Source organism: Methanobacterium congolense, assembly GCF_900095295.1.
Taxonomy (GTDB): domain Archaea; phylum Methanobacteriota; class Methanobacteria; order Methanobacteriales; family Methanobacteriaceae; genus Methanobacterium_C; species Methanobacterium_C congolense.
This window is the reverse complement of the sequence record NZ_LT607756.1, coordinates 1125514-1586886: the sequence shown is the minus strand read 5'-3', so window position 1 is coordinate 1586886 and position 461373 is coordinate 1125514. Positions and strand designations below refer to the sequence as shown.

Annotated in this window: 436 protein-coding genes, 5 tRNA genes, 1 other RNA gene, 1 pseudogene and 3 CRISPR repeat arrays (2 of these 446 cut by a window edge); of the genes and pseudogenes, 272 read left to right on the top strand and 171 right to left on the bottom strand. The window is 37.3% G+C overall.

Annotation, left to right across the window (positions count from 1 at the left end):
* The 6 genes from MCBB_RS07530 to MCBB_RS07505 form a co-directional block, all read right to left on the bottom strand.
* On the bottom strand, positions 1-1024 hold the 5' portion of the coding sequence (locus MCBB_RS07530) for a CDP-glycerol glycerophosphotransferase family protein (protein ID WP_071907182.1). It extends 128 nt beyond the left edge of the window; 1024 of the gene's 1152 nt are visible here — the first part of the coding sequence; it begins with the start codon at positions 1022-1024; its stop codon lies beyond the left edge, outside the window.
* Positions 1025-1066: 42 nt separating this feature from the next.
* Positions 1067-3664 carry a bifunctional glycosyltransferase/CDP-glycerol:glycerophosphate glycerophosphotransferase gene (locus MCBB_RS07525; protein WP_071907181.1) on the bottom strand — a complete coding sequence of 866 codons (2598 nt, stop codon included), beginning with the start codon at positions 3662-3664 and terminating at the stop codon, positions 1067-1069.
* A gap of 61 nt (positions 3665-3725) precedes the next feature.
* A complete protein-coding gene (locus MCBB_RS07520; RefSeq protein ID WP_071907180.1) occupies positions 3726-4478 on the bottom strand; it encodes an ABC transporter ATP-binding protein in 753 nt (250 codons plus the stop codon).
* 20 nt (positions 4479-4498) lie between these two features.
* On the bottom strand, positions 4499-5296 hold the full coding sequence (locus tag MCBB_RS07515; protein ID WP_071907179.1) for an ABC transporter permease: 798 nt from the start codon (positions 5294-5296) through the stop codon (positions 4499-4501).
* Positions 5297-5305: 9 nt separating this feature from the next.
* A complete protein-coding gene (locus MCBB_RS07510) occupies positions 5306-6889 on the bottom strand; it encodes a glycosyltransferase (protein ID WP_071907178.1) in 1584 nt (527 codons plus the stop codon).
* Positions 6890-6918: 29 nt separating this feature from the next.
* Positions 6919-8115 carry a glycosyltransferase family 2 protein gene (locus MCBB_RS07505; protein WP_071907177.1) on the bottom strand — a complete coding sequence of 399 codons (1197 nt, stop codon included), beginning with the start codon at positions 8113-8115 and terminating at the stop codon, positions 6919-6921.
* A 331-nt stretch (positions 8116-8446) separates the two neighbouring features.
* On the opposite strand from MCBB_RS07505, the gene MCBB_RS07500 reads away from it, so the two are divergent.
* Positions 8447-9277, top strand: coding sequence for a methyltransferase domain-containing protein (locus MCBB_RS07500; RefSeq protein WP_071907176.1), 831 nt, complete (start codon positions 8447-8449; stop codon positions 9275-9277).
* 69 nt (positions 9278-9346) lie between these two features.
* On the opposite strand, the gene rfbC is transcribed toward MCBB_RS07500, so the two are convergent.
* The 5 genes from rfbC to MCBB_RS07475 form a co-directional block, all read right to left on the bottom strand.
* On the bottom strand, positions 9347-9904 hold the full coding sequence (rfbC, locus tag MCBB_RS07495) for a dTDP-4-dehydrorhamnose 3,5-epimerase (protein ID WP_071907175.1): 558 nt from the start codon (positions 9902-9904) through the stop codon (positions 9347-9349).
* 51 nt (positions 9905-9955) lie between these two features.
* Positions 9956-10831 (bottom strand): glucose-1-phosphate thymidylyltransferase RfbA, encoded by an 876-nt coding sequence (rfbA, locus tag MCBB_RS07490; protein ID WP_071907174.1) that lies wholly within the window; start codon positions 10829-10831, stop codon positions 9956-9958.
* Positions 10832-11185: 354 nt separating this feature from the next.
* A complete protein-coding gene (locus MCBB_RS07485) occupies positions 11186-12022 on the bottom strand; it encodes a DUF4012 domain-containing protein (RefSeq protein ID WP_084789896.1) in 837 nt (278 codons plus the stop codon).
* Between the two features lie 344 nt (positions 12023-12366).
* The gene (locus tag MCBB_RS07480) at positions 12367-12717 is read right to left on the bottom strand and encodes a hypothetical protein (protein ID WP_071907173.1); all 351 of its coding nucleotides are present in this window, start codon (positions 12715-12717) and stop codon (positions 12367-12369) included.
* Positions 12718-12905: 188 nt separating this feature from the next.
* Positions 12906-14048, bottom strand: coding sequence for a DUF4012 domain-containing protein (locus MCBB_RS07475; protein WP_231916336.1), 1143 nt, complete (start codon positions 14046-14048; stop codon positions 12906-12908).
* A 295-nt stretch (positions 14049-14343) separates the two neighbouring features.
* Here MCBB_RS07475 and MCBB_RS07470 point away from each other — a divergent pair, with 295 nt between their 5' ends.
* Positions 14344-14685: a hypothetical protein gene (locus MCBB_RS07470; protein WP_071907172.1), complete on the top strand. Its 342-nt coding sequence runs from the start codon at positions 14344-14346 to the stop codon at positions 14683-14685.
* A gap of 148 nt (positions 14686-14833) precedes the next feature.
* Here the strand turns inward: MCBB_RS07470 and MCBB_RS07465 are convergent, their stop codons facing one another.
* A complete protein-coding gene (locus tag MCBB_RS07465; RefSeq protein WP_171899110.1) occupies positions 14834-16705 on the bottom strand; it encodes a sensor histidine kinase in 1872 nt (623 codons plus the stop codon).
* Positions 16706-17279: 574 nt separating this feature from the next.
* Positions 17280-18227: a phosphate butyryltransferase gene (locus MCBB_RS07460; protein ID WP_071907170.1), complete on the bottom strand. Its 948-nt coding sequence runs from the start codon at positions 18225-18227 to the stop codon at positions 17280-17282.
* Positions 18228-18543: 316 nt separating this feature from the next.
* Between MCBB_RS07460 and MCBB_RS12370 the strand changes: the two genes are divergently transcribed.
* From MCBB_RS12370 to pyrE, 4 genes are all read left to right on the top strand, one after another.
* The gene (locus MCBB_RS12370) at positions 18544-18669 is read left to right on the top strand and encodes a symporter small accessory protein (RefSeq protein WP_269454986.1); all 126 of its coding nucleotides are present in this window, start codon (positions 18544-18546) and stop codon (positions 18667-18669) included.
* Positions 18670-18965: 296 nt separating this feature from the next.
* On the top strand, positions 18966-19220 hold the full coding sequence (locus tag MCBB_RS07455; RefSeq protein WP_071907169.1) for a PRC-barrel domain-containing protein: 255 nt from the start codon (positions 18966-18968) through the stop codon (positions 19218-19220).
* Positions 19221-19260: 40 nt separating this feature from the next.
* The gene (locus tag MCBB_RS07450) at positions 19261-19467 is read left to right on the top strand and encodes a hypothetical protein (RefSeq protein ID WP_231916335.1); all 207 of its coding nucleotides are present in this window, start codon (positions 19261-19263) and stop codon (positions 19465-19467) included.
* A 49-nt stretch (positions 19468-19516) separates the two neighbouring features.
* On the top strand, positions 19517-20044 hold the full coding sequence (pyrE, locus tag MCBB_RS07445) for an orotate phosphoribosyltransferase (RefSeq protein ID WP_171899108.1): 528 nt from the start codon (positions 19517-19519) through the stop codon (positions 20042-20044).
* Positions 20045-20126: 82 nt separating this feature from the next.
* On the opposite strand, the gene MCBB_RS07440 is transcribed toward pyrE, so the two are convergent.
* Both MCBB_RS07440 and MCBB_RS07435 read right to left on the bottom strand, forming a co-directional pair.
* Positions 20127-20669: a hypothetical protein gene (locus tag MCBB_RS07440; RefSeq protein ID WP_071907167.1), complete on the bottom strand. Its 543-nt coding sequence runs from the start codon at positions 20667-20669 to the stop codon at positions 20127-20129.
* Between the two features lie 254 nt (positions 20670-20923).
* Positions 20924-21448 (bottom strand): MogA/MoaB family molybdenum cofactor biosynthesis protein, encoded by a 525-nt coding sequence (locus MCBB_RS07435; RefSeq protein ID WP_071908035.1) that lies wholly within the window; start codon positions 21446-21448, stop codon positions 20924-20926.
* Between the two features lie 598 nt (positions 21449-22046).
* Between MCBB_RS07435 and MCBB_RS07430 the strand changes: the two genes are divergently transcribed.
* The 11 genes from MCBB_RS07430 to mtnA all read left to right on the top strand — a co-directional run bounded on the left by MCBB_RS07430 (position 22047) and on the right by mtnA (position 32315).
* On the top strand, positions 22047-22553 hold the full coding sequence (locus tag MCBB_RS07430; protein ID WP_071907166.1) for a PIN domain-containing protein: 507 nt from the start codon (positions 22047-22049) through the stop codon (positions 22551-22553).
* Positions 22554-22868: 315 nt separating this feature from the next.
* Positions 22869-24002 carry a DUF2117 domain-containing protein gene (locus MCBB_RS07425; RefSeq protein WP_071907165.1) on the top strand — a complete coding sequence of 378 codons (1134 nt, stop codon included), beginning with the start codon at positions 22869-22871 and terminating at the stop codon, positions 24000-24002.
* Between the two features lie 404 nt (positions 24003-24406).
* Positions 24407-25393, top strand: coding sequence for a methanogenesis marker 2 protein (locus MCBB_RS07420; RefSeq protein ID WP_071907164.1), 987 nt, complete (start codon positions 24407-24409; stop codon positions 25391-25393).
* A gap of 58 nt (positions 25394-25451) precedes the next feature.
* A complete protein-coding gene (gene mmp3 / locus MCBB_RS07415; RefSeq protein WP_071907163.1) occupies positions 25452-26990 on the top strand; it encodes a methyl-coenzyme M reductase-associated protein Mmp3 in 1539 nt (512 codons plus the stop codon).
* A gap of 67 nt (positions 26991-27057) precedes the next feature.
* On the top strand, positions 27058-27450 hold the full coding sequence (locus MCBB_RS07410; RefSeq protein WP_231916437.1) for a methanogenesis marker 6 protein: 393 nt from the start codon (positions 27058-27060) through the stop codon (positions 27448-27450).
* A complete protein-coding gene (locus MCBB_RS07405) occupies positions 27447-27830 on the top strand; it encodes a DUF2111 domain-containing protein (protein WP_071907161.1) in 384 nt (127 codons plus the stop codon). The genes MCBB_RS07410 and MCBB_RS07405 overlap by 4 nt, the downstream gene beginning before the upstream one ends.
* Positions 27827-28273: a methanogenesis marker 5 protein gene (locus tag MCBB_RS07400; protein ID WP_071907160.1), complete on the top strand. Its 447-nt coding sequence runs from the start codon at positions 27827-27829 to the stop codon at positions 28271-28273. Before MCBB_RS07405 ends, MCBB_RS07400 begins: the two co-directional genes overlap by 4 nt.
* Positions 28266-29495: a methanogenesis marker 15 protein gene (locus MCBB_RS07395; RefSeq protein ID WP_071907159.1), complete on the top strand. Its 1230-nt coding sequence runs from the start codon at positions 28266-28268 to the stop codon at positions 29493-29495. The genes MCBB_RS07400 and MCBB_RS07395 overlap by 8 nt, the downstream gene beginning before the upstream one ends.
* Positions 29496-29505: 10 nt before the next feature.
* Positions 29506-30060 (top strand): methanogenesis marker 17 protein, encoded by a 555-nt coding sequence (locus tag MCBB_RS07390; protein ID WP_071907158.1) that lies wholly within the window; start codon positions 29506-29508, stop codon positions 30058-30060.
* 299 nt (positions 30061-30359) lie between these two features.
* Positions 30360-31211, top strand: a complete 852-nt coding sequence (locus tag MCBB_RS07385) for a radical SAM protein (RefSeq protein ID WP_071907157.1) — start codon at positions 30360-30362, stop codon at positions 31209-31211.
* A 162-nt stretch (positions 31212-31373) separates the two neighbouring features.
* The gene (gene mtnA, locus MCBB_RS07380; protein WP_071907156.1) at positions 31374-32315 is read left to right on the top strand and encodes an S-methyl-5-thioribose-1-phosphate isomerase; all 942 of its coding nucleotides are present in this window, start codon (positions 31374-31376) and stop codon (positions 32313-32315) included.
* A gap of 170 nt (positions 32316-32485) precedes the next feature.
* On the opposite strand, the gene MCBB_RS07375 is transcribed toward mtnA, so the two are convergent.
* Entirely contained in the window at positions 32486-33517 is a 1032-nt protein-coding gene (locus MCBB_RS07375; protein WP_071907155.1) for a class I SAM-dependent methyltransferase, read from the bottom strand.
* A 245-nt stretch (positions 33518-33762) separates the two neighbouring features.
* Between MCBB_RS07375 and dph5 the strand changes: the two genes are divergently transcribed.
* Positions 33763-34554, top strand: coding sequence for a diphthine synthase (gene dph5, locus MCBB_RS07370; protein ID WP_071907154.1), 792 nt, complete (start codon positions 33763-33765; stop codon positions 34552-34554).
* Between the two features lie 119 nt (positions 34555-34673).
* Positions 34674-35633, top strand: coding sequence for a DNA adenine methylase (locus MCBB_RS07365; protein WP_071907153.1), 960 nt, complete (start codon positions 34674-34676; stop codon positions 35631-35633).
* A gap of 74 nt (positions 35634-35707) precedes the next feature.
* Here the strand turns inward: MCBB_RS07365 and MCBB_RS07360 are convergent, their stop codons facing one another.
* Positions 35708-35989, bottom strand: a complete 282-nt coding sequence (locus MCBB_RS07360; RefSeq protein ID WP_231916334.1) for a hypothetical protein — start codon at positions 35987-35989, stop codon at positions 35708-35710.
* 346 nt (positions 35990-36335) lie between these two features.
* Between MCBB_RS07360 and MCBB_RS07355 the strand changes: the two genes are divergently transcribed.
* The 4 genes from MCBB_RS07355 (at position 36336) to MCBB_RS07340 (ending at position 40457) form a co-directional block, all read left to right on the top strand.
* Positions 36336-37067: a TetR/AcrR family transcriptional regulator gene (locus tag MCBB_RS07355; RefSeq protein ID WP_231916333.1), complete on the top strand. Its 732-nt coding sequence runs from the start codon at positions 36336-36338 to the stop codon at positions 37065-37067.
* Between the two features lie 361 nt (positions 37068-37428).
* Positions 37429-38367: an ABC transporter ATP-binding protein gene (locus MCBB_RS07350; RefSeq protein WP_071907151.1), complete on the top strand. Its 939-nt coding sequence runs from the start codon at positions 37429-37431 to the stop codon at positions 38365-38367.
* 11 nt (positions 38368-38378) lie between these two features.
* Positions 38379-39710, top strand: coding sequence for an ABC transporter permease (locus MCBB_RS07345; RefSeq protein ID WP_071907150.1), 1332 nt, complete (start codon positions 38379-38381; stop codon positions 39708-39710).
* Between the two features lie 171 nt (positions 39711-39881).
* Complete coding sequence (locus MCBB_RS07340; protein ID WP_071907149.1) at positions 39882-40457, top strand: class I SAM-dependent methyltransferase; 576 nt, start codon at positions 39882-39884, stop codon at positions 40455-40457.
* Between the two features lie 147 nt (positions 40458-40604).
* On the opposite strand, the gene MCBB_RS07335 is transcribed toward MCBB_RS07340, so the two are convergent.
* Positions 40605-41333, bottom strand: coding sequence for an archaeosine tRNA-ribosyltransferase (locus MCBB_RS07335; RefSeq protein WP_084789894.1), 729 nt, complete (start codon positions 41331-41333; stop codon positions 40605-40607).
* A gap of 487 nt (positions 41334-41820) precedes the next feature.
* Between MCBB_RS07335 and hdrC the strand changes: the two genes are divergently transcribed.
* The 7 genes from hdrC (at position 41821) to MCBB_RS07300 (ending at position 47400) form a co-directional block, all read left to right on the top strand.
* Entirely contained in the window at positions 41821-42789 is a 969-nt protein-coding gene (gene hdrC, locus MCBB_RS07330) for a CoB--CoM heterodisulfide reductase subunit C (protein ID WP_394327154.1), read from the top strand.
* A gap of 12 nt (positions 42790-42801) precedes the next feature.
* Entirely contained in the window at positions 42802-43698 is an 897-nt protein-coding gene (hdrB, locus tag MCBB_RS07325) for a CoB--CoM heterodisulfide reductase subunit B (protein ID WP_071907146.1), read from the top strand.
* Positions 43699-44226: 528 nt separating this feature from the next.
* A complete protein-coding gene (locus MCBB_RS07320) occupies positions 44227-44493 on the top strand; it encodes a DUF749 domain-containing protein (RefSeq protein ID WP_071907145.1) in 267 nt (88 codons plus the stop codon).
* The gene (locus tag MCBB_RS07315; RefSeq protein ID WP_071907144.1) at positions 44490-45017 is read left to right on the top strand and encodes a DUF2096 domain-containing protein; all 528 of its coding nucleotides are present in this window, start codon (positions 44490-44492) and stop codon (positions 45015-45017) included. Before MCBB_RS07320 ends, MCBB_RS07315 begins: the two co-directional genes overlap by 4 nt.
* 275 nt (positions 45018-45292) lie before the next feature.
* Positions 45293-45961, top strand: a complete 669-nt coding sequence (locus MCBB_RS07310; protein WP_071907143.1) for a metallophosphoesterase family protein — start codon at positions 45293-45295, stop codon at positions 45959-45961.
* Between the two features lie 148 nt (positions 45962-46109).
* Positions 46110-47027 (top strand): 2-phosphoglycerate kinase, encoded by a 918-nt coding sequence (locus MCBB_RS07305; protein ID WP_071908033.1) that lies wholly within the window; start codon positions 46110-46112, stop codon positions 47025-47027.
* A complete protein-coding gene (locus MCBB_RS07300) occupies positions 47005-47400 on the top strand; it encodes a CBS domain-containing protein (RefSeq protein ID WP_071907142.1) in 396 nt (131 codons plus the stop codon). The genes MCBB_RS07305 and MCBB_RS07300 overlap by 23 nt, the downstream gene beginning before the upstream one ends.
* 383 nt (positions 47401-47783) lie before the next feature.
* Here the strand turns inward: MCBB_RS07300 and MCBB_RS07295 are convergent, their stop codons facing one another.
* The 3 genes from MCBB_RS07295 to MCBB_RS07285 all read right to left on the bottom strand — a co-directional run bounded on the left by MCBB_RS07295 (position 47784) and on the right by MCBB_RS07285 (position 50800).
* On the bottom strand, positions 47784-48203 hold the full coding sequence (locus tag MCBB_RS07295) for a hypothetical protein (RefSeq protein WP_071907141.1): 420 nt from the start codon (positions 48201-48203) through the stop codon (positions 47784-47786).
* Positions 48204-48279: 76 nt separating this feature from the next.
* Positions 48280-49506, bottom strand: a complete 1227-nt coding sequence (locus MCBB_RS07290; RefSeq protein WP_071907140.1) for an FprA family A-type flavoprotein — start codon at positions 49504-49506, stop codon at positions 48280-48282.
* Between the two features lie 298 nt (positions 49507-49804).
* Complete coding sequence (locus tag MCBB_RS07285) at positions 49805-50800, bottom strand: inorganic phosphate transporter (RefSeq protein WP_071907139.1); 996 nt, start codon at positions 50798-50800, stop codon at positions 49805-49807.
* A 151-nt stretch (positions 50801-50951) separates the two neighbouring features.
* Between MCBB_RS07285 and ffs the strand changes: the two genes are divergently transcribed.
* Both ffs and MCBB_RS07275 read left to right on the top strand, forming a co-directional pair.
* Positions 50952-51267: signal recognition particle sRNA (ffs, locus tag MCBB_RS07280), an RNA gene on the top strand.
* Between the two features lie 192 nt (positions 51268-51459).
* Positions 51460-51544: transfer RNA gene (locus MCBB_RS07275), tRNA-Ser, on the top strand.
* Between the two features lie 200 nt (positions 51545-51744).
* On the opposite strand, the gene MCBB_RS07270 is transcribed toward MCBB_RS07275, so the two are convergent.
* Positions 51745-52218 carry a VOC family protein gene (locus MCBB_RS07270; protein WP_197668937.1) on the bottom strand — a complete coding sequence of 158 codons (474 nt, stop codon included), beginning with the start codon at positions 52216-52218 and terminating at the stop codon, positions 51745-51747.
* 228 nt (positions 52219-52446) lie between these two features.
* Here MCBB_RS07270 and otsB point away from each other — a divergent pair, with 228 nt between their 5' ends.
* Positions 52447-53229, top strand: coding sequence for a trehalose-phosphatase (gene otsB / locus MCBB_RS07265; RefSeq protein ID WP_171899107.1), 783 nt, complete (start codon positions 52447-52449; stop codon positions 53227-53229).
* A gap of 56 nt (positions 53230-53285) precedes the next feature.
* Here the strand turns inward: otsB and MCBB_RS07260 are convergent, their stop codons facing one another.
* Positions 53286-53900 (bottom strand): hypothetical protein, encoded by a 615-nt coding sequence (locus MCBB_RS07260; RefSeq protein WP_071907137.1) that lies wholly within the window; start codon positions 53898-53900, stop codon positions 53286-53288.
* A 181-nt stretch (positions 53901-54081) separates the two neighbouring features.
* On the opposite strand from MCBB_RS07260, the gene MCBB_RS07255 reads away from it, so the two are divergent.
* Entirely contained in the window at positions 54082-55497 is a 1416-nt protein-coding gene (locus MCBB_RS07255) for a hypothetical protein (protein WP_145976026.1), read from the top strand.
* Positions 55498-55659: 162 nt separating this feature from the next.
* Here the strand turns inward: MCBB_RS07255 and MCBB_RS07250 are convergent, their stop codons facing one another.
* The 8 genes from MCBB_RS07250 to MCBB_RS07215 form a co-directional block, all read right to left on the bottom strand.
* The gene (locus MCBB_RS07250; RefSeq protein ID WP_231916332.1) at positions 55660-57153 is read right to left on the bottom strand and encodes an alpha,alpha-trehalose-phosphate synthase (UDP-forming); all 1494 of its coding nucleotides are present in this window, start codon (positions 57151-57153) and stop codon (positions 55660-55662) included.
* A 70-nt stretch (positions 57154-57223) separates the two neighbouring features.
* Entirely contained in the window at positions 57224-58528 is a 1305-nt protein-coding gene (locus MCBB_RS07245; RefSeq protein ID WP_071907135.1) for a hypothetical protein, read from the bottom strand.
* 144 nt (positions 58529-58672) lie between these two features.
* Positions 58673-59818: a sugar phosphate nucleotidyltransferase gene (locus MCBB_RS07240; RefSeq protein ID WP_071907134.1), complete on the bottom strand. Its 1146-nt coding sequence runs from the start codon at positions 59816-59818 to the stop codon at positions 58673-58675.
* Positions 59819-60045: 227 nt separating this feature from the next.
* Positions 60046-61218 carry an aminotransferase-like domain-containing protein gene (locus MCBB_RS07235; protein ID WP_071907133.1) on the bottom strand — a complete coding sequence of 391 codons (1173 nt, stop codon included), beginning with the start codon at positions 61216-61218 and terminating at the stop codon, positions 60046-60048.
* Positions 61219-61466: 248 nt separating this feature from the next.
* Positions 61467-62369, bottom strand: a complete 903-nt coding sequence (locus MCBB_RS07230) for a 4Fe-4S binding protein (RefSeq protein WP_071907132.1) — start codon at positions 62367-62369, stop codon at positions 61467-61469.
* 147 nt (positions 62370-62516) lie between these two features.
* Positions 62517-65081, bottom strand: coding sequence for a cation-translocating P-type ATPase (locus MCBB_RS07225; protein ID WP_071907131.1), 2565 nt, complete (start codon positions 65079-65081; stop codon positions 62517-62519).
* 109 nt (positions 65082-65190) lie between these two features.
* On the bottom strand, positions 65191-66096 hold the full coding sequence (locus MCBB_RS07220; RefSeq protein WP_071907130.1) for a cation diffusion facilitator family transporter: 906 nt from the start codon (positions 66094-66096) through the stop codon (positions 65191-65193).
* A gap of 460 nt (positions 66097-66556) precedes the next feature.
* Complete coding sequence (locus MCBB_RS07215) at positions 66557-67672, bottom strand: pyridoxal phosphate-dependent aminotransferase (protein ID WP_084790016.1); 1116 nt, start codon at positions 67670-67672, stop codon at positions 66557-66559.
* A gap of 48 nt (positions 67673-67720) precedes the next feature.
* Here MCBB_RS07215 and MCBB_RS07210 point away from each other — a divergent pair, with 48 nt between their 5' ends.
* A complete protein-coding gene (locus tag MCBB_RS07210; protein WP_071907128.1) occupies positions 67721-69148 on the top strand; it encodes an amino acid permease in 1428 nt (475 codons plus the stop codon).
* A 288-nt stretch (positions 69149-69436) separates the two neighbouring features.
* Here MCBB_RS07210 and MCBB_RS07205 read toward each other — a convergent pair whose 3' ends face one another.
* Together MCBB_RS07205 and MCBB_RS07200 are read right to left on the bottom strand one after the other, a co-directional pair.
* Complete coding sequence (locus MCBB_RS07205; protein WP_145976025.1) at positions 69437-69943, bottom strand: hypothetical protein; 507 nt, start codon at positions 69941-69943, stop codon at positions 69437-69439.
* A 588-nt stretch (positions 69944-70531) separates the two neighbouring features.
* Positions 70532-72082, bottom strand: a complete 1551-nt coding sequence (locus MCBB_RS07200; RefSeq protein ID WP_071907126.1) for a radical SAM protein — start codon at positions 72080-72082, stop codon at positions 70532-70534.
* A 240-nt stretch (positions 72083-72322) separates the two neighbouring features.
* Between MCBB_RS07200 and MCBB_RS07195 the strand changes: the two genes are divergently transcribed.
* From MCBB_RS07195 to MCBB_RS07165, 7 genes are all read left to right on the top strand, one after another.
* Positions 72323-72790, top strand: a complete 468-nt coding sequence (locus MCBB_RS07195) for a phosphopantetheine adenylyltransferase (RefSeq protein ID WP_071908030.1) — start codon at positions 72323-72325, stop codon at positions 72788-72790.
* Between the two features lie 52 nt (positions 72791-72842).
* On the top strand, positions 72843-73373 hold the full coding sequence (gene yjjX / locus MCBB_RS07190) for an inosine/xanthosine triphosphatase (protein WP_071907125.1): 531 nt from the start codon (positions 72843-72845) through the stop codon (positions 73371-73373).
* Positions 73374-73781: 408 nt separating this feature from the next.
* A complete protein-coding gene (locus MCBB_RS07185; protein WP_231916331.1) occupies positions 73782-75377 on the top strand; it encodes a glycosyltransferase family 39 protein in 1596 nt (531 codons plus the stop codon).
* Positions 75378-75448: 71 nt separating this feature from the next.
* The gene (locus MCBB_RS07180) at positions 75449-77152 is read left to right on the top strand and encodes a glycosyltransferase family 39 protein (protein ID WP_084789892.1); all 1704 of its coding nucleotides are present in this window, start codon (positions 75449-75451) and stop codon (positions 77150-77152) included.
* Between the two features lie 42 nt (positions 77153-77194).
* The gene (locus MCBB_RS07175; RefSeq protein WP_071907123.1) at positions 77195-78103 is read left to right on the top strand and encodes a lysylphosphatidylglycerol synthase transmembrane domain-containing protein; all 909 of its coding nucleotides are present in this window, start codon (positions 77195-77197) and stop codon (positions 78101-78103) included.
* 19 nt (positions 78104-78122) lie between these two features.
* Complete coding sequence (locus tag MCBB_RS07170; RefSeq protein WP_071907122.1) at positions 78123-79310, top strand: glycosyltransferase family 4 protein; 1188 nt, start codon at positions 78123-78125, stop codon at positions 79308-79310.
* 49 nt (positions 79311-79359) lie between these two features.
* The gene (locus MCBB_RS07165) at positions 79360-80106 is read left to right on the top strand and encodes a class I SAM-dependent methyltransferase (RefSeq protein WP_071907121.1); all 747 of its coding nucleotides are present in this window, start codon (positions 79360-79362) and stop codon (positions 80104-80106) included.
* Here the strand turns inward: MCBB_RS07165 and MCBB_RS07160 are convergent, their stop codons facing one another.
* On the bottom strand, positions 80107-81054 hold the full coding sequence (locus tag MCBB_RS07160; RefSeq protein ID WP_071907120.1) for a glycosyltransferase: 948 nt from the start codon (positions 81052-81054) through the stop codon (positions 80107-80109).
* 50 nt (positions 81055-81104) lie between these two features.
* Here MCBB_RS07160 and wecB point away from each other — a divergent pair, with 50 nt between their 5' ends.
* Positions 81105-82181 (top strand): non-hydrolyzing UDP-N-acetylglucosamine 2-epimerase, encoded by a 1077-nt coding sequence (wecB, locus tag MCBB_RS07155; RefSeq protein ID WP_071907119.1) that lies wholly within the window; start codon positions 81105-81107, stop codon positions 82179-82181.
* An 11-nt stretch (positions 82182-82192) separates the two neighbouring features.
* Here the strand turns inward: wecB and MCBB_RS07150 are convergent, their stop codons facing one another.
* Positions 82193-82840, bottom strand: coding sequence for an acyltransferase (locus MCBB_RS07150; RefSeq protein WP_231916329.1), 648 nt, complete (start codon positions 82838-82840; stop codon positions 82193-82195).
* A gap of 937 nt (positions 82841-83777) precedes the next feature.
* On the opposite strand from MCBB_RS07150, the gene MCBB_RS07145 reads away from it, so the two are divergent.
* From MCBB_RS07145 to MCBB_RS07130, 4 genes are read left to right on the top strand one after another with little or no spacing between them, the layout of a single operon-like run.
* Positions 83778-85556 (top strand): glycosyltransferase family 39 protein, encoded by a 1779-nt coding sequence (locus tag MCBB_RS07145; protein ID WP_071907118.1) that lies wholly within the window; start codon positions 83778-83780, stop codon positions 85554-85556.
* Positions 85557-85574: 18 nt separating this feature from the next.
* Positions 85575-87791 carry an STT3 domain-containing protein gene (locus tag MCBB_RS07140; protein WP_071907117.1) on the top strand — a complete coding sequence of 739 codons (2217 nt, stop codon included), beginning with the start codon at positions 85575-85577 and terminating at the stop codon, positions 87789-87791.
* Positions 87792-87807: 16 nt separating this feature from the next.
* Positions 87808-90051 carry an STT3 domain-containing protein gene (locus MCBB_RS07135; protein ID WP_071907116.1) on the top strand — a complete coding sequence of 748 codons (2244 nt, stop codon included), beginning with the start codon at positions 87808-87810 and terminating at the stop codon, positions 90049-90051.
* A gap of 40 nt (positions 90052-90091) precedes the next feature.
* The gene (locus tag MCBB_RS07130; RefSeq protein WP_071907115.1) at positions 90092-92332 is read left to right on the top strand and encodes an STT3 domain-containing protein; all 2241 of its coding nucleotides are present in this window, start codon (positions 90092-90094) and stop codon (positions 92330-92332) included.
* Between the two features lie 115 nt (positions 92333-92447).
* On the opposite strand, the gene MCBB_RS07125 is transcribed toward MCBB_RS07130, so the two are convergent.
* The 4 genes from MCBB_RS07125 to MCBB_RS07110 all read right to left on the bottom strand — a co-directional run bounded on the left by MCBB_RS07125 (position 92448) and on the right by MCBB_RS07110 (position 93504).
* Positions 92448-92621, bottom strand: coding sequence for a class III signal peptide-containing protein (locus MCBB_RS07125; protein ID WP_071907113.1), 174 nt, complete (start codon positions 92619-92621; stop codon positions 92448-92450).
* Positions 92622-92663: 42 nt separating this feature from the next.
* Positions 92664-92840, bottom strand: a complete 177-nt coding sequence (locus MCBB_RS07120) for a class III signal peptide-containing protein (protein ID WP_071907114.1) — start codon at positions 92838-92840, stop codon at positions 92664-92666.
* Between the two features lie 271 nt (positions 92841-93111).
* Entirely contained in the window at positions 93112-93285 is a 174-nt protein-coding gene (locus MCBB_RS07115; RefSeq protein ID WP_071907113.1) for a class III signal peptide-containing protein, read from the bottom strand.
* A 42-nt stretch (positions 93286-93327) separates the two neighbouring features.
* A complete protein-coding gene (locus MCBB_RS07110; protein ID WP_071907112.1) occupies positions 93328-93504 on the bottom strand; it encodes a Flp family type IVb pilin in 177 nt (58 codons plus the stop codon).
* A gap of 227 nt (positions 93505-93731) precedes the next feature.
* Between MCBB_RS07110 and MCBB_RS07105 the strand changes: the two genes are divergently transcribed.
* The gene (locus tag MCBB_RS07105) at positions 93732-94295 is read left to right on the top strand and encodes a hypothetical protein (protein ID WP_071907111.1); all 564 of its coding nucleotides are present in this window, start codon (positions 93732-93734) and stop codon (positions 94293-94295) included.
* Between the two features lie 104 nt (positions 94296-94399).
* On the opposite strand, the gene MCBB_RS07100 is transcribed toward MCBB_RS07105, so the two are convergent.
* On the bottom strand, positions 94400-94591 hold the full coding sequence (locus MCBB_RS07100) for a class III signal peptide-containing protein (protein ID WP_071907110.1): 192 nt from the start codon (positions 94589-94591) through the stop codon (positions 94400-94402).
* Between the two features lie 217 nt (positions 94592-94808).
* On the opposite strand from MCBB_RS07100, the gene MCBB_RS07095 reads away from it, so the two are divergent.
* The 6 genes from MCBB_RS07095 to MCBB_RS07070 are packed head-to-tail and all read left to right on the top strand — an operon-like array spanning position 94809 to position 99429.
* Entirely contained in the window at positions 94809-95969 is a 1161-nt protein-coding gene (locus MCBB_RS07095; protein ID WP_071907109.1) for a UDP-N-acetylglucosamine--N-acetylmuramyl-(pentapeptide) pyrophosphoryl-undecaprenol N-acetylglucosamine transferase, read from the top strand.
* A 39-nt stretch (positions 95970-96008) separates the two neighbouring features.
* Positions 96009-97391, top strand: a complete 1383-nt coding sequence (locus tag MCBB_RS07090; RefSeq protein ID WP_071907108.1) for a hypothetical protein — start codon at positions 96009-96011, stop codon at positions 97389-97391.
* Entirely contained in the window at positions 97388-98086 is a 699-nt protein-coding gene (locus tag MCBB_RS07085) for a metal-dependent hydrolase (RefSeq protein WP_071907107.1), read from the top strand. The genes MCBB_RS07090 and MCBB_RS07085 overlap by 4 nt, the downstream gene beginning before the upstream one ends.
* A 13-nt stretch (positions 98087-98099) precedes the next feature.
* Entirely contained in the window at positions 98100-98735 is a 636-nt protein-coding gene (locus MCBB_RS07080) for an Era-like GTP-binding protein (RefSeq protein ID WP_071907106.1), read from the top strand.
* A gap of 21 nt (positions 98736-98756) precedes the next feature.
* Positions 98757-99140 (top strand): DUF2073 domain-containing protein, encoded by a 384-nt coding sequence (locus MCBB_RS07075; RefSeq protein ID WP_071907105.1) that lies wholly within the window; start codon positions 98757-98759, stop codon positions 99138-99140.
* Positions 99124-99429: a Zn-ribbon domain-containing protein gene (locus MCBB_RS07070; RefSeq protein ID WP_071907104.1), complete on the top strand. Its 306-nt coding sequence runs from the start codon at positions 99124-99126 to the stop codon at positions 99427-99429. Before MCBB_RS07075 ends, MCBB_RS07070 begins: the two co-directional genes overlap by 17 nt.
* Positions 99430-99903: 474 nt before the next feature.
* Here the strand turns inward: MCBB_RS07070 and rqcH are convergent, their stop codons facing one another.
* Positions 99904-101883, bottom strand: a complete 1980-nt coding sequence (rqcH, locus tag MCBB_RS07065) for a ribosome rescue protein RqcH (RefSeq protein WP_071907103.1) — start codon at positions 101881-101883, stop codon at positions 99904-99906.
* Between the two features lie 166 nt (positions 101884-102049).
* On the opposite strand from rqcH, the gene MCBB_RS07060 reads away from it, so the two are divergent.
* On the top strand, positions 102050-102355 hold the full coding sequence (locus MCBB_RS07060) for an EMC6-like membrane protein (RefSeq protein ID WP_331709789.1): 306 nt from the start codon (positions 102050-102052) through the stop codon (positions 102353-102355).
* Between the two features lie 298 nt (positions 102356-102653).
* Here the strand turns inward: MCBB_RS07060 and MCBB_RS07055 are convergent, their stop codons facing one another.
* Positions 102654-104477: a DUF2070 family protein gene (locus MCBB_RS07055; protein ID WP_071907101.1), complete on the bottom strand. Its 1824-nt coding sequence runs from the start codon at positions 104475-104477 to the stop codon at positions 102654-102656.
* A 198-nt stretch (positions 104478-104675) separates the two neighbouring features.
* On the opposite strand from MCBB_RS07055, the gene MCBB_RS07050 reads away from it, so the two are divergent.
* Together MCBB_RS07050 and MCBB_RS07045 are read left to right on the top strand one after the other, a co-directional pair.
* Complete coding sequence (locus MCBB_RS07050) at positions 104676-105212, top strand: FumA C-terminus/TtdB family hydratase beta subunit (RefSeq protein WP_071907100.1); 537 nt, start codon at positions 104676-104678, stop codon at positions 105210-105212.
* A complete protein-coding gene (locus MCBB_RS07045; protein ID WP_231916327.1) occupies positions 105190-106107 on the top strand; it encodes a DUF6282 family protein in 918 nt (305 codons plus the stop codon). The genes MCBB_RS07050 and MCBB_RS07045 overlap by 23 nt, the downstream gene beginning before the upstream one ends.
* A 25-nt stretch (positions 106108-106132) precedes the next feature.
* Here the strand turns inward: MCBB_RS07045 and csa3 are convergent, their stop codons facing one another.
* Positions 106133-106726 carry a CRISPR-associated CARF protein Csa3 gene (csa3, locus tag MCBB_RS07040; protein WP_071907099.1) on the bottom strand — a complete coding sequence of 198 codons (594 nt, stop codon included), beginning with the start codon at positions 106724-106726 and terminating at the stop codon, positions 106133-106135.
* A gap of 503 nt (positions 106727-107229) precedes the next feature.
* Here csa3 and MCBB_RS07035 point away from each other — a divergent pair.
* The 5 genes from MCBB_RS07035 to MCBB_RS07020 all read left to right on the top strand — a co-directional run bounded on the left by MCBB_RS07035 (position 107230) and on the right by MCBB_RS07020 (position 110282).
* Positions 107230-108072, top strand: coding sequence for a methanogen output domain 1-containing protein (locus MCBB_RS07035; protein WP_071907098.1), 843 nt, complete (start codon positions 107230-107232; stop codon positions 108070-108072).
* A 359-nt stretch (positions 108073-108431) separates the two neighbouring features.
* Complete coding sequence (locus MCBB_RS07030) at positions 108432-109019, top strand: hypothetical protein (RefSeq protein ID WP_071907097.1); 588 nt, start codon at positions 108432-108434, stop codon at positions 109017-109019.
* Positions 109020-109124: 105 nt separating this feature from the next.
* The gene (locus MCBB_RS12365; protein WP_269454985.1) at positions 109125-109259 is read left to right on the top strand and encodes a hypothetical protein; all 135 of its coding nucleotides are present in this window, start codon (positions 109125-109127) and stop codon (positions 109257-109259) included.
* Between the two features lie 160 nt (positions 109260-109419).
* A complete protein-coding gene (locus MCBB_RS07025) occupies positions 109420-109707 on the top strand; it encodes a helix-turn-helix domain-containing protein (RefSeq protein ID WP_071907096.1) in 288 nt (95 codons plus the stop codon).
* 134 nt (positions 109708-109841) lie between these two features.
* A complete protein-coding gene (locus tag MCBB_RS07020) occupies positions 109842-110282 on the top strand; it encodes a DUF2115 family protein (protein ID WP_071907095.1) in 441 nt (146 codons plus the stop codon).
* 6 nt (positions 110283-110288) lie between these two features.
* On the opposite strand, the gene MCBB_RS07015 is transcribed toward MCBB_RS07020, so the two are convergent.
* The 7 genes from MCBB_RS07015 to MCBB_RS06985 form a co-directional block, all read right to left on the bottom strand.
* Positions 110289-110783 carry an L-2-amino-thiazoline-4-carboxylic acid hydrolase gene (locus MCBB_RS07015; RefSeq protein ID WP_171899106.1) on the bottom strand — a complete coding sequence of 165 codons (495 nt, stop codon included), beginning with the start codon at positions 110781-110783 and terminating at the stop codon, positions 110289-110291.
* A gap of 30 nt (positions 110784-110813) precedes the next feature.
* Positions 110814-111359 (bottom strand): hypothetical protein, encoded by a 546-nt coding sequence (locus tag MCBB_RS07010; protein ID WP_071907093.1) that lies wholly within the window; start codon positions 111357-111359, stop codon positions 110814-110816.
* Positions 111360-111651: 292 nt separating this feature from the next.
* The gene (locus tag MCBB_RS07005) at positions 111652-112038 is read right to left on the bottom strand and encodes a roadblock/LC7 domain-containing protein (protein WP_171899104.1); all 387 of its coding nucleotides are present in this window, start codon (positions 112036-112038) and stop codon (positions 111652-111654) included.
* Positions 112039-112055: 17 nt separating this feature from the next.
* Positions 112056-112448 (bottom strand): roadblock/LC7 domain-containing protein, encoded by a 393-nt coding sequence (locus MCBB_RS07000; RefSeq protein WP_071907091.1) that lies wholly within the window; start codon positions 112446-112448, stop codon positions 112056-112058.
* A 17-nt stretch (positions 112449-112465) separates the two neighbouring features.
* Complete coding sequence (locus MCBB_RS06995) at positions 112466-112975, bottom strand: GTP-binding protein (protein ID WP_145976024.1); 510 nt, start codon at positions 112973-112975, stop codon at positions 112466-112468.
* Positions 112976-113038: 63 nt separating this feature from the next.
* The gene (locus MCBB_RS06990) at positions 113039-113470 is read right to left on the bottom strand and encodes a hypothetical protein (RefSeq protein WP_071907089.1); all 432 of its coding nucleotides are present in this window, start codon (positions 113468-113470) and stop codon (positions 113039-113041) included.
* A 9-nt stretch (positions 113471-113479) separates the two neighbouring features.
* The gene (locus tag MCBB_RS06985; protein ID WP_071907088.1) at positions 113480-113851 is read right to left on the bottom strand and encodes a roadblock/LC7 domain-containing protein; all 372 of its coding nucleotides are present in this window, start codon (positions 113849-113851) and stop codon (positions 113480-113482) included.
* A gap of 319 nt (positions 113852-114170) precedes the next feature.
* Between MCBB_RS06985 and MCBB_RS06980 the strand changes: the two genes are divergently transcribed.
* Complete coding sequence (locus MCBB_RS06980) at positions 114171-114848, top strand: TrmB family transcriptional regulator (protein WP_071907087.1); 678 nt, start codon at positions 114171-114173, stop codon at positions 114846-114848.
* Positions 114849-115278: 430 nt separating this feature from the next.
* Here the strand turns inward: MCBB_RS06980 and MCBB_RS06975 are convergent.
* A tRNA-Gln gene (locus tag MCBB_RS06975) sits at positions 115279-115350 on the bottom strand.
* A gap of 589 nt (positions 115351-115939) precedes the next feature.
* Between MCBB_RS06975 and MCBB_RS06970 the strand changes: the two genes are divergently transcribed.
* The 6 genes from MCBB_RS06970 to MCBB_RS06945 all read left to right on the top strand — a co-directional run bounded on the left by MCBB_RS06970 (position 115940) and on the right by MCBB_RS06945 (position 126597).
* Entirely contained in the window at positions 115940-117457 is a 1518-nt protein-coding gene (locus MCBB_RS06970) for a VPA1262 family N-terminal domain-containing protein (protein ID WP_071907086.1), read from the top strand.
* 525 nt (positions 117458-117982) lie between these two features.
* The gene (locus MCBB_RS06965; protein ID WP_071907085.1) at positions 117983-119515 is read left to right on the top strand and encodes a type I restriction-modification system subunit M; all 1533 of its coding nucleotides are present in this window, start codon (positions 117983-117985) and stop codon (positions 119513-119515) included.
* Between the two features lie 28 nt (positions 119516-119543).
* Complete coding sequence (locus MCBB_RS06960; protein ID WP_171899103.1) at positions 119544-120824, top strand: restriction endonuclease subunit S; 1281 nt, start codon at positions 119544-119546, stop codon at positions 120822-120824.
* 284 nt (positions 120825-121108) lie between these two features.
* Complete coding sequence (locus tag MCBB_RS06955) at positions 121109-124000, top strand: type I restriction endonuclease subunit R (protein WP_071907083.1); 2892 nt, start codon at positions 121109-121111, stop codon at positions 123998-124000.
* Between the two features lies 1 nt (position 124001).
* Positions 124002-124286, top strand: coding sequence for a M48 metallopeptidase family protein (locus MCBB_RS06950; RefSeq protein WP_071907082.1), 285 nt, complete (start codon positions 124002-124004; stop codon positions 124284-124286).
* Positions 124287-124305: 19 nt separating this feature from the next.
* Positions 124306-126597 (top strand): N-6 DNA methylase, encoded by a 2292-nt coding sequence (locus tag MCBB_RS06945; RefSeq protein WP_071907081.1) that lies wholly within the window; start codon positions 124306-124308, stop codon positions 126595-126597.
* Between the two features lie 10 nt (positions 126598-126607).
* On the opposite strand, the gene MCBB_RS06940 is transcribed toward MCBB_RS06945, so the two are convergent.
* The 12 genes from MCBB_RS06940 to MCBB_RS06885 all read right to left on the bottom strand — a co-directional run bounded on the left by MCBB_RS06940 (position 126608) and on the right by MCBB_RS06885 (position 134902).
* Entirely contained in the window at positions 126608-127816 is a 1209-nt protein-coding gene (locus MCBB_RS06940) for a CARDB domain-containing protein (protein ID WP_071907080.1), read from the bottom strand.
* Positions 127803-128876, bottom strand: a complete 1074-nt coding sequence (locus MCBB_RS06935; protein WP_145976023.1) for a metal-dependent hydrolase — start codon at positions 128874-128876, stop codon at positions 127803-127805. The genes MCBB_RS06940 and MCBB_RS06935 overlap by 14 nt, the downstream gene beginning before the upstream one ends.
* 5 nt (positions 128877-128881) lie before the next feature.
* A complete protein-coding gene (locus tag MCBB_RS06930; RefSeq protein ID WP_071907078.1) occupies positions 128882-129133 on the bottom strand; it encodes a hypothetical protein in 252 nt (83 codons plus the stop codon).
* Between the two features lie 12 nt (positions 129134-129145).
* The gene (locus MCBB_RS06925) at positions 129146-129778 is read right to left on the bottom strand and encodes a hypothetical protein (protein WP_145976022.1); all 633 of its coding nucleotides are present in this window, start codon (positions 129776-129778) and stop codon (positions 129146-129148) included.
* The gene (gene hjc, locus MCBB_RS06920; protein WP_145976021.1) at positions 129751-130221 is read right to left on the bottom strand and encodes a Holliday junction resolvase Hjc; all 471 of its coding nucleotides are present in this window, start codon (positions 130219-130221) and stop codon (positions 129751-129753) included. Before hjc ends, MCBB_RS06925 begins: the two co-directional genes overlap by 28 nt.
* Entirely contained in the window at positions 130179-130793 is a 615-nt protein-coding gene (locus MCBB_RS06915; RefSeq protein WP_071907075.1) for a transglutaminase domain-containing protein, read from the bottom strand. Before MCBB_RS06915 ends, hjc begins: the two co-directional genes overlap by 43 nt.
* Before the next feature lie 34 nt (positions 130794-130827).
* Positions 130828-131382, bottom strand: a complete 555-nt coding sequence (locus MCBB_RS06910; RefSeq protein WP_071907074.1) for a hypothetical protein — start codon at positions 131380-131382, stop codon at positions 130828-130830.
* 97 nt (positions 131383-131479) lie between these two features.
* The gene (locus MCBB_RS06905; RefSeq protein ID WP_071907073.1) at positions 131480-132298 is read right to left on the bottom strand and encodes an outer membrane protein assembly factor BamB family protein; all 819 of its coding nucleotides are present in this window, start codon (positions 132296-132298) and stop codon (positions 131480-131482) included.
* A 404-nt stretch (positions 132299-132702) separates the two neighbouring features.
* Positions 132703-133050, bottom strand: a complete 348-nt coding sequence (locus tag MCBB_RS06900) for a hypothetical protein (protein WP_145976020.1) — start codon at positions 133048-133050, stop codon at positions 132703-132705.
* Positions 133040-133687, bottom strand: coding sequence for a DedA family protein (locus MCBB_RS06895; RefSeq protein WP_071907071.1), 648 nt, complete (start codon positions 133685-133687; stop codon positions 133040-133042). Before MCBB_RS06895 ends, MCBB_RS06900 begins: the two co-directional genes overlap by 11 nt.
* 570 nt (positions 133688-134257) lie before the next feature.
* Entirely contained in the window at positions 134258-134584 is a 327-nt protein-coding gene (locus MCBB_RS06890) for a hypothetical protein (RefSeq protein WP_071907070.1), read from the bottom strand.
* A gap of 18 nt (positions 134585-134602) precedes the next feature.
* Positions 134603-134902, bottom strand: coding sequence for an ArsR/SmtB family transcription factor (locus MCBB_RS06885; RefSeq protein WP_071907069.1), 300 nt, complete (start codon positions 134900-134902; stop codon positions 134603-134605).
* A 929-nt stretch (positions 134903-135831) separates the two neighbouring features.
* Here MCBB_RS06885 and MCBB_RS06880 point away from each other — a divergent pair.
* The 9 genes and pseudogenes from MCBB_RS06880 to MCBB_RS06845 all read left to right on the top strand — a co-directional run bounded on the left by MCBB_RS06880 (position 135832) and on the right by MCBB_RS06845 (position 141755).
* Positions 135832-136470 carry a phosphatase PAP2 family protein gene (locus MCBB_RS06880; RefSeq protein WP_084789885.1) on the top strand — a complete coding sequence of 213 codons (639 nt, stop codon included), beginning with the start codon at positions 135832-135834 and terminating at the stop codon, positions 136468-136470.
* Positions 136471-136511: 41 nt separating this feature from the next.
* Entirely contained in the window at positions 136512-137867 is a 1356-nt protein-coding gene (locus MCBB_RS11955; protein ID WP_071907067.1) for a MurT ligase domain-containing protein, read from the top strand.
* Positions 137868-138599 (top strand): type 1 glutamine amidotransferase, encoded by a 732-nt coding sequence (locus MCBB_RS11950; RefSeq protein ID WP_071907066.1) that lies wholly within the window; start codon positions 137868-137870, stop codon positions 138597-138599.
* A 598-nt stretch (positions 138600-139197) separates the two neighbouring features.
* Complete coding sequence (locus MCBB_RS06865; protein ID WP_071907065.1) at positions 139198-139542, top strand: zinc-ribbon domain-containing protein; 345 nt, start codon at positions 139198-139200, stop codon at positions 139540-139542.
* A gap of 1 nt (position 139543) precedes the next feature.
* A pseudogene (locus MCBB_RS12415) lies at positions 139544-139606 on the top strand (zinc-ribbon domain-containing protein); the annotation flags it as partial.
* Between the two features lie 78 nt (positions 139607-139684).
* The gene (locus MCBB_RS06860) at positions 139685-140116 is read left to right on the top strand and encodes a hypothetical protein (RefSeq protein WP_231916326.1); all 432 of its coding nucleotides are present in this window, start codon (positions 139685-139687) and stop codon (positions 140114-140116) included.
* A 23-nt stretch (positions 140117-140139) separates the two neighbouring features.
* Entirely contained in the window at positions 140140-140691 is a 552-nt protein-coding gene (locus MCBB_RS06855) for a zinc ribbon domain-containing protein (RefSeq protein WP_071907063.1), read from the top strand.
* A 17-nt stretch (positions 140692-140708) separates the two neighbouring features.
* Positions 140709-141119, top strand: a complete 411-nt coding sequence (locus tag MCBB_RS06850; RefSeq protein WP_071907062.1) for a PepSY domain-containing protein — start codon at positions 140709-140711, stop codon at positions 141117-141119.
* Positions 141120-141197: 78 nt separating this feature from the next.
* Positions 141198-141755, top strand: coding sequence for a hypothetical protein (locus tag MCBB_RS06845; protein ID WP_071907061.1), 558 nt, complete (start codon positions 141198-141200; stop codon positions 141753-141755).
* Positions 141756-142309: 554 nt separating this feature from the next.
* Here the strand turns inward: MCBB_RS06845 and MCBB_RS12120 are convergent.
* From MCBB_RS12120 to MCBB_RS06835, 3 genes are all read right to left on the bottom strand, one after another.
* Positions 142310-142450 (bottom strand): hypothetical protein, encoded by a 141-nt coding sequence (locus MCBB_RS12120; protein ID WP_171899102.1) that lies wholly within the window; start codon positions 142448-142450, stop codon positions 142310-142312.
* Positions 142451-143017: 567 nt separating this feature from the next.
* A complete protein-coding gene (locus tag MCBB_RS06840; protein WP_071907060.1) occupies positions 143018-143830 on the bottom strand; it encodes a CPBP family intramembrane glutamic endopeptidase in 813 nt (270 codons plus the stop codon).
* 365 nt (positions 143831-144195) lie between these two features.
* Positions 144196-144399, bottom strand: a complete 204-nt coding sequence (locus MCBB_RS06835) for a hypothetical protein (protein ID WP_071907059.1) — start codon at positions 144397-144399, stop codon at positions 144196-144198.
* Positions 144400-144735: 336 nt separating this feature from the next.
* Between MCBB_RS06835 and MCBB_RS06830 the strand changes: the two genes are divergently transcribed.
* The 4 genes from MCBB_RS06830 to rtcA all read left to right on the top strand — a co-directional run bounded on the left by MCBB_RS06830 (position 144736) and on the right by rtcA (position 148176).
* Positions 144736-145077, top strand: a complete 342-nt coding sequence (locus tag MCBB_RS06830; protein ID WP_071907058.1) for a hypothetical protein — start codon at positions 144736-144738, stop codon at positions 145075-145077.
* 337 nt (positions 145078-145414) lie between these two features.
* On the top strand, positions 145415-145918 hold the full coding sequence (locus MCBB_RS06825) for a TIGR00288 family NYN domain-containing protein (protein ID WP_071907057.1): 504 nt from the start codon (positions 145415-145417) through the stop codon (positions 145916-145918).
* A gap of 1 nt (position 145919) precedes the next feature.
* The gene (locus MCBB_RS06820) at positions 145920-147104 is read left to right on the top strand and encodes a TIGR03576 family pyridoxal phosphate-dependent enzyme (RefSeq protein ID WP_071907056.1); all 1185 of its coding nucleotides are present in this window, start codon (positions 145920-145922) and stop codon (positions 147102-147104) included.
* A 55-nt stretch (positions 147105-147159) separates the two neighbouring features.
* Positions 147160-148176: an RNA 3'-terminal phosphate cyclase gene (gene rtcA / locus MCBB_RS06815; RefSeq protein ID WP_071907055.1), complete on the top strand. Its 1017-nt coding sequence runs from the start codon at positions 147160-147162 to the stop codon at positions 148174-148176.
* A 148-nt stretch (positions 148177-148324) separates the two neighbouring features.
* Here rtcA and MCBB_RS06810 read toward each other — a convergent pair whose 3' ends face one another.
* A complete protein-coding gene (locus MCBB_RS06810) occupies positions 148325-149299 on the bottom strand; it encodes a biotin--[acetyl-CoA-carboxylase] ligase (protein ID WP_071907054.1) in 975 nt (324 codons plus the stop codon).
* Between the two features lie 9 nt (positions 149300-149308).
* Positions 149309-150799: an acetyl-CoA carboxylase biotin carboxylase subunit gene (locus MCBB_RS06805; RefSeq protein ID WP_071907053.1), complete on the bottom strand. Its 1491-nt coding sequence runs from the start codon at positions 150797-150799 to the stop codon at positions 149309-149311.
* Positions 150800-151194: 395 nt separating this feature from the next.
* Between MCBB_RS06805 and MCBB_RS06800 the strand changes: the two genes are divergently transcribed.
* From MCBB_RS06800 to MCBB_RS06540, 55 genes are all read left to right on the top strand, one after another.
* Positions 151195-151818, top strand: coding sequence for an METTL5 family protein (locus MCBB_RS06800; RefSeq protein ID WP_071907052.1), 624 nt, complete (start codon positions 151195-151197; stop codon positions 151816-151818).
* A gap of 206 nt (positions 151819-152024) precedes the next feature.
* Positions 152025-152849, top strand: a complete 825-nt coding sequence (locus MCBB_RS06795; RefSeq protein WP_071907051.1) for a putative RNA uridine N3 methyltransferase — start codon at positions 152025-152027, stop codon at positions 152847-152849.
* A 52-nt stretch (positions 152850-152901) separates the two neighbouring features.
* Positions 152902-153912, top strand: a complete 1011-nt coding sequence (gene rpl3p / locus MCBB_RS06790) for a 50S ribosomal protein L3 (protein WP_071907050.1) — start codon at positions 152902-152904, stop codon at positions 153910-153912.
* Between the two features lie 29 nt (positions 153913-153941).
* Entirely contained in the window at positions 153942-154727 is a 786-nt protein-coding gene (gene rpl4p / locus MCBB_RS06785; protein ID WP_071907049.1) for a 50S ribosomal protein L4, read from the top strand.
* An 18-nt stretch (positions 154728-154745) separates the two neighbouring features.
* A complete protein-coding gene (locus tag MCBB_RS06780) occupies positions 154746-155009 on the top strand; it encodes a 50S ribosomal protein L23 (protein ID WP_071907048.1) in 264 nt (87 codons plus the stop codon).
* A 32-nt stretch (positions 155010-155041) separates the two neighbouring features.
* A complete protein-coding gene (locus tag MCBB_RS06775) occupies positions 155042-155767 on the top strand; it encodes a 50S ribosomal protein L2 (RefSeq protein WP_071907047.1) in 726 nt (241 codons plus the stop codon).
* A gap of 56 nt (positions 155768-155823) precedes the next feature.
* Complete coding sequence (rpsS, locus tag MCBB_RS06770) at positions 155824-156234, top strand: 30S ribosomal protein S19 (protein ID WP_071907046.1); 411 nt, start codon at positions 155824-155826, stop codon at positions 156232-156234.
* 12 nt (positions 156235-156246) lie between these two features.
* Positions 156247-156708, top strand: coding sequence for a 50S ribosomal protein L22 (gene rplV, locus MCBB_RS06765; RefSeq protein WP_071907045.1), 462 nt, complete (start codon positions 156247-156249; stop codon positions 156706-156708).
* 5 nt (positions 156709-156713) lie between these two features.
* The gene (locus MCBB_RS06760) at positions 156714-157613 is read left to right on the top strand and encodes a 30S ribosomal protein S3 (protein WP_071907044.1); all 900 of its coding nucleotides are present in this window, start codon (positions 156714-156716) and stop codon (positions 157611-157613) included.
* A gap of 47 nt (positions 157614-157660) precedes the next feature.
* Positions 157661-157867, top strand: a complete 207-nt coding sequence (rpmC, locus tag MCBB_RS06755; RefSeq protein ID WP_071907043.1) for a 50S ribosomal protein L29 — start codon at positions 157661-157663, stop codon at positions 157865-157867.
* 5 nt (positions 157868-157872) lie between these two features.
* Positions 157873-158220, top strand: a complete 348-nt coding sequence (gene yciH, locus MCBB_RS06750) for a stress response translation initiation inhibitor YciH (protein ID WP_071907042.1) — start codon at positions 157873-157875, stop codon at positions 158218-158220.
* Between the two features lie 52 nt (positions 158221-158272).
* A complete protein-coding gene (rnp1, locus tag MCBB_RS06745) occupies positions 158273-158557 on the top strand; it encodes a ribonuclease P protein component 1 (RefSeq protein ID WP_071907041.1) in 285 nt (94 codons plus the stop codon).
* A 143-nt stretch (positions 158558-158700) separates the two neighbouring features.
* Positions 158701-159021 (top strand): 30S ribosomal protein S17, encoded by a 321-nt coding sequence (locus MCBB_RS06740; RefSeq protein WP_071907040.1) that lies wholly within the window; start codon positions 158701-158703, stop codon positions 159019-159021.
* Positions 159022-159420, top strand: a complete 399-nt coding sequence (locus tag MCBB_RS06735) for a 50S ribosomal protein L14 (RefSeq protein ID WP_071907039.1) — start codon at positions 159022-159024, stop codon at positions 159418-159420.
* A 15-nt stretch (positions 159421-159435) separates the two neighbouring features.
* Complete coding sequence (rplX, locus tag MCBB_RS06730; protein ID WP_071907038.1) at positions 159436-159789, top strand: 50S ribosomal protein L24; 354 nt, start codon at positions 159436-159438, stop codon at positions 159787-159789.
* Between the two features lies 1 nt (position 159790).
* On the top strand, positions 159791-160519 hold the full coding sequence (locus MCBB_RS06725; RefSeq protein WP_071907037.1) for a 30S ribosomal protein S4e: 729 nt from the start codon (positions 159791-159793) through the stop codon (positions 160517-160519).
* A gap of 2 nt (positions 160520-160521) precedes the next feature.
* A complete protein-coding gene (locus MCBB_RS06720; protein ID WP_071907036.1) occupies positions 160522-161028 on the top strand; it encodes a 50S ribosomal protein L5 in 507 nt (168 codons plus the stop codon).
* Between the two features lie 9 nt (positions 161029-161037).
* Complete coding sequence (locus MCBB_RS06715; protein ID WP_071907035.1) at positions 161038-161181, top strand: 30S ribosomal protein S14; 144 nt, start codon at positions 161038-161040, stop codon at positions 161179-161181.
* Positions 161182-161192: 11 nt separating this feature from the next.
* Positions 161193-161585 carry a 30S ribosomal protein S8 gene (locus MCBB_RS06710; protein ID WP_071907034.1) on the top strand — a complete coding sequence of 131 codons (393 nt, stop codon included), beginning with the start codon at positions 161193-161195 and terminating at the stop codon, positions 161583-161585.
* Positions 161586-161594: 9 nt separating this feature from the next.
* A complete protein-coding gene (locus tag MCBB_RS06705) occupies positions 161595-162128 on the top strand; it encodes a 50S ribosomal protein L6 (protein ID WP_071907033.1) in 534 nt (177 codons plus the stop codon).
* Positions 162129-162141: 13 nt separating this feature from the next.
* Positions 162142-162501, top strand: coding sequence for a 50S ribosomal protein L32e (locus MCBB_RS06700; protein ID WP_071907032.1), 360 nt, complete (start codon positions 162142-162144; stop codon positions 162499-162501).
* Positions 162502-162907: 406 nt separating this feature from the next.
* Positions 162908-163354, top strand: coding sequence for a 50S ribosomal protein L19e (locus MCBB_RS06695; protein ID WP_071907031.1), 447 nt, complete (start codon positions 162908-162910; stop codon positions 163352-163354).
* A gap of 14 nt (positions 163355-163368) precedes the next feature.
* Entirely contained in the window at positions 163369-163947 is a 579-nt protein-coding gene (locus MCBB_RS06690) for a 50S ribosomal protein L18 (RefSeq protein ID WP_071907030.1), read from the top strand.
* On the top strand, positions 163947-164588 hold the full coding sequence (rpsE, locus tag MCBB_RS06685) for a 30S ribosomal protein S5 (RefSeq protein WP_071907029.1): 642 nt from the start codon (positions 163947-163949) through the stop codon (positions 164586-164588). The genes MCBB_RS06690 and rpsE overlap by 1 nt, the downstream gene beginning before the upstream one ends.
* A gap of 17 nt (positions 164589-164605) precedes the next feature.
* Positions 164606-165064, top strand: coding sequence for a 50S ribosomal protein L30 (gene rpmD, locus MCBB_RS06680; RefSeq protein ID WP_071907028.1), 459 nt, complete (start codon positions 164606-164608; stop codon positions 165062-165064).
* Positions 165065-165123: 59 nt separating this feature from the next.
* Positions 165124-165561 carry an uL15m family ribosomal protein gene (locus MCBB_RS06675; RefSeq protein ID WP_071907027.1) on the top strand — a complete coding sequence of 146 codons (438 nt, stop codon included), beginning with the start codon at positions 165124-165126 and terminating at the stop codon, positions 165559-165561.
* Between the two features lie 130 nt (positions 165562-165691).
* Positions 165692-167041, top strand: a complete 1350-nt coding sequence (gene secY, locus MCBB_RS06670; protein ID WP_171899144.1) for a preprotein translocase subunit SecY — start codon at positions 165692-165694, stop codon at positions 167039-167041.
* Positions 167042-167079: 38 nt separating this feature from the next.
* Positions 167080-167637 carry an adenylate kinase gene (locus tag MCBB_RS06665; protein WP_071907026.1) on the top strand — a complete coding sequence of 186 codons (558 nt, stop codon included), beginning with the start codon at positions 167080-167082 and terminating at the stop codon, positions 167635-167637.
* Between the two features lie 177 nt (positions 167638-167814).
* Positions 167815-168384, top strand: a complete 570-nt coding sequence (locus tag MCBB_RS06660) for an EMC3/TMCO1 family protein (protein WP_071907025.1) — start codon at positions 167815-167817, stop codon at positions 168382-168384.
* 270 nt (positions 168385-168654) lie between these two features.
* A complete protein-coding gene (locus MCBB_RS06655; protein ID WP_071907024.1) occupies positions 168655-168921 on the top strand; it encodes a 50S ribosomal protein L34e in 267 nt (88 codons plus the stop codon).
* On the top strand, positions 168921-169451 hold the full coding sequence (cmk, locus tag MCBB_RS06650; protein ID WP_071907023.1) for a (d)CMP kinase: 531 nt from the start codon (positions 168921-168923) through the stop codon (positions 169449-169451). Before MCBB_RS06655 ends, cmk begins: the two co-directional genes overlap by 1 nt.
* Positions 169439-169669, top strand: a complete 231-nt coding sequence (locus MCBB_RS06645) for a 50S ribosomal protein L14e (RefSeq protein ID WP_071907022.1) — start codon at positions 169439-169441, stop codon at positions 169667-169669. The genes cmk and MCBB_RS06645 overlap by 13 nt, the downstream gene beginning before the upstream one ends.
* Positions 169670-170015: 346 nt before the next feature.
* Positions 170016-170978, top strand: a complete 963-nt coding sequence (locus MCBB_RS06640) for an RNA-guided pseudouridylation complex pseudouridine synthase subunit Cbf5 (RefSeq protein ID WP_071907021.1) — start codon at positions 170016-170018, stop codon at positions 170976-170978.
* Between the two features lie 329 nt (positions 170979-171307).
* Positions 171308-171392, top strand: a tRNA-Ser gene (locus MCBB_RS06635).
* Between the two features lie 183 nt (positions 171393-171575).
* Positions 171576-172028 (top strand): 30S ribosomal protein S13, encoded by a 453-nt coding sequence (locus MCBB_RS06630; protein WP_071907020.1) that lies wholly within the window; start codon positions 171576-171578, stop codon positions 172026-172028.
* A gap of 21 nt (positions 172029-172049) precedes the next feature.
* Positions 172050-172577 carry a 30S ribosomal protein S4 gene (locus MCBB_RS06625; protein ID WP_071907019.1) on the top strand — a complete coding sequence of 176 codons (528 nt, stop codon included), beginning with the start codon at positions 172050-172052 and terminating at the stop codon, positions 172575-172577.
* Positions 172578-172614: 37 nt separating this feature from the next.
* Positions 172615-173007 carry a 30S ribosomal protein S11 gene (locus tag MCBB_RS06620; protein WP_013825953.1) on the top strand — a complete coding sequence of 131 codons (393 nt, stop codon included), beginning with the start codon at positions 172615-172617 and terminating at the stop codon, positions 173005-173007.
* 24 nt (positions 173008-173031) lie between these two features.
* Positions 173032-173823, top strand: a complete 792-nt coding sequence (locus MCBB_RS06615; protein WP_071907018.1) for a DNA-directed RNA polymerase subunit D — start codon at positions 173032-173034, stop codon at positions 173821-173823.
* A 66-nt stretch (positions 173824-173889) separates the two neighbouring features.
* Entirely contained in the window at positions 173890-174252 is a 363-nt protein-coding gene (locus tag MCBB_RS06610) for a 50S ribosomal protein L18e (protein WP_071907017.1), read from the top strand.
* Between the two features lie 79 nt (positions 174253-174331).
* Positions 174332-174754, top strand: a complete 423-nt coding sequence (locus MCBB_RS06605) for a 50S ribosomal protein L13 (RefSeq protein ID WP_071907016.1) — start codon at positions 174332-174334, stop codon at positions 174752-174754.
* A gap of 22 nt (positions 174755-174776) precedes the next feature.
* Positions 174777-175178: a 30S ribosomal protein S9 gene (locus MCBB_RS06600; RefSeq protein ID WP_071907015.1), complete on the top strand. Its 402-nt coding sequence runs from the start codon at positions 174777-174779 to the stop codon at positions 175176-175178.
* A gap of 11 nt (positions 175179-175189) precedes the next feature.
* On the top strand, positions 175190-175357 hold the full coding sequence (locus MCBB_RS06595) for a DNA-directed RNA polymerase subunit N (protein ID WP_071907014.1): 168 nt from the start codon (positions 175190-175192) through the stop codon (positions 175355-175357).
* Positions 175358-175371: 14 nt separating this feature from the next.
* Positions 175372-175550, top strand: a tRNA-Gln gene (locus tag MCBB_RS12115).
* A 159-nt stretch (positions 175551-175709) separates the two neighbouring features.
* Positions 175710-175886 carry a DNA-directed RNA polymerase subunit K gene (locus tag MCBB_RS06590; protein WP_071907013.1) on the top strand — a complete coding sequence of 59 codons (177 nt, stop codon included), beginning with the start codon at positions 175710-175712 and terminating at the stop codon, positions 175884-175886.
* Between the two features lie 150 nt (positions 175887-176036).
* Entirely contained in the window at positions 176037-177293 is a 1257-nt protein-coding gene (gene eno, locus MCBB_RS06585; protein WP_071907012.1) for a phosphopyruvate hydratase, read from the top strand.
* A 112-nt stretch (positions 177294-177405) separates the two neighbouring features.
* Positions 177406-177594: a 4Fe-4S dicluster domain-containing protein gene (locus tag MCBB_RS06580; protein WP_071907011.1), complete on the top strand. Its 189-nt coding sequence runs from the start codon at positions 177406-177408 to the stop codon at positions 177592-177594.
* A gap of 63 nt (positions 177595-177657) precedes the next feature.
* Complete coding sequence (gene rpsB / locus MCBB_RS06575; protein WP_071907010.1) at positions 177658-178254, top strand: 30S ribosomal protein S2; 597 nt, start codon at positions 177658-177660, stop codon at positions 178252-178254.
* A 187-nt stretch (positions 178255-178441) separates the two neighbouring features.
* Positions 178442-179302, top strand: a complete 861-nt coding sequence (amrB, locus tag MCBB_RS06570; RefSeq protein WP_331709788.1) for an AmmeMemoRadiSam system protein B — start codon at positions 178442-178444, stop codon at positions 179300-179302.
* 461 nt (positions 179303-179763) lie between these two features.
* Positions 179764-180738: a mevalonate kinase gene (mvk, locus tag MCBB_RS06565; protein ID WP_071907008.1), complete on the top strand. Its 975-nt coding sequence runs from the start codon at positions 179764-179766 to the stop codon at positions 180736-180738.
* Positions 180739-181389: 651 nt separating this feature from the next.
* Entirely contained in the window at positions 181390-181515 is a 126-nt protein-coding gene (locus MCBB_RS12360; RefSeq protein ID WP_269454982.1) for a hypothetical protein, read from the top strand.
* A gap of 106 nt (positions 181516-181621) precedes the next feature.
* Positions 181622-182434, top strand: a complete 813-nt coding sequence (locus MCBB_RS06560) for an isopentenyl phosphate kinase (protein WP_071907007.1) — start codon at positions 181622-181624, stop codon at positions 182432-182434.
* Between the two features lie 106 nt (positions 182435-182540).
* Complete coding sequence (fni, locus tag MCBB_RS06555) at positions 182541-183596, top strand: type 2 isopentenyl-diphosphate Delta-isomerase (protein ID WP_071907006.1); 1056 nt, start codon at positions 182541-182543, stop codon at positions 183594-183596.
* On the top strand, positions 183593-184942 hold the full coding sequence (locus MCBB_RS06550; protein WP_071907005.1) for an RNase J family beta-CASP ribonuclease: 1350 nt from the start codon (positions 183593-183595) through the stop codon (positions 184940-184942). Before fni ends, MCBB_RS06550 begins: the two co-directional genes overlap by 4 nt.
* A complete protein-coding gene (idsA, locus tag MCBB_RS06545) occupies positions 184942-185928 on the top strand; it encodes a short chain isoprenyl diphosphate synthase IdsA (protein WP_071907004.1) in 987 nt (328 codons plus the stop codon). The genes MCBB_RS06550 and idsA overlap by 1 nt, the downstream gene beginning before the upstream one ends.
* Positions 185929-186265: 337 nt before the next feature.
* Positions 186266-187972 (top strand): glutamate--tRNA ligase, encoded by a 1707-nt coding sequence (locus tag MCBB_RS06540; protein ID WP_071907003.1) that lies wholly within the window; start codon positions 186266-186268, stop codon positions 187970-187972.
* A 156-nt stretch (positions 187973-188128) separates the two neighbouring features.
* Here MCBB_RS06540 and MCBB_RS06535 read toward each other — a convergent pair whose 3' ends face one another.
* Together MCBB_RS06535 and MCBB_RS06530 are read right to left on the bottom strand one after the other, a co-directional pair.
* A complete protein-coding gene (locus MCBB_RS06535) occupies positions 188129-188920 on the bottom strand; it encodes an ATP-binding protein (protein WP_071907002.1) in 792 nt (263 codons plus the stop codon).
* Between the two features lie 60 nt (positions 188921-188980).
* A complete protein-coding gene (locus tag MCBB_RS06530; protein WP_071907001.1) occupies positions 188981-189604 on the bottom strand; it encodes a flavin reductase family protein in 624 nt (207 codons plus the stop codon).
* Positions 189605-189963: 359 nt separating this feature from the next.
* On the opposite strand from MCBB_RS06530, the gene MCBB_RS06525 reads away from it, so the two are divergent.
* Entirely contained in the window at positions 189964-191199 is a 1236-nt protein-coding gene (locus tag MCBB_RS06525; protein WP_071907000.1) for an LL-diaminopimelate aminotransferase, read from the top strand.
* A 290-nt stretch (positions 191200-191489) separates the two neighbouring features.
* Here MCBB_RS06525 and MCBB_RS06520 read toward each other — a convergent pair whose 3' ends face one another.
* Positions 191490-192146, bottom strand: coding sequence for a GIN domain-containing protein (locus tag MCBB_RS06520; protein WP_071906999.1), 657 nt, complete (start codon positions 192144-192146; stop codon positions 191490-191492).
* A gap of 911 nt (positions 192147-193057) precedes the next feature.
* On the opposite strand from MCBB_RS06520, the gene cas8a1 reads away from it, so the two are divergent.
* From cas8a1 to MCBB_RS06430, 19 genes are all read left to right on the top strand, one after another.
* Positions 193058-194416 carry a type I-B CRISPR-associated protein Cas8b1/Cst1 gene (gene cas8a1 / locus MCBB_RS06515; RefSeq protein ID WP_071906998.1) on the top strand — a complete coding sequence of 453 codons (1359 nt, stop codon included), beginning with the start codon at positions 193058-193060 and terminating at the stop codon, positions 194414-194416.
* Positions 194417-195415: a type I-B CRISPR-associated protein Cas7/Cst2/DevR gene (gene cas7i / locus MCBB_RS06510; RefSeq protein ID WP_071906997.1), complete on the top strand. Its 999-nt coding sequence runs from the start codon at positions 194417-194419 to the stop codon at positions 195413-195415.
* On the top strand, positions 195412-196029 hold the full coding sequence (gene cas5b / locus MCBB_RS06505) for a type I-B CRISPR-associated protein Cas5b (RefSeq protein WP_071906996.1): 618 nt from the start codon (positions 195412-195414) through the stop codon (positions 196027-196029). Before cas7i ends, cas5b (MCBB_RS06505) begins: the two co-directional genes overlap by 4 nt.
* Before the next feature lie 9 nt (positions 196030-196038).
* Positions 196039-198249, top strand: a complete 2211-nt coding sequence (locus MCBB_RS06500; RefSeq protein WP_071906995.1) for a CRISPR-associated helicase/endonuclease Cas3 — start codon at positions 196039-196041, stop codon at positions 198247-198249.
* Positions 198250-198263: 14 nt separating this feature from the next.
* Entirely contained in the window at positions 198264-198995 is a 732-nt protein-coding gene (gene cas6, locus MCBB_RS06495) for a CRISPR-associated endoribonuclease Cas6 (RefSeq protein WP_071906994.1), read from the top strand.
* Between the two features lie 23 nt (positions 198996-199018).
* Positions 199019-200860, top strand: a complete 1842-nt coding sequence (locus MCBB_RS06490; protein ID WP_071906993.1) for a TIGR02556 family CRISPR-associated protein — start codon at positions 199019-199021, stop codon at positions 200858-200860.
* Positions 200853-201761 (top strand): type I-B CRISPR-associated protein Cas7/Csh2, encoded by a 909-nt coding sequence (cas7b, locus tag MCBB_RS06485; RefSeq protein ID WP_071906992.1) that lies wholly within the window; start codon positions 200853-200855, stop codon positions 201759-201761. Before MCBB_RS06490 ends, cas7b begins: the two co-directional genes overlap by 8 nt.
* A 9-nt stretch (positions 201762-201770) precedes the next feature.
* The gene (gene cas5b, locus MCBB_RS06480) at positions 201771-202484 is read left to right on the top strand and encodes a type I-B CRISPR-associated protein Cas5b (protein ID WP_071906991.1); all 714 of its coding nucleotides are present in this window, start codon (positions 201771-201773) and stop codon (positions 202482-202484) included.
* Positions 202468-204981 (top strand): CRISPR-associated endonuclease Cas3'', encoded by a 2514-nt coding sequence (locus MCBB_RS06475; RefSeq protein WP_071906990.1) that lies wholly within the window; start codon positions 202468-202470, stop codon positions 204979-204981. Before cas5b (MCBB_RS06480) ends, MCBB_RS06475 begins: the two co-directional genes overlap by 17 nt.
* Positions 204982-205027: 46 nt before the next feature.
* Positions 205028-205192 (top strand): hypothetical protein, encoded by a 165-nt coding sequence (locus MCBB_RS12110; protein ID WP_171899100.1) that lies wholly within the window; start codon positions 205028-205030, stop codon positions 205190-205192.
* A gap of 98 nt (positions 205193-205290) precedes the next feature.
* Positions 205291-205539 (top strand): AbrB/MazE/SpoVT family DNA-binding domain-containing protein, encoded by a 249-nt coding sequence (locus MCBB_RS06470; RefSeq protein ID WP_071906989.1) that lies wholly within the window; start codon positions 205291-205293, stop codon positions 205537-205539.
* Between the two features lie 22 nt (positions 205540-205561).
* Positions 205562-206080 (top strand): CRISPR-associated protein Cas4, encoded by a 519-nt coding sequence (cas4, locus tag MCBB_RS06465; protein ID WP_071908025.1) that lies wholly within the window; start codon positions 205562-205564, stop codon positions 206078-206080.
* A gap of 38 nt (positions 206081-206118) precedes the next feature.
* Positions 206119-206664 carry a nucleotidyltransferase domain-containing protein gene (locus tag MCBB_RS06460; protein WP_071906988.1) on the top strand — a complete coding sequence of 182 codons (546 nt, stop codon included), beginning with the start codon at positions 206119-206121 and terminating at the stop codon, positions 206662-206664.
* Positions 206648-207076, top strand: a complete 429-nt coding sequence (locus MCBB_RS06455) for a HEPN domain-containing protein (RefSeq protein WP_071906987.1) — start codon at positions 206648-206650, stop codon at positions 207074-207076. Before MCBB_RS06460 ends, MCBB_RS06455 begins: the two co-directional genes overlap by 17 nt.
* Positions 207073-208038 (top strand): type I-B CRISPR-associated endonuclease Cas1b, encoded by a 966-nt coding sequence (cas1b, locus tag MCBB_RS06450; protein WP_071906986.1) that lies wholly within the window; start codon positions 207073-207075, stop codon positions 208036-208038. The genes MCBB_RS06455 and cas1b overlap by 4 nt, the downstream gene beginning before the upstream one ends.
* 124 nt (positions 208039-208162) lie before the next feature.
* Complete coding sequence (locus tag MCBB_RS06445) at positions 208163-209329, top strand: MFS transporter (RefSeq protein WP_197668936.1); 1167 nt, start codon at positions 208163-208165, stop codon at positions 209327-209329.
* 20 nt (positions 209330-209349) lie between these two features.
* On the top strand, positions 209350-209613 hold the full coding sequence (gene cas2 / locus MCBB_RS06440) for a CRISPR-associated endonuclease Cas2 (protein WP_071906985.1): 264 nt from the start codon (positions 209350-209352) through the stop codon (positions 209611-209613).
* A gap of 352 nt (positions 209614-209965) precedes the next feature.
* Positions 209966-221833: direct repeats of the CRISPR family, unit length 30 nt; unit sequence GCTAAAATCAGACTATTTTAGGATTGAAAT.
* Between the two features lie 103 nt (positions 221834-221936).
* Positions 221937-223223: direct repeats of the CRISPR family, unit length 30 nt; unit sequence GCTAAAATCAGACTATTTTAGGATTGAAAT.
* Between the two features lie 102 nt (positions 223224-223325).
* A CRISPR array of direct repeats spans positions 223326-224750; the repeat unit is 30 nt; unit sequence GCTAAAATCAGACTATTTTAGGATTGAAAT.
* A 407-nt stretch (positions 224751-225157) separates the two neighbouring features.
* Positions 225158-227707, top strand: coding sequence for a NosD domain-containing protein (locus MCBB_RS06435; RefSeq protein ID WP_171899099.1), 2550 nt, complete (start codon positions 225158-225160; stop codon positions 227705-227707).
* Between the two features lie 108 nt (positions 227708-227815).
* The gene (locus tag MCBB_RS06430) at positions 227816-228145 is read left to right on the top strand and encodes a hypothetical protein (RefSeq protein WP_071906983.1); all 330 of its coding nucleotides are present in this window, start codon (positions 227816-227818) and stop codon (positions 228143-228145) included.
* Between the two features lie 114 nt (positions 228146-228259).
* Here MCBB_RS06430 and MCBB_RS06425 read toward each other — a convergent pair whose 3' ends face one another.
* A complete protein-coding gene (locus MCBB_RS06425; protein ID WP_071906982.1) occupies positions 228260-228442 on the bottom strand; it encodes a hypothetical protein in 183 nt (60 codons plus the stop codon).
* A 534-nt stretch (positions 228443-228976) separates the two neighbouring features.
* On the opposite strand from MCBB_RS06425, the gene MCBB_RS12355 reads away from it, so the two are divergent.
* The 4 genes from MCBB_RS12355 (at position 228977) to MCBB_RS06410 (ending at position 233024) form a co-directional block, all read left to right on the top strand.
* Positions 228977-229111, top strand: a complete 135-nt coding sequence (locus MCBB_RS12355) for a hypothetical protein (RefSeq protein WP_269454981.1) — start codon at positions 228977-228979, stop codon at positions 229109-229111.
* Between the two features lie 92 nt (positions 229112-229203).
* Entirely contained in the window at positions 229204-230088 is an 885-nt protein-coding gene (locus MCBB_RS06420; protein ID WP_071906981.1) for a tetratricopeptide repeat protein, read from the top strand.
* 338 nt (positions 230089-230426) lie between these two features.
* Positions 230427-231755, top strand: coding sequence for an ATP-binding protein (locus MCBB_RS06415; protein WP_071906980.1), 1329 nt, complete (start codon positions 230427-230429; stop codon positions 231753-231755).
* Between the two features lie 246 nt (positions 231756-232001).
* A complete protein-coding gene (locus MCBB_RS06410; protein ID WP_071906979.1) occupies positions 232002-233024 on the top strand; it encodes an adenylosuccinate synthetase in 1023 nt (340 codons plus the stop codon).
* A gap of 244 nt (positions 233025-233268) precedes the next feature.
* Here the strand turns inward: MCBB_RS06410 and MCBB_RS06405 are convergent, their stop codons facing one another.
* Positions 233269-234327, bottom strand: coding sequence for a transposase (locus MCBB_RS06405; protein ID WP_084789876.1), 1059 nt, complete (start codon positions 234325-234327; stop codon positions 233269-233271).
* A gap of 571 nt (positions 234328-234898) precedes the next feature.
* Between MCBB_RS06405 and MCBB_RS06400 the strand changes: the two genes are divergently transcribed.
* A complete protein-coding gene (locus MCBB_RS06400; RefSeq protein WP_071906978.1) occupies positions 234899-237547 on the top strand; it encodes a right-handed parallel beta-helix repeat-containing protein in 2649 nt (882 codons plus the stop codon).
* A gap of 229 nt (positions 237548-237776) precedes the next feature.
* Here the strand turns inward: MCBB_RS06400 and MCBB_RS06395 are convergent, their stop codons facing one another.
* Positions 237777-238490, bottom strand: coding sequence for a hypothetical protein (locus MCBB_RS06395; RefSeq protein WP_071906977.1), 714 nt, complete (start codon positions 238488-238490; stop codon positions 237777-237779).
* 386 nt (positions 238491-238876) lie between these two features.
* Between MCBB_RS06395 and MCBB_RS06390 the strand changes: the two genes are divergently transcribed.
* On the top strand, positions 238877-239461 hold the full coding sequence (locus MCBB_RS06390; RefSeq protein ID WP_071906976.1) for a zinc dependent phospholipase C family protein: 585 nt from the start codon (positions 238877-238879) through the stop codon (positions 239459-239461).
* A 156-nt stretch (positions 239462-239617) separates the two neighbouring features.
* Here the strand turns inward: MCBB_RS06390 and cobM are convergent, their stop codons facing one another.
* From cobM to MCBB_RS06375, 3 genes are all read right to left on the bottom strand, one after another.
* A complete protein-coding gene (gene cobM, locus MCBB_RS06385) occupies positions 239618-240382 on the bottom strand; it encodes a precorrin-4 C(11)-methyltransferase (RefSeq protein WP_071906975.1) in 765 nt (254 codons plus the stop codon).
* A 202-nt stretch (positions 240383-240584) separates the two neighbouring features.
* The gene (locus tag MCBB_RS06380; protein ID WP_197668935.1) at positions 240585-241487 is read right to left on the bottom strand and encodes a DUF166 domain-containing protein; all 903 of its coding nucleotides are present in this window, start codon (positions 241485-241487) and stop codon (positions 240585-240587) included.
* A 234-nt stretch (positions 241488-241721) separates the two neighbouring features.
* Positions 241722-242600: a glycosyltransferase family 2 protein gene (locus tag MCBB_RS06375; protein WP_071906974.1), complete on the bottom strand. Its 879-nt coding sequence runs from the start codon at positions 242598-242600 to the stop codon at positions 241722-241724.
* Positions 242601-243119: 519 nt separating this feature from the next.
* Here MCBB_RS06375 and MCBB_RS06370 point away from each other — a divergent pair.
* Complete coding sequence (locus MCBB_RS06370) at positions 243120-244430, top strand: tetratricopeptide repeat protein (RefSeq protein WP_071906973.1); 1311 nt, start codon at positions 243120-243122, stop codon at positions 244428-244430.
* Between the two features lie 309 nt (positions 244431-244739).
* Here MCBB_RS06370 and MCBB_RS06365 read toward each other — a convergent pair whose 3' ends face one another.
* On the bottom strand, positions 244740-246995 hold the full coding sequence (locus tag MCBB_RS06365) for a PAS domain S-box protein (RefSeq protein WP_084789874.1): 2256 nt from the start codon (positions 246993-246995) through the stop codon (positions 244740-244742).
* 503 nt (positions 246996-247498) lie between these two features.
* Between MCBB_RS06365 and MCBB_RS06355 the strand changes: the two genes are divergently transcribed.
* From MCBB_RS06355 to MCBB_RS06335, 5 genes are read left to right on the top strand one after another with little or no spacing between them, the layout of a single operon-like run.
* On the top strand, positions 247499-248440 hold the full coding sequence (locus MCBB_RS06355; RefSeq protein WP_071906972.1) for an NAD-dependent epimerase/dehydratase family protein: 942 nt from the start codon (positions 247499-247501) through the stop codon (positions 248438-248440).
* A 1-nt stretch (position 248441) separates the two neighbouring features.
* Positions 248442-249431: an NAD-dependent epimerase/dehydratase family protein gene (locus MCBB_RS06350; protein WP_071906971.1), complete on the top strand. Its 990-nt coding sequence runs from the start codon at positions 248442-248444 to the stop codon at positions 249429-249431.
* Positions 249432-249433: 2 nt separating this feature from the next.
* The gene (locus tag MCBB_RS06345) at positions 249434-250591 is read left to right on the top strand and encodes a glycosyltransferase (RefSeq protein ID WP_071906970.1); all 1158 of its coding nucleotides are present in this window, start codon (positions 249434-249436) and stop codon (positions 250589-250591) included.
* Between the two features lie 27 nt (positions 250592-250618).
* On the top strand, positions 250619-252307 hold the full coding sequence (locus tag MCBB_RS06340) for a CDP-glycerol glycerophosphotransferase family protein (protein WP_071906969.1): 1689 nt from the start codon (positions 250619-250621) through the stop codon (positions 252305-252307).
* The gene (locus MCBB_RS06335) at positions 252304-253515 is read left to right on the top strand and encodes a glycosyltransferase family 4 protein (protein ID WP_071906968.1); all 1212 of its coding nucleotides are present in this window, start codon (positions 252304-252306) and stop codon (positions 253513-253515) included. The genes MCBB_RS06340 and MCBB_RS06335 overlap by 4 nt, the downstream gene beginning before the upstream one ends.
* A gap of 62 nt (positions 253516-253577) precedes the next feature.
* On the opposite strand, the gene MCBB_RS06330 is transcribed toward MCBB_RS06335, so the two are convergent.
* Entirely contained in the window at positions 253578-255053 is a 1476-nt protein-coding gene (locus tag MCBB_RS06330) for an oligosaccharide flippase family protein (protein ID WP_071906967.1), read from the bottom strand.
* Between the two features lie 139 nt (positions 255054-255192).
* Here MCBB_RS06330 and pseB point away from each other — a divergent pair, with 139 nt between their 5' ends.
* The 5 genes from pseB to pseI are packed head-to-tail and all read left to right on the top strand — an operon-like array spanning position 255193 to position 260726.
* Positions 255193-256188, top strand: a complete 996-nt coding sequence (gene pseB, locus MCBB_RS06325; RefSeq protein WP_071906966.1) for a UDP-N-acetylglucosamine 4,6-dehydratase (inverting) — start codon at positions 255193-255195, stop codon at positions 256186-256188.
* Between the two features lie 10 nt (positions 256189-256198).
* Complete coding sequence (pseC, locus tag MCBB_RS06320) at positions 256199-257347, top strand: UDP-4-amino-4,6-dideoxy-N-acetyl-beta-L-altrosamine transaminase (RefSeq protein WP_071906965.1); 1149 nt, start codon at positions 256199-256201, stop codon at positions 257345-257347.
* A 12-nt stretch (positions 257348-257359) separates the two neighbouring features.
* Positions 257360-258205, top strand: a complete 846-nt coding sequence (locus tag MCBB_RS06315) for a cytidylyltransferase domain-containing protein (protein WP_071906964.1) — start codon at positions 257360-257362, stop codon at positions 258203-258205.
* A gap of 14 nt (positions 258206-258219) precedes the next feature.
* A complete protein-coding gene (locus tag MCBB_RS06310) occupies positions 258220-259677 on the top strand; it encodes a bifunctional UDP-2,4-diacetamido-2,4,6-trideoxy-beta-L-altropyranose hydrolase/GNAT family N-acetyltransferase (RefSeq protein WP_071906963.1) in 1458 nt (485 codons plus the stop codon).
* A 2-nt stretch (positions 259678-259679) separates the two neighbouring features.
* Positions 259680-260726 (top strand): pseudaminic acid synthase, encoded by a 1047-nt coding sequence (pseI, locus tag MCBB_RS06305; RefSeq protein ID WP_071906962.1) that lies wholly within the window; start codon positions 259680-259682, stop codon positions 260724-260726.
* Between the two features lie 78 nt (positions 260727-260804).
* Here the strand turns inward: pseI and MCBB_RS06300 are convergent, their stop codons facing one another.
* Complete coding sequence (locus tag MCBB_RS06300; RefSeq protein WP_071906961.1) at positions 260805-261287, bottom strand: metal-dependent hydrolase; 483 nt, start codon at positions 261285-261287, stop codon at positions 260805-260807.
* Complete coding sequence (locus tag MCBB_RS06295; protein WP_071908020.1) at positions 261287-261703, bottom strand: hypothetical protein; 417 nt, start codon at positions 261701-261703, stop codon at positions 261287-261289. The genes MCBB_RS06300 and MCBB_RS06295 overlap by 1 nt, the downstream gene beginning before the upstream one ends.
* A gap of 723 nt (positions 261704-262426) precedes the next feature.
* Between MCBB_RS06295 and MCBB_RS06290 the strand changes: the two genes are divergently transcribed.
* The 3 genes from MCBB_RS06290 (at position 262427) to MCBB_RS06280 (ending at position 265125) form a co-directional block, all read left to right on the top strand.
* Positions 262427-263485, top strand: coding sequence for a transposase (locus tag MCBB_RS06290; protein ID WP_084789871.1), 1059 nt, complete (start codon positions 262427-262429; stop codon positions 263483-263485).
* A gap of 604 nt (positions 263486-264089) precedes the next feature.
* Positions 264090-264404 (top strand): DUF2769 domain-containing protein, encoded by a 315-nt coding sequence (locus MCBB_RS06285; protein ID WP_071906960.1) that lies wholly within the window; start codon positions 264090-264092, stop codon positions 264402-264404.
* 310 nt (positions 264405-264714) lie between these two features.
* A complete protein-coding gene (locus MCBB_RS06280; protein ID WP_071906959.1) occupies positions 264715-265125 on the top strand; it encodes an EVE domain-containing protein in 411 nt (136 codons plus the stop codon).
* 42 nt (positions 265126-265167) lie between these two features.
* Here MCBB_RS06280 and rnc read toward each other — a convergent pair whose 3' ends face one another.
* On the bottom strand, positions 265168-265821 hold the full coding sequence (gene rnc, locus MCBB_RS06275) for a ribonuclease III (protein WP_071906958.1): 654 nt from the start codon (positions 265819-265821) through the stop codon (positions 265168-265170).
* Positions 265822-266020: 199 nt separating this feature from the next.
* Between rnc and MCBB_RS06270 the strand changes: the two genes are divergently transcribed.
* Positions 266021-266740 (top strand): HEAT repeat domain-containing protein, encoded by a 720-nt coding sequence (locus MCBB_RS06270; RefSeq protein ID WP_071906957.1) that lies wholly within the window; start codon positions 266021-266023, stop codon positions 266738-266740.
* A gap of 40 nt (positions 266741-266780) precedes the next feature.
* Here MCBB_RS06270 and MCBB_RS06265 read toward each other — a convergent pair whose 3' ends face one another.
* The 4 genes from MCBB_RS06265 to MCBB_RS12105 all read right to left on the bottom strand — a co-directional run bounded on the left by MCBB_RS06265 (position 266781) and on the right by MCBB_RS12105 (position 270724).
* On the bottom strand, positions 266781-266999 hold the full coding sequence (locus tag MCBB_RS06265) for a tautomerase family protein (RefSeq protein ID WP_071906956.1): 219 nt from the start codon (positions 266997-266999) through the stop codon (positions 266781-266783).
* 1391 nt (positions 267000-268390) lie between these two features.
* Positions 268391-269593 carry a cation:proton antiporter gene (locus tag MCBB_RS06255; protein ID WP_071906954.1) on the bottom strand — a complete coding sequence of 401 codons (1203 nt, stop codon included), beginning with the start codon at positions 269591-269593 and terminating at the stop codon, positions 268391-268393.
* 83 nt (positions 269594-269676) lie between these two features.
* The gene (locus tag MCBB_RS06250) at positions 269677-270051 is read right to left on the bottom strand and encodes a hypothetical protein (RefSeq protein WP_071906953.1); all 375 of its coding nucleotides are present in this window, start codon (positions 270049-270051) and stop codon (positions 269677-269679) included.
* Between the two features lie 517 nt (positions 270052-270568).
* The gene (locus tag MCBB_RS12105) at positions 270569-270724 is read right to left on the bottom strand and encodes a hypothetical protein (RefSeq protein WP_171899097.1); all 156 of its coding nucleotides are present in this window, start codon (positions 270722-270724) and stop codon (positions 270569-270571) included.
* Between the two features lie 589 nt (positions 270725-271313).
* Here MCBB_RS12105 and MCBB_RS06245 point away from each other — a divergent pair.
* The 13 genes from MCBB_RS06245 to MCBB_RS06185 all read left to right on the top strand — a co-directional run bounded on the left by MCBB_RS06245 (position 271314) and on the right by MCBB_RS06185 (position 286081).
* Complete coding sequence (locus MCBB_RS06245; RefSeq protein ID WP_071906952.1) at positions 271314-272090, top strand: winged helix-turn-helix domain-containing protein; 777 nt, start codon at positions 271314-271316, stop codon at positions 272088-272090.
* A gap of 98 nt (positions 272091-272188) precedes the next feature.
* Complete coding sequence (locus MCBB_RS06240; RefSeq protein WP_071906951.1) at positions 272189-273004, top strand: ATP-binding protein; 816 nt, start codon at positions 272189-272191, stop codon at positions 273002-273004.
* Positions 273005-273241: 237 nt separating this feature from the next.
* Entirely contained in the window at positions 273242-273601 is a 360-nt protein-coding gene (locus MCBB_RS06235; RefSeq protein WP_071906950.1) for a VOC family protein, read from the top strand.
* A 17-nt stretch (positions 273602-273618) separates the two neighbouring features.
* Positions 273619-274098, top strand: coding sequence for an SRPBCC family protein (locus tag MCBB_RS06230; protein ID WP_071906949.1), 480 nt, complete (start codon positions 273619-273621; stop codon positions 274096-274098).
* A 401-nt stretch (positions 274099-274499) separates the two neighbouring features.
* Complete coding sequence (locus MCBB_RS06225) at positions 274500-274865, top strand: ArsR/SmtB family transcription factor (RefSeq protein ID WP_071906948.1); 366 nt, start codon at positions 274500-274502, stop codon at positions 274863-274865.
* Entirely contained in the window at positions 274846-276789 is a 1944-nt protein-coding gene (locus MCBB_RS06220; RefSeq protein WP_071906947.1) for a heavy metal translocating P-type ATPase, read from the top strand. The genes MCBB_RS06225 and MCBB_RS06220 overlap by 20 nt, the downstream gene beginning before the upstream one ends.
* 366 nt (positions 276790-277155) lie before the next feature.
* Entirely contained in the window at positions 277156-278214 is a 1059-nt protein-coding gene (locus MCBB_RS06215) for a hypothetical protein (RefSeq protein WP_145976019.1), read from the top strand.
* Between the two features lie 35 nt (positions 278215-278249).
* The gene (locus MCBB_RS06210; RefSeq protein ID WP_071906945.1) at positions 278250-279299 is read left to right on the top strand and encodes a hypothetical protein; all 1050 of its coding nucleotides are present in this window, start codon (positions 278250-278252) and stop codon (positions 279297-279299) included.
* Positions 279300-279618: 319 nt separating this feature from the next.
* On the top strand, positions 279619-280203 hold the full coding sequence (gene rbr / locus MCBB_RS06205; protein ID WP_071906944.1) for a rubrerythrin: 585 nt from the start codon (positions 279619-279621) through the stop codon (positions 280201-280203).
* Between the two features lie 12 nt (positions 280204-280215).
* Positions 280216-280596: a desulfoferrodoxin gene (locus MCBB_RS06200; protein ID WP_331709787.1), complete on the top strand. Its 381-nt coding sequence runs from the start codon at positions 280216-280218 to the stop codon at positions 280594-280596.
* Positions 280597-280775: 179 nt separating this feature from the next.
* Positions 280776-283028, top strand: coding sequence for a histidine kinase dimerization/phosphoacceptor domain -containing protein (locus tag MCBB_RS06195; RefSeq protein ID WP_071906942.1), 2253 nt, complete (start codon positions 280776-280778; stop codon positions 283026-283028).
* A gap of 271 nt (positions 283029-283299) precedes the next feature.
* Entirely contained in the window at positions 283300-283791 is a 492-nt protein-coding gene (locus tag MCBB_RS06190; protein WP_071906941.1) for a hypothetical protein, read from the top strand.
* 115 nt (positions 283792-283906) lie between these two features.
* Positions 283907-286081, top strand: coding sequence for a DHH family phosphoesterase (locus tag MCBB_RS06185; protein WP_071906940.1), 2175 nt, complete (start codon positions 283907-283909; stop codon positions 286079-286081).
* Between the two features lie 71 nt (positions 286082-286152).
* Here MCBB_RS06185 and MCBB_RS06180 read toward each other — a convergent pair whose 3' ends face one another.
* The 12 genes from MCBB_RS06180 to MCBB_RS06125 all read right to left on the bottom strand — a co-directional run bounded on the left by MCBB_RS06180 (position 286153) and on the right by MCBB_RS06125 (position 300741).
* On the bottom strand, positions 286153-288705 hold the full coding sequence (locus MCBB_RS06180; RefSeq protein ID WP_071906939.1) for a PAS domain S-box protein: 2553 nt from the start codon (positions 288703-288705) through the stop codon (positions 286153-286155).
* A gap of 594 nt (positions 288706-289299) precedes the next feature.
* The gene (locus MCBB_RS06175; RefSeq protein ID WP_171899096.1) at positions 289300-289911 is read right to left on the bottom strand and encodes an LbetaH domain-containing protein; all 612 of its coding nucleotides are present in this window, start codon (positions 289909-289911) and stop codon (positions 289300-289302) included.
* Positions 289912-290123: 212 nt separating this feature from the next.
* Positions 290124-290393, bottom strand: coding sequence for a twin-arginine translocase TatA/TatE family subunit (tatA, locus tag MCBB_RS06170; protein WP_071906938.1), 270 nt, complete (start codon positions 290391-290393; stop codon positions 290124-290126).
* A gap of 12 nt (positions 290394-290405) precedes the next feature.
* Positions 290406-291146 (bottom strand): twin-arginine translocase subunit TatC, encoded by a 741-nt coding sequence (tatC, locus tag MCBB_RS06165; protein WP_071906937.1) that lies wholly within the window; start codon positions 291144-291146, stop codon positions 290406-290408.
* Complete coding sequence (locus tag MCBB_RS06160) at positions 291131-291613, bottom strand: hydrogenase maturation protease (protein ID WP_071906936.1); 483 nt, start codon at positions 291611-291613, stop codon at positions 291131-291133. The genes tatC and MCBB_RS06160 overlap by 16 nt, the downstream gene beginning before the upstream one ends.
* A gap of 18 nt (positions 291614-291631) precedes the next feature.
* Positions 291632-293131, bottom strand: a complete 1500-nt coding sequence (locus MCBB_RS06155; protein WP_071906935.1) for a nickel-dependent hydrogenase large subunit — start codon at positions 293129-293131, stop codon at positions 291632-291634.
* Positions 293132-293140: 9 nt separating this feature from the next.
* Entirely contained in the window at positions 293141-294073 is a 933-nt protein-coding gene (locus MCBB_RS06150; RefSeq protein ID WP_071906934.1) for an NADH-quinone oxidoreductase subunit B family protein, read from the bottom strand.
* A 426-nt stretch (positions 294074-294499) separates the two neighbouring features.
* On the bottom strand, positions 294500-295102 hold the full coding sequence (locus MCBB_RS06145; protein ID WP_145976018.1) for an endonuclease III domain-containing protein: 603 nt from the start codon (positions 295100-295102) through the stop codon (positions 294500-294502).
* Between the two features lie 25 nt (positions 295103-295127).
* A complete protein-coding gene (locus MCBB_RS06140) occupies positions 295128-295994 on the bottom strand; it encodes an exonuclease V (protein WP_071906932.1) in 867 nt (288 codons plus the stop codon).
* A 104-nt stretch (positions 295995-296098) separates the two neighbouring features.
* Positions 296099-296584, bottom strand: a complete 486-nt coding sequence (locus MCBB_RS06135) for a GTP-binding protein (protein WP_331709786.1) — start codon at positions 296582-296584, stop codon at positions 296099-296101.
* 50 nt (positions 296585-296634) lie between these two features.
* Positions 296635-297912, bottom strand: a complete 1278-nt coding sequence (gene aroA / locus MCBB_RS06130; RefSeq protein WP_071906931.1) for a 3-phosphoshikimate 1-carboxyvinyltransferase — start codon at positions 297910-297912, stop codon at positions 296635-296637.
* Positions 297913-298062: 150 nt separating this feature from the next.
* Positions 298063-300741, bottom strand: coding sequence for a valine--tRNA ligase (locus MCBB_RS06125; protein WP_071906930.1), 2679 nt, complete (start codon positions 300739-300741; stop codon positions 298063-298065).
* A gap of 189 nt (positions 300742-300930) precedes the next feature.
* Between MCBB_RS06125 and MCBB_RS06120 the strand changes: the two genes are divergently transcribed.
* Both MCBB_RS06120 and pheT read left to right on the top strand, forming a co-directional pair.
* A complete protein-coding gene (locus MCBB_RS06120; RefSeq protein WP_071906929.1) occupies positions 300931-301299 on the top strand; it encodes a hypothetical protein in 369 nt (122 codons plus the stop codon).
* A gap of 226 nt (positions 301300-301525) precedes the next feature.
* Complete coding sequence (pheT, locus tag MCBB_RS06115; RefSeq protein ID WP_071906928.1) at positions 301526-303214, top strand: phenylalanine--tRNA ligase subunit beta; 1689 nt, start codon at positions 301526-301528, stop codon at positions 303212-303214.
* 335 nt (positions 303215-303549) lie between these two features.
* Here pheT and MCBB_RS06110 read toward each other — a convergent pair whose 3' ends face one another.
* From MCBB_RS06110 to MCBB_RS06020, 19 genes are all read right to left on the bottom strand, one after another.
* Positions 303550-303954 (bottom strand): secondary thiamine-phosphate synthase enzyme YjbQ, encoded by a 405-nt coding sequence (locus tag MCBB_RS06110; protein ID WP_071906927.1) that lies wholly within the window; start codon positions 303952-303954, stop codon positions 303550-303552.
* Positions 303955-303999: 45 nt separating this feature from the next.
* A complete protein-coding gene (gene pyrI / locus MCBB_RS06105) occupies positions 304000-304470 on the bottom strand; it encodes an aspartate carbamoyltransferase regulatory subunit (protein ID WP_071906926.1) in 471 nt (156 codons plus the stop codon).
* 111 nt (positions 304471-304581) lie between these two features.
* The gene (locus MCBB_RS06100; protein WP_071906925.1) at positions 304582-305001 is read right to left on the bottom strand and encodes a universal stress protein; all 420 of its coding nucleotides are present in this window, start codon (positions 304999-305001) and stop codon (positions 304582-304584) included.
* Positions 305002-305005: 4 nt separating this feature from the next.
* Complete coding sequence (locus tag MCBB_RS06095; RefSeq protein ID WP_071906924.1) at positions 305006-306004, bottom strand: calcium/sodium antiporter; 999 nt, start codon at positions 306002-306004, stop codon at positions 305006-305008.
* Between the two features lie 356 nt (positions 306005-306360).
* Complete coding sequence (locus MCBB_RS06090; protein ID WP_071906923.1) at positions 306361-307671, bottom strand: preprotein translocase subunit SecD; 1311 nt, start codon at positions 307669-307671, stop codon at positions 306361-306363.
* On the bottom strand, positions 307668-308507 hold the full coding sequence (locus tag MCBB_RS06085) for a protein translocase subunit SecF (protein WP_071906922.1): 840 nt from the start codon (positions 308505-308507) through the stop codon (positions 307668-307670). The genes MCBB_RS06090 and MCBB_RS06085 overlap by 4 nt, the downstream gene beginning before the upstream one ends.
* A 63-nt stretch (positions 308508-308570) precedes the next feature.
* Positions 308571-309065: a flavodoxin family protein gene (locus tag MCBB_RS06080; RefSeq protein ID WP_071906921.1), complete on the bottom strand. Its 495-nt coding sequence runs from the start codon at positions 309063-309065 to the stop codon at positions 308571-308573.
* A gap of 177 nt (positions 309066-309242) precedes the next feature.
* Positions 309243-310253: an N-acetyl-gamma-glutamyl-phosphate reductase gene (gene argC, locus MCBB_RS06075; RefSeq protein ID WP_071906920.1), complete on the bottom strand. Its 1011-nt coding sequence runs from the start codon at positions 310251-310253 to the stop codon at positions 309243-309245.
* A 1100-nt stretch (positions 310254-311353) separates the two neighbouring features.
* Positions 311354-312235, bottom strand: a complete 882-nt coding sequence (argB, locus tag MCBB_RS06070; protein WP_071906919.1) for an acetylglutamate kinase — start codon at positions 312233-312235, stop codon at positions 311354-311356.
* 207 nt (positions 312236-312442) lie between these two features.
* Positions 312443-313636, bottom strand: coding sequence for a bifunctional ornithine acetyltransferase/N-acetylglutamate synthase (argJ, locus tag MCBB_RS06065; RefSeq protein ID WP_071906918.1), 1194 nt, complete (start codon positions 313634-313636; stop codon positions 312443-312445).
* Between the two features lie 110 nt (positions 313637-313746).
* Positions 313747-314049 carry a hypothetical protein gene (locus MCBB_RS06060; RefSeq protein WP_071906917.1) on the bottom strand — a complete coding sequence of 101 codons (303 nt, stop codon included), beginning with the start codon at positions 314047-314049 and terminating at the stop codon, positions 313747-313749.
* A 142-nt stretch (positions 314050-314191) separates the two neighbouring features.
* Positions 314192-315400, bottom strand: a complete 1209-nt coding sequence (locus tag MCBB_RS06055; protein WP_071906916.1) for a hypothetical protein — start codon at positions 315398-315400, stop codon at positions 314192-314194.
* Entirely contained in the window at positions 315401-316426 is a 1026-nt protein-coding gene (locus MCBB_RS06050) for an NYN domain-containing protein (protein ID WP_071906915.1), read from the bottom strand. It lies immediately after the preceding gene.
* Positions 316423-317178, bottom strand: a complete 756-nt coding sequence (locus MCBB_RS06045; protein ID WP_071906914.1) for a metallophosphoesterase family protein — start codon at positions 317176-317178, stop codon at positions 316423-316425. The genes MCBB_RS06050 and MCBB_RS06045 overlap by 4 nt, the downstream gene beginning before the upstream one ends.
* 112 nt (positions 317179-317290) lie before the next feature.
* Entirely contained in the window at positions 317291-317647 is a 357-nt protein-coding gene (locus tag MCBB_RS06040) for a nascent polypeptide-associated complex protein (RefSeq protein ID WP_071906913.1), read from the bottom strand.
* Positions 317647-319659 (bottom strand): tRNA guanosine(15) transglycosylase TgtA, encoded by a 2013-nt coding sequence (gene tgtA / locus MCBB_RS06035; protein WP_231916435.1) that lies wholly within the window; start codon positions 319657-319659, stop codon positions 317647-317649. Before tgtA ends, MCBB_RS06040 begins: the two co-directional genes overlap by 1 nt.
* Before the next feature lie 381 nt (positions 319660-320040).
* On the bottom strand, positions 320041-320544 hold the full coding sequence (locus tag MCBB_RS06030; protein ID WP_071906911.1) for a hypothetical protein: 504 nt from the start codon (positions 320542-320544) through the stop codon (positions 320041-320043).
* Positions 320510-320908: an MnmC family methyltransferase gene (locus MCBB_RS06025; protein ID WP_071906910.1), complete on the bottom strand. Its 399-nt coding sequence runs from the start codon at positions 320906-320908 to the stop codon at positions 320510-320512. Before MCBB_RS06025 ends, MCBB_RS06030 begins: the two co-directional genes overlap by 35 nt.
* Positions 320909-320961: 53 nt before the next feature.
* Positions 320962-321384 carry a hypothetical protein gene (locus MCBB_RS06020; RefSeq protein ID WP_071906909.1) on the bottom strand — a complete coding sequence of 141 codons (423 nt, stop codon included), beginning with the start codon at positions 321382-321384 and terminating at the stop codon, positions 320962-320964.
* Between the two features lie 240 nt (positions 321385-321624).
* Here MCBB_RS06020 and MCBB_RS06015 point away from each other — a divergent pair, with 240 nt between their 5' ends.
* The 8 genes from MCBB_RS06015 (at position 321625) to MCBB_RS05980 (ending at position 329509) form a co-directional block, all read left to right on the top strand.
* Complete coding sequence (locus MCBB_RS06015; RefSeq protein ID WP_171899095.1) at positions 321625-322209, top strand: flavodoxin family protein; 585 nt, start codon at positions 321625-321627, stop codon at positions 322207-322209.
* Between the two features lie 157 nt (positions 322210-322366).
* Positions 322367-323044, top strand: a complete 678-nt coding sequence (locus MCBB_RS06010; protein WP_071906908.1) for a glycosyltransferase family 2 protein — start codon at positions 322367-322369, stop codon at positions 323042-323044.
* 57 nt (positions 323045-323101) lie between these two features.
* Positions 323102-323497 carry a DUF2304 domain-containing protein gene (locus MCBB_RS06005; protein ID WP_071906907.1) on the top strand — a complete coding sequence of 132 codons (396 nt, stop codon included), beginning with the start codon at positions 323102-323104 and terminating at the stop codon, positions 323495-323497.
* Between the two features lie 111 nt (positions 323498-323608).
* A complete protein-coding gene (locus MCBB_RS06000) occupies positions 323609-324799 on the top strand; it encodes a glycosyltransferase family 4 protein (RefSeq protein ID WP_071906906.1) in 1191 nt (396 codons plus the stop codon).
* A gap of 45 nt (positions 324800-324844) precedes the next feature.
* Positions 324845-326035, top strand: a complete 1191-nt coding sequence (locus MCBB_RS05995; RefSeq protein WP_071906905.1) for a glycosyltransferase family 4 protein — start codon at positions 324845-324847, stop codon at positions 326033-326035.
* 96 nt (positions 326036-326131) lie between these two features.
* Positions 326132-327196, top strand: a complete 1065-nt coding sequence (locus MCBB_RS05990) for a glycosyltransferase family 4 protein (RefSeq protein ID WP_071906904.1) — start codon at positions 326132-326134, stop codon at positions 327194-327196.
* Between the two features lie 19 nt (positions 327197-327215).
* Positions 327216-328388, top strand: a complete 1173-nt coding sequence (locus MCBB_RS05985; RefSeq protein WP_071908015.1) for a glycosyltransferase family 4 protein — start codon at positions 327216-327218, stop codon at positions 328386-328388.
* A gap of 47 nt (positions 328389-328435) precedes the next feature.
* Positions 328436-329509, top strand: a complete 1074-nt coding sequence (locus MCBB_RS05980) for a glycosyltransferase family 4 protein (protein WP_071906903.1) — start codon at positions 328436-328438, stop codon at positions 329507-329509.
* A gap of 70 nt (positions 329510-329579) precedes the next feature.
* Here MCBB_RS05980 and MCBB_RS05975 read toward each other — a convergent pair whose 3' ends face one another.
* A complete protein-coding gene (locus MCBB_RS05975) occupies positions 329580-331001 on the bottom strand; it encodes a flippase (RefSeq protein ID WP_071906902.1) in 1422 nt (473 codons plus the stop codon).
* A 369-nt stretch (positions 331002-331370) separates the two neighbouring features.
* Between MCBB_RS05975 and MCBB_RS05970 the strand changes: the two genes are divergently transcribed.
* The gene (locus tag MCBB_RS05970; RefSeq protein ID WP_084789862.1) at positions 331371-332039 is read left to right on the top strand and encodes a class I SAM-dependent methyltransferase; all 669 of its coding nucleotides are present in this window, start codon (positions 331371-331373) and stop codon (positions 332037-332039) included.
* Positions 332040-332077: 38 nt separating this feature from the next.
* On the opposite strand, the gene MCBB_RS05965 is transcribed toward MCBB_RS05970, so the two are convergent.
* The gene (locus tag MCBB_RS05965; protein WP_071906900.1) at positions 332078-333310 is read right to left on the bottom strand and encodes a GDP-mannose 4,6-dehydratase; all 1233 of its coding nucleotides are present in this window, start codon (positions 333308-333310) and stop codon (positions 332078-332080) included.
* A 297-nt stretch (positions 333311-333607) separates the two neighbouring features.
* Between MCBB_RS05965 and MCBB_RS05960 the strand changes: the two genes are divergently transcribed.
* The 9 genes from MCBB_RS05960 to MCBB_RS05925 all read left to right on the top strand — a co-directional run bounded on the left by MCBB_RS05960 (position 333608) and on the right by MCBB_RS05925 (position 341900).
* The gene (locus MCBB_RS05960; protein WP_071906899.1) at positions 333608-334612 is read left to right on the top strand and encodes a glycosyltransferase; all 1005 of its coding nucleotides are present in this window, start codon (positions 333608-333610) and stop codon (positions 334610-334612) included.
* Between the two features lie 173 nt (positions 334613-334785).
* Positions 334786-335499, top strand: a complete 714-nt coding sequence (locus MCBB_RS05955) for a (Fe-S)-binding protein (RefSeq protein ID WP_071906898.1) — start codon at positions 334786-334788, stop codon at positions 335497-335499.
* Entirely contained in the window at positions 335486-335641 is a 156-nt protein-coding gene (locus tag MCBB_RS12290) for a hypothetical protein (protein WP_231916325.1), read from the top strand. Before MCBB_RS05955 ends, MCBB_RS12290 begins: the two co-directional genes overlap by 14 nt.
* A gap of 29 nt (positions 335642-335670) precedes the next feature.
* Complete coding sequence (locus tag MCBB_RS05950; RefSeq protein ID WP_231916324.1) at positions 335671-336687, top strand: LUD domain-containing protein; 1017 nt, start codon at positions 335671-335673, stop codon at positions 336685-336687.
* Positions 336688-336768: 81 nt separating this feature from the next.
* A complete protein-coding gene (locus tag MCBB_RS05945) occupies positions 336769-337482 on the top strand; it encodes a (5-formylfuran-3-yl)methyl phosphate synthase (protein WP_071906897.1) in 714 nt (237 codons plus the stop codon).
* 293 nt (positions 337483-337775) lie between these two features.
* Entirely contained in the window at positions 337776-339263 is a 1488-nt protein-coding gene (gene guaB, locus MCBB_RS05940) for an IMP dehydrogenase (RefSeq protein ID WP_071906896.1), read from the top strand.
* A gap of 375 nt (positions 339264-339638) precedes the next feature.
* Positions 339639-340367, top strand: coding sequence for a DUF4012 domain-containing protein (locus MCBB_RS05935; protein WP_071906895.1), 729 nt, complete (start codon positions 339639-339641; stop codon positions 340365-340367).
* Positions 340368-340518: 151 nt separating this feature from the next.
* Positions 340519-341145, top strand: a complete 627-nt coding sequence (gene mobA / locus MCBB_RS05930; protein ID WP_071906894.1) for a molybdenum cofactor guanylyltransferase — start codon at positions 340519-340521, stop codon at positions 341143-341145.
* A 107-nt stretch (positions 341146-341252) separates the two neighbouring features.
* The gene (locus tag MCBB_RS05925; protein ID WP_071906893.1) at positions 341253-341900 is read left to right on the top strand and encodes a thymidylate synthase; all 648 of its coding nucleotides are present in this window, start codon (positions 341253-341255) and stop codon (positions 341898-341900) included.
* Between the two features lie 85 nt (positions 341901-341985).
* Here MCBB_RS05925 and MCBB_RS05920 read toward each other — a convergent pair whose 3' ends face one another.
* The 8 genes from MCBB_RS05920 to MCBB_RS05885 form a co-directional block, all read right to left on the bottom strand.
* Positions 341986-342231, bottom strand: coding sequence for a pseudomurein-binding protein (locus MCBB_RS05920; RefSeq protein WP_071906892.1), 246 nt, complete (start codon positions 342229-342231; stop codon positions 341986-341988).
* 127 nt (positions 342232-342358) lie between these two features.
* Positions 342359-343129 (bottom strand): hypothetical protein, encoded by a 771-nt coding sequence (locus MCBB_RS05915; RefSeq protein ID WP_071906891.1) that lies wholly within the window; start codon positions 343127-343129, stop codon positions 342359-342361.
* A 157-nt stretch (positions 343130-343286) separates the two neighbouring features.
* A complete protein-coding gene (cbiT, locus tag MCBB_RS05910) occupies positions 343287-343865 on the bottom strand; it encodes a precorrin-6Y C5,15-methyltransferase (decarboxylating) subunit CbiT (protein ID WP_071906890.1) in 579 nt (192 codons plus the stop codon).
* Positions 343866-343867: 2 nt separating this feature from the next.
* Complete coding sequence (locus MCBB_RS05905; RefSeq protein WP_071906889.1) at positions 343868-344422, bottom strand: UbiX family flavin prenyltransferase; 555 nt, start codon at positions 344420-344422, stop codon at positions 343868-343870.
* Positions 344423-344482: 60 nt separating this feature from the next.
* Positions 344483-345643: an HD domain-containing protein gene (locus tag MCBB_RS05900; RefSeq protein ID WP_071906888.1), complete on the bottom strand. Its 1161-nt coding sequence runs from the start codon at positions 345641-345643 to the stop codon at positions 344483-344485.
* A gap of 2 nt (positions 345644-345645) precedes the next feature.
* Positions 345646-346083 carry a molybdenum cofactor biosynthesis protein MoaE gene (locus MCBB_RS05895; RefSeq protein WP_071906887.1) on the bottom strand — a complete coding sequence of 146 codons (438 nt, stop codon included), beginning with the start codon at positions 346081-346083 and terminating at the stop codon, positions 345646-345648.
* A 142-nt stretch (positions 346084-346225) separates the two neighbouring features.
* Positions 346226-346762 carry a nicotinamide-nucleotide adenylyltransferase gene (locus tag MCBB_RS05890; protein ID WP_071906886.1) on the bottom strand — a complete coding sequence of 179 codons (537 nt, stop codon included), beginning with the start codon at positions 346760-346762 and terminating at the stop codon, positions 346226-346228.
* Between the two features lie 92 nt (positions 346763-346854).
* Positions 346855-347619, bottom strand: coding sequence for a V4R domain-containing protein (locus MCBB_RS05885; RefSeq protein ID WP_071906885.1), 765 nt, complete (start codon positions 347617-347619; stop codon positions 346855-346857).
* A gap of 319 nt (positions 347620-347938) precedes the next feature.
* Between MCBB_RS05885 and hcp (MCBB_RS05880) the strand changes: the two genes are divergently transcribed.
* Entirely contained in the window at positions 347939-349246 is a 1308-nt protein-coding gene (gene hcp, locus MCBB_RS05880; RefSeq protein ID WP_071906884.1) for a hydroxylamine reductase, read from the top strand.
* A 91-nt stretch (positions 349247-349337) separates the two neighbouring features.
* Here hcp (MCBB_RS05880) and MCBB_RS05875 read toward each other — a convergent pair whose 3' ends face one another.
* Together MCBB_RS05875 and MCBB_RS12350 are read right to left on the bottom strand one after the other, a co-directional pair.
* Positions 349338-349712 (bottom strand): hypothetical protein, encoded by a 375-nt coding sequence (locus MCBB_RS05875; protein WP_071906883.1) that lies wholly within the window; start codon positions 349710-349712, stop codon positions 349338-349340.
* Between the two features lie 894 nt (positions 349713-350606).
* Positions 350607-350738: a hypothetical protein gene (locus MCBB_RS12350; RefSeq protein ID WP_269454979.1), complete on the bottom strand. Its 132-nt coding sequence runs from the start codon at positions 350736-350738 to the stop codon at positions 350607-350609.
* 436 nt (positions 350739-351174) lie between these two features.
* Here MCBB_RS12350 and MCBB_RS05865 point away from each other — a divergent pair, with 436 nt between their 5' ends.
* The 4 genes from MCBB_RS05865 (at position 351175) to MCBB_RS05850 (ending at position 354393) form a co-directional block, all read left to right on the top strand.
* Positions 351175-352908 (top strand): ABC transporter ATP-binding protein, encoded by a 1734-nt coding sequence (locus MCBB_RS05865; RefSeq protein ID WP_071906881.1) that lies wholly within the window; start codon positions 351175-351177, stop codon positions 352906-352908.
* Between the two features lies 1 nt (position 352909).
* A complete protein-coding gene (locus MCBB_RS05860; protein ID WP_071906880.1) occupies positions 352910-353461 on the top strand; it encodes a flavin reductase family protein in 552 nt (183 codons plus the stop codon).
* A gap of 15 nt (positions 353462-353476) precedes the next feature.
* On the top strand, positions 353477-353872 hold the full coding sequence (locus tag MCBB_RS05855; RefSeq protein ID WP_071906879.1) for a universal stress protein: 396 nt from the start codon (positions 353477-353479) through the stop codon (positions 353870-353872).
* An 89-nt stretch (positions 353873-353961) separates the two neighbouring features.
* Positions 353962-354393, top strand: a complete 432-nt coding sequence (locus tag MCBB_RS05850) for a pyrimidine dimer DNA glycosylase/endonuclease V (protein ID WP_071906878.1) — start codon at positions 353962-353964, stop codon at positions 354391-354393.
* Between the two features lie 125 nt (positions 354394-354518).
* Here MCBB_RS05850 and MCBB_RS05845 read toward each other — a convergent pair whose 3' ends face one another.
* On the bottom strand, positions 354519-354845 hold the full coding sequence (locus MCBB_RS05845) for a hypothetical protein (protein ID WP_071906877.1): 327 nt from the start codon (positions 354843-354845) through the stop codon (positions 354519-354521).
* A gap of 419 nt (positions 354846-355264) precedes the next feature.
* Between MCBB_RS05845 and MCBB_RS05840 the strand changes: the two genes are divergently transcribed.
* The 5 genes from MCBB_RS05840 (at position 355265) to MCBB_RS05820 (ending at position 358116) form a co-directional block, all read left to right on the top strand.
* Positions 355265-355426 (top strand): rubredoxin, encoded by a 162-nt coding sequence (locus MCBB_RS05840; protein WP_071906876.1) that lies wholly within the window; start codon positions 355265-355267, stop codon positions 355424-355426.
* A 166-nt stretch (positions 355427-355592) separates the two neighbouring features.
* The gene (gene rd / locus MCBB_RS05835) at positions 355593-355754 is read left to right on the top strand and encodes a rubredoxin (protein ID WP_071906875.1); all 162 of its coding nucleotides are present in this window, start codon (positions 355593-355595) and stop codon (positions 355752-355754) included.
* Positions 355755-355810: 56 nt separating this feature from the next.
* Positions 355811-356320, top strand: a complete 510-nt coding sequence (locus tag MCBB_RS05830) for a ferritin (protein ID WP_071906874.1) — start codon at positions 355811-355813, stop codon at positions 356318-356320.
* A 358-nt stretch (positions 356321-356678) separates the two neighbouring features.
* Positions 356679-357356, top strand: a complete 678-nt coding sequence (locus tag MCBB_RS05825; RefSeq protein WP_071906873.1) for a peroxiredoxin — start codon at positions 356679-356681, stop codon at positions 357354-357356.
* A gap of 142 nt (positions 357357-357498) precedes the next feature.
* Positions 357499-358116, top strand: a complete 618-nt coding sequence (locus MCBB_RS05820) for a superoxide dismutase (protein WP_071906872.1) — start codon at positions 357499-357501, stop codon at positions 358114-358116.
* A gap of 44 nt (positions 358117-358160) precedes the next feature.
* On the opposite strand, the gene MCBB_RS05815 is transcribed toward MCBB_RS05820, so the two are convergent.
* On the bottom strand, positions 358161-358322 hold the full coding sequence (locus tag MCBB_RS05815; protein ID WP_071906871.1) for a rubredoxin: 162 nt from the start codon (positions 358320-358322) through the stop codon (positions 358161-358163).
* A 278-nt stretch (positions 358323-358600) separates the two neighbouring features.
* Between MCBB_RS05815 and MCBB_RS05810 the strand changes: the two genes are divergently transcribed.
* Complete coding sequence (locus MCBB_RS05810) at positions 358601-359899, top strand: phenylacetate--CoA ligase family protein (RefSeq protein WP_071906870.1); 1299 nt, start codon at positions 358601-358603, stop codon at positions 359897-359899.
* A gap of 42 nt (positions 359900-359941) precedes the next feature.
* Positions 359942-360373 (top strand): ACT domain-containing protein, encoded by a 432-nt coding sequence (locus MCBB_RS05805; protein ID WP_071906869.1) that lies wholly within the window; start codon positions 359942-359944, stop codon positions 360371-360373.
* A gap of 103 nt (positions 360374-360476) precedes the next feature.
* Here the strand turns inward: MCBB_RS05805 and MCBB_RS12285 are convergent, their stop codons facing one another.
* The 5 genes from MCBB_RS12285 to proS form a co-directional block, all read right to left on the bottom strand.
* Positions 360477-361139: a zinc-ribbon domain-containing protein gene (locus MCBB_RS12285; protein WP_071906868.1), complete on the bottom strand. Its 663-nt coding sequence runs from the start codon at positions 361137-361139 to the stop codon at positions 360477-360479.
* Between the two features lie 132 nt (positions 361140-361271).
* Positions 361272-362048 carry a bifunctional hydroxymethylpyrimidine kinase/phosphomethylpyrimidine kinase gene (gene thiD, locus MCBB_RS05795; protein WP_071906867.1) on the bottom strand — a complete coding sequence of 259 codons (777 nt, stop codon included), beginning with the start codon at positions 362046-362048 and terminating at the stop codon, positions 361272-361274.
* A gap of 3 nt (positions 362049-362051) precedes the next feature.
* Complete coding sequence (cofC, locus tag MCBB_RS05790) at positions 362052-362738, bottom strand: 2-phospho-L-lactate guanylyltransferase (protein ID WP_071906866.1); 687 nt, start codon at positions 362736-362738, stop codon at positions 362052-362054.
* Positions 362739-362830: 92 nt separating this feature from the next.
* On the bottom strand, positions 362831-363532 hold the full coding sequence (locus MCBB_RS05785; RefSeq protein WP_071906865.1) for an ARPP-1 family domain-containing protein: 702 nt from the start codon (positions 363530-363532) through the stop codon (positions 362831-362833).
* Between the two features lie 112 nt (positions 363533-363644).
* Positions 363645-365054 (bottom strand): proline--tRNA ligase, encoded by a 1410-nt coding sequence (gene proS, locus MCBB_RS05780; protein WP_071906864.1) that lies wholly within the window; start codon positions 365052-365054, stop codon positions 363645-363647.
* A gap of 576 nt (positions 365055-365630) precedes the next feature.
* On the opposite strand from proS, the gene MCBB_RS05775 reads away from it, so the two are divergent.
* The 7 genes from MCBB_RS05775 (at position 365631) to MCBB_RS12205 (ending at position 371885) form a co-directional block, all read left to right on the top strand.
* A complete protein-coding gene (locus MCBB_RS05775) occupies positions 365631-366674 on the top strand; it encodes an NAD(P)-dependent glycerol-1-phosphate dehydrogenase (protein WP_071908014.1) in 1044 nt (347 codons plus the stop codon).
* Positions 366675-366968: 294 nt separating this feature from the next.
* Entirely contained in the window at positions 366969-367400 is a 432-nt protein-coding gene (locus MCBB_RS05770; protein WP_071906863.1) for a UPF0179 family protein, read from the top strand.
* A 128-nt stretch (positions 367401-367528) separates the two neighbouring features.
* Complete coding sequence (rpiA, locus tag MCBB_RS05765) at positions 367529-368203, top strand: ribose-5-phosphate isomerase RpiA (protein ID WP_071906862.1); 675 nt, start codon at positions 367529-367531, stop codon at positions 368201-368203.
* Between the two features lie 242 nt (positions 368204-368445).
* On the top strand, positions 368446-368808 hold the full coding sequence (locus MCBB_RS05760; RefSeq protein WP_331709805.1) for a DUF488 domain-containing protein: 363 nt from the start codon (positions 368446-368448) through the stop codon (positions 368806-368808).
* Positions 368809-368958: 150 nt separating this feature from the next.
* Positions 368959-369429 carry a flavodoxin family protein gene (locus tag MCBB_RS05755; protein ID WP_071906861.1) on the top strand — a complete coding sequence of 157 codons (471 nt, stop codon included), beginning with the start codon at positions 368959-368961 and terminating at the stop codon, positions 369427-369429.
* A gap of 226 nt (positions 369430-369655) precedes the next feature.
* Entirely contained in the window at positions 369656-370474 is an 819-nt protein-coding gene (locus tag MCBB_RS05750; protein WP_231916424.1) for a prenyltransferase, read from the top strand.
* Between the two features lie 298 nt (positions 370475-370772).
* Positions 370773-371885, top strand: coding sequence for a chitobiase/beta-hexosaminidase C-terminal domain-containing protein (locus MCBB_RS12205; RefSeq protein WP_071906859.1), 1113 nt, complete (start codon positions 370773-370775; stop codon positions 371883-371885).
* A gap of 187 nt (positions 371886-372072) precedes the next feature.
* On the opposite strand, the gene MCBB_RS05740 is transcribed toward MCBB_RS12205, so the two are convergent.
* The 4 genes from MCBB_RS05740 to MCBB_RS05725 form a co-directional block, all read right to left on the bottom strand.
* Complete coding sequence (locus MCBB_RS05740) at positions 372073-373257, bottom strand: AAA family ATPase (RefSeq protein WP_071906858.1); 1185 nt, start codon at positions 373255-373257, stop codon at positions 372073-372075.
* Positions 373258-373438: 181 nt separating this feature from the next.
* Positions 373439-374233 carry a metal ABC transporter permease gene (locus tag MCBB_RS05735; RefSeq protein WP_071906857.1) on the bottom strand — a complete coding sequence of 265 codons (795 nt, stop codon included), beginning with the start codon at positions 374231-374233 and terminating at the stop codon, positions 373439-373441.
* Positions 374234-375004, bottom strand: a complete 771-nt coding sequence (locus MCBB_RS05730) for a metal ABC transporter ATP-binding protein (protein ID WP_071906856.1) — start codon at positions 375002-375004, stop codon at positions 374234-374236.
* 129 nt (positions 375005-375133) lie between these two features.
* On the bottom strand, positions 375134-376039 hold the full coding sequence (locus MCBB_RS05725) for a metal ABC transporter solute-binding protein, Zn/Mn family (RefSeq protein ID WP_084789856.1): 906 nt from the start codon (positions 376037-376039) through the stop codon (positions 375134-375136).
* Between the two features lie 216 nt (positions 376040-376255).
* Between MCBB_RS05725 and MCBB_RS05720 the strand changes: the two genes are divergently transcribed.
* A complete protein-coding gene (locus MCBB_RS05720) occupies positions 376256-376639 on the top strand; it encodes a CopG family ribbon-helix-helix protein (RefSeq protein WP_071906854.1) in 384 nt (127 codons plus the stop codon).
* Between the two features lie 102 nt (positions 376640-376741).
* Here the strand turns inward: MCBB_RS05720 and MCBB_RS05715 are convergent, their stop codons facing one another.
* The 3 genes from MCBB_RS05715 to dmpI all read right to left on the bottom strand — a co-directional run bounded on the left by MCBB_RS05715 (position 376742) and on the right by dmpI (position 380630).
* Positions 376742-378886: a thioredoxin domain-containing protein gene (locus MCBB_RS05715; protein WP_071906853.1), complete on the bottom strand. Its 2145-nt coding sequence runs from the start codon at positions 378884-378886 to the stop codon at positions 376742-376744.
* Positions 378887-379062: 176 nt separating this feature from the next.
* A complete protein-coding gene (locus tag MCBB_RS05710) occupies positions 379063-380358 on the bottom strand; it encodes an MFS transporter (protein WP_071906852.1) in 1296 nt (431 codons plus the stop codon).
* Between the two features lie 80 nt (positions 380359-380438).
* Positions 380439-380630, bottom strand: coding sequence for a 4-oxalocrotonate tautomerase DmpI (gene dmpI, locus MCBB_RS05705; protein ID WP_071906851.1), 192 nt, complete (start codon positions 380628-380630; stop codon positions 380439-380441).
* A 148-nt stretch (positions 380631-380778) separates the two neighbouring features.
* Between dmpI and MCBB_RS05700 the strand changes: the two genes are divergently transcribed.
* From MCBB_RS05700 to MCBB_RS05680, 5 genes are all read left to right on the top strand, one after another.
* Positions 380779-381240, top strand: a complete 462-nt coding sequence (locus tag MCBB_RS05700; RefSeq protein WP_171899094.1) for a hypothetical protein — start codon at positions 380779-380781, stop codon at positions 381238-381240.
* A 579-nt stretch (positions 381241-381819) separates the two neighbouring features.
* Positions 381820-383031 (top strand): hypothetical protein, encoded by a 1212-nt coding sequence (locus tag MCBB_RS05695; RefSeq protein WP_071906849.1) that lies wholly within the window; start codon positions 381820-381822, stop codon positions 383029-383031.
* A gap of 22 nt (positions 383032-383053) precedes the next feature.
* Entirely contained in the window at positions 383054-383722 is a 669-nt protein-coding gene (locus tag MCBB_RS05690) for a CARDB domain-containing protein (RefSeq protein ID WP_231916423.1), read from the top strand.
* A gap of 82 nt (positions 383723-383804) precedes the next feature.
* The gene (locus MCBB_RS05685; protein WP_071906847.1) at positions 383805-384872 is read left to right on the top strand and encodes a hypothetical protein; all 1068 of its coding nucleotides are present in this window, start codon (positions 383805-383807) and stop codon (positions 384870-384872) included.
* A 121-nt stretch (positions 384873-384993) separates the two neighbouring features.
* On the top strand, positions 384994-388233 hold the full coding sequence (locus MCBB_RS05680) for a pseudomurein-binding repeat-containing protein (protein WP_071906846.1): 3240 nt from the start codon (positions 384994-384996) through the stop codon (positions 388231-388233).
* A 183-nt stretch (positions 388234-388416) separates the two neighbouring features.
* On the opposite strand, the gene MCBB_RS05675 is transcribed toward MCBB_RS05680, so the two are convergent.
* The 3 genes from MCBB_RS05675 to mtaB form a co-directional block, all read right to left on the bottom strand.
* On the bottom strand, positions 388417-390045 hold the full coding sequence (locus MCBB_RS05675) for a methylamine methyltransferase corrinoid protein reductive activase (RefSeq protein WP_071906845.1): 1629 nt from the start codon (positions 390043-390045) through the stop codon (positions 388417-388419).
* A gap of 227 nt (positions 390046-390272) precedes the next feature.
* A complete protein-coding gene (mtaC, locus tag MCBB_RS05670; protein WP_071906844.1) occupies positions 390273-391100 on the bottom strand; it encodes a methanol--corrinoid protein MtaC in 828 nt (275 codons plus the stop codon).
* A gap of 13 nt (positions 391101-391113) precedes the next feature.
* The gene (gene mtaB / locus MCBB_RS05665; protein WP_071906843.1) at positions 391114-392499 is read right to left on the bottom strand and encodes a methanol--corrinoid protein co-methyltransferase MtaB; all 1386 of its coding nucleotides are present in this window, start codon (positions 392497-392499) and stop codon (positions 391114-391116) included.
* A 163-nt stretch (positions 392500-392662) separates the two neighbouring features.
* Here mtaB and MCBB_RS05660 point away from each other — a divergent pair, with 163 nt between their 5' ends.
* A complete protein-coding gene (locus MCBB_RS05660) occupies positions 392663-393217 on the top strand; it encodes a hypothetical protein (RefSeq protein ID WP_084789852.1) in 555 nt (184 codons plus the stop codon).
* Between the two features lie 36 nt (positions 393218-393253).
* Here the strand turns inward: MCBB_RS05660 and mtaA are convergent, their stop codons facing one another.
* Positions 393254-394315 carry a methylcobamide:CoM methyltransferase MtaA gene (mtaA, locus tag MCBB_RS05655; protein WP_071906841.1) on the bottom strand — a complete coding sequence of 354 codons (1062 nt, stop codon included), beginning with the start codon at positions 394313-394315 and terminating at the stop codon, positions 393254-393256.
* A 199-nt stretch (positions 394316-394514) separates the two neighbouring features.
* Between mtaA and MCBB_RS05650 the strand changes: the two genes are divergently transcribed.
* A complete protein-coding gene (locus MCBB_RS05650; protein WP_071906840.1) occupies positions 394515-395213 on the top strand; it encodes a hypothetical protein in 699 nt (232 codons plus the stop codon).
* A gap of 130 nt (positions 395214-395343) precedes the next feature.
* Here the strand turns inward: MCBB_RS05650 and MCBB_RS05645 are convergent, their stop codons facing one another.
* The gene (locus MCBB_RS05645; protein WP_071906839.1) at positions 395344-395838 is read right to left on the bottom strand and encodes a DUF308 domain-containing protein; all 495 of its coding nucleotides are present in this window, start codon (positions 395836-395838) and stop codon (positions 395344-395346) included.
* Between the two features lie 603 nt (positions 395839-396441).
* Positions 396442-398154 carry a DUF11 domain-containing protein gene (locus tag MCBB_RS05640; RefSeq protein WP_071906838.1) on the bottom strand — a complete coding sequence of 571 codons (1713 nt, stop codon included), beginning with the start codon at positions 398152-398154 and terminating at the stop codon, positions 396442-396444.
* A gap of 515 nt (positions 398155-398669) precedes the next feature.
* Here MCBB_RS05640 and MCBB_RS05635 point away from each other — a divergent pair.
* Complete coding sequence (locus MCBB_RS05635; protein WP_071906837.1) at positions 398670-399182, top strand: GNAT family N-acetyltransferase; 513 nt, start codon at positions 398670-398672, stop codon at positions 399180-399182.
* A gap of 544 nt (positions 399183-399726) precedes the next feature.
* On the opposite strand, the gene MCBB_RS05630 is transcribed toward MCBB_RS05635, so the two are convergent.
* Complete coding sequence (locus tag MCBB_RS05630) at positions 399727-400476, bottom strand: TrmB family transcriptional regulator (RefSeq protein ID WP_071906836.1); 750 nt, start codon at positions 400474-400476, stop codon at positions 399727-399729.
* 220 nt (positions 400477-400696) lie between these two features.
* Between MCBB_RS05630 and MCBB_RS05625 the strand changes: the two genes are divergently transcribed.
* A complete protein-coding gene (locus MCBB_RS05625) occupies positions 400697-401416 on the top strand; it encodes a 4Fe-4S binding protein (RefSeq protein ID WP_071906835.1) in 720 nt (239 codons plus the stop codon).
* 138 nt (positions 401417-401554) lie between these two features.
* Here MCBB_RS05625 and MCBB_RS05620 read toward each other — a convergent pair whose 3' ends face one another.
* Complete coding sequence (locus MCBB_RS05620; protein ID WP_071906834.1) at positions 401555-402229, bottom strand: TetR/AcrR family transcriptional regulator; 675 nt, start codon at positions 402227-402229, stop codon at positions 401555-401557.
* Positions 402230-402646: 417 nt separating this feature from the next.
* Between MCBB_RS05620 and mtrA the strand changes: the two genes are divergently transcribed.
* The 9 genes from mtrA to dapB all read left to right on the top strand — a co-directional run bounded on the left by mtrA (position 402647) and on the right by dapB (position 410014).
* A complete protein-coding gene (mtrA, locus tag MCBB_RS05615) occupies positions 402647-403189 on the top strand; it encodes a tetrahydromethanopterin S-methyltransferase subunit A (RefSeq protein WP_084789846.1) in 543 nt (180 codons plus the stop codon).
* A 309-nt stretch (positions 403190-403498) separates the two neighbouring features.
* On the top strand, positions 403499-403837 hold the full coding sequence (locus MCBB_RS05610; protein WP_071906833.1) for a cupin domain-containing protein: 339 nt from the start codon (positions 403499-403501) through the stop codon (positions 403835-403837).
* Positions 403838-403859: 22 nt separating this feature from the next.
* Complete coding sequence (locus MCBB_RS05605) at positions 403860-404054, top strand: hypothetical protein (RefSeq protein ID WP_231916422.1); 195 nt, start codon at positions 403860-403862, stop codon at positions 404052-404054.
* 264 nt (positions 404055-404318) lie between these two features.
* Positions 404319-404477, top strand: a complete 159-nt coding sequence (gene rd, locus MCBB_RS05600; protein ID WP_071906831.1) for a rubredoxin — start codon at positions 404319-404321, stop codon at positions 404475-404477.
* A gap of 16 nt (positions 404478-404493) precedes the next feature.
* Positions 404494-405798 (top strand): hydroxylamine reductase, encoded by a 1305-nt coding sequence (gene hcp, locus MCBB_RS05595; RefSeq protein WP_071906830.1) that lies wholly within the window; start codon positions 404494-404496, stop codon positions 405796-405798.
* Between the two features lie 404 nt (positions 405799-406202).
* Positions 406203-406847 carry a TetR/AcrR family transcriptional regulator gene (locus MCBB_RS05590; RefSeq protein ID WP_071906829.1) on the top strand — a complete coding sequence of 215 codons (645 nt, stop codon included), beginning with the start codon at positions 406203-406205 and terminating at the stop codon, positions 406845-406847.
* Positions 406848-406917: 70 nt separating this feature from the next.
* Positions 406918-407604, top strand: a complete 687-nt coding sequence (locus MCBB_RS05585) for a DUF169 domain-containing protein (protein WP_071906828.1) — start codon at positions 406918-406920, stop codon at positions 407602-407604.
* A 122-nt stretch (positions 407605-407726) separates the two neighbouring features.
* Positions 407727-409160 (top strand): MDR family MFS transporter, encoded by a 1434-nt coding sequence (locus MCBB_RS05580; protein WP_071906827.1) that lies wholly within the window; start codon positions 407727-407729, stop codon positions 409158-409160.
* A 32-nt stretch (positions 409161-409192) separates the two neighbouring features.
* A complete protein-coding gene (dapB, locus tag MCBB_RS05575; protein WP_071906826.1) occupies positions 409193-410014 on the top strand; it encodes a 4-hydroxy-tetrahydrodipicolinate reductase in 822 nt (273 codons plus the stop codon).
* Between the two features lie 84 nt (positions 410015-410098).
* On the opposite strand, the gene MCBB_RS05570 is transcribed toward dapB, so the two are convergent.
* Positions 410099-410494, bottom strand: a complete 396-nt coding sequence (locus MCBB_RS05570) for a winged helix-turn-helix transcriptional regulator (protein ID WP_084789841.1) — start codon at positions 410492-410494, stop codon at positions 410099-410101.
* A gap of 190 nt (positions 410495-410684) precedes the next feature.
* Between MCBB_RS05570 and MCBB_RS05565 the strand changes: the two genes are divergently transcribed.
* From MCBB_RS05565 to MCBB_RS05530, 8 genes are all read left to right on the top strand, one after another.
* On the top strand, positions 410685-411623 hold the full coding sequence (locus tag MCBB_RS05565; RefSeq protein ID WP_071906825.1) for a metal-dependent hydrolase: 939 nt from the start codon (positions 410685-410687) through the stop codon (positions 411621-411623).
* A gap of 281 nt (positions 411624-411904) precedes the next feature.
* The gene (locus tag MCBB_RS05560; RefSeq protein WP_071906824.1) at positions 411905-413065 is read left to right on the top strand and encodes an aldo/keto reductase; all 1161 of its coding nucleotides are present in this window, start codon (positions 411905-411907) and stop codon (positions 413063-413065) included.
* Positions 413066-413442: 377 nt separating this feature from the next.
* Positions 413443-414612, top strand: coding sequence for an iron-containing alcohol dehydrogenase (locus MCBB_RS05555; protein WP_071906823.1), 1170 nt, complete (start codon positions 413443-413445; stop codon positions 414610-414612).
* A gap of 73 nt (positions 414613-414685) precedes the next feature.
* A complete protein-coding gene (locus MCBB_RS05550; RefSeq protein ID WP_071906822.1) occupies positions 414686-415252 on the top strand; it encodes a sugar O-acetyltransferase in 567 nt (188 codons plus the stop codon).
* 101 nt (positions 415253-415353) lie between these two features.
* Entirely contained in the window at positions 415354-415797 is a 444-nt protein-coding gene (locus tag MCBB_RS05545; protein ID WP_071906821.1) for a cupin domain-containing protein, read from the top strand.
* A gap of 85 nt (positions 415798-415882) precedes the next feature.
* Positions 415883-416578 carry a flavodoxin family protein gene (locus MCBB_RS05540; RefSeq protein WP_231916421.1) on the top strand — a complete coding sequence of 232 codons (696 nt, stop codon included), beginning with the start codon at positions 415883-415885 and terminating at the stop codon, positions 416576-416578.
* A 105-nt stretch (positions 416579-416683) separates the two neighbouring features.
* Complete coding sequence (locus MCBB_RS05535; protein WP_197668945.1) at positions 416684-417211, top strand: flavodoxin; 528 nt, start codon at positions 416684-416686, stop codon at positions 417209-417211.
* A 54-nt stretch (positions 417212-417265) separates the two neighbouring features.
* On the top strand, positions 417266-418018 hold the full coding sequence (locus MCBB_RS05530; RefSeq protein ID WP_071906818.1) for a carboxymuconolactone decarboxylase family protein: 753 nt from the start codon (positions 417266-417268) through the stop codon (positions 418016-418018).
* Between the two features lie 58 nt (positions 418019-418076).
* Here MCBB_RS05530 and MCBB_RS05525 read toward each other — a convergent pair whose 3' ends face one another.
* The 3 genes from MCBB_RS05525 to MCBB_RS05515 all read right to left on the bottom strand — a co-directional run bounded on the left by MCBB_RS05525 (position 418077) and on the right by MCBB_RS05515 (position 420022).
* Entirely contained in the window at positions 418077-418907 is an 831-nt protein-coding gene (locus tag MCBB_RS05525) for a methanogenesis marker 8 protein (RefSeq protein ID WP_071906817.1), read from the bottom strand.
* Positions 418908-419192: 285 nt separating this feature from the next.
* Positions 419193-419408: a hypothetical protein gene (locus tag MCBB_RS05520; protein WP_071906816.1), complete on the bottom strand. Its 216-nt coding sequence runs from the start codon at positions 419406-419408 to the stop codon at positions 419193-419195.
* A gap of 164 nt (positions 419409-419572) precedes the next feature.
* On the bottom strand, positions 419573-420022 hold the full coding sequence (locus MCBB_RS05515) for a MarR family winged helix-turn-helix transcriptional regulator (RefSeq protein ID WP_071906815.1): 450 nt from the start codon (positions 420020-420022) through the stop codon (positions 419573-419575).
* A 116-nt stretch (positions 420023-420138) separates the two neighbouring features.
* On the opposite strand from MCBB_RS05515, the gene MCBB_RS05510 reads away from it, so the two are divergent.
* The 4 genes from MCBB_RS05510 (at position 420139) to MCBB_RS05495 (ending at position 423956) form a co-directional block, all read left to right on the top strand.
* Positions 420139-420702, top strand: a complete 564-nt coding sequence (locus MCBB_RS05510) for a flavin reductase family protein (protein WP_071906814.1) — start codon at positions 420139-420141, stop codon at positions 420700-420702.
* A gap of 139 nt (positions 420703-420841) precedes the next feature.
* The gene (locus MCBB_RS05505) at positions 420842-421297 is read left to right on the top strand and encodes a MarR family winged helix-turn-helix transcriptional regulator (RefSeq protein WP_071906813.1); all 456 of its coding nucleotides are present in this window, start codon (positions 420842-420844) and stop codon (positions 421295-421297) included.
* Positions 421298-421461: 164 nt separating this feature from the next.
* Entirely contained in the window at positions 421462-423363 is a 1902-nt protein-coding gene (locus tag MCBB_RS05500; protein ID WP_071906812.1) for a YhgE/Pip domain-containing protein, read from the top strand.
* A gap of 224 nt (positions 423364-423587) precedes the next feature.
* Positions 423588-423956, top strand: coding sequence for a PepSY domain-containing protein (locus MCBB_RS05495; protein WP_145976016.1), 369 nt, complete (start codon positions 423588-423590; stop codon positions 423954-423956).
* A 112-nt stretch (positions 423957-424068) separates the two neighbouring features.
* Here MCBB_RS05495 and MCBB_RS05490 read toward each other — a convergent pair whose 3' ends face one another.
* The 3 genes from MCBB_RS05490 to MCBB_RS05480 all read right to left on the bottom strand — a co-directional run bounded on the left by MCBB_RS05490 (position 424069) and on the right by MCBB_RS05480 (position 427304).
* Complete coding sequence (locus MCBB_RS05490) at positions 424069-424326, bottom strand: SANT/Myb-like DNA-binding domain-containing protein (RefSeq protein WP_071906810.1); 258 nt, start codon at positions 424324-424326, stop codon at positions 424069-424071.
* Positions 424327-424840: 514 nt separating this feature from the next.
* The gene (gene gshAB, locus MCBB_RS05485; protein ID WP_071906809.1) at positions 424841-425830 is read right to left on the bottom strand and encodes a bifunctional glutamate--cysteine ligase GshA/glutathione synthetase GshB; all 990 of its coding nucleotides are present in this window, start codon (positions 425828-425830) and stop codon (positions 424841-424843) included.
* A complete protein-coding gene (locus MCBB_RS05480; protein WP_071906808.1) occupies positions 425811-427304 on the bottom strand; it encodes a glutamate--cysteine ligase in 1494 nt (497 codons plus the stop codon). The genes gshAB and MCBB_RS05480 overlap by 20 nt, the downstream gene beginning before the upstream one ends.
* Positions 427305-427561: 257 nt before the next feature.
* Here MCBB_RS05480 and MCBB_RS05475 point away from each other — a divergent pair, with 257 nt between their 5' ends.
* From MCBB_RS05475 to MCBB_RS05465, 3 genes are all read left to right on the top strand, one after another.
* The gene (locus tag MCBB_RS05475; RefSeq protein ID WP_071906807.1) at positions 427562-428953 is read left to right on the top strand and encodes an MFS transporter; all 1392 of its coding nucleotides are present in this window, start codon (positions 427562-427564) and stop codon (positions 428951-428953) included.
* Between the two features lie 159 nt (positions 428954-429112).
* On the top strand, positions 429113-429694 hold the full coding sequence (locus MCBB_RS05470) for a TetR/AcrR family transcriptional regulator (RefSeq protein ID WP_231916420.1): 582 nt from the start codon (positions 429113-429115) through the stop codon (positions 429692-429694).
* A 129-nt stretch (positions 429695-429823) separates the two neighbouring features.
* Positions 429824-431257 (top strand): DHA2 family efflux MFS transporter permease subunit, encoded by a 1434-nt coding sequence (locus MCBB_RS05465; RefSeq protein WP_071906805.1) that lies wholly within the window; start codon positions 429824-429826, stop codon positions 431255-431257.
* Between the two features lie 233 nt (positions 431258-431490).
* On the opposite strand, the gene pheS is transcribed toward MCBB_RS05465, so the two are convergent.
* The 5 genes from pheS to MCBB_RS05440 all read right to left on the bottom strand — a co-directional run bounded on the left by pheS (position 431491) and on the right by MCBB_RS05440 (position 437428).
* Positions 431491-433041 carry a phenylalanine--tRNA ligase subunit alpha gene (gene pheS / locus MCBB_RS05460; protein ID WP_071906804.1) on the bottom strand — a complete coding sequence of 517 codons (1551 nt, stop codon included), beginning with the start codon at positions 433039-433041 and terminating at the stop codon, positions 431491-431493.
* Between the two features lie 37 nt (positions 433042-433078).
* Positions 433079-433993: a triphosphoribosyl-dephospho-CoA synthase gene (locus MCBB_RS05455; protein ID WP_071906803.1), complete on the bottom strand. Its 915-nt coding sequence runs from the start codon at positions 433991-433993 to the stop codon at positions 433079-433081.
* Between the two features lie 134 nt (positions 433994-434127).
* On the bottom strand, positions 434128-435108 hold the full coding sequence (gene hemB / locus MCBB_RS05450) for a porphobilinogen synthase (protein ID WP_071906802.1): 981 nt from the start codon (positions 435106-435108) through the stop codon (positions 434128-434130).
* A 61-nt stretch (positions 435109-435169) separates the two neighbouring features.
* Positions 435170-436651, bottom strand: coding sequence for an SIR2 family protein (locus tag MCBB_RS05445; RefSeq protein ID WP_071906801.1), 1482 nt, complete (start codon positions 436649-436651; stop codon positions 435170-435172).
* Positions 436652-436720: 69 nt separating this feature from the next.
* Positions 436721-437428 (bottom strand): endonuclease III domain-containing protein, encoded by a 708-nt coding sequence (locus MCBB_RS05440; protein ID WP_071906800.1) that lies wholly within the window; start codon positions 437426-437428, stop codon positions 436721-436723.
* 136 nt (positions 437429-437564) lie between these two features.
* Here MCBB_RS05440 and MCBB_RS05435 point away from each other — a divergent pair, with 136 nt between their 5' ends.
* Complete coding sequence (locus MCBB_RS05435; RefSeq protein WP_071906799.1) at positions 437565-438071, top strand: GNAT family N-acetyltransferase; 507 nt, start codon at positions 437565-437567, stop codon at positions 438069-438071.
* Between the two features lie 27 nt (positions 438072-438098).
* Entirely contained in the window at positions 438099-439190 is a 1092-nt protein-coding gene (gene aroC, locus MCBB_RS05430; RefSeq protein WP_071906798.1) for a chorismate synthase, read from the top strand.
* Positions 439191-439269: 79 nt separating this feature from the next.
* Here the strand turns inward: aroC and MCBB_RS05425 are convergent, their stop codons facing one another.
* The gene (locus MCBB_RS05425; RefSeq protein WP_071906797.1) at positions 439270-444201 is read right to left on the bottom strand and encodes an NACHT domain-containing protein; all 4932 of its coding nucleotides are present in this window, start codon (positions 444199-444201) and stop codon (positions 439270-439272) included.
* A 94-nt stretch (positions 444202-444295) separates the two neighbouring features.
* Positions 444296-444369, bottom strand: a tRNA-Thr gene (locus tag MCBB_RS05420).
* 566 nt (positions 444370-444935) lie between these two features.
* Between MCBB_RS05420 and MCBB_RS05415 the strand changes: the two genes are divergently transcribed.
* From MCBB_RS05415 to MCBB_RS05405, 3 genes are all read left to right on the top strand, one after another.
* On the top strand, positions 444936-445880 hold the full coding sequence (locus tag MCBB_RS05415; protein WP_071906796.1) for an ATP-binding cassette domain-containing protein: 945 nt from the start codon (positions 444936-444938) through the stop codon (positions 445878-445880).
* Positions 445877-446605 (top strand): ABC transporter permease, encoded by a 729-nt coding sequence (locus MCBB_RS05410; protein ID WP_071906795.1) that lies wholly within the window; start codon positions 445877-445879, stop codon positions 446603-446605. Before MCBB_RS05415 ends, MCBB_RS05410 begins: the two co-directional genes overlap by 4 nt.
* Before the next feature lie 89 nt (positions 446606-446694).
* On the top strand, positions 446695-447321 hold the full coding sequence (locus MCBB_RS05405; RefSeq protein WP_071906794.1) for a TetR/AcrR family transcriptional regulator: 627 nt from the start codon (positions 446695-446697) through the stop codon (positions 447319-447321).
* A gap of 132 nt (positions 447322-447453) precedes the next feature.
* Here the strand turns inward: MCBB_RS05405 and MCBB_RS05400 are convergent, their stop codons facing one another.
* The 4 genes from MCBB_RS05400 to uvrB all read right to left on the bottom strand — a co-directional run bounded on the left by MCBB_RS05400 (position 447454) and on the right by uvrB (position 454728).
* Positions 447454-448233, bottom strand: a complete 780-nt coding sequence (locus MCBB_RS05400; RefSeq protein WP_331709804.1) for an MBL fold metallo-hydrolase — start codon at positions 448231-448233, stop codon at positions 447454-447456.
* Positions 448234-448449: 216 nt separating this feature from the next.
* Positions 448450-449379: a DUF2121 family protein gene (locus tag MCBB_RS05395; RefSeq protein ID WP_071906792.1), complete on the bottom strand. Its 930-nt coding sequence runs from the start codon at positions 449377-449379 to the stop codon at positions 448450-448452.
* 277 nt (positions 449380-449656) lie between these two features.
* A complete protein-coding gene (gene uvrA / locus MCBB_RS05390) occupies positions 449657-452557 on the bottom strand; it encodes an excinuclease ABC subunit UvrA (RefSeq protein ID WP_071906791.1) in 2901 nt (966 codons plus the stop codon).
* 215 nt (positions 452558-452772) lie between these two features.
* Positions 452773-454728, bottom strand: coding sequence for an excinuclease ABC subunit UvrB (uvrB, locus tag MCBB_RS05385; RefSeq protein ID WP_071906790.1), 1956 nt, complete (start codon positions 454726-454728; stop codon positions 452773-452775).
* Positions 454729-455150: 422 nt separating this feature from the next.
* On the opposite strand from uvrB, the gene uvrC reads away from it, so the two are divergent.
* From uvrC to MCBB_RS05370, 3 genes are all read left to right on the top strand, one after another.
* A complete protein-coding gene (gene uvrC, locus MCBB_RS05380) occupies positions 455151-456923 on the top strand; it encodes an excinuclease ABC subunit UvrC (protein WP_071906789.1) in 1773 nt (590 codons plus the stop codon).
* A gap of 159 nt (positions 456924-457082) precedes the next feature.
* The gene (locus MCBB_RS05375; protein ID WP_071906788.1) at positions 457083-458339 is read left to right on the top strand and encodes a methanogen output domain 1-containing protein; all 1257 of its coding nucleotides are present in this window, start codon (positions 457083-457085) and stop codon (positions 458337-458339) included.
* 190 nt (positions 458340-458529) lie between these two features.
* Complete coding sequence (locus tag MCBB_RS05370) at positions 458530-459243, top strand: ATPase domain-containing protein (RefSeq protein ID WP_071906787.1); 714 nt, start codon at positions 458530-458532, stop codon at positions 459241-459243.
* Positions 459244-459644: 401 nt separating this feature from the next.
* Here the strand turns inward: MCBB_RS05370 and MCBB_RS05365 are convergent, their stop codons facing one another.
* Positions 459645-460121 carry a hypothetical protein gene (locus tag MCBB_RS05365; RefSeq protein ID WP_071906786.1) on the bottom strand — a complete coding sequence of 159 codons (477 nt, stop codon included), beginning with the start codon at positions 460119-460121 and terminating at the stop codon, positions 459645-459647.
* A gap of 672 nt (positions 460122-460793) precedes the next feature.
* Positions 460794-461373, bottom strand: partial view of a M42 family metallopeptidase gene (locus MCBB_RS05360; protein ID WP_071906785.1) — the 3' portion only. The gene runs 449 nt beyond the window's last position; 580 of the gene's 1029 nt are visible here — the last part of the coding sequence; its start codon lies beyond the right edge, outside the window; its stop codon occupies positions 460794-460796.

Sequence of the window (461373 nt, the reverse complement as noted above, 5' to 3'; positions counted from 1 at the left end):
CGATGTCCTGGGGGCTGTGTGCTATGGGTCCAGGAACTGTGTCCATGTAATCAAAATAGAATCCTCTTTCTTCTTTAACATAATACTCGTAATCGTAGGGATAGAATATTATTGGCTTGTTTAAAAGAGCATATTCTACCATTATTGAGGAGTAATCCGTGATCAGAACATCTGCCAAAAGGAGTAAATCCTTTTCATCAGGGTAATCAGTAACGTCTATAAATTCTTCATTATCCTGCAGGTCTCCCTGGTTCATGAGGGGGTGTAGTCTGATCATCACACAGTATTCGCTTAACTCCTCCTTAAACAGGCATGTATTAAAATTACTTATTATTTCTCTGTCCACGGAAGGGTCGTCCCTGAAGGTGGGAGCGTAGAGTATGACCTTTTTATCCTTCATCTGAGGGTACCTGTTTTCAAAATTATTTCTCAGGTTTTTTATGCTGTTTTTATCATTGTTTTCAAAGTAGAAATCGGTTCTTGGAATTCCAAGAGCTAAAACTTTTTCCTCACTCACCCCAAAGGCTTCCTCATAAAATGGCGCCACATTGTTTGAACTCACAATCACATAATCCATCTTATCAATTATACCCTTTTCAAGTTCTCTTAATCCGTTATCAGTGACTGATGAGAATCCAAATTTCTTAAATGCCCCTGAAGCATGCCATAATTGAACCACAACAGTTTTTTGAGGAATGTTCATAAAGGCCATTGGCAGGAAGTTGTCACTGAGGAAGATGTACCTGGAAGTTGCCAGGTGATAGGATTTTAATATGAACAGTTTGAACAGACCGAAAATCTTTTTAAAAGCATCTGATGGAGATTTTACATCAGAGATCTTATATTCATCCTTATAAATGAAGTTGTAATTAAAATCTCCTATTTTTTCAAATTCTCTGTGCACATAACCAAGATTTCCTCTTAAATTAGGTTCTCTCCATCCTATGAAGGATACTTTATGGTTTTTGACTTGGAATATCCTGAAGAAGTTGAAAAATGAAGCAAATGTTTTGTACTTGTTCATGCGAAACCACTGTGTTAATTTTTAATATCCTGATTAAACTCTTTAATTTTTATTTAAAATGAATTCACCCAAGTTTTTCACTTCTTCGTTAATGTACTGTCCTATTTTAATGGATTTGATTTTGACCTTCGGAATTTTCACGATTGCAATGTTTTTATCAGTGTACTTTGATCTTTTATCCTCTGCAACACGCAGGTCCTTGAAGAAGAAGTCCAGGTTCAGGAGGTCTGGAGCTTCATGAAAATCTTGAGAATCATGGGAAACCTCCAGGAAAAATTTATTATTAACCCTTTTTATGGAATCAGCAACGTACATAATGTAGTTACCGTGGAGATAAATATCCAGCCCGTTGAAACTTAGCTTTTGCTTGTGATCTTTGAATATTTCATCAATAAGATTATCCACCACAACGTAATGCTGATCCAGCTTCATGATCTCATTGTATATCCTCTCACAGTTTCTATCATCCTTTAAAATAAAGAAATCATCAGTTCTTGTTCTGTACTCTGGATCCATTGAGAAATTGTTTTCAAGGGCAGATTCCAGGAACCTTATGAGTTCTTCTTCACTTTCCATAACAGGTCCGAAACCATGGTCCTCAAAGGAGAAGTATCCCTTTTTATAATGTTTTTTAAAGAATATCTCTCTGTCAAACTGGTAATATACCAAAGGTTTGTTCATGTAGGCGAAGTCGAAGTGAACACTGGAGTAATCTGTTATCAACAGTTTGGATTCCATGAGCAGTGTTTGCACATCAGTTGAATCCTTATCTGCTAGCACAACCCTGTTGCTGGAGCTTTTGAAGTACTTCAAGTACTGCTGGACCTCGTAGTGGGGATAGAATATCAGTTTGAAATCATGTTTTTCCAGAAGATCCATGAGCTTTTTGTTGTTTATGATGCTCTGAAACCTTTGGAAGTACTCTGAACTTAAAAAGTCTTCATCCTCCACCACTTTATTCTTTACCCAGGATGGCTGCACTATCCCAGTTCTCCAGGTTGGCATTATGAGTATCTGATTTTTGGGCTGGTTTTTCAGGTAATCGAACCTTGCCAGACCTGTGTATGCAACCTCACCTGGAAGGTAGCCGAAATTGTTGTTTATGTAATTGAATTCAGGTTTGGCACCGCAGATGAACAGGTTGAAATGGTTGTTTGGGTTTCGCTTTCCTAAAAAGTCCATGACACCGTTTCCAATGATTCCATGCTGGAGAAATATGTACTTTTTCTCCTTTGTGAACCTCTGGAAGTACCTTTTAAAATTCCTGTAATTCCATGGTTCAATGAAACCCTTGTGGGCTGTTATCAACTTCTCTGAGAGCATGAATAATGTTTTATGCTTCCAGCTTCCATGTTGAATGACGTTTCCCAGTGGTTTCACCCTGTTGTAGTCCTCTTCACAGGATTTGTCGATTACGTAGTATGCATTGATCTCAGGGTGCTCCTCCCTTATGTACTGGAAGAATCTGTATCCATTGTCCTTGGCTTCAGACGGTCTTTCTGAAAGAAGCCAGATACCCTTACTTTTGGGATTCCGTTTATATAATATGGAAAGGAATAGGGAAACTGCAATTTGAGAAACTTTTAAACTCCTTAAATAGTACAGTTTCATTAATTTTGCAATTTTTAAGACCTTGTACTTGATCCTTGGATAAAGGCTCCTGTACTTGATGAAGAACGGCCAGTAAGATTTTTTCTGCACATCCCTTAAAAATTCCCTCCAGAATGGGTCGAATTTTTTCAGGGTATCCTCTGAAACATCTCCCATGTACTCTTTTGCCTTGTAAAAAATCTCTTTTCTCTCCTCATGGCTGAAAACATTCCTTAAAATCAGATCCAGTACAAAATATCTGGTATCCCTTGCGTTGATCCAGTCTATTAATGGTTTGTACTGTGGATACTCATTTAAAAGTGTGTATAACTCGTAATGGATGAATATAAAATCCCTGTAACTGTCTGTTTTCTCCAGAAAATCGTCGGTGGTTGATTTTATACCACTTTCTCGTTTTCTGTAATGGTACTTACATTCGTTGGTTATGTATATCCTTTTTGATTTGAAGATGATGGTTATCGTTGGCACCATATCCTCATACAACGTGTTTGGGAACTTTAAAAGGGATTTAAATTTATTGGGATAAACCTTGTTACAGAGGGATGTGGAGAACACGATTTCTGGGGTTTGAGTGATATCCTCTACAAGTTGGTTTTCATCAAAAAGTACTCCTGAAGGATTCCTCTGGTACTCCTTTCCAGATTCACTGTAATATTCGTATTCGTAGATAACCAGATCGCAGTTATATTTCTCAAATTTTTCCAGACAGACCTCGTAGGTGTTTTCAGAGATGAAATCATCAGAATCAACGAATGTGATGTAATCCCCTTCAGCATAGGATAAACCCGTGTTACGGGCTGCTCCCTGCCCCTGATTGGTCTTATGTTTCACGATTTCTATTGAAGGATATTTTTTGGCATAATCTTCCACAACTGCCATGCTGTTGTCCGGTGTGCAGTCGTTAACCGCTATAACCTGAATATTTTCTATACCCAATGTCTGGTTGACTAGGGAATCCAGGCAGCGTCCTATGTAATCTTCAACATTATAAACTGGAATGATAACGCTTATTTTATAATTATGATTCATATAAAACCTCTAAAATTAAAATAAAAAATGTTTGAATAATTTTAAATTGATATGGAATCCCTCATTTGCTTAATCCTAAACTTTCCATGTACTTATCACAGACTTCGTTAACTTCACCCTGCATCACTATCTTTCCTCTTTCAAGCCATATTGCCTTGTTGCACATATGTCTAACATCTTCTGCTGAGTGGGAAACGAATAAAACTGTTACTCCCTTATCAAAAAGTGACATTATTCTTTGTTGACTCTTCTCTTTGAATTTAGCATCTCCAACAGATAGTACTTCATCAAGAACGAGTATTTCTGGTTCAACCATGGTGGCTATGGCAAAACCTAATCTTGCTTGCATACCTGAGGAGTAATTTTTCACTGGAACATCCATGAACTTCTCTAATTCTGCAAATTCCACTATTTCATCATATTTTTTTTCTAAAAATTCTTTGGTGTAACCTAACATGGCACCGTTAAGAAAAACATTTTCCCTTCCAGTGTAATTTGAATCAAATCCAGCTCCTAGCTCCAGGAGTGGTACGAGTTTGCCCTTTATTTTGAGATTGCCCTCTGTAGGTTTCATAACTCCAGAGATTATTTTGAGGAGCGTACTTTTACCTGCACCGTTCAATCCAATGATTCCAACTTTATCACCTTTTTCAACTTTAAAGGAAATATTTTTGAGGGCCCAGAACTCCTGAAATAAAAGTTGTCTTTTTAAAAGTTTTATAACGTACTCTTTAAGGTTGTCCACTTTTTCCTGGCTTAAATTGAACTCCATACTTACATTTTCCACTTCAATAACTGTTTCTCCCAAGAACATCACCTACTATTTCAGACCCATTATATATACAAAATGAATTTATCTTGATACTTGTAGAAGAGAATTACTCCCAGAACAAGGATCCCCACGGAACACACCGTTGCAAATAGTAAAGTTGTTGGATCAAAAGCTTTTCCGTAAAGGAAGGAATCCCTGCACAGACTTATAATTGCATACACAGGGTTCAGCTCCAGGAAAATCTGATACTTCTGGGGAATAATGCTTGCAGGGTAAAAAATTGCACTTCCATACATTAGAAGTGTGATGAAAACTCCGTATAAATGTTCAATATCTCTGAAAAATACTGTTAGGGTGGCAAGCAGCAGACCCGCACCAATGGTGAACATGAGGAGCAGGAAGATGGGTATAACTGCACTAAGAGCGTACCATGTAAAACCTGCATTTGTAGCGATCATCACTCCAAAAAGGACTATGAGCGAAAGCAGGAATGTAACGAAGTTTGAAAAAGTTACCCCCAAACTGTACATGTACTTGGGCACGTATATCTTTTTTATGATGGACGCATTACTCCTTATGGACAGCATAGCTGCCTTACTTCCCTGAGAATAGAAATCAAATACTATTTTTCCAGTTAAAAAGTAAACAGGAAAGTTTTCTATCTTCATGGCAAAAATAGTTGAAAATATGATGGTTAAAACTACCATGGTCAACAATGGATTTAAAAAACTCCAGAATATTCCGATCACTGATCTTCTGTACTTGATCTTGATGTCCCTTTTTATAAGCTCTGAAAGTAAATATCTGTACTTTGAAAAGTTGATAATGAATCTGTGTTGGAATATATCACTGACGATCATGTTAGTCCCTTAGTAATTGATTTTTTCATGTTTTTTGGTGTTAACCGTTTTTTTAGAAACTATATCAAATAAGTTTTCCCACTGAGGGATTATACTATCCTCAGTGTACTTTTTTAAAACCTTTTTTCTAGCGATTAAACCCATTTTTTTAGCTTTTTCTGTATCCTCTAATAATTCAATTATGTATTTAGAGAGTTGTTCAATATTGTAGGGTTCTACTAAAAATCCATCATTATTATGATCAATTAGGTCACTTGGACCGTAGTTAATATCATAACTGATAACTGGGGTTGAATTTAGCATGGATTCTAATATAACCATACCAAAACCCTCAAATTTTGATGTTAGTAATGTTGCAATGGATGTGCTCATCTCTATGTCTATTTCATCAGTAAATCCTTTCAAAAACACATTATTTTCTAAATGTAATTTTTTTATTAGTTTTTGAATTTTCTTAAATTCGTAGTGTTCTCCACGTACACTGCCCACTCTTCCAAAAATATCTAAAGTAGCATTTTTCTTTTTATTAACTACCAGTTTAAAAGCTTTTATAGCGTCTTCAACATTTTTTTCAGGAGAAAAGCGAATAAACATACTAATTTTATTAGGATCTTTACTCAAACTTAATTCTTTATGATTCAAAACAAAATTGGGTATTACATAAGTATTTTGATGATCCCCAAATTCTTTTATAATGTCCTTCCTTTGTTTTTCAGTTAAAGTTATAAATGCATCTACTTTTTCTATTTGTCCGTCTAAAATACCTACTTTCCTCATTGGACTTCCAAAACAATATGGTTTAATATATGGATTTGAGTGCATCTGAGATATTTTATAAGCTACTTCAGAATCAATATTTGATATTGTAGGTGTAGGTCCCGAACCATCACAGATCAAATAGGGTTTATCATCGTAATTGTTACATATTTCTGTTATAAATTGTTTGTGAAATTCTTTTTCATTATTAAAAACCATAATTTTATTATTCCTATTAAATAATAATATCAAATTTTTTTGAGAATTATTATTAAATACTTCAATTAAATAACAAAATCCATCATCAGTGTAATATTTATTCTGACTAATTTGACCTGCTTCATAATTTACTTCTTTACTTCTAAAACCATGAAGATAATGGACACGTTTTTTTAAACTCCCATTTTCATTAAAATAATCTATATACTCTAATGAACCACCTTTTCTCCACTTTTTATGCATCAAATAATTGTTAAAACGAAGATAATATGCTTTTCTTTTAGTATCATATTCATTGATGACTTTATAACTAAGCTCGCGCACAACAGCTTTTTTTGTATAATAGTTAGCTCTGCTAATGATCTTCTTTATTAAAGATGTTCTTGTATTCTTCTTTCTGTAATAATTATAAATATTAATAATTTTTACCCTTGGATTTAACATATCTTTTTTCTTCAAGTCATTTTCAATTATTTTATAATTTTTATCTGCTTCTATTGTTAAAATAGTGACAGAGTGGCCTTTTTCACAAAATAGATTAGATCTATTTAATACAACTCGAGCGAGACCACCAACGTTAACATGTATGAGATCACATAATATAATTACATTTTTCAATAACATCACCTAAAAAACGTTATAAACTATTAGGTTAAGGATATCTTCTTAAGCCCCTTAATTTGAGGAGTAATCCTATTTTTTGCTCGACTGATGATATTCTTTGATTTATAGTTACAATAACCGACAAAAGTTTGTAATTCTGCCACTTGTTTTTTCTTTAGATATAACTGTTCTTCTTGTTGTTTTTGCAATTCTTGTACTTTTTGTAACATTTGTTTGTTTTTTAGATAATCATCCAATATTTCTGCCAGTAAAATTGACTCATCATAGTTTTTATTGATTATACTATTAAATAAGGGAATTAAATACTTTTTCTGGGGAGTTGCATCATATTTTTTAAGTTTTTCAAAAAGAAAACCCATTTTTTCCAGAACTTCTTTTTTTTCAATTTTTGTTGTATTACTATGTATAAATCCATCAGCCCAGAATTCCAAATGTGGTTTAAATATAGAAGGAAAATATTCTTCTTTTTCATCGTTTTTCAATATATCATAAGTTTCATAATAACCTTCTGCGGCGCCAATTAAATTATTTTTATCTTTATTATTGGTAATGGACTCTTTTCCCTTAACATTACGTATCCTGTAATGATAACAATAATAATTATTTAAAAAAAGTATCCCCTTTGCTTTTAAAAAAGAATCTACCATAAATGCTAAATCTTCTGCGAGTAATACTTCTAAAGGAAATAGTAAATTATTTTCTTGGATAAAAGATCTTTTATAAATTTTTGTCCATATTGAGGGAGGTAATGTTAATAAACGAGGATCATCTTCAACTGTTTCCACTTTTATTTCTTTAATATCCTTGAAATTATAGACGACTTTTTGTTGGGTATTCTCTGAAAAAACAATATATTTAGCAAATACAATGTCAATATTTTCTTCTTTTATTGTATTATATAATACTTCACAAGCATCATCCGTATAAAGATCATCTGGATCAAGAAACATCAAATAATCGCCAGTAGCTTCTTTTATACCTATATTTCTTGGTTTTCCTGCAGTTCCACTATTTTCAGGTAGATGAATTGAGATGAAATTTGCATATCTGGAAGCATATTCATCTATTATTTCTCCACTTTTATCAGTGGAGCAATCATTAATCATGATTACTTCAAGATGCTCAAAGCCAATGGTTTGTTTCAGAATAGATTTTAATGCATCTCTAATATAATCTTCAACGTTAAATACTGGTATTATAACACTTATTTTGTACCCCATAGTAATCCCTTTGAATCTATTAATGTTATCAAATAACTTATATTAACCGCACATTATACTTAAGGTTAATTAATGTTTAGTTTTTATTTACTAAACTAGTGTTTTTCAAGGATGAGTATTACATAGCTCTTTATTTTTAGCATATGTTGTTTAAATACATTTAAAGAAGGGCAATAAATATATTGATATATTATTTCAGAATAATTACACTTCATTTAAATTGAATAAATAATCTTTATAGAAATCTTTTTAAAACTTAAAAAAACTTTCAAGTACTTTATAATGATGAATCACATATCACTCAAATGAATTTGACCAATCGGGGAATAAAATGATTAAAAGAATGATTAAAAATCAAATAAGAAAGACGGGTATGGTTAAAGAATTAGAAATGGAAAAAGAAAATCTTAGGGGTCAGGTTGTTGATTTGGAAAAGGATAATGTGAGTCTTAGGGGTCAGGTTGTTGATTTGGAAAAGGATAATGTGAGTCTTAGGGGTCAGGTTGTTGATTTGGAAAAGGATAATGTGAGTCTTGGGGGTCAGGTTGTTGATTTGGAGAATGTTAATGAAAAATTAGTGTTTGAAAGATCTCAAATGGTTGGATTTAGTTTAAAAAAGAATTTAAGAGGAGTAAGTGCAGATGAAGGCAAATTATCTGTATTAAAATATATTTTAGAAAATATAAAAAAAGATGCAAAAATTTTGGATGTTGGTTTTGGAGCAGGAATATATGGTAAAATATTAAGAGCTTTTTATTATCAAAATATTGATGGTTTAGATGTATATGGTGAAAATATTGCAGAAATGGGATTAGATAAAATTTATGACAATATTTTTATAGAAAACATTCTTGATTTTGATTTTGATTTTTATGATTTGATAATAATGGGTGATGTACTAGAACATATAGATTTAAAAGAATCTAAGAACTTATTATCAGGATTTATAAATAATAATAAATGTGACCATATTATAATTTCAATTCCTTATGAGTATGAACAGAATGAGGTATACGGTAATAAACATGAGAAACATTTACAATCCGAAGTTACAGCTGAGTATATGGAAAAACATTATCCCTACCTTAAATTAATCGATTCAGGAATTATGGCCCACTGTGGGGGTATTATAGCGACTTATATTTGGAATAAAAAGATATAATTAATTGTATTAAATCGTTTTTCTCTTTTTATTTTCGTATGTAATCTTTATTTTTTATATTTTCTTGAATCAAAAGTCCGTAACAGTCTCTTCCAATGGCTTCCACTTCTCATCCTTCTCAGACAAAATAAGCTCATCCACACCCTCAAGAGGCCATTCAACACCTATCTCAGGGTCGTTCCAGAGGATTCCTCCTTCATCATCAGCATCGTAAAAGTCTGTGCATTTGTAGGTGAATTCTGCTTCATCTGAAAGTACCAAGAAGCCGTGGGCAAAGCCCTCAGGTATGTAGAACTGTTTTTTGTTGTCTTCAGAGAGGGTGACTCCCTCCCATTTTCCGTAGGTTGCAGAATCCCTTCTCAGATCCACTGCAACATCGAAGACCTCTCCCCTGATAACCCTGACGAGTTTGCCCTGGGGTTTTGTGCGTTGGAAGTGAAGTCCCCTTAAAACTCCCCTTTTAGATTTGGATTGATTGTCCTGAACGAATGTTGCATCGATTCCAGCCTCTTTAAACTCCATTTCATGGTAGGTTTCCATGAAGTAACCGCGTTCATCCCCAAATACAGTGGGTTCCACGATGTACACGCCTTCAATGGATGTTTCCATAAATTTAAACTTACCCATAATGATTCTCCTATTTGAAATTAAACTCTTAATTTGAAATTAAATTTAGAACTATAACTGTGTACCGTTGATGAGTTCAATCAGGTACTGTCCGTATTCAGTTTTCTTGAGGGGTTCAGCCAGCTCAAGCACTTTATCTTGAGTGATCCAGCCGTTGTTGTAGGCGATTTCTTCCAGACATGCCACGAAGAATCCCTGTCTTTTCTGTATGGCTTCAACGAAGTTAGCAGCTTCCAGGAGACCGTTGTGTGTTCCTGTGTCCAGCCATGCCATTCCCCTTCCCATTAACTCAACTTTTAATTTTTTAGCTTCAAGGTAAGCCTCGTTAATGGAGGTTATCTCCAGCTCTCCACGATCAGAGGGCTTAACATTCTTGGCTATTTCAACCACATTGTTGTCGTAGAAGTAAAGTCCTGGAACAACGTATTTTGATTTAGGAACTTCTGGTTTTTCCTCTATAGAAATCACATTTCCCGATTCATCGAATTCAACCACACCAAAGGGTCTTGGATCCTTAACGTAGTAACCGAAGATAACTGCACCTTCCTCCACTTCCCTGGCCTTCTTCAGAATCTCACTGAACCTGTGACCGTGGAATATGTTATCACCAAGTACCAGGGCAACGCTGTCATCACCTATGAACTCCTCACCTAAAATAAAGGCTTCTGCAAGTCCCTTTGGTTCTTCCTGAATTTTGTAGGAGAATGACACTCCCAGATCACTACCATCACCAAGAAGGTCCCTGTAGAGAGGTAAGTCCCTTGGGGTCGAGATGATCAGTATTTCCCTTATACCTGCAAGCATGAGAACGGACAGTGGATAGTACACCATTGGTTTATCGTAAATAGGCAGTAACTGTTTTGAAACTGCCTTTGTAATTGGATACAGGCGGGTGCCTGATCCACCTGCAAGAACTATTCCCTTCATGTTTCATTTCCTCTGTAACTTTTTCATGGTTAACTTAAAAATTTATGATTATTCTGTAGATTTCAATATTCTTATGGATCTCAAATTTATCATTTGGTTGTTGTTCTAAATATCTCTTATCTCATAGGTTATGTGTTCAATGATGTGGGGCAATGTGATAATACAACAACCAAAGACCATCTTTGGACTTTGAATACCTCTTTATTAGATTTTGGTCTTTGAATATCCTTTTATTAGAGTTATTCTGTTAAAAGCAATCCATAAACGTGTGATAAACTGAATCAATAATTAATGTACCTTTCAACTTATGAAATTTTTACTATTTACTAAAAAAATAAAATTGAAATGGATTCATCAGATTATTGAGTGCACACTTTTGGTAACTGCAAACTGTGCAACGAGATCGCTTGGAACAACCCTGATGTTTCCTTTGTTGTACTGATCCATGGCAACGTTCGCCAGATTGAGGTATATACTTGGATTGTCTTCGGCGGCGTTGAGTATAGGATCCATAAGACTGTGCACAGCATCACCCCTTTTTTCGGTACTGTTCTTTTCCTCAGTCATGTTCCTTATGAAGCCAATGGAATCTGTAATTGTCTGATTTTGACCATTCACTTCTACAGGACCAACTGCAGTTAAAAGGGCATCAATTGCATCGGGTGTTACCATCACAACTGCATCTGTTTTTATTCCTTTGTTGTACTCAACTATTTCCTGTGCCTGTTGGGCGCCTTCCTCGGTGCTCACACCGTACAATGAGTCATGAAGCAGCATGTTACCGGTACCCAGTTCTGGTGGTTCTGTTAAGTTAGAGCTTCTCAATCCTCCAGGGTAGATGGACGTTACATTCTTCACATTACCATCCACAACGTAAACTGCAAAGGCCATGTCAATGGATCCCATACCCTCAGTTCCGTTGTCCTCTGTTGGATCAACACACAGGAGCAGGATGTTATGTTCGCCTTTCATGGTATTTACTGATGAAGGCTGTTCATATTCATAAATAACGAAGGCTGCTGCTCCAAGCAGGAATATTAAAACCGCAGCTAAAATTAATTTTAAACCTTTTCCAAGACGGTACTTCCTTCTGCGCCCTCTTTTGAATTCAATTCTTTTTTTAGGTTCTTCAAAAGTTCTTCTTTCTAGAGTTCTTCTTTTTGGTTTTGGCGGTTTCTTTTTTAAAATCATGAAAAATCCTCAAGAGTTGTGCTCCATGAGTTTTTTAAAATCCTGAAAAATCCTCAAGATACATATACTGAAGTAAAATTAATGACATCAAAGTATATAAATCATACTAATGCAAGGTTTTTTGGGCTACGATCTACAATTTTTTGAAGTTATTAACAACTAAATTTTGTCTTCAATAGTATCAGCAACCTTTCAAGGAAACTATATAGATTCAGTGACCTCTCAAGGAGGCTATTTATCAAAGAAAAAAAGGAAAAGATTGTTTATATTGGGGTTATCCTTTAAAAATCCTATTAAAAATAGGATAGAGCTTGTTAATGTAGGATCAGCTGTGTTGACATCACCTAATTTATATACTCAGTACTACCTTCCTCGGTACTATCACTGTTCTCAGTATTACTGTTGTCCTCAGTATTACCGCTGATATCACTGCTACTGCTTGAATTGTGTCGGTTCTTGTACGTCCTGTTTGAGCTAGTTGAACTTGAGGAACTGCTATCTGATTTGTAATTAGTATCTCCTGTATCTATACTGCTTTGAGATAAATCCGTTGTGTTGAGGGTGGTGTTGTTTGCAGTGATGTTGGATGAGTTGTTATCTGCAGCCACTGTGGCCCCGGGCATCCCATACAAAACCCCGCATAAAATCAATATTACCGGTATCAAGCCTGCCATTAATTTGTAATCCTTGTCCATAATCTACACCTTACTAACTTCTTACTCCAATCTATAATAAATTTGTCTAAAAAATTGAGATTCCATATTACTCTACATATCTAAGTTTAATCCTTAAAATCCACCATGAAACTCTTTTAATATCCCCTATCTTAACATCTCAGTTCGTACAGGATTTAAAAAAAGTTAAAAGAAGATAATTTAAGAAACTAAACCTTCAGTCCCTTGGCAATTGCAAACTGTGCAACGAGATCACTTGGGACAACCCGGATATACCCTTTGTTGTACTGATCCATTGCAACGTTCGCCAGCTTAAGGAATGTAACAGGATTGCTCTCAGCAGAGTCTATTATAGGCTTCATGACAGATTCCACGGCAACACCCCGTGTCATACCTCCATTGTTCTGTTCGCCCCTGATGAAGTTAATGGAGTCGTTTGTCACGTAACCATAACCATCCACGTAGATGGGCCCTGCAGCACTTACAAGCGCATTAACTGCATCCGGCGTTATCATCACAACTGCATCTGTTTTTATTCCCATGTTGTACTCAACTATTTCCTGAGCGCGCTGGGCGCCTTCCTCGGTGCTCACACCGTACAAAGAATCGTGAAGCAGCAACTTACCTGTACCCAGTGATGATGGTTCAGTTGCTGTTGGATGTCTCATTCCTCCAGGATATATTGCTGTTGTATTTTTAACGTTGCCGTCCACAAGATTGATTACAAATGCCATATCAACGGATCCTATACCTGCAGTGCCCTGATCCTCTGTTGGATCATCACACAACAAGAGGATGTTGTGGCTTCCCTTCATCATACTTGTTTCCCCAGGCTGCTCATACTCATAAACGATGAAAGCTGCCACTGCAGCCAAAAGTATTAAAAAAACCGCCAGAACTTTTTTTAATCCTGACTTAAAATTGCGTCCTTTATTTTTATTATTATTAACTGCTTGCTGTATATCCTCGTTTGTGTAGTAGATCCCTTCATTGTGGCCTTTGCTGTACCTATATCTACTTATAATGCCTCCCAATGAAAAAATCATGGCAAAAACTGACATGCCTATGGCTAAAAATCTTAGATCGACTTCCAGTAGGACGTACTTCACCAAAATGGCGATGATCAGCGTAGCCACTGCACCGAGTTCCAGAATCAGCACAGGCTTTTTTAAGATGTTCCTACAACCCTCCTTAGGGTAAAGTATTGCTGTTAAGCTGTAACCTAAAAGTAGAAACATCAATATCAATAGGGTGTTTAAAAGAAATTTGCTCTGGGAAATCACTGTTACAATGATACAGGCGATTGCCACTAAAAAAATGAGTCCCATGTCTTTTGTTGATAACGGTTTCATCATATATTACTCCAAATAAAAATTGAATTTATTCATTAATTTAGATATTCACTAATTTAAAATTTAGAATTTATTCATTAATTTAAGTTTTATTCATTAATTATGAATTCATTAATTAATTTTTTGCAGAAAATTTATGTTCTGATCTTAAAACATTTATATCTATGGTTGGAACTCTTATCGTTATGGTTGGAACTTGAAATTTTATTGGATGGATACTGTGAAGGATGCACAACAACAATTAAAACTATATAATTATATGTTCATTTTAACTGAAAAATGGAGTTGCAAAAAAATGGAATCCAAAGAAGTAGAAATAACGGAACAGGATGTTGTGGAGGTGTTGCACGTTTTTGATAAGGTTCCCTCAATTTTATTGAAGGGGTTTGTGTCAAGAAACGTCAACGTTGTCAAATCCTTCAAAAACCAGATAGATTCCTATAAACATAGATTATCAGATGAAGAAACTGCAAAGGTGAAAAAGGTCATGGAGATGCCAGTTCCCCAACTGCAGGAAATATTGGCCAGTGTATACAAAAAAACACATAAAAAACAGTTGAAAATACTTTCCGACCCTAAAGCTGAGGTATTCATCACCAGTAATCTCCAGGAACTTAAGAAGGTCCTGGATCTCTGAGTTAAGGTTGAGTTAAGGATTGTAGGTTCGGTTTAAAGCAGAGTTCCAACTTCCACATTTTTACTGTCCTCTAATTTTTTTATCATGATGTCTATTAAAAATGCCCCACCACCTAACTTAAACGCATTCCATTAAAACCCCCTTCAATTCAAACCCTTTTTTTGTACTCCGTTTCAGTGAAACTAATTTTAAACTCTGTTCCAAAATTCCTTTTAAGTTCTAAATCTCCACCAATTTGGCTCACTAAGCTGTTAACCAGTTGTAAACCCAATGTTTCAGCGTTTTCAAGTTTAAAAGATTCAGGTAATCCAACGCCGTTGTCTGAAATTGTTAAGGTGTAGGTTTCATGGGATGATCTCAGTAAAACCTCAATTTTGCCCTTTTCACCATCTGGAAATGCATACTTCAGGCTGTTGGTCACAAGTTCGTTGACTATGAGGCCGCAGGGTATTGCAGTGTCTATACTGATGGTGGACTCTTCAAGATCAAATTTGGTTTCAATGAACTCTCCATTTACTCCATAAGAATAGAATAAATTTGAAAGAAGCCTTTCCAGGTATTCCTTGAAGTTTATGTTGGTGAGGTTTGGGGATCTGTATAGTTCCTCATGCACTATGGCCATGGTTCTGATACGGTTTTGACTCTCCATTAAAACATCCAAAGTTTCTCTATCTTTTATGTAATGGCTTTGGAGGTTAAGGAGGCTTGATATTATTTGAAGGTTGTTTTTAACCCTGTGGTGTATCTCCCTGAGAAGGATCTCCTTCTCATTCAGGGAATCGTTGATTATCTGTTCATTCTCCTTCTGAGGGCTGATGTCTCTGCTGCTGCATATTAAACCTTTGAACTCGTCATTATTGAATATGGGTTTTTTAATGGTCTCAACCCAAACAGAGCTCCCATCTGCTTTCATATACCTGCAATCAACCCTTGCAATAGATTTGTTTTCAATTGCGCTTTTAACAGTTTCTTTAACTTTATTTACATCATCTGGATGAATATAATTGAAAAAAACATTTCCTAACATTTGATCAGACGTGTAACCCAGGAATGGTTGTGAAGAATTGCTAACAAACTTGAATTCAAATTTTTCGTTGGATTCTGTTATGAGATCCATCATGTTTGAGGATATGAACCTGAGCTGGGCCTCACTCTCCTCAACCAGTGCCTTGCTCTTTTTCAAATCTTTCTGGGCTTTTTTAAGCTCATCCATGGAGATGATTTCCCTCATAACCACAAGGGCAACGAGTATTCCCACGCACATGATTAAAACCCTGCTTGGATCCTTGAGTAACAAGAGAGTACTGTAGGTAACCAGAACCACTATGAATGGAACGTAGGATAACCATCCTTCCTCCCTTCTGATGAATCTGTAAATGGATTTCAATGTTTTTTCGCTGAAATTAATATTTTTAATAAAGGAAAGTGCTGCTAAAAACGTGAATGAAGAGGTTAACATGTACAGAACACAGCTAAACCATGTGTAAGTACTGTTTGGATCGATTGCGTTGTATGAAAATATTAAATCTCCGATTATCTGCGAAATCACAGTTCCAAAAAAGAGAAAAACTGTTAAATCTGAGATTTTCTGGCTTCTGTTTATAAAAAGGGTTGATATGGAAAAGAGAAGTAAAATATCCACGAATAAATATAATATTTTTTCAAGGGATGCTGAAAGGTTGTGAGTTTGAAGTGAAGGTTCTATCAAGAGGAACCAGATCAAAAAGAAAGCTGCAAGCATTAAAATAGTTAGATCAATCAAATTTTTCGTATTTAATTTGAAGGGCCTTTTCATGAACAGAAACAATCCTGCAATGAAAAAGGGATAATTGAACATGAATATTTGATTCGCAATGTGCAGGAACTGCAGGTTTGGATAGATAGCCAAGATTAAATAGGCCATTTCGGCAACTGCATAGATCAATTGACCTAAAAGGATAAAAAGCCAGGGTATCCAGCTTTCCCTTCTATTTTTAAATGCCCAGTAGGTTGCATAAATTAGGACGGAAACTGTGAGCAAATTGATCAGAACTATTCCTAAACTGGAGAAGAGGTAGGATGAAGAATTGTTTAAACCTACATAAACAGGTAAAATGGATAAAAAGATCAAAAAAAATGTTAAAACAATTATAAAATGGTTTAATTCTTTTGTTTTATTGTAATTCTGCATTCATAGGCCTCAAAGTCTATTTTAAGTTTTACGCTTGAAGTTTCAGGTCAACAGGCAACATCACCTTTTTAACGCCCTTGTAAAAAAACTTTTTTCAAACCCCTTCATCCAATAAACTCCCTAAAAATCTCTATCATTCAATTTTCGGGGATAATATCTTTTATTGGAGAGATTCTACTTAAATCCCATTTTTTAATCTTAAACTTCCGTTTTAGAATTGTAAATTTAATTTAATATACTTTTCTAAATTTTTATAATCATATTACTGGGGCTGCGGTGTGACCCGATTTCAGAAGGGGCAGATATGAATATAAGATAAAAATAATCCACTTAGAATTCAAAAGTCCTCTTTCATTTCATGTTTTCCTTTATATCAAATGCACTGTATTTTAGGGACCTAATCTCCACATATAATGGCCTTTGATTAGTAGTGAACTTTCCCGAACTTGATGCTCAGTGTCCTTTCCATGTTGGCCATAAGAACAGCCGTGACAATGGAGTTCAGTTTAGATTCCGCAGTGTCTGCCCTGGATGTCATCACAACTGGAGCACTGGCCCCAACAACAACACCTGCGAGACTTCCACCTGTGAGGTAAACATGGGCCTTTCCAAGCATGTTTCCTGCTTCAATTGAGGGTACAATTATTATGTCTGCTTTACCAGCAACAGGACCTGTGATGCCCTTATGTTTTGCAGCACGTGGACTTATTGCATTGTCCAGGGCGAAGGGACCATCTATGATCTTGCCGCTGAACTGTCCCCTCTGGCTCATCTTTGCAAGAACTGACGCATCTATTGTTGATGGCATTTTAGGATTCGCAAGCTCAACAGCAGTTGTAACAGCCACTTTAGGTTCTTCAATTTCAAATATGTTGGCAAGGTAAATGGCATTCAATATTATACTGGCTTTAGTATCAAGATCTGGGTTTATGTTCATGCCCCCATCAGTTACAAAGAGCAGCCTACCAAGGGTGGTACTTTCAAGAACGTTGATGTGGCTCATTATCTTCCCGGTTCGCAGGCCCACATCCCTGTCCAGAACTCCACGCAGGAAATCATCTGTGTGAACCATTCCCTTCATGAGGATGTCAGCCCGGTTACTGCTCACAAGCTCAACAGCTTTTCGGATGGCCTTGAGATTGTTTGGTTCATTGAATATCTTCTCTTCTTGAATATGAAATCCAGCATTGTTGGATATTTCAACTATACGTTTTTTGTCTCCCACCAGAATGTAATCTGCTATGCCCAGTTCGTGGGCTTTTACAACCGCTTCAATAACGGTTGGATCATGGGCTACTGCCACAGATATCTGCTTTTTGGGATGGGTTTTTATCTTCTCAAAGACCTGCTTGAAATTGGTGATCAACTTCATTCCTCCAGTGGATTTTCATGATCGTGGGAGGTATTTGCTCCAGAAAGTTTTAAAAAACTTTTTTTCATGTTTCCAGTTCTTTTTCATGTTTCCAGCTCATTCAAATGTTCATCATATTTGATTGATTCAAAACCTTTTTAGGTGGATTCAAAAACTTCGGTTTATTAAAAGAATTATATATTTTATTATATTTAATTTTTAATTTCATGGACTTTAGGTAAAATTCAAATACCATACCTTTAAATATTAAAATAAGCTTTACAGGGTCCATGAATTTAATGGAAGGGACAAAAATAATTGGTCTGGAGGTGAAAATATGGTTTTAGGCATTGCTGATCCATGGATATGGGGCAGTTACATTCTCTGCATACTTGCAACTCTTTTATGTGTAGTTTATGGTATATTGAACTGGAATAAAGGTGATGAAGAAGAAACAGCCTAATTTTCATTCATTTTTTTATAAAGAGATATTCTAAAGAGATATTTCTATCAAGGGATACTGCAATTTTTATTTTTAACCCTCCAACTATCTCTAACCCTCCAATTATTGTTCTCGGTTTTTTTTGATATTTTCACTACTCGTTGTTCAGTACATCATGCTTTTTATCCAATAGAAAAATTTAGAAGGTATGGAAAGTATAAGTACCAATAAGAACATTTAAAAGATATGTTAAAAAGTTGCAGCAGTGCTATTTTGCGTCATATTTTCATCTGCAACTTCAGTTCAGAGGTGATATCATGAGAATAATTGAAGAGATCATTGGAAAGGAAGTTCTGGATAGTTCTGCAGTTATAATTGGAAAGGTAAAGGATGTTGAAGTGGACATAGAAAACAGGACAATTGAGGCATTTGTACTTGGGAAAGGTGGAATATCCGAAAGTATTGGAATTTCCAAGGGTGAAACAATAGTTCCCTATGATATGGTGAAACAGATCGGAGATAAGATACTCCTTAAAAGTGGAACTGAAGAGACTGAATTTGACATACTCTAAACGAGTGAATTATACACTCTAAAATTTTTCAGTACACTTTTTGCAGTATGTAAAGGTTGTGTTCCCTGTGGAGGTAACAGGCATCTGCAGCATATGTGGAAGGGCAGGTAAGATGTACACATGTTCCCTTTGCGGAGCGATAGTGTGTGGAAACTGTTACGATATGGAAAGAGGAATTTGCAAGCCCTGCAGGGGAAGAGGAAAATTCCCGACTAAAGAGGACATAACTAAGGAAAAGAGATTATGATGCTTCCTGTGATAAACCCTGACCATCAGAAAATTAATGAGAGATAACAATGGAAGACAAAAAAAAGGAATTAATAACTCTTTTAAAGGAAAATGAAGTCATTAAATTTGGAAAATTCACTCTTTCATCAGGTAAAGAAAGTGATTACTACGTGGACATGAAAAGAGCAGTCACAGACCCAGAAATACTCTCAAAGGTTGCTGAAATAATATCTGAAAAAATTGAGGGACTTGGTGTGGATAAAGTGGCTGGCCCTGCCCTTGGAGCTGTACCCATTGCCACAGCCATTTCATTAACTGCAAAATTGCCTTTGCTTATGATAAGAAAGGAAAAGAAGGGCTATGGGACGTCTAAACTTATCGAAGGCGACCTGGAAGAGGGAGATTCAGTTGTACTTGTTGAAGATGTAACCACAACAGGCAAATCCCTTTTAAAGGCAATCGATGCCATTGAAAACAACAAAGGTATTGTAAAACGTGCTTTTGTGGTGGTTGACCGCAGTGAAGGTGCTCTGGAGAACTTTAAAAATAAGGGAATAGAGTTAGAACCTCTTTTATCCATAGAAGATTTTCAATAAATAAACTAAATAATGTTCAATAATTGGAGAAAGGGACATTAAAATAAATGAAAATAAAGGATAAATGAATAATCAATTGGAATTAATTATTCTGTCCTTTATTATTTTTCTGTTTTTTATTGGTTTGTTTTTGCTTTGAGTTTTTAACAGTCTTAGCAGTTTTTGTACTCATTTTAAGAAGCAATCCCTCTTTAATAGATACCTTGTGTTCAAGTGCTGCTTCTCTGTTTACAAAGCTCGTGATCTGCCCATCTATAATGGTTGGATTCTGTTTAAATGCTTCTATTTCACTGTTCAAACTGTTAGCCTGTCTTTCAAACTGATCTAATGCATTTAAAAGACCTTTTGCCTTTGTGTTGCTTCCGTAAGTTGCCTTCAAACTTTCTATTTTGGCTATCAGTGCTGTGAGTTTACTCTGAGTATCTGTTAGGGTCTGGAGCTGCTGTGAGGTCAATGTGGTGTTGGTGCTGTTCAGGGTACTGTTATCTGAAACAGAACTGTTGTTGGTGGAAATGTTCGTAGCGTTGGTGGTGTTTAGAGCCTGTGTTATATCATCTGCAAAAATAGGTACCATTACAACTGCACTTAAAACTGCAACCATTAAAATAACTGATATTTTTTGCAAAGATCTCACCTCATAATTTTTATGACTTTAAATTTATTTTTTAAGTATATAAAGGTTTTTAAGCACCATATTTTTAAAAATAGTATGTTTCTGTTTTATGTAACGATTTTAGACTGTTATAAAACCTTTGAATAAAATCTTTGTGAATTTTGTCACAAAAAAAATTTTTCAACTCAAACTCAATTAGCAACGATGAAATCCTTCAATTAAAACTTCAATTAACCTAAAAAGAGTCAAATATGAACTAAATAAGTTCATTCCTTCAGATGTTTAACAAGATGTCCAAGTTCAGGTACAACTATCTTTAAACCTGTTTTAACCGCGTTTGGAGATCCTGGCATTGAAACGATCACGGTGTTTTTATAAATACCTGCAGTTGCCCTGCTCATGATTACACCAGTTCCAAGTTCTTTATATGATTCATACCTGAATATTTCTCCGAAACCCCTGAGTTCCTTCTCAAAAAGAGGTTCTAAAGTTTCAATGGTTATGTCCCGGGGACCTATACCAGTTCCGCCTGTTGTTATTATCACTTCAGCGCCATGTTCCATGATCATCTCTTCGATTGACGGTACAAGAAGATCAGCATCGTCTGGTATCACTTTGTAGTGAACAACTTCGTTTTTCTCTTTAATTGAATCTACTATGAGTCTTCCAGAGAGATCAGTATCCTTAGAATTCTGCATATCCTGGTACTTAGAATCACTGAGTGTTAAAACTGCAGCTTTAACAGATTTGGGTGCTTTTTTCTTGTGGATTTCCATACTTTCGCTTTTCATCATTTCACCATGCTTAAACTCTTTTTTCATAAAACCTCTATAAACTATTTGTGAATCAGTAGTAGGTAACAACGATCTATCTAACTAATTTAAATAACTTCATTTTTATAAAAAACCACTAAAAATTCAGTATTTTCTGTTTGATATGTTTAAACTGAGTTTTTAGAGAATAAACTCCTGATACTGAAGCACTGGTAGCAAAGAAATGAATTGATCATATTACCATTTTGAGTGTTGATATGTTTTATATATCCTCCTTTCCCAGATCTCAAATCTTAAAGGTAATACTCAAATGTAAAAACTTCAAAAAAAGGATTTTTAGTATTATAAATGATGGGGAGGGCATTAGGTCCAAATCGGAGGCGGTTAATTTCTTTGCGAAAAAATTAAGAGGAGTCTAATTTTGCCCTCCCTCAACGCTAATTTATAGTTTTCATAACATAAAAACCTTTTGAACCCAAGGCCTTGAGATTTAAACAGAGGACTTAAATCACTCAAAATAAGAATAAAACGAATTAAAACATGTATTTTATATTTTAACTACTTCCTGTTGGGATACAGTTAATATAAATACCTTAAGGAAGATAACAGTAACCATATGAAAAATAAGATATTTGTTCTGGATGCATCAGCCATAATAGGTGGATTTTACTCAAAAAAATCTGCTAATTTCACAACGCCCGATGTTATATCTGAAATTAAGGATTTAAAGTCAAAAATATTGCTCCAATCTGCTATTGAGGAAGGATGCATTGAAATTAAGGATCCAGATCCTGCTGCTCTTAAAAGATTAGAAACAGTTTTAAATGAATCTGGAGATATTTTAAGACTTTCAGAAGTTGATAAAGATATTGTAGCCCTTGCGATCACGCTTAAAAATGAAGGATATGACCCAACACTTGTAACCGATGACTACTCAATGCAAAACATCCTTAAAATCATTAAAATGCCATATAGAAGTGTTTTAACTAAAGGAATAAAAGATGTGATTGGTTGGGTGAAGATATGTAAGGGATGTAAAAAGAAGTATCCTCCTGAGTACGCTATGGAGGAATGTGAAATATGTGGCTCCAGAATCATAAGAAAACGTGTTAAAAAGCCGTAATTCATGATGGTTTTCCTCTTCAAAATCATTTCATAAGTGTGGAAAAACTGGTTTCAACATCCCTCAGGAGTTTACTCAACTCTGAAAAAAAACACAATTTCACTTTTTTTTAAAAAAAATTCATTTGTGAGTGATATCACAGTTATTTCCAAGGACTTGGATCCAAACAGAACTGTTTTTAAATGAATCATTTTGGATACTTAATAATATCAGAATATCCAAAACATTACTTCAAATCATCAGAATATCTAAATCATCACTCCAAATCATTACAATAGATACCTATAAAAACCCACAATCCTAAGTGGTATCTTGATGAAGATCGGAGTAGTAGTTCACGGACCACAGATGTTGGATTCAGGATATGCAGAAAAAATAATGGATATTTTAGGAAGATACGGTGAAGTGAAGGCGAGATTGGGCGGTACAATGGGCAGAACTGCTGTTATTGATGCCCAGCTTGAGACTAAAATAGATATCCGCCAAAAACTTCTTCCAAGTCAGTCCATCCAAAGGTTCCTTGATGAAGGGGTGGACGTTATATTCTTACTTGATTATGGAAAATCAAGTGTAACAGGGCATGCCTTTGGATACAAGGTTTCAAAAAGGGCCAAAAGCCACGATTCCAACTCACATATTCCAGTTATACAGGTAGAGCGGCCTGGAGAGCCTGACGGCAGTGTTGTGCCATGGGATCCTGAGCTTTCAGATCTTGCATTGGAAGTAGCAGGTGTTTTAGGCCTTAAAACTGTAACCCCCGAATCCATAATAATGGAAATGAAGGATAAAACCAGATGCACCCTAAAAACCCATGAGAAAAACACCGAGGTCAGAAGAAGGGTTGCAGGTGTTTCTCCAGATGAGAACATATTTATCAACGGTACGGTTGTTGGGAGGTCAAAATCATCTGAAATCATCTTGGTTGCTGAAAACGGTGTTTTAACCCGTATAATTGGTGGGGAGGTTAAAGAACATGGTGTTGAGAAACTGGGTAAGATCGATCTTGAAGGTGCCATAGTCAAAACAGGACTCCTAAGAAGATCCAGGGTCAAGCCAAGGGTGCTGAAATCTGATAAAACCATACCTAAGTTGATAGTTACCTACCTTGATCATGCTGCAGAGGATGTTTACAGTTTGAAGGATTCTGACCTTGTTGTGACGGTTGGGGATGATACGACACTGGTTGCTGCAGACATACTCTACAGATTCAACGTTCCAATCGTTGGCATCACAGATGGGGATCTGGACAAGGTGGTTGAGCAGGGATTCAAAACCCCCGGATCTATGGTTGTTGAACTTGAAAGTGGTTGGGATGACATCGTAGGTAAAAAAATATTTTCAAAACTTTTCAATTCCCAAAAAACCATTGAAATAAATGATATTGAAGATTTTAAAGGGAAGATAATGGAAATTGTAAAGGATACAACCAGTTCCTACGAGATATTATAATCTTCTGTAATTATGAGTAATTCCTGGCTTGGATGGATTCACTCAACTGGAGATAAGCTTCCAAATACAAATCTTCTAACCCATTATTTTTTTCAATAAATAATTTGAGATGAAATGAGATAAGGTTCTGGAAATTCAAATGATAAAATTATTTAAGATGTACTTGGGATAAATTAATCTAGATAAAAATAATATCCATATTATTTAATCAAATAAAAATCACCAGTTACAGAAAAAAAATATTGATTCCAAACACTGATTCATGGCATCGATAAAAAAATAAGATTCGTAAAAATAAGAGTTGTTATTAAATAAATTCATTATAAAACGTTGATTGAGAAGGATTGCTAAGTTAAATCCTAAAAATCAAATCATCTAGTTCAATACAATCGGGGGCACACAATTTGGATTTAAAATCTCTCGTTGATTCTCTAAGAAATTTTGAAGGTATCACTCGTAAGAATTTGATAAAGGATGTTACAAAACCTCTTAATAAAACCTACAACATAGCTGGAAGGACTTTGCTGGGTTTTGGGGATGATGCATCTGCAATAGACATTGGAAATGACACCCTGCTTTTGATGGCGGCAGACGGTATGTGGGGAAAACTCATGGAAGCAGATCCCTGGTGGACAGGCTACTGCTCAGTGCTTGTCAACGTCAATGACATTGCAGCAATGGGTGGAATACCAATGGGAATGACAAACGTCCTTTCAATGAGCAACAAAAAGATATGCAAGGAAATAATGGACGGGATAAATGATGGTGTTGAGAAGTTCGGAGTGCCAATGGTTGGAGGACACTTCCACCCAGACACGCCATACAATGCCCTTGATGTTTCAATAACAGGTATAGTTGGACGGGATGATCCAATAACAAGCTGCGGAGCAAGTGTGGGTGACAAGGTCATATTTGCAATAGATCTTGACGGTAAACAGCACCCCAAATTTCCACTGAACTGGGACACAACAACCTTCAAAACACCTGAACTCGTACAGGCACAGATTAAAGTAATGAACGAAATTGCTAAAAAGCACCTTGTAACTGCAGGAAAAGATATAAGTAACCCTGGAGCTATTGGAACCCTTGGGATGCTTCTTGAAGCATCAGGTGCTGGTGCAAGGGTTGAAGTTGAAAACATACCTCGGAACGATGCTGTACCATGGGATGAATGGCTCAAACTTTACCCTGGATCCGGTTTTGTACTAACGGCTCGTGAAGAAAATGTTGATGAAACCATTGGAATGCTTGAAGACGTGAACATCACCTCAAAGGTTGCAGGTGAAATCATTCATGATAAAAAACTTTATTTAACCCATGCTGATGAGGAAGAAGTGGTTTTTGATTTCAGTAAGGATAGAATAATGGGGATCAAAGAAAAAAGATCTTAAGAGAGATCTTAAAAATTACTGATGAATTGATAATATAAATGTCTTGTGAGGCGATCGTATGCTTGTAAAGGTCAATGGGGAAGATGTGGAACTTCCCGACGGGTCAACAGTAATGGATGCAATAAACTCTTCAGGTGCACCCTACATTGAGGGCTGTGTGCTCGGAGTCATAAAGGGCAAGGAAGAAATTGAAAGACACGTGAATAAATACAGCATCAAAACGAATAAGGGAAGCATCATAATAGAACTCCTGCCTGAAGCTTCCAAAAACCTTGTGGAAACATGGAAGCAGCACTACAAGGAATTTGAAAACCTCAGAATAAGATGGACAACATCGAACGAAGTTTCGCTTGGCCCTGTAAAAACCGATCTCACACCCAGCAGGGAGGAGTACAAATACAATAGATGGGATGTTATTTTAAGTCTTTCAGGATTCACAGCAGACTCAACCCACATAATATTCAGCAAAACAAAGCATGATGCAGTTTACGGTGCTCCTGCAGAGAATAAAGGAGTTTTTGCAAGGGTTGTTGGTGGTAAAAAGACCATAATGGAACTCACTGATGATGATCATGTAGGGGAAGTTAAACCAGTGCTTGAAAGGGAGAGCACAGTGAAGAGTGCAACCATCACAGACCTCAACACCCCCCTTGCAGATGGAAACGAAGTTTTCACACACGTACTCATAAAAACCACAGATAAATCTCCAGAATCAGTTGAACACCTTTTCGCAGTTCTGGAAAAGGAAAAACTCACTGTTGATTATGAATCAGATTCATTTGTTGGATTCTACGGCTTACAGGGGCTTGAAAGAAATCCTGAATACGTGGATCAGAGAAGAAGGGGAACCGTAACCCTTAGAAACAGGGGTGTGGGTGTTGGACGTATCTACATCTACAGGGAGGACAGGGTTTCAACCCCAAGCCACACAGTTGTTGGAAAGGTTAAAAGTGGAATGCAACTCGTTGACATGGTGCAGTACGGAGATTACATAACGTTAAAAACAGATGTGGATCGTATAATGACTCTTTCAATGACCCAGAGTGATGCAGAAGACTTTTTATCAGCCAATGGGGTGGAACAGGTTCGTGAAGGCCTCACAGATGATGATGCCATAGTTGTGGGACAGGATCCCATGTTCACAATGGATATAGTGGGTCAGAAGAAACTTAAAACCTTTGCAGTTCCAAAGGAGAACATCTTACAAATGGAATTTGATGAAAAAGCTCCAAGATCATCATGGTACTTCAAGAAGATCACGGGACTTCTTGATTCACCAGTGGGATCCCTTAAGGTTCACTTCGCCTTCCCTGGAATGAAGGTGATGATGTTCGAGGGAGACAACAAACAATCCAAGGGACTCATACCAGAAAACGTTCCAGTGGACTGTGTTAAGGCTGGACAGATAGGTTTGACCAACATGTCCAGACGCCACATTGGGATGCTTGGCGTCCGATTTGAGGATAACGATGAATTTGGACCAACAGGAGAACCCTTTGGAGGAACGAATATTGTGGGGAATATCCTAAGGGGAATGGAAAGTCTTGAAAAAGTTAAGGATGGAGAGATTGTTTATGTCACAACAAAAAAACTCTGAGGTCGATCCTAAATCTGAAGTTCTTACTGAAAATTCAGAGAACCCTGAAAGTTCCAAGGTCACCAGAATGATTATACTGGGGCCATCTGCAAGTATAAGCCAGACAGAGCTTGTTGGAAAGCTTCACATGATGGAACTTCCTCTGACCATAAAATCAACCTGCTACGGAGCCATAGTTAACGGTGAAGAGAAGTACGTTAAAGAGGCAGTTGAAAAGATAAGAAAACTTGATTACTGCAACATATTCACCAAAGACAGGGGATTTCCACCTGGAGACCCAAGAAGATGCAGGGCCAAAAGGGGAGCTGCAAGGGAAGGATACCACCAGCTTGAAAAGGAATTTGAACTGCTTGACTATGTGAGTGAGGCCCTTAAAAATCCAAGAGAGGTCTGTGTGGAAAAACCCAAGAAGGTACCTGTTGAACTCTTTAAAAAAGTTTGTAAGGAGTGTGAAAAATGAAAATAACAGCTTCATCAACGGCATTGGATATAACTGCCATGGCCATGGCAATCCATGAAGTAGCAAATGGACTTCCAGTAACCATGCGAACAAAAAATGAACTGGGTGTTCGTATAGAAGATGGTGATGTTGTTGATGATCACTACACTGGCCCCGTACTTGAAAAAGTCCTGCAAACTGGGAAAAAATCCCAGGAAACACCTAAAACAGGTCCTTACAAGGGCATGCCTGTACTGGTTGTTCCTTTAAAGGAAGAAGGAGAAGTTATCTGTGCGATAGGTGTTGTTGATATAACAAAAGGAATTTACAGTGATATAATGCATATAACCAGAAGACCTGGAGAGATAAAACCAGAAATGTCCAAGGGGGAGTTCTATTGAAGATAGCAGTATTTCCACCCAATTCACTCATATTAGCAGACCTCGTTGAGAGGAAGGGACACGAACCCCTGGTACTGCAGAAGGAAATAAGGAAAAAAGTAACTGACGTTGAAATTGATTCACCACCACTGAACATAACCGAGGAAGAACCTGTAAAGGGTCTTAAATACGCAGCCATAGAGGTGCCCTCTGGCGTCAGGGGTAGAATGGCAATATTCGGTCCATTGATAGATGAAGCAGAGGCAGCCATAATAATGGAAGATGCACCCTTTGGATTTGGATGCATAGGCTGTGCAAGAACCAACGAACTTTCAATGTTCTGCCTCAGAAAAAGGGGAATACCAACCCTGGAACTCAAATATCCAAAAACAAGGGAAGAAACAATAGAAGTTGTTAACAAGATAAACACATTTTTAGACGGTCTGGAGGAAAAAAATGGTTAAGATAGCTCAGATATCCTGTGGAACAGACTACAGCGGTGTTCAAAAGGAAATAGAAAAGGCAGCTGCAACATTCGGATCCGAGATAATCATTCCAGAAGCAGATCTTGACTACATAGATGAGGCCTACGAAAAATTCGGTTTCAACGCTGCAAGTTCAGGAATCAGACTCATGATAGCAAGGGCTATGTCCATTGTAGAGGGAAAAACAGATGCAGATGCAGTTTTCATTGCAACCTGCTTCAGATGTGCAGAGGGAGCCCTTGTCAGAAATGAAATCAGACGTTTCATACAGCAGAACACTAACCTTCCAGTTGTAACCTACTCATTCACAGAGAGAACCAAGGCAGACGAACTCTTCATAAGGATGGAAGCCCTCTCAACCATCGTTGCAAGGAAGAGCCTGCTTGCACGTGAAAAACAGGAAGGACTCACCATAGGTATAGACTCTGGTTCAACCACAACCAAGGTCGTGCTCATGGAGAACAACAAGATCATAGGAACAGGATGGCTCCCAACAGGGGATGTTATTGAAACAGCCAACACTGGAATGGAACAGGCCTTTGAAGGCACAGGATACAAACTCGATGATGTTGACGGAGTTGGAGTAACCGGTTATGGAAGATTGACCATAGGACACCACATGAATGCGGCACTCATCCAGGAGGAGCTAAGTGTCAACGCTAAGGGTGCAGTGTTCCTTGCAGGCCACCAGAGGGGAGAAGCAACTGTACTGGACATAGGTGGTATGGACAACAAGGTCATAACAGTCAACGACGGCATACCTGACAACTTCACAATGGGTGGAATATGTGCAGGAGCATCTGGAAGATTCCTTGAAATGACAGCCAGAAGACTGGGAGTTGACATAACAGAACTTGGACCCCTGGCACTCAAGGGAAACCATAACAGAGCCCAGCTCAACAGTTACTGTATAGTATTCGGTATACAGGACCTTGTAACCTCACTTGCAGCAGGAGCACAAAAAGCGGATGTGGCCTCAGCAGCATGTTTCTCAGTGGCAGAGCAGGTCTACGAACAGCAACTGCAGGAAATAGACGTGCGTGAACCACTCATACAGGTCGGAGGAACCTCACTCATAGGAGGACTCGTGGATGCTGTGAGTACGATACTAGGTGGAATAGATGTTATAGTCCCAGAACACTCCCAGCACATTGGAGCTGTAGGTGCAGCACTTCTGGTATCAGGTTTAACCAAGAAATGAGGCCATAAAAATGAAGGTTGAATGCTACGATGAAAACGGGGCAGAAGTCTACGAGATGATCACCAGACACATACTCCAGGAAGTACAGGTTTCCCGTGCAGTGAAAGATTTAAACATCTACGTTGACCCAAGGGAACCTGTTTTCATAATAGTTGTTAAATTTGAAAAGGCAGCAACACCAATTCGTCTTGAAGACTTTGCAGAGTACGAACTTGACAAAAAGGCCAACGAACTCTTCATACGAATCACCGATGAAACCTACCTCCCGGATCTCCTAAAGAAACTCTGGGATGTTGAGGGAAGAAACAAGGTACACCAGCCAAGCAGGTATGAGGTCATAATAGATGATCCCAAGGCAGATTTCAAGGAAATGATCATCGTTGATCCCCAGGAAGATATGAAGAAGAAGATATACGATGCAATGTTCAGAATAATTCCTGAGGGCTTCAGGGTTATAGAACATAAATATGTCGAGGATATCATTGCAATGACATGTTCAGATAGTTTAATTAAGAAAGAGTGGCTTGATAAGACAGATGAGATGATAGAGAAAATGAAAGGATAGATCTAAATTCATATTCCTTCAGTATCATTTAAATGGGCTTAATATAAAATCGTAACGGATTTGTGAAGTAAATTTATTCATATTTATTCATCCTGTTCCGAAGAAGTCCATAAATCATGAATGAAACTTTTATTGAACAAAATATAAATAAATTGAAGGATAACTTAAATAATTACCACAATAAATGATCCTTTAAATCCAAATAAATGATCTTTAAATAAATCTTTTAAAGAAGTGATGAATCGTAAATTTAAATTGGACCAATCTTTCAATTCAATTCCCAATGGAGGAACTAAAAAATGAACGAATCAAAGTTTGCCCATATAACCCGGGTGCATCCATGTTTCAATGAAAAGATGCATGACAAAGTAGGAAGAATACACGTCCCAATAGCTCCGAAGTGTAACATTCAATGTGGATTTTGTACAAGGGAAATAAATAAATGTGAACAACGCCCTGGAGTTGCATCAAGGGTTATGACTGTTGACGAGGCAGTGAAACACGTTAGAAAGGTCACCTCAGAAATGCCAATAGCAGTTGTTGGTGTTGCAGGGCCTGGAGATGCCCTCTTCAACGAGGCAACCTTTGAATTCTTCAAACGCATGGACGAGGAATTCCCAGAACTCATAAAATGCATGAGCACCAACGGTCTTCTCCTCCCAGATAAAGCAGATGAAATTGCAGATCTCCACATAAACTCAGTGACAGTAACAGTCAATGCAATAGACCCAGAAATTGGTAGTAAAATCTACTCCAACGTGTTCTACAATGGAAAACTCTATGAGGGCAAAGAAGCCTTTGAAATACTCTCCAAAAACCAGCTTGAAGGAATAAAAAAGCTAGCTGAAAAGGGAGTGGTTGTGAAGGTCAACGCGGTTCTGATACCCGGTGTTAACGATAAACACATCATAGACATAGCCCTCAAGGTCAAGGAACAGGGAGCATCACTAATGAACGTGATACCACTCATCCCACTCCATAAGTTCAAGGACACACCAAGACCCGGCTGTGCAGAGCTCAGCGAAGTCCGAGATGCTGTTGAGGAAATACTGCCAGTATTCAGAGCATGCACACAGTGCAGGGCAGATGCATACGGTGTCCCCGGAAAAGAGGACAAACACCTGGACATGACGCCTGCAAGCCATTACTGATGAGTAACCTGATTGATAATGAAAACTTAACATGATTAATAGTGAAAATTAGTATATGGGAAAAATATTTATTTAAAACCTCATAAACATTTTTTTTATATCCTTATCTTTTTATTAACCTTATTTTAAAAATTAAATTCAAATGTTATCAAAGTGATGAAAATGAAGACCATGTACTGGAAGGATGGAAAATTAACGCTTTTAGATCAGACAAAACTGCCCCACGAGGTCACCTACGTGGAATGTGAAACCTACAACGAGGTTATAGATGCAATAAAAACCATGAAGGTCAGAGGAGCACCAGCAATAGGTGTTTCAGCAGCATTTGCAATGGCACTTGCAGAAAATGCAGGTGAAAACCTGGAAAAAGCAGCAAGGGATGTTAAAGCTGCAAGGCCCACGGCAGTGAACCTCTTCTGGGCAGTTGACAGGGTGATGGCTGCAGTGAAAGCTGGAGTTTCAGCCATGGACGAAGCCCAGAAGATGTATCAGGAAGACATGGAGACAAACAGGGCCATTGGAAGGTACGGATCTGAGGTGATAGATGATGGTGACACCATCCTCACCCACTGCAATGCAGGTGCACTGGCATGTGTTGACTACGGCACAGCACTGGGAGTTGTTAGGGGAGCAAGGGATGCAGGCAAGAACATCAAGGTGATATGTGATGAAACACGTCCAGTACTCCAGGGAGCAAGGCTCAGTGTCTTTGAAATGCAGCAGGAAAAGATACCTGTAAGATTGATAGTGGATGGTGCAGCAGGCCACATGATGCAGACAGGAAAGGTTGACAAGGTTGTTATAGGTGCAGACAGGGTTGCAAAGGGAGGTGTTGCCAACAAGATAGGATCGCTCATGGTTGCACTTGCAGCCAAAAGATTCAACGTACCATTCTATGTAGCAGCACCCAAAAGCACCTTTGACTATGAAAACAGTATCTATGACATTGAGATAGAGGAGAGGGATCCTTCAGAGGTTCTGTACGTTGGAAAGTGCAGTCTTGCACCTGAAGGAACGGAAGTTGAGAATCCTGCATTTGATGTTGTCCCTTCAGACCTCATAACAGGAATCATAACTGAAGACGGGATTGTGGGGCCCTTATAAAACTTTTATAATCCAACCACTTTTTAATCCTTTTTCATCCAATAGAAATTTTATAAAATTAAAATTTGAATATCTCATTTTTTTTAAAATTAAAGATTAGAATATGATTTATAATGATATAAAAGGATGTGAGGTTTTCAAAGTTTTAGTTACCTCAATTAAACCCACTCTTAAAATATCCTTGCATCAATTCCCATGTGCCAGACACCAGGACTCTTGGATTTAACCTTCCTCTTACCCAGAATCTCAACCTTACGTGGATATGCTGTTTCCACTATCCTCTCAATTGGGGTGTCATAGTCTGAGGCGAACTCGTAGTAATGAAGTGTTCCACCAGGTTTAAGGGCCTTAACAGCCTGAGGAAGGAACTGCCATGCTGTCCCGGGAAGGTTCATTATGATCCGGTCTGCCTCAACCTTCAGGTAACTCAGTACCTTCTCAACGTCCCCAAGGAATGGTTTAACCTCTCCTTTGAGCTTGTTGATTTCAACGTTCCTCATCATGTAGTAGTAGGCATCTTCGTTGATGTCAATGGCGTATACGGTTACATTGTGCCGTTTTGCAATGGCAATGGAGAATGGAGCAACCCCTGCAAACATGTCCAGTATGGTTTCACCATCCACAACCTGGTCACCAATTCTTCTGCGTTCTGTGGCGAGTCTGGGACTGAAATAAACCTTGCGCATGTCCAGCATGAACCTGCACCCGAATTCCCTGTGCACGGTCTCTGAGGAATCATCCCCTGCAAGATGTTCCAGCTCTCTGGTCCTGATGATGCCCTTTATCTCACTCTTTTTACGGAAAACTGCCTTTCTGCCTGTGAATTTAAGTGCAGCCTCACCTATCAAGTATCTTTCATCCTCAAGATCCTCGGGTACCTCCAGTATCACAACATCCCCAATGATGTCGAAGGATTTTTTGATTTCATCCATCTTTTCAGGGTCAATTTTTCCCTTGAGGTAATCTGTGAAACTCTTAGGCTCCCTCCTCTGGGATTCAAACTCAGTTTCAACAAGTTCTAAATTGCAGCATACTCCTTCTCCAATTAAATCCATTAATTGTTCTGTTGGGATTTTCACAAGGGGTATGAAAACGAATTCTCCAGAACGCTTTATTTTCCAGTCAAGATCTATGGTAGACTCTTTAAGGAGCATTCTGCGGATTTTATCTGCATTTTGTTTGGGAACTTTCAGGCCGATCATGGAATTTTCCTCAATTGAACAGTTTTTAGTTGAAAAGATTAAGATTTGATACTTCGGTCAAATTTGATTATTTCAATCAATCCATTTAAAACACTTCTTCTCTTAATCATTATCATGATTTTAAAACTTATAAAAAATCTAAATATTTAATATTGGATTATTGATATAAAGTTTAGATATAATTAGATTGATTGTGTGCCATTATAAAATTTATCGATTTTAAAAAAGGATGAAAAGGTGATTTGATGCTTTACTTTATTGGACTGGGACTTTACGATGCAGGAGATATCTCCATGAAGGGTGCCGAAGCCCTTAAAAATGTTGATACAATTTACGCTGAGTTTTACACTGCAAGACTCTTTGGAACCAACATATCTACCCTTGAAGAGATGCTGGGAGTTGAAATAACCATTTTAACAAGGGAACAGGTTGAAGAGGAGAACATACCATTGAAAGAAGCTGAAAAAAAGGATGTTGCATTTGTAAGTGCAGGTGACCCTCTGATAGCAACAACACATTCAGATCTCATGATCGAAGCCAGAAAAAAGGGAATAAAAACCCGTGTAATTCATTCATCTTCCATACTCTCTGCAGCACCGGGAATTGCAGGTTTACAAGCCTACAAATTTGGGAAAGTAACAACCATTCCATTTCCAGAGGAAAACTACTTTCCACACTCACCATACCTGGCGGTGAAGGAAAATATGGACTCTAAACTTCACACACTCGTGCTCCTTGATATCAGAGCGCATGAAGACAGGTACATGACTGCAAACCAGGGATTGGAGTACCTCATGAGGGTTGAATCTGAACGAGGGGAAAATTTAATCTCAGGGGATACTCTGGCCGTGGTGATTGCCAGGGCAGGTGCAGACAAACCAGTTGTGCGTGCAGATAAGATTGAAAAACTTTTAAATGAAGATTTTGGTGGTCCACTTCACTGTTTGATGATACCAGGTGACCTACACTTCATGGAGGCCGAGGCCCTGGTTGTACTTGGCGGTGCACCCCCGGAAATTCTTGAAGAGGATTTATAAGAATCTCTGATAAAAAATAGATTTATAAAATGTTTGGATGAAAATATTTTTTCAGATACCCCCTCTAAAATCCTGTATCAGAATTGATTTTGGGGCACTGATTAACCCGGAGTTTTTAAATGGATGTAAAATCAATGAAACCTTCAAATGTGGAAGTGTTGTATGTAAAACCATTCTTAAAATGGGTTGGTGGGAAAAAACAGCTCCTCCATGAGTTTGATAAAAGGATGCCCCTACACATAAAGGGTGAAAGGGTTATCAAACGTTATGTTGAACCTTTTGTTGGTGGGGGGGCCATGTTCTTCTTTTTGAAGCGTAATTACCGTGTTGAGGAATCCTTTCTCTTCGATGTAAACCCTGAACTCATACTATCTTATCAGGTTGTGAAAAGAGATTGCAGTGCTTTAATTAATGTATTGCTGGAAATGGAAGAAGAGCACCTTAGTAAGGATGAGAAGGGTCGTAAAGAAAATTATTATAGGATAAGAGATGCATATAACCTTCAGATGCAGGGATTTGACTATGAACACTACAGTAAAGAATGGGTTGAGCGTGCGGCCTACATTATTTTTCTCAATAGGACCTGTTTCAACGGACTTTTTCGTCAAAACAAAAAAGGAGAATTTAACGTTCCATTTGGTCGTTACAAAAATCCCCGTGTATGTAACGAGGAAAATCTCATTGGTGTAAGTAAAGCATTGGATGACACTGAGATTTTCTGTTCTGATTTCACAAGATCAGGGAGTTACATAGAAGAAGGCAGTTTTGTTTACTTCGATCCACCATACCGACCACTCAACAGCACTTCAAACTTCACAGCCTATTCAAAAAACGGGTTTGATGATGTTGATCAGATAAAGTTAGCTGATTTCTTCGAAAGAATGGATGATAAGGGTGCTTATTTGATGATGAGTAACTCAGATCCAAAAAACGAAAATCCCAACGACAAATTCTTTGATAGATTATACAGAAGTTATAAAATTGATTCTGTACCTGCAAAGCGTAATATAAACTGTGATGGATCTAAACGGGGTAAGCTAAATGAATTAATCATTACGAACTACTCTTTAACTTCATGATTTAGAATTTTTGAAAAATGATTTGAAAATGAGTTATTCCTAGAAAGATAGTTAGCCCTATTGTTTATAATTATTTAACCCACGTAACCTCCCACTTCATGTGTGCCACGACTTCCATATTTCTCTGTGAATTCACACTTTTCAACGTTTTGAAGGGGAATGATGACCATTTTACTTCCCATTTCATGTTCACCATAACTTATTTCAATAAAACCCCTTGTATCATCTATTTCTATGGATTCAACTCCAAATTCTCCCCGCTTGAAGTTGTGAACAACCCCATTCATCATGTTGATCTCGATCTTGTCTATCACATTCCCACCCCACACATCAATGGTGTATATTATGTAACTCATTATTCATACACTCTTTGACATGCATCTTTGAATATACTAATATTTAGTACTCCCTCTTGAAATTCTATTAAATCATGATCCAAGAGGAGTTTCCTCTTTAATCTTCGCATCTTATAGAATCTCAATCTTGATTTTTAGTAGATTTATTTATTAAATAAGGGATTATATTATATTGATTTAGGATCATGAAGAGTTCTAACCATACAACTCGCATTTTATCACTTCACCTGAGACGAATTTATGGATTGTGGAGTATGAATTGCAGAGTTAAATAAAAATCTGAACTTTTTCAAATAATAACAATTGTAGATAACTTCAATGGGATACGATGTCGAAGATAAAACGGATGGACAGAAAGAAAGAAAAGCGGAGAAATGAAATATTGAAGGCCGCAGAGAAATTGTTTTTCTCCAAAGGTTATGATGGGGTTTCACTGGACAGCATAGCTCGGGAAGTGGATCTGGGTAGATCAACTCTTTACCTTTACTTCGAAAACAAGGAAGATATCTTCTTTGCCATCGTGTTTCGTGGATCAGTGATATTTAATATTCTAGTAAAATCTGGTGTTGATAAGGGGGAAAAAGCTACTGAAAAACTTATGGGTTTTAAAGATGCCTATCAAAGGTTTTCAGAGGATTATCCACACTACTTCCAGGCAATCAACCACTTCCTCTCAGGAAGATTCGACTTTCATGACCGAAGCGTGGCTGAACAGGAAGAAAATTTCAGGAATTCCATGAAAGAATATTATGATGAATTTAAAATGGATTTAGAAGATGGAAAATTAGTTTCAGATATTCCAGTACCATGGCTTTCTTCTGTAGAATACATGAATGAGATCCTTGATCTGCGTGGTGAAATATTAAACCTCCTTAGAGATTCTATAAAATTGGCCATAAATGAGGGAACAATCCGATCAGACGTGGATCCCACTGAACTCATCGCACTTTTGATGATCATAATGAATGGTTTGGACAATATGCCTCCAGATATCAAAAATATGCTTGAAATCAACGGTGTAAGCACTGAACAATTTTCAGAGGATATCTGGAACTATGTGATGCGAATGATTTTGTGATGTAATCATTTGTTTAATCTCTCCTTTAATCTTAAAAGTGCATTTTTTAGACTTTCAATACATTATTTACATTAATTTTGAGAATTTGCTTTTTCAATGGATATCTTTATATAGTAAATGACACCATGTCATTAAATGACACTATGTCAGTCATTGTACACTAAATCCACATTGGGAATCTAAGAAAATGAGGGGATTTGAATCAAAATCATGGAGGTTCTAAAGGAATCTAAAAGAATTTAAGGGATTACTTGATTTAAATGAATAGAAAACAAAATAGAAGAGTATAAAGATTGGAATTTATAAGATTAAAAAGTTAAGCAATAGTCATAATTAATATCATAAGAAGGATGGTAAAGACATGGAATACAGTATGGAAGTCAAAAATCTCCGTAAAAACTATGGAGATTTTGTGGCAGTAAAGGATCTGAACCTGAAGATCCGTAAAGGAGAGGTTTTTGGATTTCTAGGCCCCAATGGGGCAGGCAAAACAACGTCCATCAGAATGATGGTTGGACTTTTAAAGCCCACAAGCGGTGAAATTCTCATAAACGGAGCGAAAATAGATGATGTTGAGAGGGGTAAAATTGGAATCTGTCCCCAGGAACTGGTTTTATGGGAAAACTTAACCTGCAGGGAAAGCCTTAAACTCATGGGTGACATGTACGAGGTACCAAAGGATGCTCTGAAACAGCGCATAAACAATCTCCTGAAGGACCTTTTCCTTGAGGAAAAAGCAAACACAACGGTTTCAAATTTATCTGGAGGTATGAAACGCAGGTTAAACCTTGCAATGGCAGTCATCCACGAACCAGAAGTGGTTGTACTTGATGAACCCTCTGAAGGATTAGATCCACAATCCCGAAGGGTACTATGGAATTACATAAAATCACTCCGTGATGATGAGGGTAAAACAGTCATACTCACAACACACCTCATGGATGAAGCAGACAGCCTCTCAGACAGGATAGCAATAATTGACCATGGAGAACTGCTGCGTCTGGACACTCCTGAAAACCTTAAAAAGGAGATAGGGGAAGGAGATGTGGTTGAGATGGTACTTTCAGATCCTGAAAAGAACCGGAAACTCGTGGATGAACTTGAAAAACTTGATGAGATCATTGCAGTTCTTGAAGTTGACGGCCAGGTGAACATAAGGGCAATGAATGCAGTTGCCAAACTCCCAAGAATAATGGAAAGTGTTGAAGGAATTGGAGTGCGCATAGCAGACCTATCCGTCCGTCAGAACACACTGGAAGATGTTTTCATAGAACTCACAGGCACAGGACTGAGGGAGTAACAGGTGATGAAATGAAATTTTTAAGCATAGCATCAAAGGACATAAAAGAACTTTTAAGGGACAGAAGGGGTCTCTTTTTTATCCTCCTTTTTCCAATGTTTTTCATGTTGGTGTTTGGATTTGCATTTGGAGGTATGGGTCAGAGCAACACTCCCCACAGCATTGCAGTTGTTAACTACGATGAAGGGGCCACCGTAACCTACACCAACCAAACCATGAACTTTGGAAACAACCTCACATCTGTACTTGAGGATGTGAAGTACCAGAACAGTGACGTGCACATGTTCAACATCACAAAAACCACGGAACAGAACGCTGACAAACTCCTGAAACAGAGGGATGTTGATGCAGAGGTCATAATACCAAAAGACTTCTCCAAGGCGAGTGTTGCACTCATAACCAACACCATACAGTCCAGCACATCCTCACAATCAACAGTTCAAACTTCATCACAGTCATCAGCCCAGTCAACAGTTCAATCAACCCAGTCTGCAGGAACTTCCACAGACAACATCACAGCAAAGGTGATAATCAGAGGAGATACGGGATACATGGGCTTTGGAACAGCTCAGGGAATTTTAACAGGTGTGTTCCAGGGTTATGAGGATGATATTGTGACTGAGGTGCAGAACAGGATCCAGGGAACACCTGGAGCCAAGCCCCATCAGTTCATCCAGACTGAGGTTGAGGGCATGCCTGGAACAGAGGCCTTCACAAGTTTCGACTTCCTTGCACCTGGAATGATAGTCTTTGCAATACTACTTCTTGCAACCAGTGTTGCAGCAAGCCTGACAAGGGAAGTGAATACAGGAACCCTTGAAAGACTCAAAATGTCCAAGATGAAATCATTCGACCTTCTATTTGGAAGTTCAATTCCATGGACACTCGTTGCAGCGGCCCAGGTTGTGATACTCTTTGCAGTGGCAATTGCCATTGGATTCCACTGGCAGGGAAGCATCAACTCAATAGTACTGGCAGTTGTAGTTGGTATAATAGGTGGAATTTCATCCATAGCACTTGGAATGATCATAGCATCCTTTGCAAAGAATGAAAGACAGGCATCAAATCTTGGAACCCTCATAACAGTACCAATGAGTTTCCTTGTTGGAGCGTTCTTCCAGCTGCCCCAGGTGACCATTGGAAACTTCATGGGCCAGAACTTCCAGATATACGATGTACTGCCCTGGACACACACACTCAATGCATTACGCTCAGTTCTGACCTACGGTAGTGGATGGGAGGCCATATCATATCAAGTTGGTATGAGTGTGGTTCTGACAGCCATACTATTTGTCATTGGAGTATTTTTATTCTCTAGGACAAGACTTAGAGCTGAAAAATAAGCTTTTAAACCTTATTTTTTTAATTTTTTTTAAATCATTTTTAATTTTCACATTTTTTAAGGATACTATTTTATGGACATTAAAAATAAAATTTTAAAAAGATATTTAACGGAACATTTAAAAAATAGGATTAGTTTTAGTTGTGAATGTTAAAGTAAGTGAGGCGATGTAATGTCTGATAAACATGGACACAAACACCATGGTAAAACAAGTAGAGATATACTCAGTGCTGAAGAAGTTTTGAAGAACGTTGAAATCAAGAAGGGTGATGTCTTCCTTGATGCAGGCTGTGGGGACGGATACATATCAATAGCAGCATCAAAACTCGTTGGAGAAAAAGGAAGAGTACATTCACTGGATGTTTACGAAAAATCAATAGATTCTCTCAAAAAAGAAGCTCAAGATGAAGGAATAACCAACATCAATGCAGAGGTTGCAGATCTCACCCAAAAATTACCTTTAGAGGATGATTCAATTGATGTGGGTATTATGGCCAATGTTATGCACGGTTTTGCAGCAGAAGGTGAAGTCCCAGAGGTAATGAATGAGATAAAGAGGGTTATAAAGCCTGGAGGAACCTTTTCCCTTGTGGAATTCAGGAAGATCCAGAGCCAGCGCGGGCCACCATATGAAATAAGATTGGGTCCTGCAGATGTTGCTGAGATACTATCTCCATATGGATTCCAGATCAAAGAAGCATCCGAGATTGGAGAGTACCATTACATCGTAACTGCCCTTAAAAAATGATTCAAAGATCATCAGTTTCCTTTTAAATTTTCATCTTTTCAAATTTCAATTTTAATTTTCAACTAAAAATTGAAGAAAAAAAGATTTATTCAGATCCCCCTTTTAGATCCTTTCTTTTAAAGATCCTTTTTTTAGGTACGTGGACCTTCAGTACATCTGAGTGTACCTTTCAAGGAAATCCTGATGATCCCTATCTAGTATCCTGAGGGCAGTCATTGCTTCAGGTGAGGTGCAGCAGCGTTCCTCCACAAGGTTTCTGAGGGTTCCATTTTTAATGTGCTCGCGAACCTCTCTTAAAACGAAGTCCATTGATTTTTTGTTGTATTCTACAAGTTCTTCAGGTTCCATTTCATAGATCTTGTAACTATCTGTGTCATAGTCTGCTGTAGGTGTCAGCATTGTGTCCAGGTTTGCGTAGAATCTACAGGAATCCTCTGAGAAGAAGTCAGCACCCAGGTAAGCTAGAAGTGGAATGAATGAAACGTCTGTGAAGGGGAAGTAAATGGCTGAATTTGGATTCAGAGCACCCCTTAACGTTACCATCATCTCCACCAGATCCATTGGCCTTCTCATAAGCTCTTCAGAGTTTGCAACCAGAAAAACACTGTTTCCAAGTTCTTCAAGTTCCTGGGCACATTTAACCCTCAGATCCGGATACTTCGACCCTTGTATGACTGCAATTCCATTTTCACCACTTTGACGGGCATTTTTCACGGTCTCATTCACTGACCATTCAGCAAGGGCTTTCGGAACGTTGTAGGGCATTGGTTCATCCTTCAAGAGAGGTAATGAATCGGGTTTCAGGGTTGATGGTGTTTGAGCACCATTATATTTTCCAAGTCTTGCAGGGCCATCGTGTAAAGTTATTTCAAGCATGATAATCACGTATATTTAGAATTTATCCTTTAAAGTGTGTTATTATTTATATTCATTAAAATCTATAATTCCTTAAATAATTCTATTATTAATTTTTAATTCAACAATAGTTTAATTCAGTAATAGCCAGTCTAACCTTTTATTTAGTGTAAATATTGTTTTATTTAGTGTAAAATTTTTAGAAAACATTTTTAGAATTTTCAATGGGCCTTTTATTTTTAATGTTATTTAATTGATCTTCTTGATTTTATTTAACTTCTTGATGTTATTTAAAATTAGGCGAATGTATTAATGCATTTTTTGTGTGATGAATGAGAAAAATCACCCTAAAGATGGTGTAACCTAAAAGGTTACAGTTGTGGATTTTTACACAACCTATATATAGGCTGAAACTCCACCTAGAATATGAAAATCACAAGTTTTCACACAGAGCCGTACTACAAAGAGGGCGTGAAATAGAATGTCATTTCTAAATCGCTTGAAAAAGATGTTAACTGGGGATGAAAACCCCGAAAAGGAATCAACAGAGAAATCAGTGGAACAATCAGAGTCAGAAGTGAAAACAGAGAAACCAATGGAAGAAAAACAAGAAACAGTCAAGGAATCAGTTTCCAAAAATAATGAAATTAAATCTAATGAAACCATCAAAAAAGATGTTGAACCTTCAGTTGCTGAGCCTTCAGTTGAAGAAATAACTGATAAAGAACCCGAGAAACCTAAAGAGCAAGCAGAAGAAAAACCAGAAAAACAAGAACCAGTGGAAGAAAAAATAGAAACTGATACAAAGATAACAAAAGAAACAGCAAAAACAGAGAAATCAAATGAAGAAGAATCAGAGAAGGTATCAGTAAGGGAAGAAGAACCTGAAAAACCCAAAACTGAAAGGAGTGGTATTATGACTTTACTTGAAGGAAGAGAAAAAGATACTATAACCCGTGCAGATATAGACGAAAATTTCAAACAGGAAATCATGGACGCTGGCGCAGAATCTGTGGCAGTATGTTTCCAGTGTGGTACATGCTCAGGAGCATGTCCTTCCGGAAGAAGAACCCCATACAAAATAAGGCAAGTTGTAAGAAAGGCAGTAATGGGCCTTAAAGAAGAAGTCATATCTGATGACACAATCTGGATGTGCACAACCTGCTACGAATGCCAGGAAAGATGCCCAAGGGGAATCAAAATCGTGGACGTTGTTAAAGCTATAAGGAACCAGGCAGCACATGCAGGATACATGGCACCTGCACACAAAGCAACAGGATCATTCGTTATAAAAACAGGTCACGGTGTACCTATAAACGATGCAACCAAAGCTTTAAGGAAAAGCGTGGGCTTAAATGAATTACCACCAACCACACACGAATTCCCAGAAGCACTTGAAGAAGTCCAGAAAATAACCAAACTCACAGGATTCGACAGTCTCATAGGATACAACTGGGAAACTGGAGAATTAGAATAAGGAGGAATCAAGATGGCATTTGCATATTTCTTAGGATGTATAATGAACAACAGGTACCCTGGAATCGAGAAATCAACCAGGATCCTCATGGATAAACTCGGAATTGAAATCAAGGACATGGAAGGAGCATCCTGCTGCCCAGCACCAGGTGTTTTCGGTTCATTCGACAAAACCACATGGGCTGCAATAGCTGCAAGGAACCTAACCATAGCTGAAGACATGGACATGGACATCATGACCGAATGTAACGGATGCTTCGGATCCTTATTCGAAAGCAACCACCTCCTTAAAGAAGATGAAGAGTTCAAAGGAAAAATCAACGGTATACTCTCTGAAGTTGATAGGGAATTCAAGGGAGACGTCAACGTAAGGCACTTTGCAGAAATCCTCTACAACGATGTAGGTGTTGAAAAACTCACAGAAACCTTCACAAAACCATTAAACCTCAACGTTGCAGTTCACTACGGCTGCCACTTCCTCAAACCAAGTGCAGAAATTGGTGTCGACGACCCAATGAAACCAACCATACTTGACGAACTCGTTGAAGCAACCGGTGCAAAATCTGTACCATACAAGGACAAAATGATGTGCTGTGGAGCAGGCGGAGGTTTAAGGGCAAGAGACCTTGACGTAACACTTGACTACACCAAAGAAAAACTCGACAACATGACAGAAGCAGGAGTAGACGCAATAGTAAACATCTGCCCATTCTGCCACTTACAGTTCGATGTTGGTCAGACAGAGGTCAACAAAAAATACGGAACAAACTTCCAGATACCAGTTTTCCACCTTGCACAGCTCTACGGACTTGCAATGGGATTAAAACCAGAAGAGCTGACAGTTGATGCTCACCTCATAAGCACAGACCCAGCTATCGCAAAACTGGACGTTATAACTGGTGGAGAATAAATCTCCCACCAAATTCTTTTTTTAAAATCCAATCAATACCTTTCTATTAAAACTGAATCATCAGGGGCCTTAATTTTAAATGTATTAACTTTTCAGAGCTCATTTTTAATTAGTTTAACCTTTTTGTCTCGTCCAATGATTAATTTGAATTTTAATAATCAATTTGAATATCTGAAGTTTGATTTGTAATTTAATTAATAATATTCACTATTTTAAGATATGAATATATTATGATCATTATTTTAATATATAAACATATCAATGCTTTTTATTTTAAAATATCCTCCTTTAACTGATGATTTACAAATTTAATCCCCACCTAAGCTCAACATTCACTTTAACCCAAAAAATTTAAAGTTTAAAAACAAATACCAATTGTAATGCCATTAATTTCATATGATTCCCAATCAATTGATGAAAGAATCAACTGATAGAACTGATAAAAAAAGTTTTAATTAAAAAATACAATAAATAATGCATAACTCAAATAATTAAAATCTTAAAACCATCTAAGAGAGGTGTTTTCTCATGTTCGTTGCAAGTCTTGCGGGAATATTCAAATTCAATGAACTGCCTGAAAAATACGGGCCATTTGTACAGTACAAAGCATCAATAGAAAAAAGAGAAATTAAAGATACTGATGAAATAGCAATACTCAACATAAGCGGTACTGAAAGCAACCACGTGCTTTTCCTGGATTCATACGAAAATGTGAAACAGATAGAAGAAGAGTTAAAGGAAGCAGATGCTGAGATAAATTACCACACCAAAAAAATATTGGAAGGACACTTATGAGCGATTTACCTGCAGAACAGACATGGATGGTGCTGGTTGAATTATTGACAGACCTTAGAAAGAAGAACGTTGAAATATCTCCCGCCATAACAGAAGATATAAGGATGGCAAAAACAACAATAAACTTCTACAAGGTCAACCCCACAGATCCAGAGCGCATAAAAGAAGTTGGAAGGATAAACAACTTTTTAACATCCCTCCAGGAAACTTTGATGGGACTTGCAGAGGCTCAAGGCAAGGATTACATTGATCAGTGGATAGAAAAACTTAAAAGAGCCTCCCGTGGAGAAACAGTATATGAAACACATGATAAACCATCCAAATTTGTTGTGGGAGCTCCATCTGGATTTTCAATGGTCAGAATCACATTTAAAAAACCCCAATCCGAGGACAGAGTTCAGGAAATTGCAGAGTACCACAACGTCATAATAGAATTTGAAACCGATGAAATCGTGGTGATCTACGGGGATAAAGAGAACATACAACACAGCCTCAAGGAGATGGCACCACTCTTTAGTGAGTGATCCCTAAAAATACTTTCTGTAAAGCAAGTGTGATCAAAGCTCAAGCGTTGCTCAAACTTAATATTTTAGAATAAAAATCTTAATTGAAAATTATTCAATATTTAAAAGATTCAATTAAAACCATTTCATTAAATACCTGATAAAATGCATGATAAAAGTATAAATCAATAATTAATCATTTCAATGAAATAGAAAATAAAATAAATGAATTAAAAGTTAAGAACAGAACTTAAATTTAACTATTTTTTTAAGAAAAATTTTTAGAGGATTTTGCCATGAAAATACTTGCAGTAAGCGACATACACGGTAAATACCACAAGATCTTAAATTACCTGAAATCCAACCACGTGGACCTGATAATAATTGCAGGTGACATAACCAACTTCGGACCATCTGAACTTGGAGAGGAAATACTGAATGAGATAAGTTCATTCAACATTCCAGTTCTTGCAATACCTGGTAACTGTGACCAGACCTGTATCTACAATGAAATAGATAACTCAAATGCCGTGAACATACATGGAAGAAACGTTGTCATCAAGGACGTGGGTATATGTGGTTTTGGAGGTTCCAATCCAACACCCTTTGAAACACCCCTTGAATTTGAGGAAATCCAGATATACGAAGAGGCTAAAAAAACCCTGGAGCGTATAAAAGACCAGAAGATAACCCTTTTTGTAACCCATGCTCCACCCAAGGACACCATGGCGGATCTCCTGCCATCGGGGGATCATGTTGGAAGTGAAGCTGTTAGAAGGATAATAGAGGAACTGCAGCCTACCCTGAACATATGTGGCCATATACATGAGGCAAAGGGCGAAGACAAAATTGGTGAAACATGTATCATTAATCCAGGCCAGTTATCTGAGGGAAATGCATGTTTGATAGATATAAACGATTCTGAGGACGTTACCCATGTGAGGCATGAAATCGTAGATATCTGATGTGATCGAGCTTTATCTGCATGTTTTTTTTATCATGCAGATCCCTGAAGTTCCAATAGAAAATAATTTAAATAATGTTAACATAACCTATTTTGTTTCAAGTTATTGTATAAAGCCTTTGTATTCTATTTGAGGTGAGAAATTGAAAATGATTATGGTTGAAGGAGAAGTAACCGGTAAAAAATATAGGGAACCCTTTTCAAAGGGAGTTCTTGCCAGGTCACTAACCAGGGCAGAGATGGATCCAAACAAGGCCTACACCTTCGCATCCAAGATAGAGGCTCACCTTAGGGATGAAGGCGTCAGTGTCATAGATTTAAATGATCTCATCGTGATCGTACGTGAAAAGTTAAAGGAAGAAGATGAACAGATAGCTGAAAAGTACGGAATGTGGAAAAGGATTAGAAAATGTAAAGAACCCCTCATAATACTTATCGGAGGAGCCTCAGGTGTTGGAACATCTTCAATTGCATTTGAAGTTGCAAATCGCCTTGGAATAAGGAACATGATAAGTACTGATATGATAAGGGAAGTAATGCGTAAAATCGTTTCCAAGGAACTTCTTCCAACCATTTACGAGTCAAGCTACACAGCTTACCGTTCCCTTAGGATACCACCGCCACCCGAACTCGACGAGGTTCTCATAGGATTCAGGGACCACGTTGATACTGTAAGTATAGGTGTGGAAGCTGTTATTGAAAGGGCCCTGACGGAGGGTATAAGTATTGTTATAGAGGGAGTTCACATAGTCCCTGGCTTTATAAGGGATGATCTTGTAAACAGGAATAACGTTGCAATGTTCGTTTTAACACTGCACGATGAAGAGGTCCATAAAGGCAGATTTTACTCTCGATGCAGACAGATGTGGGCTAGAAGACCACTTAAACGTTATATGAACTATTTTGGAGCCATAAGAAGAACACATAAATATTTCGAAAGTCAGGCAAATAAGAATCATATTCCTGTCATTGAAAACATTGATGTTACAACAACGATAGACTCCATAATAGAGGATATTACAAAGACCTATGGAAGTGAAGAAGATGTTGGAAAAGATAAAAGTTAAGGATGTAATGACTGAGGGTGTTATAACAGTTCCACCAACTGAGGATGTTGTTTTTGCCTTTGAAAAACTCATGAAACACAAGGTAAGCTCTTTACCTGTTGTTGATGATGATAAACTCGTTGGAATAGTAACAGCAACTGATCTTGGCCACAACCTAATACTCGACAAGTACGAACTGGGAACAACGGTTGAGAAAGTCATGGTGAAGGATGTTATATGTGTGGATCCAGAAAATAGCCTTTTAGATACTGTCAAGGCCATGAATGAGCATGGTGCTGAGGGAGATATTATAAACCAGCTCATAGTTATGGAAGATAAACAGATAAAGGGTATAATCTCAGATGGAGATATAATAAGAGCTATAAAAGTTTAAAACTTTTAAAGGAGTTTTACTCCATCTTCAAATACATTTTTAGAATTAATTCAAATATTTTAGAACTAAATTTTGGGAACTTTAAATTTCTTAACTCAAAAGTTTCTTAAAAAAATTTCTTAAATTTTAATGATAAATAGATTTTAATAGTAAAATAATTTGTATCGTTTTTTTAAGGCATTCATTTTGTTGTACATTCTTTTTTTTAATGATTTTTAACATGATTCATGATTATACTTTGGTTATTTATCCTCTGTTTTTATTTTTGAATAATTAAAAACTTTTTTTAATCATAAAACTCTTTAAAAAAGGATAAAAAAATTGAAGGAACTAATATTAAATAAAAATTTTGAAAAAAATATGGTTTTTTTGGGTTTGAAGTTTCATTGGGGGTTCCTTGGAGTTACCCGGGGTATGAAGGATTGGCAAACACTGGGATACTTCTTTCCAAGTTCCATTTCGAGTTTTTCAATGATTTCATCCTCGATTTCTTTGCTCTCTTCTGTGGACACCGAAAAGCTGTTTCCTTCAAGTTTGGCCTTTATGAACTCTTTACCCATACTGATCTCCAGTTCTATGGTCCTACCATCATCAACACTTCTCACAAGGTCCTCCATTATATCATCACTTAACTTCAAGAGTTTTCGACCTTCGGGTGTGTATACATTTTCTTCTGTTGTGATCTTTTTTATAAGAAACGGTGCACAACCCTCTGTCCTTGCAGATTTTCTGTTTATCCAGAAAAGTACGGTCATCAATTTCTTGTGTGGATCCAGTTGACTTTCAAATTCCAATGTTTTCATCTACGCAAACCTCCATAATTTCCATAAATTTAACATTTTTCAGCCCATATCCCTATTTCAGTTTATATCCCTATTTTCAGCTCATGTCCTTAATTTCTCTGGCCAGTTGTTTTCCAATTTCGTAGCACTTGTCCAGTTCATCTTTTTCAGGGAGGTAGTTCACTTCGTAGTCTGTGGAAACTTCAAATCCACATTTTTCAAGTTCATCTGCAAGTTTCTTCACAGCTCTACCGCTCCATCCCATTGAACCGAAGGTTACAGCCTTCCTTTTAAAGCCAGTCATTTTGAAGTTCAAACCCCTGAGGTAGAATATGAGGTCTCCAATACTTGGGTAGGGTTCGTTGAACATGGTTGGAATTCCAAAGAGCACAGCCTTGCTCTGGAGTATGTCCCTGACTATCTCACTTCTCTCATCCTCATGGAGGAAGTACATTGAAACCTTCACACCTTCACTCATAAGGCCTTCTGCAATTGCATGGGCCATCATCTGGGTTGAGCCGTGCATTGTATCGTAGACAACGGTTGCCCTATCATCGCATTTTCCAGTTGCCCATTCAGTGTAGGCACCTATTATCTGCATAGGATCCCTCCAGATTTGACCATGTGCAGGTGCAATTAACTTTATTTTATCCAACAATTCCAATTTACTTACTTCATCGAATTTTCGCAGTATCAATCCTGAAAGTGGGGTTAATAGGTTAGCATAAAACTTGCACGCTGCACCCATGAGAATGTCTTCAGGTATTTCATCACTGAACCTCTCCATGAAACAGAGGTGCTGGCTGAAGGCATCATTTGAGAAGAGGATTCCATCCTCCATGAGCATGGTGAACATGCTGTCAGGCCAGTGAAGCATCTTGGCCTCAACAAATGCAAGGGTTCTACCACCAAGATCCAGTGTGTCACCTGTTTTAACAGTTTGGAAATCAACATCCCGGAGTGAGGGATAATGTCTTTTCAATCCGTTAACAGCCACTGCAGTGCAGTATACAAGTGCATCAGGGAATTTTTTGCACAGCTCTGAAAGGGCACCGCTGTGATCCTTCTCAACGTGGTTCTGGATTATAACGTCCACCTTGAAATCCCTGTTCTCCTGACGGAAAGCATCCTTAATCCGTCCCCACATTTGTGCTGAGCTTCCAGGATAGGTGTTGTCTATAACTGCAACCTTCTCTTCTCCAAAAACCATGTATGCATTGTAGGTTGTTCCCTTAACTGTGTATCCATGATAGTTCCTAAGATCCCAGTCCCTAACTCCAATCCAGTACACACCATCTGTGATTTTTATTGCATCGGCTTTCATTTTATATTCCTCCAACTCTATACAGACTTCAATCACTGCAATTTTTCATTAAATTTTTTTTATTAACATATTATTTCACTGTAACTGTTATTAATTATCGCTGGAGTTACATATAATTTTTACGTTAAAATTTATGTTAAAAGAGTTTTAAAACTGATAATATGGTTTAAATTTCTTAAAAAAAGTTTTTAAGATGATTTTATATTATTTAAATTTAAAGTGTGCCTTAAATCCAAAAAAAAATAATTATTTATTTTGATTGATTTGATTTTGAGTTCGATTCCTATTTCTTTGAGCTTTATCCAATAACTCCAATTAAATAAGACATTAAAAAGTAGAGGGATGCAGAGATCAGAATACATGCGGGGATAGTGAATATCCATGTGCTCGCTATATGTTTTATAACGTCTAATTTCACAGTTGAAGTCCCCCTGGCAAGTCCAACACCTATAACAGAGCCCACAAGGGTTTGTGTAGGTGATATTGGCATTCCATAGGATGCAAAAAGTAGGGTTATTGTTCCGGCTGAAATCTGGGCTGAAAAACCCCGTGTTGGAACGAGTTCAGTGATCCTACGACCTATAGTATCAGTTATACGATTTCCTGCAATTAAAATTCCAAATACAAGGCCCAGGGCACCCAAAAATTTTATTGAAAACCCCATACTACTGCCTACAGTAACGTACAATGCACCTGTTGCAGCAGCAATATCTATTGCACCAACGCTTAAAGCTGCCAGTGAAGAACTTCCTATCTGCAGATAAGAAAAAACCTTCTCAAGCCTGTCCTTGTATGAAATTTTCCGCTTTCCAGGTTTTAAAAGCAGCTTCTTCATTGTGAAGTAAACTAAAAAACCAGTTACAAGGCCGATGAGTGGTGATGTGAGCCAGCTGAGTGCTATGTAACCTGCCGTAACCAGATTCAGGTTGTGCAATCCTGCGTATGCGATTCCATAACCCAAAACAGAACTTACAATGGCATCGGATCCAGATATTGGTATTTTTTTTATAAGGGTTATGGTTATCCAGATTCCTGCAGCAAGGGTTATAACAAAGGCACCAAGAGTGGTCATGAACTCAGGAGGCACAATTCCGCTGCCCACAGTTTTTATCACATTACTCCCAAGGAACAGAGCCCCGATAAATTCAAATAAAGCCCCTAATATAAGTGCATTCCTCATTTTAAGGGCACCACTTCCAACAACAGTGCCCATCGAGTTTCCAATATCGTTTGCTGCAATGTTGAAGGCCATGTAAACAGCAGTCACGATACCGATGATCAGCAGGAGTTCCATATACAATAATTATGGCATATGAATATAGAAATACTCTTTGCAATTCCTTAATCCTAAAATGAGCACTATTCTTTCCATTAATCCCCTCCGTGTTTTAACCACAAGATACTGAAGTGATCGCAAGGTTCAAATACTAAAAAGCACCAAGTTTAAATGGGCTAGACTGGAGGGTTAGGGGTCCTCTGTAAGCGCATATCCCCTATACGGCGCGGTTGAAGTTCAAGAGGCGGCAGGTTAACTGGGAATTGGCCCAGGATTTCGATGTCGAAACCTCGTCCCGCAGGATTAGTGGTGGAAGGGCTTCGGCTGTAGGGCCGGGGTTAACTACCTTAACCACAGGAACGGATCAGGTCTGGAAAGAAGCAGTTCTACTGTGGACAGCTGATGCTTGTGGAGCAACGGGGTGGAGTCGGGTTTCTGGATCACCAGTTTTCAGGAGGCCTGTCCACTCTTGAACACGCCCACTTCAAATTAAAGATGTGAATGGTTCATGGAATTATTTTCATTTCATCAATTCATGGAGTTAGGGTAAACTTAATTTTATGAAAGATTTAGGGCAAACTTTAAAAGGGAGTTAAACCTAACATTAAAATGATTCCAATTCAAAGAAGTTTTTTAAGGAACATTCATTTAATAATATTCTCTTAAATATTGGTAATGTCGGGGTGGCCCAGCCTGGTACGGCGGTGGCCTGCTAAGCCACTGATCCCTTGGATCACCCGGGTTCAAATCCCGGCCCCGGCGCTTTTATTCTAAAACATAACCATATCTTTTTAACTGATTATGCACGGTTTTTTTGATATTAATCCAAGATTTTGATACTCTTTATGGTTTAATTTTATGATTTAAACGTTCAAAATAAAAATTTATACCTTCAAAAAGAGAAATTCAGAAGAAATTTCAAATATTTAAAAAAATTATTTTTAAAATTTTTTATAAATTATTTATTTCAGCATCATCTGAACAAATTCAAGGGGTATTGATGATTTTTCTGTGATCTCTTCCTCAGTCAATCCCTCTTGGACCATTCGTTTCACCACAGCATCAAGAGGCTCTCCAACTTCAATTATGTAATTGTCAGGGTCATAAAATCTCATCACCCTCTGCCCCCACGGCTGTTCCACGATCCCATGAACAAATTCAATATTCAAAGACCCTAATTTTTCCTCCAGTTTTTCAATTTCCTCTGATTCAAAATACAATTCCATAAAATCCTTTGAAGAATGTGTTTTGCTTGGAATGAAATGGCCTGTTAAGCCCTGAAAATGTTCCGCATCATGAATGGCAAAACCACCCTTGAAGGCAATATTTGCACCGTGATCTACCTCTACTTCCTGTTTTAAGATATTTTCATAAAATTCTCGGGACTTAACAATATCTGCTACTGTTATTAGTGGACACACGTATTTAATTTCCATTTTTCTTACCTCAGGACATTAAAAGCTGCCGATTTGGCTGTTTGACTTTTTTTAGGATGATTTGACTTTCGTTGGATTTTATAAAATCATTCTAAAGAAATCTTCATTTAAATTATTAGTAACGAAGATAGAATATATAATAATAGCTTTTAGAAATGGGTTGAATTGATTGAAATGCCTAAAAAAAATTCTAATTAAAAAGTAGGAATAAAAATGCCCAAATCCCTTATGAAGAATTTAAAAGTCTTTGAAAGGTTTAAAAATGATAAAAAAACAGTCATAATAACTGATGTGGATGGAACTATAAGTGAAATAGTTCCAACACCACAGGAAGCTTTCGTATCATATTCTATGAAGGAAACTCTCACTGGATTGTCAAAAAAGTTCCAGATGGTTGCGGTTGTAAGTGGAAGACCTGTTGAAGATGTTAAACGGATGATTGGAATAGAAGGACTTTTGTACGTTGGCAACCATGGAATGGAGTACATGAAAAATGGGCAAATCCAGGTCGAGGAGGACACCAAAAGATACATCCAGCGTATAAATGAAGCAGCTTGCAAAATAAAAGAGGAAGAATCCTGCAATGCCGAAGGTGTTCTTCTAGAGGATAAAGGGCTCTGTTTTTCAATACACTACAGGCTCTGCAAAGATCCCAATGCCAGAAAAATCTTGTTGGACGCCCTTAAAGATATGGAAGAACTGAAAGGGCTTCAAATAAAAGAGGGCAGAAAAGTAATTGAGATAAGACCGCCCACAGGTTACGATAAAGGTAAGATTCTTGAAAGGATAGTCAAGGATCATGATGTAAAAAGTGTTATATATCTGGGGGATGATGTAACTGATTCAGATGCATTCAGGAAGCTGAATGAACTCAAAACCCAGGGTAAACTTGACGGTGAATCAATAATAATTCTTTCAGGTGAAATACCCTCTAGAATTAAGGAAGAAGCTTCTTACTTCCTTGAAAGTGTGGATGATGTCCTGAAATTTTTTGAATGGCTCTTGGATTGATTGAACCTGTTTAGCAAGGTTTAAAGGGTATAGATAAAGAAACTCAGTTTATACTCTTAAATACCTAGATTTAAGTTGAACAATGATTTTTCAGGGTGACATTGGATGGATTCAATCATTTTTTTCATTTCTTCCAACTGATCTGAGGTTACAAAACCAATAGCCACGTATGTTAAGTTGGTCTCTTCACAGTACCATTTAGCCTGGAATTTAGCCATTTTAATCGTGGGCATGGTGTATTTACTAAGTATAGGAATGTCACTGGTTATTTCCTGCATATCTATGGACATTTCATGGACTTTGAAGGTAACATTATGTCCATTTACTGTTATAATTTCATTTGTTTCGTTAATGTTTTGAGAATCATCGGCAAAGGGGTTCAGAGTTTCGTTGAGTTCTTTTTTGTTTGGATCTTTTATTAAACCGACCCAAAAAGTCCCGTTTCCAGAGTATTCAAAAATTCTCTCGTTATCTGTGGTTAAGTTGTCCGTGAGATTGTAACCTTTTGGTATGTATACTGGCCCTTTAAAATCTTCAAATGGCCTGTAAAGTGCGTGTCCCCAAAATATGGCATAAACAGTAATTATAACAGCTATTATTACTACAAACACCAAAATTTTTTTCTTTAAATATGGCTTTTTTTCAGTATTTTTTTTATTCAGGATCTTCACATGACTCCCTCCACTCCACTATTAGATAACTTTAAATATTTAAACTTTTAAGTTTTACTTGTAATAATAATTAGAATATTTATGGTTATGGAGGTGGGAAAAAATGATTAATTCTCGGAAGTTGTTTTTGTTGTTCCTGATGGTGGTCTTCATTAATTTGACGCCTGCTTTTGCTGTGCAAATGGAACAGGTAGCCAATGAGGCGCAGCAGTACAATGAGCAAAGTCAAAAAAAGATGGGGTTTTTTTCAAAGATCAAATTCATGGCCAAGGGATATAAACTGATTGATAAAGCAAAAAATGCTAAAAATGAATCTAATAATGAAAATAAATCCTCTGATGGTGAAGAGTATGTCAAGTTGTGGAATCAGGATCAACTGAATAAACTACAGCAGCAGAAATTGTTAAATTTTAGAAATAACGATAAAAAGTTGTTTTTTAATTCTAAAACTAACAGATCATCTGTAAATAACACTAATGATACGAATGCTACAAATGATACCTCAAACCAGACTGCTTTTACTCCTAATATTTCTGAAATATGTCCTGAGTTACATACTGATGCTCAGAACATGATTCAAATACTCCATGAATCTGGTATAGATGTTTGTCAATCTGTGCAAACTGATATTGATACCGTGACGTTAAGGGGAAATATTGTGCAGTTAATTGATGAGAAGGGTAATATTAGGTATGCTTACATTGGGATGATCTCTCCAGACTCTAAAGAAGTTAAGTTACTGACAGAGGAGAATAAGGAACTGACTCTGAGTTTGGATGAGTTTGAAAAAGCTTATACTGGAATCATGTTGTCTGTAACTTCTAATCAGGATCACAGGACCGTGATGGGCAAGATAATTCAAATCCAAAAAAGTAACCTTGAAACTGAAAAGAACGATGTGTTACTTGCTAAAAAAAATGCAAAATCCGGTATCATACTGGCAAGTATTCTCATAGGTGTTGGCCTTATTCTGGCAGTTGTTGGTATCCTACTTGCAACCTTCATGGGGAAAGCCTTGGGAGCAAGAGTATCTGAGGCCATAGGTAAATCTCCTGTGGAATACATTCGATCCGGACAATTTCGTTATCAAATATCTTTAAAAACTCTTAATGCATGGAACTTGGAACCTAGAGCAACTGGGCTTCCTGTCTTTGAAACCATTCAATCATTTGCAGAGGTTTGTATGGCGAGATTCCCTGGGGATATGGCTCAAGCGTCTTTTGCAGTCATAGACCTTCTTGCAGAACAAGAAATTCAGATATTTTTCTGGAGTTCATCTGAAGTAACGATGCATGTACTTGCACAGAACTGGTTGAAGGTAATTATATGCCTTGTAGGTTTGATCATTGCTTTGGTTGGAATTGGATTAATGATCTACGCCATATATACTCTTATTTGCCATGTAATGGATATTTTGTCTACCAATGAAGAATTAAATACTATTGAAGGTAAAATTAATGATCTGAATGATTGGCTTAATAGGAGTGAGAGTACGTCCATAATTCCTCAAAATGGGAGTAATATCACTTTAAATGAGAAAAATGTGGATATTAATTTGTTACAAAACTGTGGGGGAAACAAAACAGCGTCGATTTAAGATTTGAACAGTTAATTTCCATTACTTTCATTATTTATTTTTTTTAGACTATCTAAACTAGTTTAAGTCAGGATTAAGTTAAAAACTTCTATAATGAACTGGTTTCTTTGATTGGGGCTTAGTTTTTACCCTGTAATGCATTGTGGGCTCTGCTTTATATGATTATTCCTTTATCTTGTTGTTGAAGAACTCCTCAATATCATTGAACTGTTCTGTGATCCAGTGGTATATGTTCCTTTTCTTTATAATCCACTTTAAACCATTTATACGTTTTTCACGTTCACTTTCATTCATTTTAACTGCTTTATGCAGTGCTTCAGCAGTCTGGGTCACGTCGAAGGGATTAACGTTGAGTGAATGTTCCTTAAGCTCTTCATAGGATCCAGCATGTTCTGATAGTATCAAAACTCCGTTGTTTTCATTGACAACCGAACCCTCCTTTGAAACTATGTTCATACCATCGCAGATTGGATTCACCATTAAACAATCGTAATGTTTGAAGGCTGCAGTTACAAGGAGATAATCTGCCTTGAATATCTCTTCGATCGGCTTCCAACCTTCCTTTGAATATTTTGCATTGATATGGCCCACTATCTTGTGAATTTCCATTCTGTAATCCCTGTACTCCTTGATCTGCTGTCTTGTGGGTTTTCCAGTGGTAAGAAATTTAACCTTTCCATGGAATTCCGGATGCTTCTCAAGGAATAGATCGTAGGCTCTGAAGCCCCTCACTATATTCTTACTGAGATCCGCACGATCCGTTCTGTAGATGAGAAATGAATCCCCTTTAATCTCATGGATGGTTTTTTCCTTCTTTAGAACTTCCTCTGTTCTTGAAAGTTCTTCAAGTCCCTCATAATCAACAGAGATTGGATAGCTCTTCACAAGAATTTCACGGCCTTTGTAGTTGACGGTGTTACTTTCAAAGTCCACATGGTCTGCATAATCTTCACAGGTCCTGAGGAAGTTCTTAACATACTTCTCTATATGAAAACCAACTATGTCGTTGGATAGAAGTCCTGTTACAATGGCTTCCTTCATGTAATCTGGTAAAATACAGAAATACTCAGGTTGAGGCCATGGTATGTGAATGAACTGGCTTAAAAAATTATCTTCAAGCTTCTCACGGATGTAAGCAGGACACAGATACAGATGGTAATCCTGAAGAATTATGAGGGCTTCCTTTTCATTTAATTTTGACTCCTCCACCACCTTGTCTGCAAATCGTTTGTTGACATGGACGTAACCATTTTTCCATGCCTTATGGATTTTGTCATCAATTTCAGGAGTGTATGGAGGATTCCACATGTAATGCTGAACGAACCAGAGAAGAGGATTGCTTATAACACTGTAGTAATCCTCGTAACTTTCTGGATCAACGCTGACAAAGGGAACCCAGAACTTGGGTTCATCCTCAGGCACAGGAACCCTACCATCGGCAAATCTCTCTGCAGCAACCTTATCTCCAGGGGTCATGGTACTGGCGATCCAGGTTCCCTTAACAGTTTCCATAATGGGAAGCAGGGTTGAAACAAGGCCTCCCGCTCCTCTGCGACCTTCAAGGTTCCCATCATCCATTTCATGAAACTCCACAGGGCCCCTGTTGGATGCAACCATGAGATGTTTGTCCTCTAAAAATCTATCTATCTCCCTCAATGGATCTTCCCTTTGAATAAAAAATCCTCCTTCAAGGTTTTTAATCAGCGGCTGATGATATCTTTACAAATTAAATGGTTTCTACTATTTTTTTTATTTTATTCCCAAGTTTCTGGAGTTTTTCAGATGATCTGGACTCAATGTAAACTCTAATCAGTGGTTCAAAACGTGAAGGTCTTATGAGTACGTAGGAATCTTTCCAATCAACCCTTACACCATCTGTGCTGTTCAAAGTACCTTCATCCACAAGAGAAACTTTAAGATATTCAAGAACATCTTCTTTCTTTTCATGGGGGCACTTAACTGAAAAACCGGTTCTCTGATATTCAGGAATCTCCTCTGCGATCTCGGATAGTGCTTTGTTCTTTTTGCAGATTATTTCAAGCATCTTAATGGATGCAAAGATGGCATCGAAGCAGGGATGAAATTTGGGAAATACGTAAAGTCCTGGTTCATCTCCTCCAAAAACTGTATTATATTCAACACTTCCAGTTAAAACAAGATCTACTGGGGTTTTAATCAGTTCTCCTCCGCATGCAGATACCACATCGTCCAGGGCTCTTGAGGCCACAACTGAGGATACAACTGTACTTCCAGGATTTTCATTCAGGGCATCCTTTGCAAATATTCCAAGGGTGGTCTGGTCACGCAGCGCATTCCCCTTTTCATCCAGAAATATAACCCTGTCACCATCGTTGTCAATTGCAATTCCAAGGTCTGCCCCAACGGTTTTTACAAGGTTTGATATCATGGAAAGACTTTTAGGCCCGGGATCTGCAAATCTCTCATCAATTGATTTAGGACCATGGGATCCAAAGAGCAGGGTTTCACATCCCACCTTAGCCAAGATCTCAGGGGTGAAAGGTACCGCGGAGGCATTTGCACAGTCAAGAACCACTTTAGAGGCATGATTTCTTATCAATTTTGCATCAACATTTTCAACAACTGCATCCCTGTATTTAGCCCTGTAATCGTGAACATAGGATAGTGATCCTATATCTTCCCACCTTACCTTTTCAGCATGTTCCTGAGCCATTGGAATTTTGTGGCTGCTGAATATCTTAATGCTGATCTCATCTGGATGAATGTGTGAGGTGGTTACTGTAATAACAACAGTTGCATTGTAGATTCCAGCACTGTAATTGATTGAAGGTATTGGAGCCACACCAAAATCAATCACTTCAACACCTGCAGCCATCAGACCTGCAGTTACAGTCCTTTTTATCATCTGAGAAGCTTGATTCGTATCTCTACCAATCACAACTGCATTTCCCTTACTTAAAAAGTTCCCAACCATGGTTCCCAGGTTGGATGCAAATTCATTGCTTATCTCTGAGTTCACAACGCCCCTCACTTCTCTAACGAATAGAGACACCTTAAAAACTCCTTTTCATCTTGCTTAATGTATTCAAGATAAAATTTTAATCATTCATTGGGCTTATTCCTGATTTAACTGTGTTGTAATGATTCCGTTGGTTAGGGTCATTAATTAAATCCAGTTCAGAGTGCAGTGGCCTCTTTATATGTCTGCATCCACAACAGAATCAGAGACTATGTTTGTTTGGTTTTTGATGTGTCGTGATGATTTTACAACTGAATTTTTCCCTATCTCAACCCTGCTACCTGTAACAACCCCTTTTTCTATGATGGTGTGTTCGTTGATTGTGCAGTGGGTGTCTATGATGCATCCGCTTAAAAATGAGTTTTTCTTCACAACACTGTCTGAAAGAATCACGGAACCCTGAATTGTGCTGTTTTTGCCTATGTAGACTCCGTCTCCAATAACGGTTCCATGAGATAGTTTACTCCCATCGTCAAGAAAAGAGTTGTTTCCAATTACAACGGGTCCCTCTATACGCACTTTTCTGCCAATATGGATATTTTTACCCATCCATATATTCCCTATTTTGCCAATGCTCTGTTTTGCACGTTTTTTATAGATTTTTTGATGAATTTTGCGGTTTAAAATATCGTAGGTGGCTTTTAGGTATGTTTCAGGCCTTCCAACATCGTTCCAGTAACCATCGAAGACGTAGCCATATATTCCTGCATCTTCCTCTATCAACCTTGGAAAGATTTCATTTGAAAAGTCTATTTCACCTTTTTTCTCATCAAAGAAGTTGAATATTTCAGGTTCAAATATGTATATGCCGGTATTTGCAATGTTACTGAATACCTCATCTGCTGATGGTTTTTCAAGATAGTTCGTTATCCTGGAATCCTCATCAAGGACAGCTATTCCAAAGTGGCTTGGATCCTCAACAGGTGTTAAAACAAGGGTTGCAACAGCCCCTTTGTCTTTGTGAAACTTTAAAACATCCTTAAAATTAACGTTACTTATAACGTCGCCGCTTAAAACCAGAAAAGTCTCTTTTATACACTTTTTAGCCTTCAAAACACTTCCACCAGTACCCTGAGGTGATTCTTCCACGGAGTAGTTGATGTTAACCCCCATACTGGATCCATCCTGGAAGTGCTCCTTTACATTATCTGATCTGTAGTTCAAGGTCATTACTATGTCCTTAAAACCCATAGATTTAAGTCTTTCCACTGTATGCTGGATTATGGGCCTGTTAACAAGTGGAATCATGGGTTTTGGTCTTGTAAATGTTAAAGGGCGGAGTCTTGTGCCCTTTCCACCAGCCATGATCACGGCTTTTAACATAGATAAACACCACCAAAAAAGGTTTGATTGCAAATAAAACCGTCAAAAAACTCTTCTTAACCTTTAATTTCTTTATTATTTTATGTTCTCCAGCCAATAAATACCTATCGAAAAAAAGGAAGAGATACCTTTAATGAGTTTAAAAAGAAAATATGATGGGAAGAATCTGTTGAAAAACTTTTTTATGGGGTTTTCATTGTTAGCTTCAACAGAATCTCTCAAACCCATTATAAAATTTTTTCAAGTGCATTTGAAAGTCTTTTAATACCTTCAACTATACTTTTTTCATCTGAATTTGAGAAGTTCAACCTCATGGTGTTGATTTCAGGATCGTCCGCATAAAATGCTTCTCCTGGAACGAATGCAACATTCTCTTTTATTGCAAGGTCAAAGAGCTCCATTGAAGAAACACCTTCAGGCAGTGTCACCCAGAGAAACATTCCTCCCTCAGGTTTTGTGCAGGTGACACCCTCGGGAAAGTACTCCTCTATGGAATTGACCATGACGTCCCGCTGCATCCGGTACATGCTCCTTATTTTATTGAGATGCTTCTCAACATCGTATTCTGTTAGGAAGCGGTGCACCATCCTCTGGGCCAGGTAGTTTGAATGAAGATCCGAGGCCTGTTTGGCTGTAACCAGTTTGTCCATAACTTCTTCTCCTGCCACAACCCATCCCAGGCGAATTCCAGGGGCAACGATCTTTGAGAATGAACCCAGAAGCACAGAATCCGGTAAAAACTTTTTAATTGGGGGCAAATTTCTGCCCATAAATCTGATCTCGCCATAGGGATTGTCCTCAACAAGAACAGCATTATTTTCCTGGATTATCCCTGCAACTTCCTTTCTCTTCTCCTCAGAGTAGCTTATTCCGCTGGGATTCTGGAAGTTGGGAACGCAGTAGAAGATCTTGGAGTCCCCATTTTTCAAAAGCTTTTCAAGGGCAGGGGTATCTGGGCCGTCGTCCATGAGTTTCACAGAATGAAACTTGGGTTCGTACATTCCAAAGGCCTGGATAGCTGCAAGGTAGGTGGGACGTTCCACGATCACACCATCGTCCCTGTTGAGGAAAACCTTGCCAACGAGATCCAGTCCCTGCTGAGAACCGTTGGTTATTAATATTTCATCAGCATCCACCTTCAAACCATTTTTAAGATACCTCTGAGCAATGTACTCTCTCAGGGGTTTGTAACCCTCTGTTGTACTGTACTGTAAGGCTTCACTGCTTTCGTACTTTAAAACTTCCGATGCAACTTCTGCAATTTCCTTATGTGGAAATGATTTAGGGTTTGGAAGTCCACCACCAAAGGATATGATATCAGAATCCTCTGTAACCTTCAATATTTCTCTAACAAAGGATCTTGGAACCTTTGACATTCTATCTGCAAATAAATCTTTCATTTGAATCTCCTTAGTAATTTTTAACTCTCAAGCTTAAAAAGGTGATGAAAGTTGATAGTACCTTCTTTAAATTTAGTAGGGAGTTTAAATGTTATTCCCTATTTCTCTTTAAATAATCAAAAAAAATCTTTTTAAAAACTTTTTACATATTTAAAAATTTGTTAAACCTTTCAATCTTTAAAACATTCTTTAGTCAATACTTTAAATCAGTAAATAAAACTTAAAACTTTCAAAATATTTTTAGAATATTATTCATGTTTTTTCCTAGTGCCGTAACGTTTAACATGTTCCCATGCCTCATGGTAAACTTTGAAATCTTCATTTTTTGAGTAGATCTTCATATCTTCCCTTCCGAAGACCTTTCTATCCTCCCCAACAGGACAAACCTTTATGCAGATGCCACATGGAGCCCTTAACTCCTTCCTGAGATTTTTACTTCGCAGTGCACATTTCAACTTGTCCATGGGTGGTGGGAAATATTTTAAATCCATTTTTGGATCACTTAATTCATTTTTTAAATCATTTTTTATGAGATTTTGAGGATAAATGGCATTTACAGGGCATTCCACAGTGCATCTCATACAACGCGTGCAAAGATCGTTTATTTTTGGAACTTCAGATTCTATAGGTGCAGTTGTGAAAATGGATGTGAACCTGACCCTTGGACCGTACTCTGGAGTGAGGATGACGTTGTTCAGACCAATTGAACCTAAACCTGCAAGGTAAGCAGCATACTTGTGTGAGAAAAATGCAAGGGGCCTTTCAATCAAGACATCGATGTCTCCGTAACCATCACGTGGCAGGTAAATTGATGGATAACCTTTCTCTGTCAGGAAATTTGAGATCTCATAGGCCTTCTCATCCAAGAGTGCGTTAACGGTGTTGTAGAGGTTATGGTAATATATGGAGGGTGCTGTTTCAACTATGGGGAGCTGAACCGGCAGTCCTATAACCACAACAGTTTTTGCCTCAGGATATATGGATTGGGGCCTGAATTCCTTGGGTATCCACTCTTTGAAGGTATTTGGAAGTTCTTCTGGAGGTTTTTCCCACCTTTCAACCGGTGTAAATCCCACCAGGGGTACTTCGAGTTCCCTGCACTTCAGAAGCAATTCCTCTTTAATGGATCTGGCTTTTTTGCGAGGTTTCATTTCAATCAACACCCATTTCAATCTTCATTTTTTTTACTTGCTGTATTTATCCTTTAATACAACTTTAATCCATAGTCTCCAGGTTATCTCCTAGTAAAACTTTAACATGTTCTGTAATTCATTCTCTAAAACCTCAATCTATTTAATTTATCTTTTAACTATCTTAAAAGCCTTGAGTCCCTCGAACCACAGCACACTGATGATCCCGGCCATCAGGCACATGACGAGGTCCTTTGGGTGGAGAACACTGAAGTTGAAAAGACTGCGCAGAGGTTCGAAGTAGAGTACAAGTCCCAGGAATAGTACTGCACCACCCACTATCCACCACAATGCAGAGTTGGGTGATCTGATGGTGTTCAGTATGGTGCCGGACCATGAGAGGTTGGTGAATATCAGTCCAATGTTGGCAATGATGAGGGTGGTGAAACTCAGTGTACGGGCATCAAGTTCACCCATACCTGTGTAAAGGGCAAGAACGAAGACGCTCAGCACTATTATGAGAACGCTCAGGCCCTGCATTATGCTGAATCCAATGGTTTTTCTATCGAAGAGGGGTTCTGTCAGGCTTCTTGGCGGCTTTTTCATAACACCCTCCTCTGCAGGTTCTGCCTCGAACACTATGGAACAGGCAGGATCGATGATTATCTCAAGGAAGACGATGTGGACTGGCAGGAGTACCAGGGGCAGCTGGAAGATCACAGGGATAAGGGACATGCCTATTATGGGGATGTGAACCGACAGTATGTAGGCAGTTGCCTTTTTCAGGTTGTCGAAGATCCTGCGGCCCATTTTCACCGCTGCAACAATGGATGAAAAGTCATCCTCAAGTAGAACCAGTGATGATGATTCCCTTGCAACATCTGTACCCCTACCTCCCATACTCACACCGATTTGGGCTGATTTGAGGGCCGGGGCATCGTTGACACCATCCCCTGTCATTGCAACCACCTCACCGTGTGCCTTAAGGGCATTCACGATGCGGAGCTTCTGCTCTGGCACCACCCTTGCAAAGATGTTCACAGATTTTAGCCTCTCCTGAAACTCATGATCGTCCATGCTGTCAAGTTCAACTCCACTTAAGACATTTTCAGGATCCTTCAAGCCTATTTTTTCCCCTATCTTTTGTGCAGTTCCCTTGTAATCTCCGGTTATCATCACAACCCTGATACCTGCACTGTAGCACTCCTTTATGGCCTCTGCAACACCTGGACGAACTGGATCCATGAATCCTACAAGTCCCAGGAATTCGAATTTGAAGTCGTGCTGTTTTTGGGGAAGTCCTGTCTCCCTGAAGGCTGCTCTTGCAACGCCGATGATACGAAGGCCTTCACCTGCCATTGAACGTATGTTATGGGAAAGCCTTTCTGTCTGCATCTCATCAAGGTGGCAGAGATCTGCAACAGCTTCAGGAGCACCCTTGGCAGCTATGATGTAGTCATGACCATCTGGGGATTTCCAGACATGGGACATTGCCATTAACTCAGGTGAAAGAGGATATTCACGTATCAGGTTCCAGTCCTCATGTAAATGTTCTGTCTTTGCAAGTGTGGCTTTACCAAACTCCTTCAGTGACCTTTCCATAGGGTCGAAGGGATCCCTTTGACTTGCAAGTATGCTGAACTCTATTATACCATGGAGATCCTCAGGCAGAGGTTTTTCAGATCCAGTACCATCAGTTTCCATGTAAGATTTCATGTTGTGGTACTTTCCATCTGTGAATATACTGGTCACTGACATTTCGTTCATGGTTAAAGTACCTGTTTTATCCACACAAAGCACAGTTGCTGATCCAATGGCCTGAATTGCCTGTGAACGTCTTGTTAAAACCTTTTTCTGCGATATTCTCCATGCTCCAAGTGCCAGGAAGATGGTGAGCACAACTGGAATTTCTTCAGGCAGAATTGCCATTGCAAGGGCTATACCTGCAAGAAAACCGTTCAACCAGTCCGATCGTGTGAAACCGTATATAACAACCACTGCTGCACAGAGGAGAACTCCAGCCAGTGCAAGATTAAAAACAAACTTTCTACTTTCCTTCTGAAGTGGTGTGGCTTCTGTTTCAAGGGTTTCAAGGCGCTTGCCTATTGCACCGATTTCAGTTTCCAAACCCGTTGCTGTGACCTGTGCCACACCCTGACCCTGGACAACCAGCGTTCCAGAGAAAACAGAGGGCAGACCATCCCCACCAGGGGGGTGCATGTCCATAATACCCTTACACGGAACTTTGTGCACAGCAACGGATTCACCTGTGAGCAGAGCTTCGTTGATGCTGAGGTTGGTGCATGAAATTACAACCGCATCTGCAGGAACACGATCCCCCTCTTCAAGAATCAGAATATCATCAAGAGCAACTTCACGGCCTGCTATCCTTTTCTTATGGCCGTTGCGTATTACCTGTGCCCTGGGACTGGACAGATCACGGAGGGCCTCAAGTGTGCGTTCAGTTTTACGTTCCTGATAGAAGGTTATGCCCATTATGAGGAAAACAAATCCCATGAGCATGAGTGCCTCCTGCAAGTCTCCCAGAATGAGGTAGATGGTTCCGCATGAAATTAAAAGGAGAAACATGGGCTCGCGGACAACATCCAACATGATCACAAGGAAGCTACGCTCACGGGCAGAGGGCAGCTCGTTGTAACCATGTTCTTCAAGCCTTTGGGCAGCTTCTTCTTCAGAAAGCCCACGGATATTTTTTATATCCAGATCATCCATAAACCGTCACCAACAAAACCTTTATGGATATTTAATATTAATTATTCCAAGATTGAGATAAACTTATCCTATGTGATTGGATTTAACATATTCAGTCAACATAGAAGTTTCATTCAACACAGAACTCCTCATCGTTGTCTTCGTCCCTTGGACAGACATGGACGGTTACAATGTTTACAACATCAACTTCCTTGATTATGTTCCTTTCAACACTGTGGGCAATTTCATGGGCTTCTTTAAGACTCAAATTACCTTCAACAGCAACATGAAGGTCAACGGATGCATATGGTCCAAGATAATTTATTCTAACGTTGTGGATTCCAAAGGTACCTGGAACAGCCATTGCAGCTTTCTTTATGTTGATCATTATGTCCCTGGAGGGTACTGTGCCCATTATGTTGTTGATGTTGTCCCTGCCTATGTCGAAGGCAGTTTTTAAGACCATGAATGCAATGAAAATGGCAACCAGGGGATCGAGTATTGGAAATCCCATCCTGGAACCCACAACACCAACAAGTATGGCTGCACATGAGAATATGTCCACCTTCTGATGGTGTGCATCTGCAACTATGGCCGGGCTGTTTATCTTCTTACCTGCACGCATCATGTAGGTTGTCATTGCAAGGTTTGCGCCAACACCAAGGAGTGCCATGACTGCTGCCGTCATTTCAGGAGGAGTCAGAGCAGCTCCAAGGATCAGTTTCCTGTAAACCTCTGAAAGGATTTCATATGCAATGATTCCAAGGAAAAGAACTATTATAAGGCCTGCAAGTGGTTCGGCCCTACCGTGGCCGTAGGGATGCTTGCTGTCAGGGGGTTTGAGCCCGATCTTAAATCCTACCGAGGTTATGATTGAGGTCAAAACATCTGAAAAGGTGTGGGCAGACTCTGCAACGAGGGCCATACTGCCTGAAAGCATCCCCACAACGAAGTTCAGGAGTGTTAAGAGGACATTTCCTGAGATTGCAATAGAAACTGCCTTTTTACCTATCTTTTTTCGTTCCTCGACATCCAAAATTACACATCCTCCAGATCAATATTATGAATTTAGACTGAGATTAACTTTATTAAAACTTCAACTATAAAAATGATGTGGTTTTCAGCTTTAATTGAAGTTAGTTTAACCTAACATTGGATTTTAAGTTTGTTGATAAGAATTAAGGCGTTAAAATCTTTTTAAATTTAATTATAATTTGTATTAATTATTATTTTTAAAAAAAGGGAATTTTAATAAGATTTTAACGATAAAGGATTGGATCATGTAATACTTAAAAAAAAATAATGAAATAAAAAAAATGATTCTTAAATAATTAAAAATTAACTAATTAAAAAAATCTCAAAAATCTAAAATTAAAAAATTAAAAAATTTTTATAAAGATTTAAAGATTATTTTGAATGATTTTTTTTTAAATGATTCCTTTTTAGAATTAACACGTTATAATGATTTAATTCTAATATTCTAATTTAAATCAGGATCAAACAATTTTCAAATCCTCAAGCCTGTCCATTGCCTCGTTGATGTTCTCCTGGGAAGTTGCATAGGACAACCTGATATTATCACGTCCATACCCTCCAAAGGAACTTCCATGGACAGTTATAACGTCCCGCTTCAGGGCATCTTTAACGAACTTTTCAGATTCAGGTACCTCTGGAAATGCATAGAAAGCACCCTTCGGTGTTGGACAGTCTATTCCAAGTTCCTTCAAACGTTTAAGGAGGAGATCCCTTCTGTTTTTGAACTCGGTAACCATTTCACCAACACAGTCCTGTGGGCCTTCAAGAGCTGCAAGGGCTGCACTCTGGGATATGGAAGTTGCACAGGCAGTTGTGTACTGATGAACCTTCAAAAGCTCCTCAGTTAACTCCGGGCTTGCAGCTGTGTAACCCACCCTGAAACCGGTCATTGCATAGGCCTTTGAAAACCCATTTATGGTCACAACATTTTCAGAGTAGCTTCCAGGACTGTAATGCTTCTCATCGTAGATGATCTTCTCGTAGATCTCATCGGATATGAGAACGATGTCGTGATCATCAGCAATTTCAGCCAGGCCTTTGACATCCTCTTTACTCATAACCCCTCCTGTTGGATTTGAGGGGGAGTTAAGCACTATGGCCTTGGTGTTATCTGTCAGGCTTTCAAGCACAGATTCTGGTGTTGTTCGAAATTCAGTACTCTCCTCGAGTTTTATAGGTACTGGAATTCCTCCAGAAAGTTTCACACATGCTGCGTAGGATAGAAAACCTGGATCAGGAACGAGCACGTGATCTCCTTCATCCACAAGGGCCTGCATGCACATGAAGAGGGCTTCACTGGCACCAACAGTCACTATTATGGATTCAGGGTCTGCTTCGATGTTGTTGTCCTCTTGGAGTTTCCTTGAAATTGCCCCCCTTAATTCTGGTATTCCCTTATTAACTGTGTAGTGTGTGAGTCCCTCTTCAATGGCTTTCTGGGCTGCTTCCCTTATATGGAGAGGTGTGTCGAAGTCTGGTTCTCCAAGGCCCAGGCTGATGGCATTTTCTCCGGCAAGTTCAAACATCTTCCTTATTCCAGATAAACTAACTGATTCAACTCTTTTTGAATATCTCATAAGCATTACCATACCTACTTTTAGCATGAATTGTATAAATAGGAAACCATGTCTGAATCTGGATTGAAACGTTCACTGGGTCTTTTTGATGTGGTGAGTCTGGTGGTTGGAACCATAGTTGGTGCAGATATATACATAGCAGCATCATTTGGTGCCGGCTTTTTAGGCCCGTCATCTATTTTTGCATGGATAATTGCAGGTTTAATGGCGATAATCATAGCCATGTGTTTCGCTGAATGTTCTTCACTCGTTCCAAGGGTTGGAGGGCCCTATGCATATGCAAGGGAAGCTTTCGGAGATCTTACAGGATTTTTGGTTGGTTGGTCCCTTTTAATAGCTTCCTGGAGTGCCATAGCAGTGTTTCCCCTGGCATTTGTGGCATATCTTAAATATTTTTATCCTGCAATGCCTGGCTGGGAACAGATACTGATAAAGGTTTTGTTCGTCCTCTTTCTAACCTTCATAAACTACAGGGGTGTTAAGGAGGCAGGAAAAATCAACGATGTGCTGACTGTTTTAAAGATTGCACCCATATTCATACTTACAATTATTGGAATTGTTATTTTTGTGATTCATCCCTCCCAGCTTGCATCCAACTTCACACCAATATCACCCCTTGGATTTGGAGGGTTTGGAAGTGCACTAGTACTTATATTCTGGGCTTATGTGGGTTTTGAACTTGTAACAGTACCCTCCGACGAAATAATCGATTCAAAAAAGACAATTCCACGGGCAATACTATTGGGCATGGGCATTGTAACCCTCTTTTACGTGCTGACCAACTTCGTGATCCTGGGCACGGTTCCCTGGAGGGAACTTGCATCATCCTCTGCACCACTTGCACTGGCAGGATACACTGTTATGGGGAGTATAGGTGCTATTTTTTTAACGGTGGGTGCCCTTTTCTCAATTTCAGGATCTGATGAGGCAGGGATTCTATCATCAGCGAGGATACCATATGCAATGGCAGGAGATGGTCTTTTACCCCATGCATTCTCGAAGGTGCATCCAGAGTACGGCACACCATACGTTTCCCTGTTTGTACAAAACAGCATAACCCTTGTGGCCGCCATCTTCGGAACCATAAGTCAGCTCATAATCATTTCAGTCTTCACACTTCTCTTCTGTTACCTTTTAACATGCGTATCAGTTTTTCCATTGAAGAAGAAGTTTGACGGCGGAATAAACCTCCCTTGGATTGTACCTGTCTTAGGAGTAATTATATGCGTTTACATGATGATACAGTGCGCTGTGAATCAAATATTAATTGGGATTGTGCTTATAACCCTAGGGATACCTATCTTCTGGAGGTACGCTACCGGGGAGGAGATTGAAGCTGTTAAAAGGGACATGTTCCTTGGAAGGGGATTATTCTCAAGGTTTGTAATGTTCCCTCAAAAGGCTTTGGCCCACTTTTTAGGACATCTCTACTCTATTTTGAGGGAAATACATTCAATTCTTTTCCATCACAGTTGAAATTTTGATTTTCCATCTGTTATTAAGTTTAGGAATAACAAATTCTCAGAATAGTTTAAAGAATGAAATAATTCAAAGAATAAAATTAGATCTGCTGATTTTTAAAAAAACTTTAAAGTATAAATTAATTTTTTTTATTTAATATCAGAATAAACAATTTTTTTAGGTTTAAAAAAAGAATGGATTGATCATACCCTGATTTCAACTCAAGATACGATCCATGTAACGGTACCTTCATTAGGTGGGTACCTTTTATTTGTTTTCAGATCTCCCTTCAAAAGGGGCAAATCAATGGTTGCCCAGTTTGAATTTCATCTGATTTTCTAACATCACCATTATTCCCGATCCAATCTGTGGACTTCCACTCTCTGCATCGATTTTAGTGTTTTTTGTTGTTTTAGGAACTGTAACTGTTTTCTTTTCCTTTATCAGGGGCTCAGTGTAGGTTAACTGTAGTATGTTGATTGCCTGTACGGTGTTATGGGTTTTGTTTACAGTTTTTGTACTTGTGTTGTTTGTAGTGGTCTTTGTTGTGTTGTTTGTGCCTGTTTTTTTCGTAGTTGTTTTAGCAGTGCTCTGGATGGTGTAGGGTGTTAACCTTAAACTTGAGCCTGAAATCTTCTCGTATCCCGTTTGCATGTCGTAATCACAGTCACAATGGGAACAGGTCCATTGTCCCCCGTCACAGTACTTACTGTAACTTAAAGTACCGTAACTGTGACACTGTGGACAGTAATTCAGAAATGTGCCCTTTTCATAGGCCCACACTCCATGGCTACCCGTTGCTTTAGCCACAGCTGTTACATATTTACTTGTAACAGAAACGTTGTATGGTTGATTGGTTCCTGCAATTGCAGGACTAACTGATAGTAATGTTAGTGACAGGATAACAAATATCCTGAATAAGTTTCCCTTAATCTAACCGCCTCCTATTTCGGTTTCATGGATTTTACACGCCTTGCTTTGCAGTAGGTCGTGAATGCCACATAGCCACTTAGGAGTTAATAAAACATTTCTAATTCCTCCATATAAAATAAAATGAGTATATAATCTGTATCAATGATGAATACAATTCATAAACAAAATACAGAAAAAAAGAAACTCAGTTTATGTATTCAGATTTATATTTTAAATTCAAAATTTTCAAGATTTATTTTCTTAAAAATTTATTTTCAATATATTTTCATTTTCAAGAGGTATTATCTTGATTCAAAATGTTCTTATTGGATCTTATTAGTACTATGGATTTCTTGTTAGTGTGCTTCTAATATTTATAAGTTTCGGTTATGGGGGATGTAACTCAAGATATGGCTGCAAATAATACCTCTTGATGGTTGGAGGATAAAATTAGATGATGGAACTTAAACTGGAGGTATTGGGGGATTAATCACATGAACCACAGTTGTAACAACCGAAAGTTTCACACCATGGAGTTATATCTCCATTTAGAGCTTTCTCATGTTCTTCCTTGAGGAAGGCATCAGTCACTCCAACATCTATGTCACTCCATGGAAGATCCACGTGAGGATTTATTTCTGCCCCAAACTTCTTCCATTCCTTCATCTGAACCTTACTTTCCAGGGATCTTTCTATCAAATCCCCCAGATCTTCTCCCCCATTTGATAGAACGTATTGTATCAGTGAGTTTTTAGGGCTCTCCATCTTGAAGGATCTGAGGTGCACCTCTGATTTCAGATACTTGGCATTTGCCTTTATCAGGTCAAAATCGAATTTTTCCCACTGGAATGGTGTGTGGGGTTTTGGTATGAATGGATTAACACTCACCCTGAGGGCATTGCTCTTTTTTGATAGTTTACTCAACCTTTTAATGGACTGTGCCATGCATTGGAGGTCTTCGTGTGTTTCACTGGGCAGGCCCATTAGGAAGTAGAGTTTAACGTTCATACCCTGCTTGAATGCTGTTTGAATGGTTTCCATCAATTTTTCATCAGTTATGGGTTTGTTGACAACCTTTCTGAGCTTCCATATGGATTCTGGTGCTATGGTAACGGTTTTAAGTCCGCTATCACGTAGTATGGTCAGGAGCTCATCTGAGATGGATTCAATCCTCAATGAGGGGGTTGTGACCTGAAAACCCCTCTCAGAAAGGCCAAGACATAGTTCTTCAATCTTTGAGTGGTCTGAAACTGCAGCCCCGATCATGGCTATTTTACTGAGTCCCGTGACTTTCCTGCCCTTTTCAGCCACTTCAAAGAGCTTTTTCAGGGGCATTTCACGTCTTGGTCTGTACATGCACCCTGCCATGCAGAACCTGCAGCCCCTGGTGCATCCACGTGAAACCTCCAGGAGAAATGACCTTCCAAATGCGGGTAAAAACTCTTTATCATCTGTTTCAGGTACAACCTGCCTTATTGGCTGCCATGCATCCTCCATTTTCTTCACAACCTGGATCTTAACTGGGTTTCCAGGTACGTAAACTCCGGGTATGTCAAGGAAGGCATCAAGGTTCTCTCTGGGGTTTTCAAGTTCCATGAATCTGTCCAGAACCTCATCCAGGATGACCTCTGCCTCCCCAACCACGAAGAGGTCAATGAACCTGGATACTGGCAGGGGATTTGAACTTGCACAGGGACCACCAGCAATCACCAGAGGGTCATGAGAAGTTCTATCCTCCTTTCTCAGTGGAATGCCACCATCACGCAGCATCTTAAGCACGTTGACGTAGTCCTGCTCGTACTGAAGTGAAAAGCTCACCACATCAAATTTGTTCAGGTGTGTGTTGGTTTCAAGACTCCTTGAGTATGGATAAACAACTCTCTGGCAGTAAATATCTTCTCTGGAGTTTAAAAAGTCGTAGATTATGTGGAAACCCAGTGAGGACATTGCACTGCGGTAGAGGTTGGGGTAGCATGATGCGAAGTTCACATCCACGTTCCGGGGATTTTTCAAGACAACGTTGTGTTCCTGGAGCATAACCTATAATCTAAACGAAATACATAATCAAGATATCGGATTCAGAGTCACATGAAAGTTCAAATTCACATGAAAAATAACTCGAGAGAATATCATTAACTCTGTATGCAATACTCAACAAGTCACACCCAAGAAATCAATTAAAAACTTTTTAAATAAATCGACAACCAATACAAATTAAAATTAACATTTACCTTTTTAAGGAATCATCAATAAATCAAAAGTTAAGGAATGTACCAAATGAATGAGAAACCCTACAGGAAAGTGGCAGTTGGAGGAACATTCGACAAGTTCCATGAAGGCCACAGAACTCTGGTTGATAAGGCCTTTGAAATAGGCGATCACGTTGTTATCGGTGTAACCTCAAATAAATTTGGAGGGGTCAAGGGTAAAATTGAACCCTGCAACATAAGAATGTCCAATTTAAGAGGTTTACTCCAGGAAAAACCCCTAAACTACGATATAAAGGAGCTCAACGACCCCTACGGAACAACCATCCACGACGAGGAGGTCGATGCCATCGTTGTGAGTGAGGAAACAGAACCCACAGCCCTTGAAATAAACAGAATAAGACGTGAAAAGGGAATGAAGGCACTGGACATCCTAACCATTGGAATGGTGCTTGCAGAGGATGGAAGGCCCATCTCATCCACAAGGATACGTAAGGGAGAGATAGACAGGGAAGGAATCATCATAAAGGATGAGTGATGATTTTTATTTTTTTTAATCTATTTTTCTGTAGTTCAAGGAGAAAATTTCCATGAAGGTTGCAGTTGGATCCAAGAACCCTGTTAAGGTAAGGGCAACGGAGAATGTTCTAAAAAACTTCTACAACGATCTCCAGGTTTCAAGTGTTGATGTGGATTCAGAGGTACCTTCACAACCCTTCGGACTGGATCAGACCATAGAAGGTGCAGTTAACAGGGCAAAAAATGCATATTCCAGTGATGTTGACTTGAGCGTGGGTATAGAATCAGGGCTCATGGAAACACCCTCATCAATAACAGGTTACATAGACCTGCAGTGGTGTGCAATCTTCGACGGCAGCAGGGTAACCATTGGTGTAAGTTCTGGATTTGAGTATCCTCCTGGAGTTATAGAAAAGGTTTTAAAGGGACGTGAAGTTGGAGATGTTATGGATGAGGTTACAGGAATCTCCAACCTCGGTGAGAAGACTGGTGCTGTGAGTCATTTGACCCACGGACTTCTGGACAGAACTGGAAACACTGAGCAGTGCGTTCTCATGGCTATGGTTCCGAGGTTGAATGAGAGTGTTTATTTTGGGGATTGAAGGTTTTATATTACTTTACTTATTTTAATATGTTTTTAATTTCATTTTTATTTTATAAATTCATAAAAAGACTTAATTTAACAGGTTATACTCTTATTAAACGGATTATTAATATAATTTTATAGGAACAAACTAAATTAATCACTTCAGATTTCTGAATTAGAAACTCTATTTTTTCTATTTTTAGGTTACGCATTAATTTTGATTATTACATTAATATTATAAATGAAAAAAGTATATACTTTATTTTAGGGATTCATTTGAGGACTACTGGTGATATATTTGGATAATGATAATAAATTTGGAAAAAAGTTTTTGACACTGTATAATAGTCTAAAAAAGTATTCTCATTATATTTCGCCCATTGTATTGATGTTGGTTGTGAGTATAGTTACTTATTATCGTGTAATGATCCAAATGGAAATAGGGCCTATCTGGGATACTTGTGATTTTTTATCAAATGCTCTTTTGTTTGCTGGTCAAGGAACAGGATATGCTGATTTAACTAGGCCGCCATTTCTTTCGTTTTTAACTTCTTTGTTTTTTAGGTTGGGTTATGTTTCGCCAACTGTTATTTTTGCTTTGGATGGTGCTATCTTTGTATTTGGGGTTATTGGATTTTATTTACTCCTGAAAATACGTTTCAGTGATATGGAAAGCTTATTAGGCGCATTACTTTTTTCCACATTTCCCATTGTTTTATTATTCGCAGGTTTTGGTCTTACAGATGTTCCTAGTCTTTCGTTTTCTATATGGGCGATTTATTTCACGGTTTTGGCTGTTAAGAGGAATTCAAAGTTTTTTTATTTGGCTTTTCCATTTTTTGTGCTGGCATTTTTAACTAGATACGCCATAGCATTTGTCATATTTCCAATGTTGATTTATATTTTAATAAATAAAAGATTTGTTAAATATATCAGAGACATCTTAATTGGAATTTTTGTATCATTTCTATCCTTGATTCCATGTTTATTGTTTTTTTATTCAACATTTGGAAATCCTCTTTATCCTTTTTCTACATTTTTTGGTGTAACCACAACTTCATCACCAATCTCGTCGGAAAACTTTGCATATCACCCTAACTTATTTTATTTTATATTAAAATCTCCAGTGTACATTGGAACTGTAGGTTTTATATTTCTTCTCATCATTTTGTTTGGTTTTTTTATTTTTACATCTATCAAATTGAAAAAAGGAGATTTGAAGGTTAAAAATCATTTAAAATATTATTTTAATGTTAAAAATAACTTTACAAAGTTGAAAATTCTCATAATTCTACTATTAATTATAATATTTGTTGGAACATTTGGAAAGATAACTTACATGCTCAGTGAATTAATATTTTTTGCTTTGCTGTGGTTTTCATATGATCTCTTAAAAAACATTGATATAAAGAATATGGATTTAAACCTCCTTTTTTTGTCGTGGTTTATGGCATTTTTTATATTTCACAGTGTCTATGTAATGAAAGATGGAAGATATTTCCTTACAATGACTCCTGCTATTTCATACTTCTTAATTTTAGGATTAAGAGAAGTTTCAAATAAATTAACATTTGGTCTTAAGAATAAACATATAATTTTGTATTTATTTACGATATTTTTGCTTGGAATGATGTTGTTATCCACAACTTGCTACTTACTTGACCTTAAAAAACCACAATCTAATATTGAACTTATAAATGAAGACATGATTTCAGCAAGTCACTGGTTTGTAAATTATGATGCTGATTACAAGAATAAAACTATTTATTCAGATGAGTGGCCTTATACTGGTTGGTATTTGAAGATGCATATCGGAATGATGCCAATTTTTAGGGATAATCAAAAATTTTACTGTGGTGTAAAGGATTATTCATTTAACTCGAATGATAACACAGCATTTAACAATTATTTGGATGCTGAAAATGTTGATTATTACTTTTGTGTGAGAAAAGGATTAAATTTAACACATTATAAACCTATTAAACAGTTTGGGGATGTAGTTATATATAAGAAAAATTGATATAAGTTAAAAGGATTTAAGGGATAAGATTTCATTGAATTAATTGATTATTTTGGTAGTGGGGACTTTTTTTGGAAAATAAATGGACAAGGATTTCAGAAGTATTTAGGAACTACAAAGAAGTCTTCTTTTTGACTTTTTTATTATTAATAACCATCGTTATCACTTATTATCGTGTAATGATCCAAGTAAATTTAGGTCCTAATGAGGATACTTACACTTATCTGGCAAATGCTCTTGTGTTTGCTGGTCAAGGAACTGGATATGCGGATTTAACTAGGCCTCCTCTTCTTTCGTTTTTAACTTCTTTGTTTTTTAGGTTGGGTTATGTTTCGCCAACGGTTATTTTTGCTTTGGATGGTGCTATCTTTGTATTTGGGGTTATTGGATTTTATTTACTACTGAAAATACGTTTCAGTGATATGGAAAGTTTATTAGGTTCTCTCCTGTTTGTTACGTTCCCTGTTACTTTATCCTTTGTGGGTTTTGGGTTTACGGATATTCCTAGTCTTTCGTTTTCTATATGGGCGATTTATTTCACGGTTTTAGCTGTTAAAAAGAATTCAAAGTTTTTCTGTTTGGCATTTCCATTTTTGATGTTAACCTTTTTAGCTAGATATGCCTTAGCATTTGTCATATTTCCAATGATGCTTTACATTTTGATAAACAATAAACTTGTTAAAGATATCAAAGATATTATAATTGGAATCCTTTTATCAATTCTATTCATGATTCCAATTCTGCTGTTTTTTTATTCAAAATTCGGAAATCCTTTGTATCCGTTTTTCAATTTTTATGGTGCAACTGCAACTTCATTCCCGATTTCACCAGAAAATTTCTCATATAATCCGGACTTCTTTTATTTTTTATTCAGGATAATACCAGTTTATATTGGAATGGAAGGTGTTGCAGTTATCCTAGTGATCCTATTTGGAATTTTAATTTGTGGTATTAATAAATTTAAAAAACTTAAATGTGTGGATAAAAACAGATTTTTAAGAATTTTGAAGTTAGATAAAACTACAAAACTGAATTTAATACTGTCTTTGATACTTTTAGTTGTATTCATTAGTACATTAGGTAAATTGTCTTACATGTTCAGTGAATTTGTATTCTTTGCTTTTTCTTGGGGATTATATGAATTATTAAAAAGGTTTGATATAGAGAATATGGATTTTGATTTTCTATTTTTATTATGGTTTATGGCATTTTTTATATTTCACAGTGTTTATTTAATAAAAATTGATAGATACTTCCTTACAATGGTTCCTCCAGTATCTTACTTTCTAATTTTAGGTTTGAGTAAAGTTTCAGATAATTTAAGATGTAAAATTAAAGATAGGACTATGACCTTTAATCTTCTTGCTATTGTATTAATATTATTGATATTTTTTTCAGCAGCAGCTTATTTACCTTTACTTCAAAAGAATATTTATGGAATTAAAGCTGTAGATGAAGAAATGGATTCAGCAAGTCAGTGGCTTGTTAATTATGATCCAAATTACAAAAATAAAACGATTTATTCAGATAAATGGTCTGCGTTTGCTTGGTATTTAAAGATGGATGTAGGAAAGGTGCCCTTTTTTAAGGGCAATCAGAGGTTTTATAACGGTGTAAAAAATGAAGACATTAACATAAAAGATAATGCAGCATTTAACAGTTACCTGGAGAGTAATAATGTGGATTATTATTTCTGTGTGAGAAAAGGATTAAATTTAACACACTATAAACGTATTAAGCAGTTTGGAAATGTAATTATATATGAAAGATGTTAAACTTCGGGGTAGGCTACTATAATTTATCAAAAGATGGATATCATGCATTTAAAAGAAACTCTCAAAAGTCAAAGGACACTTAAAGTTATAATTTCTATATTAATACTCCTTTTTTTATTTAAATTCATAGATTTTAACTTACTCTTAAGCAGTTTAAAAAATTTAAATGCTTTATTCTTAATTGTTTTGACATTAATCCCTGTTAATATACTCTTGAGAGCTTGGAGATTAATGATAATTTTAAACAAAGATGGAAAACTTATTTCACTCAAGGACTCTTTTTATCTGAATCTTGCAGGCATAACCTTGAACCTTTTTTTACCTGCAAGCTCTGGAGATATTGCAAAATCGTACTATGGATACAAATGGCATGGTATTAAAGAGGAAATGTTGTCATCAAACATATTCGACAAATTCATGGCTCTTTTTTCTGTATTTTTTATAGGTACTTTAGCAGCGATTTTTCTTAAATTATATTTATTATCCCTTTTTTCATTATTTTTGACTTCATTACTTGTTTTCCTGCTTTTCTATCCCAAAATAATGCCCTGGAGCCTTTTAAATAAATTACTTTCAATTTTCCTTAAAATAAGATTAGATGAGAAAAAATTAGAATCTTCTTTTATGGTTTCTAATATAATTAAATTTAAAACATTTTGCATATCTCTGCTTGCTTGGATTATTTTATACTTCCAGTTCTATTTACTTTGCATGTCATTTTCTGTGGACATAACATTTTTCTATGTTTTGGCAGTTTCTCCATTGATGAATCTTGCCATACTGTTCCCCTTGACGTTTAATGGTTTGGGTACAAGTGAAGCAATGATTATGTACTTGTTTAGTTTAATTAATATATCACCAACTTTAGCGATTCTTGTTTCATTATTTTCACAAGTTGTGAATTCTGTAATACCCGGGTTATTTGGATTTTTGATAATTGTAAGAAAATAAAAATTGGTTAGGAATTGATATGAAAATTGGAGTTATAACCTCAGCGTATCCTGAATTTGAGGATGATCCTCATGGAATATTTGTGCATAGACTCATGAAAGAGATAAGTAAACAAGGGTATGATGTGAAAGTCATGGCACCTTATACAGGTGGTAAAACTGAATACCTGCTCGATGGAGTAAAGGTGGAACGTTTCCATTACTTTTATCCTAAACGATTCCAGAGGTTATGTGGCAGATCAGGTATGATAGATAATGTTAAAGAAGGATTTTTTGTAAAATTTCAGGTTTTAACATTTATTTTGTTTAATTTGGTGAATTCAGTAAGTAAACTTAAAGACAGAGATTTGATTCATGTTCATTGGTTGATACCTAATGGATTAGGGGCTTTAATTGTTAAAAAAATCTTTAAAATTCCTTACATAAGTACCATATATGGAGAGGAAGTTTACCTTTCTAAACGTTATAAAATCGACTTTATCCTTCGTAGTTTCATTAATAATTCAAACAGATCCGTAGCGATCAGTAAAGGAACGTTGGAAAGCTGTCTTAAAATTGGTCTTAAAACTGAAACATTCGATGTAATCCCTTTTGGAGTTGATACAGATTTTTTTAGACCTTTAAATATTAATAGAGATTTGAAAACCTTTCAAATACTGTCAGTTGGATATTTGATAGAAAGGAAGGGTTTTGAATATTTAATAAAAGCGATGCAAAATGTTTTAAAAAAATATGCAAATGTAAAATTAAAAATAGTTGGTTCTGGGCCATTGGAAGGAGATCTTAAAAGCCTTATTAATGATTTAAACTTGGATAAAAATGTTGAAATCCTTAAAAATGTTTCAGATGAAGAATTATTGAATTTGTACAACTCCTCAGATCTTTTTATATTACCCTCAATTGTGGATTCTCAAGGAAATACAGAAGGATTAGGTGTGGTTTTACTTGAGGCAATGGCCTGCAAGGTACCTGTTATTGGGTCAAATATTGGTGGAATACCAGATATAATTCAGGATGGTGAAACAGGGTTGCTTGTGCCTGAAAAGAATATATCCAAACTTTCTAAAGCTGTAATAAACTTAGTTGAAAATGAAAATTTTAGAAATAAACTTGCTAATGGAGGATATAACTTAGTTGAGGATAAATTCAATTGGAGAAAAATTGCACAGAGTTATATAAGTATATACACTCAAATTAGTAATAAATAAGTTTTAAAAATTAAAAATTGCATGTATTAAAGCTTTATAATGTGATTATATGAATCAAGAAGAGATATATGATAAGGTATGGCAGGACATAAGTGTAAAAAACCCAAGACCATTCCTTGAATATAAAATGGAGTTAATAAAAAAATTTTTTGTAGGAAAAAATAGTGGGAGAGCTTTAGATATTGGATGTGGAGATGGGTTTTTTACTTTTAATTTAATCAAACAAGGATATACTGTTGATGCTATGGATATCTCTTTGGAAGCCATTAAATCAACAAAGGATCGGCTTGAAAAGAGTGGACTGACTTCCTGTGTAAATTTATTCAATAAGAACATATTTGAATTTAAACCAAATGAAAAATATGATCTTATTTTATGTTTAGAAGTTTTAGAACACATAGAACAGGATACAAAGGCCTTAAAACAGATAAATGGTTGGCTTAATGATGGAGGAATACTAATTTTGAGCATGCCTCATAGACAAGATTTATGGAATTATTCTGATGAAGTTGGGGGTCATTGTAGAAGATATTCAAAAGAAGATGTGACTAATAAATTGAATTTAGCTAATTTTGAGGTTGAAGAAATATTTGATTATGGGTTCCCTTTCATCCGTTTTTTTGTCAATGGCTTTTGTGTACCATTTGCCAAAAAACAGAAATCACAAATTAACCCTCCAAAAAATAGTTTTTTTGCTAGAAAAGCGGGTCAAATATTAAGAAATTTATGTAAAATAGATACTCCTTTTATAAATAATGATAAAGGGATAAATTTAGTTGTTTTGGCAAAGAAATAATTATTCTTTAATTTTCTTTTTAAGTAGCTTATTCTCCTTTTGGATTATGTAAACTTCTCGTTTAAGCAAACTTATTTGTGTTGCAACAAATCCAAACATCAATATTTGTATTCCAGAAATTATCATAATGGCCATGAAAAGCATTAAGGGCCTTGTAGGATCAAGAGTACCCATTAAATATTGATAAAAGAGATATATGGCGCTTATTATTCCAATAAAACATAAAATAAAACCAACCACTCCGAATAACATCATCGGTTTTTCATGAAACGAAAATAAGACATGTGTAATGGTTTTTGCCTTGAATTTGAGTTTGGACTGTCCTAACTTTCTTCCTTCTAATACTGCTGGAACTTCTTTTATTCGAAAATGATTCGCATTAACCTTTGATAAAATTTCAAGGTTGATTTCTGTGCCATTTGATTCTAATTCCAATGAATCCAGAACTTCTTTTTTATATGCTCTTAAAACACTGGTTACTGTGCTTAAATCCCCTGGAATTGAAAACCCCACGAAAAGATTGGCCACTTTGCTTATGAATAATCTTACAAATGGAACATTTTTAACCGCACCACCTTCCATGTAAGGGGAACCAACAACCATATCAATGCTTTCATCATTTATCAATTCAGATGTTAGTTTAATGATATGATCTGCACTGTAACTGAGATCTGCATCGATTGTAACAACTATATCTCCAGTTGCGTTTTCAAAACCAGTTCTTAATGCTCTGCCCATACCCATATTCGTAGGATTCTGGAGAACACGCACCTTTTGGTTTTCAGATGAAAATTCTTTTAGTAGTTTGTAAGTGTTATCTTTGCTTCCATCGTTTACTGCAAGGATTTCATAGTTTTTGTAATCTTTTAAACTGTTATTAACTTCTTGAAGTGTTCTTTGAACATTGTCCTCTTCATTGTACATTGGAATTATCACAGAGATTTTCATAATAACTTGTTGGGAAATACTTATTATATATCCTTTTCTAAAGTAATTATATGAAAATTGCCACTATTCTTGGAACAAGGCCGGAAATAATTAAGTTTTCACCTTTAATTCCCCTTTTGGATCAAGAATTTACTCAAGTGCTGATCCATACGGGCCAACATTACTCTTACAGTATGGATAAAATATTTTTCGAAGATCTAAACCTCAGAAGCTGTGATTACACTTTGAATGTTGGATCAGGAAGTCACGCACAGCAAACTGGAGAAATGATGATCAAATTGGAGGAAGTATTACTCAGAGAGAAACCCGATTTAGTACTGGTTCAAGGAGATACAAATTCAACCCTTGCAGGAGCTTTAACTGCTTCAAAGCTTCAAATTAAGGTGGCACATGTTGAGGCGGGATGTAGGTCCTTTGACAAGAACATGCCTGAAGAGGTTAACAGAGTGGTGGTCGACCATTTATCTGACTTTTTATTTGCACCTGATGAAAATGCCTACGAAAATCTCATCAATGAAGGAATACCAAAAGAAAAAATTTACCTTGTTGGAAACACATCTGTTGATGCATGTTTAAGGGCTAAAGAACTGTTTAATAAGGAAAAACTTAAGGATTTTTCATTGATAAAGGAAAGTTATGCAGTTTTAACAATTCACAGACAAGAAAACACCTCTTCTGAGAAATTAAAAGAAATTATAAGTTCTATTAATACGATTTCTAATACAGTAAATGTTTTGTTCCCGGTTCATCTAAGAACAAAGGCCGTTATTGAATCAAATAAAATAAATTTAACTGAAAATGTTATATTAACAGATCCTATGGGTTACAAGGATTTTATGGGTTTGTTATCAAATTCAAAATTTGTTTTAACAGATTCTGGTGGGATACAGGAAGAAGCTGTGGTTTTAAATGTCCCTTGTCTAATTTTAAGGGACACAACTGAATGGATGCATTACGTGGACATGGGTAAAAATCTCCTTTTAGGAACAGAGCAAAGTGGGATTGTTGATTCTGTAACTGAACTCTTATCTGATGAGGAAAAGATAAGTGCAATGAAACGAGTAAAGGTTAATCTTAATGAGGGTGCACCCCTGAAAATCGTGAACACACTAAAAAAAGTAGCTTAAAAATTGATATACTAAATTTTATTCAAAGTTTTTAAATGTTTAGGAAGTGGTTTTATTTTTGCTGGTGCACCTATTGCAAGGAAGTGTGGTGGAACATCCCTTGTGACAATGGCTCCTGCAGCGACCATTGCACCCTCTCCAACTTCAACGTCAGATAAAAAAGTTGAATTAGCCCCTATTGAAGCACCCCTCCTAATTTTAGGGCCTTTCAGTTCGAAATCAATTCTTATAGGGTATTTATCATTTGTAAAACACGCACATGGACCTATAAAAACATAATCTTCTATAGAAGTGTTTGTGGGTATATACACATTGGATTGTATACTTACATTGCTTCCTATTGTACAATGTCCTTCTACAACAGAATTGGTTCCAATTAAAACATTGTCTCCAATTTCAGTTTTTTCACGTATTGTAACACCATGTCCGGTTCTAAAATTGTCCCCTATTTCTACATCGTTGTATATAACTGAATTTGAACGTATGAGTGCCTTTTTTCCTATCACAGGATTTTTAGATATCACTTTGTATTTTATGCCTATTTGTACATTTTCCTGAACTTCTGAGCTATCAATAGAACTAATTGTTTCTGATCCAGAAAATAAATTTTTAAACCTTTCCATATTCCAAGTCCTTGATCTTTTATTTATAGATGGCATTTTTACCTCAATTAAATGGCATTAATAAAATTTTAAATTTCGAACTATTATTATGATATTTATTACTAATTTATTTATCTATGTTGATTTTATATTTTTTTAGTTTTTTGACAGTATTAAATTATGAAATCTTTAGGGTTGTTTTTTTAATATGTCAATCTATACTATTGATTATTAATGGTGATATCCTTGTGAAACTTTAATGTCTTTTTCAGTTTAGGTGACACAAATTCTAATATTGCAAAATTCAGATCAATAATTTAACAGTATATGGCATTTTTTGCATAATCTAATTTATTATCTAATAAAATCAGTATGATATCCCCATTCATACGTATTCTGTCTTATGGATTTAGGGATTGTAAAATTTGTATATTTGGTCCTGTGTATATCACAAGTTTTTTTTATTGTTGAATTGTTTCATGGATACTAAAAAAATAAGGATATTAACTGGTTTTTGGCATTCCACTTACAACCCTTAGTTGCGGTACCTTTAGTTTACATCCTCATTCGGACCGTGTTTATTATAAATTACATTTTTCAAGATGAAAAGCATTTGTATCTTATTTAAAGGCCTTATGGACACACAGGGGTTCTAAAATAGTCAAGGTTATGGAATAATAAGAGATTGAAATTAGTAACTTTATTAATACTTCTTCTTCGTTTTGGAGAAGATTTAGAGTCTTTTCACACTAATTATGGTCTTTTTATCAGTTAATATGGAAATATGGATATCATAATTTAAATTGAAAAGTTCAATGAGGTATTAAATTAAAAGTAAAATATTTTGTTTGAAAAAAATGTTTGAAAGGAAACTTTTAAATTTATATTTAATTTTTTAAGATTAAAAATAAAACGGTAGCTTTTTAACAAAAGCTTTAAGGAGGAATAGTTTAATATCCTATAATATTATTCATATGATGTCTTGGTGAGGTTATTGAAAGATTTAAGTTGGTCCAAATTTTTAAAGTTATTGAATGAAAGTTCCTTTTTGTTCACGTTGATCCTCTTAATAATAATTACAGTTGCAGTGACTGCTTATAAAATTAAGATCCAGATGGAAATAGGTTTGATGTGGGATGCCTTTTCCTTTTTAACAAATGCACAGTTCTTTGCAGGTCATGGTTTTCACATAGAGTTGATACGACCAGTTTTTCTATCCTTTGTTTCATCATTGTTATTCAGAATGGGTTATGTGTCCACAGTTACCATCTCCATAGTGGATGGTGCATTTTTTGTTTTAGGAGTTATTGGACTTTTCTTGCTTTTAAAACAGCGGTTCAATGATCTTCAAAGCCTTTTAGGATCTCTGATCTTCATATCCTTTCCAGTGGTACTCTTATGGGTTGGAGTTGGATACACTGATATTGCAAGTACGTCACTTTCAATTTGGGCTTTGTATTTCACAGTGCTTGCAGTTAAAAAGAATCCTAAGTTCTTCTATTCGGTATTTCCCTTGTTGATGCTGACATTTTTAACGCGTTTTCCTGCAGCAATTACAATTTTTCCAATCCTATTTTACGTATTAATAAATAGAAGTTATATTAAAAATTTAAAGGAAATTTCCATTGGAATTGGAATATCTTTAATCATAATAACACCTGTCTTAATTTTCTGGTACAAAATGATGGGAAATCCATTTTTACCAGTTTTAGGGACATACTCAGCTACTAGGGGCTCTTCTGTGAATTGGTTCTCTTACAACCTTGATCCATTTTACTACGTTAAAAATGCCTTTTATTGTTTCTTGAACATGAACTTCTTGAATAATCCTTCACTGAGTGTCTTCATTTCTTTCATATTACTTGAAATAGTTATAATTTACTCAATTGTAATGGGGCTTGTTATTTATTTACACAAGATATCAAGGATCAAAAGGAATGGATTAAAAAATTCAGAAAATCCCCTAAAATCTATAAAAACAAAAATAAAGGGTTTAATGCTTTTTGCATTAGCTTTGATCTTTATTTTTTCAATAAACAAAGTAAATTATCTTCTATCAGATGTTTTATTCATTATTTTAATGTATTTTGTCTACAAAATCCTTAAGAATGATGAACTAAAGTTTTTGGATATCGACTTTTTAGTGCTCACATGGTTAATTTCTTACCTGATATTCAGCAGTGTTTTTCAAATTAAGGTTTGCAGGTACTTCATTCCAATGGCACCTGCTGTAGCTTACTTCATGACCCTTGGAATAACTGAATTTTTCAGCAAGATAAATTTTAAAATCAAAAAAACCCATTTAAGTTCTATTTTAACTTTAGCTTTAATGGTAGTATTTTCAGTGTTTACAGGGGCGTATCTGTATCATATAGGACATGATCCATTGGCCAATGGATCAAATTTCAATTTAAGTCATGGAAAATTTGAGATTACAAGTGAACATTACGATGGGGAACTTTACTACGAAACTTACAACACAACTGAACTAAAAACAGTTTCTAACTGGCTTGAAAGTTACGATCCAAACTACAAAAGTAAAATTATTTACTCAGATTATTTCGGGCCGCATCTTTCATGGTACTTAAAAACCCATGTAAGAGTTATAATGATCAATGATACAGGAGACTACTTAAACAATGAACTGAAAAATCAAAAAGCAGATTATTACATCAGCATGCTTTATAAGATAAAGCTCAAGGATTATAGTAAAATAAAGATTTTCCCAACGAAATTTGGGGATATAACTGTTTATAAACGGCTTGATGAATAGATCCTTAATAGTGGTTAAATGTTTAAAAGGCAAACTGTTCTGATCTTTGTAATTATCTTGATCATATTCTCGCTTGGATTTAGTCTTAGACTGGAATCAACCAACTTATCTGGGATTCCAACTGATGAAAAGGTTTACTATCAAGATCAAAATGGCCTTCCCTACATGTACGACATGGACTCCTACTACAACTACAGACTAACTAAAAACTACCTAAACCATGGCTATTTGGGAGATACTAAAGTAAATGGTACTGAATGGGATTTTCATTCCTATGCTCCATCTGGAGTTCCAATGGATTATCCTCCACTCATAGTTTACTTAACTGCATTCATATACAAATTTTTTAATCTGTTTGCAGATGTGCCTTTGATGGTAATTTGCTTCTGGCTGCCGGCATTTATCGCACCTATTGGTGGTGTGGTTGCTTATTTGTTTGTCAGGAGGTTTACAAATGAATACGGTGCTGTTGCTGCAGGAGTACTAACTGTAATAGCACCTTTTTATTTTATGAGGACTGTTCCTGGCTGGTTTGACACGGACATGTTCAACTTAATATTTCCACTCCTAATCGTCTGGTTTTTTGTGGAAGCCCTGAAGAGTAAAGACATTAAAATGAAGGGCATTTTTGCATCATTATCAGCATTTTTCATGGTCCTTTTTGCAATGGCATGGAACGGCTGGCAATACCTATTTTACGTCCTTGTTTTATTCAGTATTTTTTACGGATTGTTCCGCAAGGTTAGGGGAAAAAACGTTAAAAATTTTTTGTTGGTTGCCTTAACATTTTTCCCAATTTCAGCAGTGTTAATATACATTTTCACAGGATTTTTCAATGTTTTAAATTTTATTTTAGGTCCTAAGGAACTTCTAAGTATTTTCAGTACCAATGGGCTATGGGCACCATGGCCTGATGTTTATGTATTGATATCTGAGCTTCAACCTCCTTCAGCAGTCGATTTAGTCTCAGGAGTTGGCCCTGCAGTATTTATTCTGGGCATTATTGGAATTCTGGTCATTTCAATGGTTTTAAGAAGTAAAAAACTCCATGAAAATTACCTGAATCAGTTGAACTGGGCTGTGTTCTCACTCCTTGTTTTGTGGACTGTAACCGGATTTTTAACACTTATAAAAGGTATTAGATTCTTATTAATGGTTATTCCACCTTTAACAATAATTACTGGACTTTGCATTGGTTTTTGTGCAGATTTTCTAGAGATTCACAGCAAAAAAAATTTTAAACGTTTTGCAATGATTTTTATATTGATCTTAATAACTTTACCTTCGGTTGTGGTAATAAATGATAATCTTTCCAGCTTAACTCCCCGTATGAATGATGATATGTGGAATGCAGGAGTCTGGATCCACAACAACACACAAAACGATACTGTGGTTGTAGCCAGCTGGATGTACGGCCACTTCTTCACGGCTATATCGGACCGTCCAACATCCATCGATGGAAGATTAGCTTACGTTGAAACCATGCCCGTTCGAGATTATGATGTTGCATTTACATTTGGAGATAAATCTCCAAGCACATCGAGGGAGTACTGGATAGACAAAGCCTACACAACCGACAATGAAACCTTGGCACTGGGTATTTTAAGGATGATCACCACAACTGGTGATGCAGGCTACTTAAATTTGGATAATTACACCCAAAACACTACAAAAACCATTGAAATATTAAATAACATATTGGGTGTTGATAAAAATACTGCAAAAAACCTGCTCATTGAAAATTATGGCCTAAAACCTGATCAAGCAGATAATGTTTTAAGATATACTCATCCCAACAACCCACGTCCATTTGTAATTGTAACTGATAATTCCATGATAAACAAAGGTTACTGGACCTTTTATTTTGGTTCTTGGGACTTCAATAAGTTAAGTGGTAACTGTACCTACTCCTACGGAACCATCCATGAAACTGGTAATATTTTAACTACAGATGATGGAATCACAATGGACCTGCAAACTGGTAATTTAACCTGGAACAACCATGTACCCTACTCAGTTACAGTGGTTTCTAAGGGTACCCTTAAAAATGATTATCTTGATAAAAACAGTGATTTCTGTGTGATTATTAACAGAGATACCAATAGATCCGTTGTTTTGGACAGGCAGTACGAAAATTCATTGTTCTCAAGACTGGTTGTGGAAAAGCAGGATACCAAATATTTTAAAGCTGTTTATGAAAATAACAATGTAATAGTCTGGGAATCTAAATACTGATTATTAGGGGAGCACAATGTCCAAAAAGAAATTAGCAATTACAATTACAATAATTTCCATAATATTCCTAGTTGGATTTATTTTGAGGGTGGAATCAACTCACCTTTATGGAATTTCCTCTGATGAAAAGGCATACTACCAGGATCAAAATGGCCTTCCCTACATGTACGAACCAGATTCCTACTACAACTACAGGCTGACCAAGAACTACCTGGAACATGGGTACATGGGGGATGTTAAAGTGAATGGTACTGAATGGGATTTTCATTCCTACGCCCCATCAGGGGTTCCAATGGATTACCCTCCCCTCATAGTTTATCTTGCAGCATTAATTTATAAATTCATAAATCTTTTTGCATCTGTTCCCCTTTTGGTTGTCTGTTTTTGGCTGCCAGCCTTCATGGGTCCACTTGCAGGGGTAGTGGCTTATCTATTCGTTAAAAAGTACACCAACAATTATGGGGCAGCAGCCGCAGGTATTCTAGCAGTCACAGCTCCATTATACTTCTTCAGAACTGTCCCTGGATGGTTCGACACCGACATGTTCAATGTGTTTTTCCCAATTCTTGTCACATGGCTCTTCGTTGAAGCAGTAACCCTTAAAAAAATCAAGAATCAGATCGTACTTGCAATTTCAGCTGCATTTGCAATGTTTCTGTTTGCACTCGCATGGAACGGTTGGCAGTACCAATTCTACATACTCGTGTTATTCACATCTCTTTACATTTTATGGGGAAAAATAAGGGGTATGAATGTTAAAAATTGTTTTTATGTTCTTTTAACATTTTTTGCAGTTACAACCTTGTTGGTGGGAGTTTTTGCAGGATTTTTAGATTTAATAAACCTTTTTGAAAGTCCAGTAACTCTAATTGGGATGAAGAGTGGGCAGGGACTCTGGGCACCGTGGCCTAATGTTTACGTCTCCGTTTCAGAACTTGGAAAACCTTCCTTTTATGAGGTGGTTTCTCAAGTGGGAATGACCTTTTTCATGTCTATTCTAGGTTTTTTATGGATGTTGAGAATTTTAATGAATAAAAAGTTTAAAAAACAGTATCTAAGTAAGATGTCCAATTTTATCTATTTATTATTGCTCTTTTGGACTTTAATGGGTGCAATAGCCCTTCAACAAGGTTACAGATTCATAATGCTTTTGATACCTCCAATGGTATTAAGTTCAGGAATTCTTGTTGGAATAATCGTTGAATATTCGAAAATCCTTAAAAAAAGTGAAAGATTCCCTATTTTTAAGGATAAAACCTACTTGTTCCATGTTTTAGCATTGTTGATCCTGTTTGTGGTATCCATCACTTCAGTAGTTCTTGTCTTTAATAATTTTGATGTATTGACTCCGGTTCCTAATGATGATATGTGGGATTCTGCAGTTTGGATCAATAACAATACATCTAATGACACGATCATTATTTCAAACTGGGGTTATGGACATGTTTTCACAGCTATTGCTGATCGTCCTGTTTCCTTTGATGGGAGAACAGCCTACATTGAAACTCTGCCCTTAAGGCAATTTGACAGTTCTTATAAATTTGGAAGTGAATCTCCAAGTACCTCACGGGAATGCTGGATAGATCATGCCTTTGCAACAGATAATCAAACACTTTCTGTTGGCATATTCCGGATGATAACTACAAGCGGAGATATGGCTTATATAACCTTGGATAAATACACAAAAAATACAACCCAGAGTGTTGAAATATTAAACAGCATACTTGGAGTTAATGAAGAAACAGCAAGATCGATACTCATAAACAATTACAGTTTAAATGAAAAACAGGCCGATGATATACTTCAATACACCCATCCAATTCATCCACGACCTTTTGTAATTGTAACCTCGTTAACAGATTTGAATAGAGGAGTTGCCATATTTAAATTTGGAAACTGGAACTTCAATGAAGCTAAAGAAGGTAACTGCATCTACTCAACAGGCAACTTTCTTATAAAAGGAAACACTTTAAATTCAGATAACGGAGTTGCTATGAACCTTAAAACAGGGGACGTAAAATGGAATGGAAAACATCCATATTCACTAATCTCAGTTGAGAATGGCACCCTAAAAAAACAAAAAATAGATAAAAGCAGTGAATTTTCTATTGCAGTATTATGGAATAGAAATAGGACTGTTGTTATTGACAAAACTCTTGAAAATTCCATGTTCATGAAATTATGGGTTGAAAACAGTAACGAAACAATATTTAAACCTATCTATAGAAAAGGTGCAGTTACTGTATGGCAATACAAATAAAAACATGCAGATATTCAATTAAATAACTCAGAGGATACGTATGTCAAAAAAGGAGCTACTAATAATTTTTTTCTCTTTATTCATAATCTTTGCCTTAGGTTTCACCCTCAGGGTAGAATCAGTTCATTTAACTGGTATTCCATCAAATGAGAAGGCCTACTATCAAGATCAAAACGATCTTCCCTACATGTACGATATGGACTCCTACTACAACTACAGGTTGACAAAGAACTACCTCAACCATGGTTATTTAGGAGACACAAAAGTAAATGGTACTGAATGGGATTTTCATTCCTATGCTCCATCAGGCGTTCCAATGGATTACCCTCCATTCCTAGTTTACCTCACTGCATTCATCTACAAATTCATAAACCTGTTTACAGCTGTACCTCTTTTATCAGTCTGTTTCTGGTTGCCTGCATTCTTCGCCCCACTTGCAGGGGTGGTTGCATATCTATTCACACGCAGGTTCACAAACAACTACGGTGCATTTGCTGCAGGAATACTAACGGTTGCAGCACCATTTTATTTCATAAGAACAGTACCTGCATGGTTTGACACAGACATGTTCAACGTTTTCTTCCCCCTTCTTGTAACGTGGCTTTTTATTGAAGCAGTTCAAAGTGAAGATAGAAGGCTGAGGATGTTGTACTCAGTTCTTGCAGCGTTTTCCATGTTGATCTTTTCAATGGCATGGAATGGATGGCAGTACCAATTTTATATACTGATAGTATTCTCAGTAGTTTACACAGTTTGGAGAAGATTGAAAGGGGAACCTGTTAAGGACTTTATTACCATATTCGGTATTTTTTCAATTCTAACCCTTCTAATGGTTGGTTTAGTAACCGGATTTTTAAATGTTATTAAGTTCTTCATGGGTCCCATTGAGCTTATTGGTTTATCAAGTGCTCAGGGCCCATGGGCCCCATGGCCAGATATATACATGTCAGTATCAGAACTTGGAATTCCATCATTCTCTGAAGTAGTGACGGGAGTGGGTATTTCATTCCTTGTTGGTATCTTCGGATTTTTCTGGATACCAAGGGTTCTACTGGATAAAAAACTTAAAGAACAATTTTTAAGTAGAATGACATGGTTCTTTTATTTGTTATTAGTATCATGGACAGTTGTGGGATTTTTTTCACTTACAAAGGGTGCAAGATTTATAATACTCCTCATACCCCCACTCGTTATAAGCTCAGGGATAATGGTGGGTCTGGCAGTTGACTATCTGTCCTTACTTAAAAAAAGTGAACGTTTCAACTTATTACAAAGAAATAAAACGTATATAACCCTAATTTCCCTGTGCATAGTGCTGCTTCTTACCCTACCTGCAGTTTTCAACACCTGTGAAACCATGAAAATATTACAACCCCTTGCAAATGATGATATTTGGAATGCAGCAACCTGGATAAACAGTAACACTCCTAACGATACAGTTATAATTACAGATTGGAGTTATGGGCATTTATTTTCTGGAGTAGCGGATCGTCCTGTTGTTTTTGATGGGAGAACTGCTTACGTTGAAACATTGCCTTCAAGGCAGTTTGACCGCGCATATCCATATGGAAGCAAATCTCCAAGTACTTCAAGAGAATACTGGATATCCCGGGCTTTTTCAACAACCAATGAAAGTTTATCATACGGTATCTTTAGAATGATTGCAACAAGTGGTGACATGGGTTATATAACACTGGACAAGTACACCAAGAACACTACAGAGAGTGCTGAAATTCTTAATAACATCTTAGGGCTTGATAAAAACTCTGCAAAGAATGTACTGATGGATGAATACAACCTGAGTGATGAATCTGCAGAAGATGTTTTGAATTACACACATCCCAACAACCCAAGACACTTCGTTGTTGTGAACGTTGATCTAAAGGGATCATGGTACTTCAAGTTTGGAACATGGGATTTCAGTAAGATGCAGATTGGAAATTACACGTATTCACATGGAAACTTGAATGCATCACGAAATTATTTTACAAGTGATGGTAATTTAACCCTGGACCCTAAAACTGGTGCTGTGACTTGGAATAATCAAACACCGTACTGTGTGATCACCATAAAGAATGGAATGATTGATAAACATTACTTAAACAAAAATAGTAACATGTGTGTTTTACTTCAGATGGACATTAAGAAGTACGCAGTTATGGACAAAAAATTTGAAAATTCAGTTTTCACAAAGCTGGTGGTTGAAAGGAGTAATTCCACTTATTTCAAGTCTATCTATGAGAATGATGATGTTTCGGTGTGGGCACCTAAATCCAGTTAAAAAACAACAAATTCTCAAATTAAATCTTTTTTTTTCATTAAATGATAAAATGAGTTTTTTTTAGAAATAGAATATATAAAAAATATTTTAAAAAGAAAAAGTTTTGTGGAAGTTTTTACATTTTTCCGATGGCGCTGTTTCTTGCAGTGTTCACAACGTCTGTTATGTTTCCTGCAACTGAATTTGATATGCTGAATATGTATTGTCCCGCTACGATTACGATTACGAGTATGGCGCCTATGAGTAGTATCATTTCGGCGCTTATTTGTGCTTTTTCATCGGATAACATGAACTTCCACGTTTTAGTAAATTTTTATGTTTAGGCCTTTATTCATCCGCTTGTTGCGCATGCTCTTACTTGTTGTGTGTCCTGAGCAGAGTTAAGGTTCATGTTACTGAAGTACTGTTTGTATATAAGGAGTGCAATTATAGCTATAACGATTACTCCACCAAACAATAAAATATATTCTGCTGCTCCCTGTCCTGCTTCGTCTTTAACAAAGTTCATATTTTTTACCTCCCTGAAAATTGACAATAGTCTTTATATTTTAATCTCATATATATTTTTTTTAAGATTAAAGGGTAATAGAAACATTCAAAGCTTTATTAAGACTATTCCGTGATTTAGGTGTAGTATATATCTAAAAATAATTAATAATAGTTAATTGTTCTTTTTGTTGATCTTAGATCCTATAAAAAAGTAGTTTAAATTTTTTTTATTAAGAAAAATAAGTATTCCTATGCTAATATTTTAAAAAGAAAAAGTTTTGTGGAAGTTTTTACATTTTTCCGATGGCGCTGTTTCTTGCAGTGTTCACAACGTCTGTTATGTTTCCTGCAACTGAATTTGATATGCTGAATATGTATTGTCCCGCTACGATTACGATTACGAGTATGGCGCCTATGAGTAGTATCATTTCGGCGCTTATTTGTGCTTTTTCATCGGATAACATGAACTTCCACGTTTTAGTAAATTTTTATGTTTAGACCTTTATTCATACGCTTGTTGCGCATGCTCTTACTTGTGCTGTGTCCTGAGCAGAGTTAAGGTTCATTTTCTGGAAGTACTGTTTGTATATAAGGAGTGCAACTATAGCTATAACGATTACTCCACCAAACAATAAAATGTATTCTGCTGCTCCCTGTCCTGCTTCGTCTTTAACAAAGTTCATATTTTTTACCTCCCTTAGTATAACTAACATGTTCTTTTATAATAGTAGTCCTATATATATTTTGTTCTTTGGAATTCCTCATATTTCTGCGTTATGACTCATTTCAATCTATATCCTCGAGAAGATGTGTGATAAAGAGTCATAACTCTCTTTTCACTCACTCAATCTTAATTTATATATAGTGTGTTGTGCATATTATCACATAAAAAAGATAAAGTGTAATTCATATGCCTAAAAATTATAATCTAAAAGAATTGATCCTCCAGCTTTTAAGTGATGGGGAACTATCCAAAAAGGAGCTTATGACGGAGATCAGAAGGGAATCTGACAATCCTGTATCTGATAAAACCATAAACGAATCCCTCATGACTCTTTTGAAGGATGAGAAGATATACATAATCGGCTACGATTTTGATGTCTACGAAGGTGTGAAGAGGATACAATCCATAAGACCCGAAGGAGTTATCTTCGGAAAGTTGAAGAAGGACTTCGTTGAAATAGACAACTTAATCAAACAACTGGAAAGCTCTGATGTGGATGAGGTTAAGGAATCCTCCTACAAACTTAAAAGGTTGTTTAGAAAGAAACTGGAATTAGTTAAAAATGAGGAACTTTCAAAACTCATTGACGAGGATGTGGACAGTCTCTTCAACAGAACCCTTTACTACATAAACACCCAGAAGGAAGAGCAGAAGAGGATCTTAAAGAACAAGTTTGCCTGGAGTTTGAGTACAGGTAAGGGTTCTAATAAACTCTTTGAGGATATCATAAAGTACACAGTATCCCATTGATCCTGTTAATCAAATAATGAAAAATGTCTTTTTTTCAAAGAATAAAAGGATTAAAATCATGTTAAATGGCTAAAATAAAAGATTTAATCCTTTACCAAATAAAATTAGCCACTTTTTGTACAAGCTCGAACAGTATTAAGGTCATCTCCTGCATTAAAAGGAACTCCCTTTTTGAAATACTCTTTGTACATCAGAAGTGCCATTATCGATATAACAATTACTCCACCAAACAACAAAAGGTATTCTGCTGCGCCCTGTCCACTTTCATCCCCTAAAATGGTCCTATTTACTATCATATCCCAAACCCCTTAACGATACAACAACCTGATTTCTACAATATTATTTATACTGTTATTTATATGATTAAATCTAAACCTCATAGTAATTATACTTTTATATAGATATCCATTCATAGAGTTCTTTTAGACATCTACAAAAGTATCACAGGATTGTATGTCAAAGTATCGTGTTTCACCATACCATCAAGGATGTCAGTTAGGGAGGTTCAGTTTCATGAAGGTACTCATCATACCGTGCGGCATAGGCATGGGTCATGCCTCAAGATGCACAGCAATTGCAGAAAAGCTCATGGAAAAGGGGGTTGAAGTTCTCTTTGCAAGCTACGGCTCCGGCTATGAGATGCTCAAGGAATACAGGAAGTATGAAACTGTGAAACTCCCGGATCTGAAGTTCTACGGTGGGGAGGGAGAACTGGATATCAAGGACACTGCAAAGAAATCCATAGACACCCCATTCATATTCCTTAAGAGCATATACAGTGAATCAAAGGTTATAAAGGATTTTAAACCTGATATAATTGTGGCAGATTCCCATTACTCAGTTCCAATAACAGCCAAGGTACTTGGAGTACCCTGTGTGCTGGTGGCAAACGAGCTGACCTTCAACTTCTCTGACATCTACCCCCAGGACAAGACAGTGGAGTACCTTGAAAACGGACTTGAAAGATTCATAAAGGATGTTTCACGACTCTGCAGGGCAATAATCGTGCCTGATGTTCCCGAGTCAATTAAAATACCGGCTAAAATAGAGGATAAGGTGTTTCATGTGGGTCCACTTCTCAAGGAGGATCCAGCCCATATTCCAGGTAAAGATGAACTCAGAAGGAAGTTCGGCTTCAATGAGGAGGATAAAATCGTTCTCGTGACTGTGGGTGGCAGTGAATTTGGACTGGGACTCCTGAAGATCGTCTGCAGGGCATGGGATCTCATGGACTGTGACAGGATCATCATGGTAACAGGGCCCCAGATATCCCAGGATTTCATACCTGACTGTGATAAGATACTTAAGAAGACCTTCCTTGAAGATATGATGGAATGGATGAAGCTTTCAGATATTGTGATAAGTCTTGCAGGCCACACAACCTCAATGGAGATAACAGCACTGGGCATTCCCAACATCATAGTTCCAATAGACAACCATCCAGAACAGCTGAAAAATGCAGCACACGTTAAAAAATATGGAATATCACTTATAAGGGACATGAAGGAGTTGACTCCTGAGGGAATTGCAGACGATGTTAACAGACTCCTGAGGGATGAAAACTTGAAGGTTAGGGCAGAAAAAACCATCCAAACATTCTCAAGGTACAGTGGAACTGAGGATTCAGTGGAGATCATAATGGAACATGCCCGTGATAATGGGGAACCTTTATAAATCCAAAGGGCATAGGTAATATCATATTGGAGGTATAAGATGATCAATTTACTCGTTACAGTTTTTGGGGGGCTGTTGGCTGTTGGTGGACTTTATTTAATGTACCTAGGATTTGCAACACCACCAAGTTTTCTATTTTTCTTTGCTGGACTTTGTTGTTTTGTTTTAGGATTCCTTATTGTGATAATGTTCGCCAGCAGAGTAAATCTTTCAAAACCCAAAAAACAGGCAACCCCAAGAAAAGCTCCTGTAAAAAAACCGGAAAAGCTGTTTAAAGACCAAGACAAAAAGGTAGTTCTTGAAGAGATAACCAAAAACATCAAAACTGAAAGCCCTAAAAAACCTTCGCCAGTGAAACCTAAACCTGCAGTAAAACCTATAACTGCAGACAAGCCTGCTGCTAAAGCTAAACCTGATGTTAAACCCAAGGCTGCAGACAAGCCTGAGGTTAAACCTAAACCTGCAGTGAGGAAACCAATAAAACCAGCTAAAAAGGCTAAACCTGAAGAAAGGGCAGACCCATCAAATCAGCCCTACATGAAGCGGGCTGCAGAGGCATCTAAAACCAAGGAAGCAATGGAAAAAACAGGTGACCCTGCATTTAAACCAGTCAAGCATGCTAAAAAAGATACAGAAGTACCTGGGCCAGTACCTGTTAAAAAATCTTCAGAGGCACCTAAAACGGAAGTGGGTAAAATAAAACCTGTACCTAAGATGGATAAAGTTAAACCAACACCAAAACCTCAGGTTAAACCTAAATCTGTAGTTAAACCACAGGTTAAATCGGTACCTGCCAAGAACCTGAAACCCCACAAATCAAGGATCCACAGATCAAAGAAGGAAGAAGAGGATGATGAATTTGTTAAAAACAGGCTCAACCGTTTGAAACAGAATTACATCCAGAATGCAAAGGATCTTGAAAGTCTCATTGATGAGAGACTGGATTCCTTCAAGGGCACCCTTGACCAGTTAAAATCTGAATCCCAGGAACCCAGCATCATCTGGTCCTTCGATGCCAGTGATGTTCAGGATGCACTGAAGGAAACCATCTCCAAATCTGAAAAGAGGATACTGATGATGTACCCCTGGGTCAGGAACATAGATGTTTCTGTTTTAAAGAAGTTCATGGACACAGAAAGCAGGATGATCATCCAGGAAGCAAGTCTTGATGACGAAACATCTGTGGAACTCATAAAACTCCTCCTGGACAACGATGTCAGCATAAGAACCATGCCCCACGTGCACACAGTTGCAGTTGTCTCAGATGAATCAAATGGTCTCATAATCTCCACAGACCCTATCTATGAAAGCTTTGAGGTTGGAGTTGTCTACAAGGACCAGAAATCCATAGAAGAAATCGAAAGACTCTTTGAAGATGCCTGGAGCATTTCAAAGAACATAAACCTGGAGAAAAAACAATGATGATACGGTGGCTTGGACACTCTGCATTCCAGATCGTAACTGACAACAACCTGAAAATACTCGTGGATCCCTTCATAAGCAACAACCCCTCATGTTTTGTGGAGGTTGAAGAACTGAAGGCAGATATCATCTGTGTTACACACGGCCATGCAGATCACTTCGGAGATACCATGGAACTTGCAAACAGAACAGGTGCACTGGTGGTCTGCAACCATGAAGTATCCATCTACCTATCCAAACAGGGCTTTGAAACCCTTGGAATGAACATAGGTGGAACAGTTGAGGTTGAGGACATCAAGATAACCATGGTCAACGCAGAACACTCCTCAGATATGGACTTCATAGAGGAGGTCTGTGCAGGTGGAAGTGCAGCAGGATTTATAATAGAACTTGAAAATGGCAGGAAGATCTACCATGCAGGGGACACAGGAATCTTCTCAGATATGAAGGCAGTTATAAACCACATATACAGTCCAGACATAGCCATGCTACCTATAGGTGACAGATACACAATGGGGCCATTTGAAGCAGCAATAGCTGCAGAATGGTTGAATCCAGAGGTGATCCTTCCAATGCACTACAACACCTACCCTGCAATTGAACAAAACCCCCTAGAATTCACGGACATGGTCCGTTCATCCAATCCAAAGGTTAAGGTTGTAACACTTCAACCCGGTGAAAGCTACCAAGAGTGATAAAGTGATAAGTATGCGGAAATTCTTCAGAAGAAAATTCTTCCAGGACATTCTGGACAAACTAATGGGAAAGGAAAGGAAACTCAAAATAGGATTCTACGGTCACCCAAATTCTGGTAAAACCACACTTGCCAATACCATGTCAAACGACTGGGTGGGAAAGCCCATAGGTCTTGTTTCAGAGATTCCACACGAAACAAGGAAGGTCTGCCGTCAGGAACAGGTCACAATAAAACAGGACGGAGTTGAACTGGACTTCGACATAGTGGACACACCAGGTATTGCAACCAAGATAGACTACAAGAACTTCCTGGAATTTGGACTCTCAGAGGCAGAGGCCAAGGAAAGGGCTAAGGAAGCAACCAAGGGAATAATAGAGGCAATAAAATGGTTGGATGATGTTACAGGTGTTCTTCTGGTTGTGGATGCAACCAAGGATCCACTGACCCAGGCCAACATAACCATCATAGGAAACCTTGAAGCCCGTAAAATACCCTTCGTGATAGTTGCCAACAAGATAGACCTTCCAGAATCATCCCCAGAACGTATATTCTCTGTATTCCCACAGCACAAGGTTGTGCCAATCTCAGCACTCCACGGTGAGAACACAGGGGACCTTTACCAGGCAATGGTGGAAACCTTCAGATAAAAACTCTTCGAGGTCAATAAAATGGATGATGTTAATATAAATGCTCTAAAAATGGATTTTCTATCCTCAGATGCACTCACATCCCACACGAGCATGGAAAAAGTATCCATGATAGTGGATAAAGTGAAAAATGGAGATCTTGTTGTGATAGAAGGGGGACTGGCCCCTGAAGAGGAAGCTGAACTCATAGAAACCACCATGAGGGAGATAGATGTTGAAAACTTCATGGGAATCGACATATACACCCTGGAAAAGGATGAAAAATCATTCTTCGGACTTTCAAAGCGTAAAACCATAGGCATAACCATAATAGGTCCTGCAAATGTTATGAAAACGGTTAAGAAGCGGTCCAATTTCCTTTCAATGATCGCGAATCTGGGTGATGCAGATGCATCGATGCATTAAATGCGGTGCAGAATACGAGGAAGACTCCAAAGACCTTATAATGAATGGATGCCCAGAATGCGGTAGTAAATACTTTGAGTACCGGCAAAAGGGTAAGGTCAAAGAGATCCATGAGATAAATGGAGATTCTGTTGAGACCATAATGGTCAGGGACAATGGTATCTACGAGGTGGATCTGCCATCCCTCATGAAGGAGGATTCCATAATAATCTCTGATGAGGAGGGAAAGTACCTCATAGACATCAATTTTCTTCTTAAAAAGCAGATGAAGGATAAGGAGAAGCTTTAGAAGATTTACATTATTAAATCTTTTTATTTTCGTTATTTTTTTATTTAAATTAATTTTAAATCTAACTTAAAAACTAATTTCAAAAGCTGATTTTAGAATAAATATGGTCTGAGGATTTAGATATTAACTTTAAACCCATATTTTGGACAAAAAAATAAAAAAAGAAAAGGGGAACATTATTTTTTTTTAGGTGTGCCTGTTTCTGGCATCGCCACGGTGTTGCCTGCTGCATACTTGTGCTACAGATCACTTCAACATTTTTTTAAAAATCAGTTGATCCCACTTGATAATTCAATCCATTAAACAATTAAATCCTATTTTTTATGTTTATATGTTTCTAATTATTCTAATTTTGATTATTTTAACAGATTTTCAATGGAATTAAACTTAATGGATCTAAAAAAAGAATTAATCCTTTAAAAAATTGTTTGAATCTTATTGAAGGGAAGTTTTTGCTGAAGAGTCAGAAAACCCCTACCTCTTCCACTTCAGACTCCTCTTATCCACAAAATCACATTTACCAGATGGAAGAACACGCACAACATCCTCAATGGATAGAACACCTTCGTTGTCGATCTTGTTCCTTATCTGACGGGCCATCTCCTCTTTCTTGGTGTAACCAGGTTTTATAACCGCGTAGTTATCGGTGTAGGCTGAAACTGCCTCTGGAGGACCTGCCATAACCCTTTCACCCTCGTAGTCCACGATACCCACTGCCACAAGGAGTGGAACACCTCTCATGTAGTTTCTGGAGCCCCTGATTATGAAGGCGCCCTTTGCAACGAACTCACCTGACTGGGGAGTTTTTGAGACCTGATCCGGGTGAACCCAGTAAACATCGTGGGTGCTGAAACCCTTCTGCCACGCACTGGAGAAGGATGCAGAGAAGGATGCAGCCTCAATGAGTGTTTCCTCTGATATCTCACCCTCACCTCCCTTAACAACAACGGAAGCAGCACCGTGTATGTCAGAGTGGAAGTAAACATCCCTGTTTTCAAGGTGCTTTTTAACAACCATCTCATTGGTTGTTGCATCTCTACCACCAATAACAAGGTTTCCATCGGATGATACGAACCATCGAAGTTTTTCAAACCATTTAAGTTCTTTCCTGACCCTTTTCTGGGGTACGAGAACCTTCTCCATGGCGATCTCCCTTTTGTTTTTTGCCTTGTCTATCTCTGCCTGGGTTTTTTCAATGGCTATGTTAACACCATTTATTTTCCTTTTGGCCTTTTTACCCTTGTTGTAATATTTCTCAGCGTTTTCAGGTATGCCTATGTTGGAGTCCACCTGAACCCTGACACCCTCAAGGTTTAAATCCATAACCCCCATTTTGTCCACAGCTTCAATGGATTCAAGACCTGCTGCTCCATGTTTCTTGGCCTTTTTAATGGTCGAGGAAACCTCTGCCCATGAGTAGTTCTTACGGGCTTCCATTATGGTGTTTATCATGTCCTGAACTTCATGGTAGTGGGCGTAGAGTGCATCCCCCTTTATTGTGGATTCCACAATTGTTTTCTTGAAGTTTTCAAGGGTTTCAAGCTGGATCTTCATCCTCTTCTCATACTTACCAATTTCACGGGCCCATATATCCTCATGAACCTTCTTGATGTCCTCACCAACCCTGCTGCTGTAGAATTCATCTGCAGCCTGGTTGTAGGTTTCAAAGGTTTTGGATTCAAAACCCTCGTATTTCCTAAGTTCGAGGGGTAGAACATCTTCCTTTTCACCTGAGATTATCCTTGGATGGAATGCATGGTCTTTGAGGGGTTGGAAAAGCTCTTGAAATGCATTGTAGATGGCTTCAAGTTCAGCTTCTTCCAGATCTGTAGCAGATTTCTTCTTGTCAACATCTGATCTTAGGACTATCTCCTCAGCGTAGAGACCTCCAAGTCCGCTTCCTGCAAGGGTTCTCACAACGTCACGATCAGAATCCATGAAAAGTTTTTTAATATCTTCTTTTTCAGCTTTCAATGGATTAAATTCGTTTTCTGGAGGATACTTGTATATCTCCTTTGAGGATATTTTCCTGTCCTGCCACAGCTTGCGTTTGAGTGGGAGTATGATGGTTCCCTCCTCATCAACGAGTATTATGTTGCCCTTGGAAAAGAGCTCCACAACCAGGGTGTAGCGGTGCTCCTTCTGAATGTCCAGCTCCATGATCCTGTCGAAATGGTGCTGCCTCACATCGGTTATTGTACCTCCCTTGAGATGTTTTCGAAGCAGCATGGGAAATGATGGTGGGATCTTGGGGTTTTCTGGAGGGTACTGGGTTGTGTGCACCCTCGTACCTGCCTGGAAGACAACGTCAGTCCTACCTTTACCTGGTATGTGGAATCTGATAAGCACAGTGTCTTTGGTGGGTTGGTAAGCTTTATCAACCCTTGCATCCTTTAATGTATCTTTAAGTTCGGTGCAGATAGCGTAAACATCAACGTTTGACATGGTTTTCATTGAAAAACACCTTGAATTGTGGATAAAAAAATTTTTTTAACATTTAACAACTTTTTATTATGGGATAAAACATAACTTTAAAACATATGGAGTTTAAAACTTCTTCTTAAACACTTTTTAAATTTACATCAGATTGTATATTTGTGCTCAATAGTTAAATAATGAAATGGATGAGGTAAAAAATATGGACGTGGATGCTAAAGTAACAGCGGTACATGCAGTGGCTGCAATAATTGCAGGATATGCATCATATGCATTATCAAGCGGATTAATAGGTGCCCTTGGCAAAAATGAAGTTCTTGCAGTTTTAATAGGTCTTATAATTCTTTACATATCTGGTAACATCTCCGAGAGACTCTTCGGGAAGGAAGAGGTTGGAGGATTCAAGGGATGGCTGTGGAGTGGAATTGTACCCTTCTTCTTCCTCTGGATGCTGGTTTGGGTTGTTTTCTACAACTTCTCAATCATGTAAAACCCAATCTACCTTTTTTTAATTTTTTTAATTTTTAAAACTTCATTTTTAAAGATAACTTAATTTTATAAAGCTATTTTTAATTCAAAGATCCTTTTTAATATAACTTCATTTTTTAAGATCTTCTTTAAGATAAACCTCTCTTTAAAGATCTTTTTTAAGGTAGCAACGTTTTTTTAAGACCTTCAAAATTCAATCTTTTGATCTTCTTTTTTTCAAGATATACATAAAAAAATAATTAATTTTTAAAATAATTGGTTTCCTTTTTTTGGGGGAGGTGTAAACAGTTTTTTATCCTTCACAGCGCCCAATAGAATATCCACAGGAATGCAAAGAGGAAGGCGAAGATGAACATGAGGGGTGCGAAGATCCTGCTCACAGCCACGATGGAACTGATGGTTGTAACGAGCTCTGTTGAGTGCAGGGGCCCCATGGTCTTGATACCCTCAATCTTGGCCACATCTGAGGCCACCTCAACATCCTCAATATCATCTAGGGCATCCTTTGTACACTGAACGATGGCAGCGATTATTTCATCACCTTTGTGGGTACCCACGGGGTTGTGGCCGCCTGAGAGGGTGTTAACGAAGTGGGTGTCTGTTGTCATGACCTCCATGTTCTGGACGTCCAGATCAGCAAGGGCGTCCATGATCCTTGCCCTGAAGCCTATCTTCATGTTGTTGGAGTCCAGGACTATGTAAGCGGTTCTTTCACCTCCAACCTCAACCACCATAACCTTCAAACCACTCTGTCCCACACCATCATCCTTACTTATTTCAACCAGGGGGTTGTGTGCACATCCAATCCTCAGGGGCTGATCCTTGTCCATTTTTGGAAGTTTTTCAACTGCCTCCATTAACTCGAAGACCTCCCTGTTACCTGGGAGTATCCTTCCACCCTCTCCCTTGAAGGAGTTGTGACAGTCAACCAGAACAACGTTCTCTGCCCCTGTAACTGCCTTTGCAAGGTTTGAAACAGCCAGTCCAACACCGAAGTCTATGTCATCGAAGCCCTGGGGTGCAAAGGTTGCAAGAAGGAGCAGTGTATCGTTGAAGTACTGGGCGCCTATACGTGCGTTACCACTTTGAACCCGGATGAATTTGCTTGCACGCGGTGCGTAACTGGCAGTTTTCAGGGAATCCTTAACAACACCCTCAAGCTTCTTAACCTCCCTTCCAGAAACAGGGTTGAAGTCGTGGGTTGATGGGCCGTGTGAAACCATTGTGAAGACATCGAAGCTTTCTGCAATCTCAGTTGGCATGTTACCCCCACCTATGTTACCAACAGGTCCGGGGTGTACTCCAGGGGTTATGAAAACAGCCTTCATACCCTCTTTTCCCTTGAAACTTATAACACCGGTTAAGGTGTCTATTGCCTCACCAATATCCTCGAAGATGCCCTCAAGTGCCTTTGACCCCTCCGTGGTGTGGGCAAGAAACAGGCTCAGAAGTTCAAGCCCACCAACTCCAAGGTTTCTCTTCATTGGAGATTCAATGATGGTCACGAAGGAGTAGATTGCAGCCACCAGTATTAAAGATGCAATGATGATCTTGAAAAGGAGTGGGATTATGCTGAAGTAACCTATGTTGGTTGTGAAGCTTGTGAGGGAAACCAGCACTATGACCATGGATATGATCAGGGCAGGTTGGGTTGCAGCTGCAGGTATGGACTTCAAAAGACTGATATTGGAGGTTGACCAGAGCACTATGGTCCTAATTGCAAATATAACAGCACATCCAAATATCAATGCATCGATGGTGTAGTTGTAGACTGTGAATGAGGATATAAGACTTCCAACAACGTAGATAAGGGCAACTATGAACATTGAAACCAGGGATAGGAACATGGACTGCTTCATCTTCATGTGCCTGCCCTCAAGGGCGTTGATCATGGGCTGGGTCATTGCCCCTGCCATCATGGACATCAAACCGAACATGAGAAATCCTGAAGCACCCCCGTAGATTATACTGTAGAGTATGGAATCCCCTGCTGCTGGGTGTATCAGAGAAGCTGCAGCTCCTGTAATGAAACTTATAAAGAGCATGGATAGAACTGAAAAATTGTTTGATGGAAGACTTACCATGTACTTGCTGAGACCTACTACCTTATCCTGTGCTGACATAAAAACGATACCTCTAAAAAAATCATTGTAATTCTTATTATCCAATCAGTTGCAGTGATGGAATTCTATACCCACCAAAATTGCAAATGATTTTATTTGTAATGAAGTTGAATATCTATATTATTACACCATGGTTTATAATGATATTTATTGTGTTTTCATATTAAACCATGCACACACAAAAAAGGTGAACTAAAAATGAGTATTAAGCTTCAAACACCCCTATCAACTGATGAAACAAAGAAACTCCAGGTTGGAGATACCGTGTACATTTCTGGAAGAATATTCACAGCCCGTGACAGTGCACACAAACGCATAGTTGAGGACGGAGCTCCTGTGGAACTTGAGGGAGAGGTCATATTCCATGCAGGCCCCATAATCAGAAAATCCGGGGACGACTATGAGATGGTTGCAGTGGGACCCACAACCAGCACCAGAATGAACCCCTACGAACCCCAGGTCATAAGGTTGGGAGTTGGTGCCATAGTTGGAAAGGGAGGTATGGATGAAGCCACATCAGAGGCACTCCAGGACACAGGATCCGTTTACATGACCGCTGTTGGTGGATGTGCAGCCCTCTACGTGAAATCTGTTGAAAAGATAAGGAGTGTTAACTGGCTGGATCTCGGGGTTCCAGAGGCAATGTGGGAACTTGAAGTCAAGGAATTTGGACCCTTGATAGTTACAATGGACTCCCAGGGAAGAAACCTTTATGACGAAGTTAAAAAAGCTTGAATTCGGAGTTACTCTAGAAGAAACATGTAATACAGAATCAGGGCCATGTTTAAGCTTTGAAGATTCAGAGAATTGCATTACTGGTGCTGAATCCTTTGAAGATGTTCTTTTATCCTTTGATCTCAAGGGATTCATAGACACCCACATCCACACAGCCCCTGATGTTAAACCAAGGCTTTTGAACGATATTGAGGCAGCAGAGGATGCAAAGTTAAATGGTATGCGAGCAATAGTCCTGAAATCCCACCTCGAACCAACAGCAGGCCGTGCAGGAATAGCAGAAAAGGCAACAGGATTCAGGGTACTTGGTGGTGTCTGTTTGAATAAAAGTGTTGGGGGACTCAACGTAGATGCAGTTAAAACCTCAGCACGTATGGGAGGTAAAATGGTCTGGCTTCCAACGGTATCATACACTGAAACCTTTATGGACTGGGAGAAACTTGAATCCATCATCAACACCATCTGCCAGGAGGACATGGTCCTTGCAACTGGACATTTAAAACCCCACGATATATTCCAGGTCATTGACATGGCAATGAGTGCAGGGTTGAAACGTGTTCTTGTGAACCATCCCATGACAGGTGTTGTTGGTGCCTCCCTGGATGAGCAGAGGGAGATGTCACGCCATGCCTACCTTGAACACTGTTTCGTTGCATGCATGCCTGAACATGACTGTCTTGACCCTGCAGCAATTGCAGAAGCAGTTAGGCACGTTGGATCATCACGGTGCGTGATGGCAACTGATTTTGGTCAAAAACACAATCCATCCCCATCAACTGGAATGAGGATATTCGTAAAAAATATGTTGGAACAGGGACTTTCCATGGAGGATGTTCACACCATGTGCATTAAAAATCCCTCGAAACTTTTAGGGAATTCCCCAATAAAACCCTAAAAAATAATTTCAAAAACAAGCTAATTCATATGACTGCAAGTTCTCCTGCAGTTGTTATTTCAAGTTTATCCGGTGCTATAAAGCCCATTTCCCTGAGTTCTCTTATGTGATTGTAGGTCATTCCCCTGCTTATCCCTATTTTTATTGCAAGGTTCTTAACTGAAATATCACCCTTCTTGAGTTCCTCAAGCACCATGAGTTTGGTTTCAGATATTCCAAAGTTCAGTATTGGAAGGTCAAGCACCTGTTTATCTTCTTCTGTAACGTAAACTATTCTCTCTATCATCTTATGCCTGGCGTAACACCCGAAAAGAGCTCCAAGAGCCTGGGGTTTTCTTCCACCACTTATGTTCACAACTATCTTCCTACCCTGGGCAGCTTCCTGCTCGATAACATCAACCGTGTCCTTGGCTATTCTCACAACTTCGTAGAGACTGGTTATTTTGGTCTCTATGTCTATGAACTTTCCAAGGGTTTCAGCCAGTGTTTCCTCAACCTTGAGCTTGTCCTTCGGGGCATCTTCTTCCCTTAAAAGAACAACCTTCTTTGGGGAGAAGTTAGTTATACAGAACATAACAGGTTCTATTGCATAGATCGTTGATATCAACGTGTAATCCATTGTATCACACTCACTCTTTTTTTCATAATCAAATAATTCAGACCCTATGGATCCACATACATTCTAAAAAAGTTCCATGTTCCTTGAACAATTCCTTTCCTTTATTGTTCTTATGGTGCATCATTAATATATGTTTTGTTAAATCGTGGCCAGTAGAGAATATTATTTTATTCATGTACTCTGAATATGTCACTTTTTGAGTTAACATGTCTCCTCAAGTGCTTTTTTTGAGCATGTGGGATTCCCAGTACATGGAACTGGATCTGTAAATGAGAAATATGTACATTTATATATGTGATATTACTAATATTTCTTTTGGTAAACAATTTCCATTCCTTAAGGTGATCTTCACAAAAAATATATAATACCTTATTATATGCTAATAATAGTGGATATGAATAGAAAGTTACATGTTAATGTATATGAATAAAAATGTATGAATAAAAGTAATTCACATTGAAAAGACTCTGACAGTTGCTTTTTAGTTAATGGAGAGGTTTTAATTGGACAAGACACGGGTACTGATAATTGAAGATGAGAGTATAACCGCCCTGGAGATTCAGAAGAAGCTTGAAACGTGGGGGTACCACGTTGTTGGAGTGGCAGGATCTGGAGAGGATGCAATTGAAATTGCCAGGGAAAACAAGCTGGATCTCATCCTTGCAGACATCATACTCAAGGGGGACATGGACGGTGTGGAGGCAATAGAACATATCTACGAGATAACCGATGCCCCGGTCATATACCTCACAGCCCATGCAGATGAGAAGACCTTTGAAAGGGCCAAGGAAACCAAACCTGCGGGCTACGTTATAAAGCCCTACGATGAGAAGGAACTTGCCTTCAACATGGAGATAGCCCTCTACAATAGGAAGGTCAAATCCCGGGTGGAAGAATCAGAGGAACGCCTCAAAGGTCTGAACCAGTTCATGCTCATATCATCAAAGGCAATGACCTCAAGCATGCGAATAGAGGATACAGCAGGATTTTTAAAGGAATTTGCAAGGTTCTTCCAGAGCAACGTCCATCCAAGGTTCAGGAAGGAACTGCTAGCTGAAAACTCCATGCGCAGTGATGAGGAACTCCTTGAAGATTACCTGAAATGGCTCCACCAGTTCTTCAAAAACTTGGGCTACAAAGTGGATACCAAGGATGATTCCCTCTTGGTGAACAGATGCTTCTGGGGCACCCACAAGGGCGATAATAAAACCTTCTGTTTGATGTGCAAGGCCATAACCGAGCTGAGCTTCAAATGGACAGGACTGCCTGGACGCGTGAGGCATGATTCAGGGGTTGGGTTGAATTCTCCTACTTGTGTGTTTACGTTTGGGGATGAGGAGGAATAGGGGTTGTTTAGGAAGATTTAAACTTTTATAAACTTTTTCTTTAACAAGCCCTCTTTTAGCTTAAATAATTTATAGCTTTTTAATATTTTTTTATTTTAAGATTCAAAAATACGTAATTTTCGATAAATTCTATTTTAAAGTTTTATTTTTAAAAAAGATCTTTTATTAATTATTTTTTAAAATTTGTTCTTAGAAATAATTTTTTCTTCAGTAGAACGTGGCTTATTCACACTCTTCAACAAATCCCTCACAACCTTTTATGTTTTTTCAAAAGAATCAATTGCTCAACATTATATATGGCTCTGGGTATAATAGACCAATCAACAGGAATCACTCTACTTAAGTTGAGGTGTGATGTTATGGAAAGCTACGATATCTTAACTCATAAAATAAAAAAAGCTCTAGAAAACATCGATAAGAATTATATAAAGATCTCTCAGAGGATATATGGGCAGGAGTATCTTAACCCTCTCTACTTTCAGGAAAAACAATTTGCATATGAATTTTATCATCAGTATCGTAAGTTTTATCATGAAAATTCCATAAAGGACCTGGCTTTACAGGCTGAAGTGAATAAGAGGTACAAGAATAATCCAGATTGTCAGAGGATTCCCGATTTTATTCTCCATATCTTTGATTCCAGTGACAACGATATTGCAGTCATAGGATTTCAGCGTGCCCTCGTTAATGGACATTCCAATGCTCCCGGGATCAAAAGGGATCTGGATAATCTGGTTGAATTTAAAAGAACTTCAAAATTACGACATAAAAAGGGGTTTGAAGTTGTTATAGGAACTGCAGATGAAATCAACTCCCAAAAAGAGGAAATAGATTCAATGGACCGTGGAGAAGAACTTCTAGTAATGTGGTTTGATACAGGTGCATGGAAGGTTGAAGTAGACGAGATCCTATGGGATAAATCGATTCAAGGTTTACGAACTCGTTAAATCCATTAAAATTATCAAAAGATCATTTAAAATAAAATCATAATATAAACAAGATAGTATAAGTAAATAAAACCCTAAATCAAAAAAACCAGAAGGCCCCTAAAAATGGATGACTGGAAAGAGATCCACAGCCTTGCAGACAAGAGCAGGAAAAGGGAGAAGAAAGATAAGGAATCTGGAGAACTTAAAAAGTTCATTAAGAGTTTCCTTTGGAGCTTCAGGTTCTTTGGAAAGCCGTGAAATCCTTCCAATTTTTATCAAAAACTTCTTTGTTAGCGGGTTCAATCATCTGAAAATTAATAATATTTATATTGGATGTATGTCTTAATAATTTTGAATGTCATGAATTGATTAAATGTCTTGAATTGAAGATCTCGATACCTTACATGGAGATGGTACAGTGACCGTGGTTTTAAGGGAATTACTTGGAGACTCCACGAAATTAAGCGTCCTTGAAGAACTCATCGAACGCTGGGGAGAACCTTTAACAGTTGATGAGATAGCAAGTATATCTGAAGTGCCTGTGGATGTTGCTCGGGATCATCTCAGGGAACTTGAGGCTATAGGAATAGTTGTTGCATCTGATGAAAAGTACACCCTCAACAAGAGGGATGAACGTGCAAAAGCACTCCAGATCCTTGAAAATGAGGAGTACGTTCGCATAGCTGAGAATTCACTGAAGAGTTGAGAATCCTTTTACAAAAAAGCAATCATCAATAGAATCAACCAATCCCATTTGTAAATTCCTCTGTAGAACGTCATATTTTTTTTAAATCCACTTTTTTACAGGACTTTAAAAGAAGAATAAAAGGAAAATTAATAATGAAAACTTCAGAACTACTTCTAAAACTCAAGAAAGAGGTAGAACGCTACAAAGAGATTGTTAAAGCTCCAGAAAAAACTGATAATTCAATAAATTCCATTATGTCGCGTTACAACTATGAGAACTTCCAGGAGATACTCACTTCATCAATCAACCGCGAAGATGAAGATGTTGATGATTTCATGGTAGAAGATCTCAAGATGAGAATCGACCACTACTTTTCACTTTACGCCCCAGAAGATAAATCCTTCAGGGAATTCATAAAGATCATATCAACCTACCTGGTTTTCGTTGCAAAGAAGCCTCTGCACCCGCCAGGAACTGTTTTTAAGGATGGATATAGGGTTTACAAAGGGAAGGATAGGTACATTTGCACAGGGAAGAGGAAGTTCATGGCAGAAGAGCTTTCCCTGTGCAGGTACTGCATCTGTAGATTTTAATCTCCTTTATTTTTCCTCAATAATGCTTTCACAGTATTCATCACCCATGCACATTCGTTTGGTGGTGTGCTGTGTGTAGTTGGGGTTCAGTGACTCCACAGCATATTTGTTAAAGGCTTTACATGCAATACATGGTCCTGAAGCAGGTAAATTCTGTTTTTTGCTACTTTTAAATACTGGGCAGCTGGTTACTCTATCAACCACCCTGTTTTTATCAGATTCTACAGTTTCTATTTTAAATCCAGGTCCAAGTATTATACCTGAAACAATTCCCAGTGCATCGTTCACCTGCTGGGCATTTCCATGTGGAAGTCCGAGTGAATCTGCAACGTCCTTAACCTGTCTTCCTCCCTGTGCCCAGATTGCTTCAACCACATCCTCAACCATTCTTTCGTTCAATATGTTTTGAAAGGCCCTGGCATAACCCTGTCTCATGTCTGTTGATGATCTGGTTGCAATGTCCCAGCGCACTTTCATTGGTATGTCCTCAATACTTACCATCTGCATCGCCTCTACTTTGCAGTACTGTTTTTAATCTCCTTCCTCTTCATGGTATCCTGCTGGAGCTGCTTCCAGTGTTATTCCATGTTTCTTCTCAATAACTGATTCACAGTAGTCATCACCAAGACACATCCTCTTGTTGAAGTTCATGGTGTAGTTTGGATTTAAAGATTCAATTGCAGCTTCGTTAAAGGCTCTACATGGTCTGCAAACAGATTCTGTTGGAAATCCTGCTTCCTTTGCCTGGCTGCATGTGGAACATTTATCTACTCTGTCCACAACCCTTTCGGGGTTTGATTCAACGACCTTTGCCTCAACTCCCGGCATGACTATTTCTCCAATCACGTTCCAAGCATTTTCAATTTCCTGGGCGTTGCCTGTTGGAATTCCAAGGGAACTTGCTATATCACCTATTCCTTTTCCGCCCTCTGTCCAGACAGCTTCGTCCAATTCCTCTGCAACCTTCTCATTCAGGAACTTGCGCATTGCAGCGCTGTAGCCCATGGCCAGACCCATGGATGATCTGGTTGCAATTTCCCATTTAACCTCTGCAGGTATATCATCCACATTCAACATTCCCATCACCTCTATGTATAAGTAAGTTGTAGATGTAAGAAGTAATTTACCCATTGTATGATTTCAATGCTTCGTTACCTCATATACTTGAATAGATATCACAAACCCCTTGAAAGATTTGGGCTACCTTTAAAATCATCATCGGGAAGGGAGTTTCTGAGAGCATAAGATCAGGATCATTTAAATTGTCAGTAGAAAATAAGATGTGTTGAATTATGGAAAAAACAGGGATATCATATTCAAAAATAAGTTGAAACACGGGATATCCTATTAAAAGAATTCAAAAATATATTCATGGAATGGTTTTACCGTAGGCTTCATCCAGTATGGCTTGAACCTTTTTTATGGCCATTTTAATACGTATGAATATCATGCCAACGTTCTCATCAGCACCTATAGCACAGACCAGTGCAATGTCCCCTGATCCAGATATGATGATGTTTATATCATTTCCATTGACCATTATCAACTTTAGATCGTCACCTGCAACTTCTTTAAGGGTTCTTTTTCCAAGTTCCAAGAGTGATGCAGACATTGCAGATATTCTGTGGCTGCTGGTACTTGGAACATGGGAACAGATTATGAGACCATCCTTTCTGATGACGTAAGATTCCCTTATGTCTGACTTCCCGTGCATTTCATCTAAAACACGTTTTATTCTATTAGAAATAGCTTCCATTTTCATCAATCTTTTTTTTAACCACTGGCCACTGGTTGAATAAGGTTCCGAAGATTTTCTGCAGCTTTCTTGAGTGTCAGTCTGATCAGTCCAATGTTAACACTGTCGTCTGTAAGCACAACTATGGCATGGTTGTGCCCTATTTCCTCTATGATTATCTTACCGAAATCAGTTTCAACTATGAGTTTTTCAGCTATTCCAAAGTTTATGTTCTTGACCATTTCGGTGATTGCACCTAAAACTGCTGCACTGGTGGCACTGATTATAACTCCCTCTTGATCTATTTCTCCAACCGGCATACCATCCATGGTGGCAAGAACACAATTTTTAACACCTCTAATACGCATTAAAGGCTTTAAAACATCTTTAAAATCAGAATTCTTTTTATCAATACCATTGTAGTTCATCATAAACTGCTCACGCCTAATCATTTATTATTAATATCTGTTATTTTATTTATAAGTGTATTCATCACAGTATCAAGATTCTGCTTTATAACTGATGATGTATTTATTATTGGAACGTCATCTGAAAGTTTTAACTCTTCCCTCACAAGTTCAGGAGGCAGATGAACGAGGTCATCCTTGTTGGTTGCAACCACGTAGGGTACCTTGTAGTTGTCTATGAATTCTATGAGTTCCTTGTCAACTGGGGATATACCAACTGTTGAATCAATTAAAAATATGGCTCCATGCATACCTGTTGCGATGGTGGGCCACATGAATGAAAATCTTCTGTGTCCTGGTGTTGCAAAGAGCTGAATGAAGTAATCCTCATGATCCAGCTGCACGAAGTCGAAACTGTTGGTTATTCTTCCGTACTCCCCCTTGATAAGAAGCTCCTTTCCACTCAGGGTTTCAACGAAGGTGGTTTTACCTGCATCCAGGGCACCAAAAACAACGATCTTCAGCATGCTTTTTGTTTTGTTTGTTTCCATTTTTTTTTCATCCACAGATTTCTTAAAAAAAATATTTTATGAGTTTTTCCCCATAAAATTGGATTAAATCCTTTTTATATGTGCGTGGCAGTTACCCGGTTCGTCCCTTTCCCTTTCCACGTCGTACATGTTTCCTGTTGCATGTTCTAATGCAACCATGGACAGGTTGAAGAACAGGCAGGAGTGTTCCTCTGGTATATTGTGGGCATCCATGTAATCTGCAATTCCCACAGCTGAGCAGCCTTCAACCTTCACGATTGCTTCTCCATCTTCTATGGTGTAGTTCATGCTGCTCACGGAATTGAATTCTTCGAAGTATTCTTTAACAGAGTTCAGACTGGCTTCTGGTGTGCTCAGATCCTTTCCAGCTGCCACAAGCATTTCGTAGAATGTCTCTGCGCCCTGTCTCCACAGTGCTGTGCACCCGGTTCCCATGGTGTTCCAGAGGGCTTCCATAAGTCCTGTTGTAACTATTGTTTTTGGGTCACTTTCCATTTTTGTCACTTACTCCATTGCTTTTGCTATTGATTCGGATGTTCTTTCGATTTCCATTAGGACTAGTCCTAGGTTTACTTCTTTTGGGGATAGTACTGCTAGGATTCCTTTGGTTCCTGCGAATGAGAAGGTTGCTTTTCCTGTGCTTCCTTCGATTATTATTTCGTTTAGGTCTCCTCTGCTTAGTTCGTCGCAGGTTCTCTGTGATGTACCTACGATTGCTGCTCCCATTGCTGCTAGTCTTTTTTCGTCTGTGTCCTGTGATAGTACTGATGCTATCATTAATCCGTCTGGTCTTAGTAGTGCTGCTCCAGTAACGTCTCCTGGTGCTCTTTCAAGTAGTTCATTCAGTATTCTGCCAACATCTTCACGAATTCCCATAAATCATCTCTCCTTATATTGGGTTTAATCTTTTTCATCCCATGCAATCCCTTATTAAAACGCTGCGATCATGAGATTAATCATGATTAATAATTTAAAATCATAATGAACTAAAATTATGATTGATATATCTCTTTACCACCTTAAAATTACTCTTTATGCAGATATTATTATTACTCTCCCTTCACCCACCCCCTTTGAATTGATATACCTTCCTTTTTACATTTATTAAATTTTTTGTAACTTTTATGGTGGTTATGGGTGACAACATTGATGTTTGAGCATTAACTTTATTGAATTGGTGGTTCAATCTATTTACATGATTCAGAACAGTTTATTACCTACTTTACAAAAGTTGGGTCTTACGTATTATGAAGCAAAGGCTTACCTATCACTAATGACGTTGGGTGTGGCTAAACCATCTGCAATTGCGGAAGAATCAGGTGTTCCCCGCACAAAGATATATGAAGTGCTTAAAAAGCTTGAAAAGGATAAATGGGTAAACATTGAAAACAGCAGACCTGCTACAGTAACGCCAACCTATCCCAGAAAGGTTTTGGAGGAACGTAAGCTGAGATTCAACCATGAAATAGACAGCCTGGCCAATGAACTGACCATGATCTACGATGATGTGATCCAGAAGGAGACCACGAAGATCAGGGTTGTGCACTCTCCAGAGAGTATCAAACAGATGGAAGTGGATATTCTGGAAAATGCTAAAAATAGAATAGTGGCCATGGGAAGTCTTTACCTTCCCGGAGAACTGGAAACCTTGAAGGGTCCCCTTTTAAGGGCTAAGGACAGAGGTGTAAGTGTTCGTTTAATTGCAAATCCCATGAACGATTTTGATAAAGAAATTGTGAATGGTTTCAATGAGTTTGTTGATGTGAAGGTAGGACATCCATACGGCATCAAGACACTAATGGTGGACTACCGCGAAATTATAATGATACTGGCCAAAGTTAAAAATGGGTTCTCAACCTTGATGATGTTATAGCAGTATGGATAACCAGTCCAGAACTGACATCTTATATGTGGAGTGTCTTTGATAAGGACTGGAAGTACCTTGAAGATTACAGAGATAATGAATATAAAAACTATTTTTAATGATATTGTTTAGATCGTGCAAGTTCCAAGATCCTTCGGATATTTTTTTAAGTTGAATTCTTATTTTTCTTTGCATAAATTTCGGGTTTACAAAAAAAATTTTCCAGAAAAAATACAATTTTTTTCATTTTTTTAAAGAACCATGTAAATGAACAACTTGCCCTAGGGCACGTGGTTGAAATACCATCAAAAAACAAAACTTCAATTTTTATGATAAAAAGTTTCAGGAATATTACTGAATTATCGTTGTAGATCCATATGGATTGGGTTGAACTGTATAAAAGATGGGTGAACTCTAGAAAAAGAACTTCAAAATTGAGTAGTCCCGAGCGGAGTCGAACCGCTGTCGAAAGGTCCAGAGCCTCACAGGATTACCACTACCCCACGGGACTATTAAGATAACCAGATAATAACTTTCATACATCTGGTGTTGAGCCAATTAAGTCTGGAAGCTCATTTTCAAGATTGGACTTCATCCTATATAAACTTTGACATATTTCAGGATCCATTGTCCGATTGTAACAATGATTTTCCCAATGTTACCACACATGATGACAATGTACTTTTTAATCATTTGTGGTCAGATAGGAAGTAAAAATTACAAAGTTCGTTATAGTTCAGTATCTACTACTCTATAGTCAGAATAATTTTAAGTTCTCAGTCTACTGCGTTATAGTTGCGTTTAACGAAGTAAATGTTCCTATAAGTTTTGTTTAAAAATTGATATTGAAAGCTATTTTTATTATATCTCATCAATGGACATTATATAATTTAAATAAGATACCATTATCTATTTAAATTTGATTTTAGGTTTAATATGAAGTTGAACATATTTTTTTGTGAATTTTTGTAAAACTTCTGAATATTAGTAATACTGGGACTTTTAACCATTCAAAGTTAGAAAGTTATTTGATGGTTCCTTTAATAATACTATAACATTCTTTAAGTTGTTTATAATAATATAATAAAATTGGTGGTATTATGGGAATATCTGAAATTAAAAATGATTTTGATCTGTTAATAGAAGAAGGTAGCATTGCTTTTTATAGAACTGCTGAGATAACCGTTGTATTTCTCAGTGTGAGGGGTGATCTCATAAATGTTTTTACTAGGATAACTTTCGAAGAAAGTGGAGACACTTACACGACAAAATTTATGACTCAAAAGTTAGAAAAAATTAATGATGATATTTCTTTAGGAATAATCCAGCAAAAAGTTAGTTTAGATAATGTAAAATCTGCTTTTGAACGTTTAATGGATTTAAATGAATGGGTAATTGATGGTAGAAATATTGAAATTGATACTTTAAGAGTTGTAGATAAAGTTTTAGTTCCATCTTCCTTAGGTGTTAAGGTAAATACTGCACTTAAATCTGCTGAAAATGACTCTTATATAATAGAATTTTTTTCTGAAGAAGTTAATATCTTAAATAGTTATTTAACTGATGTTGAATACATTAAAATGTATAAATTAATAAAAAATGTAATAAATATTGATTTTAAATTTCTCAAGGACAGAATTGGAAACATTATATTTCAGTTTCCAATAACTTTGATTAAAACAAATATCAAATTTTTGTCAGATCAAGTCCAAATAGAAGCAAATTGGCACCCCACCTTGAAGAAAATTCCTGAAGTTGAAATATTTGCATATATAATATGTGATGATAACATTGTTGGATCTGCAGCATATTCAGGTCCTCTCAATGCAAAAAAAATTCTTGAATGTGGTAACAGTGATGGAAATCCAGTAATTTTCATTAAAAAAAAGGATAATAACCTATTTTTATCTTTTTGTGATAATTTTGCTTTGAACCTTAGAGCAGATATTAAATTAAATTTGAGAAAAGTCAGAACTTTAGTGGGTGAAGATCCTATTAATTTATATAGATTTGAACCGGGTTTTAGGATGGGTATCTTAACTGAACCCTATATAAAACGAATTAAAGAAAGAAAATATGATGAATTAACAGATTCATTAATAAAAGAAAAAAAGTTCGTTGAATATAGTGTTGATGGAACTGATGAGCATGAAAGGGCTTTATCAGACATTAGAAGTATTATAAAAAATAATTGTGAAAATGGAGTTTATCTTTGGGATCCATATGCTGATGCGCAAGATATTCTAGATACTCTTTATCATTGTCCTTGTTATAATAGTGAATTAAAGGTTATAACCTCTTCAAAAGCCAGATATAAAACAACTGCTGAAGATTGGGCTAAACAACAGATTAATATTCTTAAATCTAATTCTGACCAAAAAGGAATCAATTTAGAGGTTAGATGTCAAGAAAGTGGCGGAGAATTTCATGACAGGTTCTTAATATTTCCGGGAAATAACTATGATAAACCACGAGTATGGGCCCTTGGATGTTCTATAAATTCTATTGGAAACTCCCATGGTATCTTAATTGAAGTGAAAAATGCTCAGAACATATTAGATGCTTTCAATGATCAATGGAAAAAATTAGATAAAGATGTTATTTGGAAATATCCTTAATTTTAAATCAACTTTGAACTTTTTTTTGATTAACATATCCCAGTAATTTTGTTACACACCCTTAAGATCTGCTAAGTAAGTTAACTTAGTATGTGCTTTATATAAGGAAAGGTGGTTCTTCTTAAATAAGTTAAGGTTGAGGCGATATAAAATAATTCTAAATGCTCAGGGTGTTTTTTAATAATATTCAATCTATTATCCAATTATCCGTTAACCACTTAAAAAAAATCTAATAAAATAAGTCTATATGTAATTTACTTTGAAAATTGATATTAATTAGTACTTTAATCCCATATATTGTATAATTTAAAGAATATAATTTCTTCCTAATTTTTCATCTTTATAAAATTGATTTATGAATTTTTTTTATATCATCAAAAAAATGAAATAAGCTTTATTAAATAGATTTTTTGGATTATTATATTACTCCAGCTCATTTTTACTCTTTTTGAATACTTAAAAGCAAATAGAAAAATTAAATATATGAAATAATGATAGTATGTTTGTAAAAGTGAGGATGATAAAGTGTCGACTGAAGTACTGGACATAAATACACTAGAAAACTGGTTATGGGATGCAGCATGCAAAATACGGGGCGAAATAGACGCACCAAAATACAAAGATTATATTTTACCATTAATTTTTATTAAAAGACTTTCTGATGTTTTTAATGATGAATTAGATAAATTAATAGATGATTTTGGTGACGAAGAAATTGCTGAAGAGTTGCTAACTGATGATCATAGCTTAGTTAGGTTTTATATTCCAAAAGATGCCCGATGGAAAGAAATTGCTAAACAAAGTATTGGTGTTGGGGAATACTTGACAAATGCAGTGCGTTCAATTGCACGTGAAAACCCTAAGCTTCAAGGAGTAATTGACATAGTGGATTTTAATGCAACGACCGCAGGACAAAGAATAATTAGTGAGGGTAAATTGAAAGCACTCATTGATGTTTTAAATAAACATAGATTAGGGATAAAAGATGTTGAACCTGATATTATTGGAAGATCTTATGAATATCTTCTAAGGAAGTTTGCAGAAGGCTCTGGTCAAAGTGCTGGAGAATTTTATACTCCAAAAGAAGTTGCAATTTTAATGGCCCATATACTTGATCCAGAACCTGGAAACAAAGTCTATGATCCATGTTGTGGCTCAGGAGGACTCCTAATAAAATGCCAATTAAGATTTAAAGAAAAATATCCTGATGATACAAAAGTAAAACCGATAAGGATGTGTGGCCAAGAGATTCAACATTCGACTTTTGCCATGGCGAAAATGAACATAATAATTCATGATATAGAAGCAGAAATTGCCCTTGGGGATACAATGGAACGCCCAGCTTTCCTGGAATCTGACACTTCACTTAGAACATTTAACATAGTTACTGCTAATCCCATGTGGAATCAAGATTTTTCACAAGATATATACGAAAATGATTTATATGAACGATTTATTTTTGGTTATCCTAACTCGAATAATGCTGATTGGGGTTGGATTCAACATATGTTTAAATCATTAAAAGAAAAAGGAAAAATGGCAGTGGTCTTGGATACAGGTGCTGTTTCACGTGGAAGTGGTGTTACAGGTAAAAATAGGGAACGAGACTTAAGAAAAGAATTTATTAATAAAGATCTTATCGAAGCAGTGATTTTACTTCCAGAAAATTTATTTTACAATACTACTGCACCTGGAATCATATTAATAATTAACAAAAATAAAACCCAAAAAAATGAGATTCTATTTATTAACTCCTCAGAACTTTTTGAGAAAGGAAGACCAAAAAATTACATCCCCAATATTTTTATTGAAAAAATATCTCTCATTTACCACCACTGGAAAGAAGAAGAAAACCTAAGTAAAATAATAAAAAATGAAGATGTTGTCAAAAATGATTTTAATTTAAGTCCGTCACGTTATGTTATTTTAAATAAAGAAGAGAATTTATTGTCCTTAGAAGAAGCTGTTATTAAGCTTAAGGATGCTGAAGAGAAGCAAAAAAATGCGGATAAAGAATTAAGTAATATACTAAACAAATTAGGGCTTTCAAATGATTAATAAGGACATAAAAAATTCAAGTCATTCCTTGGAAATTAACCCAAGTAATGATAGGAATAATAACAATACTCTCAATTCGTTGCCTAAAAATTGGGATATAGTGGAATTAGGTGAAGTAATAAAGCCAGATAGAATTAGAATTAAAAAAGAAGCATATAAAGGAGATATTCCACTTGTTAAAAAAATACCGTTTGATATGGGTAAAGTGATATTAAGGGAAAAAAATCAAACTGGAACTGATTTATATGCTGCTAATGAAAATCATTTGATAACATCAAAAATTAATTTACATCAAGGAGCTATTGCCATAACCAAGGAATTTATAGCTGCTACAACTCATTATGAGTTTTATGAAGTGATGAAAAAAGCAAATATTCACTTTTTATGGTATTATCTTCGCTCCCCTGCTTTTAAAAAAATATTTAACCAGGAAATTAAGTATCGAGGTTTTAAAAAAGAAGCAAATTTTAAATTTATAAAGAATTTTTTAATACCTTTACCTAATAAATCAGAACAAGAAAAAATTGTATTTATCCTTTCTATGGTCCAAAATAATATAGAAACAACGGAATTAATAATACAGGCCGTGGAATCATTGAAAAAATCTTTAATGATGCATTTGTTTACATATGGGCCGGTATCTCTTAAAAAAATTAGGAATATAAAATTTAAAGAAAATAAGATAAAATCCATAAATGAGGATTGGCAAAAATACAAAATTAAAGAAATAGCTGAAATTGGGAGTGGTAACACTCCCTCACGTAAAAAAAAGGAGTTTTATGGTGGAAATATTCCTTGGGTAAAAACATTAGACTTGAATGAAAATGTTGTATTAACTACTCAGGAAAAAATAACTGATATGGGCCTTAAGAGTATTAGAGGAAAAATTTGGCCAAAAAATACTGTGATGATTGCTATGTATGGTGGAGCCGGTACAGTTGGTAAATCTGGTATACTAGGAATTCCTGCTGCAACCAATCAGGCGTTATGTTGTATATCTCCAAATCCGGATAAGTTTGATTCTTTATACCTTTTATATTACCTAATTTTTATAAGGTCGACATGGATGCGTCATGCTATTGGAACACGCAAAGATCCCAATATAAGCAAAGGAATTATAGAAAAAACTGAAATTTCACTTCCTGAAATTAGCAAACAAAAAGAAACTGTTAAAATCCTTAGAATTATTGATCAAAAGATAGAATCTGAAAAAAATAAGAAAAAGGCTCTTGAAGACTTATTCAAATCTCTTCTCAAGGATCTTATGACTTCAAAAATTAGGACTAATAATTTAAATTTCGATATTTAAATGCGTAGGGTAAGGTAAATAAATAATGATTTAGTGTTATTATGGATACATTGTAAAAATAATCATTGAAAAAAGATGGACTGATTTTTTTAATCTGGGACATACATAGAAATCAGGATACACTTGGAAATGTCAACATTAAAAATAAAGCTATGGGTAATTAATGGTTAACTTGAGAATTATCCATGTTTTTAACTCATAATCTTGAAAAACCAATGAAAATTGATGCTAATATCCAAAAATGTGAGGAAAGGTTTCAATAGTAAACAATTTAAGGTGTTAATATGACTAATATTTTTGGTAATGAGCGTGAATCAGTTCAAAATAGATTAATTGAATATGCAAAGGAAATAGGTTGGGAATATTTAAGTCCAGAAGATGTTTTAAGACTTAAAGGTGGAAAATCTGGAATTATACTTAAAGAATGTTTTATCAACCAGTCCCAAAAGTTAAACTCTCGTTTTATGGATCATTTAATGGGTGAAGAACTAATTAGAAATCTTGAAAAAGTCCCTGCTAATATTGAAGGTAATCAAATTGTTTGGGAATATCTTAAAGGATTAAGGAATGTGTTTGTTCCAAATGAAAAAAGAGAATGTAATGTAAAATTCATTGATACCAATAATATTGAAAGAAATATTTTCCATGTTACAGATGAGTTTTCATTCACAAATGGTAATAATAGTATAAGGCCAGATATTGTTTTTTTTATAAATGGGATACCCATTTTTTTTGTTGAAACTAAAGCCCCAAAAACTTCAGAGGGCATAAGTAAAGCAATGGAACAAGTTAAAAAATATCATAGGCATTGCCCAGAATTACTTGCAGTTCTACAAATTTATGCATTAACTCATATAATAAAATATTATTATAGTACTACTTGGAACATGTCGGAAAAATTACTTTTCAATTGGAAAGATGAGATTGCTGAAAATGATTTTGAAATGCTTGTTAAGACTTTCTTTGATAAAAAAAAAATAATTAAAACTCTAATGGATTTCATACTATTCACACGACAAGATGATGAATTGAAAAAAGTAATTTTAAGACCTCATCAAATGAGGGCAATTGAAAAAATTGTGAAACGAGCTAAATCTTCAAAGAAACGTGGGCTTGTGTGGCATACTCAAGGTTCAGGCAAGACATATACTATGATTGTTGCTGCTGAAAAAATTCTTAAAAATCCCATATTTGAAAATCCTACTGTAATTATGCTTATAGATAGAAATGAACTTGAAACCCAACTTTTTGGAAATCTTAAATCTATTGGAATTGAACATTTAGAAATTGCAAAAAATAAACGGAACTTAAGAGAATTCTTAGAGGCAGATAGAAGAGGCTTAATTGTCAGCATGATTCACAAGTTCGAGGGAATGCCTGCAAAAATTAATGAACGTGATAACATATTTGTTCTTGTGGATGAAGCTCATAGAACCACAGGTGGCACATTAGGTAACTATTTGATGGGTGCTTTACCTAATGCTACATATATAGGTTTTACAGGAACACCAATTGATAAGACATCTTCTGGTAAAGGTACTTTTATAATTTTTGGACAGGATGATCAGCCTCAAGGATATATGGATAAATATAGTATTGCAGAATCAATTGAAGATGGAACAACTGTTCCTTTGCACTATACACTTGCCCCTAATGAGTTGAGAGTTGATAGAGATGTTCTTGAAAAAGAATTCTTAGATCTGGCAGAATCTCAGGGTGTAAGTGACTTTCAAAAGCTTAATAAAATATTAGATAAGGCTGTAAATCTAAAAAACATGCTTAAAAATAAGGAACGTATTAAAAAAGTCGCAAAATTTGTTGTGAATCATTATAAAAATACTGTTTACCCAATGGGTTACAAAGCGTTTCTTGTATGTGTTGACAGGGAAGCATGTGTTCTTTATAAAAAAGAACTAGATAAACTTCTTCCTGAAGATTGTTCGAAGGTTGTTTATAGCTCAAATTATAATGATACTTCTGATCTTGAAGAATACCATCTTAGTGATGATGAAGAAAAAAGAATAAGGAAAAGTTTCAGGAGAAAAGATGAACATCCTTATATACTAATTGTCACTGAAAAACTTCTTACAGGTTTTGATGCCCCTATACTCTATTGTATGTACTTAGATAAACCTATGAGAGATCATGTATTATTACAAGCTATTGCAAGAGTTAATAGGCCTTATGAAGATGAAGAAGGTCGTAAAAAATCATCAGGTTTTGTTTTAGATTTCATAGGGATATTTGATAAAAACCTAAAAAAAGCATTATCATTTGCTCCTGAAGAAATTGAGGGAGTAGCTTATGATATACAAGTTTTGAAAGATAGCTTTGTTGAGTTTATGGAAACAGCAAAAATCAAATATTTAAGTTTCATTGTTGGAAAAACACCAGATAAAGCAGTTGAAACTGTATTAGATCATTTTAATGAAGAGGATGTACGAAATGAATTTTATGAGGAATTCCGTGAACTTTCAGAGATTTATGAAATAATTTCTCCAGATAAGTTCCTAAGAAATTATATTGAGGATTATGAAACCCTGGCAGGAATGTATAAGATACTAAGGGAAGCTTATGAATCTATTGAGATTGAAAAGGAACTTTTAAGAAAAACGGCAAATCTTGTTCAGAAGTACACAAAAAGTAGTAACATAACATCCACATTGGACATTTATGAGATTAATGATAAAACATTGGAAACAATTGAACAAAGCACGGCTCCAGACAACAAAAAAGTGTTCAATTTAATCAAAAGTATTGAAAATCACGTAGATTTCAATGCATCAAGTGCACCATATCTTATTTCCATTGGAGAAAAAGCTGAGAGTATAGCTTTATTGTATAAAAATAGGCAAAAAAATACTCAAGAAACTTTAGAAGAATTGAAGCACATAATCGAAGAAATTAATATTGCAAAGAAGGAAGAAGTAGATAAAAACATGCCCGTTGAGGTTTTTTCTATTTTCTGGATGTTTAAAAAAGAAGGTGTAAATAACCCTGAAAAAAATGCAACAGAAATGGAAAAAGTTCTTGAGGAATGTCCGCATTGGAGAGTAAGTGAAAGTCATAAAAGAGTCGTTAAACGCAGACTTATAAGTATTTTAATTAAATCTGGAATGAACAAGTCCAATATAAGTTCTTCAGTTGAAAAAATTATGAAAGTTATGAAGGGTTAAAATGATTACTACTGAAGAGTTTAAAAAAGAAGTTTGGAGACTTGCATATAAAGTAGGTGTGGAACCTAAAGAAATTCATATCCGTAAAATGAAAAACAAATGGGCCAGTTGTTCAGCTAAAGGAAGATTAACTTTTGATAGTTCTATTCTTAGTGAATCAACTGAAACACGTTTTGAAATAATTATTCATGAATTACTCCATTTAAAATACCCAAATCATGGTAAGATGTTCAAAAGATTACTTGATGCATATTTAAGGAATGAAATTGATATTATGATGAAATAAAGAAGTAAGTGGGGATTTGGTGGAAAAAGAACAGATAGTCTGGAATATCGTTAATAAAATGAGATCTGGAAATAAGAGTTATGATTTAAACTCTTTTATTGACTTTTCCGAATCTGAAGGTATAGATGTAACTATTGATCTTTTAAGAGATGCTGACAGAGGGCTTGGAGTACGAGGTGGAGGTTATTTTCCTCCAGAATTTGTTTTAAATTTTATTACTTCTTATCTTAAAAACATTGATGTTGATAAAATATTGGATCCTTGGGTAAAAGTTGGTTCTGTACTTATCCCTTTGACGGAAAAATTAAAACCTGACCTTTCTGTTGGTTTCATTCACGATAAGACTAACATAACAGTTATCAATAGATTACAAAAAAATTTGGATATAAAATGGGAAATAGATGATCCAAATACTGTTTTAGATAAAAATTCCAAATTTGATGTTATTGTTAGTTTTCCTTTATGGAGTCCCAAAAAAGATAGGTTGAACTTTAATTTAAATGATGGAGAAAACATTTTAATTTTTGATAATGTTGAACACTTAGAAATGCTTAAATCTTTGATATTTTTAAAAGAAGGAGGTACTGGATTTTTTATTTTAAGTAAAAGATTTTTATCTTTTAGAAATAAAAAAAATAATGTTTTTGCTAATTTAAAGAAGTTTGGGATATATATTGATGCTGTACTGGAAATACCAAACGGTTCTTTTTCAAATACAGGGGTTCCTGGGGATTTAGTTATATTTAAAAAAGAAGAACCTTCAAACCTTTTTGCTGCTGAATTAAGTTCAGAAACTAGTTACAATAAAAGTCTTTTAAATAATTTAAAATCCCGTAAGAGAGGAAAAATACCTCAATTAGGTATAATACAAGATTTAAATGATTATAAATCTTTAAATTATTTCATAAATGAAAATGAAATAATCAAAATGGCTAAAATGTCAGGATTATCTGAAATTCCGATTTTGGATATTCTAGTAGATGCTAATTTAGCTAAAAATGGTAAGGATTTCGATGAAACACCTAATAGTGTTTATTTACCAATTATTGGTGAATCTGATACAGTTACATCTATTGATAAATTGAAAATAAAACCTCAAAACTACATTCAATTAATTTTAGATGAGAATAAAGCCAATGCAGAGTTTGTATCTACATTATATAATACTAAATTGGGAAGAAAAATTAGAAAATCATTGACAAGTGGAGTTACTATTCCTAAAATTAATAAAACTAATTTATTGAAATCTAATTGTTATATAACTGATATTGAAACTCAAATCGAAACTATTGCTGTAGATTCTATGCTCAATGAAATTTTTACACAATTAGATTTATACAAAAAAGATTTATGGAAATGGCCTAAATCTAATAAAAGGGTTCGTAAATCAATTGAATTATTAAACGTTGGTCAAACATTTGATTATTGGTTACAATCTCTCCCCTATCCTCTTTCATCTATTTTATCAACTTGTAAAGCAGATAGAAATATTGAACATAAAGTTACTCACCTTTTAGACTTTTTTGAAGCTTATTCTGTGTTTAATGCTACAATAATGCTTAGTTCTATCAGTGCAAATAAGGAATTTTTTGACAGTTACTTCTCGCATTGCATTAAAACCGAAGATGAAAAAAATAATTGGATATGTAAAGCTAGTTTTACAAATTGGAATATTTTAGGTGCTTGTTTAGCCAAAAAAACACGCCAATTACTGGCTGATAAAGAAAGTAAAGATTTATGTTTGAAATTATTTGGAAATCCAACTAAAGAATTTATGAATTTGATTACAAGCGCAGAAGTATATAATATTTTACGTGAGGTTGAAGAATATCGTAATTTATGGAAGGGTCATGGTGCCATAGTTAATCAAGAAGAATATCAAAAGCGTTTTGACATATTAAAAGGTTATTTAAGTAAAATTAGAAGTAGAATATCCTTTGTTTATGATGATGTTTCCTTGATTCTACCAAGTCTAATGGACTTTGATGAAGAAATTTATAATACTCGTTGCAAAGAAATAAAAGGTTTCTTACCTTTTGAAGATAAAGAAGTTGAAACTATTACTCCTTTAGTTAAAAATAAGCTTTATATAATCCATGAAAATCAGTATGAACCAGTGAAATTACTGCCATTAATTCGTATTATGCCAGGGCCTAAAACCGATAATAATGCTTGTTATTTCTACAATCGATATGATACTAAGGAAAATAAAGCTCGTTTCTTATCATATCACTTTGAGGATGAAGCTGAAGTTAATTTATATGATGATGATGTAAAATCAGTTTTTTCTATTTTAATGCCCCATCATTAATAATTAAATTTTAGTACTGCTCCCTCCAAGTCCACGGACTGAAACCAAAGCTCCTGAAGTTCGAAAACCCCAGGTTAGACCCTTCCATTTGAAACCCGATAGAATCCTGCCTTGCACATGGATGGAAAACCCCGTAGTAACCACCAGTTGCATTGTTGGCCTGAATTGAGTTAGATCCATAGAGGGCTGTGATGTTGGTGAAGTTTCCACGCGGTATCAGGAACCACCCTGCAACGTATCTACCTCCATTGTTAGCTTTGATAGTTATTCTATCGGCACTTGAGGAGGCTGTGTATGAAGATCCAAATGGTGCTGTCTTGGTGCTGAGTTTTACCCATGTGTAGGGTGTCGTGTAGAATTCAACAGCACCCCTGCGCCACGTGTTACCGTCTGCAACCACGTTGTTTCCTGAAGTGTCCACGAACTCGAATGGTTCCCTAAAGGCATTCTTTTTTTCTAAAGATTCTCCTCTTACAATGACATAGGCACTGTAGGTCCTGTAAATATCAGGGAAGTCAAAGGTTATGGTGTCCTCATCCCAGGACGTAGGTGAGTAGGATGTACCTGAAACATACAAAGTGGTGTTTTCATGCATATAACCGGGGATATGGAACCTTGCATAGGCAATGTTGTACCAGTAACTCGGCCCGTTGTAAATACTGACACGGATCTCAGTTATATTCATCTCTGAGGAAAGGGGAGAGTTGTAGGATACCAAATCACTGTAGGAGTTGTAACTACTCACGGGGTTGTTGTCCTTCCTAAACTCCTCAACAGTCAAGTTGGATGAAGAGGGAATGGTCTCCTTCAAACCAAAGTTCCTGGCGTTGTTCTTGTACTTAATCTCCCTGAAGCTCTTCTTCCTGTTGACAATGACGTAGCCGTTCTTAAAACTTCCATCCGTCCCGTTACACATTGAAAATTTTAAACTCCTTGCAGAACCCGCAGGTATGCTTGGAACTGTGAAGTTCTTATTAAGGGTTTTTCCGTCGTAAGTGCGTACATAAAACTCCATGGTCGAGTTTGGCGAGGGAGCAGAGCCGTAGTTTGCAACCGCCACCCTGTAACCTGAAACGTACTTGTTTGGCATGTTGGCATCCCACGGAGAAACACCGATAACAGATAGATCTGGATATCCTGCAGCCTCAATAGATGAGATAAAAAGGGAGAGGATGATGAGGCCAAGGAAGGCACAGGTGATGATTTCAGACCTTACCAACGAGGCCACCTCCTGCAAACAGAGTTAAGGTTGCAAGCATCAGACCGAGCTGGTCACTATCTGAACTCTCTTCACCCTCTGCATCGGGGTTGGTTGTACCGTCGAAATCGAACATGGACTGGTCTGAATCTGATGAATTCGTTTCATACGGCACCCCTTCAACCAGGTTGTCGAACTGACTCTGTAGATCTGAGAAAAATGTGTTCTTTGCATCTTCCTGATCGGTTGAATCTGAACCCGCTGCCAAGTCCTGAATTGTTTGGGAAGGACCCACCAGGACATCAGCGATGTTGTTTCCATATTCGTCATTCGTTGAAGTGGTTGAATTTGTTGTTTGATTGTTGTTGGTCAAATCCTGATTTAACCAGCTAATAAGGCCTTGATCAAGTTCTTCAGATGTTGAATTTGTGGAATTTCTATTTTGAGATGTGCCTGAGCTGGACTTCAGGTCTTTGGTTAAAGATCCAGAACCAGAAGTTGTTCCAGAGCTACCCTTAGAATAACCAGAGTATCCTGTCGAGTTTCTCAAATTAGAGTAAGGATTGTACGAACCTTTAGTACTGTTGTTGCCTGTTTTGTTCAGTTTTGTGGAGTTTGATGAGGCAGAGGCAAAAAGATCGCCAGGAACACCGCACAGAACGCAGTAAGTGAGAGGAATTAAGAGTAAAATAATGACAACACAGAGGGCAGTTTCCTGCTTTGAACCCGTTTGAATCCTGCTTTTTTCCTTCTTGGGCATGACCAGACGAGTCTTGGAGAATGGATAAAGGAAAGGTACTCCCTTCTTTGTAACGGCATCTAAAAGAACGTGCATGGAAAAGGCTGAGAAGCAGGCAATTCCAAGGGCAGGTTTAAGAAAAATTAGTACAACGATGGGTATGAGCCAGATTCCAGAGTGTCCCCATCCCCTGTGCTCACCAGTTAGTTTATCGATCAAGTCAGGGAGTACGGAGAACAGGACAACAGTAAGGACACCTGCTATGGTGTATGGCTGACCAAATATCCAGATGAGCAGGGTGTATAAAAGCAACCCTGCAGGTATATGTGTGTAGAACCTCATGAGCCTCACCAGTACCCTGGAACCTCCTCAGGTTCACTTTTAAGTTTTTCAGGAAGCTCAAGGGAGGTTTCAACTTCATGGCCCTTGAGTGCCCTTAGGACATTCTTTTTTCCGAAGTTTGCAACGGCCAGCTCCAGTGAATCGAATATTGCAAAGATCACATCATCGTCAATGGCCTTGACCTTATGTGGCTCACTGAAGTTGAATTTTAACTTCATCTGTTTCTTATCTAGGAGTAAAATTCCTTTGTAACTCATTTTTATCACCTCTCATCTGATAAGGTAAAGCAGCGTCCTCACAACTAAGAATGCAAACCATAGGGCACTGATTAGCATGACGGACCCTATCAAACTGATCTTCAGGAAGCATATGAAGATGAAGGCCCCGACGATGAGGACGAAGGGCATTGTTATGTCAATTTCAGAGCCTGAGCCTTCACTTTTCATCAGCTTTTGGTTGACAACTTCGAAGGTCTGGTAGAACCCGAATGCCTCCTTTTTGAAGTTTCCGCAGATGGATCCCAGGAAAACTATGCGCTCATGACCTGAAATCGAGAGCCAGAACCTTGATGTTGCAGGTGTCAGTCGTTCAAAGTGGTTGAACACAAGAACAACCTTGAAGCCTGACACTTTCTTGAAGAGCATTTCCTTCAACTCTTCGATTGTCATCCTCTGGAACTGTGTTGGGGCCGGTACTTTACGGTCACGCGTCTCCTGTATTGCTGTGATGAGCTGGATGAGTTTGGGTTTGATGGGGGCAAGTTCATTCAGGTACACCACAGCGTAACTCTCTGAGACAGCCTCAACGTAGTTGTATGCATTCTTCTTCCAGACAAGGGAGTTCTTTCCCGCTTTGATGTTCTCCAGGATCTTTTCTAAACACTCAGGTTTCCTTGGTTGCATTGGAATCGCTTCTGCAGTTCGTTTGAAACCAGTTCATGGAACTCAAGGCCTCGCAGGCAGGCGTTGTTGTAGTCGATTGAATATGATTTTTCGTGGATCTCGAGAGCGTTGGGTTTAACAATACGCCATGAACTGTCCCTGTCAATGAAGCGTAGGGCAACACGAGCTTCAGCGTTGAGGTCGTGGGCGCACTTTAGAAGGGTGTGGATCTGGCTCTTGCGGATCTTGACCCTGGAACCCCTCGTAGTTTTAACCTCAATCACAAATACTGAACTCCTATCACCTGCCAAAATATCAGGAGACCTGGCAGATGACCCTGGCAAACGGAAGGCAGTATATTGAGCATCCTTGAAAAGCCTCACAAGCTCCTGTTCATAGGCAATTCCACTTTTTTTATCTATCATGGGCAGTACACCCCTAAAACCTGATTTTTCTGGGCACACCTGTACCAGTAGGGTTTGTAATGATATTTTTTGGTAACTAAAGAGGGATCGAATGTAGTCCACGAACCATCTTCAAGTTGAACTTCCAGCCACCTGTGAGCATTTGATTGAGAGCTTCGTCCCTGAACGAGTTTGACCGTGTAACCGTTCTTTGTGAGGACCTCCACTGCAAAATCTGAAAGGCCCCAACAGTCACCGTATCCAGTTGCTATAACGCCATGAGCTGTTTTTGATGCACCTTTACGGTGGTTGAAGTTCTGCTGTAAGTAGAATGCAAGTGTTTTCAATCCCTGACGGCCATGGAGGTTTGAGAGTCTGCTGTCAGAGATGGGCACAGAACTGCGCTGGTAGTTGTATTCTCTTGTGTAGCTCTGGTCGATTAAGGTCCTGTCCATGTTGTCTGTATCATCTATCAACACCTCACCTGGTTTCATCTGGTCGAAGTTGGATCCATCGGGACAATCGTCATCCGGGATCTCAACCTCAGAGACCTGTGCAGCATAGGAAGTTCCTGAAAACCCTATTATGCCGAAGTAACAGCAGAGTATGAGGAATCCTAAAACCCTTTTCATGGAGCTACCACCTAAAAATGGGAGATTTAGGGTTTTATGGCATTAAATCTCCCTGTCCTCCGTTGTCTTCCTCAAATTCATCGTCTCCACCGTAGTCTCCTTCACCATCTGGGTTGGTTGCAGGTGGTTCAAGGGGGTCCCATGGTTCGTCGGTGTAGTAGCCTTCATCACCTTGTCCTGGCTGGTTCTGTTGATCATTAGAGTTAGTTGGGTTTGTGTTAGTAGGGTTCTGTGGCTTTACAGGTTTTGAGGGCTTTGTGGGGTGTGAATTAGGTTTTTTCACAACGGCTACTGCAGAAACTGCCTTTTTACCTGTGCTGTGTGTGGATGTTCCTTCATAGACTGTGCCGGAGTCAATGCTTTCAGAGTCCAGAACATCGTCTGCAGTTTCGTTCATCTCCGAAGTGGGGTTTTCAAGGTTCTCCTTCATCTGCTCATCTGTCAAGGGTTCTTGAGCCGCAGGGGCAGGGGTGGCGATCTGCTGAGAGCTATCGTTGTTGAGGTAGGAGTAGCCAGCCACACCAGCGACCAGGGCAAGTATCAGTAGTCCAAAGATGAGAGGAACCCTTGGAATTTCTTCTAAATCCATTCATATTCCTCCTTTTTAGGTATTTTTTATCAGTCCTTTTTGTAACTTCAAAAAAAAGAAAAAAAAGTTAAAAAATTGGGTTTTTTATAAGACACGTCTAGCTGAAGTATCTCTGGTTGTTGCCTTCGTTGAGTTCGGTTATGGCGTAGTAGGGATCGACTATAGTGTATCCTCTGCTGAATGCACCGTTTATAACGATGTCCTTGGACTGTCCTGCACCTATGGTTCCTGCGTTAAGGTGGATGGTCCTGTAGGTTCCGTCGGTTTTTCTGACAACAAATTTAACAAGGACCTTGGATGCATCCGAGAGTCCGATATTTTCTATCTTTGCAGTGGTCTTGTCGCTGGCTTTGGTTATGCTCTTAACGCGTAGGTCGGGCAGCATGAATCCTTTGTATGCTGTGACTCCGCTTGCGGTTCCAGCCAAGTAGTAACCTCCAAAGACTGAGGGTTCAGAAGTGGTGGGGGCGTCCTGAACTGCAGTGAGGTTGTTTCCAGTTTCCCTATCGAGAACTATTGCTTTCTCGCTGTTTGAGAATATCACGCACGTACCTTTGACAAACACGTATTTCACAGGCTGTGCAGCACCTAGAACGTCGGTCTTGGTCCACTTGGTTGAACCATCGGCTTTGTTCAGTGCCCTTGCATCGTTAGCTGTACCTACAAAGACGTATTTTCCTGCCTTAACCGCGGATCCGTTTCCTGAAACTGTGATGTCTTGGCTCCAGACCTGTGCACCGGTGGGGTCTATCTCCTTGATGGCTGAGGAGGTTGTGACGAGTATGTTCTGACCGTCCCCTGTGATCTTCTGTGGCTGTCCGGTGTCTGAGGTCCATGCCTGTTGGAATGCGAATCCGCAGCTCATTGTGGCTATGAGCACGCAGAGAAACATTATCCCATGTCTTTTTCCTATCAATTTTTCACCTCCCTGGAAGCTTTAAAAAGACAAGGAATATCTAAGGATGACATGCCTAAAAACCGTTGGAGGACAAAGATTTAAATAGTGAGTAATACAAACTATGAAGTTTAAGCATAAACTCTTAAATTTCAATTAATTATTCACATTATTAGATCTAAAAAAAGTTAGTGAATTCCTATTTTTTGTGAATAGCCATGGTTTGTTGTGGTTGAACAGTTTGAATGTAATTGGATATTTTTTTGTATTCATTTACTAATTTAAATGGGAGTATGTGATTTTTGTTTTCGTATTGTACCAGCAGTTGGGGTGGATCTTCCACTGTAAGACTGTTTAGGTCTTAATTTTTAATAAATATATTATGGTAAGGATTTTCAGGTATCAGTTTAAAAATTTATTTCCACTTAACCTTTAATCTCCATCTTCACGAGCTTTGCAATGTAGCCCCCAATACACATCATAAAGCCTGGAAGTACCAATAAATTCAGCAAGGTCCCTGCAGTCACAGGTACAAATGTGCTGTTAATTAAGGTGTAGGGTATTAGGATAATGGAAACACCAAGACCTGAAATCAGCCCAGCTCGGGCTTTAGTACCGGGGGATGTGAAAGTTGCTACAAATCCTCCCATAATCAGAACTAAAACAAAGGAATCTGTAAGGACCGTGGGATTGTCCCAGAAAACTGTGTTTAAAAGGATGAAGAGTCCCAGTACAATCACTGTTCCTGATAAAATACTGTATCTATTTTTCATTCTCATCCAGCTTCTGAATCTCTGAAGTTTTTCCCGCGTACTTGTAGATCATGTAACCAATGAACACTACAAGACCCACCACAACTAGCATGTCCAGTGTGTGGAAGTATCCACGTATTATTTCCCATCTTGGACCTAACTGAACTCCAATGTAACCCAGAACAAAGCACCATGGCAGTGAACCCAAAAAGGTGTATGCTACAAACTTCTTAAGGTCCATTCCAGTTATTCCTGCAGGTAGGGATATGAAGGTTCTGATACCGGGCAGAACTCTGCTTACTAAGACTGCCTCGTAACCGTACCTGTCGAACCATTTATCTGCAAGTGCCAGCCTGCTTTTGGTTACAAGAACGTATTTGCCGTACTTTTCAAGTAGTGGCCTTCCTCCTTTCAGTCCCACGAAGTAGGCTATGAGGGCTCCGAAGAGGTTTCCTAAAGCTCCGATGAGAGTTATGCCCCATAGTGTCATGTTGGTGCTGCCCTGCCAGACAACAAATCCGCTGAAGGGCATTATAATTTCACTTGGAAGGGGTATGCATGCGCTTTCAAGGGTCATCCCAATGAAAACACCCCAGTAACCCAGGCTGCTTATAAGGTTAATTACGAAGCTGCTTACAAATTCAATTATACTAAACATAAAATAACCTCTGTAATTCTATTTTTAAGAGATGCTACCTTTGATTAAGTCTCTTTTAATGCGTTTTTAACAGGTTTTAACCAGCATGCTGGTTTATTAAGTGGAATATGAATATGTCAAATTCTTCAATCATAAAAAAAGACTAACTTCAATCTTTTATGATAAAAACTTATTTAACAGTTATTTTAATTATTTAACCTTGTTTTATGGGATAATATTTAAAAAAATCATTTAAAAATGGATTTTTCAGATGATAATTCCACTCAGTTCCTTGACCTTAATTTAATGACCTATATTTAAGTATTTATTCCAAAATTATGCCCCAATCTCAACCCAATCTTTTTTTCACATTAACCAAAAATCAAAAAAGGGGCTTAATAATTTAAAAAAATAAAAAAAAAGTTGGAATAAAAGAAGATTTAAAATTAAAAAGGAGAAAGATTTGGGATAAAACCTTTTAATTGGGGTTAAATATTTTGGGCAGGAATTAATCGGTTTTTAGTTCCACTTAAAAAAAAATATTAGTGGGATATGAAATTTTATTGCCCTTTAAAAGTTTTTGAGGATTTATCACCATGTTATTCTGAATAAAATGCCTAAAGCCACCAGTTGAATTGCATTTAGTGTGAATAATTCCACCAGATGTTCCATTCCTTCAGGGTTGTGGGTTCCGGCACCTGAAATTAGAAGCATAACCAGTACTCCCGTTGCCAAGACGTTTTGGAGTAGAAGAACAAGTGTGAAATACAAGAGTCCTATTGTGAATTCAGATTTAATCTTCTTGTAGCTTGTCCAGTAAATGTAGAGCAATCCGAATAGTAAGGAGATATTTACTGCTCCAATTCCAATGGCTACGTATTGAATTACATTCAACATTCCTGATTCAATTAATATCATCTTTTCTCATTCCTCCAATTAATGACCTTCTCCAGATTGTTCTACCCCAATCTTTTCCCAGATCTCTTCGAAAATACCGTAATTCTCTTCCATTTCTCCAGATAAAAAATAAAGTTTACCGTACTTATCACCAGTTGGTTTAATTAACTTATTTTTCTCTAAAATTTTGATGTGATGGCGTACTGTTTTGTAATCTAAATTAAGCTCCTCTGAAAGCTGATGCATGTTGTAAGGTCTTTCGGCCAGGGCTTTGATTATCCTTGCCCGATTTATACCTCCTCTTTTGCCAGCTATTAACCACCAGAGTAACTTCTTCATAACAATCCCCATCAAATGAACTTAAACATACAATTAAGATTCTTTTTAATTATCCTTTTGGACGAATTATTATAAATATTATTGTTAATTAGGTGATTCTTTAGATTAATAGGGTTTTTTTAATATTCACTGAGATTACATAGAATTGATGTTTTAAGTGTATTAATTACATTAGTATTCTGTTTTCGTGAAAGTTATGTTTGTAATTTTTTTGAAAGTTAAGGTAAAAATTGGGGTGTAAATTGGAAAAAATGTTATAGATATAATAAGAGACATCCATAATCGTCATGCAATGACCATTTGACAAACTGAACTCATTTATCACAACTAACCCTCTTAATATCACCAGGGGAGGGTTCTTTTATTCAAATTCTTGTTTTAAAATAGTAAAAAGATTATATACTTCTTGAAAAGGATTTTTTTAATGGTTGTCATGTCTTAATCATGACAGCATGCATTTGATATCCAAATTCTCTCTTTTTATTCCTATAAAAAAAGGTTAATGGGTTGTTGATTATTTTCTAAGTTAAAAAGTATTTAATTATGGACTAATCTACTTCAAAATTTGATAATCTGTTTTCATCTATGTAAAGTGGGCATTAATTGGGTTGAGATTGGGGCATAATAGGGGAATAATTATTTAAATATAGTTAATAAGACTAATAACAACGAATAGGGATTAATTCTAAAAAAATCCCTAATATAATATGTTATGGTTAAAATAGATGAGTTTCAATTGATTAATGGATAATACAAGCAATAATCCCGTTTTAGGAAATATTGGAAACTAATGGATTATTGATCATCCGAAGTAATGAAATTCTCATTTATTAACCACTCCATGGTATACTGGGTTTAAAATTTACATTATGGTTTTTTTTTAAACCATGATTTAAAAAGTTAAAAGAATCGTTAGGGAGTTTTTATGAATGTTTCATGTTTTAATTACAGGATTAATGCATTACAATACTGTTTTATTTTATTATGTTAATCTGGGAATGCAAAATAGTTTTCTAAACCATTTAATGCCTATTTTAACAGCTTTTGGAAGTCTAATGGCTTGGGGAATTGTTTGTGTGGCCTTGTATCTTTTGGGCGGAACCAAAGCTAAGAAAGTGGCTATCCTGGGATTACTGGCACTTTTTTTAGGAAATGTTGCAGTATACTTCTTAAAATATTTAGTTGCAGAGCCCCGGCCGTTTCTTGTTCTACCCCACGTTCATCAGCTCGTTCCAGAAACTGAAATTTACTCATTCCCTTCAGGCCACACAACAAGTTCTTTTGCAGTGGCCACAGTTCTGGGCCTTAAATACAGTTTAGGGATTAAAGGCAAAAAAATCAGATTAATCTATCCATTAATCCTCTTTGCAGGAGTAATAGGATTTTCCAGAGTTTACATAGGGGTTCATTATCCATTAGATGTTATATGCGGAGCATTAATCGGAATCTTCTTTGCTCTGGCAGTTTTGAAGTTAGAAACCAACATCTTCAACAACAAAATCTTTAAAATGAGGGGAATGGATAGAATAATGAATTTTAACGTATTAAATTTTATAAAAAAAATATGATGAAAGTAAAATAGAATATTAATTGAGATGGGGAGGTTAGATTGGGAAATAATTTTAGTTTCTATCTATCAGTTGCAGTTGGTAAATCAGTAAGATGGGGCTTAAAAAGATTTAATAGGAAAGCTACGGCTTTACCCGGAAATATTGCCCTTAAAATTGAACCAGATTTACTGAAGATCATCCGTAATATGTGCAAAAAAGTGGTGGTGGTAACAGGTACCAATGGTAAAACCACAACCACCAACCTGATTTACCATATCCTCAAGGAGGATAATGAGAATATTCTCTCAAATTTGAGAGGTGCCAACATGCCCCAGGGTATTGCAAGCACGATTATAGAAAACTTTAAATCTGAATATGATTGGGGAATCTTTGAAGTTGATGAGGGATCATTCCAAAGAATAGTAAGTGATCTGGAGCCGGATTACGTCATTGTAACAAATTTTTTCAGAGATCAACTGGATCGATACGGTGAAATAGAAAATACAGTTTCAATGGTGCGTGATACCTTAAAACCATTGAATACAACTTTAATTCTCAATGCAGACGATCCACTGGTATCTCAACTTGCACAGCTTAATAAAAATAATATATTTTATGGCGTAAAAAAGAATGAATTCAGCAGTAAAGACAAAACAGTTGTAGAAACTCAATTATGTCCAGTATGTGACAGTTACATGGACTATGAATACTTTAACTATGGACAATTAGGATCCTACCATTGTAAAGAATGTGGATTTGAAAATCCAGATTATGATTACTACTCCACAAATATCCACTACAACCAAGAATACTCCTTTGATATGGTGGGTAAAGAAATTTTTAGGGATATAAACTTCAAATATGAAGGTATTTACAATATCTACAATGTTTGTGCAGCCTTTGCATTCTGCTCTGAAGTAGGAACGGATCCCAATAATATTTTGGATAGAATTAAGAATTTTGATTATAAACTTGGACGGATGGAAGAGTTCAAATTTTCTGACAAGTTAGTTAAAGTTGCCCTCGTAAAAAATCCCATTGGCCTCACAGAAGTAATAAACAGCATCTACTATGATAAGAGAAAAAAATCTATTCTTTTTATTTTGAATGATAACCCTGCAGATGGAATGGATGTTTCATGGATCTGGGATGCATGTATGGATAAAATCCATGGAATTGAAAATTTAAAAACAGTGTCTTGTTCAGGTAAAAGAGCAGAAGACATTGCACTCAGGCTCAAATATGATGATCTATCAACAAAGATGATAGAAATAGATGAGAACATTGAAAAATCAATAAAAAAGGCTGTTAATCAGGATGATGTTGAAATCGTTTATATCTTACCTACATACACAGCTGTTTTTCAAACGCGTGATCTTGTGCTAAAATTTCAACACGAAGGGAGGGATTTATAAATGGAATTAAACATCTACCACATGTACCCTGAGGTACTGAATCTTTATGGAGATATAGGTAACGTTGTTTGCCTTAAAAAGAGATGTGAATGGAGTGGAATAACACCAAAAATAACGAATTTTGATATAAACTCTGAAAAAAAGGACTTAAAAGATGGGGACATATTTTTCATTGGTGGGGGCTCAGACAGATCCCAAAATATTGTTTACTCCCATTTTAGAAAGTACACAGAACAGTTCAAAGAAATAATTGAGGATAATGGTGTTGTTTTGGCTATCTGTGGAGGATACCAACTTTTAGGAGAAAAATATATTGACAGTGCAGGCAACGAAGTTCCAGGACTTGGAATTTTTAATTATTCCACTTTAAGCGAAGAAGGACGCTTAATCGGAAATATAATAATTGAAAATCAATTAAATTTACTTCCTAAAACCATTGTGGGCTTTGAAAATCATGGAGGAAGAACATACAGTGATTACAAACCGTTAGGCATTGTTAAAACAGGTTACGGTAACAATGGTAAAGATATGAAGGAAGGAATAGTTTACAAGAACTGTATAGGAACATACCTTCACGGCCCATTACTCCCTAAAAATCCTCATTTAGCAGATTACTTAATTCTGAAGGCTCTTGAAAGAAAATATGGAACAAAAAGTTTAAATGAAGTAACTGAGGTAAATGAATTTGAATATTTAGCCCATGACAAAGTTATTGAAATGTACTCAAAATAATACAGGCAGAAAACCTCACAATCCACTTTTTAAATTTAATAGAAACATAAAATCCAAAATAAGATGCACATAACAGAAACCATGAATACACCTAGTAAAGACTATTTTAAACCCATAAACTGTATTTGAAGGACAGCCTGATCCCATCAGGGTATCAAAGAATTGCTCAATTCGGCCTGACTCGGTAAAGACCTGGAGCTGAACCCTCCACAGGTGCACCACAGGACCTGAATTTATCACGTCTATCACGGCACTTGCAGGCTCGTCGGTGTTAAATTGCAGCTGGCCCGGGTACTGAGTGGGGAGTTGGAGGATGTGCAGGTGGAGCCTGGCTGGGCTGGACACTTTCAATATCATTAACTGATCAGTTTTTATGCTATTTCTTCTAATTATGATAATTTTTTCTTTATTTTTTGGTATTTATTTCAGAATTATGTTATTATATTCTGAACAGTCTATTTATGTTGTATAAAATTCTATGTTTTCTATTTGGTTTTAAACGAAAAATATTAATAATATTAACTTGAACTCTTAAAATAGGAAAAGGTTTAGATTACTTCAATTATGTCTAATTGATTAATATGGGGGGCTTTTGGTAATGTTTTGTAGTAAGTGTGGGGTAACTAATGATGAAGATGCTGTTTTTTGTAAAGAATGTGGTTCTAAACTTAATTCAAACAACTCACAAGTTGTTATATCCAAGAATACTGAAGTAAAAGGTTATACTAAGGTTATTGGTTGGATATCTGCTTTTATATTTCCACCTCTGGGATTGGTTGTTGGACTGTACCTCCTTTATCATAATGCAAATGATAACGATTCATGGTTTATTTTCGGAATAGCTTTCATAATATCTTTCTTAGTAATATTAGCCATTCTTTTAAATATTGAAGGCAATTTAAGTTACATAAGTGATTTAATACCACAAATGAGGGTGTATTAAATTGAAATGCATCAAATGTGGACATGAAAACGATTCAGATGCTAAGTATTGCGAAAAATGTGGCTCAACGCTAACAATAACCGAATCCGCAAAACAAGATAACGAAGGAATGAAGACCTCTACTAAACTGTTGATCTTAGTAGTGGTAGTTTTGGTTGCAGGTTTGGGTTTGACTTCGGGAATGTTACTGCAAATGAACAAAGGAGTTGTAGCAGCTAATAACACGAATACCGTGAATCAGTCTGAAACTGTTACAGGCCAGGCTACATGGCATCAAGTAGCTACTTACACAGAACCTGACGAAGGTGTGATGAATTTCATTATTCAAGGCCAAAAGTGCAAGGTGGTTATGACTGCAACACCTCCAATGGACTATCAACAAAATATACTGGGTGTTGACTTGTTAAAAGATAATTCTGCCTTAACTACAGGTTTGATATCATGGGAACCCACAGAAGCCCTAACAACAAAAGAAAAAACCATCGAAACCTCAGCAGGACCAGGAAACTACCAAGTCAACATAGCAGTCACAGACCTCCAAGACTGGCAAGTAACAGTCTATGACTACTACTAAAATTCGAAGTGGGAGGTGATGTAATGTCAAAGAAATGTCCAAAATGTGGCACAGAAAATCAAAGCAATTCAACTTTTTGTAGTAATTGTGGAACTAAATTGAAAAATAGAAAGGCAGAGGGGTTAATCCTTGGAGCAATAGCTATTATAATCTTATTTATTTTATTTACTTTAGTTCCTTCCTCTCCAACAGATGATCAATCAGACAGTGACAAACCTTTAACTGAAAACCAATATGTCGCAAACGTAAACCATTGGGTAGAATGTTTAGACACAACAGGGGATGTTACAGAAGGAAAAATTGTTTATACTGACGTGGATCCTTCAAATGAGGCATTTTGTGGAAATGTTCTTACTATCATGATGGTAACAGTTCCTCCTGCAAGATATGCAACGTATCATAAAAAATTAACTCAAGCGACTTCAGACAGATTTAATGGGCTTTATGACATGTCAAATGGAAAAGAAAACGGTGATCACGCTTTATATAACCAAGGAAAGGCTTTGGTGGCAAAATCAGCATCAGAGTTTAAATCAATCAATAATCAGACCGAAGAAATGACTACTTGGACCTAGATAGTGGAGGTTTAAAATTGGAAAAGACTACAACAATACTTTTGGTTCTATGTGTGGTTTTAGTGGCTGCACTTAGTTTAACTGTAGGTTTACTGATAGGAAATCAAAACAATAATCATATGGTCGTCAATACCACAAATAACACAACCGCCGCAGCTAATAACACAACGAATCAAACTCAAACTGAAAAAACTAGTACTACTAAAAAGACTTCGAGTAATGGTAAGATAACTGCTAATCAAGCGGCAAATATTGCATTAAAGAGTGTAGGGGATGGATGGAGTGTTATGTACGTGGATTATGAAACTTCACCTACATATGTTGCTCCATGTTATCAAGTTGGAGTAAGGAACCCTGATACACATGTGTCTCAGGATGTATATGTAAATGCACAAACTGGTTCAATCATGTTAAATCCACAGGGTTAAATTAAACAAATTGTTCAACCATTCGATTATGATTTTTTAATTTTTTTAGAAAACAAAAATATTTGGATGTGATTAGTAATGAAAAAGATATGGAGTATTTTGGTACTGTTTTTAATTTTAGCTATTGTAGGCGTTTCTGGATGTATAGGCACAAATTCTGTTCAAAATAAGACATTTTCTAGTTCAGGAATTTCTTTTCAGTATCCTGGCAATTGGTCAGATAACGTAACTGTAAATTGGACTTCAGGTAATGCTCAAAATGAAACGATAGGTAATTTAGGTAATGGAAACGTGACTCTAGGAGTTCTTTATATCAACGCGAGCAGTCAACCCCTATTTGCATCATACGACATTCCATCACTAGGAAATCTGGCTGTTCTATCATGGAAAAGTGACGGAACGAATACCACAGTTTTAAGCAACACTAACAGACAAATAGGCAACAACACAGTAGATGAAATAATATACACCTCACCAAACCCGGTCTCAGGAGCAGTATACAAATATTACTATGTTATAACTGGTGAACAAGGTAAATCCATATACATACTTCGTTTTGGAGCACCTGAAGCTGACTTCGCTAACTACTATAGCCAGTTCCAAGGTATTGTAAACAGCATTAACATCACCAAATAACACCACAGAATCCAAGAGATAAAAGTGAAACCAACAAGGAGATGGCCGATAATCTGTACGCTTTAACATCAGAAGAAAACAATTAGAAAAAGGGGTAGAATCGCCAAAAAAGGTATATCTTTTAAGAAACGACTTTTCAATTGGAGGCAGTGCAGCGTCCTAATTAATTACTTGTGTAATGACCCCAATTCATACCCAAGGAGCTGCACCTCCTCACCCCATTTTACTTTTACAATATTGTTTGCAGTCGGCAATTTCAAGTGTAATAACATTTAATATACTATTTAATTCCCACGGCTGAGGGGCATATTTGAGCCTTCGGCTCGATTTTACTACATTTCATTGTTTGCTTTAAGTTGCAGCTGGCCCTGTGAGTGGTTCTGGAGCTGTACAAGGTCATTATGAGTAACAGCGCAGTTCCTTAATAACAAAATATAAATAACTCTGTAACCGACTTTTAAATTGGAGGCGGTGCAGCACACTAATTTTTTCAAGTTTAGAACCCCAATCTACCCATGAAAAGCTGCACTGTTCCTCACCCCCACATATTGCTTTTAATTAACAATTTCCTCTCTTTTCATTAACATTGCCTGATTTGAACAATATTTACTGCCCTGAACAATTTCACCTGCAGCTGGAAGGATCCTGAGCTCTGGCAGAAATTCATGTTTTCTAACAATCACTCTAACAATCACTCATTTCATAGCCCCTTGCTTGCAACTGGGCTTGTTCCTGAAAATATATGTTGAGGAGCCTATCGAGGGGCCCCCGCCCCACGAGCGCTATCCCGATTTGCATATATCTTCAGTTGAATTGGAATGGACGCAAGATGATAAAAACTTATTTTTTTTAATTTTCTTTATCATCTTGCGGAGCGTATACAACATCGTTAAACTGTCGTATGACAAAATTAGGGTACCACGCTTCAGAGATTCAAATCATAGGGGCAATGAATTGAATTTTCAAGGGTTCCAGCACCATCGGTTGCTGGGGCCGCTAGCGCGGAGGCAGCAGGATGGGGGAGATGAAAATCCAATTCTTGCGGTTTCTATGATTTACGAGGGCTGGAGGTGCGAAATTTCGCCATACTCGGCAGTTTAGCGAAGTAAAATTACATCATATTCCAAGTTTTTTTCCAATAAAAAAATTTTTCAAAGATGGCTGGATTTAATTCAATCAAACCTATCCTGTAGTTAAAATTTGTAAAAAAATAGTGTACTCACCCAAAAAATTTAAAAAAAAGATATTTAAAGATGGATAGTTCAAATCAACACGGCCAAAGGCACAATTACATGCAGCACGATATCTGCAGAGAAATGGGATATCATGGCTGATTCTAAACCCTTCTTCCAGTAAAGCCATCCAAATATAATTCCGCCAACAGCATTTAGAAGAATGGTACGAACAATTACCATGGGTGTGAGTGTTGTTAGACTCATCACTGCAGGTAAATGGCCTGCACCAAAGATAACTGCAGCTAAGATAATGGCTAACCACATACCTGTGTTTGTTGGTTTTCCTTCTTCTGTACTTTTGATTTTAAAGATTATCCATGCAATTATGGTCATTAAGAATAATCTCAAGAGAATCTCTTCGTTTATTCCGCCATAGAAAGATGCTAAGAATCCCTGCCATGCAGGAGGAGTTATTGAAGCTTGAGTTATGTTGATGGATACACCAGCAAAGGAAAACAGATAATCAAGGCCAATTATCAGGATACCTGCCAATACTCCAAGGCCAATTGATATTCCAAGTATGGATTTTAAATAGCCTTTAACTTCACGGCCTTCGAGCCATCCTTCGAGTATTGGAAGTCCAAGTCCAACTTTTTTGGCAAGGTAAAGACCAACGAAGATAGTAAAAGCAAGCAGGACTATGGTCTGGATAATTTGAGCAGCCACGAGGACGGATAAAGGTACTGGTGAATTTTGAAGTAATCCCCCTTCAAGGGTGAGAGTGTACGGCCATATGGTTATGGCTCCAAAGGTACCTGCAATTAACAAAATCAAATACAATTTCCAGTTAACAATTTTTGAAATGGAATTTTTTCCCTCAGTTTTACTTTTAATCTGCATTTTAACCTCCCTTTAAAAAATATTAATTTTAATGAAGTATTATTAGTGTTACTCTATACTCAATTAGTTCCTTCGGTTATGTCTGTCCTAGTGATTTCATAGCATCTTCAAAGAATAGTTTCTATTTCAAGAGTAGTTTATAGGTGTATTGATTAGAATCCTTCGCTGCATGTTTTTTTTATATAGGGTAGGACATTCCTATTTACTGATAACATCATTATTGATTATCTCAAGTATACATATGATAAATGTCCTTAATGATATTATGTTATAATGTTTGAAGAACTATTAAAAGAAGTATTAGAATCCATTGAGAATTAAAAAAACACTTAAAAAAAATCTCTAATTTTAAAATTCAATATCCCTTATGAGTTGCATCGGTTCACTATCATTTCACTGAGGATCCGCTCAAACTCACAGTGGAGATCATCGTGTTCAGGATATCTGACATCCGCAGCAGGGATTGATTCGGTGGGCTTTCCAATGAACACCATTTCTTCACCACACTCTGAACAGTACATTCCATTGTTTGATGTGGCCCTACCACATACTGGACATTCCATAGCCATACACTAACCTCTTTATCATGATTTATAACTATTCTTCTTTATCCTGAAGTTATATATAATTTGTTTTTTTCTTTCCAAATGCCCACTTGGATCATCATGGCTTCAGAGAAGATTTCCAATTTTTATTACGGTCTTACAGGAAAATACCCGAAAAATATCCCTCTTCAGCTACAATAGAAAACCTTTAAAACCTACAAGATCAATGTAAGTTGGTATCTCACAAACCTTTAAAAGATTGGAAAATCAACTTTTGTTTGAATATCCAAGGATTAAAAAAGGTTTATTTCTGAATCATTATATTCAGTGAAAAATAGAAAATATATCGTGGTGAATGTTATGGAAGAAAATACTAAAAATTCAGAACTAACTGAAAAAGAATTAAAATCAAGAATGAGACTTTTCAAGCAGGCCCTTAAGGATGAAACTAAAAAGGACAAACTTCAGGACAGCATAGAGGGTTCTGAGGTTATGATACGCTTTGAGATATACTTGCCAACCAAGAATCCTGACAAATTCGTGGACGGTCTGTATCTTTACATGAACGATGAAGGAACCATAATGAGTGCAGAGTACTACCTCAAAAGCTCCGATGCAATGACAGTAAAACCACTGGGAGAAAAGGAGTTTAAAGTAGTTAAGGAATTATTCCAGGATGCATTCTCCCTTGAGATAGAGTAACCTATCCAATTCAATGAATATCTGAAGGTTCAATGTTCATTCCAATATGTAATGACATGTCCTGCAAAAGATCCCTCATGAAGTTGAACCACTCAAAAACTGGCATGTCATTTATATATGTTCAGAAATTCATAAAATAATATAAAGGGAACTTGATGGTTCCCATAAACTCTGAAAATGGAAATGATCTAATGATTTTTTTCAAAAACCATCCAGATCAACTGGATCAGCTTTTAAAAAAAGCTTTCATATGGGCATAATTTCGATTATACAGATCATCAACTTTTTTCAGTTAAAAAGCAACAAAATATAGTAACAATAAGCATGGAGGACAAAAATGCGAAGTTTTGAAAAATTAAGCTCCCTTAAAGATTATATTCCCTTAAAAAGGACAGAATCTGGGGGCAAAAATATAGGACTCCTTGTTGACGGCCCTAACATGTTAAGAAAGGAATTCAGTCTTAACCTTGACCTTGTAAGGGAAATAATATCTGAATATGGTAATATGAGAATAGGTAAGGTTTTATTAAACCAGTACGCCTCAGACAAGCTTATAGAAGCCATAGTTAACCAGGGTTTTACACCGATCGTTGTTGCAGGTGACACAGATGTTTATATGGCAGTTGAAGCCATGGAACTCATTTACAATCCTAACATTGATGTTATTGCACTCATGACACGTGATGCTGATTTCTTACCAATAATAAACAAGGCCAAAGAAAACGGGAAGGAAACAATAGTAATAGGTGCTGAGCCTGGTTTCAGTGCAGCCCTACAGAACTCTGCAGACAGTGCAATAGTACTAAAACCAGAAAACCAGAAAAGCCATTTCCACGATTGATATGATCATAGAATCTTCACTGGATGAGGTGAAACGCAGAGAATCTGCCCTGAAGATCATACGATCCAGGGTACGTTCCAATGGAAGGACATCCATCTACGACTTAACTGGTCTTGCAGGAGGATTTCCACTTTTAGATGGTGATATGGCTCTTCTTGAAACCTATGCAGGACCTGCAGTTTTTGAGGATGAGATCCAGAGGCTTGGAAGGGAACACCTTGGCGGGGAGAAAATCCTGGCCCTCAACAGAACCAGTTCAGGAATACTCGCAGCCATACTGGCCCTTGTACAGGATGGAGATGAGATCGTACACTACCTTCCAAAATCACCGGCCCATCCCTCAATACCCCGCAGTGCAGAACTTGTGGGTGCCAGCTACAGAGAATTTGATGATGTAAACCAATTCAAGGTTGGAGAAAAAACTTCACTGGTATTCATAACAGGATCCACCATGGACCATCAAGTGGTTGATGAAACCAATTTCAGGAAGGTTGTTGAGCTTGCACATGAACACGGTGTTCCAGTTTTCGTTGATGATGCTTCCGGTGCAAGGCTCAGAACGGTGGTTTACAAACAGCCCAGGGCAATGGACATGGGTGCAGACCTTGCAGTGACCAGCACAGACAAACTCATGGATGGTCCAAGAGGAGGATTAATGGCTGGAAAAGAGGACATCATTGACAGGGTCAAATCTAAGGCCCTTCAGTTTGGACTGGAAGCCCAACCACCCATTGTTGTTGCTATGGCCCGTGCACTTGAAAACTTCAAACCAGAACGTATAGTTGAAGCCTTCCACACTAAGGATGAAACTTACACAGCCCTCAAGGAGGATATCCCGAGCATCATGGAAACACCCACAGGCTTCATGATGAAACCAGAGGGGTTCATGGCAGAGATGGGCGCTGCTGGTGTTGAAACCTGTCTCAGCAAGAAGGATCTTGCCTTTGTCTTTGCAATGCTGCTCCTTGAGAAACACAGCATCATAACCATCCCTGCAGTTGGAATGCCCGGTGCATCTGCCACTGTGAGGATAGATCTTGCATCCAAGGATGCCTCAAGAATTGAAAGGCAGAAACTCATCGATGCATTTAAGAAAACCCTTCATGAACTTAAATCAATAGCCTCTGATGAAGGTGCATGCAGGGCAGTTCTAGGTACATCCCAGGATGCTCAAAGGAAGAACTAAACATATTTTTTATTTTTTCCCATTTCAAAACTTTTTTTTTACACAGGTGCAATACATGATAGAAATCAACGGGGCCCATGGTGAAGGTGGAGGAGCTCTTTTAAGGGTTTCTGCAGCACTATCTGCTCTTAAACTTCAACCATTCCACATGACCAAGGTAAGGGCTGGAAGACCAAAACCTGGACTCATGCCACAGCACCTCCATGCCCTCAAACTCCTTCAGGACATGAGCAGTGCAACTTGCACAGACATCCAGATAGGCTCCCAGGAATTTTACTTCAAACCAGAATCACGCGCTGGTGGAAACTATCACGTTGATGTGGCAACTGCTGGAAGCACAACTCTGATACTCCAGGCAGCAATGATCCCGGCATCCTTTGCAGATACAACCGTCACACTAACCCTCAGAGGAGGTACAGACGTTAAATGGGCACCACCAGTTGACTACCTGAAACACGTCACACTGCCCATATTACATTCCCTGGGATGCAGGGCAAATGTCCAGGTGAAACGGAGGGGACACTACCCAAGGGGAGGGGGTATTTTAAGGGCAGAAATAAATCCCGTAAAAAAATTAAAGCCAGTAACACTTTTAGAATCTGAATTTGATTCTATAAAAGGGGTTTCACATTGTGTGAATCTGCCAGAACATGTTGCAGTGAGACAGGCTGAAAGTGCCAGAAAGGTGCTCAGATCCGCAGGTTACAGTGCATATATTGAAATTCAGCATTCTACAGATGAGATCGGTCCTGGATCTGCCATAGTTCTCTGGACGGATGGGAAAACGCCCTTAGGTGGAAGTTCAATTGGAGAACCCCGAAAGAGGGCAGAACTCGTTGGAAAAAATGCAGCAGAAGAACTTCTGCACCACATATCTGGGGGTGCGGCCCTGGACAGGTACATGGGAGATCAGATAGTTCCTTACATGGCCCTTGCAGGAAAATCCCATGTAAAAACAGCAGAACTCACCCAGCACACCCTCACCAACATATACGCTGCAGAGAAGTTCACAGGAAAAACCTTCCATATACTGGGAGACCTTGGACAGCCATCTGAGATAATCGTGGACTGAAAAACATTGAAAAAAACATTAAAAATAGTTCATTATAAAATTCACTTACAAATTAAAAATATTAAAAATCAAGTATTTTATTGAAAAGTAAATAAAAAAAGGATTTATAACAAAATTTATAACAAATATATCCCCTTACTTTCTCTTACTACTTTTTGACATGGATGCATTCTCCAGATAGGACCTTTTTAAGGGTTCCATCGTCGAGTTCCACTATGAGAACACCGTCCTTGTTGATACCCACAGCTTCACCCTTCAGAGTCCTGCCACGTTTATGCACTTCAACGTAGTTTCCAATTGTTGTGGAGAGTATGCGCCATTCTTTAAGTATTTCAGGGAACTTACCTTCCTTGAAATCGCCGTAGGTCTTTTCGAAGTTAATCAGGAATTTCTGGACGAGTTTAACACTCTGTATCTCCCTTTCAAGTTCCATTTTCAGGGATGTTGCACCACTGCGAAGTTCTGGTGGGAAGAGATCCACGTCAACGTTCAGGTCGATACCTATACCCACCACAACGTAGTCAACCATGTCCACGGTTGCACTGACCTCTGTGAGTATTCCACAGACCTTTTTATCGCCAATTAATATATCATTGGGCCATTTTATCCCAACGTCAAGTCCACATTCACTTTTAAGGGTTTCGGCCACTGCAACACCAGTTACAAGGGTGAGCTGGGGTGCGTTCATGGGAGGTATTTCAGGTCTGAGTATCATGCTCATCCAGACACCACCTTCAGGTGACACCCATTTCTTTCCACGCCTGCCCCTTCCCCTGCTCTGACTTTCTGCCACAACAAGGGTTCCTTCTGGCGAACCTTCCTCTGCAAGTTTCTTGGCAACTTCGTTGGTTGAATCCACCTTCTTGAAGTAGTGAACTTCATGGCCCATGTACTCAGTTTCAAGGTTTCTCTTCAGTTCGTAGGGCAGGAGAAGATTGGGAGTTTTCCGGAGGCAGTACATGTCCCCATCGGATGATTCTATTACGTAACCATCCTCCTTCAGGGATTCGATTTGATCCAACAATTCTTCCTTTGAAATATTCAGTTTTGATGCAATATCCTCACCTGAAACGCAGTTTTCAAGGTTTTCATACAGGGTCTTCAATACGTTCTGCTTAACCATCTAAAACACCTACTTCTTCTCTTTTTGAGCAATTGTATGGGCCATATAATTTGAAACAGCTCCTGAAACAGCTGCAATCTTCTTGGAAGGTAAAAATGTTGATTTAAGACGTGCTTCCTTCTGTTTATCTGCAAGTACAACTTGCTTCATATTTTCCTCTATATCCTGCTTGTGTTCATCCACGAAGTGTGTGTGAAGTTTGGCCTCTATGAAATGAGGGTTGTTCATCATGGACTTGTGGAAGGGAAGGGTTGTTTTAACACCGAGAATTATGTACTCAGACAGTGCACGTCTCATACGTGCAATTGCCTCGTTACGGGTTCTTCCCCAGACTATAAGCTTGGATATCATTGAATCGTAGAAGGGTGGTATGCTGTAGTTCATGTAAACACCACTGTCAACACGCACACCTGTACCTCCAGGAGACCTGTAACCTGTGATCTTACCAGGGTTAGGTGCAAAGTCATTCAATGGATCTTCAGCATTGATACGACACTCTATGGCATGTCCATGGACCTGTATCTCATCCTGATTGCAGCAGAGCTCCCTTCCAGATGCTATCTTTATCTGTTCCTTCACAAGGTCCACACCTGTCACGAACTCTGTTATTGGATGCTCCACCTGTATACGGGTGTTCATCTCAAGGAAGTAGAAATTTCCATCTGAATATATGAACTCAACGGTACCTGCATTTGTGTAACCAATGGATGCAGCTGCCTTAACCGCAGCAGAACCCATCTGGTCACGGAGTTCATCAGTCATAATAGGGGATGGTGCCTCCTCTATAAGCTTCTGATGTCTTCTCTGGATTGAACATTCCCTGTCTGCAACATGTATGGTGTTTCCATGCTCATCTGCAAGTATCTGGAACTCTATGTGTCTGGGTTCCTCTATGTACTTCTCTATGTACACGGTTGAGTCTCCAAAGGCAGAGGCAGCAACGGATTGTGTGGATTCTATCGCCCTTACCAGTTCATCCTCCTCGTAAACAGTTCTCATACCTATTCCACCACCACCTGCTGATGCCTTAACAATGACTGGGTAGCCTATGGATTCTGCCATGGAAACTGCTTCATCTATACTGCTTATTCCCTTACTTGCACCGGGTACGACAGGAACACCTGCCTTCTGCATGAGCTTTTTAGATTCGATCTTACTTCCCATGGAATTTATAACTGAACCCTTGGGTCCTATGAGTTTTATGCCGTGTTTCTCACATTCATCTCCAAGTCTGGCGTTCTCAGCAAGGAATCCGTAGCCGGGGTGTATTGCTTCTGCACCGCATTTCTCTGCAACATCGATGATCTTGTCGATGTTCAGGTAACTTTTAGCTGGTGCTGGTTCACCTATGTTGTAGGCTTCATCTGCATACTTGGCAAAAAGTGAGTTTTTATCAGCATCTGAATAAACTGCAACACTTTTAACATCCAGTTCTCTGCAAGCCCTCATCACTCTTATGGCAATTTCGCCCCGGTTTGCAATCAAAACCTTTTTAAACATGATATCGTCCTGTGGTCTTTTTTTAGTTCCACTTGTCTTTTCCTCTGGTTTTTAAACATTTTTTGACTAAATTAAACTATCTTTTTTTATCTATATCTATTTAATCATATTTTACTTCTACCATGATACCCCACCTTATAATATATTGTTGTGGTTCAATTTGGAATTGGAATCATGAATTTTGAAATTATCTCCTGAAACATCTTCAAGGATAGCTTCATGAACATCTCTAATAATATATAATAGGAACTAAAATAGATTTTCTAAAAAACACATTTTCCGGATATAATTCTTTCATAATCATGAAGTTCAATATCTTCCATCAGATTTTAATCAAAAATCAGATTTAATCAAAAACTATCAACTGTACTACTCATCAATTCAAAGGTTATGATATGTTCAAAAGGAAAAAACAGCTTGAAATGGCATTGCAAGATATACCTGGACACCCAGATCCCAGGGCGGAATTGGAACAGTACCAGACACCATCCATCATCGCTGCAGACTTGCTGTGGAATGCAGCTGCAATAGGAGATATAGAAGGGTTCAAGGTGGTCGATCTGGGATGTGGAACAGGGATATTCACACTGGGCTCAGCACTCATGGGTGCAGCAGAATCTGTGGGTGTTGACGTTGACCCTGGTGCCTTGAATGTTGCAGAATCATATGCCTCAAAAATGGGACTTGAAAACGTGGTTAGATTTGTAGAATCTGATGTAATGAACTTCTCTGAACCTGCAGACACCGTGATTCAAAATCCTCCATTTGGGGCTCAGAAAGCCCATGCAAAGGAGGCTGACAGAATTTTCATGGAAAAGGCAGCTCAAACTGCACCTGTAGTCTATTCATTTCACATGAAGGAGACTGAACACTTTGTGGAAAAATTTTTCAACTCCCTGGGCATGGAAGCCACCCACAGATTTTACTACTCCTTCCCAATACCCAGGATCTACGATTTTCACCAGAAAGAAAAAGTCCATGTGAAGGTTGTTGTTTTAAGGGTTCAAAGGAAGGATTGAAAAAATCCCCTCCACAATATAAAGATTTAAATAGTAAATTGGACTAATAATATTTTAATATGCTTGGAGGATGAAATACAATGTTTTATCTTCTGTGAAATGAGGAAAAAAAGCCCATCATTCCTCAATTAACCATATGATTCTTTTGTTTGACTGGAAAAAATCCTCCAAATAGTATATAAAAGGATAAAAACAAACATTTAAAGATGCAACAAAATCATATTAGCATCTTTATCCCAGCTTCAATAATAGCTGAAACAAAAGATTTAAGAATAAGAACTTACAAAGTAGGCCTGATTGGAAGATCTGCAGCCATATTTAAGGTTGACAGAATCGTGGTTTACAACGATAATTCCCAAAAAGAGGACGTAAAGTTTATTAGTGATGTCCTCACTTATATGAATACGCCTCAATACCTTAGAAAGAAGGTATTTCCTATAACAAGGGAGCTTCGAAACGTTGGCATTCTTCCGCCACTCAGAACTCCCCATCACCCCACAGGAGAACTCCATGAAGGTGACTATAGACAGGGACTGACAATAAAAAGAACCAAAAAAGGCACCATAGTTGATATAGGTGCTGACAAACTTGCACTCTGCAAGGAGAAACTCAGCGTAAATAAGGTACTGAGCTTCAAAGTTGCAAAACTTGCAAAAGAGATAACCATAGTGCCTGACACCCCTGATTTTTACTGGGGCTATGACACCATATCTACTTATAAAAATTTACATGAAAGCATACAGTCGATTAAACCAAAACCAGATCTGGTTATTGGAACATCACGGTATGCAGCGCCCATCACTTCTGTTTTAGACGAAGTAAAAGAACGTTTAAAGGGCTCCAAACACACTGCTATTTTGTTTGGTGGTCCGTATTCAGGCTTACACGATCTCATTCCCAGCCAGAAGGAAAAGGAACTCATAGATCTTGAAGTTAACACTGTCCCCTCCCAGGGGACTAAAACTGTAAGAACTGAAGAAGCGGTTTTATCAACTTTATCTGTGTTTAACTTGCTCTTAAACTCAGAGTAACTCATATTGAATATAATTTGGAAAATAATTTGAAAGTAAGGAGGTAAATTAAATGACTAGACATCATCAACCAAGAAAAGGATCAGTTGCATTTAGTCCTAGAAAAAGAGCGGCTAAAGAATCACCAAGAATAAGTGCCTGGCCTGAGACAGAAGAAACATGTCTCTTAGGATTTCCCGGCTACAAAGTCGGTATGACCCACGTTACAATGCTTGACACTGTAAAAGGCTCACCAACAGAAGGAATGGAAGTATCTACACCAGTAACTATACTGGAAGCTCCAGCTATTGTTGTAATGGGTATAAGGGCTTACAGAAAGGAAAGTCGTGGACTCAAAACCATGACCGATATCATTGCAGCAGACCTTGAGGAAGATCTCAAGAGAAAAATAACACCACCTAAAGAGGACAAGGTTCAGGAAAAACTCGCTGAACTCAAGGAAAAACTGGACGAAGTGGAAGATATAAGGGTTCTCATCCACACCAAACCAAGACTTGCAAGCATACCAAAGAAAAAACCTGAAATACTTGAATTTGGACTTGGTGGAAAAACAGTTGCAGAAAAACTTGACTACGCTGAAAGCATCCTTGGAAAGGAGATAAACCCACAGGACACATTCAACGATGGAGAACACGTTGATGCAGTAGCAGTAACCAAGGGTAAAGGATTCCAGGGACCAGTTAAAAGGTTCGGTGTCAGAATACAGTACGGTAAAGCTGCAAGAAGCAGTAAGAAAAGGCACGTTGGTTCAATAGGACCATGGACACCTGCAAGAACCATGTGGACAGTTGCAATGGCTGGTCAGATGGGATACCACAAAAGAACAGAGTTCAACAAGAAAATCCTGAAGATAGGTGACATATCTGAAGTGGATGCCGTGAACCCAGATGGAGGATTCGTTAAGTACGGTCTCGTTAAAAATGGTTACTTCATGGTTAAAGGTTCAGTTCCAGGACCCTCAAAAAGGCTCATAGTTTTAAGAAAAGCTACAAGGCCACATGGAAAGCATGATGATGCTCCTCAGATATCATACATAAGCACAGCTTCAAAACAGGGAGTTTAAGTTTAACAATTAAGGACAAGTGATTTAAAATGGAGAAGATCAAGGTTTACTCATTGGAAGGTGAAGTCGTAGACGAAATTGAACTTCCTGAAATTTTCATGGAAGAATTCAGACCTGACCTCATAAAAAGGGCAGTCATATCATCACAAACAGCCAGGATACAGCCATGGGGATCAAACCCAAGGGCAGGTATGAGGACAACTGCAAAATCCTTTGGTTCAGGCCGAGGTGCAGCAATGGTGCCACGTGTAAAGGGTTCAAGGCACCCAGCAGCTTCAAAAGCAGCTCGTATACCACAGGCAACTGGCGGTAGAAAAGCCCACCCACCACGTGTTCAGAGAAAGATTCACGAGAAAATAAACAGGAAAGAGAGAAGGTTAGCAATAAGGTCCGCAGTTGCAGCAACAGCAAACAGGGACATTGTGGAAGCAAGGGGTCACAGGATTGAGAACCTTGCACAGATACCATTCGTTGTTGATGACGAACTCGCAGCAGTCAAAAGGACAAAGGAAACCCGTGAAATATTCGAAAAACTCGGAATAATGGATGATGTTGTAAGGGCTAAAAACGGTCGTAACATCAGGGCAGGAAGAGGTAAAACAAGGGGAAGAAAGTACAAAAACACCAAAGGACCTTTAGTGGTTGTTGCAGAGGACAAAGGAATAAGCCTCGGTGCAAGAAACCATGCAGGTGTCGATGTTGTCAGTGTTGAAAACCTCAACGCAGAACTTCTAGCCCCTGGTACACACCCTGGAAGACTCACAATTTACACAAAATCAGCTGCCCTAAAACTAGGAGAGCTTTTCAAGCAATAAAAAAGGGGGTTGTGAAATATGGATCCTTACTCAATTATAGTAAAACCACAGTTAACAGAAAAAAGTATGAATGCAATTGATCAGAACAACGAGCTGACTTTTGTAGTACGAAGAACCGCAAACAAGTCCCAGATAAAACGCGCTTTTGAGGACATGTTCGATGTGAAGGTTGAAAGGGTGAACACCCAGATAAGATCCACCACTGGTGTGAAATTAGCTTACATAAAACTGAAAGAAGAAGACAGCGCAGAAGATATAGCAATGAAGATGGGTGTATTCTAATCATTACCACCTTTTAGGATGGAGGAAATACAATGGGAAAACGATTAATAATACAGAGGAGAGGACGAGGAACTCCTACTTACAAGAGTGCATCACACAGGTTCAAGGGAAAAATAGCCTACAGATCCTACGATGATATAGAGAAAGAGGGCAGCCTCAAGGGAAAAGTTGCAGACATCATGCATGACCCTGGTCGAACTGCTCCTGTTGCACTTGTCAAATTCGAAAATGGAGAAAAACAACTTATTTTAGCTCCTGAAGGAATACAGATCAACGATGAAATTGAATGTGGTATTTCAGCACCAATAAGTCCTGGAAACTCATTACCACTTGGAGAGATTCCTGAAGGAACACCTTTATACAACCTTGAAAGAATTCCAGGAGACGGCGGTAAATTCGTTAAGTCTTCAGGTACTTACGCTTCTTTAATAACCCACGATGTTGGTAAAGCTATTATAGAATTACCTTCTGGTGAATTAAAGGCATTCAACCCACGCTGCAGGGCAACCATTGGTGTTGTTGCTGGTGGAGGAAGAAAGGACAAACCATTCCTCAAAGCAGGAAACAGGTACCATGCACTTAAAGCCAAGGGTAAAAAATGTGTCAGTGTCAGAGGAGTGGCAATGAACGCAGTGGATCACCCACACGGTGGTGGAAACAGACAGCACCCAGGAAGGCCAACAACAATATCCAGAAACGCACCACCAGGAAGAAAGGTTGGTTCAATAGCTGCCCGAAGGACAGGAAGAAGGAGATAAAATTAAAATTAATTGAATGGGGAATACATATGAAAAACGGATTAGGAGGAGACTAATTGGCAAGAAAAGAATTCAAATATCGCGGTTACACACTGGAAGAACTACAGGAAATGCCGTTAGATAATGTTATACAGCTTTTACCATCAAGGCAGAGAAGGTCCCTTAAAAAGGGATTCCTTCCAAGACAGAAAAAAGTCTTAGAAAAAATAAGGAAGGTTAAAAAACAGGGCAATAATGATGGAAGGCCTGTAATCATAAAAACACATTGCAGGGACATGATTGTGCTTCCTGAAATGGTTGGAATGACCTTCGGCATTCACAATGGAAAGGAGTTTGTTGAAGTCACAATGCAGCCAGAGATGATTGGTTGTTACTTCGGTGAATTCGCACTTACAAGATCAAGGGTTCAGCACGGAGATCCAGGTATGGGTGCAACAAGATCATCCATGTTTGTGCCGCTTAAATAAGGAGAAATTACAATGGCAAAGATCAAATACGCTTATCAGGATGAATACGATGGAAAAACAGCAAAAGCTGCAGGGAGAGCTCTTAAGATCTCCCCAAAACATGCTGTTGAGATATGCAGCGCAATAAGGGGAATGTATCTTGACGAAGCCAAAGAATACCTGGAACAAGTAATCAGGATGGAAACACCAATACCCTTCAAGAGGCACAACAAAAAAGTTGGTCACAAAAGGGGTTTAAAAGGATGGCCAACAGGAAGGTATCCTGTTAAGGCAGCCACCCAGATCCTTCAGGTACTGGTTAATGCAGAAGCAAACGCAGAGTACAAGGGACTTGACGTGGACGACCTCAAAATAGTTCACGCATCAAGTCACCGTGGCTATGTGATCAGAGGATGGACAGCAAGAGCATTCGGAAGGGCAAGTCCCTTCAACACAACAACAACCCACGTACAGATAGTTTTAGGGGAGGCATAGATCCAATGATTGAAAAAGATTTCGTAACAGAAGGACTTAAAAGAACAAGGATCGATGAATTCCTTGAATCAGAACTTGAAAGAGCAGGTTACGGTGGAATGGAAATTCAGGTAACCCCACTTGGTACAATGGTTGTTGTATACGCTGAAAGGCCAGGAATGGTCATAGGTAGAGGTGGAAAAACTGTCCGTGCCATAACACAGCAGCTTAAAAATGACTACGACCTTGAAAACCCACAGGTAGAGGTTAAAGAGGTTGATGTTCCAGAGTTAAACCCAAAGATCATGGCCCATAAAATAGCAGCCATGCTCCAGAGGGGAATGCACTTCAGGAGAGTTGCATACACATCACTCCGCAGAATCATGGGTGCCGGAGCTCAGGGAGTTGAAGTCACAATATCCGGTAAGATCAGGGGTTCAAGGTCAGCATGCGCTAAATTCACAGATGGTTACATCAAGAAATGTGGAGAACCATCAATTAAACATGTGAGAGAAGGATTTGCAACTGTACAACTGAAACCCGGTGTTCTTGGTATCTACGTTAGAATCATGCCACCAAACATCGTTCTACCTGATAAGGTTGAAATCAAACAGGTTGAAATTTCAGAACCTGCAGTTGAAGAAGTTGTTGAAAACATAGAAACCGAAGAAGCAGTTGCAGTGAAAGAATCTGAAATCAAAGAAGAATCTGAAGGACCTGTAGAGATCCTTGAAGAGATCACAGAAGAAGCACCTGAAGATGCAGAGGAAATTCCAGAAGAAGTTCCTGAGGAAGAAGTAGAAAAGTCATCTGAAGAAGTTGCAGAAACTGCTGAAGAAACCCCGAAAGAATCCAGTGAGTCTGAAACTGCAGAATCTGAACCTGAAGCATCAGAAGCAGATGAAAAGGCAGAAAAATCAGAATAAACTATAATCTGTGCATTTATCGCAAATTATTAAAAGGATGTAGAGAAATGGTAATATTAAGAAGCAAGGAAATACGGGTAATGGAAACGGATGAGATCCAGAAAAAACTGGAGGAACTCAGGGCAGAGCACTCAAAGATGATTTCAAAAAGTGCAGCTGCTGGGGTTAATGAAAATCCAGGAAAGATAAAGGAACTTAAAAGAACGATCGCACGTGTCCTTACAATATTAAATGAAAAAAACCAGGAGAAATAAAATAGATGAAAGTCTGTGAGATATGCGGTCTTCCAGAAGAACTTTGCGTCTGTGAGGAGATAGCCAGAGAAATTCAAAAGGTTAAGGTATACACAGTAAGAAGAAGATTCGGGAAACTCATGACCATTGTCGAGGGAATAGATGAACACGACATTGACGTGAGGGAACTAACAAAGGAACTCAAGGCAAAATGTGCCTGTGGAGGTACAGCTAAGAAGGGTCAGATAGAACTTCAAGGAGACCACAAAAGAAAGGTCAAGGAAGTTCTTGCTAACATGGGCTTTTCTTCAGACACCATTGAGATAAAGGATAGAGATGATAAAAACAGGAAAAGAAGAGGTAGAAGGAGATAATACCTAATTTTAGGTACTATGTCCCAATTCATTTCTTTATCTTTTAAACAATATGATCACTCCACAAAACATATTTCAACATGAGTTCATAGGCCTCAATGTAGAGGTCAAAGAGAGCTCGCATGAAGGATTCATTGGGATAAACGGAAGGGTTGTTGATGAAACCAAAAACACCATCACAGTGGAAACTGAAGAAGATGGTGAAAAAATGGTTCCAAAAAAGACTTCAACATTCCGCTTCAAATTACCAAACGGTGCCGTGGTTGAAATAGCCGGCCGCGTAATTGTTGCCCGTCCCGAGGACAGGATCAAGAAGAAGTTCAGAAAATACTGGTAGGACTTGGATATTCAGGATCCATTGGATTCCAAAAAATGGACAGCCATCTAACTGGAACAAAAAAACTGGATAAACCATTAAATAACCCAAATTCAATTAACAAATAAAAAAAATTAGGATAATAGGACGTATCAGGTGATAATATGGTTGGTATCGATGTTAAAGAACCAAAAACAAAATGTGATGATCCTAACTGTCCGTTTCACGGAACCCTCCCTGTAAGGGGTCAAATATTAGAGGGAATTGTTACAAGTGACAAGGCAGAAAGGACGATCACAGTTGAAAGAAGCTTCTACAAATTCATCAGGAAGTATGAGAGATACGAAAAAAGGAAATCAAAAATCACAGCACACAAACCCGACTGCATAGAAGTAAAAGTTGGAGACTCTGTTAAAATAGCAGAATGCAGACCACTCAGCAAAACCAAACACTTCGTTGTAGTGGAAGTGAAAGGAGAGAGCTAAATGAAAGCCATTTCATCCAATGTTACAAAGGCACTACCAATAGGTGCAAGACTTCAGTGCGTGGATAACACAGGCGCAAGAGAAGTCGAAATAGTAGCTGTCAAAGGATACAAAGGTGTTAGAAGGAGATTAGCACCTGCAGGTGTCGGTGACATGGTCGTGATCTCAGTCAAAAAAGGTACAGTTGACATGAGAAGAGAAGTCACAACCGCTGTTGTCGTAAGACAGAAAAAAGAATTCAGAAGGGCAGATGGCTTAAGGGTCAAATTTGAGGACAATGCAGCTGTAATAGTATCCCCCGAGGGTGTGCTAAAAGGTTCTGAAATAAGGGGACCAATTGCAAAGGAAGCAGCTGAAAGATGGCCTGCAATAGGAAGCGCTGCCAGTACAATAGTTTAAAATCATGGTGATAAAATGTCAAAACAGCCAAGGAAACAAAGGAAACTTATCTACAAGGCACCCTTACACATACGCCACAAACTCATGAGCGTAAACCTCAGCCCGGAGCTCAGGGAACAGTACGGAAGAAGATCCATTCCTATAAGGACTGGTGACTCTGTTAAAGTAGTCCGTGGTGATTTCAGGGATCATGAGGGTAAAGTAGAGAAGGTAGACCTTAAAAATTACAGGGTAATGATTGAAGGAGCGTCCGTCCAGAAACCAGATGGAAACAAAGTTTACCATACAATACACCCTTCAAACATGGTTATAATAGAACTGGACCTGGACGACGACGAAAGAAACCAAATAATAGAGAGGAAGGGATAACATGGCAAAGATGGGATCAAGAAAACATCTTAAACGTTTCAAATCACCAGAGCACTGGCCTATCCATCCAAAAGAAAACAAATGGACTGTAAAACCAAGTGCAGGTCCACACTCAATTGAAGATTCACTTCCACTACTACTAGTGGTAAGGGACATCCTCAAAGTTGCAGACAATGCAAGGGAAGCAAAGATAATCATAAACAACGGTGACATCCTTGTGGACGGCCGTGCAAGAAAAGATTATCAATTCCCAGTTGGATTCATGGATGTAATAGAACTACCAAAATCTGAAAAGGTTTATAGGGTACTGCCAGATGATAAGGGTAGGTTAATACTCCACCCAATAAGCAAAGAAAATGCAGAATTCAAACTCTGCAGAATTGAAGACAAAACCACAATAAAAGGTGGTAAAACACAGCTCAACCTCCACGACGGAAGGAACTGCCTTGTTGAAAAAGAATACAAAACAGGGGATGTCATAGTGGTTGAGATTCCAGAGCAAACCGTCACTGACCAGATCAAATTTGAAGCTGGAACAATCGGCCTCATAACTGGTGGTAAACACATAGGTGAGCTTGGTAAAATTAAAGAAATTAACACAACACGATCATCAAAATCAAACACTGTTCTAATTGAGACAGATGATAACAAAACTTTCCTAACACTCACAGACTACGTCTTTGTTATAGGAAAAACAAAACCTGTTATTTCACTTCCAGGAGGTAACTAAGTATGAACCCAATGGAACAAGTGAAAATTAACAAAGCAACAGTGAACATAGGTGTAGGTGAAGGTGGAGAACAGCTTGCAAGGGCAGAGAAGCTCCTGAATAACATCACAAGCCAGAAACCTGTACGTACTTATTCTAAAGTTACCAACCCTGAGTTTGGAATAAGGAAAGGTCAGCCTATTGCATGCAAAGTCACATTAAGAAACGAAAAAGCATTCGACACTGTTAAACTCATACTTGCAGGTATAGGTAACAGGATCAAGGCAGGTCAATTCGACAAACAGGGAAACGTTTCATTTGGAATAGCAGAACACATAGAAATTCCAGGAATGAGGTACGATCCTGAGATAGGTATATTTGGAATGAACGTTGCAGTAACCTTTGAAAAACCAGGTTACAGGATAAAGAGAAGGAAGATCCAGAACAAAAAAGTTCCAAGTAAACATCAAGTCACAAAGGAAGAAACCATGGAATTCATGAAGGAAAAATTCCAGGTTGAAATAGAATAAGGTGATACATTGCCAAGAAAATACGGAAAGGCATCAAGAAAATGTAGTAGATGCGGGGACCACTCTGCACTCGTCAGAAGATACGGGTTAATGCTTTGCAGACAGTGCTTCAGGGAACTTGCACCAAGGATAGGATTTAAGAAATACAACTAAGAGGTGTCAAAATGACTCTTATGGATCCTCTAGCAAACGCTCTTACAAACATGAGAAACAACGAGATGCAGGGAAACAAGAGGTGCAAAATCTCTCCAGCGTCCAAGATGATAGGACATGTTTTAAGGACAATGCAGAAAGAGGGATATATCGGTGAATTTGAATTTGTTGACGATGAAAAAGCAGGGCAGTTCATTGTTGAACTAGAAGGAAACATAAACAAGTGCGGTGTAATAAAGCCAAGACACGCCGTTAAAAAAGATGAATTTGAAAAATTTGAGAAAAGGTACCTACCATCCAAAAACTTTGGAATAATGATAGTAACAACCCCTGAAGGAATAATGACCCACAGGGAAGCCAAAGAAAAAGGAATTGGTGGAAGACTTCTCGTATACGTTTACTAAGGTGATAAAATGGCTCAAATAGCAATTCTAAGGGAAGAAATACCTATCCCTGAGGGAATAACTGTCACCGTAGACGGTGCGGTGACTGTTAAGGGATCCAAGGGACAGTTATCAAGAGACTTCAAAAGCAGGAACGTCACCATAAAAGTGGAAGATGGAAACGTTGTTGTGGAAGCCAGGTTCCCTAAAAAGAAAGACAAAGCCATGTTAGGAACCATAAGGTCCCATATAAACAACATGATTGTGGGATTAACCGATGGATTTACCTACAACATGAAAATAGTTTACGCTCACTTCCCTATGACTGTTAAAGCTGCAGGGAATAAAGTTACAATCGAGAACTTCTTAGGTGAAAGGCACCCAAGGACCGCAAAAATCGTAGGAGATGCAAAGGTCCAGATCAAGGGTGAAGATGTCACAGTGAGTGGAATCAACAAAGAAGATGTTGGACAGACCATGGCCAACCTAGAACAGGCTACAAAAATAAAGGGAAGAGATCCAAGGGTGTTCCAGGATGGAATATACCTTATAAACAAGGAGTAAAACGGTGGTTCCAATGAAAAAGACTCCAATTAAAAAACCGAAAAAACCAAACTTCAAAAGACAGGAATGGTTCAGGTACAAAAAACTTGGGGAAAGCTACAGGAAACCCAAAGGAAAAACAAGTAAAAGACGAAGATACGAAGCAAGAAAACCTGCAATGGCCGCAATTGGTTACAGAACTCCAAGGACCATCAGGGGACTCCATCCTTCAGGTTACAGGGATGTTCTTGTATGCAACATGGCAGACCTTGAACAACTTGACCCTGAAAATGATGCTGGAAGGATCAGCTCCAAAATCGGGAAACGAAAAAAGGAAATAATGCTTGAAAGGGCAAAGGAACTTGGAATAAAAATTCTAAACAAAGGGCTTTAAACTCCAAAAGAGTTTAAGGAAATTTTTATTTTGTTTCATTCATCATGGAACAAAAGAATGAATTACCAAGAAAACCAGGCAGCAAAAAGAGGCATTGCAAAAGGGACAAAGGGTGCAGCACCGAATGCGCGGTGATTGCAAAAACATAAAAGCCGAAACATAAACGGCAGGAGATTCTACAAAAATCCTGGAAATTGAAACAAAAACAAATGCTAAAAGTTTTAAACTGAAACCATCAGTTCATTAAAACTTTGAAAATATAATGGAAAAACTTGGACATTGGATTTGATTTACAGTTCACTGATAATTCACACCTAATATCCTAAACTTCTATTTTCAAAGAGCATTGTTTCAAGGTTCAGGTAAAAATTTTGATCAACCATCCGGTTGATTTGGAGGTTTCTTTATGAATCTTACTACTCAAAAACGATTAGCTGCAGACATACTCAAAGTAGGAGTAAACAGGGTTTGGATAGATCCTGAGAGCGTAGAAGAAGTATCAAGGGCTATAACTCGCGAATCTGTTAAACAACTCATTGACAGTGGAGCTATAAAAGCAAAACCTAAAAAAGGTATAAGCAGCTACAGATCAAAGAAAATAGCGGAACAAAAGAAAAAAGGAAGAAGGAAAGGCCGAGGTAGTATAAAAGGAGCAAAAGGTGCTCGAAATCCAAAGAAACAAGCTTGGATGACTACCATCAGATCTTTAAGAACAGAACTCAAAGATATGAGAGAAAACAGGGAAATAAACAAAACCACCTACCGTAAACTCTACAAGATGGCCAAGGGTGGTGCCTTCAGAAGCAAATCTTACATGAAGACCTATGCAAGGGATCATGACATGCTCAGATAGACGGGGGAATTATATTGGCACAAGGATCAAGATACAAACTGGCATTTAGAAGAAGAAGGGAAGGAAAAACTGATTACAGAGCCAGGTTAAAATTAATCAGTTTAGAAAAATCACGACTGGTTGTCAGACTCACAAACAACCACACCATAGTGCAGATCATAGATGTGGCACAGGATGGAGATGAAACACTGATTTCAGCACACTCCAAGGAACTCCAAAAAATGGGATGGTTAGGAAGTGGAAAAAACACCTCCGCAGCATACCTCACAGGATTCCTATGTGCTAAAAAAGCACTTGAAGCAGGAATAGATGAAGCAGTTCTTGACATCGGATTGAAATCATCCATAAAAGGTGCAAAGATCTACGCAGCATTAAAGGGAGCAGTTGATGCAGGACTTTACGTTCCTCACAACGATTCCATACTGCCTGCAGATGAAAGGATAAGGGGAGAACATGTGGCAGCATACGCTGAATCCCTCAGTGATGAAGAACTTAAGGAGAGGTTTTCACAGTACATTGCAAATGGCCTATCTCCAAAAGACCTCCCTGATCACTTTGAAGCTATAAAACAAAAGATTGAGGAAGGATCATAATGAATTATGAAAAAGAAGAATGGGAACCAAAGACCCAGCTTGGGCAGATGGTGAAGGAAGGTAAAATAACCGACATCGATGAGATCCTGGAAAAAGGCCTTCCAATAATGGAACTTCAAATAGTTGACACCCTACTTCCTGACCTTGAAGAAGAAGTAATGGATGTAAACCTCGTTCAGAGGATGCACAAATCTGGTCGTAAAGTCAACTTCCGAGTCATCGTTGCAGTTGGTAACAAAAACGGATACGTTGGACTTGGACAGGGAAAAGCTAAAGAAGTTGGACCTGCAATAAGAAAAGCAGTAGACAACGCAAAATACAACATCATCAAAGTCAGAAGGGGCTGCGGTGACTGGGGATGTGTTTGCGGAAGGGAACACACTGTACCATTCAAGGTAGAAGGAAAAAGTGGAAGTGTTCGCGTAACACTCATACCAGCTCCAGGAGGAGTTGGGCTTGCAATAGGAGACGTTGGAAAAACCATCCTAGGACTTGCAGGAATAGATGATGTATGGTCCCAGACCATGGGCCAGACACAGACAACAATAAACTTCGCTGGTGCCGTCTTTGAAGCACTCAAACACCTGAGCAAAGTTAAGGCAACCACCAAGGATCTTAAAAACCTTGGAGTAGCAGTATAAAATCAAGGTGATATAAGATGATTGCAGCAATAAGAGTAAGAGGCACAACAGGGATAAAAAAGGACATAGCTGACACCCTGATGATGCTCAGACTTAATCAGATAAATCATGCAGTTCTCATTGATGAAAACCCAAGTTACAATGGAATGCTCCAGAAAGGAAAGGATTACATAACCTGGGGAGAAATAGACGCTGAAACTCTGGCTAAAGTTATAGCAAAAAGGGGAAGGCTTGCTGGTGATGTGAAAATCACAGATGAATACCTCAAGGAAAACACTGACTATTCCTCAGTAGAAGAACTTGCAAAGGCAGTTGTGGAATCAAAAGCAACCCTTGAAGATGCAGGAATAAAACCAGTGTTCAGACTTCACCCACCAAGAAAAGGATACAAGTCCACTAAAAAAACTTACAACGAAGGCGGAAGCCTGGGATATAGAGGAGAAAAAATAGGAGAACTCATAGTTAAGATGATCTGATCATCTTAAATTTCCTATCTCCCACTTAACAGAATCATATAAATCATCAAGGTGATGACATGATAAGGAAAACAAGAAAAATAAGGAAGTTACGAGGCTCAAGGACAGTTGCAGGAGGCTGTTCTAAGAAGAGAAGAGGTGCCGGTAACAGGGGTGGAAAAGGAATGGCTGGTGGACACAAGCACCACTGGACATGGATGGTTATAAACGACCCAAAACACTTCGGAAAATACGGATTCAAAAGACCTCCAAAAAGCATATTCAAGTTCAACCCTGTTAACCTGGACTACCTCGAAGAAAAATCATCAGAACTTCTCGAGAAAGGTTTAGCAACTGAAGAAAATGATAAAATTGTTATAGATGTAACTGAACTTGGATACAACAAGGTTCTTGGAAAGGGCAAACTAACCAAACCTTTAACAATAAAATCCCCACTTTTCTCCCAAACAGCAACAAAAAAAATTGAAGAAGCTGGAGGAGAGGCAGTAACCCTTTAGACATATAACTAAATTTTTTTAGAAAAGCCATTAAAATTTTGGATTAAATGGACTGCTAAAGGGGTCTTTAAAAGTTTCAATCCAGAATTTTAATTTAAACTTTTTTCTAACTATAATAAGCAAGGAGTGAATCTCATTGAAAGAAATGCTGCAACCCATATTCTCATTAATTCCGCAGGTCAAATCTCCAACTTACAGGGTGCCATTTAAAGAGAAACTTAAGTGGACAGGTGTTATCCTGATACTGTACTTTTTATTAACAGTTGTACCCCTTTTTGGATTAAGCTCAACTTCAGTTGACTACTTCTCACAGCTCAGGGCTGTGATGGCAGGTAGTTTTGGTTCTATAGTAACACTTGGTATCGGACCAATTGTTACAGCTTCAATCATACTGCAGCTTCTGGTTGGAGGTAAAATATTAAACATTGACATGTCCAAACCTGAGGATAAAGCATTCTTCATGGGAACTCAGAAGCTCCTTGCAATCATATTCACATTATTCGAGGCAGCAGTTCTCGTATTTACAGGTGCACTCGCACCATCATCATCAGAACTCACCTGGATACTCATACTCCAGATAACAGTAGGTGGAATACTCATAATCTACCTCGACGAAGTTGTTTCAAAATGGGGATTTGGAAGTGGTGTAGGACTGTTCATTGCAGCAGGTGTTGCACAGGCAATAGTTGTTGGATCATTCAACCCACTATCCTCACCAACATCACCTGGAACGCCAGCAGGTGCAATACCGGGATTCATATATTCACTAACAACAGGACAGCCAAACATAGATCTTCTACTGCCTGTTTTCGCAGTCATAGTGGTTTTCATGGTGGTTGTTTACGCTGAAAGTATGCGTGTTGAAATACCATTATCCTACGGAGGAGTTAAGGGAGCAAGGGGAAAATATCCCTTAAAATTCATATACGCAAGTAACATGCCAGTTATATTAACAAGCGCACTTCTCCTGAACGTGCAGCTTTTTGCAACAGTGTTCCAGAAAATTGGATTCCCAATACTTGGAACCATATCCAATGGAAGGGCTGTAAGTGGAATTGCATACTACCTATCAACACCCACAAGTTACACAGTCCTCTTCACGGATCCCCTCAAGGTACTCATATATGCAGTGGTTTTCATAGCTTCATGTATCCTCTTTGCAGTACTCTGGGTTGAACTCAGTGGAATAGGCCCTAAACAGGTTTCAAAACAGCTCCATGGAATGGGAATGCAGATACCTGGTTTCAGGAGCAGTAAAGGACACTTCGAAAAGATACTGAAGAAATACATACCTGCAATAACCGTGCTTGGTGGTGCATTCGTGGGTCTTCTGGCATTTGGAGCAGACCTTACTGGAGCATTAGGTGGAGGTACAGGTGTACTCTTGACAGTGGGTATTGTTTACAAACTCTATGAAGAAATAGCTCAAGAACAGCTCATGGACATGCACCCAATGTTAAGGAAGTTCTTAGGTGATTGAATCATTAATAATTACTGAATAAAATTCAGGTGGAAAAAATGAAAGTAGTTGTAGTTGCAGGAATTCCAGGATCAGGAAGTACAACAGTATTAGGAAATGCATTGAAGGATCTTGACTATCTCCATGTTAACTATGGAGATGTCATGCTTGAAATAGCTCAGAAAGAGGGTCTTGTGGAAGATAGAGATTCCATAAGAAAGCTTTCCCCTGATATCCAGAAGGAAATCCAGAGAAAAGCTGCAAAGAATATAAGAGAACGTTCCGAGGAAAGTAACATCATCGTTGACACCCACTGCACCATAAAAACACCTAAGGGATTCCTTCCAGGACTCCCAAATTGGGTTCTTGAAGAACTTCAACCTGACATGTTCATACTCCTAGAGGCAGATGGCGATGAAATACTCATGCGAAGGATTAATGACACCACCCGTACAAGGGACATGGAAAAACTTAAAGAAATAGAGCTTCACCAGGAAATGAACAGAGCAGCTTCAATGGCATATGCAGTGATTACAGGGGCCACAGTTAAGATCATAGAAAACCATGACAACAAGCTGGAAGCATCAGTTGGGGAAATGATAAATACCTTGAAGTAAACCATATCATATTCAAGAATTTCTAATTCAAGAATTTCTACAACAAAAAAATTCTACCAGAAAACTTCAAAATCTCAGAATGAATCATTTGAAACCAGCGATGGTGTACAAGATCCCTTTATGAAGTTCTACTGGAAACTATAAATTCAAGATGAAACTAAAGAGAGGAAATAAAAAATGGTATTTGACATAGTAAACCAGCTTTTAAATCCCATATTTCTACCCCTTGTTAATATGGATCCAAATCCAAACAATCCCATACTTGCAGTTTTTGTGATTGCAACCATTGTTGCATTCATAATCACCCTCGCAAACAAGCTTCTGGTTGATCAGGATAGGATGCAGTTCATCCAGCAGGAGATGAAGGGATTCCAGGCGGAAGTTATGGAAGCACAGAAGTCAGGTGACCCAAAACGTATGGCTGAAATGCAGAAGAAGCAGATGGAATTCATGGGTCTGCAGAAGGAAATGATGATGAACTCCTTCAAACCAATGATAGTAACCATGTTGCCCATCCTCCTCATATTTTGGTGGATGTCTGGAAACAACGCAATAGGTAATATGGTGGTATACCTACCACACTTCGTGTACTACATACTCTTAACACCACTGTGGCACATGCTCTATCATCCAGCTGCAGGAGCACCAGCATTCAGCATAACATGGCTTGGATGGTACATACTGGTATCCTTTGCAATGTCATTTGTGTTCAGGAAGTTCATGGGACTTAAGAGTGGGGGAATGTAAACATCCCCAACATTTATTAGAGATACGCTCCAAAATCAGTGTACCTAAGTAAAAGTCCAACATTAGGGGTAGAACTTGGAAATGATGAAAGTGTACATCCTGAAATAGTGTACATCCCAATTACTACTTCATTCATCCTAATACAGATGGGTTCTACAGATGAATTCATTAAAACTGAATAAAATAAAGATAATAAAAATAAATTTTAAAATTTAATTTAAAAAATAAAATTTATAAATTCATATAAAAAAAATAGGAGATGTGTGTTATATGCCAGAGTTAAGGTACAGATCTAGATCATATAAAAGAACACTCAAAAAAACCCCTGGTGGAAGAACAGTACTCCACTACAAGAAGAAAAAACCGTCAAAGCATGTATGTGCAGAGTGCGGTAAAGAACTTCACGCGGTCCCAAGGGGAAGACCGTACCAAATAAGAAAACTATCTAAATCAAAGAAAAGACCTAACAGGCCTTACGGAGGATACCTCTGCACAGAGTGTGCCCGTAAAGTCTTCAAAAAAGAGGCAAGGTTGTAATGATCATAACCATCGGTGGACTGGCAGGCAGCGGTACAACAACCGCATCCAAGATCCTGTCCGAAAAACTGGGAGTTCGGTATATCTCTGCAGGTGACATATTTCGTCAGATGGCTGCTGAGAAAGGCATGGATCTCCTGGAGTTCGGTAAATTCGCTGAAGGTAACGATGAGATCGACCTTGAGATCGATAGAAGACAGGCTAAAATAGCAGAAGAAAGTGAAGATTTGATAGTTGAGGGAAGACTCTCCGCACACTTTGTGGAGGCCGACCTTAAGATATGGTTCGTTGCACCCATTGATGTTCGAACAGAACGAATATGTCAGAGGGAAAACAAACCAAAAGAACAAGTAAAAAAAGAAATAAGCACAAGAGGTGCAAGTGAAGCCAAAAGGTACCGTGAAATACACGGAATCGACATTGGAAACATGGAGGTTTATGACATAGTTATAAACAGTAACAGTTTCCAGCCAGAGGCAATTGCAGACATCCTCTTGAAAGTAACTGAGGTGATTTCATGCCAGCAATAGAAGTAGGAAGAATATGTGTTAAAACAGCCGGAAGAGAAGCCGGTGAAAAATGTGTTATAATCGATATCATAGATGAAAAATTCGTTGAAGTTGTAGGAACATCAATAAAAAACAGAAAATGTAACATAAAACATCTCGAACCAGTAGATCAGACAATCGAAATAAAATCTGATGATGTTGAAGAGATTAAAAAACAGTTAGAAGCAGCTTCAGCTTAATTTGTTTACAAAAAAACGTTGAAAAATAATTCTTAGATTAGAATTAAATGAATTAACATTCAGATAATAATTAACAAAAAAAATGTTTGAATTAACAAAATGTTAATTATTATTTTGAAATAATTCTTCAGATAATTCTTCAATAAGATAATTATTCATAACTATTCTATTTGAAATAATTATTCTAAATTATTCTAAACTAAAATAATTATTCCAAAGGTTAAACATCATAAATTCTTAAAACATGTCGAAACAAACATCTAAAATTAAGAAAACGTTTAAATAGGAAAAGAATAGTTATTATAAATAGGACAAAAAAAATTCAACGTCTCAAAAGGTCATTTTAATGGCAGATTTTCTCATAAAAGCAGAGGGTGAAACAGATCCAGAATATGGATGTGAACCTGAAGCTAGACCCATAACAGAACACATAAGTAAAGGTGTTGTAAACCTTGACAAACCAATGGGCCCTACATCCCATGAAATAGATTCCTGGGTTAAAAGGATACTCCACGTGGACAAAACAGGCCATGGAGGAACCCTGGACCCTAAGGTTACAGGTGTTCTACCAATAGGTATTGACCATGCCACAAGGGTCATACAGATGCTTCTTGGAGCTCCCAAGGAATACGTGTGCCTTATGAGGCTGCACGACTCTGTACCAGAGAAGAAGGTGCAGGATATCTTCACAGAATTCACTGGGAAGATATTCCAGATGCCACCAATAAAATCTGCAGTTAAACGAGAATTAAGGGTCAGACGTATTTACAACGTCGACATCCTTGAAATAGAAGACCAGGATGTTCTATTCCGAGTCAAATGTGAGGGTGGAACCTACATCCGAAAGTACTGCCACGACATAGGGGAGGCACTTGGATGCGGAGCCCACATGGCTGAACTTCGAAGAACAATCTCAGGACCCTTCCATGAAGATGAAACCCTTAAAACCCTCCACGATCTAACGGATGCATACCATGCATGGACAGAGGATGAGGATGAATCCCAAATAAGGGAATGCATACTCCCAATGGAAAGGGCAGTGGATCATCTACCTAAGATCATGGTGAGGGACTCAACAGTTGATGCCCTATGCCACGGCGCAGATCTTGCAGCCGGTGGAATCATGCAGCTCTCCCCCAATATAGACCGAGGAAATACAGTTGCAATTCTTACACTCAAAGGTGAACTGATTGCAGCAGGTGAAACCCTCAAAACATCAGGGGAAATATTGAATGAAAAGAAGGGCATAATGGTCAATATAAAAAAGGTTTTTATGGAACCTGAAACATACCCAAAGATGTGGAAGTAAAAACTACTCTTTAATTCCAATTCAAAAACTACCGTAGAACCTCTAATAAACTTAGGGGCGAGGCCAATAAAAATATAAATAGATAACGTTTTATACTAAGACGTTTAATGTAACTTTAAACCCGAATACTTCGAATCAAACGTATCAGGTTAAAATATATCATTGTATTAATTACAGTGTGCCTGAATTCACATTCATCGAAGTTTCAAAATTGAGTTTGAATTTGGAAACATCCTCGGATGTATCCGGAAACGAATTTTCATGTTTGAAGTCACATCATACATGGCCGTATGGTGGGAATGAAGGTTTAAAGACGGTTTTTTTCTCATGCCGGGATAGTCTAGCCTGGTAAGGCGCAAGACTGGAAATCTTGTGGAGCTTTGCTCCGCCTGGGTTCAAATCCCAGTCCCGGCGCTTCTATACAAATTTACACCAAACTTACACAACCATATTTTAAAAACTTGTAAAGATCATAATTCTAAAGATTATAGTTCAAGTTTTTCCAGGTTTTAAATTAAGTTTGGATGAAAATAACGTAAGAACTTAAGATATTAAATAAAATCCAGACGAATTATACTCTCGTTGGAGGTAAATAATATGGCAGAAGATTTTAAACACATGGTCCGTATTGCCAGAAGAGACGTCGATGGTAACAAAACAATCGAAAACGCTCTTGCAGACATAAAGGGTGTTGGAAGAGCTCTCTCAATGGCAGTATGTACCTCAGCAGGTTTTGATGCAGAACAGAAAATCGGATACCTATCAGATGATGAGGTTACAAGGATAGAAGAAGCTGTGAAAAATCCACAGAAATACGACATACCCGAATGGATGTTGAACAGGCGTAACGATTACGAAACTGGTAAAACAGAACACCTCATAGAATCCGACCTTGACATGAGATTAAGGGAAGATCTAAACAGGATGAAAAAGGTGAGAAGTTACAAAGGAAGAAGACACGAAGTCGGACTCCCAGTAAGAGGTCAGAGGACCAAATCCACCTTCAGAAAAGGAAAATCTGTTGGAGTTAGCAGGAGAAGAAGAGCATAAACTCAAAAAGGAGACGATGATATGGGACATCCAAGAAAAGCACGAAAAAAGTATGATACACCATCACACCCCTGGAATGCAGATCGTATAAAATCAGAAAACAAGCTCATCCAGAAGTATGGTCTTAAAAACAAAAAAGAAGTTTGGAAGGCAGAAACTGCTGTTAAAAGGTACAGAAGGGATGCAAGGCACCTCTTAGGTATGGAAACAGAACAGACTCAACTCGAGAGCAAACAGCTTCTAGCTCACCTTATCAACGCAGGAATACTGGCTGAAGATGCTAAACTCGAATCCATACTTGACCTTACAGTTGAGGATGTGCTGAGAAGAAGACTCCAGACAATGGTCCACAAAAAAGGACTTGCAAACACTGCAAAACAGGCAAGACTCTTCATAACCCATGGCCACATAGCTCTAAATGGTAAAAAGATCAACTCACCAAGCTTCATGGTCAAAAAAGGAGAAGAAGAACTCATAAGCTTCTACCCTGGATCACCAATGGAAAAGTACCATAAAGAACAGGAAAAAACTGCAGAAAAAGCAGAATAAAAAACGATTGAGAATTAATGATTAATAAGGTGATAAAATGGCAGAAAAAGAGAAATGGGGCGTAGCTAACGTTTACTCATCCTTTAACAACACCATAATAACTGTAACTGATATCACAGGTGCAGAAACCATAACCCAGTGGTCCGGTGGTAAGGTTGTACGTGCAGACAGGCAGGAGTCCTCACCATTTGCAGCAATGGAAGCTGCAACACGTGCAGCAGAAGATGTTAAGGAAAAAGGAATAATAGGACTTCACATAAAAGTCAGAGCTCCTGGTGGAAATGGACCAAGAACCCCAGGACCTGGTGCACAGGCCACAATACGAGCATTTGCAAGGGCAGGTATCAGGATAGGTAAAATAGAAGATGTAACCCCAATACCCCACGACGGTACAGGAAGACCTGGAGGTAAAAGGGGAAGAAGAGTGTAAACTGGCCTAAGAAGAGTGTCTAAAATGGATATAACTATAAAAAAGAAGGAAGACAACCAGATGGTGTTTGTAATTGAAGGTATTAACGTGCCCTTCATAAATGCCATAAGAAGGATCTGCACAGTTGAAGTTCCCACCATAGCAATTGAAACAGTGGAAATCATTAAAAATGATGCAAAAATATTCGACGAAGCACTGGCACATAGAATGGGATTGATACCTCTCACAACAGATCTTGAGTCAATGGTACCAGCATCAGAATGTGACTGTGAAGACCATTGCCCACGCTGCAGTGTTTCCCTACTTTTAAAGGAAAAAGGCCCAAAAACAGTTTACTCCAAGGACTTAAAATCACAGGACCCACAGGTAAAACCAGTATTTGACACAATTCCAATTCTCAAACTCAAGGAAGGAGAAGAAGTTGAACTTGAGGCAATAGCACAACTGGGAATTGGACTTGAACATGCAAAATGGCAGCCAACAACATCCTGTGCATACAAGTACTATCCAAAAATAACAATCGACAAGGAAAAATGTGAGGAATGCGCCAAATGTGCAGATGCATGCCCAAGGGGAATACTCGAATTCGATGAGAAGAAAAACGAGGTAAAGATCCTGGACATAGAGAACTGCTCAACATGCAAGACATGCGTCAACACATGTGAATCCGGTGCAATCACAGTCGAAAGTGAAGAAGGCAAATTCATATTCCGAATTGAAACAGATGGATCACTGTCCCCTGAAGAAATTCTAACCAGGGCATGTGATATACTGTCAGAAAAATCTGATAAGATCATTGAATTCTGTGAATCATAATATGAATAACCACTTCAGATACTACTGAAATATTAAAATAAACTCTTGAAAAGGAGGAATTTGAGAATGGTAAAACTTACAAAGACAAACCCAAACTTAACAGCTCTTGTGGCAAGTCTTAAAGAGAAATCATACACTGAACAAGTGGCAATCTGGAAAGATGTTGCAAAAAGACTTGAAAGACCAACAAGAATACAGGCAGAGGTTAACATATCCGATATAAACAGGTACACCGAAGCTGATGAAATAGTCATAGTGGCTGGAAAAGTACTGGGAAATGGAAACCTTGACCACAAAGTACAGGTTGCAGCTTTAAACTTTTCACAGGGTGCAGCTGAAAAAATAGTAACAGCAGGCGGAGAATGCATGGACATCCTCGATGTTGTTGAGAAAAACCCTAAGGGAAATGGAATAAAAATAATGGAATAAATTCTAATACTTTTTAGAATTCATCCACCAATTCCAAAAAAACATATAAAATTAAAAAATAAGATTAAAGGTGTATCATATGATCATAGATGGAGAAGGACTCATACTTGGAAGACTTGCAAGCTCAGTGAGCCAGAAGCTTCTTGCAGGTGAATCCGTGACAGTTTTAAACGCCGAAAAAATTATAATATCCGGTTCAAAGGACTGGGCATACGCAAGATACAAGCAGAGAGTAGACAGGGCAAGTATCTCAAACCCAAGGGATATGGGACCTAAATACCCAAGAAGGCCAGATGACATATTCAGGAGAACCGTCAGGGGAATGATCCCATACAGGAAAACAACTGGAAGAGAAGCTTTCAAGGGACTCAAAGTTTACGTTGGAATTCCAAAGGAATTTGAAGGAGAAGAAACATATCCAGTACCTGAAGCCCAGCCAAAACACATAATCAAAAGTGTTGAGCTTGGAAAGATTTCACAGTTACTCGGATCAAAATTTTAAATGCTAAAAGAGGTTGCATAACATGAAGAAGGTAATTCACACAAGTGGAAAAAGGAAAACTTCCATTGCAAGGGGAAAAGTAAAGGAAGGAAAAGGCAGGATAAGAGTAAACAAAAAACCTGTTGAACTCTATGACCCAGAACTTGCAAGACTCAAAATACAGGAACCAATCATCTTAGCAGGTGAACTTGCAGACAAAGTAGACATAGATGTCAGAGTTATAGGCGGAGGCGTAATGGGCCAGGCAGAAGCTGCCAGAATGGTCATAGCCAAAGGTCTTGTACAGTGGACAGGTGACATGGAGCTCAAAGAAAAATTCACACACTACGACAGAACAATGCTCGTTGGAGATCCACGTCGGTCTGAACCTAAAAAATACGGTGGACCTGGAGCAAGAGCAAGAAACCAGAAAAGTTACAGGTAAGCTGATAAGATATGATCCCTGTAAGATGTTTTAGCTGCGGAAAACTTGTTTCTGCATACTTCGATGAGTTTCAGAAACGCACTGCAGATGGGGAGGACCCAAAAAAAGTTCTTGACGATCTTGGAGTCACCAAGTACTGTTGCAGAAGAATGTTAATAACCCATGTAGAGGTGTGGTAACAAAATTTATACCTGGGGCCGTAGGGTAGCTTGGTCCATCCTCCCAGCTATTGAAAGAAAGATTCAAAATTCCATTGGAATTAGGGAAATTAGTTAAAAACATATTTCTCCACATTTTTCTTCAACTGGAACGGGGATGTGGTCAAAATACACCGAAATGCTGGAGACCCGAGTTCAAATCTCGGCGGCCCCATTTAAATTCATATCACAACATTTTTCAAGCAAAATAAACATTCATTTATCAAGATCAATCACAAAAATTCATAAATGATTTATTGAACCTGTAAAAAGGTTTCAAAAAAAAATTCAGGCCAGACCTCCATTAGGATCTGACCCTAGGAGATAGATATTAATGCCAGCAAAAAAACTCACAAGGTTTGAAAGGGCAAGACTCATAGGTGCAAGGGCTCTACAGTTATCAATGGGAGCAAAACCCCTGGTAAAAGTGTCTGATTCAATCGATCCAATAGACATTGCAACCATGGAACTTAAACAGAATAAAATACCCCTTGATATCAACAGAGGTTAAATCACACATTCAGTCTAAAGCTTAGTTGTTATAAAGTAGGGTTAATGCAAACCCGTTTATAACCCATATGCTGAATATTAATAAGCTATAAATATTAAATAAAATCCAAACAACCTAAAAAACCACTATTTTTTAAAAAGAGGTGTTTTTGTGGATAGTATTATTGAAGACATCCGTGTTAGAAAAATTTTAGACAGCAGAGGCAACCCCACAGTGGAAGTGGATGTTGTAACCTGGAACGGTTTCGGAAGGGCTGCAGCACCGAGTGGTGCCAGTACAGGAGCTAGAGAGGTAGTAGCATTCCCTGAAGGTGGAGTTGACAGGATAGTAAGTGAAGTTGAAGATGTGATCTCATCTGAACTTATTGGAATGGATGCAGAAGATTTAAAAGAAATAGACCTTGTTTTAAAGGAAATTGATGGAACAGAGAACCTGGCAGCAATAGGAGGAAACACAACAGTTGCAGTATCCATGGCAGTGGCCAAGGCAGCAGCATCCTCATACGGCATGCCACTTTACAGGTTCCTCGGCGGCAACATGCCCAATGAGATCCCATACCCACTGGGAAACATGATAAACGGAGGAGCACACGCAGGAAAAAACGCACCTGACATACAGGAATTCCTTGTAATACCAGTCGGTGCAGAGACAATCACAGACGCAGTGTTCACCAACGTACAGGTGCACAAGAAGATCCGTGAACTCATACAGGCCAAGGACAAATCCTTCACAGGTGGAAAGGGAGATGAAGGTGGATGGGCACCAAACCTAACCAATGAAGAAGCCCTTGAGATACAGTTTACAGCATGTGAAACAGTATCTGAGGAAACAGGAGTACTTGTAAAACCATCACTGGACATTGCAGCAAGCGAACTCTGGGACCCAGCAACTGAAGAGTACGTCTACGAAAGGGAAGGTACCAGAAGAAGCACAGGTGAACAGGTGGACTACGTCTCTGAACTCATAGACAAGTACGGTTTCTTCTATGTTGAAGACCCAATAAGGGAAGGAGACTTTGAAGGATTCGCACAGCTCACCAAGAAAGCAGGTAAAAAGGCACTCATCTGTGGTGATGACATATTCGTAACCAACGAAGAAATACTTGCTGAGGGAATTGAAAAAGGCTCTGGAAACGCAATTATAATCAAACCAAACCAGATAGGAACACTCACAGATACCTACAATACCATCGAGCTTGCTAGAAACAACAAGTACGTTCCAGTTGTATCCCACCGCTCAGGTGAAACAACCGATGAAACAATCGCCCACCTGGCAGTAGCATTCTCAGCTCCAATCATTAAAACAGGAGCTGTAGGTGGAGAACGTATAGCCAAACTCAACGAACTCATCAGGATCTCTGAGGAAATGACAGACCCTGAAATGGCAGACATAGCCAAGTACAGGTAAAATCCAATTAAAAATAATGAATGGGAAATGAGGACAAACCTTACAGTATTAAAATTAAGAAGGAGAACTGATAGCTGGTAAAACCTGAGGATCAGTGTAAAGGAGACTAAAAATGGTTAAAATAACAATAGATTACGATAAATGTGATGGTGCAGACTGCGCAGAATGTGTGGATGTTTGCCCAATGGAAGTTCTCATAATTGATGGTGAGAAAATAGTAATCCAGAACAAGGAAGAATGCAGCTTATGCGAAGTATGCATGGACGTCTGCCCAAATGAAGCAGTTAACGTAGAAGAATAATCTAAATAATTAAAAAAAATAATTCAACATTTCAATCAAATTTAATATTAATGAGGTGATAATTTGTCAGAACTACTAATCCCACTGGACAAATACTTAGCAGCAGGTTTACACATAGGTACACAGCAGAAAACAAAGGACATGGAACGTTACATATACAGGGTAAGGGCAGACGGTCTTTACGTCTTAGATGTTCGAAAAACCAACGACAGAATAATGTCCGTCGGTAAATTCTTGTCCAGATACGACCCCGACGACATACTCGTTGTATCCACAAGGCAGTACGGTCAGGCACCAGTTAAAAAATTCGGGGAAATGACCGGTGCAAAAACCATACCTGGAAGATTCATACCAGGAACACTCACAAACCCAAACTATGCAAAATTCATAGAACCAAAGGTACTGGTTGTAACAGACCCAAGATCAGATTCTCAGGCAATAATTGAAGCAAGACAGGTTGGAATACCTGTAGTTGCACTCTGTGATACTGAAAACCTCCTTGGAAATGTGGATATAGTTGTCCCAGTAAACAACAAGGGAAGGAAAGCCATAGCACTGGTTTACTGGCTCCTTGCAAGACAGGTACTCAGGGGAAACGGAACAATCCCAGAAGACGCAGATCTGGACATTCCCCCAGCAGAGTTTGAACTCAAAATATAAGTTCCATTAAAAACTGAATCTGGACTTCGGTTCAGATTCAACTTTTTATGCTAATCAAGCGTAGTTTTTTTATATCACAATTTCTGGACACATGATCCAGGATTTAATCCCCTATTTCATTCATGATTTTTATTCATAGACATGTTCTATTCATAGATACGATCTTCATTTAAACAAAAAGAGGAAGGTGGTTTTTTTGATAAGAAAACCTGCAGTTGCAGGACTCTTCTATGAAATGGATCCAGTTGCCCTGAGAGAACAGATCCAGTGGTGCTTCAAACACCAGCTTGGACCAGGAAAACTTCCAGATAAAATAGGGAATGAACGAAACGTCAGGGGAGTTGTGGTTCCACATGCAGGTTACATGTACTCCGGACCCGTGGCTGCGCACTCCTACTATGCTGTAGCAGAAGATGGGTTTCCAGAAACCTTCGTGATACTTTGCCCCAACCACACAGGAATGGGATCCGGTGTATCAGCAATGACAGAGGGAACATGGGAAACACCCCTTGGAAGGGTTGAAATAGACAATGAATTTGCAGAGCTTCTTGTTGCAAACACCCCAATCCTGGATTCAGACCCAACAGCCCATATCCAGGAACACGCTGCAGAGGTACAGCTACCATTTCTACAGTACCTCAATGAAGGGAAAGAAAGTTTCAGATTCGTTCCAGTATGTATGTGGATGCAGGACATCCAGACGTCAATGGAAATAGGAACTTCAATTGCCAGAACAGCTGAGAAACTAGGACGTGATGTTCTGGTTGTGGCAAGCAGTGACATGACCCACTACCAGCCCCAGGATATAGCCCGCAGGGGCGACATGCAGGTATTAGATGCAATGGAATCCATGGATGAAAACCTTTTAATATCCCGTGTTGCAGAACTAAACATAACCATGTGTGGATACGGACCAGTAACAGCAGCAATAACAGCTTCAAAGGCAATGGGTGCCACCAGCTGTGAAGTAAAATCCTATGCAACAAGTGGAGACACAACAGGAGACCACAGTTCAGTTGTGGGATACGCATCAGCGGTTTTCAGATGATCCCCAAAACACATTTTAATGGAAAGGATCAAGGAAAACATAGGGATTCATATAATAATATTGAGGATTCAAAATACATTTAAAAAATTTAATTAATTTGAAAATAACTTTCTTACAACAATTCCATACTCTGAATTGATGGAAAATAAGAATTTCAGTTCATAATTAACTAAGATTAAACAATTAAATCTCAGATTAAACAACAATTAAATAAAAAAATTAGAATTCAAATAATAACTAACGCTAACAGGGGTACTTATGAAGTTAAGTACCTGTTTCACACTATTCTGAGATATAATACTCAGGATATTCACACATTGGGATTCATAACGGAATTCCAGGGTTCATAATTGAATCCACAATAAATTCATATTAAATACAACAATTAAAACACATATCAGAGTATTCATCTCTGAAACATCACAAAAAATCAATTAATTCACGATCATAAGGTAGATTCCATGCAGGTTACAGCGTCAGCACCAGGAAAAATCATTCTCTTCGGTGAACACGCCGTAGTCTACGGAAAACCTGCCATCGCAGTTGCAGTTGACAGAAGAGCATACGTAACTGTTCAAAACCGCGAAGACGAACAAATATATGTAGAAGTACCGGATCTTGAGGTGTCCGGATATTTAAATCTTGAAGAAAATGAAGTAAAACTTGAAACTGGAGACAAAACAAAGAAAGGCATTTTAATCTACATGTTAAAATCCATTGAAAGGATCCATGCAGGATCTGGAATGAACATCCATGTGGATCTCAACGTACCAATAGGTGCAGGTTTAGGTTCATCAGCAGCCATAACAGTTGCAACCATCGCAGCAGTTTCAAAGTTCAACGGTAAAAACCTCTCCCTGGAAGAAACAGCCAGAAAAGCCCATGAAGTCGAACTAGAAGTTCAGGGGGCAGCAAGTCCAATAGACACAACACTCAGTACCTATGGAGGTATCATATACCTCTCAAAAAATGCAGATGCACTGGTACCACTTGAAGTGAATATGGAAATGCCGCTGGTTGTTGGATACACATCCAAAAGGGGTAACACAGGAGAACTGGTTGAATCTGTCAGGAAAAGAAGAGAAAACTATCCTGATGCTTTGAATCTTATACTTGATTCTGTTGAAGCTCTCACAAACAATGCAAAGGAAGCAATTCTTCAAAATGATGAGAAAAGGTTTGGTGAACTTATGAACATCAACCACGGACTTCTGGATGCAATGGGAGTGAACACAGCTGAACTATCAAGAATGGTCTACGCTGCAAGAGAAGCAGGAGCCAAAGGTTCAAAGATAACAGGGGCCGGTGGTGGAGGTAGTATAATAGCCTACTGCCCCGGAAAAACCGAAGAAGTGATGGAAGAACTCAACACCTTTGAAAAAGCCTTCAATGCAAACGTATCTGAAGAAGGAGTTAAAATCCACTCTGAGAATTGATTCAAAGTCATCACTTTGATTCAAATGTTATTGAATCGGTTCAGATTCAAAGTTAATGAATTCATTGATCAGTTGGTTCACAGATACGCTGTAATTGAAACTATTCAAGGCAAAAACACACTTATAATGACTTTATTAGGGTAATTAACCCGGTAACGAGGTCATGTTCCACGATCCATTCAAAGGACACTGCTGCAAAGGGATGGATTAAAAAAAGCCCATATAAAAAAATAAATTCAGACAGAATCGGTTAAAGAATCATTTCAAAAAATCATTTAATGGATCAAACCAATTTAATGGATCAAACCATAGTTCCTAAAATTGTTCATATAAACCTTGAAAATTAAGGACATTAAGGTTTAGATCGATTAACTGGATTTTAATGGTTTACAGTACAGTATCCAAAACTCAACAGGGGATCACCCAACTAGGATCATAATACAGAATCTCAGTACTTGAACTAACATATTTCATGGAGTTTCTTTCAAAAAAAAAATGTTGGTTAACGACTTCCATGAAAATATGTTTTTCAGTTAGGTATCAGAATATTTTGGTATCAGAAAGTGGAGTCTTAAAGGTGAAATCCTAAAAATGGGAAATTCCCTGATTGATGTTTCAAAAAAAATCGGATTAGAGTAAGTGGGTCACGTCTTGAACCTGAAAACTCATGAAAATCTTGAAGTGGAGTTAGGGGATCCTGCAAATGATTGTTACAGATCCTTTAATGGTTGCTGTAACTGTCTGATTCTGAGTTCAATGGGACAAAACAGGATTTAAAATGTAACATTATATTCAACGATTTTTTTTAATCGTTAAAAACAGAATTTAAACTTAAAAAATAACAGAAAATTCAATTAAAACATAAAATGAGGTTGTTGATTAGTTGATAATCTTAAAACTTGGTGGAAGTGTTATAACCAGAAAGGATTCAATTGATCCAGCTCTGGACAATGAAAATCTTAACAGAATTGCAAAAGAAATATCAGAAGCATCAAAAAATGCAAGGTACGGTGAACTCATAGTTGTGCACGGTGCAGGTTCCTTCGGACACCCCTACGCCAAAAAATATGATATAGGTGGCAGCATCCCTGATAAAAAAGAATTCCAGAGGAAGAGAAAGGGATTCTGCATAACCCAGGAGGCTGTGAAGAACCTCAACAGTGCAGTGTGTAATGAGCTGCGAAAATATGGAATTCCTGCAGTATCTGTACAACCATCATCCTTTGTGATAACGAAGAACAAAAGAATAATTCGTGCTGATTTAACTTTAATCCAGAAATACCTTGATTCTGGATTCGTACCTGTACTCTACGGGGATCCAGTCCTTGATGAGGATGAAACCATTAAAATGGCAATACTCTCTGGAGACCAGATAATAAGTTACATTGGAAAAAATTTAAAACCAGACAGAGTTATACTGGGCTCAGATGTTAACGGGGTGTACAAGAAGGATCCCAAGAAGTACCCAAATGCCAAACCAGTTAAAGTTGTGGGGTCCATGGAAGATCTTGAATCTGCAGAGGGCACACAAAACGTGGATGTTACTGGAGGAATGGGTGGAAAAATCACAGAACTCCTAGAACTTGCTGAAATTGGTGTTGAATCTGAGATACTCAACGCAGGAACACCAGACCTTATAAAAAGAGCCCTGATGGGTGAAAAGGGAATTGGAACCCTTATAAAGCTTCAGAATTAATCTTAGAAAAATAATCTTACAAAAGAGAATTAATCTTACAAAAAAAATCCATAAATTTGGATTTTTCACATTTAAAATATATATAAAATTAAAAGGGACGTAGAAAATGATTTCAGATAGAAAATTAGAACATCTGATGCTCTGCAGGAACAACGATGTGGAGTATCGGAAGAAAACAGGATTTGAGGATATAGAATTTATCCACAAAGCCCTTCCCGAAGTGAACAAGGAAGAAATAAACCTATCAACAGATTTCTTCGGGAAAAAAATGGATGCACCCATAATAATATCCGCAATAACAGGTGGACATCCAGCATCACTCAAAATCAACAGGGAACTTGCAAGGGCAGCAGACAAACTCAACATAGGCATGGGAGTTGGAAGCCAACGTGCAGCAATTGAAAACCCTGAACTTGCACCAACATACACAGTTGTACGGGAAGAAGCACCATCATCATTTTTAATAGGAAATATAGGTGCCCCACAGATAGAACTTGCAGAAAAAGCAGCAGATATGATGGATGCAGATGCACTTGCACTTCACCTGAACCCCCTTCAGGAGGCAATACAACCAGAGGGAGATGTTGATGCAACAGGATACACAGAATCCATCGAGGAGATCTCAAAGAACCTGAAGCTACCAGTCATTGCAAAGGAAACAGGTGCAGGTATAAGCGGTCAGGATGCACACACACTGGAAAAAGCAGGTGTTTCTGCAGTGGATGTTGCAGGATCAGGAGGTACAAGCTGGGCTGCAGTTGAAACCTACCGTGCAAAGGATCGTTACCTCGGAGACCTCTACTGGGACTGGGGAATACCAACAGCCATAAGCACAGTGGAAGTATGTGAATCAGTGAATGTACCTGTCATCTCCTCAGGAGGTATAAGAACAGGACTGGACGCAGCAAAGGCCATTGCACTTGGTGCAGATGCTGTTGGAATCGCATTACCTCTCCTAAAGGATGCTTACATAGGCCATGAGGCCGTTATCACAAGACTTGAAAAATTCAAGGAAGAACTCAGGGTTGCAATGTTCCTGGTTGGAGCATCAAACCTAGAGGAACTCCGAAATTCAGATATCATAATAAAGGGAATTACAAGGGAATGGCTCCATGAGAGGGGCTTTGACACCAAAAAATACGCAAGGAGATCGTTACAATGAGCGTTGAAGTAATAGCAATTGGGGGATACGAAGAAGTTGGAAAGAACATGTCCGCAGTTAAAATCGGCGATGACGTTGTGATATTCGACATGGGAATCCACCTCGACAGGATCCACATCCACGAAGATACAGACATAGCAAGGATGCACAGCCTGGATCTCATTGAAAGGGGAGTGATCCCTGATGACACATTGATGAAGGAAGTTGATGGTAAGGTAAGGGCCATAGTATTCACCCACGGCCACCTTGACCATATAGGTGCAGTTGCAAAGCTTGCACACAGATACGAAGCACCAATAATTGCAACACCATACACACTGGCACTCATAGAGAGAACCATCAAACAGGAGAAAAAGTTCACAGTAAACAACCCACTCCAGGTCTTAAATGCCGGTGAAAAATGTCAGATATCCCCAGACATAACACTTGAATTTGTGGGAACAACCCACAGTATACCTCAAACAGTTACAGCAGCCCTCCACACATCAGAGGGAATAATAGTCTATGCAAACGACTTCAAATTCGACAACCACCAGGTTCTGTCACCACCACCGGATTACAAACGTTTCAGAGAACTGGGACGTAAGGGAGTTCTCGCACTTATCGTGGACACAACCAATGCCTGCGTTAAGAATGAATCCAAAACGCACTCTGAGAAGATAGCAAGAATTCTCCTGAAGGATGTAATGGAAAAACCTCTACGTCAAAAGCAGGGAATGATAGTCACAACATTCTCCTCACACATAGAGAGGATACAGGCCATATGTAAAATTGCCAATCAGAGCAAACGTAAGATACTGCTCCTTGGAAGATCCATGGAGAGGTTCTGTTCAATGGCAGAAAAACTGGGAATATTAGACCTTCCCAAATCCGCAAGTGTCTATGGAAGTCCTAAGGCAGTTAACAGGGCCCTTGCAAGGGCAGATGAACACAGGGACAAGTACCTCCTTGTTACAACTGGACATCAGGGAGAGCCTGATGCATTACTGCCACGTATCGCCAACGGTAAAACCCAGTTCACAGTTAAACCCGGTGACAATGTGATATTTTCATCATCAGTCATACCAAACCCAATGAACATGGCCAATCGTAACCTTCTGGAGCGAAGACTTAAATCCAGTGGTGCCAGAATATACACCAACATACATGTTTCAGGTCATGCAGGACCTGAAGATCAGCGTGACTTTCTGAGGATGCTCAACCCAACTCACATCATTCCATCCCACGGAACACTGGAGATGCTAGCAGCGTACACAGAACTTGCTGAGGAAGAAGGTTATAAACTTGGAAAAGACATACACATACTGAGAAATGGACAGGCACAGGTTTTTAATGGGGGAGTTTAATGGAAGTAATTGATATTCTAAAGCGTTATTCATCAATTGTAGATGAGGAACTGGACAGGGTACTGGCAACAGTTGAACCTGACAAGCTTCAGGAATCATCGGAACATCTAATAAGGGCAGGCGGAAAAAAACTCCGCCCAGCCCTTGTGATGTTAAGCTGTGAAGCAGTTGGAGGAAAAAGAGAGGATGCAGTTAAAACAGCAGCAGCAGTTGAACTCATACACACCTTTTCACTCATACACGACGACATAATGGACAAGGATGAAATGAGAAGGGGAAAACCCTCAGTCCACATGATCTGGGGAGAACCCATGGCAATACTTGCAGGAGACACCCTGTTCTCCAAGGCATTCGAGGCAGTTCTTGAAACAGGAACGGATCACGTACCATCTGAAAACGTTATATCTGCACTTAAAACAGTTGTGGGATCATGTATAGACATCTGTGAGGGCCAGGCATTTGACATGTGCTTTGAAGGAAACTTCGATGTAAGCGAAGAAGCCTACATGAAGATGATCTACAAGAAAACAGCAGCACTCATAGCCGCAGCAACCAAATCCGGGGCACTGATCGGTGCAGGAAGTCCTGAACAGGTTGAAGCCCTTGCAGAATATGGAAAACTCATAGGACTGGCATTCCAGATACAGGATGACTACCTGGATGTTGTCAGTGAAGAGGAGGACCTTGGAAAACCAGTTGGAAGCGACATAGTCGAGGGAAAAATGACCCTCATGGTTGTCAAGGCACTTGCAAATGCATCAAGCGAGGATAAAGAGGAGATCATATCCATACTAAAGACCAACTCCGATACAAACGTTGAACGGGCAATAGAACTCTTTGAAAAGTATGGTTCAATCAAGTACACCTACGATGTGGCCCATGACAACGTTGAAAGGGCAAAACAGCTCCTTGACATTGTGGAAGATTCCTCTGCAAAGGAGGCACTGATGCTTCTTGCAGACTTCGTCCTTGAGAGAACACATTAATACGGTTCAAATCCCCAATTCAGGAAGGGGATTTTTAAATCCATTTTAAAGGTTTTTATTCCTGCAAATTCATTCCTTCAAATTTTAAAAATAAATAATTTTTAATAAATAATTTTTAATAAATAATTTTTTGTATCAAAAAAATTTTATAAAAAAATAAAGAATATTTTTTTTAATTAAAAAGACTTATAAATGGATATTAAATCCAAAATGAACTTAAAATGAAGTTTACAAATACTGATCAATGGTTATAATTCCATGGGTTTTAATTATTAATTCCTAAACTTTCAAATAATCTTAGAGGATTTTACGAGAAAATTGGTATGAAGTGATTCTTATGAGTGAGGAAATAGAACAAATCGTTTACAGAGATGCACTGGAAAATGCAGTCAGACACAAGGGCAGTGCACAGCCCGGTGCAGTTATAGGTTCAGTTATGAGCACCCATGCAGAACTTCGAAGCGAAGCCAAAACAGTGGCTGCAGCAGCAGGTAAAATAGTAGCCAAGGTCAATGCAATGGACCCTGAAACCCAGAAGGCAGAACTTGAAAAACTCGGAGGTCTGAAGGAGAAGAAAAAACGGGTTGAAGAGAAGGGACTTGCAGACCTTGAGGATGTTGATGGAGAGGTTGTACTCAGATTCGCACCAAATCCATCAGGCCCCCTACACATAGGCCATGCACGGGCAGCCATACTTAACAACGAATATGTTAAACGATACGGAGGCAAGCTCATCTTCAGGATCGAGGACACAGACCCTCGAAGGGTTGAACCTTCCGCCTACCAGATGATAGAGGAGGACCTCAAGTGGCTGGGATTCAACTGGAACGAAAAGGTGATCCAGAGCGACCGCATGGAAACATACTACCAGTACGCAGAGGAACTCATAAAACTCGGCCAGGCCTACATGTGCACATGCGACGGTGGAGACTTCAAAAAACTCAAGGATGAATTAAAGGCCTGTCCATGCCGTGACAACACCGTTGAAGAGAACCTGAAACTCTGGAAGGAACTCTTCACTATGGAAGAGGGAGAGGCCGTGCTCCGTGTCAAAACAGACATAAAACATAAAAACCCTGCAATACGTGACTGGGTTGCAATGAGGGTTGTTGAACACGAACACCCACGCACAGGCACCAAGTACAGGGTTTATCCAATGATGAACTTCTCAGTGACTGTGGACGACCACCTTGGAGGTGTGACCCATGTGCTTCGTGGAAAGGACCACCTTGCAAACAGTGAAAAACAGAAGTATCTCTACAACCACTTCGGATGGAAGATACCTGTCTTCATACACTACGGAAGACTGAAAATGGAGGATGTTGCCCTAAGCACGTCCAAGGCACGGGCAGGCATAAGTGATGGGACCTACACCGGCTGGGACGACCCACGCCTAGGCACAATAAGGGCAATAGAAAGACGTGGAATCAAGGCTGAGGCACTCCACGAGCTCATGGTTGAGATCGGTGCCAAGATGGCAGATGCAACAGTGAGCTGGAAGAAGATCTACGGACTCAACCGCCAGATACTTGAGGATTCCTCAGACAGGTACTTCTTCGTTAAAAACCCTGTGAAGGTGGACATAATAAACCTTCCAGAAGAGGAAGAGGGCATAATAAAAAGGCCACTGCACCCGAACTTCCCAGAGCGTGGAAACCGTGAACTACCCTTCAACGGCAAGGTCTACCTCACAATGGAGGATGTGAACAAAACAGGTAAGGGTGGAATCTTAAGGCTCATGGATGCTGTGAATCTTGAATTCAAATACGATGTCTGCAACTGTGGAGACAGGAAGGCAGCCTACCACAGCTCCGACCTTGAGGAAGCCAGAAGCGCAGGCGCCATGATAGTTCAGTGGGTACCCTCAAAGGAGGCCATCAATGCAGAGGTTGTCATGCCCGATGCAACCAGTGTATCAGGATTCATAGAACCTGCAGCCTCCAATCTGAAGGTTGATGATGTGGTGCAGCTTGAGAGGTTTGGATTTGCAAGGGTTGATAAGGCACTGAACCATAAAATAAAGTTCTACTTTGCGCATAAATGAAATTAGTGAAGATATGTATATACAAAAGGATATTTACTAAGAAATAGATTTATTTTTAGAAATATCCTTCAACTATTTTTTTTAAAATCATAATTGAATGCAACCCTTATCTAATTTTTATTTTAAAAACTAAATTTTTAAAAAGAAAAATCATTTTTATTTGTTTTGGTAGTGGGATTCCACTCTGTTTAATATTTCATCTATCCCCCCTTCAACCATTTTGATATCCAACATGTTTCCATTAAGATTTTCTCGAGCCATCGTCTTTGAGTAGGGTATGAAACCCTGAATTGGAATGTTCTTCTTTTTCAGGACATCTTCAAGGATGATCTTCGTTTCATGGTCAACCTTGTTCAGAACAACTCCAAAACTTTTGCCTGCTTCTCCAGTTAACTCTGCTGTCTTTTCGCTTAATAGAACTGCATCGTTGGATGGATCAACCACCATGATCACGGAGTCTGCACCTTCAACTATTCCACGGCCGAAGTGTTCCACTCCAGCTTCTGTGTCTACAAGAACCCACTCTTCTCCATTCACATTGAGTTGATTCAGGAAATCCCGTGTAACTGCGCCCATAGGACATGCACATCCTTCATGGCTGTGTTCTATTTTTCCAATCTGCATGAAACCTTTGTTTCCATTCCAACGGACGAAATCAGATGGAAGATCCTCTAAAAAACTATTTTCTGGGAAGAGTTCTGCCTTCTCATCTCCACCTTCCCTGATAACGGCCATTAACTTATCCATCACAGCAGGCCTACCACCTAAATAATCCATTAGGGTTTTTTCTCCAGGTTCAATTCCCAGCATGGCACCGAGGCCGAGGTTGGATTCATCTGAATCCACAACAAGAACCTTTTTTCCCTGCTCTTCAATCCTTTGGGCCATGAGTGTGACCAGGGTACTTTTCCCACAACCGCCCCTGCCACTGATAATCAATTTAGGCATGATTTTCAACCTCCAAATCCTATTGATTAAACATAATATCAGAATAAGATGTGTTCTTTTTTATTTGTACATCCCTGCAAGGGGGTCCTTGCCGTTGGGGAACATTGCACCGTATGGTTCGAAGAAATCCATGTCCTTAACCGTGCAGAAATGCATCCCCTCATTGGATTCAGTCATCATTAGGGGTTTTGCCTTTTCAACGTCCCATGAACCATTTTCTGCATCGTAAATATCGTCCCTAATCTCCAGATGCACCACCTTGGCCAGAACCAGGGCGTATGGGAATTTATCGTACTCTTCATCAACGATCTTGTGGAGTTTGCATTCCATCCATGCGTAACATCCATCCACACCTGGAGTTTTTAAGGTCTTTGATGGTTTTTCCACAAGTTCAGCCAGTTCAAATTCACTCACCTCAGGAGGTACGAACTTCGCCGTTGGTATTACTTTGTCCATCATATCCACTCCTGGCAGGTTCACAACGAACTCTCCTTGAGATTTCATGTTGTCGAAGGTGTCCCTCATAACCCCTGCTGTTGCAACACATATAAGGTCGAAGGGCCTGAGAATTGGCATTAAACAGGAGTATGGTGCCACATTTCCCACTCCATCTTCACTGACCGTTGATATGAAGGTTACAGGCAGTGGAATTATTGATTCTCGCTTGAAATTTTTTAACTGCATTGATATCACCAGTTAATGGTGGGTTGCAACACCTATATAAATCATATACAATTGATTTAAAGTATTACAAAATTCTTATGAAAACGTGGTTAAGTAATATGTTCGATTGAAATTCCTAATGAAAATCTGATCAAGAAAATAAGCATCACCTAAATAAAAATTCTACAAAAAAAATGATTTTGTTATATTCATATACAAATGATAATTTTTTATAAATAAAATTCTGATACCATTCCATCGTAACTAAATTTTTTTAAATAACTATGTTTTTAAATCTAAAGGAAGAAATTAAAACGTGTAATGTATTTGAATTATAACTGAATTAACGATTTTTTTAACGTAAAAATTGGAGAGATGAAATGGCAGTAAAAATTAACGAAAACTACATGCTCATCAAGAGCAACTACCTCTTCGCTGAAATAGCAAGGAGAGTTGACAGGTTCCAGGAAGAAAACCCTGAAGCAGACATCATAAAAATGGGAATAGGGGACGTAACCATACCCCTACCAAAGGCAGTTGTAAAGGCCTTCAAAGCTGCAGTGGATGAAATGGGAGAAAAGGAAACCTTCATGGGCTACGGTCCAGAACAGGGCTACTCTTTCCTTATAAAGGAAATCATAGAAAAGGATTACGCAGTCCGTGGAATAAAACTTGATGAGGATGAGGTTTTCATAAGTGACGGAGCAAAATGTGACACAGGAAACATCCAGGAAATATTTGGCCTTGACAACACCATTGCAGTAACCGATCCAGTTTATCCAGTCTATGTTGAGAGTAACGTGATGGCAGGAAGAAGCGGAGCAATGGATGAGGATGGTAAGTACGATGGAATGGTTTACATACCATGCACAGCAGATAACGACTTCACACCGGAGCTCCCGGAAACACCAGTTGACCTCATCTACCTGTGCTACCCAAACAACCCAACAGGTACAGCCCTGACAAAGGATGAACTCGCAAAGTGGGTGGAGTACGCAAGGGAAAACAATTCCATAATTCTCTTCGATGCAGCCTACGAGGCCTACATAACCGAGGACAACATACCTCACAGTATCTATGAGATTGAAGGTGCAAGGGAAGTTGCAATAGAGTTCAGAAGCTTTTCAAAGAACGCAGGATTCACAGGTACAAGGTGTGCATTCACAGTCGTGCCAAAAGAGGTTAAAGCCTACGATTCAGAGGGAGAAGCTCATTCACTTAACCCTCTCTGGAACAGGCGCCAGACAACCAAGTTCAACGGTGTGTCCTACCCTGTGCAGGTGGCTGCAAAGGCAGTCTACTCAGAGGAGGGCCAGGCAGAGATCAAGGAATCCATAGCCTACTACATGAAGAACGCAGAGATAATCAGAGAAAGCCTTAAAGAGATGGGTTTAAGTATTTACGGCGGAGTTAACTCCCCCTACATCTGGGTGAAAACACCTGAAGGCATGACATCCTGGGAATTCTTCGACCTCCTCCTCAGCAAGGCAAACGTTGTTGGAACACCTGGAGTGGGCTTCGGACCAAGCGGTGAAGGATACTTCAGAATAACAGCCTTCAACACCCTTGAGAATACCAAGGAAGCTATGGAAAGGATTTCTAAGCTGGAGATTTAGGTCTTTGGATCTGGATCTTTTCTTTTTTTATTTATTTTAATTTAATCCTGAGGTAGTCTGATTTTAGCTCGCAGTGGGACGGTGGGTGGCTGGTGGTGATATATTTCAATCCTATAATAGTCTGATTTTAATCAAGAATTTCTATTTTCATCCGATTTTTAATAAAAACAATTTTTAATATTTAAATTTTAAAATATTTTATTCATTTACCTTTTTTCATTTTATTTAAAAAAATAGATGAATGATTTAAAAAAAGAAAGATTAACTAGGATTCCTAACGATTTGAACCTTCAGCTGGTCGGTGTAACAGTGCCCATACCATTAATCTGTTTGTTCAAGGTTGGATTGCCCAGATACTTTATTGAACCTCCTCCATTAACAATGGCATTGAGTGTGGTTGCAACGTTCACGATGGCTGAACCTCCACCGTTGATTGTAACGGTTGCGGTTTGTGTCTTCAGATCATGTGCGTTGATGGAACCTGCTCCATTCACAGTTGCAGTGTGGTCCGTTGATGTACCTGCAAGGTACAAGGTACCTGCATCCACAGTGCTTGTGAGTTTGCTGGTGCTGAGGCCGGTTACGTTCCCTTCACAATTTCCATGGAGCGCAACACTGTCCAGACTTTTGAGCGTTAATTTGAACTTCACAGCCCCGTTGCTGGCAGAGTTCAGGTTGTTTATAACCAGTGCATTTCCAGAAACTTGGGTGTTGATCTTGGACATCATGCTGCTATCGGCCTCAATCGTGAATGAATCCTTATCACCCTGCTGGATGATCAGGGTTCCAGGACCGTTCAGGACAACCGATGTAACCCCCTGAACATTTGTCTGGTTTGCAGAACCTGTGCTCTGATTTCCGGACTGATTTCCTTGATTCACACACCCTGATGCTGCCACAACAAGACAGATCAGCACTCCCAAAATAACATAATAACTTTTCTTCAAGCAATAATCCCCTCCTCTTTTTTTACTTAATCCAAAGGATTAACCTGAAATTTCATTTTAATTTAATTTAGGGCCTATGAGAACCATTTAAAGATAAATGACACTCAAATGCCGTTATTACTAATCATAATTAAGTAATAATTGAGTATATAATCCTTTCAGAACAAGAACAAATATAAAAGCTTAAATAGTAACCATGGAATTTAAGATTTTAGAGAAAAGATTTGGAAGGTTTTATTTTTTAAAATAAATGTTAAAACAATTAATATTGAGTCCAAAGGTGGATTGTACGGTTTTGGGTGTTTGACGTTATCAACCCTTGCTGGACCGATGATCCATGAATAGGGATCCCCTGAACACACTTGCAAATAGAAGCACCAAGATGCAGTTGCACTGTTTTTCTTGTAATGGAATTAATTAACAACATTATTAAAGAAATGGTTTATTGATTTTTTGAGTACATGAAATGAATTAATGGGATGTGATAATCCTAAAATAGTCTGATTTTAACTTTAACGACTGAGGTCATGTCTTTTATTCACTTTTATGTTTCAATCCTAATTTAGTCTGATTCTATAGTTTTATCCTCAAACTTTAATAGGTGATACTTGTTAATAAACTGGAGACATTGTTTCCAATAAAAGTGAAAAAAATCCATGATATAATTTAATTTATATACTAAAAGATCCATATAATAATTAAAGTCCACTAATGAAAGTTATAGAATATAAGTGTACAACATGATACTAAATCCTGAATATTTATATATGATGGTGCATTATTCTTATTCAGAACTTTATAAGTTATTATATGATCTCATTGACTTAATAACTTATTAAATAATGGATTAAATTTTTTGCAGTGGCACGGCACAAAAATTCAATTAAAAGAATTTGGAAGGACTGATAAAAATGTCTGAAGTGATATATAAGTTTACAGGTAATCCTTTTGTGGATGCTGGAATCTGGGCTTTAAGTCAATGGATTGGAAAAAAACCAGAAGAATTGAATGAGGACGATTTGAAAGGAGTAATTGATGACATTACAAGTGTTTATTTAAATAAAAAATGGTCCAAAAATTTATTTTCAGTTTTTCCTAATAATCCTCTCACTAACCCTGCTGTAAAAGATAAAAAAGAGCGTTATTCTACATTTTTAATTGAATTAGTTGAAGAAATAGATTTGAATGAAGATACCTCTGGTGATTGTATATCTTGCGGTCGGAGAAATAAGGTAAAAAGATGGGGCAAGGATAAAATACCTTTAACTGGTTCAAAAAAGTTTGTAAACTATTTTTCTTATGGTATTGATGGTGCTGATTATTGTCCAGCTTGTACATTTGCAGTACAATTTGTTCCTATTGGGATGTATGCATGTGGAAATATGCTTCTTCTCCATTCAAATTCTGTGAAAGTAATGAAATATTGGTCTAAAAAGTCTGTTGAAAATGTAAAAAAGCAGATCTTATCTCGAGACTTCACAGGATGTTTCAATGAAGGATATAAAAATCCTGTTAATGCCCTTTTTCATGTAATCCAAGATATAATATTGCATTATAATGAAAGATGGTACCTTGAAAAGCCTTCAATAGATTTTTATCATTTCACTAACTACAATCAAGGGCCTGATCTGAATATATACCATGTGCCAACTTCAGTCTTCACTTTTTTGGCTTACATACCCCAACACGAGAAATATGCAGAATGGCTAAAAGTAGTGAGAAGAGGTTACCGTTATGTGAACTGGGAAAAGATAAAAGAAGAAGAAGACTATAAAAACAATCCAAATCTGGTTTATAACAACCTTTTAGAGGGAAAATCAATTATAGGATTTTTTATTGATAGGAAAAACAAGGAAGCAATAGGGGGATGGGATTTAATTAAAAATTATCTGAAAGAGGTGCGAAAAATGGATGAAAAAAGATTAAATGTGATAAAAACAGTTGCAGATGAACTTGCGGAATATATAGAAACTGCTGATGATATCAAAACTTTGAAAAAACTTGAAACAGCCAGTAATTACAAAAATTATCGTAATATACTTAGAATTATTATCAAAAAAAGGATAGAAAATGGTATTGAGGATCCCTTATTTACATTTGATGATTATGCCAATTATCTTTTCCCAGATAGTTTAAAATGGCGTGAAACTCAGGATTTGATTTTATTTAGGATTTACGAAAAATTGGGTTCTTGGATTATTAAACAGGGAAAAGAAGATGAAATATTAACATCTGATGAAATAAAAAATGAAATTCAGGAGGAAGAATAAATGCCAAAAACAGTAGTTGGATTTATGTTAGTGGATGCACCACATTCAGCTCTTAACAATGCTGGTGCAGATGCAGGAGATAGAACTGATAACATTGTAAGGGTTAAATCAATCCGAAGGGGAAGAAAGGTTTATCCGTATGTTTCAGGACAAGCTTTGAGGTACTGGTGGAGAGACACTTTAGCTCAAAAATGTGGATGGAATTTATCTCCAATAGAACGGGAGAAGAAAATTGCTTTCACAAGTGCAAACCCTATTGAATATGAGGATGATGACGTTTTTGGATATATGAGAGCTTTGAAAGCTAAAGAAGGAGGAACAGTAACAAGAATATCTCCTTTAAAAAACTCACCATTGATTTCAGTTATAGGGCAAGTTCCAACTCAGGATTTTGGTGTCATGGCTCGTCATGAAGGTGATCCAGTACCTTATGAACATGAATTTTATTCAACAGTTCTTAAAGGGATATTTTCCATTGATCTTGATAGTTTAGGGGTGTTTTATGCAGCTGAAAAAACAGGTTATAAAAATATGCACCCAAAACTTGAGGAAATAGCTGAAGAAAAGGGTTTATCCCATGAGGAAGAAACTAAAAAATGGTCCATGCCTTTGGATGTAAGAACAAAAAGAGCTCAAGATGTGATTAAAGTTCTTCCAAATTTACAGGGTGGAGCTAAATTAACTTCTCATTTAACTGATGTATCTCCAAAATTCATAGTTCTTGCTGCAATTGACGGTGGTAACCACATCTTCATGAACATAGCAAAAGAAGAAGATGGAGAAGCAGTAATTGACATTGACGCACTTAAAGAAGTTATAATGGAATATGATGATTCTTTACTCACCGAAGTTTATATAGGTCGTAGAAAAGGATTCATGGATGATTTAGATGAACCTCTTCAAAAATTGAATGGAGAAAATAGTAAAATACACATAGGAACAATTAAGGAAGCTGTAGATCAGTTTTCAAATAAAATTCCAGAGCTGATGGAAGAATGAAAGCGTTAAGAGTTCTGATTAAGGGTTGGGTAACATCTTTCAGGTACCCGGCTTTTATCAGCGGTTTTCAACCAACTCTTCCAGTTCCACCGTTGAGTACAATCTACGGATTAATATCTGCTGCTAAAGGAGAATTAGTCACTCCTGAAGATCTTTCGATTGGATATGTCTTCAAACATAAGGGGAAGGCTGTGGACCTTGAAACCATTTATGAACTATCTGGGTTAAAAGGTAAATCAAACGTTATAAAAAGAGAATTTCTGGTGGATCCTGAAATATACGTTTATCTGGACGATCTAGATTACAAAAAATACTTTGAACACCCTAATTATCCAATGCTACTTGGTCGTTCAACAGATCTTGTGAACATCACTGAAATCAAAGAAGTAGAGCTTGAAAAGACGACAAATGTAAAACTTGGAAAAACTATTTTACCCTTTGGTTTAACTGGAGCTTATGGGACCATTCAAGCATTACCAACCCATTTTACAGACACAATTCCACGGAAAGCAGCAGGTACAAAACCTTTCATATTGATGGATCAGTTTTTTGATTATTCAAATGAATGTCTTTATGATGAAGAGATGGATTGGGGAGTTTGGTTCCACAGATAGGTGTTTAAAATGAGTTTACTAGCGAAACCAGATGAAACGTTACTGGAACATACAGAAAACACTTTAAAAGTTTTTAAAAGTATTAAAAAATCTTACAGTAATGTTCCTGATTTGTGTGGAGTTGATGATTTTTGGGAGCACCTTTTTTATTCTTTATTTCTGCATGATTTTGGAAAAGGTGCTACTGGATTTCAGGAAATGCTCCAAAGTGGAAGTCAAAGTGCTCCCTGGAAGTACAGGCATGAAATTCTTTCTGCAGGATTTATATCTACACTAAATTATGATAAAATATACAAAGAGGCCATTGGACTTGCAATAATAACCCATCACAAGGATATAAACAAACTTCGTGAACGTTATAATACATTTCCAAGCCTTCCTGGAAAAGAATTATATCAAAAAAAATTATCAGAGTTAGAACCCAATTTTGATGAAGTGGCCTCTTATTTTGAGTATATACCTGATTGGAGCAATAAGTACCTCGGCTACAAATTGGATAATTTCAATAAACCATCATCTATAGGTGATCTAAATGATGTATACAAAGAATCTGTTCTGCCTTACTTTTTTAATTGGGAAGATGAAGAGTACACTATTCTCCATGGACAATATGGAATCTTTTTAAAGGGTTTTGTGAATGCATGTGATCATTTAGCTTCTGGTTCAAAATATGAAATTTTAAAGGGTATTGAAGATATGAAATCAATTTATAACTTTCCAGAGCTTCGAAAGGTTCAGGAACAATCTTCAAAAGTTAAGGGAAGTGCTTTCTTAACTTCCCCAACTGGAAGCGGTAAAACAGAAGCATCTCTTTTATGGACAGATAACAACCAGAATTCAACAAAATCCAAAAGGGTCTTTTATCTACTTCCCTACACTGCAAGTATAAATGCAATGTACCAAAGACTTCAAAATGACTTTGGAAATAGGGATTTAGTTGGTTTACTACATGGTAAAGCATCTTATTTTCTTTATAAAGAATTATCTGGCAATACTACCGGTTATGATTCAATAAAAAATAGTATTAGGAATATTAAAGGTTTGAATAAAAAAATTTACAGACCTTACAAAGTATTGACACCATTTCAGATATTAAAAGCATTTTTTGGTTCAAAAGGATTTGAAATGCAGCTTTCAGAAATGGCAAATGGTCTTTTTATTCTTGATGAAATTCATGCCTACGATGCACACACAACATCCTTGATACTGGAGATCCTCAAGATCCTGAAGAACAAATACAATGCAAATATATTTGTAATGTCTGCAACACTCCCTTCATTCATTAAAAACCTCTTTAAGGAACATTTAGACATTTCAACAGATATAAAAATGGAAAAAGAGGAACTTGCTAAGTTTACAAGACATGAAGTTGATGTGATAAATGGAAACATAATGAACAACCTTGATCTAATCTTAGATGATTTAGAAAATGATAAAAAGGTTTTAATTGTTTGCAACACTGTTTTGAGGGCACAAGAAGTTTTTGAAGAATTAGAATATGAAACTTCGAACAGTGCTTTACTTCACAGCAGGTTCATGCTGCGAGATAGGGAGAAAATTGAAAAGTCTTTAAATAATTTAGATTTGCTTGTTGGCACGCAGGCAATTGAAGTATCTTTGGATATAGATTATGATGTTTTATACTCAGAACCTGCACCTATTGATGCACTGATTCAAAGGTTTGGAAGGGTGAACCGGAAAAGAAGGAAAGAAATAGCTCCTGTAAATGTTTTTTCTGAAGGATCAGAAAGTGATAAGTACATATATAATCCTGAAATAGTTGAAAAAACTGTACAATCTCTTGAAAATATTGGGATTTTGGATGAAGATCTTATCCAGAAACTCGTTGACGATATTTATGGCAAGGGATATGTTGGAAAAGATAAAGAAGAATTTGAGATAGTTCAAAGGAACTTTGAATCATTCAACAAAGGCATAGTTCCATTCATAAATGATAAAAATAGTGAAATGGAGTTTTACTCTCTTTTTAATTCTTATGAAGTTGTTCCAACCAAATATAAACTGGAATATCTCAAAGAATTAAAGGAAAAAAGGTACTTTGAGGCTATGAGTTATATTCTTTCCATCAGTGTTGGCCAGTTTAAAAAGCTTGAAAACGAAGATAATGTGGAATTTGATAAAGAAACATACTTTGTAAATATGGTTTATGATGAAAAGCTCGGGTTAAGATTAGATTTGGAAGAAAGTTCATTTTTGTAAAATATGGTGAAAACATGCGCTTAAAAATAAGTCTGGCATCCCGGAACAGTGAATACAAAATTCCTTACAATTACAATTATCAACTTTCTTCGTTAATTTACAGGAAGATAGCAGACCTTGATCTAGCCAGCGAGCTCCATATTTCCTCTGATTTTAAATTTTTTACTTTTTCTCAGATTTACGTTCCCAGAAGAAGGATAACCAAGAACGGCATCATCTCAAGGGATGGTAATCTGCATTTTTACATTTCCTCTCCGAACGACTACTTGATTCAGAGTATGGTTGAAGCTTATCTCGAGGATCTTGAGGTTAACTTCCGGGGCGATAGGCTGCAGGTTCAGGAGGTTGAGCTTTTAAAGAAACCTAAATTCAAGAAAAGTGCAGAGTTCAAGACCATATCTCCTGTGATGGCAAGAATAAAAAGGGATGATAAAATATGGGATCTGAACCCTGGAGACCTTCAGTTCTATACAGCTCTCCAGAAGAACCTTCTGAACAAGTATAGGGCATTTCACGGTAGCTACAATGGTGATGAGTATTTGAAGATTGCTCCAGACATGGGATCTGTGAAACGCAAACGAATAACCATCAAGAAGGACGGCGTGGAAACTTACCACAGGGCTTATCAGATGCGCTTCACGGCTGAGGGGGATCCGAGACTTTTAGAATTTATGTATGATTGTGGATTTGGGGAGAAAAATAGTATGGGTTTTGGAATGGTTAATTTAATTAATTATAGTTATTAGATGCTGATTAGGGGCCTGATAAAATGCTAAAAGCTGTTAAAGACTTAGGGGAATATGTAATTAAAAAAGAAAAATTAAGTTCAGAAGAAATTTTTTCCCAAAAAACAAAATTGGCTAATACCCAAACTGTACTTTGTGTTGTTTTTGAGATAAAAGGAAATGATCTAAGATATTTTAATGTACATACAGAAGAATATGAACCAGCAAAGTCAAATAAATACCTCTATCGGATATTTAACCATAGAAGATATGATTTAACGCCAACAGCTAAGATTAACGCAATAGAAAAAGTCAAAAAAAGATGGGATTTATGGTTTGGGGAATATTCTCAAAAGTATAGTTATGATCCACTTATAAGCTCTTTGAGGAAAGAATTTGAAGAAAATAAAGGCATTATATTTGAAGATGTTTCAAAAGAATTTAATGAATTACCTAAAGAGCAAAAGAGGAATGCTATACTTACATTAAAGATAAAAGAAAATTCTAATGAAAAATATGTTGGTGATTTTGCTATTTTTAAGAACATTTTCAGAGAGGAAGCCCGAAAAAAGTTTTTCACGCGCAAATATGGAAAAGAGATAGAATCACGAGGAATAGGAGAATGTAACCTTTGTAAATCTCAAGGTGAGGTTTATGGTTTTTCATCCCCTTTTTCGGTGTTCACGGTTGATAAGAAGGGTTTTGCACCTAACTTTTCACAGGAAAACTCTTGGAAGCAGTTACCAATATGTGAAAATTGTGCCATATCTTTGGTTGCAGGGCGTGAATTCATTGATAAATATCTATCAAAGAATTTTTATGGCTATAAATTTTATATGATTCCTTGTTTTACCTTTAAAAGTATTCAAGATGATATTATTGAAGAAATAAAAGATTCTGGGAAGAATAAATTTGCAAAGAGTTTATTGACTCCCGAAGAAGAAATACTTGATATTATAAAAGATAAAAATGATATAATAAATTTGATTTTTGTTTTTTACAAACCTAAACAAGGGGATTATTTTGATATTGTAAAGTATATAGAAGATGTTCCCCCTTCTTGGATTAATAACCTTTTCAAAACATTTGATAATGTTAAACAAAAGCCTATTTTTAGAGAGGAGTATTTAAGGATATTATTTGGAAAAAAATGGGTTAATGATTTTACTGAAGCATCTTTTAATGGAAAAAATTTGTGGAAAAAGGGATTTAATTTAGGTAAATTGATTAGAACATTTTTCCCTTCTTCAAAGAAAACAGGTGTTTATGATAAGTATTTTATTGATATTATTGGAGATATTTTGTCTCAAACACAAATAAATGCTGATTTTTTAATTGATTCTTTTTTAAGGGAATTAAGAAATAAACATGTTAATAATGAAAGCTTTTCTGAAGTCCTTTATTCTTTACAGTCTATTTACTTACTCATCTTCATTTATAAATTGAATTTAATGAAAGAGGGTGTTAAAATGAATGAAAAATCGGAAATTGGTTCAAATGAGCCTACACAAGTAAAGGAATTTTTTGAAAACTATGAGGATGCCTTCAATTCATCTTCTAAAAAGGCCGCATTCTTAGAAGGAGTTTTAGTTAAGTTCCTTTTAGATGTACAAATGGCACAAAGAGATGCAACTCCCTTCAGATCGAAATTGTCTGGTTTGAAACTTGATGAAAAAAAGTTACAAAAATTGTTGCCTCAGATTATAGCAAAATTAAGGGAGTACAACATTTCATACCGATGGTTAGAGCAGTTAACTTCTGAATATTTATTGAAAGCTGAAAATAATGGATGGAATATCTCAAAAAATGAAATAAGTTACTATTTTACTTTAGGACTTAATTTAGGGGGAATATTTAAAGTTAAAGGTGGTGCTGAAAATGAGTGATGTTGTGAAAAATAGATCAGAAATAATTTTTTTATACGATATTGAGAATGCAAATCCAAATGGAGATCCAATGGATGAAAACAAGCCTAGGATAGATGAAGAAACTGAAAAGAATATTGTTACTGATGTAAGGCTCAAAAGAACCATCCGCGATTTTTTATACAAATTTTTAGATGAAGAAATTTTCATAGTAGAAGAAATTAATAAAGATGGAACCCAAAAAACCAGAGAAAATAGACTTGAAGAACTTAAAATAAGTTCTAAAGAAGATGGAGTTAAATTACTTGAAAATTATGTCGATTTAAGGTTATTTGGTGCAACAATTGCAGTTAAAAATATGCCATTGACATGGATAGGTCCTGTTCAATTTAAATTTGGTAAGTCACTCCATAAAGTAGAACCAAAAACCATTAAAGGAACTAGTGTAATGCCTTCAAAGGAGAATGTAACTAGAGGAACTTTTATTGAAACTCAAATCCTCCCATATTCATTAATTTCATTTTATGGAATAATAAATGAAAATGCAGCCAAAAAAACCGGTTTAACAGAACTGGATGTTGATTTAATGATGAATGGGCTTTGGAATGGAACAAAGAATATCATCACACGATCTAAAATTGGCCAAATGCCTAGACTGTTATTAAGGGTGGTTTATAAAGAAGATAATTTCCATATTGGAGACTTGGATAAGGGAATAAAACTCACATTCAATGAGAATATTGAAGAAAAAGCTTTAAGAAATATATCTGAGGTTAAATTAGATATCTCGGGTTTAATAGATAAAATTGAGTTAAATAAGGATAAAATTGAAAGGATTGACTTTAAAATCAATGATTTAGAAACAACTCCTACATTAAAAGATTCGTTTGAAGGAATCAAACTGAAAGAATTAATGTTTTAAGGTGTTTCCATGGAAAATAAAGCATTGGTATTTGATATATGGGGGGATTATGCACATTTTCGTAAAATTGAAACCACCACTTCTCCTCTCACATATTCAATTCCAACAGGGACTGCTGTTGCTGGATTAATCGCAGCAATGTTAGGTTGGCAAAGAGATTCTTATTATGATACTCTTTCTAGGGATAATTTTGAATTTTCTATTAGGATATTAGAACCTATAAAAAAAGTTCGGATGAATATTAATTTGATAAAAACAGATGAAGGATTTTACCTATGGGATATTAAGGGGACTCCAAGATCCCCTACTCCCTATGAGTTTATAAAAAATCCATCTTATAGAATTTACATCCATTTAAAAGAAGCGAACACATATAAAACGTTGAAATATTATCTTGAAAATCATAAAACAATCTTTACTCCCTATTTAGGTATTAGTGAACTCATTGCTAACTTCAGTTTTGTTGGTGAATATGATATAAATCCTAAAGAGTTAGAAAGAGCTGAAGTACATACTGTATTAAAAAAGGATGATTACAAAATTTATGTTGGTAATTTAGAAGAAGGAATGAGGTGGTCACGAGAGAACATGCCATTATATATGAATTCAGATCGTTGCGTAACTGAATATTCAGAAGTTCTTCTTGAACAGACTGGAAAACCTCTTATGATTGAAAATGGATTATTCTATGAAATTGGTGAAGATAATGTTGTTTTCCTGTGAGTTAAAATCTCATCCTGAAAAAAAATTAGTCGATCATCTTCGTAATGTAGCTGAGCTGTCGAATAAAATTGTCAACTCAAAATCCATTGATGATCAAAAGATATTCTCTGAAATAACGTATATAATTGGTATTTCACATGATTTTGGAAAATCAACTACTTTTTTCCAGAGATATATCTTAGATCCTGATGAAAAGAGTAAATATACTTACCATGGATTTTTATCTTCTTTTTTGGGATATTATTTTGTCAGGAGTTACTTAGAAGGAACCGGGTTATGGGATGAGTATTGGTATCTTGCTCCAATCACATGGATAGTAATAAATAAGCATCATGGAAATATTGAAAACATAAAGTACACTGAAATTCCTAAAATTAAGGATCATCTAAAGATTGAAACAGTCATGGAACAGATGAGAGATGTAGAATCTCATTATTTGAATGAAATGAAAGTTATTTATGATGATTTATGGAATTATTCTTCAATAACAGGTTTTTTTGATGAGTTTAACTTTAATGCTCCTGTTTTTAGAAAGGGATTATATAAAGATGTCAAAAAACTTTGTAGAGAGAAAAATATAAAATATTATTTTTATATTCTGTTTTTTTATTCGGTTTTGCTTGATGCGGATAAATTGGATGCTTCGGGACTAGAAAGAGTTCCTGAAAAAGTAGAAATTTCGGAAGGAGATTTGGTAGATGCGTATAAATCTGTCAAATTTAAAGAAGAAACTAAAATTAATGAATTAAGAGAAAAGGCTTATACTGAAGTTAAATCACAATTAAAAACTTTAAATTTAAATAATGATAGAATACTTTCCATAAATTTACCCACGGGTGCAGGTAAAACATTAACTGGATTTTCTTTTGTTTTAAACCTTCAAAATAAGGTTAAAGATGAAAAGGGATTTGATCCAAAAATTATATACTCCCTGCCTTTTTTGAGCATTATAGACCAGAATAGTTCTATAATATCTGAGATTTTAGATGGAAGGAATAAAAAAGGATGGAATGATTTATTAAAAATGAAAAATGAAGAAACACAATCCTTGCTTGAAAAAACGACACCTTCAAACCTTCTTTTGAAACATCACCATTTAATAGACATAAAATATAATGAAGAAAGAGATAACGAACTGAATATTATTGAAGATATAAACAATGCTCTTTTACTAACTGAAAGTTGGCATTCTGAAATAGTCGTCACGACTTTTATTCAATTTTTTTATAGTATAATCACTAACAAAAACAAATCTGCGAGAAAATTCCATAATATTACTAATTCCATCATAGTTTTAGATGAAATACAAGCTATACCTCATAAGTATTGGCTATTAATCAATAATATGTTGAAGTTTTTAGCCTACAACTTTAATTGTTGGGTTATTTTAATGACTGCAACAAAGCCCCTCATTTTTGAAGAAAAGGAAATCAAAGAACTTGTAGAGAATAGAAATGAGTATTTTGAGTATTTTGATAGAGTGGATTTTAATTTTGATTTAACTGGCACATATCTTGAAGATTTTAAGAAAAATATTTTTAAAACGATAATATCTAATGAAAAGGATGTTATGATTGTTTTAAATACAATTAAATCTTCCAAAGAACTTTATAAATACCTAAAAGAGAATTTATCCGAAATTTACTCAGTAGATCCTGAAAGTATTTTAGATAAAGATGGAATTTGTAATTTTGGAGATTTAGAACTTATTAATATGACTACGCATATTTTGCCAAAATATCGCTTAAATAGAATTAATAGAATAAAAACTGATTCCAAAAGGAAAGTAATAGTTACAACCCAGTTAGTTGAAGCAGGCGTGGATATTAGTGTAGATATTATTTATAGGGATTTAGCTCCTTTAGATTCAATAATTCAAACAGCCGGGCGGTGTAATAGGAATGATGATAGTGGTAGAGGTATCGTAAATATTGTTAAATTGAAAAATAACAACGGCGTTCCTTTTTTCAGTCATGTCTATGGTAAAATCCTTATGAATGCTACAGAGGAAGTTATTGGTAGAAGATCTAAAATATCTGAAAAGGAATTTATTAAGAACGCTGCGGATTCTTATTATCTTTTAATCAAAGAAAGAGGGTCTGTTCAAGATTCTCGTGAGATAGTAGATCATTTGAAGAATTTGGAGTTTTCAGAAACTTTAAAATTTCAATTAATTCCTAATGAAGGACAAACAGCATCAATATTCATAGAAATTGATGAAAAAGCTAGAGAAGTTCGAGAAAATATTGAAACAATACAAATGAACTTTAAAAAATTTGATAAAAAAAATGAGTTGTTAAAGATTAAAAGATATATAAATTGTTTCACACTTTCTATAAGGTGTAATAAAAATTTAAGAGATAACATAGATGGATTAAGTTCTATTGGAGACAATACTATCTTTAAATATGTTCCTAACAATGATTTAAGAAAATGGTACAGATTAGATATAGGGTTTTGTATACCTGAAACGGATATTGATAATAGGATGTTATAGTATTTTAAAAACTTTCTGAAAGCATGAAATGGATTAAGTGGTTAAAATGATCTACAAAACTGAACTCTCAAACGATTTTCAGACAATTATCCCTCCAGAAATCAGAAATAAGTTCAAAATAAGTTATGGAGACCAAATAGAATGGATAATTTCAAACAATGAAGTGAAGCTGAAGTTTATAAACAAAGTTTCAGTTAATGATAAACTCTGAAAAGGAGGCTGCTAAACTGAGAGAAGTGGAGAGGAGATAAAACCTGATTTTACTCGTTATTCATTGTTAAATTTACTTATATAATCCAAGGTGATAACATGCCAACAATCACAAAAGATTACAAGGTAAAAATTCCCAAAAAGGTCAGAAAAGACCTCAACATCCAACAGGGAGATGAAGTTGTCTTCGTTAAAAATAAAGATAAAAATTGGGTTCTCATGACATTGGAGGGATTAACAGACAAAATTGTGGAAAGATCTTCAGACATTGAGGAAACCATAACAGAATCAAGGGAAGGATTCAGAAAGGGAAGTTTAAAGAATCTAAAATCTCTTGATAACAGGTAAAACCTTTAAAAGAGGAAATGTAATGCTCCCAAACTCAGAAAAACACCTCCAAGTCAGAGGTACTGAAATAAACTACTACTTCATCTGCAGGACCAAGCTCTGGCTGTTTTCCCACAACATCCAGATGGAGCAGGAATCTGAATCAGTTTCAATGGGTAAACAGCTCCACAAGAAGAGCTATGGCCGTGAGAAGAAGGACTTCACCATTGACAACCTCATAAGCGTGGACTTCATAAGGAGGGGTGAAGCCTTGGAGCTCCATGAGGTTAAAAAAAGCAGTAAAATGGAGGACGCCCACCGCTACCAGCTCCTTTACTACATGTACTACCTGAAGAAGGAGAAGGGAATCCAGAATATTGTAGGATTCATAGACTATCCAAAGCTGAGGAAAAAAGAGAAGGTTGAGCTCACAGAATCTGGAGAAAAATATTTAGAGGGTATCATTGAAGGTATTGGTCAAATAATTCATGGAACCATTCCAAAACCTGAAAAAAAGAAAATATGCCGTAAATGTGCCTACTACGAGTTCTGTTGGGTTTGAGAAAATTTTATATATAAATTGTTCTAAAATATGAACATATGTTCGGAAAAATGAACATTCCTTCCAGGCATGCCATGAGGATCCTCTGCTTTCTGGGTAGGAATTATATGGAAAAGTACCACACAAGGGAGATAGTAAGGCAATTGAACCTGTCCCTTGGAACAGCCAGCAAGAATCTGAGAATTCTTGAAGAAGAAGAGCTTATCATAAAGGAAAATCTTGGAAGATTAACCATTTATCAGGCCAATATGGAAAATCCCCTGCTTAAGGAGCTTAAAATTGTATTCACACTTATGGAAATAGATGGCCTCATAAAAGAACTCAAAGAGTTTTCATCCAAAATAATCCTTTTTGGGAGTTGTGCAACAGGTGAAGACAGGCAGGAGAGTGACATCGATCTTGTGGTCCTGACTGGAGATATCAGGCACGCAAACAAACTAGTTGAGAAACATCAAATGGATATTTCAAGAAAAATTTCACCGATTATTATGGAGGAGGTTGAATTCCGACATTTAAAAAAGGAAGACAAACCATTCTATTCCAGAGTAATGAAAGGAAGGACTTTATATGAAATTTCAGTTTGAAAAATGTAAAGAAAGGGGTAAAATAGTTAAAATGGGTAAAGATCCGGAACTTGTGAGAAAAGAATTGAAAGAATCATCTCACGATTTGGATTCTGCTCAAAAATCATTATCCAAAGAAGATTACAAGTGGACCATAGTTCAATGTTACTACTCAATGTTCCATGCTTTCAGAGCACTGCTTTTTAGCAGAGGATACCGTGAAAAGAGTCATATCTACTTAAAATTCGCTATTGAAACTCTATTTGTTGATGAGGGAATACTTAACAGGGACCTACTTGATAATTTTGATTTTGCAATGAGAAGTAGGGAAAGGGCAGATTACAGTTACACTTACAACTTAAATTTAGCAGAAGACCTTTTAGATTCATCAAGAGAATTGTTGGATGAAGTTGAAAATCTGGTGAGCCAATGAAAAAGAACTACTACCTTATGTCGGATGGATTACTTAAAAGAAAGGAAAACACACTGTATTTTGTCAACAAAGATGGTAAAAAGCCCATACCCATAAACAAGATCTATTCAATATACGCCTACGGATCCCTGACCTTTTCATCCCAGTCTGTGCACCTCCTGGCAAAGGAAGGCATCCCAATACACTTCTTCAACTACTACGGATTCTACGACGGCAGTTTCTACCCCCGGGAAACCCTGCTTTCAGGGGATCTTCTGGTGAAACAGGCAGAACACTACCTCAACCCTGGAAAAAGGCTCTGGATAGCTAAAAAGTTCATTGAGGGTGCCGCAGGTAACATGGAAAAGGTTCTGGGCTATTACCACGTTGAAAATGGCATTGGAGAAACAGTGAAGGATCTAACCTTTTCATCCAACGTGACCGAGGCAATGAACGTTGAGGCACGTATGCGTTCCGAGTACTACTCAAAAATGGATGAAATATTGCCTGATGGATTTAAAATGGAGGGTAGGAGCAGGAGGCCTCCAGAGAACATGGTGAACGCCCTCATAAGTTTTGGAAACTCAATGGTCTATTCAACCGTTATCTCGGAGATATACAACACTCAGCTCAACCCCACAATCTCTTACCTCCACGAACCCTTTGAGCGGCGCTACTCCCTAGCACTGGATCTGAGCGAGATGTTCAAGCCGATACTGGTTGACAGGCTCATATTTTATATGGTAAACAAGAAAATGCTGACCGAGGACGACTTCGAACAGAAGGTGGACTACTGTATGCTCAACGACAGCGGGCGGAAGAAGTTCATCAAGGAGTACGATGAGAGACTTAAAAAGACCATAAAGCACAGGGAACTCAACCGTAAGGTTTCTTACAGGCGTTTGATCCGGCTTGAAGCTTACAAGTTAATCAAGCACATTCTGGGCACACAGGAGTACAAACCATTTGTTATGTGGTGGTGACAGGCCTTTTTTTATAGAAGAAGGGTTAAAGTATAGATTGGAGGGAATTGTAACGCAGAGGATCAATTTAGATACAGATAATTCCATAAATGATGGAAAATTTAGAGAAAAAAATTATACTTCATTGATTTTAATTTTAGGCATCGCAGGCTTTATATCTGCAGCAGATAACTGGATCGTGTCACCGGTTTTACCTGCAATTGCAACGGGTTTCGGTGTATCAGTTGCTGTTGCAGGCATCATATTCACATCTTACATGATACCCTACGGTTTCATGCAGCCTGTTTATGGTTTTATCAGCGATAAACATGGTAAAATTAGGGTACTGCAGTTGATAGTTTTGGGTCTTGCTTTAGGAACATTTGCATGTGCACTTTCAAGTTCTTTATGGGTGTTGTGTATCTGTAGAGCATTTACCGGCTTTTTTGCTGCAGGAATTGTTGCCCTGTCCCTGGCATGGATTGGAGATAATGTACCAGAATCCCAACGCCAAACATGTGTTGGAAAATTTATGGGAATAGTCTTTCTTGGCCAGGGCATGAGCGTTGGTATTGGAGGATTCATTGCTAACTACGCAAGCTGGAGGGTTGCATTTATTTTATTTGGACTGGCAGCAATCACATCAGAATTATTCTTACAGAAGATACCTGAAAACTTCACACCTACAAAACATCAACGTAACTTCTTTAAAGAAGTCAAAGATGTATGTTTAACGTCTAAAGGCAAAATCATCTTTCCTTTAGCATTTTTAACAGGTTTTCTACTGATTGGTTTGTACAGTTACCTTGGGGCATTTTTACATGAGATTTCAGGTTTAAACTACTTGGAAATTGGTTTAGTTTTAATGTTCTATGGTTTCGCCTGCCTGATTGCAGGTACCTACGTTGGAAAAATGGGAAACAAGTTTGGGCAACAGAAAACTGTTCTGACAGGGGCATGTTTTGCTTTATTCACACCCTTCTTGTTATTTTTCTTCCCATTCTGGCAGGTAATCTTATTAGCTACGGTAAGCTTGGGATTTGCGTACATACTCATGCAATCCCCTTTAGCAACCATAGCATTTGATGTTGCTCCAGAAACTAAAGGACTTCCATCTGCATTAATTGGATTAGGCTTATTTGGAGGTGGAGGTTTGGGTTCTGCTTTCTATGGTTACCTGCTACAGTTGTTGGGATATGGGGCAATCTGGTTTGCAGCTGCTCTGGGAAGTCTGATCCTAATTTTCATAGTAACCAGAGTAGACCTGGACTTTGGGCATCAATTTAAACATCCAAGATCATTGAAGGAATAACTAGATGGGAGGTCAATAAAATGTACGTTATAATTGTCTATGACATCAACGTTGACAGGGTTAACAAGGTCAAATCTTTCCTCAGAACTCATCTGCACTGGATTCAGAACTCAGTATTTGAGGGAGAGGTTACAAGAAGTGAGTTTGAAGAGATAAAGGATGGTCTGAAAGGTATTATAAACAAAGATGAGGATTCTGTGATACTTTATACTATGAGGAGCGAGAAAGCACTTAAAAGGAAGGTTCTTGGGGTTGAAAAGGCACCTATCGGTGGAATTCTTTGATTTTTTACTTTTTTTAATTTATTTACTATTATTATGCTTTTTTTAAGGATTTAACTAACTTTTATGGGATCGTTTATCCAAGCAATTTTAATATTACTTAATACATTCTAAATATTACTTAAGCTTTGATTAACTTATTCCAATTCCTTTGAGTTTAATATGGCCTGTACCCTCAGGATATTGCTATAATTAGTTTTAAATCAATATTCTCATCTTTTTTTATTAAAAAAATCTCCTTCAAGAGGCTGTTGATCCATATAAAAGAAATTGAAAATTGGGGATGGATAATTTTAAGTGTGATATTGGCCAAAGTATAGGGTGTATCAGGGTAAATAGGCGAAATTTCGGCCCTGCTAAAATCAGACTATTTTAGGATTGAAATGTCGTGTTGAGGATAATCCGCTTGAAACAGAAGTTAAGCTAAAATCAGACTATTTTAGGATTGAAATCTTGAAGCCTTGGAGGATCCATTTATGATGCTGCTTGGCTAAAATCAGACTATTTTAGGATTGAAATTTTTTAAGGAAAATGGATTAACTAAAGGGCATTATGAGCTAAAATCAGACTATTTTAGGATTGAAATTATTGAACATAGGCTGAAAGGTTACATGCTTTACAGCTAAAATCAGACTATTTTAGGATTGAAATGCTGCAACCCTCGAAGATAATATTGATTTTAACCGGCTAAAATCAGACTATTTTAGGATTGAAATCTTACTGTGAATACATCACTACAAAAGGAAGTAAAGTGCTAAAATCAGACTATTTTAGGATTGAAATGACTATTTTAACCCACTTTCAGAAGTAGGAGAGGGGGCTAAAATCAGACTATTTTAGGATTGAAATTTTTTTATTTATACTTCTTTATTTGAAGTTTCGTTTATGCTAAAATCAGACTATTTTAGGATTGAAATATTTTAGGTTGGATCGGGGTGTGTTTCATCTTATAAGCTAAAATCAGACTATTTTAGGATTGAAATATAATCTATATTTGCAGTAAATCTCATATTTTCACGCTAAAATCAGACTATTTTAGGATTGAAATACTTGGCTCCATAGTTGATAGATCAACACTTGTATTGCTAAAATCAGACTATTTTAGGATTGAAATGTTCTAAAGGAATTACTCAAAGAACAGGGAGTTGATGGCTAAAATCAGACTATTTTAGGATTGAAATGGGCTTTGTTTAGTGCATTGATTCTATCAGATACGGGCTAAAATCAGACTATTTTAGGATTGAAATACAACCTTTTATGTGTCGAATGGTCTTGTTAAACTCAGCTAAAATCAGACTATTTTAGGATTGAAATTAGAAGGTGAATGGACCTGTTCACACTGTGATTGTGAGCTAAAATCAGACTATTTTAGGATTGAAATACAGTTTTGGAGTCCCTACCGGAATTGGATTTGGAGCTAAAATCAGACTATTTTAGGATTGAAATAAAAGTTGTTCCAGACCTCCCTAGTGCCGAGGAAGAGCTAAAATCAGACTATTTTAGGATTGAAATCAAGTCCTACGATCCCGGCTATGGTTATGAAGGTTGTTGAGCTAAAATCAGACTATTTTAGGATTGAAATTTAATGACATGAGAGAAGGTCGTGGTGGTGCTGTTGCTAAAATCAGACTATTTTAGGATTGAAATTCCTCTGGAATGGGTATGGTTTTTGTGTAGTTGGGCTAAAATCAGACTATTTTAGGATTGAAATTATATCTGTTTTTAATTAGAATAATAAGTCCTTAATTGCTAAAATCAGACTATTTTAGGATTGAAATGATTTCACAAGACAAACGAGTGAGGGGGCTGTTGGTTGCTAAAATCAGACTATTTTAGGATTGAAATGTACTTCAATGAATAAGGCAAAGAATGCCTCAAACAGCTAAAATCAGACTATTTTAGGATTGAAATCGTGATGCTGTGGCTGAAATTAAGGAAGATTTGAGGGGCTAAAATCAGACTATTTTAGGATTGAAATGAGAACCATCCCCTTAAACGTGGATTACTTTGAACTGCTAAAATCAGACTATTTTAGGATTGAAATTATAAAAAACAGGTTCGTTAAAAGCTTCTTCTGGAGGCTAAAATCAGACTATTTTAGGATTGAAATTTGATTGTGAAACACTAAGGTAATCCGCAACAGAATGCTAAAATCAGACTATTTTAGGATTGAAATTATCGAGGAGGGTGCACTTGTAGAGGCAACGGTTGAGGCTAAAATCAGACTATTTTAGGATTGAAATGTATTGTACTGTACTGTATATTCTGTCATCAAGATCGCTAAAATCAGACTATTTTAGGATTGAAATAACTCAGGGCATACAGGCATCAGAAACAAGTTGAAGCGCTAAAATCAGACTATTTTAGGATTGAAATGGAAATAGTCATACAAAACGAAGGACAAGAAATCACAGCTAAAATCAGACTATTTTAGGATTGAAATTAAATGGTTTTCTTGACATGAAGTAAAATTTAGTTAGCTAAAATCAGACTATTTTAGGATTGAAATAACATTCCCAGTGCAGAGTTTATCGCATTTAGGAGGGCGCTAAAATCAGACTATTTTAGGATTGAAATGACGGTGACGATGACAACACACTCATGAATGGACTTGCGCTAAAATCAGACTATTTTAGGATTGAAATGCAGATATGTTGAGAGGGCCTATCCTTGGTACTCGTGCTAAAATCAGACTATTTTAGGATTGAAATTTAGATATTGAGATAGCAGACTTCATAAAACAAGTCGCTAAAATCAGACTATTTTAGGATTGAAATCCATACCCGGATTCCCTTTTGATGATCAGGAAAAAAGGCTAAAATCAGACTATTTTAGGATTGAAATTCTGTTACCTCTAACCTTCTAACGAGCGTAACACCTGCTAAAATCAGACTATTTTAGGATTGAAATCACCTTGTCCCCACTGTTGGTGAAGTACAACCTGGTGCTAAAATCAGACTATTTTAGGATTGAAATCAAATCGAAACTAAGAAAAAAGACACAATACTAATATTGCTAAAATCAGACTATTTTAGGATTGAAATGATCTAGATGAAATCTTAGATGATTCAGAATATGCAAGCTAAAATCAGACTATTTTAGGATTGAAATGAGATTAAAGATGAGTTAAACCGTTTAGATGTTGATGCTAAAATCAGACTATTTTAGGATTGAAATCGTACAATGGGATCTTTAGTTCTGAGAACAAATTTAGCTAAAATCAGACTATTTTAGGATTGAAATTCTTTCATTGCTGGTAAGATGTAACCGTCTTTGATTTTGCTAAAATCAGACTATTTTAGGATTGAAATCTATGTCCTTCTTTACATAAAAGGTATCTGCAAAGTGCTAAAATCAGACTATTTTAGGATTGAAATCACAACTTAAAGGATCATTAAAGCATCCTAAGAATGTGGCTAAAATCAGACTATTTTAGGATTGAAATTCACGGAAGACACATCTCAACGCATTCAAAACCAAAGCTAAAATCAGACTATTTTAGGATTGAAATGAAAACACACCAGCCGTCAACAACTGAATTTAAAGACGCTAAAATCAGACTATTTTAGGATTGAAATATTTAGATGTTAATGATAATTATGACACTGAAGAGGGCTAAAATCAGACTATTTTAGGATTGAAATGGGCTTTGTTTATTGCATTGATTCTATCAGATACGGGCTAAAATCAGACTATTTTAGGATTGAAATGCTTGATACTTATATGTTGATCTGTTTGCATTGGATGCTAAAATCAGACTATTTTAGGATTGAAATGTTGTAACTGATTTCATGGAACTCTCTCAGGATGAGGCTAAAATCAGACTATTTTAGGATTGAAATATAAATGAGTTAGATATTCACACTGAATATGAAGTTGCTAAAATCAGACTATTTTAGGATTGAAATTAGTATATATACTTTTCTATTTTTGATAAAAAAATATGCTAAAATCAGACTATTTTAGGATTGAAATTTATTCTGGGTTTTAAGTTCCTCATCAACCTGCATCCGCTAAAATCAGACTATTTTAGGATTGAAATATTAGTATATCTTCGGCTTTTAATTCTGGTAATACCGCTAAAATCAGACTATTTTAGGATTGAAATAGCATTATTTACAGGGTCTGAATCGAATTTAAGTCTGCTAAAATCAGACTATTTTAGGATTGAAATGTCAAAAACAGAATTAGAATAAACAGTAAAAGGTATGCTAAAATCAGACTATTTTAGGATTGAAATGCTTTATGAGCCGAACTGATCATGAACTTTTCCAGGGCTAAAATCAGACTATTTTAGGATTGAAATAGCAGTACTCCCAATAAGCCTAATCCTAATATTCACGCTAAAATCAGACTATTTTAGGATTGAAATCGGGGGACATTGAACAAGCAAAGGAAGACATAACGGGGCTAAAATCAGACTATTTTAGGATTGAAATTTTCTTTTATTTCATCAAAGCTTATTTCACGCATTTTGCTAAAATCAGACTATTTTAGGATTGAAATTTTTGTTGTCTTTTTCTCGTTGAAGGACACGTTTTTGCTAAAATCAGACTATTTTAGGATTGAAATTTGAGTAATACTATAAAAAGAGCATGTTAATAAAGGTGCTAAAATCAGACTATTTTAGGATTGAAATTCATATAATAAACTAGGGCTTTTTCTAACTGTTGAGATGCTAAAATCAGACTATTTTAGGATTGAAATCTCCTCCAGCTACGGTAGAAAATATGTCGCCTATTCGCTAAAATCAGACTATTTTAGGATTGAAATAGAAGCAGTATACCTTGCAGCTGCAGGATATGCATGGTGCTAAAATCAGACTATTTTAGGATTGAAATTACGGAAGGGTGACAACATCCTTCTCAACAGGTTTCCGCTAAAATCAGACTATTTTAGGATTGAAATTCAAAAAAAGTAACAAAACGAGATTTAATTATAATCTTTGCTAAAATCAGACTATTTTAGGATTGAAATTCAAAGACACATACAATTGAGATATATGCAACAGCCAGCTAAAATCAGACTATTTTAGGATTGAAATAGAAGTGTTAATATGTCCTTTTGACTGAAAGGTTCAGCTAAAATCAGACTATTTTAGGATTGAAATGTATTGAAGGGCTTTGTAGAGTTTCTCTGGATGTTTGGCTAAAATCAGACTATTTTAGGATTGAAATTCTCACAGACGGGTAGAAGGTACAACTTCTATAAAAGGCTAAAATCAGACTATTTTAGGATTGAAATAAAGACCTTTTAAGAACCACCTATGCCAAGATAGAGCTAAAATCAGACTATTTTAGGATTGAAATGATCGTATATTAACTTTGAATAATCAAAATATTGTTGCTAAAATCAGACTATTTTAGGATTGAAATAAAACTATATATAGTTATCACGCCAATCTACTACTAGCTAAAATCAGACTATTTTAGGATTGAAATACTAATTTTTTAGTATTGTTTTCTGTAAATAGGGTTTGCTAAAATCAGACTATTTTAGGATTGAAATTAGCTATCGCTCCAATACTGTTAAAATTTGGTAATGCTAAAATCAGACTATTTTAGGATTGAAATTATTATATTCCAAGAAGCCCCTGAAAACCTCAAAGCGCTAAAATCAGACTATTTTAGGATTGAAATTGAAAAAGACACGTTCCATATGGGCGTTGAAATGGGGGCTAAAATCAGACTATTTTAGGATTGAAATTTCAAAAAGGAAATCTGGTTCATCAAATACAACGGCGCTAAAATCAGACTATTTTAGGATTGAAATAAAAATAGCTACAATAGCAAAAATAGCAGATTCACACGCTAAAATCAGACTATTTTAGGATTGAAATTTTTTTTCACCTTTGTGTTGTACTTCCCTAGTTATAGCTAAAATCAGACTATTTTAGGATTGAAATTTTATGCAACTGGATAAAATAAAAAGTGGTTGCTTAAGCTAAAATCAGACTATTTTAGGATTGAAATAAAACTGGAAAAAAATTTTTTGAATACTCAGCAGAAGCTAAAATCAGACTATTTTAGGATTGAAATCAGGCTATAATAAACTTTATGGGAACTGAAAAAGACGCTAAAATCAGACTATTTTAGGATTGAAATGAGTTCAGAAATTTATAATATTTTTTTATCAAAAAGCTAAAATCAGACTATTTTAGGATTGAAATACTTAAAAGAAAAGACTACTCTCATGAAAGAAGATGAGCTAAAATCAGACTATTTTAGGATTGAAATTGTCAAAGTTAGATTTAACATTAAAAACTTGTTCAGCGCTAAAATCAGACTATTTTAGGATTGAAATGAAGAAGCTATAGAAAAGCTTCGATATGAATTTTTAGGCTAAAATCAGACTATTTTAGGATTGAAATTTCCTTTCCTTTCTTTCTTTCCCTTTTATTTATTCTGCTAAAATCAGACTATTTTAGGATTGAAATCAATTTGAACAAATTACTTCGGTTTCCTGTCGGTGTCGCTAAAATCAGACTATTTTAGGATTGAAATGACTTGCATCTTTTGTGAGGAAGGGTTTTAATGCTGGCTAAAATCAGACTATTTTAGGATTGAAATGAGCATGCCCCTTGTAAGGGTGTTGTCATCGGTTCAAGCTAAAATCAGACTATTTTAGGATTGAAATAAGTATTGTTTCGTTCATAGTAAAAGAATGAGCTTTGCTAAAATCAGACTATTTTAGGATTGAAATAAAGACACGATCTACTATACAGTAGAACTCAAGGCAAGCTAAAATCAGACTATTTTAGGATTGAAATGAAAAATGCAAAGACTCCTGCAGAACGTATAGCTGCGCTAAAATCAGACTATTTTAGGATTGAAATTCAGACTATTTCAAGTAAATTACAGAGGATGAAAATGCTAAAATCAGACTATTTTAGGATTGAAATGCAAACACACTGATAAACAATGTAAAACTGGAAAGCGCTAAAATCAGACTATTTTAGGATTGAAATTGAACTATCAGATTTGGGATTGAGTAAAAGGAGCATGCTAAAATCAGACTATTTTAGGATTGAAATAACTGTTTTAAGTTTGATCTGTACGAAGATCTATAAGCTAAAATCAGACTATTTTAGGATTGAAATATTAAAAGAAATGTGGAGTATAAGGCAAGCAAAAAGGGCTAAAATCAGACTATTTTAGGATTGAAATTTCTACTCATGGTTACAGAGTATGGGAATGATTACGGGCTAAAATCAGACTATTTTAGGATTGAAATTGTGAATTTGGGGATTTTAAATCCGGATCCTCCTCTGCTAAAATCAGACTATTTTAGGATTGAAATGTATACTTTTCAGATAATCAGGAATGGTTGGGAATAGGCTAAAATCAGACTATTTTAGGATTGAAATGGGCCTAGGCAATCTGTACAGATTAGAAGGTGTAATTGCTAAAATCAGACTATTTTAGGATTGAAATTCGGAGGGTTGTGAGGATTGCAAGTATGTTGAAAGTGCTAAAATCAGACTATTTTAGGATTGAAATCAACTCAAGTAATGAAGCTGTAACAGACCCTGTTAAAGCTAAAATCAGACTATTTTAGGATTGAAATTACTGTAGACCTACGTGGTGCAGGCAATGGACAGTAGCTAAAATCAGACTATTTTAGGATTGAAATACTATCTAGAAGACATTGAAGACATAGACATAATAATGCTAAAATCAGACTATTTTAGGATTGAAATCTTTTTTATAAATCACTTAGAAATAGACGAAATTAGTGCTAAAATCAGACTATTTTAGGATTGAAATTCTTTATTTGTATTGTCTTCTTATTATGGTTGTTTAGCTAAAATCAGACTATTTTAGGATTGAAATCTTTTTTATAAATCACTTAGAAATAGACGAAATTAGGCTAAAATCAGACTATTTTAGGATTGAAATATGTTGAATTTATGGATGAAGTGAAAGGATTACTCGGCTAAAATCAGACTATTTTAGGATTGAAATTTACAGTTTAACCTTGAAATTGACATGTTCAAATACGGGCTAAAATCAGACTATTTTAGGATTGAAATTGGATGATGGCCTTGTCAATCAAAGATACTGCACATGCTAAAATCAGACTATTTTAGGATTGAAATATTATCTCATTTGCAGGAGAAAACGCCGTTACCGTGTGCTAAAATCAGACTATTTTAGGATTGAAATTATATCATCAGGGGTTCTATCTGGATAAATTGTTTTTGCTAAAATCAGACTATTTTAGGATTGAAATTTTTCAGATCATTGTTGTCAGAAAAAAAAGAATTATGCTAAAATCAGACTATTTTAGGATTGAAATATATCCATTAGCCACTTACCTTGTACCCTATGACTAGCTAAAATCAGACTATTTTAGGATTGAAATTTCACAGAGTTACAAGATGTCTGCAAAGCATGTAACGCTAAAATCAGACTATTTTAGGATTGAAATCCTTACATGTTTTTGACCTTTTAACAAGTGCTTGTCAGCTAAAATCAGACTATTTTAGGATTGAAATGGCACATATTGAAACAAAAATCAAGGAATGGGACTTGGGCTAAAATCAGACTATTTTAGGATTGAAATAGGATAAATTCTATAATTCAATGTTTGAAGTGGATAGCTAAAATCAGACTATTTTAGGATTGAAATGTAATGTTTTGAGGGAAGGATATTATGGTAAAGGTGAGCTAAAATCAGACTATTTTAGGATTGAAATAACCCTACAATTAATGCAAGAATTAATGGGATAGCTAGCTAAAATCAGACTATTTTAGGATTGAAATGAATCTGTTTTAGGCAAACTTTATTTAGATATTAAAAGCTAAAATCAGACTATTTTAGGATTGAAATACTATCTAGAAGACATTGAAGACATAGACATGATAATAGCTAAAATCAGACTATTTTAGGATTGAAATAAAGGTGGATACATTGTAAATAGAAAGTGGTTGGAAGCTAAAATCAGACTATTTTAGGATTGAAATTATCCTTATTCAAATGCCAAAGCTTAGCCCTTTCACGCTAAAATCAGACTATTTTAGGATTGAAATAAACTTGCTGCATCAATAGTTGCAGCAGTTAAATAAGCTAAAATCAGACTATTTTAGGATTGAAATACTTCTTTAATCTCATCCGTGTTTAAAGTCATGTATGGCTAAAATCAGACTATTTTAGGATTGAAATTTATAATAATAGTATTTCACACTGTTAGCGGTGAATTGCTAAAATCAGACTATTTTAGGATTGAAATATATAATTAAGCGTTAATAGGTGCATGTGTCGGTATGCTAAAATCAGACTATTTTAGGATTGAAATTTAAATCGTTTTAAAAGGTAAAACATTATTTCATGAGCTAAAATCAGACTATTTTAGGATTGAAATAAGAACTGTTAATGGAATTGATGGTAATGGATTTGAGCTAAAATCAGACTATTTTAGGATTGAAATGCAGGTGAATAATACTATTAATTTTAATTTTATATCAAAAAGCTAAAATCAGACTATTTTAGGATTGAAATTTATTTAAGAGGATGGTTATAAGAAAACAGCTCTCAAGCTAAAATCAGACTATTTTAGGATTGAAATGCAGCAACCCTGAAAGTGTTGAATATATCCTAATCTGCTAAAATCAGACTATTTTAGGATTGAAATATCATTAAATCAGGTTAACAATACCCGGTTTGATAAGGCTAAAATCAGACTATTTTAGGATTGAAATTTTTAATTCAAGGTCAATGTTCAACAAGTTGTATCCGCTAAAATCAGACTATTTTAGGATTGAAATCCGCATCACCTCTTTGCTAAGGTAGGATATATTTCGGCTAAAATCAGACTATTTTAGGATTGAAATGGGTTCCTTCTAATTCAGGGATTGCATCGTTTATATGCTAAAATCAGACTATTTTAGGATTGAAATTACTTTTTAGGTATTTAATAATATATTCAACGCATTGCTAAAATCAGACTATTTTAGGATTGAAATCAACACTCACAGATGAAACCATAAACTTTGACCTCCGCTAAAATCAGACTATTTTAGGATTGAAATGACTAAACACGCTAATAAGATACAGCGTTTAGGATGGCTAAAATCAGACTATTTTAGGATTGAAATAATGGTGGATTGGTCATGATAATATCAGCTTCATATGCTAAAATCAGACTATTTTAGGATTGAAATAAAAAAGATCACACCCCTTTAATGAAGTATACTGAAGCTAAAATCAGACTATTTTAGGATTGAAATTCTGTTACGAAGTGTTGTTCTTTCTCACAGTCACGGGCTAAAATCAGACTATTTTAGGATTGAAATTACGCATTGGATCCACAGGGATAGTTTTCAGCTGGTAGCTAAAATCAGACTATTTTAGGATTGAAATAGGAGATGAATGAGATGGTAAATGTAGATGAAAAAGGCTAAAATCAGACTATTTTAGGATTGAAATATATGGATGTTTATATGCTAACATCACATTTTTCATAGCTAAAATCAGACTATTTTAGGATTGAAATATACATCCAAACTAAAACAGTTACCTTCTATGCAAAGCTAAAATCAGACTATTTTAGGATTGAAATATAAAATTAAGAATATTACTCAAGTTGTGGATTTAAGCTAAAATCAGACTATTTTAGGATTGAAATTAGATTGAAGTGATATAATTATAAGCCTGTGAGATGGCTAAAATCAGACTATTTTAGGATTGAAATTCCTTAATGTGCTTAGGTCTGTTTTTATTTCTGAGAGCTAAAATCAGACTATTTTAGGATTGAAATAATTTCAGATGCAGCATCTTGATTTAATAATTTATTAGCTAAAATCAGACTATTTTAGGATTGAAATTTTGCAATCCAATTAACTGCAATATCTCCAGTATACACGCTAAAATCAGACTATTTTAGGATTGAAATTATTTTACCTTGTCGTTTTCGTGAGGTTAGGTGGTGCTAAAATCAGACTATTTTAGGATTGAAATCTCAGGGATAGTAGTAGATTGGCGTGATAACTATATGCTAAAATCAGACTATTTTAGGATTGAAATGAGATTTAATCCCCTTATTAAACATCCACGTACAATGGGCTAAAATCAGACTATTTTAGGATTGAAATATACCAAACCTCGAAAATATTACGGTCACGATGTTTGCTAAAATCAGACTATTTTAGGATTGAAATGTAGTTCTCTGGCGATAAGTGTAAACCTCTTAGGATGCTAAAATCAGACTATTTTAGGATTGAAATTTAATTGAACTTCATTAAAATAAGTCGTTGGAGCTTGGCTAAAATCAGACTATTTTAGGATTGAAATTTCTGTAGAGTAGAACACAACTCTACTGATATATTTTGCTAAAATCAGACTATTTTAGGATTGAAATTAAGTTGGAGCTTCTGTAGGTACATCTACAACTGGTGCTAAAATCAGACTATTTTAGGATTGAAATTACATTTTTTAAATTTAACTAAAAACGCTATTTTTTTGCTAAAATCAGACTATTTTAGGATTGAAATTCAATAATTACTCCAGAATTACTTTTCTGGAAATCAGCTAAAATCAGACTATTTTAGGATTGAAATTCTTCCCACATTCGTTTATTGTAAAACATATTGTTAATAGCTAAAATCAGACTATTTTAGGATTGAAATAAGAAGTTATAAAAAAGGCATTAATTAATTATTCTAACGCTAAAATCAGACTATTTTAGGATTGAAATTCCATAGACACTGAAGCACTTACAAAAGATGTAACGCTAAAATCAGACTATTTTAGGATTGAAATGAACATACAACTCTTTTTGATCAGAATCGTAATATTGCTAAAATCAGACTATTTTAGGATTGAAATAAGGAGTATGTTGCAGAGTATGAAGAGCTTAAAGAGGGCTAAAATCAGACTATTTTAGGATTGAAATTAAACCAAGGAACAGTTACATTTAACACGACAACCCGCTAAAATCAGACTATTTTAGGATTGAAATTAAGCATCATTTATCTGCTTTTGAAGAAATGCTCTTGCTAAAATCAGACTATTTTAGGATTGAAATTACAAAGTAAAAGAAGATTGGAAATGTTGGTTCTTGCTAAAATCCGACTATTTTAGGATTGAAATTGACAAAGGCAAGCCAGAGGTGTGAAATTGAATGAGGCTAAAATCAGACTATTTTAGGATTGAAATTCATTTGGACAGTTAGGACGAATATTAAAATTTAAAGGCTAAAATCAGACTATTTTAGGATTGAAATCAAGTTAAACAACCTACCTGCTGAAACAATTTTTTAGCTAAAATCAGACTACTATTTTAGGATTGAAATTAAACAAAATGAATTAAATAAGCTGCAACAATTGTGCTAAAATCAGACTATTTTAGGATTGAAATTCACTTTTAACCTCATCATAATTACAATCATAATCAGCTAAAATCAGACTATTTTAGGATTGAAATCTTCATAATCCTTTGTAACCTCCCAAGTCCCTCTTCGCTAAAATCAGACTATTTTAGGATTGAAATCATAGTATCCCATCAGGCTATTTAATGTGTTACATGCGCTAAAATCAGACTATTTTAGGATTGAAATCCTATCCCCCTTATCAAGCATTGGATGGGCATCAAATGCTAAAATCAGACTATTTTAGGATTGAAATTATTGAATAATACCCATGCTGAGCCTCCCGTTTCAAGCTAAAATCAGACTATTTTAGGATTGAAATGCTTCAGGGGTTGTTCAAAATATTGTGATGAGATATAGCTAAAATCAGACTATTTTAGGATTGAAATTTGGGAATTCATTCACATTTGCAATCACCCTGTGAAGCTAAAATCAGACTATTTTAGGATTGAAATCTTCATAATCCTTTGTAACCTATTTAATCGATCCTCGCTAAAATCAGACTATTTTAGGATTGAAATTGATTTTCATGAACTCGTGTGTCCTTCTAAGGTTGGGGCTAAAATCAGACTATTTTAGGATTGAAATACCTTGAATTTAGTATGATCAAACACTCCGTTGTGCTAAAATCAGACTATTTTAGGATTGAAATTATTTGTTTGAAACATAATAGAATCATAATGTGTACGCTAAAATCAGACTATTTTAGGATTGAAATTAAAATTACTAAACAAATGAGCAAAGCAACCATATTGCTAAAATCAGACTATTTTAGGATTGAAATTCAATGAATTTAATGTATTGCATGCAAGGACTGAATGCTAAAATCAGACTATTTTAGGATTGAAATTTAAAAATGGGAAGTGGAATAGGTTTAACATTGATAGCTAAAATCAGACTATTTTAGGATTGAAATTATTATTATCCTTATTGATGTTGATCCTTATGTGGCGCTAAAATCAGACTATTTTAGGATTGAAATTAAGTGGAATAAAACATCAAGGGGGAACTTTGAAACGCTAAAATCAGACTATTTTAGGATTGAAATACTATAATATAATAATAATATAATAAAACTGCAAACGCTAAAATCAGACTATTTTAGGATTAAAATTAACAAATGCAGATGTGACGTTAAACTTGAAAAAGAGCTAAAATCAGACTATTTTAGGATTGAAATTATAAATTGATTTAAAAAATAAAATTAGAAAATAGGGCTAAAATCAGACTATTTTAGGATTAAAATTATAATTTAGGGTGGGGATCATCTTTGAACATAGTCGGCTAAAATCCGAAACAGTTAGTTTAACCATTCAAACATGGAACAAGATCATCTTTGAACATAGTCGGCTAAAATCAGACTATTTTAGGATTGAAATTTTTTGATACTGAATTATCACACTGGAGAGACAAAGAGCTAAAATCAGACTATTTTAGGATTGAAATGCTTTAGTTGCCTCATATAATGCAATTAAGGCTCCCTGGCTAAAATCAGACTATTTTAGGATTGAAATATGGATCAGACAGAAGGTTCTGAATTAACTGATGTAGGCTAAAATCAGACTATTTTAGGATTGAAATTGATAAAGTCTATTTGGGATAGGTCGGAGCTCCAATGTGCTAAAATCAGACTATTTTAGGATTGAAATAAAGATTTCATGACTAGAGCACATTCAGCAGAATTATGCTAAAATCAGACTATTTTAGGATTGAAATCTTTCCACAACTTCAAGAACTAAACACCTTCGTGGGCTAAAATCAGACTATTTTAGGATTGAAATTCAACCTTCAATGCAATAGCTTATGCAAATGCCAATAGCTAAAATCAGACTATTTTAGGATTGAAATCAGGCTAGAGGCATATTTAGCACTTGATAACTTAGGCTAAAATCAGACTATTTTAGGATTGAAATCAGAGTTTATGATTGAATCTTAGCTTCAAACTTCTAGCTAAAATCAGACTATTTTAGGATTGAAATATATTTATGTGCCTTGTCTAATTTCATTTTTTCACTAGCTAAAATCAGACTATTTTAGGATTGAAATGTAATTGTCCAAGTTGCAACGTTCATGGGAGGATTCGCTAAAATCAGACTATTTTAGGATTGAAATACTGAACCTGTTATTTTAACGTCAGTTGATAGTGCAGCTAAAATCAGACTATTTTAGGATTGAAATTACACTGTTTAATGTTAAGTATGAACTGTAATCTGTGCTAAAATCAGACTATTTTAGGATTGAAATGTGTGAAAGTGGATTATAATGCTATGGCTAACTCAACAGGCTAAAATCAGACTATTTTAGGATTGAAATATAATCTTCCTCCCAGGGAATGCTACCCGGTGATAGAGCTAAAATCAGACTATTTTAGGATTGAAATCAGCAAAAAAGGGGAACATCAATATAAACACTTGCTAAAATCAGACTATTTTAGGATTGAAATTATTTTGTCCTTAAATTCTACCTCTGAGATTCTATCGCTAAAATCAGACTATTTTAGGATTGAAATAGCCCCCCTCAGTTGCTTGTATTGTTTCAAAGTTTGGCTAAAATCAGACTATTTTAGGATTGAAATAGATATGTGATGATCACAGGAAGCACATTGAAGAAAGCTAAAATCAGACTATTTTAGGATTGAAATTAGAGATCGTTCAGTTTCCAGCTTTTATAATAAAAAGCTAAAATCAGACTATTTTAGGATTGAAATCATCAGTAGGTACAATTGGATTTGCAGCTTCACTGTGCTAAAATCAGACTATTTTAGGATTGAAATGGTTTAAAATTATTACCCTACTTACATCCTCATACATGCTAAAATCAGACTAATTGTTAATCCTATTTTTTAGTTTAATTCCGCATTGTGATTGCTCTTAAAACAGTTATTTTTTGTAAAAATACTATTTTAGATTTAATTTTAATATAATGTCTTGTTTTATAATTTATTAATCGAATTTAAGAGTTAAATGAAGTTCAATTTTATTTCATAAGCTTTTTTCACTTTTTGTATTTTTAAACTCACGATCTTTTTCCTTGATATTTTCACAACTTATTAAAAAAACTGAAACTTTTTTGTGAGTTATGTAACAAAAATATAAAAGTTTTTATAAGGGGAATGTGTAGACTAATAATTTTCTTAGAAACGAAGGGAGGTGAAATATGATGAAATTTAATGGGATTATCATGTTATGTATTACGTTTCTTGGTTTTTTTGCGTGTTTAAGCAGTGTCAGTGCAGCCGATGTTAGCATTGATAACAACACCTGGGCTGTAACTGATATCCAGAATTATTTCAATGGGATGACAGTTCATGGTTTAACAATATCCAATGGAGATAATGTGATTTTCCAAGCTGGTGACTACCTTAATTTAGCATTAACTGTGAAAAATAGTGTTAATATTCTTGCCAATGGTGCTGTAAACTTCATTGGAAAGGGGGCAACCATTGGTATCACCGTATCCAATGTCAACAACGTGAACATAACCGGATTAAGCGTAAGCAACTACACCTACGGGATATATTTAGGTAGGTCTAACAACACGGATATCGTTAATAACACCGTTAATAATAACCGTAAAAATGGAATAACACTTGATGCAGCTTCTAATACTGATGTTATTAACAATACTATGTACAACAACACCAATCGTGGAATCTATTTATCTTCTGCTGTTAATTCTTCCGTCTCCAACAACATAATCTGTAACAGTTTGAGTAACGGCGGAATTGTTCTGGCTACTTCCATTAATTCATACCTAGTTAACAACACACTAAATCACAATGTAGATGGAATATATGTATACTCAAACGCAGTTAACACTACTGTACTTGGCAACGTGGTGAGTAACGATACGAGCAATGGAATAGTGCTTGGAGACTACAGTTCTTCGGCATTTAATAACACGGTGATCAACAACACTGTGAACAACAATAATATTTACGGAATTCGCTTGATCAATACAGTTAATTCCACCATAGCAGAGAATAATGTGTTTAACAATACCTTTGCTGGAATTGGTTTAGTGTACAACGCGGTTAATTCCAATATAACTGAGAACAACGTGTCTAACAATAGAGGTACTGGAATTGGTGTATCTACCTCCTCTAACTCAACTGTAAGAGGTAACACCGTCAATAACAACAAGGGATCTGGAATCACCTTATCAAATTCAGTTAATTCCACTGTGGGAGGTAACGTTGTTTCTAACAACAGTCAAAACGGGATAATCATAACGGGTACAGGAAATTCAACTGTAAAACATAATACATTTTCTAACAACACATTATCTGGAGTTAGATTGGCTAATTCAGGTAATTCTGTGACTGATAACTCTGTAACCGGTAACAGCGTCGGTGTTTCAACTTATGCAACTAACAACGCTGTAAATAACAACAACATCACAAACAATGGTGCTGGTATTTTAATTGGTTATAACAGTGCAGTTATTGTTCTGGGAGAGAATAACCTATCCAACAACCTTTACGGACTCACTATCACAGGAAACAATGACAGGTTAACTAACTTTGTCATTGAAAACAATACAAACGGTATCATTCTTAATGGTATCAACAACATCCTGAACAATGTGACCAGTAGTAACAACACCAATGCAGGATTGATATTTAATTCAACATCCTCTGGTAGCCTATTCACCAGTGGTTCAGTAACAAACAGCGGTATTGGCATTGTTATGAATGGTCAGAAAGACTCTGTTTTGAGCTCCACAATCCTAAAAAACACAGGAAACGGTTTCACAGTAAATGGATTCAACAACACACTAAACTACAACAGAATATACCAGAATAACTGGGGTTTGAACAACACAGGCAGCAACACCAATGCTAACTTGAACTGGTGGGGAATTAACAACGCACCAACTCAAATTACCAATTCAGGCACAAACCTAAATATGATCTACTGGTACGTTCTGCAGTTATCCGCCAATAACTTCAACACAACTGTTAACGCTACACAAACACTCAACGCGGGTGATTCTGTAACTTTAGGCTATTCCCTGGAAACTAATGTTCCAGTGACAAGTAACAAAGAACTGTTACCCTACTTCAAGGTTACAATAACGAAACCAGATGGCAGTACCATTACAGGAGACATAAGAAACACCGCAGTTAGTTACACCAGCACGGCCAAAAAAGGCACCGTAAACTCAATTCAATCTACAGCTGACAACGAGAACATTAGACTATCCATAGATACGCCAACTTCTGATTTAGCTGTCAATAAAACAGTGAACAATAAAAAACCTCCTGTGAATGATAAAATTGTTTACACAATTACAGTGACAAACAATGGTCCAGATAATGCAACCGATGTCTTTGTGAAGGATTTACTCCCAAAGGGACTTAAATTTATCTCTGCTGATGGAAGATACAATCCCTCAACAGGACTATGGAGTATTGGAGATTTACAAAGTGGCGAAACTGCTGTACTAAACATCATTGCACAAGTGATTCAGTCCAATGCGAACATAACAAACACAGCAACAGTGTACCAGACCAACTACGACCCAAACAATACCAATGACCAGTCAGACATCACCATAAACGTTGGAAAAGATTCTGATCCAACAAGTGGAGGACGTGTAGTTAGAAAAGATGTTGCAGTTAATGTAAATGCTGAGACAGTTACAATGAAAAACACTGGTGTGCCAGTTTCAGTATTAGTACTAGGTATCTTAGCGGTATTTGGTGGAATGTTACAAAGGAGGAAATAAACCTCCATTTTACCCATTTTTTTATGAAGGATTAATTCTAAAGAGGCTTTAGAGAAAAATTGATGAATTAAACCATATAAAAATAATAAATGACTGATAATTAGGAGAGTGCATATAATTTCTGAAGATAAATGGGACGAGTTAATCCAAAAAATATGCGTATTTTTAGAAAAAGAAGATTTATCCGATGATCACGACGATCCCTATGATATCAATGACCCTTACGATGATCATATCACGTTGGTACCTCTCAATAAAGAAATTGGAGATTCTCAGTTGGATGATTTAATTGAAATGGTTACTGAAGACCATTTATCCCATGAAATTATTGAAAAATCAAATAAAACAGCTTTAAAGATAGAGTCAATTAACAACAAGGGTCCCTGTTTAAAGGTTTATTTGGCTCCTTATGCCCACAATCTCTTTCCTAATGATTGAATTATTAAATATTCTGTTCATGGTTTAAAAGAAAATTCCATTATAAAAGAAAATTCCATTATAAAAGAAAATTCCATTATAAAAGAAAATTCCAGTATATAAAAGAAGAAATGATTAACTCTCCATTATCAATCCCACATCGTAGCGTGTCCCGCAATCTGGACAGATGTAAATGACCCTGTAGGTTGAACCATCCTTCAGGAAGGAGGTGTGGAATCCTTTTTCAAATCCGCATACTTCACATACTCGAAATTCTTCTCCAACTTCGACTTCTCTGATTTTTTCATTTTCATCCATTTAAAACACCAATGGTATTTGGTTCTTAAGATTTTTAAGGGTTATGATCAGAGTTGAAAAATTCAGTGTGATGAAAAAAGTCAAAAGCCACGTCTAGGCTGAGGTTGGTTGTCACGGAAACAAATATCGAGTTTATTTATTCTACAACTCGTTGTTGATTTAAAAACTGCACCTGAAAAGTTTAAATATATAATTTAAATAAAGGAGCTGAGGAAACGTAGATCAGTTAAGTGGGTGTGTCTGGTCTTTTTAGAAGTACCTTTTACAATCTTACGTTTCCTCCAAAAAATGGTATGATACAATAGCATACGAAAACTTATTTGTACCACAGTACTGATCATGCATGTCGTACCTTATAAAAGTTTCTAAAAAAAATCAATTTTTTCCATGCTTGGCCTCAATTTGATGGTGTTGACTATTAATTTTTTTGAAGCATGTTCCACCAAAATCCACTTCTAAAACATTTTTTAAGCTGAAACAGGATCATCACATGTTTTTATGGTGTAAATCTGATGATATTAAAATCGAATTGTCATGAAATTACCTTTTTTAATTCAAACAGCACCTCCATGGCTTGTCAACAGTGCAGATACTCCTCATGAATTGTGCCCCATATTTGATGAAGGCATTCTGGATGGAATCTGCACAAAAAACTGGATAAGTTATTAACCATGTAACCCAATGAATTATTAAATATACAATCCTTGGGGATGTGCCATATTTTTTTGCACGCCACCTTATCTTTTTAGGGGAGTGTTACATTGGACTTAAGTAAATATAAGAAAAGAGTAGCTACCAAAAAGGCTTACAGAAAATTTAGACGGGAAAAATATGAAGAATCCTTAGTTCTTTACAATAACATTTTAGAAACTTATCCAGAGCATACCAATGCATGGTTTGGTAAAGCATTGGTTTTAGAAGCAATGGGAAAACTTGAAGATGCTTTGAAGTTCTATGATAAAACCTTAGAACAGGACCCAAAGTACTTTGGGGCATGGTACAATCGGGGAAATACTCTCGTTAAGCTTGAAAGGTTTTCTGAGGCTTTGAAGAGTTATGATGCTGCCTTGAATCTGGATCCTGAGCACTTCGGGGCATGGTACAATCGGGGAAATACTCTCGTTAAGCTTGAAAGGTTTTCTGAGGCTTTGGATAGTTATGATGAGGCTTTGAAGCTGGATCCAAAGAATGTTGAAGCATTGTACAATAGGGGTTACGCCTTGGCGTATTTGGAGAGGTTTTCTGAGGCTTTGGATAGTTATGATGAGGTTTTAAAGAGGGATTCAAAGTATTTTGATGCATGGTACAATAGGGGTTACACCTTGGCGTATTTGGAGAGGTTTTCTGAGGCTTTGGATAGTTATGATGAGGCTTTGAAGCTGGATCCAAAGAATGCTGAACTATGGTACAACCGGGCTAAAACCTTTGAAAATCTTGATAAACCTCAGGAAGCCATAGAGAGTTATGATGAATCCTTAAGAATTGACCTGAACTTCGTTGATGCATGGTACCGTAGGGGTATGGTCATGGTAAGTTTAGGTAAAGATCAAGAAGCACTGGAATGTTTTGACAAGGCCCTGGAGTTGAATCCTGATTTTAAGCCGGCCTTAAAAGCTAAAAAAGATATCTCAAATGAGAAGTCATAATCCTTTTTTTCACAGATCTTTTTTTAAAGGTTCTCAGAACCATCAACAGTTAAATTTTGATTGAATAGGTGTTCTCAGCATCTAATAATCTTTATAATTGAAATTGACTTTGAAATCTTTTTTTTGTGATGCGAAAATAGATTGAAACAGGAAAAATGGGGCCTGGTCTTCCAACTTTTTTGATCCAAACTCAAACCTCAAAATGGTACCATGAGAAACATGTCACTTAAAAGCATGATAAATCTTATAAATACGTTACAAGAATAAAGAAATATCTTAAGTTAAATAGGCCTCCAATTAATTAATATTTATCCAAAAAAAGATGTTAAAGTGATTCAATGAACTACTACCACGATGAAAAAATGGAGAAGCTCTTCCAGGTTCTGGAACAGCCAAAATCCCTTGAAGAGATAGATCTCTCGGAGTCATTCATAAAGAACCTTATTCTGAAGATCATATCAAGCTATGGAAACATTAAGGTCAATCAGATCCATGAAATAACAGGTTTACATGTGGATATCCTTGAAAAATGTTTGAGAGCAATGGAGAAACAGGAATTCTGTGCCCAGACAGGGGGAAGTTTTCTCTTCCCAAGTGTTGAGTACACCATAAAGGAGAGGGGACATGAAAAGGCCAAAAAATTGATGGAGGAAAACCCCTACATGGGTATAGCCCCTGTGACATATGAGGAGTACTTCAAGATAATGGAGGTACAGCTCAAGGGCAGGTTCCCAATCCACATCCCAGAGCAGGTGATTGAGGATGCTCTCAAGGATGTTGTTGGTGTTGAAGGTGCTAAAAAAACCCTTGTAGAAGCTGCAATTGGTGGAAAAGGATTCTTCATATATGGACCTCCAGGAACAGGTAAAACCTTCCTGACAAGTAAGATGTCGGATCTTCTACCTCCACTTCTAATTCCAAAGTTCATAGAGTTCAGTGGAGATGTTATACAGCTTTACGACCCTGATTTCCACAAGGCACGTGAGGAACAGCCTGATGATCCGCGTTGGGTTAAGATCTACGCACCATTCGTGTTCACAGGTTCCGAACTTTCAACTGAGAAACTGGAAACCAACTTCAACCCCAACAAGGGAGTCTACGAAACTTCCCCAATAATAAAGGCCAACGGTGGAGTGCTCCTCCTCGACGACCTGGGAAGGCAGAAGGAGGATCACAACGCCCTTCTGAACAGGTTGATCGTGCCCCTGGAGAACAAGAAGGACGTTGTGTATATCAAGGGTGCTCCTGTAATCGTTCACACCCACTTCATACCATCATTCTCAACCAACCTTGCCATTACCATAGTTGATGAGGCCCACCTCAGACGTGCACCATTGAACATCATGCTGGACCCACCAAGTCCAGATGAGATCGTCACGGTTTTCAAGAAGAACCTGGATGCAATGCACGAGGACTACGATGATGATGTGCTTGAGAGGTTCAAGAACGTCTACGTGCCCATGGTCTACGGTGGAGAACAGCTCAAACCAACCTTCGCACATGCAAGGGACGTGGCTCAGATAGCTCAGGCAGTTCGTATAAGGCGTGGAGAAGACAGGATAACAAAGGAAATACTGGAAGAAGCTTTGGATGGACATATTCTTGTCTCGCTTCAGCGGAAGTACACGCCTGAACTCTTCGAGAGGATCATAAGCCAAAAACAGTAAGATGCATAAAATCCCAAAATATGCATTTAAAACTCTTTAAAAGATATTTTACCCTATTTAATGGGTTTATATCATCATTGTTTTCTTAATATTTTTTATAAAGGGTTTTGGGAATTTTTTATAAACAATGGAAAGGTTTTTATTCAAGGCCCATACAATATAAAAGAGGCTGAAAAAAAATTTTTACATCCACAGCATTTTTAGAAAAAGGGAAGATTTTATAGGAATTTATCAGGAGATTTTCACATGACATGCAACATACTTGTTGGCGGAGGATGGGGAGACGAAGGTAAGGGAAAATGCATAACCTACCTTTGTTCAAACGATAAACCGAATATCATAGCAAGAGCTGGAGTAGGCCCAAATGCAGGGCATTCAGTTGAATTTAACGGCGAAAAATATGGATTGAGGATGATACCTTCAGGATTCGTGCACACCGATGCAAGGCTTCTCATAGGTGCGGGAGTCCTGGTGGACCCTGAGGTGTTCCACTACGAACTCAACTACCTGAACAAGTACCATGTTAAGGAGAGAACCTTTGCAGACTACCGCTGCTCAATCATTGAAGAAAAACATAAACAGCAGGATCGAGCTTCAGACTACCTCTCAAAGAACATAGGAACCACAGGAAGTGGATGCGGACCTGCAAACAGTGACAGGGTTATGAGGGTTGCAAAACTCGCAAGCCAAATCGAGGAAATGGAAGGCTACACAGCAGACGTGCCAACAGAGGTCAACGAGGCCATAGACAATGGTGAAGATGTTTTCATCGAAGGGTCCCAAGGATTTGGATTATCACTTTACTACGGAACCTACCCCTACGTAACCAGTAAGGACACAACTGCAAGTACAGCAGCAGCAGATGTTGGAGTGGGCCCAACCAAGATCGATGAGGTCATAGTTGTATTCAAATCTTATATCACACGTGTGGGTGCAGGACCATTCAAAACAGAGATAACTCAGGAACGTGCAGAGGAAATGCACATAGAAGAGTACGGAACAGTCACAGGAAGAAGGAGACGTGTTGGTGTTTTTGACATGGAACTTGCCAAGGAATCATGCATGATAAATGGGGCAACCCAGATAGCATTGACATGTGTTGACAGGCTCTTCCCACAGTGCGAACGTGTCAAGGAGTACAGTCAGCTCTCACCTGAAGTTAAAAACTTCGTTGAAGAGATACAGACTGAAACTGGAGTTCCTGTAACCATAATATCCACAGGACCTGACATGACAGACACCGTTGACCTCAGAGACGAATTACTCTGACTCAACACTTCCTTAATTTCTTTTAACCTCCTTTTTATATCTTAAAATTATCCAGATTTCATAATTATTTTCTTTAATTTATAACCTTTTTAATACTCTATCTTTTATTTTTAAAATTAATTTAATAATGTTTGTTTTTTAATTTATGAGGCCTTATTTTAAAATAATAACATTTATTAAAGTTTTTAAAGGTTAATATGGCTAAATCTAGTCATTATATTAATTTTTTAGGGTCTTGGTTTTTTTAGGTTTCGGAGAGCTTTTGTAGGGATGTTTTTGTGTTGTAGCCTGTTGTTGTGAGTAGTCCTGCTAAAAATACAGTTAGTATAGTTGTTCTTTGTGCTGATTCGGGTGTATATTTATGTAATTTTTTCAGACTTAGTCCTGATTTGCATAATTTGAAGAAGTCTTCGATTTTTCCACGTATGGGTTTGTATTGTTTCCAATTTTCTATTTTTTGGATTAATACATTTTTTAACGTGTTGTATAATTTTTTAGACTTTTTTTCGGTCTTTTTATCCTTAAATACCTGTAATGGGTAGGTTAACTTGTCGTCTAATTTTTGTATTTTGAAGTTTTCTTTGGGAAAAATTAAAGGAACGATTTTATATTTGGAAATTCCGATTTGATAGTTCTTATAGCTGTAATATCCTTTATCAAATAGTATGATGTCTCCTTTTCGAATTATTCGCCTTTTTCGGAGGTTTTCCATTATCTCTGCGAATATCTTGGAATCGTGTGGCGCTCCAGAATGGATTAAAATAGCAACAGGCATTGCAGACGTATGTTCTATGACAACAGTTGCTTTAAAGCCAATATAAAATCCATAAGAGGATGAATAACTCCATTTCAGGTCCTGTTTTTCCAGGTATTCTTTAGAACGATGTTTACGTTGTATATTGTAATCTAAGTCCACCGGTGTGGCATCAACAATAAATGTCCGTTTTCCACGTCTTTTAAGTGGTTTAATTTGCATTAATATACTATTTACCATTTTAATGTACGTATCGGGTTTAAATCGTGCCAAAAATTCTGAAACTTGAACAGCACTTGGAACATCATTGATTTTGAAGAATTTTCGCAACTTTTTATCCCTTTTTAACTCAGAAACAACAAACTCAACAGTTATATTAAAGAAAATAGGAGTAAAAATGATTTTAATTGATAAAATCATCATATTAATATTTCTAACGCCTTTAGAGGCTATTATTGTCCGGGATTTTCTGGAACCGATAATTTTAAATATTTTACCTAACAAGATATAGTTTGGGTCTTCTTTACTGTAATTTAAGTGGTGCTTCATTTTTATCGTCAAATAAAACTATGTAAACACCAATACTTAAATTTAACGGTTTAGAAGCCCACTTATTCTCATAAAACAAAAATAAAAAAGTATTTTAAAAAACAAAACTAACATTAATCCCTAAAAAGTGGAAAACTAGAAGGAAAATCCTCATTTTCAACAAGAAAAATCTAAGACCCTATAATTTTTTTTTTCAATGATCTTGAACTTGGAAAAAAATAGGGCATAGATGAGTTGTTTTAATTTTTTTGTAAAAATCTCTTCTTTTCTTGGGGATTGAACATTTTGAATGTTTATTGAATATTCGAGTGTTCATTTAATCAGTTTTTAAATGGTAATATTGGATTTTATTTTTATATTTTGGTTAATCTGTTGTGGAACTGTTTAATTTAAAGTGTTATCTCTTATGGATTTGATATTTTTTGTTAATTGTTTTTATTTGCCTTTATTCTCCGTGTTTTTGGCTATTAAATCCGAAGTTTTATTTACTGTGAATGTATTATGTTAATTGGGATATGATACTATGATAATATTTTATCCGGAACGAGCATGAAGGAGGTGAAAAAGACCAATGGAAACCAAAAACAAACAAATTACGATTAAAATTCCATTGTTGTTATTAATGTGTGTGGTTTTGTTTTCTTTTGGTGTTAGTGCGGTAAGTGCAGCAGGTACAGATAATTCCACAATCTATGTTAACACACAAGGAAACGATAGTTGGGATGGATTATCGCCAGTATATAACACTACAAGCGGGCCAAAAAAGACCATAACAAATGCCACAGGCACAGTAGCAACAAACGGAACAGTTCACATAGCACAGGGAACCTACAACGAATCTGGAATAACAATAAACACTAACATGACAATCACAGGTGAAAACCAGGACAACACCATAATCAACGGACAACAAAGCGGAACCCCAATATTCACCATTGCAAATGGAATAACAGCCAACATAAACAACCTAACACTAACCAACAACACCGCAGTATTCAGTGGTGCTATCTACAATGGTGGTAGTTTGACTGTGGGTAATAGTACATTCACGGGTAATAAAGCCGATGGTAATGGTGGTGCTATCTATAATGATGGTAGTTTGACTGTGGGTAATAGTACATTCACAGGTAACAAAGCCAATAGTGGTGGTGCCATCTGCAACAATGGTGGTAGTTTGACTGTGGGTAATAGTACATTCACAGGTAACACTGCAACCAATTATGGTGGTGCCATCTGCAACTATGGTGGTAGTTTGACTGTGGGTAATAGTACATTCACAGGTAACACTGCAACCAATTATGGTGGTGCCATCTACAATGGTGGTGGTAGTTTGACTGTGGGTAATAGTACATTCACGGGTAATAAAGCCGATGTTAGTGGTGGAGCCATCTGCAACTATGATAATTTGACTGTGGTTAACAGTGCATTCACGGGTAATAAAGCCGATGTTAATGGTGGTGCTATCTACAATGGTGGTAGTTTGACTGTGGGTAATAGTACATTCACGGGCAACACTGTAACCAATTATGGTGGTGCTATCTATAATGATGGTGGTAATGTAACAGTTACAAATTCCACATTCGCAGGCAACACTGCAAGTAATGGTGGAGCAATCATTAATATGAATGGTAAATTAACAGTGACAAGCACCATAATTAACAACAACAACGCAGCCAATGATGGTGGAGCAATCAGCAATTATGGTAATTTAACAGTAACAAACTCCCTAATTAAAAACAACAGTGCAGCATATTACGGTGGAGCCATAGAAAATTATGGAACTTTAACTTTAACTAAAAGCACACTCACAGGCAACAGTGCAGCATCCGGTGGAGCAATCTTCAACGCGGCGATGGGTACTTCAACAGTTACAAACTGCACACTCACAGGCAACACTGCAGAATATTATGGTGGAGCGATCTACAATGGTGGTGGTAGTAATGTAACGGTTACAAATTCCACACTCACAGGCAACACCGCAAGTAATGGTGGAGCGATCTACACTTATGGTGATGTAAGAGTTACAAACTGCACACTTAAGAACAATACTGCAAGAAATAATGGTGGAGCAATCTTCAATGATGGTGGTAATGTAACAGTTACAAATTCCACACTTAGTAAGAACAATGCAACAAATGGTGGAGCAATCTTCAATAGTTATTATCTTACTTTAACAGTTACAAACTGCACACTCACAGGCAACAGCGCAACAAATGGTGGAGCGATCTACAATCGTAATTATCAGGTTACGGTTGTTAGTTTTAGTAGTATTGTGAATAACTCTGCAAGTCTTGGTAGTGCTATTTATAATGAGTTTGGTGTTATAGATGTTAAGTACAATTGGTGGGGTTCTAATGATCCTGTATGGACAAGCATCTTATATGGAATGTCAAATCCCATAAACTGGTTATACATGACAATAAATGCCACACCAACTACTATTAACAATACTCAAAGCAGTTTAGTCACAGTTAGCTTCAACAACCTCTATAATGGCACTACGGTTACTTCATTCGATCCTAGTACAAATCACATACTTGATGGAACACCTGTAACCTACAGCAGTACGCTGGGAACTTTCAATCCTGCAACCGCCACAACGGTTAATGGTATTGCAACAACCTTATTCACTGCAAAACACGGAGGAACAGGTAACCTCAATGCAACTACAGATAATCAAACAGTTACACAACTTTTCACTGTGAATCCAGTATCCTACCTGTATCTGAACACTACAACATCCAAAAAGAACCCAACTGCTGGTGAAACATTCATGTTAACCTACAAACTCAGTAACAAGGGGCCAGACAATGCAACCAATGTTACAGTATCTTTCCAGATACCATCTGGTTTGGAATTTGTAAGTGCGAGTGTTGATAACGGAACATGGACCTACAATCCAACCAACAGGACCCTAACATGGACTCTCAGCAACGTGGCAGTTGGAGATCCTTACTTATACCTCACAGTGAGGGCATCAGGAACTGGAAGCTACGCCATAGCACCAACGATAACCTCAGAAACATTCAACAGGAACACAGACCCACTAACACCATTTACAATCAACGTAAAAGCACAGAACAACTCTAATGGTAATACAGTGAACGCTGCATCAACAACAAAAACAATACCAATGCAAACCACAGGAATGCCAATAACAGGGCTCGTACTGGCAATTTTAGCTGTTCTTGGAGGAACATTAACGCCAAGGAAGAAATAAACCAATTTAAACCTTTTTTATTCTTTTTTTAAGGATCAAAAGTTATGCTTATTTAATAGGTGTTCAAATATTCATAATATTTTAATTTTTAATTTAAGGTTTGTTTTTAAAGTCAAACTAATTTTATGGGCTTTTTTTTGAAAATTAAGTTTATATTAAAAAAAATAGTTAATTAAAAATTTTAAAAAAATTTCCTAAAAAAAATGAGTTCAGGAATTCATCCCGGATTTCAGGATTCCTTCCTTGGCTCCCCCATTTCTTCTATCTCATCTGCAACGTGCCAGTGGTCTCCATGTTTCTCTGCTCGTCTTATGAAGTACACACCAAGGAGTGCTCCAACTATTCCACCAGCTGTGTCTGTGAATAGGTCGTTCATTGTATCATCAATGGCGTTCTGGGTTGGTGAGCCCTGCATCTGGGTGTTTCCAGTTATCTCCCCTATCACAGTGTGGGAGAGGTACTTGTCATAGGTGTACTCACCCATCTCAAGCATGGCTCCAAATCCTATGGTTACAATAACAATAAGGATGGCCATTCCCCGTACACTGGCCTTCAGCTTGCCGTAGAAGTACAGGGTGTAAACAGCCATCATACCTATGAGTGCAACGTAAAGGGGCAGCATGAAATGCATGAAGTTATCGTAGTGGGGTATTCTCACGTAGAGTCCCATTGCATCCCCACCAACAAGTTCGAACAGAACCATTGCAAGAAGAAGAAGTTCGATCTCAACTGGAATGGCACGTATCATGTTCCTTGTGAAGAAGGACGGTGCATGCATGATCACAAGGGCCACCAGTATGAGGACTCCGAATATTCTCTCTGAACCTGTTGCACCACCGAATATGGTGATGTAGATACCTGCGGCCAGGAGGAAAACCCTCAACGCAATGAGTAATTTTCTCTCTGTTGGGTTTATATTTTCATCGGGTTTGAAGTAGCTCATATCTAACCTCCAAATCAACAATTCAAATCATTGAAGCTATTAATCTAAAACATCTTTGTGATCTCATTATCTCCTTTTATTATTTATTTTTTTATATTTTTAACTGGATTCTGGCGGTACATTCACTTCCAACCCATTTTTTCTGAATTTTGTTCAGGGATCATGGGCAATAGCTTTAAGTACAACCATGAACACATCTAGCTTTAATAAGAATTAAGTTGAAAATAAGAAATATCTAGATTTTTTAAACTATTTACAAGATTTAAACAGGACTTATTTATTTAAGGACTATTCTGGTATGTTCAAATTACAATATAATTTTTAAAGAATAAACAATGAGTTTAAGATTCAAGGATAATTGAAGCCTTTTCAAATGGAGATGTTCAATGAAGAAATTTTTAATGTTACCCCTTTTAATGGTCATGCTCTTCCAGGTGGCCCCTGCATCTGCATGGTCAGTTACAACCCACTACGAGATCGCTGACGAGGCCTACAGCTCACTTTCACCTTCTGTTCAGGCTAACCTGAGTGAAATTGCAATGAGGGACGGTGCAGATGATCCTGACGTGAAGTTTAGGGACTTCCAGAACCATCACATGCCCTACAGCGCCATTAAAGCACAGTACTGGTTGAACAATGGAAAGCTCAACTACGATGAGGGTAACTACCGCTACGCAAGCTACTGCTTTGGTGTGGCATCCCATTACATATCTGACAGCTTCTGCGCACCCCACACAGTTAACGGGGCATCCAAGGTTGATCATACAATCTACGAAGTGGAAGGAATGTTTCTTGAACCCCACGCAACCTACGAAAGCGGAGATATGAACACTCTGCTCCAGCAGGGTCAGGCAGAGGGTGAAGTGAGCTGGACAAACTGGAACCAAAATAATAGTGATGTTTACATCCAGAGCGACCTGGACAATGCTGCAAGTGCTACCTACTCGCTCATAAGTGAATATGCAACGTGAAGGAGCATTTTCACTTTAAACCAAATCTTTTTTTAATGTTCCTTCAATGATATTACTTTAAAAATAAATAAAAAAATTGGGTCATGAAAAAAAAAATAGTTTTTGTTTATTTGAAGAAACCTTTAATGATTTACATGGTCTTTGATTCAAACTTTCTTATTCTGAGCCCTTCCTGTACTCATGTGTGAAAGTTCTGTCGTAGAGCTTTGAAGGGGTCACATGGGATGCACCGAGCACATCACCCACGACGATCATTGCGGTTTTTTCTATTCCAGATTCCATGACTTTAACTGCAATATCCTCAAGTGTTCCACGCACTATTTTCTCATCAGGCCAGGATGCCTTCTGAACCACTGCAACAGGGGTTTTGGCAGGATAGTGGACTCTAAGATCAGAAACCACCTCATCGATCATGTGAACACCCAGGAAGATGCACATGGTTGCACCGTGCTCTGCAAGACTTGAAATGGATTCACCTGCAGGTTTAGGTGTGCGACCCTCAGGCCTTGTGATTATAACTGTCTGAGAAACCTCAGGAAGTGTTAGCTCAGTTTCAAGGGCAGCTGCAGTTGCAAAGAGTGAACTAACCCCTGGAATCAATTCAAATGGTATCTCAAGTCTTCTAAGATCCTCCATCTGCTCGCCTATCGCTCCGTAGATGGCAGGATCTCCAGTGTGAACCCTTGCAACGAGTTTTCCCTTGTCGGTTTCTTCCCTCATGACCTCTATGATCTCATCCAGGTTCATGGATGCGCTGTTGTAGATCAGGGCATCCTCCCTTGCACAGTCCAGAACTTCCCTGTTCACAAGGGAACCTGCATAGATAATAACGTCTGCAGTTTTAATTACATTGTAAGCTTTTACTGTTAAAAGTTCAGGGTCTCCAGGACCCCCTCCTATGAAAACAACTTTTCCCTTCATCTTTTTAATCCTCTGAGCATTATTTAAGGTTGAATTTTGATACTTCTGGTATTTATTTATATGTAAAGCATAGGTTATCTTATGGTGTTCCAGAAATTTGTAGAATAAGCCTTATGTAGAGTAAGTTTATTGTATTGGAGGGTTGTGTTGGAAAATGGGATTGGGAAAAAAGATCTATCTCCATTTAGAATAGTCACCTTCATTAAAGGTTGATGCGTTTTTCAACAAGTTCAATTGCAGCGTAGGGACATTCCCTTATACACATCTCACACAAGCCGCATGAAGCAGGGTCAATCCGGGCCTTGCCGTTGTCCTTAATGGTCACAGTATCTGTGCCTGTTTTCACCTGTGGGCAGACATCCCTGCAGTTGTGATCACAGTCAGCATCCCCCATACAGTCCTCTTCCACAACCACAGCTGATCTGGATGCAAATCCTAAACCCCTTTTAACAGCTTCCTTTATGTTGTAACCTGCAATGTGCAGTAAGGTATCACCAAGCCCTGGATCTGCAGTCATTGAAGCCAAACAGGGGTAGTTGTGGATTTTGTTCCCTGATTCAGTTTCAGCTTCATCCACTGGAAGTCCCTCCAGCTTCTCTGCAACGTACCATGTTGAACCACAGGATGCTCCCCTTAAAACCTTCACATTCTTGATGAGGTTGTTTGCCTGTATCTCAAGTTCAGGCATTCCAAAGTGCTCTGCAAAGGCATCCACAAAAGGATTTCCCATGGGCTTCAAACTGCAGAACGGTTTGGGAAACAGTATCAAAACATCATCAGGTGCAGATTCTATTATCTCCCTTTGAAGTCCAGATGGAATCTGGGATGGGTCATGAATAGGGACAATAACAGCCTTTGCACCACTTTTATCTGCCACAACAGGCAGTACCATGTTGATGTCTCCTTTGAGGTCAAGTGCAAGGATCATGTCACAGGAGGGAATGTTTTCAGGCACGTGGGTTGAAAAATCATCTATGAACTCCGGCAGATCCTCTGGAAATTCATGCAGTCCCACTATATTTGCTGCAAAACCCTGCTCAGCAAGGCTGTTAACGATCCGGGCCCCATAATCACCACTGGTCAGTATGTATATTTTCAGTTCCATCCAAATCATTCCCATTCAACTTTCAGATACCCTTCAACTTTCAGTTGATCTAATTTTATTTTCTTTAATACTATAAATCCTATCCTTGTGATGACTTAAACGAGAATTTTATAAAATAAATCAATGAAACTTAAAAATTAATAAAAGGGATTTAAAAAATATTAAAATAATTATTAAAATAACATATTCTATAATGAAAACCTTTTAAATCCGCTAAAACATATTATAAATGGTTTATTTACTCAGTGCCTCTTTTATCAATCTTGAAACTGTGTCAAGTATTATTCCTGTGAATGCAATGAAAACACCCATAACCGCGATTAAAGCTGCAAAGACTGTTGGTCCCAGGGTTGCCCTGGTTCCTCCGAGGTAATCACCAAAGAATATAAGGCCTGAAGCAAGTCCTATTATGATGAGGATGATACCAGGTACTGTGAAGAAGTAAAGAGGTCTGTTGAATTCCATGTCCTGTATTATTCTGACCAGCACACCGACACCATGTTTTATAGGGTTTCTTTTGGTATCTGTATCGTACCTAACACCTATCTGAACTTCCCCTATTCTGAAGCCTGCATTTGAGGCATCTGTGAGCATCTCACTTTCAATTCCAAATCCACTTAGATTGAACCTGAAGGCAGGTATGGTGCTGATTGAAAATGCTCTGAAACCGCTCTGACTGTCGGTAACATTGAGTTTACCGTTCATATTGGTTGCAATATCCAGAACGCTCTGCCCCACACGCCTGTATTTTGGTGTGTTTTTTTCACCACCTTCTATGTATCTGCTCCCGTTTACAAGGTCTGCTTCACCTTTGATTATGGGTTCAAGTAGTTTTGGTATTTCCTGGGGGTTGTGCTGTCCATCTGCATCGATGGTTACAACTGCATCGTAGCCACCCACCCTACTGAAACCAGTTTTTAAAGCTGCACCTTTTCCCTGGTTCTGATGATGTCGGATTACCTCTGCCCCTGCAAGTTCTGCTATGTCTGCTGTGCTGTCGTTACTGCCGTCGTCAACAACCAGCACATGGTCCACGTACCTCTGAACATTTAAAATTATGCTACCTATGCCTATTTCCTCGTTGTAGGCAGGTATTATTGCAATTGTTTTCATATTTTTTCTTCCCAACCAGTATATAACTAATTTGAATTCAATCCAAAGCTAAAATGGATTTCATCAGTGAATTCAACAGTATCCCTTAAGATGAACCTATGAGCTGTACTTAACGCGTCCCCATCAATTAACACGAATTTTCATGAATTCATAAAAAATTGAGTCTTGAATTTATACAAGGGTTGATCAATTTTTATTCTTGTAAAAATCATTATGAAAGTTATAAACTAATTTTTTTATAGACTAGTTTTGTTACATTTTTAAACTAGTTTTTTACATCAACCTTTCACGAGTTTTACCCTTACAGGTTTTCTGGGTAATCTTTTTTGAAACCTTAACCTTCCTTACACAATTTTATTCAATGATTTTTGGTATATAAGTTTTCATTAATAAAATATTAGGCCTGCATTTAGTAGATGATGTTTATTGTGATACTTTCTAGTTTCATGGGCAAGGTTTATAATTTGTGGCCTCAAATATGTTACAAGGAAAAATTATTAAAATTCAAATGGTGAATTAATGGGAGAAGGGCAAACATCTGAATTCTTTGAGAAAGCAAAGAATTTACAGGAAAACAATGAATTTGAATCTGCTTTGTCATGTTACAATAAAGCTTTGAAGTTGTTCAGACAGTGGGGGGACAAGGAAGATGAAGCAGAAACCCTCCTGGAAATGGGTGATGTTTATGTAAACCTTGGAGATTACACCAGATCTTCAGAACACTATGGTTTGGCACTGAAACTTTACAAGAAGCTTAAAGACATCACAGGTCAGGGATACTCATTAACAGGCCTGGCACTGGTCAATGAAAAACGTGAGGAGTACGAGCTATCAAGGTCTTACTACAGGAAGGCTCTCAAAAAGTTCAGAAAGAACCAGGACCATGAAAGGGAAGCAATAGTTCTTTCCCTGATGGCCAAAACCTATGAATTCCAGGGCTCATGGGAGGATGCCCTGATGGATTACAGGCGGGCAAACAGTGTTTACGAAAAGATCCAGAACACCTCCGGCAGTGAAGAAACACTCAGATTGATTGAAACAATTAAGAAAAAACGTTCAAATGTACGTTCTTTCAAGAGAAAGGTTTTAACTGTAATCATATACCTTGCAGCACTCATGGCTGCTGAAATTGTGACTGCATACTACAGTGTGGAGATGGGCATTGTAATGCACGTAGGAATACTCTTCGCACTTCTAATCAATTCTTCGCTTGTCAAGGAGCAGAATTTCTCCTACCTTCTCATGTCCATGATGGCACTACCAATGATAAGGATCCTTGGACACACCATCCCGGGACTTGTACACATAGAACAACTTTACTGGTTCCCAATAATAGCAGTTCCTCTCTTTGGCGCATCTTACGTTATAATGAAGGTTCAGGGACTCGGAATTAAAAATGTAGGCTTTCAGTGGGGAAAGCTGAAGCTGCAGATACTCATGGCCCTGACTGGAGTTCTCCTTGGAACAGTGGAGTACTTCATACTCAAACCCCAGCCCCTTATACCTCACTTCACATTACAATGGGTACTTTTCGGGGCATTGATCCTCCTGATATCAACAGGATTTGCAGAGGAACTGCTCTTCAGAGGAATAATTCAGAAAAACGTTGAAAACGTGTTTGGATGTGTATTTGGACTGATCTACACTTCTTTAATATTCACAGCCATGCACATAGGCTGGAACTCATTCCTGGATCTGATCTTTGTGTTCGCTGTGGCAATGTTTTATGGTTACGCATTCCAGAAGACACGTAGCCTTCTTGGCATAACCTTTTCCCACGGAATTTCTAACAGTTTTCTGTTTTTGATCGTACCATTCTTGTTGGGTTAAGATGAATATCACTTACATTTTAACCCTTTTAATCAACCTTTTTAACTATTTTTAAATGATGATTTTGATAAATGATTTTTCCGGGTAAATGATGATTTTGGAGTTCAAAGAATAAATTCCAGCTTTAATCACACTTTTAGTCACAGTTATGTAAGGATCCACAATAAAAAAAAGTTTAAGAAAACCAGTAATGAGGGAGGTTGTGAAGGTCCCACCTTCACATAAGTCACCGGGTTTGTATGTATGAGTGACATATTAAAATTAATCAACCAAGTATTAATAACTTTGGGTTCAGTGTCGGTAATTGACTTAATTCATATCACTCGATGCACTGAATTCCTCTTCATTAAACTTTATTCTGAAGCAAGTTCCATTTTTCATTATCAATTCCATTTCCCCATTCAACTGCTTGGTGAAGTTTGAAACAAGTTTCATCCCCATGGAATCAGCCTGCTCAATGTCCATATCTTCAGGTAATCCAACACCGTCATCCTCAACTTCTAGTATATAATTTTCAGGGCTCCTGTGGAACCTCACAGTCACACAACCATTCATACCCTTTGGAAAAGCATATTTTAGACTGTTTGACACCAGTTCGTTTACTATGAGTCCAAGGGGAAGACATGTGTTTATGTCAAGCATGAGGTATTCCACATCCATCTTAAGGGAAACGTGGTTATTTGTGGAGTATGTGTTGAAAAGGTACTCTGTGATGCTCTCGATGTATTCCCCAAAGTTTATGCGTTTGAGGTCACTGCTGTTGTAGAGTTTTTCATGGAGGACTGCCATGGAACGGGCCCTGCTCTGGCTGTCTTTTATCATTTTAAGGACTTCAGTATCGTTTATTTGAATGGACTGCAGGTTCAGAAGACTGGATATGATCATTAAGTTGTTTTTAACCCTATGATGTATTTCCCGAAGCAGTAACTCCTTCTCTTTAAGGGAATCATGCACTATCTTTTCAGCTTCCTTCCACTGGGTGATGTCCCTGGCCACTGAAACAATAACATCCTTGTTTCTGAGTTTGAAACAGTGGGAACTGACCTCAACAGGTATTCTGTCACCATCACGTGTCAAATGTTCTGATTCAAAGGTTTTACTGCCATCCTTAAGAAGTTCAGCCATCATGGATCCTATTTCATCAGAATCTTCAGATGAAACATCTTGAGGGGTCATTTCAAGGAGTTCTTCCCTTTTGTAGCCCAGCATGCTGCATGAAACATCATTGACTTCTATGTAACGCCCGGGCATTCCATCAAGAACTTCATGGAGGTAAACTGCATCGTTTGCATTGTTAAAAACCTCACGAAACTTTTCTTCACTCTCTTTAAGAGCTTCTTCCATATTTTTACGGTAGGTGATGTCTGAAAAGGTCGCAAGGACATTCACGACCTCACCATCCTCATCTTTAATGGGGTTCAAGTGGAACTGGGAATAGGTTTCCTTTCCCCACTGGGAGAGGTACCTGTGTTCGCTTGAAACATCTTCACCAGTTTCAAGACACCTTTTGAAGTCCCCTGAAAATCCTGACTTCACAACTTCGGGGGTTCTGAGCAAGTTAACACGTCTGCTCACATCCTCTGACCTTGAACCGCACATCTCCAGGAACTTGGGGTTTATGTCGATGATCCTTCCATCAGGATCTATGAGGAGTATTCCAACCTGGGCCTTTTCAACTAAGAGCCTGTAACGTTCCTCGCTTTCTTTGAGTTCCTTTTCAGCCTTCTTTTCAGGGGTAACATCCCTTGATATGATGGAGACACCTTTTATATACCCATTGCTGTCATTTATGGGTGAAACTGTGAGGGAAACGTTTATTATGGAACCATCCTTTTTCAGCCCGAGGGTGGGGTAGTTTCGAACCATCTCTCCTTCCTTTATCATCTTGAGTATGGATGGAAGTTCATAGTCACAGCCAGGAGGGGTGAACATCTCTACATTTTTACCCATAGTCTCAGATTCACTGTAGCCGTATATCTCCTCTGCACCCCTGTTCCAGCTGAGTACTCTTCCTTCAAGGTCATTTGATACCACTGCATCCTGGGTGTTTTCAATGATGTCTGAGAACCTGTGCTCCATATCCTCAGCCCTTTTTTCAGGGGTGATGTTTCTGGCAATTCCCTGAATCGCAACGGGATTTTTGTCATGATCTCGGATTACAACGTCCTTCTGACTCACCCAAATTACATCTCCAGAGCTGTGGATGATCTGGTACTCAGTCTGTGAGACAGAGTTTTCAATGAGTTGTTTGAGCCATGTTTCATTGAAACAATCCTTCCAATCAGGGTGGAGCATCTCTCTAATGAGAAGAGGTTTCTGATAAAACTCTTTCTGAGTCCGACCGCACCCCCTAAGGCAGGATGGGCTGATGTAATCATATCGACCTTTAGGAATGGATATCCTGTATATGACATCTGGACAGCTGTCTGCTAGGAGTCTGTACATCCTTTCTTTTTTGATTAAATTGTGGTTTTTACTGGAATTTTCCAATTCATTTTCCAGGTACCTGACCCTCTTATTCAAGCGGGTGATTTCATCTTCCAGATCCTCTCTGGTTTCATTCATCTAAAAGAACCCCTTTCCTATATTCATATTAATCTAATTACACATTTTAATACTCTAAAACGTCCCATTTATTATCTACAATTAGATTTATCTTATCTTCTTACAATAAAAAGGTATTGGAAGAAAAATAAACCTTATTTAAACTTTTTGGGGTTAAATAATAGTTTAAATAGGATTATTTATATGATTATAAGTTTAAAAGTGATAGAGGGCTTAAAAATTATTTAATAAATACTGAAATGGATTTTATGATAACATGAACATGTTTTTAGCTCAGAAAATTCTTTTAAACTATATTCACGTGATGTTGATCATTTTTTTATATATGTGGTGCTATATTCACAGGTTTGTATAAAAGACCACAAATATCGGACATCCAATATACAAAACTTCAAAACTTATATAACGGGAGCGTAAGTATATAGTGTTAGGATAAGTTAAGACTAAAACTATTTTACAAATTTTAAATCTTAATATTTCACAATTAGTAAGGAGGAATCATCATAGAGACTGAGAGGGTTTTGGTTACTGGTGGTGCTGGTTTTATTGGTACCAATCTTGTGAATGAGCTTAGGAGTCGTGGTCATGAGGTTATGGCTGCTGATCTTATGAATAATGAGCGGGATGGTTATGTTCGTGCCGATGTGAGGAATTACAGGCAGGTTGAACGACTTTTTGATGAGGGTAGTTATGATTATGTTTATCATCTTGCTGCTGAGTATGGTAGGTGGAATGGTGAGGCTTACTATGAGAATCTGTGGCAGACCAATGTCATGGGAACCAAGCATATGCTTCGTATGCAGGAAAAACATGGTTTCCGGATGATTTTTTTCTCATCTGCAGAGGTTTACGGGGACTACAATGGTGTTATGAGTGAGGATGTTATGGAGAAAAATCCAATCAAGGACACTTACCAGATGAACGACTACGCAATAAGTAAATGGGCAGGAGAGCTCATGTGCATGAACTCCGCCTCAATGTTCCAGACAGAAACAGTCCGTGTCAGGCCTGTGAACTGTTATGGGCCAGAAGAACATTACACGCCTTACAGGGGTTTCATACCTAAATTCATATACAGTGCACTTCATGGTAAACCATACACGGTCTACAAAGGCCACAAAAGGATCATAGACTATGTGGGTGATACTGCACGTACCTTTGCCAATATTGTGGACAACTTCAAACCAGGAGAAGCCTACAATATAGGTGGAAAACAGGAATGGGAAATGGAAATCAAAGACTACTCCGACCTTGTATTAAAGGCTGTGGGAATCGACGATTCCCTTGTGACTTATGAGGAGGCTGAGCCCTTCACAACTCATGTGAAAACCATAGACTTCTCCAAATCAATCAGGGACCTTAAACACGACCCACAGGTTCCACCAGCAGAGGGAATACAAAAGACAGTTGAATGGATGAAATGGTACTACAGGATAGATGATTAAGATGGATTACTCAGAATACGAAGGAAAAACAGTACTTGTAACCGGTGGAGCAGGATGCGTGGGAAGCAACCTCACACGCAAACTATCAGAACTAGCAGAAAAAGTTATTATACTCGATAACCTTTCATCAGCCTACGAATGGAACATACCCACCATGGATAATATACAATTCGTTGAAGGAGACATCCTCAACGATGAAGAACTTAAAAGGGTTTTCAAGGAACAACCCGACATGGTTTTCCATTTAGCTGCTCACTTCGCCAACCAGAACTCAGTGGACAACCCAGAAAAAGACCTCATGGTCAACGGAATCGGTATCCTCAAAGTACTCCAATACGCACAACTCGTAGGAGTGGAAAGATTTGTTTACTCTTCCTCAGGATGCGGAGTTTACGGCTTAGAATCCCAGATGCCCTTCAAGGAACATGACATCTCAATAAACCTCCACACACCATACCAAGTCACCAAACTACTCGGAGAACTCTACACCAACTACTTCCACAACCTATACAACCTACCAATCGTAAATGCAAGGTTCTTCAACGTCTTCGGACCAGGAGAAGTACCGGGTAAATACCGAAACGTCATACCCAACTTCTTCTACTGGTCAATGAACAACCAACCACTACCAATAACCGGAAACGGGAACGAAACACGGGACTGGACCTTCGTAGAAGACATAGTAAACGGACTCCTTAGCATGGGAGTTGTTGAGGAAGCAGTGGGAGAAGCAATAAACCTAGGATCAGGAATAGACCACAAAGTCGGAGACATGGCCGAGATCGTCAACAAACTCACAGGAAACAAAGCAGGCATCAAATACACCGAAAGAAGAAACTGGGACGCCAAAACCTGCCTACTCTCCTCAATCAACAAAGCAAAAGACATCCTAAACTACAAACCCAAAACAAGCTTTGAAGACGGACTACACCAAACACACAACTGGTTCACAAACAACTGGAACAACATCCAACAAAGCGCGGAGTTCTAAAATTGAAAATACTTATTGTACAGGAGTCCGACTGGATCAAGAGAAACCCACACCAACAACACCACCTCATGGAGAGAATGGTTCTCAGAGGACATGAGGTGAAAATAATAGATTACCCCATAGATTGGAAGGAAGATGATGGGGTCCGTCATAGAAGAAGGGTTATCAAGGGTTACCACAAGATTCATGAGGGTGCAGATGTGGAGGTTGTAAGACCAGCCATACTGGCGGTTCCAGTACTCATCTACCCATCTTTATATCTGTCCCACAAACATGAAATTCAAAGACAGATCAAGGAATTCAAACCAGATGTCATTGTGGGATTTGGAGTGGTTAATACTTACTTAGCATCGAAAATAGCCAGGAAAGAGAGAATACCCTTTGTTTATTACTGGATCGATGTGCTTCACAAACTGATCCCTGAAAGGGGATTCCATCCCCTTGGAAAATACATGGAAACTGTTGCAATCAAAAACTCTCAGCTGGTTCTCACCATAAACCAGAAACTCGAGGAATACGTCAGGAACATGGGTGCTGTTAACACAAAGGTTATAGATGCAGGAATAGACCTTGAAGAATTTGACCCAAACCTTGACGGCACACCTGTACGCAGAGAATATGGAATAAAGGATGAAGACACAGTGCTCTTCTTCATGGGATTTTTATACCACTTTGCAGGTTTAAAAGAACTTGCACTAGAATTTGCAAAGGCGGAACACCCAAATTTGAAGCTTCTCATTGTGGGAGATGGTGATGCCTACAGCGACCTTCAGAAAATCGTTGAAGAGAACCATCTTGAAGACAGGGTTCTCCTCATTGGCAGAAAACCCTACAATGAAATTCCAGGATTCGTTGCAGCCTCAGACATCTGCATATTACCTGCATATCCAGATGAGGAGATCATGCAGGACATAGTGCCCATAAAGATCTACGAGTACATGGCAATGGGAAAACCTGTGATAACAACTGAATTACCAGGGGTTATGGCAGAGTTCGGCAATGAAAATGGGATAACCTACGTTAAAAAACCTGAAGATGTTATATCCCGTGCATTTGATATTGATGTTGAAGTTGATGGAAGAAAAGCCAGGAAGTTAGCAGAGGGTAATGACTGGGAAGGTATTGTGGATGAGTTTGAAAGGACTCTGAAGCAGTTATAATTTCTATTTTTTTTGGAGTCATTAAAAATGGATGATAAGATAGATTTTTTAAGAGGTATCTACAGCCATGAACTTCCGGATGGTAAGACTCTCCTTGAATCCACGGAGTACATGGGAACACCCATGTGGTGGACGGCAGATCTTCTTTTTTTTCAGTTTTTAGGTAGAACTATTAATGAAGAGTCAGGATTAAAACGGTTGAATCAGAACAAACTTTTAATCATATTCTTTAAACACAGAAGTTCATTCATTTCACTTTACAAATCAATCGGTATTTATATAGAGATACTCTACGATTTTTTCATATTTTTAGCTGTAAAATTGATAAACACTCTTTTTGGGAGGGGATCAAAGGATTCCTCCAAAAAAAAGGTCATGTTCATATCCCAGGATCGTCAATGGGGCTATGTCAAGGATTATCGTACTTTTAAATCTGAAAAAACGGATGCTTTTTTTGATCCAGTCCTTAAAAATTTAACTCGTTACGATCTCAAGGGATTTTACCCTATAGATGTGTATCCACACAGGGGCTTGAAGGTGTTCCTTGATAAAAAGAGGAAATGGAAATTTGATCATGTGCCATTAAACTTTTACTGGACCCTGGATTCATGGAAAAAGCAGGAAAAAGCCATAAAATCATTTGAAAATACATGGAAGCTGATCCTTGAAGATGATTCCTTTAAAAAAGCGTGTATTTTTCATGGAAAGGATCTTTATCCTGCTATAATGGGAGAACTTGAACTTTACTTCTTCATACTCTTCCCTCACATTATAAAGTATCTGGAAATGGCCAGAACAATGATAAAAGACGAAGATCCATCTTTGATAATCCTTTTAAATGAGTTCTGGTGGTGGGAACGATCATTAATGATGGCTGCTAAATCTGAGGGTGTTAAGACAGTTGCACTGCAGCATGGGGTTATCCTCCCTAGAGATAGGAGTTATCAATACAATGAAGATGAAATAGTGCCAAAACCATATGAATCAAAACTAAAATGTCCAATTCCTGATAAAACAGTAGTATATGGTTCGTATTACAGGGATTTATTGATGAACACCAGTTCATTCCCAAAAGACAGTGTTTTGGATTTAGGACAGCCAAGATACGATGTTTTGGCTCACGTTAATAGTATATACTCTAAAGAATTTCCAAATAAATTTGGAATACCTGAAGGAAATAAAATTGTATTATGGACAACCCAAAGTTTTTCTTTAGGTGATGATGAAGATACTAAAAATATTCACTGCATATTCAAAACCCTTGAAAATATGAATAAAACAACTTTGATCATTAAACAACATCCTATGGATGGAACAGAATACAAAGATAAGATACTCCGGATTTCTAAGTCATATAAAACAGATTTTAGATTAGTTCCTCGTGATTCGGATACCTATGAACAGATTTACAACTGCGACCTCATGATAGTTAAGAATTCAACAACAGCCCTTGAAGCCGTTGCATTAAATAAGCCAGTTATTGTTTTGAATTTAAGTGGAAACCAGGATGCTGTTGATTATGTTGATAAAAAAGTTGCATTGGGTGTTTACAAGGAAGATGATCTGGGAAATGCAGTTAAAAGTCTCCTTGAGAATGATTCATTAAATGAGTATCGTGAGAGCTACATAGAAGAACACCTTCATGCTGTTGATGGCAGATCTTCTGTTAGAATAGCAGAACTTGTTGAAAGAATGATTGATGGTGATGTTCAATGAAAATAATAATGGCTGGAGGTTACCTCTACGGTGAAACTGGGGATATAAATGTAATAAAAGCTGTTTCAAAGATTCACTCCGAGGATCACGAGGTTCATTTGTTTCCAAACTTGCCCCTTATTCAGAAGGTTTCCCTTTACGATGGATTAAACATCATAGAAAAAAGGCTTTCATTTAGTATTTTAGGTTATTCCATTCTAACTTCTATGAAATGGGTTTTTAAGGTTTTTGGATACCTTGAAAAGAATTCGTTAAAAAATTTATCCTATTACCTTGTGACACTTTACAATCTAGCACATTTTGAGATGGCAATTCAAACCCTAAAGCCAGACATGATTCATATCAATGGTTTGGCCATAGAGTCTCTGCCACTTGTTGAAGCAGCAATAAAAAATGGAATACCATTTACAGTAACGGTACACGGAACCTTACTGAAAAATCCTAATCTTTACTTCAAAGGGGAAGTTGAGGGTTATCTTCTTGAACGGACATTGAAATACAAAAGAGCATCATTAACTGCAATCTCATCATCAGTTAAGGATTACCTGGTTCAGAACTACGGTGCAGATCCTGAGGATATAAAACTTGTTCTCAATGGGGTGAACCTTGAAAGATTTGGATACAAAAATGAAGCAGACACCCTTAGGAAATTAAAGGGAATTCCTAAGGATAAAACTGTTTTAATACAAGTGGGAACATTGAATGTTCGGAAAAATCATATTGAAGTTTTAAAAGCCATTAAAGAAATGGATTTAAACATGAAAAATGATTTACTCTATTTAATAGTTGGTGATGGTCCTGAAAAGAAAAATTTGGAGGATTACTGTAAAGCCAACGATCTGGATCCCTATGTGAAATTCGTGGGCAAAATCCCAAACACAGAAGTTAATGATTGGTACAACCTTTCAGACTTCTTCATCTTACCTTCAATATCTGAAGGTCTTCCACTGGTATTTTTAGAAGCAATAGCATGTGGATTACCAATCATAACCTTTAAGGATTTAGAGGGTGTTTCAGATATATATAATTCGGAGTATATGGAATTGGTGGTTGACAGATCAACTGAATCCCTAATAAATTCACTTAAAACAGTACTCAGTAAGGACTGGGATAAAAATAAAATAGCAAAGAACGCAGAAAAATGGGATTGGGAAACCATTTCAAGGGAGTACCTTGAAATCTATAAAGAAACCCTTTCAAAATCTTAATTTTTTCCACTATTTTTTTCGAATTAACCCTTTTTTTAGATTTAATCCTGACTGATTCTTTTTTAGAATCTTGCAGTCACTGATTTTAAATCCTTCAAGATATCCCTTAAGAATCCCATGAAAAAATTTATTTCTTTCTTCTCAAAACCTTTTGATATTATTAACACGATTGTGTAAAGGATAACCCCCAAGACGGCCACAATGACTATTCCCAAAAGACTCTGAGGGTTCAACAGGAATACAAAGGCCCCTGCAACTGCAGATGCAAATATACTTTTTACTATAAATCCGAGGTCGAAGGGTAAAGTCATGTACCTGCTGGAGTAAACAAGAATAAACGCCAGAGTAACGGTGTAAGTGACTAATGTGACCAGTGCAGCTCCTATGATTCCAATAAATGGAACTGCAATCAGGTTTAATGCAATGTTTATTATTGCTGCTATTATCCAGACCACACCTATTATTTTGGTTTTTTTCGTTAAGATGATGATCTGTGAGAGTATGGTGTAAAGCCCGAATAAAAGGGCACCCAAAGCAACTAAGGGAGTTATTAAAAAGCCATTTGAAGCTATTTCTGCAGTGGTTAGTATGTTGAGTATGGGTTTTGATAGTATAGACAGTAGGAACACTGCAGGTATGGAAAGTGCCAGGTAGTACCTCAATGAATATTTAACCACAGTTTTCACTTTTCTTTTATCTTCATAATTTTTAGACAACACCGGAAGCAGTAAAACAGAAAATGGTGCAACAAGAAGTTGTATTGTGGTTCCAAGTGTGTACCCTGCTGAATAATAACCTACAAACACAGTTCCAAGCAGTATTCCAATTACATATCTGTCGCTGGAGTCAACGATCCATGAAGAAACCATTCCCGGAACCATTGGAAGACTGAGATTGAGGTATTCTCTGATGTTTTTAAACCTGGGGATCTTGAATCCAATTTCTGAAACTATTATTGCAAACATAACAACCATTAATAGGGTGTAACTTATTAAAATTCCAAATACACATCCCCAAATCCCATATCCAAGTAAAAGTAGAACACTTGCAAAAATTAAAACCAGATAAGACCTTGATAGATAGAATATGGAATACTTTCGGGTTTTTTGGAATGTTCTGAAGAAGTCAAGGGAAATGAAGGTCATGTTTGACATGATTATAGTCAAAGGTAACAGGAGAGCTACTGAATGATTGTTGTTTAAGAGTAAAAAGCCGATTTCATTTGAGAATATGTACAATGCCCCTGCAACGACTAAACTAACACCTAAAACCACGGCCAAAATTGAATAAACTCCTTCCTGAATTTTCGTTTTGTCAGTTTCTCCTGCAAGGAATCTGTTCATGGCGTAACTCAGACCTACTTGGGCTATGTTGGATATGAGGATCAAGGTGATGTTAACCTGGTTCCATATACCGTAATCTGATGTGCTTAGGTTTTTTGTTAAGATGGGCAGTAGTATGATTGAACTGATGGCCACAAGTATATTTGTTATACCCACAAGGCCTATTCGCTGCACAAAGAGTTTGTATTCGCTCAAATTTTCACCTTTTAACTTTGAAATTACATCTATCCCTCAAGATTTATAAAATTAGATACACAAACAATTGATAGAGTTAAATATTGTAAAGTTATAGTAAATATAAATTGCTTTAAAAATCTTTTTGAGAGGTTCATGAATGTTAAACGGACAGAAAATTTTAATAACCGGGGGAACTGGTTCCTTTGGTAAGAAATTCACCAAAAAAATCTTGGAGGATTACGATCCAGAAAAGATAATCATATACTCCAGGGACGAGTACAAACAGTACCTAATGCAGAAACAGTTCGAGGGCTACGATAACATAAGATTCTTCATCGGGGATGTAAGGGATAAAGACAGGCTTTACCGTGCTTTTGATGGTGTTGATGTGGTTATACATGCAGCTGCACTTAAACAGGTTCCTGCTGCTGAGTACAATCCACTTGAAGCTGTTAAAACCAACATTCAGGGTGCTGTTAATATAATAGATGCCTCAATTGACAGGGAAGTGGAAAAAATCGTTGCACTCTCAACAGACAAAGCTGTAAATCCAATAAACCTCTACGGTGCAACTAAACTTGTATCTGATAAACTCTTCGTAGCTGGAAATGCCTATGTTGGAGATAAAGACACCAAGTTTTCTGTTGTACGATACGGAAACGTTTCAGGAAGCAGAGGCTCTGTAATACCATTTTTCAAATCCCTACTGGATAACGGTGCAAAAAAACTACCAATAACCGATGAAAGAATGACCAGATTTTGGATAACCCTGGATAAAGCCGTTGACATGGTTATAAAGTCCTTGAAGGAAGCACAGGGTGGAGAGCTCTACGTGAAGAAGTGCCAATCATTCAAGGTCACAGACCTTGCAGAAGCAATGAATCCTGGTGCTGAAACAGAAGATGTTGGAATACGACCTGGTGAAAAACTCCATGAGGTAATGGTCACCAACGAAGACTCCAGAACCACCTATGAATACGATGACCACTTCATAATCTATCCAAACTTCGACTGGTGGGACTTCGACAAACACTTCAAAGCCGGTGGAAAAAAGGTAAAAGAAGGCTTCAGATACTCATCAGACAACAACACCGAATGGCTGAGCGCAGAAGACCTCAAAGAACTCCTAGAAACCATAGACATAGTCTACTGAGGTTATAACCATGGAAAAATTCGTACCCTACGGCAGACAGTACATAGATGGTGATGATATCAACGAAGTCATCAAGGTACTTCGATCTGACTTCATAACCCAGGGACCCAGAATAGATGAGTTTGAAGCTAAACTTGCAGAGTACTGTGGTTCCAAGTATGCTGTAACCTTCAACTCAGGCACCTCTGCGCTTCACGGGGCTTACTTCGCACTGGGCCTTGAAGAGGGTCAGGAGATGATCACATCCCCAAACACATTCGTTGCAACGTCCAACGCAGCACTCTACCTCGGTGCAAAACCAGTTTTTGCTGATGTTGAATCTGAAACAGGAAACATCGACGCTTCAAAGGTAGAAAAAAAGGTAACCGATAAAACACGGCTTATAACGCCGGTTCATTACAGTGGAAACCCTGCAGACCTCAAGGAACTCCATGAAATCGTGGAAAAACACGGGCTTGCAATGATAGAGGATGCAGCACATGCAATAGGTGCCAGGTACGCTGGAAAAAGGATAGGGGCCTGTCAGTACTCTTCAATGGCCATACTGAGCTTTCACCCGGTTAAGCACATAACAACGGGTGAAGGTGGAGCAGTCTTAACCAATGATGAAGAGTACTACGAAAGGCTTCTCATGTTCAGATCCCATGGAATAACCAAGAAAGACTTTGTAAAACCATCAGATGGTGACTGGTACTACGAGATGCATCACCTTGGATACAATTACCGTATAACTGATATACAGGCCACTCTGGGAATATCACAGCTTAAAAAACTTGATGGCTTTGTTGGAAGGCGTAGAGAAATAGCAGCCACCTACAATGAAATCTTTGCTGAAAACCCCTACTTCAACACCGTATTTGAGAAGGAAGGATGCACGTCGTCCTACCATCTTTACCCAATACTACTGAAAGATGATTACTTGGACAGAAAACCTGAGATATTCCAGAAACTGAGATCTGAAGGTTTGGGGGTTCAGGTTCATTACATACCAGTTCACACCCAGCCTTACTATCAGAATCATGGTTATAAGGATGTTTCATGTCCAGTTGCAGAGGATTTCTATAGAAGAGAGATAAGCATACCAATGTACCCTGCAATGAAGGATGAAGACATCCAGTTTGTTGAAGAGAAGCTCTTCAAGGTTTTCAGGGATTTGTAGTGGGGATCGAAGATGAAGATAGGTGCAGTGGTACAGGCAAGAACCTCATCAACCAGACTCCCTAGAAAGGTGCTTAAGGAACTGCCAATGGGCAGTGGAGTAACGGTACTTGAACAGGTCATAAGACGACTGAAACAATCAAAAAAACTGGATGAAATCGTAATAGCCACAACGGAAGATGAAACAGATAACCCCATAGTTGAAATAGCCCGAAAGGAGGATGTAAGATATTTCAGGGGGAGTCTGGACAACGTACTGGAAAGGTACTACCTTGCAGCCCAGGAGAACCACTTGGATGTGATTGTAAGGATAACCAGTGACTGTCCATGCATCGATCCAGGTATAATAGATACTTTAGTGGAGAATCACCTTGAAAATGGTGCAGATTACACTTCAAACAGTTTGATCAGAACATTTCCACATGGACTGGATGTTGAGGTTGTAAACTTCAGGGTGCTTGAAACTGCACACAAAGATGCATCCGAATCCTTTGAAAGGGAACATGTAACCCCCTACATCTACAACCGCCCGAAAAAGTTTAGGATAACCAAGTTCAAGGCACCTAAGGAATTAACTGCTCCAGATATACGTATAACGCTTGATACAGAGGAGGATTACTGTCTTCTCTGTGCTGTTTTTGATTATCTCCATCAAGATAATGAGTTTTTCCCAGCAAGCAGTATAATAAATCTGTTCAAGGAAAAACCATGGCTTAAATTAATCAACAAAAAAATCATCCAGAAAAGGGTGTTTGATAATCTGGACGATGAAATCAAAGCAGCTCTTCAAGTATTGGATCTGCAGGATATGGATGGTGCAAAAAAGTTCCTTGAAAATGCTTACTTCAAATCTCCTTGAATGGTGATACAAAAATGAGAATTCGAATTTTAACAGAGGGCAGTGAAGAAATTGGTTTTGGTCATGTCACCAGATGCATGTCAATCTATCAAGCCTTCCAGGAAAGGGGTTTGGACACGGAACTCATTGTCAATGGAAATGGATCCATTGAAAAACTCATGGATGGAACCCGTCATAGAATAATCAACTGGCTTAAAATGGATGAAATCACCTCAATCATGGCTGATTCAGATATAACCGTGGTTGATTCATATCTGGCCCCACCAAAACTCTATGAAATCATAGCCAATGAGTCTCTGGGCGTTTATATAGATGATAATAAAAGGATCAACTACCCTGAAGGTGTGGTTGTCAATGGTTCAGTGAACGCTGAAAAATTAGAATATCCTGAGGAGAAGGGTGTTCAATATTTCCTTGGAAGCCGTTACATACCCCTTAGAAAGGAATTCTGGAATATAGAACCCTTAAAAATAAAAGAAAATCTTCAGAGTGTAATGATCACCTTTGGGGGGGATGATCTACGGAACATGACTCCATTAATATTAAAAACCCTAGAAAAAGAATTTCCAGAACTAAAAAAGAATGTTGTAATTGGTAGAGGTTTTAAAAACCTGGAGGAAATTGAAAAACTCAAATCTGACACTGTGAATCTGATTTACTATCCTGATGCAGAGGGGATGGTGGATACAATGCTCAAGTCGGATCTGGCAGTGTCTGCAGGAGGACAAACCCTCTATGAACTTGCAAGGCTGGGTTTACCCACTTTAAGTGTGGCCGTAGCATCCAACCAGCTTCACAATGTTAAAAATTGGGAAGAAACAGGATTCAGCAGGTACACAGGTTTATGGACAGATGAAAATCTCCTTGGGAAGATGGTTGAGGAATTGAGGGGTTTAACTGATTACAGTATTCGAAATCAAATGTCTAAAACTGGGAAGATGGCTGTTGATGGGCATGGAGCACTTAGGATAGTCAAAAAATCTCTTCTGGAATATTATCTTAGTAAGGGCTTTACTTTACGTAAAGCTGACCTTGGAGATATGAAGAATATTTATCAACTCTCAAATGACCCTGAAGTGCGAAAAAATTCATTCAAAACAGATTTGATACCCCTCAGTGACCATGAAAAATGGTTCAAAAACAAATTAATGGATGAAAAATCTCTTTTTATCATATGTGAAGTTGAAGATGAATTTGCAGCACAGATAAGATTTGAGCTAGAAGAAGAATCTTCTGTAATCAGTATCAGCATTTCTAAGAAGTACAGAGGTATTGGAATTGGCCATCCCATGGTTAAGGAGGCCCTAAAACTTCTTAAGAATTATTCAAATGTACAACTGATAAAGGCGTATATAAAGAAAAGCAACAAGGGTTCCTTAAAATTCTTTGAAAAATCAGGTTTTAAACTCACAGGACCAATTTTAATAGATGGTAATGAAGCTTATGAATATGAGTATGTTTTGAGGGATTAAAAATGAAAATCAAAATTGGAGATAACACTGTTGGTGAAAAAGAACCAGTATTCATAATAGCAGAACTTTCTGCAAACCATATGCAGGACTTTGATGTTGCCGTGGATACAATTCATGCTATTAAGGATTCTGGTGCTGATGCAGTTAAGTTTCAGACATTTACTCCTGATACCATTACAATAAACTCCGATAGAAGTTACTTTCACATCGAACAGGGAACACTCTGGGACGGTAGGACACTGTATGATCTCTACAAAGAAGCTTACATGCCATGGGAATGGCAGCCTGAGTTGAAAAAAATAGCTGAAAAACTGGGACTCACATGTTTCTCATCGCCCTTCGACAGAACAGCCGTGGATTTCCTTAATAAAATGGATGTTCCAGCCTACAAGATCGCATCCTTTGAAATAACAGACATACCTCTTGTAGAGTACACAGCTTCCAAGGGAAAGCCAGTTATAATATCAACCGGTATAGCAGAGCTCAGTGACATTGAGCTGGCTGTGAATGCATGTAAAAGAGTTGGAAACGATCAGATCATTCTTCTCAAGTGCACGTCATCCTATCCAGCGCCTTTGGATTCGATGAACCTTAAAACCATTCCTAATATGGCTGAGACATTTGGGACAGCTGTTGGACTTTCGGATCATACCATGGGCAGTTCCGTTGCAGTTGCATCAGTTGCCCTTGGTGCAAGGGTAATAGAAAAACATTTCATACTTGACAAAAGTCTTGGAGGGCCGGATTCTGAATTTTCAACTGAACCTGATGAATTTAAGACAATGGTTCAAGCTGTAAGGGATGTTGAAAAAGCCCTTGGTGATATAAACTATGACTTAACTGATGATAAAATAAAAAGCAGGAACTTCTCTCGTTCACTCTTCCTTGTCAGTGACATGGCAGAAGGTGATATATTCACCGAGGAAAATCTCAGATCCATACGTCCAGGTTATGGTCTCCATCCTAAATATCTTAAAGATATTCTCGGTAAAAAAGCCCGTAAATCCATTGAAAAGGGAACACCTTTAAGCTGGGATTTGATCCTATAAACACATTGTGGATTTATATCTTTTAAATCGCACATTCATTTTTTTACAAAATCTTATTTTTTATAAAATCTTTTTGATTTACTCAGTTTTTATGGCTTTTTTATCCCAGAGCCTCCCAACCAGGTAAACCACCACTGCGATCAGAACGGCAACCAAGGTCACATGGTAATCTGCACTGGTTGTAAGTCCAAGCTGCCAGTAGTTCCAGTTAAATGGGAAGAGAAGGTACATACCACCTGCAAGATGTAGCAGGATGAGATCCAGGCAGTAATGGGTTGCAACCCCCAGCGAGAGGAAGAGAAACGTATTCCTCCGCTCAGGAAAAAGGAGTGCCATCATACCTGCCACTATGAGGGATCCCACAGGTAGGTGAACTGCCTCAAGGTAGTCCCAGACATCCATGCCCAGAAACTTCAAGCCCAGGGCCAGCTTCACCATGTCAGGTATTAGAGCACCTACCATAACGATCATGGTATTTTCAGGGCTGAAAATTTTAAAACGGAACCTGAGAATCCTGCAAAGGGTCCAGGCAACTGCAAGGTGTGTTACCCAGTCTGGCATTATTTCACTCTCCTAAATTCCATCCTGGAAATATTGAAACGCCAGTAACGCCTGAAAAGGAGTATAAAAATGATCACAACCAAAAACGAGCGCAGAAGCATGAATTCATAGTCGAACTTCGTTATAACCAGAATTTTAGATGATTTAATGGTGTAATTGGGTATTAAAGTTCCAAGCACTTCAGCTTCATCTCCAACCTCCAGTTTCTGGTTTGATAGAACGTGGTAGTTCACGGCAGTGCCATGGTAGTTGTCTGAAAGGAGAAAACCATCATTGTAACTATTTGTAACCACACCCGAAACTGAAACGGTTCCTCCAAGTGGGTAATCCTTGAGGATCAGGCTGCTGTCTGGATACTCAAGGTGTGATTGGTAGTTAGAGTTGTAGTAAAGGCACAGGAACATTAACACAATCATTAAAATGGTAAAAATAAATGCACGACTTTTTAAAATAATTTTAATGCTTCTGGGGGTGTTAAATGAACTCATTTCTAATCACAAATTCTCTTTTTGAAGGATGGTTCGATGCATGGATATTACCACCTTGAAAACATGAAGATCGTTAGGTTGGTCCTTACTTCTTGATTTAATATTGACTTGATCTTATAAAAATAGGTATTTTAGAATTAAAAATTATTTCAGTAAATCCATAAAAAAAACGGGTATTCAAATCAAAGTATTTTTGATGAACGTTTTTCAATATCTCTAAAAAATAAAATAAAGATTTAAAAAGAAAAATAAGGATTCACTCGTTTTGCAATTAAAACTATCAATGTTATAACACTGCAATCTAAACGAAAAATCATTACAACCTTTTTAATTATTCTGCTGCACTGGCTAACTGGTATGCATCGTATGCTGCGTATAAAGCGAATATGAGTGATATTATACCTATCATGGAGCTTATAGCGCCTACTATTATACCAAGTACTATTGCAACTACAAGGAATATTAATCCTTTAGGGTCTTAGATTTTTCTTGTTGAAAAGAGGATTTTCCTTCTAGTTTTCCACTTTTTAAGGATTACTGATAGTTTTGTTTTTAAAAATACATTTTTATTTTTATTTTATGAGAATAAGTGGGCTTCTAAACCGTTAAATTTAAGTATTAATGCTTACATAGTTTTATTTGGCGATAAAAATGAAGCATCACTTAAATTACAGTAAAGAAGACCCAAATTATATCTTGTTGGAAAAAATATTTAAAATTATCGGTTCTAAAAAATCCCAGACAATAATAGCCTCTAAAGGTGTTAAAAACATTAATATGATGATTTTATCAATTAAAATCATTTTCACTGCTATTTTCTTCAATATAACTGTTGAGTTTGTTGTTTCTGAACTAAAAAGGGATAAAAAGTTGCGAAAATTCTTCAAAACCAATGAAGTTCCAAGTGCTGTTCAAGTTTCAGAATTTTTGGCACGATTTAAACCCGATACGTACATCAAAATGGTAAATAGCATATTAATGCAAACTAAACCTCTCAAAAGGCGTGGAAAACGGACATTTATTGTTGATGCCACACCCGTGGACTTAGATTACAACATACAACGTAAACATCGTTCAAAAGAATACTTAGAAAAACAGGACCTAAAATGGAGTTATTCATCCTCCTATGGATTTTATATTGGATTTAAAGCCACAGTAGTTATAGAACACACATCTGCAATGCCCGTTGCTATTTTAATCCATTCTGGAGCGCCACACGATTCCAAGATATTCAATGAGATAATGGAAAACCTGAAAAGAAGACGAATAATCCGAAAAGGAGACACAATACTATTTGACAGAGGATATTACAGTTATAAAAACTATCAAATCGGAATTTCTAAGTATAAAATTGTTCCTTTAATTTTTCCCAAAGAAAACTTCAAAATACAAAAATTAGATGATAAATTAACCTATCCATTACAAGTATTTAAGGATAAAAAGACCGAAAAAAAGTCTAAAAAATTATACAATACCTTAAAAAATGTATTAATCTATAAAATAGAAAATTGGAAACGATACAAACCTGTACGTGGAAAAATCGAAGACTTTTTCAAATTATGCAAATCAGGACTAAGCTTGAAAAAATTACACAAATATACACCTGAATCAGCCGAAAGAACAACCATACTAACTGTATTTTTAGCAGGACTCATCACAACAACAGGCTACAACACAAAAACAGCCCTACAAAAGCTCTCCGAAACCTAAAAAAACCAAGACCCTATAATCCTTTTTTGGTTTCACCAGCAATGATCTGACCTAATCCTGGAATTATGAAAGAAAGTATTGCTGCTATTATTGGGTTAACCATACTTTTCACCTCCTTATCTTTTTAATACAATCTATGCTTGTACTTTTATATTTAAGTAGTTCTATATGGATAAATCTTTCGGTGATGGATAAAAATGCAGTTATTTTAGAAGAAACGGTATATTTATTAAATTTCATACGCATCTGAAATATTAATTTAATATAAATTCTGGATGAATTCCTAATGTTTTAGGAGGTTGTATTGGACTTGGGGATAGGATTCATAACTGGAAGATTCAAAATCTGCAGCAGAAAAAGCCATAAAAAAGCTTTAAAAGCTTAGGATACATCTTTTTTTCAATAATTTTCATAAATGACAGCTAAAACCCGGAATTCCTTATAAAAACTGCTAAAAAATTATTTAGGGCTGTTTGAACTGAAAACTATTACATGGCTGGTTTTTTAATCGATACCCAGAATCTTTTCATTATAAAAAAAATTCCACTACCAAATATACATACTTTTTAAAAAACATATTATTAAGAAATGGGGGGATGATACTATGGGTGAAGTGGAGTTCAACAACGAGAATGTGATGAAATGTCTCTGCACAGGATGTCCTGTTCAGGGTACAAGCGAGTGTGTTAAGGGCAAAATACAGAAGATGCAGGAGATGATGGCTGAGGACATAGACATTGCAACGGTCATTGGTCCTGAAGATGTTCCGGGGCTTTACTGTGCAAGTGGTGAGGCAAGTTGCACAGATCTGTACTATCATGAAGAGTGTCAGTGCCCAGAATGTCCAGTGTTCAAGGAAAACGAACTTGCAGATGGCAAAACCGTTGGATATTACTGTAGAGATGGAAAGGCAGATTAAAAACCCTATTTTTTATTTTTTTAAGGGACAAAAACTTTTTTTGTCGTAAATTTCTTTTATAATTCTAGAACTCAATTTTAGAACCATTTTCAATTGTCAGATATCAGTCAATCAAATTTACCACGCCATGTATTATAATCAACTTAAAGCATATTAATTCATGCAGTGGTACCGATAATTATTAGGTTAACCTCAACAATACATTATAAATGTCCGTGATTTCAGGGGGCTTATGTTTCATTTTGTTTTATGAAATTTTAGGGCATGAATTTATTTTTCAAATTCAATTAAAAATATATGAGGTGTTTAAATGGTTAATTATTGGCTTTGGGTATCTAAAGATGATAGCATCGATGATACCATAGATGGCTCCAGTCAGAAATGGAATGGCTGTGATGAAGATACAGAAGTTGGGGATTACGCACTGATCTACAGAGTGTCACCCTACAAACACATAAAGTACCTGGTTGAGGTTACAAAAAATTCCTTCCTTAACACCAGTAAACTACCAAACGAAGAGTACTACTGCGAATTCAAGGTACTGTCCAATTTTGAGAATGAACTTGAACTGAAGGATATGAAGAAAGAAGAGGAATTATCCGAGTGGTACCCCCTAAAAAACAAGTTCCATAAAAAGATGTTCCCTGTGACTGAAGATTACTGGAAAATTTTAAAGGGAATGATCAAGTCTAAAAATCATTCACCTGAAGAAGCTACTTAGATATCCCTCTTTTTTTACCCTATTTTATAAAATTAAGTAAATTCAAAGCTTTTCCAGTGCGACTTTAGAAGCCTTCTGTTCAGCTTCCTTTTTATTCCCACCAGAACCTGTTCCATAGTGTTCACCATTGATCAAAACGGCCATGGTGAAGGTTTTCTTATGTGGCTCTCCTTCTTCCTTTATTAACTCATAACTTATATTGAAACATTCCTGATCACACAACTGCTTCAGTTTGGATTTATAATCATAAAAAAAGATATCTTCATTTTCTATATGGGGTATAACCGTTTTTGAGAGAAATTCTTTAACAGTGTCCAGGCCTTGATCAAGGTACATGGCTCCAACGAAGGATTCGAAAACATCACCTGTAACTGAATCAACTTCCCGTTTTGCCATTTCCTGACCTGCACCTAACTTCACATACTGATCCAGCCTTAACTCTTTGGAGTAAATGTATAATGCCTTTTTACAGACGTAATTTGAACGTATACGTGTTAGTTCTCCTTCATTTAAAGAGGGGTCCATTTTGTAGAGAAATTCAGAAACCACCAGATCCAGGACAGAATCCCCTAAAAATTCTAATCTTTCGTAACATTCTCCAAGGCCCTTTTCATTTGCATAGGACTCATGAATAAAGGCTAACTCATATAGATGGTTATCAATGGGTTCAATTGAAAATTTTTGCAGTAACTTCATGGTATCCTATTATGTATACTGCATCATTTACAATTTATTAAAACTTCAATTCCTTGATTTTTGATTTTCCTAAAGGATAACATTATTACAGTTGTTTCCTAGAATCTCACATGTACTGATGAATTCATTAAAGGAATAAGTAAAGAATGTCATAACATTAAACTGAATAAATATTTGGTCTGATAATGGGGGAAATTTTATGGTTTCCATTTCTGAACTGGAAAAAATGAGGGATGAACAGGATATTCCAAATATCCTGAAGGCACTGGATGTAAAAGAAGACAAAAAGTCCCGGGAAAAGGCCGCTTATATCTTGGGTGATATAAGAGCCGAAGAAGCTGTGGAACCGTTAATCTCAATGTTGGATGATGATTACTGGCCTATCCGTAAGGCCGCAACCCTGTCTCTAGGAAGGATTGGGGATAAAAAGGCAGTTGAACCTCTGATCAACGTTTTAAAGGATGATCACTGGCATGTTCGTGAAACTGCTGCACTGGCTTTAGGTGCCATTGGAGATAAAAGGGCGGTTGAACCAATTATAGATGCCCTGAAGGATGGATCCTTAAACGTCAAATGTGAGGTTGTAGATGCACTGGGAGTTCTAGGTGACAAAAGAGCTCTGGAACCTTTAATGGACATTCTGAAGGAAGAGGATTATATATTAAGGGCCTGCACTGTAACCTCCCTGGGCAAGATAGGGGATAACATGGCTGTGAAGGCTCTTTTAAACTCCCTGGAAGATGAAAACTACTTCGTCAGGGTGAACGCTGCCAATGCCCTGGCAACCATCGGCGATGAAGATGCACTTCCAGCTCTTCAAGAAGCTTTGGATAATTCAAATGGAGAATCACGTGAATTTGAAAGGGCTGTCAGGAAAGCAATGAATGAGATAATTGCAAGAAAAAAGAAGAAGAGTTAAATTTAATTTTTTTTATTATCCATGAAGTTTTTTTTTTAACTTATTTTTTGTTCCAACCGGGTATTTCAGTATCCTTAAATTTCTCTGAAGCTGGTACCCCACCTATGCCCCAGTGGGATTGAGGTACCTCATGTACCAGAACTTCCACGGCTTCGGCTGGAATTTCTATATCAACAAAGACTTTAGTTATGTTTTCAATAAGGTAGTTGACTTTTTCTTGTTCAAAACCCTTCCACACGTTTACATGAACCACAGGCATTATTATCACACTCCTATATTTCATTGTTATTAATCAAAACTAGGATAAGTAATTTGCCAGCAAAAATGAATAGTTCATCATAAAACTTCGGAAATTCCTTTAATTCATGTAAATGAATCCGTAGGGATACATGGGGCCATCATTTTACTGAAGTTTCTCTTCATTCAAGTCATATGACTTTTTTAAGGTTAATTAATAAAATAAAGGTTGAATTATTCATTTCGTTATATCATGGTTACCTAACCCACGGGCTAACTTTATTCTGGTTACTTCGTTATAGACTGGTTTAACGAAATTAAATTTCATATAAATTTTGATTAAAAATTGATATTGGAAGTTATTTTAGTTCTATACATGTTAAAAAGGACCATATTTTCTAGATAAGTTTAATAATAACTTTAATCTGAATTTAGAACTTAATTAATCTTGAACTTATTGTTTTTTGTAAACTTTCTAAATATTGGTAATACTATGGATTTTTCTTCAACTTAGAACACTATCTTTGAGATTTCGTTAATTATCTTGCTCGGTGAAAATCTGATATTCTGTTAAATTGGAGTAATGAATAAGTATGCTATACTGATCCATTCAGTGCAGTTTCTTTAATTTTTATTTTCAATTCTTCAACTGTTTTGATTGTTTTTTTAACGGTATTCATAGTCTCCTCCAAATCAAATAATCAATGCCAAACTTATATGACTTTAGAGAGTGATCATAGTATGACCGTATTATGTAGTATTCAGATCAATTAAGATCCCATGACATGGGTACCAATAGTTACATAATAAATTGGAAGGAATATTGCTTAAAGAGAAATATAGAGAAATTTTATAGGATATAAACTATTTTATGATATTAAGATTATGTAAGAGAGGAGATTAAATGGTTAATGAATTACATTTAGTATATGAACAATTATTTTTATGTATTATACTTTTAATTGGTTTTTTAGGTTCTGGAAACCCCTTACTCCTTTTTGTTTGTTTAGGTGGACTGATGGGGATTCTGATATTAACAGTCAGGATTAAAAACTATAACCCTAAATTAAATGATCTTGTTTTGGTTCTTATTTTATTTCAAGGGCTAACACTAGTTTATACTTACTTATTCAGATTAAAATATCTACAAAGTCTATCTTCTACTTTTTTATTTTATTCTTTTGTGGTGCTTTGGATATTTACAATAATCTCCTACATCTATTATTATTCCAAAAAAAACTACAAATCAAAAGATCATAGGAATTAAGAGAATAATACATATTTTATCATATATTTTATTTTCAGAAGTGTACTGTTTATCATTGATTAGTAAGATAAAAAGAATTAAAATATAATCTGTAATTTTTTAGATTCAGTTTATACGGCTGCTCCTAATTTTAGTAGAAAAGCTCTTCATGATAGATTATCCTTGTTATTTTTTGAGTAAAGTTTTGATAATGGAGATGCTGTCAATCCATGGGCAAACACACTCAAAAGCACGGTTATAAAAACAACTGAAATAAAGGTGGTATCTCCAGGGAACACTTTTAATTCTTCTAAAGCTAAAAGAGCCAGTACAATGGAAGCCAAACCTCGGGGCCCGAACCAGCCTATGAATAGCATGGAATCCCAGCTTAATTTCGTGCTAATCAGTGATAATGCCACGGGTAACATTCTAATTACAGTTAAACTCAAAACAGAGTACAAAATTATCTGCCAGTTTACATCTAAGAGAAGGGGAACCACCACTATTCCCAGGAGGAAAAACACTGTCAGGTTTAATAATTGGCCCTCTGTCTCTGAAAAATCTATTAAAATTTCTCCAGCATCCTTAACAATGTACCCCAAGGCTAAACCACCAATGAATGCAGCTATAAATCCACTTCCCCCTACTTCATCTGCTATAAAGAAGGTGAGGAGGGCCAGTGCCAGAAATGCTATTCTTTCGTAGGTGGGAGTGATCCATCTTTTTTCACGAGATTTTAAAACCATCCAGCCACCTGCAAGTCCCACTGCCAAGCCCACCAGTGCTCCATAAACTATCTGTTCAAAGGCCACTTCGATGAAGAATCCCATTGGTCTGAAGGCTTCTGCAGCCAGACCTATGGCTATAAAAACCAGGAGAAATGGAACAGAACCTCCATCGTTCAATCCACTTTCTATCTCTATAGTTGTACGTATTTTTTGAGGCACATCTTTATTTTGAACCACAATCTGTCCTAAAGCTGCATCGGTTGGTGCCAGGGCAGTACCTATGATACCTGCTACCCACCAGGGTACATCTGGGAATATGAGAGTTGCTGCTATCACTCCTAGGACTATGGTGATGGGTAAACCTACAATGAGGAGTCTGGTGCTTAGATCATTTTTAAGGGCTTTCACTCCTACACGGGAGGCATCGCTGAAGAGAACAAGAACCAAAGCTATCTCTGCTATTAAAAAAATTATGGTTGAAAAGGGAGGTTTTGAAACATCCACATATCCTGTGACAAGCCATCCTATTAACATCCCTGCAGCTATGAATATCATCTGAAAACTTATGGGCAGTTTGCAGATCAAACGGGAAAAAAGTGACACGATCAAAATCATTATAAAAAATACTACAATTTCAATCAATCAGAACACCCTAAAATTTTTATTTTTTGTATTAAGAATGTTTTTCTAATTTTTCTTATTCCGGTGTGTTATTTAAGCAACCCTCACTCATTAGGGGAATGTTCTTTTATTCCATGATACCTTTTAAAGCCGTAGAACCACCTTATCGACCAGACGATGTGAAATGCAGCCCACCAGAAGATTCCAATGAAGTAAACGATCAACCCAAAAAAGATGTTAAGGAGGGCTACCAGTAAGAAAAGAATGGGATTTCTGTAAAAAAAGGATGTAACTCCAATAAATTCTTGTATACTTGATGAGAAAAGGACAGTAGGGCTGACGCCTATCAAAATCCATATTAATAGGGCAAAAAATCCCATGATAATTCTAGCCACGGCTCTGGCAGGGGACAACTGTTTTTTCAGCTGTTGGGAAAGTTCCTTTTCCTGGTTGTTCTCATTTTTTTTACTTTCTTTCAAGCAATGACACCACGATCATTTATTAAATCAAATATTGATAATCCAGTTTCTTAGCTTGCCTAAAAAGAAAAAAAGTAGGAAAAGGTTTTTTGTCAATTATCCACTAAACCCTCCAACGTGGAAACCTGTTCAGCTTCTGAATAGGTACACTCCGTATACAAGTAGGATTACGACCATGATCCAGTACAAATACAATATGAAATTAGGAAGTGCCAAATACAGTATTGCTAACAAAATAGCCACAACAATCATTAATATACCAGTATTCTTTTCATTCATAGCCAGACCTCCAAATATCTTTAATAATATATTAAGATTGTATATGTTATATTTTTTTTGCAAAAGTTGTGGTGCGCTTTTAAGCTTCAGAATCATTTTGGATCAGTCCAGGATACATGTCCCAACTAATTTTGCTTAAAAAATAGTATAAAAATGGTTCCTTTTATAATATTAAAGAGGGGTAAAATAAATCCATTTTAAAAAAAAGAGGGAAAAAATTTAAATTCGTATGTCCCTTTTATTCTTCCATAGCTTTTATATCCGCTGCAGCTTTTGCAATGGAACATTTATCTGAATGCTCTTCGCATTTAAAACATACTTCTTCAGTTATAGCTTTCAGAGATTTTTCTATGTCTTTGCTTTCCACTTCTTTTCCTGTTATCCATTCTGGCATATTATCACCAAAGATAACTATAGTGAATTATAAAGATATACTTAATCGTCAGTAAAATATACTAAATACAGTTTTATTGATAAACGTCAAGCAGGATATTTATCGCAGGATAATCATTTTAAAATTTTATCTAATAATAAAATTGATTGAAGAATTGGGTAAAAAACTGATCTAGTTGAAAAATAAAAAATAGTTAGAAAGTAAAAAAAGTTAATCTGACTTAAATTTGAGTGTAATTATTCTTCTACGTCAACAAGCTCGCCGTATTCAAGTTCAAGCTGGCAACCTTTAGGACCACAGCACCAGTGCTGTAATTCAAACTGTACTAACACTATTTCACCTCCTTGAACAAAGGATATGCTCCATCAAGACTTTGAAAGAGTTTTTATTATTTTTTTGACTGGAAACTACCTGTTTTTTCTATTAAAGAAGCTTCAGAAACATTTCCTTCAACAACTTAATATTGTCCCAGTAAGTATATGTATTTAATCGTCAGAAAAATGTATCCTACTACAGTTTTATACACAAAACTGACCTTTGAAGTTTCTTCAGAAACCTTTATTATTAACCTTTGACATAAAATCGCTTAATGAAAACCGAAGTTGACAATGCCACTGAGATCAGTGAGCTAAAATCCAAGCTGGATCTCATGCACAGGGATATAAAGCGCATGATGAAGAATTCCAACAAGGAATATCTTGATCTCATGTTAAAAAACCTTAAAAAGGATTTTTTAAACTGCATAACAGACCATGTTTCTGAGGATATTGAAACCAGCCTTGAGAGGGGAATGGTTGATAAGTGCCAGATGAGGGACAACTGCAAATCCAAGTTCACAGAGCTTCTGGAAAAAAATGTTGACCTCATAAAACAGGACGAAGTTCCAGAGACACAGGTAACAGGATCCAGAGGGGAACTTGAGAATTTAAGGGCTGAAGCACCCTTCGATAAATGTGATGTATGCTTTTCGGAGGTTACAGATATCTTTGAAAAACAGCTGAAACTAATGAGGTCCCTGCACATCTACAATGGACCTGAAGAGAAAAAAATTGATATCTCGGACATCTCAGAAGATTCACTGGTACGCGAAGTTTTTGAACCCCTCTCAAATAGGCAGAGACTTCAGATAATAAAGGCAGTTGCAGTGGAAACCAAAACATTCACAGCACTGTCACAGCTCACAGGATTAAGGGGAGGAAACCTACTTTTTCACATTCAAAAACTCCTTGACAGTAATATGATAATCCAGAGGCATGAACGTGGAGATTACATGATCACAGAGAAAGGCTACCAAGTCCTGAAGGTAATCTCCCAGCTTGGAGGCGTCTTGGAAGATGCTCCAGAACCTGAAGCAGTGGAATCATAATGTTATTTGGATCATTAAAAAATACATATTTATATAATACTTTTGTTCTATATTAATAAAACAAAATTAAAAACAAACTATAGGTTCAGGTGATAGTTGTGAAGAGAGATGTTATCAGGATCAACGAGGAGAAATGTACAGGATGTGGAGACTGCATTCCAGGATGTCCCGAGGGAGCAATACAGGTAATCGATGGAAAGGCAAGACTCATAAGTGACCTTTTCTGTGATGGTCTGGGGGCATGCATTGGAAACTGCCCTCAGGGAGCTATAGAAATTGAGGAGAGGGAAGCTGAGCCCTACGATGAATATAAAGTCATGAAAAACATTGTGAAAGGGGGTTCAAACGTCATAAAAGCCCATCTCAAGCATCTCCATGACCACGGTCAAAAAGATTTTTTAAACCAGGCAATTGAAATTTTAAACGAAAAAGGCATAGATATACCTGATTATGAAGAAGAAACACTGGCATGTGGTTGTCCAGGATCAATGGCTCAAGATTTGACTAAAACACGGTCTGAAGATGCAGGAACTTCAGTGAATATCAGTCCAGAACTTGGTAACTGGCCGATACAGCTCCAGCTTTTGAACCCAAACGCACCCTACTTGAAAAATGCGGATCTCTTAATAGCAGCCGACTGCGCACCTTTCGCTTACCCAAACTTCCATCAGAGGTTCCTGAAGGATAAGGTTCTCATAATATTCTGTCCCAAACTGGATCAGACCATAGACCAGTACGTTGACAAGTTGGCTGAAATCTTCGAGAAGCAGGACATCCAATCCATCTCAATAGTGCACATGGAGGTACCTTGCTGTTCAGGTATTGAGATTATAGTCAAAAGGGCATTGGAAAAGGCCCAAAAGAACATCATCATTAAGGATTACACCATTTCCATAAATGGAGAGATAATCTAAGAGTGACCAAAAATGGGATAGTTCTATATTTCTTTTTTTTTAAATCTGAATTCTTGGGGATTATTTGAATTTGCATGAAATTAGGGTGAGGGATCATATTTTTTTTTATGATCCCCTTTTTTGATCCAGGTAAACACAACCATTATAATCCTATTAAAAACAAAAATTATACTATCGAATAGATCTGTATCAAACCAATTTTTATGGATTTTTTCTTAAAAAACTGGGGTTGATAACATGTCAAAGGTTGTACACTTTGAGATACCTGCAGAGGATATGGAGAGAGCTTCTAAGTTCTATGAAAATGTGTTTGGATGGGAGATCACAAAATGGGAGGGTCCCTTTGACTACTGGCTCGTAAAAACTGGAGAAGAGAATGAGCCTGGTATTGATGGGGCCATAATGCCCAAGGAATCGGATGACGTGATCAGAAACGCCATCAGTGTTGATTCCTACGAGGAATTTGCCGAAAAAATAGAGATGGAAGGCGGTAAAATGCTCACTGAAAAGATGGGAATTCCAGGTATTGGCTACACTGGAACCTTTCAGGATACGGAGGGGAACATTCTGTTGATAGTGGAGTTCAAGATGGAATAATTACAGATGGTGATAAAATGGTAGATGGTTCTATAAGCATCACCATGATCTTCGATGCACCTCCAGAGACTGTGTGGAAAGCATGGACAGAACCTGAAGGAGTAAAACACTGGTGGGGACCTAAGGGATTCACAGCAGCTGTTTCTAAACTAGATTTCCGTGTGGGAGGTACTTACCTCTACTGCATGAGGTCACCGGATGGTCAGGATTTTTGGAGTACCGGTGAGTACAGGGAGATCATTAAAAACCAGAGGATAGTGGCAACCGATAATTTTGCAGATGAAGAAGGAAACGTTGTACCAGCTTCACATTACGGAATGAGCGGAAAATGGCCTTTAGAATTGCTGGTAACCCTAAAATTCCAGGAACAGAATGGTAAAACCAGATTCACCCTCCAACATGAGGGTATACCCTCCGGCGAGAATAGAGATTTGGCTGAGGAAAGATGGAGGGAATCCCTCAAAAAACTTGCTGAATACCTGAAAACAGAAAAATAATCCTTTCAAACTCCTTTTTTTTTATGAACTCTTGTTTTTTAAAATTATTTTTTGTGAATTTTTTTATTATTCTTTCATTTAAAATGTAATTTAAGGTGGAATAAACTCCTTCTTACAATTATTTTTATAATTTACAAATTTACATTTAATATTTTATAATCAATTTATAATCAGTTATATAATTTTATAATTAATTATATCAATTATTTTTAATACTAAACGATACTTTGTGTTTTATTTTTAAAATAAACTATTCATTTGATTGTTATTATGATTTGACATTTATCTAGAAGTTTTTTTCAATTCATAATTTTATACTCTCTCTTTCTGGTTCATTTTATCCATTCTCTTTCGAAGCCAAATAAAAACATTTATATATGTTCAATTGAACAGTTATTCATATGAAGATAGAAAGTGAAGGAACCTGTGAAGTGAAGTGCATACACGAAGACTCAGTCCGAGAAGTCAAATCCAAAATGCTAAGTGAAGAAACCTTCCAGGGCATAGCATCAGATTTTAAAATACTTGGAGACCCAACAAGGGTTAAAATACTCCACGCATTATCAAAGGATGAACTCTGTGTGTGTGATCTTGCAGCGATACTGGGTATGACCGATTCGGCCATATCCCACCAGTTGCGCTTACTCATGGAAAGGAACATGGTCAAATTCCAGAAAAGAGGAAAAATGGCCTATTATCAACTTGCAGACGAACACGTTATACAACTCATAAGGATGGAGTCAGAACATGCCAGAGAATGCAGATAAACATGAACATCAAGGATCCTGTAGCTGCTCATGCCAGGAAGACATGTTTGAAGAGAAAGAATCAATATGGAACAGAAAAAACTTCGCAATAATCATAAGCAGCGCAGTTTTACTGGGAATAGGAATCTTCCTTGAAAACTTCGCAGACCAGCACATGGCTTCACAGGCCCTTTTCTTGCTGGTCGTGGCAATTTCAGGGTATGATATAATAAAAGAAGGTATTGAAGAACTTTTAGAGGGAGAATTCAGCATAGATCTCCTCATAACCATTGCGGCAGTTGGAGCCTTTTTAATCGGTCATGGTGTGGAAGGAGCATCTGTTGTTTTCCTGTTTTTCATAGCAGAGTTTTTAGAAAGCTACGCAGGTGAAAGGGCAAGAAACTCCATGGAATCTCTCCTTAAAATAGCACCTGAAACTGCAACGGTGAAAAAAGATGGAATGGAAAAGGTTCTCCATGCCCATGAAGTTGAAATTGGTGATATGGTGGTCGTGAAACCTGGAGACAAGATACCTCTTGATGGAATCGTTATGGAGGGTAAATCATCAGTTAATCAGGCACCCATAACCGGTGAGAGCATGCCCGTTGGAAAGTACCCGGGAAAAACAGTTTTTGCAGGTACCATCAACCAGGAGGGCTATATGGAGATTGAGGTAACCAAAAGATCCAGTGAAACTGTGATATCCAGGATAATAGAACTTGTTCGGGAGTCCCAGAAGAACAAATCAAAAACAGAGGCCTTCATAACCAGGTTCGCCCGCTACTACACACCCACTGTGATACTGGCTGCAGCAGTTGTTGCAACCGTTCCACCATTTGTATTCGGCATGTCCTTCAATGAATGGTTCTACAGGGCATTGGTTCTCCTTGTTGTTTCCTGTCCGTGCGCTCTTGCAATATCCACGCCAGTATCAATGGTTTCAGGCATAACCTCCGCCACAAAAAACGGTGTTCTCATAAAAGGAGGACAGTTCATAGAGGAAATGCAGAACGTAAAGCTCATGGTATTCGATAAAACAGGAACCCTGACCGAGGGCAAGCTTGAGGTAACAGATGTTAAAAGCTTCAACAACCACTCCCAAGAGGAGGTTCTGGAGGTGGCAGCATCCCTTGAATCGAAATCCAAACACCCCCTTGCAGAACCCATACTGAGAAAGGCCCAAAAACAGAATCTGTCCCTTAAAGATGTTTCAGACTTTAAATCAGTAACAGGAAAGGGTATAACTGGTAAAATTGATGATAAAAGATTTTATATTGGTAAAGCCTCCCTTATAGATGAGATGGAGATTCCAGGTTCAGATATAACCGAATTTGAGGAAGATGGGAAAACAGTGGTGCTTGTTGCAGATGATGATCATTTAATTGGATTGATTGGATTAAGGGATAAAATAAGAGAGAATGCAGAAAAAGCCCTTCAAAACTTAAAAAATCATGGTATCAAAACTGTAATGCTCACTGGAGATAACGAAGGAACAGCAAAGGCAGTTTCATCCCAGATAGGCATTGATGAATACTATTCAGGCCTTCTACCTGAGGATAAGGTAAGGATCGTTGAAGAACTCCTTGAAGAGGGGCAGGTTGGAATGGTTGGTGATGGTGTGAACGATGCTCCAGCCCTTGCAAAGTCCAACGTGGGCATAGCAATGGGTGCTGCAGGTTCAGATGTTGCCATCGAAACCGCTGACGTGGCCCTTATGCACGATGACCTCTCTAAACTCAACTACATGATGAAACTCAGCAGAAAAACCATGTCAGTTGTCAAGGAAAACGTAACAGTGTCCATTCTTGTTAAAAGTTCATTTGCAGTACTTGCAGTCTTTGGATTTGTGACCCTGTGGATAGCAGTTGCCTTTGGAGATATGGGCCTGAGCCTGGCTGTTATACTGAACGCCCTGAGGATAGGGAATGGGAAAACAGTGGAGTAACAGTTCATAAAAATAAAAAGTATTTTTTTTATTTTTAACTTCTTTTTTTAAGAGATAAATCTGAATCAAGTTATTTAACAAATGTTTTTCATCAAATTCCATTTAAACTAATTTAAACTATTTTTCGCTGAAACCTTTTTATGGCATTGAATTGTTATCAGTATGATTCATGATTATTGTATTAATTGTTCATATTATTTTATAAAAATTAGCAATTTGAACATATTGTCTTAAATCTTCTAATCATTGTTAATTCAGCTTAATTTGATTATCTTCCTGTTTTTAAAATTTTTTTTATAAAAATATTTATAATGTTAGGTTATTATAGAAAATTAAGGTTTGAGACTACAAAAATGAGTGTTTACTATGAAGCGTTGTACTAATTGTTGGACTGATAATTCTGATGATGCTGAGCGTTGTAAGAAGTGTGGGAGGGTTCTGGGTGAATCTTGGTGGCATAACCGGAATTACAGGTTGTATTGGCGGGCTATTGGTGGTGGGCTTTTAACTGCTGTTATTTTGTATCTTACGGGTTATTTATTAATTGGAGGTTCTAAGACCTTCTTTTTTGCCACTATTCCAATTCTTTTGGCTGTAGGTGCGGTTACTACAATCCTCGCTTACAGAAAAGAAGCAGATATTGCTAATTCCTTGATTAATTCACTTGCTGTGGGTTTCATAATTGGGTTCTCATTTATTGCGGTTGTTATGGGATCTTCAGGTGGTAGTGCACCTCCAGTGATGATCCTGATTCTTATACCTGTTCTGGCTCTATGGACTATGATTGGAGGAAAAATTGGTGCAGTGATAAATGTTGCAGTAGAAAATGGGAGAAAATCCACAATAATCATCGCAGCAATTATAATCACCATAATATCACTTGGAGGATACGGAGCATACCAATTTACCTTGTATGCCAATTATGGCAACGGGGCATACATGTCTTCATATGAGTTGGATTTTGTGGATATTATTCAACCGGAGGCTGATGCTTATCTGAATGCACCTTACAACACTTCAGAGGAACGACTATCCAACTTAAACAATGCTAAAGTGAAGTATGAACGTATGGTAAATATAACTGTTGCTGCTCAGCCTCAGGTTGATGAGATGATCGGTAACTCCTCTTCAAGCATAAAAAAGGAATATGCATTAGCTTTGAATCAATACCTCCAACTTAAGCATGATTACTGTCTGGAGATGTACACTGGAATACAACTTGAGATAAAGGGCAACACAGAAGAGGCAGAAAAACATTACCAGAATGCTGAAGTTTTAATTCCCAAAATACAAAGCCAGAACAAACAAATTGATGCAATAATCAACAAAGATCCATCATTTAAAAGTTATATAACAGAAAAAAGGGATGAGGCTAAGAAGTATTCTGGAAGAGATCGCGCAGAAAACATGACATTCTACATGTGAATGGGTTGTGAACCATTATAAGGAGAATATTTACTATGAAGCGTTGTACTAATTGTTGGACTGATAATCCTGATGATGCTGAGCGTTGTAAGAAGTGTGGGAGGGTATTGGGTGAATCCTGGTGGCGTAATAAGAATTACAGGTTGTACTGGAAAGCGATAGGTTATAGTCTTGTAGTTGGTAGTATTATGGCTATTGTGGCTTATTTCCTCTTTGGAGCTTCCAATACCTTGGCTTATGGTATGATTTCAATTCCTTTTGTTACTGGTTGTATTGCAACAGTGTTATCCTATAGAAAAGAAGCAGATACTACTAATTCATTTATTAATGCTCTTGCTGTGGGTTTAATAATTGGATTTGCAGTTGTTATGGGTTTATTTGGTTTTGCCTTCTTTTCAGGTGATACTGCACCTGTAATGATGGTTATATTAATCCCTGGAATTGCTGTTTGGGGTTTATTTGGTGGGGCATTGGGTACTGTGATAAATGCTGCAATAGAAAGTGGAAAAAAAGCCACAATAACAATTACAATTATCTTAATAGCGTCAATAGCACTCATAGTATACGGAGCATACATGTTCAATGTAAATGCAAATTATGAGAACGGGGCTTATGTTTCGCTGTGTGATTTGGATTTGGTGGATGTTATTCAACCGGAGGCTGATGCTTATCTGAATGCGCCTTATAATTCTTCAGAGGAACGATTATCCAATTTAAACAATGCTAAGGTGAAGTATGAAAGTATGTTAAATATAACTGTTGCTGATCAGCCGCAGGTTGATGAGATGATTGGTAACTCCTCTTCCAGCATAAAAAAGGAATATGCATTAGCTTTGAATCAATACCTCCATCTTAAACATGATTACTATCTGGAGATGTACACTGGAATACAATTTGAGATAAATGGCAATACAATGGAAGCACAAAAACATTACCAGAATGCTGAAGCTTTAATTCCAAAAATACAAAGCCAGAACAAACAAATTGAGGCAATAATCAACAAAGACCAATCATTCAAACAGTTCATCATTGATCAAAGAAATTATGCAAAAAGATATGTAGACCATATAAATGATAAAACATGACATTCACCCCCCTCATAAAAATTTATCTCTGCTATTTTTTTTTAAATAATATGAAGTGGTTTTTGTATTGACCTACTTTTTTTGGTTTGATTTTTTTATTAAACTGTTAATGAAATATGTGAGATGGTAATAGAATGCCTAGAAAATTAATATCACTGTTTTTATCCGTTTTTTTATTCTAAACCTTTCTGGATCAGCTTCTGCAGCGAATTGGACTAAGAATGAAATCCGGACTATTTAAAGATTTCAATATCCACTTTTTAATACTAATTATAAAAATTTATTAAACAGTAACCCTAAATAATGAAATGGTGTTTTTATGAAAAAAACCTTAGAAAACCTAAGCAAAGCATTCATAGGGGAAAGTCAGGCAAGGAACAGGTACACCTTGTACTCCAAAACTGCGAAGAAAGAAGGATACGAACAGTTGGCAGATATATTCCTGGTAACTGCTGATAATGAGCGTGAACATGCTAAATGGCTCTTCAGATTAATACAGGAACTCAAAGAAGATTCTGGTGAAGATCTGGAGGCATTGACTGTTGAAGCTGAAGCACCCCTTGTATTGGGAACAACGGCTGATAACCTCATAGCTGCAATAGCAGGTGAACACTATGAGTACAGTGAAATGTACCCTGAATTTGCAGATGTGGCAGAAGAGGAGGGTCTTGAGGATATTGCAGTCAGGTTAAGGGCAATAGGCCGTGCAGAGGAACATCATGAGGATCGTTACAAGAAACTTTTAGGGGAAGTTGAAGCAGGAACCATGTTTAAAAAGGATGAAGAGGTTAAATGGGTCTGCCGTAAGTGTGGATATGTTCACACAGGAATGGAACCACCAGAAAAATGTCCTGCATGCGACCATCCAACCAAGTACTACGAAATTTTATGTGAACAATATTAAGGGGGAATCATTTTGGAAAAAGGACAGATTTATAGGTGCAACGTCTGTGGAAATATTGTTGAACTCATCCATGTTGGCGGAGGAAACCTTGTGTGTTGTGGAAATGAGATGGAACTCTTGAGTGAGGAACCCAAGGATGTTGGGGCAGAAAAACACGTTCCAGTGTTAGAAAAAACTGAAAAGGGCTTCAAGGTTAAGGTGGGTTCAGTACCTCACCCAATGGAAGAAACCCACTTCATTGAGTGGATAGAACTTCGGGCTGGAGATGAAGTGTGTAAAAAATTCTTAAAACCAGGAGATGCTCCTGAGGCAGAATTTGAAATAGAAGGTGTTGAGTTAAGTGATGTGAAGGCAAGGGAGTACTGCACCATCCATGGACTCTGGAGATCCTGAAGAACCTTTTAAAATTCCCCTTTTTTAGGGAATAATCAACTTTTTTTATATTTTGTTCTATTTTTATACATTATTTTATTAATTGAGTGCTAAAACATTCTTTTTTGTTAATAAACTCTTGAATCAAGACGAATCCATATATACTAAGTCCTCTAAATTCATGCTAATGAGGTGTTTTGTTGGAAATTTTTGAAGGTCATGTTAGTTCACCATCATTTAAAAATGGAGTTATAATCGCTTCAGGCGTTTTTATCATTTACATCTTGTTGAACCTCCTATTTTCAAATAAAAACTTTTATGCAGAACTTAATGACTTAGCTATGGCTTTTGTAAGTTTCATTGCATTTTTATCCATTGCTCATGCTGCAAAAGTTTCTAAGGTTTATTCACAAAAGATCTACGTTGCATGGGGACTTCTTGCCATTGCCCAGTTCTTCTGGTTTGTGGGTGACTTTTCATGGTTTTTTATCGAAACTTTCTTTAAACAGGTACCATTTCCATCTTTAGCAGACCTATTTTACCTCTCTTACTACCCAATTTTCCTTTTAGGAATATATTTCCTGCCTAAGAGGCCACTCAAGAATGATGAAAGATTCAACAGTGCACTGGACATTGGAATAATAATGTTTTCATCCATCTTGGTTTTCTGGAATTTTCTCATAGGACCCATGATCGATACAAACCTTTCAAGTCCACTATTAAACCAAATTTTAACGGTTTATTATCCTATTTCAGATTTAATACTGCTCTTCGCCCTTTCAATACTTAGTTACAGGCGTCTTTTAAATGTGAATTTTGAACCCCTCCTTCTTCTGATGGTAGGAGCTCTAATCATGATATTATCTGATTCAATATTTGGATATCAATCCATGTTGGGTACAATTCAAAATGGGGGAGTATCTGACATTAGTTATGTTATTGCTACGTTGGTAATATGCCTTGCAGGGGTTCTTCAGGTAAATGCTTTGATTTCTAATGCCAGAGATGATTATAAGATTTCAGAATATTCCCTTGAAGTACCAATGTCCTACATCCCCTACATATGGATGATCATACCCTTCTTTTTACTTATATGGGGTCATTTTCATGGAACATATCTGAGTTTCACGACTATTGCACTGGGTGTTATATTAATTATTTTAATGACTGTGACTCGCCAGATTAATACATTAAAGGAGAATAACAGGCTTTATGGAGAGCTCCATAGTATTAACAAAGATTTAGAGTCCAAAGTTTACAAAAGGACGGAGGAGCTTTTAAATGCCAATAAAAGCCTTCAAAATGAGATAACAGAACGTAAAAAAATTGAGGACGATCTTAAGATAAAGGTTGAACTTCTGGACACAGCCACAGATTCAATTATTCTTCATGATGTGACTGGTAAACTGATTTACGCCAATGAGAAAGCTGCTAAAATGAGGGGTTACTCCAAGGAAGAGTTAATGAAACTCAATATTTATGATCTGAATGTTCCAGGTGAGTCCAAGTTCACAGGACAGTACATAGATGAGTTAATGGTTAAGGGTGAGTCAATATTTGAATCATCACAGTACCATAGGGATGGGACTGTGATACCAATTGAGGTAAACGCTAAAATGGTTGCCCATAATAAGGATCTGCTGATACTGAGCACAGCCCGTGACATTACAGATCGAAAGGAAAACGAGGCAAAACTCAGATGTTATCGGGAACACCTTGAAGATATGGTGGAAGAGAGAACAAAAACCCTGGAAAAAACGAATAAAATGTTACAAAATGAGGTGGATGCACACGAAAAAGCTGAAAAAGAGATCATGGCTTCATTAGAGGAAAAGGAAGTTCTTTTAAGAGAAATTCATCATCGTGTTAACAACAACATGCAGATCATCTCAAGCCTCCTTAACATACAGTCCAACTACACGGACGATCCAGAAACAAAGCACGTACTAAGGGACAGCAGAAACAGAATCCGCTCTATGGCGATGATCCATGAAAAACTTTACATATCAAATAAATTATCCAAAATAGACTTTTCTGGATACGTGAAGAGCATCACAAGCAACCTCTTGCAGAGCCCTGAGGTTAACCCGGATCTCATTAAAATCAATGTTGATGTGGATGATTTCTCAATTGGTATGGAAACTGCGGTTCCCATGGGCTTGATAATCAATGAACTTGTTACAAACTCAATAGAACACGCATTTCCACAAGGAGAGGGCAATATAAATTTAAATCTGCACAAAAACGGTGAAACCTTCATTCTCACTGTAAGAGATAATGGTTTGGGATTACCAGAAGGTTTGGATCCTAAAAAGGTTAAGACTCTGGGACTTAGTCTTGTGAACAGTCTTGTTGAACAGCTCAATGGAAGTATGGAAGTTGAAGTGGAGAATGGGACAACATTTAAAATAAGCTTCAAGGAACTTAAATATGCAAAAAGGGCGGAAATTTAGATTTTTTTATATTTTTTGATTAGGTAATCTGTCTGAAGCTGTGACTCCATTTCATTTTCATCATGATTTTTTAGTGATTCCTTCTATATATTTCAAATTTTATGTAAATTCTTTTAAACCTTGAGAACATATAAAACATATAAAAAGTTTGAAGAATAAGAATAAATAAGATTCGATGAATTCAATTGAATTAGAAAATTAGAATATCATATCTAGGATATCATGTATAGGTTACATTTTATCGAAATTAAATCATTAAAGTGGGTTTAACATGAAAAATAAGATTTTAATCATCGCTCTTCTGGTTCTGGTTGTGGGTTTAAGTGGGTGTGTAAATTCCGATGCATCTAAGATCAATGGACTTGCACCGTCAATAAACAGCCACCTTAAAACTGGAGACACAGCATACAACCAGGCAGTTTACCATGCAAACAGATTCCAGTTTGATGAAGCACTTGAAGATTGTAGTAATGCTACAAATGAGTTTAATGCTGCTAAATCTTCAGCTGATCAGGCTTTAACCTATGCGAAGGATTCAAATGATAACGTGTTTGTGACCTACATCGGCTACCTTGTAAGTGAGATCGATGCCAAGCTGAATGCAACTTCAGAACTTCAACTTGCAATACCCTACATGCAGCAGAATGATACAACTAATGCAAATTTACACAGGGACCTTGCAAACAGTTATATGGATCAGGCAGTAGATTACAAGGCAAAAAAAGATGCAATAGCATCACAAAACCCTTCAAAATTTAAATAGATAAAACTTGATGGATATATAAAACTATTCTCTTTTTTTTATGAGTTTTAGTGAATCAAGTACACATATCCATGCAAAAATTAAGTTAAATAATTATATTCACGAGGTTTAATGAATGAAAAGAACATGTTTAAAATGTAAAGGAAAAGGCTACAAAATTACAGATTACAGGGAATGTGAAACCTGCCATGGAACAGGAGTTAAAGGTGAGGTGAACCTTAAGGATCATTTCAAAGGACTATCCAACAACGCAGTTAAACACTTCCAGCTGGATGAGGACGAAGAAGTCCCATGCAGTACTTGTAAGGGCAAAGGAGAAATAGAAATCCATGAAACATGCCCAGAATGTGGAGGTAAAGGTGAAATGAATGTATGCAAAAAATGCGGAAGGGAAATAGATTCTGGAGACTACTGCCCTGACTGTGAAACAAAAACTCCAGTTTACATACTGAGCCCAGCATGCGACATAGACGACCTTGAAGTGGGTTCAAACTACAAAGGTAAGATCACAAGGGTGGAAAATTACGGGGTATTTGTTAGCCTCAGTAAAAAAACCTACGGACTTTTAAGAATGAGATCACCACCCTTCAGTGTAGGGGAAGAAATATTCGTTAAGATCATCGAGATAAAACGTAAAAAAGGAGAAGTTGACCTTACAACCTCAAAGTTCGAGGGTGGATACGAACTTGTCAAGTTCAAAAAGAACGTTGCAAGAACCAGAATAGGTGATATAACCAAAAAATCCATGGGAAAAACTGTTAGGCTCAACGGAGAAATAGTGCAGATACAGCAGACCTCAGGCCCAACCATATTCACGGTTTCAGATGAAACATCAGTAACATGGGCTGCAGCCTTTAACGAACCTGGTGTAAGGGTTTACCCCGAGCTGGTTACAGGGGACATCGTTGAGATCATGGGGGAAGTCTCACTCCACGGTGGAAAGATCCAGATAGAATCCGAGTCCATAGAGAAGATTCAGGGCAAGGAAGAGGCTGAAATGCGAAAACTCATAAACGATGCCCTTGATGAGCGTGCAGAGCCAGAACCAACTGAATTCCTTATAGAGAGTCCAACACTTGAGAAGTTAAGGCCAAAGATGATGGAAGCTGCAAAGGCAATACGACGTGCTGTCCTCGATGGAAGATCCATACTTGTAAGGCACCATGCAGATGCAGATGGAATATGTGCAGGTGTAGCCATTGAAAAGGCAGTTGTACCAATACTCAAGGAGGCCAACAACGACAGCGACGCAGAATGGCATTTCTTCAAAAGAGCACCAAGCAAAGCACCTTTCTATGAAATAGAAGATGTTGTTAAGGATCTATCTTTTTCACTTGAGGACATGGAGAGGCACGGTCAGAAACTTCCACTTCTGGTTTTACTGGATAATGGATCAACTGAGGAAGACATACTGGCCATTATGCAGGTTAAGATATACGGTATCGAGGTCGTGGTTATAGACCACCACTTCCCAGGTGAGGTAACTGATGGAAGGGTTGCAGTGGATGACTACGTGGACACCCATGTAAACCCGTATCTGGTTGGTGGAGACTCCCAGATAACAGCAGGTGCCCTTGCAGTTGAGGTTGCAAAGATGATAAACCCTGATGTCAAGGACAGACTCATACACTTCCCAGGTATAGCAGCAGTGGGTGACCATGCCAGATCAGAAGAAGCTGAGGCCTACATAAAACTTGCAGAAGAGAAGGGTTACAACAGGGATGATCTTGACAAGGTTGCAACATGTATAGACTTTGAAGCGTTTTATCTGAGATTCATGAATGGTAGGGGAATAATGGACACAATTCTTGGTATTGGAAATAGAGATAAACATGCAAAACTCATTGAAGCACTTTACAATGAATCTGAAAAGAGGGTTAAAAACCAGCTTAGAGCAGCCCTTCCCAACCTTAAAACCCAGAAATTACCAAATGGCGTGATATTCAACGTGTTAGATGTTGAAAAATTCGCTTTTAAATTCACATATCCAGCACCAGGTAAAACAACAGGTTATGTGCATGATACAATGGTTAAAAAATATGGTGAAGAAAAACCAATAGTAACCCTTTCTTACGGTCCTGATTTTGGAGTGATAAGGGCTACGGATGCTGTAAATCAAATGTTTGGATTCAATTTAAACACCATAATCACAAAACTTGATGGAGAAATTCCAGAAGCAGGAATAGACGGTGGAGGACATGAATGTGCAGGATCTCTTAAATATGTAGAGGGATTATCTAAAAAGGTTCTGGGGGCATTTGCGGAAGAAATTGCAATGCTTGGGAAATGATTACTTTTAAGAGGGACTATCTAAAAAAAGACAAAAATATTTGAAATATGCCTTTAGATTTTTGGTCTCACTTAATCCTCTGACACAGTTTCTAAAAATTTTTCAACTATTTTTCTATGTTTTTCTTCACTTCCACGAATTTTTTCTTCTAATAATTCACGATTAATAGCAATGGCATAGAGATCAGCTAAACGTTCTACTAAATCCAAATCTTTTTTAGTATAATCATGGTCTGCGTTAGCTAAAGCAATTTGCCCTACTAATTTGTCTTCTATCATCGCAGGGGCGGATACAAAATTGTTAATTGCGATATGGTCCTCAGGAGTTCCAGTTGATCTTGGATCCCAAGCAGGATCATTGGTGAAGATTGACTCTTTATTATTCAACACCCAACCCCACAATCCCTTAAATTTCTTAAAAACTGTTTTCTTATTTTTTTTCTTTAATTCTTTCCGGAAATCTCGTTTGAGGGTAGGAACCATTAGATAACCTGTTTTAGGATTTATATATCCAACAAAACCGTATTGGCTGCAGGTTAGATCTTTGGCATGTTCTAAAACAAGATATGAAATATCATCAATTGAGGCTTGAGACAGGAGATTTCTTGATAATTTAGCCAAAGCATTGTTAATTGAAACTTCCCATGACAAGGCGGTTTCCATCTTTTTACGTTCAGTGATGTCACGTGCTGAAGTTAAAACAATTTTTACATCACCTTTCTCATCAAATTCTGGCACTAACAATGCATCTATCCATATACCCTTCGGGAGTTCGAATTCAATGTGGTTATTTTTTTTTGTTTTGAATACTTTGTCAATAGCTTTCTCCCACAATTTCACTAAATCCTTTGGAAACCCCATTTCCTTAAGTGTTTTACCTATAAAGTCCTCAGGCAGAATACCTATAAACTTTTCAACAATGGGGTTCACATAAAGATGTCTATGCTCCCTATCATGGCGCATGATAAGGTCAATTGAATCATCAGATAAAGCCCTGAAACTTTCTTCGCTATGTTTTAAGGCATTTTCCATTTTTTTACGTTCAGTCATATCAATAAAACTTTCAAGGAGGCATTCACGTCCTACTAATTTTATTGGAATCACAGTTTTTAATATGGGTATTTTATTACCTTTAACATCTAAAAGGACACGTTCAGAATTATCTACAACTTGATCAAGGTCACTGATGGGGCATTTACCTTCGTCAGCAGGGCATATGTATCTGTGACATATATTCCCCATAATTTTTTCCTTTGAAACACCTATGAGGTCGGCGGCTACTTGATTAACATCAAGTATTTCATGGGTTTTCTCATCAACTACAATAATTCCTGTGTGGACTGAAGAAAAAATAGTTCTTTGATATTTTTCACTATGTTTTAAGGTTTCTTCCATCTTTTTACGTTCAGTGATGTCTCTAATAATTGCAGTAGGATTTTCGTTTTCTCCCACTCTTGTTGATGAAATTGAAAGCTCTATAGGAATTTTCATCCCGTCTTTTCTTAGTCCTTCAAGTTCTACAGTTTTTTCTATAACAATACTTGCACCAGTTTTCCTATATTCATCAAATCCTTTTTCTTTTTCTTTTTCTTTTTTATAGCTTTTTGGAACAATTGTCATTAAGCTTTTTCCCAGTATTTCTTTTTCATTATAACCAAATAATCTCTCTGCTGCAGGATTCCACATAGTGATCCTCATTTGCATGTCAACAGATATCACAGCATCAACACAACTATTGACAAGTCCACGATACTTATTTTCACTTTCCCTTAATCTTTCCTCTGCATGCTTACGTTCAGTGATATCTCGTGCAGTAATTATAACAAACTTTACATCACCTTTTTCATCAAATTCAGGTACTAAAAACGCATCTATCCAAATACCTTTAGGAAGTTTTAATTCAACACGATCATCGGTTTTGGTTTCAAAAACTTTATAAACAGTCTCTTTATACAGATTAACTAAATCATCAGATAAACCAAGTTGTACAAACTTTTTGCCAATAAAATCCTCTGGAGGAATACCACTTAGCTTTTCAATTGTTGGATTCACATAAAGAGTTCTGCAGTCTCGATCAAAAAGCAGGATAATATCAAAGGAAGTCTCAACTAACGTTTTAAAACTTTTTTCAATATCAGTTAAAGCTTTTTCTATTTGTATAAGCGCGTCACTATCTCTCACAGTACCTTGGAAAACACTTTTTGGACCATAATTTTTAAGTTCAGTGACAACTATTTCAACAGGTATAATCTTCCCCTTTTTAGTATGTAAATTAACTTCAAAAATAGGAAATTTTTTAGCTTCAATTATCTTTTTTATTCCTTCACTCAAGATTTCAGCTGATTCAGGGTATATATCTTTCAATTTCATGGATAAAAGCTCTTTTTTAGAATATCCTGAGAGTTGAATTAGTCTTTTATTTACATCCAAAATCTTCATATCTTCAGAGAAGATGTTCATTGGAACTTTAGAATTATTAATAGGAAACTTATATCTTCCTTCAGATTCTTTAAAAACCTCATTTAAATGCATTTTTTCATTGAAATTATCATCTTCTACAAAGATGTCTTCTGATTTCTTAGATTCATCTACATCTTGACGTTTTTTCTTTTTTTTATACTGCATAATAACAAAACCAAAATCATGGCTGCTAACACTATTATTTTGAAAAAGTATATAACTTATTTTTTAATAATGAAAATTATTATATGTAAATAGAAATCCAAATATTATTTATTTTTGATTATGATATTAATCAGATTCTAGTCATATTATTAATTGTTCAATGTATATATATCTAACAAATTTAAGTAAGGATACTGAATTTAGTAATAGTGTATCTTGAATTTTGAGATTAATTTTTTTTATCAGTTATTTATTTAAAGTTTAGATTAGGAAAAACATATTTTAAGGTATAATTTTACTGTTTAAGCAGATACTATCGGTTATAAATACTTTAAATGCATTGTTATAAAAAAGTCTTATCTAATTAATAATTTTTGAATCATCCTTTTTTTAGGGGGCTTTTTTTGAGAATTATATTCTGAGATGTTTTAGAATTTTTATTATCAAATCTATTATTTACGAAGTTCATTCACTTTTAAAGTCAATTAAAATAAGATCATGCCAAAAAAACTAAAAAACTAATGGGATATTATTAACTCATTTATCATTAAAAAAAATAATGGGGGGAACATGTTAAACTGAGTTAATATCCCATTAGCGTTTGTATGTGTTTGTCAGTTCTTTATTGACTTTTACTACGTCTGGAGGTAGTTCTTTGAGAGTTTCTGGAACTTCTGTTAGTGCATCTGCTTTTGCTTGGTCGTCGATTATTGCACCGGCTGGTACATATTTACCATCGGCTATATTTACGTTATTTGTCACCACTGCATTGTGTAGTATCACACAATTTTTACCTATATTTGCTTTGAATATCACTGCACCAAAGCCAATAAAACTTTTGTCGTCAATAAAGACAGGACCGTGAATTATACTGCCATGTGCCATTGAAACTTCTTTTCCAACGTAGACAGAATAGTTTTTACCTCCAACAGTTACTCGGGGGTCTTTAAGACCATGTATAATCACACCATCTTGGATGTTTGAACTATCACCAATATAAATAGGTGATCCCTCATCACCACGCACTGATGCAAATGGACCAATGAAAACATTACTTCCAATAGTCACGTCTCCGATTACTCTGGCTGAAGGATCCACAAATGAAGTGGCACTGATTTGTGGAGACGTAATTTGTGAATTCCATGATGTTATTGGGCTTGTAGAAATGTTTGGGGTTTTAGAAAGCCCATATAAAGATGTGGCCAATACAATGATGGCCAGACAAACTGAAATTAAGATAAGGTATTTGTTATTCATTTTGTTAACCTCTGTTTAATTGTATGCTATAAATAGTACATAGACTAAAAAATTATATAGACAAACTAATAAACAGTTTAAACGTTCATTAAAGAATATTCTATTGGATTATAGACAAACTAATAAACAGTTTAAACGTTCATTAAAGAATATTCTATTTTTCATGCTTTTGTTTCTGATTTTTCAGTTGTTTCAGTTGTTTGTACTGTTTCTTCTTTAGATTCAGTTTTTATTTCCTCTTTTTTCTCTATTACCTCTGCGTCTTTTGGTTCTTCTTTTATTTTAAACTCTGACTCACGTTGAGTTCTTTTAAACTCTCCCAATGCTTTACCCATTCCTTTTGCAAGTTCTGGAAGTTTCTTTGAACCAAAAAGGAGCAGGATCACAAAAAGGATTATTAAAAGTTCTGGCATTCCAAGTCCACCAATCATTTTTTCACCTCCTTAACCAACGGATGCATCATTTGTAACCTCCATTTTCTTATCTCTGTGCATGTATTTAATCAAAAGAACACTTATTTCAAAGAGAATGATCATTGGTAATGTGACAATAAGCTGAGTAAATGGTGTGGGGTCAGGTGTTAAAATTCCTGCAATAATCAAAATACCGACGTAAGCTCCTTTCCTGTTACCTGTAAGAGTATCAGAATCAATTAGATCAAGTGATGCAAGAGCACAACAAACAAGGGGTAATTCAAAGAGTAGCCCAAATACCAAAATCATTAGGAGTATAAATGATATGATATCTCCTAAACTTAAAAGAGGTATAACACCTGAGGATGTTGCATAACCAATAAGGAATTTAAGTGTTACTACAAGCACAATTTTGTAAGTAAATATAGCTCCAATTCCAAAAAGTATCAATGCGGGAGGTATTGTTTTTATTAAAAAAGAATTCTCAGAACCTTTAAGAGCGGGTTTTAAGAATTTCATAGTTTCATAGATGATATATGGGAGAGCAATTACAAATGCAACAAGCATACATACTTCTATTTGTGCCCATATGGCTTCTAATGGACCTATTACAATTAAACGCATTCCTTCAGGTAGTAAATCATTCTGAATTCTAATAAGAATTTGATTGGCAAATGGGAACGTAACAGCAGATATTGCAATAATTACAATAGCAATTCTTATTAATCTACTTCTCAGTTCGTCGAAATGCGCAATCAGTGGTTCTTCCATATTTCATCACCCTCATTTAGGAAGTTAGTTGTAATCAAATTCACAGTTTTTTCCATACTTTTCATAATTTTTTCTGAAAGTTCTAATGATTCTTCAATTTTTTGGATTTTAACGCCAATAATACATATTTTATCCAATAGATTGTCTGAATAGATAGATTCTATCATTGAAAATATATCTAACAGATTTAAATCATGTCCAGAAAAATAATATCTTTCATTTGCTTTCATTATTTCAGATGCCTTCATTAAAATGATTCTTTCAATTTCATGATTGGATCTAACAGCGTCCACCACAATTATTTTGTCATATTTTTCAATTAGGCTGAATAGGATTGCCCCACAGGCTCCAGCATCTATTACATCCACATAATTTGGAAGATTCATCATTTTAAGTCTCTGGATTATTCTTATTCCTACTCCATCATCTCCAAGCAATAAATTTCCAAAGCCAACTACACAGATCATTTTTCCACCAAAAATAAATCAAAGGTGGCGTTTTTTAGTGCCATCTGGGTTTTTAATTTCTATCATGTGAGAGGAACATGAACAACATGGATCAAATCCTCTTATGCTTCGGCTTGCATCTCCTAAAAGCAGTTTTTCGTCTTCTGTTGGTTCACGCCCTAGTAATTCTATTGTTTCAGGTCTTATCTCCACGAGATCATCTGCAACAGCTTCTTCCATAGCTCCAGTGTTTGCTGTAGTCGGTACCATACAGTCATATGATGCAGTTTTTAAATCAGATCCTACTTTTATGCTGTGTATCAATGTTCCACGAGGTGCTTCAACTATACCCATACCAGTTCCGGCTTTCTCGTTTGGAGGTGAGTAACTATCTACTTGGGCTATGTTTGACCAACCGCCATTTAAAATTCTGTCAATCATTATCACGGTTTCTATAAGCCGGGTTATATGTCTGTTCCTGGTTGATGGGGATAATATATCGTTTGCACCAACACCCCAATTACTTGCAATGCTATCTACAGTTGATTTTACAACGCTGTCACCAGCCTTATATGCTACTGCGAGTCTTGCAAGAGGTCCTACTTCACATACATAGTTTACGCCGTTGTGGGTGTAATATGGTCTTTTAGTGTAACTGTAGTTTGTTGGAAGATTTATAACGCTTCCGTAGGGTGTTATGATTTCTTCTTTCACATTCGCTGGGTTAAATGGAACTATAGTAGCTGAATTGAAGTCAGTTGGATTTGAAGGATTTCTGATTACAACTCCTCCTGATGATCCAAAGTATGAAAATGATCCAGAAACACCACTATAGAAAGGAACACCAGAACTCAAGTAGTTACTAGGTCTTATACCAAAGTCGTTTGGTAGGTTCAATAGTGCACCTTTTAATGCACCTAAAAGGGAAGTTGCATAACTTTGTATTTCTTGCATTCGTGCTCTGATCTGTCCAATTTCTGTACTGTTTGGAACTTTAGTCTGTCCTCCAGGAATACATGATGCAGGATGAACAGGTTTTCCTCCAAATACTGCTACACAAGCCTGTGCTTTATTGTGGGCACTAATTATGTTAGGAAGTTCTTGATCTATTATACTCTGTGGTAGAATGTCCTTTCCAGCTAGTACAAAAAAGTGCAGTAGATGACTGTTTACTGTATGCACTGCAAGCATGAATCTTCGCACTGCTTTTGCATTGTTAACTATATTGGTGCCATAAGCAGCCTCAACTGCACATGTACTCGCCATGTTTTGAGGCACTGGGCAAACACCGCATATTCTTGGAACTAGCTTTGTAACAGTGTCTGGCTGTTCTCCAACTGCAAATTTTTCAAATCCTCTAAATTCTGTGACACAGAATTTTGGATATCTTGCAGCATTATCTGTTGGTAAATTTATAGTTCCGTCATTTGGTGTTAGAAGATTTTTTACTTTTAATTTTCCAGCTTCGTCCAAGTAGGTTTCTAGTTCAAGTTTTCCATCGCCTTCAATTCTTGTTACGGGTTTTATTTCAACTGCCATTTAAATCACCTACTTGCCTATCATTCCTGTTTTATTTAGTGTTGTATTTGTGGTTGCGTTTGTTGTATTTCCACTAGGGGTTTGTTTTCCAGCCCCATATTGATTTCTCATTTGTACTTGACCTTTAACATAATATGGTGTTACGGGATACTGGTCTCTGTAACATCCTATACAAATATCATCAACCAGTGTACATGGTGCTTTTCCACCAGTGCTTCTTGTAGCTCCACATTGCCATGGACTATCGTGACCCTGACATCCGAGATGTTTTTTACATCCGGGCTGGCCTAGTTCACTTGCTTGAGGGCCTTTAGGATCATAGATACATGGATCACATACTCTTCCAGGTTTTATTGCTTCGCCTATTGCACCACCTGTTACCATGTACCAGATTTGTTCTGGTTGAGGTGGACATCCTCTGATGTAGGCGTCTACTGAAATTACTTTGTTTATGGGATAAAGATCTAAAAGACCCTTTCTTGAATTCAAACCAGGGACTCCGCCGTATGATGCACAGTCTCCTAATGCAACAACCTTAGTTGAAATCGATCTGGCGTGATCCAGAAGTTCTGAAGACTCAACTGTGGGGCCTGCAATACCCTCAATTATACAAATATCAAGGGAGCTAATATTCTCAAATGATTCAGCTAGAACATCTACTAGAAGTGGTGCATATTTTATATCTATTGTTGGTAGTATGTCGGCAGTAGTTGGGTTTGAAGAGCTAATGTACCTCATATCCATCCCAAATTCTGTTAAGGAAACCTGACATCCTGCACAAGTTCCAAGCTGGACTATTCCTACCTTTGGAGAAGCTGCAAAGACTTCTTCCATGGTTGATTGTCCACCAAACAGTGTTGCCACGGTTCCTGCACCTACAGCTTTCAGGAATGTTCTCCTATCTATTGGATGATCCAATATTTTTTTAAATTCTTGTTTCATACAAAATCACCTATGTATTACTACCTATGTATTACTTTTTTCATGTCATATTATCCATTTTAAATTCATGTATTACTTCGTATTATCATTAATCCTCTTTTAATACTTTTCTATTTGAATTAATAGAAAAAACTTATATAATAGAACAAATTTGGGATCTTTGTATGATATTTTATTTTAATTTTATTATAAATGTATTAAATAAATTATACAATATTTTTTAAAGATATATTTTAAAATAAACACAGAAATTGTAGTATTATAGTATCATAACAATTATAAATCGAACTTTTAAAAATAAACTGAAAACAAAAGAAATAAAAAAGTATCAAAAAAGAGTTTATCTATAAATATGAAATTAAAATGGTTTACTGCATTTTTTTCTATTTAAAAATAATTTGATGTGATTGGCAAGAGTTAATAAGATTAATTCTTTTGAATTTCCTTATAAAAGTCACATAAATCAGCTATAGGACATTCCTCATGTTTTGGCCCAATTGGCCTGCAGATATCCTGCCCAAAACGCACAAATTTCTCATTTAAATCAAGCCAGTAACATTCAGGAACAATTTTTGCAAGCTCAAATTCTGTTTCATCAGGATTTTTGGTATTAACAAGCCCTAAACGATTTGAAATTCGATGAACATGCACATCCACAGGAATAGCATTCTTTCTAAATCCATAAACTATAACGCAGTTTGCAGTTTTCCTTCCAACTCCTGGAAGACCTAATAATTCATTTATATCACAGGGAACAACATCATCATAGTCTTCATGAATAATTCTTGAAATTTCCTTAACTCGCTTTGCTTTAACTCTAAAAAAACCTGCTTTTTTAATTAATTTTTCAATTTCCTCAGTTGGAGCATTTGCAATTTCTTCAGGTGTTTTATAAACAGAAAAAAGGGTAGCTGCAGCTTCTTCAGTGTTTTCATCACGTGTTCTTTGGGATAAAATTGTTGTAATCAACACTCTAAATGGATTTGGATTTTTTGCAGGTTCAACAACATATTTTTCAAGTCTTCCCATGATATCTTTGATCTTCTTTTGAATTTTATTCACCTTCTTTCCATTTTTTGTGTATTGAAGGACAAACAGTGTAATAACTACAAAAATTGCATTTCCAATTATTTGCATCTCCAACAGAAACGGGTTCTCTTTTTCCTGCCCAATATTCAAGTGCCCATTTCATTCCACGTGAAAAAAACCGTTCGTCAAATCGGTATCTTTCTTTGTGAACTTCATGAAGTGTTTTTTGATGTATATAATTAATTTCAATAGTTTTTGATAGCGACGGTAACTCACTGGCCTTTTTAAGCATTTTATTAATTAAATTTCCCACTGAAAGAAGAGTTCCATATGTGTTCCATTGATTTTGGGGAATTTCAAGGCTTTTCATATATTCCTCGCTTAAAATTAGTTCATTGAAATCATTTTCTATTAAATCAACACCATATACTTGCCAGAAATCTCCCATTTCAGTCTTTTTATTAATCATGGAGTTAAGCCCATACCAGTAAATCATCCCCTGCATTTTATCACGAATTATCTGCTGAGCTGACGGTGGATTCAGACTTTTACGCGTTTTCATTTCTACTACTTGTGTTTTTTTAGCTTTAACCTGTTTATTATTATGAATTTCAATTTCTTCTATCTCTTTTACTTCATCAATGATTCCCATTATAAGTGCAGAATTAAATTTGGATACTATGGGAAGTTCACGGGTTAAACCTTCTTTTTTGTAAAGTTCCAACCCTACGAGAATATTGTGAACATTAGAATGAAGTTTATCGCCAGGGGTTTTGATATCAACAACGATTTCTTCTAAAACTTCAAGAAAACGGTCTTTATGGATTTCAGTGCCTTTTTCTTTTTCTGGCGTGGAAATTTCTCCATATTTTCGCCTTAAATCCACTGCCATTTCACACCAAAATTGGCTGGCAATGGTCGAGGGGCCTAAAATAATTGATGACATGTTTTCTTGTTAAATAAAATAAAAGTTTGGTAAAAATAAATTTTTATGAATTAATTTTCCATTAAATCTAAAAGAATGTTCAAACCTTCCTGAATTCCTTCTCCAGTTGTTGCAGTGGTTGGAATTACAGGAATATCAGGATTTATATGTGTTGATTCGATTTTTCCAGGTGATATGTCTTGTTTATTGCTGAATATTACATAAGGAACGTTGCTTGAATTTAAATTTTCTAATATTTTTATATCTGTGTTTGTAACACCTTCAGAGTTGTCTATAACTACGATTGCACCGTCTAACCCGTTTGAAAGGATTTCACGCATAAATTGGAATCTTTCTTGGCCAGGAGTGGCGAATATATGGAATCTTTGGCCGTTGATTATCGTGTTTCCATAATCAAGTGCTACTGTTGTTCCTTTACACTCAATTTTGGTAATTTTTTCTTTTTTTCGGTTTAAGAGATTTTCTATTGTGGTTGTTTTTCCAGAATCTGCTGATCCAAGAATGACAATTTTTGTTCCCTTTTTCTTTTGCACCATTTTTTCAACCTATATTGTATTTTACAGATATATCAACATTTTTTATGCAGTTAAACCTGATTAATTTTACATCCAAGTTCCTTCATGCCTTCTGGGAATTTTGGGAAAGATACATCGTAAACTGAAGCATTTTCTATTCTTAAGTTGCCAACTTTAAGTCCAACAAGTGAAAGAGCCATTACTAACCTGTGATCTCCATGGGATTTAACAATCCCGCCATTAGCTCCACCTTTAATTATGAGGCCGTCTTCTTTTTCTTTAACGTTGACTCCAATCTTTGAAAGTTCTAGAGCACAAGTGTGAATCCTGTCAGTTTCTTTAAATCGAGCATGTGCCACGTTTTTAATCGTTGTAACACCTTCAGCTATTGCTCCAAGTGCTGCAACTGTTGGTAGTAAGTCTGGTGCATTTTCCAGATTCACTTCAACACCATTAAGTTTCCCATGTCCACGTATTACTACTTCATCTTTTTTAAAGTTAACCTCAGCACCCATTTCTTTAACAATATCTAATATCTGTTTATCGCCTTGTTTTGAATCTTTAAAAAGATTTTTTATTTTTACATTTGATTTGAGTGCTGCTGCAGCCCCAATAATGTATGATGCTGAAGAATAATCTCCTTCAATAGTATAATCTCTGCTTTTGTAGGTTTGGGGTTCCACATGGAATGAATTATTTTTCCTATCATAATCCAGATTAACCCCAAACTTTTTCATAACATCTGTGGTCATATCAACATATGGTTTGGAAATAAAATCTCCTTTTACATTTATATCAACAGGATTTTCAGCATAAGGGGCAGCTATAAGTAGTGAAGAAATAAACTGAGAACTCACATTTCCAGGGATGCTGGTTTTACCACCTTTGAATCCTCCTTCAACAATTAAAGGTGCTTTACCATCATTTTTTGTTGAATGTGCATTCACTCCAAGATTCTGGAGTGAATCCAGAAGGTCCTGCATGGGCCTTTGCCTAAGGGAATCATCACCCGTGAACACTGTAAAACCAGGTGCAAGGGCAGAGACACTTGTCATTATGCGGAGGGTTGTGCCTGAATTTTTAACATCCAGAACATCCTCTGGTGTACTGGGACTGCAGCCAAAACCATGGATAAGACAGTCACCATCAGATTTTCTTTCAAATTCTGCTCCAAGTGCCCTACAGGCTTCGAGGGATGCTAGTGTGTCCTCTGAGTATAGTGCATCCCTGACAACGGACCTTCCATTTGCAAGGGAGGCCAGTATGAATGCCCGGTGACTGTAACTTTTTGATGGAGGGGCTTTAACAGTGCCCTCCACACTTTCTGTCCTTTGAACCGTGAGTTCCATGTTAATTTCATTCCTTGATAAGTGTTTTTTTACTATATTTAGATGTTTGACTCATCTGATTTAATCATCTGATTTAGGTTTGTCCGAACACTCAAATTTACATTTAAATAAACAGTTCACTGCAATTTAAATATTTGAATGAGTTCCCTTTTAATTTTTCACAATCTCAAGCACGATATCCAAGTTTTCGGACCGGATTATGTCCACCTTTTCACCGCTTTTTCCAATTATCTCCTTTCTAGGGGTCAGGTACTCCCATGTGAGTGTGACTCCCTCTACTGAGATTTCTCCGTCCCTGTCAAGGGTTTCTGCAATCTCATCAGCGTCATTTGAAGCTACGTACTGTACTATCTTCGGTGCATCACCTTTGAAGTGGGGTCCTACCTTGGACATAATCGGTGTGAGTTCAACAACCTTCTCCTGAACATCTGGTTTTCCCATTTCAACCTTCAAGTCCTTGATTCTCATGGTTCCCATTATATCTTCAGATAAACCATTTAAATCATCATATAATCCTTTATTTTCTGTGTAAACTGCTGTGAATTTTATTGGAGTGTTTAATGGCATTTTAGATGCAGATTTAAACCTTCTGATATCTCCTATGAGTTCAACAGTGGTTTCACCCAGATCCTCAGCTTCATCACTTATAAGATCCCCTTCAACTTCAGGCCAGGCAGTCTTGTGAATGCTCAGACCTTCTGGATTGAGGTACTGGTAAACTTCCTCTGTGAAGTGGGGTGTAAGGGGTGATAACAGTTTCAGGGTGGTTTCTATAACTGTTTTTAAACTGTACTGTGCAGCTTCCTTGGAATCAAGCATTTCAGGGTCATCGTTGTAGAGACGGTACTTAACAGCCTCTATGTACTCATCACAGAAGTCGTGCCATACAAAGGCCTGAATGCTGTTACGGGCCTCTGCAAAGTTGTAGGTCTCAATGGCATCTGTAATACTTTCAACAAGACGGTTCAAACGGGACAGTATCCAACGATCCATTGGTTTGAAGTTGCTTCTGATCCTCTCTTTGGACTCATCATCAATTTCAAAGTCCTTTATGTGCATGTTTATGAATCTGAATGCATTCCAGAACTTCCTGAGGAATTTGTAGCCGTGCTTCACATCCTTCCATGCGAATGGAACATCTGAACCTGGAACACTGTTTGCAGCCCACAGTCTCAGGGCATCTGCACCGTAGTCCTTAATAACTGTTTCAGGAGCAATAACATTACCCAATGATTTACTCATCTTGTGGCCGTCCTCACCGAACACCATACCGTTCACAACGATTCCTTCAAATGGTTTTTGTCCTGTAAGTGCCTTAGATCTTAATATGGTGTAGAAAGCCCATGTACGTATGATGTCATGTCCCTGTGGCCTCAGATCTGCTGGGAAATGTTTTTTAAAGTCTGGTGATGGCCAGCCTGCTATAACCAGTGGAGTTATTGAACTGTCCATCCAGGTGTCCAGAACATCCAGTTCACCTATAAATTCAGTGCAGCCGCACTCGCATGGCATAGATGGTTTGTCCAGGGCGGGGTCGACTGGAAGTTCCTCTTCCTTGGGCAGGTGAACCTTTCCACATTCCTTACAGTACCATACTGGTATCGGTGTTGCAAAGAGCCTCTGACGGGATATGCACCAGTCCCAGTCCATGGAACCTGTCCAGTTCAGGAGCCTGGTCTTCATGTGTTCAGGCATCCATGTCATTTCATCTGCAGCTTCGTATATCTCATCTGTTAACTTTTTAACTGCAACGAACCACTGCTTTTTAACCAGTATTTCTATTGGTGTTTTACACCTCCAGCAGAGTCCAACGTTCTGGTCAACCTTTTCCTGTTTGGTCAGGAATCCCTCGGATTTAAGGTCCTCTATGATGGCAGATTTACACTCTGGAATTGTGAATCCTGCATATTTACCTGCAACCTCATTCATAACTCCAGTTTCATCGATGGCTTCAATTATGTCAAGATCGTACCTGTTAACCCATGATACATCTGTTTTATCACCGAAGGTACATATCATAACTGCCCCAGTACCGTACTCTGGATCAACGTCCCTGTCGGTTATTATGCTGACTTCACGGTTGTAGAGGGGTAATCTTACCTTTTTTCCCTCAAGGTGCTTGTAACGTTCGTCTTCAGGATGTACAACAACTGCAACACATGCACAGAGGAGTTCAGGTCTTGTGGTTGCAATGAGTACGTTACCATCACCATCAACCTCTGGAAATTCCAGGTAGTTCAGTTTGGTTTCATTTTCATGGTACTCAACCTCTGCAAAGGCTATTGCTGTTTCGCAACGAGGGCACCAGTTTACAGGGTGCACCGCCCTGTATATAAGTCCTTTTTCATAGAGTTTCAGGAATGAAAGCTGGGTTTTCCTCCTGTACCCTGGGGTCATGGTCACGAATTCCCTTGACCAGTCCTGTGAAAATCCCAGTGACTGCATCTGTGTTTTCATCTTCTCTATGTTGTCGTGGGTGAGTTCTATGCACATCTCACGGAATTCATCCCTTGGAACATCATTTTTACGGATGTTATGGGTTTCTTCAACCTTAACCTCTGTTGGAAGTCCGTGACAGTCCCATCCCTGTGGAAATAGCACGTCAAAGCCGTTCATTCTTTTGTAACGTGCTATCATGTCTATGTAAACCCAGTTGAGAACGTGGCCCATGTGTATGGATCCTGTTGGGTATGGTGGTGGTGTGTCGATGATGTAACGTGGGCGTGTACCGTCACCTATGAACTTGTGTGCATCATCATTGCCCCACTTCACCTGCCAGTCCTTTTCTTTTTGGTGATCGTAGTCTTTTGGAATGTTGTCTTCTGTCATTTCACTTCTCCTGTTAATTCTGGTTAATAAATCTTCTTTGTAAGTTGTTTATCATACGTAAATTTAATTATAAGTTTCAGAATTAGATAAACTAATATACTTGAATACATATGGATAATTAACTGATATTAAGTAACTGATATCATTTAATTGTTACTTCCAGAACCTATAATTTGTGGTGATAAAACAATGGAAATTCTGTGGTTTTATATAGCAGTTGTCCTTGCAGTAAGTGATGAGGTCCACAGTAAAATAATGTGGAACGTGCTCTTCGACTTTTACATATTACTTGCAGGTCTGATAAAAGGTTTTGTTGCTTCAAATATAAGATTATGGGTGGTTCATGAATCTATGGAGGCCATGTTCCATTTCGTGGTCCTTTCACTGGTTTTCTGGTCATTTGAGATTGGAATACTGGCTGCAGCCATTCACATGGTTATAGATCTGTACCACGAACTTTCAGGGCTTAAGTTAAAGCCACTTTACCACAGATCACTTCACTTCGTGATTGAATCATTCTTCTTCATCCTGGTGTTCTCTGCAGGGGTACCTGCATAAACACCTGCTAAATAACCTTCAACAATATAACTTTTTTCAAAAACTTTTTTTTAAAGGATTTTTAACAGATTTTCTGACATTATTTTTAACCCTACCTTCAAACACTTATCATTTGGGATCATTTTTTATAATATCAAAATAGATATTCAAAGTAGTTAATCAAACTAAATTAAGGAAAATACCATTTTTATCAATTTAATTTTCAACTGAAGTAGGAGTATAATAAATGCCAGTTATAAACTTTAGCTACAAGGATATTGACGAAGCTTTAGGCCAAAAAATTCCAAAAAATGAACTAATAGATATGCTTCCAATGATAGGAAGTGATATTGAGGATTACGATGACGAAAATTTGAAGGTTGAGTTTTTCCCAAACAGACCTGACCACTACAGTGTGGAGGGAATAACCAGAACCCTCAAGGGGATGCTTGGTATTGAAGAAGGAATGCCCATCTATGAAACATCTCCATCAGGCACCACCATGACAGTGGACCCTGAACTTAAGGTTATAAGGCCTTACACTTCCTGCTGCATAGTTGAGGGCGTCAACATAGATGATGAAAAGCTGGTTCAGCTCATGGACTTCCAGGAGGACCTGCACTGGGTTATTGGAAGGGACAGGAAGAAGGTCGCCATCGGAATCCACAACCTGGACGTTTTAAAACCCCCATTCTCATACATGGCCGCAGATCCAGATTCAGAATCATTCCTAGCCCTTGAAATGACGGAACCCCAGTCGCTACGCCAGATACTTGAAAACCACAAAAAGGGAAGGAAGTACGCACACCTCATTGAAAAATTCGATAAATATCCTCTTATAAAAGATTCTGAGGGAAATATACTTTCAATGCCCCCTATAATAAATGGAGACCTCACAAAACTTTCAACCGAAACCCGAAACGTTTTCATAGATGTGACGGGTACGGATGAACGTGCAGTGAACCACGCACTCAACATCATTGCAACCTCCTTTGCAGAGGCGGGTGGCAAGATAAAAACTGTGAAGGTAATATATGGGGATAGGGAAGTTGAAACACCTGATTTAACTCCAAAGGAGTTCTATGTGAGTGTTAAAAATGCTCAGAAACGTATAGGTGAGAAACTCACAGCACCTGAAGTTGTAAGAATGCTTAAACGTGTCAGACTGCATGCAGAGGCAGAATCAGATGACAAGATCAGGGTTCTTGTACCGGCCTACAGGATAGACGTGCTCCATGAGGTTGACCTTATTGAGAACATTGCAATAGGCTATGGATTCAGGGATATCGGCTCTGAACTTCCAGACATTGCAACCATAGCCTACGAGGATAAAACAAGGTTCTTTGAAAACAGGATCAGGGAGGTCATGACTGGAATGGGCTTCAATGAGGTTATGAGTTTAATGCTCACCAACGAGGAGCACCACTACTATGATATGAGACTTCCAGAGGATGACAGAGTTATGGTGGCCCAGCCAATCTCTCAGGACAGGACCATGATAAGAAAAAGTCTCCTGAATGGTTTAATGGAATTTCTGGAGGACAATAAGCACGAAGAACTTCCACAGAAGATATTTGAGGTGGGGGATGTTGTTTACATGGATGGGGAAACTGAAACCCATACAAAAATAGTCAAAAAACTTGCAGGAGCTGTTGTGCACTCAACTGCAAATTTCACTGAGATAAAATCCATCACAGATGCAATGATCCAGAATCTCGGTCTTAAAATGGAGATAGAACCTCTGGAACATCCCTCATTCATAGGTGGAAGATGTGCAGGTATCAAGGGAATAAAAGAAACGTCCAATGATTCAGAATCAGGGAAACAGGAGGTTCAGATCATGGGATTCTTTGGGGAACTCCACCCAGAGGTTATAACCAACTTTGAGATGGAATATCCAGTTGTTGCATTTGAAGTTGAATTTAAGGGAATATGAATGGCTTAAAAAAAACGTTTTGAATCCCTTATATTTTTTTATATTTTTATTAAAAACTTGCAGTTCAACCTTCAAATCCTTTTTTTATTATAAAATAATTTTCTTTTAATATTATTATTTAAAAAAAATTATTATTTAAATAATTTTAATTTTTAAACTTTGCAGATTTATGAAACCATTTGTAAAAAACTAAAAAATTTATTTTTAAGGTTTATTTAAATAGTTAAAGATTTTTGAAAAGAATATTTATTTGAAGAATAAAAGGCCATTGAAATAAAAATTTGACTTTTAAATCATAGTTTTTAAATCAACTTGGGGGGGGGCTTTTCTATATATCATTCCCCAAGAACTGTAACATCCACCCTTCTCTGCCGGGGCCCGTCCAGTTCCAAAAAGAATATACTCTGCCAGGTCCCAAGTCCCATTGAACCACCTTCAATGGGAATGTTTTCACTGCTTCCAATTAAAAATGCCTTTATATGTGAATCTGCATTGTTATCTATACGGTTGTGTTTGTAATTCCCACCTGGAACGAGAAAATTCAGAGCATCCACAAAATCATCAACGAGTCCAGATTCATTCTCATTGATAACCACCCCTGAAGTGGAGTGACGTGTAAAAATACTTACGATACCATTTTTTATTCCACTTTTATCCACAGCATCCTTAACCTGGGAGGTTATGTCCATCACTTCAACCCTTTCATGGGTCTCAACATCTAAAATTTCCCTTTTTATCATATTTCCTTCTCCCACTAATTGAATGTGATACTGGGATTTTGAATCTTAGAGTCGGAATTGGGATTCAATGTCCTCTTCAACCATCATTCTCTCGCAGTGGTAACACCTCAAGGTTACAGGTTCCTTTTCCATAACGTAAAACTGGGTTTTCACAGGTTCGTTGGCATTTGTAATACAGTTAGGGTTAGGACACTTCAGAATACCTTTAACCTTGTTTGTAAGTTCTACTTTACCTTTTTCAGCGATTTCATAGTCTCTGACTATATTTATCGTTGCCTGAGGTGCGATCAATGCTATTTTATCAACTTCCTTTGATTTTAACTCTCTACCCTCTATCTTAACAATGTCCTTCTTCTCCATCTGGGAAGATTTCACGTTCATTGCAATGGTAACTGCAGCTTCCCCATTGGGTAGATCTAATATTTTAAGAACATTTAAAGCCCTGTTAGCTGTTATATGATCAATAACTGTCCCGTTTCTTATTGGTTTGACCTTGAGTTCCTTTGGAGTTTTCATCAAATCCTACCTACATTGTATCTTTAATTTCAACCATGGCCTAATGAAGTATTCCATCTAAACTGGTTTCAGGTTACTTCAAGCACATGAACATGATGTTTGTACTATTGGTTATGTTTTTACTAATAGTACAGTGCATGGTGCTGAGTGAACAACCTTTTCAGTCACACTTCCAAGTAAGTGTTTGTCGATCTTGCTTTTACCAGTTCCAACAACTATTATATCCACATCTTCCTTTTCTGCAGTTTTTATTATCTCATTTGCAGGATCCCCTTCCACTATGATACCTTTGAAGGTGGTCTTTGGGGTTTTTAACATTGCTTCCATTTTTTTTATAACTTCATTTCCCCTTTCATTCAGTTCCCTTCTCATCATTTCTTTTACCTTTGATGGTGTGAGAAATGGAACCGAAGTGTCAACAACATATATACCTATCAACTCACATTTTCTGTCGTCAACAAGTTCCAATGCATGTTTGGAGATCTCTTCAAGGTAATCTCCCATGTTTGCAACTAAAATTTTTTCGTACATGGTATCACATCGTTATAGATAATCTCGTTATTATATAGATTAGGTAAACTACTATTAAAATTAATCCACCCCACCTTGAGAGCTTTTTGTTTTTGATTGTTAGTAGAAGCAGTAAAGCTGTTACAAATATCATGTAAGGAGCGTCAAATGTAACTGAAAGCTTTTCAATGGGTATTGCAACGAATAAAGATGGTATACCTATACCTATAAGAATGTTGAAAATGTTACTTCCAAGTATGGTACCCATTGAAAGGCCGTGAAGCTTTTTCAGTGCAGCTGATAATGTAACAACGAGTTCTGGAATACTGGTACCAATTGCAAGTGCAAAGAGGCCGATTATCATTTCAGGTATGTTTGCCATGTGTGCAATTTCAACCCCTGCCCAGACCATAATACGACATCCTATTATGAGTCCTGCAAGACCTGCAATAATTAAAATAATTGTTTTTTTCTTATTGAATGGTTTTGAATCTTTATCTTCAACTTCCTTCACATCAGAGGATTCCTCTGTTTTTGCACGTTTTTCTTTTTCTGTGTTGTCCTTCTTCTGAGCTTTCAGAAGTGTCCACAGATAGATTAAATATGCAATTACCAGAACGATTCCTGCCACTCTTGTTATCTCAGTGTCTATCAACATGAAGAACATCAATATCAAACCAGTGAACAAGGCCATTAATCCATCTCGTTTGAGTTCTTCTTTGCCTGTTTTTATATATCCTGCTATGAATGCAGTTATTCCTAAAATTCCTGCAATATTCCATATGTTTGATCCTACAGTTACTCCGACACCAATATCTGGATTTCCTGAGAGTATTGATATCATTGCAGAACCAAACTCTGGTAAGGAAGTTCCGACTGCAGATGCTGTTACTCCGAGAATTACCTGGGATATTCCAATGTGTTCACCTATATCCACGATGTTGTCAACGAATAAGTCTGCTGATTTAATGACTATCACAAGAGATACTATTATTGCTGCTACCATTATGATCCATGTTAACATACTTTCACCGGAACTGTCTTTCCTTTTTCCTTTTAATAAATCTTTTCATAAAATTTCTGAGGGGTATATTTCTAATAGGAATTATATTAAACAATTCAAACTATATAAATATGGTTAATTATATAAGAAATGCTTTTTTTTAGATGATTTTAAAGGTATAGTAAGTCAACAGAGTCAAAATTTAAATTTATTTTATAGGCATTTTATAGAACTTCCTAAAACAGGGTTTTTACTTCAGGATGGCCTATTGGTGATGGTCACTTGAAACAATTGCTAAAAAATAGAATAATTGCTGGAATAATCAAGGGAATAATTGATGTTTAATATTAAAAAAATAAGAGTTTAAAAAAGATTTATCATCTTTTTCTACTCTTTTTGCTTTTCTTACCTTTTTTACCCTTTTTACCAGGGGTTTTTTCCTTTACAGGTGCTGGTTGAGGAACTTCTTTATGGAGAAGTCTCTCTATGAATTTTGCAAACACTGGCCTTGTTATGAACACACCAATGACCACACCTATTATTGTGGTGACTGCGAAACCTGAGAGCATACCTATTCCAGTGGTTCCCCTTGAGAAACCTATGTAGGCAAGTGGAAGCATTGCTGCAACCAGTGTTCCTGCAGATGCAAAGACGATGAAGAAAGCGTGTTGGATCTTCATTTTAATTGCAGTTCTTTTTCTTCTGGATTTCTCACTGAGGGTTTCGCCCCTTAAAACCTCATCAGTTATGATGATCTGGTCGTCAACTCCAGTACCTATGGCTGCAATTATACCCGCTATTGCAGCAAGGTCTATGTTCCACTTGATTATGGATGCAACTCCCAGTATAAGGAGAAGCTCCACAAGACTTGTGAATATTATTGGAAGAACCAGTTTGGGGGTTCTGTACCTTATGATGATGATTATTGCAATTACGATTAATGCAATAAGACCAGCCACAAGGGCACTGTCTTTAAACTGACTTCCAAGTTCTGCAGAAACACTGCTCACACCTACGATACTCACCTTAACAGGTAGGGCACCTGACTCCAGTATGATCTGCGTGCTTTTTGCTTGTTTTAGGGCCTCATCCTTAGTTGATGCTGGAATTTGTATCTCAACCTCAGTTGAAGCCACACCATTTGCAAGATCCTCACTGAGTGTAGGTGAAGATACCAGTTTACCATCCATGTACATGTCCACAGGTTGTCCAGCTTTACCCTTTGCAACCTGTGCAAATTTCTGGGCAGCTTCTGTCGTAACCTTAAAAGGGACATATGCTGTAGTTCCTTGAACTTGATATGATTCTACCGTTGTTATATCGGTACCAGAAAGGGCAGTTTCGTTGCCTATCTTTGCCTCAAATTTACCTGGAGTACCAACAACATTTGCAACTTCGTCTGGTTGTACACCTGCTATTGAAATGATTACATCCTGGTTACCACTCTGTCTTACCTGAACATCCTTCACACCAAACACGTTCAGACGTTTATCAAGAACTGCTGTTACTTTGTTCATTGTTGTTTGATCAACTGACTCTGCAAGGTGGATCTGGATCATGGAACCTCCCTTTAAATCCAGACCTTCCTGTATCCCATACACTGAAATTGAAGCTATACTTGCAAGTATAAGGACTATGAGCAGTATCACACGATAATCCTTGAAGAAATCCTTCCATCCTTCGTTCATCTGTGACCCTCCATGTACCATCTTAGGAGTCCAAGGTTCATGAGCCAGGTTGCCATGAGGTCTGCAAGGAGACCCAGTATCAGAACTGCAGCTATTTCACTTAAAGTCTTAGCAGAAGGTATGAACACTATAGTTATGACATAAAGTGCTGCCATTGCACCAATTGCAGCTCCTGTCATTGTTATACCTGTTTTAAAGGCTCCTGCTGCTCTTTCATTCACAGTTCCTTCTCTGTCCTTTAGAACTCTGGTTGTAAGCAGAATATCTGTGTCCACACTGTAACCTATGAGCATCAGAAGTGCACCCACCGATGCCATTGATAAAGGTATTCCAAAGAGCGACATTCCACCAACTGCAACAACTATATCCACAAATGCGGAGCATATAACTGCCAGGGATGGCACGATTTTCCTGAACACTATAAATACAGTTACGGACATGAATATGAATGCAAATGCAAGTGCCCAGTAAACCTGGTTTAATGCCTGTGCACTGAGAAGCGGCCCAACCGATCTGTAACTTAGGATGGTTGCAGTTCCATTCACGGAATTCGTGAACTTAACAACGTCTGCAGCACCACCTAACTCAACTGTTGCCTGCTTACCAGATGTACTCACACTAACATCCTCAATTCCTGTACCACTCTGAATCAGTGACTCGAGTTCTCCTGAACTCACGGACTTTTCAAGTTGTACTGTAGCTATAGACCCTCCTTTCAGGTCTATACCTTCATTTAGCCCATGCGTTGCTACAATGGCCAGAGCCAGTATTGTAACTATTACTGGAATTATTATCAAGGGTTTATAAGATTCTAAGATCTTCTCTTTTGCTGACATTGAATCACCAATTTATTTCACATGTAACTTCTAGTTTTTGCGGTCCATATAATTGTAGTTCACTCATATCCCATAGAGCGTCAAATCCTGCTTTTCAACTACACTTTCCACATATTCTCTGATCTCATCAGAACTTTTATTTGAAGTTGGAATTACAAATGAATTTACCATTCTACCTCCGCGGGCCTCTACTTTTTCACGCATTCTTTTGATAACACTTTCACCACCTTTACCACTCATTGTGGTGAATAAGATCACGTCTTTGCCCTGGAGATCGCATCTGTCAATTAAGGTAATGACTGCAGGGGCAGGTTTCCCACCCCAAGTAGGGGTTCCAATATAAACAAGACCGTACTCGCTGATATCTGCAGAATCAGGTTTTATCTGAGTTTTATTTTCTCTTAAAGCGTCAATTGTTGCCCCCATATAATTTAGGGGTCCCATTCTATCTTTAAGGTCCATGAATTCTATTATATCTGCTCCAACTCCCTTTGCAAGGGTTTTTGCAGCCAGTGCAGTTTTACGGGTTCTTGAGTAATATAGAACTACTATCTTCATTAAATTACCTCAATTTCATCAAAATTCAACAGGTGACTAATTCTAACTATCTTAACTTCTACAAAATATTTTAACTTTTACAAAACTTTTTTTTAAGTTTCATAAAAATTAAAAAAGATATTTAAAATATAATATTCATCGAACACCTTATATCTTTGTTTCTGGTTTTATAAAGGTTTAGGGGTGCATGCCCATTTGATCTATTGCTTCAGTTTCAGGGAACCCGAACATCAGGTTCATGTTGTGAACAGCCTGACCCGATGCACCTTTAACCAGGTTATCAATGGATGATGCAACTACAAGCCTTCCATTTTCATCTATATCAAAACATCCAATGTGGCAGTAGTTGGATCCTCTAACGGAACTTAAACCTGGTACTTCACTCACATCAAGAACTCTTACAAAAGGTTCGTCCTTGTAGAAGTTGTCGTAAACTTCTTTTATGTAATCAGAACTCACGTCTTCTTTCAGGAAGCTGTGAACAGTTGTTAGAATTCCCCGTGTAACAGGTACAAGGTGTGGTGTGAATGAAACCCTCACGTCTCCAAAGTTACCTAGTTTCTCCTGGATCTCAGGCATGTGCCTGTGGCTTGTAACAGCGTATGGAGAAACATTATCACTGCAGTTGGGATAATGGGTTTTTTCTGTTGGTTTGACTCCTGCACCGCTTACACCACTTTTTGAATCTATTATCAGGGTATCAACAAGTCCCTCTGAAACGATTGGTAGAGATGCAAGTATTCCCCCGGTTGGGAAACAACCTGGATTTGCAACGAGATCCGCACCTCTGATTTTCTCTCTGTTGATCTCTGGAAGTCCGTAGACTGCCTTGAGTGGATGGGTGTGTTTGAAACCGTACCACTTCTCATATACATCGTAGTCATCGAAACGGTAATCTCCTGAGAGATCAACAACTCTTGCTCCTGTTTCAAGTATTTCCGGTACGATCTTCATTGAAGCACCATGGGGGGTTGCCGTAAAAACCAGGTCTGCATCAAGATCTCCTGGTTGAATGTTCTCAAATTGGATATTCATATCACGAAGATGAGGATGCACCTTATGAATTGGAACGCCTTCAAACTGTCTTGATGTTGCAGCAATGATTTCAACCTGGGGATGGTTGTTTAAAAATTTCAGGAGTTCTCCTCCAGTGTAACCGCTTGCTCCAACTATTCCTACTTCTATCATTTTTTCACCATAACTTCTTTTATGATCTGTTTATATTAAAATTAGTGTTTTAAAACTAATTTCATGGATATTTTTTTTCATTGAAGGGCTAATCTTTCACTGACACAGAATTAGTTAATAGGATCGATATGATTCAATTTAAAACGATTTTTTAGTACTTTAACATTACCAAGATATAAATATTACTAAAATATTAAATATTATAAACTTGACTTCAGATTCATGGTGTGTGTATTAACCTTAAAATCTGAGTCTGGAAATATTTTAGTAACTTCAATTTATAAAAACCTTTGTGGGTTGTTATTTCACTTTTTAATATCATTAAATTTATGAGATCTTCAAAGCCCCATAAAAGAATTGGATTTAAACGCTTCAAAGGATTAAAAATAAATATAAACTTTAAAATACTCTTTAAACATTGAATTTAGAAGATATAACAGATTTAAGTTCCAATTAAAACTGATGATCATTGGGTTTTTAATTTAAAGGGATGACTCAAATCTTAAAACCTTTAAAATACTTAAATTTAGGGTAAATAACCTCTAAAAGTGACTTAATTACTTAAAGAACCATTTAATGACTGTCACTGGTGATCAACTATTTCAATATCTTCTCAGAATGTCTTAAATCTAAAAAAGACCTCTCTAATCGCCGTTTTTCGAGAATAAAATGAAAAGATTTATATATTATGTTCAAGTGATCATATAGTTGTCCAGAAGTCCCAGATGAACATCTTTGACATCTTTGGACATGGAGGCGGTATAATTTAGCGAAAGGAGGAAATGCACTGGTTTGTGCCTTTGGTGTGGCCAAGTGCAGTTTACCCTTCGCTAAGAAATTATAAATTTAAAATCAAGTTATAAAGGTTTTAAAAGCTATTTTTAATCAGAAAATTGAATTCATTAAGAATTATAAGGATCTATCCTCAACGTACTATCCTCCTCAGCAAATTATTGGATATTCCTAAAAATTATTTCTAAAAATTTTATGGTAATTTAATTCCTGATAAAAAAATCTAGTTCCTGATAAAAAAAGTTAGGATTTGGATATTAATTAAGGATTATAAATGAGAATATTTATGATTAATGATATTTATGGCATCAACCCTTAATCATGGTTCCAATACCCTTTTTTGTAAAAATTTCAAGGAGAACAGAGTGCTGAATTCTTCCATCAATGATATGAGCTGAAGAAACTCCATTCTCAACTGCCTGGAGGCAAGTCATGACTTTAGGTATCATCCCATCCTTGACTATGCCCTGATCTATGAGTTCCATAACTTCATCAGCTTGCACCTTTTTTATAAGGGTTTCAGGGTCATTTGGATCTTCAAGTATTCCCGGAACATCAGTCAGGATTATGAGCTTTTCAGCATCTACAGATGATGCAACATCCCCTGCAACAGTATCTGCGTTGAGATTTAAAGTATTTCCCCTGTCATCCACTCCTATTGGAGATATTATAGGAATGTAATCGTTCATAGTGAGCATGTCAATAACTTCTGGATTTACAGAGTCTATTTCCCCAACAAGACCAAGGTCTATGGTTGTTTCTTCACCTGTTTCTCCATCCACGATTACTTGAGGAGCTCTTTTTCGGGCATTCAAGAGGAGATTGTCCTTTCCAGAGATTCCAATACCCTTTCCACCATGGACACATACCTTTGAAACTATATCAGTGTTTATCTTTCCCACCAGAACCATTTTAATTATTTCCATTGTTTCCTGGTCTGTTATCCTCAGTCCTCCAATGAATTTAGGTTCTTTACCCAGTTTGTTCATGGATCTTGAGATTTCAGGACCTCCACCATGGACTACTATGGGTTTCATACCCACGTACTTCAAAAGAACTGTATCGCGGGCGGTGGAGCTCATGGTGGTATCATCTATCATCGCATGTCCACCGTACTTTATGAGAATCTTCTTTTTATGAAATTTCTTGATGTAAGGCAGTGCCTCAATTAAAATATTAACTGTTTCCATTTAAATTCCTCAAATAAAGGTTTAAATCTTTCAAAATCATCAATGAAATTAATTAGAATTATAGTAATTAAATTAGAATTATTATAATTTTTGTTAAAGTTTTTATCAATCTTATTAATATGCTTTTTCAAAGATTAGTTTAATCTATGTAAATCCTTCTTTAATGTTAATTTTAATATTTAATTTAAAGGGAAGGATATCGTGGGTTCAGGTGGAGTACTCTGCGTTTATCCTCACGTATTCATAGCTCAGGTCACATCCGTAGGCTTTGGCTGAATATTCTCCAAGGTTCAGATCCACTGTTATCTTTATATCCGAGCTTTCCATGACGTCCTCTGCAGTAACTAGTTCCTTGGAACCTTCGTAGGCCTTCACAACACCATTATCAACTATGTTAACCATGTTTTCATCAGATTTCAGGGATATGGTAACCTCTTCTTCATCCATTTCTGCTCCGGAATAGCCCACAGCAGCAACGATCCTGCCCCAGTTTGGATCTGCACCGAATATTGCAGTTTTAACGAGTGATGATGATACAACTGCTTTTGCAGCACTTCTTGCATCTTCCAGACTTTCTGCACCTTTAACCTCAACCTCCATGAACTTGGTTGCACCCTCACCGTCTCGGGCAATCATCTTGGCAAGTTCAGTGCAGAGGTAGTCCAGTGCCTCCTGGAATTTACCATCTATCCTTCCGGATCTGCCGTTTGCCATGATCACCACCATGTCGTTGGTGCTCACATCGCCATCCACAACAACCATGTTAAAACTCTTGTCCACAGCCTCTTTGAGGGCACTTTGAAGTTCCTCTGCCGATGCCTGAACATCCGTTGTTATGAAAGAGAGCATGGTGCCCATGTTGGGTGCTATCATACCTGAGCCTTTACAAACCCCGCCAATCCTCACTTTATTTCCATCTTCAAGGGTTGTTTCAACTGCAAGCTCTTTTGGAAAAGTATCTGTTGTCATTATAGCTTCTGCAACATTTCTTGAGGCTTTAGGAGAATTTTTGAGGTTTTCCATAGCTTCGTTTATGAGATCCGTTATTACTGGCATTGGAAGTTTTCTGCCTATTATACCTGTGGAAGCAACGGCAACATCCTTTGTTCCAAGTTCAAGTTTATCTGCAACAATCTTTGCCATTTGCATACCATCTTCCATGCCTTCTTGGCCTGTGAAGCAGTTTGCGTTTCCACTGTTTGCCACAATTGCAGATAGTCTGCCATCCTCCACAGCATCCTTTGTTATTATGACAGGCGCTGCAACAACCTTGTTTGAAGTGAAAACTGCAGATGCAGTACTGTTCTTTGATACTATGACTGAAACCCCGTAGTCTCCTTCACAGGCTCCTGAAGCAGTTACTCCATTTACAGCACAGATTCCTCCTTCTACTCTTTTCATAGGAATGTCCCCTCTATTTTTTTTGACTTTCAATTTCAATCTACAAATTCATTAAATTAATTTTTTTTTGGTCGTTTTAGAGATTTAACTTCGTTACTAATGGATAATTTTTAAGTGGAATTTGCACTGTTATTTTTGGATGAATTCGTTGATTGTGTGTTGGTTTTAGAATTTTCCACGTACACCTGGTCATTATTTGAATTATCCAGCACTGTGTTGTTATCAGCAGAGTTTCCAATTGTGTTTGTTGTTGAGTACGGCAGGGATGGTAATTCACCGGTGGTGTTGTTCAGTTGTAGAGTATCGTTAAGGGGAGTGTAACCCACCATTATACCAGCACCAGTTCCAAAGATGAATGCAAACATTGAAACAACCAGTGAAACTACGATTTTTCCCTTAAGTTCTGGTTTCATTAAAAGTACACCTTTAATCTGTAATCCTAAATTATTTAAGATATTAATTACTTTCAGATAATTACCTTTTCAATTAATTATCTTCAATTAATCTTTTTTAAATCTCTTTAATTTTAAAATACTCTTTAAAAACTATTCTTTTTTAGTTTGTAAGGGCGTAAAGTAAGGCTATTACAATAGCTATAGGTCCAAGTATGGGTTGTCCCATTGTCCAGCCCAGGAAGGTTGCAATGAACACAAATAGGAATATGATAACGATCTTTCCCTTTTTGTTCACCATGAAATCAAGTACGGATCTTGTGAATTCCGATGGAACGTAGTAGGCGTAGATTCCATCTGCAAGGTCAAATACCATAACAGGACTGTTGTTCCATATTTTTATGTTATCTGCTATCTGGGCTCGCTCCCCAGCTTCACGTCTGCTTTTACCTATTCCAACCCTTAACCTTAATCCGTTGTTGAGGGAGTGCCAGGCAGAGTCTATTCCAGCACGAAGTGCAGCATCCTTGGTTGGGAAGTTAGCTATTAAATCATCCCCACCTTCCCTGTAACCTTCAATTTTACCCTTGCAATCATTTTCAATGAAGTTTTTAACTTCACTCATTATCTCAACAAGACGATCTCTCCCATTCTCAGATATGAACTGAGTGGAATCAATCGCATCTATGAACAGGTAGTTATCGTAGGATTTTGGACTGCCACCAATACTTCCTACTTTGGATGAAAACACTATGGCAAATTCTCCTCCAAGCTTTGTGAATCCCACACCAGAGGTTTCACCTATTTGTTTGTTGAGGTTTATGGATCTCTCAATTGCAGCGGCTCCTGTCATACCAATGGAGGCCCTTACATCCAGATCCCTGTTCATACCAAGGGATATGATTTTTATAGCAACCCTTATGGCGTCGTTCTTTGAAAGCATACGGGAAACAATTTCACTTGAGCTCTGCTCAACGATTGTACCCCTTTCATTCTTTATAAGACTTACAAATTCATTTATAATATTCCTGTCCTGCTGGAACACCTCGATATAAAGGTAACGGTCACTTCCCATTATTATGTTACTTAAAAGGGCATATTCGTTCACGTCGTTCTCTGCAGGTTTTATCTCTATGAATTTACGGTTCTCTGGAATGTTGCCGTTTCCAACTTCATTAACAAGGTTGTGGAAGATGTTACTGGTGGTTATATGGGCAGGTTCAACCTCAAGGAGCATGGTACGTGTGTAGTTCATCATTGCAACGTATTCACGTTCTGTTTCGTTGGTTGGGTAGAAATTGGTTCCAATGCTTATGACCCTGTGTTTTATAAGAAATCCAAAGATGACTCTGGAGATATAATCCATAACCATTTATTTTTCTCCTCCCTTCTCTAACGTTATATCGAAGTGCCCAGGTTTTTCCATGAGCATACTGGGTTTCACTGACACTATTGGGAATTTCCATGTTCCAAGTCTCGCAGCAACTGTACTTGCAATGTTCCTTGAATTTTTCTTTACAAAGGCGTAATCATGGTCGTTTATGGTTATGTTTACGTTGTAGGGAGATTCTTCAAGTATTTCATCTGAATAAATAATATTAAGTTCAAATGTGCCGGGTTTTGTGAAAAGATCATTTCTAACTGCCACAAGGGGGGCATGATCCAGTTTCAGTCTATCACCAACTGTAACGGCTATGTTTCCAGCGTTTTTCACAGCATCCCTGTAGTCACGTGGACTAACGAGCACGAATATAATGAAGTCACTGGTTTTTTCAGCGTCTTCAACCATGTTCATGACCTTACCAAAGAGGGGTATCTTATTGAACATGTCTTCTATCTTGGAATCTATACTGTCCTCTTTACTTTTGCTGATCCTGTCAATTGCTTCTTTTGCAACAGCTATACCACTGAGTTTTTTGTTCTTTTTCTGTTTGTACGCATCTAAACCCTTTTTCTCGAAGTCGGTCAGGGTTTGGGAGCATATCTTCTGGAGTATATTTTTTATCTTCTTGGGCTTGGACGACTTTCCAATTGAAACGTTACCATCTGTTATGGTGTATGGAATTCTCCTGCTTGCTACGTCCTGAAATTCATCGAAGTAATCCCTGAAAACATCGTTTGAAAGGATTTTAGCATCCTCTTCTTCAGCCATTTTAAGTATGTAATGGTCTGCAGTTGTACCTGATGGCACCTGCATGATCCTATCATTTTCAAGAAGCTTTTTAAACTCCTCTTTTTCATCTATTTCGTGCCTGAGGGATGCATCTGCTATTAGAACAGGTTCATAACCTAATTCTTTGAGGGCCTTAACAGCCTTTGATATATTTTCTAAAATTGGTTTTCCATCCTTTTCTTTCCCGAAATGGGCTACGTTGGATGCATCAACAATTACTCTCAATTGATCACCTTACACGTGTTTTCATATTTTGCAAGACATCTTCGTGTTCCATCAGCACGGTTCAAAATAATCTCTATAAAATCATCTTCTATTATTATGGTGTTAAAGGAAGAAAGTTCTTTGCCTCGAAGCCTCAAGGAAGAAACTGTACCTGCCGTTGCAAAGGCAGTATTTTCAAGTATCCACACATGTGGCATATGTTTATGTCCAGAAAGGACCAAATTTGCATTTCCATTTACAACTGACTGTAGTATATCACCTGCATCACTTAACACGTTCCTTTCACGACCAGTTCTTGGAACTGGGATTATATGGTGATGCAGTGCTATTATCTTGTACAGACCATCATCTTCGCTACTTTGAAGTTCGTTTTCCATCCATGTCTGCTGGGATCGTCCAACCTTCCCGTAGTCAAGGTCTGGTTCACTGCTGTCCAGTCCAATGATCTTCACTCCATGCTTTTTAAGCTTCAAAGTTCCATATCTTTCTCGGATAAGCTCCTCAAAGCATTCATCTCCAACGTGCCGTGCGTCGTGGTTTCCAGGCACAACGAGCATTGGAGATTTTATCATGTCCAGGTACCTTGCAGCCTTTTCAAACTCAAGGTAATAACCATTCTCAGTCAGATCCCCTGTTACTACGGTTACATCAGGATGCATATCATTGACGTTGTTTATTGCCTGTATTAGAAGATCTTCTTTGAAGTTAAGGGAACCAACATGCAAATCAGATATATGAGCGATAAATGCCATTTTAATTTGTCCTCTAATAAAATTGTAGTTTTGAATTTATTTTTTTATTTTTTTTATATTTTTATAATAAGGGATTATGTTTTGTTTAGGTTTGGTTTTTCAGGTTGAGTATTTACTTCTGAAGTTTCATTATAGCCTCTGCAAGGTCCCCACCAGCCTCTTTTAAGGCTTTAATAGCTTCTTCTTTAGTGGTGCCTGTTTGTGTGGAAACCAGTTCAACATCCTCATCAGGTATCTCAAGTTCAGCTTCAACTGCCTGTTCCTTAACCTTACCTGTTATTTGATAGGTTTCTTGACCCATGAAATTCATTAAATTTACTTTAGGGTTTTTTATGAGGATTTCTTTGTTTTTGAGTTTTATGACGACCTCTGTAACACCCTTGACATCCTTCATGTCCATTCCCATTTGTTTCATTGATCTCTGCATTTGTTTAAGTTGTTTGGGATTCATTCCCGCTCCAGGTAACATTATAATCCTCCTTTCCTAGTTTTTACAGCCTGACCCGTTTTAAAGTCCATTATCTCATGACCGCATAAAATTGCCTTTCCAAAGGCCAGTAGTTCATCATTTTCGTTTACGATCAGAACTTCATCATTTGCTTTGATATCTATATCACAATCTATAACAAATTTAGCAAATATACTTTTTCCTTCCCTTGCAAATGGTTCAGCATCACTGTTTACACCAACCCTTTTTTTGGGATATTCAAGGTGAGAATGTAAACGCCGTGCACCTTCTCTGTCAAGGACGAAAACACTATCGCTTGCACGTAAAGTTGCAATAAGGGTTTCTCCATCATAAACATGCCTTATTTTACCAGTTTTTCTGCTTTTAACAATTTTTATATCTCCCCTAAAGAGGGAATCGCCTGATCCTGCACCGAACTGGTAGTCAGCTATACACCTTATTTTTTCCTCATCATCCACAGCCCTTACAATGGATGGATCCACATCAACCTCCAAAAATCCATATTTTGACGGATCAAACTCTGAATCTATAGTTGAATCAATCTCATCCTGATCAAAACCATCACAGCCAATACCAAAGGTCTTTAAAACCTTTTTATTGATTATAACATGTTCAAAGTTTTCCATATAATCTTCAACATGGGTTCTAACGAATTGGAGAGCATCGAGGTCATTTTTAAGTGGGGATTCATTCTGGGCCAGAGGGTACACCTCATCGATCTCAAGGGGAATCACTCCAAAGGGAACATCCACAACAGCTATTTGAACATCATCCCAAATCCTATCCATGTTCTGAACCTCTTCTGAATCTTTCATGTAAAACTCTCCAAACTCACGTATGTTCTTTGAGTAGGGTTTTCTGGATCTTGGAATAAGTACAAGATTGCTCTTTTTGGGTATCCTTTCAACCTTATCCAGATGCCTCTTTATTTCAGGTCTTGCAAGTGATTCAGGACCAGAATAGAAGAATGCAGATTTTTTACTGGATGGATCGTACCTTTCAAACTCTGAGGTATAATTTTTAAGGTTCCTCAGAGCATCAAGAAGGTAAGGATGTGCTCTGCACCGCTGCTCCACAAGCTCCATTAGGTTTCCATCAACTATGGCCTGTTTAATGGTTCTAATCTCTGCAAAACTCACATGAAGGTTGTGCTGGGCTATGAGCCTCATCCTCTCATCCTTCTTCATTGCCCTCAGATCGTCCGGTGTGTAGGATGTGCAAACAGGACACGAACATGGCATCTCAACCAGGTTCTGGAGTTTGTAGGTTCCACTTGGCATCAGAAACCTATCATCCTTGGCGTAGAGAATGTAAGCTGCAGAATCAAAGAGATCGCATCCCATTGCAACTGCAAGGGCAAAGACCATTGGATGACCTGCACCCATGAGGTGTCTGGGCTTTGAGTCGGGCAAGTGGGTTACAGATGCCATAACAACATCAACGAGTTCTGAGTACTTGTAGGATTCCATGAGGGGAACAACTGCCCCTATTGGGTACACCTCAAAGTCAAGTTTTCCTATTTCATCTGCACACTTGCTTCTGAGGTCCTTGAAGGTTGAGCCCTGAACAACTGAGTTCAACATGAGATCCTTCCGGACTTCAATGGCCTGATGAGCCCTTTCAAGGGTTATTTCAAGGTCCTTCTCTGCCCTTTCCCTTGTTACAAATGGTGGAGTTGGTATGTCCAGTGATGTTCCAATATCCGTTCCAATTGCCTCCTGAAACTCTATGATCTCGGTGTTGGTAACATCAATATCACCGTACACAGAAAGCTGGAAAGAACCAGAATCAGTTATAATGGGCCCTGGAAAATCTATGAAGCTGTGAACCCCCTCTTCCAGAACCTTCTCCTTCAGTTCCTCATTTTTGTACATTATATATGCATTTGTTATAACCAGTTCTGCACCGTACTTCTTAACGTCCAGTGTCTGTTTTCCGGGATGGATCACAGGCATCAAAGCTGGTGTTTTAATGTTTCCGTGTGGTGTTTGGAGTATCCCTATTCTACCCATTACATCCTTATATTTTATTTCAAAACTCAATTTTTCCACCTTTTATGGGCTAATCTCATATTATTAATTGATTATAAATTCCCTATTAATTTAAAATTTCATGGGAGTTCATACGTTAATTCAAATCGTTATATACACTTTTATGTGTTAAATTCATTAGAAAAATTTTTTAAATTTTTTTAAACTATGAACTGGACATATCTCTATAAATAAATGGTTAATTTTCAACGATCTTTTTATTATTTATTTTTGTTGTTTAATAACAACCCTAATCTTCCAGCTATCAATAGTCCAATTTAACTTATCAAGTTTTTGAATTAAGTGTTTATTGGACAGTTTATATTTGTTCTTTTAATGATAACTATTTTTTTAATTAATTTTTTAATTAACTTTCTGATTACCTTCCTTCAAAGCTATACTCAATCGTTTAGACATCTCAAGGATCCTATCGCGTGAATTATCAAATGTTCTGCAGTTTCTACCGCATATACACCTGTCGAACTGTGGACAGACAATAAATCGAGACTTTGAAGAGTTCAAACCTTCAAAACCCATGTAATGAAGATTTTTCAGAACCCTTCGCTTCAACCGGGAATCTTCAAGGTCTCTGCACAGATAAACAGGAGCTCTAACAGTGGATGCAAACTTGTACCTGTTTCGAACGTATTCCCTTTCTTTTTCACGTTTTTTATTTATTTCACTGCCGCTATCCTTTAATTTAAGGTCTTTGAAGGGTGCTCCAGTATCAGTAAGGGCTATCATTCTCTCATCAAGGGAAGATAACTGTTTATCAATATTTTCAGCTGCTGAGGATGCAATGGTACCTTTTTTACCCCCAAAACTTGGACCTTCACCCCACGTGAAAACCAGCTTCCACGAGTGCACTTCTGACAGGGGCTGCAGATGTGTAGGTCAGGATCATACCATCATCCTTCATTAGTACCTTCAAAGTTTTAAAAAACTCCACACTGTAAAGTTCTGGAGATTTCAGGGGACTGAATGGATCAAGAAAAACAGCATCGTAGGATCCATAGGACTTTCCATAATATTTCGAGGAACCTTCTTCATGCACCTCTTCAAAATGAGATCCGTTGTTAACTGATCTTTTTGATCCATTTTTTCTGGATTCAACTTCATTTAAAAATCTCACGACCACTTTTCTTGCATCCTGGCAGTGAATGTTTATACTGACATTACATGGAACTTCAAAGCTCTGAAATTGGAATTTAAGTAATCCCTGACGGATCAACTTCTCTTCAACTGCAGTCTTAATAATTTCATGAGATCTTATTGGATTGGGTATTAAAAGAGAAGTCCCAATGGTTTTTTTGAGATTTCAACCATGTCGATATGAATTCTTCTTTTGGAATTGTCTTGGTTATGGGATGTGGTTTTAAATGTTCCAAGCATGCTGCTAATTGTAACCCAGACCACTGCATATATCAAGAACATTAACATCTCCCTTCTCAAGAAGTTTAGAAGGTTCAGCAAATTTTTGTATGGCCTCTTCAATGGCACCGTGTTTTGTGTGCATGGTTTCAGACTGTCCATCCGGACAATCCGATCTGAGGGTGAACCATCTTCAGTTTCCAATAAAAATGGTTTGATTCCAGATTCAGCACGGCTCCTTGCAGAACTACCTCCTCTACCTTCAGATTCAAAACAGTTTTTAAGTATTTTAAGGACTTTTTCTGTAACTGTAAGGGCTCTGTATTCTTCTGACATTTTACCCCTATTTTTTCCTATTTTTCTATTATTATTTTTTTTTATTCTATAAAACTACTTTTCCTCTTTATTTAATTAAATGAAATTCTTTGCATTAAAGTTTAGAATCTTGCTTATCCATTTGTGGACTGATTTCAAATCCTTTTCAACATCTTTTACCAAGTCACTAAAGAAGATAAATAATATGAGAATAAAAGATAACTAGGATTTAAATTTATTAAATTATATGGAGGTATCATTTTGGTTAAGATCATAGGAATGGTTGGAAGCCCAAGGGAAGATGGAAACACATCTTTTCTCGTTAAAACAGCACTCAAATCAGCAGAGGATGCAGGTGCAGAAACAGAACTTATAAATCTTGGATCTGCAGAAATAGAACCCTGTGTTGCATGTGATATCTGCAAAGCAACGGGTGAATGTGCAATATACGATGATATGAGGGAAATCTCAGAGAAACTTGCAGGTGCAGATGGTATCATAATGGGAAGCCCAGTTTACTTTGGAGGAGTAACATCTCAGATGAAGATGTTCATGGACAGGTCAAGACCACTCAGGGCAAGTTTCAAACTCAGGGACAAGGTCTGTGGAGCAATAGCAGTGGGAGCTTCAAGAAATGGTGGTCAGGAAACAACCATATCCTCGATACACGAGTTCCTTCTTATACAGGATGCAATAATCGTTGGAGATGGAGCACCAGCAGCCCATTACGGAGGTACAGGAGTTGGAGGTCCAATTGGAAGCACCCAAAATGATGATGTAGGAATGGAAACCTCTAAAAACCTGGGAAAAAGAGTTGTTGAACTTGCAAAGAAATTGAATGAATGAAAAATATTTCGTTCATTTTTTTAATTATTCTTTTTTGTAAAACCAGTTTTTATAAGTAATTCCAGTATACATCATAAAAAAGGACGACAATTTAAAATTTTTATTTGGATTTAATAATATTATTAATAACTTTGTTATTCATTCCGTGAGGTAATCTATGTCGATATTCGTGGTTATGCCAGCTTACAATGAAGAAAGTACAATAGCCGGAGTCATTGAAGAACTTTTCAATAGGGGATTTAACCTGGTTGTGGTTGATGACGGGTCTACTGATGAAACCTACAAAGTGGCAGAGAATGCAGGCAAAGTTCATGAAAATCAGTTTCATCTTTATAAGCACCTTCTTAACAGGGGACTTGGAGGGGCTCTGAGAACAGGGATAGAAGCAGCACTCCGCCATGATGCTGAGATCGTAGTCACCTTCGATGCAGACGGCCAGCACGATCCAGATGATATAATGAAGGTGTGCCAACCCATCAGGGATGGTGAAGCAGATGTTGTCATTGGTGTTAGGGACTTCAACCACATGCCAGACTCCAAGAAATTCGGAAACACAGTCATGAATATTATAACCCGAATATTTTATGGCATAAATGTTAAAGACTCTCAATCAGGTCTTCGGGCATTTAAAAGGGAAGCTGCAAGGATTGTGGAAATAAATGCGAGGGATTACGGTGTTTCATCTGAGATAGTAGGTGAGATCAGAAGGCACAAACTCCGTCTGAAGGAAGTGCCAATGAAGACCATTTACACTGATTACTCCATGAAAAAGGGCACAAATCTAAATGTTGGATTAAGGATACTTGCCAAACTTATTATGAACATTTTCAAATAAAAGATGGTTGAAACATCAGCATGATAAATGAGTCATATCTTCAAAAAGGTGTTTAAAATGATGATATATCAAATATTAGGAATTTTAATAGGATTCTGCGCCATAATAATTACAGTATTAAGGTTCAGAGATGGAAAGATGTCCATAGGAATGTTGGTCCTGTGGAACCTGATATGGTTACTACTGATTTTAATATCTATATACCCCACATCAACATCGATCTTTGCAACTATCACTGGTATAGGAAGGGGTTTGGATGTAATTTTGATACTGGGACTTATAACGTCATTTTACCTCAATTTTAAACTCTACAACCGCATTGAAACTGTTGAGGAAGAGATCACGGACCTTGTGAGGGAGATTGCGATTCAAAATGAAGATTCAAATCTGAAAAATTCAAATATTGATTCAGAGGAGTCTTTAAAAACGCATACTCATAAAAAAAAGGAATAAATAGCCCGGAAGAACTAACAACTTCTTCTGTAATCTTATAAGGAAACTTAAGTATATGATCTTGGTGAATTTCTGGATTAACATTATTTTTCAAGTTTTAAGAGAGATAATATGAACATTGGATACTTCATTGGACATTTTCCATATGTAAACCTTGTGGATAAAGAGGACTATGATAAAGAATATGCTCACGGTGGAACTGAAATAGCTGCCTACAACCTGGCAGTTAACATGATGAAGAGGGGTCATGATGTGGATGTTTTCACAGCATCGATAGATTCCAAGGATTCTGTAGAAAATTCCAGGGGAATGATAATTCACCGCTATGCAACGAACCTGAAGATTGCAAGTGCCAACTTATCCCTCAGACTCATGTACAAACCCCTTGATGAGGATGTTGAAATTGTGCATGCCCACTACAACATTCCCCTTCCAGATCTGTCAGCATCACGATACGCCAAGAAGAAACATCTGCCTTTTATAGTCACATATCATGCAGATGCACAGGAGAGTGGTGGAAACTTCATCAGGAATACTGCAACAGCCTTTTATAACAAGTACATTCTGGATAAGGTTCTTTCAAATGCAGATATCATAATAGCAACTTCCAAATCTTACATAGATGAATCCAAGTATCTGGGTAATTATCGAGAGAAAGTAAGGGTTGTTCCCAATGGAATAAATCTTGAAGACTTTGAAATTGGGCTTTCGAAGGAGGAATGCAGATCCAGACTTGGGCTGCCTCAAGATAAGAAAATTATTCTCTTTTTTGGGAACATAGTTGCCTACAAAGGACCTGACGTTCTTTTAAATGCTTTTGAAATAGTTAAAAATTCATACCCTGATGTGGTACTTCTTTTTGCTGGAAGGGGTGGAATGCAGAGGGAACTGGAAGATCTATCCCGAAAAAAGGGCATTTCAGATAAGGTTATCTTTGCAGGGTTCATTGATGAAGAGCTTAAACCCCTGTACTATCACTGCGCAGATATATTCTGTCTGCCTTCGGTTACATTGGCTGAAGCCTTTGGAATTGTTAATCTTGAAGCAATGGCCTGTGGATTACCTGTGGTTTCATCAAAACTTGGAGGAATACCAGATATAGTTCAAAATGGCAGGAATGGAATTATAGTGGAACCCGGGAATATTGAATCCCTTGCAGATGCACTTCTAACTCTTCTTGAAGATGACGAGCTCAGGAAGAGGATGTCCAGTGAGGGTAAGAATATGTCTGAAGATTATGACTGGAATAAGATTGCAGAGGAAACAGAGAAAATATATGATGAGCTGCTTGAAAGGTGTTGAACTATACTTCTTAAATTAATTGATTAATGATTAATGGGGTAAAAGATGGAGATAGACTACATAAATGGTCCAAGGACTGATAAAGTATTTGGAATGTCCAAGTATCAGATGGAGATATTTAAGAGAATTGAAGGGGTTGAATGGAACTTCATTGAGTATGATTCATTGCTTAAAATAATGGAAAATAAATACAACTCAATTTTCAGTTCAAAATCTTCAGATGAAGAAGAATCCTTGGGAATGTTTCATGCACTGGATAAAACAGAATCCTTTTCTCAAAACAAGATATTTAAGGGCATTATTGACAGAGCATGGAAAACATGTATGTACATCGACACCTACCGTTACAGGCAGACAGTTAAAAAAAGCATCAAGGAAGATAATGTGAAACATTTAACCTATCAAGAGCTTGCATACCTTTTGAAGTATGTTAAGATGGATAAAACCATTGTAACTTGTCATGATATCATACCCTGGGCTTACGACAACGATCGTTCCAGATTATGGAAGAATATAATGACTGGATTGAGGAATGCCGATAGGATCATAACCATATCTGAATTTTCAAAAAATGAACTCGTCAAGTACCTGAACTACCCTGCAGACAGAATACACATAGTCAAAGATGCTGTTGATCATGATGTTTACTATAAAAATAGGGATAAGGGTATCCTGCGTACTTTGAACCTATTAAATGATGAGTCTATTGTCCTTTATGTTGGTTCTGAAACACCTCGCCAGAATCTTCCAGTCTTGATAAAGGCTTTTTCAAAATTAAAGAAAAAAATTCCTAATATTAAATTGGTAAAAATAGGTGAATCCCAGAGTTATGGAGCCCGTGAAACTCTTTTGAAGTTGATCAATGATCTAGATCTGCAAGAAGATGTGATCTTTGTAGGTTATGTTCCAGAGGAATATATGCCTAAATGGTATAATGCTGCGGATGTTTTGGTTTATCCTTGTGAGTATGCTGGTTTTGGTCTTCCTCCTTTGGAGGCTATGGCTTGTGGTACGCCTGTAATCACCTCAAACACAACATCTTTGCCGGAAGTTGTTGGAGATGCTGGAATAATGATAGATCCTCATGATGTTGATTTAATGGCAGATAAAATATATGAAATCTTGATAAATAATGGTTTAAGAGATGATTTGGTTAAAAAAGGGATTGAAAGAGCTAAATTATTTAAATGGGATGATGCAGCACATAAAACCCGAAAAATTTATGATATTTTTTAAATGTGGTCTTAAACTATTGAATAGAGAGAAGTAGGTAATTTTACATTTTAACCTTTAATTCTTAAAATATGATGATAATATAAAGGTGATCCTTTTATGGAAGTTGATTATATAAATGGAGCTAAAAAGGAAGAGATGTGTGGTGTTTCAAAGTATCAATTTGAAATACATAAAAGGCTAAAAAATCTTAAACTCAATAAGATAGAGTATAACTCAGGTTCTTTTATCGTTAAAAATATAAATGTGTTTAATGTATTTAAATTATATGTTTTATATCCTTTGTTAATCAAATTAAAAGTTAACAAGGGCAATATAAAACATATAACCTCTCAGAACCTTGCTTATATATTAAAATTTATGAAATTGGATAAATGTATTATAACGTGCTATGATCTTATACCTTTAGTCTATGAAAAAGGTTTTTCATCTGATATTAATTTAAATGGATTAAAAAAGGCAGATAGAATAATCACAATTTCAGAATTCTCAAAAAATGAAATAATTAAATATGTAGGATATCCTAAGGACAAAATTGATGTTGTTTATCCTGCTGTGGATCATAAAATTTACACCAAGAGCCGCGGCAAAAAAATACTGAAAAATTTGAATATACCTCAAGATTCAAGGATAATCCTTTATGTTGGTTCAGAACAACCACGACAAAACGTTCCTAATGTGATAAAAGCTTTTTCAAAGCTTAAAAAACAGATTTCTGATATCAAGTTAGTTAAAATTGGCCGTCCACAATTTTATGGTGCGCGTGAAGAAATTTTAGGTTTGGTTGATGATCTAAATTTGAATAGAGATGTTTTTTTCATAGATTATGTTTCAGAGGAAGATTTGCCCCGATGGTATAATGCTGCGGATGTTTTGGTTTATCCTTGTGAGTATGCTGGTTTTGGTCTTCCTCCTTTGGAGGCTATGGCTTGTGGTACGCCTGTAATCACCTCAAACACAACATCTTTGCCGGAAGTTGTTGGAGATGCAGGTATAATGATAAATCCGCAGGATATTGAGTTGATGGCTGATATGATGTATAAAGTACTTACAGATAGTGAGTTGAGTGAAGAATTATCTAAAAAGGGGATAGAAAGATCAAAACGCTTTAACTGGGATAATGCTGCAAAGGAAACATTGAGGGTTTATGGGATGTTTGAATGATTACTCTTTTGGTGACACTATGAAAATTGATTATATTAATGGACTTAAAACTGATAAAATTTTTGGAAGGTCTAAATATCAATGGGAAATTGTTAAAAGATATGAAAATGTCGAACTAAATATTATTGAATATGAACATATAGCCAATATTCTGAAGAGAAAATTTAATATAAAACCCTCAAAATCAGTTGCATTTAAAAAAGAAAACACAAAAAATAACGCATATGATTATAATAAAGTTTTTAATTTTGTTGTTGATATGATAAAGGAGATATTCGAAAGGATTGATCAATACAGTTACAATTGGATCATTAAAAAACATGTTACCAATGAAAATGTCAAACATATCACATCTCAGGAGTATGCGTATCTTTTAAAATCTATTGAAATGAAAAATACGATATTAACATGTTATGATCTTATACCCTGGATTTATGATAGAAATCGGTCTAAAATGTGGAAAAATATTATTAAAGGATTGAAAAATGCAGATATTATTATTACCATTTCTGAATTTTCCAAGGAGGAACTTGTAAAACATTTAAATTATCCAGAAAAACAGATCAAAATTGTTTATCCTGCAGTAGATCATTCCATTTACTGCAAAAACAGAGATAAGCGGATTTTAAGTAAATTGGATATTGCAAATGATCAAAAAATTGTACTTTACGTTGGATCTGAAACACCAAGACAGAATGTTCCTATTTTAATAAAAGCCTTTTCAGAACTAAAGAAAAGAATTCCAAATGTTAAATTAGTAAAAATAGGAGAATCTCAAAGTTCTGATGGAAGAGAAAAAGTTTTAAAATTGATTAATGATTTTAATATACAAGATGATGTGATATTTGCAGGTTACATCTCTGAAGAAGACATGCCTAAATGGTATAATGCTGCGGATGTTTTGGTTTATCCTTGTGAGTATGCTGGTTTTGGTCTTCCTCCTTTGGAGGCTATGGCTTGTGGTACGCCTGTAATCACCTCAAACACAACATCTTTGCCGGAAGTTGTTGGAGATGCAGGTATAATGATAAATCCACAGGATATTGAGTTGATGGCTGATATGATGTATAAAGTACTTACAGATAGTGAGTTGAGTGAAGAATTATCTAAAAAGGGGATAGAAAGATCAAAACGCTTTAACTGGGATAATGCTGCAAAACTAACGCAAGAAGTATACAACTCTTTTAATTAGCATCACTTAACATCATAACAAAGAATAATTGATTTTAGAGGTAAATTATGGATATTGGAATTGTACAACCGGAACTAATATATTTAAGGGGTGCTGAAAAACAGGTTTGTAAACTAAGTCATCATCTAACCAAGATGGGACATGATGTTACAATTTATACTTTTGAAAAGAAAGAAAACTATGGTTTTGATTCATCACTTGAAAATGTGAACATAGTCTCTTTAGATACAAGATGGTTTATAAGTTCTATTTTTTCACTCAACCATTTTAGATGGGTTCATTTAATTAAAAAGCTCAGTTCTAAATTAGGAGATCATGACATAATTAATGCACACAATCACCCTGCACAGTGGATATCCAAATTTACTGATATACCAACAGTATGGATGTGTAATGAACCATATTACAGAGATAATTTTATAGACAACTATTATTCTGCTAATATTCAATTTACATTACCCATAAGCCATGTAATTGAAAAAATAATCAAAAATAGGTATCCTCAAACAAAATTAGAAACAATAGGGTCTGGAGCAGATCTAGAACGAGATATTAAACATATCCATAATGATTATTTTGATTTGATATTTGTTGGCCCTTTACATCCAAAGAAACGTCAATTAGATATAGTTAAAGCCTTTTCTTTGATAAAAAATGATATTAAAAATGTGAGATTACATTTTGTTGGAGGTACTGTGGATGCTTATTCAAATCATATTAAAAAGTCAATGATAAGTTTGGCAGATAAAAATGGACTAAACATATTCTTTTATGATTCAATTTCCAATGAGGAGTTATACTCATTATATGATGTTGCGGATATTTCAGTTTTTGTACCCGAATCAGAACCATGGGGTATTTTCCCTTTAGAAACTATACTGGGAGGAATACCTACAATCATATCAGATCAATGTGGTGTTAAGGATATATTGCCTGATGATCATCCTGTTGTTGAAACTGGGAATATAAAACAATTGGCTGATAAAATATTGGAAGTTAAAAATAACTACGATGAGTACAAAAATAAAACGCTACAAACTTCAAAAACAATAACTGAAAACTATTCATGGGAATCTTACAGTAAACGAATGGAAACTATTTTCAATAAAATTATTGAGTAATAATCTAAATTAATTAGAGATTTAAATTAATTAGATTAATTCATATTTTTTTTATATTATACTTTTTATATTATAAAATTCCTTTAAAAATTTCTACATCTTCTTTTGTAACTATTCTCATAACGTACAAGAGTGAGAGATATACAAATAATCCTAAAATAGCGGATATTATCCAGTTTGTATTAATTTTTAAGTAATAAATGAAGATTAAAACTAAAATACTGCTAACTGTAGTTTTTAAGATATTCTGAGTCACAGAAATCTTGAAAAAATATCTGGATATATAAACGAACATTAAAATAAACCCTAAACACTCAGTTGCAACTGTTGCGGCAGAAGCACCAATATAACTAAATTTTTGAATCAAAATTAAATTAAGAGTCACATTTAATAGTACATTTATTACTGCAACAATTGTTATTATCCTTTGTCTGTTGATCGCTCCCAGAATATTACCGAATAAACTTGTTATGAATATAAGGGGTACAACGAATATCAATGTTTGTAAAGCTGTTATAGCAGCAGTATAACTTGTTCCATAAATAATAACGATTATTTTATCTGCAAATACAAAACCGTACACAAATATGAACATGGCGATTGCAAATAGATATTTAACGGATTTTTCATATTCTAATTTCAGCAGATTTTTAGAGGATTCAAAATGTTGTGACATTACTGGAAAAATAGAGGTTACGAAGACATTAGGTATGAATAGGAGGACAAAAATGAGTTTATACGCTGCATTATAAATTCCCACTGCAGAATTACCTACCATAACTGAAAGCATTACAGAATCTATATAAAAATAAATTACAATTAAAATACTGGAAATTCCAAAAAATGATGCTTCTTTAAGGGTTGGTTTCCAGAAATTTAGATCTAAATGGATTTTTGGTAAAAAGAATTTCCATGAGTAGATAAGGAAAGTTAAAATTAGGATTATACCACTGGAAATAAAATAAACTGCTGATAACGCTATGATGCCAAGTCCATAATAGATTACAGTTAAAACACCTGTAAACATTAAAACAGCATTCAATATGATGTTTAAAGACATGTATTCCATCTTTTCGAATGCTTGAAATATTGAGTTGAATATCCCAGTAAATGCGCTGAATATAACCGACAATGTAATAATGTATACAACGTTTTTAACAGTTTGAGGATACCCCAATATATAAACGGTTAAACTAATGAGCCCAAATGTTAAAAAAGCTAAAAATACTTTCATAACAGCAGTATTCCCAATATATTTATTTGCCTTAGACTTATTCCTTGAAACTTCCCTAGTAGTTAAAGTTCCTAATCCCAAATCTGTAAAAACTCCGAATATTCCAGTAATGGATAATGCCAGTGACAAAATTCCAAATCCTTGAACGCCAAGATATCTGGCAGTGTATATTGTTGTGAAAAAGCCTAATAAGTAACTTATCATATTTCCTAGGAATAGTATTGTCGTATTTTTTGCTAAAGTTCTTATTCTACTCATAAAACACCTTTATTTGTCTTTTTGGATACCAAATATACTAATTTTTTGGGCATTAATTCTAAAATTTTTAACTTTAAGAATTTTCCATTAATAAAATATTAATTGAAGTTCTAATTTATTAAATCATTATAACCTCTAAACTTCTTAAAATATTTTAAATCACATTTTACAGATAAATCTTCGAGAAATTATTAATTTTTGAAAAAGTTTTTTATTCTTACTCTTTTTAAATCTATCCATCAAAATTTTGTTATTAAAGTTCTTAGTTCATTAATTTTTAAATAAGACCAAAATTTGCAATTTAAAGAAGTATCTGTTAAATTATTGAAAGAAAAATATTTTTGGTTAGACAGTTTTAATATATAAAACATGGGAAATAAAGAAAGTAGGTGGAATGATTATAATGTGGAGTATGCAAAAGATCATGAAAAGAAGAATCCACATGATTATTGGGAGTTTAAGGCAATTTTCGATCTTTATGAACCTAAACCTACAGATAAAATTTTAGAGATAGGTTGCAATACTGGAGAATTTTGTAATTTACTGAAAGAAAGATATAATAATAAAATTTATGGAATAGATATTAATAATGATGCTATAAAGATGGCAATTGATAAATATCCGAATCTAAACTTTCAGAACAAGGACATTTTTGAACTAAAAGAAAGATATGATATTATATATATGCAGCATGTTATTGAGCACCTTAAAGAACCTGAAAAAGCATTGATTAAATTAAGAAAAGATAATTTGAATTGTGGAGGCAAGCTAATTATCACATGCCCTAATAAATGGGCTTACTTCCTAAAGGTATACGCATGGCGTAAAAAAACAAAATTTTGTTATGACCCCACACATGTCACTGAATTCTCTCCTTTAACCTTATCTAAACTCATAAAAAATGCAGGTTACAAAAAGCTTAAAATGTTTACTAAGCCTTTAGGTTTTCCCTTTAGTTATCTTATTTCGCCTGATCTTTACTATTCTTTACCTTCATGGGTGTTCGGGGGACATATCTTTTTGTTGTGTCAGATATAATTCTATTTTTTAAAAAAAGTTTAAACAGAGAGTTTTCATTAATATAGTCTATTCCCCTCTTTTATATAATAATTCAGCTGGTCTTTTATAATATCCTTAACTTTGTAATCTATTTTTGCACCGATCTTCTGTATTTTTTCGGTGTTGGAGAATAGAATTGGAACTTCAGCTGGCCTGAACCTGTCAGGGTTGAATTCAACCGTGATTGTTCCTTTGTCCGTATCCACAAGGATTCCTTTATCTTCAATGGAATATTCAAGGTTTCCTTCCAGCATCATGTTGTCAACTTTGGTTTTATCGAATTTAACTCCGTAAACTTTGTTGTCATCATTCTCAGTTGGATCTTTGATGGTTTTTTTGCCATTAAATGTTTCAATTTTGTTTACATTCCATCCTGCATGTTCTAAACTGAGTAGAATGTAACTTAAAATTGAATTGGTTCTCATGGATCCCTGGTTGTAAACTTCTCCGGATTTACCATTTTGAGCAAGGAGCATGTAACCTTTTATTATGTCCTTCACATGTGACCAGTCTCTGAATGCGTTCACATTTCCAATGTTTATTTTATCTGTTTCTCCAAACTTCAACTTCATAACCTGATTGGTTATAACGGATGTTACAAACATCAAACCTCTGCCTGCACCTTCATGGTTGAAAGCCCTTGAAACAACTGTGTTCAGACCATAAGAATGGTAATAATTCCTCATTAAAAAATCTCCATGAACCTTTGAAACTGCATAGGGTGACATGGGTCTTAAAGGATTAGTCTCTGTTATAGGGATCTCCGGAATCTTCTCAGGCTCAGGGAATATTGTTCCGTATTGTCTTTGCGCCTGTTTGTGCTGTTCTTCTGAGGATATCACAAGTCCGTATTCTTCACTGGAACCTGCAAAAACTATTTTAGGATCACAGTTTTTGATTCGAATGGCTTCCAGTAAATTTGCGGTTCCTATGGAGTTTATGGTCTGTGTTTCCATGGGGTTTTTGAATGATCGTGGTACAAAGGATTGTGCTGCAAGGTGGAATATGTAATCTGGTTGTGATTCATCCAGTGCATTTGCAAGGGAAGTTATATCAGTTAAATCTCCTTCTAAGAGTTTCACATCCTTTTCAATTCCATGATCGACCATGTTTTTAGCTTTTGTCCCATCTGCCCTGCGTTGGATCAATCCAAAAACATTTGAACCACTTTTAAGGAGCTCTTCTGCTAAATAAGAACCAACAAATCCACTTATACCTGTAATGAGAATGTTTTTTTCTTTCCAGTTCATTTTATCACCAATAAAATTTTTGGGTTTGTATTTTTTGTAAAAATTATGAAAATTATCCTTAATTTGTATCTTATTTGATAACTTAACTTTATTACTTCTTAATATTTCTAATTTTTATATTTTTGTTCATTTAATTATGACTTTAAGTTTATTATCAATAAACTGCTTATTTAGTATCCTTTATTTATTAAATTAACAATAAAACAGTTCATATGTTTAAACATTAAATAAAAAAAGGAATATAATCTAGATTCAAATTTATAAATTCATAATTATTATTGCTAAAGGATAAAAATTATGTTAATTAAGGTAACACTCGGAATAGTAGCCAAAAACGAAGAAGAGAACATAGCTTCAACTCTTGAAAGCATCACAGCACAGGAATTCAATCATTCCTATGAGGTCATAGTCGTTGATGGTAACTCAACTGATAAAACAAGGGAAATTGCAGAAAATGTTCTGAAAAGTTCAGGAATTCCTTACAAAGTTTTGAATGAAGCAGATTTTGGATTTTATGGACTTTGCTTTGCAAGAAACCTTGTTATAGACAAATCGGATCCAGCTTCAGGATATATAGCCTTCACAGATGCGGACTGCATCTTAGCCAAAGATTGGCTCCAGAAACTTTATGATTCAATGGAGGGGACTGATGGGGATATTGCAGGAGCTGGAGGGCCCCGTTTAATTGCAGAAACCAATAATAAAAAGGAACTTGTGATCAACTCTTTTTTAACATCTTTCCTGGCTTCAGGTGGAAATCCTGCCTTTTCAAAGAGGAGGGTTCGCTTCATCAAGAGCATAGCTAACTACAACGCAATCTACAAGAAAGAAATTATTTCAAAGTTTCGATACGATGAAGAACTCATCATCTCCGATGACAACGAACTGAACTTCAGACTTCAGAGGGCAGGCTATAAATTTTGTTACGTTCCTGATGCAGGGGTATGGCATAGGGAAACAGATTCTATCAGGGAGTTTGCACGTAACATGTTCAGTTATGGCGTTAACATATCAAACACCGTGCGAAAACACAGGAGCATGGTGAGGATAAATGTCCCTGTAACCGTGGCATTCATACTTTATCTGATTTTAGTTACACCATTATATGTGTGGATGGGTATATTGGCTTTGATTCCACTTATTTTATACCTAATCTTTGCGATCTCAGTCTTTTTTGAAATAAGCCTGAAAACTAAAACCTTATACTCCTTGATGGTTTTTCTGCTTCTTCCAATTCAGCACCTTGCATATGGATTGGGAGTTCTCTACAACCTGGTGTTGAATTCATCCAACAAAAGATAAGAACCATAATATCCATAAATTAAACAAATGTTATTCAATTTATAACAAAATAAAAATAGATTTAACTCTTAGAAGGAGATTTAACCTCTTCAAAAGTGAAGTGTTTAAAAATTGAATTTAAACCTAAATAACCCTACAAATTTTTCTATAAATTCAAGAGGTATGGTGAATAAATGATATACTTCAGAGGTTGTGTTGTACGGGAAAAACTCCCGCAAATTGCCAATGCAACAGAGAGAATACTTAAAAAGGCAGGAATAGAACATGAAATCCTGGAGGATGAAAATTGCTGTGGATCGTTCCTACTACGAACAGGGTTTCATGATGATGCTATTGAGGTTATGGAACAAACCCTTAAGGAACTTGAGGGACGAAAGATACTGGTTTCATGTGCAGGATGTTACAACACCCTTAAAAATGATTATAAAAATCTCTTGGGGGTTGAACTTGATGTTATACATACGTCCCAGCTTTTCAGCCAGCTCATCAGAAAGGGTAAGCTCACACTTCAGAAAACACCCATGAAAGTTACCTACCACGATCCATGCCACCTGGGAAGGCATTCAGGGGTTTACGATGAACCAAGGGAGGTTTTAGAAGCTGCAGCAGAACTCGTTGAGATGAAGGATTCAAGGGAGAGGTCGCACTGCTGTGGTGCAGGTGCAGGCGTTAAATCTGCATTTCCACAAACAGCCAATAAAATTGCCAAGAAACGAATAAAAGATGCAGAGAACACAGGTGCTGACACCATCGCAACTGCATGTTCATTTTGTATTTTGAACCTTAAAGATACAGTTAAAAACAGCTCTGAAAATAATGAAAATGTTTTAAAGGTTAAAGACCTATCTGAAATTCTTCTTATGGGGTTGGAAGATGAAAGAATCTGAGATCAATGCAATGAACAGATCCTTTGGGATACTGAATGATAGAAGGATCAAGATCCTCCAGGACAAGAAAACAAAGGATCTAAAGGACAGAGTAACTAAAATAAGGGAAAATTCAATTTCCAACCTGGATGAACTTCTCTAAAGGGAATCCAAAACCTTGAAGACAATGGTATGGAAGTTATTCTTGCTGAAAATTCAGAAGAAGCACTTCAAGCAGTTTATGATATTGTTAAGGATGAAAAAATGGTTGCAAAGTCCAAATCCAACACTGCAGGTGAAATAGGACTTTCAGAGTCCCTGAAAACCAGGGGGATTGATGTGCTTGAAACTGACCTCGGCGACAGGATCGTGCAGTTCGACCCTGAAAGCAGACCCTCACACCCTATTGGTCCAGCATCACACCTCAGGATGGATGACATAGCAAGGATAGTTTCAATGGAACTCGAAATGGAGGTTGAACCTGAACCCAGATCCATACTCAACGCAGTGAAGGCAGACGTCCTTGAAAAGCTTGAAACCTGCAGGGTTGGAATAACAGGTGCAAACTCCATTGCAGCAGAGGATGGTGCAGTGGTGACGGTCCACAACGAGGGCAACATAACTCTGGTTTCCATGCTCGACACCCATGTAATTATTGCAGGCATAGACAAACTCGTTAGAAGTGTGGAAGAGGCTGTATCTGTTGTTAAACTTGAAACCATCTACGCAACTGGAAAATGGGTACCTGCCTACATGAATGTGGTATCCTCACCATCAAAAACAGCGGATATTGAACAGATACACCTCAGGGGGATGTACGGTCCAAGCAGGGTTGTTGTGATTCTTTTAGACAACGGGCGCAGAAAAGCCCTCAAAGAGGGAAGTGAATGCCTCCTGTGCATAGGCTGTGGAAGCTGTGTTGCAACCTGTCCAGTTTACAGTGTTCTGGGAAATGAATTTGGTTACAGAAGGCATTTAGGTGGTAAAGGTGTGTTTTTAAGTCAGTTCATTGAAGATGAATCTGTGTGTTACAATTCTGGACTTTTCTACTGCACATTATGTGGTCTTTGCACGGTTGAGTGTCCCGTAGGTATTGAAACCAATAATCTCCTGGAAAAAACCAGAGCAAAACTGGTTAAAAAGGGTATTTCAAATAGAAAGCACGGTGAAATTAAAGACAACATTAAAAAGAGAGGATCACCTTTTTAATTTTATTTATGGGGTTAAATATTTAAGCACAGATTTTAAATATTAGTTTTAAGATTTTTAATTATAATGGAGGTATAGATTTTGCTTCTCTTAATTAGTCCAATAAACACTGAAGAAGCACGTGAAGCCATAGAAGGCGGTGCTGACATAGTTGACGTCAAAAATCCAAAAGAAGGATCATTAGGTGCAAATTTTCCATGGGTAATCAAAAGCATAAGCGAATTAACTCCTGAGGGGATGTACGTCAGTGCAACACTGGGAGATGTGCCCTACAAACCAGGAACAGTATCACTAGCAGCAGCAGGAGCAGTTGTTTCAGGAGCAGACTACATAAAAGTGGGACTCTACGGTACCAAAAACTACGAAGAAGCCCTTGAAGTTATGAAAAATGTTGTGAAAACAGTTAAAGACTTCAACGAAGATGCGGTTGTTGTTGCAGCAGGATACGCTGATGCCCACAGGGTTGGAGCAGTCGACCCAATGGAAATACCAAGGGTTGCAGCAGATGCAGGTGCAGACCTTGCAATGGTTGACACAGCAGTTAAAGACGGTAAAACACTCTTCGACTTCATGGATGAAGACACTCTGACCAAGTTCAACAACACCATCCATGACTACGGCCTTAAATCTGCACTCGCAGGTTCCGTTAAAAAGGAACAACTTGAAATGCTCTACAATATTGGCTGTGACGTTGTTGGTATCCGCGGTGCAGCATGTGTTGGTGGAGACAGAAACACTGGAAAGATACACAGAAGTGCTGTCGGTGAATTGAAGAAAATGATAGAAAACTTTTAAAGGTTTGAAATACAATATTTAAGAAAATTTACAATTTATCCTGAAATTTTTTTCAAAACAAAAAGTAGGATTATCCAATTCAAGTCAAATTGAAGGGATACTCCTTAAAAAAAAATCGTATTCAACATTTATTTCACGAATACACTTTCAATAATATAAATTTGAAATGTTGTACGAAATAAAAAGGTGATAATACCTATAAGTAAGATGATCTTAAACAGATTTCAGGATACTTTGTTTTAATGGATTAAATTTTTTGATCAGCCTTTTTTTAAAGGTTGGAGGTTAACTGTATGTTCTCGAAAAAATTAAAAAACGCCCCAACAGGTTACACATTCGACGATTTTTTAATGGTACCTTCAGCATCCACTGTGGAACCAAAGGATATTGTAACAAAGACCCGCATCTCAAGAAACTATAATATCAACATACCTGTAATAAGTTCACCCATGGACACCGTGACAGAAGCTGAAATGGCAATAGCACTGGCCCAGGAAGGAGGTTTAGGTGTTATACACAGAAACATGACCATAAACGAGCAGGTAGAAGAGGTTAAAAAGGTTAAACGCTCTGGTGACCTTACGATAAGGGATGTTATAACCATAAGTCCTGAATCTTCCATAAAGGAAGCCAATGAAATAATGGATGAAGAAGAAATAAGTGGACTTCCAGTTGTGGATAATGGTCGTGTAATAGGAATAATAAGCCGCAGGGATATAAAACCCATAATCAACGCAGATGCCCACAAAAAGGTTGCAGACGTGATGACTGAGGAAGTTGTTACAGTCACAGAATCTGCCACACCCGAAGAAGCACTGGATGTTGCCTATGAAAACAAGGTTGAAAGGCTTCCAGTTGTTGAAGATGGTGCAATAGTTGGTATAGTAACGATAAAAGACATTTTAGAACGTAAAGAGCTTCCAAATGCTTCTAGGGACAGGAAAGGAAGATTTTTGGTTGCAGCTGCAGCAGGACCATTCGATCTGGAAAGGGCAATGGCATTAGATGAAGCAGGCGCAGATATAATAGCAATAGACTGTGCACACGGTCACAACATGGATGTTGTTAAGTTCTCAAGGACCATGAATGAAAACATCGATGCAGACCTGCTTGTAGGTAACATCGCAACCAAGGAAGCTGCAGAGGACCTAATAGCTCAGGGTGTTGACGGACTTAAGGTTGGTATAGGACCAGGATCCATCTGTACAACCCGGATAATAGCAGGGGTTGGAGTTCCGCAGCTCACAGCAGTATCAGATGTTGCAGATGTTGCAAGGGAATACGATGTTCCAGTTATAGCAGATGGTGGTTTAAGATACTCTGGAGATGCTGCAAAAGCCATAGGAGTTGGAGCTGATGCTGTGATGTTAGGAAGTTTACTCGCAGGAACACATGAAGCTCCTGGTGAAGTTGTTATAATGAACGGCCGTAAATTCAAACAGTACCGTGGAATGGGCTCATTAGGAGCAATGACAGGTGGAGTTGGTGCAGGAACCGACCGTTATTTCCAGGAAGTTAAGGGCCCAATGAAACACTCAAAACTCGTACCTGAAGGAGTTGAAGGAGTTGTACCCTACAAGGGACCTGTGGATGAAGTCATATTCCAGCTGATAGGTGGACTTAAATCTTCAATGGGATACTGCGGTGCAAAGGACATCCAGGCCATGAAGGAAAATGCAAAGTTCGTGAGGATAACAGGCAGTGGAATGACTGAAAGCCACCCACACGACATGCTCATAACCAACGAGAGTCCAAACTATCCAACAACAAGACTTCTCTAAAACATAGATGATTTATTGGAATTCAATTTCCAATAATATTTATTCATTCCACTATTTTTTTAATATTGATACTAACAAATTTACCACCTATTTTTAAAGTTTTAATTTTTGTAAACTTTTCATTTACTACTTCTCCTTTCATACACGGCTTTACATTATTTTAAAAGATAATCTTTTTTTAAATGAAATTTATGTTGGTAAAATTATTTTATGTTCCAAAATAGGGGATATTAGGCATAAATTAGGGGCTAATTTGGGAAAATCTTTATATTTGTCACCGTTATCATATTTGATATTGGCATTTTTTTTGCCTTAATTTTAGAAATAGAAAACAAAATCAAAAAGCGAGTTTAGAAAAAGAAGAGGGGAAAATTTATGAGAGCATTATTTAAACTACTTATCGTGGTGGTGTTACTGTTGATTGCTGGAGCCTCAGCTGTATTCTATGAGTATGAGCAGTCAGTATCTGCTGTCGGTAACTTGAACGGTAGTTATAACATCCTTCTTCTGTGTGATGATCCCACAGAAGATAATGGAACAGAGGGTATAGGATCTGTTGATATGGCATTTGTACTCAATGTTACAGATGGCAAGGTAATGAATGTAACAACAATTTATCCTGGAGGATTGAGAAGTGCTGTTTACACAGAACCAACAGACTTAGGTTCTGGAATGTTACTGCTTCATGACTCATTGTACGGTGTGAACACCACCTTTGGTGCTGAAAGGGCCCAAGAAATAGTGGAATACAACAAGGGAATAAAAACAGACGTGGTTGTGATGGTAACTCCCGATGCTGTAGATGCACTTTTAGCTGCTGTTGGCCCAATTGAAGTAAATGGTCAAAACCAGACGATCACAGATTCAATAGGTTACATAAGAAACATGACTGAACAATCAACAAGCACAGAAACAAGGGGCGAAGCCACAAGTTCTATTATGAACCCTATTATCAGCGCTGCTGAAGGCAACCCAACAATCTACCTTAACCTGGCAAAAGTTGCAATAGAACAGTACCATTCAGGAAACATCAGAGTAGTACCAGAAGACATAGTGACGCAATTTACAGTGGATTTGGGCTTAAAATCAGTTTTCGGAAGTTAATTCTTCCTTTTTTAGTTTTTTTTGTTTAATGTTTTTTCATGATTTAGATAGGAATTTAGATAAAGTATACTATTTCTTTTAGTTTCTAAAATAAAAAAAATTTGAAGTATTATCCCAAAAAGATAAGAACTCACAAGACATATTTAAACCCATGAAATCATGCATAATTCTCTGCGGTGGAATGAGTACCCGCATGGGACAGGACAAGGGGTCCATGCTCATTGAGGGCAAACCAATGATACTTCATGTCATTGAAACTGTTTCAGATATTGTTGATGAAATTATTGTAGTTTTAAGGGATGCAGAGAGGGTTGAAACCTACAAAAACATATTAGAATTCATGAACCTTGATTTTGGAGTTGAATTAAAAGCAGGTCTGAAGTTCTGTACCGACATCACAATGGATGAAGGGCCCCTGGTTGGTATATTAACTGGGCTTTCACATATAAAATCTAATAGGGCTTTGGTTCTTCCCTGTGACTCACCCTACGTATCTAAATCCTTTATCTTAAAGATGTTCCAGCTATCAGAGGATGAGGAATATGATGCAGTTGTACCAAGGTATCTTGATGGTAAAATGGAACCCCTACACTCAATTTATAGAAAACGTTCCGAAGGTATCATTCAAAAGATTCTTGAAAATGGTTTCAGGGATGTCAGATCCCTCCTCAGCAGATCAAAGGTTAAATTCGTTGATGCAGAATCTGTTGATGAAACTGGAAGGAGTTTCCAGAACATGAACCGAGCTGAAGATATTCCACCCAATGATATTGAATAAGCTTTTAAATAGTAAATAATAAAATATCCTTAAGATAATATTAAATCATATATATGGTTTTTATTTCTTAAATCAAATGGATTTAAAGTGTAGGATGATATGATACAATGATTACAGTTAAAACAGCCATGGCTCAGGATGCATGGAAAACAGTGATCCATCATATAATGGAAAGCGGAATTGATGTTGAAGACGAGGGGAATTTCATTACAAAGGAACTGTTGAACGTTGTTGTAACGGTTGAAGATCCCTCAAACTCCAAACCTCCTGAAAGTTACTCATGGAGTGGTGAAAAACTTAAAAAGTATCAAAAACAATTTTTAGACCCTGAAAACATTGGGCTTCCATACACCTACGGCAGCAGATTCAGGGAGCACTTCGGACTTAAAGTGGGTAGGGACACCTATCGTGTAAGAACAGATCAGGTTGAATCAGTTATAAAACGTCTCAAGGAGAATCCAACAACCCGTAAAGCTGTAATGACATCATTCGATCCTTCTATAGATCAGTACCAGGATGAAGTACCTTCCATGATTCTGGTGGATTTTAAACTGAGACAGAACCGACTCCATACAACTGCAGTCTGGAGAAGCCATGATATATATGGAGAGTGGATTCCAAATTTCTTTAGACTTAAAGGCCTTTCAGTTTACGTTGCAGACGCATTAGGAATAAAATTAGGGTCAATTACAATTCACTCAGTAAGTGCATACATCTATAAAAACAACTTCAAGGGTGCTTTAAAGATAAAATAACAAAATTTAAGATAGATACCCCTACTTAATTAAAAAAAGCCTTTTCAATGCCTAAAAATATTCTTTGATTGGATCGGTTGAAAGATCAATGTATGATAAATTCACAGCTTTTGTATCCTCTTTCATGGGTTGACCCAATTTCAACCATTCCAGGGTTACGTCCAGTTTCAAGCAGAAACTTGTTAACATTTTCTATCATGTTCAAGTAGTCTTTTCTGCTGATCTTACATCCATCAACAACTGCGTACTTAGGCATTTTTCCGTTCAGCTTACGGAACTCTATTACTTCGTCAACCATTCTTCTATACTGTTTAAGGGTTAACTCTTCCATTAAACCAACTACACCAAGTTTTAATAAACTAAGTTTTTTAAATATATGGCAAATACTCCTTTAAATATATTACGAAACAAACAATTCCACGATCCCCCTTTGTTCATTCCTGATGTTATACGATCTTTCACTCCTCTATCTCAACCTTCGCTTCTGGATCAAATGGATTGGTCCTAACAGCAAGTGAAAAAAGGTGTGGATAATTTTTCATAAGATGTTCCATGTACTGGAGCCATTCAAAGATGATTAAACTGTAGGCTCGTTCTGTGTCAATGGAAAGATGTTTGTAATCTGATTCAGGTAGTTTTTTGATGTCTTCACGTTTTTCCAGTTCCTCTAAAAGATGAAAAACTGCTCTTAGAAGGTCTGTGAAGGTTTCATGTTCCAGTAAATTTGGGTTTTCAAGAAGAGCAAGTAAAAACTTTCTTTTTCCCATTAAGAATTCTCTTGTTTTTTCTAAAAATTTCAAAGATTTGGGATCGGTTCCTTTTATGTTAAGATCGTAGTTGTAGTCTTTAACAATTTTTTCAGCTTCTTCAAAGTCTTTCTCTGTCCACATGTTGTTTACAAGTAATTTGTCACGAATTTTATCTGATTCAAAATCGAATTTAGATATATCTGTTAGGAGATCTGTTCCAACTTCACTGAAAAATACTCCAATAACCATGTTAAGCTTTTCAAGCATAACCTTCTTTTCTTTTTCGTTTATGGCTTCTTCTATAACAAGAACAACCAGAAGAACCTCTATTGGCACGAATGCAGTATCAATGCTTATGTAGAAGAACAGATCGTGTGTGTCGTGAAAAATTGCGAAATTTATTATGTAAAGAACTGCCGATACAAGGACAAGCAGTATCCCCACACGAAATTTCCATCCCATTTTTTTTGTAATCTCCATAAAAAACATCCCTATTTTCATTTAACAGTCTAATTGAAGCCAATTTTTTTAAGCAATCTACAGGTTAGATTTTATTGTAATTACTTTTAATTGTGATATAAGTCTCATTTAAATAGGTACTATACTAACTTTCATGATTCATTTATAAAAAAAATATTCAATTTTTCAACGCTTTTTTGGCAGATACTATGGTTATTGGGTTTCTTGCAACCATCATGGTGCCCCTTGCACTGATTTTGCCCTTTGAAATGGAAACCCCAACAACATCCACCTCCATTCCAAGATCCTTCATTACCATGGTGGCTTCACTGGGAGTTTCAAGGAGTATTGAAGTCACCACAATCCTTCCACCTGATTTAAGCTTTTTGTACCCCCTTTTTAGCAGGTAATCCATTTTTCCTCCACTGCCTCCAACCATGAGAACGTCGAATGGAGGCAGGTTGTCTAAAACTTCAGTTCCATCAGCTTCAATGAGATCCACCCCATCATCGAGGCCATGTTTTTGAAGATTTTTGAAGGTGGTTTTCAGTGCTTCAGGGTTTTTATCAATGGCATAAACCTTTTTGGCACGTTTTGCAAATTCTAATGTTAATCCACCTGTTCCACAGCCAACATCAACAACAACATCAGCCTTTGATACCTGTGATTTGCACATGACCAAACATCTAACCTCTTCCTTGGTTGGTCCAGGCACGTTGGAATTCTTTATAAATTCATTATCAGGGGTAATATCCATGTTCAATCTCCGGTCCATCGTTTGAAAAGGTTGTTGTCAATATCGAGAACATCCAGTATCTTTCCAACGATAAAATCAACCATTTCATCGATACTCTGAGGGTTGTGGTAAAATGCAGGCATTGCAGGAAGAATTATACCTCCCTCCCTTGATATTTTAAGCATGTTCTCAAGGTGCACAGGTCGCAGTGGAGTTTCTCTGGGCACAACAACAAGTTTCCTGTGTTCTTTAAGAGCCACATCTGCAGCCCGTGTAACTGCATTACTTGCATAACCATTTGCTATGGCAGACACGGTTTTCATGGTGGATGGGACAATCACCATGGATTTAAATCTGCAAGAGCCACTGTTAATGGATGCTGTAAGATCACCGGGTTTGTAGTAACGAGATGCAAGTTTTGAAACCTCTTCCTCCCCTAATCCAAGTTCGTATTTGAATATTATCTTCGCAGGATCAGTTACAACCAGAGCTGTTTCCTCATCCAGTTCATTCAAAACTTCGAGGAGCCTGACCCCATATGCAACACCACTTGCACCTGTAATTGCAACAACTATCATTTAACCACTTTTTTCCTTTTAAAATTGAATTTTAAGTTTTATTTAAGAATTAACATGTAATCAATCAGGTATTTTAATGTAATCTTCGAATGAAAACTCTGAAACCTTTGATGAGTAGTCCTTTGGAACGTAGATGCACAGATCTGCATGGTTGAACCTTGCATCTTTTAATGCACTCACTATGGTTGATATTTCACCAAGTTTGACTCTACCACTGTTTACAGAAACCATGGTTTTCATTTCATCGAAGGAGGGATACTCTGGAACATCGAATATAAGGTAACCCTGAGGAATCTTGAGGTCCTCAGATAATTCTTTTTCAGTTTTTATTATTTCTTGTGAGCTTAACTTAAAAACAGCCTCAGGATTTTCAATTTCATCAAGTTTCAGTGAAAAAACTGTCTTAAAAAGTTCTCGATTATCGATTCTGGAGATCATATCCTTTATGTAACCATCCTGAGCCCTTGCACCTGTTATGATGTCCAGATCGTCGTACTGATAAATATTTACAGGATCAACAGCCCCGGTTTTAAATAATTCCCTTAAACATTTTCTGAACATGGAATTTATGATCCTGGTTGTGTGGTGCTGGTAAACACTTGGATACATGAAGTAACGTGCAAGTAACATGGACTCTGCTGCCTGAACACCTTTACGTCTTAAAGTGATGGTATCATCAAGTTCCATGTTGTAAATAAGCCTTTCAACATCTATAACTCCATATGCAACGCCAGTGTAGTATGAATCCCTAAGTAGATAATCCATTCTATCAACATCAAGTTCTCCAGATATGATCTGTCCAAAAACTCCTTTTCCGTTGATGGTTTTTATTATATCATTCACATTAAAATTTTCAGACAGTATATCTGATAACTGGGATTCCTTTATTAACTTTGAAGTTAATTCTTCGTGGGAAGTGTCACGAACTCCCTCAGAAACATGCGAGAATGGGCCGTGTCCTGCATCGTGGAGCAGGGCACAAACACGAAGCAACTCCTTTTCATCGTCATCAAGCTGAAGGTTGTTTCCAAGTCTTGATGCAAGGTACATGGCTCCGATGGAGTGTTCAAAACGGGTATGATTCGCACCAGGATATACAAGATACGTAAAACCTAACTGTTTTATACGCCTCAAACGCTGAATTTGTGGTGTGTCGATCAGTTTAACTTCAAGTTCATTTATTTGAAGATTTCCATGGAGACTGTCCCTTATAAATTTCAAAACTACCCCCCAGACATGATTATGTTAGTACCATCCTTGGTGTGTTCCTCTTTTTTAAAGTCAAGTTCATATTTTACCCTTTCTATGACATCCTTGAGTGCGCTTCGGGTTTCGACTCTGCTGGGCCCTGCAACCACAGCCAGGAAGAGCGGGTCCGATGGCTCGAATTCACCAACGTAATGCACAACACCTATTTCTACCACTCCATATTTGTTTTTTATATCCTTTATAATTTCTTCAAGTTCCCTTTGAGTTTTTTCAATATCTGGAGTGGTGAGATCCATTTTCACAGTGGTTTTATCTATTTCCTTGCCCCGAACTATTCCCTCGAATGAAAAAATTGCACCACACTCATTTATTCGGGGATTTTTTTTAACTTCATCCATAAGCTGGTTGATTGTGAAGTTTTCATCACCTTTTTTTAGAATTTTAGCTATCATGGTACCACAGACACTTCAATAATCATTTTTTTTTTTAATTAACGATTTTATTTATTTTATTTTAATTCAAAAATCTACCATTAACTATTATTAATCTGTTTTTAATCCTTTTTCTAAATTATGAAGAAATATGAAAAATTATTCAATTATCCCTTGTTTGTTCATTGACTTCTTTCTTTGAAAGGTGTTTCAAACGTTTTATACCATCAATTTCTTTTATAACGTCCACAACAGATTCAGGAACTAAAGATTCCCAGTCATCATCTACAAGCATCCTTCTGCGAACCTCTGTGCCTGAGAAAACAGTTCTGTTAAATGGTGGTGGGGATGTAACACTGTAACTTCCCTCGAGGAACAACCTCTGAACCAGAGGATTTCCTGAAAAAACTCGTTGAAATGGAGGTGTAAGCATCTTTACATGGGCTATCCAGATTGAATTACACTCAACATCCTGTATTGGGATGATGTAGTACTTGGATGCTGGAATACCATTTTCACTGAGGGCCTTTGTAAGCATCATAATCCTTTCACCTGCTGTGAATGGATCCCTGAGGGTGTGGCTCAGCTGAGCACTTCCTATACCTATAATGACCTCATCAACCTCATCTAAAATTCGTTTTATAACCTCAAGATGTCCCTTATGAACAGGCTGCATTCTACCAACAAGTAAACCCCTCATGGATGGATCCCCCATTTTTTAATTTTACTATTTAAATTATTGAACAAATCCTTTATATCAGGATATCTATAAAATGGATGTAAAACTCTTTTTCACTGGATCATGAAGGAACAGTAGTTATCTCCCATTGCATAACACTTAACTTCATCAACCCTCTGTCTGTTCTGGAAATGTTTGGAAAATATAACTTCAAGTATTCCTGAATCGAATGCACATGCAGGTTTTCCAAGGTAGGGCAGTCCTCTGCATTCGAAGCAGTCATAAACGTTGATGGTTAATGGTTCCAGGGTTTGAACTTCAACTCTGCCGAGGTGGTGGGTTTCCCAGAACTTTGCAATGTTTCCCAGAAGTTTTTCAATATCTGGGTCTGCAACTTTTTTGTAGAGTGTTTCACCAACTTTGTTTCCAGCTTCCCAGAGTATGGGGTCGATTTCTATGCCCTGACGTATGAGTGCGACCCTCAGGGTCTGGAACATGAGCCTGAAAAATTCGAAGGGGTTACCATCACTCTCCATGTAGTTGGAAACGTAGTCTCCTATGTCTTCTTCCCTGATTTTTTTACTGGACAAAGTGCCCAGATGCTCTGATTTTATGAAGAATATCTTTTTTCTGGCATCTTCAGGGTCAGGTTTTGAGCTTATTACTCCCTCATCAACCATCCTTTTCAAATGGGCGGATACAGTGGATTTTGCCTTCCCTGATAGTTCCACTATTCTGTCAAAGCTCAATTCTTCCTTCTTGAGCATTGATAATATTTTAATCCTTACAGGATTGTTTATGGCACATATACCCTCGGGGGTGGCAAATAATTCTATATGTGCATCCTTTTTAGGGGATTTTTCAGTGTTATGATTCATGATAAAAATTTCCTTTGATCCTTTAAAATTATTATGGATACCGTAACTTATATATAGTACTGTTCGGATAAGATAGAACATTCGTTGGCCGACGAACGAAGATTCTTGAAGGTGTTCCGCAGGATATTATGGAGAATTGATCCTATAAAATTATCTAAAAAAATAAAAAAAGGGATTAAAACTCCATTAAATCCCAAAAAGATTAAAATGAGTTTTTAAATGCATTATTTGAAACGCCTTTGGGAGTATAAAAAATTAGACATGAATAATGGATTGATGTATGGAGACATGTAGTATGCGCCTATGGAGGAAAGATAATATGGAAGAAAAAAAATTAGACATGTTCTGTTATCAGTGTTCCCAAACTGCGAGGGGAACTGGATGTACTGTGAAAGGTGTTTGTGGTAAGGAACCTACGGTTGCAAGGCTTCAAGATAACTTGCTCTTTGCAATCAAGGGTATCTCTGCCTACCTGTATCATGCTAGGGAGTTAGGATACACGGATCCTGAAGTGGATGCGTTTCTTGAGAGGGGGTTCTACTCGACGCTCACCAACGTGAACTTCGATGCAGGCGAATTCGTTAAACTCGCACTTGAAGCAGGGGAAATGAACATAAAAACCATGAACCTTCTTAAAAAGGCACACATCGAAACCTACGGCGAACCAACACCAACAGAAGTAAAAGTAGGATCGGTCAAAGGCCCAGGTATCATAGCAACAGGACACAGTATCAAAGCATTGGCTGAACTTTTGAAACAGACCGAAGGCACTGGTGTGAACGTTTACACTCACTCTGAGCTTCTTCCAGCCCATGGATACCCTGAACTGCGCAAGTACAAACACTTCGTGGGACAGATCGGAGGACCATGGTTCGACCAGAAAAAAACCTTCAGCAAATACCCTGCAGTAGCACTTGCAACCTCAAACTGCGCACTCATACCAAACGAAGACTACAAGGACAGGATTTTCACGTCTGGTGTTGCTCAGTTGCCTGGTGTTCAGCACGTTGAGGATTACGATTTCACACCACTCATAGAAAAAGTAAAATCCCTCCCAGAACTTGAGGATGAACCTAGGGATACGGTTTTAACCACAGGTTTCGGACTTTCAACTGTTCTATCGCTGGCTGGTAAGATCAAGGAGCTTGTTGAGGCTGGTAAGATCAGACACTTCTTCGTTGTAGGTGGCTGTGACTCTCCCAAACCCCAGGCCAAGTACTACACAGAATTCGTTGAAAAACTGCCTCAAGACACTGTTGTTCTCACCCTGGCATGTGGAAAGTACCGGTTTAACCATTTAGACCTTGGAAACATCGAAGGTGTGCCTCGTTTGATTGATCTGGGTCAATGTAACGATGCAGGTGTTGGTATCGAGATCGTTGCAGCATTATCCGAGCTCTTTGGTATGGAGATTAACGATCTGCCTCTGACATTTGTTCTGAGCTGGATGGAACAGAAGGCAGCAGCCATACTCTGGAGCCTTCTCTACCTGGGCATCAAGGACATGTACATCGGACCAATAATCCCCGGATGGGTCAACGAAGACATACTCAACGTACTCGTAGAAAACTACAACCTCACACCAATAGGAAACCCCGAAGAAGACATCAAAAAAATATTAGGATAGAAAAAGGGTTTAATTTAACTCTTAATCTTCCTTATTTTTTCTTTAATTTATTTTTTTTAAAAAAAGGTAATTGGAAATAATTTTAAAATTTTTATTTTCGGACCCATATTGTGTGATCGTTCTTAAATTCAAATTTTTCCCATGATATTAGAATAGCTTTTGCAGTTTTCTGAGTTTCAGTGTTTAAAAAAACAAAGGGCTTGCAATGATTTTCACTGTCAATTGTAACACTATAATTAGGTCCTGTAACATCTTTTATTCGAATATTTCCTGATTCATTTGTTTTTGAAGTAAATACGTGTATCCTTTCGTTAGGAAGATCTATATAGCCTCCATAAGGTTCTGGAAGATATAAATTCCATACTTGCTCCTCTGAAGGATCTTTTTCTTCAATCTCATGCCATTGTTCCTTAAGAACACCTAATAAATCCTCTAAAACTTTTTTTTCAATTTCATTGTTTACCATATTATTCATCTTCCTAATTTTAAATTCACCTTGGTGACAATGTTTAGGAACCTATATATACATTATATATATGAATCAGACATTAATTAGTAACTATATATACAAATAAGACATTGTCTAGTAACTATATGTAAATATGATAGATAAACCTTGTTAAATCTAAAATCGCTCCTAATTTTCTTTATTGTTCGGGTCATATCGTTAAGTTTAATAGTTTTAAATGGTTTTTCACGTTTTTATAAGCTCTAAAAGGGGCCATGTGGCATTCAATACCTACCGCAAAGCTAAACACATAAAATAAATAATTTCGCATATGCTTTTAATTTAAAGTTTAAACTCCATGGGCTTTCTTTCATTTATTTTTTTAAAACTATTTTTTTCTAGTTTTAGGCTTAGTTATTTCTTCGACCACTACGTTTACTTGAATTAAGTGTAAACAGTATCCGAATAGAATATAAAAAATGATTAATAAAGATATAGCATTTATGGGGTCCATTGCATTAAAAGTAGGATAATATAAGATGTTATAATATATTAACAAGTCAAATAAGACGAATATAGATATGGGTAAAACTAAAATGATTAAAAATATTTTTTCTAAGGTTCCAATTTTCTTAAATATTTCTTTAGTATCCCTATTTTTTCGCATTGTATCTTTTTTTACCTCATTTAATGGCTATTATTAGAAAGCTGTCATATTGAGTTGATTATTCATATTTTTAAAACTATTTTTTAATTTTTATCAAATGTTAAACTCAAACTAAGGCAACAAACTAGAAAAAAGATTCCAGTATTAGAAAACAGATTATTGTCTCTTATTACAGGTTTATTAATAACCTTCGTAAACTGAGCTGATAAAATAAAAAGAGAAAGAATGAAATTATTTTTTGGGGATTATTGAGAAAAACGGCCTTTTTTTACTTTTTTGGAAGGTTTATTTATTATTTTCACTTGAGTTTCAGGTGTTGAAGGTCCTTTCCATGTTCCATTAGGGTTTCTCTCTGGATTTTGATAAAGTTTTGTCATTTTATTTTTCACCTTTTATTCTCTTGATTTATTAGTAACATACGTCAAACTCCCCTTAAATCTTCACTATTTCTTTTCATTTCTTTACAATAAGTTAACATTTCTTAAAGTGATGAGTTATGACTGGAAGAATAGTGTTGTTGAAACCCAATTTATTCATAAATCCTATCCTAAATAATGATTTGAATTTATTCCCTTAAAATAAACTTAATAAAGATAAATTAACTAATAATTAACGTATTTAAAAATTAAAAAGCATTTAGAATTTATAAACTTGATTGAACTTAATTTAGATTCCCATATCTTATTAAATTACCTTATATAAACCTAAGATTTCCATTCATTATAGAAAACTATTATAATGCAGAAAACAAAGTGATTATCTAATAAAAATGAAGCTTATATTTTACATTTCTAATATTAACGGTGATACTGGATGATAAGTGTTGAAAACATTTCTAAAACTTACAAAATGGAAGATGGCAGAGAAATCAAGGCCTTGGATGATATAAGCCTCAAAGTGGGAAATGGGGAGATACTGGGGATAATAGGAATGAGTGGTTCAGGAAAAAGCACCCTTCTGAGGATATTAAGGGGTGTGGAACCATTTGACAGCGGTGAAATAATTATGGATGATTTTAAGGTTGCACATGATTCAACATCCTACTACTCAAGGAAGCTCCGCCATGCAACTGCAATACACCTCCAGAGATCCTTTGGATTATGGTCTGAAACAGCCATTATGAATGTTATAAGGAAATTGTACGGTAAAAAATATGGTGATGAAGCCCTAGCTGATTATGAATATGCCTACGAAGAATTTGGTGAAGAAGCCATGGAGATCCTTAGGGTAGTTGGACTGGATCACAAGGCCAACCACTTTGCACCGGTTTTAAGCGGTGGTGAAAAACAACGCCTCATAATGGCAAGACAGTTAGCAAAAAAACCCAAGGTACTTCTCCTTGATGAACCTGCAACCATGTCCTGCCCGAAAACCAAGCAAGAAATACTTGATGCAATAAAAAATATCAACGAAAAAATGGGCGTTACAGTTATACTAGTTTCACACCTTCCAGAAGTTCACAAATACCTTTCGGATCGTCTTATACTCCTGGAAGATGGTAAAATTAAGGATGAAGGATCTCCCGATGAAATAATCAAGGAATTCGTTAGTGAAATGGACGCACCCGAACCTTCAAGGGACCTGAAAACCGTGGGAGAACCTGTTATTAAGGTTGAAGATCTTGAGAGAAGGTTCTTCCTTATAAAGGGAGGTAACGTCCTTGAAATTAAGGATATCAACTTTCAGGTGAGGGAAGGGGAAGTGGTATCACTCATAGGACCAAGTGGGGCTGGAAAAACTGTTTTGCTCAGGATGATTGCAGGTATTGATGTACCAGATGCAGGAGAAGTTTTCTTCAAACTCAACGGTGATTGGATAAACATGCATGAACCTGGTGTTAAAAGAATGGGAATAAGACGTAAAATGGGATTCATGCATCAGGAATTTTCCCTAACACACTACGCAAGTATCAGGAGTCAGATAGCCTCAAGACTTGGTATAAAAGGGGAGAACGTTGTTGGAGAAGCTAAGAAAAAGGCAGAAGAACTTGAAATAAACGACAAGGTTCTTGATATACTGTACCAGTTAACGGATCTTCCAGAGCACGAGGCCAAGTTCAGACTTGAAAAGATAGGTCTGTCTCCAGAGATACTTGAAGACCTGTTCCCAAGGTTTCCAGACAGTGAAGTTAAAAAATATGCAAAACCAGTGTTTGAAGCCCTTGATCTGCCCCTTGAAATTCTCGACAGAAAATCCTACGAACTATCAGGTGGCCAGAAGGTCAGAGCAACCCTTGCTTTGATTTTAGCATCAAAACCTGAGGTTTTAATCCTTGATGAACCCTTCGGAGACCTTGATCCAGTAACCCTCAGAACAGTTTCAAACTCACTTAAAAGAATAAACAAAGAATTCAACACCACCATACTCATGGTGAGCCACCATGTGGACTTCATTGAAGAGGTCACAACACGAGCCATCATGATGGAGGACGGAAACCTCATTATGGATGGTGATCCTCATGAATTATGTGATGAATTTGTTGTTAGATGCAAGGCAGATTACCTTAAGAATTTTGATGAACTGAAAAAACAGATGGCAGGTGTTTAATATGGAATTTAATGATCTGGAAACTGAAAAGGCCTACAGGGTACTGGCACCAAGACCAACCATAATCGTGACAACAGCCAACAGCAAAGGGGAAACTAATGCCGCACCCTTTTCCTTCACAATGCCGGTTTCAGTTAACCCTCCACTTGTTGCATTCGCATCGGTACCAAGCCACCACACCTACAAGAACATAGAGGAAACAGGAGAATTCGTTGTGAACATTCCAAACGAGGCAATCCTTGAAAAACTATGGATAACCGGTGAAAAATTCCCATACGGTGTTAGTGAAATAGAAGAATCAGGTTTAACCCAAATGGAATCCCTGAAGGTTTCAGCTCCAAAAATAGCAGAGTGCATAGCTCACATGGAGTGCAAGGTCCACTGGATCAAGGACTCAGGGGACCATAAACTAATTGTTGGTGAAATCATCCATGCAGATGCAGCTTCAGATGCCCTGAAGGAAGAACTGCTTGATGTTGAAAGGATGAAACCTGTGATGCACCTGGGTGGTGTTAACTTCGTTGTGGGAGATCATATAAGAAGGGTTGAATAAGAGAGGTGGTTTTTGATGTTTAAAAACATAATGGTTCCAACTGATGGTTCAAAATTTGCAGACAAAGCAGCAGATATTGCAATAGAAATGGCAAAAAAATTCAGTGCAAGGGTCACAGCAGTTCACGTGATCGATGATAAACTCATATACCCCTTTGAAGTCCTGGAAGAGGAAGGAAAAACTGTGTTAAATCAGGTACAGGAAAAGGGAAGGGATAATGGTGTTCAGGTTGATGAAATACTTATAGTTGGAAGTCCAACACGTGACATGGAGAAGATCGTTGAAAAGGCAGATGCAGACATAATCGTCATTGGTACCCATGGAAAAACCGGACTTGAAAAACTTTTAATGGGCAGTGTTGCAGAGAACACTCTGAAAACCGTTAAAGTACCAGTTTTAATCGTGAAATAGATGGATAATCTTAAATTTCCAATTTTCTTTTGTTGATCTCTTTTATTTTTTTGCATTATTAAATTAAGTTGTTCTGGGGAATGGTTTTCATGAGGTTGTGGAGTTTACACCCAAAGTACATGGATTCCAAGGGAATTGTGGCCCTTTGGAGGGAAGGATTACTTGCAAGAGCAGTTCTCATGGGTAAAACAAAGGGTTACAGGAACCATCCTCAACTTCAAAGGTTTAAAAGTCAGGATGAACCTTTAAAAGCAATAGATACCTACCTCTATCAGGTTTACTTAGAATCCCAGAGAAGGGGTTACAGCTTCAAAAGGGAGAAAATAGGGGATGAATTTATTCAGTATCAGATTCCTGTAAGCTCTGGACAGATGGAATACGAGTTCAAGCATCTGAAAAAGAAATTGAAACTGAGAAATATCTCAATGTACAGAAAACTCCGAGAACTTGATGAAATTCTTCCAAATCCTGTTTTTAGAATTTTTAATGGCGAAATTGAAGATTGGGAAGTTGTTGGATGATCATCCAACTTGTGAAACTCATGGGATGAATCACTGAAACTAGAAATACTAACGTAAAAATAGGTATAGGCATCCACAGTATGGGCGAACCAACCGTGGGAGGATAGGCTTGTTGAAAATAATTTTTATGCAACGATGTATCGTTTTCTGGTTAGGTTGGTCAGTGAATTTATGAGCTTGATGAGGTTTATTGCCACATCAAAATCCCTCTTAGTGTTCACTGTATATTTAGCTTTAGTTTCATCTGTTACTTCATAATGGATTGTTTGATGTTCATTTGGTTTCTGAACTGCTTCTATAAGTTCCATTATTCCAATAGTTTCATTGTCTTCTTCAATGAAGATATCATCATTATTAATTTTTACATCAGGGTATTTTACTTGGATTTTAGTGTACAACTCTGTTTTAAACTCGTTATCTATTGATGTGAAGGTAATATGGGAAACTTTCAACACCTCCTTGGAGAATCACTGAAATGGCCTACCTTTGATCTTTTGTAGGAATCACAAGAATAAAAAAAAAAGATGAAACCTTTGTGAAAGATACCACAATCCCTTTAAATCAATTATAAAAAAAATTTTTTACAGTATCACATCTTTTTATAGTTAAGGTTTTCCCTGAGTTTATATTCTCATTTGATTGTTGAACTATTCTTTTATTCTTCTTTTTTTCTATTGCTATGACATTAGTTTTTTAAGGATTCTTTCGATCACACCTAACCTCAATCCCCCCTCAAATTGTTCATTTGGCTATTAAAATATCTGAGGTTTAATGGAAACGAAAAGATTATTATGGTAAATAGGCCAATAGTTATTAAAAATAAGAACTTCCTTAAACCTTTTTAAAATTGAAAACTTGAGGAGTGGTTTAAATGAAAAGGTACAAATGTAAAGCCTGTGGCTATATCTATGACCCTGAAGTAGGTGAACCAAGAACTAATACCCCACCAGGAACACCATTTGAAGACCTGCCAAACAACTGGCACTGCCCAAAGTGTGGAGCGGGAATCAACAGGTTCGTACCAATAAACTGAGTTCATATCTTAAAAAGTTAGAAAAAACATGTTTATTTAATTGAGAACATGGCAAACAAATAAAAAAAAGCTTTTAAGTAGGATGTGACAATAGAATTAAACGATTTTTTTAACATTTGAATTCGTAGCTTGGAAAAAAGAATGCTTTGAAAAAGGAGGATGTTAAATGAAAAAATACATATGCACAGCCTGTGGATACGTCTACGACCCTGAAGAGGGAGACCCAAACGCAGATATTGAACCAGGAACAGCCTTTGAAGATCTTCCAGATGACTGGGTCTGTCCCCTCTGTGGAGTTGGCAAGGAAATGTTCAATGAACTAGAATAATAATCTTATTTTTCTTTTTAAAAAATTCAATCCATTCATATAAAGGAGGTCTTCTAATGGAAGAAAAAATGCAGGATGCCCTGAACAGCCAGTTAAATGCAGAACTTTACTCTTCATATCTGTACCTGTCTATGGCAGCATATTTTGAATCTAAGGACATGGCAGGTTTTGCAAACTGGATGAGGGTTCAGGCACAGGAGGAACTTGCACATGCAATGAAGTTCTACGACTACATCGCTCAAAGGGGAGGAAAAATCACACTCACACAGATAAATACACCTCCAACAGAGTGGGAATCAGATCTAGCAGTTTTTGAACATGTTTATGAGCATGAAAAGATGGTGACGGGCCTCATAAACAAACTCGTGGATCTTGCACTTTCCCTATCAGATCATGCAACCAACAACTTCCTTCAGTGGTTCGTGGCTGAACAGGTTGAGGAAGAAGAATCTGCAAGTGGAGTGCTTCGAAAACTCAAATTGATGGAAGATGCTCCAGGTGGAATATTTATGCTCGATTCTGAACTTGCAAAAAGGGTTTACAATCCTCCAGCAAAATCAGAATAGGACTGAGATGCAGATTTAATCCAGAACTCCATATTTTTTTAATTTTTTATAGTATCCACCCCTTTTTTAGTTTTTCAGTAATTTTCAGGGTACTTATTTTTTTAGAGATTCGATATCTTTAATATTCAAATTTCAAAAGGAAACCTCATACGCTCCTTGAAAAAAACAAAAAAATGTTTTTTTATTAATGTGTATTAATTAATGAACTTTTATTTTAACATGAAAGCTTATTTTTAAGGCTTGATATAAATTTTAAGGATTATACGATCTTTTCAGATTAAAACTGAAATAAATAATAAATATAATTAATAAAGATAAGTATCTTAATATTAAATATAAAGATTTTGGGGGGTTAAAAATGGGGGAAAAAGTGTACGAATTAAGGCGTATAAAAAAGGAAGGTAAAGGAATGCCATTGATAGGTGATGAATTTCCAAAAATGGAGGTTAAAACAACCCAAGGCATGATGAAGTTGCCCAAGGCATTTAGGGGGAAATGGTTTGTTCTCTTCAGTCACCCTGCAGATTTCACTCCAGTCTGCACAACTGAATTCGTTGCATTTCAGAAGAGATACGACAAGTTCAGAGAACTCAACTGTGAGCTCATAGGACTCAGTGTTGACCAGGTTTTCTCACACCTCAAATGGATAGAATGGATGGAAGAAAATGTTGACACAAAAATAGAATTTCCAGTAATCGCAGACACTGGAGAAGTTGCAAATACCTTAGGTCTTATACATCCAGCCAAGGCAACCAACACAGTCAGAGCAGTGTTCATAGTGGATCCTGAGGGAATCATAAGGGCCATACTTTACTATCCACAGGAACTCGGGCGTAACATGGATGAAATACTCAGAATGGTGGAAGGACTTCACAAGGTTGATCATGAGGGAGTTGCAGTTCCTGCAAACTGGCCTGAAAATGAGTTGATAGGTAAGGGAACAATAATTCCACCTCCAGCAGATATTGAAACAGCAAGAACACGTAAAGATGAGTACAAATGTTATGACTGGTGGTTATGTTACAAAGATGAATGAATGGGCGATAGTTGAGGTTATTAAGGTTTTATTAGACTATTGAACGGCACTATTAGGATATCATTTAGGATAATCCTTAATTCTTTTTTAAAAAGAAAAATCAATTGAAATATAAGTTCTTTATTCAAAGGAGGAAAACAGTATGGAAAAAAATTTTTATGAACTACCTGAACTTCCCTATGGATACAAAGACCTTGAACCCTATATTTCTGAGGAACAGCTGAAAATACACCATAAAAAGCATCATCAAGCCTATGTGGACGGTGCCAATGCTCTGCTCAAGAAGTTCGATGCCAGAGCTGAGGAAGAGGAATTCGATCTCAAGGCGGTTTCCAAGGAACTGTCATTCCATGTTGGAGGTTTCATACTCCACAAGCTCTTCTGGGCCAACATGGGGCCATCTGATAAGTGCGGTGGAGAACCAACTGGACTTATAGCAGATTACATAGAAAAGGACTTTGGAAGCTTTGAAAGATTCAAAAAAGAATTCAGTCAGACAGCAGTCAGCACTGAAGGTTCAGGATGGGCTGCACTAACCCTCTGCAGGGGCACAGACAGGATATTCATAATGCAGATAGAGAAGCACAACGTCAACACCGTTCCAGGATTCAGGTTGATGATGGTTCTGGATGTCTGGGAGCATGCTTACTACCTTGAATACCAGAACAGAAGACCAGACTACGTTGAAGCATTCTGGAACCTTGTGAACTGGGACGAAGTCAACAGACGAATCAAGGTCTGGCTGGATTCACCCCTTTAAAACTAGTCTACTGCTTTATTCTTGGAATTTTTCCCTTTTTTAGATCAACCCAGAGCATAAAAGCGTATTTTACCGGCTCCACACTTGGGGCAGTGCCAATCATCTGATAAATCTTCAAAGGCGGTTCCAGGAGGCGTATTTGTTCTGGGCTCACCTACTTCAGGGTCGTAGATGTAACCACAAATCTTACATTTGTACTTTTTCATTTGATTCCTCCATTTAATGAGATGAAAATTATGTTTTGAACATATCTTTTTTATAATGATGGAACACAATGAAATTTTAATTCTTAATCAACTTATGAATGATGCTTCGAGTAATTATATGAACTTTTTAATTATTAGAATTAATGTTGAAGAAGTATTATTGATAAATTCAATTTCAGCGTAAGGTATAAGTTAAGTTTTTATAAACCTAATTAATGGATAAAAATTTAATTTCATTGATACTTTTTGAAGAATTTAATTGAAAGCAGGAGATAGACATGATCTGGAATAGTGAAGCAGAATGTATGTCTGCAGAGGATACAAGAGAACTGCAGCTCAAACGATTACAGGACGTTGTGAAGAGAGCTTATGAAAACGTTCCTTACTACCAAAAAAGGTTTGCTGAGTTCAACGTGGGCCCAGAGGATATTGAAACACTGGAGGACATTGAAAAACTTCCATTCACAACAAAAACGGATTTGAGGGATGCATATCCCTTTGGGATGTTTGCAGTTCCTCAGGATGAAATAGTTGAGGTCCATACAACCTCCGGAACCACAGGAAAACCAACTGTATCTGGATACACAAGAAAAGACCTGGATATTTGGGGAGAAGTCATGGCAAGGGCCCTGACAATGACAGGTGCCAAAAAAAGTGACAGAGTCCAGAACAGCTATGGATACGGACTTTTCACAGGGGGTATGGGAGCTCACTATGGTGGACAGAAGATAGGAGCCACAGTCATACCAATATCCGCTGGAAACACCCGAAGACAGCTTGAAATAATGCAAGACTTTGAAACAACAATTTTAACATGCACTCCATCATACGCACTCTACCTTGCAGAGGTTGCAGAAAACGAGGGTATAGATACTGAAAAACTCAAACTCAGGGCTGGCTGCTTTGGAGCAGAGATGTGGACAGAAGAAATGCGGAAAGAAATTGAAAAAAGACTTCACATACGCGCCCAGAACGTTTACGGATTAACCGAGATCATGGGGCCTGGTGTTGCAATGGAATGTGAAGTTCAAAACGGACTCCACATCTTCGAGGATCATTTCTACCCTGAAGTTGTGAATCCGGATACTTTGAAACCTGTTCCTGATGGTGAAAAGGGTGAACTCGTCCTAACAACTCTTACAAGGGAAGGAATGCCAGTTATAAGGTTCCGTACCAGGGACATAACAGCACTTAGAAGGGGAAAATGTGCATGTGGAAGGTCACAGGTAAAGATGGACAGAATAACAGGCCGTTCAGATGATATGCTTAAGGTCAGAGGAGTTATAGTGTTCCCATACCAGATCGAGAAGGCTCTACTGAAAATCGAGGGACTGGAACCACACTACCAGATCATAGTCACAAGGCCAGGACACTTGGATGAACTTGAGGTACAGGTTGAAGCGTCACCAGCCCTATTCTCTGATGAAGTCAAACATATAGAAGAGGTTAAACGAAACATTGAATCTATAGTACACAGTGAAATTGGTTTAAGGGTTAATGTAAACCTTGTTGAGCCAAGAACACTCCCTAGAAGTGAAGGAAAAGCTGTAAGGGTCATAGATAAACGTAAATTTTAATTCAATTAATTCATAATTAGTGAAAGGATAGAGGCGATTGAAATGAAATTAAAACAAATATCAGTATTTCTGGAGAACCGGAAAGGAAGGTTGCAGAAAGCATTGAACATAATTTCAAGTGCAAAAATCAATATAAGGGCTCTTTCAATAGCAGACACGTCTGAATTTGGTATCCTAAGGATGATAGTTCCTGAACCAGATAAAGCCCAGAAGATACTTGAAGACAATGATTTCGTTGTTAAGGTGAACGATGTCATAGCAGTGGGTGTTCCAGACAAACCAGGTGGCCTTGACGGTATTCTTGAAGTCCTAAACAGGGCAGATGTGAATGTTGAGTACCTTTACGCATTCGTTGAGAAAAAATGTGAAAATGCCATTGTTGTCATCAGAACAGAGGACATAGATGCAGGTGTAAAGGTACTTAAAGAAGGTGGAGTGGCAATGCTCTCACCAGAAGAAGTTTACACTATTTAACTTCTTTTATCTAAATTATTTAACTATAAACTCTTTTTTTTATTTTAATTGAAAAGAATTTGAGGATCTAAAAAAATAATATTAAAAAAAGGTTGATCTGTTTTTAGATCATCTCAAGGTACTTCCTTTTAATTTCATCAAACTCTTCCTGGGTTATGGCACCAATATCCAGAAGTTCCTTGGCCTTTTTTATCTTTTCAACTGGATCAACTTCAACTTGTTCCGTTGGGAGTTTTTCAGGTTTTCCGGGTTTTAAAGCCTCACTGGAGGGAGTTTCAACTGATAACTCCTCACTGACCTCACCTGATACTTCAAGGGTTTCTTCAGAATCTTTCACAGTTTCCTCAGTTTCATCCTGATCATCAATTTTCTCAAGAAGTGATCCTTCCCTTTTGCTTGATTCTATCTCTTCAGGTTCAGAAGGTGTCACTGTCATTTCTTCAACTTCAGAGGGGACAGGCTCTACAGTCTCTTTTACAGATTCTGGTTCGAATTTTTTGCCACAGACAACACAGAATTTGGCTGTTTTAAGATTTTTAGAGCTACATGATGGACATAACTTAAAGTCAGAATTTATCATTTTTATTTGGGGGTTTTCCCTTGGAGGGGTGACAATTTCATTTAAGGGCTTTCCACATCCCACACAGAACTTGGCACCTTCAGGGTTTTTTGTCTGACATGAACTACACATTTTAAACGTTTCTTCAACTGGCTTTCCATGTCGTCTTGCCTCTAACCTTTGTTTTATCTCTTCATTTGATACCATAAAAATCACCTAACCCTTGAATAATAACGATCCGATAATTACAACTTTTTTATTTTCAACTAAATTCTATCAATAATTGTTATGTTAATTATTATATTAATTTCTTTTTAAAAGTCTTTGATTGAAATAACATTAGATTGAATCAAGCGGATCATCAAATTTCCACATCTGATTGAGGGTACCTCGCGTTCCATACTTTATACTTTCCTTTACAAAGTTTCCAGCGAACTTTATGGATGATTCAATATCACAACCCTTTGAAAGCATTGCTGTAACTGCAGAGGAATATGTGCAGCCACTGCCATGTGTGTTGTTACTCTCCATGAGTTCTCCCTCAAAAACATGGATGGAACCATTGTAAAATATGTCTGAACCCTTAAGATGCCCCCCGGTTACAACCACGTCACAGTGTTTACCTATCTCAAGAGCAGCTTCTATGGCATCTCCTTCATTTTCTATCTTTATACCTGAAAGTGTCTCTGCCTCATGGATGTTTGGTGTTGTGAGCACTGAGAGGGGTAACAGATATTTTTTAATGGATTCTGCAAGTCCTTTTTTGGATAAAAATCCTCCAGAACCTGCAACCATAACTGGGTCAACAACGAGCTTCAATTCGTGTTCCTCAACCCTGGATGCAACGGCTTTAACTATCTCTTGAGAGTAAAGCATTCCTGTCTTGGCGTACTTTATATCCTCAGATTGTAGAACCGTGTCCATCTGTTTTTCAATGAAGCCAACATCAACTGGAAGTACTCCTGTAACTTCGTGGATGTTCTGTGCAGTAAGGGATGTTACAACTGCTGTACCATAAACTCCCAGACTTTCAAAGGTTTTAACATCATTCAGGACTCCCGCTCCTCCAGAAGGATCGAAGCCTGCTATTGTCATGGCAATGGTTCTTTTATCCATTATTCAAGCTCCTCTTTTAACATGAAGTCTTTCAGAGCCATGATTGGATTTCACGCAGAGCCCCAGGTTTTTCAAGAATTTTTTGGCCTCGGTTCCAGAGCCATGTATCATGATCTCCCCAAGGTCCTCTGCTGTGTTAACATCGAGGGACATGTAAAAGGAGTCGTAGATTCCATAGGACATTCCATGGGATTTAGCCTCGTTTATGTGTTCAAAGAAGCTGCACTCCCCAAATTTCATCTGAAATTCTTTTGATGGACAGAGAAGGGCGTTGGTTCCCCCACCCTTTGCAGGTGCTATCACCATGTCGAAGGTTTCACCCATCTTGAGAAGGGCCTGCACATGTCCTGGTTTTATGAGGGGAACATCCGATGGCACAACGATGACGTTACTGCAGTGGCTGCTGCACCATGCCATGGCCTGCATTAGGGCACCGTTCAAATCCGTTGCACCCTCTTCCTCAAGGGAAACAACCCCCATGTCTTTTACGAAGTTCAAAACATCCACATCTGAACTTATAACAACAACTTCTCTAACAACATCCTTTAAAACCGTGATAACATCCTTTAACATGGATTTTAAAAGGTTTTCACGTTCTAATTCTGTTAAAGTAGGTGATAGACGTGTTTTTGCATCTAAGAATTTGGAAACTGGTATTATTGCAAAGGTTTTGCTTTTATCGATCTTCATATTAAATAACCCTTGGTTTTTTATTTTAAGTTTTTTTAGTCTTGGATTTGAGGTGGGATTGTATCATGGAATTAAATATGGGGGTTAGTTCTTTAAATTCCAGTTAAACCATTCACCCAGTCACTGAAGTTGTTCCACATATCTGAAAGATCTGAGGAAGAGTTTGTTGTGGTCTGGTTTAGAGATGCTATTTTGTCTTCGGTCACACCGAACTCTGCCATGACCTCGGATTTAGCTGTATTAGCATCTTTTTTAAGTTTTGAGAATTGTATGTTCTGTTTGTTTGCAAGTGCCACTGGTTCTCCTGTGTAAATATTCAGATCTCCACCTGCAAATATGGTCCATATCTTGAGTTGAGCATCTGTAGCATTTTGAACATCGGAGGGATTTGAGTTAGCAACGATCTCTTTAACAGCATCTGAAGCATTTCCTGCACTTTCAAGTTTGGTTCCTGCGTATGCTCTTTGTCCTGGTTCAAAGCAGTAAGCTGTGATATTCGCAGTGGACTGAGGAGTTATTTCTTTATTTTCTGCAGTTACAAGATCCTGTGAATCATTACTTTTCAACAGTTCTCCTTTTTCAACGTTCACAGTGTCATTACCATTGTTTTTTACTGTAACCACATGTGGAACTGTTCCTGCATAAGTGCTCTGGGTTATTAACACATTTCCCTGACTGTATGCTTGATCCAGACTTATACCTTCTATTTTGTCTGTTCCAGAGTAGCTCATCACCCCGAAAACTGCTGCAAATATAAAGATCATTGATACAAGAAGAATTACCCTGAAATTCATGATTTACCCCCAGTTCAACATTTTTACATATTCTCCTTAGACGAAGGCGTTATTCAAGGATTTATAAAAATCCAATGAATTCATATCCTTCAATTATAATATTTAAAAAGTTTTAATAGGTTTTTGCCATGAGAGCGACGTGTTTTGCAGGTTTACCACAGTTCATGCACACCTTACCATCTTCAGATTCGCTTTGAATACCCAGCACGTCAACACCTGCTGTTTCCTCAAGGTCCTTACCACAGGATTCATCCCCACACCAGTCAAAGGAAATGATTCCACCAAGTTCATCCATGGTCTTTTTAACTTCTTCAATGCTTTCAACAGTTCTTATCTCATCTTCAAAGGATTTCCAGGCTTTTTTGTTCATGTCAATATTTATCTTTTCCATCAAAGAGGTTATATCCTCTATAAAAGTTTCTGGATTGAAGTCCATGAACTCCTTTTCACCGTTATCACGTCTAACAGTTACAACCTTCTTGTTTGCAATGTCCCTTGGACCAACCTCTAACCTGAGGGGCACCCCCCTCATCTCCCATTCGTAGTACTTCTTACCTGCCCTTATGTCCCTGTCATCGAAGTGAACCCTGAATCCTTCACCTTTGAGTTTTTCCTCAAGTTTTCTGCAGAAATCAAGAACTTCCTCTCCACCCTTCTTGAATATGATTGGCACTATGACCATCTGGTAGGGTGCAACCGCTGGTGAAAGGCACAATCCTGCCTCATCCCCATGTATACCTATGATAGATGCTATGACCCTGTCTGAAAGTCCGTAGCATGTCTGATAAGCGTATTCATGTTCCCCTTCAAGGGCCTCATAGGTTATGTTGAAGGTTTTTGCAAAGGTCTGGCCCAGGTTGTGCACAGTTGCAATCTGGAGGGTTTTACCATCTGGAAGCAGGGTGTCAAAGGCCATGGTGTAATCTGCACCAGGGAACTTGTCCCACTCTGGTCTTTTGCTTATGGTGTATGGAATTCCAAGTTCATGGAAGAAGGTTTCGTAGATCTCAATGGCCCTTTTAACCTGCATATCTGCCTCTTCCCGGGTTGCATGTACTGTGTGAGCTTCCGTGAATGTTGTGATCTCCCTGACCCTGATTAAAGGCCTGGTGTGTTTGGTTTCGTAACGGAAGGTGTTCACAACCTGATAAAACTTCATTGGAAGGTCTGTGTGTGAGCGCACCCACAATGAGAACATTGGGTACATTGCTGTTTCACTGGTGGGTCGGAGTGCAAATTTTTTGTTGAGTTCAGTGAGTCCACCATGTGTAACCCAGTAAACCTCACTTTCAAAACCTTTAACATGTATTGCTTCCTTTGCAAGTTCGTCTTCAGGTATTAAAAGTGGGAAGAGCACTTCCTCGTGATCCTCATCCAGTATCTCCTTAAGAATGTTGAGGGTGTGTTTTCTTATTTTAAAACCCTGGGGAAGCCATACATGCATTCCCTTTATTGGATATCTTGTATCAATTATCTCTGCTTCTTCGAGGATGTTGTGAAACCATTCGCTGAATTCTGTCATTTATTCACCATGTTCTTTATTGGGTTGCATCTTTTCATAGTTTTCATGAGGATTTAATCCACTTCTGGATTTATTCCACTCATCTGCAATCCGTTATAAATATGTAAATTAGAATTTAGATAAACCCTTTAAAACGTTGATTTTCAGAATTTTCATATGAAAATACTGTTTAGAACTATTTTTAGGATTTCTTTATATTTCATTCTTCATTTATTATACATTTGAATTTTTAGTATTTATCTTTTGAATGTTCTACACTTATAAACCTTGAAATTATTTTTAATGTAGTTATTATAGAAAGTATCTACAGAGATAACAAATAACTGATTTAACACGTAACTGAAAAAAATGAAATCCCTAAAAATGAACTTGAAAAAAACTTGAAATAAAATAAATCAAAAATTATTTTTATACTTGTGTTAAAAGATAACCTAAGGATAAAAGAAGTTTTAAAACTTATTTCTACTATTATTAAACTCTGAATAGAAATATACCAAGGACTAAACGGGATTTTTATAACGAAAAACAATGGGAGTTATGATTAAATTCATTGTTTTTCAAGAAAGGGATGATAAAATGGACTTTAGAAAGATTCAGCTTCCAAGGGAAATTCACACAGGTGCTGGAGTTATAACGGAAACAGGCGCTATATGCAAGGATCTGAAGGTTGAAGGAAAAGCACTGATTGTAACAGGACCCAGAACCATAAAAATTGCAGGGGAAAAGGCAATTGAAAGCCTTCAAAGTGAAGGTTATGATGTGGAATGTGTTACCATTGACAAAGCATCCAAGAACTCTGTTTTGGAGGTTCAGGATGCTTTGGATGATGTTTCAATAGTTCTGGGTGTTGGGGGAGGCAAGGTTATAGACACTGCAAAACTCGCATCCACAAGGGCAGAGATGCACTTCATAAGTGTGCCAACTGCAGCTTCTCACGATGGAATAGCATCACCACGGGCTTCAATAAAAAATGAGGGAGGAAGTGTGTCTCTTAAAGCAAAACCTCCAATAGGAGTCATTGCAGATACAAAGATAATAAGCCAGGCCCCTTTCAGGCTCCTTGCAGCAGGATGTGGGGACATAATATCAAACCACACCTCAATACTGGACTGGAAACTCGCACACAGACTTCTCAATGAATATTTCAGTGACTCTGCAGCAGCACTGTCCCTTATGACCTCAGAAATGACCATAAAATCTGCAGATGCCATTAAAGAAGGCCTTACAGAAAGTGCAGGCCTTGTTGTGAAGGCATTGATAAGCAGTGGTATTGCAATAAGCATAGCAGGTACAAGCAGACCTGCAAGTGGTTCGGAACATAAATTCAGCCATGCACTGGACATAGTTGCACCCAAACCTGCGCTCCACGGTGAGCAGTGCGGTGTTGGAACCATAATGATGATGTACCTCCACGGTGGTGACTGGAAATTCATAAGGGATACTCTAAAAACCATAAAAGCACCAACAACTGCAAAAGAACTTGGAATAGAACCAGAGTATATTATTGAAGCTCTTACAAAGGCACATACAATTCGAAAAGAGAGATACACAATTCTTGGTGATCGTGGCCTTACAAGGGAATCTGCAGAAGCACTTGCAACTACAACCGGGGTTATTTAATAAAATCTAATAAATCTACCCTATTTTTTTTAAAATGAAATAGGAATCACATTAATTTATAGGTATAGTAAATATTTTGGTTACTATTGAATCGAATGATCTTTTATTTTAAAAATTATTATTTCCAGTTTTAAACCCATTCCAATGGTATTTTATGCTTTTTGATATGGGGATTAATTAAAGCAGATTTATATAATCTTATGGATATAGTAACTTCAGTGTGATATAACTCACTTTAATACATCATAATATTCAACAAATTAATAGGAATAATTTTCCAGGAACGATGGTAACATGATAACACTCATTGGAAAAAATCTTGCAAATAAAGGACTCAAATTCATGCATTACGGAGCTTCTTCTCAATGTGAAAGGTGCAGATTCAAAGGCACATGTATAGACTCACTTGAAAGCGGGCGAATGTACATAATAAAGGATGTTAAGGATGCAGAACAACCCTGCTTTGTACATGAAGGCGGGAAAGTGAAGGTTGTGGATGTTGAAAGGGCCTACATAAAAACAGCAGTGGATTCCAAAAAAGCCTTTGAAGGATCTAAACTCGTTTTCAACCCTCCAGAATGTGATGAAGAATGTTCCATGAGGGACCTGTGCTTTCCAGAGGGGCTCTACAGGGAAGACAAATGCAAGATAGTCAAAAAAGTTGGCAAGATAAAGGATAAATGTGCAAAGGGCTACGATCTCACAACCGTACTCCTGAAGTACTGAAAATAGATGTTTAATTACGGATGTTTAAATTATTTAAAGAGTACTGCACGATCATAATAAAATAATGAACTGATATTCAACAAAATATAAAATAAGAAAATTAATTATAATTTAAAGAGGAATTATTCATGGAACTTAAAAAACAGGTTGGATACGAGGCTGCAAAGCTGGTTAAAGATGGGGACATAGTTGGACTTGGAACTGGATCCACAACCCTCCACTTCATTGAAAGGCTTGGAGAAAGGGTTAAAGAAGAAGAACTTGATATAATGGGGGTTCCAACATCCTACCAATCCTTTTTCCTTGCAAGGGACCTTGGAATCAAAATAACAACCCTTGAAGAAAACGACGTTGACTTAGCAGTGGACGGTGCAGATGAAGTTGATCCCGACCTCAACCTGATAAAGGGAGGCGGTGCAGCCCACACCCTTGAGAAGATAGTTGATTCTTCAGCAGCAAGGTTCGTTGTTGTGGTTGATGACTCCAAACTCGTTGACAAACTTGGAAAAATGCCAATACCCCTTGAAGTCATGCCTGCAGCTTACAGAGTTGTTTCAAACCGCCTGCGGGATATGGGAGGTGTACCCTCAATCAGAATGGCTGAGAGAAAGGACGGCCCTGTTATAACCGACAACAACAATTTCCTCCTTGAGGTGGCCTTCAAGGAAATACCCGACCCTAAATTCCTTGAAAAAGAACTTAACTCCATTCCAGGTGTTATTGAGAATGGAATCTTCTCAGGATACGTTGATGAGGTACTTGTAGGTACACAGGAAGGGGTTAAGGTTTTGAAGAAGGATTAAAACAAAAGATCGAACCTTTAATTTCTTTAATTTCAGATTATTTTTACACAAATTTTTCTTTTACAACTTCTTTTATGATAATTAATTTGAATAAACCAGTTTTATACAAATTAAGACGAATTAACTTTAAAAACAGTTTTTGAATGGATTTTCATTGAATTAATCATGTTGCGTAAAAATTATAAAGAACTGTACTTTTATTTACTTTATCTAAAAATTGAAATATTACTCAAGACATAATAATGAGTATGATCACCATCAAAAGGGTTTACTCGGATCCAGAAGATGCTGACGGTTTCAGAGTTTTAGTGGACAGAATATGGCCCAGAGGCATGTCAAAAGAGAATGCAAAGTTGGATTTATGGATGAAGGATGTAGCACCCAGTAATGAACTGAGAAAATGGTTTTCCCATGACCCTGATAAATGGGATGAGTTCAAGACAAGATATCTGAAGGAACTTGAGGATAAAAAAGAGCTCATTACTCATTTAAAGAGTCTAGAATATACTAACAAGACTCTAACTCTGATTTACTCTGCTCGGGATGAAAAACACAACAACGCAGTGGTTTTAAGGGAGTTACTTAATAAAACCCTGGGTGATTGAATTAAGTGTTTCCAGAATTCAGGGATAAAGATAAAACCTTAAATTTTGTTTCATTGTATCTTGGTCGTCATGCAGTTACAATGAAAAACCAGTAAGCCTAATTAGTGAGAGTTATGATTTTCTTTAAGGGTAGATTTAGGGAGTGAAATGATGAAAACCATTATCATCTATAAATCCTACCACCATATGAACACTGAGAAGGTGGCTAGGGCAATGGCAGAAACCATGAATGCAACACTTGTAAGAGTTGAAGATGTTAAACCCGGTGAGTTGGAAGGCTATGAACTTGTTGGTTTTGGTTCTGGTATCTACGGAGGCAAAACCCACAGGGACATCTTAAAACTTGTGGATGAAATAGATCCCATGGACAAAAAGGTGTTCATTTTTTCAACCTCAGGTATACACGGAGAAAACTATCATGACCTTCTCATAGAGAAGTTGAAGTTCAAGGGTGCTGAGATCATGGGAGAGTTCAACTGTCCTGGTGAAGTACGCCCACTTGGACTAAATCTGGACTTGAAAGGTCCATTAGGATGGTTTATGGGGAAAAATAAGGGACATCCCAATGAAATGGACCTGAACAATGCCAGAATCTTTGCAGAGAGTATTATTAAATCATGACTTTATGAATGAACGTTATAAAAAAAATGATCCATGGGGTCATGATTCTAATCAGAAAAAGAAACTTAATCCCATTGAACCGATTTTAAGGTTAAAGTTTTAAGGTTTAAAACATTTTAAAATGGATAATGGTAGGATGAATACCCTTTTAAACATCATAAAATTGGGACGTCCTCAATTTTTAGTTGGAGGATTTCTACTTTTTTGCAACGGAGTGTTATTATCCTTGTTATTCAACGCAGAGTTCCTTCTAAGTAAATTTATACTAGGATACCCCATTTTATTTCTGGCTCATCTGTCTGTTCACTACAGCAATGATTATTTTGATTTTGAGGCCGATGCATTCGGTGATCCAACTGCAATCTCAGGTGGTAGTGGAATTCTGGTTCTAAATCCTGAATTAAGAACCTTCTCAAAATGGTTTTCTCTTTTGCTTATGATGATGTCCCTGATCTTTGCTGCAGCCTTCACCATTGTCTTCTCGTACACAGTATGGTTCTTTTTATTTGTACTCTTTGGAAACCTTTTAGCATGGTTCTACTCTGCTCCTCCGGTTAAATTGGTTTACAGAAGATTGGGAGAAATTTCAACGGCATTGACAGGCTTCATACTGCCTGGAATGGGTTACTTCACATTCAAGGGCACACTTGATCTTCCATTTCTCATTTTTGCACTCCCATTGGTGTTTTTACAGCTATTCTTCATCAGCAGCGTTGAAATGCCTGATATGGAATCTGATAGATTAGGTGGAAAAAAAACGCTGGTGGTTTCAAGGGGCCGTGAATTTGGTTTCAAGTTGATTTTACTTTCAGCAATACTTGTTACCCTTTCATTTCTTCTTATTTCATTTACAGGTCTTTACCCTTCAACTATGGATTTTCGAGTGCTCACCCTTATTTCATTGATTCCAATGGCCTTGGGGGTGGTTGAAGTGGTGAAAAAACCACTGGATATGAAATCTGCAACGAAATTTTCCAGTTTAAATGTTGCCTCCCTGTTTTTGGTGGCTATTTTAATGGATATATACTTCTACCTCCTCATTTAGATCCATTTTTTCTGAACTGTTTAGAGTAATACTTCATTTGAAATATGAATTTCAATTTTTTCATTTAAAACATTATTTTTGTCCAATTTTTCACCTTTTTTTATAAAAAATTTTATAATTACATTTTTTATCTGTAGGTACAAAAAAATAGGCAGCAGAATAAAATAATATGGTCCATAATTACGGGTTAATAATTAATATTATATACTATGAGTGTTCTTAAATTATTATTAAAACTAAAGAGGAGGGATAATCAATCAAAGGAAGATCGTGTTTTATAATTGTAATGTTAATTAGTATGGTACTTCTTTTAAGCGTCAGCAGTGCATCTGCAACCAATGTTACAAGCAGTGTTGGTGTTGCTCAGAACATTGGCAGTACGACTAGCGGTTACGTTGAGAAAACATATTATGGTAATCAGAGTTCCAAACAGACTGTTGTAATTATAGTGGGTGTGCATCCACAGGAAAACGGAATGCACAAAGCTGTTTCAAAGGCACTTGCAGATAAATCAGCCAACCTCAATAAGAGATACGTTCTCTACAAGGTCACTGTAACCAAAGATACCAGTGATTATAAAAAGAGCAGGATGAATGGCCAGCTACTGGCTCAGAAGTTCATTGTTCCAGATGTATCAAGTGAAAATCTAATGCTCGTTGTGGATATCCATGAAAATCATTATAAATCCAGTGGATATGCTTACTGCAGGTTTCTGTACTTGATATCCTCTGATGCTAAAACCAAAACCTACGCCAATGAGATAATCAGTACCATGCCATTTTTAAGAACTTACACTCCACCAAACCACACAAGTCCACAGTACGTCACAGAACCCATTGCAAACAAGGGCATATCAACCATGATCTACGAAACATACAACAGTGACACAGCAGCCAAAAAAGCATCAGATGCAAATGCTTTCATCAACGCCTTAGACAATCAGGTTGGAAACAGTATAACCGCAAGTCCTGCCGGTGGAAAGTACTACGCTCCACAGAATGTGAGTTTATCTTCAAATGCCTATTCAAAGATCTACTACACACTTGATGGAACGAATCCAACAACCAGCAGCACACTTTACACAGAACCAATCAGTATAAACAGTTCAAAAACCCTGAAGTACATTGGAGTTACTGAATCTGGAAGGGTGTCACAGGTATCAACATCCACATACCAGATATATGTTTTAACCCAATACCAGTACACAGCACATGTTCTTGTTAAGACAGTTAGCTACGTTGGATGGAAGAAGGTGGCCTACAAGAAAAAGGTTAAGGTAAGGTACAAAGTCGGTAAAAAATGGAAGTACAAGTACAAATACGTAACCAAGTACAAGTGGAAAAAGGGAAAGATCTCCTATGGAGTCTACCAGAACCAGGAAAAAACCGGCACACACTGGGTATTAACCTGAACCTCAAAGGTAAATCCATTTCCTATTTTTTACATTTTTTTAATTTGAATAGATAGGTGGAATTTTCATTAGTTTTTAAGGTTTAAAGTATCTTTTTTTAAGTTATGAGTAATTTACAAAAAAGCAATTAAATGAATTACAATCCACTAATTAACCTTAATTTCATTTAAATATTAAATTAAATATTTTAAGATGGGTAGAATCCATCTTCCTTTTTTTTATACCTAAGCCAGGCTGCTAACATGTGATCATCCACCATGTAGATCTTATGTGAATGTGACAGTATACCTTTATTTTTAAGTTTTCTTAGATTGTTTGTGAGTGTTCTATCTGAAAAATCAACGTTCTTCAATAATTCACTCCATTTAAGAGGTCCATTATCAATAATAGTGTTTATTATACATTTTTCATGTTTAGAAAGTGATGCCCACATGGTTATCCATTTGACTGCAACTTGTTCAAGCTTTTGATAAAATTCTTTGATAACTTCATTTTCGTCGTAGGTTACATCTGCTGACATGATGTTGCAGAAACTGTTGATATAAGCAGGATATCCTCTTGTACACTTATAAAACCTTTCTAAACCACTATTTGTAAATTTAATTTCAGGTACTTTCTCTTTCAGATAACCTTCAGTTTCTTTTCGTGTAAATGGATCAACATTGAACTGTATCATTCTATTTCCAAATGCTCCATTTATCCCATTAATCTTTTCCACGACTTCACTGGTTGTAGATGTGGATCTCGTGAAGATATAACTCACATTGTCCTGTTTTTGTGTAAAACTTCTAAATAGCCAGAAAAATGGTTCAGGGGATTCTAATTCACCTATAAACTGAAATTCATCGACCACTATAACGAAACCTTTAACTTCACCTTCTGAAGAATCTACTATCTTTTGAGGGTATTCCATTACAAATTTGCTCAGTTTTTCATAATTATCACTGATATCTGGAATTGAAATTCCAAGAATACTTCCTGCCTCTCTAAAATCGTAGTCACTATTCATTATATTCCATAGAAGTTTTTTAACACTTTTATATGTCCTTTGTAATTTATTTTCATCTTTAATTGCATTGTTCATTTCTTCAAGAAGCGTACGCATTATCAGTTCTTCTGTTAAATTACCCTTTTGAATTCCATATAACGTGGATATATCTAAATAAGCGGTTAAAATATTGTCTGGAAGTTCTTGGATTAATTTTTTTAAAAGAAACGACTTACCCACACCTCTGTATCCTGTAACTAATATTTGATTAGCTACATCATGATTTAAGGTGTCTATTAATGAATTTAGACTGATTAATTCTTTTTTACGGTTATAGAAGTATTGATCTATATCTGAGGGAACTCCTAAGGGCAGACTTGGCATGACATTCACCTTATTTATTTACTGTACTTTATTCTGTTCCTGCATAGTATATAACCTTACTTATTTACGGTACAATACTTTTGTAAGGTTCATTATTCTAACTGAATATATTACTGTACAGTATATTATTACTGTTATTAGTTGGACCTTAAAAAAGTACTTTGATTGAATTTTTTTGAATTCAATCATTCAGAAGGGATGCTATAACAAATGCCACAGCCAGAACAATAACGATTGTGGCACCTGAAGCCAGGTTGAAAACGTAGGATAACCAGAGACCTGCTACAGTCAGTAACATGCCTGTTGCCACTGATAGGGTCATTAACTTGTTTAGGTTAGTGGTGAACTGCTTGCTTATGGCTGCAGGAAGTGTTAAAAGGGCTATCACAAGGATCACACCAACAACCTTAATGAGAACAACCACACTCAAGGCCACGAGGCATAGAAGCAGAAGGTTAACACCCCTTGAATGCATTCCAACAACCCCTGCAAATTCCTCATCGAAGGACACTGCAAGAAGCTCCCTTCGGAAAAGAAAAACCGTAGTGATTATGATGATGTCCAGAATGAACATTATAATGAGATCGGAAGTTGGAACTGTGAGTATGCTTCCAAAGAGGTAGCTGAAAAGATCAGGAGCATATCCTGGTGTTAAGTTAATGAATATAATACCGATGGCCATTCCCAGGCTCCAGAATATTCCAATGGCAGTGTCCTCACTCACGTTCACCTTCTCACTCAACATCCCCATGCCCATGGCAGAAAGCATGCTGAAGGGTATCGCTGCAAGCACTGGATTAACACCAAGGAAGTATCCAAGACCTATTCCTCCAAAGGCTGCATGGGATATTCCCCCGCTTATGAAAACTATACGTTTTATCACGATGTAGCTACCCACGATTCCACAGGCAACACTCACAAGCAACGCTGCAATAACTGCATTCTGCATGAAAGTGTATGAGAGAAATTCCAGCATCTACAACTCCTCCTGATCTTCATGGGGGTGTTTTTCAAGCACCCTGTGGGGAATTCCATGGGATATCAATTCCAGGGGACATTTGTAGATCTCTTCAAGTCCCTCTGCTGATTCCTCCACTGGACCGTGGTAGAAGAGTTTCTTGTTTAAACAGGCTATCTTGTTAACCTGAGTTGAAACTGCACCAACATCGTGGCTTACAAGTATTATAGTCATCCTTTCCTTGAGCCTTGAAAGGAGTTTGTAGAATGAGTGCTGCATCTCAGGGTCTATACTTGCCATTGGCTCATCCAGAAGGAGTATGCGGGGATTCCTAACAAGGGCCCTTGCTATGAAAACCCTCTGCATCTGCCCACCCGAAAGCCTGCTTATCTGTCTGTCCCTGTACTTCAACATATCAACCTCTTCAAGGACATCTTCAACGGCTTTTTTATCTTCAGCTGTGTAACCCTTAAAAAGGCCTCTGTAACGGCCTGTGAGTACGGTTTCAAAGACATTTATAGGAAAGTCATGGTCAAAAAGAACCTGCTGGGGAAGGTAGCCCATGTAACTTCGTGCCTTTTCAGGGGGCTTTCCAAATATTTCAACCTTTCCAGAATCAGGCTTCAGAATACCCAGAATTAACTTGAGAAGTGTACTTTTTCCACCACCATTTGGACCTATAATTGCCACATAATCCCTGTCCTCAATTGATAGGTTTATATCTTCAAGCACAGCCCTTCCATTAACACTGTAACCTAGATTTTGGACTTCAAGAATCTTTTCTGCCATTTTCATCCCTTGAATGATTAATTTTGCCCTTCGTTTTTTTATTATTTTATGAATAAAATTATGTTTTTAAAACAATTTTTTGCGATGATTTACACTCATCCCGCTCATTATTTCACTATTTTAACAATATCATCCTTTCTTATCTTCTTTCAGAGTTTCTGCGAATATATTGGAAACCCTGTACATGTTCTCAAGGTAATTTTCAGGTATGGTATCAACGGACACAACCTGACCTCCTATCTGGCTTGCTATGACACTTGCACTTGCATTGCTGAACTGGGGGGATACGAAGATAACCTTAACATCGTCCTGCTTTGCAAGGGCCACAAGTTGAGCTATGTTCTGTGATGTGGGTTCCTTTCCCTCTTTTTCTACAGATATTTGATTTAAACCATAATCTCGGCAGAAATATCCCCATGAGGGATGATAAACCATTATATTCATGCCCCTATCATCTGCAAGGGTTTCTGTGATATTTTCATCGAGTAAGTCCAGTTCCTTCAGATAGGCATCCCTGTTTTTGGTGTAGTAGTCCTTGTTTTTGGGATCAACTTCCAAAAGTCCCTCATAGATATTCTGGACCATTATTTTGGCATTTCTGGGTGAATTCCAAACATGGGGATCGTTGTTGCCCTCATCAGGGTCTGTGCTCTTCATCAGTTCTATGTCCTTTGAGCAGTTCACAACGAGCATGTTACTGTTCAGGCCTTTTATTTTGTCCATCCAACCGATTTCAAATTCAATTCCAGAACCAACCTCTGCGTACATATCAGCCTGGCCTGCTTTCTGGAGTTGGCGGGGTGTTGGTTCGTAGGTATGTGGATCTGCACCTGGAGGAACCATCACCACAACATCGACTTTGTCTCCACCCACCTTTTTAACGAAATCCGCTTCTGTGGGTATTGTTACAGCCACGATTGTCTTGTTGTCCTCAACTTTCTGGGCATTCTCTGCATCTTCATAGGTAACGGTTCCAATGAAGAATAAAATAACTGCCACAAGGATGAAAATTCCAATTATCCTCTTTTTTTTCAAAGACATTCACCAGAAGTTCTTGATTATCATTTAAAATGAAATTAAAAGATTTTTTCTTCTTAAAGCCTATTTATGCAACTATTTTTATTCTTATTAATATTTAAAACTTTTTATAATAAAAAATATCAAATTATTTATAAAAGGTTAATAAAAATTATTTCTAGACAATACAGATAATACCTAAATAAGATAATTTTTGAAAAATGGAAGTGTAACATGACAATAGTGAGCATATCCCTCAACGAAAAACTCCTCCATGAAATAGACCACCTAAAGGATGAGATGGGATTTTCAGGAAGATCGGAAGTTATAAGGGCAAGTGCCAGAATGCTGATAGCAGACAACAAGGAAAAAGATGAACTCAATGGAGAAATAAATTCTGTTCTGATTTTGATCCACCATAAAAAAGTAGAAGATAAGGTCACTGAGATAAAACATGACTTCGAGGATGTCATCAGCACCCAGATCCACAGTCACCTGAGGGAAGAAAAATGCCTTGAAATATTTATTTTAGATGGAAACGCCCAGAGAATGAACCAATTCTACAAGATGTTTCAAACATCACCTAAAATGGAATATGTGAAACTTATAGTGGTTTAAAATCTACACCTTGGTTGATCCATCAGATACTGAATCATCCATCAATTATTGGTACTCAACCTCAATCAACTTATTAGGTACTCAATCCATCAATTTAATTACTCAGTCATCCATCAACTTCAAAACATCCTCTAAACTGTGGGTAGGTGTTTGACAGCTGTTATCTGAACACATGTAGACTGTTGCTTTATTATCAATCATCCCTTTAATTTCAACTGATTTTGAAACATCTTTTATTCCTGAAAGTTCTTTTAAATTGTTTTCAACTTCTGATTTGAGTTTTGGGTTCAATATAATAACCCTGTTTGGAATGAAGGGTTTTTTGAGGCCATTTACCATCTTAACGGTATCTTCACATGATGGATCTCCAGCTAAAACCACACTGTAAGATGGTCCCACCCTGAAATCCAAGGCTTCCATGAATTTTGTGTGGGCTGGTGGCGCCTTTTTAACAGCTGTTGAGAAGCTCTCTTCAAGTTCATGAGCTTTCACCTCAAATTCCTGATTTTCAGTTATCCTGGCAAGTTTAAGTAGATTTAAAAACTGAACAGAATTTCCTGATGGTATCGCACCATCGTAGATCTTCTTTTCCCTCAGGAGCACTTGCTCTGAATCAGAGGCTGTGAAGTAAAAACCACCATTTAAATCATCCCAGAAATAATTCAACAGTGTTTTGGTTAGTTTAACCGCTTTTTCCAGGTACCTTGGTTTGAAGGTGGCCTCGTAGAGTTCCAGAAGTCCCCAGACAACGAACGCATAATCATCAAGTGTTCCTGGAATACCTGCCTCACCATCCCTGTAACGATGGAACAGTCTATCCTGCTCGCACATTTCATCTAAAATAAAATTCATGGCAGATTCTGCAGCCTCTGAATAAATATTTCCTTTAAAATCCTCACCAAAAACCTGTGAAGCTTTGGAGAGTGCTGCAACCATCAAACCGTTCCAATCTGCAAGTACCTTATCATCCTTGTGTGGATGCGCACGTTTTCTACGTGCTTCAAAGAGTTTTAACCGTGAAATTTCTATTTTTCGCTTCAGTTCATCCACAGTAAGATGGTAACGTTCTGCAGTGTTATCCAATGGTTCCTTTATGTGAAATATGTTGGCACCAACATGTTCCCCTGTGAGTTCACTGCCAAAATTTCCAGTTTCTCTTATGTTGAATACATTGGAGATGAGCTCACCATCATCTGGACCTAAAACATCCATTATCTCAGGTCTCTTCCATAGATAAAATTTACCCTCAACCCCTTCAGTGTCTGCATCCTCTGCAGAATAAAATCCACCTTCAGAAGATTTCATATCTCTCAAAACGTATTCAAATATCTCTTCTGCAATTTTTTTATACCTTTGATCTTCAGTTGCCTGAAATGCCTCAATGTACACCATTGAGATGAGTGCCTGGTCGTAGAGCATCTTCTCGAAGTGTGGAACAAGCCATTGAGGGTCCACTGAGTAACGGTGGAATCCAAAGCCAATGTGATCATATATACCACCTTCAGCCATGGCATCCAGGGTTTTCAGTACCATTTGGAGTGCGTTTTTGCTTCCTGTACGTTTCCAGTATCTCAAAAGGAAGGTTAGATTATGGGGTGTTGGAAACTTTTGGAAATCCCCAAAACCACCATTTTCATCATCAAATACCCTTGATAGGGAGTAATAAGTTTTGTTGATGGTTCCAGGATCCAGTTCATTTCCTGTGGTCTGGGAGGACACATCCTCAAGCACCTCAAGCACTTGATGTCCAGAATTTAAAAGTTCGTCCCTCTCATTCCTCCAGAGATCCCTGACGTTCAGCACCACATCCCTGAGCCCAACACTCCCGTACCCTGTTTCTTTTGGGAGGTAGGTGCCTGCAAAGAATGGTTCTTTATTGGGGGTCATGATTATGGTGAGGGGCCAGCCTCCAGTTCCTGTCATGAGCTGGCAGATGGTCATGTAAACACTGTCGATGTCAGGCCTTTCCTCCCGATCCACCTTCACAGCCACGAAGGTGTTGTTGATGAGATCCCCTATTTCAGGGTCTTCAAAGGATTCATGGGCCATGACATGGCACCAGTGACAGGTTGAGTAACCTATTGATAAAAAGATGGGTTTGTCTTCTTCTTTGGCCTTTTTGAATGCTTCTTCCCCCCAGGGATACCAGTCAACTGGGTTCTGGGCGTGCTGGATGAGGTATGGACTTTTCTCATTCTTAAGGTGGTTGTAGGTTTTTTCAGGATTTTCATCAGCTTTTTTATTCATTCTCAAATCCCCGCAGGTTTTTTTGAACTTTAAAAAACTTAAAAAAAGTGGAATGATTAAATCATGAAATTGTTACATGGACTTTTTTCAAAATTTTATACTGAACTTTTCATTTTTATGTTTTTTTGAGAATTTAATGTTATCCATGATGTTCTAAATTACCTTGGGACTGGAACTTATTCAAGTTCCTCAAGATTCCTGCCACGAGTCTCTGGAAACATCCATATCCATAAACCTGTTGCAACTGCAAATACCGCTGCCAGGAATATTCCAAGGCTCAGATCGTACTTGGTTGCAATGGCTGCAATGATTATGGGGGTTATAAATTGTGCACCCCTTCCAAGGTTGAAGGCTGAACCAGAAGCTGTATTTCTGATTGCTGTTGGGAAGAGTTCAGAAAACAGGGGTCCATAACCTCCAAAGAAACCTGTTCCAAAGCCCACAAGAAACATGAAGGTTAATATAACTGGTGGGTAAGCCACAACGAGGTTCCAGAGCAGTGTTATCATCACAAGTCCAAGTGCCATTATGAAACAGTAAATAGAATAGGCAGGTCTTCTACCAATTTTATCTGCAACGAATCCAAAGGACAGATAACCTAAAAAGCCCCCTATCTGGGTTACTATTATCCAGAGTGCAGATTTTGTCATGGAAAAATGCCTCTGGGAGTACAGGTAATCTGGCATCCACGAGTAGGTGAACCAGTAGGCTGAAAGGCCCAGAACAGCCAGTAAAAGTGCAAGTATGAATTCCTTTCGGTATTCACGTGAAAACAGCATTGAAAACCTGTTTAACTCTCTTTTTTCAGGAATTTTATCCTTTAAACCTTTTTTTGCAATTTTTAGTATGTTTTTGGTGCGTTCTTCCTTTTCTTTAAGCCAGAGGTCTGATTCTGGAAGCCCACGTCTTATGTAGATAACAATGAATGCAGGGATCACCGAAAGGAAGAAACAGCCTCTCCAACCCAGGGTTGGTTCAAGGAGTCCCCCAACGACGGATGCAAGTGCAATTCCAAGGGGTGCTCCCGTCTGCATGATGGACCCATATCTACCCCTCAAATGAGGTGGAAATGTTTCACCTATGTAGGTTTGACCTGTGGCCCATTCACCACCAACACCTAATCCCGTGATAATTCTGAAGAGAATGAGGGACTCCAGACTGGTTGAAAACCCACAGAGAAAGGTTCCAATACTGTAAACAACAATTGTAAGTTGTAAAACTGCTCTTCTACCGTACCTGTCCGCTAAAAACCCGAAGATAACTCCACCAATGGCTGTGGCTGCCAGTGAAATTCCAAGGGCGTAGGATAGCATGAGCTTTGAGAGGTGAAGCTCTACTCCAATGGGGATTATTAAAAATGTGAACAGTATAAGATCGTAGAAATCAAAAATCCAACCGGCCCAGCTCAATCCAAGGATCTTGTAGTGGGTTTTTATGGGTTTTTTGTACTGGTTAAGCATCAGATCTGTCATTTAACCTCCTAAAACTTGAGATGCACCACATTTAATGTAAGTTTAATTTCTCGACGATAAAAAAAGTTAAATCAAGGGGATTATTTCCTTTGTCTGTCGCAGAGGAGAATGTTTCCGGTTCCAACGTTTTCAGATTCAACTTCCCTTATTATGGTGACAATTGATTCCACAGGCAGTCCCATAATTTCACTTGCCTTCTCTGAAAATGATTTAACTAGTTCTGATTTTTGTTCCTTTGTGAGTTTTGGTCCGTCGATGGTTATAACAGGCATGTTTACACCTCTTCTATTTTACTTTTATAGGAATTTCCTTCTTTTTTTAGAAGTACTCATTTTAAATCTATAATACTCTGATTAATAACCTTAACACTTCAAGTGGAATTCATTAACTTTAAATTGGAATTTGCACTAATAAATTATGATGAACTTTAAAAATAGGAGGAACTGGCTTCTTGTAGCCGTAGCAGTGGTTGTGATTTCGTTACCTGTATTCTTTCATCTAACGGATTTTAGCCTACAAGAAAAGGATAACTCCATTGATATCATTCTGGATGAAAATAATGCAAAGATAAACCATTTCATGGATGATCAGAACACCTACCTTGAAAACTACTTCAACTCAGTTTACACATCCCAAAAATCAGAGATTGATAAGAAGTACAGTTCTGGAAGTATCTCCAGTGAAGAGAGGGATAAGGAACTTGCATCCATTCAGGACAATCTTAACGTAACACTCAAAGCCTTGAACGGCATTACAAACTTCAGGAAGGATATCTTTTCAACTAACGATACAGATGGATCCGTTTTAACACATCTGAACTCCCTGAAAAATATAAATTCTGATTTAAAAACAGAATTCAAGGCAACGCTTAATGGGTCGTGATTGGGGATTAAAAGTCAAATAAAATATTAAAAACACTTTTATACCACCTTTTTGTTTGATTATCAGATTCTTCCAAGTAAACTGCCCCTAGAATTATTTTACCCACTAAGTTGTTCATTTATTTGAATCAACTGTAACTTATTTCCCAATTGAAATAATACTTAAATTGTCTTTAACAATATTCTAAGCTATTTTTGTTATTGATTCTTTGATCAGGCCGAAAGCCAAGTTTTATAATTTAATTAAACATTTTTTTTATCGTCAAAAGTAATTACACTTTCTTTAATATGGGTGTTCATTTTCATTGACATGTATTTCTTAATTAAAATTATTATAGATCATATTATTAATTGAACCGTAATAATTATGTTAATTGTTCAGCAATTTTATTTCTAATTATTATTTTGTGTTTATGAGCATTAAAATTGCTAATTATTGTTAATTCATTGTTATTTGATCAGTAACTCTTTTTAAAAAAATTTTTTATAAAGATATTTATATTTAAACCCTATTATAGAAAATTAAAAGTTAATAGGTTATACTGAGGTTGGTGATAAACTGATAAAAAAAGGGACAATAATGGTTATAGTATTAATTTTTGTTTTGAGTACAGTTGCCACGGCAACTGTTATAACTGCTACTAATCAAACAGACTCAAATAGTACAAATCAAGCATTAACTGATACAAATCAAGTTAATTCTACTAATCAAACTATGGATAATCAAACAAGGGATGCATTGGTAGAAAATTTAACTCAAAAAATTAATGAATTAGATACCATGACTAATGGGTCTAATAGTAGTGTAATAGCTGAATATTCTGGTCAGAAACTTCAAGAATTGAAATCTGAGGTTAATAACTCATCAATTACTTCTAAAACTAAAAAGAAACTTCTTCTAAATATAAATACTGCACTACAAGCCAATGGTGTAGCTGTAACTTCCATAGTTAATGGAAATTATGATCAAGCACAAAGCGAATTAGACTATGAATACAGTTTACTGGATGAAATTAACACACAAATAGCAAGTGCAAATGGAACAACAATAAATACTACAGAAGCTGACAATTTAACCCAATCAATCAATGAAATCAAAGCAGGCCATGAAAACGGAGCAGAATGGATCCTAAACAATGACCCCGACATCCAATTCAACTTAACAACACAATATTACACAAATATAGAAGATAAGATAAATGAAATAAGGAGTATCGTAAGTGAATTACAGGCTGGTGGAGTACCTGTAACAATAGAGACGAAAGATACAGTATTCACGACTTTAAGAGTTATGTTGACAGGATCAAATGATCATGATTACGCTATTGAAACTGGAGGTGAAATTATTGACCTCCCATCCAAAGCAATGGCAGCTTTAGATGGCGAAGGACAAATAGACATAATAGAAAAAAGAACTGGGGGGACAATTTGCGATCAATGTAGAGGGAAAATAATCGCATTTAATCTAGTTTCTGATGCTATAATTGGAGCAGCCACTGGAGGTTTAGGAGATGAGGCACAAATAGTTATAAAATTTGCATCAGTGGGCCTGAGTATTGCGAATGCTGCAAGTGAAATCACTGATGAACAGTACATAAGAACCTACAATTATATTTTTAATAAGTGGGCTAATGGTTGCAGTTGTGAACCAGATTGTGGCTGTATCTTCCGTTATACTAACTTAATTAATCTTGAAAGTAAAATTAAGTTGCTTAATAATGTGTATATCCATCATGCAGTTCCTATTGAGGTTACTGTAACGGATAGTAAATATAATGGCACAGGTCCTTGATGTGGGATTATATGTTGCTAAAATGGATGGTAACGTAACAGGTAATAATTTGAATTATACTTTGATTAGCAGTCAGAGAGTAAATGGATTAAACGGCAGGAGTAGTACTACCCTGTCGTTTAATTGGACTCCTACTGAATATGGTAATTATACTGTGAGAGCACTTGCTGACACCAATCATGAAGTAAATGAAGTTGATGAGGGAGATAATAACGCAGATGACCTAGAGGAAGTTAAACCAAAAATTATGCATATGGAATTGTTACGTACAGAAGCTCTTAATTCCTCGGCAGATCCTTCAGGACAAATTCCTCGCTCAATTACTTATTACTTCAAAGCAGATTATCCTATATTAATTGAAACAGGTGTAGGTATCAGAACTCCCACATTCCTTTATGCAACAACAGATCCTGTATATAGTCCTAATGGAACTGTGGTATTTTATCCATACGGTGCAATATGGCAATATTATGGAGATTCCTCAGATGGACCGTGGCATGCATTATTTAGTAATCCATATGTAACCTGTTCTGCAAATACTACAAATTACAATGTAACCTGTTGGGGTAGTGGAAGTGGATACCATCAATACTTTGCAATACATATGATGACCCACGGAAGTGATTATTTTGGTGATGGACTTTTAAAAACCAAATTAGCCTATTTCGGAGCCATAGAAAATAACTTTTAACGATTGAAATACTAAAAAATTTCAATCATACCTTTTTTAAAGAAATCTATAAAAGAAAAAAAGATAAGGAGAAATATGGATTATGAAGCGTTGTACTAATTGTTGGACTGATAATCCTGATGATGCTGAGCGTTGTAAGAAGTGTGGAAGGGTTTTCGATGAATCCTGGTGGCATAATAAGAATTACAGATTGTACTGGAAGGCTATTGGTATTGGGCTTGTAGTTGGTAGTATTATGGCTATTGTTGGTTATTTCCTGTTTGGAGCATCTAATACTTTCTTTTTTGGTTTGATTCCGATTCCTTTTGTTACTGGTTGTATTGCAACAGTGTTATCCTATAGGATGGAACCAGATACTACTAATTCATTTATTAATGCTCTTGCTGCAGGTTTAATAATAGGATGTGCAGTTGTTATGGGCATATTTGGGTTTGCCTTCTTTTCAGGTGATACCGCACCTGTAATGATGGTTATATTAATCCCAGGACTTACTATTTGGGCATTATTTGGTGGAGCACTGGGTACTGTAATAAATGCTGCAATAGAAAGTGGAAAAAAAGCCACAATAACAATCACAGTCCTCTTAATAGCTTCAATAGCACTCATAGTATACGGAGCATACCAGTTTAATGTAAATGCAAATTATAGCAATGGAGCTTATATGTCTGCGTATGATTTGGATTTTGTGGATATTATTCAACCGGAGGCTGATGCTTATCTGAATGCACCTTACAGTACTTCAGAGGAGAGATTATCCAATTTAAAGAATGCTAAGGTAAAGTATGAACGTATGTTGAATATAACCGTGGGTACTAAGCCGCAAGTTGATGAGATGATTGGTAACTCCACTTCAAGCATAAAAAAAGAATATGCACTAGCCATGGGACAATACCTCCAATTAAAACATGACTACTGTTTGGAAATGTACACAGGAATACAACTTGAAATAAACGGGAACACCGCAGAGGCGCAGAAACATTACCAGAATGCTAAAGCTTTGATTCCAAAAATACAAAGCCAGAATGACCAAATCACAGCAATAATCAACAAAGACCAATCATTCAAAAATTATATTACAGAAAAAAGGGATGATGCAAAAAAGTATTCAGGAAGACACAGCTCAGAAAACATGACATTCACCCCTTCATAAAAATTTATCTCTTTTATTTTTTTTTAGAATAATGGGGGTGGTTTTTGTGTAGGGGGTTATTTTTTTTGGCTTTGATTTTTTATTAAGTTGTTACTTCAAGATGTGTGAGGTGAATAATAGAATGTCTAAAAGGATAGTGTTGTTGTTTTTATTTGTTTGTTTTGTCCTGAGCATTTCTGGATCAGCTTCTGCAGCGAATTGGACTGTGGGTCCTAATTCTACTTATAATTACCAGTCCATCCAGTCCGCTTTGGACAATAATGGAACAAACAATAATGATACAATAACAGTTTATAGTAATGGAACAAATTCTTACAATGAAAATCTAAACATTAAAAAACGGATTAACCTAGTTGCCAATGGATCAGTCACTGTTAAAGCTTCCAATTCTAATTTACCAGTGATAACAATTTGGAATCATGGAATTAACTCCATTATAACTGGATTTAACCTTGTTGGTGGTACTAGTGGTATTGTGACATATGCTGATAACTGTCAGATAATTGGGAACAATATAACCATAGGAACTCCAGGAAGCAGTTACTCTAATGGAGTTGACAGTGGATCAACCTTGGATGGTGGAATAGCAGTTGAAGGCAACAATGTCACGATACAAGGAAATACAATACAGGGAAACCATGACAATGTAAAAGGAATCATGATAATATCATCCAACTCCAATATCCTCAACAACAATATAAAAGACAGTGCGTTTGGTATCCTATTTGGAGGAGCAGAATACTGCAACGTAACAGGAAATACACTCACTAGATGTTACTACGGTATTGATGTAGAATGTAATGATTACTACTATGCATCTGATAACTGCCAAATAACAAACAACACCATAAATAACAGTACAAGATACTGTATACGAATTAGTGGTGCAGAAGGAGATGAAAACTCAATTTACAACTTCCAAATAACTGGAAACAACCTAACAAACAGTGGAAACACAGAAGAAAATGGTGGCGGCATATACGTAAACCAAAACACTTCCAACATCAACATATCCCAAAACACCATCACGTCCAACAGAGATGGAATTGACCTAAGTGATAGTTTAGATGGAACAATTACTTCCTCTTCACAAACAAGCACAAATATAAACAACAACACCATCACAGGGAACAATTTTGATGGAATATATGTAGGTTGGGGCAATATTAATCTCGTAAATAATACCATCACATCCAATGGAAGGGATGGAATCAGTTTCGCAGCAAATACAAGTGGATACTTAAATTTCAACGTAATAGCTCAAAATCTTAGGTATGGGCTTTACGTGGCTAATGGAACATCCTTAATTAATGCTACAAATAACTGGTGGGGAACCAACACACCAAGTTATATATCAAACAGCACCACCGCCCCAAATGGAACAACCATATACGACAACAATATTAGTCAACAAGTAAACTACGGTCCATGGTTAATCTTATCTGTAAATACCACAAACAACACAGTTAAAGGAGGAAATACTACAACAGTCACTGCTGACTTGACAAAAAACTCAGATAACCAGGATACTTCAGGTCAGGGAAACATACCTGATGGTACACCAATAAACTTCAATTACCTCCTTGGAACGGTTAACACAACTAATACAACATTCAACAAAGGCAAAGCAAGCATCATTATCACTGCAGGAAATACTAGCGGTACAGCAAATGCAACAGCAACAGTAAACGGATGTACAACAAGTGTTCCAATTGCAGTTGATGCAACAGCACCATCTGTAAGCTCGAACATAGGAACAGGAACATACAATGGTGCACAGACAATAATTTTAACGCCTAACGAACCTGCAACAATATATTACACCACCGATGGCACGGATCCAACAACAAGCACCACAAGAATTGTTTACACAAACCCAATAACCATAAACAACACAACAACACTAAAGTTTGTAGCAATAGATGCTGCAGGTAATATATCACCAGTCTACACACAGACATATACAATAGCAGGATTCAGTTTAAATCAAATCACAGAAGCAGCAAGTTGGGTTAAAAGTTATATTGAAACTAATAAAGCATTACCATCTACGGTTCAAGTTGGTGGAACAAATTTAAATATGGCACAGTTTTTATATTTGGTTTCAATGGCAACTACTCAACTCAGATATGGTGGCAGTGCATATTTAACTGTTGGAAACTTTTCGTTACCATCAAGCAGTACCGAACAACTTTCTACACAAGCCATAAGTATAGAGACATATGTTGATCTCGCTCAGAAAATAGTGGATTATATGAGTAGTAACGGTGCTGCACCACAAAACATGGCTTTAAATGGTCAAACTATTGGATATAACTCAGAAATTTACCTGTACAGTAGAATTCTTACATACTACGGAACCAACAACGATTTACCTCAGTCAATTGTTGTAAAAACATGGTCAACCAGTAATATACCAATAACTGATATAAGTTTCACCACAGATCAAATATCCACAGCTGCAGTATGGGTTAAAAATTACATTGAAACCAATAAGGCACTTCCAAGTACAGTACAGATCGGTGAAACAACCATAACTATAGCACAGTTCTTGTATCTCGAAGCAAAGGCTGTTGATGAACTGGGTGGGGGAAGTGATACACCCATAATAAGTGGAAATTATGGTACAGCTCCTAGTGAAAGTGAAAGTGTAACAAGCGGAAGTTTAGAATGGAGTTCATACCAAAATTTAGCTGCCACTGTAACGACCTTCATACAAAATAATGGAAGAGCCCCCAATTATGGTACAACAAGTTTAGGGAACATCGGTTACAAATCATTAGTTTACTTATTCAGTAGGGTACTGAATTATCATAATACATACTTTAATGGTTTGCCTGGTGGATTACCTTACTATATCAATGTAAAAGCTTGGTCTGCATCAAATATCCCAATAGTTGACACATTCTTCACTGTGGATCAGATCACTAATGCAGCTTCAAGGGTTAAAAGTTATATTGAGACTAATAAAGCACTGCCTAGTACAGTTGCTGTAGGAACCTCAACTTTAAGTACAACTCAGTTCCTATTTTTAGCCTCACGATGTGTATGGCAACTTAACGCCAGTATAACTGCACCTATAAGTGTTGGAAGTGTTTCATCACCAACAAGTACTAGTGAAAGTGTAAATACTGGAACATTAAACCAAGCTAGCTATTCAGAATTAGCAGGTAACGTAGCAGATTTCATAGAAAATTATGGAAGAGCTCCTAATTACGGTACAACAAGTTTAGGGAACATCGGTTACAAATCATTAGTTTATCTCTTTAGCAGAATACTAACTTCCTACAAAACTAACGGTGTTTTACCCTCTTTTGTTAAAGTGAAAGCCTGGTCAACCGCAAACATACCCATAACTTGAGCCAAATTTTGAGAAAAAATTTATTTATTCTTTTTTCCTTTTTTTAAAATAAATACTTAAAATCATTTTTCATAAAAACAGCGCTAGAATTTATTATTGAATTTAAAATATTCAATGAAAAACTAATAGAAATTATTCAAAATAGAGAATAAATGTTTTTAATTCCTTTTTTAAGGCAATCACTTATTCCTTGTTTGGCACTAAAAGATCCCGGAACTTGAACACCTTCTCAGGACACGAAAGCTCGCACTTCAGGCATGCCATTCCATTGCACAGATCCGTTCGTACAATGGCCTCGCCATCTTCAATTGTCAGGGCATTTTCAGGACACTTTCTTGAACAGGTCATACATTGTGTGCAGCCCTTGAAGCGAGCCTTGAGTGTGGAGCCAATATCTCCAATTATTCTCAGCCCATCTACCCCAAGTTCAGGTATATCCCTTTCAAAGATCCTTTTTACACTGGGTTTGGAAGCCTTGGGTGGGATCCTCTGAAAACCGTACTTGTTCAGCCAGTTGTTGTACATCCAGAGTGGCATGCCCTGTTCGCAGACTGCAAGTTCCAGTGAGTATATCTTCTCAAATACACTTGATGTTGCAAGCATTATATGGTTGCTCCTCATATCATCAGCTATCCTCTGCAGATCTTCAAGGAGATCAGGTTTAAGGGCTATGTCCCTTGCCATTTCAAGGGATGTGTTTCCAAGCTGATAGATATCACTTGATGATGCCGGTATCTGACCAACATCAAGGGATTTATGTGGATCCACATAGAAACCTGAAGCACCTGCCATGTAAGTTTCATCCACATCTTCAAGGAGTATTCCAGCCTCCTCTGCAAGTGTCAGGTACGCAGCCCTGAAAGCCCCCAGTGCCTTGCCTATACTGACGATGTCCTTCTCTGTGATGTATATCTCATCCTGCAGATGGATCATATGGTCCGGGCTTTTGATCTTTGGAAGCTTAATGATGCCCGTGTCCAGACCCATGCTGAAGGCTGCGATAACCCCGGTTCCAGTTATTCCCCTGGATTTTCCACCCATTTCACCCTTGAAGAGTGTTTTTCCATTTGTAGGGTCGGTTGTGTTCCCCTCTTTGACGATGAGATCATCGTTGAGCACAAGGGCCTTCCAGCCAGAATCAGCAATCTCAAAGTCGCAAATCGTTCCTGGAGAGGCTAATCTCCCCTTTTCTATCATCTGACCCTCTATTGCAGGTCCTGCTGCAGCAGAACATGAGTAAACCTTTCCATCAACAACCAGGGCCATTTCAGCGTTGGTACCAAAATCTATAACAAGGTATATTCCCTTTTTCTCAAGAACATATGATTTAACGAGCATGGCAAGGGCATCTGCACCGATCTCATGCTTTATTGCAGGAGGGATGCAAACATCTGCTTCTGGATTGATATTAAGCCCTATTTCTCCAGGTTTTATAATTTTGGAATTTCTGGATGGTGGAATTACATGCATCCTCTCAAGGGCATTCTCACCCCAGTAGGCAAGGTCCCTTATCTCTATGTTCTGGAAGAGGGAGAGCTGTATGGGGTTTCCACAGACAGCAAGTCTCTCAATATCATCAGGGTTCACATCAAGCCTTGAAATCACCTTATTCACGGTGTCGATAAGGAGTTTGTGGGCTGTGTCCTCACCCACCTCAATTGCGAAGTGAAGGTGATCCACCACATTGGCACCTGGTAACGGATGTCTGAGTGTAATCGCCGTTGAAACAACCTTTGAACTTTCCATGTCAAGTGCCTGTGCCCTTATACCACTTGTTCCTATGTCCAGTGCCACTGCGTACTTACCACTCATTCCATGAACCCCCTGAGAAGAATCTTTAGTTGAATTGACTGTTTAGTGTCCCATTACAGATTCTATTATAATTTTTGGATTTACTTTTTAAATAAGGTTTGATCTGCATCTTTGATGCGATTATTTAATAAATTTAATGAATCCCTTCATTATTTGTATTCATACATTTTTTTATAAAAAAAGACGTTAATTAATTAAAAAAATAATAAAAAAGGGGGGTTCTAAGATCAGGAATACTCTGGAACGAACTCTCCAACGATCTCTGAATATTCTTTTCTAAGGTCTTTCCAGGTTTTTTTGTCCTTCAGTATAGCATCTGCAAGTTTTGGTGTGTGGTATGCTTCAACACCGTAGACACTCATTGGGAATGATTCAACGAAGTCTTTTCTCACAGCACCGCCACCGCATCCAATTGCAGGAACTTCAAGACCATTTTCCTGGAGTTTTTCAACGACCTTAGGGAAAACTGTCATGGTGGTTGTCATGAGAGCTGTTCCAGTCACAAACAGAGGATTGTACTCCTTCACAGCCTTTATAACATCATCTGTGGGCACGTCCCTTCCCAAGTCTATTGCATCGTACCCAGCAGCCCTGAGGAACATGACAATGAGGTTTTTACCTATGTCGTGGGGGTCTCCCTCGGCCACGAATGATACAACAGTGCCTTTGGTTTCACTTTTGTGTCCCAGGACCTTTTCACACTCCTTAACCCCTTCCATCATTCCGTCTCCAGCAAGCATGAGATCCGGAAGGAAGTAGAATCCCTTGGTGTAAAGGAGGCTTACAGCATCTATTCCCTTCATAAGTCCCTTGTTGATTATTTCTATTGGTGAAACACCTTCATCCAGTGCTTTTTTAACGTTGCTGAGTGAGGCTTCCCTGTCCTCATGGAGCACGGCCAGTGCTATGGATCTGTAGGGTTCCTCATCAGGCAGTATGTTCCGAACATCATGGTCTTCCTCGGGTTTTATTGCTGGTCCTTCAATTTCCACGTTGTACCGGACTGCTACAAAGTTCTGATCCATTTTTGGTTCTAAATCTTCTTTATAATCCATAAAACACACCCTCCTATAGTTCGTAACTTTTTGGGTCGAATTCAGATACCTTCCTTGAGTACCTTCTTATACAATCATCAGTGAACTGTTCAACCTCTGTTGGCAGTGCTTCAAGGATTTTAAGGGCACTGTCAAGTGAATCCCTTTCGAATCTGGTGAGGTACATCTTCTTGGCATCCACTGCTTCGTTTATTATTGCCCCTGCTTCAAGGGCTGCGGCCCTTGCCCTGAGATATGGATCGTTACCGTAGCTCACTATGGCCTCTCCTATCCTGTAGGCATTGTCGTAGGCAAGTATAAGTGCCTGGGGGTCTCTGTATTTATCTGTGAGTGTGTAAAGGTCCCTTAAAACTTCACCCTGTCCTGTTTGAAGTGCCGTGTTCATGAGTGCTGCTTCGTATCCTGTTGCCTGCAGCCACACCTCAGGCGTTGTACCTCCCATCTCCTGCCTGTGATAAACTGATTCGTTACTCCAGACATCTGTAACTGCAGCAACCAGGTTACCCATGAGGTCGGAGTGGGCACAAACAGCATTCTTACCCTCTGTTGCTATTGGAACTCCACTTATGGATTTGACTATTGGATTTTCGTATCCACAGTCCTTGAGTGGTCCTATTGCACCGCATTCCACTGCTACAAGGCTTCTTGCTGCACCCATTGCCCTTGCAAGTGCTGCGAGTGTGTGTGAACAGTCCTTATCAAGTAGTCCTCCTCCGAGGAACATGGCTGTATTTGCCTGGGAACAGTCAGTGTCCCCTGCAGGTCTGCAGTCGTACTTCTTACATATGGCAACTATTCTGTTCCACATGTACTCCATGTCCATGCTTCCAAGAACACCTATACCAAAGAGTATGGCCTTTGGGTCTCCCCTTGCTATTCCATAGTCCGATACAGATTTTCCCCCTATGGTTTCTATTGCAACACAGGATGCTCCGTTTGCAGCACTGGCCTCTACTGATTCTTCAATTCTGTTGTCGTAGTCTGATCCCCTCAGTCCTGGGCTCTTCTCCTCGATCCTTATATCTGCAGGGGTTGCCATGAGTGCCACCCTGATATCGTACTCATCATGGTACTTCTCGAGGGTCTCTGCCTGGATTGCTGTGCACTCTGCAGTCCAGTCAGGGTTGTTTGTCTGTTGGAAAATATGCTCCTGTTCTAACATGAAAGCAGGTAATCCTATTGCTACAGCTCTTTCACATGCACTTTGGGCTATGTTTCTGCATTCTGAAACCATTTTTTCCTTTGACTCTTCAGAACCTTCTACAGGTGCCACTTTTACTTCGGGGACAACGTATCCTGCACCGAATTGGATGTTCCAACGTTGACTCACTGGAAATTTCGCATTACCAAAAAGCATTTCTTCAGGTTTTCTGTAAGCCATCCTAGTAAACCTTTTCAAACGAGTCACCACCAGTTTTTTTATACCAGAAAGTTTTTCATACAAAAATAATGTCAGATAACTTATGTCCTAATAAAGGCCTTAAGTTTTTCGGAAATGGGTTTATACGTTAAATTTACTTATATTAATCATTATGAAAGTTCCATCTGGAGATATGAGAAAAATGTTGGTTGAAAGAGCTTTACAAATTGTAGGGAAATTGGAGGGTGTTCTGGATGTTCAGAAACTTTCAGATACAAATAAAAAAGCTTTGTTAAAACTTGAGTCAGAGAGAAAGGGAGATATAATACCTGTTACTAATGAAGGCCTCGAAGAATGCCTGAAAAGGGATTTTTCTATTGTTTTTTTCAAAAATTCCCACTTTAGACTACCTCCAGTGCCAACAGTTCTCCTTGTAACAGATGGTGGTGAAGTACTGGGTCAAGAGGTTCTTACAATGGAGGATAAACTTAAATTTGAGGATCGAGATGATGCAATATTCATAAGCCCTGATTTTGTCATCTTCAAGCCAGAAAGGAAAGTTTTAAGACCGAAACCCCAGAAACAGTTCTTCCTTATACCTCCAGTGCCATTTCCAGAGCTGGATGGAGTTGATGGTATAACTGATGTTGTATCTTCCAGTCCCTCAACCAATGGTGATTCTTACCTTAAGAAGGAGTATGGACATCCTGATGATCCTAAAATTGCAACCATAATCGTGGGATTTTCAGTTGGCTAAAAAAAGAAATTATCAAGTATTAAGGGTTATGAGCCTTTAGATACCGAAGTATTCATTCCTTGCCTCAACCATGGCCTTAATATTCTCGATTGGAGACAGTGGAGCTAAACCACAGCTCGGAGCCAGTACATCCACCCCATCCTCAAGTGCCCTTTTAACCTCAGCTTTAACTTCCTCTGGTGTGCTTCTGAAGAGGGTCTGGGTCGTTGAGATGTTTCCAATGATCTTTGAGGTGCTTCCCCCACCCATGCTCATGGTTCTCCCCCCAGTTCTTATTACCCTTCCACCCTTTCCAAGTTCTTCCTTTGCCATCTTAATGTCAACCTTCTCCTCCACACTGATTCCATCGTACCCTATGCTTGCCATGTCACTGATTATTGGCTGTGTGGATCCGCAGATGTGCAGGACCTTGCTTGTTTTTATGAAGTTTGAGAGGTCTTCAAGTGATGGCTTCACCATACTCTTGAACTGCAGGGGATCGATGAGCTCTGGAGCAGCTGTTGGCTCTGCAACACAGATAACATCAGGTTCAACATCCATGAGTGCCTCAACGTAGTCCATGCATGCATCCAGGGTGTTTTCAACTGCATCTTCGATTTCGTTGGGTTTGATTTTCATGTACCTGACAAGGTTCTCCACACCCAGAAGATGCCCTGCGAGGGTGAATGGTCCGGTTATACCCACAATTATGGGTAGTGTATCTCCATATTTGTCCTTCAACTTTTTCACAGCTTCCAGAACAACTGGGATACGTCCCTTTTCCACAAAATCAGATGGTACATTTATATCACTGGCTGATGTGAAGGGTGTTCTTGATATCTGTGGTGTTCTTTCATTTGTTCCCAGGTCCACCTGGCAGCCAAGTGCTTCTGCTTCAACTGTTAAACAGAAGGGTATTCTTGCACATTCCAGTCCTGCAAGTTCGTAAAGGGAGCTTCCAAGGGCTGCCATTTTATCTGCATCTTGATGTGCTTCAGGCCAGAAGGCACCAGTCTTTTCCATGGCTTCAACCACACCCACCTGTGTAACGCTGATAACTGGAACTACATCAGATTCTTCTCCTGAAAGGGTTTTTAAAAGATTGTTTTTTAGATCCATAGGGTTCACCACATTTAACTAGATATACTATAACTTTTCAAATTGTTTAAATTTTTCTGAATTATTATGAAAATACTGATTATAATTTAATGTACTAGATTTTACTAAAATTTATACCAGATCCTATTATTTTCTCACCTTACATTGATTTAAAGTTTTTTTTAAACACATTTATACTAAAAACCCTCAAATTAAGTTCATGGATCTTGAAGGATGCATCAATGAGTACATAACGGGAAGGGAAGAACAACCTATGAAAAGAGCAGATGGACGTTATTCATCATTTGATTACTGTTACAACTATTTCTATTCATTTTACAATGAAAACAGGATTGAAAAACTTGCAACTGATGAAAACATTCAGATGAGCTGTCTGCAGATCGGATTTTACCTTGCAAGTTCTGGTTTGATGGGAAGATCATCCTCACTCATTGAGAGAAGTATCCGGAACTTTCAAGGAGTGGTTTCAACCATTTCACAGATGGATCCAGTGCTCTGGGAGATTGACCTTGATTCATACACGCCTGAAAATGTAGAACTCCTCATGGAATGTAGAAATCGTATAATTGCTTCTTTTAGTGAGGATGTTATGGTATCTGAAGCCATTGTAACACGGATAATGTTAGGAGTTTTTGGGAACATCCCAGTTTTTGACCAGTACTTCAAAAACAGTATGAAGATGAAGAAGGTTAACCACAGATCCCTTATAAAACTTCGAGAGTTTTACGAGGAAAATAAGGCCATTTTTAATTCATATGATGTACATACACTTGATTTTTTAACAGGAAAAGAAACAGATGTCCTCTACACCAAGGCAAGGCTTCTTGACATTTATGGATACCTGAATGGTCAGTTTAAGAAACATGAGATTTGCATGGATTGGTCTGTGGATATATGAATGTTAAAAAATTAGAATTTTATTTATTTTAAATGTATTCAGTTGAAAAATGGGTAATTATCTTTTGATTCTTATTTTTAAGATATTGAGAGGGGTTCTTAAAAAAAGAGAAGGGGCCTGTTTTTTTAATTCACTCAGATGGTTTGAAGAATTCCATTATACCTGCAATGACTAACCATAATCCAATGAGCAGTGCAAGGTAGTATGGATTCCATGCATACATACCAAGGATCATGTACAGAATACCTAGAACTATTCCCAGTCCACCCGCACCCTTGGATGCTGTGGTTCCATCTGCGAATAGGGACATTATGCCTGTTATTATGAGGAACAGTCCGCCTATGTAGATCCAAAGACTTACAAATATGCTGAATGCAACTATCTTTCCAAAGAGACCTATTCCAACGACTACTGCAAGGATACCGAGTATCAGTGCAGCGATACTCATGGCTTTGCTGGTTCCCCAGGTTTCAAAGCTCTGGACAAATAACCATATACCTAAGATCATTATGGTAAAACCTGCAAGAACGCTGGCCGTAAAAACACTGATGAGTGGAAATGCCATTACCAGCAAACCAAGAATTATTGCAAAAATTCCTAACAAAACATTCTTTCCTTCTGCCATTCAATCTACCCCCTGTTTAAAGTTCAAACAGGCCCAACAATAGTACTTATTATGATTAATTATCATATAAATAATTTATTAAATGTTCTTAATAATTAAGGCGTGATTTGAAAATTAATGGGAGAATGAAGCTTGCATTATCAATATCTGATAAAGTATTAAGATGAAGTAGCCATGTTTTACACTTGAAATTGTTCACTGAAAACAATATTGTCAATGGAAAAATATGGGGGGTGAAGGGGTGTGCAGCCTGTGTATGGATTTGGGGTCAATACATCAGAAAACTCAGGGTGGCTGCACAGCCTCCATTTTAAAAAATGTTGCTCAAAACATTTATATTTTATCATTATTGGCTGCAAATGAGCACTGAACTACCCATGTCCGTCTTAGGTTGAAATTATAGTTAAGAGGAGTATTTTCTCTTCAATTTTAAGTCAAAATAGTTCATAATGAGCGTATTCCGGGCCTGTCACGTGCACCTGTTGGTTATTTTTATTTAATTATGAAGTGATAATCACATTTAAATAGATTCAAAATTAGCTTTATCATTTCTACACAATTTAATTATATTTCCTTAAAAAAGAATAAAAAGGTTTAAATGGGTTATTTTTTCCTTGGTACTAATGTTCCTCCAAGTACAGCGAGAATAGCCAGTACGAGTCCTGCTATTGGCATACCCGTGGTTTGCATTGGTATGGTTTTTGTTGTTGATGCAGCGTTCACTGTGTTACTATTAGAGTTGTTCTGTGCTTGTACACTAATACTGAAAGGCATTAATGGATCTGTATTCCCATTGAATGTCTCTGAAGTTATCGTTGGAGTAATAGAGTAGCTTCCACTTCCTAATGCTTTGACTGTGAGGTACAGGTAGGGATCTCCTACTTCTACATTAAATAAGGTCCAGGTTATTGTTCGGGTTGTGGAGTTGTAGGTAACTGTTCCGTTATCAACAGTTGCATTTACAAATTCCAGACCAGCTGGTATCTGGAAAGACATTGTAACATTAGTTGCATTGTCCGGTCCACTGTTACTGAGTTTGTAGGTTAAAATGAATGTTTCACCAACAGTTGGGTTAATCTTTGAACTTGTAACGTTCAGGTACAGGTATGATGCTGGATTCACTGTTAACTCTTTTATAACTGTTTGATTATCGCTAGTTGCATTTAGATTACCAATTCCTATGTGGTTTGGAGTGAATAGGGTTGTGGCAATACCATTAACAGTTGTAGCGGTTACAGGATTGCAATTTCCCAGGGTACTACTGTAGGTTACAGGCGTTCCATCAGGTATGTGTCCTCCAACTAGATCACCACCACCATTGATATGGTTAAAATCAGCGGTAATGGCTGATGTTGCACCGTTGTTGATGATGCTGGGGGTTGCATTTACAGTTAAAATAACCCAAGGGTTAGCATCCACAGGACCATATATGAGGTTGCGAACAGTTGTTGGATCAACATTAGAACCCCACCAGTTATTCTCTGCGTTTATTAAAACGTTCGAATCCGTATTAAATGCAAAAGCATCACCTAATCTGCCGGAATTATTGTAGAACCTGTTAAAATTAGCTTTTAAAGTGGCATCATAAACGTAGATGGCACCACCACCAAAACTACTAGAAATTGGATCTACAGAGTTTCCAACAAAGGTACACCCAGTAACAGTAGAATTACTACCGGCATATGCACCGATAGCACCACCGCACCAGGAGTCATCACCCTTTACAGAGTTATACATGAATGTACAGTTAGTTACATTGCAGATACTTAGATATGCAATAGCACCACCACCGTGTAATGCAGTGTTTTTATTGAATGTACAGTCTGTCAAAGACATTGTATTAAACGATTCGCCGAATATAGCACCACCCCAATTAGTTGCAGTGTTCTCGGTGAATGTGCAGTCAGAAATGGATAATATCCCATGGTTTAAGATAGCACCACCATTAAATGCGATTCCGTTGGTAAATGTCAGATTCCGGATGGTGACATTCACACCAGACGTGATAATGAATATCCAGTTAATATCTGTTCCATTGATTATGGTCCCGTTCTGGCTTTGCCCTGTGATGTTTACGTTTTTGTTGATTGTGATGTTTGTATTTCCTGTTCCAGTGTAAGTTCCGTCTGCGATTGTTACTGTTCCGTTTTCATCCACATTATTTATTCCTTGGTATAGTGTCTGGTAAGGGCTGTCAATTGTTCCAGTGTTGGCATCGTTTCCACCTGTTGCATTAACATAAACAGTTGAAGTTGCACTAACACTTGAGGCTGTTAAAACAACACAAAGGCCAATAAAAACCATTAAAACCAACATTTTAGTAGTTGTTGTTTGTTTTTTCAGTTTTTCACCTCCTTCATGCTAGTTCCGGATATGATATTATCCTAATTTCGTATCCAAATTTAAGTAATACATTCACAATAATAAAACTTCTGATTTAATCCTCAAAATACGGATAATAAAAGGGAATAAAAACAATTTACAAAAAAAATCAACCCCTTAAGAGATAATACTCAAAAAATTTAAACAGTTCCACAATATATTAACTGGAATATAAAAACGATAATGATATACTGCCCTCTAAATTGATAAATGATACCAAAATATTTAATAAACATCCAAACTGTTCAACCTAACAAAACATGGCTATTCACAAAAAAACGCAAATAAAAAAAAACTCCCTAACTTTTCTTCAGGCCAAATAGAATTTAACCCAACGAGCCTAACTATAACTTTATTTATAACCGCTGATTATAAAGTCAATTTTAGGGTTTGTATGAAAAGGATACTAGAATATAGGAAAATAAATTTTATTATAAAAGAGTAAAAAAATGATAAGAGAAGCAGATGAAAAAGATTTAAAAGGTATTTTAAAAATTTATAATGATGCTATATTGAACACAACAGCGGTTTATAAGTATAAGATTCAGACTCTTGAGGAGAGAAAACAATGGTATGAAAAAAAGAAGCAAGATGGATATCCAGTGTTAGTATTTGAAGAAAATAATAGAGTTGTTGGATTTGCTACATTTGGCCCTTTTAGAGAATCGCCAGCATATAAATATACAGTAGAGCATTCTGTATATGTTCATAAGGATTATAGAAATCAGGGGATTGCAACAAAACTAATGGAAAATATAATAAAAATTGCCAATGAGCGAGAATATGCAACAATTGTTGCTGGAATTGATGCATCAAATGAAAGTAGTATAAAAATGCATGAGAGAATAGGATTCAAGCATTCAGGTACAGTAACAAAGGCAGGCTTTAAATTTGGTAAATGGCCGGACCTTGCTTTTTATCAATTGAATTTAACAGGCCCTAAAATACCTTCAGAGGAATAAATGAAGTAGTAGATTATGATTTAACCTTTTTTTATTGATTAATTACAGATTACTTCTCACACCCACTTCCACTATGCCCTAGAACTTATTTAACATAGTCAACCTGTGACTAATGAGAAGATCCACTGGCGTTTGATGCCCAAAGCTACCTCAGAGATGAGGTGGTACCACTTAATTCTGATGCTTAATGATGTGTCCAGACAGATTCAGAGAGATAATCAGGATCCCCTCCAGGTTACACTCTTCTATTATAAATTCAGAGGGTATGAAGTGAAACCTGGGCAGCCTAATTCAACTCCATCAAGAAGGAAAAAAAGAAGTTAAAGAACTTCCAGCTAAACTTTTTTCTTAAAAAATTCAAACACTGGAGAGCCACAGAAGATCACAGGGGACGGTCAGAACATAATCGTCACAACATCCTCCATCGAAGATTAATTCCCTTTTTCTGACTCCTATTTTTTTAATGCTTCTTTAATACCTTAATTAATGTATATAGGTTTTCTATCCACGCTAAATAAGAAATACAAAGATTCCAATCATAGTACTATAATTGAAGTTTAGTTGGTAGGTTCATAGTCCATACCAGATTGTATAGATCGGCTATGTTCTCTACAAATTCTGTGTATTGATTCCATACTCCTATTGCAGTTTGTGATATTAAGATTCCGTCCTTAAATCTGCAGAAGATCAACATCATCTCCTTTTTATCCCTTATTATGACTTTTATGAAGGGGATCTGAAAGGTTTTAACCTCACAATCCAATTTTTTAAGATTTTCAGATATTTCCACTTCTTCTCCATCTGTGATACAGCAGGGTGCTGTGATTATTCTGGTTTGAACGCCTTTTTTTAAGGCTTTACTGAGGTGTTCCGTCAGGTTTTCAACTTCATCATGAAACATGAATCCCGTTGCAATGTGCAGTGTATCCTTAGCACAGCCGATTATTTCCAGTTCTTTGGTTATAATTTTATCTGTACCATAAATCAGCCATATATGTGGTGGTGATTTTGGTATCTGGTTGTCATAAATGGTTTTAATTTCTGATTCAGCTTCTTCAAGTTCCTCTTTAATTCTTGCCCTTGATTTTCCAAAAACATCTTGCGGTGGTACTATCGCATATTTTAAAGGCTTACCCCTTTGTATTTCAATGAATCCCTTTTTTGCAAGGCTTCTGAGAACCTCATACACCTTCGATAGGGGCACCCCTGAAGTCTCACTGACTTCCAAAGCTGTGGCTGAAATAAAGGAAGCCAATGATAAGTACGCTTTAGATTCATAATCCGTAAGTCCCATTGTTTTAAGTGCATTTACAGTGCCTGGTTTTATTGGAATAAAAAATCCCTCCCTATTTTTTCATTTTATACTATTTTAGTTAAAAAACATTTAAATATTGCGGATATGAATCTTAACAAAAACACGTAAACCAATTAAATCTACGTAATACAATTATTTGAAGTTTAATTCATTTGAAATTAGTCTAGCGAACGCTATGAAAAAATTAGAGGTGATATAAATGAAAAATGGTAAAATTCGGACAAGAACGTATATTTTAATATCACTGATGTTACTTCTGCCCTTGTTGGCTGCTCTGTATTCACCCTTTCTAATGGTGGAAGGAGTAAAAAGTGGAATAATTACATTGAGTTTTCTTGTTTTTGCAGTATGGTTAATTCTATCATTATTCATGGGCAGATCAGTATCATGTGGTTACACATGTCCCTATGGAGCATTACAAGAAATTTTAGGTGGATATACAAATAAAAAGCCCAGATCTCAAAGGGCAAATAAAATAAGATATCCCTTTGCCGTGCTATTCATAATAATAGTTTCATATTCGATTTTAAAGATTGGAGGCTTGAAAGGATTTGATTTACTTGCCCCTAATGGCAATCCTAAATTAGTTATTTTAATACCCTTATTCATCCTAACAACAGGTATTTTATCCATAATCTTTGGAAGCAGAGCATTCTGTAAATATATCTGTCCACAAGGAGTTTTCCTAACAATAGGGACTGAATTAGGTAGAAAAATTAAGATACCATCTCTGCTTTTAGAAACAAATCACAACTGCTCAAATTGTGAATTATGTAATAAATCATGTCCTATGGGATTGGACGTGAATTATATGGTTAAAAATGACACAATGGATGATTTAAATTGTATACTATGTGGTGAATGCATAAAAAATTGTCCTAAAAACGTTATTAACTATTCCTTCAATATTAAGGATTGAATTAGGAAATTCTAGGAACTGGGTGCATTTGAACGAGATATAAACTTGGATTAAAAGCTTAAAAAAATAGTTAGGTATCTTTGGAGTTGAGTTTTTATGTTTGATGAGAGTTTTTGGCGATATTGGAGAATACCCTCTTTAACATTTTTTAGGACTGCAGCTGTCTTCTGCACATTTCATATCAGAACAGTGCGTGATTGCAGGATCTAAAAAACGTTGCAAGTCATTCCAGAATTTATCTTGATGTATGCCCCTACCTTCCAGTATGACTTTATAAACTATGTCAATATTTAAGGCGCTCATGGTCATAACGTTGAGGTAAATGGACATCTCTACAGGGTCCACGTCTTTTCTGATGGTTCCATCTTTCATGCCCTGAAGTATGGCTTCAACCATGAGTCTCCATATTCCAGTTGTCATATCTAAAATCTCTTTTGCATCTTCGTTATCACTCATCTGGAACCTTTCAGTACCTGCATAACGGTAAATACGGAAGTAATCCGGATAATCCTTGGCAAATTCAAAAAGACTTTGAATCATGGATTTTATTTTAGTGTAACCATCCACATCAAGATTGGAACATTTTACATACATCCCATGTAATATCTGAACTCCGCGAAGATCAACAGCAAAGAATAGTGCCTCTTTATTCTTGAAATAATAGTAGAGTAACCCTTTGTTAACCTCTGCTTCATCTGCTATTTCATCCATTGTAACGTTATCATAACCTCTTGCAAAGAAAAACTTTTCTGCAGCATTTATGATTTCATTACGCCTCTGTTCCCTCTCTCTCTGTTTTCTGGAAGTAGCCATACGATTCCCTATGATAATTTTTATCTGTAATCCACATTTCTCTTTATTTTAACTACTTAAAATTAGTTTAGGAATATAATAAAGGTTCTGTCTTAAGAATTTAAGCAGGGTTCAAATAACCTATCAAATGCTTTCCCAGTACTAATTCTAGTTGCTGCATATAGATTTTAAAGTATTAAAGATTGATAAGCTATAAAAAAAACGTAAAAACGTTGAATTTAACTGAATTTTTATTTTATAATTTTTAAATTTGTATCATTCCTCTGATTTTTTAATCCTATGAAAAAATTTATATAGTTTTAACTACAAGTTAAATTTTAACTCATAGTTAAAAAATTTATATAGTTTTAACTACAAGTTAAATTTTAACTCATAGTTAAAAAATTAACTATAGGTTAAGAAATGGAGATGAAAAAAATGGTAGATAAAAAAGCAGCTGCTGAAGGATGGCCAAAAATAGTCGGGGATTACGTTGTAGGAGATAAAGAAAGCCCAGTAGCAGTAATCACCCTTGGATCTCATATGGGAGATAGTCTCATTGAAGCTGGAGCCGGCATAACTGGTTCTCTACACACTGAAAACCTGGGTATTGAAAAAGTCGTTTCTAATGTTATTTCCAATCCTAACATAAGATTTCTGGTAGTTTGCGGTGCAGAGGTCCAGGGACACATCACAGGACAGACCATAAAATCCCTATATGAAAATGGTTTTGATGAAAAGAAGAGAATAGTGGGTTCCATTGGTGCAATACCCTACCTTGATAACCTCACTGAAGAGGCCATTGAAAGGTTCAGAAAACAGGTTCAACTAATAGACCTAGTGGACGTAGAAGACTATGAAACCATTCATTCCAAAATTAAGGAGTGTATAATCAATGATGTAGGAGCATACGAGGAAGAAACAGATATCATCCCAATACCAAAACAGAAAGATCCAAACCTAGCAACGGAAAATGCCTAAAAATATTTATTTTTTTTAAATTTTTATAGTCAGTAAGTCCCATTATTAATTAACTCACTGTGACTGACTTTTTTTAGAAAATAAGAGATCCCCTCTGTTTTTTTATTTTATACAATTTTAGTGAAAAAACCTTTAAATATTGTGAACATCGAATGGATATCAAGCATGGATATTTAGAAGAAAGCCCAATGCAGGTAACCACGTCCTCAAGGGCTTTTTTTAACAATAGGAACCCTATTAACAGAAAAAAATAAAATATATTCATGTTTGTTAGCATGGATTGATTAATAAAATTGTAGGTGATGAAAGATGAAAGTAGTTGAAGTATCACATGTTGAATCCTCTCCAAATCCACATGGAGTGGATGCACGTAAACTGTACGATACAGAAAATGCAGTGGCAGTGCACATGACCATAAAGCCAGGTGAATCTCTAAAAAAGCATGTAACTCCTGTAGATGTGTTCTTCTATGTTCTTGAGGGTGAGGGTGTAGTTGAAATTGGAGATGAAAAGGAAACAGTCAAAAAAGATTCTCTCATTGACAGTCCTGCTAAGATACCCCATACATGGTACAACGAAGGGGACGCAGACCTTCGAATATTGATAGTGAAGGTTCCAAGACCCCAAAAATCTACAAGGGTCATATAAAAAAAAGATGGAGGTTTACTTGATGAAAGAAACCCCTGAAGATAAAGCATTTGAACAGGAATTGAAAGGTAAAATGGGCTGGAAATGTTCCTGTTCACTGGATATAGTAGATAAAGAATCCGCACTGAAACAAGTAACATGCAAAAGCTGTGGGAAAGTATTTAAAACCAATAGAAACACAGAATACTGCTTCAAATGTGAAAGAAAAGGTCATTGAAGCATACTACCAAAAAATTAGTCTGTAAATGGTTTTTATACAAGGGCTTGGGTAAAATGTATATGTTTCATATGACATATTTTTATCTACAAATGTGTTATAGATTTCTAATATTTTAAATCTGAAAAAAACTCAAAAAAACTTAATTTAAAGAAGGAAAGAATCACAAATTTTTTTTATTTAACCATATTAATGCCCTTAAATTTTTTAAAAAAGATTTAAAAAAAAGATTTTGTTGGGAATATGGATTGAAGGAGGTAAAACATGAAGAGATATGTTTGTTTGGTTTGTGATTATATTTACGACCCTGAAGAAGGCGATCCTGTTGGTGGTATTGAACCCGGGACATCCTTTGAGGATCTGCCAGATGAATGGCTCTGTCCTATCTGTGGGGTTGGAAAAGACCAATTTGAAGAAGTTTAATAAGGAGGTTGTAGGAATGGTTGAAAAATTGGACATGTTCTGTTATCAGTGTTCTCAAACTGCTGGGGAGACTGGTTGTACTGTTAGGGGTGTTTGTGGTAAGGAGCCTACGGTTGCAAGGCTTCAGGATAATCTACTTTTTGCAATCAAGGGTATTTCTGCCTATTTGTACCATGCTAGGGAACTGGGATACACAGATCCTGAGGTTGATGCGTTTCTTGAGAGGGGGTTCTACTCAACACTCACCAACGTGAACTTCGATGCTGCGGAGTTTGTTAATCTGGCGCTTGAAGCAGGTGCGATGAACATAAAAACCATGAATCTTCTGAAGAAGGCACATATAGAAACCTACGGCGAACCGGTACCTACTGAGGTTAAGGTTGGCTCTGTTAAGGGACCAGGGATCATAGCAACTGGACACAGTATGAAGGCTCTGGCTGAGCTTCTTAAGCAGACTGAGGGTACTGGTGTGAATGTTTACACCCATTCTGAGCTTCTCCCAGCCCATGGGTACCCGGGTTTACATAAGTATGAACACTTGGTGGGTCAGATCGGAGGGCCCTGGTTCGACCAGAAAAAAACCTTCAGTAAATACTCCGCTGCAATACTTGGAACATCTAACTGTGTTCTTTTACCTTTGGATGATTACAAGGACAGGATTTTCACCTCTGGTGTTGCTCAATTGCCTGGTGTTCAGCACATCGAGGACTATGACTTCACACCGGTGATTGAGAAGGCAAAATCTTTACCTGAACTTGAGGATGAACCTAGGGATACTGTTCTAACAACAGGTTTCGGATTGTCCACTGTTCTATCGCTGGCTGGTAAGATCAAGGAGCTTGTTGAGGCTGGTAAGATCAGACACTTCTTCGTTGTGGGGGGATGTGACTCTCCTAAGCCTCAAGCTAAGTACTACACAGAATTCGTTGAAAAACTGCCTCAAGACACTGTTGTACTCACCCTGGCCTGTGGAAAGTACAGGTTCAACGATATGGATCTTGGTGATATTGAGGGTGTGCCTCGTTTGATCGATCTGGGTCAGTGTAACGATGCTGGTGTCGGTATCGAGATCGTTGCAGCATTATCCGACCTCTTCGGCATGGAAATAAATGATCTGCCCCTGACATTCGTTCTGAGCTGGATGGAGCAGAAGGCAGCAGCCATACTCTGGAGCCTCCTCTACCTGGGCATCAAGGACATGTACATCGGACCAATAATACCAGGGTGGGTTAACGAAGACATACTCAACGTACTCGTTGAAAACTACAACCTCACACCAATAGGAAACCCAGAAGAAGACATCAAAAAAATGTTGGGTTAATACATCATGTGTTATGCCCAATGGAAATGGAATTATATACAAAACATAGGGTAATTACGCTTTGACACGTTAATTACCCTTACATTTTTATGTAAGAGTAAATTAAGGTTAATCTTCCTTTTTTTAAGTTCTTCTAAACTTTTACATCTTCTAAATCTTTGAATTAAAATTGACGTAACGACTTTTTTAAACACATATTTTTAATCCTATTATTCCCTCAACTACGGTAGTAACCACAGCTGCAACGTAACAAAATCGAGTTGGAGGCTTGAAAATATTTTATCTTAACCACAATCTTTATACAATGGTAATGACCATGAGTTATATAACTGACTATAGGGTCATAGTTAAGATTAAAAGTCAGGAACATGATCTTCAGTCATTATCGATATAGGTGAAATCGTATGTCACTTGCAAAATGGAAGGAAAGAGAAAGAGAACAGCGTCAAAATGATATCATCGATGCTGCTAGGAAATTATTCGCAGCTAAAGACTTTGATGAAGTTTCAATGAATGAAATAGCAGAGGAGGTTGGTCTTGGCAAAAGTACACTTTACCTTTATTTTAAAAATAAAGAATCATTGTACTTCGCCGTGGTCTTACGTGGTACTCGAATTTGGGCTGAAATGGTTAAAAAAGAGGTTAAAAAAGGAAATACTGGTCTAGAAAAGTTAATATTGTATGGAAATGCAAATAGGAGATTTTCTAATGAATATCCAGATTATTTCAGGCTGCTCTACTCACCCACATCCATAAAAAAACAATTTGATATGGATAAAATGACGAGCAGTGGAGAGTTCCAGGAAGTAAGGGAGTTATTCAAAGAAATAATGTTCATAGGAATAGATTCCATAGAAAAAGGTAGAGATGAGGGTGAAATCCGGTCAGATGTGGATCCTACAGAAGCAGCCATCCTCCTATCAGTGATATACAATGGTAAGGTGAACATGGGGGACTGGGCTAAAGAGCTACTGGAAAGCCGGGGAATTGATGAACAGAAATTTGGCAAGGATGTAGGAGATTTTTTCCTCCATATGTTAAGGAAATAGGGATATCACAGGCATATTTGTGTAATTAAAGGATTGAATAAATTGGATTTTCGGGTAAAGAGGTGTTAACATGGATAGTGATGGGTTAGGACAGAAATTAAATGATCTTCTAAAATTGGAAAATGAACCAGTAGCAATAAAATGGTCTGTGAAAGAGCCAAAAAACGTTGAAAAGGAAGAAGGAAAATCAAGATTCTGTAATAAGCTTGTAAAGGCCATGCATGGTGAAAGTTTCTATGCAACTCTGGAAGAGGAGGAATGTATGGGTGGTGCAAGGTATTCTGGACTTAAGGATATGAGGGAATTCCCTGCAAATGTACAAAGCGGTGCTTTCATGGTTCCAAAGGGTTTATACAAAAACATTCCTGCAGTGCAGCGTTCAAGGCAAAATGAAACCTACATAAACCCTGGAATTTTCAATGCAATCCTTTTCTCTCCTTTAAAAAAGGCAGAATTTGAACCAGATGTGATATTCATACTCTGTAATGCCCAACAGGGAATGGAAATACTTCATGCAAATGCATATGATTCAGGAAAACATGGGCTGGGCGCTGATGCAGTTCCTGTATGCAGTTCAATGGCTGCAACTCCCTATATGACTGGAAAAGTCACTTATGGATTTGGGGATGTGGCATCAAGGCAGAGTATGGATATCAGTCCAGAAGAGATTATGGTAAGTATTCCTGCAAATGATTTGCCCCGTATAATTTCTAATTTGAGGGAGATGCGAACTAAAATGTTCTTTAAGGAAGAATAATTTTTCAAAACCTTCAACCTCTTTTTTTGAGGTCATGTGATTAAAAAAGCGTTTAAACCCCTCATTTCATCATTAAAATCTATTAATATGATATATGTAAAAAAATAGTGCAAAATGATACTATGGATTATGAAAACCATTATAACTCTGCTGAAGATAAAACAATCATGATAATGGTGGGATTAATGGTTGGACTCCTTGTAGCTGCCTTTGATTATTCAATCATGGCAACAGCCATGCCCAAAGTTATTAACAGTCTGCATGGGATGGAATATTATGTATGGCCCTTTACAGTTTATATGCTAACTTCAACCATTTCTATAATCCTTTTTGGTAAATTATCAGATATTTACGGTAGAAAACATGTTTTAATCCTGGGGATTATCATATTCGTTGTAACCTCAGTCATGTGCGGTTTTGCAACCAACATGTTTGAACTGATTCTATTTAGAGGACTTCAGGGAATTGGGGGTGGAATTTTATTATCCCTCCCATTTATTGTGGTTGGAGAAATCTTCTCCCCAAGGGAAAGAGCCAGATACATGGGGATACTTGCATCGGTATTTGGACTTGCAGATGTTCTGGGACCAATTCTTGGGGGTGTAATTACCGATACACTAGGTTGGAGATGGGTTTTCTTTGTAAATGTTCCAGTTGGGATTGCTGCTGTAACTCTGATTCTTTACTCTCTTCCAAACTTTAAATTGCCAGATGTTAAAAAAATCATTGATTACCCTGGAATCCTTACCTTTACATTAACCCTAAGTGCACTGTTTCTGGGATTAACACTTGCAGGAGATCTAGATAGATACCCCTTAACGGAGATAGGTGGATTTCTCGTATTTTCAGGATTCATGTTCACCCTCTTTATCTTGGCTGAGAAAAAAGCTGTGGAACCTATTTTCCCATTGCACCTCTTCAAAAATTCAATATTCACAGTATCTGCTGTAGAAAGCTTTTTAGCAAGTGCATTAATGTTTTGTGGGATAATTTACGTTCCATTATTTGCTCAGGGTGTTTTAGGTATGAGTGCTACAAATTCAGGTATTCTAATGATTCCCATGCTTTTCAGCCTTACAATGACCTCAGTAATCACAGGACAAATCATATCCAGGGTTGGAAAATATAAAAAGCTTGTTGTTGCTGAATTTATCATAACTGGAGTAGGGGTTGTGCTCCTTGCTACCATGAATATGAATACACCTTATTATCTCTTGGTAGCATATTCAACTGTTCTGGGTATTGGTTCAGGAATGGCCTATACCATATTCAATGTTGCAGTGCAGAATGCATTTGCGCTGCGAGAAATAGGTATTGTAACAGCTTCTGTGCGATTTTTCAGAAATGTGGGTACCATTGTATTCGTTCCAGTATTCGGGTACATAATGAATTTCACTTTAGGAAGTTCAGCTGGGGTTACTGCAAGTTATACTCAAGCTTTAGCACTTTCTATCCAGAATATTTTCATTATGGCAATAGTACTGGCATTTGCAGGATTGATCGTTGCATTTTTCCTCAAAGAACTACCTTTGGGTGATACGCCTAATAACTCATGATACAATTAAAATTTTAACTGGAGATGGATGAAATGATCAGAGTGGCTGTAACAGGTGTAAGTGGAAGAATAGGTTCTAAAATAATTAAAGCCATAGTTAAAGAGGAAGATATTGAAGTTGTGGCAGCTATAGGATCGCCAAATACTACACTTGAAGGAAAAGATGTAGGTGAGGTAATATGTGCAGGAAAGATGGGTGTTCCAGTAAATGGTGCCCAAAAACTTGCTGAGGTTTTAAAGAGAAATAAAGTAGACGTTCTCGTTGATTTTACTGTAGCAGATGCTGCTGTGAATACCATCAAAATTTCAGCAGAATGTGGTGTTGATGTGGTGGTAGGCACCACTGGATTTTCAGATGAACAATTAAGTGAAATTAAAGAGTCCATAGAAAAAAATAAGATAAAAGCAGTTATCTCTCCCAGCATGGCTGTGGGAGTTAATGTTTTCTTTAAAGTCGTTAGAGACGTTGCAAAAATACTGAATGATTATGATATGGAAATAATAGAAGCTCATCACAAAAATAAAGTGGATGCACCTTCAGGAACAGCCCTTAAAACCTATGAAATTATAGCCGAGGAACTGGGAAGAAATAAAGATGAATCTGGTGTCTATGGTAGACAGGGAATGGTAGGTGCACGAACTTCTGAAGAAATAGGATTACATGCAGTTCGGGGCGGAGATATTGTTGGAGATCATACTGTACTCTTTGCAGATGATGGTGAAAGGTTAGAAATTATCCACAGAGCACACAGCAGACAGTCATTCGTAACGGGTGTGATTAAAGCAGTACGTTATGTTTTAGAAGCTCCTGAAGGAAAAATTAGTGATATGGCAGATGTTCTTGGTATAAAATAAAAGTAGGAAGCTTATTTTTTTATCTAAATACATTATAGCATCTGAAATTCAAGAAAATGAATGGAATGGTTGTAGATCTAAAAATTATTTTATGTTCATACAAGTTCGTAGATATTGTTTGGATTCTTCTCTCCGTTTGGGATCTTCATTCTTCATATCAACTTCATCCAAAGCAAAGTTAAAGAGTTCAAAGATTATTCTATTTAATCTACGACCTTTTTCAGTTAGGCAGTACTCGGTTTGAGCCGGAGCAGAGTTTATTACCTTTTTTTCAATTATACCTTCACTTTCTAATTCCTTCAATCTCTCAGAGAGAACTTTACTGCTTAGGGCAGGGTGCTGTTTTAGAAAGTCTTTAAAATGTTTATAATCACAGAATAATCCTTTAATTATCTGAATATTCCATTTTTTCCTGAGATAACTGAATGTCTCATCGATGGTTCGATACACTTCATTGAAATAATAATCCTCTTGGGCCATACCAATTCCTCCAATACCACAGGGTAATTACTTAAAGGTTAGAAAAATTACTTTAATTCATGTCTTGAATAATGATTTGTTTATGGTCGGTTATAAATAGATCTTAGAGGAAATTTGAATAGAAAACATGAAGAGAAAAAAAATGAGGATCATATAATGAATACAATGAAAATTAGAGGGAGATACAGATATGGACTTTTTTACACATTTTCTCGTTCCATATATCATTTTATTTGCTCTTAAGAGCAAAAATAAACTTGAAGGGGCATTTGGTGGTATTTCACTTGACCTTGATACCATATTCATAGCATGGATTGGATTTTTAGTTCCATATCTCTTTGTCTTTTCACACAGGGGAATCACACATTCTTTTATCTTTGCTGCAATTACATCTACACTGTTTTTGTATGTGATATCTAGACGGAGTATCAACGGATTCATAGAAAAAATAATAAGACGGGATATATCCGTTGAATTCACTTTAAAAACCGTTGGAATAGCATATTTTGGTGCTCTTACCCATTTGTTCCTGGATTTCTTAACTTCAAAGGGCGTACCCCTTTTATACCCATTCACACTTCAAAGATTCAGCGCTGAAATATACTACTACATCGACGTTACAACAGCAGTTATAGCCCTTGCTGTTCTGTTGATTCTTTATTTAAGACTTGATATGAAATACAAGAAAGCTGCAATGGTAATTTTTATGATAATTCTGGTGTCATTTGGTGGCATTAGAGCCTATGAGAAGAATGCTGCCCTTGCTGAAAACCCTGTAAGTGGAAACCTCGTTTATTCTGCAGCTTATCCTACACAGGACATGTTTACATGGACTGTGGTTCAAAGTGACAGTTCAAACAGTACATATTATTCCTTCAACTACAATACACTGAATAAAGAAAGATCAGATGTGAAAAGGGTTCAGAGTCTAACTGTGCATGGAGGCACGGTTCAATCTGCTCAAGAAGCCATTGATAAATCAGAGGAACTGCCGGCAATTCAGAATTTCAGATGGGATGCCTATGATCCATGTATCAATGCCAGTTACAATGGAAAGGAGTGGAAGTTAACCTACTTCGATGTTACGGACGATGGATATCGCAGCAACAACATAATGGTGACTGTATAATTGATTTTTTACCCTTTTTTTATTTTTAGAGAGTATTTTTCAGCTAGTAGTATTCACATTATTAACTTCGCCACTTACCAATTGGTAATTACCCAATGGTTAGAAAAATTACTTTTATTTAGTTTAATACTTCTTTTTATAGTGATTCGTTTATTTCTGGTTTTTTGATGGCCATTTATAAATAAATCCTAATATATTTGAAAAGGCTTCACAAACAGTGAGCACATTATCATCGAATTAAAGATTAATAGAATCTTTTTTTATTTAAGGAGGAAATTTCCTTGTTGTACAGAGATTTTGGAAAAACCAATGAAAAAGTTTCAGTTTTAGGTTTTGGCTGCATGAGGCTTCCAGTAATTGGAAATGATCCAACTAATATTGACGAAAAAAAGGCCATCAGCATGATTCGTTATGCCATCAACAATGGTGTGAACTTTATGGATACTGCATACCCCTATCATGGCCTCAGTTTGGATCAGGGAGGTTCAAGTGAGCCATTCTTAGCAAAAGCATTGAAAGACGGGTACAGGGAAAAGGTGAAGATAGCTACAAAACTCCCAAGTTGGGCAATAGAAACCAGAGAAGATATGGACAGATACTTGAATGAACAGTTGGAGCGTCTCGAGACAGATTGCATTGATTTTTACATGGTTCACGGTATAAACAAAACCTACTGGGAAAATTTGAAAGAATTAGGTTTTGAGGAGTTTTTGGATGGGGCCATTGCTGATGGGAAAATAAAATATGCAGGCTTTTCGTTCCATCACAGGCTTGACTTCTTTAAAGAGGTAGTTGACCATTACAATTGGTCTTTCTGTTTGATTCAGTATAATTATCTGGATGAAGATTACCAGGCAGGAAAAGAAGGCCTGGAATATGCATACCAGAAAGGTTTGGGTGTGGCTGTTATGGAACCCTTAAGAGGTGGGCAGTTAGCTACCAACATCCCACAAGAAGTCCAAGAAACATTTAACGAGTCAGATGTGAAGAGATCCCCTGCAGAGTGGGCTTTAAGATGGATCTGGAACCACCCTGAAGTATCAGTGGTCTTAAGTGGAATGAACACCATGGACCAGCTTAAAGAAAATCTGAAAATTGCAGAAGAAGCACAGCCCAATTCACTAACCGATACAGAATTAGAGAGTATAGATCAAGCTAAATCAGTTTTTGAAGAGAAATTGAAAGTTAACTGTACCGGCTGCGGTTACTGCTTACCCTGTCCTTCTGGTGTAAACATCCCTGAAAATTTCGCAAAATATAACGATTATTTCCTGTTTGGTGGTCCAGAAACGAAGGAAGAATACCAATTTCATTATATGGCACTTATAATGGAAAATGAAAGAGCATCATCATGTATTGAATGCGGTGCATGTGAAAAACACTGCCCCCAGAACATTCCAATAATTCAGGAATTGAAGAAGGTTAAAGAGTTATATGAATGAATATTTTTTATTGGTTAATTAATCATCTGGTGATTGATTTACATCTATTGAAAGGCAAGATTGGTTATTCAATCCTTAATTGAAAAGATATCAACCTTTTTTTTAACGAAATGTGAGATACTGGATGATGAAAAATTGAATTACCTTTTTATATTTTTTTTAAACAAAAAAAATGAGCTTAAAACTGATAGTAATTAGGATATTTTCCAAATTACCAATTGGTAATTACCCAATGGTTAGAAAAATTACTTTAAGTTAGTTTAATACTTTCTTGTATAGTGATTGGTTATTTTTATCGTAAAACAATCCTTAGAATGTTTTGAAAAACTTTCTAAAATGATTATTCAACATAATTTAGAAAAAATGGAGAATTTAATATGAATTTTAACATGTACGTACCTACAAGAATCTTATTCGGACCAGGAGAATTAAATAATTTACATGAACAAAAAATGCCTGGAAAGAAAGCTATGGTGGTTATATCCAATGGAAAATCCACAAAAACAAACGGCTATCTAAAAAGAACTGAAGAGCAGCTGAAACTAGCAGGTGTAGAAACTGTATTATTTGATAAAGTGGAAGCAAATCCCTTGAAATCAACTGTTATGACAGGAAGTGACATTGCCAGAGTTAATGATTGTGATTTCATAGTAGCTTTAGGTGGTGGAAGCTGTATAGATGCATCAAAGGCAATCGCAGTAATGGCAACCAATAATGGGGACTACTGGGATTACATTCCTTCAGGAAGTGGAAAAGGAAAACCAGTTAATAATAAACCACTTCCTGTAGTGGCTATTACAACAACGGCAGGTACCGGATCTGAAGTGGATCCCTGGGCTGTTGTTACACATGAAGAAAATCATGAGAAAATTGGAAGGGGTGGCGATGATACGTTTCCTGTGATTGCTGTTGTAGATCCTGAACTTATGACAACTGTTCCACCAAAATTAACAGCATATCAGGGCTTCGATGCATTATTCCATAGTGTTGAAGGCTACGTTTCTAAAGGAGTCAATCTCATGAGCGACATGTACGCCATCACAGCAATTGAAAATGTATCACGTAACCTGGAAAAGGCAGTTAAAGATGGAAACGATTTAGAGGCACGTGAAAAGGTTGCTTTTGGAAGCACACTTTCTGGTGTGGTTGAGAGTGTGGGTCTTTGTACAAGCCAGCATGCATTAGAACATGCAATGTCAGCATTCCATCAGGAACTTCCACATGGTGCAGGTCTCATCATGATCAGTAAAGCCTACTTCACACACTTGATTAATAAACAGGCCTGTGATGATAGATTTGTAAAAATGGCCCAGGCCATGGGCATGGGAGATGCAAAAGAACCTATGGACTTCATCACTATGATGGAAAACTTAATGGAAGATTGTGGAGTTTCAAACCTCAAAATGTCAGATTATGGAATCAAACCCGAAGAAATGGAAACATTAGCAAAGAATGCAAAGGAAACCATGGGATTCCTATTCGATACAGATAGGGTTGAACTTAGTATTGAAGATTGTGTGGCAATTTACGAGGCTTCCTACAATTAAAGATTTAAGATAAAAGAGCTTGAAGCAAGAAAATACCGGATTTAAAATATTCTTGGAATCCTGAGGTAAACAAATGCGATCAAAAGATATCTTTGAACGTGATAAATCAGGTGAACAAATTTCACTCAACGACCCTGAATATTACAAGATCAAGGATGTAATAATCGAAGCACAGAGAATCACTGCAGAATTGAATAATTCCTACCATGATGAGGAAGAAGTCAGAAAATTGTTTTCCCAGCTGACTGGGGTGGACGTTGATGAAACATCCTGGCTCTTACCTCCTTTCTACACAGATTTTGGCAAAAATATTCGGGTGGGGAAAAATGTGTTTATCAACCACGCCTGCACTTTCATGGATAGAGGAAGCATAACTCTAGAAGATGATGTTTTAGTCGGTCCGAAAGTCAACCTAATTACAATCAACCACCCACTGGATCCATCCGAAAGGCAATCCACCATATCAAATCCCATCATAATCAAGAAAAACGCTTGGATAGGTGTGGGGGCTATGGTAATGCCTGGTGTTACAATTGGGGAAAATTCTGTAGTGTCCGCTGCTGCTGTTGTCACCAAAGACGTTCCACCAAATACTGTGGTGGCAGGCATTCCAGCAAAAGTTATCAAAACAATCGAATGAAAAATGCGTAAATGGGGCAGGTGCTCTTCACGGCACGAAGGGATAAGAATGGTTTAACATTTTAGAAGAAGTAAGATGAAAAATTTTAAAGGAGATATAATATGGATAAATCAAAGGATTTAAGTGAAAGTGTAATCTTCCCAAAGGGAGAAAAACTTCCGGAACAGTTTAGTAAGTATTTTACAGGTACAGCATATCTTAGCATGCTAGTACCAGGCGATGATGAATTTAACTGCCCAATAGGCAATGTAACCTTTGAACCGGGTTGTAGGAATAACTGGCACAAGCATCCAGGCGGACAGATTCTGTTGGTAACAGGCGGACGTGGTTACTATCAAGAGGAAGGAAAGCCGGCACAAGAACTTAAGCCAGGTGATGTGGTAAAGATCCATCCACATGTAAAGCACTGGCATGGAGCCACAGCCGACAGCTGGTTTGTGCATCTCTCCGTTGAGACAAATGTTACTGCAGGACTAGCAGAATGGCTGGAACCTGTAACAGATGAAGAATATAAGAATTTAAAAGTTACCAGAGAGTCCCAATAGCTGAGAAGAGAATATTGGTGCAGATAATATTGAATTTACAGATGAAGAATTATCTGTTTTAAATGACATATTATTAAATATTGAATTGCAGGAAGTAGAGTGGATAGAGTTAAAAAAGACTATTGAAGACAACGGAGGTAGGAAAATGAAAGTATTGTTGGTAAATGGAAGTCCTCATAAGAAAGGCTGTACCTTCACGGCCCTTACTGAAGTGGCGGAGACTTTGAATAAAGAAGAAATTGATACAGAAATTTTTTGGGTAGGGACCAAACCGCTTGTTGGGTGCACTGCCTGTATGAAATGTATTGAAATAGGGTGCTGTTCTTTTAATGACTGTGTCAACGATTTTCTGGACATAGTCCCAGATGCCGATGGATTTATCTTCGGTTCTCCAGTGCATTATGCCGCCGCGAGTGGTGCGATAACATCCTTCATGGATCGTGTCTTCTATGCTGACCTGTTGGGAGGTAGACAGTCTTTTTACTTAAAACCAGCTGCAGCCGTTATTTCTGCCAGGAGAGCGGGAACAACAGCCACATTCGATCAGATCAATAAGTATTTCACCATTTCGGAGATGCCTATTATTTCTTCCCGCTATTGGAACATGGTTCATGGAGCAAAGCCTGAAGATGTGAAAAAAGACCTGGAAGGACTGCAGACTATGCGTGTACTTGCAAGGAACATGGCATGGTTTTTGAAGTGCAAGGAGGCTGGCACGAAAGCTGGTGTACCGTTCCCAGCAAGGGAAGAAGGTATCTTCACCAATTTTATTCGTGAATAAGCAGAATAGCAGTCATACATCCCCAAGGACGCCTAATTTTCCTAAAGAAGAATAATTGTTATTTAAAATGTTTGGAATAAGTAAAAAGAAAGTGAGGGACAAATGATGAATTTAAAAGAAGAGAAATGTCTGATAGCTTATTTTTCACGTGCCGGGAATAACTATGTTAATGGAAGGATTGTGAATTTGTCTATCGGTAACACAGAGGTAGTAGCAAAGATGATTCAGGAAATGACAGAAGCCGATGTTTTCCAAATTGATCCTGTAAATTCTTATCCTGAGGATTATATGGAAACCACTGAAATAGCCCAAAAAGAACTGGGTGAAAATGCCAGACCAGAGCTTTCCGCTCATTTAGATGATATGGATTCTTATGATGTAATATTCTTGGGTTATCCCAACTGGTGGGGAACGATGCCAATGGCTGTGTTTACATTCTTGGAAGAATATGATTTTTCTGAGAAAACCATTGTTCCATTTTGTACACATGAAGGAAGCGGGTTAGGTCGCAGCGAAAAGGATATTGCGAAAGTTTGTCCGAAAGCAAGGCTTTTAAAGGGACTGGCTATCCATGGCGCTTGTGCAAGTGATGCAAAAAAGGATGTTACAGATTGGTTGAGTAACATTTTATGAAGATGTAAATAATCGGATTCTGAATTCCGATTAGAATGGAAGAGAGGTTGAATTATGCGTATAAGTGAAAATGCAAAGAAAAACCATGAAGAATTGTTTCCAGATCATGAATCAACACTAAAAATAACAGATCCAGAACTCATTGAAATCTTCGATAATTTTGCCTTTGATGAAGTACTCAGTTATGGGAATCTGGATACAAAGACCCGATTAATGGTTATTTTAGGGTCACTGATTGCAAGTCAGACTTTAAGTGAATATGAGGTAATGCTTGTTGGTTCTCTTAATGTTGGTGTAAGTCCCATTGAAGTTAAGGAGATAATGTATCAAGCTGTACCCTACGTTGGTATTGCAAAGGTGTTTGATTTTATCCATGTCACAAATGAGATACTGGAAAGTAGAGGAGTAAAACTACCATTAGAGGGTCAATCCACAACTTCACCAGAAACAAGGCATGAAAAAGGGTTAGAAGTTCAAAAATCAATTTTTGGTGGGATAATTGATAAAATGTACGAAGAATCACCTGAAAATCCGATTCATATCCAAAAATATTTATCTGCAAATTGTTTTGGTGATTACTACACCAGAAATGGGTTGGATGTAAAAACAAGAGAACTTTTAACCTTTGCCATGATCTTGTCGTTAGGAGGATGTGAAGCACAGTTAAAGGGACATATTCAGGGCAATTTAAATGTTGGAAATGATGAAGAAACATTACTCAGCACAGTTACACAGTTATTGCCCTATATAGGTTATCCAAGAACGTTAAATGCAATCAATTGTTTAAATGAAGTGATACCAGAATAAATAGTAAAAAAATAGTGGATTAATTAAGAATTTGATTAGTTCAGGTTTTAAAAGCTTTTTAGATTAGAGGATCTGGTATTTTGGCGTTGGGTTTGTCTTTTAATCCTCCAATTTTTTCTAGTCTTGTTTTTAGGAATTTTTCTCCGGCTTCTGTAGGTCCAAATATGGGTACAGATGCACCGACCTTGAAGATTTCCCTATCTTTACCCACTTCGTTGATGTATTTGGATGCACAGCTTGTGATTACATCTGCAGTGTTGAACATGGCTTTTGCATCTTCTTCGGACATTTCAGTTACATGAGCTGCAAATATGTAGATATTGACATCTTCTTTTTCCTTTTCGATTCCACGAAGCTTTTTGGCATCCTCTGGTAATACAACTGAAACTGCAATGTTCCTGTAACCCATGTCAATGGCCTTTAAAACACCTTTTATCTGGTTAATTTCAGCTGTTTCAGGGTTGAGAACATTTTCAGGTCCAATAGTTTCTATGATCTTGGTAATTGGTGTTGTGCTTATGAAAGCTGATATTCGACCGGCCATTCCCTGAACAAATTCAGGATCTGTTAAAATCACTGTTCCGCACCCTTCACTGACGATAACAGCACAATCGATCATGTTTTCATCGAGTAGTGTGCTCAAGGTTTCAGATACTCCGAAGGATAAAAAATCCTTCATACGCAACTTTCTTTCAGGTGTGCACATTCCAAAGTCTTTAATTCGAAATTCTATATTTTTTTGCACGGCTTCAGATGTGATCTCTTTGATCCCTCTGTTTTTATCAAAAATAGGACAGTAATTGATTTTAGGTTCTCCCACCTCAACAACCTTTCCATCCCTTACAACGACCCGTGTTCTACCAAGGGCTTCAATTATATGTTCATCCACGATATCACCTGTAAAAGAATTGATATACATAATAAGTGAAAAGACAATTTAACTCTTTTTAAAACGAATAAACTAAACTCCCATTTTAGTACCAAATATTTTAAATGAACGTATCCAAAAAGATGTGCAGCTCCTTGGGTATGAAATGGGGCCACACAAGTAAAAATAGGGTTTATTTTTGTATGATGAATAAGTAAAAAAATTCCAGTTAAAACAAAGTTCACCTTAAACTGGTATTTTTTAGAGAAAATGATTAAAAATAGGTTATATGATAATTCCCTGTGATCATTCCTCTGATCCTATAGCAGTACATTCCCAGGGTTGAGCTTCTGTATCAATGGTGGCGAATAGATCAGTTTCTACGTCCTCAAATAGATCCTCACAAGTGAATTTTAAATCTGCAGATTTTTTAACGGGATACATTCTGCCTCTTGCACTTTTAACAACTATATCACCCTCTCGGGTTATACCAACTACTAATTGTTTTATTTCCTTTGCCATAATCCCACACTCCCATTTTTAGAATTGATTGTTTATTGTAATTACCTAAAAAAATCTCTAGAAAACTAGGTTTTTCCATTTACATATTATATTAATCAAGGTATAAGTAGATTATTTTAATAAATTAATGGTTCAACCAGAACTAGAAAATAAAAATAAGCTGATCAATCGTTGAATTTCTCTTCTAGCTCATTAGCAGCATTATATATTAATTTTGTTAATTCTATCCCTTCTTTTTCTCCCAATATTTTTGAATATCTTTTGTATAGGTTTTGCCAGCATTCATCTATTTCTTCTTTTAAATTTTCTCCTTTTTCTGTGGGATAAATATGTGAAACTTTTCCTTCGGCCTTTCGGGTGGCTAATCCTTTGATTTCAAGTTGATCTATAAATCTTGAGGTTGTTGAAGGTTTGATATTTAATATTCTGCTTAATTCAATTTGTGGAAGTCCAGGTTCTGTGTTAATGGCCATTAAAGCAAAGGTATGGGATGTTGAGAGTCCTATCTTTTTAAATTCTTCATCAGCCATTTTGTTTATGAGTCTGTTGAGTTTATTACTTGCAAAATATAGGCAGCTGCATAGGGTGTCTTCGCATCTGGCATCTTTTTTCATCTAAATTCACCTGATTTTATAGTTCTCTTGGAAAGGATATATCGAAACGTTTATATATTGTTTGTGCATACAACATAAAATTAGTTGTACATACAATTAAGTGTGGAGGAAAAAATATGGAAAAAATAGATATAGGAAGGAATGGATTCGTTTATCCAATGCCAGTTGCACTTTTAGGAACAAATGTAAATGGTAAAGCCAATTTCATGGCACTTGGATGGGTGATGAGGGCAAGTATGAATCCACCACTTTTAACTGTTTCTGTAAATAAAAATCACCTCACAAACAAAGCTATTCGCGAAAATAAAACCTTCAGCGTCAATTTTCCAAGTGTGGACATGATGGAGAAAACTGATTACTGTGGATTGGTATCTGGAAAAAGCACAGATAAATCATATCTATTCGAGATCTACTATGGAAACCTAGAAACAGCACCGATGATTGAAGAATGCCCATTATCCTTGGAGTGCAAGTTAATCGATATTTACGAAATGCCTACAAATGATCTCTTCATTGGAGAAATAGAAAGCACCTACACTGAAAAACAATATTTATCAGATGGTAAACCAGACATCAAAAAGATGAACCCTGCAGTTCTAACCATGCCAGATAACAACTACTGGAGTGTGGGTAAAAACACAGGTAAAGCCTGGGACATTGGAAAAAACCTAAAAAAATAGAAAATTTAAACTAAAAGCCACAGCAAAAGTTTTCAAGGATTTTTCTCTTAGAAAAAAATTGGAGATATTCCTCTTTGACCAAAAAGGTTTATAACACCAAGTTATAATAGTTGCTTAAGCAATGATTATGGGGTGTTCCATGGAAAAAAATGAATTGATCGATCTGGATGATTTCTTGATATACCAAATATATGGATCCGCACGTTTGTTACGTTTTAAACTTCAAAAGTTACTGGATGCAAATGAACCAAACTTCACACCAGAACAGGCCTTTTTACTCTACAAATTGTATATGAAGGATGGTCAGTCCCAGAGACAGCTTGCAGATAAAATTCTAAACGATTATCCAAACATAACTAGACTTATTGACAAACTAGAAAAGAAGGGATACGTGCGCAGGGAAATCGCTGAGAACGATCGTAGAATGTTCAAGATATACATGTCAGAGAATGGCAGATCTCGTTTTAAGAGTTATATTCCTCTAATAATGGATGAAAGAGAAAAATTATTGGAGGGTGTCAGTTCTGATGAGGAAAAAATCGTTAAAAGTGTTTTAAAACGTATAGAAGAAAATGTACGGAAATATTCCTCATAATCTTTTTTATTTTTTCCAGTTTTCCAGACTAAATCTTTAAATAATAGTTGCTTAAGTAACTATTATAAAAGTAACCATTACTAAAGTAACTGAATTGAAAATATATTAAAATTACGAAAGTTGGCTTCATTTTTAGTCAATAATACACTGTTGAAGATGGTCAAATGATAAAAGAAGCGATTAAAATATTTAAAAATGATCTTAAAACCATTAGAAACCTGCCATTACTCGTTGTTTTTTTGCTGGTTATAGTTTGTTTACCCTCACTCTACATCCTGCTCACTGTTCCATCGGTATGGGATCCATATTCTCAAACCTCGAATATTGAAGTTGCTGTGGTTAACAATGATTTAGGTTACACCACCAATGGAACCTACTACAACGTTGGAAATACATTGGTAGAGGAATTAAGAAGTAATAAAAATTTAAGCTGGCAGTTCGTTGATAAAAATACTGCATTGGCTGGTGTTAAAAATGGAAAATACTACGCAGCATTAATAATTCCAAGTGATTTTAGTGAAAATTTGCTTTCCATAGAAACTACACATCCAAAGCGGGCTAAAATACAGTACATAGACAATGAAAAATTGAGTCCAATTGCAACAAGACTTACCAGTGCTGGAGCCGATGCAGTGCAAAATAAAATCAACGATGAGATAGTTAAGACCATTGATGGGATTATCTTTGGTAAACTTAGTGATACAGGGGAGTTAGCTAAAGAAAACAAAGCACAGTTTCTTAAATTAAGATCATCTGTAAATGAGTTGAATGGAAAGATTACTACCATTGATTCATCCATATCCGAGGCAAATTCAGATATGAGTACTGTAAACCAGATATGGCCCAAAATCAGCGCAGCACTGCCTGAAATACAAAAATATTCCAACTACGCAAGGAAAAATTATGATTCGATATACCATCAGATCCTATCGGATCCACAGAAATCCTTAAGCAAAGTTCAGAACATGGAATCAGAGGTCAACACAACAATAACTGGCCTGGAATATGTTGATGCTATTTTAACCAGTTTATACAACGCAACAGGGGACCAAGAATTAAAACCAGTCATTGCCCAGGTTGAAGAAAACATCAACAAAGCCAATCAGGTTCTGCTTGTTTTAAAAGATGTAGAAAGTGCTATAAAAGATGGTAAAAATCCAAAAGGAAAACTGGCAGAGTTAAAATCTTTAATTGATCAGATGGATGATGGAGTGAATACTTTAGCAGCCAACAAAGCAAGTATAAATCAGAAGATTAACAATGCAGCTGCCACACTAACTCTTGTTAACTCAAAGTGGCCTGCAATTAGGAGTGCCATCCCAATAGCTGCAGCCAAACTTAACTCAATAGATGAGGAGGATATAGATAAGTTGATCTCCTTTTCAGATACTGATCAGGACGATGTTAAGAATTATTTTGAAAGCCCGGTGGAACTGGATAAAGAAAGTATGTATCCTATGGAGAATTACGGGTCTGCCCTTGCTCCATTTTACATTGCCTTATCCTTGTGGATAGGATGTCTTATATCTGTGGCCATAGTAACTGTACGCGTGAAATCAAATAAATATGGAGCTAGAGCTGCTTATTTTGGAAGGTTGAATCTATTTTTGATGATAGGAATGTTCCAGGCTTTACTCATTGCACTGAGTGCGTTGTTCTTGAATGTACAAAATTCATCGGCAGCACTACTGACTGTAACCATACTGATGATAGGTGCGTGCTTCATGGTGATCTTGTATTCCCTGGTTTCAATCTTTGGAAGTCTGGGAAAGGTAATGGCAGTTGTGTTGTTGATCCTACAAATTGCCTCATCAGGAGGAGTTTATCCTGCAGAACTCCAATCTGGCTTCTTCCAGACTATACAACCCTTTTTACCAATGACCTATGCTATAAGAACCCTAAGGGAAGTGGTTGCAGGAGTTTTATGGACGAGTTACTGGTACAACCTGGGGATATTGTTCCTGTTTGCAGGTGCAACCCTGGGGCTAACTCTCTTGATTGTAGGGAAAATAAAAGATTCTCAGGGTCTTGAGGAAAAATTAAAGGAGAGTGGTTTGGTTGAATAATTTCTAAAACCTACTATTTTTTACTCTTTTTCCTCATATCACGTTAACTGAACAATAATCAGGAAAAGATTCACTGATAAGATCATAATACTGAAAAAGATTTATATCATGAAACTTTTAATTAATCTAGAGGGTAAGCTATTAAAAGAGGAAACCCTCTTCCTTTTCCATTGGAGGTGAGAAAAATAGACAATAAAATTATTGCAGCAATAATAATAGTTCTTTTGATTTTAGTTGGAGCAGTTTACGTTTTTGGAAATCAAAACTCCAGCACGCCCATGAATAATACCACAAATACATCCACCAATGATACCCTTACACAGTCCAATGCCACAACCTCAATACAGAACACCACCACTAAGACAGAAAAAGCAACTAAAACAACAAATAACAAGCCACATGTAAAAATATCTGCAGCAGAAGCAAAAAAACTTGTAGAACAAAACGGGCAGGATGGAGGAGTCCCCAGTTCCTACAAAGCAGGCACACCTACTCTAATTAAAGTTGCAGGGGAATATTACTGGAAAGTACCCTATTTCGGTGATTATATGTATGTGAATGCAAACACTGGTGATGTGGCCGCGCTATTATAGAGTTTACTCACCACTTTTTTTATTTTAGAAATTCCAGAGTATTTTTATCTGCCAATTAAAAAAATACATTATGGATATATTGTTCACTCAAAAAAAGGTCAATGCATAATTGTTATTCAATTAGGGTTGTAGGTTCTGTAATTATACCACATAACACTCCTAAAAATATAATCACGACATTTACAATCAATTTTAAAGGATTCAACGTATAACCACGATTACTGTAACGGGTTGCACATGATTTTTCACTTCTTTTTAAAATTTTACCAATTTCCTTAAAGTTATAACCTTTCTCGCGTAGTTTACACATTTTGATATCTTCATCAAGGGTCCATCTACAACCTAAACGGCTGTCCTGCTCTTCACTCATCATAACCATCTTCTAAACAAATTAGAATTATACAGTTCTTCATGTAAATGTCTATTATATCTATCACATTTAAATTGATCTTTATGGATCAAAATTTAAAGAGTTAAGGATAATTTTTGTCAAATGGAACTGAAATTAAAGATACAAATTTACTTCGTTATAGGACCGTTTAACGAAGTAAAATTACATCATCAAATTCTGCGGATCTGAAACTTGTAAAGATGTGCCGATATCACTTGTGTGGTATATACCTATCGATCCATTTGGAGCAGATTTGCACATTTTTGAATTTAGAGGTAAAACTCCAGAAATTTCAGTGAAAATAATGGAAGTAATATTTGTATACTTAACTAATAATACTAATTCTTTTGTATCTTCTTGGATTTATTAAACCAATAAAAAATTCAATTATCCTACAAATCTGTTTAAAAGTAGGACATTCAAAAAAAAAGATTTTTAAAAAAAAATCTTCAAAAAATTTTCAAAAGTTTAACAGAGGGAATAAATTTGCCCATCAAAATCCCAATAGATCAAGCACCTTCTTTTCAACATGCCTGTTCTGACCCTGGCATGGGAAATTATGTGGATAAAGTACTGGATTGAAATTCAGTTCAATGATACTGTGATTGTTTTCATCAGGTTTTGCTTTTACATCCTGAATGATCATATCCACTCCGCATATTTTTGCATTTACAGCCCTTGCTGAATCCACTGCAATGGTCTTGTACTCGTCCAATACATCATCTGTAAAGTCAATGCTGTCGCCACCGGTGCTGATGTTGGAATTCTGTCTGAGGTACACAACCTCACCTTTTTCTGGAACAAAATTTGCATCCTTCCCTTGAGAAGCAAGGTGATTCTCTTCAACAATTCCCATGCTGATCTTTTCAAGTGGAGTAACATGGCCATTACCCCTTAGAGGACTTTTATTTTTTTCAGCAACCAGTTCCCTGATACTGTGGAGTCCATCTCCCACAACATTTGCTGGAACTCGGTGCATCACTCCAAGCACTTCCCCAGCGATCACTAAAAACCTGTATTCCTTGCCTGGTATGAATTCTTCAATCATGACTGAGTTATCATATTTTAATGCCTGTTCAACCGCACTTTTATAATTCTCATGTGATTTCAGGCCCCTCAGTATTAGAACGCCCTCTCCAAAGTTCGTGGATTTGGGTTTTATCACAATATCCCTACCTTTGACGTTTGGATACTTTTTTAAAGCTTCCTCCATATTATCTACAGTTGTACTCTTGGGCACGTTGATACCGTGTTTCTTAAGAATTAACTTGGTCACTTCCTTGTTTTCCATGATCAATGGAGTTATGTACGTGTCTGCAGATGTCTTGGTTGCCTGTTTCACGTATTCAACCTTGTTACCCTTCTTTAAACGGATGAAATTATCCTCCCAGTCCAGTACATCAACCTCAACACCCCTCTTTAATGCTTCAGTTATAAGAATCTGTGTTGAGAGTTCAAGTCCTTCAAAGTTTTTCGTCGACATGATCAAACTTCCTGATGCTGTTTTTATGTGAATTGGTTACTGCATACCTTGTCCCAAATTCTAAAAAGTCTTCATTTCTACTTTTCATTTCCCTGTGTATGATTTCTGATGGCAGTAAGGATGTATCAAAAAGATTTTGATATTCCTTTTCAACGATTATGAGATATCTGTCATCTCCCGTGCTTTTGTAAATAAGCTCTGCTAAATCTTTTAACCTTCCGAATATTTCTTTTCCCCATGATTTCAAACTAACTGCTCCTTCATCATATTTTTGAAGCACTAAATCTTCTTTTCTCCCATAAAGAGCCACTAAATGATGGTTTAAGTTTATTACTTCATTTTCCTTCTTGTTTAGGGGAGAACTTTCTTCAAACAAACAGAAGAGCAGGAAGATCTGGAGAAAATACATTTCGTCAATGTTTAAACCAATCCTTTCAAATGGATTCAAATCTAAAATCCTTACCTCAATATATTGCACGCCTCGTTTTTCAAGGGCATCCAACTGGGTTTCTCCCTTGATTATATTCTGTTTCAGTCGAATTGAAGAGTAAAATTCGTTTTCTTTTTGTAAAACATTCTCATTGAGCTGTATCTGAGAACCATCCTTGAATGTGCCCAACTGGGAGTACTCTGGATTTTTGGTCGCCATCATCCTGCGAAGCTTAGCAGAGTACTCTTCCAGACTGTTGAAGTACATATCCTGCTTGTGTTTGAAAGCATTTGAGTATCCAAATCTGCTCACGCGTAGGGACGTTGCATACTGATTGAAATTTTCAATAAAATCCACACAACACTGACAAGAGTTTTGAATCAGTTCAATCTCATTTTTTATAACTGGATAGTAACTGGAATGGTAGAATGGCGATGCACCGAAAAGATAAATCAACAACCAGCGATAGCGTAAAAAGTTTCTTGCAAGTGCAAAATGTATCTCATCAACAAATGAACGTCTATCCTTTCCATTTCCAAATTGCTCGTAGAGATGATCAACCATCCCTTCGCCGAAGGAAAAATTGTAGTGTATTCCAGATATCATCTGCATTTTCTTGCCGTAACGCAGTGCCAGCCCTTTTCTATATGTTTCCATATCCCTTCCATTCCTTGAATCAGAAAACCTTGCAATGGGAATATCGTTTTCATCTGGAAGTTTTGGAGGCATGCTAAGTGGCCATAGCAGTTCATTGTTTATAACATTCTCAACCTCAACGGTTATTGCATCTAATTCTGCATATGCTTCTTCAATTGACCTGAAGGCTGGAGTTATCATCTCAATTTGGCTTTCAGAAAAGTCCGTGGTGATACGTGGATTTTCGGTTTTATCTCCAAATACTGAAGGGTGAGGTGTCAGTGCAAGGTCACCTGAAGGGAGAATCCTTTGAGACTCTTTCTCCAGGCCGAAATTGCCCTCTACCAGGAGTTTTCCCCTGTCATCCTTTAAAAAAGACTTTGATATTTCTGAAAAATTCCAGTTCATATAATCCTCTTTTTATCTTTTTTTGAGCAAATCCTACTCCAATTCAGTACTCAGGTTTGTAAATAAATAGAAACATAAAAAGAAATGCTTAATTACAGGATTCATATTAACTTGTATCTAAAACACCTATTTCTTTAACTATCGGTTATCCAATATTTATATTTGTCGGTTGCACTTTTTAGTTACATTGCAATGATACAATTTCATAAAAAATAAAAAAACAAACCCTTTTTAAGTTTAAAACAAAAACTCCACCTATGGAATCAACCGACAGCAAAAAGATCTTGATGGTACTCTTTCTTGGAGTTTTTATTGGGTCCCTTGATCTGGGTATTGTAGGCCCAGCACTGCCTGCAATCCAATCCTACTTCGGAGTGAACGAGAGAATGGGCTCCTGGCTCTTCACCATATATATCCTTTTTCTCATGATAGGAACACCCTTAATGGCAAAACTTTCAGATACCTATGGAAGAAAGACTCTTTACATAGTGGACGTTCTTCTATTTGCCATTGGTTCACTTGTAACTATATTCGCATTATCATTTGAAATGATCCTTCTTGGAAGGGCCATCCAGGGATTTGGAGCTGGAGGCATATTTCCCGTTGCAAATGCAGTCATTGGAGACAACTTCCCCCCAGAAAAACAGGGTAATGCAATGGGAATCACAAGTTCTGTATGGGGATTATCTGGAGTTTTAGGTCCAGTGTTCGGGGGATTACTCCTTAAATATGGTTGGCAATGGCTTTTCGTTATAAATATACCTTTGTCTATCTTCATAATAATTGCAAGTCTCTACGTACTCCCTAAAAGTAAAAAAATCAATGAAGTGTACTTCGACTGGAAGGGGCTCTCTGTACTGGGAGTGCTTGTAACTTGCCTTGCCTATGGAATTAACCAGATCAACACCACCAATGTACTGGCCAGTCTATCCTCCATGGAGGTTTTACCATTTTTATTTGTTGCTTTGGTACTGCTTCCAGTTCTTTGGAAGGTTGAAAACAGTGCAAAGGACCCTCTTATCCAGATAGACCTCTTCAAAAGCCGGGAAGTTAAACTCCTTGGAACCTTCTTCATTGGGACTGGATTGACCCAGGCTGCAACGGTTTTCATACCTGCATTTGCAGTGGTTGCCCTATCCCTAACAACCTCAAATGCCAGTTTGATGGTCATGCCAATGGCCATTGCAATGGCAGTTGGAGCACCCATCGTAGGAAAACTCCTGGACTCAGTTGGATCCAAGATCATCATGATAGGAGGTACATCAGTACTTGTAGTTGGCCTTTTCATCATGGGACTCTTCCCAGAATCATTCTACCTCTTCATAACTGCAGGTGTGCTCATTGGAGTTGGTATGGCCACGGTCATAGGTTCACCACCAAGGTACATCATGATCGTTGAGAGCCCACCAAAACACAGGGCATCAGGCCAGGCACTCATAAACATAAACAGCAGTGCAGGGCAGCTTATAGGTGGAGCACTCATCGGGGCAATAATAGGATCCCAAGCAGGGAAGATGGGAGGTTACCAGTCCGCCTTCATGATCATGGGGTGCGTTGCCATAGTAATGACGGTTCTCAGCCTTGGCCTTAAAAGCCGAGCTGAACAACTTGAAACCATGAAAAAACACTTTGAAAATCATTATGAATGATTTTAATGGGAGTGCAGATTTATTAATTCATTAATTACACTATTTCCTTTTTTTACGGTCCACAACAACAAAACTTTAAATAGGATCCACGACATAAATGGAAACAGTTTTTATATAGACCAGTCACTATAACATGGTTTTGGTAACATGGACGATGAAATGAGCACACGCGAAAGGATACTCATGGCTGCAACACACCTTTTTCAGTTGAAAGGTTATCATGCAACAGGCCTGAACGAGATATTAAGGAAAAGTAACGCACCCAAGGGTTCCCTTTACTATTACTTCCCTAATGGAAAGGAACAGCTTGCCCTGGAATCTATTGAGTTGACCAAGGTATTCGTTGAGGGACTTATAAGGGAGAAACTTTCAAGGATAGATGATCCTGCTGAAGCCATTAAAAGTGCAATTCAAGAGATGGCTGAAAACCTGGACACCGATGAAAGTGAAAAAATTTCCCTTAAAAGTACTAAGAAGGTTTCTGTTAACCTCGTTGCACTTGAAACATTTTCAAGCAATGAAAATTTAAGAAAAGCCTGTGAATCTGCATTTGATGCATGGCAGAATATTTATGCAGAAAAACTGATTCAGGGAGGTTTTTCAAGGCAAAAGGCTGAAAAATTAAGTATGGTAATTCAATCAATGGTTGAAGGAGCCATAGTTATGTCCCTGACCAAAAAAAGTGATTCACCTTTTTTAGAGGTTGCAGAAGCCATTCCATCCATATTAACCAGAAGATAAGAACTAACGATCATTAAGCTTTTTTTTAATGATTTTTTTAATAAATATTATTAGACCATCCTAATCAGTAGGTTGAGGATGCAGATTCCCGATTATGTAGACTGGTCTAATACAGGAGAGTATTCATAGATGACTTTAAATTCGAAGGAAAATAATTTCTCAATCAATAAAAATAACACTAAAAAAATCTTATTTGTAATTTTACTTGGCGGATTCATATCCATGTTAAATGAAACTGCCTTAAACATTGCATTTCCACATATAATGTTGGAGTACAGTATTTCAGCTGGAACTGTGCAGTGGTTAACCACAATATACGTTCTTGTTTCAGGTATTGTATTCCTTATCAGCGCCTTTCTTATTCAGCGTTTCTCAACAAGAAAATTATTCCTATCCTCCATGGTCTTTTTAATTATAGGAACCATTGTATCAGGAGTTTCAACGAATTTTCCAGTACTATTTGCTGGTCGTGTTATACAGGCAGTTGGAACGGGTATCCTTGTGCCTTTAGTATTTAACAGTGTGCTGGTGTTGATTCCAAGGGAAAAAATGGGATTGGTCATGGGTATTGTGAGTCTCGTTGTACTCTCTGCGCCCATGTTTGCACCGGTACTTATGGGATTTCTTATGGGAGTTATGGACTGGCACTGGTTCTTTTTAATGGTTTTAGTCTTTTTTGTGGCTACAACAATTTTAGGACTATCCCTCTTGAAGAACATCACAGAAACAAGCCATCCTAAACTGGATATTTTATCTGTTATCTTAGCTGCTATTGGATTCACTGGAATTATAATGGGTTTCAGTGGTCTGGGAGACTATGGATTAAGTTTAAATGTAACCATTCCCATGATCATTGGTGTTCTTAGCATCATAATATTTGCAATGCGCCAGTTAAGCCTGGAACATCCTTTACTCAATCTTCACGTCTTTAAGTATCCATTCTTCACGATAGGGATAATAATCAACGTTTTTAACGTTATGGTGGTTTTTGCGGTGGTGATCCTCCTTCCAATGTACCTGCAGAATGCACTTGGAAGCACATCCTTCATTGCCAGTCTTGTGATGCTGCCAGGAAGTATTTTAAACTGTTTCTTACCGATCCTATCCGGCCATATATACGATAAGCATGGAAGCAGGATCGTTATCAGTTCAGGTCTGGCCCTCATGTGTATCTCCACGATATTTTTAGCGCATCTTTCTCTTTCAACAACCCTTATAAGTGTGTTGATTATTAATTGTGCTTTATTCATAGGATCCGCCCTTTTAATGTCTCCAAATCAGACAAATACCCTGGGTAATTTGGATCCTCAGGATTATGCTTCGGGTTCAGCCATAATGACAGCGCTGCAGCAGATTGGAGGTGCAATAGGTTCATCCCTATTTGTCAGCTTCATGACATTCGGCCAACAGAATTATCTTCAAAACATCGTTAATCCAAGTTCAACACAAGAGATATCTGGATTGATATCCGGTGTGAACTTTTCATTCACGATAGGAGCCATGCTACTTGGTGTCGTATTTGTTCTGTCGCTGTTTTTAAAACATGGGGCAAAAAGCACATAAAAGAAGAAAAATGAAAAAACAGAACTAAAACTTGATTAAAGTTCTTTTTCTCTTCTTTTTAGAAGATAATCCTTTTTAGAAGATAAAATAACTATAAAATAATTTAACTTTTTTTTAATTGATTTCATTATAAAATAAAAGAATTAAAAGATAAAAAATAACCAATTATTTAAAAAAAGGAATTCTAATGTGTTGAATTAAGATTTAAAAAAATTTAAAGAACTTTTTTAAGTTTAATCCAATTTCACACCCTGAGTAACTGGTAGTCTTCGCAGCCATCCTATATCACTCTTGTAGAGCATCCTTATATCGCTTATACCGTAGCGTATCATTGCAAGGCGCTCAATTCCAAGGCCAAATGCAAGTACTGGTACGTCGATGCCCAATGGTTCCAGAACTTCCGGTCTGAACATTCCAGATCCTCCAAGCTCGATCCAGCTCTCCTTCTCAGGCAGGTAGATCTCACACTCAGTTGATAGGTAGGTGTATGGGAAGTAAGCTGGTCTGAATCTAACTTCAAATCCTAACTTCTTGTAGAACTCCTTGAGTATTCCAAGGAGGTTCTTGAAGGTTATATCCTCTCCTGCAACAATTCCCTCAACCTGGTGGAACTCGGGTAGGTGTTTGTAGGTTATTGTCTCCCTTCTGAACACTCTTCCAACTGAGAACATCTTGAGCGGTGGTTTGTTTTCATCCAAAAACCGTGTTGAAAGGCAGGTTGTGTGGGTTCTAAGCACCGTCTGCTTTGCGATCTCCCTGTTCCATGGGTACTTCCATCCCAGAGACCCTGTGGATCCACCGTTCTCATGGACAGCTCCAACCCTTTCAACAAGCTCTTCACGTGGCAACTCTGCGTATCTTGGATTTTTAACGTAGAATGTGTCCTGCATTTCCCTTGCTGCATGATCCTGAGGCTGGAACAGGCAGTCAAAGTTCCAGAATGCAGATTCCAGTATGTTTCCTCCGGACTCTGTGAATCCCATGTTAAGGAATATGGCACGTATCTCCTCGATTATCCTCTGGAGGGGGTGCATCTTACCTGGAAACGTTTCAGGATGCTCTGCATTTATATCGTAACCCCTGTAGTGGAGGGATTTCCATGCACCTGTTTTCAGCTGTTCATGTGTAAGCTGGGTTGCCTCTTCACGTATCTCAATACCAATGTCAAGGAGTTTCATTCCCTTGTCAAGGACTTTGAGTGTGTGGCTTGTTTTTTTGTCGATCTTGATTATGTTCTTACGTTTTTTAAGGTTCTTAAGGGACTTTTTAAGGTCTCCTCCAAGTTCCTGGAGGTTCACCTTTCCCTGGGTAAGGGTATCTATGAGTTCCTCGTCGCTGTCTCTTGTGGTGAGGGCAGTTTTTCCTTCATCTGTTATTGTAACGTTTCCCTTATCAACAGATGCCCATCGCTTCCTTAAAAGCCAACCAATTGCTATTTTAACATCAACAGCTTCCATACCTGATTTTTCTGGCATCTCATCCATTGAGATGGTTCCATATTTATCAAGGGCTTTTAGGAGCTGTTTTTCTGGCAGACCATTTTTTGAGTAGTCCAGGCCAATATCTGTTAGTCCTGCAAATTCCTGAACATCCTTTTCCACTTCTATGATGTCCTTGGATGCCATGGAACCTGCTGCACTCATAACTGATTTTATGTCCATATCGATGGACTCTGATATGGCTTCTGGTGAAGATTGGTAATTGAAGGATTCTAAGCTTTTTAGAACCTTCTTCTCGTAAATATGCAGTTCATCAATGACCTTTTTAAGTTTATCATCATTCATTTTTATCATCCACGATCTTAATTGTCAGTTCATAAATTTAATGATTGTCCCCAAGTGATCCCCCAAGGATCGAGACCATGATGGATGATGCCGTGAGATCCGCAGTTGTACCGGGATTCAGGTGCTTTGATACTAGCATCTCATCGAAGGCTCGAACATGTTCCAGCCCATTCTCTGCAAGGATTCCACCAGCATCCAGGAGCTCTTTTGCACCATTTGATACATCCCCAGCAACATTTTTACCGTACTTTCTCTCGATGAGTGTGTCGGGGTAGTGTGAGAGGATGGTGAGGAAGGTTTGGACAGTTGCATGGTTGAGGGTGTTTTGGGATCTAACCTCCTTGAATGTTGGATATCCTACGTCGAAGGTTACTGGCATCCTGTTTGTGAGTTCGTATGCAAGTCTGTCCCAGCCAGCTGATATTTCAAGGACATCGTACATGTTAAGGCCCTTCTCAATGAGTTCATCCTTTGCCTTGCTGCTTCCAACGTCAAGTTCATCCCTCTCACCCATACCACCTGCATCAGCTATGCTTATGGCATCGTAGAGGTTCACAGCATCTTCAGGAGTTGTTGCCCTCATTAAAACATCTACGTTCTCCCTTGTGTTCTTAAGGTCTGTGCTCATGGCTGCTGCAGCACATATAGGTGTTAGGAGCATGATTATGCCAAGGTTGGTGTTGTTTGCAACCCACTTGTTGGTTTCAATGACTGCATCCTTTATCTGTTTTCCAAGACCTATCTTATGGAAGTTTTCAGGTTCAACGTACTTCAAAGCCCTCTCTGCTGTTTGTCTCATGATGTCCCCTATGACAACTCCGCTTATTAGGAAGTCTTCAAATACCATGTCGTCGAAGTCCTGGGTTCTGTGAACGTTTCCGGGTTTTGGATGTCCGCTGACCTCCAGGACAGATGCTATCTGTGCAGCCTTTGCAATGTAATCTGGTTCCAAGTCTGATTCTCCATTAGTTTTTCATGAAATTGTTCTTTTTACCTTTAATTGATGGATATGTCAAAAAAATTATTTTGATGAATTCTATCAATTGATATTATCACTATGAATCAAATCAACAAAAATCCTCTTTTTTAAAGGCAGGTTTCCAGTCCCTCCAGAAAATCAGGCACGAAGTGGCTCACTATAAGATCTGCACCAGCCCTCTTTATTGAAAGCAGTGATTCATGTATGGATGCTTCTGTGAGATATCCTGCGTCTATTCCTGCCTTGAGCATTGAGTACTCTCCGCTGACCTGGTAGCCAATCGTTGGCATCCTGAATTCGTCCTTAACTCCCTTGATAATGTCCAGGTAAGGCATTGCAGGTTTGACTATGATCATGTCTGCACCCTCCTCCACATCGAGTTCAACCTCCCTCATGGCTTCCAGGCTGTTTGTAGGGTTCATCTGATAGGTTTTTCTATCACCAAAGGATGGTGCTGAACACACTGCATCCCTGAATGGTGCATAGAAAGATGATGCGTACTTGGCTGCGTAGGACATTATTATGGTGTCGTAGTGTCCGTTCAGATCCAGTGTTTTTCTTATTGCAGCCACCCTACCGTCCATCATATCAGACGGTGCCACGATATCTGCACCTGCCTCAGCATGGCTCAGTGCTATCTTTGAGAGGTAGTTGAGGGTTTCATCGTTGACTATCTCGTCGTTGCGTATGATTCCACAGTGGCCGTGGGACGTGTACTGGCACATGCACACGTCTGTGATAACTATGAGGTCTGTTTCTTCTTTAAGTTTCTTGACGGTTTTCTGCACTATTCCATCCTTTGCATAGGCAGATGATCCCTTCTCATCCTTTGAAAGGGGCATTCCAAAGATGATCACAGATCTGAGTCCCATATCCTCAAGTCTCTTGGCCTCAGAGACAAGGTCGTTTACTGAGTACCTGTACTGGCCTGGTATGGTATCGATATGCTCCTTCTCGCCATCTTCAAGTCCCTCCTTAACGTACATGGGGTATATGAAGTCCTCTGGGTTGAGCCTCGTTTCACTTAAAATATTTCTCAGCTGTTTTGTTTTCCTTAACCTTCTCATTCTTGTAACTGGAAACTGCATTTTATCACCGGAGATTATTTTAAAATAAATTTAAATATTTTTTATTAACTTGTTTTTTAGATTAAATTTGGATAGATTTCTTTATATCACTTAATACATCATCTATTTCTGGATAATCTTTAACCCAAATTATATTTACTCCTAATTCTCCAAATATACTTTCTTCTAGGCTTCTGAAAATATTCGATAATTTTTTGTCAGAGAATGTCCAACGATCTTTAAGAATCGCATAATGTTTTGGGCCTTTGGAATATCGACTAGAAATATTTAATAAACGTCGTAAATTAGGATCATCCATACTTAAACCAACAAAAAGGGCAGTTTTTTCCTTTAATAAATTTAATTGAATTAAATTTTGCCAGGAATAAGGATCTTTATATAAATTGTAATATTCCGTTTCAGCAAAGATTAAAGGTTTCTTTTCCCAATCAAATTCATCATCTGATATTTCTTTGGGTATATAACCATGTACATGATATATTGGTATTTCGACATTTGTTGGAATATTTTTTTCTTCAGATATTACCTTATAAGGGATACCTAAATTTTTTAGGTAAAATTCTAGTGCATCATCAAAATTATATGTTACTATGGAATAAACGCCTATTCTCCCACGAGGAGAAACACACAATTCACTTATATAATTTAAATGGGAATCTTTTTTGATGGAATGTTCATATCCTTGATAAAGTATTTCTTTAATTTTTTTATGAAAATTTTTTTTAAAAGTCTTTTTAACGAAATTAGCCCAAATTATGTTAGAATAAGACTCAAACTTTTCTTTTAATTCTTCTTTGTGGGCATATTTACTGTCATAACTTTTCAAACAGTCAAGAATTAACATCTGAATTAAGGATTTCCAATTTGGTAATCCTGTATCTTTTGAGAAACTTTTATCACAGTTTTCATTTTTACATATGGAATGGAAATCACATCTCAAAGATCCATCACTTGGCAATCCTTGATCTATACTTACCCCCGAACCTAAAAAAAGTGTTAACTCATCATTTTTGAATGCATATTTCAAAGCTTCAATATATTTTTCTTTATTTTCATTAAATTCAAAATTTGAATATCTTTCCAAGGTTTTTTGAGCTATTGTGGATTCATCATCATATTTTAAGAACGAAGGTAAACCTTCATCCAAATATTGAAACGTAATCTCAGGATAATTATTAGAAATTTCTTTTATTTTATTATTATCCCATAAAATAATATTATTGTAATTATCAAATCGTTTTTGATGATCAATTTGAGAAGGAACTACAAAAAGAAATGTTTTTATGTAGGGATAACTATTTAAAATCTTTTTTGCTAATTTAAAATTTTTTAAATTCGGGATTTTTGTTTTAACTTCAATTATAGTAGGTCCTTCTAAATCTAAAATACCTTCAGGCGCATATCCATCACTAATGTAATATTCTTTACCCTCTTTAAAAGGGTACTCAATGTAAAGATTTTTTCCTTCAGATTTTGCCAAAGCTCCAAGAAGAGATAATACATAATTTTCAGTTTTAAGGCCATAATGATTATTATCTTTCACAAAATCAACTTCCCCTCTTTTTTATATAAACATTGCTAAATATAAATTATTTTTCTTTTTATTCATCTTTTAAACTAAATAATCTTTCAAGGGATCCTCAACACCATAAGGTTTCTTCTGATAGTAACGCTTTGCATGTTCCACTATCAGCGCATGGTACTCCTGATAAACAGGAACATCCTTTGGCAGAGTGGATTCAAAGAGTTCCTTAACCTCCATGTAACCTGCCTTTTCCGGGATCAATCCAAGGTGGGAGAATATCCTCTTGGTGTAGGCATCAACAACGAATTCAGGTTTTTTGTAGGCGTAGAGGAGTATTGAATCTGCGGTTTCATTTCCCACACCCTTAACAGCTAAAATCTCCTTTCTATTAGGTGTACGGCCTTCCAGAGATATGAAGAACCTTGTAACCTCCCTCAGATACGTTGCCTTCTGGTTCAGGAATCCTGCACATCTTATTGCAGCTTTAAGTGTTTCATCAGATAGTTCCAGGAGTTTTTCAGGTTTTATGGCTTTCAGGTTGTTGAGGTTGTTTAAAGCCTGTTCTGCTGATGTCCAGGTTGTGTTCTGGGTCAGTATGGCCCCAAGGATTATCTCATAGATCTCATCATCCTTCTCAGGTAATTCATAGTTTTCTGGATGATACCCGCGCAATGAGCCGGTTTTTGTTGGATTTGAACCCTCATGGTCCATCAAAGGCCACCAACCCTGTGGCCCGTAGAGATCGTAGAGTTTTTGATATATCTTGATCAGGTGAGGAGATCCTTTCATACTCATAGATAGGACGCAATTCTATATTAATCCAGTTATAGATACACAGGGATCTGATCTATCAATCTAAACTACCATAGAAACCATTTAAAATAAAGCATCACAATAATATAAAGTAGAGAAAATAATAGGAACATTATGAATGATAATTGAATGCAGTAAATGTACATTAAGAGAATGGAAACATTCTGACCTTGAAAATCTGGTTGAAAATGCCAACAACCTAAATATAGCCAGCAACATGAGGGATGGCTTTCCATTTCCATACACCCATGAACATGGCAGACAGTGGATAGAAATTGCAAAGGATAACGATTGTTTTTTTGCAATAACAGTTAAAAATGAAGCTGTGGGTGGTATTGGCCTTACTCTTGGTGAGGATATTGAAAGAATCTCTGCAGAAGTTGGTTACTGGTTGGGAGAGGTACACTGGGGAAGGGGAATTATATCCTCAGCCTTGAAGGGCGTGGTGGACTATGGTTTCAACGAGTTAAAACTTGAAAGGATATTTGCAGTTCCACTGGAACAAAACACTGCCTCAAGAAGAGTTCTTGAAAAAAATGGTTTTGATCTTGAGGGCATTCTAAGAAACAGTGTTATAAAATTCGACAAAATTTATAATCAAACATTGTACGCAAGAATTAAATAAAAATTCCTATTTGGAGGACGTGAATCTATGTCAGGAAACACCACAGGTAAGATGTTCAAGGTTACAACCTTCGGTTCAAGCCACGGCACAGCACTGGGAGCAGTTATTGACGGCTGCCCTGCAGGACTGGAACTGAACGAAGAGGATATTCAGGCAGAACTCAATAAAAGAAGGCCAGGCACAAGTAAAATAACAACACCCAGGGGCGAGACAGACCAGGTGCAGATACTGTCAGGGGTCTTCCAGGGTAGGACAGATGGAACACCCATAGCCGCAGTTGTTTACAACAGGGATGCGGACTCCTCAGCCTATGAAGCCCTTAAGAACACACCAAGACCAGGCCATGGAGACTACACATGGAAGGCACGATACGGCTCTTACGACTACCGTGGAGGTGGAAGGGGCAGTGGCAGGGTAACAATAGGCCACGTTATAGGGGGAGCAGTTGCAAAGAAACTCCTGAAAACAAGGGGCATAGAAGTGGTTGCCCATGTAACCCAGATAGGAAAGATCAAGGCCAACAAGGTCAACATCAACCAGATAGCATCTAAGATCCAGGAAAATCCTGTTCGATGCGCAGACCATGTTGCAGCATCCTCGATGGAGGAATTAATTCTTGATCTGAAGTCCCAGGGAAACTCAGTTGGAGGTATCGTTGAAACACTTGTTCTGAACGCACCTGCAGGCCTTGGAGATCCGGTATTTGATAAGCTCGATGCTGACATTGCCAAGGCACTCATGGCCATAGGAGCAGTTAAAGGGGTTGAAATTGGAGCAGGATTTGAATCTGCAGAGCTCACAGGATACGAGATGAACGATGAATACTACGTATCTGAAGAGGGAATCAGAACAACAACCAACCAGGCAGGTGGAATCCTTGGAGGTATGTCCAATGGAATGCCCATCGTTGCACGCATGGCAGTTAAACCCACACCATCCATATCAAGACCCCAAAAAACAGTTGATATCGAGAAGATGGAAGATACTGAAATCGAGATAAAGGGAAGGCACGACCCCTGCATCTGTCCAAGGGTAACGCCTGTGGCTGAGGCTGCAGTTGCAATGGTTGTGGTTGATCATTTGATAAGAGCGGGTTTTATAGGGCCTACGAAGATATAACCCCACATCATCCCATTTTAAATACATTATTTTTTTTGAAGTTTTAATTAAAAAATTAGTCCTAAAAAGAATATTTTAATTACAATAACTCTAATAATGCATGTACAACTGGAATTAATTGACCAGTTGTCACATCTAAACCAACTTCAGGGGCTTTTATAAGGTTTAATTGAGAATCTAATTCTTTAAAGCACCAATTTTTTAATTTAGATGACATTCCATTAGCCATAACAATCATTTTTGGAATTGATATCTTACTTGATGGATCTGGATTATTTTGTAGATATTCCATTAATTTTATATTTAATTTATCATCTGTTTGAATCCTGCGAATAAGCGCATTTGTCATTAATTTTGAAATCATTGGATTAAAAGATATATAATAAGCTAGATCAGCTTTAAGAGAATTAAAAACTATATTCGTTTGACTTTTTTCACACATTAATTGATAACGTATTGCTAATGGTAAAATTCTGTGTTCCTCACGTATTTTTTTGAAAATATCGTCTAGGTATACACTTTTAGGCCAACCTTCACAAAGAGCCAGGATAAAATTTTCTTCGGAAATTTTTTTGGAAGTATATGATGTACGGATATAATCTAAAACTTCTTCATCCCCCCCAAAGTTTTCACCTAATATTGCAGCTGCAGTATAAGCTAGTCTCCATGAACCAAATTTATTATCATTACTAAGTGATTTTATACAGTAATCTAAAATTAAATGGGAATTTGATTTTGAACGGTTCAAAAAATGTAAAATATTCTCCTGTGGGGTTTTATTTTTTGTATTTTGGAGAAAGTCTATGGCTTCAGCTTTAGGTAGTGGATATTTATCTGCTAAAATAGACAATTCATTCCAAATATTCAATAAGCTGTCTTCTTTTTGAGAAAATCTAGACTCAAACTCATCTCCAAAGAAATTTTTTATATATTCCCAATTTTCTAAAAATAATCTCAAAAATGGAAAATTGGGCTCCATACCTCTAAGTGATATAGAACAGGAATTATCACAGTTTCTATTAATTTTTTCCTTAGCATCGAACATAATATCTAAACGATTTAATATTAACAAGCCACAGAACGCCGCTCTTCGACGTTCTTCATAATGCATTCCATAACAGACAATACTCTCAGATAAATATTTTAAATCATCTTCAATATTATTTTTAGAAGATTTTAACAATTTATAATAACTTATAGATGCTTGTGTTTTAACAATTTCATCTTCTTCATAATCATAGAGTTTAATTAGAGAAATCGCAAATTCATCATCATAACTTCCTAAATCTCCTAAATATTTCGCAATGATTTCACGGAGTCTAATAGGTAAAGGGCATGCCATTTCGATAATTTTTTCCCTAATCTCTACATCATTACCATATTCTTGTGCTACAATGCCAAAAGTACCCTCTATCTTTAGTAATTCATTTTTAGCAAGCTCTTTAACTTTTTTGTTTAATGGATAATAACTAATTAATCGATATAATATATCATCTGGAAATCTTTTTTCTAGGATTGATGGTGATTTCATAATGATTTCAACAACTTCAAGATCATTACGAGTATTGTTTAACGTTTTTAAACCAAGCAAAATTGAACCATAATACACATCTTTAGGTTCTTTGAGTAATTCTATAAGCCTTTTCCTGCATTTTACCTTATCTTTGATAATTTCTGGAAATAAATGTGCCAATCTAGATGCATCTTTATTAGAACCCCATGTTATTTTAGTTAATTTTTCTGCAACATCAACATCATTCATGCCCCAATTCTCAAGTAAAGCTTGTGCAGCCCAATGGGACGTTAAAGTAATCTTATCAAGAGAAGATAATAATATAGATCTAATTTGAGGACTATGGCCAATTGAAGCTAAAATTGAAATTTTTGGAATATTAAATTCTGATTTTTCTGTTTTTAAAGCCCATTCATCTATGGCCTCAATTAGTTGACGGTTTCCTTTAAAGTTACTTACTAAGGGGCCATAATATTTACGATTATCAATCATGAACATATGGTGTTCTTCATTTTTAAAAATATCTGCAAAAACTTTAGCTACTTCATTATCTTGAGGATAACCTTGAAGTAAAACTTTTAATGCTATTTCATTATACAAAGTATTTTCTCTTGATTCTTTAGCTATAGAACGAATACAATATTTTTTTATCTTATCTGAACCATTCCATCCTTTTAAAAGCCCAAATGATATTGTATCGCGCCATCTCCAGGCTAAAGATCTAAGTGATCCTAAATACAATAATTCTTTCAAATCCTCTTTTGTATGAATATTTTTGTTTATTCTTCCAATTATGGTTACAAGCAAAATTTCTGGGCTATTTGAAGGAGTATTCACTTTTAAAATATTTTCTAATTCTTCACAATCCTGCCAACCATTTAATAATGCTTCAATTGCAACAGCTCTGATTTTAAAGTCAATAGCATTCTTTGCAAGAAAAACCATATGCTTTTTAATTTCAGGATCATCTTTACCCATCACAACTAAAGCTGAGGCTGCCGAACGTTGATTCACTAATTCATCATCATGTATTCCTTTCCATAAACAATTAATAACTTGTTGAGTTTTGGGCCAATTTTTCATTGAAGCAAAAATATCTCCTCTCCACTTTTCTCTACACGGAAACCAACTTTTTAATTTTATTTGGATTTTATCTTTTAGTCTAGAATTTAACCCCAAAAGAATTAAATTTAGCACATGTTCTCGATAAGGCATCCATGACTCTAATTCAACCTTTTCAAAAGCATAATCTGCTAATTCTTCAGCTAGATCAAGTGGACAATTATAATTACCAAAAGCAATTTCAAAAAGCATTAAATTAACAATGTACATTTCAAAGTGATTTAAATTATTAGAAGTGAGTTGAATATCTTTAATAAATTCCCTAATAACTTCAGAATCATAAGTTATGTGGAAAAGGCTTAGTAAAACCTCTTGCCATTGCTGATTTGCACAATAATTTTGAATAATTAATTTTTGTTTATCCAAAGACTTTTTAGAGATATACTTAGCTGCCAAATATTCTTGAAAAACGCGATGCAAAAATCCAATTTCTGCAGAAGATTGCTTTACAATTATTCCTATTACATCTTCGCTTACTTCCAAAAATTGTTTACTATAATCCCCTGCTTGATATTGGGGTATACCTAAATCGATATTATTATCAATTATATAATTTTTTAAGTGATTTTTTGCATCTTCTACTCTAATTAAACCATCACTATAATTTTCTTGCATATAATAAGCAAAATATTCTAGTATTGATTCAATTTTATCATCCGTAATTTCTTGTGAGGGATTAGAAACATCTGCCATTAAATTTCTCATTTGTGGATGTTCAGTTATTAAATGTTGAATTATAGAATCATATGCTTTGAAACGGCTCTGTGGTAAATGATATTTTTTAAATTTATGGTATATTAATAATGAAAGAAGGAGTGGATTTTTTGTCAACTCTTTAAGTTCTAGAGACCTTTTTAATTCATTTATAAACTCTTCAGTTTCAACATCAACCCTCTTCTGTATTTCTTCGTAATTTGCTTTTTCATTATTTGGAATATATTGATTTTTAATTAGAAATGTAAACCAAATTTTAGTTAATTTTTTTTGCTGTTCTACTGAAAAATCACTAAGATTTCCTATCTGCCATCCCATTTCTTGTATTTTTAAACGTTCAAATCCATGTGGTCTACTTGTAACAATTACTGGAATGTTTGAATTTTTAACAAAAAGTTTAAGTCGGCTAAATGCAATTTTAGCTGTATTCTCACTTGCCCACTCATCTAAACCATCTATAAGAAGCAACACTCTCCCATCATCAATACCTTTTTCTATTAAAGGCCAAACATTCTCATGATCCCAACTTTTCAACCATTTTTTAATTAAATTATGCAGTGAATAGTTTTCAATATTCCCCAGTGAAATTTGTTTAGTCCATAAGGCAAATGGTATCCATATTGGAATAAAATTACCCCATTTCTCTGAAATTAGATTTAATTGTGGTTTTTCACTTAATAAATCACTAGCTATAAACTTTAAAAGAGTACTTTTTCCACTTCCAGGACCACCAAGAATAATGTTGTTATCAGAATTTTTGAGCCATTCTTCAAATCCTTGACGCTGATTATATTGTAATGAAGGAAATTCAGGGAAAGAAAAAGTTTTCGGCTCTTGTGCATTTTTTAATAATTTAAATCCGTCTGGTTTGCTTAAAAATTCTTTATTGATAATTTCAGAGTTATATTGGGATTTTTCAACTGAAATTGAGCTTTTTGTATCAATATATGGAAATACAAATCTATCCTCAAAAGATGGGAATTCAGAGTTTAAAAAATTAGAGAATCCTCGATCCTGCTCATTAAATATTTCCCTATATAAGTTTAAGAGCATTTTCCTTAATTTAATTACTTCATTTACATCCAATCTATTTCCTAATGTATTTGCTGCATCATGGCCACAAAAAGCTTCTACCCATCCCCTTCCAAAAAAATCATCAACAATTTTAGGATTATTCTTTAATTTTTTAGATAATTTATATTTATCCCAAGGAATCAATTTTACTCTTTTCTTTTTCAATCGTTTGCTTTGTTCTTCAATTTTATTAGCTCTTTCTCCAATGTCAAAACTTTCTGAACTACATAACACAAATGTATCTGATTTATCAATCCATTTTCCACCAATAAATTTTGACACTGCACTTTCTATTTTTGAAGGAGAAAAATCTCTAACTCGTTTACATTGATAAACTGAATATTTCTCTTTGAATTTTGGTCTTGCATAAATATCTATTCCTTCTTGACTTTGTCCAGGAGTACCATAAAAATGACAATATTCTACATCTTCATCTAATTCTACAAGACGTAAACAGAGTTTTTCAAAATCTTTCCATTCAAGTTGATCAAATGGAAGTTCCTGAATGCTAGTTTTCACTGGAGGATTAATTTCTGAAGTAGAAGGAATTCTAAGTTCTGAAGGTATTGGGTCAAGATTCCACTCCATAATATCATCGAATTTCTTATTTATGATAAATTAAACTAATACCACAATTTATTATTTTAATATTTATTATTTTAATATATGTAAATAAAATTCAAGCCTCGGGGGGGATTTGAACCCCCGACCACGAGATTACGAGTCACGCGCTCTACCGAACTGAGCCACCGAGGCATAAAGAACTGTTACTTAATCTGTTTTTGTTTGATTGGATTTAAAGTTAACTGTGAATTTTATTTAGTATATCTTAACTTAATAAATTTTGTAAATAAAGAAGCTAATATTCATTAATCCCTTAATGTTTATGCATCCCATGAGTAATTTAGTGTATAGCTTATTATTTTGCTTAAAAAAGGATTCTGAGAGCTTCTTAAAATGATATATCCCAATTTTAGATTAAACTATGCAAGGGCCATATTACTACCATTTTCAAAGAGTTAATGCTATTTAACTTTTTTAAGACTTTTTTATTAAAAACATTATTAATAGTCTCAAATAATTAAATAAAAAAGAATTATTTTTTAAATCCTCATTTAAAAACTCTATTCTCTTAAAAAATTAGACAGCCGTTTGGTTCAAATATTAGTATATATTAGCTGCCTATTTCGTAAAATTCTCAACTATAACAGCCATATGACTAAACATAGTCAACTTAACGAATTAAGATAGTGAGGTTAATGAAAAGATTTAAATATTGTTAAATTAATACTGACTGACATCAGTCAATAAAGGAGGATACTATGAACTATTTGGCAAATGAAAATAATTACTCAATTCAGACTTTCGGTCTCACCAAGAAATATAAAGATCGAAAAGCAGTAAATGGCATCAATCTGGCGATTAAAAGAGGTGAAGTTTTCTCTTTACTCGGTCCTAATGGTGCAGGTAAAACTACAACCATACAAATGCTTTGCTGTCTGCTAAAACCAACTGCTGGAACTGCAACTATCATGGGTTATGACATAAAGAAAAATCCTTCAGCAGTAAAAGAAGTTATTGATATTTCACCACAAGAAACTGCTATTGCTAGCCATTTGACAGCTTGGGAAAATCTTATGTTAATGGGCGGAATAAATGGTCTGAAAAAAGAAGAAACGAAAAAGAGAGCTAAAGAACTCATAGAATTAATGGGGCTGGCTGAAAGAGCAAATGAACAGGTCCAGAATTTTTCAGGAGGAATGCAACGAAGGTTAAGTATAGCAATGGCACTGATTTCTGATCCTCCAGTACTCTTTCTTGATGAGCCGACCCTGGGTTTAGACCCTCAAGCCAGAAGGGCTATTTGGAAGCAGATCGAACGTTTCAAAGGGAAAAAAACAATCATTTTAACCACTCATTATCTTGAGGAGGCAGACGCTCTCGCAGATCGAGTTGCTATAATTAGCGAGGGTAATATAATAGCAATGGGCACGCCAAAAGAGCTCAAGAATGATATCTATGGGGTGCAAACCATGATAATTAAGGCTCAAAAACTTTCTTCTACTATTATGGAAGGATTGGGGAAGATGTATCTCAATGTAAAAGAGATAGATAATGGAATTGAGATAAAAGCAAGGGAATTAAATTTTGATGATATAGTTGACTACCTTCGCTCCAAAGGAGCGAAGATTGAAGGGATTTCTATGAAAGAGCCCTCTTTAGATGATGTATTTTTTAGCCTCACCGAAAATGAGGTGAACAAATGAGATTTATCAGCTTAGCCAATCGGAATATAAAAGAAGTATATAGAGATCATGTTTCTATGGGTCTGGGATTGGGATTGCCTATTGTATTGTTGGTACTTTTTGCATCCATTGGTAAAAATGCCCCAATCAAGATTTTCACTGCTAACGCACTCACACCTGCAGTAATTGTCTTTAGTTTCGGATTTCTAACATTATATTCTGCTATGCTTTTAGCAAGAGATCGTGAAAGTGCATTTTTAACAAGGCTTTTAACAACGCCACTCAAACCGTCCGACTTCATCTTGTCTTATATTCTACCTCTTTTACCGATAGCACTCCTCCAAATTATAGTTTGCTTTGTAGTTGGGAGTTTATATGGCGTTACAATTAATTTAAGCATTATTTTTGCTTTAATTATTTTATTTACCCTGGCATTTGCCTGTATTGGAATAGGTATGATAATAGGATCACTCTTCTCAGAAAGTCAGACTGGAGGAATTGGATCTATGGTGATAGTTATAATATCCTTATTCAGCGGCGCTTGGATGGACTTAAAAATGGTTGGAGGAATATTTGGAGCTGTTGGATATGCCCTTCCTTTTGCTTATGCCCTCGATGCCACTAGGGGCATTTTAAATGGATCAGGGTGGGGAGATATCATTATAGATTTTTATTGGGTTCTTGGTTATGCACTGATCTTTTTTATAGGGGGAATTTTGTGTTTTAGATGGCGGACAAAAAGATGATCTTATTCCTTTCTCTCCATACAAAACCTTTTCTAAGATTGTTTCATATAATAAAAACAATCAAAATTTAGTCTGGGTGGAATAAATTGATGCGCGTGACAAAAAAACCTGAAATAAGGCGTAAAGAACTAATGAACGCCGCAGAAGACTTATTTATAGAAAAAGGATATGAACAGGTTGAAGTATCAGAGATAGCGAAGAAAGTAGGCGTAGTGAAGGGTACTTTTTATTATTATTTTAAATCCAAAGAAGCAATACTTGATGCAATTATTGACAAATACATTTCTATCCTTGTTGAAGATATGGAAAATATGGTCAATCAGAAGGATCTAACAGCATTAGAAAAATTGATGAACATATACCCCTTTGCTTTGTCATTTCCAAGTGGTCATAAGAGCATAATGCATCATCTTCAAGAAGAAAAGAATGTTCATCTAAGTATGAAACTTGAACAAAGAATTCCACAAGAAACTGCAGGATTACTTACACGTATAATTAAACAGGGTATTGAAGAAGGTGTTTTCAATATTAAGTATCCTGAAGAAGCTGCTGGCGTATATATGGGAACAATGATTATACTCCAAGGAATAGAGAATCTTGACCCCAATTCTCTGGAATTTAAGAGAAAATTCATGGCCATATTCTATTTTATTGAGCGGATTTTGGGTGCAGAAGAAGGTTTGATTATCAAATTTATGGAAAAAAATAGTTCTTAGACGCATTCTTCTCCGGAGGTGGGGGTATGAGGGATGGTTTAAGTAATGCGAACTTCGTCATATACTTGTATATTACGGTAATTTCAACTTTTCCTTAAAAAAAGAAATTAAATAAAATTTTAAGTTTAAACCTTAAAACTCATCCAGTGTCTGCTGTTTTGGTAGATACGCATCCAGGTTGATCTTCATCCCATCCCGTGCAGCCAGGGTTCTCACTCCTGTTGCCTCGGTTATTCTCCGGGCTTCAGAATCGGGATGTTCCATTATGAACTTCATTCCAAGGTGGGTCATCACTGCCAGTTTGGGTGACACCTCATCCACGAGTATCTGGAAGTCATCTGCACACATATGGCCTCTTATCCTTTCACCATCTGCTCTTATGACACTTGCAATCAAGATATCCGCACCTTTATGTTCCCCTGCCAGTTCTGGGAAGTACTGTGTATCTGATGTGTAGGATATTGTGAAGTCCTGATGACTTATCCTGAAGCCAACACCCTTGGGATCACCGTGGATGGTCTTTGTTGCCTTCACACGGATCTTGTCAACCTTGATCTCATCGCCAGGATCCATTGCAGCTACCTTGGGCTTCGTCATGTGGTACTTGGATATACAGGGACCCCACTGCTTGTAACCGTTTATAACGCTCTGGTTTCCAATGAGCATTCCCCTGTTTCGGGTCATTCCCCTTGTTATTGCTTCAAGGAGAACCTCAGCATCTGTGTAATGGTCTGTGTGTGAGTGTGAAACCATGACACAGTTGAGCTTGGTTGGGTTCAGTCCGAACTGGTAGGTTCGAACCAGTGCACCAGGCCCTGGATCCACGTGGATGTTCTTACCGTCGATACCATCTATCCTAAATCCGCCTGTCATCCTCTTCTGGGTTATGGTCGCGAAAGCGTCCGCCACCACTACCTAAAAACGTTAGTTGCATGTTGATTCTCCTTTTGTTAGTTTTTTTAAAGAATTTGTTATTTTAATAGGTTAATTGAGGGATCGTTGAATTTTTCCTGGTATTGAATGTTAAATCAATTTAACTAGGGATTTAGAATTTACTAAGTTATTGATGAACTTAGTATTTCATTCCAACATGAATCATATGATATTAGATGAATCATGCGAAAATTCTTACTTCTCTTCCCTGCAGATTATCACAGAACAGGTTAAACCTGCTTTGCTTCGTTTTATGCAGAGGTTTTCCTTCTCTACAACGACCTTGTCTCCAACATTAACCTCACCAGCCTCTGCAAGTTGCATGGTAACAGATTCACCCGCTTTTTTAAGGGGCTTCCATTCCATATCAAGGGCTTCAACACCCTTCTTAAGGGTTACCTCAAGTTCATCTCCAGAGATGGATGTGATCTTTCCAACTTCACCCTCACTGATGATCCTTGTGGCCATCTGTATGGTTTCAGTGGTTTTTAGAAGCTCCTCCTTGAGGGAATTCCTCCATTCTGTGAGATCCTTAACATCCTGGATTATGGTGGTTCTAAGAAGCTCCTTAGCTTCCTTGTACTCCATAGAGGGATGTTTTATGATAACATCATGTTCCTGACTTACAGATGGTGTTTGCCTGGCCACATCCTCCATGACCTTACTGAAGAGTTTTGCAATATCCTGAAGGCTGGTTTTGTTCTTCCAGTTGTCCTTTATGGTTTTGTTGGCAATTTCCTTGGTCATCTTGTTTCCAAAGACAACTATGGAGCTTTCACCACCTTTTATTGTCTTTATATCTGAACCTAATAGTTCAACTATGTTGTAGGCCCCTGTTGTTCCATAGATCCGTTTTCGCTTTGTCTTGAAGGGTGTTTTGAATCTCACCTCTCCAACTGCAACATCATCAATTTCACGAACTTTCTCGGCATCATCTGTTATTTTAAGTGTTATTTCAAGTTCTGAAGCCCTTTTCAGGAGCTCCTCATCTGTTCGGATCTCTCCAGAGTAGAGCTTCTCCTCGAGTTTTTCCCTGTTTGCCTCATCACCGAAAAACCCAATTCTCCTTTTATCTCCAGCCATGACGCATCCTTTGCTTCCAACGTAGGTTATTATAAGACTCATTTGAACACCGTGCTTTTTATCTAAATAGAATGTTTAATTTGAGTTTTTATATAATTTATGTTTATCCCATCTTTAAATAAATCACTGCAGAAAAAAGTGAAGTTAAATGTGCTATTCAAATAAAAAGCTCAAATTTTAAAAAAAATATTTTAAAAAATAAAAAAATTATTCTTTGAAATCCTTTAACTACTTGAAAAATTCGTAACTTCTTTATAAAAAAAGAAAAATTGGGGAATCAATAGATTTTTTAAATAAAAATCCCTGAATCAACTGAAACTCACTTGTTATCAGACGTTGATTCCTCAATCTCCCCATCCAGAACAGTTCCATCACCCAGGCTTGGTGGAACTCCCTCAAGAACATCCTTCAGGAATGCTCCTGTGTAGGTGTTGCTCTGTGCAATCTCCTCTGGTGTTCCCTCTGCAACGACGAGTCCACCTTCATCTCCGCCTTCAGGTCCAAGGTCTATGATGTGGTCTGCTGTTTTTATAACATCCAGGTTGTGTTCTATAACAACTACTGTGTTTCCACTGTCACGGAGCCTTCCAAGAACATGGAGTAGTTTCTTTATATCTGCAAAGTGCAGTCCTGTGGTTGGTTCGTCCAGTATGTATAAGGTTTTGCCTGTGCTCTGTTTGCTCAGCTCCTTTGCAAGTTTAACTCTCTGTGCCTCTCCACCTGAGAGTGTTGTTGCAGGCTGGCCCAGTTTGATGTATCCCAGTCCAACATCGTCCAGGGTTTTGAGCTTCTTGTGGATACGTGGAATGTTCTCAAAGAACTTCACTGCCTCCTCAACCGTCATGTCCAGAACCTCTGAGATGTTCTTACCCTTGTAGCGGACATCAAGTGTTTCCCTGTTGTACCTTTTACCCTTGCAGACCTCACATGGAACGTAGACATCAGCTAAAAAGTGCATCTCTATCTGGATGATTCCATCACCACTGCAGGCCTCACATCTTCCTCCTTTAACGTTGAAACTGAACCTTCCAGGTTTGTAACCGCGCTTCTTGGATTCTGGTGTTTCAGCGAATATTTCACGGATGTAGGTGAAAACCCCTGTGTAGGTTGCAGGGTTGGAGCGTGGTGTTCTTCCAATGGGTGACTGGTCTATGATGATGATCTTGTCCACGTTCTCAATGCCCTCGATACCATCGTGCTTACCAGGGTTCATGTGTTTCTTGTTGATCTTACCGTAGAGTCCCTTGTAGAGAACCTCGTTTATCAGGGTACTTTTTCCTGAACCTGAAACCCCGGTTATACATGTGAACACTCCCAGTGGGAATGTGACGTCGATGTTCTGAAGGTTGTTCTCCCTAGCACCCTTGATGGTTATGTACTTACCATTTGGTTTGGTTCTCTCTTCAGGTATTTCAATCATTTCCCTGCGGGATATGTAGTTTCCTGTGATGGAGTTGGGGTTTTCCATTATCTCCTCTGGTGTTCCCTCTGCTATGACGATTCCACCGTGTTCCCCAGCACCTGGACCTATATCAACGATGTGATCCGCAGACATTATGGTTTCTTCATCGTGTTCCACAACGATTAGTGTATTTCCAAGGTCCCGTAGACGTTCAAGGGTTTTTATGAGCCGTGCATTGTCACGCTGGTGCAGACCAATACTTGGCTCGTCGAGTATGTAAAGCACACCCACGAGTCCTGAGCCTATCTGGGTTGCAAGACGTATCCTCTGGGCTTCACCACCAGAAAGGGTTCCTGATGATCTTTCAAGGGTTATGTAGCCCAGTCCAACATCAACCAGGAACTTCAAACGCTCCCTTATCTCCTTGAGAACCTCCTTGGCAATGAATAATTCCATCTCACTGAGTTCCACTTCCTCAAAGAACTTCTTTGAAGCCTTTATTGGCATTTCAACTACTTCTGATATGGTTTTACCACTAACCGTTACTGAACGGCTTTCAGGGCGCAGTCTGGTACCTTTACAGGCTGGACATTTTCTGTCGCTCATGAACTGGCCTATGTAGCTTCGCATGTAGTTGGACTTGGTGTCAAGGAAGAGACGTTCCATACGACTTACAACACCCTCAAATCTCCTTTTTACCCTGTGCTGTCTGTTCTTACGTACGAAGTTGAACTCTATTCTATCGGATGAGCCGTAGAGTATGATGTGCTGGTACTCCTCTGGAAGATCCTGGAATGCTGTGTCCATGCTGAATCCGTAGTGGTCTGAAACAGCCCTCAGCATCTGGAAGTAGTAGTTATCATCATTTTTGGACTTGCTCCATGGCAGAATTGCTCCCTCATTGAGTGAAAGGGATCTATCTGGAACCACAAGATCCGTGTCTATTTCAAGTTTGCTTCCCAGGCCGTTACACTCTGGACAGGCTCCATGTGGACTGTTGAATGAGAACATCCTTGGACTTATCTCCTCGAAGTTTATTCCACAGTCTGGGCATGCGAAGTCTTCACTGAACTTCTTCTCATGTCCATCTCCGTAGACAACTATCATGAGTCCTTCACCGAGTTCAAGGGCTGTTTCTATAGAATCTGCAAGCCTCCGTTTGAAGTCCTCATCGTACCTGATAACCAGACGATCCACAACAACCTCAATGGTGTGTTTACGGTTTTTATCAAGTTCAAATTCATCATCAAGACTTGATACTTCACCATCAACCCTTACACGTACGAATCCCTTTCTGCGAAGATCATCGAAGACCTTCTGATGTTCACCCTTCCTGTCCTTCACAACAGGGCCTAACACCTGTATCTTGGTGTCCTCCTCTTCATGGAGTATGTTGTCAACGATCTGACCTGCTGTCTGCTGTGATATTTCCTTTCCGCACTTGTAACAGTGGGGTGTTCCCACACGTGCAAAGAGAAGACGCAGATAATCGTATATCTCGGTAACTGTTCCAACGGTTGATCTGGGGTTTACACGGGTTGTTTTCTGGTCTATGGATATTGCAGGTGAAAGCCCCTCTATGTAATCAACCTCAGGCTTCTTCATCTGCCCTAAAAACTGCCTTGCATATGCTGATAATGATTCAACATATCTTCGCTGGCCCTCTGCGTATATAGTATCGAATGCAAGGGATGATTTCCCTGAACCGCTGATCCCTGTGATAACAACGAATTTGTCACGGGGTATGGTGATGTCTATGTTCCGGAGGTTGTGCTCACGTGCCCCCTTTATTTTTATATTTCCTTTTTTACTCGTCATTAGCTTTAAACTCCTTATTAATATAATATGAACAATTCATTTTGTTATAAGATTTATCCTAGTGCATTTGATAAGAAATTAACAGATATCTTAATATTATTTTTAATATCTATTTTTATTATTTAATTTAATTATGATTCTAATTTTTAGAGGGTTATGGGAGATATTGAAACAGTTGGATTTTCCCTCACCCCCAAAAAAACCTATTTTAACCTTCAAACACCCTCCAGTGCATGTATCTTATCCCTTATCTTGGCCGCCCTTTCAAAGTCAAGTTTTTTGGCCGCATCCTTCATTTCAGCTTCAAGATCTTTTATGAGAAGATGTAATTCTTCTTTTGGAATGTTTTCAATGTCTGTAACCTGTTCAAGTAACTCCCCTTCCTTAACTGGTTTTTCCTTGATGGATTTCACAACGGATCTTGGAGTTATTCCATGCTTCCTGTTGTACTCCATCTGGAGTTTACGTCTTCTGTTTGTCACATCCACTGCAGATCGTACAGATTCTGTCATTACATCTGCGTACATTATGACCTGGCCTTCAACGTTCCTTGATGCACGGCCTATGGTCTGTATGAGGGATGTTTTTGAGCGGAGGAAACCCTCCTTGTCTGCGTCCATTATACCGACAAGGCCCACTTCTGGAAGGTCCAGACCCTCCCTGAGGAGGTTCACACCAACGAGGCAGTCGAATTCTCCCCTTCTGAGGTCATCAATTATTTCTGTCCTTTCAAGGGTTTTTATCTCTGAGTGCAGATAGCGTACCTTGATTCCGACCTTTGCATAGTAATCTGTAAGGTCCTCTGCCATCTTCTTGGTGAGGGTGGTTACAAGGACTCTCTGATCCTTTTTAATCTTCTCCTGTATCACTCCAAGGAGGTGGTCAACCTGGCCCTTAACTGGCTTGACTATGACCTCAGGATCAACGAGTCCTGTTGGCCTTATTATCTGTTCAACAGTGTTCCTGCTCATACCCAGTTCGTAGGCTGCAGGTGTGGCTGAAACGTATATGATCTGGTTTTGCAGTCTCTCAAATTCATCGAAACGCAGCGGCCTGTTCTCACGTGCTGAGGGCAGTCTGAAACCGTAATCCACAAGTGAATCCTTCCTTGCCTTATCACCAGCATACATTCCCCCTATCTGGGGCACTGTAACATGTGATTCATCGATTATTGTGAGATAGTCCTCCGGGAAGTATTTTATGAGGCTGTATGGTGTGTCTCCCCATTTTCGGCCTGATAGGTGCATTGAGTAGTTCTCGATACCGTTGCAGTATCCCATCTCCTGGAGCATCTCAATGTCGAAGCGTGTTCTCTGTTCAAGCCTCTGGGCTTCAAGGAGTTTGTTCTGGGAGTTAAGTTCCCTGAGGCGTTCCTCAAGTTCTTCCTCTATGTTCCTTATTCCCCTTTCAAGCTTTTTCCTGGAGGTTACGAAGTGTTTTGCAGGGAATATGGTTGTTCTATCAACTTCCTTGATTGATTTACCCCGTACTGGGTCTATAATGGATATTGCATCCACTTCGTCTCCAAAGAGTTCTATGCGTATTGGTGATGCTCCGTCCACAGGGTAGACCTCAATGACATCTCCCCGCACACGGAACTTACCCCTTATAAATTCCATGTCGTTTCTCTCGTACTGCATTGCAACGAGTTTGGTGAGTATCTCATCCCTGCCCCTTGTGTCTCCTATTTCAATGGGCAGTACGAATTCTCCGTAGTCTTCAGGTGATCCTATACCGTAGATGCATGAAACACTTGCAACCACTATGACATCATCCCTTGAAAGCAGGGATTGGGTTGTTGAATGCCTCATTCTGTCTATTTCCTCGTTTATTGAGGCTTCCTTGTCTATGTAGGTGTCTGACTGGGCTATGTAGGCTTCTGGCTGGTAGTAGTCGTAGTAACTCACGAAGTACTCCACTGCATTGTCTGGAAAAAACTCTTTGAACTCCTCGTAGAGCTGTGCAGCAAGTGTTTTGTTGTGGGATATGACAAGGGTTGGTTTTTGAACATCCTGAATGACGTTGGCCATTGTGAAAGTCTTTCCTGAACCTGTGACACCCAGAAGTGTCTGGTGCTTCAGACCCTTCATTACACCTTCTGAAAGGGATTTGATTGCTTTAGGCTGGTCTCCTAAGGGTTCATAATCTGATATAAGGTTGAATCCACTCATGGTTTTGAATCCTCTTAGCTATGATTTTTTTTAAGTAGTATCTTCAATTTTAGAGCAATAAAAAAAATTCAAAATCTACTTCGTACAATGAAAAAATTCTGTACAGAAAAAATAAGTATCTCAAATAATATGATCTATGGAAGTTTTGATATGATGATATTCATAGTATCTTTATATAATTAGTTGCTAACCTTTAATACTACTTTTATTGAAAATTTTAAGAATTATATCGTTTATGGAATACTATTTTTAGATGATCCATCTAATTATTTACTAAGTTATTGATGAACGTAGTATTTAAAGTCTTTTATATAGATGAATATTAAGTGATAAAGAATTATGAAAACTATCAATAGAACCTATTAATAGTGATTAAACTCAACTTAAAGATTTAAGAAAATTAATTAAGAGGATTAAAAAAATTGACCTTCCAAAGCAAGTATCCAGATGATCTGCCTGACAAACCCGGCGTTTACATCATGAAAGATGTTGAAGACAGGGTTATCTATGTTGGTAAAGCTAAAAACCTGAAAAAAAGGGTTAAATCCTACTTCAAGGATGATCTGGAATCTCCTAAAACAAGGGCTCAGATGAGGCAGTTCCACCACCTTGAGTACATGGTAACGGACACAGAGAAGGAAGCCCTGATACTTGAGTCCAACCTCATAAAGAAGCACATGCCCCGTTACAACGTGCGTTTAAAGGATGGAAAACGTTACCCCTACATAAAGATAAGTAACGAGGATTATCCAAGGGTTTTCATAACAAGAAGAGTAACAGATGATGGATCATACTACTACGGGCCATTTACAGATTCTGGTGCACTTAAACAGATGGTTAAGTATCTTAAATCCCTTTTTAAAATACGTGACTGTAAGCGGATGGATGGACCATGTCTCAACAGCCAGATAGATATATGCAACGCTCCATGTGACGGCAGAATAAGTAAAGAGGAGTACAGGGAAAACATCGACAAGGTAACCATGTTCTTCGAGGGTAAGTATCGTGAGATCGTGGACAAACTCAAGGATGAAATGGCAGAGGCAGCCCGAAACCATGAGTACGAAAAGGCAGCAGTTTTAAGGGATCAGCTGAACTCCATAGACAACATGCTTGAGAGGCAGAAGATGGAGATTACGGGAGATCTTGATCAGGACGTTGTTGCACTTTCGTCTGATGAAAATATAACGTGCGTTGTTGTTTTTTCTATAAGGGAAGGGAAGATCATTGGAAAGGATGATTTTTTAATGAATGGAGCAGAGGATACTCCTCAAAGCAAGGTTCTCTCTGCATTCCTGAAACAGTATTATTCAGGCCCAAGACATGTCCCCAAGGAGATAATAATTCAGGATGAGGTTGATGATGCCCGGCTCATCATGGAGTGGTTGTCTGAGAAAAGGGAGAACAAAGTTACCCTGAAGGTTCCAAAGAGGGGTAGAAATCATCGGATGGTTCAGATGGTTGCTAAAAATGCAGATATAATCAGACAGCACCATGAAAGGGTGGAAGGTGCGCTGGTGGAGCTTAAAAATTATCTGAAGATCCCCCAGCTTCCAAGGCGTATTGAGGGCTTTGATATTTCCAACATCAGCGGAAAGATGCCTGTGGGATCCATGGTGGTCTTTGAGGATGGAAAACCTAAAAAATCAGCTTACAGAAAATACAAAGTGGAAACAAAGGGTCCTGATGATTACAACATGATGAGGGAAGTTTTAACACGACGTTACCAGAAACTCGTTGATCCCGGTGAAAATGGTGGGGACGTTCCTGATCTCATACTGGTTGATGGTGGTAAGGGACAGCTGAACGTTGCTCTGGAAGTCTTAAATTCCCTGAAACTTGATATGCCCGTTATAGGACTTGCAAAGGAATTTGAAGAGATATTCATGCCGGATCTTCCCAGTCCCATTATACTGCCACGTGATTCAGAATCACTGAAACTTCTTCAGCGTGTTAGGGATGAAGCGCATCGTTTTGCAGTTACCTATCATAAAAAACTGCGTTCAAAGGAACAGGACCGTTCAATACTTGATGATATTTCAGGTGTGGGTGCTAAAAGGAAGATGAAACTTTTAAGGCACTTTGGAAGTATTGATAACATTCTGAAGGCCAGTGCTTCTGAACTTGCAGAGGTTGAAGGTATCAACAAAAAACTGGCAGACACCATCCACAACTACCTAGAAAAAAGAGGTTGAAATCATTTGAAGATAAAGAAAAAGATATAATAAGGATAGTGAAAGAAAAATTGATGTAGGTATAAAAAAAGGGATAGTAACTCCTAGGAATATAATATTTCCTAGGAGTTGTGCTCCAGTATTACAGAGATCATTTAAAATTAAGAAAAAGGGACTACCATGTCAGATACGAAGATCCTCGTTGTTGAAGATGAGAGCATAGTTGCAATGGACATAAAACACCGGGCTGAAAGTTTAGGATACACAGTTACTGGAATAACCCCCTCTGGAGAAGAAGCAATCCAGAAGGTTTCTGAAGAGTTACCAGATCTTGTTTTAATGGATATAGTACTCAAGGGGGAAATGGATGGAGTTGAGGCAGCCCAGAGGATACGTGACAGTTACGACATACCTGTTGTGTACCTTACAGCTTACTCAGATGAACGAACCCTGAAGAGGGCCAAGGTAACTGAACCATTTGGTTACATAATAAAACCATTTGAGGACAGAGAACTTCACAGCGCAGTGGAAGTTGCTCTTTATAAACATAAAATGGAGAGTAAACTTAAAGAAAGTGAAAAATGGCTTTCAACAACCCTTGAGAGTATTGGGGATGCCGTGATAGCAACCGATAACGAGGGTAAGATCAAGTTCATGAATCCCGTGGCTCAGATGATCACAGGCTGGGAACAGGAAGAAGCCTTTGGTAAAAGCCTTAAAGAGGTTTTCAATACAGTTGATGAGTTAACAGGACTTCCCATTGAAGATCCTGTAACCAGCGTTGTTCAAAATAATATCATAATGGAATCAAACCAACCAAAAATTCTTACAACGAAAAATGGGGATAAAATTCCTATTGACGATAGCAGTGCCCCTATAAGAGACAAGAATGGTGACATTTTAGGGGTTGCCTTAATATTCAAGGACATAACCGGACGCAGGAAAGCTGAAAAAGAGAGGGAACAGCTTCTGAAGGAGAAGGCTCGGGGTGAGCTTTCAAGTTTTGTTTTAAGTGCACTGCCTCTCTTTGCATCCAACATACCTCCACAGATCCGGAACAACATCGCAAGGAACTTCTCCGACCGTTTTGAAAAGAACGTGAAACACACTTTCCAGGATGAACTTAAAACCTGCAGTGAAGGTACCCCTAAGGATGAAGATATTATCTTCAAATGTTACAGTTCATGGTTATCTGAATTTTTGGATGGTTTAGGATTAAATTCTAAAATAACCTCCAAAGGAAATAAGGATTATTTAACCCTTGAAAACTGTCCATGGATACTTGAAGACGGAACCAGTCCCATGTTCTGTCTGATCTGCAGGGCAATAGTACTCAGGAGTTTCACCTGGACTAATATAAGGGGAAACGTTGCACAAACCGCCTGTATGGCTGATGGTGCAGGTAAATGCAAATTTGAATTCATTTTCTCCCATTAAACCAGCATCTCATTAAACTAAATACAATGTTAAATATAAACAGAGATAACCATTATTTATAAGGTCCTTAAAAGATTAAGCAAGGCTTGATTTAATTATAATGAATTGAATGTCACGGGATAAAAATTAAAACTCACTGAATAAGATTAAAAAGTAATCATCGGGTAAAGTAGTAAAGGAGATGTTAAATTTGAAACGGATAGAAACAGGAATAGATGGTGTTGACAAGATTACAGGTGGATTTCCAGAGGGAAGGTCCGTCTTGATAACAGGAAATGCAGGTTCCGGTAAAACAATATTTGGACTGCAGTTTGCAAAAAAAAGTTGTGAACAGGGATTTAAAACTGTTTACATAACCACAGAGGAAGATTCCACTGATCTTTACACCCAGGCTGAGGCATTTGGATGGGATCTCCATAAACTGAATGAAGAGGGAATTTTGAATTTCGTTGAACTTGCAAGTATAAGGGCCAGGGTTACAGAGGCAGAGATGAGCATAGACATTGAAGCAATGAAGGGTAATTTCTCCAAGTTCCTCAACGACATCCCTGAGGATACAGAAACCGTGGTGATAGACAACATAGGAAGTTACACTGCAAAACTGACTCCCTACGAATTCAGGGACAGATTCGACCTCCTTATATACGAGTTGAAACAACGAAACATAACCACACTGGTTATACTCGACAGTGCAACATCCAAGGAGTTCAATGAAATAGCACTTTTCTCTGTTTACGGTGCATTCAAACTCATGAAACGTGAAAATCCTTACACAGGACGCAGGGAACGTGTGATGGACATCGTGAAAATGAGAAGCACCAAAACACCAACACAGTTCATAACATATGAGATAGATTCAAATGGAATCAAAATAGTTTCAAGTGTGGATTCAGACGAGGAATAGTTAGTTTAGACTAAAAATCTTGAAACATTGATTTAATGAAACCTGCTTTAAAAGCATTGAATCAATGAGAACCAACGATTTTTTTTATTTTTAATAAATTTTTAACAATAGCTTATTTTGTAAAAATTAGTTTTATCTTAAAATTAGTTATTTTATTTTTAGTTATCTTACTTTAAATCTTTTTAATATAAATAGAGATTAAAAAAAGGTTCAAATAGGATAGTTCTATTAATTAAAGTCTTTTATTAAAGAATTTTAATTAATTTTAAATCTTATTTATTAAAACTAAATATTTATTCATTAAAATCTTAAAAATCAAAAAAAATATTCAAAAACCATTTCAAAGCTTTTTTTTACTAAAAAAAATCAGTTCTAAAAAGAAAAAAAATGTTTAGGATGGATCATCCCAGGAAACTTCTGTCCTTGTACAAACTCAAAGTCTGGATGATCTTGACTTTAGGATCCTCAGGTTCAGGAGTCTGTACCTTGGTTTCCACTGTCTTAGCGTGCACGATTTTCGGTGCTGTGTAATGTTTTAGATAGTAGTTACTTCCACTTATCTTCTCTTTACCCTCTGCAGCACAGTAATCAGCATCACAGTGAGTACAGGTCCATTCACCTTCAGCTGTTCCCTTTGGATTAAATTTAAGGCTTCCATGACTGTGACACTGTGGACAGTAGTTTTCAAAACTTGCAGTGTGGTAGTAATAGCCGCTCTGACCACAGGAACATTTAGCTGTGGCTTTCACGTAATTATCTGTTACATGCACATTGTAGCCGCCATTGGCTGCTGCAGATGCAGGTAAAAATGTTATTAAACACACAATAAACAACATTGCATGTTTGAACTTCGGGTGTGGTTCAATCTCCTCTAACAAATTATCAACTCTTTATTCATTATTTTTTTTAATTTTTTTAAAAATCAGCTTAAAAATCCTTTAAATAAAAATCTGACTTTAAAAAGTACAGAATAATATTAAAAACCAATTTTTTGAAATCATTTAAAATTTTGAAATCATTTAAATTATCAAAAATTGATTTAAAGAATCATTAAACTGTTTTATCAGTTTGAATTTCAAAACGAACCTCAAATTAATAATCTTATAAGAATTTTTATTCTTATTTTAATATTCAACTGAGAGTCGCTGAAATATCTCAAGTTTCATTTTATTTTTCTTGTTCAACAAATAAGTCAAAAAAAAGCAACAGAACTTATTTTTTAATTCAAGTAAATCTTCAATTCAGATACAATTAATAATTCAATCTCATTTTTTGTATAACTTCATAACCTCAATTCACAGTATCCTCATAGATCCGTGTTCTTAAGTTCAAATCAGTTTTTCATTTTTTTAAAATTCACCCGTATGAACTATCTGTAATACAGCAGCACATCTGTTCGGGTAAGTTAGAACTAAAGTGAGTCATGATCATATTTAAAGTTTGCGGTTTTTTGAGGTTTTAAAAAAGAGCAGAATAAGACGATAAAAAGGAATAAGAATTTCAAAACTTTTAAAATTTTAAAAAAAAGTTAGGTAGGATTTAATGTAATATTAAATCCTTTTTAATACAGCTAATATGAGTTTAACTGCATTTTCAACATCTTCAACATTCACAACACTTACGGGTGTGTGTATGTATCGTGTTGGTGGGGATATGACACCTGTTGGTATTCCCTCCCTTGTGAGGTGTATAGCTGAGGCATCGGTTGTTCCTCCTTCACTGACCTCCAGCTGGTAGGGTATACCTTCTTCATCTGCAGCAGATATTAATAATTCTTTGACCTTGGGATGGGTCAGGATTCCTCTACCACTTGCATCTGCAAGTATGATTGCAGGACCTTTTCCAGCCTTTGCAGGAGCTTCATCCTCTTTTATTCCAGGATGATCACCAGATATTGTTACATCGAGTGCTATTGCCATGTCTGGGTTTATCTTGAATGCAGAGGTCTTTGCACCCTTGAGTCCAACCTCTTCTTGAACTGTTCCAACACCATAAAGGGTTGCATCGGTTTCTGCCTGTTTCATAACCTCAATGAGCACAGCACAACCAACCCTGTTGTCCAGGGCTTTTCCCTTAACCAGTGATTTACCCAGTTCTGTAAAGTCCTGGTTCACTATTATTGGATCACCG

Coding starts and splice junctions, on each gene's coding strand:
- MCBB_RS07525 (WP_071907181.1), bottom strand. CDS start 3,664: ATGAATCATAATTATAAAATAAGCGTTATCATTCCAGTTTATAATGTT.
- MCBB_RS07520 (WP_071907180.1), bottom strand. CDS start 4,478: ATGTTCTTGGGAGAAACAGTTATTGAAGTGGAAAATGTAAGTATGGAG.
- MCBB_RS07515 (WP_071907179.1), bottom strand. CDS start 5,296: ATGATCGTCAGTGATATATTCCAACACAGATTCATTATCAACTTTTCA.
- MCBB_RS07505 (WP_071907177.1), bottom strand. CDS start 8,115: ATGGGGTACAAAATAAGTGTTATAATACCAGTATTTAACGTTGAAGAT.
- MCBB_RS07500 (WP_071907176.1), top strand. CDS start 8,447: ATGATTAAAAGAATGATTAAAAATCAAATAAGAAAGACGGGTATGGTT.
- rfbC (WP_071907175.1), bottom strand. CDS start 9,904: ATGGGTAAGTTTAAATTTATGGAAACATCCATTGAAGGCGTGTACATC.
- rfbA (WP_071907174.1), bottom strand. CDS start 10,831: ATGAAGGGAATAGTTCTTGCAGGTGGATCAGGCACCCGCCTGTATCCA.
- MCBB_RS07485 (WP_084789896.1), bottom strand. CDS start 12,022: ATGATTTTAAAAAAGAAACCGCCAAAACCAAAAAGAAGAACTCTAGAA.
- MCBB_RS07480 (WP_071907173.1), bottom strand. CDS start 12,717: ATGGACAAGGATTACAAATTAATGGCAGGCTTGATACCGGTAATATTG.
- MCBB_RS07475 (WP_231916336.1), bottom strand. CDS start 14,048: ATGAAACCGTTATCAACAAAAGACATGGGACTCATTTTTTTAGTGGCA.
- MCBB_RS07470 (WP_071907172.1), top strand. CDS start 14,344: ATGGAATCCAAAGAAGTAGAAATAACGGAACAGGATGTTGTGGAGGTG.
- MCBB_RS07460 (WP_071907170.1), bottom strand. CDS start 18,227: ATGAAGTTGATCACCAATTTCAAGCAGGTCTTTGAGAAGATAAAAACC.
- MCBB_RS12370 (WP_269454986.1), top strand. CDS start 18,544: ATGGTTTTAGGCATTGCTGATCCATGGATATGGGGCAGTTACATTCTC.
- MCBB_RS07455 (WP_071907169.1), top strand. CDS start 18,966: ATGAGAATAATTGAAGAGATCATTGGAAAGGAAGTTCTGGATAGTTCT.
- pyrE (WP_171899108.1), top strand. CDS start 19,517: ATGGAAGACAAAAAAAAGGAATTAATAACTCTTTTAAAGGAAAATGAA.
- MCBB_RS07435 (WP_071908035.1), bottom strand. CDS start 21,448: ATGAAAAGCGAAAGTATGGAAATCCACAAGAAAAAAGCACCCAAATCT.
- MCBB_RS07430 (WP_071907166.1), top strand. CDS start 22,047: ATGAAAAATAAGATATTTGTTCTGGATGCATCAGCCATAATAGGTGGA.
- MCBB_RS07425 (WP_071907165.1), top strand. CDS start 22,869: ATGAAGATCGGAGTAGTAGTTCACGGACCACAGATGTTGGATTCAGGA.
- mmp3 (WP_071907163.1), top strand. CDS start 25,452: ATGCTTGTAAAGGTCAATGGGGAAGATGTGGAACTTCCCGACGGGTCA.
- MCBB_RS07410 (WP_231916437.1), top strand. CDS start 27,058: ATGATTATACTGGGGCCATCTGCAAGTATAAGCCAGACAGAGCTTGTT.
- MCBB_RS07405 (WP_071907161.1), top strand. CDS start 27,447: ATGAAAATAACAGCTTCATCAACGGCATTGGATATAACTGCCATGGCC.
- MCBB_RS07395 (WP_071907159.1), top strand. CDS start 28,266: ATGGTTAAGATAGCTCAGATATCCTGTGGAACAGACTACAGCGGTGTT.
- MCBB_RS07390 (WP_071907158.1), top strand. CDS start 29,506: ATGAAGGTTGAATGCTACGATGAAAACGGGGCAGAAGTCTACGAGATG.
- MCBB_RS07385 (WP_071907157.1), top strand. CDS start 30,360: ATGAACGAATCAAAGTTTGCCCATATAACCCGGGTGCATCCATGTTTC.
- mtnA (WP_071907156.1), top strand. CDS start 31,374: ATGAAGACCATGTACTGGAAGGATGGAAAATTAACGCTTTTAGATCAG.
- MCBB_RS07375 (WP_071907155.1), bottom strand. CDS start 33,517: ATGATCGGCCTGAAAGTTCCCAAACAAAATGCAGATAAAATCCGCAGA.
- dph5 (WP_071907154.1), top strand. CDS start 33,763: ATGCTTTACTTTATTGGACTGGGACTTTACGATGCAGGAGATATCTCC.
- MCBB_RS07365 (WP_071907153.1), top strand. CDS start 34,674: ATGGATGTAAAATCAATGAAACCTTCAAATGTGGAAGTGTTGTATGTA.
- MCBB_RS07360 (WP_231916334.1), bottom strand. CDS start 35,989: ATGAGTTACATAATATACACCATTGATGTGTGGGGTGGGAATGTGATA.
- MCBB_RS07355 (WP_231916333.1), top strand. CDS start 36,336: ATGGACAGAAAGAAAGAAAAGCGGAGAAATGAAATATTGAAGGCCGCA.
- MCBB_RS07350 (WP_071907151.1), top strand. CDS start 37,429: ATGGAATACAGTATGGAAGTCAAAAATCTCCGTAAAAACTATGGAGAT.
- MCBB_RS07345 (WP_071907150.1), top strand. CDS start 38,379: ATGAAATTTTTAAGCATAGCATCAAAGGACATAAAAGAACTTTTAAGG.
- MCBB_RS07340 (WP_071907149.1), top strand. CDS start 39,882: ATGTCTGATAAACATGGACACAAACACCATGGTAAAACAAGTAGAGAT.
- MCBB_RS07335 (WP_084789894.1), bottom strand. CDS start 41,333: ATGCTTGAAATAACTTTACACGATGGCCCTGCAAGACTTGGAAAATAT.
- hdrC (WP_394327154.1), top strand. CDS start 41,821: ATGTTAACTGGGGATGAAAACCCCGAAAAGGAATCAACAGAGAAATCA.
- hdrB (WP_071907146.1), top strand. CDS start 42,802: ATGGCATTTGCATATTTCTTAGGATGTATAATGAACAACAGGTACCCT.
- MCBB_RS07320 (WP_071907145.1), top strand. CDS start 44,227: ATGTTCGTTGCAAGTCTTGCGGGAATATTCAAATTCAATGAACTGCCT.
- MCBB_RS07315 (WP_071907144.1), top strand. CDS start 44,490: ATGAGCGATTTACCTGCAGAACAGACATGGATGGTGCTGGTTGAATTA.
- MCBB_RS07310 (WP_071907143.1), top strand. CDS start 45,293: ATGAAAATACTTGCAGTAAGCGACATACACGGTAAATACCACAAGATC.
- MCBB_RS07305 (WP_071908033.1), top strand. CDS start 46,110: ATGATTATGGTTGAAGGAGAAGTAACCGGTAAAAAATATAGGGAACCC.
- MCBB_RS07300 (WP_071907142.1), top strand. CDS start 47,005: ATGTTGGAAAAGATAAAAGTTAAGGATGTAATGACTGAGGGTGTTATA.
- MCBB_RS07295 (WP_071907141.1), bottom strand. CDS start 48,203: ATGAAAACATTGGAATTTGAAAGTCAACTGGATCCACACAAGAAATTG.
- MCBB_RS07290 (WP_071907140.1), bottom strand. CDS start 49,506: ATGAAAGCCGATGCAATAAAAATCACAGATGGTGTGTACTGGATTGGA.
- MCBB_RS07285 (WP_071907139.1), bottom strand. CDS start 50,800: ATGGAACTCCTGCTGATCATCGGTATCGTGACTGCTGTTTACATGGCC.
- MCBB_RS07270 (WP_197668937.1), bottom strand. CDS start 52,218: ATGGAAATTAAATACGTGTGTCCACTAATAACAGTAGCAGATATTGTT.
- otsB (WP_171899107.1), top strand. CDS start 52,447: ATGAAGAATTTAAAAGTCTTTGAAAGGTTTAAAAATGATAAAAAAACA.
- MCBB_RS07255 (WP_145976026.1), top strand. CDS start 54,082: ATGGAACAGGTAGCCAATGAGGCGCAGCAGTACAATGAGCAAAGTCAA.
- MCBB_RS07240 (WP_071907134.1), bottom strand. CDS start 59,818: ATGTTAAAAGCCGTGATCATGGCTGGTGGAAAGGGCACAAGACTCCGC.
- MCBB_RS07235 (WP_071907133.1), bottom strand. CDS start 61,218: ATGAAAGATTTATTTGCAGATAGAATGTCAAAGGTTCCAAGATCCTTT.
- MCBB_RS07230 (WP_071907132.1), bottom strand. CDS start 62,369: ATGAAACCTCGCAAAAAAGCCAGATCCATTAAAGAGGAATTGCTTCTG.
- MCBB_RS07225 (WP_071907131.1), bottom strand. CDS start 65,081: ATGGATGATCTGGATATAAAAAATATCCGTGGGCTTTCTGAAGAAGAA.
- MCBB_RS07215 (WP_084790016.1), bottom strand. CDS start 67,672: ATGAGATATTCAAAAAGAGTTGAATCAGTTAGTTTATCTGGAATAAGG.
- MCBB_RS07210 (WP_071907128.1), top strand. CDS start 67,721: ATGTCTGAATCTGGATTGAAACGTTCACTGGGTCTTTTTGATGTGGTG.
- MCBB_RS07200 (WP_071907126.1), bottom strand. CDS start 72,082: ATGCTCCAGGAACACAACGTTGTCTTGAAAAATCCCCGGAACGTGGAT.
- MCBB_RS07195 (WP_071908030.1), top strand. CDS start 72,323: ATGAATGAGAAACCCTACAGGAAAGTGGCAGTTGGAGGAACATTCGAC.
- yjjX (WP_071907125.1), top strand. CDS start 72,843: ATGAAGGTTGCAGTTGGATCCAAGAACCCTGTTAAGGTAAGGGCAACG.
- MCBB_RS07185 (WP_231916331.1), top strand. CDS start 73,782: ATGATCCAAATGGAAATAGGGCCTATCTGGGATACTTGTGATTTTTTA.
- MCBB_RS07175 (WP_071907123.1), top strand. CDS start 77,195: ATGCATTTAAAAGAAACTCTCAAAAGTCAAAGGACACTTAAAGTTATA.
- MCBB_RS07170 (WP_071907122.1), top strand. CDS start 78,123: ATGAAAATTGGAGTTATAACCTCAGCGTATCCTGAATTTGAGGATGAT.
- MCBB_RS07165 (WP_071907121.1), top strand. CDS start 79,360: ATGAATCAAGAAGAGATATATGATAAGGTATGGCAGGACATAAGTGTA.
- MCBB_RS07160 (WP_071907120.1), bottom strand. CDS start 81,054: ATGAAAATCTCTGTGATAATTCCAATGTACAATGAAGAGGACAATGTT.
- wecB (WP_071907119.1), top strand. CDS start 81,105: ATGAAAATTGCCACTATTCTTGGAACAAGGCCGGAAATAATTAAGTTT.
- MCBB_RS07150 (WP_231916329.1), bottom strand. CDS start 82,840: ATGCCATCTATAAATAAAAGATCAAGGACTTGGAATATGGAAAGGTTT.
- MCBB_RS07140 (WP_071907117.1), top strand. CDS start 85,575: ATGTTTAAAAGGCAAACTGTTCTGATCTTTGTAATTATCTTGATCATA.
- MCBB_RS07135 (WP_071907116.1), top strand. CDS start 87,808: ATGTCCAAAAAGAAATTAGCAATTACAATTACAATAATTTCCATAATA.
- MCBB_RS07130 (WP_071907115.1), top strand. CDS start 90,092: ATGTCAAAAAAGGAGCTACTAATAATTTTTTTCTCTTTATTCATAATC.
- MCBB_RS07125 (WP_071907113.1), bottom strand. CDS start 92,621: ATGTTATCCGATGAAAAAGCACAAATAAGCGCCGAAATGATACTACTC.
- MCBB_RS07120 (WP_071907114.1), bottom strand. CDS start 92,840: ATGAACTTTGTTAAAGACGAAGCAGGACAGGGAGCAGCAGAATATATT.
- MCBB_RS07115 (WP_071907113.1), bottom strand. CDS start 93,285: ATGTTATCCGATGAAAAAGCACAAATAAGCGCCGAAATGATACTACTC.
- MCBB_RS07110 (WP_071907112.1), bottom strand. CDS start 93,504: ATGAACTTTGTTAAAGACGAAGCAGGACAGGGAGCAGCAGAATACATT.
- MCBB_RS07105 (WP_071907111.1), top strand. CDS start 93,732: ATGCCTAAAAATTATAATCTAAAAGAATTGATCCTCCAGCTTTTAAGT.
- MCBB_RS07100 (WP_071907110.1), bottom strand. CDS start 94,591: ATGATAGTAAATAGGACCATTTTAGGGGATGAAAGTGGACAGGGCGCA.
- MCBB_RS07095 (WP_071907109.1), top strand. CDS start 94,809: ATGAAGGTACTCATCATACCGTGCGGCATAGGCATGGGTCATGCCTCA.
- MCBB_RS07090 (WP_071907108.1), top strand. CDS start 96,009: ATGATCAATTTACTCGTTACAGTTTTTGGGGGGCTGTTGGCTGTTGGT.
- MCBB_RS07085 (WP_071907107.1), top strand. CDS start 97,388: ATGATGATACGGTGGCTTGGACACTCTGCATTCCAGATCGTAACTGAC.
- MCBB_RS07080 (WP_071907106.1), top strand. CDS start 98,100: ATGCGGAAATTCTTCAGAAGAAAATTCTTCCAGGACATTCTGGACAAA.
- MCBB_RS07075 (WP_071907105.1), top strand. CDS start 98,757: ATGGATGATGTTAATATAAATGCTCTAAAAATGGATTTTCTATCCTCA.
- MCBB_RS07070 (WP_071907104.1), top strand. CDS start 99,124: ATGCATCGATGCATTAAATGCGGTGCAGAATACGAGGAAGACTCCAAA.
- rqcH (WP_071907103.1), bottom strand. CDS start 101,883: ATGAAAACCATGTCAAACGTTGATGTTTACGCTATCTGCACCGAACTT.
- MCBB_RS07060 (WP_331709789.1), top strand. CDS start 102,050: ATGGATGAGGTAAAAAATATGGACGTGGATGCTAAAGTAACAGCGGTA.
- MCBB_RS07055 (WP_071907101.1), bottom strand. CDS start 104,477: ATGTCAGCACAGGATAAGGTAGTAGGTCTCAGCAAGTACATGGTAAGT.
- MCBB_RS07050 (WP_071907100.1), top strand. CDS start 104,676: ATGAGTATTAAGCTTCAAACACCCCTATCAACTGATGAAACAAAGAAA.
- MCBB_RS07045 (WP_231916327.1), top strand. CDS start 105,190: ATGACGAAGTTAAAAAAGCTTGAATTCGGAGTTACTCTAGAAGAAACA.
- csa3 (WP_071907099.1), bottom strand. CDS start 106,726: ATGGATTACACGTTGATATCAACGATCTATGCAATAGAACCTGTTATG.
- MCBB_RS07030 (WP_071907097.1), top strand. CDS start 108,432: ATGGAAAGCTACGATATCTTAACTCATAAAATAAAAAAAGCTCTAGAA.
- MCBB_RS12365 (WP_269454985.1), top strand. CDS start 109,125: ATGGATGACTGGAAAGAGATCCACAGCCTTGCAGACAAGAGCAGGAAA.
- MCBB_RS07020 (WP_071907095.1), top strand. CDS start 109,842: ATGAAAACTTCAGAACTACTTCTAAAACTCAAGAAAGAGGTAGAACGC.
- MCBB_RS07015 (WP_171899106.1), bottom strand. CDS start 110,783: ATGGTAAGTATTGAGGACATACCAATGAAAGTGCGCTGGGACATTGCA.
- MCBB_RS07010 (WP_071907093.1), bottom strand. CDS start 111,359: ATGTTGAATGTGGATGATATACCTGCAGAGGTTAAATGGGAAATTGCA.
- MCBB_RS07005 (WP_171899104.1), bottom strand. CDS start 112,038: ATGGAAGCTATTTCTAATAGAATAAAACGTGTTTTAGATGAAATGCAC.
- MCBB_RS07000 (WP_071907091.1), bottom strand. CDS start 112,448: ATGATGAACTACAATGGTATTGATAAAAAGAATTCTGATTTTAAAGAT.
- MCBB_RS06995 (WP_145976024.1), bottom strand. CDS start 112,975: ATGGAAACAAACAAAACAAAAAGCATGCTGAAGATCGTTGTTTTTGGT.
- MCBB_RS06990 (WP_071907089.1), bottom strand. CDS start 113,470: ATGGAAAGTGACCCAAAAACAATAGTTACAACAGGACTTATGGAAGCC.
- MCBB_RS06985 (WP_071907088.1), bottom strand. CDS start 113,851: ATGGGAATTCGTGAAGATGTTGGCAGAATACTGAATGAACTACTTGAA.
- MCBB_RS06980 (WP_071907087.1), top strand. CDS start 114,171: ATGATTCAGAACAGTTTATTACCTACTTTACAAAAGTTGGGTCTTACG.
- MCBB_RS06970 (WP_071907086.1), top strand. CDS start 115,940: ATGGGAATATCTGAAATTAAAAATGATTTTGATCTGTTAATAGAAGAA.
- MCBB_RS06955 (WP_071907083.1), top strand. CDS start 121,109: ATGACTAATATTTTTGGTAATGAGCGTGAATCAGTTCAAAATAGATTA.
- MCBB_RS06950 (WP_071907082.1), top strand. CDS start 124,002: ATGATTACTACTGAAGAGTTTAAAAAAGAAGTTTGGAGACTTGCATAT.
- MCBB_RS06935 (WP_145976023.1), bottom strand. CDS start 128,876: ATGAGGTTCTACACACATATACCTGCAGGGTTGCTTTTATACACCCTG.
- MCBB_RS06930 (WP_071907078.1), bottom strand. CDS start 129,133: ATGAGTTACAAAGGAATTTTACTCCTAGATAAGAAACAGATGAAGTTA.
- MCBB_RS06925 (WP_145976022.1), bottom strand. CDS start 129,778: ATGCAACCAAGGAAACCTGAGTGTTTAGAAAAGATCCTGGAGAACATC.
- MCBB_RS06915 (WP_071907075.1), bottom strand. CDS start 130,793: ATGAAAAGGGTTTTAGGATTCCTCATACTCTGCTGTTACTTCGGCATA.
- MCBB_RS06910 (WP_071907074.1), bottom strand. CDS start 131,382: ATGGATTTAGAAGAAATTCCAAGGGTTCCTCTCATCTTTGGACTACTG.
- MCBB_RS06900 (WP_145976020.1), bottom strand. CDS start 133,050: ATGAAAAATAGATACAGTATTTTATCAGGAACAGTGATTGTACTGGGA.
- MCBB_RS06895 (WP_071907071.1), bottom strand. CDS start 133,687: ATGTTTAGTATAATTGAATTTGTAAGCAGCTTCGTAATTAACCTTATA.
- MCBB_RS06890 (WP_071907070.1), bottom strand. CDS start 134,584: ATGATATTAATTGAATCAGGAATGTTGAATGTAATTCAATACGTAGCC.
- MCBB_RS06885 (WP_071907069.1), bottom strand. CDS start 134,902: ATGAAGAAGTTACTCTGGTGGTTAATAGCTGGCAAAAGAGGAGGTATA.
- MCBB_RS06880 (WP_084789885.1), top strand. CDS start 135,832: ATGTTTCATGTTTTAATTACAGGATTAATGCATTACAATACTGTTTTA.
- MCBB_RS11950 (WP_071907066.1), top strand. CDS start 137,868: ATGGAATTAAACATCTACCACATGTACCCTGAGGTACTGAATCTTTAT.
- MCBB_RS06865 (WP_071907065.1), top strand. CDS start 139,198: ATGTTTTGTAGTAAGTGTGGGGTAACTAATGATGAAGATGCTGTTTTT.
- MCBB_RS06855 (WP_071907063.1), top strand. CDS start 140,140: ATGTCAAAGAAATGTCCAAAATGTGGCACAGAAAATCAAAGCAATTCA.
- MCBB_RS06845 (WP_071907061.1), top strand. CDS start 141,198: ATGAAAAAGATATGGAGTATTTTGGTACTGTTTTTAATTTTAGCTATT.
- MCBB_RS06840 (WP_071907060.1), bottom strand. CDS start 143,830: ATGCAGATTAAAAGTAAAACTGAGGGAAAAAATTCCATTTCAAAAATT.
- MCBB_RS06835 (WP_071907059.1), bottom strand. CDS start 144,399: ATGGCTATGGAATGTCCAGTATGTGGTAGGGCCACATCAAACAATGGA.
- MCBB_RS06830 (WP_071907058.1), top strand. CDS start 144,736: ATGGAAGAAAATACTAAAAATTCAGAACTAACTGAAAAAGAATTAAAA.
- MCBB_RS06825 (WP_071907057.1), top strand. CDS start 145,415: ATGCGAAGTTTTGAAAAATTAAGCTCCCTTAAAGATTATATTCCCTTA.
- MCBB_RS06820 (WP_071907056.1), top strand. CDS start 145,920: ATGATCATAGAATCTTCACTGGATGAGGTGAAACGCAGAGAATCTGCC.
- rtcA (WP_071907055.1), top strand. CDS start 147,160: ATGATAGAAATCAACGGGGCCCATGGTGAAGGTGGAGGAGCTCTTTTA.
- MCBB_RS06810 (WP_071907054.1), bottom strand. CDS start 149,299: ATGGTTAAGCAGAACGTATTGAAGACCCTGTATGAAAACCTTGAAAAC.
- MCBB_RS06805 (WP_071907053.1), bottom strand. CDS start 150,799: ATGTTTAAAAAGGTTTTGATTGCAAACCGGGGCGAAATTGCCATAAGA.
- MCBB_RS06800 (WP_071907052.1), top strand. CDS start 151,195: ATGTTCAAAAGGAAAAAACAGCTTGAAATGGCATTGCAAGATATACCT.
- MCBB_RS06795 (WP_071907051.1), top strand. CDS start 152,025: ATGCAACAAAATCATATTAGCATCTTTATCCCAGCTTCAATAATAGCT.
- rpl3p (WP_071907050.1), top strand. CDS start 152,902: ATGACTAGACATCATCAACCAAGAAAAGGATCAGTTGCATTTAGTCCT.
- rpl4p (WP_071907049.1), top strand. CDS start 153,942: ATGGAGAAGATCAAGGTTTACTCATTGGAAGGTGAAGTCGTAGACGAA.
- MCBB_RS06780 (WP_071907048.1), top strand. CDS start 154,746: ATGGATCCTTACTCAATTATAGTAAAACCACAGTTAACAGAAAAAAGT.
- MCBB_RS06775 (WP_071907047.1), top strand. CDS start 155,042: ATGGGAAAACGATTAATAATACAGAGGAGAGGACGAGGAACTCCTACT.
- rplV (WP_071907045.1), top strand. CDS start 156,247: ATGGCAAAGATCAAATACGCTTATCAGGATGAATACGATGGAAAAACA.
- MCBB_RS06760 (WP_071907044.1), top strand. CDS start 156,714: ATGATTGAAAAAGATTTCGTAACAGAAGGACTTAAAAGAACAAGGATC.
- rpmC (WP_071907043.1), top strand. CDS start 157,661: ATGGTAATATTAAGAAGCAAGGAAATACGGGTAATGGAAACGGATGAG.
- yciH (WP_071907042.1), top strand. CDS start 157,873: ATGAAAGTCTGTGAGATATGCGGTCTTCCAGAAGAACTTTGCGTCTGT.
- rnp1 (WP_071907041.1), top strand. CDS start 158,273: ATGATCACTCCACAAAACATATTTCAACATGAGTTCATAGGCCTCAAT.
- MCBB_RS06740 (WP_071907040.1), top strand. CDS start 158,701: ATGGTTGGTATCGATGTTAAAGAACCAAAAACAAAATGTGATGATCCT.
- MCBB_RS06735 (WP_071907039.1), top strand. CDS start 159,022: ATGAAAGCCATTTCATCCAATGTTACAAAGGCACTACCAATAGGTGCA.
- rplX (WP_071907038.1), top strand. CDS start 159,436: ATGTCAAAACAGCCAAGGAAACAAAGGAAACTTATCTACAAGGCACCC.
- MCBB_RS06725 (WP_071907037.1), top strand. CDS start 159,791: ATGGCAAAGATGGGATCAAGAAAACATCTTAAACGTTTCAAATCACCA.
- MCBB_RS06720 (WP_071907036.1), top strand. CDS start 160,522: ATGAACCCAATGGAACAAGTGAAAATTAACAAAGCAACAGTGAACATA.
- MCBB_RS06710 (WP_071907034.1), top strand. CDS start 161,193: ATGACTCTTATGGATCCTCTAGCAAACGCTCTTACAAACATGAGAAAC.
- MCBB_RS06705 (WP_071907033.1), top strand. CDS start 161,595: ATGGCTCAAATAGCAATTCTAAGGGAAGAAATACCTATCCCTGAGGGA.
- MCBB_RS06700 (WP_071907032.1), top strand. CDS start 162,142: ATGAAAAAGACTCCAATTAAAAAACCGAAAAAACCAAACTTCAAAAGA.
- MCBB_RS06695 (WP_071907031.1), top strand. CDS start 162,908: ATGAATCTTACTACTCAAAAACGATTAGCTGCAGACATACTCAAAGTA.
- rpsE (WP_071907029.1), top strand. CDS start 163,947: ATGAATTATGAAAAAGAAGAATGGGAACCAAAGACCCAGCTTGGGCAG.
- rpmD (WP_071907028.1), top strand. CDS start 164,606: ATGATTGCAGCAATAAGAGTAAGAGGCACAACAGGGATAAAAAAGGAC.
- MCBB_RS06675 (WP_071907027.1), top strand. CDS start 165,124: ATGATAAGGAAAACAAGAAAAATAAGGAAGTTACGAGGCTCAAGGACA.
- MCBB_RS06665 (WP_071907026.1), top strand. CDS start 167,080: ATGAAAGTAGTTGTAGTTGCAGGAATTCCAGGATCAGGAAGTACAACA.
- MCBB_RS06660 (WP_071907025.1), top strand. CDS start 167,815: ATGGTATTTGACATAGTAAACCAGCTTTTAAATCCCATATTTCTACCC.
- MCBB_RS06655 (WP_071907024.1), top strand. CDS start 168,655: ATGCCAGAGTTAAGGTACAGATCTAGATCATATAAAAGAACACTCAAA.
- cmk (WP_071907023.1), top strand. CDS start 168,921: ATGATCATAACCATCGGTGGACTGGCAGGCAGCGGTACAACAACCGCA.
- MCBB_RS06645 (WP_071907022.1), top strand. CDS start 169,439: ATGCCAGCAATAGAAGTAGGAAGAATATGTGTTAAAACAGCCGGAAGA.
- MCBB_RS06640 (WP_071907021.1), top strand. CDS start 170,016: ATGGCAGATTTTCTCATAAAAGCAGAGGGTGAAACAGATCCAGAATAT.
- MCBB_RS06630 (WP_071907020.1), top strand. CDS start 171,576: ATGGCAGAAGATTTTAAACACATGGTCCGTATTGCCAGAAGAGACGTC.
- MCBB_RS06625 (WP_071907019.1), top strand. CDS start 172,050: ATGGGACATCCAAGAAAAGCACGAAAAAAGTATGATACACCATCACAC.
- MCBB_RS06620 (WP_013825953.1), top strand. CDS start 172,615: ATGGCAGAAAAAGAGAAATGGGGCGTAGCTAACGTTTACTCATCCTTT.
- MCBB_RS06615 (WP_071907018.1), top strand. CDS start 173,032: ATGGATATAACTATAAAAAAGAAGGAAGACAACCAGATGGTGTTTGTA.
- MCBB_RS06610 (WP_071907017.1), top strand. CDS start 173,890: ATGGTAAAACTTACAAAGACAAACCCAAACTTAACAGCTCTTGTGGCA.
- MCBB_RS06605 (WP_071907016.1), top strand. CDS start 174,332: ATGATCATAGATGGAGAAGGACTCATACTTGGAAGACTTGCAAGCTCA.
- MCBB_RS06600 (WP_071907015.1), top strand. CDS start 174,777: ATGAAGAAGGTAATTCACACAAGTGGAAAAAGGAAAACTTCCATTGCA.
- MCBB_RS06595 (WP_071907014.1), top strand. CDS start 175,190: ATGATCCCTGTAAGATGTTTTAGCTGCGGAAAACTTGTTTCTGCATAC.
- MCBB_RS06590 (WP_071907013.1), top strand. CDS start 175,710: ATGCCAGCAAAAAAACTCACAAGGTTTGAAAGGGCAAGACTCATAGGT.
- MCBB_RS06580 (WP_071907011.1), top strand. CDS start 177,406: ATGGTTAAAATAACAATAGATTACGATAAATGTGATGGTGCAGACTGC.
- mvk (WP_071907008.1), top strand. CDS start 179,764: ATGCAGGTTACAGCGTCAGCACCAGGAAAAATCATTCTCTTCGGTGAA.
- fni (WP_071907006.1), top strand. CDS start 182,541: ATGATTTCAGATAGAAAATTAGAACATCTGATGCTCTGCAGGAACAAC.
- MCBB_RS06550 (WP_071907005.1), top strand. CDS start 183,593: ATGAGCGTTGAAGTAATAGCAATTGGGGGATACGAAGAAGTTGGAAAG.
- idsA (WP_071907004.1), top strand. CDS start 184,942: ATGGAAGTAATTGATATTCTAAAGCGTTATTCATCAATTGTAGATGAG.
- MCBB_RS06540 (WP_071907003.1), top strand. CDS start 186,266: ATGAGTGAGGAAATAGAACAAATCGTTTACAGAGATGCACTGGAAAAT.
- MCBB_RS06535 (WP_071907002.1), bottom strand. CDS start 188,920: ATGCCTAAATTGATTATCAGTGGCAGGGGCGGTTGTGGGAAAAGTACC.
- MCBB_RS06530 (WP_071907001.1), bottom strand. CDS start 189,604: ATGCAGTTAAAAAATTTCAAGCGAGAATCAATAATTCCACTGCCTGTA.
- MCBB_RS06525 (WP_071907000.1), top strand. CDS start 189,964: ATGGCAGTAAAAATTAACGAAAACTACATGCTCATCAAGAGCAACTAC.
- cas8a1 (WP_071906998.1), top strand. CDS start 193,058: ATGTCTGAAGTGATATATAAGTTTACAGGTAATCCTTTTGTGGATGCT.
- cas7i (WP_071906997.1), top strand. CDS start 194,417: ATGCCAAAAACAGTAGTTGGATTTATGTTAGTGGATGCACCACATTCA.
- cas5b (WP_071906996.1), top strand. CDS start 195,412: ATGAAAGCGTTAAGAGTTCTGATTAAGGGTTGGGTAACATCTTTCAGG.
- MCBB_RS06500 (WP_071906995.1), top strand. CDS start 196,039: ATGAGTTTACTAGCGAAACCAGATGAAACGTTACTGGAACATACAGAA.
- cas6 (WP_071906994.1), top strand. CDS start 198,264: ATGCGCTTAAAAATAAGTCTGGCATCCCGGAACAGTGAATACAAAATT.
- MCBB_RS06490 (WP_071906993.1), top strand. CDS start 199,019: ATGCTAAAAGCTGTTAAAGACTTAGGGGAATATGTAATTAAAAAAGAA.
- cas7b (WP_071906992.1), top strand. CDS start 200,853: ATGAGTGATGTTGTGAAAAATAGATCAGAAATAATTTTTTTATACGAT.
- cas5b (WP_071906991.1), top strand. CDS start 201,771: ATGGAAAATAAAGCATTGGTATTTGATATATGGGGGGATTATGCACAT.
- MCBB_RS06475 (WP_071906990.1), top strand. CDS start 202,468: ATGTTGTTTTCCTGTGAGTTAAAATCTCATCCTGAAAAAAAATTAGTC.
- MCBB_RS12110 (WP_171899100.1), top strand. CDS start 205,028: ATGATCTACAAAACTGAACTCTCAAACGATTTTCAGACAATTATCCCT.
- MCBB_RS06470 (WP_071906989.1), top strand. CDS start 205,291: ATGCCAACAATCACAAAAGATTACAAGGTAAAAATTCCCAAAAAGGTC.
- cas4 (WP_071908025.1), top strand. CDS start 205,562: ATGCTCCCAAACTCAGAAAAACACCTCCAAGTCAGAGGTACTGAAATA.
- MCBB_RS06460 (WP_071906988.1), top strand. CDS start 206,119: ATGTTCGGAAAAATGAACATTCCTTCCAGGCATGCCATGAGGATCCTC.
- MCBB_RS06455 (WP_071906987.1), top strand. CDS start 206,648: ATGAAATTTCAGTTTGAAAAATGTAAAGAAAGGGGTAAAATAGTTAAA.
- cas1b (WP_071906986.1), top strand. CDS start 207,073: ATGAAAAAGAACTACTACCTTATGTCGGATGGATTACTTAAAAGAAAG.
- cas2 (WP_071906985.1), top strand. CDS start 209,350: ATGTACGTTATAATTGTCTATGACATCAACGTTGACAGGGTTAACAAG.
- MCBB_RS06435 (WP_171899099.1), top strand. CDS start 225,158: ATGTTATGTATTACGTTTCTTGGTTTTTTTGCGTGTTTAAGCAGTGTC.
- MCBB_RS06425 (WP_071906982.1), bottom strand. CDS start 228,442: ATGGATGAAAATGAAAAAATCAGAGAAGTCGAAGTTGGAGAAGAATTT.
- MCBB_RS12355 (WP_269454981.1), top strand. CDS start 228,977: ATGAAATTACCTTTTTTAATTCAAACAGCACCTCCATGGCTTGTCAAC.
- MCBB_RS06415 (WP_071906980.1), top strand. CDS start 230,427: ATGAACTACTACCACGATGAAAAAATGGAGAAGCTCTTCCAGGTTCTG.
- MCBB_RS06410 (WP_071906979.1), top strand. CDS start 232,002: ATGACATGCAACATACTTGTTGGCGGAGGATGGGGAGACGAAGGTAAG.
- MCBB_RS06405 (WP_084789876.1), bottom strand. CDS start 234,327: ATGAAGCACCACTTAAATTACAGTAAAGAAGACCCAAACTATATCTTG.
- MCBB_RS06400 (WP_071906978.1), top strand. CDS start 234,899: ATGGAAACCAAAAACAAACAAATTACGATTAAAATTCCATTGTTGTTA.
- MCBB_RS06395 (WP_071906977.1), bottom strand. CDS start 238,490: ATGAGCTACTTCAAACCCGATGAAAATATAAACCCAACAGAGAGAAAA.
- MCBB_RS06390 (WP_071906976.1), top strand. CDS start 238,877: ATGAAGAAATTTTTAATGTTACCCCTTTTAATGGTCATGCTCTTCCAG.
- cobM (WP_071906975.1), bottom strand. CDS start 240,382: ATGAAGGGAAAAGTTGTTTTCATAGGAGGGGGTCCTGGAGACCCTGAA.
- MCBB_RS06380 (WP_197668935.1), bottom strand. CDS start 241,487: ATGGAACTGAAAATATACATACTGACCAGTGGTGATTATGGGGCCCGG.
- MCBB_RS06375 (WP_071906974.1), bottom strand. CDS start 242,600: ATGAAAACAATTGCAATAATACCTGCCTACAACGAGGAAATAGGCATA.
- MCBB_RS06370 (WP_071906973.1), top strand. CDS start 243,120: ATGGGAGAAGGGCAAACATCTGAATTCTTTGAGAAAGCAAAGAATTTA.
- MCBB_RS06365 (WP_084789874.1), bottom strand. CDS start 246,995: ATGAATGAAACCAGAGAGGATCTGGAAGATGAAATCACCCGCTTGAAT.
- MCBB_RS06350 (WP_071906971.1), top strand. CDS start 248,442: ATGGATTACTCAGAATACGAAGGAAAAACAGTACTTGTAACCGGTGGA.
- MCBB_RS06340 (WP_071906969.1), top strand. CDS start 250,619: ATGGATGATAAGATAGATTTTTTAAGAGGTATCTACAGCCATGAACTT.
- MCBB_RS06335 (WP_071906968.1), top strand. CDS start 252,304: ATGAAAATAATAATGGCTGGAGGTTACCTCTACGGTGAAACTGGGGAT.
- pseB (WP_071906966.1), top strand. CDS start 255,193: ATGTTAAACGGACAGAAAATTTTAATAACCGGGGGAACTGGTTCCTTT.
- pseC (WP_071906965.1), top strand. CDS start 256,199: ATGGAAAAATTCGTACCCTACGGCAGACAGTACATAGATGGTGATGAT.
- MCBB_RS06315 (WP_071906964.1), top strand. CDS start 257,360: ATGAAGATAGGTGCAGTGGTACAGGCAAGAACCTCATCAACCAGACTC.
- MCBB_RS06310 (WP_071906963.1), top strand. CDS start 258,220: ATGAGAATTCGAATTTTAACAGAGGGCAGTGAAGAAATTGGTTTTGGT.
- pseI (WP_071906962.1), top strand. CDS start 259,680: ATGAAAATCAAAATTGGAGATAACACTGTTGGTGAAAAAGAACCAGTA.
- MCBB_RS06300 (WP_071906961.1), bottom strand. CDS start 261,287: ATGCCAGACTGGGTAACACACCTTGCAGTTGCCTGGACCCTTTGCAGG.
- MCBB_RS06295 (WP_071908020.1), bottom strand. CDS start 261,703: ATGATTGTGTTAATGTTCCTGTGCCTTTACTACAACTCTAACTACCAA.
- MCBB_RS06290 (WP_084789871.1), top strand. CDS start 262,427: ATGAAGCATCACTTAAATTACAGTAAAGAAGACCCAAATTATATCTTG.
- MCBB_RS06285 (WP_071906960.1), top strand. CDS start 264,090: ATGGGTGAAGTGGAGTTCAACAACGAGAATGTGATGAAATGTCTCTGC.
- MCBB_RS06280 (WP_071906959.1), top strand. CDS start 264,715: ATGGTTAATTATTGGCTTTGGGTATCTAAAGATGATAGCATCGATGAT.
- rnc (WP_071906958.1), bottom strand. CDS start 265,821: ATGAAGTTACTGCAAAAATTTTCAATTGAACCCATTGATAACCATCTA.
- MCBB_RS06270 (WP_071906957.1), top strand. CDS start 266,021: ATGGTTTCCATTTCTGAACTGGAAAAAATGAGGGATGAACAGGATATT.
- MCBB_RS06265 (WP_071906956.1), bottom strand. CDS start 266,999: ATGCCTGTGGTTCATGTAAACGTGTGGAAGGGTTTTGAACAAGAAAAA.
- MCBB_RS12105 (WP_171899097.1), bottom strand. CDS start 270,724: ATGCCAGAATGGATAACAGGAAAAGAAGTGGAAAGCAAAGACATAGAA.
- MCBB_RS06245 (WP_071906952.1), top strand. CDS start 271,314: ATGAAAACCGAAGTTGACAATGCCACTGAGATCAGTGAGCTAAAATCC.
- MCBB_RS06235 (WP_071906950.1), top strand. CDS start 273,242: ATGTCAAAGGTTGTACACTTTGAGATACCTGCAGAGGATATGGAGAGA.
- MCBB_RS06230 (WP_071906949.1), top strand. CDS start 273,619: ATGGTAGATGGTTCTATAAGCATCACCATGATCTTCGATGCACCTCCA.
- MCBB_RS06225 (WP_071906948.1), top strand. CDS start 274,500: ATGAAGATAGAAAGTGAAGGAACCTGTGAAGTGAAGTGCATACACGAA.
- MCBB_RS06220 (WP_071906947.1), top strand. CDS start 274,846: ATGCCAGAGAATGCAGATAAACATGAACATCAAGGATCCTGTAGCTGC.
- MCBB_RS06215 (WP_145976019.1), top strand. CDS start 277,156: ATGAAGCGTTGTACTAATTGTTGGACTGATAATTCTGATGATGCTGAG.
- MCBB_RS06210 (WP_071906945.1), top strand. CDS start 278,250: ATGAAGCGTTGTACTAATTGTTGGACTGATAATCCTGATGATGCTGAG.
- rbr (WP_071906944.1), top strand. CDS start 279,619: ATGAAAAAAACCTTAGAAAACCTAAGCAAAGCATTCATAGGGGAAAGT.
- MCBB_RS06190 (WP_071906941.1), top strand. CDS start 283,300: ATGAAAAATAAGATTTTAATCATCGCTCTTCTGGTTCTGGTTGTGGGT.
- MCBB_RS06185 (WP_071906940.1), top strand. CDS start 283,907: ATGAAAAGAACATGTTTAAAATGTAAAGGAAAAGGCTACAAAATTACA.
- MCBB_RS06180 (WP_071906939.1), bottom strand. CDS start 288,705: ATGCAGTATAAAAAAAAGAAAAAACGTCAAGATGTAGATGAATCTAAG.
- tatA (WP_071906938.1), bottom strand. CDS start 290,393: ATGATTGGTGGACTTGGAATGCCAGAACTTTTAATAATCCTTTTTGTG.
- tatC (WP_071906937.1), bottom strand. CDS start 291,146: ATGGAAGAACCACTGATTGCGCATTTCGACGAACTGAGAAGTAGATTA.
- MCBB_RS06160 (WP_071906936.1), bottom strand. CDS start 291,613: ATGATCTGTGTAGTTGGCTTTGGAAATTTATTGCTTGGAGATGATGGA.
- MCBB_RS06155 (WP_071906935.1), bottom strand. CDS start 293,131: ATGGCAGTTGAAATAAAACCCGTAACAAGAATTGAAGGCGATGGAAAA.
- MCBB_RS06150 (WP_071906934.1), bottom strand. CDS start 294,073: ATGAAACAAGAATTTAAAAAAATATTGGATCATCCAATAGATAGGAGA.
- MCBB_RS06145 (WP_145976018.1), bottom strand. CDS start 295,102: ATGGGAAGACTTGAAAAATATGTTGTTGAACCTGCAAAAAATCCAAAT.
- MCBB_RS06140 (WP_071906932.1), bottom strand. CDS start 295,994: ATGGCAGTGGATTTAAGGCGAAAATATGGAGAAATTTCCACGCCAGAA.
- MCBB_RS06135 (WP_331709786.1), bottom strand. CDS start 296,584: ATGGTGCAAAAGAAAAAGGGAACAAAAATTGTCATTCTTGGATCAGCA.
- aroA (WP_071906931.1), bottom strand. CDS start 297,912: ATGGAACTCACGGTTCAAAGGACAGAAAGTGTGGAGGGCACTGTTAAA.
- MCBB_RS06125 (WP_071906930.1), bottom strand. CDS start 300,741: ATGACAGAAGACAACATTCCAAAAGACTACGATCACCAAAAAGAAAAG.
- MCBB_RS06120 (WP_071906929.1), top strand. CDS start 300,931: ATGGAAATTCTGTGGTTTTATATAGCAGTTGTCCTTGCAGTAAGTGAT.
- pheT (WP_071906928.1), top strand. CDS start 301,526: ATGCCAGTTATAAACTTTAGCTACAAGGATATTGACGAAGCTTTAGGC.
- MCBB_RS06110 (WP_071906927.1), bottom strand. CDS start 303,954: ATGATAAAAAGGGAAATTTTAGATGTTGAGACCCATGAAAGGGTTGAA.
- pyrI (WP_071906926.1), bottom strand. CDS start 304,470: ATGAAAACTCCAAAGGAACTCAAGGTCAAACCAATAAGAAACGGGACA.
- MCBB_RS06100 (WP_071906925.1), bottom strand. CDS start 305,001: ATGTACGAAAAAATTTTAGTTGCAAACATGGGAGATTACCTTGAAGAG.
- MCBB_RS06095 (WP_071906924.1), bottom strand. CDS start 306,004: ATGTTAACATGGATCATAATGGTAGCAGCAATAATAGTATCTCTTGTG.
- MCBB_RS06090 (WP_071906923.1), bottom strand. CDS start 307,671: ATGAACGAAGGATGGAAGGATTTCTTCAAGGATTATCGTGTGATACTG.
- MCBB_RS06085 (WP_071906922.1), bottom strand. CDS start 308,507: ATGTCAGCAAAAGAGAAGATCTTAGAATCTTATAAACCCTTGATAATA.
- MCBB_RS06080 (WP_071906921.1), bottom strand. CDS start 309,065: ATGAAGATAGTAGTTCTATATTACTCAAGAACCCGTAAAACTGCACTG.
- argC (WP_071906920.1), bottom strand. CDS start 310,253: ATGATAGAAGTAGGAATAGTTGGAGCAAGCGGTTACACTGGAGGAGAA.
- argB (WP_071906919.1), bottom strand. CDS start 312,235: ATGGAAACAGTTAATATTTTAATTGAGGCACTGCCTTACATCAAGAAA.
- argJ (WP_071906918.1), bottom strand. CDS start 313,636: ATGAAAAGAGTAGAAGGAGGAATCTGTGCTGTAAATGGAGTAACTGCT.
- MCBB_RS06060 (WP_071906917.1), bottom strand. CDS start 314,049: ATGAAACCAGAACTTAAGGGAAAAATCGTAGTTTCACTGGTTGTTTCA.
- MCBB_RS06055 (WP_071906916.1), bottom strand. CDS start 315,400: ATGGTTATGGATTATATCTCCAGAGTCATCTTTGGATTTCTTATAAAA.
- MCBB_RS06045 (WP_071906914.1), bottom strand. CDS start 317,178: ATGGCATTTATCGCTCATATATCTGATTTGCATGTTGGTTCCCTTAAC.
- MCBB_RS06040 (WP_071906913.1), bottom strand. CDS start 317,647: ATGTTACCTGGAGCGGGAATGAATCCCAAACAACTTAAACAAATGCAG.
- tgtA (WP_231916435.1), bottom strand. CDS start 319,659: ATGGGTAGAATAGGGATACTCCAAACACCACACGGAAACATTAAAACA.
- MCBB_RS06020 (WP_071906909.1), bottom strand. CDS start 321,384: ATGTCAGAAGAATACAGAGCCCTTACAGTTACAGAAAAAGTCCTTAAA.
- MCBB_RS06010 (WP_071906908.1), top strand. CDS start 322,367: ATGTCGATATTCGTGGTTATGCCAGCTTACAATGAAGAAAGTACAATA.
- MCBB_RS06005 (WP_071906907.1), top strand. CDS start 323,102: ATGATGATATATCAAATATTAGGAATTTTAATAGGATTCTGCGCCATA.
- MCBB_RS06000 (WP_071906906.1), top strand. CDS start 323,609: ATGAACATTGGATACTTCATTGGACATTTTCCATATGTAAACCTTGTG.
- MCBB_RS05995 (WP_071906905.1), top strand. CDS start 324,845: ATGGAGATAGACTACATAAATGGTCCAAGGACTGATAAAGTATTTGGA.
- MCBB_RS05990 (WP_071906904.1), top strand. CDS start 326,132: ATGGAAGTTGATTATATAAATGGAGCTAAAAAGGAAGAGATGTGTGGT.
- MCBB_RS05985 (WP_071908015.1), top strand. CDS start 327,216: ATGAAAATTGATTATATTAATGGACTTAAAACTGATAAAATTTTTGGA.
- MCBB_RS05980 (WP_071906903.1), top strand. CDS start 328,436: ATGGATATTGGAATTGTACAACCGGAACTAATATATTTAAGGGGTGCT.
- MCBB_RS05975 (WP_071906902.1), bottom strand. CDS start 331,001: ATGAGTAGAATAAGAACTTTAGCAAAAAATACGACAATACTATTCCTA.
- MCBB_RS05970 (WP_084789862.1), top strand. CDS start 331,371: ATGGGAAATAAAGAAAGTAGGTGGAATGATTATAATGTGGAGTATGCA.
- MCBB_RS05965 (WP_071906900.1), bottom strand. CDS start 333,310: ATGAACTGGAAAGAAAAAAACATTCTCATTACAGGTATAAGTGGATTT.
- MCBB_RS05960 (WP_071906899.1), top strand. CDS start 333,608: ATGTTAATTAAGGTAACACTCGGAATAGTAGCCAAAAACGAAGAAGAG.
- MCBB_RS05955 (WP_071906898.1), top strand. CDS start 334,786: ATGATATACTTCAGAGGTTGTGTTGTACGGGAAAAACTCCCGCAAATT.
- MCBB_RS12290 (WP_231916325.1), top strand. CDS start 335,486: ATGAAAGAATCTGAGATCAATGCAATGAACAGATCCTTTGGGATACTG.
- MCBB_RS05950 (WP_231916324.1), top strand. CDS start 335,671: ATGGAAGTTATTCTTGCTGAAAATTCAGAAGAAGCACTTCAAGCAGTT.
- guaB (WP_071906896.1), top strand. CDS start 337,776: ATGTTCTCGAAAAAATTAAAAAACGCCCCAACAGGTTACACATTCGAC.
- MCBB_RS05935 (WP_071906895.1), top strand. CDS start 339,639: ATGAGAGCATTATTTAAACTACTTATCGTGGTGGTGTTACTGTTGATT.
- mobA (WP_071906894.1), top strand. CDS start 340,519: ATGAAATCATGCATAATTCTCTGCGGTGGAATGAGTACCCGCATGGGA.
- MCBB_RS05925 (WP_071906893.1), top strand. CDS start 341,253: ATGATTACAGTTAAAACAGCCATGGCTCAGGATGCATGGAAAACAGTG.
- MCBB_RS05920 (WP_071906892.1), bottom strand. CDS start 342,231: ATGGAAGAGTTAACCCTTAAACAGTATAGAAGAATGGTTGACGAAGTA.
- MCBB_RS05915 (WP_071906891.1), bottom strand. CDS start 343,129: ATGGAGATTACAAAAAAAATGGGATGGAAATTTCGTGTGGGGATACTG.
- cbiT (WP_071906890.1), bottom strand. CDS start 343,865: ATGGATATTACCCCTGATAATGAATTTATAAAGAATTCCAACGTGCCT.
- MCBB_RS05905 (WP_071906889.1), bottom strand. CDS start 344,422: ATGATAGTTGTTGCAATTACAGGTGCAAGTGGTGTTGCATATGGGGTC.
- MCBB_RS05895 (WP_071906887.1), bottom strand. CDS start 346,083: ATGATAGCTAAAATTCTAAAAAAAGGTGATGAAAACTTCACAATCAAC.
- MCBB_RS05890 (WP_071906886.1), bottom strand. CDS start 346,762: ATGAGGGGTTTACTTGTTGGTAGAATGCAGCCTGTTCATAAGGGACAT.
- MCBB_RS05885 (WP_071906885.1), bottom strand. CDS start 347,619: ATGAATCATAACACTGAAAAATCCCCTAAAAAGGATGCACATATAGAA.
- hcp (WP_071906884.1), top strand. CDS start 347,939: ATGGAAGAAAAAAAATTAGACATGTTCTGTTATCAGTGTTCCCAAACT.
- MCBB_RS05875 (WP_071906883.1), bottom strand. CDS start 349,712: ATGGTAAACAATGAAATTGAAAAAAAAGTTTTAGAGGATTTATTAGGT.
- MCBB_RS12350 (WP_269454979.1), bottom strand. CDS start 350,738: ATGACAAAACTTTATCAAAATCCAGAGAGAAACCCTAATGGAACATGG.
- MCBB_RS05865 (WP_071906881.1), top strand. CDS start 351,175: ATGATAAGTGTTGAAAACATTTCTAAAACTTACAAAATGGAAGATGGC.
- MCBB_RS05860 (WP_071906880.1), top strand. CDS start 352,910: ATGGAATTTAATGATCTGGAAACTGAAAAGGCCTACAGGGTACTGGCA.
- MCBB_RS05855 (WP_071906879.1), top strand. CDS start 353,477: ATGTTTAAAAACATAATGGTTCCAACTGATGGTTCAAAATTTGCAGAC.
- MCBB_RS05850 (WP_071906878.1), top strand. CDS start 353,962: ATGAGGTTGTGGAGTTTACACCCAAAGTACATGGATTCCAAGGGAATT.
- MCBB_RS05840 (WP_071906876.1), top strand. CDS start 355,265: ATGAAAAGGTACAAATGTAAAGCCTGTGGCTATATCTATGACCCTGAA.
- rd (WP_071906875.1), top strand. CDS start 355,593: ATGAAAAAATACATATGCACAGCCTGTGGATACGTCTACGACCCTGAA.
- MCBB_RS05830 (WP_071906874.1), top strand. CDS start 355,811: ATGGAAGAAAAAATGCAGGATGCCCTGAACAGCCAGTTAAATGCAGAA.
- MCBB_RS05825 (WP_071906873.1), top strand. CDS start 356,679: ATGGGGGAAAAAGTGTACGAATTAAGGCGTATAAAAAAGGAAGGTAAA.
- MCBB_RS05820 (WP_071906872.1), top strand. CDS start 357,499: ATGGAAAAAAATTTTTATGAACTACCTGAACTTCCCTATGGATACAAA.
- MCBB_RS05815 (WP_071906871.1), bottom strand. CDS start 358,322: ATGAAAAAGTACAAATGTAAGATTTGTGGTTACATCTACGACCCTGAA.
- MCBB_RS05810 (WP_071906870.1), top strand. CDS start 358,601: ATGATCTGGAATAGTGAAGCAGAATGTATGTCTGCAGAGGATACAAGA.
- MCBB_RS05805 (WP_071906869.1), top strand. CDS start 359,942: ATGAAATTAAAACAAATATCAGTATTTCTGGAGAACCGGAAAGGAAGG.
- MCBB_RS12285 (WP_071906868.1), bottom strand. CDS start 361,139: ATGGTATCAAATGAAGAGATAAAACAAAGGTTAGAGGCAAGACGACAT.
- thiD (WP_071906867.1), bottom strand. CDS start 362,048: ATGGATAAAAGAACCATTGCCATGACAATAGCAGGCTTCGATCCTTCT.
- cofC (WP_071906866.1), bottom strand. CDS start 362,738: ATGAAGATCGATAAAAGCAAAACCTTTGCAATAATACCAGTTTCCAAA.
- MCBB_RS05785 (WP_071906865.1), bottom strand. CDS start 363,532: ATGAATTTCAGGGTAATTCTTCTTGTATCAATGATCTTTATATTTGCA.
- proS (WP_071906864.1), bottom strand. CDS start 365,054: ATGACAGAATTCAGCGAATGGTTTCACAACATCCTCGAAGAAGCAGAG.
- MCBB_RS05775 (WP_071908014.1), top strand. CDS start 365,631: ATGGACTTTAGAAAGATTCAGCTTCCAAGGGAAATTCACACAGGTGCT.
- MCBB_RS05770 (WP_071906863.1), top strand. CDS start 366,969: ATGATAACACTCATTGGAAAAAATCTTGCAAATAAAGGACTCAAATTC.
- rpiA (WP_071906862.1), top strand. CDS start 367,529: ATGGAACTTAAAAAACAGGTTGGATACGAGGCTGCAAAGCTGGTTAAA.
- MCBB_RS05760 (WP_331709805.1), top strand. CDS start 368,446: ATGAGTATGATCACCATCAAAAGGGTTTACTCGGATCCAGAAGATGCT.
- MCBB_RS05755 (WP_071906861.1), top strand. CDS start 368,959: ATGAAAACCATTATCATCTATAAATCCTACCACCATATGAACACTGAG.
- MCBB_RS12205 (WP_071906859.1), top strand. CDS start 370,773: ATGGTACTTCTTTTAAGCGTCAGCAGTGCATCTGCAACCAATGTTACA.
- MCBB_RS05740 (WP_071906858.1), bottom strand. CDS start 373,257: ATGCCAAGTCTGCCCTTAGGAGTTCCCTCAGATATAGATCAATACTTC.
- MCBB_RS05735 (WP_071906857.1), bottom strand. CDS start 374,233: ATGCTGGAATTTCTCTCATACACTTTCATGCAGAATGCAGTTATTGCA.
- MCBB_RS05730 (WP_071906856.1), bottom strand. CDS start 375,004: ATGGCAGAAAAGATTCTTGAAGTCCAAAATCTAGGTTACAGTGTTAAT.
- MCBB_RS05720 (WP_071906854.1), top strand. CDS start 376,256: ATGACAATAGTGAGCATATCCCTCAACGAAAAACTCCTCCATGAAATA.
- MCBB_RS05715 (WP_071906853.1), bottom strand. CDS start 378,886: ATGAATAAAAAAGCTGATGAAAATCCTGAAAAAACCTACAACCACCTT.
- MCBB_RS05710 (WP_071906852.1), bottom strand. CDS start 380,358: ATGACAGATCTGATGCTTAACCAGTACAAAAAACCCATAAAAACCCAC.
- dmpI (WP_071906851.1), bottom strand. CDS start 380,630: ATGCCTGTTATAACCATCGACGGACCAAAACTCACAAAGGAACAAAAA.
- MCBB_RS05700 (WP_171899094.1), top strand. CDS start 380,779: ATGAACTTTAAAAATAGGAGGAACTGGCTTCTTGTAGCCGTAGCAGTG.
- MCBB_RS05695 (WP_071906849.1), top strand. CDS start 381,820: ATGGTTATAGTATTAATTTTTGTTTTGAGTACAGTTGCCACGGCAACT.
- MCBB_RS05690 (WP_231916423.1), top strand. CDS start 383,054: ATGGATGGTAACGTAACAGGTAATAATTTGAATTATACTTTGATTAGC.
- MCBB_RS05685 (WP_071906847.1), top strand. CDS start 383,805: ATGAAGCGTTGTACTAATTGTTGGACTGATAATCCTGATGATGCTGAG.
- MCBB_RS05680 (WP_071906846.1), top strand. CDS start 384,994: ATGTCTAAAAGGATAGTGTTGTTGTTTTTATTTGTTTGTTTTGTCCTG.
- MCBB_RS05675 (WP_071906845.1), bottom strand. CDS start 390,045: ATGAGTGGTAAGTACGCAGTGGCACTGGACATAGGAACAAGTGGTATA.
- mtaC (WP_071906844.1), bottom strand. CDS start 391,100: ATGGATTATAAAGAAGATTTAGAACCAAAAATGGATCAGAACTTTGTA.
- MCBB_RS05660 (WP_084789852.1), top strand. CDS start 392,663: ATGTTGGTTGAAAGAGCTTTACAAATTGTAGGGAAATTGGAGGGTGTT.
- mtaA (WP_071906841.1), bottom strand. CDS start 394,315: ATGGATCTAAAAAACAATCTTTTAAAAACCCTTTCAGGAGAAGAATCT.
- MCBB_RS05650 (WP_071906840.1), top strand. CDS start 394,515: ATGGATCTTGAAGGATGCATCAATGAGTACATAACGGGAAGGGAAGAA.
- MCBB_RS05645 (WP_071906839.1), bottom strand. CDS start 395,838: ATGGCAGAAGGAAAGAATGTTTTGTTAGGAATTTTTGCAATAATTCTT.
- MCBB_RS05640 (WP_071906838.1), bottom strand. CDS start 398,154: ATGTTGGTTTTAATGGTTTTTATTGGCCTTTGTGTTGTTTTAACAGCC.
- MCBB_RS05635 (WP_071906837.1), top strand. CDS start 398,670: ATGATAAGAGAAGCAGATGAAAAAGATTTAAAAGGTATTTTAAAAATT.
- MCBB_RS05630 (WP_071906836.1), bottom strand. CDS start 400,476: ATGGGACTTACGGATTATGAATCTAAAGCGTACTTATCATTGGCTTCC.
- MCBB_RS05625 (WP_071906835.1), top strand. CDS start 400,697: ATGAAAAATGGTAAAATTCGGACAAGAACGTATATTTTAATATCACTG.
- MCBB_RS05620 (WP_071906834.1), bottom strand. CDS start 402,229: ATGGCTACTTCCAGAAAACAGAGAGAGAGGGAACAGAGGCGTAATGAA.
- mtrA (WP_084789846.1), top strand. CDS start 402,647: ATGGTAGATAAAAAAGCAGCTGCTGAAGGATGGCCAAAAATAGTCGGG.
- MCBB_RS05610 (WP_071906833.1), top strand. CDS start 403,499: ATGAAAGTAGTTGAAGTATCACATGTTGAATCCTCTCCAAATCCACAT.
- MCBB_RS05605 (WP_231916422.1), top strand. CDS start 403,860: ATGAAAGAAACCCCTGAAGATAAAGCATTTGAACAGGAATTGAAAGGT.
- rd (WP_071906831.1), top strand. CDS start 404,319: ATGAAGAGATATGTTTGTTTGGTTTGTGATTATATTTACGACCCTGAA.
- hcp (WP_071906830.1), top strand. CDS start 404,494: ATGGTTGAAAAATTGGACATGTTCTGTTATCAGTGTTCTCAAACTGCT.
- MCBB_RS05590 (WP_071906829.1), top strand. CDS start 406,203: ATGTCACTTGCAAAATGGAAGGAAAGAGAAAGAGAACAGCGTCAAAAT.
- MCBB_RS05585 (WP_071906828.1), top strand. CDS start 406,918: ATGGATAGTGATGGGTTAGGACAGAAATTAAATGATCTTCTAAAATTG.
- MCBB_RS05580 (WP_071906827.1), top strand. CDS start 407,727: ATGGATTATGAAAACCATTATAACTCTGCTGAAGATAAAACAATCATG.
- dapB (WP_071906826.1), top strand. CDS start 409,193: ATGATCAGAGTGGCTGTAACAGGTGTAAGTGGAAGAATAGGTTCTAAA.
- MCBB_RS05570 (WP_084789841.1), bottom strand. CDS start 410,494: ATGGCCCAAGAGGATTATTATTTCAATGAAGTGTATCGAACCATCGAT.
- MCBB_RS05565 (WP_071906825.1), top strand. CDS start 410,685: ATGGACTTTTTTACACATTTTCTCGTTCCATATATCATTTTATTTGCT.
- MCBB_RS05555 (WP_071906823.1), top strand. CDS start 413,443: ATGAATTTTAACATGTACGTACCTACAAGAATCTTATTCGGACCAGGA.
- MCBB_RS05550 (WP_071906822.1), top strand. CDS start 414,686: ATGCGATCAAAAGATATCTTTGAACGTGATAAATCAGGTGAACAAATT.
- MCBB_RS05545 (WP_071906821.1), top strand. CDS start 415,354: ATGGATAAATCAAAGGATTTAAGTGAAAGTGTAATCTTCCCAAAGGGA.
- MCBB_RS05535 (WP_197668945.1), top strand. CDS start 416,684: ATGAATTTAAAAGAAGAGAAATGTCTGATAGCTTATTTTTCACGTGCC.
- MCBB_RS05530 (WP_071906818.1), top strand. CDS start 417,266: ATGCGTATAAGTGAAAATGCAAAGAAAAACCATGAAGAATTGTTTCCA.
- MCBB_RS05520 (WP_071906816.1), bottom strand. CDS start 419,408: ATGGCAAAGGAAATAAAACAATTAGTAGTTGGTATAACCCGAGAGGGT.
- MCBB_RS05515 (WP_071906815.1), bottom strand. CDS start 420,022: ATGAAAAAAGATGCCAGATGCGAAGACACCCTATGCAGCTGCCTATAT.
- MCBB_RS05510 (WP_071906814.1), top strand. CDS start 420,139: ATGGAAAAAATAGATATAGGAAGGAATGGATTCGTTTATCCAATGCCA.
- MCBB_RS05505 (WP_071906813.1), top strand. CDS start 420,842: ATGGAAAAAAATGAATTGATCGATCTGGATGATTTCTTGATATACCAA.
- MCBB_RS05500 (WP_071906812.1), top strand. CDS start 421,462: ATGATAAAAGAAGCGATTAAAATATTTAAAAATGATCTTAAAACCATT.
- MCBB_RS05490 (WP_071906810.1), bottom strand. CDS start 424,326: ATGAGTGAAGAGCAGGACAGCCGTTTAGGTTGTAGATGGACCCTTGAT.
- gshAB (WP_071906809.1), bottom strand. CDS start 425,830: ATGTCGACGAAAAACTTTGAAGGACTTGAACTCTCAACACAGATTCTT.
- MCBB_RS05480 (WP_071906808.1), bottom strand. CDS start 427,304: ATGAACTGGAATTTTTCAGAAATATCAAAGTCTTTTTTAAAGGATGAC.
- MCBB_RS05475 (WP_071906807.1), top strand. CDS start 427,562: ATGGAATCAACCGACAGCAAAAAGATCTTGATGGTACTCTTTCTTGGA.
- MCBB_RS05470 (WP_231916420.1), top strand. CDS start 429,113: ATGAGCACACGCGAAAGGATACTCATGGCTGCAACACACCTTTTTCAG.
- MCBB_RS05465 (WP_071906805.1), top strand. CDS start 429,824: ATGACTTTAAATTCGAAGGAAAATAATTTCTCAATCAATAAAAATAAC.
- pheS (WP_071906804.1), bottom strand. CDS start 433,041: ATGAATGATGATAAACTTAAAAAGGTCATTGATGAACTGCATATTTAC.
- hemB (WP_071906802.1), bottom strand. CDS start 435,108: ATGCAGTTTCCAGTTACAAGAATGAGAAGGTTAAGGAAAACAAAACAG.
- MCBB_RS05440 (WP_071906800.1), bottom strand. CDS start 437,428: ATGAGTATGAAAGGATCTCCTCACCTGATCAAGATATATCAAAAACTC.
- MCBB_RS05435 (WP_071906799.1), top strand. CDS start 437,565: ATGATAATTGAATGCAGTAAATGTACATTAAGAGAATGGAAACATTCT.
- aroC (WP_071906798.1), top strand. CDS start 438,099: ATGTCAGGAAACACCACAGGTAAGATGTTCAAGGTTACAACCTTCGGT.
- MCBB_RS05425 (WP_071906797.1), bottom strand. CDS start 444,201: ATGGAGTGGAATCTTGACCCAATACCTTCAGAACTTAGAATTCCTTCT.
- MCBB_RS05415 (WP_071906796.1), top strand. CDS start 444,936: ATGAACTATTTGGCAAATGAAAATAATTACTCAATTCAGACTTTCGGT.
- MCBB_RS05410 (WP_071906795.1), top strand. CDS start 445,877: ATGAGATTTATCAGCTTAGCCAATCGGAATATAAAAGAAGTATATAGA.
- MCBB_RS05405 (WP_071906794.1), top strand. CDS start 446,695: ATGCGCGTGACAAAAAAACCTGAAATAAGGCGTAAAGAACTAATGAAC.
- MCBB_RS05395 (WP_071906792.1), bottom strand. CDS start 449,379: ATGAGTCTTATAATAACCTACGTTGGAAGCAAAGGATGCGTCATGGCT.
- uvrA (WP_071906791.1), bottom strand. CDS start 452,557: ATGACGAGTAAAAAAGGAAATATAAAAATAAAGGGGGCACGTGAGCAC.
- uvrB (WP_071906790.1), bottom strand. CDS start 454,728: ATGAGTGGATTCAACCTTATATCAGATTATGAACCCTTAGGAGACCAG.
- MCBB_RS05375 (WP_071906788.1), top strand. CDS start 457,083: ATGTCAGATACGAAGATCCTCGTTGTTGAAGATGAGAGCATAGTTGCA.